This is a genomic window from Chryseobacterium vrystaatense (genome assembly GCF_000737765.1).
Taxonomy (GTDB): domain Bacteria; phylum Bacteroidota; class Bacteroidia; order Flavobacteriales; family Weeksellaceae; genus Chryseobacterium; species Chryseobacterium vrystaatense.
Genome location: NZ_JPRI01000012.1, coordinates 1 through 461,373, shown reverse-complemented (window position 1 = coordinate 461,373; position 461,373 = coordinate 1). Strand labels below are relative to the sequence as shown.

Genomic DNA, 461,373 nt, shown 5'->3' with positions numbered 1-461,373 from the left:
GACTTGTTACTTTCAGATAAAGTAAAAGAAATCGTTACAGACGATGTTCTGAAAAAGGTGAAAGAAGGCTTTGATGTTAACAAAAAGCTGGAGATTTTAAAAACGGGATACCATAAACTAATGGACGGATCCAGCCTGCCAAGCATTAACTATAAATACGCAGGAGATTCTTCTTCAAAAGAGGTAATTATGGCTGTATTTGAAGAGGATGGAAAAATACTTGGGGTAATGCCTGCAAAGAAGGATAAATAATTAATATTCAAATAATAAAGTATAACTATGATGACAGATGTTTTAGTGGCTCATTCCTCAGATGTGGAAAAGGCGGCTTTTTACAGAAAAACGTATTTGCACGTTGCTTTATCGATCCTGGCTTTTATCGGGGTCGAAACTATTTTACTTAAAACTGTTCCGGTGGAGGTCATTGCTATGATGGTTGGACAGAAATATTCGTGGTTGCTGATCATCGGAGTATTCTGGCTGGCTTCGATGCTGGCTTCTAAATGGTCTCTTTCTCAAAGCAGGACTACACAGTATTTCGGACTTGGTTTTTATATTATACTGGAAGCCCTGATCTTTATGCCTATGATTTTTATTGCTGCCGGAATGCAGGGAGGGGGTAATATTATTTTCCAGGCTGCGATGTTAACAGTTGCTATGTTTGCAGGACTTTCATTAGTGGCATTTACTTCTAAAAGAGATTTTTCATTCTTAAGAAATATCATCATTATCGGAGGTTTTCTTTCGATAGGAACGATTGTAGCGGGAGCTATTTTCAGCTTCAACCTTGGGCTTTGGTTCTCAGTTGGAATGGTGGTTTTGGCTTCTGCAAGTATTCTGTATGAAACCAGTAAACTTAAAAACGTATACACTACAGGACAGTATGTGGGAGCGTCTTTACAGCTTTTTGCATCGATTATGTTGCTGTTCTGGTACATTCTGAGAATCTTAATGAGCAGAAGAAGTTAATGTAAATGAAGAGTGAAAAATGATGAATTAAAAATTGAAAATTCAGATTTAATCTTTCATAAAATAATGTTCCTGATGATATTTCATCAGGATTTTTTTTAGCTTTTTAGCTTTAAGAAGAAAATATCAAACAAATAAGTATTGTTAATCTTTGATAAGTGAAGTGTGTTTTTGGAATAAGAATGATGTTTTTAATATCTCTGAATCATTCAGTCTTAATGTCTGAATCCAAAAAATCCTGATGACATTCACCGGGATTTTGATGGATTCTTTAATCCATATGAAGAGTGGCAACTGCATCAGCAATGGCATATCACAGAAGCTTTTAAGCCGTCTCTTATGATTGAAATTAAAGAATTGAGAAAATAGGTATTGAGGAAAGTCCTCAGTAATATTGTGTTTTTATAATATCTTATTTATGAAATCACCAGATGATTCAATAAGTAATTTATTTATCGATTGATCCTAAAACTTTCTGTGCAAAAGAATTAAGAGCATCTTTTTCGGTCATTCCATTCTGAACGCTGGCGTGTACTTCCAGGGCACCGCAGATATTAGTGATCAGTTCTCCAGCTACATTTAAATCTTCTTCGCTGGTACCTCTGAATTCGCAGAAGCTTTCCAGTACTTCTAATGTTTTTTCAAGATTTTCAGGGGTCTGATTCTGATAAAACTGTCTGATTACGGGTAACTTCATTATTGTAATTCGTTAAAAAGATTAATTAAACTTTCAGCCTGGTTGCTCTGAACCTGATTCACCAATTCACCGTTTTTAAAAACTGCGAAAGTAGGAAGGTTGTCAACAGTGGCTAATTTTCTGCTTTCAGGAAGCTTTTCAGCATCTACGTATAAGAAAGGAATATCCTCGTTTTCTGATGCTAATTTTTTGAATTTGGGCTTCATGATTCTGCAGTTTCCGCACCATGTTGCACCATACTGCACAACTACTTTTTCGTTGTCGTTAACTATATTTTGTAAAGTATCTTCTGTTAATTCTGTATACATAAAATTAAATTTTAAAATTAAATTTAACAATGTAGCAATTTTATCGTGTAACAGTTTAAGAATTAAAATATGAATTTTAAATTTTAAATATTGTTACATTAGTCTATTGCCAGATTATTGTAATTGCTACATTGTTATATTGTTTTAATTAGTTCTTAGCTAAGTATTCTGCGGTAGAATTTCTGTCAGCTTTCATTGCGTCTTTTCCTTCTTCCCAGTTTGCAGGACATACTTCACCATGTTTTTGAACGTGAGTGTAAGCGTCGATTAATCTTAAATATTCTTTTACGTTTCTTCCTAAAGGCATATCGTTTACAGACTCATGGAAAATTTTTCCTGTTTCGTCAATAAGGTAAGTTGCTCTGTAAGTCACGTTAGAACCTGTGAAAGTTTCTTCTCCATCTTCATTGTATTCGAAATCCTGATCTACGATTCCTAAAATGTTAGCTAATTGTCTGTGAGTATCAGCTAAAAGTGGGTAAGTTACTCCTTCGATACCTCCGTTGTCTTTCGCTGTGTTCAACCATGCAAAGTGTACTTCGTTAGTATCACAAGAAGCACCGATTACTTTAGTGTTTCTTTTTGCGAATTCACCTAAAGCATCCTGAAAAGCGTGAAGCTCTGTAGGACATACGAAAGTGAAATCTTTTGGATACCAGAACAGGATCACTTTTTGTTGGTTAGAAGTAGCTTCCTCAAGGATGTTGATTCTAAGATCATCACCCATTTCAGACATAGCATCGATTGTTACATTTGGGAATTTTTTTCCTACTAAAGACATAATTTTCTGTTTTATATTAAATTTTCTAATGCAAATATATAAATATTTCATCTATCGAACAAATGAATATCGATAAATAAAATCTATAATTGTTTTTAATGGATCTAAAGAAAAAAAGCCCTGAAATCAGAGCTTTTACTTTATTTTAATAACCAAATATTTCGGTTAAGTTGAGTTTTTTGACCTCGCCGAGTTTTTGCATATCGGCTTCATTTACTTTGTCTTGAGAAGCAACAAGGCAGTACGTGTAATTCTTGCTTTTCATCTCCTTGTCATGGAAACTGCTGATGTCAGTAAAGGAAAGCTTTGGAGCCTGTTCGTAAACATTCTTTCTGATATCGGTGTTGTTACCAAGTTTCTGAGCTTTCAGGTAAGAGAAAATAATACCGTCCTGAGTAATTCTTTCGGACGCAATAGATTTTTTCAATCCGCTTTTCGCTGTTTCAAAAAGCTGCTCAGATTTAGGAAGATTATTTAAGAGCTCGTTCATTGCTGTAGTCGACTCATTGAATTTATCTGCCTGGGTTCCTACATAAGCCATGATCATATTTTTGTCTTCTTTCTTACTTGGCAGTGCAAAATAGGAGTAAGTAGAATAGGCCAGTGCTTTAGACTCTCTGATTGTCTGGAAAACAATAGATCCCATTCCTCCTCCGAAATAGTTGTTAAAAAGGCTTACTGTAGGAGTTATGGTAGAATTGTACTGATCAGAGTTTCTTACCCAGAATACTTCTGCCTGTACCATATCGTAGTGAGCAAATAATACTTTGTTTTTATCTGTCGCTATCTGAGTGAAAGTCTTGCTCTTCGGAAGGTCTTTTAAAGTAGCGGGAAGTTTGTGAACAGGAGTAAGGGAAGCTGTCACTTCATTTCCGGATTTTGGACCATAGTAAAGGACCTTGTGCTTGAAGTTAAACAGGTCGTGAAGGATAGAAACCAGATCTTCAGCTTTTAAAGCATCAAGTTCAGCATCACTCAAAACATTATTGAATGGATTTTGTGCACCAAACTGTGCATAGCTTCTCAGTCCTGCCATGATGGTAGCCTTGTTCTGTTTGGCATTGGCTCTGGCTTTCTTTAATCTTATTTTGTATGCCTCTAAAGCAGTCTGATCTGCCTGAGAATTTTTAATCAGATCTTCAAATAAAGCGATGGTCTTGTCGAAGTTTTCATTTAATCCTTCCAGCGACACATAGGTTTCTTCATTTCCGGCGATGACATTGAAGCTCGAAGCCAGTTTGTAAAATTCTTTACTGATCGTTTCGGACGATTTGTTTTTTGTTCCAAGATACTGAAGGTATTCTGCAGCTAATGGAAGCATTTTATTATTCCATTTTCCTGAATCAAAGTGGTAATACATTCTAAACAGAGCATTATCCGTATTTTTTACAGAAAGTATATCTACCGCTCCCAGTTTATTTTTTGCAATGTCCTTATTGTAATTCAGCCATATGGGTGAAATTGCATTTTCAGGCATTTCGTCAATCTTCTTCAGAAAAGGTGACTGATCTTCTCTATTGACAGATACAGGTGTGATGGTTGGTTTATCAACTTTTACGATACTTTTATCTTCGCCTTTTCTTTTGTATACAGCTACGTAATTGTTATTCTGAAGATATTTTGCAACAAAGTCCATGATGTCCTTCTTGGTAAGCTTGGAAATTTCGTCCACATATTCCAGACTGGCTTTATGATCTATGTCTGAAGTGAACTCATCCATCAGTATGCTTGCTCTTGATGAGTATTTCTCATCTTTCTGGATGATGTTTTTCTTTTCGTTGTTGACGATGGATTGAATCAGATCGTCAGAAAACTCACCTTTTCTTAGTTTATCTATTTCCTGAAGTAAAAGATTCTTTACTTCATCCAGAGATTGTCCTTCCGTGGGTTTTCCCTGTAAAAGCAGAACAGAGTAATCCTTTAAGGCATAAGAGAAAGCTGATGCTCCAAGCAATTTCTGTTTTTTTACCAGATCAAGATCAATTAATCCTGCCTGCCCGTTGGTCAGCATATTTCCAACAAGATTTAATAACCTCGCATCTTTGGTAGAGGCCCCGGGGAATCTGAATCCCAGCATGACACTTTCGGGATTAGGTCCTGTTACTTCTTTGATTACGGGAGCAGTGATTGGCTTTTCCTGGCCGATTTTATATTCCGGAACAGCTTTCGGCTGCATATAAGAAAATGCTTTGTCGATTTTTGCAATTACTTCATCAGGATTAAAATCCCCTGACAGGATGACCCCCATATTGTTGGGTACATAGAAGTTATTGTAATAGTCTCTGATGGCATGAAGAGAAGGGTTCTTTAAATGCTCAATCGTTCCGATTGTTGTTTGCTTTCCATAGTTGTTATTAGGGAAAAGATTCGCAAACATGGTGTCGAAAACTTTATCTCCATCATCATCAAGAGATCTGTTTTTCTCTTCATATACAGCCTCAAGTTCCGTATGGAAAAGTCTCAGGACAGGTTCTCTGAATCTTTCTGCCTGTACAGCAAGGAACTTATCAATAACATTAGCCGGAATGTCTTCAGTGTATACAGTTTGCTCAAAAGAAGTGAAGGCGTTGGTTCCGTCGGCTCCCATACCTGCCATCATTTTGTCATATTCATTGGCAATGGCATATTTTGCAGCTTCTCCGGAAACCTTGTCGATCTCTTTGTAGATTTCTTTTCTTTTAGCTTCGTCCTGAGTTTTGTTGTATTTCTCATACAGCGCATCGATCTGATCCAGAAGAGGTTTTTCCTTTGACCAGTCTTTAGAGCCAAATTTGTCGGTTCCTTTGAAAAGCATGTGCTCCAGATAATGAGCAAGACCTGTATGATCTGCAGGGTCAGTCTTACTTCCTGCTTTTGTTGCGATGTACGCTTGAATTCTTGGATCTTTGCTCGTCGGACTCAGAATGACCGTCAATCCGTTTTTTAAAGTGTAGTATCTTGCGGAAGTAGGGTCATTTGTAACGTATTTATATTTGTAACCCTTAGAAGTAGCTTCTTTCCACTGGAAATCCTGCCCGTAAGCATAACCTGCAAAACTTGCGGCGGCGATGCTTGTGGCTATTGTTAGTTTTTTTAACAGATTCATTTTGATGTACTGTGTTTTGTTTTGTAATGATTAACTGAATTTCTCCAGTGTATTTTTAATTCTTCTCATTGCTTCTCTAAGGTCTTCTTCAGAAGCTGCATAAGAGAATCTAATGCATTCAGGACTTCCGAAAGAAACTCCGCCTACGCATCCTACATGAGCTTTTTCCAATAAAAACATCGCGAAATCATCAGAATCTTTAATTTCTGTGCCATCAAGAGTTTTGCCTATATAGTGGGAAATATCCGGGAAAAAGTAAAAGGCAGCTTTTGGAAGCAATACTTTAAATCCTGGAATCTCTTTCATCAGATCATATACAATATCTCTTCTTTTTTGAAAAGCGTCGATCATATATTTATATTCAGAAGGATCTGTTTTTAAAGCGGTAATGGAAGCTCTCTGTGCTACGGTATTGGCTCCGCTGGTCATTTGTCCCTGGATCTTTTCACAGGCCTTAGCGAGCCATTCCGGACAGGCAGAGTATCCTATTCTCCATCCTGTCATCGCAAAAGCCTTAGACATTCCGTTGATAACAGCGGTTTGTTCATAAATTTCAGGAAACTGTGCGATGGAAGTCGTTTTTGTTTCGTAGTTGATATACTCGTAGATTTCGTCAGAGATAACGGTTACGTGAGGATATTTAGCAATAACTTTCGCCATAGACTTAAGTTCATCGTACGTGTAATATCCACCAGATGGATTGCATGGAGAACTGAAAAGGATTGCTTTGGTTTTATCCGTAATGGATTCTTCAAGCTGTTCTGCTGTTATTTTAAAATCAGTAACATAAGAAGTGGGAAGCATTACAGAATTTCCTCCCATCATTTTTACCATTTCGTCGTAGCTTACCCAATATGGAGCAGGAAGAAGTACTTCATCGCCATCATTAATTACAGAAGCAAGAACATTTAAAATAGCTTGTTTTGCTCCGTTAGATACACAGATTTGTGTAGGTTTATAGTCTAAATTGTTGTCTCTCTTTAATTTGTAGGCTATGGCTTCACGCAGTTCAAGAAACCCCGGAACAGGAGAGTAGTGGCTGTAATTTTGATTGATGGCATCAAAAGCTGCCTGTTTAATATTATCCGGTACATCAAAATCCGGCTCGCCAAGAGTAAGACTGATCACATCAATGCCGGCGGCCTTCATTTCTCTTGCTTTGTTGGACATTACGAAAGTCTGTGAGTAACCTAATCTCTTTACTCTGTCTGAAAGTTTATCCATATGGTGTTTTTGAATTTTAACAAATATATAATTAAAAACGTTTTGCCGGGAAATAAAAGTGGTACCTGAAAAAAGATTTTTGTCAGGTTTTAATTTAATCATTAGATTTGGAAATAGTATGCTTCAGCCTGCTTCAACAGTATTTTAACAATATATCAGATCAGAAAAATGTACAGACTTTTGTTTTTATTATGGGCTTCTTTACTTTCCGCTCAGAGTTATCGTTTTGTTTACGAATATAAATTCAGACCGGATGCAGGGCAGAAAGATTCTTTGGTGACCGATTATATGAATCTGGATACAGATGGAAAAAAATCTTACTATTCCAATGCTGTAAAATATGAACGTGATTCTGCCTACAGTATTGATAAAAGTTATCCTGCGCTGTTAAAGGCAAAACATTATGACCGTAATTTGAATTATATCATTGAAAAAGATTACACAAAGAAGACTGCTTTTTTTTATGACAAATTTAAAAGTGTAAGTCTGGTGACAACAGATAATGAAGCTCCCCAGTGGAAGATTGAGAATGATTTCAGGAAGATCAATACTATGAATTGTCAGAAAGCAACAGCAGATTATAAAGGCAGAAAATGGGAAGCCTGGTTCAGCAAGGATTTTCCTGTGAACGATGGTCCGTATAAGTTCAGTGGACTTCCAGGATTGGTTGTAATGGTCAAAGATTCTGAAAATGATCATGCTTTTAATCTGATCCAGATCAAAAAAATCAATACTGTATATGCTTTTATCCCTAAAAATAATAAGCAGATGACCAATGCAGAGTACAAAAAGATCATCAAAGGGTATAGTTTTTCTCCGGCGGACGATATTGCAGGGATGAGTATAGATTCCAAGGCAGGAAAACTGGAAATGCAGTTGAAGGATGGCTATGTCGCCCAGTTTGATTACAATGCACTTAAGAAAAGCGGTGCCGGCATGGATGCGGTGATTGCCAATAAACTCAGAATGTCCGACAATCCTATTGAAAAAGAATAGAATCAGGAAAGATAGAGACTGCGGAACAGCAGTCTTTTTTTATATCCATCGAAAGTTTGAATAAAGCCAATAAAAACTTATTTTTGTAAATTATAATAATTCATATGGCAGCATCGTTACTATTAAAATACTTTCCGGATCTTACAGAGAAGCAGATCGAGCAGTTTAACCAATTGGAAAACCTGTATAATGAGTGGAATGAAAAAATCAATGTAATCTCCAGAAAGGATATGGAATCGCTGTATGAAAAGCACGTTCTGCATTCTTTAGGAATTGCAAAAATCATGGAATTCGCACCAGGTACAAAGGTTCTGGATATAGGAACCGGAGGAGGCTTTCCCGGAATACCACTGGCGATTCTTTTTCCGGAGACCCAATTTACTTTAGTAGATTCAATCGGAAAGAAAATCACGGTTGTCAAAGCTGTAGCTGAAGGAATCGGCCTGACGAATCTAACTGCAGTTCACGGAAGAGCAGAAAAGGTGAAAGAAAAATTCCATTTTGTAGTGAGCCGCGCAGTAACTCAAATGCCGGAATTCCTGAGATGGCTGAAAGGGAAATTTGAAAAAGAACAGATTAATCCCAAGCACAACGGAGTTTTATATTTAAAAGGCGGTGATCTTGCAGAAGAATTAGCAGGAATTAAATGTGAAATCTTCAACCTTAAAAACTATTTTGATGAAGAGTTTTTTGATACTAAAAAAGTGATTTATGTGTCAAAAGGGAATTTTAATTCTTAATTTTATGTAATTTAAGAATAATTTTTGCTGAATTTTTGTTAATAATCGGTAAATTAGAGGGTATGAAAAATCTTTTAAAAACAGGGTTTTCCGTATTGTTTTCAGGACTGGTTTTTGTCTCGTGTGAAGACATTGAATATCAGACCGTAGAGTCCATAGGAAGGATTAAGATCGACAGTGTGAAGATCATGAAAGATACTATGAACGTCAATACAATACAGAGCATTAAGACGTATTCTACTTATCCGTCCCAATGTGAAGGGTTTTACGGATATGATTATATTCACGACAGCAATCTGCAAAGATCAGTTACCGCTTATAAATACAGGGCAGAAGGGCCTTGCGCACTGGAAGCTCATGTAGGAACAAGCCAGATCAATTTCAGCCCGCGCCAGAAAGGATCTTACGTTTTTAAATTCTGGAATGGCGGTACAAACTGGATCTCCAGGACCATCGTAGTTGAATAATAAATAATGAAACTGATTTCACTTTTCTGTCTGCTGGCAGTGAATATCCTCTTTGCACAAAAGATAGTCTGGCAGGAGGACCGGAAGCTTGTCTGGGATAATTTTAAAAGTCCGGTAAACCGGAAAAATAATCCTGATGTAGCCGCCTATACTCATTGTGGGTGGGAATATTCCGTTGTGAAATCCAGCAATCCTAAATCCGCTGTTAAAATTGAAATTACTGCGATTTTTAATGAAGACAGATCATGGAAGGACTCTAAAAGAATGAGTGATTACATCCTTTTGCATGAGCAGAAGCATTTTGATATTGCAGAATTATTTGTCAGGAAATTCAGAAAAGAAGTGGAGGAAAAGATCAAAACTTCCGGTGATTACGACAAAAATTTTAAAGCAGTTTACCATAAGATATCAAACGATTATAAAAATTTCCAAATATCCTATGACAAAATTACAGAACATGGGATGAATAAAGAAAAGCAGGCAGAATACAATGCCCTCATTGCTGAAGAAATCGACCAACTAAAAAGTTATAAAGCCTCTTGAAATTCCTCAATAAGATTATCCGCGAACTGCTGGCCCAAAATCCGGACCTGTCGGAGTTTAACATTGTTCTGCCCGGAAAACGTCCCATCGTATTCATTCGTCAGATTTTAGAAGAAAACAATTATTCAGGATTTCTCCCTAACTTTTTTACCGTAGAAGAACTGATCGACAGGATTGCAGACAAACAGCCGGTTCAGGGGATCTCTCTTTGGCTTTTTGCCTTTGATGTTTATAGAAGTCTTAACCTTATACCGAAAGATGATTTTGCTGACTTTTTAAAGTGGTTTCCGACCCTTCAGAAAGACTGGGATGATATTCTGAAGTTCTCTGATAGTGACGAAGCTGTTTTGCAGTATATGTTTGATGAAGAGAGAATCAAAGAATGGGCGCAGGATTTGGGTGAAGATGATGATGTCCCACGTAAGAAATTTCTTAATTTCTGGCAGAATATGAATGTTTTTCTTCCTGTTTTAAAGACAAAACTGAAGGAAAAGAACTGGGCCACTTCCGGGATGATCCACGAAACAGCCAAAGCAAAGATTGTAGATTTCGCTAAAAATACTTCCGAGCATTTTGTATTTTGCGGCTTTAATGCCTTTACACCGGTGGAAGAGAAGCTGGTCAGAAGCTTACTGAAATGGAATAAGGCACAGTGTTTCTTTCAGGCAGACCGCTATTATTTTGATGACGAAAGACAGGAGGCAGGAAAATTTCTCAGAAATCACAAGACATGGAAGGAGTTTGATGATAACAGAGCTTTTCAATGGATTGAGGATGATTTTAATCAGCCTAAAAATATTAAAGTTTATGAAGTTTCGGGTAATGTAACTCAGACGAAAGTACTGCCCGAAATATTTAAGGAAATTGAAAACAAGACTTTTTCTAATACAGCAGTCGTATTGCTGGATGAAAATCTTCTTCCTGCGAGTCTTGATGTAATGTACGGTGTTGATAACCTGAATATTACTATGGGATTCCCACTAAAGAATCTTTCGTTTTCAAATGCAGTAAAGCAACTTTTTTATCTTCAGAAGCAGCTCGAGAAAAATAGATCTTCTTACTATTACAGGGATGTTTTTCCGATCCTTGAAGAACTTCCGAAATCTTCTGAAGATGAATTGATTATCAATAATTTCAGAACAAAAATAGAGGAGAGGAATATTGTTTATATCTCAAGAAAGCTTTTAGAAGAACTTCTGAGTGAACTTTCCTATTATAATCTTCTTAAAAAGGCGGACCATACAACGGTGTATCTCGATATGCTTATCAAATTCTGCCGCGACATAAAATGGCTGGAAATAGATGATATTCAGTATGAAAATGTTTCGCACTTTGAGAATGCATTCAGAATTATAAAAAACCAGCTCAGTCCTTACGATTTTGAGATCAAAATGGAAACACTGGAAATTCTGATCAACCAGCATGTGAATTCGGAGAGTATCGATTTTCAGGGAGAGCCGCTTCGGGGACTTCAAATCATGGGGCTTTTGGAAACGCGTCTTCTGAACTTCGAAAATGTGATTATGCTTTCTGTAAATGAAGGAAAGCTTCCGTTGGGGAATTCCCAGAATACCTATATTCCATTTGATATAAGAAGATATTTTGACCTTCATACGTTTCTGGAAAATGACAGCATTTATGCCTATCACTTTTACAGGCTGATTCAGGATTCAAAAAATGTTCATCTTTTATATAATGCACTTAGTTCCGGGGTTAATACCGGAGAAAAAAGCCGGTTCATTACGCAGATCGAAATGGAGAGTTCCCATGCGATAGAACATCTTATTATTGAGAATTCTTCTGAACCTATTGTATCGCAACCCATAGAAATTCCTAAGACAGAGATTGTGATGGAAAGACTTCAGAAATGGAAAGAGAGGGTGTCGGCTTCACATCTTACCAGCTATCTTTATAATCCAATAGATTTTTATCTGTCCAAGATATTAAAGACCTCTGAGACTGATGAAATAGAAGAGGAACTGTCAGTTAAAAACTACGGAAATTTAGTTCATTATTCACTTCAAGAAGTATATGAAATACTTAAAGGTAAGGTTTTAAAAGAAAAGGATTTACAGGGTTTAATTAAAGATATAGATAAATATATTAATATTGCTATTGAAAAGCTGAAACACCAGCCTGAGTTCTATGAGAAAGGGATGAATTATATCCACAGGGCCATTGCTAAAAAAGTAATTGAAAATGTTCTTAATCATGATCTGGAATTGATAAGAAGTGGTAATACACTGGAAATTTTAGACATTGAAAAGAGATTTGAAAATGTGGATTTTTATCTTGATGCTAACTATAAAATTTCTTTCCTTGGATTTATAGACAGAATAGACCGCCTGAACGGGACGTTAAGAATTATTGATTATAAGACAGCAAAAATCAAAAACCTTAGTGTAAAAATAGATGAGAATAACATCACCGATTATTTTCATAACAGTGAGAGAAAGCAGGCTCTTCAGCTTTGTATTTATCATTATGTGGTTCAGAATCTCCCTGAGTTTTGGGGGCTTCCTATTGAGACAGGGATCTGGAGTTTTGCAGAAGCTAAGAAAGGGGTGATTTCTCTGCAGTTTGATAAAGGTACTATTGATGATGCGATGATGTCTGTGAAAAATCTTATTCTTGAGATTCTTAATCCTGACCTTAGTTTTATTGAAAATATCAATTCGTATTCGAAGTAAAAATGCACTTCATTGCTGAAGTGCATTCAATTTGAAATGAAGAATATACTAGCGTGTCTGTTTTATAGTTTTACTTTTTTATTCACTGTTTTTCCGTCAGTACCAATAATCTGAACGATATAGATTCCTGATTCTAAATTTTTAGATTCAAATTCCTGCTTATTGACTTCCTGCTGAAGAATCAATGCTCCGGAGATGCTGTAAATGCTGATATTTTTAATACCATTATCTACTCTAGCGATGATCTGGCGGTTTTTTGTAAATAGGTCAACTTTGTTGGCTGATGAACGGTCCGTCTGTGTTTTTTTAAACTGAAGATTGTAGAACGGAGTAATGATTTCAAAAGTATTGTTTTGATTATCAATGTCTTTTGTATCGATGCCTCCATTTGTAGCATACTGCTCCTGAGATACTGTTTTCAGTAAGTTTTTATTTTCATCAAATATATTGACAGCAATTAATTCTTCCTGAGGGAGTTTCAGTTTTAGAACACCGTTGTTTTCAGATTGTATGATCTCATTTTCAGGAACTTCAATAGGGGTGTTTTTAATATACGGTATTAATTTCTGATCATTGTTTTCCTGCACTTTCAAAAGATAAACGCCGTCTTTTAATGTGGATAAGTTTTCCATCCCTGATTTATTTGCAGCCTTCTCCTGATTGAAATCTGTAATTCCAACCAGCTGCATGGTTCCAAGATCCGGTTTTAATTGTGAAGAATAAAGCGATTGATTTTTTGGCTGGTTATTTCCATTTTGTTTTGAAGATAATATGGCCCATTGATTGAGCAGACCTCCGCTTCGCAGGGTATTAAATTTTGCATTGGATGCAAGAGTGAAAGGTATAATTCCTCCCACATGGCCTAATGGTCCCCAATAAAATGAATCCAGTTTGTATTTATTCAGATCCCACCAGGCATAATATCCCCGTTGTACATCAATAGTTTTAGACGTGTTTTCAGGTGGAATAGCAAGATCTACCGAAGAATGTCCCAAAGTCATTGGTGTTTTGTTATACCAGTCATAAACATCTTTTGGTTTCATGCATCGTCTCAGATTATTGTTAGGATTATGGGTGACATCATTGATGAAATCCTGAGTGAAAAGTTTTCTCCAGATTACAGGGCCCCAAAGAAGACCTCCATTGTCCTGAACCACATGGTAATTATATTTATCCAGATATTCGGGTGAAATGACTTCTGAAATACTTGTATGGTAGGTTTTATAGCCTGTATTATTACAGGTATGCAGTACATTGGCCAGGAAAGAAGTGAAAGGGTAAAAGTCTTTCTCCAGAACCCCTTTATTTAAAGTAACCCCTGAAAAATCGTAAGGTCCGTCTCCCATATAAGCATATTTGAATTTTAAATTGCCGGGATTGGAAACGTTCAGTCTTTTTAAAGTTGACATGGCAGCATGTGCACCCTGAGAATAGCCTGCCAGAAAGTATTCATCGTAACGTTTTATTCCTTGCTGGGCCAGAACCTTGTTGGCAGCTGTGACAAAATCGATCGTTGCTCCGGCTTCAGTAGCGTAATCTACGTAGGGATGAACCCCATCTCCGGTTCCCATGCCTACATAATCAGGTGCCATCAGAATATATCCATTGAGTACATAAGAAAGTTCTACGACAAATCCGGCTGTTAAAGCTCCTTTAAAGTTAGAAGGCACATTATCTCTGCTGTCTGTCGTTCCATGGTCAGAAACTACGGTAGAAAGCTTGAAGTTGACATTTGGATACATCAGAAGTCCTGTAGCTTTGACAAGAACATTGTTTTCGTTTTTTGTGTAGTAAGTGATTTTGTAACCTTTAAGACCTACATTGAAGCTATTGAGATAACTGACGAAGTCCGGAGCGTTCTGTTCGCCAAGACTACTGGCAATGAAATTCACAACACCCTGCGGGGTTAGATCCAGTTTTTGTTCAACGTTTACCAGATCTCCTGCCTGTTGAGCAAAAAAGAACGGTGCTGTTAAACCTAATAAAAGCATCGAGATTTTTTTCATATCAATATTTTTTAGTGATATTAAATTAGATGTTTTTATTAAAGCGATGATAATATTAATGGATCAATAATTATTCATTGAATATAAGTTCCCTGGGAAGTGAGTAAAATAAGGAGTCCGGCCATTCGGCCGGACTCCTTTATGTATATTTTAGCTTTTGCTTAAAAAGCGTTGATTCCTGTAATATCTAAACCGGTGATCAGTAAATGAACATCATGTGTTCCTTCATAAGTGATCACAGACTCCAGGTTGGCTGCGTGTCTCATCATTGGGAATTCACCCATGATACCCATACCTCCAAGGATCTGTCTTGATTCTCTAGCGATATCGATAGCCATTTTCACGTTGTTACGTTTAGCCATTGAGATTTGTGCAGGACTTGCTTTATGGTCATTTTTAAGATGTCCTAACTGAAGACACAGCAACTGTGCTTTTGTAATCTCAGTTAAGAATTCAGCTAATTTTTTCTGTTGAAGCTGGAAAGAACCGATTGGTTTTCCAAACTGTCTTCTTTCTTTAGAATATTGTACAGCAGTACAGTAACAGTCAATCGCTGCACCGATTACACCCCAGGAAATTCCGTATCTTGCTGAGTTCAGGCAAGATAATGGTCCTTTCAATCCTGTTACACCAGGAAGTAAGTTTTCTTTAGGAACTTTTACATCATTGAATACCAGTTCTCCGGTTTTCGATGCTCTTAAGCTCCATTTATTATGAGTCTCAGGAGTTGTAAATCCTTCCATTCCTCTTTCAACGATCAGTCCCTGTACTTTACCTTCTTCATTCTTTCCCCAAACTACGGCAATGTCGCATACCGGAGAATTGGTGATCCACATTTTGGCACCATTTAAAAGATAATGGTCACCCATATCTTTAAAATAAGTTTCCATAGAACTTGGATCAGAACCGTGGTTAGGCTCAGTCAGTCCAAAAGAACCAATCATTTCTCCTGCAGCAAGCTGTGGAAGGTATTTTTTCTTCTGTTCCTCAGAACCGAATTCATTAATCGGGAACATCACCAGCGAGCTCTGTACCGAAGCAGCAGAACGTACTGCAGAATCACCTCTTTCCAATTCCTGCATAATCAAACCATAAGAAATCTGATCTAACCCTGAACCGCCGTATTCAACAGGAATGTATGGGCCTAAAGCTCCAATTTTCCCTAATTCCTTCATTAAGCCCGGAATATCAGTATGATTTTGCGCGGCCTGATCAATCTGCGGCATTACAAAACTCTCCACCCAATCTCTTACCGATTGACGGATCAGTTTGTGTTCTTCAGTAAGTAAAGCATCAATTCCGTAGTAGTCTGGAATGCTTGTAAGAGGATAATATGACATGATTTTTTGATTTGTTTAAAAGTAAGACTTTTCGTGTGTTTTGAAAAATTTTTTTGAAAATCTTTATTGCGTTTGATTTTCAGAGAGATAAATCCTGGGTTTTTGAGGTTTTACTAAAAACAGCGCTTTTTAGAATTCCTCATCATTAGAGATAGGATACTGATTAGCAGCATTGTGTACCTTGCTTTTGAACTTATACAGATACGGAGCTTTGTTTGCCGATCCGTCATAAAGTTTCTCCAGTCTGTCCAGTATATTTAAACTTAAGATCTTTCGCTGGAAATTATTTCTCCTGAATTTCTGTCCTAAAATTGTTTCATAGAGCGACTGAAGATCTTTCATGGTGAATTTTTCCGGCAGAAGATTGCTGGCAGCCACCTCCGTATTGATATTCATACGCAGATATTCAAGGCCGGTTTCTATGACTCTGTCGTGGTCGAAAGCCATCTTGGGCAGATTATTCACCTCAAACCATTCACAGCTTTCGTTAAAAGCATCCGGAAAAGTGTTGGCAATAGAAAAATCGATAAGGCTGCAATAGCCAACCGTAATGAATCTCTGGAAGATCCAGTGATCTTTTGGAACTTCGATTCCCTTATTATTGAGAAGAATCTGGTGTACATTATTCTCTGTACGGTCGATTCTCCCAAAGGTGTGAAACTGTTTCAGGAAGAGGTCCTGAAGGTGGGTTCTTTCATAAAGCACTCTTGCAGCAGCCTCGCGAAGATCTTCATCATTAAATACAAAACCACCGGGAAGTGACCACAGATCCAGATCGTGGTATTTTAAAAGAAGAACCTTCAAAATATTATTGTGAAAACCAAATATCGTACAGTCGACAGATACATGTGCTACAAAATCTTTTGTATCAATAAGTTCCTGAAGGGTTTCTTTATTTTTTGTGTCTTTGATTTTCATGCCAGTAAAAATAAAATTATTTTCTATAATTTCTTTCCTGCGAGCCTAAAATATATTAAACTCACCGTAAAAAGCACAGAGACAGCCAGTAATATGTACAAAGGATAGTAGTCTAGTAGCTGTTTTCCGAACAGAACAGCCATAATGATAGAACTGACAGAGCTGCCCAGCGAGGAAAAAATCACAATCAGTGAAGTAAAAAGATTGATTTTTTCTTTATCGACTCTTGCAATCATTTTTGAATTGATGACAGGGTAGAGCGGTGAGAGAAAAAGTCCGATCACCGGAAACAGGAATAAAATAATATTGGAATTGACAGAATCAAAATACTGGATTCCCAAAATGATCAGCAGTACAGCAATAATTAAAGAAATACACAAGACATAATATCTTGATAATGAAAATCTCTGGATGATATTGGCTGTTACGGTTCTTCCTGCATAAGAAAAAAGAGCAAGAAAGGATGTTGCCTGTAATGCAAAGAATGAATTGACATTCAGGTGGTTCTTATAAAAGGACGGAAGCCAGGAATTGAAGGCCTGCTCTACGAAGACGATAAAGAAAACCACAGCAAGAAATACCAGAGTTGCCGGAGTGGCAAATACGGAAAGCTCCGATATCAGGCTTTTATTCTCTGTTTTCTTGGCTTCTGTAATATCTAATTTCGAAAACAGGAATATTGTCACGGCACAGAGTATTGATATTGATATAAATCCAAATTTCCAGAACTCCGAATACTGGCTGGAAATCAACCATCCGAAACCGGTATTGACTACAAAAATTCCCACCATAAATGATGCTTCCACACTGTTCATCATTTTGGCAAGAGATTTTTCATCTGAAATATTGTTTCTGATAATTCCGAAAACACAGATTTTACCAACCGCAAAACAGGTTCCGATAATGGCAAACCATACCTTGTAAAACCAAAAATCTTTCACAAAAGGGAGGAGAGAAGAACAAATTCCAACAATAACCAGTGCTGAAATGAGGGCTTTTTTAGTTCCTGTTTTACTGATAAAATTAACGGCAAAAAGTGAAATAAATGCGATTGGAAGATCTTTAAATGATTCAAGAAAACCTAACTTTTCATAGGTGATTTTTTCTTCCGAAAGCTGAAGGATAACGAGACCCATACAGTTGAGCACCATCGAAAAAATAAGAAAGGTCAGTTTTAAAGGAAGGGAGATCCGGGAAAGCTTGGCAGTCATTTTGGGGATTTATTTTATTCGTTTTTTAGGATAATTTTATGAATTATGAAGTGGATATAGGGCTTTGAACTCCCAAAAATAAACGAAAAATTAAAATAATTATGAATACAATGTTAATTAATTAAAAAAAAATATATTTTTATTGTCTCAATTTGAGAATTAAAAACTAACTGTATATGAATCTAAGAATATCAAGAAGCCTTGGGGTGGTTGCTGTGCTGTATTTTACAGCGAATTTCAGTGCACAGACTAAGGTGAAAGATTCCGTATCGAAAGAGAATAAGATTGATGAGATCGTTATGATCGGTTACGGAGGAGTAAAAAAGCAAAATTTAACAAGTGCGGTGTCATCGGTAAAAGCAGATGCTTTTGATGACCGTCCTTTGTATAACGTAGGTCAGGCCCTTCAGGGTCAGTCAGCGGGTGTTAATGTCATTCAGGCTTCAGGAAAGCCCGGAGCCGGCCTTGACGTTAAGATCAGGGGAAACAATTCTATTTCATCATCAGTGAGCCCCCTATACGTGGTTGATGGTATTCAGACCAACGACATCAACGGAATCAATACGGATGATATTCTTGATATGACGATTCTTAAAGATGCTTCTTCCACAGCTATTTATGGGGTAAATGGGTCTTCCGGGGTGGTTATTATTACGACCAAAAGAGGAAAACAGGGAAAACCTCAGCTTAATTTTAATGCCTATTGGGGAATTTCTAAAACCGTCAAAAATATAGATGTCCTGGATTTGGATCAGTACAAATCATTACTGGCAGATATACAGGCAAATGGGGGTTCTGATTATCTTTCTACGGTAAATAATGCCAGATATGCAGGTATTAATACAGATTGGGGAAAAGAAGTTTTTCAGACGGGGTTTGATCAAAACTATAATATAAACTATGCTTTTGGCAACGAAAAGGTAAAAGCATATACAGCATTTGGATATCAGGATATTGCCGGAATCATTAATCCTTCTAAATTTCAGCGTACTTCAGCAAAAATAAATGTTGATGCAGTGATTGCTCCGTGGTTGAAGCTGAACACCTCGATGAATTACTTTTTCACTTCCCTTACCAATACAAATGACAATCTAAGCACAGCTAGAGGTGGGGTAGTTCTGAGTGCTTTTAATACTCCCAGATTTTTACCTGTGTATGGAACAGATGTCAATCTTAACCCTTCAGACCCGATCGTTTATGATCAGGTGACAGGACAAGTCAATGATGGTTATAAACCAGGGCAGTTTGCGCCCAATCCTTATCAGTCATCATGGGAAAATCCTGTGGCTTACCAATCAAGACAGGATAAAACACAAACACAACGGTTTTTAAGTAATTTAGGATTAGATGTAAGGCTTTTAAAAAATCTTGTCTGGAAGCCAACGATCTCATTTGATATGATAGACTCGAAGAATACGAAATTTACCGATGGCTATCAGACGAGCTATGGTCGTTCGAAATTAGGAATAGGTTCACAGGAAAGTTATATGCTTCAGGAGTATAATTTTGAAAATACGCTGACGTATACTTTGAAAAATGCAGTACATGACTTCTCATTATTAGGGGGTGTTCAGATCAATCAGAAGAGTTTGGAAAACCGATATTTTGCAGGTGAAAAATTTGCAGAGGGAACCACAAAATTTGATTATGATCTGGCAGGAACAAAAGGATATGACAATCATAAAGAAATTTTGAGAAATGCTTCCTTTTTCGGCCGTGCATTATATACGTATGAAGGGAAATATACTTTAATGGGAGTTTTCCGTTATAATGGTTTTTCTGGTCTAGCTCCGGAACGAAAATGGGGATTCTTCCCGGGAGTGTCTGCTTCATGGTTAGTATCTAAAGAAGATTTTCTGTCAGACAGTAAAGTCATCAGTGAATTAAAGCTTAGAGGAGGATGGGGACAGACCGGAAATGTTTCAGGGGTACCGGCGTATTCCCATTTTAATATATTTGATCCGTACTTTACCAATGGAGAAGCTGCTTACACTGTTAAGCAATATGACAGCAGTGATCTTACATGGGAAACGACAACAGACACAAATGTTGGAGTAGATTTGGGGCTCCTAAATAACCGTATCAAATTTTCAGCTGATGTTTATCGAAGAAAAACAACGGACTTGATTTTCCCATATACAATGGGAATTTTAACAGGACCTATCTTTAGAAATGCAGGAAGTTTGGAAAATAAGGGTATTGAGTTTTCACTAAATACGGTTAATGTTAAGAATGAAAATTTTACATGGAACAGTTCGTTCAATATTTCATTTGCAAAAAATAAAATTCTCCATTTTGAATCCTATCTTAATTCCGTGGATGCGGCAAATATAGAGAGCGTCGGAGGAAGAGTGACACGCCTTCAGCCTGGACAGCCTCTAGGTACATTTTTCGGTTACAAAGTAGATAGAGTAGATCCGAATACCGGAGATTTATTATATAAAGATTTAAATGGCAACGGATATACTGATGTAGATGACAGAACTACTATAGGAAATCCTAATCCGAAATATACTTTTGGTTTCAGTAATAATTTTACATTAAAAAACTGGTATATGGATGTCCTTATAACGGGATCCATCGGAAACGATGTTTTCAATGCAACAAGATTTGATCTTGAAATGATGAATGATTATAAAAACCAGTCAACAGCAGTACTGAACCGTTGGACAACGGTAGGGCAAATCACAGATGTGCCGAGAGCTAACTCTACATCTGCTCAGGCAATTTCTGATCGATTTGTTGAAGACGGTTCCTACGTAAAGTTAAAAGCAGTGACTTTAGGATATAATTTCAATCAACCTTTTAAAGGAGTAAATAAACTTAACATCTATATAACCGGACAAAATATTTTCACCATTACAGATTACTCGGGGATGGATCCTGAGGTGAACGCCTTCAGTCCAAACAGAAATACACAGGGAGCAGAGAAATCCGTTTTTGGGATAGATTACGGAACCTATCCTCAGGTAAGAACCTTTATTATTGGATTAAAAGCTAACTTCTAAATTATTAACAATGAAAATCAATAAAGCAATATATTATCTATTGGGAGCTTCAGTTCTTGTTACCGCTGTTTCATGTAACGATTTTCTGGATACGGAACCAATAACAGAGCAGGGGATTTCTATTGAAAATCCATTAAAAACAGCTGCAGATGCTGAAAACAGGATGAATACTATTTATTCGGCATTCGGAAATGAATACTGGCAGCTGGATTATGCCATGAATGGCGATGCACAGACGGATAATTCGTATGCCGGGGCAGATAACGTGCAAAGTTTTCAACAGGATGAATACCGGATCATTGCGACCAACTCCAATGTGGAAAGAGACTGGAAATATCTCTATGGTTTCATCAATGACTGTAATATGATCCTTAATTACGTGGATGAAATCAACGATCCTGCATTGACAACAGCCAGAAAAACTGAGATGAAAGCTGAAGCAGCTATTTTCAGATCATTATATTATTTTCATGCCGTTCAGTTATGGGGAGATATTCCTTTGGTGACGAAAGCTGTAATTGGCGTGAATTCCGGTAACTTTGATGAGGTATACAGTCAGGTATATCCAGCCAGAAAACCTGTTCAGGAGGTCTACGATATGATCATTGCCGATCTTGAAGGAGCCATTGCCAATGCACCTTCCGGTAGTGAAAAATACAGAGCCAATAAAAACTTTGCTTACGGATTGCTGGCCAAAGTATATGCGTCAAAACCAAATCCTGACTGGGCAAAAGTAAAACAATATGCGGCCAATATTTCAGGAGTAGGTTTAATGCCCGTGTATGATCAGCTTTTTGACGGACTGCATGAAGGTAATACAGAATCTATTTTTGAAGCCAATGGCAATGCAGGAAGTGTATGGGCTTGGGGATCATCAATGTTTTTAGGAACCGATTGGAAAAAGTTTAATATTCCTTCGAATGATCTTGTTAAAACTTTTACAGATGCTGGTGATACCCAAAGATTCAACAGTTCTGTTAAATTTTCGCCTGTTGCGTGGTCCGATAAATACTGGGCAAGTACCAATTATCCTTTCATGTATAAAATGAGAAAAATGGATGGGACGCAGAATTTCTATATCATGAGGTATGCAGATATTTTATTACTGCAGGCAGAAGCAGCAGCAAGAACCGGTGATTTCACCGGCGCTGCAGGATACATCAATCAGGTGAGGGGAAGAGTAAACATGAATGTCGTAACAGTGACTTCCGAAGCAGATGGAATTGCTAAAGTTTTAGCAGAAAGAAAACTGGAACTGGCTTTCGAAGGACAGCGTTGGTTTGATCTGAAAAGAACAGGAATGGCTGTGAGCATTCTTTCTCAACAGAAAGACGGAAACGGAAATATTCTCCCATATGCCGCAAGTATCAACCAAAACAGGCTGCTTTGGCCTATTCCTCAGGGACAGAGAGATAACAACCAAAACTTAACTCAAAACCAAGGTTATTAAATATGAAGTTTCACAACTTATATAGTTTCTTTTTTAAAGGTACCGCGCTGCTTTGCGGCGTGGTACTTTTTCCTTTATCATGTGCTTCCGCAGGAGCAGGTAAAGAAAGTGATGTTCAATCGTGGCTCACCAAAGGCAATGAAAGTGTAAAATTACAGCAGCAGACTCCGGTCAGGTTTGTGATAAATGGCAATAACTGGCAGAATATTGAAATTGATGATTCACAAAAGTTTCAGTACGTTGACGGTTTTGGCTATACGCTTACTGGAGGAAGCGTAGAAGTGATTAACAGGCTTTCATCTTCAAAGAGAAAAGCTTTACTGAATGAGCTTTTTGGAAAAGATAAAAATGCGATCTCTATCAGTTATCTTAGGCTAAGTATCGGAGCTTCTGATCTTGATGGAAAAGTTTTTTCATATGATGATCTTCCGGAAGGACAGACAGATCCTGCACTTTCAAAATTCAGTCTGGCTAATGACAAAGACCTGATTGCTATGTTGAAAGAGATTCTGGCAATCAATCCCAATATAAAGATTATTGCTGCTCCATGGTCTCCTCCGGTTTGGATGAAAAACAATGGAAAATCAAAAGGAGGAAGTTTAAAGCCGGAATTCTACAAAGTTTATGCTGAATATTTTGCAAAATATATCCTCGGAATGAAGAAAGAAGGAATCATTATTGATGCCGTCACTCCTCAGAACGAACCTCTTCATCCCGGAAACAATCCAAGTCTTTTGATGCCTTCTGATCAGCAGAGAGATTTTATCAAAGGCCACTTAGGTCCTGTTTTTAAAGCTAATCATATAAAAACAAAAATTGTAGTCTACGATCACAACTGTAATAAACCTGAGTATGCCCTTGATATCCTGAAAGATCCTGAAGCCTACCAATATATTGACGGATCAGCATTCCATTTGTATGAGGGAGATATTTCAGCGCTAAGCACCGTACACAACGCATTTCCCGATAAAAATTTGTATTTTACCGAGCAATGGACGGGATCGAAAGGGACTTTTAATGAAGATCTGAACTGGCACGTTAAAAATGTGGTCATCGGTTCAATGAGAAACTGGAGCAGTATTGCTCTGGAATGGAATCTGGCAAATGATACACAGTACAAACCTCATACAGATGGAGGATGTACGGAGTGTAAGGGCGCAATAACGGTTTCCGACAGTGAAAATTTCACCAGAAATGTAGCCTATTACATCATTGCGCACGCATCCAAATTTGTTCCGGCAGGTTCTCAGCGTATTGCTTCCACGCAGACAGAAACCCTTTCTACGGCAGCATTTAGAACTCCGAACGGAAAAACGGTACTGATTATCCAGAACGGAAACAGTGCTGATGAAAGTTTTAACATAAAATATAACGGAAAGACCGCTCCGGTTATCCTTTCAGGAAATTCGGCAGCGACTTATGTTTTTTAATTTAATATCATGAAAAGAGCTTATTTCTTACTGGCCTGCTCCGCACTGGCAATGAATGTGTACGGACAGAAAACTGTTGATCAGAAAGTAGCGGAATTGCTGTCTAAAATGACCCTGGAAGAAAAGGTTGGTCAGATGGTTCAGTACAGCGGATTTGAATATGCTACCGGACCTCAGCAGTCTAATTCTGCAGCAGTTTTGGAAGAAATAAAAAAAGGAAAAGTAGGCTCTATGCTCAATGTTGCAGGCGCAGAAGAAACAAGAGCTTTTCAGAAGCTCGTCCAACAGTCAAGACTGAAAATTCCTTTGCTGTTCGGCCAGGATGTTATTCATGGGTACCGTACAACCTTTCCCGTTAACTTGGGACAGGCGGCAAGCTGGGATTTGGCAATGATCGAAAAGTCAGAAAGAATAGCTGCGACTGAAGCTTCAGCCTATGGGATCCACTGGACCTTTGCCCCTATGGTAGATATTGCCAGAGATCCGAGATGGGGAAGAGTGATGGAAGGTTCGGGAGAGGATACCTATCTGGGAACACAGATTGGACTGGCGAGAATCAAAGGCTTCCAGGGAAGAGGTCTGGGAAGTCTTGATGCTGTGATGGCCTGTGCCAAACATTTTGCGGCCTATGGTGCAGCCGTTGGCGGAAGAGATTATAATTCTGTAGATATGAGTTTGAGGCAATTGCACGAAACTTATATGCCGCCTTTCAAAGCAGCCGCCAATGCAGGAGTAGCTACATTTATGAATTCATTCAACGATATCAACGGAATTCCTGCAACAGCCAATAAATACATCCAAAGAGATCTTTTAAAGGGAAAATGGAATTATAAAGGTTTTGTAGTTTCGGATTGGGGAAGCATCGGCGAAATGATTCCTCACGGATACGCCAAAGATGCCAATGAAGCTGCCGAACGGGCTGTACTGGGTGGAAGTGATATGGATATGGAAAGCCGTGTTTATATGACGGAACTTCCAAAACTGGTGAAAGAAGGAAAAGTAGATGTACATTGGGTAGATGATGCTGCCGGAAGAATTTTAACCAAGAAATTCGAGATGGGACTTTTTGATGATCCTTACAGGTTCAGCAATGAGAAAAGACAGAAGGAGCAGACTGATAATCAGGAACACAGAAAATTTGGAAGAGAATTCGGTTCAAAGAGTATTGTTCTTCTTAAAAATCAGGGAAATATTTTACCTCTTTCAAAAGGGACTAAAACCATTGCTCTCATCGGACCCTTTGGAAAAGAAACCGTAGCTAATCACGGTTTCTGGTCGATTGCATTTAAAGATGACAACCAAAGAATCGTTTCGCAGTTTGACGGAATAAAAAACCAACTGGGCAAAAACTCAACCTTACTGTATGCTAAAGGCTGCAACGCAGATGATCAGGACAAATCCATGTTTGCAGAAGCTGTAGAAACAGCAAAGAAAGCTGATGTTGTGATTATGACATTAGGGGAAGGACATGCGATGAGTGGTGAAGCGAAAAGCAGAAGCAATATTGGTTTCTCCGGTGTTCAGGAAGACCTGCTTAAGGAAATCGCAAAAACAGGGAAACCTATCGTTTTAATGATCAATGCAGGAAGACCTCTGATCTTCAATTGGGCAGCAGATAATATTCCAGCAATAACGTATAATTGGTGGCTTGGAACAGAAGCAGGAAACTCTGTGGCTGATGTACTGTTTGGAACAGTAAATCCAGGCGGGAAACTTCCGATGAGCTTTCCAAGAACGGAAGGGCAGATTCCTGTTTATTATAATCATTACAATACCGGAAGACCTGCAAAAAATAATACAGACAGAAATTATGTTTCTGCTTATATCGATCTTGATAATGATCCGAAATTTCCATTTGGATATGGTCTGAGCTATACAGATTTTAAATATTCTGATATGGTGTTAAGTTCAGCAAGTCTTAAAGGAAATCAGACCCTGAATATCAGTGCTACTGTTTCCAATACCGGAAAATATGATGGTGAAGAAGTGGTGCAGCTATATATAAGAGATCTTTTCGGAAAAGTGGTAAGACCGGTAAAAGAATTAAAAGGTTTCCAAAAGATATTCATCAAAAAAGGAGAAAGCAAAAAAGTAGACTTTCAGCTCACTCCTGAAGATCTCAAATTTTTCGATGATGAACTGAATTTCGACTGGGAAAGCGGCGAATTTGATATTATGGTAGGAACCAACTCTCAAAATGTTCAGACCAAGAGAATCACCTGGACTAAATAGAATGTTGAATAAGACCAGGCTTTACCGCTTTACAAAAAGAATCATGCGGTATTCAATATTCCGGATATAAGCCATTCAAAGAATAAGTGCGTATTGAAACGAAAAAGATTCAATAGAATCGGGCATTAGCCCGCTTAATAAAAATAATAACGGCTTTAGCCAGTAAATAATGAAGGGAGGGCAATTGAGTCCAAAAAAACAGAAAGAAAAGGATTATGAAAAAACTAATTGTAAGCTGTTTGGCAGTGGGAGCATTTGTAAATACCAATGCACAGAACTACTGGAAGAAGAATGCAGGGAAAACAGCGAAAGTAATTTTAACCAGTTCCAAGACCAATGAAAAAATGGCGGATAAAGGAACGGTTAAATTTGAGAAATTCGGACAGCCGAAAGAAACAGATGCCTGTATCTTTGTGGATCCTGATTTCAAATATCAGAAACTGATCGGAATAGGAGGTGCCATTACGGATGCATCTGCCGAAACCTTTTATAAAATGCCGAAGAATAAGCAGAAAGAAATTATGGAGGCTTACTTTGGGAAAAATGGGCTTGGATATACAGTGGTACGTACCAATATGAACTCTTGTGATTTTTCCAGCGATTCTTATACCTATGTGGAAGATAATGATACTGCTTTAAAGACATTCAATATTGCTCATGATGAAAAGTATAAGATTCCGATGATCAAAGAAGCTCAGAAAGCAATCGGAAAAGATTTCACATTTTATTTTTCACCATGGAGTCCACCCGCATGGATGAAATCAAATAAAAGTCTGTTTAAGGGAGGAAGGCTCGAAAATCAGTATTACCAGACCTGGGCAGATTATTATATTAAATTCATTAAAGAATACGAAAAAAGAGGAATTAATATCTGGGGACTTACCGTGCAGAATGAGCCGATGGCAACGCAGACCTGGGAGTCATGTATTTATTCTGCTGAAGAGGAGGGGGAATTTCTTAAAAATAATTTAGGTCCGACACTTTGGAAAAACGGTTACAAAGACAAAAAGGTAATGATCTGGGATCATAACAGAGATTTGATTTATCAAAGAGCCACGACGACATTAAGCGATCCTGAGACTTCAAAATATGCTCATGGAATCGGATATCACTGGTATGAAACCTGGAATAATAAAACCCAGCTTTTCGACAATTTAGCAGAAACCCAGAGAGCTTTTCCGGATAAATTTCTGGCTTTTACAGAAGGTTGTAAGGAACAGTTCAAGATGTCCGGAATTTATGACGTCAGTTTAGGTGAACTGTACGGAAGAAATATGATTAACGATTTCAATAAAGGAACCGCTTTATGGACAGACTGGAATGTCCTGCTGGATGAAACGGGAGGTCCAAACCATGTAGGGAATTTTTGTTTTGCGCCAATCATTGCCGATACCAAAACGGGAGAAGTGCATTACACCTATGAGTATTACTATGTAGGGCATGTTTCAAAATATATTAAGCCAAACGCTCAGAGAATCGGAAGTTCTTCAAACAGAGCAGCTCTTACATCTACTACTTTCATGAATGAAAACGGACAGTTGGTCACTGTGATCATGAATGATTCTGAAAACGATATTGAAACGAATTTATGGATTGAAGGAATGTCTGCCAAGCTATCGGCACCAGCACATTCTATACAAACCGTGATTTTATAGCTTCATATTGATTATTTTTTATAGAACGGGCGGCCTCGAAGAGGCCGCCCGTTTATTTTCCTGATATAATTAATCTAATTATTTGCTTTCAGCGTCATATTTGTCTACAACTTTCTGAGAAACCCCTGTATTGCTGAAACCTCCGTCGTGGAAAAGATTCTGCATTGTTACTTTTTGGGTAAGATCAGAGAACATACTTACACAGTAGTTGGCACAGTCAAGAGCAGTAGCATTTCCTAGCGGAGACATGTCGTCTGCATAGCCTAAGAAACCTCCGAAACCTTTTACTCCACTTCCTGCTGTAGTAGGAGTAGGAGATTGTGAAATCGTATTTACACGTACTTTTCTTGCTCCCCAATAATTTCCGAATGATCTTGTGATGCTTTCAAGATATGCTTTGTTATCTGCCATATCATTATAATCCGGGAATGTTCTCTGTGCAGCAATATAAGTAAGCGCAAGGATGCTTCCCCACTCATTCATACAGTCTTTTTCCCAGGCAACACGCATTACTTTATGGAAAGAAACAGCGGAAATATCCCAGCCTTTTTCTAACCAGTCATAGTTCATTTCAGTATAGTGCTTTCCTTTTCTAACATTTACGGACATGCCTATAGAGTGAAGTATAAAATCTATTTTACCGTATTTGGCAATAGCAGCATCAAAAAGTTTTTCAAGATCTTCCACAGAAGTAGCATCTGCACCTATCACTTCAGAACCTGTTTTTTCTGCTAAACCATTAAGTTCTCCCATTCTCAAAGCTATAGGAGCATTTGATAAGATAAATTCAGCACCTTCTTCATGACATCTTTCTGCAACTTTCCACGCGATAGATTGCTCATTAAGGGCTCCAAAAATAATTCCCTTTTTGCCTTTAAGTAGACCGTATGACATAATTTTCTAATGTTTATTTAAATACAAATGTAGCAATAATTTGTGTTTGGGACATAATAAAAATGGAGCCTTATTGAATTAAGGCTCCATTTTTTTGAAAATATTTATATGACTGAAATTTTAATTGGTTTTCTTATTCCATTCCGCTTTTACATCTTCTGCTGCATCTTTCGTTTTTTCCCAAGCGTCATTGGCTTTATCTTTAATATCTTCCCACGCATCAGAAGCATTGTTTTTTACTTTGTCAAACCAATCTTCCTGGCTTGCCTCCTGATCATTACTTCTTTTTTCATTGATATAATCTTTAGCTTTATCTGCAAGATCTTCAATTTTCCATTTTGCATTATCAGCTGCATTCTTTAAAGAATTCTCTGTGTTGTTTACTGCATCTTCCGCTTTGTTGTATTCTGAATTGTTCATAATGTGTAATATTTTATTGTTGTGTACCAGTAATTAAACAATAACCATTCCTAAAATCCCGAGTTCCTGTTAAAATTTTCTTAATCTTTTGTTATACTTTTCTAAATGAGTACTACCTTTAAATGAATCGAACCAAAACATTAATGCTATGGAAAAAATACGCTGCGGCTGGTGTGAAAAAGATGACCTCTACAGAAAGTACCACGATGAAGAGTGGGGAAGACCTGTCTATGATGATATAACTATTTTTGAATTTCTGGTTCTTGAAAGCTTTCAGGCTGGATTAAGCTGGTATACAATTCTTTCTAAAAGGGAAAACTTCAGAAAGGCCTTTGATCATTTTGATTATAAAAAAATAGCATTGTATAATGACGAAAAAGTTGAAAAACTCATGCAGAACTCAGGAATTATAAGAAATCGACTTAAGATAAAGGCTGCCGTTACCAATGCACAGAAGTTGATGGAAGTCCAGAAGGAGTTTGGAAGCTTTTCGGCCTATATATGGGGTTTTGTAGGAGAAAAACCAATAGATCATGTACCCAAGAGTTTAGCTGACATTCCTGCCGTAACAGATATTTCAGATATTTTGTCCAAAGATCTTAAAAAAAGAGGATTCAAGTTTATGGGATCAAAAGTAGTTTATGCTCATATGCAGGCGACCGGAATGGTCAATGACCATATAGAAAGCTGTTTCATCAGGTGGTGATAAATTTTGTTTTATTCAATTTTAAGTGATGTTTTTTGATAATACTGTAATCGTAATCTTTAGTGTTTAATTATTAAATAGAGTTTAAAGCCTGTAGGGATGGGTTTAATATTGGCTTAATATTGGAAAATGTTTCAATAATTAGTGATTAAATAGCTGTTTACTCACTATTAAGTGTATTTATTTGTTGATTTAATAAAAAATATGGTGTTTTATTAAAAATTTGTATATTTGCAACCTCGAAAAATAAACTATTAGCAAAAAGGTGATGCAAAATAAATTAACACTTCAACTGGTCCTTCTTTTTTTACTATTCAATCATTTTATTCACGCACAGGTGGGGATTGGAACTCCTAATCCGGATCCTTCGGCGATGTTGCAGGTGAATTCAAAAAACAAAGGAATGCTTCTTCCCAGTGTATCTTTAGCATCATCTATTGATAAAATAACCATTGAAAATCCCGCAGAAGGACTGATCGTTTGGAATAATGGATTGGGATCTGTGATGGAGCCAGGCTTTTACTATTGGAGTAAGTCGAAATGGAATATGCTTTCTACCAATTCAGGAAACGGCAATGGAACAACAGGAGGAGTATCACCATTGGCGGTATGGAATAATTCAGCGACGAACAGCGGGAACTCAGGTGGTGTTAATACCAACCTTTCTTTAGGAACCAATACCTCTGATGACCTTGTGTTTAAAGTAAACTCTGTAGCGGTAGGAAGATTGGGTGTTAATAATTCGATCAGTTTCGGAACCGCAGCCAATGCAGCACAGAATGGTATTGCTCTTGGGAATTCCAGCAGTGCCTATCAGGGAATCGCTATCGGAACCAATACTTCTGTTACGGCCAATGAATCTGTGGCCCTCGGTGCTAACACAAAAATTTCGGGATATCAGTCAACGGCAGTAGGATTTAATGCCAAAGTAACGGTAAATGAGGCCACGGCAGTAGGGAATAACGCTGAAGCTTCAGGCTTTCAGTCTTTAGCGGTAGGTTTCAATGCCAAAACAACAACGAATGACGCAACAGCGTTAGGGAAAAACTCCACAGCATCAGGCTTTCAGTCAGTGGCAGCAGGATATAATGCAAAAACGACGTCTAACAGTGAGACTGCATTGGGATATAACACAGTGACCAATAATCAGAATTCTACAGCTGTAGGATCAGGAGCCAATGCTTTGGGACAATTTTCAACAGCGATAGGTTATGGAGCGGCAACTTCACAATCCAATGCCATTGTTATCGGCAATAATAATGCTAATGTAGGTATTGGTACTGGAACACCTAATGTTGCAGCAAAGATGGATGTCAATGGACAGTACAAATTGGGTGAAAAGGGAAGTGTACAGAAAAATCAAATCAGCTTTGAAGCCTGGCCTTCTGTTTCTGTGAATAATTTAGCTCCCGGAAAATCTGTAACTATGGAGATTCCTATTGTTGCCAATCTGCAGCCTGGTTCGACAAGAGCCACTATCGTGGTTTCTCCTGCGGGTGATTTTGCCGGTAATAGCTCTTTTTCAATTTCAAACCCAAGAATGACATCTACTTCAAGCATTACGATCAACCTTACCAATATATCAGGAAATGCAGAAAGCCTTTATTCTACCCATTTTTATGTGATGATTAATGAGTTTTAGGATTAGAGTTATAGAATCTCTTGTGTAATTACAGCGATATTTCTCATATGATGGCAGGTAGTTGTAAGTGACAGTTTCATTTTTGCTAATATGTTCACCTGACAATCTGCTGTATCATTTCAATCTGCTCAGTGGTCACTACATTTTTATGATAAGCCAGATAGAGTTTACCTGAATTTCTTTTGAGGTTTTTACAGATTTGTTTTATTTTATTTTCACGGAGGTATTCCCTGGCAATATAGTCCGGAACAATAGCCAGACCATTGCCCTCTGAAAGTGTATTAATTAACGCATGAAAATCCGGAATGATCAAATTAGGCTTGATATTCGGCCGTTTTTTAAAATTTTCCTGCCAGAAGTTTTTGATCAGGATCAAATCGCTGCTGTAGGCATACCAGTTTTGCCGGAGTAGCCAGTGTTCCATATCATGTTCTGCCGACGATGGTATCATATCCAGAGCGCTGGTGTCCACCGTTGAGCTGGCAACCAGAATCTCCTCAGTGGACAGAATTTCTTCATAACAGATATTTTTTTCATGTCCGCAGTAATCGCTGATCAGAAAATTGAGGTTACCCTGTATCAGATTATCTTTCAAAACAGGAGGGTCATCAAATTCAAAAACCAGATTGGCAGGTGCCGACGATGCTTTAGATGCGATCCTTATATTGTAGTAATCGGTAGATACTCCTATACACGTGAGAGGGATATCCGAATCCCGGGTGTAACGAAATTCAGATTCAAGACGTTCCAATCCTTCAAGCGGGCTGATAAGTTGCGCATAAAACAGTTTTCCATAATCAGTAGGGACCATACGTCTTGGCTTTCTTTCAAAGAGTTTTTTACCAATATGAGCTTCTAAAAATGACAGATGCTGGCTGACATTAGGCTGGGATATCAAAAGTATTTTGGAGGCCTGTGTAAGCGTACCTGTTTCATATATCGCTTTAAATGTTCTGTACCATTCAAGATTTACCATGATTCAAATGTATAAATTTATTTATATATAAGTATAATTTAACCTATTTATTTTATAGATAAAGGTGTGCTAATTTTGCCCTGTTAAAAAAGTAAAACAGTTATAATGGGTATAATTAAACATTTTTATTGCAGTACAAATAAAAATTATTTTGGAGTTATGCTGACACTTTCGTTTTTAGTGTCTGCCTGTACTCAAAAAGAAAAAAAAGGTAAAGAAGAACGGATTTCGATTCCTACGGTGCAGATTAAGAAAGAAAACTATCAGACTGAAGAACATTTCCCCGGAGTGGTTTCGGGGATTAATAATGTGGAGATCCGCCCACAGGTTTCAGGATATCTCGACCGTATTTTGGTAGATGAAGGGGCTTACGTAAAGAAAGGGCAACTACTTTTTGTCATTCAGGAAAAAACCTATCAGGAGACTTTTCAGTCTGCTTTTGCCTCGAAAGAAATGGCGCAGTCTGCTTTGAAAAAGGCGCAGATAGAGTACAACCGTATTTCACGGCTTGAACAGGCTAATGTTCTTTCTGAAGTTCAGTTAAAAACAGTAAAGGAGGAACTTGACTATGCTAAGGCAGCGGTGAGAAAAGCAGAGGCTAATGAAAAACTGGCGTCCGTTAACAGAGGCTTTACCAGAATAACAGCCCCGGTAAGCGGCTATATCGGACGGCTGCCTTATAAAACAGGAGCTTTAGTGGGAGGTGCTGAAACTGAACCACTCACCATCTTGTCAGATATTTCAGACGTTCATGTCTATTTCTCGATGAGTGAAGCCGATTTTCTGCTTTTCAAAAAGCGCTACAACGGGGTAAGCATCGAAGATAAAATAAAAGAAATACCACCTGTTACACTTCAGCTTCCTGACCGGTCTCTATTTCCCGAATCGGGAAAAATAGATTTGATATTGGGACAGTTTGATCAGCAAACAGCTTCTGTTTCGTTCAGGGCAACATTCAAAAATCCGGGCAGTCTTCTTCGTTCCGGTAATACAGGCCGTGTGATTATTCCCAAAAATTATGAGAGCATCATTAAGGTGCCGCAATCAGCTACTTTCAGGATTCAGGATAAAACGATGCTCTATGTGGTAGACAAAGATCAGACTGTACATTTAACTCCCCTACAGATTGTAGATAAGGATACCCACAATTATTTGATTTCCGGAGGGCTGAAAGTAGGTGACCGGATTGTTTCAAAAGGGGCAGACCGATTGAAAGAAGGACAGCGTATTAATCCAGTAAACGAATAAACAATGCTAAAAAATATAATAAAAAGACCGGTCACAGCAACTGTGATTGCATTTCTTATGGTGATTCTTGGAGTCTTAGCCATGGTAAGACTTCCGATGGAAACCTTCCCGGAGATTGCTCCGCCCTCTGTAGTAGTAAGCGCAAGATATCCCGGCGCAAACTCAGAAACGGTAGCACGTTCTGTGGCTACACCACTGGAGCAGGCGATCAACGGAGTGGAGAATATGATGTATATGACCTCATCTTCATCCAATGACGGAAATTTAAATATCACTGTTTTTTTTAAACTGGGTACAGATCCCGATGAAGCTGCAGTGAATGTACAGAACAGGGTAGCTCAGGTAACCAGCCAACTGCCCAAAGAGGTGATCAATAATGGTATCAGTACTGCTAAACAGAATAACAGTATGATCATGATCATTGACTTTGAGAGTACAAACCCCAAGTATGATGCGACGTTTCTGAACAACTATGATCTCATCAATATCGTACCATACATCCAAAGAATACCGGGTGTAGGGAAGGCTCAGGTTTTCGGAAGCAAAGATCATGCGATGCGGATCTGGCTGGATCCGGGGAAAATGGCAAATGCTAATGTAGATGCCAAAGAAGTGCTTGCTGCTATTGATAATCAGAATATAGAAGCTGCTCCCGGTAAATTTGGGGAAGGAAGTGATCTCTCTTTTGAATACAGTATCAAATATGAAGGGAAATTCAATGATGTGGAACAGTACAAGAATATTGTTGTCCGTGCCAGCAGTGACGGAACGGTATTGCGTTTGGGTGATGTTGCTAAAGTGGAATTGGGCTCTCTGGACCACGCTTATGCAACTGCACAAACCCTGAGTGGAAACCCGGGTACGGGAGTGGCTATTTTTCAGACACCCGGATCAAATGCCAATGAAATTCAGAAAGAGATTCTAAAATTCATGGAAAAGGCAGAAAAAGATTTTCCCGACGGTATCAAATACTACATTGCTTACAGTACCAAAAAATTCCTTGATGCCTCAATCAGTCAGGTGCAGAGTACCTTGATTGAAGCATTTATACTAGTGTTTCTCGTCGTTTTTCTTTTTCTGCAGGATTTTCGGTCAACTTTGATTCCTGCTATTGCCGTTCCGGTTTCTATTATCGGCACATTTTTCTTTATGAACATTTTTGGTTTTACGATTAATCTGCTTACCCTGTTTGCCATGGTTCTGGCGATCGGTATTGTTGTGGATGATGCAATTGTGGTAGTAGAAGCTGTTCATAGTAAACTGCATGGCAAAAATCAAAATGCTAAAACGGCAACAATTTCCGCTATGGGAGAAATTACAGGCCCTATCTTATCCATCACCCTGATTATGGCTGCGGTTTTTTTGCCTATAGGCCTTATAGAAGGACCGGTGGGAGTATTTTATAAACAGTTTGCCTTTACTTTAGCGATCGCCATTGCCCTGTCAGCAGTTAATGCTTTAACACTCAGTCCTGCACTTTGTGCTCTTCTTTTAAAAGAACATTATCATAATCCTGATGACAAGAAAAAAGGGCTTCAGAAGTTTTTTTATCTGTTTAATGTAGGTTTTGATGCTGCGACTAAGAAATATAAGAAAATCGTTTACTTCCTGATTAAAAGAAAATGGTTTGCTATTGGCGGTTTGGCTGTTGTGACCATAGCTGCAGTTTTTCTGGCAAAGAATACTCCTAAAGCTTTTATTCCCACAGAAGATCAAAGTTTGGTGATGACGGCATTCAGTCTTACCCCCGGAACTTCATTGGAGCGGACAAAGGAAGTAACGTCTCAGCTTAGCGGAAAGCTCGCAAAAATAGATGGAATGTACTATAATGCGATGGTGAATGGTAATAACCTTTTGGCAGGAACCGCTTCTCCATCTTATGCAGCTTCCTATTCAATATTGAAACAGCCTAAAGACAGGAAAGTCAATCATGATATCAATGTCATTATGGATTCAATTCGCTATCATTTTGACCAGCTGCCGGAAGGGAAATCTCTGACATTTTCTATGCCGACGGTGCCAGGTTTCGGAAATGTAGATGCACTGGATGTAGTCCTTAAAGATAATACCGGAGGTGACATACAGAAATTTGCAACGATAACCGATGATTTTTTAAAAACACTCGGACAACGGAAAGAAATTGCTTCGGCCTTCACTTCCTACAATGCAAAATTTCCACAATACATGCTTGATGTGGATGCGGTAAAAGCAAAACAGCTGGGAGTTGAAGTAAAAGATGTTATGGAAACGATGCAGGCTTATTTCGGTGGGACATTCACCTCGGATTTTAATCGATTTGGTAAATATTACCGGGTAGTGGTTCAGGCGGAATCATCTTTCCGTCAGGATGAGAAATCACTGAAGGAAGTCTATACCAAAAACAAATCCGGGCAGATGGTCCCATTACAGTCTATCATTAGTCTGCGACAGGTTTTCGGACCGGAACAGGTTACTCATTTGAATCAGGCAACCTCCATTAATCTGAATGTTCAGGCTGCAAAAGGGTATTCTTCAGGTGATGCAATGACCGCCATTAATGAAGTGGCACAAAAACTTCCGTCGGGATTCACCCATGAATATATAGGTATGGCTAAAGAAGAAAGTGAATCAGGCAATCAGACTGCTGTCGTGTTTATTCTGTGTATCGTTTTTGTTTATTTTCTTTTGGCGGCACAGTACGAAAGTTATATTCTTCCATTTTCAGTTATTCTCTCGCTTCCTCCTGGTATTTTAGGTGTGTTTGGTTTTATTAATATGATGCAGGTAAGCAATAATATCTATGTTCAGATTGGCATGATCATGCTGATTGGTCTGCTTGCGAAAAATGCGATTCTTATTGTGGAGTTTGCTCTTCAGAGGAGACATTCAGGATGTTCATTAGTAGAAGCTGCAATGCAGGGGGCGGCATCAAGACTGCGTCCGATACTGATGACTTCTTTTGCTTTTATTGCAGGTCTTCTTCCCCTGTTATTTTCAGGTGGAGCAACAAAACAGGGGAATCTTTCGATTGCATCCAGTACGATAGGAGGAATGTTTATAGGAGTAATGTTAGGAATCTTTATTATCCCTGTGTTGTTTGTGATGTTCCAGTTCATCCATGAAAAACTGTTCGGAATAAAGCATAATGAAAAACTTCAAACTCAAATTGATCATGAATAAAGCAGCTTATATTTATATTATTCTTCTCATTTCTGTTTCCCTTTTGGTGACTTCCTGTGCCGTAACAAAGGAAGATTACAGGAAAAGACTTGAGATCGAGAAAAGTTATAACCATACACTTCTGGAAAATTCTGTCAGTAAGGAAAAAACAGCGGCCCCAAAAGCCTGGGAAGATTTTTTTACAGATGACTCGCTCCGTTATGTAATAAAGGAAGTATTGACGAATAATCTGGATTTGAATATGGCCCGGCAATCTCTTACTATTTACAAAGAATATCAGAAAGCGGCTAATTTTGCAGGGCTTCCCAATGTCAATATATTGGTAGGTGGTAAACTGGATTATTTTTCAGATAACGGTCTCTATGGAAAAAGCGGAACCCAAATGCAAGCCGTGCTGAATTCTAAAAAAATAGAAGATTATGCAGCGACAGTAAACGTGGGATGGGAAGTTGATCTGTATGGGAAGACAAGAAATAAAAAACAGATCGCTATGTACAACCGGTTAAAATCTGAAATGCAGCTGAAAGGTCTGCAAATTCAGCTGGTGGCTTCAGCGGCGCAGACCTACAGTTATATTCAGATGTTGAATAACCAATTGCTTATTACCAGAAAGAATCTTCAGCTCAGTGAAAATGTCGTTCGTATGATGAATGCCCAGTATGTGAATGGTAATATAAGCAAACTGGCTGTACAGCAATCAGAGAGGCAGTATTATTTTGTGGCAGCACAGATTCCCGATTTGGTAAGTGCGGTTCAGATTCATGAAAACTATCTAAACCGTTTAATGGGAAAAAATCCGAAACCATTGGAGTTTGTTTCTGCAAAAGAAATCATCAACCGCCAATCTGTTGTGTTGGGAGTTCCTGCAGATTTGCTTTCCCGAAGACCGGATCTGAAAGAGAAGGAGTATGAAGTGGAGGTTGCCTACGCCGAACTTGGAATTGCCAGGACCAATCTTTATCCTTCATTTAATATTACAGCCAATCAGGGGTTAAATAGTATGAGGGTTAGCGACTGGTTTAATCCCACTTCATTTTTATCGCAGTTTATAGGACAGCTTGCTCAGCCTTTATTTAATCAGCGCCGAAATAAAACGGATATTAAGGTGAAGAAAATTGTTGTGGAACAAAAAATATCTGATTTTAAAAACACCTATTTGCTGGCAGTTAATGAAGTTTCTGACGCATTGGTCAAAATAGAAAAGATCAAAGAAAAGCAAAAAGTGTTGGATGATGAAAACAAGGTCCTTCAACATGCATTAAAGAATGCTCACATTTTGTTTGCCAATGGATCTGCCTTATATTTTGAAGTTTTAACTGTCCAGCAAAACCTTCTGCAAAACGAATTGCAGACAGCAGAATCTCAGGGTGACCTCAATACATCATTTATTCAGCTTTATAAAGCATTGGGAGAACAGAATCAACAATAGAAAAATCTGATCAATAGCCAGATTCAGATAAAATATAAAAACCGGAGCCATATTATAGCTCCGGTTTTTTAGTTTAGGTAAAGGCTTGTGATTTATTTTTTAATGATCATAAGACCTTATTTCTATTATTTTAAATATTCTTTTTTTGAACAATCATAAGAATAGAATTTCTCCTGAGACAGCCAATCGAAATCAAGGCCCAGTTCTTTTCTGTACTTTTGAGCATCAGTGTATTTAATTTGTGGATCTTCATCGTCACGCATTGAAGTATCTGCTGAAATAATCTCACCATTCTTTACATACATAAAAGAATACTCAAAAGATCTCAGGTAGCCTTTTTCCCACAGCGATTCAAAAGGGGTATATTCCCACTCATAATAGTCTTCAATGAAAAAATGATCAATCCTGTAATCTTCAATTAACTTTACCAAATGAGCCTCCGGTTCATCATCTTCATCAAAGACAGCTTCTTTAAAATTTTCCTGAATTTTGATGTGTTCGAAATAATCATTCAGAAATCTAAAGTTTCGAGAGTCTTTAATGAATCTGTCAGTAAGTGAAAAATCAACAGGTATAAAAGTAAGTTCATTTATTTTAAAATGAACTATACTTTTATGGAGATTAATCTCTTGTGGAGTTATTAGACAAAGGATTTGCTGAGGCATTTTACTTAATAATTCTTTCCAGCACCCAATCAATCAGGTTTTTCTCAGAAGCATGGTGATCTGCAGAGAATTCACCTCGTCTTCTGTTCGCAATAACGTTGTTTACTGTAATTGCTTTGTGGCCTAATAATTTTGAAAGAGCATAAATTGCTGAGGTTTCCATTTCAAAGTTGGTTACGCCAAGATCATTCAGCGTTTCCAAAAACTTATCATCAAGTGCCTTTAAACGCAGCTGCCTTCCCTGTGGAGCATAGAATCCCGGAAAAGTAGCGGTGTTACCGTGGTATTTGGCATCTTTGTAATATTCTCCCATTTCTTCTGCCCAGTCTGAGAAATAAAGCATAGGCTTGATTTTTTCATATGGGAAGTTCTCCACGAAGTTTTTAGAGAATTCGTTCTCAAAGCTGTAATCCTGGTAGAAATGCATCAGTCCGTCAAGACCTACAACATTTTGTGTTACCAGCATATTATCTACCTGCACATCAGGATTTACACTTCCACATGTTCCCATACGGAAAAGCTCAAGAGCCTTATGTTCTGTTTTAAATTCTTTGTTTTGAAGATCAATATTAACCAATGCATCAAGCTCGTTCATGACGATATCGATGTTTTCAGTTCCGATACCTGTAGACATTACGGTAATTCTTTCTCCACGAAGAGTTCCGGTATGCGTATAAAATTCTCTTTTGTTTTTTTTGATCTCTACTTTGTCAAAATACTTTGAAACTTTTGCCACTCTATCGGGATCTCCCACAAGGATAATCTTATCAGCAATATCTTCAGGTAAAAGATTTAAGTGGTATACACTTCCGTCATCATTCAGTACCAGCTCTGAGGCAGCAAGTTTATTTAGCATAATTTATATGTTTTGTTTTTTAATTAATAAAAATAGCGTCTTTATAAGGTGATCCGGCAAGATCGTAGATTGTGTCATATTCTTCAACGATTCTTTTTTGTCCCTGAAATATTTCGTAGACTGTAACAATGGTCTTTTCAAAATTTTTAGGATCCTTTCGTTGAGTGGTGATTTCGTAGAATTTATCTCCTTTTTTCAGAACAGAGACCATTTCTTCTTTGGTTGAATTGTTGGAATTCATCATGCCCGGGAAATCCATAACAACATCCTTAAGATCTGTATAGTTTTTATAAGGTTTGGTAACCCCGTTTGAATATACGTAAACATTGGGAATCTGTTTGTTTTCTTCCAAACGTATCAGGTAATAATCATTACCTTTCTTCTCTGCATAAACGGCCATTTCTTTCTTTTTTTGTGAAAATGCACAAATTGAAAGGAAACTCGCCGCTAAAGCGAATAGTACTTTTGTTTTCATAATAATATTTTGTTTTTAATCTGCTGAAAATAACGTTAAAAATCCTCTCCCAATATCTTTCGTCATCACTTTTTAACCCGGCATTTCGAATATTCCGTTCTTAAGTATAATGAATTTGATTTCGGGGTTTAAAATTAATAAAAATATTTTATCTGAAATATAAACATTTTTTAATCTGCTGTTAAACTTGTGATAACATGGGAGTGGTACTTTTGCCGCTAAAAATTGATGAGATTATATCCGCTGCTTGCTGTGATTGTTTTGATAGGTTTTGCTGTCATGTCTTTTAACCCGGTTGATAAGGGAGAAGAAAATGAAAATACCTTTGTCAATAAGGGGTTGTCCGATTTTAAAAACAGGCTTGATCAGCTAAAATCAGATGTATATAAATTCTCAGACGATCAGATTACTATAGAAGAACTTAGAAATTCTTTAAGCAATACAAGAAATTCATTTAAAGAAATAGAATTTTACATTGCCTACCATTACCCTGAATTTACAAAAACACATCTTAATGCCGCTCCGTTATTTCATATTGAAGCAGCAGGTACTTCCGCATATACACTTCCACCGGAAGGACTTCAGGTTCTTGACGAACTGATATTCTCCGATGAGGCAGGAGATGAAAAAGAAAAGATCAAAACCATTACAGATTTTCTTTACAATTCTTATTCAAGTTTTTATCTGAGTGCTGTGAAGAATGGTTTAAGCCGGGGAAATAATAAAACACTTCCGCTAAGAATAGAACTGATCAGAATTTACACGCTCGGTGTTACAGGTTTTGATACGCCAGGATCTCTCAATATTTCTGAAGAAGCCGGTCATGCGCTTACCGGAATGAAAAAATATATCCACGACGACGCATATTTTAAAAATTATAATGTTCAGAAAGCTAGTGATGTTCTTGCGGAGGGGATCGTTTATCTGTCCCAAAATAAGGATTTTGAAACTTTTGACAGAATCGAGTTTTACAAAAAATATATCCAGCCTCTGTACGAAGAGTTTGGAAAGTGGGATGGAAGAGAAGATGATCTTAAAGAATTTTCGGGTTGGAATGTTAAGAGTAAAAATCTTTTCAGCAGTGATTTTCTGGACCCATATTTCTATACCTTATTACAGTCTTCAGAAGATAATGCAGAACTGCGAAGTCTCGGAAAATCTATTTTTTATGATCAGAATTTAAGTGAAAACGGTAAAATGAGCTGTGCAGCCTGCCACCTTCAGGAAAATGCTTTTACAGATCTTAAAGCGAAGTCCCAGAGCAATGTGGAAGGGAAAACTGTTTTAAGAAATTCTCCAACTTTGTATAATGCTGTTTTTGCGAAAAGATTCTTCTATGATCTTCGTGCATTTTACTTGGAACAGCAGGCTGAGCATGTAATCTATAATGACGATGAGTTTAATACGAGTTATGAGGATATTATCAAAAAACTGAACACCAAACCAGAGTATAAAAAAGCTTTCCGGGAAGCTTTCAAGGATGGCAAAATCAATAAAGAGAACTTTTCTAAGGCCTTGAGCTCATATGCTGCTTCACTATATTCTTTTGATAGCGATTTTGACCGTTTTATGAGAAATGAAAAAGATGTTTCTGAGGATGTCAAAAAAGGCTACAATCTGTTTATGGGAAAAGCAAATTGTGCCACCTGCCACTTTGCTCCACATTTTTCAGGTTTGGTCCCACCGTTCTTTAATGAGAATGAATCTGAGGTTTTAGGGATAACTGTAAAACCTGTCAATCAGCTTCCTGTTGAACTGGATCCTGATCTGGGAAGAGGAAACAGTCCGGTAAAAAAAGAGAAATCCTGGATCTATGATTATTCTTTCAAGACCGTTACAGTGAGAAACATTGCCCTTACCAAACCATATTTTCATAATGGCGCCTTCAACACTCTGGAAGAAGTAATGGATTTTTACAACGAAGGTGGAGGTGAAGGACTCGGCCTGAAGATGAAAAATCAGACATTGCCGCCAGACAAACTTGACCTTAGCAAAACCGAGATCAAACAGGTTATTGCTTTTCTGAATTCCTTAACAGATATAAGTAAGGCTAAATAAATGTATGACGCATCCCGTAAATCGTAATTCATATTAGAACCTGGAAATTCTTATTATTTAACAATTATTTAATTCCCTTAACATTGGGTTCCGAATTAATTAATATTCCCTGATCTTTATTTAAAGTCCTATTAACAGAGGTACAGCGATAAAAAAATAGTTTTGCAAGGTCTAATAAATCAATAAAAAAATGAAGAAAAAATTACTGACAATTGCGGCGTTGGCAATGGTTGCAGGCTTTAGCTTACAGGCGCAGACCTTTTTATTCAACAAAAACTCTTCGTGGAGCTTTAAGGATAACAATCAGGCCCTTGCAGATCCCTGGAAAGGCCAGACTTTTGACATCTCTACATGGGCAACAGGCAACGGACCTCTTGGATATGGAGATCCTGTAACAACGACGATCAGCACGGGACTTACAACAGCTTATTTTGCTAAAGACTTTACGGTAGATCTTTCAACCCTTTCAGACAATATGGAATTGGGAGTGATGAGAGACGACGGTATTGTTGTTTATCTTAATGGAGTTGAGGTGGTAAGAGACAATATGCCTGCAGGGACTATTGCTTTCAATACACCTTCCGTTACTACAATTGATGGAGCAGCAGAAAGTGTTTATAATATTTTTTCTATTCCAAAATCTAAATTTGTAAACGGAACGAACAGGATTTCTGTAGAACTTCACAACAGAACAGGAACCAGTTCAGATCTTAGAATCGATGCGTATTTAAAAACAACGGCTACTGTTACACCTCTTCCTGGATGTACAGGAACACACATCAGCTGTTTTACCTCTATCGTTCCTACTGCACAAACCAATAAACTGATTATCCCGGCTGAACATAAATACCAGCTTATCTTAAAAGAAGGTGATAATTACACCGAAGGAGGCGGAATGGTAGGAGGTCAGAATGACTTTACAGCCTATGTTGCCAAGTCTGCAAGCAGCACAAACGGATACCTTTCTGTCAACCACGAAACGAATCCCGGAGGTGTTACCATGGCAGAAGTTAACTATAATACTTCTACAAAACTTTGGCAGTTGACAAAATCAAGAGCGGTAAGCTTCTCTGATCCTAGTTTAGTTCAGACCATCAGAAACTGTTCCGGAGGCGTTACACCTTGGGGAACGGTTGTTACTGCAGAAGAATCTGTTACTTCTAATGATGTGAACAGTGACGGTTATAAAGATTACGGTTGGCTGGTAGAGATTGATCCGGCTACGGCTCAGGTTATTTCTAAAAATACAGACGGATCCAAAGGGAAACTTTGGCAAATGGGGATTATGAACCATGAGAACGTAGTAGTTAATAACGCTGGAACTACAGCTTATTATGGAGAAGATGGCGGAACTCACATGGTTTATAAATACGTATTGGATACTCCGAACAATCTAGCTTCAGGAAACCTTTATGTACTGAAACTTGACCAGGGATTAAGTGCTTCCGGAGATCCGGTAGGAACTACCGCTACATGGATTCAGGTTCCGAATAAAGTAAAAGCAGATCAGAACAATACAGCAACTCTTGCTCAGTCACTGGGAGGAACAAGATTTAATGGAGTGGAAGATGTAGATATCAGTCCATTGGACGGGAAAATCTATTTTACAGCAAAAGGATTAGATAAAATATACCGTCTTCAGGATAACGGAACTACCGCTTCTCAGGTAGAAACTTTCGCTGGTGGTGCTTCTACATCTTACTCTTTCAATACACCACAGGGAATGAAATCTGAAGCTTGGGGTGACGGAAATGACAACCTTACTTTTGATGAACTTGGAAACCTATGGGTTCTTCAGGATGGTGGAAAAAATTATATTTGGGTCATTGCTCCTGATCACACACAGGCTAATCCTAAAGTAAGACTTTTCGCTTCTATGCCGGCAGGATCAGAGCCTACAGGACTAACGTTTACACCAGATCATAAATTCGGTTTCTTCTCAATTCAGCATCCTGATTCTACGATCTCAACAGATGTAGATGCTACAGGAAATACGATTGATTACAGAGGAAAATCAGCTACGATTGTTATTGCTTTGAAACAAAACTTAGGAACATCAGGAGCGTTGGGAACTGTTGAAGCCAATCATGCTGAAACTACAGTCGATGTTGCTCCGAATCCTACATCAGGAATTGTTAAGATCAATTCAGCAAAAGGGTTGAAGGATATTTCAGTAACTGCGTACAGTATGGATGGAAAAATCGTTTATACGAAGAAATTCAGTGGAGTAAACAGATCATTGGATCTTGATTTTACCCATCAGTTAGAAACATCCCGTATCCTGATTCTGAATATTGAAGCCGAAGGCGGTTTCCAGAAGACTGTGAAATTATTAAAAAAGTAAATTATTAATACTCATTTCGGGCGGCGGCAGAGCCGCCGCCCGAAATTTTTCACTATGAAAAAATTAGTTCTGTTTGTTTCTATTCTCTCTCTCTGCCAGATCAAGGCACAGATCGATCCTGTAAAATATCCCACGTTTACCAATATAGACGAGGCGATAAACAGTAAAAAAACCGTTTACAGTATGAGTTTTCGTGAAAAGGGACTTTTTAACCTCCCTCCGCAGATCTCAAAACTGAATTCTCTTTTTTTCCTTAACATTATGGGAAATAAGCTTGAAAAAATGGATCAGGAGATCTTTGCTTTAACGGAACTGGAGATCTTAAATGTGAATGAAAACAGCATCAAGTATATTCCAGATGAAATTGGAACTCTGAAAAAGCTCAATACATTCTCAATGAACCTTAACGGGCTCACCAGCATTAATCCTAATGTTGCAAAACTTCAAAATTTAAAAGCAGTTCATTTTGACGCCAATAATCTGAATGTATTTCCCGAAGCACTGATGGAGATTCCATCTTTGGAAGAAATAAACCTTCAGGGAAATCAGATCAGTATCATTGCTGACCGATTAAAAAGGATCAAACATTTAAAATTTTTAAACCTTTCTGAAAACCAGATCAATGATCTTGGGAACCTTTCTTTTCCTAAAAATTTAAAATATCTGGAACTGCAGCAGAATGCTATTGTCAAGCTGCCTGAAAATCTGTTCAAATCTAAAAACCTTGAGTTTCTGAACGTAAGCAGCAACGGTATCACAGAATTATCCACCAGAATCGGAGGATTGAAAAATATAGTCAGTATGAATCTGGCCAATAATAAACTGAAAAACATTCCCGAAGAAATCAGCCAGCTTAAAAAACTGAAAACCCTGATTCTGACAGGAAATCCTATAGATAAAATAAAGATTGAACGATTAAGAAACCTGATGCCGGAAACCCAGATCTATTTCTAGATCTATCCGCCGACTCTTTTGGTTTTATATCCCATTTCTTTAAGGATATTCATTATTTTATCACGATTATCGCCCTGAATAATGATCGTTCCGTCTTTCTCTGAACCGCCAATTCCCAAGGTGGTTTTTATTTTCTTTGAAATCTTCTTCAGATCTTCCTCACTGCCTTCCCAGCCTTCAACCACTGTTACGGGCTTCCCATTTCTGCCTTTCTTTTCAAATTTGCACACCAATGGTTCATGCTGCTTAAATTCTTCTTTAGGCATTTCAAAATCCTTTTCCTCATGTTCAGGAAAAAGGTTCTTTAACTGATCTCGTAAATCCATAAAGCAAAATTAAATAATAATTTATAAAAGTACACCAACCGGTCTGAAATTTAGTGCATGAATTAATGGTTCCCGTAATAACAAAAAAATACCCAGGCAGGTGATCCGATAAATCTGTGAGAGATCAAAAAATGATAATACAGTAATATACCCTGTATGGAAACACTTCCCGTTTTTACCTGAATGTTTTTAAAATAAACCTTTCAAATTCTTTCATTCATGGGAAATTAGGTAAATTTGTGTAACAAAAAGTTATAAGAAATGTCAAAAAAAGCAATATTAGCAATCCTTGACGGATGGGGACTGGGAATGAATCCTGAGGTTTCAGCCTTAGATAAAGCAAACACTCCATTTATAGACAGCTGTTATCAAAAATTTCCACATACAACACTTGAAGCAAGTGGTCTGGCTGTAGGACTTCCTCTGGGACAGATGGGGAATTCTGAAGTAGGTCATATGAATTTGGGTGCAGGAAGAGTGGTATATCAGAATCTTGTAAAGTTGAATATGGCCGTTGAAAACGGAACATTGGGACAACAGCAAATCATTCAGGATGCCTTTGAATATGCTAAAAGAGAAAATAAAAAACTGCACTTTATCGGATTAGTTTCCAATGGAGGAGTACATTCACATATCAATCACTTAAAAGGGCTACTGACTGCTGCTCAGGAGTTCGGACTTCACGAAAATGTTTTTGTTCATGCTTTTACCGACGGAAGAGACTGTGATCCACATTCAGGGCTTGGATTTATTGAAGAACTTCAGGATCATATGGCAACTACGGTAGGTCAGTTGGCTACAGTGATCGGAAGGTATTATGCGATGGACCGTGATAAAAGATGGGAACGTGTAAAACTGGCTTATGATGCTATGGTAGAAGGTGTAGGAGTGCAGACAACAGATGCTTTGGCTGCCATCAAATCTTCTTACGACAATAATGTAACTGATGAGTTCCTGAAGCCTGTTATTCTTGTTAAAACAACAGAAACAGGAAATGTAGTTCCCGTGGCTAAAATTATTGATGGAGATGTGGTGATCTGTTTCAATTTCCGTACAGACAGAGGACGTGAGATCACAGAAGTTCTTACCCAGAAAGATTTCCCTGATTTCTTTATGCGTAAACTGAATCTTCATTATATCACATTAACAAACTATGACAAAACCTATCAGAATGTACAGGTAGTATTTGATGAAGAAGTACTGAAGGAGACCATGGGGGAGATTCTTGAAAGAAACGGCAAAACGCAGATAAGAATTGCTGAAACAGAAAAATATCCTCACGTAACGTTCTTCTTTTCTGGAGGTAGAGAAGAAGAATTCAATGGTGAAAGAAGGCTTCTTTGCCCAAGTCCGAAAGATGTTCCGACTTACGACCTTAAACCTGAAATGTCAGCGTATGATATCACGAACGTCATCATCCCGGAGCTGGAAAACGGAACAGCTGATTTTGTCTGTCTTAATTTTGCCAATACCGATATGGTAGGACATACAGGAGTTTTTGAAGCTGCTGTAAAAGCTGCCGAAACAGTTGATCAATGTATTCAGAAAGTAGCAACGACTGCTTACGAACATGGGTATGCTGTATTTATTTTGGCAGACCATGGAAATTCAGATGTGATGATCAATCCCGATGGTACTCCAAATACACAGCATTCCACGAATCTTGTTCCATTCATCGTAATGGATAAAGATCATACATGGAATCTAAAACCGGGGAAACTTGGTGATGTAGCTCCAACGATCCTAAAGGTAATGGGAGTGGAAATTCCGGAAATAATGACAGGAGATATTTTAGTTAGTTAAAATTCAATAATAATGTCCGGAAAATGCCGTTATAATATAGATGGCGGCATTTTTGTATGATTTATGTCAGTCATGGTATGGGTTGCATATGTTATTATGCGACAAATAATAAATAAATCATATCTTTGTAAATTAAAATCCATATAGTAAAATGTATCAAAAGCTTGTCAGAAAAGAAGTAATGGGAATATTGGAAAAGGAGGTAGGTTCTTTTCTGGATAAATTTTTAACGCCAATTGAAAAGATCTGGCAGCCTTCCGATTATCTTCCAGATCCATCAAGCTCTGATTTCAAATATGATCTTGAAGAAATTCAGACCTATGCACGTGAAATGCCTTACGATCTTTTTGTAACGCTGATCGGAGACTGTATTACAGAAGAAGCATTGCCTTCTTATGAATCATGGTTGATGGGAGTAGACGGAATTGATCAGGAGAAAAACGAAGTCGGCTGGGCCAACTGGATAAGAGCATGGACTGGTGAAGAAAACAGACATGGAGATCTTTTGAGCAAATATCTTTATTTGTGTGGAAGAGTAAACATGAGAGAACTGGAAGTTACCACTCAATATTTAATTAATGATGGTTTCGATTTGGGCACTAGCATGGATCCTTACAGAAACTTCGTTTATACAAGTTTTCAGGAAACAGCAACTAATATTTCTCACAGAAGAGTTGGTACATTAGCTAAACAGTCCGGAAACGGGAAACTGGCGAAAATGTGTGGAGTGATCGCTGCTGACGAAGCAAGACACGCAAAAGCTTACAAACATTTCGTTGCTAAAATTTTAGAAATAGATCCTTCAGAAATGATTCTTGCATTTGAAGATATGATGCGTAAGAAGATCGTAATGCCGGCTCACATGATGAGACAGTCTGGTCAAAAAGCTGGTGAACTTTGGGGACATTTCTCAGATGCAGCACAAAGATGTATGGTCTATACAGGGAATGATTATATCAATATTTTATCTGACCTGTTGGATGAATGGAAGATTGAACATGTAAAGGGACTTACTGAAAAAGCGGAAAAAGCTCAGGAATATTTAATGAAACTTCCGGGAAGATTACAGAAAATCACAGACAGAATTTCTACTCCGGACCTTCAGTTCGAGTTTAAATGGGTGAAAAGCTAATTTCAGTTTATCATTAAATTATAAAAACTTAAGAGTGCCATCGTTTTCGGCACTCTTTTTATTTCTTATCTTTGCAAAGCTAAAAAAGGTACAAAATGTTAAATAATAAAAAAATTGCAGTGGATTTTGACGGGACTATCGTTGATGATGCATATCCGGCAATTGGAAAAGCGAAAATTTTTGCTTTCGAAACATTAAAAAGACTTCAGGCAGAAGGGTACAGGTTAATCCTCTGGACATACAGACATGGAAAGACTTTAGACGAAGCTGTAGAATTCTGCAAAAATAACGGAATTGAATTCTATGCAGTTAATTCAAGTTTTGAAGGAGAAGTTTTCGATTCTGAAAATCAATCCAGAAAACTGGATGCAGACTGGTTCATTGATGACAGGAACTTAGGCGGATTTCCGGGATGGGGAGAGATTTACAATATTATCCAGGAAAGAATAGAATTCCGTGTAGAAGGAAAAGAAGTGCTGGCTTATTCAAAACTTAAAAAAGAAAAGAAAAAAGGACTTTTCTGGTAAAAATTTAAAAGAAGTTAGAAGTCAGAGCTTAGAAGTTAGTTTTTAATGCTGCTTCTTTTTTAAATTTATCAGGAAACCGTAGATGTCCAGAAGACTATTCTATTATTATCGTTAAAAATATACATTGAGCTGTAGTCTAATATCTGACATCTAATATCTAACATCTAAAAAAATGATTCAATTAAAAACAATAGAGGAATTACGCCTCATGAAGGAGAGTGCACATTTGGTGTCCAAAACACTTGGAATGCTTGCCAAGGAAATAAAGCCGGGAATCAATACTTTATATCTTGATAAACTGGCTCATGATTTCATCAAAGATCACGGGGCTGAACCTGCTTTCTTAGGATATGGCGGTTTCCCTAATTCTTTATGTATTTCTCCAAACGATCAGGTTGTTCACGGTTTTCCCAATAATGATATTATACAGGAAGGAGATGTTCTTTCTGTAGACTGTGGTGTTATTCTTAATGGTTTTGTAGGAGATCATGCCTATACATTTGAGATAGGAGAAGTAAAGCCTGAGGTTAAAAAACTTTTACAGGTAACTAAAGAGTCTCTTTATAAAGGAATTGCACAGTGTGTAAGAGGAAAAAGAATTGGAGATATTTCTCATGCAATTCAGACTCACTGTGAAAAAGAAGGGTATGGTGTAGTAAAAGAACTTGTAGGACATGGTCTTGGAAGAAAAATGCATGAAGATCCGCAGGTTCCTAATTACGGAAAACAGGGAAGCGGAAAAGTAATTAAGGACGGTCTTGCTATTGCTATTGAACCCATGGTAAACCTTGGTACAGAAAAAGTAAAATTCCATAATGACGGATGGACCGTAACTACTTTGGATAATCTGCCTTCTGCACATTTTGAGCATGATGTAGCTGTGATCAACGGTAAACCGGTATTGCTTTCCACATTCAAATATGTTTACGAGGCATTAGGCATTGTAAGCGATGAAGAAAAGCCATTCCAATTGGATTTTTAATGAAAAAAGTAGCCAAACTTTTACTTAATACAATACCACGTCCGATGCTTATTACAATGAGTATCTGGGCGAGGCCGCTTATATATCAGTTTTTCAAGGGAGACGAGTTTTACGATCCTATAGATGGAAAATCCTACAGGAAATTCCTTCCTTATGGATATGGTAAACAGCGTGAAAATGCGCTTTCTCCGGGAACATTAAGCTTGGAGAGACACCGTCAGATGTGGCTTTATCTTCAAAACGAAACCGATTTTTTTATTAAAAATGCCAAGGTTCTGCATATTGCTCCCGAACAGGAATTTCTGAGGAAGTTTAAGTTGATGAAAAATCTGGATTATATTTCTGCAGATCTTTTTTCGCCCATTGTAGATGTGAAAGCAGATATTCTGGATTTGCCCTTTGCTGACGAAAGCTTTGATATTGTCTTTTGTAACCATGTTCTGGAACACATAGAAGATGATGCAAAAGCGATAAGTGAACTCTACAGAGTGATGAGGCCCGGAGGGTGGGGGATTTTCCAGGTTCCAATGAGAAACTCTCTGGAGAAAACCTACGAAGATTTTTCGATCAAAGATCCAAAAGAAAGGCAAAAACACTTCGGACAGTATGACCACGTTCGCTGGTACGGAATGGACTATTTTGACCGTCTGAGAAAAGCAGGATTTGAAACAGAACCGAACTTCTATTCTCAGAATTTTTCAGAAGAAGAAATCAGAAAATACGGGTTAAGACAAAACGAAATCTTACCTGTAGTTTTCAAAAAATAAAAACAACAATAAACCCGTCTTCAAATCTGAAGGCGGGTTTATTTAATATAGATAGAAGTCGTTTATTGATCTTAGTGAGAAGCAGATTTTAATCCTATTACAGAACCAATTAAGGTTATGATGAAAAATACTCTCCAAAAGCTTACAGGATCCTTAAAAAAGAAAATTCCCATCAGAGCTGTTCCTACTGCTCCTATTCCTGTCCATACCGCATAGGCCGTTCCTATCGGGAGCGTTTGCGTTGCTTTAATAAGAAGCAGCATGCTGATCGTCATAGTTACCAGAAAGCCGGTATACCAGTAATACATCTCAGATCCGGATGTTTCTTTGGCCTTTCCTAAACAGGATGCAAAGGCTACCTCAAATATTCCTGCGATGATTAAAATAATCCAATTCATTTTTTTTGATTTTCTCTACTGCAAATTTCAGGATTTGACGGGAGAAAAAACTTTACAATTGTTAAAAAATAAATTTATTTTATTTCAGCACGTATCCTGCTCAGGCTTACCTGTGTGATTCCAAGATAAGAGGCAATATGGCCCAGTTGAACTCTTTTCAGGAGGTCAGATTTGTTGGTAATAAGGTCTTTATAACGTTCCAGTGATGTTTTAAACTGTCTTGAAATGATCAGTTCTTCTGTTTTTACAAGTTCCCTTTCTGCAAATTTTCTTCCCCAGTTGGCAATATGGATGTCTTCGTTGAAAAGTTTTTTCAGACTTTCAGTTTCCAGAACATACAGATCACAGTCTTCCAGAAGTTCGATGCTCTCATAACCCGGCTTATCCTCTACATAACTTTTCATGGAAAGCGCAGTTTCACCTTCACTCCCGAACCAGAATGTGATATCGTTGTCTGCAGTAGAAGCGTAAGCACGCACAATGCCTTTCCTGATAAAATAAATATGAGGAACGATCTTACCTGCTTCCATAAGGCAGAAATATTTGGGATGTGATATTTCCGTAATATGCCTTTTCAAAGAATTTTTTGAGGTTTCCGGAAGTACATAAATACGGTCGAGGATCTGGTCTATATCCATAAAGTGAATTATAATGTCAAAAGTATTCGTTTTAAGAAATACAATACAATTGTTTTTCTTTCAATTTCCAAATTAATCAGATAAATATAGTGATGAATCATTTAAAAAAATAACAACAGTAGTTTTTTAGACGGATTAAGCTTTTTTATTTTTAAAAGTAGACTTAAACCGTGAAGACCAGTTTTGTTTTACTAACTTTGCAGTTCGTAATATTATTTATATGCATAAAGCTGGATTTGTAAACATAGTCGGAAAGCCTAATGCCGGAAAATCTACCTTATTAAATCAATTAATGGGAGAGAAACTGGCTATTGTAACGCAGAAGGCCCAGACAACCCGCCACAGAATTTTTGGAATTTATAACGAAGAAGATCTACAGATTGTATTTTCTGATACTCCCGGAGTGTTAGACGCGAAATATGGTCTTCAGGAAAGAATGATGGATTTTGTAAAGGACTCTTTACAGGATGCCGACGTATTTTTATTCATTGTAGACGTCACTGATAAAGCTGAGCCTTCAGAATTTTTAATTGATAAGCTGAACAAGATTCCGGTGGCAGTACTGCTTCTGCTGAATAAAGTAGACCAAACGACACAGGAAGGACTTGAAAAATTGGTAGAAGAATGGCACAACAGAATCCCCAAAGCTGAGATTCTTCCTATTTCTGCTTTGAATGCTTTCAACACCGATATCATTCTGCCGAAATTAAGATCATTATTGCCGGAGAGCCCCCCTTATTATGATAAGGAGCAATACACCGATAAGCCGGAAAGGTTTTTCGTGAATGAGGCAATCCGTGAGAAAATTCTTTTAAATTATGAGAAAGAAATTCCTTACTCTGTAGAAGTCGTTACTGAGCAGTTTAAAGAAAAAGAAGGAATTATTTTCATTGATTCTATTATTTATGTTGAAAGAGATACCCAGAAAGGAATTATTATCGGACATAAGGGGGAAGCAATCAAAAAAGTTGGAACAGAAGCCAGAATAGATCTGGAAAAATTCTTCTCCAAAAAAATTCATTTAAATCTATTTGTGAAAGTAAAAAAAGACTGGCGTAAAAACGACAGAGATTTGAAAAATTTCGGGTACAGATAAACTAAAAACGCTCGTGATTCCGTTCTATTAAAAGATTTTTATTACCTTTAGTCTTAAATTTTTAGTAAATGAACTATTTCAAGTCAAATTCCAGCTCAGTACCTAAAGATATTATTTTATTAGTAGTGAGAGTGTTTATAGGTTTTGCTATGCTTTCTCATGGTTTTCCGAAGCTGCAAATGCTTTTGGAAGGCGGTAAAATTGAATTTTATGACTTTATAGGATTAGGTCCGTTAGTTACCCTGATTCTAACTGTTATTGCTGAATTTGTCTGTTCAATATTTCTGATATTAGGGCTTTTTACAAGGATTTCACTAGGCTTTCTGATCTTTACAATGATCATTGCCGCGTTTGTAGTTCACGGAGGAGATCTTTTTGAGAAAAGAGAAATGAGTCTTATTTATCTGTCTGTCTATCTTCTGCTGATGGCTTGTGGTGCAGGCAAAGTATCAGTAGACCATATGATAGAGAAAAGAAAAAGAGCTTCTGACTGGTAAAGTAGTCAAGAAAATAAATAAAAAGAGAGCATTTGGATAAATGCTCTCTTTTTATTTATTCTGAAATTAGCATGGATATGATGGAGGCAGGCAATCCCATATTGGTGCTCCATGTTCATCTCTTCCTGTAACGCATGCTTTATAATCAAGATCACACGAAGGTGCACTTCCCCCATTGATTGTTTTCAGATCTTTTTTAGACAACTTTTTTAAATTTTTCATAATAAATATTGAATTAATTTGATGAAACGAATATAGAAAATTTCATTTAAATCACAATAAAGTGGGATAATATTAATGGTTTTATTTATTTCTTAAAAATCACTACATTCGTAGAAAACGATTTTATATGAAGATAAAACTGACCATTTGCCTTCTGGCCTTTCTTAATTTCTATGAGGCCCAGGAGAATATAGCCTATCAAAAGCCATCTGCAGAAATCCTTAAACTGGCAGACTATGAGAGGCCCCCAAGCGTTTTGATGAACAGCAAAAAAGACTGGGTCGTTTTTACCTACCGTCCTACCTATAAAACACTGGAAGATCTTAACCAGCAGGAAATGAAATTGGCAGGATTAAGAATCAACCCTATTACTAATATTTCCAGCAGTGCCACTTACTCCAATAATCTGAAAATAAGAAAGATCAACGATAAGAATGAAACTCAGGTGAAAAATCTGCCTGACAATGCTAAAATCACCTATATTTCATTTTCACCGGACGAAAAGAAACTGGCATTTACCAATACAACAGCCAAAGGAGTAGAGCTTTGGGTAGTTGATATGGAAACTGCTGCAGCCAAAAAAATTACATCTGATAATCTGAATGCCAATTTAGGATCGCCTTATGTTTGGTACAACGATTCTCAGAGTTTTCTGATCAGGACTCTTCCTCAGAACAGACCTGCTCTTATAGATGCCAGCAAAGATCTTCCGACAGGACCGATTGTTTCTACCGCTGATGGTAAAGTTTCACAGAACAGGACTTATCAGGATCTTTTAAAGAATCCTCAGGATGAAAAAAACTTTGAGGTTCTTACAGCTTCGGAAATTTATAACGTAGATCTTAGTGGAAATCTTAAAAAAGTGAAGGATCAGGATATGTATTCCGGTTTAAGCTTTTCTCCGGACGGAAATTATTTAATGACTACCGTGATCAAAAAACCGTTTTCATATATTGTTCCTTTAAATCGATTCCCGCTGACGGCTACAGTTTACGATACAAAAGGAAATACGGTAAAAGTAGTAAATGACGTTCCTTTGAATGAAATAATGCCAAAAGGATTTTCATCTGTAAGAGCAGGAAAAAGAAGTATGGGCTGGAGAAATGATTCACCTGCAACATTGGTGTTTGCCGAAGCTTTGGATGGAGGTGATCAGTCTAAGCCGGCAGAGTACAGGGATGAGATATTTACATGGGAAGCACCTTTTGCTGCGCAGCCCAAATCATTTTTTAAGACAAAGCAGAGATATGAAGGAGTAAACTGGACCAATGATCATTATGCTGTAGTTTCTGAAGGATGGTATGATACAAGAAATACAAAATCGTTTCTGGTAGATCTTAATAATGGAGAGTCTAAAGTGCTTGATGACAGAAATTATCAGGATGTATACAGTGATCCGGGGAATTTTAATATGGCAAAGAACCAGTACGGAAGATATGTCATTGATATGAAAGGAGGAAAGACTTACCTTATCGGAGACGGATTCACGAAAGGGGGACAACACCCTTTCATTGATGAAATGGATGTGAAATCACTTAAAAAGAAAAGACTTTACACTTCCAATATAAAGAATGGTAAAGAAGAGATCATTGATATTCTGAACCCTTCAAAAGGAGAGATTTTAACGATTCAGCAGTCTCCAAGCCTTTATCCAAACTATTTTAAAAAGAATGTAAAATCCAATAAAGCAGAAGCGGTAACCAACTTTGCCAATCCGTTTGAAAGTATTAAAGATGTATATAAAGAAGTAATTACCTACAAAAGAAATGATGGAGTGACTTTAACCGGTACACTTTATCTGCCTGCCAATTATGACAGAAAAGCTAAGAAAGAGAAGCTTCCTTTACTGATCTGGGCGTATCCTACAGAATATAAGGATAAAAATACAGCGGGTCAAAATACGCAGAATCCGAATGACTTCACATTCCCATACTACGGATCTTTCGTATACTGGACTACAAAAGGATATGCGGTTCTTGATGATGCTGCATTCCCGATCATCGGAGAAGGAAAAACGGAACCTAATGATACCTTTATTCCGCAACTGGTAGCCAATGCTGAAGCTGCGATCAATGCTGTTGACCAACTTGGCTACATCGACAAAAAGAAAGTAGCGGTAGGAGGACATTCGTACGGTGCTTTTATGACAGCTAATCTTTTGACCCACTCAAACCTTTTTGCATGCGGAATTGCCAGAAGTGGGGCTTATAACAGAACGCTGACCCCATTCGGATTCCAGAGCGAACAGAGAAATTACTGGGATGTTCCGGAGATTTACAACAAGATGTCTCCGTTTATGAATGCCGACAAAATGAAGACACCAATGCTTTTGGTACATGGTGATGCAGACAATAACCCGGGGACTTTTACTTTACAGACGGAAAGGTATTTCCAGGCTCTGAAGAATTTAGGAGCTCCTGTAAAAATGGTTCTGCTTCCAAAAGAAGCCCATGGTTATGTAGCTAAAGAAAATATTCTGCACCTTTTATGGGAACAGGATCAGTTTCTTGAGAAGTGTTTGAAGAAATAAAATAATTGTACACAAAGCCCGTTCATTGTTGAAACGGGCTTTCTAATTTCTTTTATATATAACCACCATGAAAATATCCTCTATTGTTTTTTTTATTCCAGTTTTAAGTTTTGGGCAATTATCACCTGAGATTGATAAATTGAATAGAGAATTATCAAAAAGTGATCGTGTTGAATCGTCTTTTATAGGGTATGGAGAAGGTGAAAGTAAGGTTTATAAATTGTTCACAGAGATCAATAAAAAAGCTTCTGATAAAGAAGTTGAATATATAGCTCTTAACGGAAATGCTGTAAGTAAAGCTTATGGGGCGAAAATAGCTTTTAGGAGGAAACTGAAAGTTATGGAAAAACTGATTACTTCTTATTTGAAAAATAATGAAAAGATTATTACGATGCAAGGATGTATGGAATCAAATTCATACCTGGCAGATGAACTGTACCAGCATATTTTTTGGGAAAAGAAAAATATAAAGGAAAAAGTTTTTAAAAGACAATATAAAGACAGCATTCAAAGCCTTAAAAATCCTGAAAAAGGACTTTTAGATTTTGTTAACATGCTGGATACCGAGGAATCAAAATGGACCGAAAAGGAAATTGATTCCCTTTTAATCCAATTTGACCAACTCATTCTTAACGATCCGGCTTCTTCACAAAGTCTGGTGGAGTTTATTGCAGAGTCTTATTATTATTATACGGAAATAAAGCATCCTGAATATTATAATAAACTAGCTTACTTCGAGAAAAAATATCATTCTGAAATGATAAGACAGTATCTTGAGTTTTGCAGCAATTAATCTAGAGATACTTCAATATTTCATCAATACTTTTTAACTCCATAAAATTTTCATGTTCCAGATGATGCTCATGCTGTTCGTGGCTCCAGGTAACATGATATGGAATATGAGCTGCATAACCGCCGACTTCCAATACAGGGAGAATATCTGACTTTATAGAATTTCCAAGCATCAGAAAGTGTTCCGGTTGACAGTCAAGATGTTTCAGCAGCTTTTGATAGTCAGATTCCTTTTTATCACTCATAATTTCGATGTGGTGAAAGTACTCCTGCAGCCCTGAATTCTTAAGCTTTCTTTCCTGGTCGAGAAGATCTCCTTTCGTAGCAACAACCAGTCTGTACTTTCCTTTCAAAGTATCTAATGTTTCAGTAACGCCATCTAATAATTCTATGGGTTTTTGCAGCAGTTCCTGACCGATTTCAATAGTTCTGTTGATCAGTTGCATCGATGCGGTACCATTTGAAATTCTGCTTACCGTTTCAACCATACATAACATGAAGCCTTTTACACCGTAACCATACAGGTGAAGATTCTTCATTTCAGTTTTAAATAATTCCTGAGATACAGAATGTTGTGGCAAATAGTCTTCAAGAAGTACACAGAATTCTTTTTCGGCTTCCTGAAAATAAGGCTCATTGATCCAAAGGGTATCATCTGCATCAAAGGCGATCGTTGTTATGTGATTATTCATTTTACTTTTGTATTTTTCTCGTTGCAAAAATCAATATAAAAATTCAATTATAAAAGGACATTTGTCCCGGATAAGATATGTTACGGACCAATCAGCAATTTTTAAACTATGTAGAAAATCTTTACGAAAAACAGGAGCGTGAAGAAGATCTTATCATTAAATCATTTTTCAAAGGCGAAAAGATCTTTACTCAAAACGAAAAGCCTTCTAAAGTAATGTTGATCAGGGAAGGTATTACCAAATGTTTTTTCATAGAAGAGAACGGCAAAGAATATATTGTTGAATTCCTTGGAAAAGGGGAGATCATTGGAGAAATAGAGCTGATCAGGAATATTTCCTGCCTTTGCAGTATTGAGGCAGTAACAGATGTTACTGTATATGCTTTTGCTATACCGTACTTCAAGTCTTTAATCAAAAGCAATCTCTCACTGAATAATCATCTCCTGGATGTATTTTCTGAACGTATTGTCAATACTTCCAGAAGAGCCTCTTACCAACAGTTGTACGCAGCGGAACATACCCTGACACAGCTTCTTGAACTGCAGGCGCAGCAGAAAATTGAGATTTCAAAAGAAGATATGGCAGCTTACCTGGGAATTACGGTGAGGAGCTTGAACAGGACTTTAAAGAATTTAGAAAAATGAAAGGCCTCTTATCAATAAATTACAGTTATTGATGAATTTATGCCTGTAAGAATCATATGCTTCTTATTTTTGCACAAAAATAAAAACGGAATCTAAAAAAATGGGAGAATTGAAATTCAGGAATGCTGACCTGAAAGATTTAGAAAAAATAGTTGAGATCTATAATTCTACAATCCCTTCAAGAATGGTCACTGCAGATACTGAAAATGTTTCTGTAGAAAGCAGAAAAGAATGGTTTGAAGAACATAATCCTGAAACAAGGCCACTTTGGATCATTGAAAGCGACGATGAAACGGTAGGATGGGTAAGTTTTTCTTCATTTTACGGGAGACCTGCCTACAACGCAACCGTTGAAATGAGTATTTATCTTGATGAATCCTGTAGAGGAAAAGGTTTTGGAAAAAAAGTCATGGAATATTGTATTGACCGTGCTCCGGACTTGGGAATACAGACACTTCTTGGATTTATCTTTTCTCATAATGAAGCCAGTTTGAAACTCTTCAGGAATTTCGGGTTTGAAGACTGGGGGATGTTTCCCGATGTAGCAGTTCTGGATGGGGTAGAGAGAAGCTTGACGATTTTAGGAAAAAGAGTTGGTTAGTCTAGCATACGATGAAAAAATTATGTACGGTCTTATTCCTTGTATCTATATTGAAATAAAAATTGTGCGAAGTCGGAGACTTCGCACAATTTTTATCACTTAGTTTTAAAAGAAGGTTCCTTATCCTTTTCAATGTAGATGTAACGGCTTTTTATGCCGTTCTGAAGCATTTCTTTCTTTTTGTTAAGCTCTTCAACTGATTCTACACTTTCATTCTTAAAGCTCGTTTTCTGTCCGTTTTTTAAACTTTCTGAAAATATCCTTGCTGGGTTTTCATAAAAGTCTTGAACATACTTGTTGAATTTCTCGTTGGAAATCGGGATAGCGGACTTACCATAATGGGTTTCTATAAAATCTTTGGTTTCAACTTCGGTGTTCAGTTTTTTGTTGCTCACTAATTTATAAATGAAGTTTTTATCTGTATCTTCCAGGATAAAAATCAGGCCGGGAAGACCTCTGAATTTATACGGGCCTTCTTTAATGTTCACATCATTGGAAAACCATGCATTCCAGGTCCTGCCACCGAAATCTGTGGTTGCTTTTTGGAGTTTGTAGCCATTGTATTCCTGTGTTTCCTGAAGAAGCATCCATTTCATTTCGTCATGGGTGTTTACAACAAAGTAATCATGAAAATCTCTGTACCACTTATTATTAAAAGAATTCGGCGCTCTCTCAATCACCTGATCAGTTTTTGTGCTGTATCTTGAAACAGGTCTGTTTGCGCTTTTGTTGATGGAGTCATAATCTGCAAACGTTTTATCATAAAACTTGACTGATTTGGGACTGATATCAAGATTCATAAGATTTTTTCTGTATTCGTCTGAAGTATCTTTTCGGTACTGAAGCTCATAAATAAATCTATTGGTCTGTGACTGATAGAATGAACCTGCATATAAAGCGAGCAGGAATAGAATTTTTTTCATGATTTAAATGAAATTGTTTAATGTTTAATAAGGGTGTCAAAAATAAAAAAAACTGCGCGAAGTCTTAGACTTCGCGCAGTTTTTTTAGCAAATTTTTATTATTTAATTATGGATTCTGCTTAATTCTCTTTGCAGACATATTTAAAAATCGTTTTACGAGGAAAACAGCAGAGATTGTAAGACCCAATCCTAAAGCAATCCACATTCCGAAGGCGCCCATTTCTAAAGTGACACATAAGAAATAGCCTAAAGGGATGGTAATCACCCAATAAGCAATAAAAGTATAGATCGACGGGATCTTTACATCCTGAATACCTCTCAGCATTCCTAAAGCCGTTACCTGAACACCATCTGAAAGCTGAAATAAAGCGGCGATAATCATTAATTTTGAAGCCAGCATAATCACTTCTACTTCTTCTTTTTTAGTAAAGAAAGTAGGAAGTATATTTCTTCCAAGAATAAATACTAGACCACAGATACACATGAAAATAAAAGCTATTTTCAGGTTGTTGATCCCGACCTTTCTTAATTCAACAAAGTTCTGCTCACCAAGCTTTTTCCCGATCATGACTGTTGAAGCCACACTAAAACCGACACAAAGGTTGAACGTAAATGAAGCCATACTCAATGCAATCTGGTGAGAGGCAATATCATGGGCTGAGATCAGACCACAAATAAATGCTGCACCTGCAAAAGCAGTGACTTCAAAGAACATCTGTAAAGCTGTAGGCAGACCCAGTTTTATCATTTTGTCAAACATAGCTTTGGAGAACACCTGAATTTTTAGAGAGAAATCTTTGATATAGCGTCTTGTTTTTTTCTCTTTAACCAATACTACGTACAGGAAAACCACCATAAATATTCTGGAGATCAGTGTTGCCAAAGCAGATCCTTTTACGCCCATTTCAGGGAAGATCCAAAGTCCTTTGATAAAGACATAGTTCAGAACAATATTGATGATATTCGCAATGATTGTGGCTTTGGTGACACCTATCGTATAAGACAGCCCTTCGGAAACTTCACGAAGCGTCTGAAAAGCCATGAAAGGGATCATACTTATCGCCATAATACCAAGAAAATCTACCGTATTAGGAATGATTTTAGCCGGCTGTCCGGAATGATAGAGTAGTGGCATCGCTAAAAGTAAAAGTCCCATCAAAATAATTCCGACAGACATATTAATCACAAACCCATGACTGAATACAGAATTAATAGTTCCGTGATCCTGCTTGGACTGAGCTTCAGAAACCAGTGGCGGGATTGCAAATGAAAATCCGAGTGCCAATACAAACACTGAGAAAAACACGGCATTCCCCAATGAAACGGAAGCCAGGGCATCCGCACCTAAAAGTTTTCCAACAATAATATTGTCGAACAAATTCACCGAAACCTGCCCCACCTGTGTAAGCATCACAGGAAGAGCCAGAGTCAGGCATTCTTTCGTATAGTTTTTGTTTAAAAAGTTCATAATATTTTATGATTCATATAGAGTTTAATATTTAAAAATAGTCCAAAAAAAAATTTGCAGTAAGGCTACTGCAAATTGTTATAATATATTTAATGTTCAATTAAATTATTTCCTTACAAAACTTGCAACATCCTCCTCGGAAACAGTATTTCCACCAAGAATAATTAATCTTTCCACAACATTTCTCAATTCTCTGATATTTCCAGTCCATGAAAGAACTTTAAGCGCTTCAATCGCTTTATCATCAAATTTTTTCACAGCAGTACCATGTTCATCGGCAATCATACCGGAAAAATGGTCTACTAATAATTTGATATCATCTTTTCTGTCATCCAATGGCGGAACGTAGATTTCAATCACAGAAAGCCTGTGGTAAAGGTCTTCCCTGAACTTTCCTTCTTCAATCTCCTTCTGCATGTTTTTATTCGTTGCTGCAATCACTCTCACATCAACTTTTATTTCTTTATCGCTTCCCACGGGAGAAACTTTGCTTTCCTGCAATGCTCTTAAAACTTTAGCCTGAGCAATAAGACTCATATCTCCGATCTCGTCCAAAAAGATAGTACCTCCGTTTGCCTGCTCAAATTTTCCCTGTTTGTCTTTAATAGCCCCTGTAAAAGAACCTTTTACATGCCCGAAAAGTTCAGATTCAATAAGTTCAGATGGGATAGCAGCACAGTTTACTTCGATCATTGGACCTCTTGCACGCTCACTTTGATTGTGAATAGCATGAGCAACCAATTCTTTTCCTGCACCGTTGGGTCCTGTAATTAAAACTCTCGCATCAGAAACAGCTACTTTTTCGATCATATCCTGAATTTTTTTCAATGCAGGAGAATCACCAATCATTTGATATTTCTTGTTGACCTTTCTCTTTAAGGTCTTATTTTCAGTTTGAAGATTTTTATTTTCCTTTTTCAGACTTTCTTTAGCTAAAGCATTTTTTACGCTTGTGATCAGCCTGTTGATGTCGATAGGTTTAGAAATAAAGTCATATGCACCTTCCTTTAAACAGGAAACAGCAGAATCAATATCCGCATGACCTGAGATCATCACAAATGTGCTTTCAGGTTTTAGCATCATACTTTGCTTTAAAAGCTCAGTTCCTGAAAGTTTAGGCATTTTGATATCAGAAATCACCAATGCGAAATCTTCTTTTTCTATCTGTTTATAGCCTTCAAGGCCATCTTCAGCGATAACAAATTCGTAATCGGTAAGTTCATCAGAAAGGATACTGTGTAATACTCCCGAGATTGCTTTTTCGTCTTCTACAATAAGGATTTTTTGCATAGTTGCAAATTTAGATTTTTTGATTCAATTATTAGCAAAAACCATACCTAAATATACTATTTTGAGTAATCTCTTCTGCCGAAAATAGCAGATCCAACTCTTACAGAATTGGCACCGCATTCAATGGCAGTCGGGAAATCATCACTCATTCCCATAGATAAAGTTTCCAGGGTTTTCAATCGATTTAATTCATCAAAAAGTCCTTTTAATATTAAAAATTCTCCTTTTACCTGCTCCTTATCATCAGTAAATGTAGCCATTCCCATAAGTCCGGTAACTTCGGTATCAGGAAATCCTCCGTCAAGATACTTTTGAAACAATGCTTTTGCTTCTGAAATTTCAAACCCAAATTTGCTCTCCTCAGCAGCGATCTTTACCTGAAGAAGTACTTTAATGGTTCTTCCGTGCTTTCCTGCTTCTTTACTGATCTCTGCAAGAAGTTTTTCAGAATCTACACTTTGGATGGTGTCAATAAACGGAGCTATATATTTTACTTTATTCGTCTGCAGATGTCCGATCAGATGCCATTGGATATCCTGTGGCAGGAGTGGATGCTTCTCCATCAGTTCCTGAACTTTGTTTTCACCAAAGACTTTCTGCCCCAGATTATAAACCTCCTGAACGGCTTCAGCCGGATGCATTTTTGAAACTGCTACCAGCTGGACACCAGGCGGAAGTTGATTTTTTATCGATGTATAATTTTCTTTAAGATCCATAAATGCAAATTTCTGAATTTTAAAAGCAAAAAACTAATTAATCTGTAAAATTGTTGTGAGCTGTTGCTAATTATCAGTTTAGTATCAATGTAATATAGATACTTGGAGCATCGTTACACTGATAGATTAATTAAGAATATCATTCATTTTCGGATATTGGGAAATTTTTCTGAACACAAACTTGTTGCTTTTCTGAAGCTTCTCAATAAACATATCCAGCTCATTAATAGAATCTGCATCTCTCAGATACTGATCATGGGTAAGAAAAACTAGATGTCTTGAAGTTTTTTCGAGATCGTTAAGGAAAATGCTGTCTACTTTCCTGATCATTGCTTCATGACTTCCTTTCAGTGTCATCTTTTGAGAAGGTCTCCATTCGAGATCCCATCCGATTACTTTATAACCTGCTTTTCTGAGGCCGTTGGCTGCATCGGTAGAACTTTTAATATCAGTAACATTAATGTTGTTGAGCCTCCAGATATTTCTGCCGGGAGTTCTGGCTATTTTATCATAGAGTTTGAGGCTGTCTTTAGCAATGTCAAAATCACGGACAACCGCATCTGCATTTTTGTAAAAGTCGGTGTATTTATTGTGGGCATGGCTAAAGCTATGGTTGGCAAGTTCGATGAGGGGATTGTTTTTCAAAAGCTCCATATCATCCTTTTGTCTCTTGCTTCCATAGGCATGTTTTCCTACCAGAAAGGCCGTGGCACAAACATTTCTTTTATTTAAAATTTTAAGGAGATTTTCAGTTCCCTGGTTAGGGCCGTCATCAAAAGTAAGGTAGATAATTCTTTTATCAGATTCTACATCGTCATCATCTATTTTGGGAGCCGTTTGTACAGCGGGATGTTCCTGTAAGGTCATTTTTTCAAACTCTTTCACGTCTGTTTTGCTGTCACAGCCGTTGAATACAATTGAGGCCGCACTCATCAATGCAGTCATCCCAAGAAAAGTCATCTTTCTTGACTTTCCCCCAAATTTTTTTCTCATAAAGATAATGGAGATTTAGATAGTTAAAAATCGTTAAATTATTGCTGAAATGTTAACAAAATATATGCCAGTATTTCTTAAAAACCGGCTTTTTAATTTTATTTTAAGAACTTTATTTTAAAGGGTGTTTCAGAAAAATTAGTGGTCTGAAAATTATGTTTTGTAATTCTATAATTTTAACATTTATAATTTTGTATTTCATGTGATTTCAGGTTTTTTATTGAGGTTTCTTTATTCTTCTATTGTGAGGGAATTATTTTGTAGACACTAAATAAAAGTAAAAAAATAACACAGTATTATTACTCTACACATGGTGAAAAAATATTACCTTTCTGTTTTATAAACTAACAAAATATTAAATTTAAATTATGGCTCATTTAATTATTAAGTCAACTATAGCTGAAATGGTATCCCTTTCCTTATCAGAAATCAATGATCTCCAAACTGGTGTGGCAATTGGAGTCCAAGTATTAGGGTATCATATAAAGGGGGATACTCCAGATCCAATTATTTATTATTTGTCAACTACAACTGCTCCTGATGATGGAGGAAGTGTTATAAATGTTGGAAATTTAAAAATGGAACATAACTTTGGAGGTGAAGTGAATGTTCGTTATTTTGGAGCTAAATTGGATACAATCACGGATGACTCTAAGTCTTATATTAATGCGATAGATTATTTACGAAACAGAAATGCTCCAGGAAAGTTTATACAGCCAGTAGGTGGATCTTATGTGACGGAGGAAATTATGTTTAATTTACCAAATTCATCAACATTTATTTTTGATGGAGAATTTATACTGGGTCCACAGGCAGAGATTGTAATTGGCTGCTTAAAGAAAAAAGGTGATTCGGAAGAAGCAACCTATAATAGAAATGCCTATTCAATAGAAGGTGCCGGATTAGCTGCTTATCGTCCCAACGGGATATTCGACAGCGAGTTATGTTGTATAAAAGTTGTTGATCTGCATTCTTCGAAGGGAACTTTTAAAAAAACATACGGATCTAAGTATGGGATTATGTTTTATTCAAACTTTGGAAATGGAGGACTTTCATATAATACTTTTGTTCTGGGTTTCCATCATGATTCTAAGATAAACGTTATTCTAAAAGCTGAAGGTGGATATGTAAATGAGAATATTTTTATAGGAGGAACATTCAATCATACTTCAACTTTTCCAGGTGGTGCTGAAACAAGAAATATTATGGTTTGCCATCATGCAATTAATGTTTTAAATAATAACAGATTTATCTGTCCTTCTTTAGAAGATAATCATAAAGAAGCTGTAGCTGTTGAAATGAATGGAGAGTCTAATTTGATCATGCATCCCAGATTGGAAAATGGAAATAATACAGCTAATTATAAAATTAATTTTACAGAAAAATCTCTAAGGTGTCAGATCTTAGGAAACGGATTTAACGTTAATTCGTCAAATATTCAAGATGATGGATTAAGTAGCTATCAGACCATTACGGGAGAAGTTGCAAAAAATGCCTCCAGTTATCCAACATTGGATTTGCAGAATGCTTCGTCAAGTAACAATAATACTTTAATCTCCAGAGATTCTCAGAAAGTCATGACATTTGCTCTTGATGGGATAGGTAATATAAAAACTAAAGGTGATATTAATTACTTTGGTAATTTACTACTTGAAGACAGCGAAAATGGAATATATCGAGGTGTTTTCAGAGGAAGTGGAACTCCTTCTTTAGATGCTTTACCTGGAAGTATTTATCTTAATAGAGCAGGAGGTAAAGGGCAGTCTATGTTTTCTAAAACCAGTAATACCGACGGGACAGGATGGGAGAGTGTTCCTACAAAGGCAGCTGCAGTACCAGATTCAACGGCAACGACAATAAGTGAATTGGTCCAGGATTATAATAATCTGCTAAGTAAATTACGAGCCAGTGGAGTTATTTCTTCATAAATCATAAACATATAATAGAAAAGGCTACCTACTCAGGTGGTCTTTTTTATTGATAAAAATATCTGGCTGAATGGAGATTTCTTTATTTCCGTACGTGCTTCCGAAGATTTTAAAGGTAAACTTTTTCTCGGCGGTAATATTTTTGCGTTTTCAAAAAATACGTTTTACAGAAACTATTTTGGAGAATGGAATAAATATTCCGTCGGTGAACCGTCAATAAATGTGGACGTTTTAATAGAAAAATAGCCTTTTATTCTAAAATTCCCTTTAAATAAAGCGCATTTTTAATGGCGGCAGTGCCCCAGGTATTATTAAAAAATATAAATGCTTTTCGGTCCGAACCAGCGATTTTTTCAGCAAGAGTATCGATGAACTCAGGACTGTATTCGGATTTATAGAGAACTGGTTTTCCATGAAGTCTGTAATATAAATAATCCGGATGGTTGATGATCAATTCCTCGGGAAGGTTTCCCGGAAAGCTTACTCCAGAAAATATGATATTATTTTCTTTTAAAAGCTTGAACACTTCATCATTCCACCACGATTCATGACGAAATTCAATAACGTTTAAATAATTAACATTAATATTGCTTAAGATAAGATCAATATTTTCCTGTGATTTTTTGAAAGAAGGGGGAAACTGATACAGGAAACCTGAAAGTTTTTCTTTTAAATGAGTTTCAATATGGGAACAGAATTCTGAAATATCTTCTTTCGAATCTTTAAGGCGCTTTTCATGGGAAATTGCCTTTGGGATTTTGATGAAGAATTTAAAATCATCAGGCGTCTCATCATGCCATTTTAAAAGCGTTTTAGCCGTCGGTTTTCTATAAAATGTAGAATTGATCTCGACCGAATTGAAAACACTAGAGTATAATATAAGAAAGTCTTTACTTTGGGCAGTTTCAGGGTATAGCGACCCTTTCCAGTCGTTATTATAAAATCCCGAACATCCAATGTAAAGACTTTCTTTTTTCATAATTTTTCTATTTTAAATCTGCTTCGAGGTCCACGGAGTTTAATCTCAGTGAATTCAGAATGACAGACAGCGAACTCACACTCATTGCAGCTGCTGCGATCATAGGAGATAACAAGACTCCAAAGAAAGGATACAATAATCCTGCCGCTACCGGAATACCCAATACATTATAGATAAATGCAAAAAACAGATTTTCCTTGATGTTTTTAAGGAGCTTTTCACTGAGTAATTTTGCTTTTGCTACACCCAGGATATCTCCTTTTAATAACGTGATCTCTGCGCTTTCCATGGCAACATCAGTTCCGGTACCCATTGCGATTCCTACATTGGATTGTGCCAAAGCAGGAGAGTCATTGATTCCGTCTCCGGTCATCGCTACAATCTTACCTTGCTGCTGTAGTCTTTTAACCTCATTCAGTTTATCTTCCGGAAGACAGCCAGCTTTATAATGTTTGATTCCCAATTCGTCAGCGACAGCTTTTGCTGTGTGCTCATTGTCTCCGGTCATCATGATCACATCAATTCCCTCATTCATCAGACGCTGAACTGCTTTTTTAGAAGTGTCTTTTATTTTATCTGTAAAGCTGATGAATCCCAATACATTTTTATCCTCTGCGATATAAGAAATGGTGTGTGCTTTTGACTGTACCTCTACTGCTTTTTCTTTTAGTGCCTGAGGAACAGAAAGATTGTTGGAAGTCAGAAGATTTTCATTTCCTAAATACACTTTTTTCCCATTGATGCTTCCCTGGACTCCTTTTCCTGAAATGTTTTCAAAATGGTCTACTTTTTCTATGGTTAGATTCTCTTCTTTTGCTCTTTTAATAACGGCATTGGATAAAGGGTGTTCCGAATTTTGGTTGAGAGAAAAAGCAAGCTTTAAAAGTTCATTTTTATCCACGTTTCCTGACGTTTCTATATATTCTACAGATGGTTTCCCTTCCGTTAAAGTTCCTGTTTTGTCAGTGATCAGAACATTTACTATATGCATTTGTTCCAGTGCTTCCGCATTTTTGATGAGGATACCACTTTTTGCACCTTTCCCGATTCCTACCATCAGCGACATTGGTGTTGCAAGACCAAGAGCACACGGACAGGCTACAATAAGAACTGCCACAGCATTTACAAAGGCAAATAAACTTCTTTTTCCTTCGGGTCCGAAGAACTGCCATAATACGAAGGTGAGAACCGCAATCAGGATCACAACCGGAACAAAAACCTTAGAAACTTTGTCGGTCAGTTTTTGGATCGGGGCTCTGCTTCGGCTGGCTTCATTCACCATTTTAATGATTTGTGAAAGAAGAGTTTCATCGCCTACTTTTTCCGCTTTCATGATGAACACTTTGTTTCCATTAATTGTTCCTGAAGAAACTCTGTCATCTATATTTTTTTCTACAGGTACAGGTTCTCCTGTAATCATGCTTTCATCTACCAAAGAGTTTCCCTCCGTGATCTTTCCGTCAACAGGGATTTTTTCACCTGGTTTTACTTTCAGCAGATCTCCAATCTTTACATGGGAAAGCAAAACTTTTTTTTCTTCTCCGTTCACCATTAGATTGGCTTCGTCTGGAGAAAGATTCATCAGTTCTTTGATTGCATTTCCTGTTTTTTTATGAGCGGCAGCTTCCATAAGCTGTCCCAAAATTACAAGGGTTAAAATAACACAGACTGCTTCAAAGTACAGTGGAATTTCGTGATTGTGTCCCCGGATTTCGTGGGGTATGATATCCGGAAAAGCCAATGCCGCAATACTGAAGATAAATGCTGCAGCAACACCTAAAGCAATCAGGCTGAACATATTTAAATTCCACGTTTTAAATGAAACCCAGCCTCTCTTCAGCAGGAACCATCCGGAATAAAACATCACCGGAAGCGTTAAAGCAAGTTCGATGAATGCCTGTACTTGATGAGAAAAAGGAAAATTGATGAACATTCCCCCCATCGAAAGAATAAATACAGGAATTGTAAAGGCAAGTGAAATACTGAATTTCTTTTTTAAAATATGGTATGTTTCATCCTCTTCATCCTCGCCACTATCGGGCATTCTTACGAGATCCATTCCGCAGATCGGACAGTCTCCGGGTTCGTCACGAATGATTTCAGAATGCATGGGGCAGGTGTATTTGGCTGTTTTCTTTTCTGGATATTTTACCAGATCCATTCCACAGACAGGACATCCTACATTAGAATCGTATGTTTTATCTCCCTCACAATACATGGGGCAGTAGTATTTCCCGGCCATATCATCCGTTACATTCGGAGTTTCCTGATGGTTGCCGTGATGATGGTGATGGGAGTGCTGATGGTTTTGTGAAGAAACTTTTTTTGCAAGGTCGTCCGTGATTTCTTCCAGGTGCATATGGCAAACCGGACAGTCTCCTTTTTCTGTGTATACCTTATCTCCTTCGCAGAACATCGGACAATAGTATTTTCCTACACTTTCTTTGAAGTTTTCAGGTAAATTGGAAGAAGAATAAGTCGGTTTGTGATTAGGATCTTTAGCATGTTTTTCCTCGATAGGAACCAGATACATATTGCAAACCGAACATCTTTCACCCTGTTTGAAATAGACCTTGTCTCCTTCACATTCCATCGGACAGTAATAAACTGAAGATGGGGAAATCCTGTCCTGAGGTTTGACAAAAGCAGTTTCCGGCTTGCCGGGTTCTTCAAGTCTGTACTTTCCTATTTCTTCTAAAGCATTATTTAAAGCAGAAAGCTCAATATCTTTATCAGAAGTAATGGTTGCGGTATTGTTTTCCAGATTTACGTCGGCGGTTACTCCCTCAACGCTGTTGAGCTTTTCAGAAATTTTTTTCTGACAACCGGAGCACGTCATTCCGAGTATAGTATATTGTCTTTGCATGATCCTTGAATTTATAATGCAAATGTCCAAAATGAATTGATAAAGCTGTTATAAATTTAAGGATAATAGTTACAGAATTTTGCCTCTGTGTGTTTTGTGAGTTTGAGAAACCGAGGTTGGGGAGTCTTAGAATTTGAGGTTTGGAAAGTTTGATGTAGAATTTAATAATGACTTTTGATCCTTTATTATTGTAGTGGGTGAGCTAAACGGCTTAAATGTTTTTACGTTCAAACCCTCCAACTCAGAAGCTATCCAGAGTCTTCCTTTGATGGTCCTTCAGCTTTTTGAATTCTGTGGGAGTAAATCCTGTAATATTTCTGAATTGGGATGAGAGATGCTGAACGCTTTTATAGCCAAGCTTTCCTGCAATTTCGGTAAGGGTGAATTCATTATAAAGAAGCAGTTCTTTTACCTTTTCAATTTTGTGAAGTATAAAAAACTGCTCAAGTGTAATATTTTCATTTTGGGAAAAGGTCTTGGATAGAGCACTATAATCTTTATGAATCTTTGAACTTAAAAATTCAGACAGAAGAAAATTTTCATCGACGTCGAGCTCACTGATCTTAACGATGATGATATTTTTAATCTTATCGACAAGCTGGTGAGCAGAATCCATGATCCTTTCAAAGCCCGTTTCAAGAAGACTTTTTTCTACAGCCGCCATTTTTTCTGCAGGAATATCAGTTTCTGTCTCGATTTCTCCCAACTTGATAGAATGTATTGCTATATCTGCGTCGCTGAAAATTTTTTCCACCGCTGTGATACAGCGGTTGCACACCATGTTTTTAATGAAAATTTTCATGGCTTGCTCAGTCTGTCTTTTACAAATTCAATCTGAGTTTTCCCATGGGGGGCGGGATTTCCGTCAATGTCCAGATTAACCATTACAATCTTGTCTACGGTAATGATGGTTTGGTGAGTCATTTTGTTTCGTACATCACATTTTAAGGTAACAGATGAAGATCCGAAGTGGGTCGCCTCAATGCCTATTTCTATAATATCACCCTGCTTAGCTGAGCTTACAAAATTGATCTCTGAAATAAATTTTGTTACTACTTTGGTATTTTCCAATTGAATGATTGCGTAAAGAGCTGCCTCTTCATCGATCCACTGTAAAAGTCTTCCTCCGAAAAGAGAGTGATTGGGGTTCAGATCTTCGGGTTTAACCCATTTTCTGCTATGGTAGTTCATGTTTTAATAATTTGCTGTACAAATTTAGTGTTAAAAACTGGGTTTATCAAGTAAACAGTATTCACTAATCTGAAGGAAATGATTCATTTTCTCAATCATATTTTTTTGGAACGCATGGCTCTTACCTTTTTAACGGTATCATCATTTAAAAACTTTTGGTATTCTTTACTTTCAACAGGGAAGATGGCTACCTTACCGTTTTCATTATGATGAATACCCAATCCATAACGCTTGGCCAAAGGGGAGGACCTTAAGCAGGGTTGCCCTTTTGAAAAAAACTGAATCCTGGCATCTGGTTTTTCACTTTGCGGAATATCATTTTTTACAGCGTAACACTCAAAAATAATATCATCAGAAGAATACCGGTAAGGGTTCCGTACAATCAGCTCATACTGAAGACAGGCTAATGTCTTTATTTTCTTTTCAGGAGGTGTTTCAGCTTTCGATACCGGACAGTCTTCAGCGATTTCAATGAAAGTATTGGTGTAATTGGTGGTGTGTCTCATACTATATAATATGTAAAGGATTATGCATATAAATGGATCAGTCAAAATATTGTAATCTTACATCCAGATTACTCCCGGAATTCCAGAATGTCTCCGGGCTGGCATTCCAGAACTTTGCATATGGAATCCAGAGTGCGGAATCGGATAGCTTTGGCTTTCCCTGTCTTTAAGTTTGAGGTATTGGACAGGGTGAGATTTATCCTTTGTGAAAGCTCATTCAGTGATATTTTCCTCTTAGCCATCATCACATCAAGGTTTATTATAATAGGCATAGCGATTTTATTTGCTTATAATTGCAGTTATGGAGTGATTGCCGAATTGCTTTTTATTATGTTAACTAACTTTAACTTTAAGCGAATTTCGGGAATAATTTGTTGAATAACAATATATTATTGATGTTAGTTGATAAAATTAGCAGGTGAATTCAATAGGACGTGATAAATACTTTAAAAAAAACTTTGATTTTAAATTATTAATTGTATCTTGCATACGTTTATATTTGGAATCAATATTTGTTCATTAATTTATGTTGTTTTTCTCTTATATATCAAATTTTTATTAATTTTTAATTTTTATTTAAAATGAACATTTTTGTTTCAAACATCAATTACGCAACTAAAGAGTATGAGTTGCACGATCTATTCGCAGAATTTGGTGATGTATCATCAGCTAAAATCGTTACAGACAGAGAAACTGGCCGTTCAAGAGGTTTCGGTTTTGTAGAAATGGGTGATGAAGAAGGAAAGCAAGCTATCGAAGCTCTTAACCAGAAAGAATTCAACGGAAAAGAGTTGAACGTATCTGAAGCTAAGCCAAGAGAAGAAAAGCCAAGAAGAAGCTTTGACAACAACAGAGGAGGTGGTTACGGAGGAAACAACAATAGAGGCGGCGGTAGCGGCTACGGTGGTGGAAACAACCGTGGTGGTAACGGTGGCGGAAATCGTTGGTAAAAATATAGAGCGGCTTTTTAGCCGCTTTTTTTATGCATAATTTGGTCTCTTTTTAAAATACGCTGTATTTCCAGCTTCTTTTAGAAAGGGACTTTTTGTATAAACGATATGGCTGAGCGTGAATTCGTGAATACTTATTATTATAACATTCCAATGCATGTTTTTGTACTGAGAGGTTTCTGTGAGATGGTTCTATAAAAAAGACCGTCTCATAAATGTATGAAACCACCATAGGAGGTTTATTTCTCTTTGATAAGCAGTGCTGCACTTTCGTAGTAGATATTGTATTGCTGATTATTGGAAATCTTCTCATTTGAAATACTTGGGAAAACAATCTTAATATGGTATTTTCCAAGATTGTCTTCTACAGAAATTTCTTTCAGTTGTAAAGTTCCGTTCTTGCGTTTATGATCTTCAAATAGCCTGTTGATTGCCGGAATTGCCTCTACTTCTACTTTTGAATTGAGAATGTTCTTGAGGGTTTCTGAGTTGTTTATCAGTTGGTTGTCAAAGTTAAATGTGTCACCATTGAATTCACCTGCTTCCTGATTGTAGCTGTTGAAATTAATTAAATACTGGTAATCATCAATTTGTATTCCTTTGGTTTTAGATTCTAAAACAAGTCGCTCAGAATTTGATGCATAAGGGATTTTGTCAACATAGGTAAATGCATTTCTGATACTGTTGTTAATTGACCAGGAATGGCGTTGATTAAAATCTTCAGGTAAAAGATCCCGTGTTTTAGCATCGACCAAATTCAGTGAAAAATTTTTCTGTTTCCTTTTTGCAAGGAATTCAAATTTATCAGCAATGTCATCAACAACTACATCCGATATTTTTTTTGAAAATTTATTTTTATCCAGCAGCATGACCAGCTGTTTCTGCTGGCTTCTTTTTACCACGCTGAATGCATTGAAATAGGGGGCAATTAAAGAGAACAATCCGAAGGCAAATAAGCTTACCGGAATAAATTTTATATTTGCTTTTTTGTTCAATATAAAAATAAGTAACGACGCTCAATAGCCATACAGCCAATAGCCATACAAGATATCCGGGCTCTTTATAGTCATACTCTAAGATTCTTTTAAATACGGCTGTAAACAACAATTAATGGAACTATCTTGTAGTAAAATACTGCCGGAAATTATTCTCCTTATTTCTTTTTTAAAAATGCAGCAAAGGAAACCAGTAAATGTGAAAGGATGAGCGTAATGGTAATTATGAGGCCGTGTACCCCGGTAAAATCATTCTCTTTCTGAAGGAGGATGAAAAAAACAATCAAAAAACAGCTTGTCCATTATCTCCAGTAAAAATCTTTTCCCAATTCTTTGGGATAGGACTTTTAAGGCAAACACCAGGCGGATTCCAAGACAGTAGCACACTGTAAACTTAGATTGGGTAAACAAAATTCCCTTTCATACTTGGTGTTCACTTAAATAGCCCCGATTGAGGAGAGCAGGGCCATTAATAATTTCCAGGAATTTTGTTTTCATGATTTGTGTATTTTGTTTTTTATTCTTTTTTCTTCTTTTTCTTCTTGTCTTTATCCTTTTCCTTTTCTTTGTCTTTTGATTTGACTTTTTTAACCTTTTTAGGATTTAAAACCTCTTCTGCGTACTCAAATTTTGGTTCTTCTGTTTTTGAAGGAACAATCTCAATTTTCAGATCAAAATAACTTTTCAGATCGTTTTGTGAAATTAATTTTTCATTAAATAAAAATTCCAAAATCTCCTTTCCTGAGTCATTAAAGAAATTATGGGAAAGCTCCTTCAGTAGAAACTTTCTGTACTCCTCGGAAGGAACTACAACAGTATATTTAAATATTCTTCCTTCTTTTTGAGTGGTAATATATCCTTTTTCCACTAATATTTTCAAATAGGTAGAAACGGTATTCTGGTGGGGTTTAGGTTCTGGATGCTGCTCCATGATGTCCTTAAGGTAAAATGATTCAAGCTTCCAAAACAGCTTCATAAAGTTCTCCTCAGCAGCGGTAAGATGATTTATTTTCATAGAATGTTCTTAATGTTGAAATTGTATATTGCAATAAAGATAAATAAAAGATACCAGAAATGCTATTCCGGCACCCATAAATACTTCCTTTACCGTATGTCTTTTTAAAATTATTCTTGTAATTCCTACTAAAGCAGCTATTACCAGCCATATCAATCCAGCTTTCCAGTTCAACGTAAAAAATAGTGCAGCTACAAACACATTAAATGCAGTATGCATAGAACTCTTGATGAAAAAATTACTGATTTGCATCGTAAAAATTAAAACTAGAATAAATAGCATCACAAGATCGATATATCCATTTTTGAAATAGTTGAAAATGAGATAAATAATTACACAGGAAGCGATAAAAATATATAATGTTTTTCTCTGAACACGATCGGAAACATCCATATTCGTATATCTTTTTGTTTTTACATTCCACACCAGCCAGATCACGACCGGAACAATAATCATTAATAATATGGGAGCAAAATAAAGAATAGAGTCTTTCAGGGAATATTCTCTTATACTCATATAGATAAAGAAAATAAATAAAGAAACGAGTGGATTGAAAAAATCTGAAATGACTTTTGAAATTTTATGTACCAGTAGCGGGTGTTTTTCTTCCATGTTCAAGTTTAAAATTCAAATATAACACTATAAGCAAAAAAACAATTAGTATGTATACGATAAAAACAAAGTTTTTTTTATAATTTTGCTCAAATATTCATCATAAAAAAGCAAGAGCTAGCACATGAAAGAATTTTCTAAAGAGGTATACCTGAAGTGGTATGAAGATATGACAATGTGGAGAAGGTTTGAAGACAAATGCCGTTCTCTTTATCTAAAACAAAAGATCAGAGGTTTTTTACATTTGTATAACGGTCAGGAAGCTATCCCTGCCGGCTTCACGCATGCAATGGATTTAACGAAGGACAGTATGATTACTGCTTACAGATGTCACATCCATCCAATGGCGATGGGAGTTGATCCTAAAAGAATCATGGCTGAACTTTGCGGTAAAGCTACCGGAACATCTGGAGGTATGGGTGGTTCTATGCACATTTTCAGTAAAGAACACCGTTTCTATGGTGGACATGGTATCGTAGGAGGACAGATTCCTTTGGGAGCTGGAATTGCTTTTGCAGATAAGTATTATGACAGAAAAGCTGTAAACATCTGCTTCTTCGGAGACGGAGCAGCAAGACAGGGATCGCTTCATGAAACATTCAACATGGCGATGAACTGGAAACTTCCTGTAGTATTTGTTGTTGAAAACAACCAGTATGCAATGGGAACTTCTGTTAAAAGAACAGCTAATCACGAAGATATCTATAAATTAGGTTTAGGATATGAAATGCCTTGCCTTGCAGTAGATGCAATGGATCCTGAGAAAGTAGCTGAAGCTGCTTATGAAGCGATCGAAAGAGCAAGAAGAGGAGATGGGCCTACTTTCATTGAAGCAAGAACATACCGTTACAGAGGACACTCTATGTCTGATGCAGAACCTTACAGAAGCAAGGAAGAAGTAGCAGTTCACAAGAATGATGACCCTATGGAGCTGGTAAAACATAGAATTCTGGAGAACGGATGGGCTACCGAAGCTGAATTGGAAACAATAGACAATAAATCAAGAGATTTTGTCGATGAGTGCATCGAGTTTATGGAAAACTCTCCATATCCGGATGTAGATAAAATCTATGAATATGTTTATGCTCAGGAAAATTACCCATTCTTAGATAAATTAGAAAACTAAAATAATTTGCTGATTCGATGATAGATGATGTGTTCATTCGCTGTTCACTGTTCTTATCATCACATCATCATATTAACAAATTAATACAATAAATTATGGCAGAAGTAATTACGATGCCCCGCCTTTCAGATACTATGACGGAAGGTAAAGTGGCAAAATGGCATAAAAACGTAGGAGATAAAGTAAAAGAAGGAGATATTTTAGCCGAAATTGAAACAGATAAAGCTGTTCAGGATTTCGAATCTGAGATAAACGGAACTCTTTTATACATTGGTGTAGAAGAAGGCTCTGCTGCTGCTGTAGACTCTGTTTTAGCCATTATCGGGGATGAAGGAGAAGATATTTCAGGATTAACAGGCGGAGCTGCTGCTCCTGCCACAGGTAGTTCTGAAGAAAAAAAATCAGAAGAAGAATCGAAAACAGAAAACAATTCTACAAGTGTTGAGCAGACTACTACAGAAGTTCCTGCAGGGGTAGAAATCATTACAATGCCCAGACTTTCTGATACAATGACAGAGGGTAAAGTAGCAAAATGGCACAAGAACGTAGGCGATACAGTAAAAGAAGGTGATCTTCTGGCTGAAATCGAAACAGATAAAGCTGTTCAGGACTTTGAATCTGAATTCAATGGAGTACTATTGAAGCAAGGAGTAGAAGAAGGCGGTGCAGCTCCGGTAGATTCAGTATTGGCTATTATAGGTCCTGAAGGAACGGATGTTTCTGCAGTGGGTGCTCCAAAAGCTGCTGCTCAGTCCACTGAAAAACCTGCTGAACAGAAAACTGAAGCTAAAGCAGAAGAAAAAGCATCACCTGCTGTAAGTTCTTCATCTTCAGAACGAGTAGCGATTTCTCCATTAGCTAAAAAAATGGCTCAGGACAAAGGTGTTGATATCAACAGCGTAAATGGTTCAGGAGAAAATGGAAGAATCGTTAAAAAAGATATCGAAAACTATCAGCCTTCTGAGAAAGCTCAACCAGCGGTTTCTGCTCCGGCAGCAGCTCAGGTTGCATTGAGCTTTGTTCAGGGTGAAGATACAGAGACACCCAACTCTCAGGTAAGAAATATTATTGCAAAACGTCTTGCTGAAAGTAAATTCTCTGCACCTCACTATTACCTGATGGTTGAGATCAATATGGATAAGGCGATTGAAGCGAGAAAAGAGATTAACTCTTTACCTGATACTAAAATTTCCTTCAATGATATGATCATTAAGGCAACTGCTGTAGCTTTAAGAAAACACCCACAGGTGAACTCAAGCTGGGCAGGAGATAAAGTAATCCACAGAGGAAACATCAATGTAGGTGTAGCTGTAGCAATTCCTGACGGTTTAGTAGTTCCTGTACTTAAAAATACAGATCAGATGAACTATACTCAAATTTCAGCGGCAGTGAAAGACATGGCTTCAAGAGCAAAAAGCAAAGGTCTTAAAGCTAATGAAATGGAAGGATCTACATTCTCTGTGTCAAATCTTGGTATGTTCGGGATTGAAACTTTTACAAGTATCATCAACCAGCCGAACTCTGCCATCCTTTCAGTAGGAGCGATCATTGAAAAACCAATTGTTAAAAACGGTCAGATCGTAGTAGGAAATATTATGAAACTTTCATTAGCATGTGACCACAGAGTGGTAGATGGCGCTACTGGAGCTCAATTCTTACAGACTTTAAAAACATATCTGGAAAGTCCATTAACCTTGTTACTGTAACAGTCCGGATTGTAAAATATTAAAACCTCTCACTTTGAGAGGTTTTTTTTATACGCTTTCGCTAAAACCAATTTTTATAGTAAAATCTGATTTTGCTATTTAATTTTCGGCCTTATGTATGATATTAAGTTTTTTTTATCTTGGCTATAAGAATGTTCAAAAATATCTACACATTCTGCCTTTCAAAATACCAGCATTTACTAAATTTCCCTGTCAAAAATATTACTAACATATAAGTTTTATGGCTGGATTTTAAAATCAAATTACTATTTTTGAAGTATGATTAAAGCAAGTAATATCCATAAATCTTATGGGAATTTGGAAGTATTGAAAGGAGTTGATATCCACATCAAAACGGGCGAAGTTGTTTCTATTGTGGGCGAATCGGGAGCGGGTAAGTCTACACTTCTTCAAATCTTAGGTACCCTGGATCTTCCAAGCAATTCCAATAAATATAATACGGAAATTAGCATTGCCGGGGAGTCCTTTATTAATATGAATGACAAGCAGCTTTCGAAATTCAGAAACCAGAATATTGGTTTTGTATTTCAGTTTCACCAGCTGCTTCCGGAATTTACAGCTTTAGAAAATGTTTTATTGCCAACAAAAATTGGAGGAGCGAATGAAAAAGAGGCTTTGGAAAAGGCTTATGCTTTATTCGAAGATCTTCGAATAGAGCAAAGATTAAATCATAAACCCAATCAGTTATCAGGAGGAGAAGCACAGAGAGTAGCAGTAGCCAGAGCTTTGATCAATTCTCCAAAAATTATTTTTGCAGATGAACCAACAGGAAACTTAGATTCAAAAAATGCTGATGATCTTCACAGATTGTTTTTTGATTTAAGAGATAAATACAACCAGACTTTTGTTATTGTAACACATAACCCAAACCTTGCAGAAATTACAGACAGAAAACTGGTAATGAAAGATGGAATGATCATTGAATAAAATTTCCAACACACTGATGAAAAAAAATATCCTGATATTGCTTTTAATGATGTTCTGCTCTCAAGCTGAATGTCAGGAAAATCATATATCTGCACTTCTTCCCGAAGCAAAGATTTTAGAAATTAAAAATTTTGTCAAAGGAAAAAATTATAATCAGGATATTGCTGTTTTTATCAATTTTAAAGTGCAGTCTGGAAAATACAGGTACTTTGTTTACGATTTAAAAAATAATAAGATACTGCAGAAAGCAATTGTTTCTCATGGTTCAGGTTCGGTAATTCAAAACTCACAGAGTCTGAAATTCAGTAATACAGAGGGCTCATATCAATCCTCGCTTGGGAAGTATGAAATCCTGAATAGTTATAATGGTAAATTTGGGAAAGCTTACCGCCTAAACGGTTTGGATGATACCAACAGTAATGCCATGCAGCGAGCCATTGTACTGCACTCTTTGGGTTGTGTTCCGGATCAGGAATTGCAAACCCCCGCCTGTTTAAGTTTAGGATGTCCCATGCTTTCTTTCAATGCATTGACTGAGACTGCAAAATATTTCGACAAATCAAAAAGAACAGTAATTATGTACGCATTTTACTAACTTTATAACCCTATTTGATAAAGACCACTCACAAATGACCATAAAATACCTTGCAGAAGACGACAGACCCAGAGAAAAATTTTTACTGAAAGGCAAGAATTCACTTTCTGATTCCGAACTTCTGGCTATTATTATGGGAAGTGGAAGTCGGGATGAGAGTGCATTGGAACTAGCAAGAAAAATCATGACATCGGTAGACAATAGCTGGCACCAGTTAAGTCTTCTTTCCAATAAAGATCTGATGAAATTCAAAGGAGTGGGTGCTGTAAAAGCTGTGTCTATTATTGCTGCTTTAGAGATAGGGAAGAGGAGGGCAGTTCAGGAAATCCCCGAGAAGCCAATAATCTCCAATAGTAAGGATGCTTATTTTATCCTTAAAAACCAATTATCAGATTTAAGAACAGAAGAATTTTGGGCTTTGTTTTTAAACCAGAGTAATAAAGTCATTCATATATCACAATTGACGCAGGGCGGAATAAGCCAATCCGTTGTTGATGTCAGAATTTTATTTAAAACGGCTTTAGATTACTTTTCAACAGGAATCATTATTGCACACAATCATCCCTCAGGAAGTCTGAAAGCAAGCAAAGAAGATATCTGTATAACCCAAAAAATAAAAGAAGCGGGAGCATTATTAAGTATCCAGCTTTTAGACCATATTATTGTTACTGAAGATGCCTATTTAAGTTTCTCAGATGAAGGATTATTATGATTAGAAGAGTGAAATATAGCGAAATCAATTTCGAAAAATATGGTGCCTGTGTGGAAAACTCGGCGCAAAGGAAATATTCAGCATCAAAAATATTTTTAGATGTTACTGCCAATAAACTTTGGGATGTTTTGGTGTATCATGATTATGAGGCAGTCATGCCTGTTCCTTTTATATACAAAAACGGGGTTAAAATCGTTCATAATCCTTTGATATGTCAGCAACTTGGTGTATTTTCACCTAAAGACGATCAAAATATTAATGAAAAATTTCTCCATTTTCTGTGTGAAAATTATCTGATCAGAGTTTATTATTTTAATGAAACGAATAAATTTTATACAAAACTCAATTCAAAAAAGAATTTTATTTTGTATCCTGATGATTATGCTAATGTTTTTGCGAAATATTCTCCAAAAAGAAAAAGGAAGCTTAGGCTCGATGATGAGATCAGTGATAATTCTGAAATCAGAGAGGTGAGTTATGTGGAAGCTAAAAAATTTATAGAAAATCATGTAGTAGGACTGGATAAAGAAAATGATGCAGTGGCTTTACTAAATACTTTTGAAATATTTTATTCATTAAAGCGTTTAAAATTTTTAGCTTTTTATTACCATCAGGAAATGACCAACGTGATTGCTACCTATTCGGACTATGATACAATTGCTCTTTTAGGAAATTTCAATAATAAAGAATATATTAAAATGTCTGGCGCATCTGTACTTATAGATCATGTCATCAAAGAAAATATTGGAAATCATATTTTTGACTTTGAAGGAGGAAATCTTCCTGGTATCGAAGAGTTCTTCAGAGGCTTCAGACCAGAATTGAAGCCCTATGCAACGATCGAAAGTTCAAAAAAGACACTGATCAAAAATTTTCTGCCATTTCTCATGAAAGGAAAGCTTTTTTAGAATAATTATCATGTAGAATTTGTTATTTAGAATCATTTTAATTTAATATTATTCCTTACCTTTATAAAGTATTATTACTAACCATCCAGCTATGCTAAAGCAAATCCGTCAATATAAACTACCTTATATTATTTATAATTTTTTTAATAAAAAAAAATTGCATCATAATATACCTTTGTATAAAAAATTCGGCATAAGCAAAAATTACTTCTCTAGTATTTCCAGTGCTGATTTTGCACATCTTCCGGCTTCCGAAAGACAAATTGGCAAGGACAGAATTACCAATACTGAATTCTATCAACAGTTATCTGCTGAAAATAAAGAAAGTGCCCTGAAGTACGAGGAAAATGGGTATATGACAGTCAGGAACTTTATCACAGCAGATGATGCCGACAAAATCAACAGCGAAATAGAAAAGCTGATGGAGGACGGAACTCTTAAGTTTATTTATGGAGGGAAATTAATGTTTGCTATTCATCATTCTGAGATTATCAGAAATATAGGAAATGATAAAAAATTATTGAATTTTCTTTCCGTACTTTTGGATGGAAAGGCCAAGCTATTTCAGAGTATCAACTTTATCAACGGAAGCCAGCAGAAAACTCATTCCGACAGTATTCATATGACAACTTATCCTTTGGGAGGGTTATTGGGTGTCTGGATTGCATTAGAAGATGTAGATGAAACGAATGGAGCATTACATTACATTCCGAAAAGCCATAAGCTTCCATATTTTCTTAATTCTGATTATGATAATGAAGGAGATGCTATTCGAATCGGTAAAAAAAGCTACAGAGCTTATGAAGAATTTTTAGAAGATAAGGTCAAGGAATTAGGTCTGAAAAAAGAAATTTTTAAAGCTAAAAAAGGAGATATGCTGATATGGCATGCCAACATCCTTCATGGCGGCGAACCTCATACTGATAAGAACAGAACCAGAAAAAGCCTTGTGTATCATTTTTTTGATGAAAATAGTGTGTGTTATCATGAGGTTACCCAGAGACCTGCGCTTTTTGTACTTTAACCAAATGGATTTTTCAAATAGTATACAATATTGTAAGGAATAAAACAGTTGAATAATAACAGTTGGAAGAATAGTTTTTTTACTTTTGCATTCTTATGGCATAAACATAATGCAAATGGAGAAAACTAAGAGGATTCTTATTTTTATATTTTCAGTCTACCTATGTGTGATGTCATACTATCTGTATACTCATCAGTACTACAATGTTGATATAGAAGCCTATGTTGGGCTTATTTACAAAGCAGAATATCCTGAGATGAAAATAGAGGATGTTCATAAAAAAGTATATACAGAACTCAAAGGAACCAATCCGAAGATTTTTGGAATTACGCCTCAGGATGAGGAAATTGCAGTTGGAGAGAACACGTATTATAAGATTTTGTCAGAAAATCCTAAAGCCTATGAAGAGGAACTGCAGCTTTTTTCAGTAAAGCCTTTTTATAATTTTGTCAACTGGATGTTTTTTAAATTGGGCTTCAAAGCTCCAGTCGCTGTATCTTTAACTTCTATCTTTTCTTTTGTTGCCATTTTGGTTTTAATATTCAGCTTTCTGATTCAGATTTTAAAGAATTATCCGTTGGCTTTCATCTTAACAGTTTTAATTTCTTTATTCAAACCGCTTCTGGAGGCCAGTAGACATGCTTCAGCAGACAGTTTGTCGTGTTTGTTGCTGTTGGTGAGTTTTTATATTTTTGTGGTGAAAAAAAATCATCTTTGGGCTACGGTTTTTGCAATGCTCTGTATTTTGACAAGACCCGAATATTTTATTCTGTATTCATTTCTTTATATTTTAATTTATTTTTACAGAAACAGCCTTCAGCTTAGTCGCTCGAAACTATTGATGTCTTATGGATATATTTTTCTTTCTTTCTTTTTGATTCAGTATTTTAACCAGATTTCTTGGTCTACTTTAGTGATGAATCAGTTTACAAAAGTTCAGATTTATCCCATATCAGATCCGGATCCGTTTTACTTTCCGGATTATCTGAATTATGTTAAGAAAGTAATAATGCTGGATTTTAATGGCTCGTATTTTCCAATTTTATTGTTATTTATTGTGATCATTCTGGCTAATAAATTTTCGGTGAATAGCAGGAGAAGCTGGTTGCAGTCTTTGTTCTTTGCAACTATTTATGTTTCTGTTTTCCTTAGATTTTTGATTTTTCCGAGTTTGGCCAACAGAATGATGATCGGTTTTTATCTCCTCATCATCCTTTCCCTGATTTATATTCAAAATTCTAAGACCGATATATTCAAAAACTCTTTAGAAGCCGGAAAATAATTAGTAATTTTGCGGTCTAAAATTATGGGTAGTTTTTCAGGATATTTACCGTATGCTTTTGCATTGATTATCGCAATTCCTTTTCTGGTTTTGCTGAGACAATTTGTACATTCGTACATTACCCTTAAAAATCAGGAAATCAAACTGCTTTCTGTAAAATCAAATTCGGAAAACAAAGCACATTCGTATGAAAGGATGACTCTTTTTTTAGAAAGAATAAAACCATCAAACATCATTCAGAAATTTGATAAAGATCTGGCGGTACACGAATTTATCTTTCTGAGTGAAAAGACCATCAATGATGAGTTTGAATATAATTCTTCACAACAGCTTTATATTACAAAAGGATCATGGAAGAATATTGTAGATTCTAAAAATGCTTTGATCGATTTACTTCACAAGACCTATGATGGACTAAACGGAAATGCAGATCTTGAAGAATTCAAAACTATTTTTATCATGAACTATATGGAAGGCGATGATTATATTGCAGCCACTATAGAAGATCTTAGAAGAGAAATTTTAATTATAACTTAAAAAATAACAGATAAATAATGATTCCAAATTTTAAAGCACATCCATGGCACGGGGTTTCTGCAGGAGAAGATGCGCCAAATGTTGTCAATGTATTCGTGGAAATCGTTCCTTCAGATACAATTAAATATGAAGTAGATAAAGAAACAGGATTTTTAAAGGTAGACAGACCTCAGAAATTTTCTAATATTATTCCCGCTTTATATGGGTTCGTTCCAAGAACATATTGCCATAATGAAGTAATGAAACTGGCTATCGAAGCCGGAGCTGATGATGTGACGGAAGGAGACCATGACCCGCTTGATATTTGTGTATTAAGCTCTCACAATATCCACTCTGGAGGATTATTAATGGAAGCTATTCCAATCGGTGGATTTAAAATGATCGATGGAGGTGAAGCTGATGATAAAATCGTTGCCGTAATGATCGGTGACCACGCTTTTGGACATTTCAGAGATATTTCAGAACTTCCTGAAGCAGAAGTTAAGAGATTGATGCACTATTTCTTAACCTATAAGAATTTACCAGATGAGCCTGCTAAGTGCAGAATTCATGAGGTTTATGGAGCTGAACACGCTAGAAAAGTGATCAAGGCTTCTCAAAAAGATTATGCAGAAAAATTCGGAGGCTAAGAAATCGCATTCCAAAATTATAATAAGGGCAGATGAATTTTCATCTGCCTTTTCATTTGTCAATTAATAAAATATTGAGGGTATTAGCATCACCGTCAGTCATAAAAGTATAAAATTTTATTTTCTTTTATAAACAGGCACTCCTTCTTTTATCGTTTCCAATACTTTAATATTCCTTATTTTCTCAGGATTAATGGTCAGGGGATTTTGATCAAGGATAACCAGATCAGCTAATTTTCCTGCCTTAATAGAACCTTTTGTAGTTTCTTCGTGAATTTGATAAGCGGCATTGATGGTAATTGCTTTTAGTGCCTGAAGTGGTGTGATTCTTTCATCAGGTCCCAAGATTCGTCCGGATCGGGTCTTTCTGTTGACTGAGGAATATACTGCTGTAATTAAATCAGGAGGTGTGACAGGTGCATCGTGATGCATGGTAAAGATAATTCCTGCCCGCAAAGCAGAATTCGCAGGGCTAATGAATGAAGCTCTTACCGGCCCGAAAACACTTGAATAGTGCCAATCACCCCACAAATAAACATGAGTAGAAAAGTAAGAGGGAATCAGACCGATGTCTTTAATTTTTTGAATATGATCAGGGCGGCTGTTCTGAACATGAATAAGTGCAGCCCTTAGTTCCGGCTTGTAGATATTTTCTTCCTTTAGTTTTCCAATTACTCTCAACGCCTGGTCAATCGCTGCATCTCCGTTTACATGAAGTTGTGCTGTAATATTATTCTGAAACAAATTTTTCAGATCATCATATAAAACCTGGTCAGAGAATATGGGAAAGCCTTTGTAATCAGAAGACTGACCTTCAGGAGGTATAAGATATGGCTGGGTAAGCCAGGCTGTTTTGCCCTGTGGAGAGCCGTCGTCTGAAAATTTAAAGCCTCCAAGTTTTAAATGATTGCTGTACTTCATGTACTTAGGTTTAAAAGTATTCAGATCTTTTTTGAAGTATTCATAATCAGGAAAATAAATAACGTCTGCTTTAAAAAGATGTTCAGCAGCAGCTTTTTCCAGAAGATTTACACTTTCTCCCATTGTTCTTCCGTCACAGGTGGTGGTCTGGCCGTAGCTAAGCCATTCATCCTGAGCTTTCATAAGGTTCTGAATGGCTAGATCCTGTGAGTTTCCTGTTTCCTTACTCATCTTTTCTGTAAGAGATAAGAGCGCCATAAAACTTGCATTTTCCTCCAGTTTACCATTCAGTTTACCATCTTTTTTATTTCTTCCGTAATGTCCACCTTCAGGATCTTTTGAAGATTCAGATATTCCAAGAAGTTTAAGCATCGCTGTATTGGCTACACTTGCATGCCCGGAAGTATGGATGACAATAATAGGATTGGTTTTGCTTATGGCATCCAATTCGTCTTTCGTTGGATGCCGGTGTTCTGTCATAATCGCATCATCATATCCATTACCTATAATAGGCTGGCTTTTTGAAACAGAATTTTCTATAATATATTTTTTAATGGTATTTTGAAGGTCTTCGATAGAATTAACGGTTCCATAGGGTTCAGGAAACAAATCAATAGCCTGCATCATTCCTGCTCTTGAGGTAAGATGGCCATGAACATCTATAAAACCGGGGAGTAAAACTTTCCCCTCCAGATTAATGATTTTTGTTTTATCATCTGTATAATGATTCGCTTCTGATTGGGTTCCTGCAAAAAGTATTTTACCATTTTTTAATGCTACAGCTTCCACTTGGGGCGTAGCCTCTTCCATCGTTAAAATTGTTCCTCCAAAATAAAAGACGTCTGCCTTTTCTTTTTCAGGGATGCTTTTACAACTGATAACAATAAGAGATGCTGAAAAGATTAATTGAATTAATGCTTTCATGGATATTTCGTTTTATGGTGTTCAATAAATTTAAGGAAAAATATATTGTAAGACAAGGTTTAATAAAACACTGGAATTTTTGTTATATTTATAAAACTAATTACTATTTATTAATATAAAAATAATAAACTATGGATTTGTTCTATTTAATTCCGGTTTTTGGCGTTGTCGCCTTATTGTATACTTTTCTGCAGAGTAACTGGGTAAGTAAGCAGAATGCCGGAAATGAGAAAATGAAAATAATCAGCGGACATATCGCTGACGGTGCTATGGCCTTTCTAAAGGCTGAGTACAAGATTTTAACTTATTTCGTTGTTGTAGTATCTATACTTCTTGCGGTGATGGGATCCAGTAATTCCAATTCTCACTGGAGTATTGGTCTCGCTTTTGCCGTTGGAGCTGTGTTTTCGGCTCTCGCAGGGTTTATAGGAATGAAGATCGCTACTAAAGCTAATGTAAGAACTGCAGAAGCCGCAAGAACCTCACTCTCCAAAGCGCTAAAGGTTTCTTTTACCGGAGGATCTGTTATGGGAATGGGAGTTGCTGGACTGGCTGTACTTGGTTTAGGTGCTCTTTTTCTGATTATTAAACAGATTTTTGCTCCCGATGCCACGGTAGATTCCCATGAAATGGAAAAAACCATTGAAATTCTTACCGGATTTTCTCTCGGTGCAGAATCGATTGCGCTTTTTGCCCGCGTGGGGGGTGGTATTTATACAAAGGCAGCAGACGTGGGAGCTGACCTTGTGGGAAAAGTAGAAGCAGGTATTCCCGAAGATGATCCAAGGAACCCAGCTACAATTGCTGATAATGTTGGAGACAATGTTGGAGATGTAGCAGGTATGGGAGCCGATTTATTTGGTTCGTATGTAGCAACGGTACTGGCAACAATGGTTTTGGGAAGAGAAACAATGTCTGACGATGCTTTCGGAGGATTTGCTCCAATTCTTCTTCCAATGCTTATAGCCGGAACAGGAATTATTTTCTCAATGATAGGAACTCTATTTGTGAGAATCAATGAAAATGACGGTTTGTCTACTTCCAGTGTACAGAATGCTTTGAATCTGGGGAACTGGGGAAGCATTGTGATTACAGCTATATCCTCTTACTTTCTGGTAAATTATCTTCTTCCTGAAAAAATGACTCTTAGGGAACATGAGTTTACGAAAATGGGCGTTTTCGGAGCTATAATGGTAGGACTTGTGGTGGGTACTTTAATGAGTATTATTACAGAATATTACACGGCTATGGGTAAAAGACCTGTTGCCAGTATTGTAAGACAGTCTTCTACAGGCCATGCAACGAATATTATAGGCGGTTTGGCAGTAGGGATGGAATCTACACTGCTTCCAATCCTTGTCTTGGCAGGAGGTATATATGGATCGTATTTATGTGCAGGGCTTTACGGGGTAGCAATTGCTGCTGCGGGAATGATGGCAACTACCGCCATGCAGCTGGCCATAGATGCTTTTGGTCCGATTGCAGATAATGCGGGAGGAATTGCCGAGATGAGTGAACTTCCAAAAGAGGTCCGTGAAAAAACAGATATTCTGGATGCAGTAGGAAACACTACAGCAGCCAGCGGAAAAGGATTTGCTATAGCTTCTGCAGCATTGACTGCACTTGCTTTATTTGCAGCCTTTGTTGGAATTGCAGGTATTGACGGAATTGACATTTACAGAGCCGATGTTCTGGCAGGATTGTTTGTTGGGGGAATGATACCGTTTATATTCTCTTCCCTTGCCATTACTGCAGTAGGACAGGCAGCCATGGCTATGGTAGAAGAGGTAAGAAGACAGTTTCGTGAAATTCCTGGGATCTTAGAAGGAAAAGCACAACCTGAATATGAAAAATGCGTTGCGATATCTACCGATGCATCTATCAGAAAAATGATGCTTCCAGGAGCTATTACTATTATTTCTCCCATTTTGATAGGATTTATTTTCGGACCAGAAGTTTTAGGAGGATTTTTAGCAGGAGCTACTGTATGTGGGGTTCTGATGGGAATGTTCCAGAATAATGCAGGAGGGGCATGGGATAATGCTAAAAAGTCATTTGAAAAAGGCGTTGATATCAATGGTCAGACTTATTATAAAGGATCAGAACCCCATAAAGCTTCGGTAACAGGAGATACCGTGGGAGATCCATTTAAAGATACTTCAGGGCCATCAATGAATATCCTTATTAAGCTGATGTCAATTGTTTCATTAGTTATTGCACCAACATTGGCAGTGATTCATAAAGATAAGATTGAAGCCAATAGAAAAGCTAAACTGGAAAGTCTGACAAGAGCTTACAACGCCAGTTCACCTACAGCGCATGCAGGAATCCAAACGGTTTCCGTTTCTCCAAAAGAGATCAAAGGACACCTTAACGAAAGCGGAGACTTTGTATATGAGACCGGAGCTATCCAGGAAATAAAACTGAAAGGAGGAAAGACCATCACATTAGGAGAAGGAAGCAGATTATTCCAGTTGCATAATGCGATAAAACAAAAAGATCAGACCGTAATAGATCCCAATAACTGGTATACATTAGAAAATCTTTATTTTGAAACAGGGTCAAGTGATCTTAAAGCCGGATCAGAATTACAGTTGAATAATCTTGCCGAAATTCTAAATGCCTATCCTGACCTGAAAATAAAATTAGGAGGCTACACAGATAACACCGGTAATGAAGAAAGCAATCAGAAGTTATCAAATCTAAGAGCTCAGACTGCAAAATTGAAGCTATTGGAACTGGGAATTTCTTCAGACAGGGTAGAAGCTGAAGGCTATGGATCTCAGCATCCGATTTGTGAAGCAAATGATAGCGATGAATGTAAGGCAAAAAACAGAAGAATTGATGTAAGAGTTTTAAGTCTCTAAAATCAATTATTTAAATAGATAAAGCACTGCCTCAGGCGGTGCTTTTTTTATAGATAGAGGGAAATGCTATTGCTATAGATTTTTTTGCAGATATTCAAGAGCCTGAATAATCAATTCATCTTTTTTTGCAAAACTAAAACGGATATAGTCAGAGTTTTGGCGTGAATTATAAAATGCAGAAAGTGGCAGGCACGCTGTTTTTTTTTCTATTGTCAGCCATTTTGAAAACTCTACATCGGTCATTTTCTTGGAGATACTCCTGAAATTGACAACCTGAAAGACGCTTCCTTCTGCTTTTTTAGTTGCTTCTAAGGGGGTGTAGGCAATCATTTCATTAAACAGATCCCTTTTCCCCTGCATTATATGTCGGTTTTCTGAAGAATCAAACACTTCTAAATATTTAGCGATAGCGTATTGAGCAGGAGTGTTGGCGCTGTAAGAAATATACTGTTGATGACATCTGAATTTTGCGGTAAGAGATTCAGGGGCCAGCAGGTAGCTTACTTTCCAGCCGGAAGTATGAAACATTTTTCCAAATGAAAAAATACAGAACGTTCTGTTTTTGAGTTCAGGATGAAGAAAAGAGCTGTAATGATCAAGACCATCGTAACAATAGGTATCATAGATTTCCTCCGAAATAAGATAAATTTCCTGATTTTTTATCAGGTCATATAACTGCGACCAGTCATTTTTTTTCCAAATGGTTCCGGTAGGGTTTTGTGGTGAATTAACAATAATGGCTTTTGTTTTCTCAGAAATGCATTTTTGAAATATTTCCCAGTTTACAGCAAAATCATTATCGAGATCATAATAAACAGGAATGCCACCATTTAAAATAATAGAAGGCCCGTAAGTATAATAAGAGGGCTGAATAACGATGACTTCATCTCCTTGATTTAAAATAGATTTGAGGGCAGTATATAAAGCAAAGGTTGCACATGGTACGATCGTGACCTCATTTTCCTTAAGTTTAATGCTGTTTATTCTTGCTGCGTTGTAGGTAATTATATTTTTGATCAGCAAGGGATTTCCTGCAAGGGGCTCATATTGATGGCATTGAAGATCGGCAGCTTCTTTTAAAAATAATTTCAGACGGTTGTCGATATCAAAGTCGGGGAGTCCTAAAGACAGATCAAAGCTATTATGTTTTATGGCGAGTGCAGACATTTCCGTGAAAAAGGAATAATGTGTAAATCCGTAAATATTTTCCATCTATATTGCATTTATATCAAATATAAGAAAAATAGACATTCATTAAAGATTAAATAAAATTTGTTATTTTTAAGCAAATTATTATCATATGAAAAAAATACTTATCCCGTTGTTGGGGCTAACTTTGATGGTTAGTTGTGGAACAGCGAAAACTTCTGAAGGAGTCTCAGCTCAGTCCTCTTCTGCAACAAAAAGTGATAAAGCATTTCTGTCTGCATATAAGACGATTAAGGCTGATGAATTAAAGAAAAACTTATATGTAATTGCTTCCGATGAAATGGAAGGACGAGACACGGGCAGCCCCGGACAAAAGAAGGCTGGTGAGTATATGATTAATTATTATAAAAGCTTGGGAATTACTCCTCCGAAGGCGTTGGGATCATATTATCAGAAGGTTCCCGCTGAATTTATGAAAAAAAGAGGAGGAGGAAATCTTCCTGATTCCGAAAATATACTGGCTTTTATTGAAGGAAGTGAAAAACCTGAGGAAATTGTGGTAGTTTCTGCACATTATGATCATGTGGGAACGAAAAATGGGGTGGTGTATAATGGCGCGGATGATGATGGAAGCGGTACCGTAGCGGTTATGCAGATCGCAAAAGCATTTCAGGAGGCTAAAAAAGCAGGAAATGGGCCTAAAAGATCCATTCTTTTCCTTCATGTAACAGGAGAGGAACACGGGCTTTTTGGCTCTGAATACTATGTAAACAATCCTGTATTTCCACTTGCGAATACGGTAGTAGACCTGAATATTGATATGATTGGGCGTGATGACGCTGAAAACAGAGGCAAACAGTACGTTTATGTAATCGGTTCGGAAATGTTGAGTTCTCAGCTGAAAGTGATCAATGAAGCAGCCAATAAAAAGACCAGTAATTTGGAACTCAACTATAAATATGACGACCCCGCAGATCCGGAGCAGCTCTATTACCGTTCAGATCATTATAATTTTGCCAAGAATAACGTTCCGGTAGCCTTTTTCTTTGATGGTATTCATGAAGATTATCATAAGCCAACGGATGACCGTGAAAAAATTGATTATCCCCTGTTGGAAAAGAGAACGCAGCTTGTTTTTGCTACAGCGTGGGAAATTGCAAACAGAGCGGAAAGAATTGTGGTAGACAAGAAATAATAGATAGCGTTGGATTATTAAAAATACAAGTAAATTACTTTAAATAACAAGTGGTAAGACTTGGGAAATCAAATGTTTTTGATGCTTTATATCTGGTTTTCCAGCAGTACACAATTTGTTTTGGATAAAATTTTTGCGGCTTAAAAGCATCAGGTAAATTAAGAATCGGACTTCTAGTTGATGAACATATAATATATTCAATAGGAACGGGCTTATGCCCGTTCCTATAAAAAAGAAATAAAAAACATATGGCTTTAGCCAATATATCCATGAACATACTAATTCGTGAAGCGAAACCTGAAGACATTCCACAGATTCAAATGGTAAGAAATTCTGTAAAAGAAAATATGCTGTCTGATCCGGGATTGGTAACCGATGCTGACTGTGAGGAATTTCTATTTGAAAGAGGAAAAGGCTGGGTATGCGAAATAGAATCCAGAATTGTCGGGTTCTCTATTGCAGATCTTAAAGAACATAATATCTGGGCACTTTTCATACATCCCGATTTTGAGAATAGAGGTATTGGAAGAAAACTACACAATATTATGCTTGACTGGTATTTTACCCAGACCTCTGAAGATGTCTGGCTCGGAACGGCACCGGAAACAAGAGCGGCTACATTTTACAAAAAATCCGGCTGGGAGGAAACAGGGACCCATGGAAAAGAGATCAAATTTGAGATGACTTATAATAACTGGAAAAGAAAACGATGATACAGCAAGTGAAATCTATCAGACCATTTATAGGAGCCGGAAACTTTGAAATAAGCAGAAACTTTTATAAAGACCTTGGGTTTGAGGAAGTAATCCTTGATTCTAAATTATCTGTGTTTAAAAAAGAGCAAACTGCTTTTTATCTTCAGGATTATTATGCCAAAGACTGGATAGAGAATACCATGATCTTTATGGAAGTAGAGAATACTGATGAATTCTGGAAGGAACTTCAGGCTTTGAATCTTACAGAAAAATATGAAAGCGTGAAACTCACACCCGTAAGAACAATGGATTGGGGCAAGGAGTGTTTTGTACATGATCCGGCGGGAATCCTTTGGCATTTCGGTGAATTTTTTTAATGATGATAGAAATATGATTTACGCTTTTGATACTTATTATTACGAGGACTATGCCAATACGGTTTGTATTGCATTTGAAGATTGGACCTCAGAAAACGAATCCGATATTTTTGTCGAAAAAACGGATATTACATCTGATTATGAGAGCGGTGCTTTCTATAAAAGGGAATTGCCCTGCATTTTAAATTTACTGAGGAAGATCAGATTACAACAAGGAGATCTTATTATTGTTGACGGTTATGTTACACTGGATAATGATGGGAAAATTGGTCTGGGAGGCTATCTGCACGAAGCTTTAGATGGGAAATACTCCATCATAGGAATTGCAAAAAATAAATTTGCATCAACGGATTCTCAAAGGAGAGCTGTATTGAGGGGCGAAAGTAAAAGCCCGCTATTTCTTACAGCGAGAGGAGAAGATGTGGATGACCTGTTGCCTAAAGTAGTGCAGATGCATGGTTCTTATCGAATGCCCACATTGCTGAAAAAACTTGATCAGCTGAGCAGAGCATAAAAGTAAACTTCTCACAAATATCTTGTGAGAAGTTTTTTGAATCAAAATATACCGATCGGTATATTTTGACTATATTTGTTATGAAATAAAATTTTTAACCAATAATATATCAGTTGGTATATTTAAATTCATACATATGAAAGACGTATTTATTGTTGCTGCAAAACGCACACCCATAGGGGGATTTATGGGAAATCTATCAGGTTTTACGGCAACACAATTAGGTGCATTGGCCATTCAGAATACTTACGAAAGTATATCACTTTCTCCCGAACATATAGAAAGTGTATACATGGGAAATGTCCTGGGAGCAGGAGTAGGACAATCACCTGCAAGACAGGCATCTGTTTTTTCTAAAATTCCTGTGGATAAAGATGCTACTACAATCAATAAAGTGTGTGCCTCAGGAATGAAGGCAGCGATGATAGGGGCGCAACAAATCCAGCTGGGGCTGGAAAATATAGTCATGACCGGCGGTATGGAAAGTATGAGCAATGTTCCGCACTACACCTATCTTAGAAAGGGACTGAAACTTGGCGATGCTAAGATAATAGATGGGCTCATTAAGGATGGTCTCTGGGATGTGTACCATGATTTTCACATGGGAAGCGCCGCAGAATTGGGAGTGAAAAAATACGGACATACAAGACAGGAATTGGATGATTACGCTTTACTTTCCTACAAAAGAGCTCAGGAAGCAACGACGAATAACAAATTTAAAAGTGAACTGATTACCATGTCTGTGGAGAACAAAGCGAAAAAAACACTTATAGACCGGGATGAAGATATAGCTAAGCTTATTCCTGAAAAGATTTCTTCGTTAAAACCTGTATTTGAAAAGGATGGCTTACTGACAGCCGCAAATTCCAGTAATCTGAATGATGGTGCGGCGGCTGTGTTGTTAGCATCTTCTGCAGCATTGGAACAATATGGGCAAAAACCTTTGGCAAAAATTATAGCATATGCTGATGCAGCTCAATCTCCTGAATGGTTTACAACTTCTCCCTCTATTGCTATCGAAAAAGTACTGAAGCAGTCGGGTCTTGCATTAGCTGATATTGATTATTTTGAAATCAATGAAGCCTATAGTTCGGTCATTTTATCCAACCAGCAGATTCTAGGGTATCATCTTGATAAGGTAAATGTGTATGGTGGAGCTGTTGCTTTGGGACATCCAATAGGAGCTTCGGGGGCAAGGATTATTACAACGCTGATCCATGTTTTGCAACAGGAAGGCGGACGATATGGAATTGCTGCTATTTGTAATGGAGGTGGAGGAGCTTCAGCTATTCTTCTCGAAAACATAAACTAAATAGTTTTGGAATAATTACATAAGTTGTCATTTGAATACAGAGGTTTCCTTTTTTCAGTGACAACTTGTTGATTATATTTGAATTAAACCTATTGTTTTGCAGGATTAAATTTTAATTCCGCACACGATTTTTAATAAACTGATAAATATCATCACATTCTTATTTTTATTGATTCTAAATAAATATAAATTTGTCTCAAGAAAATAAAGGAATAAATGAAGAAATTATCTACTCTTTCTGCCGTAGTATTCTATATGATGATGAATGCGCAGTACTGTTCTCCGGCATTTGAATATGGAGCCGACAGTAACATGATCACCCATATTAGTTTTGGGAATATCAACAATCCATCATCTTCTCAAAATGGGAACTCACAGATTCTTGAAGACTTTACATCAATGTCAACAGACCTCCAGGCTGGGAACAATTATCAAATCTCCGTAAAAGGACCGTCAAGTACTTTTCCAAGTGATGTTGTAGTATTTATTGATTTTAACAGAAATGGTAATTTCGACGATGCAGGAGAAAGTTTCTATATTGGAAGGTTGGGAGCTGCTAATCCTTTCAACGCCTTAACAATCAATGGTAATATTTCAGTTCCGGCTGGTGCATCCCCAGGGGTTACAAGAATGAGAATCCTTAAAAACACAAATGTAGCAGCCTATTCGAATCCAAATGCTGCAAACTCTATCAATACTGCTTGCGATACTAATCTGCGTGCAGGACAGGCAGAAGATTATACCGTTAATATTACAGGAAACAATGTAGGTTTTCCTTCACCGTATTGTGGAGCTGAAAATGTTACCACTTTAACAGTAAGTGAAATTACAAAGGTAGAATTTACAGGAATGTCCAATGACAGCAATATCGATGGAAATTCAGATGTCATCGAGAATTTTACGAATACTGTTTTCAATGTAAAAAGAGGAAGTTCTTATCCGATGACGATAACCGGAGGAACTCAGGGACAGACATCGGTATCTGCTTATGCTTATATTGATCTTAATCATAATAATTTTTTTGATACCAATGAAGTATTCAAATTAGGTTATCTTGATAATTCTAATCCTATTGCTGGCAAACAGTCGGGAGTAACATCAGGAACAATCGATATTCCTGCTGATGCACTACTGGGACAAACCCGTATAAGAATTGTAAAGGCCTACGAATCCAGTTCCTGGATGGGAACTCTGGAAAATCTTCCATGTCCTTCAGGATGGTTCATCGGGCAGGCTGAAGATTATACTTTAAATGTACAGCCGGCAAATCTTGGGACATCTGAAGTAACAAAAAAATCTTCAGCAAAAATTTATCCTAATCCAACTTCAGGTTCAGTATATGTGAAAACTGAAGAGAGACTTGAAAAATACGAAGTATACAATATCGCAGGGCAGAAGCTCATGGAAGGCACATCCAATGTTGTTAATATGGACAACCTTACATCCGGAACTTACCTGATCAGGATTTATACTAAAGATAGAAAAAGTATCACTGAAAAGATCATCAAAAAATAAGAAACACTTATCTAATCATATCCATATCAATTTTTGTTTTTTAACCGGCAGAGTCTATCTGTCGGTTTTGTTTTGTATGATACCTATTGGATAATTTATCCTAACCGAAAAGTGTTAAATAGTTGATATTTATATGTTTTTATTAGGTTTGGATTCCAGAATTTCAAGTAAATCATGCTTTGAAAGTTTCTGTATACCGGTCCCGTCTGTTTGAAGGAGATTTTGTGCCAGTTCATTTTTCTTTTTCTGAAGACTTAAGATCTTTTCTTCCACAGTATTTGAGCAGATCATCCGGACAGCGATCACATTTTTGGTCTGTCCTATACGGTAGCTTCGGTCAATAGCCTGATTTTCTGCCGCAGGATTCCACCATGGATCGACCAGATAGATATAATCGGCCTGTGTAAGATTAAGGCCAACACCGCCGGCCTTTAAACTGATAAGAAATACCCTGATTTCTTCATTCTCCTGGAAATTATTAACGGCCTGACCTCTGTTTTTGGTCTGTCCTGTAAGATATTCAAACGGAATTTTTTTTCGTTCAAGTTCAACTTTAAGTAAATCCAGCATTTCTACAAATTGGGAGAACACGAGAATTTTATGATCTTTAGATTTACTTTGGATCTGCTCCATCAATATTTCTATTTTCACTGCGTGATCACCGGAATATCCTTCTTTTAAAAGCAAAGGAGAATTACATATCTGCCTAAGCCTTGTAAGCCCCGTAAGTACATGCATACTGTTTTTATTCAGGTCATCGTCATCATTGGCTGCAATAAATTCGCGAAGTTCCTTCTCATAAGCATCATATATTTTCCGCTGTTCGGCATCCATTTCACAAAAGATCACCATTTCTGTTTTTTCCGGAAGTTCTTTAGCGACCTGTTTTTTTGTTCTCCGAAGTATAAAAGGTCTGATTTTCTGCTGAAGTTCCTGAGCCCGCTTTCCATATTCAAATTTATCAATAGGAACAGCATAGATATCTTTAAAATACTGTTTGCTCCCTAAAAGTCCTGGACAAGCAAAAGAAAGCTGACTGTAAAGATCAAACGTATTGTTTTCAATAGGTGTACCCGTAAGAACGATCCTGTTTCTGGATTGCAGGAGACGCGCAGCCTTATATCTTTCCGAATCAGGATTTTTTATAGTCTGAGATTCATCCAGAAAAACGTAGCTGAAACGAAACTCTTTCAGAAAACGGATATCTGAAAGCAGCATTCCGTAGCTGGTAAGTATCACTTCATAGCCGGACATATGGTCCGATGCCTTCAGTCTGTCTGCTCCGTAATGAGTCATGACCTTTATGGAAGGGGCAAATTTATTAATTTCCTCCTGCCAGTTGAAGAGCAGGGAAGTAGGAACCACAACAAGATGAGTCTTATGCCCATGTTTTTCGCGCTGGGAAAGAATAAATGCAATGATCTGCAAGGTTTTGCCTAATCCCATATCATCCGCCAGGCATCCTCCAAAATTAAGCGTATCTAAAAAATTCAGCCAGTTCAATCCATCATGCTGATAGTCTCGTAATACCGCCTGTAATTCCTTAGGAATACTTACTTCGGGAAGGTCAGTGGCAGATGAGAACTGAAGCGAGTAGGAAGAAAGTTCTTCCTGTATCTCTTCACTTAAAACTTCTTTTTCAAACAGAGAAGATACTTCAGAAAAATTAATCTTTGGAATTTTAAGGTCTTCAGCATCTATTTCTCCGATGCGGAAAAATTCATTCATTCTGGTGATCCATTCTTCCGGAAGAACTCCCATCGTACCGTCATCCAGCTGTACAAATTTACTTCTGTTGCGGATAGCACGGTGAAGCTGTTTTAAAGCAGCATCTTTCTGCCCAAAGGTAACTTTCAGTTTTGCATTGAACCAGTCCAGCCCACTGGTGATCTGAATATTAATTTTCGCACGATGTGCATTGAGCTTATTATTTTTAAGTTCATTGAAACCCAGAATGATAACACCTTCGTTTCTCCAGGTCTCAAAAGCATGAAGAAACCAATCCTCATCCAGGAATTTATCTTTGTGCAGATAAAAATAATCATAGCCATCCATCTGAGCCTCAAAGTCAGGATGCTGCTTCATAATAAGAGACGTAAAACGGGCCTCTTCTGCATCACTCCTGTCAATCTTAAAGACGTTTCCATTCTGATCCGTACCAAAAAGCTGCTTTCTGGAGTACACAGGAACTTCAGCTTGGCCATACTTCATGACTGGTGTTACTGCGATGTAATTTCCCTGTTGACGAAGGTAAACAATCCTTTCGTTTTGATGTTTTTTTTCTTCAATCTGCACTGGAGTTGCAGGCTGTATATAACTGTAATTAATATGAATGCGTTCTTCGAGAGAAGCAAGGGTGTTCTTCATGAAGTCTTCATATTTTGAAGCATGAACAAGCAGTATTTCGTTGTTGGCTTTAAAAAATTTGATGACCCTCAGCATATCGGAATCCTCTACAAAACTGAAAGTATTTCTGCTGAAGACAAAATAGTCATTCCTGATGATAACATTCTTAAACGGAATAGAAATATCATTAAATTCCAGTTCACCCGTAACTTCATAAAAGGGCTCTTTCCTGAATACACTAAGCTGTATTTCTGCCTGTAAAACATCCAGTTTTACGGGAACAAGGGATTTTGCTGATACTGTTTCTGACAATTCCCGGTCGTGATAGTATGTTTCCAACCCCAGGGGATTCTGTACAATAAGCTTAAGAGCGGCCAATTCTGCTGAATTATAATCTTCATTGTAGTTATTCTGAAAAGCCGAAACAGCAGTGTAGAATTTAATATGTGAGGGTTCTTCGGCTTTCCAGATCAGTTCCATGGCATCAACCGGACCGACGGGATTTTTGATTTTTCCTGCCTGTGTGGTATCAGCTTCCATAAGCGAAAAGTTCAGATGGCTGTAATACCGGTGCCTGCCGATGATCAGTATTTTTCTTTTACCGTTTTCCTGTAAAGCTAATTCATGAATCACTGAAGAACGCTGAGGAAGAAGTTGCTGTTTAAAAATATCTTCATCTATCGGCAGCATCTCTTTGATCTTAGGCCGTACCTCAATTTTACCGTCAGTATATTCAAGCTCAAAATAAGCATCAAGGTCAGGTTCATTTTCTAAACCATAACTTTTGGCTTTGTCAATAAAGAGTTTGCTGCGAAGGAAGGGATCAAAGAAAGTTCTGAATTTTTTTTCTTCTAAAATGCAATGAAAAATTTCTGTCTGATGCTCACAGAGTTTGTTTTTGGGGTTGCTGCAGGTACATGTACTTACCAGAGAACTGCCGATCTGGCTTACGGAAACATCAGGAAAATCCTGTAGTGGAGAACTTTTTGTAAAAACTCCGTTGTTGCTTTCAATGGCAGTAGGATAGACCTCGTCAAAATTTCTGATCTCCAGAAATGAGCTTCCGGAGGTATGTTTCAGAAGATCATACACAGAAAGCGTAGTGATGCTTTTATTTTCAATAATATATGCTGCCATGAGCATGCGAATTTACAAAAAAGGATGACAATAATTCAGAGGAACATGAATGAAATAAAAACCTAATGACAGAGGGCGTTTCGGAGAAGTTCGGAGCATCATTGTATGCTCCGAATACCAATATAAATATTCAATTATATTTTATCATACGATTAATAGATATTTTATCGTTATTATTGTACAATATTTAAATTCATGAAAAATACGAAATGAATTTAAGAAGATTATAATTTTTTTTTAATGACAAGCAAGATTATAGGCGTCGGCAATTATATTCCGCCGGAAACAATTACAAATTTATTTTTTGACCAGCATCATTTTATTAATAAAAACGGAGAGTCATTAAAGGAAGCAAATGATATTATTGCCAGAAAGCTCAAGGAAATTACCGGCATCGAAGAAAGAAGGTACGCATCTGAGCATCAGGTAACTTCTGATCTGGGTTTGATAGCAGCACAGAGAGCAATAGAAAATTCTAAAATAGATCCTGAAACACTGGATTATATCATATTTGCCCACAATTTTGGCGATGTACGGTTTGGTACAGTTCAGTCGGATAGTGTGCCAAGTCTGGCTGCAAGAGTAAAACACCTGTTAAAGATCAAAAATAATTTCTGTGTGGCTTATGACGTCCTGTTTGGATGTCCTGGCTGGATTGAAGGTGTCATACAGGCCAATGCTTTCATCAGGTCGGGTATCGCAAAGCGTTGCCTGGTTATTGGAGCAGAAACACTTTCAAGGGTAGTTGATATCCATGACAGAGACAGTATGATTTATGCTGATGGAGCTGGTGCTGCCATTCTGGAACTCAGCGAAGATAGTAGTGGAATACAGTCTCACTTATCGGCTTCATATACTTTAAACGAAAAAGATTTCCTGTTTTTTGGAAAATCATACAATAATGAAAGCTGTCCTGATACCAAATATATCAAGATGGATGGCCGCAAGATCTATGAGTTTGCTTTAGTGAATGTAGCAGACGCGATGAAGAAATGTATGGATGCCAGTGGATATACTATCGATCAACTGGACAAAATCATCATCCATCAGGCTAATGAAAAAATGGATGAGGCTATCGTAAAGCGCTTTTACCAGCTGTATGATCTGCCAATGCCGGAAAACATTATGCCAATGGTCATCAGTAAGCTTGGAAACAGCAGTGTAGCAACTATTCCGACTTTGCTTACAATGATCCTGGATGGAGAACTTCCTTCCCACGAAATAAAGGAAGGAAATATTGTTTTATTTGCTTCTGTAGGTGCAGGGATGAATATCAACTCATTTGTTTATAAATTTTAACTGATTATATAGAGAGGGAAGTTGTGATTTCAACGTTCATACGATCCTTACTCTTTTATTGAACAAAGGCTCAGATTTTTATCTGGGCCTTTCTTTATTTACCTGGTGACACAATGTGATTATGCCATTCTAAAAGCAAAAAATAGGATTAAATTATTTTAATCCGTTTTGGCTACACGTTAGTCCAATTTGGCAACTTCAACCTTTGCGGCAATGCTGACCTTTGTCCTGTTAATTTAATACAGAACAAAATGAAAACAATTTTTATAACAGGCGCTTCAACAGGATTAGGAAAAGCGGCTGCCCAATTATTTCAAAGCAGAGGATGGAACGTTATTGCAACCATGAGAAACCCTGAAGCAGATACGGAACTTAGCAGGCTGGAGAATGTAACTCTGCTTCCTTTAGATGTCACAAATCTGGAACAGATCAAATCAACCGTAAAAAAAACAATCGAGTTGGGGAATGTGGATGTGGTTTTTAATAATGCCGGATACGGTCTTATCGGACCTTTGGAAGCTTTATCCGATGAGCAGATTTTAAAACAGTTAGATACCAATCTTTTAGGGGTGATCAGAGTAACACAGGCGTTCATCCCATATTTCAGAGAGAAGCAAAGTGGAACGTTTATTTCTACCACATCCATAGGAGGACTGATTGCATTTCCTTTAGGTTCGACTTACCATGCAACCAAATGGGCACTGGAAGGCTGGAGCGAGAGTTTAGCTTTTGAACTGAACCGATTTGGAATTGATATCAAGACCGTTTCGCCAGGCGGAATTAAAACAGATTTTGTAAGCCGTTCGTTGGATGCTGCAACAAGCCCTGCATATGAAGAAATGACCAATTCCCTGTTTTCCAACATGGAAGGAATGATGGAAGCTGCTTCGGAACCTGTACAGATTGCTGAGGTTGTGTATGAAGCTGCTACAGATGGTAAGAAACAATTAAGATATGTGGCAGGAGAAGATGCGAAAGCTTTGTATGCACAGCGTCTTGAGCTGGGAGATGAGCTTTTCAGAGAGCAATTAGGAAAGCAGTTTATCTAAGAAAGATATCGATAGGTGAACAGCATAAATACATTGTATTTATGCTGTTTTTTAAACCAAATATTTAATACATTTATATAATGGAAAAGAAAGATAATACTCCAATGAAAATCTCGTCCATATCGGAACTTCACAGTCTGCTGAAGCTTCCAAAACCTGTTCATCCATTAATAAGTCTGGTAGACAATACGAAAATGAGTGTTGATAAAGAGCTGCTGAACAAAAGTTTTCTCATGAATTTTTATAAAATCTCTTATAAATTTTCTGAGCATGGAAAAATGGGTTATGGGCAGGGATACTACGATTTTAATGAAGGGGGAATGATGTTTACTTCACCGGGACAGATACTCTCTACAGATGTAGATGCAGAATATTGTGGATATACAATGCTGGTACACCCAGATTTTATCCGTACGTATCCGTTGGCTAAGAATATTAAAAAATATGGTTTCTTTTCTTATGATACGAATGAAGCGTTGCACTTATCTGATCAGGAAAAAACAGTGATAACGGGATTGCTGGACAATATCAAAAATGAATTGAATACAGCTATCGATGAGGTAAGCCAGGATGTTATTGTTTCCTATCTTGAAGTGTTGCTGAATTACAGCAACCGTTTTTATAAAAGACAGTTTATCACAAGGAAATCAATCAACAGCGATCTTCTTTCCAAAATGGATGCCGTACTGGAAAACTACTTCAACAGACAGGAAGGGGTAAACAACGGCCTTCCTACTGTGGAATTTCTGGCTTCGGCGCTTCATCTGTCTCCTCATTATCTAAGTGATATGCTCCGGAACCTTACCGGGCAGAATGCACAGCAGCACATTCATGAAAAACTGATCGAAAAAGCGAAAGAATATCTTACTGCCACCAATTTTTCGGTTTCGGAAGTTGCTTATGCTTTGGGTTTTGAACATCCGCAGTCATTTAATAAACTGTTTAAAAAGAAAACAGAGGAAACCCCTTTGAGCTACAGGCAGTCATTTAATTGAAAAAATATACTTATATCCGCCTGACACATTTGTCGGGCATTTTATTGCGGAAGAAGATCACTAGAAAAGTAGAAGTACTCAATAAGAATAGATTGATCATAAAATTTAGGGTAAATAAGATTTCTCTTTCAGTCTTCAGGATACCATGTAAGTTGGAGAAATGTAATGAAAGGTATATATTGATCAATACGATTGGGAATAATTTCTTTTCTTTGTGAAAATTTTTACCAACGAAAATGAAATTATTTTTATCAGCATTGCCATTGGTGCTTCTTTTATCATGCAGTTCCGGTTCCGACGAAATTGTGCAGGTGATTGATCAACCCCAACAAAAAAAAATTATTGAAGTAAAAAGAGATAATCAGCTGCTTTACAAATTCACTTACAACAGTGCTGGAGATATTTCAGAGATTACGAACTATTCTTCTAACGGTGCAGTAGGCAGTACAACAAAAGTAGAATATACTAACGGCTTGCAGACCAAAAGGAGCATGTACAGCACAAACAACACCTTGCTAAGCTACCATGTTTTTACCTATCAGGGAAAATTAATTACAAAAAGAGCAATCTATACAGTTAACGCTGGCCTTGAAACTTTGAATAACAGTACAGAGTATACCAATGACGGTACTAAATCCAGCAGTAATCTCATCGGGGTTAAATATTATGATGGGGCTGGCAATCTTACCCAAAAGAGCGACATTGTCTATACTGACGGTAATGGGAGCAGTGTGAGTGATATTTATAATTCTACAGGAACAAAAACAGGTATTTCGACCTTAACTAAAGACAATGCACATGCATGGGACAGAGTATTAGACCCTTTTGTTTATCAGCATGAAACCAATGCCAAATCAGAACTCACTAAGAACTTAGACGGAACAACAACCGGCTACTCTGTTGAATATACGTATGACAGTGCCAACTATCCTTTAACAGCAAAATATGTTTTCACTAATGGAGTAGTTTACAATTATGTATTTACATGGCAGTAAAGCTTCTGTTTTTTGTGACATATAATCACAACTAAGGGAACGGTTCATCATCCGATTTTTTTTTCTCACACATCAAAAATTAATGCACATAAATGGCAACACATAGCGTGTCATAACTATTTGCATGTGGAAGAAGAAGATCAAGTACTTTTGGTGCCTTACGGTACTTTTACAAGAATGTGCAGCGCATGGGGGCGAAAGTGGTGCTGCAAACGATAGAGAATGAAATGCTTGAATTTCAGAAAGAAATGTTGAATTGATAAAACAGTAACTTTGGATTCTGTTGTTGAAGATCGTTTAAAAACCGGTATTCGGGACGAATTGAATCTGTTTGGAAAATCCCCCGGGATAATATTAGAAGAGGGTATCACAAGTTAAATGTATTTATAAAACCCCAGCAGCTCAGCTTTTAGTTTGAAAAAATGAATATTTTTGACTGGGATAGAATCACACTAAGACCTATTGAAGTTTTTTGAATAACAATACCTAAATAAAAACTAAAGTATCATGTATATTATAAAAAAAGCCGCTTTATTATTCTCTTTCCTTATACTTATGGGGTGTGGATATAAAAATCAGGATAATGTAGATCAAAAGAATAACACTGCCCAGAACTACAAAACAATCAATTATGACAAGATGAATCCCTTTGAGAACGGTTTTGCAGAAGTGGAGCTCAATGGTAAGAAAGGATTCATCAATAAGAAAGGTGATCCTGTAGTGCCCTGCAAATATGATTTTACGAATGGTTTTAAAAATGGCTTTTCGGCAGTCGAAATCGGCAAAAAATATGGATTTGTAGATACCACCGGTAAAGAGATTACCCCTTTAAAGTATGATTTTGCCATGGATTTTGAAAATGGAAGAGCAGTGGTAATATTGGATGGAAAATGGGGATTTATCGATGAAAAAGGTACGGAAATTATACCTGTAATGTACGACAAAGCCAATAGTTTTAGCGAAGAAGTAAGCACTGTGAAACTAAATGACCAATGGTATATCATTGATAAAATGAACCACAAAAAAAAGATTTTTTGTAACTGCAAGATTCTATCCTCCTTTGAGGAGGGACTTGCTCCCATTGAAAGAGATGGCAAAAGCGGTTATATGAATAAACAGGGAAACATTGTTATCCAGCCCCAATATGATCAGGTATTTTACTTTCGGGATGGTCTGGCTATGGTTGAGATGAATGATAAAAGTGGTTTTATTAACAAAAAAGGTGAGGTAGCTGTTCCTTTAATTTATGATGGTTACCCTGATTTTAGTGATGGATTGGCAACCGTAGTTCTGAACAATAAATTTGGTTTTATTGACAAACAAGGAAACATGGTCATTCCTGCAAAATATGAACGGGCACTCAATTTTTATAATGGTTTGGCGGGCGTTTATGTTGATGGAAAAATAGGTCTTATCAATAAAAAAAACGAAATGATCATTCCCCCTGTTTATAGTCAAATACAGCCTGGTGAAGGAATAGTTGGTGTCATTGGAGATGGAGGTGCAAAGTTTTTTGATGCAAATGGAAAAGAGTTGTTCCAAGAAGCTTATGACGATTTATATGGTTTTAGTGACGGTGTGGCGCTGGTAAAACAAAACGGAAACTGGTTTTATATCGATAAAAAAGGAAAAAGATTATTTTAAATACAAAAATAGAATTTTAGTCTATTTGAAAATTTTTATATTGTCGTCGGGACTGTAATCCATAAAGATTCCACCGTCAAGGATTATGGATTTTATTTTTTTTGTGGCTTGCAGTTTTATGGTTATCTTTTTCTGATTTTTCTCCCAAATTATTGGTGAAAAGTGAGTTTTTGTATTGCTTCCGTCCATGTATAAAATAATAGCATCAAAAGAAATGGCAAATCTCCAGAGTTTTCAATATTCACTGAGAGTTTTTTACCACTGTGTTTTGCAATTTTTAAATCGATATAGTGACAAACATGAGTAAAATTAGAAAACCTTAGAATAATTTATTCTAAGGTTTCCAATGTATATAAATTTCAAAAATTTTGCTTTCCAAACATTATAGTTTTATTTGTGAGCTTAAACATATCAAAGAATTATACTTAGGATTTGTTTTTAGACTTAATACATCGATGCAGATAGGCGATTAAATATCGAGCATTCATTTCTGTGAAATCCTCCGGGAAATCATTGGCTCCAATTCTAAGACCCTATTGGGATAGTTGTAATTCCACTGTCATTGCCCGGATCTGGCAAAGGTTAAAAGTGAAGGAACTGGAAAACACTTAGCTATGTTCACATGCAGATACTACAGGTTCCAATTGTTTTGTCTTTTCATTGTCTATAATATTTTTACGAAAGGTCACAAAACTCAGAATAAAGGTTACTGTCAACAAAAGTATACTTACCCATAAAATATAATGAACTCCGTAATAAGCACTTACTAATCCTCCCAGAAATGCACCTAAGGAAATTCCGATATTAAAGGAGGAAGTCAGCAGACTATTTACAAATTCTAATGTGTGATGGGGAACAGATTGTGTCGTCCGGATATTTGATACCAAAAATCCTCCAGTATGGATCATTCCCCAGAGGGATACAATAATGACCATTGGAATATAATTTCCGCCAAGGTAATAGGCCAGAATCTGTACCGTCACTAAGAGGATTAAAAACAGTCTTGTAGTCAAGAGAACATTGCGATGCAAAGCTAATCCCATAAGCCAATTCCCTAGAGTTCCCATTCCACCGAAAAGGAGCAGCATCATACTGATCTGGGCACCGTTCATATGGGTAATCTGTTCAAGGTAAGCAGTAAGGTAGGTATAACTCGCAAACATTGCCGCTAGCGTGGCTATGGTAGAAATCAAATTGAGCCATAAAAGAGGACTTTTCAAAACTTCTACCTGATTCCTTGTAGATATTGCCTGATCTGCAGGAATAGGGGGGACAAAGAGTAATAGACCCATAAATGCAATCAAACTTATTGCACTGCTAAGGAAAAATGATGCCTGCCAGGTATGGAAAAGGTCTACGGCATAGGTTGTAAGGGGAATGCCGAGCACCGTGGCCAAGCTTAATCCCAACATTACTGTAGAAACTCCTTTTGCACCCTTTTCCTTGAATGCAATTGCGATGGCGATATTCCAAAATAAAGGATGCAATATTGCAGGCAATATTCTAGCGATCATAAGCATTGTGAAATTTGTGGAGAATGCAGAAATTAAGTTGGAAAGAACAAATATGCTCATGACCAGACATAGCAGGAATTTTCGGTTTATTTTGGTTGTAAATGACGTTATAAAAGGGGAAGAAACCGCTACGGTTATCGCAAAGGCACTAAGTAGCCAACCTGCAGTATCAATGGATACGTCAAATTGCCGGCTGATTGTTGGTAAGATACCCACTATTCCAAATTCAGTGGTAATGATACCAAATGCACCCAGTGCTAATACGTAAATTGATGTTTTCATTAATGCTAAAATTTTGTACAGCAAATTTGAACAGAAATATTATAAAAAATCAGTACATTTTAATGATAAATAGGTATTTTTACCACATGAAACGAGAGAATATAGATCAATTGGTTAAGGTAGAATACCATCAGGCAGTAAGCTGTCCTTTAAAGGATATCCAATTCTCCTTTTTCCAGATGGTATATGTGATTGCTGGAAAAGGGTTTCTTAAAATAAATGATAATATTTCTTCATACAGTAAAGGCAGCCTGATTCTCCTAACACCAAATGACCAGCACAATTTGGAAATTATTGAAAATACAGACCTTTTGCTCGTAAAGTTCAGTGAACGTTATGTGAAAAATTACAAGTGGAACAGTATTAATTCAATGGAATGCCTACTTTATGGTGCTTCCTTTTTGTCTGGTTGTATTTTACAGAATAAGCCTGATGTCGTTCTCGTTAATTCAATTGTAGATTCACTGCTCCACGGTCTAAATTATCCAGATCTTTATCAAGAGGAACTGACTTTCAACTATGTAAATGCATTGATTGTGATTGCGGCAAGAAATATTTCAAAGATGAGAGCAGAGCATATTACTTCCAATAGTGATAAAAGAGCAATTGATATTATTAATTATATCCAGGGAAACATCCATGATCCAGCATTATTGAAAGTTTCTGCAATATCTGAGAAATTCGGATTCTCTCAAACCTATCTAGGCAGTTACTTTAAAAAGCAGTGCGGTGAAACGATCCAGCAATATATATCGAATTATAAGATGAGATTGATTGAACATCGGGTTCTGTTCAGTGATATGCGGGTCAATGAAATTGTAACTGAATTTGGTTTTTCAGATGAAAGCCACCTGAATAAATTTTTTAAAAAACGACATCATATGAGTTTGACGGAATTCAAAAAGATGAAAAGCCCCAAAGCAATGGTGTAATGATAATCCTGCCAGAGTTAGTTTCTGTATATTTTGTTTGAATAGGTAGCCACACTTATGAGGCTAGATTCTATTTGTCTGATCCGGGAATATGGCGCGCAGTTGATCCATGGCCAAAGCAAATGATAAGTTTAAAACTAACTTACACAGCACCATATAACGGTGAGATAAGGTAAATTTAATTTCTTTGTTCTTTTGATAAGGTTTTGCATCAGTTTCATTCTTTTTCATAAAAAAGTTAATTTTGAATTATTTTAGGTGCAAAACTCAAACAGTTCAAATTAAGATAGGTTTCAAAAGCTTAAAACTGGAGAAAATGGGACTTATTTGGTGGTGTTTTTGTATTCATTGGGTGTCTGACCCGTCACTTTTTTAAAGGCATTGTAAAAAGTCGTTTTTGAGGTGAACCCGGATTCTAATCCTATTGTCAACAAAGTATCGTTTTCATATTCCGGATCTGATATCATTTCCTTCACAGCTTCCACTCGATATTGATTGATATAATGGGCAAAGTTGTCTCCTGTTATCGTGTTTACAATTTGTGAAACATATCCGGGGCTTATGCCCAGTTTCTCAGCAACTTTTTCTCTGTTTAGTGTACTGTCGGTATAAATGTGCTGATCTTTGCAAAGAAGTTCCAGTTTTTGAAAATAAAGATTATCTGCAGTAATAGATTCCCTATGCTCTTGTGGTGTATTATTTTGTACAATTTGAAGATTGGGATACGAAATAGCTGAATCATTATTTAGAAAATTATAAATAGCCTCTTTGTTTTTGGCTAGTTTATATTTGTAAATCCCTATATAAGCAGTCCAATGAATGATAAATGTTGCACATAAAGCCAAGATACTCATGGTAGAAGAAATGTCGTAGTCAAGAAGTAAGCCGGCCAAAGCGCTAATAAGCCAGACAAATAGCACTGAAGACACAATTGTTAATAAGATAAGTATCCATTTTTTTTCCTTTGAATCTTTTAAATGTTTTATCGTAAAATAAGAGTAAAAGAGTAGAAATGGAATAAATGTAACGGCTAAAGCAAGGTGAATCAAACCAAGTATACTGATTATGGTGATGCCTGATTCAGGAATAGTATAAACTCCTTCAACATGATCAAGATCGTTTACAATGTTCAGGACAGCGGAATAGGCAAATGGAATAAAATACCAGTAGTTTTTTAGTCTGCTTTTTCCAGTAGTATTAGTCCTGTTTTTAATAAACAGGAATAGGAATGCAGGTATTAAAAATATCCACTCGATATTGTCTATAAAACGCAACAGAGGATAGGAGGTAAATACGTGTTGAATCTCAAAAACCTGAGTCAGTAATTTAATTGAAAGGGTAAATAGTAAGCAGGCTAAATATCTATTTGATCGACTATTGAATAGGGAAGACTTTAAAATGACTAAGCCTAAGAGCATTCCCTGAAAAATTGCGATAATTAAAAGTGTTGTATAAATCAATTTTTAATATAAAAGTTGTTTCATTTTAAATAATTTACCATATTCCTGATGCAAAATATATGTAGATAATCACAAAAAGCTTTTAAAATTTATATTGCTTCAAAGTTTTTGATGATGCTGAAATAATATAAGCGGAAATGTAACCATTTCTATCTTTACACGGTAAATGCAAATCTAATTCATTATAGTTTAATGTAGCTTATTTAATAAAACTCATATAATATTTAACACATTATAACATATTGCACAGGCAGCAGCAGAAACTAAATGGGTAATTTCTGAATGTCATAATATGAACAAGAGAACGATAAAACGCCTTCTTTGTATCATAAATTTTTTAATAGTTATTGTTATTTTATCCATAAACTATATGATAACTATTCCTTTAGAAATAGAAATTCTTTTTAATGTCATTGTTTTTACTAGAGTCAAATTCGATTAAAATTCCTGCTAGCTCAAATTTGAAAATATTGAAAGCAGTCGCTTCCAATAGTAATCCATCTTGCCCTGTTGCTTAAGCACAAAGCTTGTCATCCTTTTTTAATGGTAATTTTCGGCGGAATATGTGTGGATTTACATTGTCCCATATAGGAATTCAATATTTCGGGACTGATAGCTATTTCTTTGAAGGATGGTATTCAAATGATTTATTGAAATAACTGGTTAATGTACATACAAGACATTACTGACACGATACAAACAGAAATGACAGGAACAAAAATAAAAGGAGAATTTTATGAATAGAGCTGAAGCCTGATTGGAAACTCATAAAGGAAATATGGAAATGGTGAAAAAATAATTAAGAACATTAATGAGGAAACTTTATCAAGAGAGACTTCCAAAAGAAAATCAAAAGATAGTAAAAAAGTGATGGTAACGGACCGACAGATACATTATAGGTTCAAAAACAGGCTGGAACAGGCAAACTGGCATCAATACAGCATGGTGGGGGCTTAGGTTACATTGAGGGCAAGAATAATATATGCTTTTTTGCCATCCGGATTTAGCCGGATAGAAAGTTGAATTCATCAAATTTTTTAAACTGCAGGAAAGACATTATAAAATCTATTTTTAAAGAACTGAAAATTTTAGAATGATAAAAAATGATGCTTAATAATCCATATCACCAGCAAATAAGTCCCATTTTCTCCACTTTTAAGCTTTTGAAACCTCTTCTAATTAGAATTATTTGAAGTTTGCCTTTAAATAATTCTAATTACATTTTATGAAAAAGTTTTTATTACTAGCTGTTGTCATTTTTATCACATCATGTAGCAATGACGATTCAAACCCCTTATCTGATAAAAAAGTGCGGGCACAGCAAAAACTTGATACAGCTTTGTCCAGCTTCCCCGGCTTAAGCCTTAGTGTAAAGACAGCTTCCGAGAATTATACCTTGGTTGCAGGAGACGCAGTAATTAATGAAAAGCCGATGACCTCTTCTGCACTTCATTATATGCAGAGTATTTCAAAAACCTTTACCGCAATTGCTGTTCTAAAACTGAAAGAGGCGGGCAAAATTAATCTTGACGCCAAAGTAAACACTTATCTTCCTAACATTTGTAATAAACTTCCAAACGGAAATATTATTACGGTAAGGCAACTGCTTAATATGACATCAGGTCTTCCTGATTATTTAGATAACAATCAGTTTTTAAATGATGTTTTTGCAGGGCCACTGCCTATGGCAAGCGAACAGGTATTGAGCTATGTATACGATCAACCAGCAAAATTTACGCCCGGCGCCACATTTGGTTATTGTAATATAAATTATCACTTGTTGGCTCTTATTATTGATAGCGTTACTCCAAACGGGCATCGAACGTATATTATGGACAAAATAATTAACGCCATTGGACTTTCCAACACCTATTATATAGCAGGCTCGACAAGCACTACAGCTCCTCAAGGGACGACGGCTAACTATCTGGAAGTAGATGGCATTTTTAACAATGTGAGCGAGTTGCAGTTGGGTACAGTACTTACCTTCATTGGTGATGACGGTATTGTTGCTTCCGTTCAGGACATAGCTAGGTTTTATTACAAACTGCTCCATGATGAAACCGTACTTTCATCCGCATCGCTGAAAGAAATGAAGGTAGCGGCTAGTTATCAGGGTACTCCGATATATGGCTTAGGACTACAATTTTATAAAACCGATGGTGGCCTGCAGGCAATCGGACACGAGGGTAGTGGTGCCGGAGCCGGAGCCTATGCTTTTTATTTTCCTTCCAAAAATACCAGCGTTGCCCTGTGTGTAAATGCGGGAACTCTTATCGATAGTAGAAAAGAGAGACAGTTACGGGCTTTGTGGGAGGAAATTGTAGGTATATTGCTTGATTAAAAACGCCCAATAACCTGTCAATTTTTTATGAGTAAATTAACCGATGCCTATAAAATTAACTTATAACCTTATTCCATCAATTAATGAAGATATGTAAAAGCCTGATAGTACTATTATCTCTTATTAGTACCGGCACTATCCTTGCCCAAACAGTTAAAAATCCAAAATTTGACAGCCTTATTCATAAAAGGGTGTTCCATTACGATACCAAAGGTTTTAACGGAGAAGGATGGGACAGTTTAAGAGCGGAGATTAACAAAGCGCAGATTGTTTTAATAGGCGAACAACACGGGGAAGCCGAGATACCCGTGTTTACCATGAACGTGGCTGATGTGTTCAAACCGGAAGCATTAGTGGTAGAGATCGACCCCTATACCGCGGGTAAATTAAAAGAGACAAGCTTAAACACCATGGGCTATAGTAGCTACTTTAAGCAGAATCCTTACGATTTTGCCTTTTACAGTTATCAAACGGAAATGGAACTGGCGAGGCAGATGACATTAGCCCATACCGATATATGGGGTTTGAATGAAATCAGCTTTTTGTCGTTAGGCACTTTTTTTAATACGTTGGGCAGAATGGCAAAATCACCAATTAACAGGGATTTGGCTCTCAAAAAGGCGAAAGAATATGCTCTACATGATCGCCCGATCTATAAGAATATTGACCGTTATAATGATTTCAGTGCTTATAAGCTGAAAGCCTCCATCGTAGATTCCCTATTGCTTTCCTTTAGAAATGAAAGTAACGAGTGTAAAAAAATGCTTCGTGACCTGAGGTCAAGTCTACCGATTTTTACCAACAATTCATATGTCGCCAGAACCAACATGATGAAGAAGAATCTACTTAATTATCTATCTTCTTATATTACAAAAGATGCCATCAATATTCCAAAGCTGCTATTTAAATTTGGAGCCAACCATGTAGGCAGGACGGATGACCTCAAAGGTTCTTTTGAGGTAGGAAGCTTAGCCGATAACCTCGCTGATGCAAGTGGCAAACTGTCTTTACATATTCTCGTCTTTGGAAAGATTGGCACAATTAATCAAATGGCACCGGTAGATAACACCCAGGCTATAATTCCTTATGATGTTTCAACTGATAAAGAATTGGATATGTTCGCTCCATTTTATAGTCAGATTCAGGGAGATGAATGGGCACTTTTTGACCTTAGACCATTACGTGATGCGATAGGCCAAGGAAAAGTGAATGTCAATCCCTATCTTGGTAAATTTATCAAGGCCTTTGACGTGTTGGTTATCTTCGGGCGCACAACAGGGAATAGATTCATAGAATAATATTTAGATTAAGAAGGATTAGTATTAAATTTTACCTGATCTGCGGACACTGTTCCGACATATTATTGGAAAACCAACTTATGATCAGATTTCAAAAGAATCCGAGTACTCAGTCAGTACTCTTAAAGGGTATATGATGCTTGTAAAGATTCCGAAACTACACTACAGCCAGAACAAGAAAGTTTATCTATTGATGCGACTTATTTTTCGAATGAAATCTGTTTGTTATTTATAGAATTACAGGTGGAGAAAATTAAAAGATAACTCTGAAAAATCGATTGCAGAAGGTATGTCACATAATAAGGGAATATCCCAACAGAAAATTATCCAATGTATTATGGACTGAAAGGCTATCATAATGAAAAAATAAACCTGCAGGAAAGCTACAGCAAACGGTTGAAAAAGAAGTCTCTGGAATTGACCTACTATCCTCGAAACGCGGGGTTGCAATTTGAGAACCGCTTCAACAATCTTCTAATATAAAAACATATAAATGAAAAAGGTAACGACGCTTGTATTATTGGGTATTTTCGGAAATATGGTATTTGGACATCCCTAAGCAAATCATTGAACGGAGTGGGTGTTTTAAAACTGGTCCAGGATAAAAAATTGGATTTAAATATTGATATAAATAACTATTTAAAAACATGGAAATTTCCGTACGCTTCTTTATCTAACAATAAAAAGATCACCACGGCAAATCTGTTAAGTCATACTGCGGGGTGGACAGTTCATGGTTTTATGGGCTATCCCCAAGGCGATAGTATACCCACATTAAGCGAAATATTAGATGGCAAAAGCCCCGCTAATTCACCAGCGGTTCGTTCTATGTATGAATCTGGTAAAAAGGTGGAATATTCGGGTGGAGGCACAACAATTTCGCAATTAATTGTCACTGATATAACACAACAAAAATATGAAGATTACATGTGGCTGCAAGTATTGAAGCCCATGGGAATGAATAACAGTTTTTTTACCCAACCTCCTCCACTGGACAAACAAAATCTATTAGCGACAGGATACAACCGTTATGGTGAGGAGATGAAAGATGGCAAATACAATATTTATCCGGAAAAAGGAGCGACAGGACTTTGGACAAACCCAACTACTTGGGTAAATATATCATTGAAACGCAACTTTCTTATCAGGGAAAATCGGGAAAAGTGCTTTCTCCTGAGATGACAAGGCTAAGGTTAACACCTTACTTAGATAATATAAATGCATTTGGAGTTTTTATAAATAAGAAAGGAAACGAAAAATATTTTCAGCTCAGTGGCTCAAACGAAGGTTTTGCGTGTCAGTACAGGGCTAGTCTTGAATATGGTAACGGAGTGGTTGTAATGGTTAATTCTGACAATTTAGGTATATTAAATGAAATAATCAATAGTGTGGCAAACGTCTATAAATGGGCTTGTTTTTATAATCCAGCAGTGAAAAAAACGGTTACTTTGACTGATGATATTCTAAAAAATTATGTTGGTACTTATCTACTTGATGGAGATATGGTAGCTATTGTGAAAAAAGAAAACGGTCTATGGCTAAACATTCCCATTCAAAGCAAAATGTATTTTACAACGGAGTTGGACTTTTATATTACAGAAAATAAAGCGGATTATAAATTTTCAAATGATTTAAATGGTATTATCAGCTTTACTGTAAATGGCAATAAAAAAGCCATACGAATAAAATAAACTGCCATCAAAAATCAATATTTTTTAAGATGCGTTGTATTCATGGAATTAGCAAATAAGAATAGTTTTGCAACATCAAATTTCAAAGAAATAAAAAATGAAACGGATACTGCACATAATTTCAAGTCCGAAAAAGACTGATTCTGCAAGCAGAGAGCACTTGGGAAAAAAGGTGCTGAAAAGCTAAAAGAAAAATTTCAGGAAGTAGAGAAGGAATACGACCTTAATGAATTTCCTCATTAAAACCATTCTCATACCCGTAGTTTAAGAAGTTTAATAATTTCATCATACTAAACTCCTCCAAAAACTTTTTTACAATTTTCTTTGGGAGGGTCTAGTATTTTTAACGTTTTATCTGCAATGGGATAGTATTCTGCATTTCCAGTTTTACTCTGTTTGTATGAAATATAAAAATTATCCAAAGAGGCTTGTATATCATCCCATAATAGTTTTTTAATATCAGAAAAACGAAGTCCGGTCAATGCAGAAAATAAGCCGGCTCTATTAACTAAATGTATTCACATTTTGCAGATGCCATATTATGTAGCTCATTCATAAAAAGAGGCATCTATGAGTATCCTCCGATTTTATTCCCTTGATTACAATACATCAGATGTCACATTATAAATTTGAAAGATCTAATTCATCTGTCATATTTTTTAATACTCCTTTCTCAAAGTATAAATATCTTTTATTAGAGTAATTCGTTTGTGCAATGTCATTCATGAATGCATTAAGATAACGGTCAGTTAAATCTGTCTGGTAAAATTCGGTATCAATACCGAATATTGGTTTTTTTATATTGTAAACTTTCTTCATCAACTCTGAATCATAGTATTCTGCGACAATAGATAGTGTAATATGGTTCTTTGTACAATATTCTTGAACAACATCTAAAGGTATACAGACTCTGCTTGAACATTTAGGCGACCAGATAAACACCATACTTTTATCTTCTTGTTTTAGGCAGTTTTTCAGATTCTGTCCGTTTATTATATAAACATTACTACTATATGTTAAACTACAAATATTCGTACTGCTTTTTAGAAGTAAATCAGGACTTTCTTTTTTAGTTTTATCATAGTAACTATAGAGCCCTTTGAAACTGCCGCTAATGTGGCAGGAATTTAATATAAACAATAATAATACTGATATTAAAAGTATTTTTTTCACGATAGATTAATTTTAGTTAATAATTTGCGGCAAATATATAGTTATGTATTCGATCAATACATAGTTATAATTAACCATTTTAAGATAGGCTGGATATCCAACACAATCAGCATAAGAATAGCAAGTGAGATAGTTAGCTCTCGGGAATAATGCCTCTTAACATAATCACTAAATACAAACCTGCTAATGGTCAGCAGGTTTGTATTTTATATTGATAAGAGTAGTAAGGATAATAAAAATATTTACTCTCTATTGCTTAGTAAAAAAAAATCATAATTCCGCGAAGTGGCGATCTTTTCCATTGTGACTGCTGGGTGCTAAAGCTAAAATTTGTAGCGTTTCGGAATACTGATTGCTTATCTGATGGATTTGAAAAGGATGAATCGTAAATGAGTCTCCTTTTTTAACGGGCTGAGATAGTTGATCTGTATTTTTTTCCTGGCTGTAAAATTTAGTCGTTATAGTTCCCTGACCAGACAAAATATAATATATTTCTATATCTTTTGTATGATAATGTGGGGGAAGGCTCTGATTGTAATTAAGTTCGATGATAAATAAGGAAGCATTCTCGTCACCTGTAAGAAAAGAGACTTTTTGATTCATAATATTATCGGGGGGAAGGTTTTCGATAATCTCTAGCGCATTGTTAATCTCCACCATATCAAATGTGATTAAAGGTTGGAAGCTCTCCATTTCCAAAAGACCAGTTTTCCTTAGCATTTTCTAGTAGGGTAATGATCACATCCTGTGATTTGATGTGGGTGTTTTGGCTGACCAACTGAGAGATCTTTTGATAAAGCTTCTTTTTTTGTTCGACATTTCTGCCAATTGCAGCAATAATCTGCACAAAAACGATATTTCCTGTATGTTCTATTCCCAGATAGGTGCTCGGAAATTTTAATTGATTTTGTGAAAGACTCTCGATGATGTGAAAGTAATCATCTTTTGGAATATTAAATTCTTCCATTAAAGCCTGATGAATGGCTTGTGAAATTGAGTTCTGAGTTTCTGAAGAGCATGCTTCGGACAGTGAAATTCTTACTAGTGGCATTGTTATATCTTTTTATTGTCACTGCAAAGCTCAGACAATAAATTCAGCTTTTATCTTGACATAGGTCAAGTCTTTTCAGTCTTGAGAGCGTTTCAGGGCGAATTTTAAGATAAGATGCAATTAAATGCTGTGGAAAATCCTGTTCTATATTTTTCCGAACAGAAATTAATTCTAAGTACCGGTCTTTCGCATTTAATTTGATCAGAGATGTTTCTTTAAAACATTTATTTATATATAATTGATCAGATAAATTTTTAAACATTTCTAACCACTGTTTATCCTTTCCCAGTTCGTTATATTTTTCTCTTGAAATCACATAAATTTCGGTGTCAGAATAAGCTTTGATTGAAGCAGGTGAGGGGATCGCTGTGAGAAAACTTCTATAGGAGGTAACTATGGATTCTTTTGCATATAATTCGTTGACAACCATATGGCAGTCTGAATCTTCAAAATACGAATATAATGTGCCACTTTCAACAACTCCAATATGGTCACAAATAGCATTCTCTTTAACAAAAAAATCGTTTTTTTTAATCACAATTTTTTCTCCGGTTTGTTTTATTTTATGTAGAATTTCTTGCGTGATCATATGTTGTAAATTTAGGAATTAAAACCTCAACATGCGAGACTTTATGCTAGGGGGAAATTGACAGTAAAATTTCTGCTAAAATTGATGATGCTCTCAAAGCTGTAGGATATCTTCCATTTCTATATGAAAACGGATGTATTGAAACAAAACGAGAAATAATTCGTTCGACTTTTCCAGAAAAACTTGAATTTAATGGTAAGACATATCGAACGATTCATAATAAGTGTTGTTTTAGATTCTATCTTAATGTTAAACAGCTTGTTGGATTGTGGTAATAAACATAAAATCATTAAAAAAAGAGGTGATTCCTGTCTTGTGACCCCACCAGGAATCGAACCTGGATCTAAAGTTTAGGAAACTTCTATTCTATCCGTTGAACTATGAGGCCTTGAAAGGAATAAAAATACGGATTAATTTAAATAAAAAAGACCTTGCTTCTCTGCAAGGTCTTCTATATGTTAAAATTCGGCCATCTCGGCTTATTGTTTAACGATTTTTAATTGTTCAGAACTGCCGTCTTCAAAAGTGACATTTAAGAGGTAAGCACCTTTTGTATAAGATGAAAAATCAATTTTTATATCATGCGCTTTTGAATAGACGATGGTTTGAGTTTTTCTGCCATCAATAGTGTAAATTTCAATCTCTTTAACGAATTTCGCGGTCTTTAAATAGCCTGTGTCTGAAACAGGATTTGGATAAAACTGAAAACTGCGTACAGCATAATCAGAAACTGAAAGCTGGTTGGTGTTCACGGTCTTAATGAAGGTTTCAGAGCATGAATTCCTCGTTACAGTAAGAGCTACGGTATAAGATCCGGATGCGGCATATAAATGAACAGGATTTACAGAAGTTGAAGTTGTTCCATCTCCGAATGACCATAATAAGGTATCATAATTTGCAGAAAGGTTGGAGAAAGTAACATGCTGTCCATTGCCAGCTACAGAAAAGCCGGAATGAATATTGAAAACATTCGAATTCCACTGTGCCGGATTGTTAAAAAAAGTTCCGTCTGCCAGCTGCTGGTAATACTCAGCTTTGTTCTGTGTCATTCCATTAAGAAAAGAAGATGGGAAGATCCTGTCCTGAAAAAGGGTTGCATATACAGAAGCAGCTATCAGATAACTACCCTGGGGATTAGGATGGACATCACCGTATGAATTATGTAATGCGAGATCCTGTGTTGCTGTATAATGTGCTCTTGCAGCTTCTCCTGCCGGGATCATTTCGGTTTGCATAAGGTTCGACATTTTTGTGATAGAATCCTTGATGACTTTCTGAGTGGCAAAATATCCGGCATACCCATTTTGGGAAGCAATGCCATTAGAAATTTCGTATAAAAAAATCTTTGAGCATGGGCTGTACTTTCTTATAGAATCTTTAAGTTTTCTGCCTCTTTCTGCTGTCACCGAAACAGGAAAAGAAGCTCCGCCAGATTCAGAAGTTCCGGGCTGCATAACGACGTATTTGTAATTTTTGGACCTAATGGTTTGGTAAAGAGCATTGTCGTTGACGTGATTTACAAATCCTGTGCCTCCCAACGTATAGGAGGTAACCTCAACATTCTTGCCTTTTGATGCAGCGAGATCCTTAAACACTACTGGCATATCATTGAAATACGTCATGCTGTTGCCAATAAATAAGACCTGATCCGCTTGGGCAGAGATTAGGATGGAAAGACTGAACAGGATAAGAGTCAGGGTGTTTTTAATTGAATTAATCATAAAAATTAAATTTTAAATCAGTTAAAAAACCAGCGGACTACCCGAAAATCAGAGTAGCCCACAGGCTATAATAACTAGTATGAAATGTTTAGTCTTTTGGTTTTTATTGTGGAGAACGCATTCTCAAACCCTGAAAAAGGAATTAGGGCAGAAGCCTGTGATGATAAAGGGTAGTTTTTCTTCATAAAAAATATATTTGATTGATTAAACTTATATAAGGTTTTAAAGTTATGTAAAAAACAGTGAATTATTATTAATCCTGCAACGAATTTGTTGTCTGTGTAAAGATATTATGTTTAGGTTGTATAACATTTTCGCTGCTAATCGTCTTCGAAATTAATCATAATTTCCTTTCAGGGATTTATTTCAAACCCTGATCGATAAAGAGTAGTATCTAATACGTAGGTGTTAATCTGCTGATGTAAAATATCAGCAATCTGATGACAGCATAAGAATATTAAAAGAATATCTGTGATGAATTAATTTCCTAGTTTATACAGAAATGCATTCAGGTCTTCATCTTTGTCAAGCCCGAGTTTCTGTTTGATTCTATAGCGGCTCATCCGTACACTTTTTGGTTCAATATGCATCAGCTGCGAAATCTGGCGGGTATCCATTTTAAGGTACAGATAGGCGCAGAGCTTCATGTCGAGAAGGGTGAGGTTTTTCCTTGCTTTTTCATTGATCAGGTTAAAAAATTCCGGATGAATTTGCTGTATCCTCAATTTGGCTTCTTCAAAATCATTATCCAGTACCATTTCCTCCCTGACTATTTTCTGCATATTCAGCGAATTATCATCTCCAAGCTTATCCTTTATTGTATGGAGGACGCGGTTTTTATGCTCCAACTGGAGAGCATTGGCCATAGCTTCTTTTTGTAACTGCTGCTGCTGTGCTTCCAATAGTTGTTGTTCTGCTTTAAGACGGGCTTTTTCCTCTTTTTCAAGCTTGACCTGCATTTCAGATTCATGGTTCTCCAATTGCAGCTGCTTCTCACGCTCTAAGGAAAGCCGCAGTTTGAAATGGTACGAACGAAACATAAAAAGCAATCCCAGCAAGGAGGCCACAGCAATGCACGCATATAAATAGTTCTGCTTTTTATGGCTTTCTTCTTTTTCCTTTAATACCTTGAATTCGTTATTTTTCTTTTCTGTTTGGAACTGTATTTCAAGTTTTTGTGCATTCAGAGCCTGTTTTTGATTAAAGTTTTTATTGCTGTTTTCCGTGACCTCTTCCTGAAAGGCAAGGGCTTTTTTGAAATCTCCCTGCTTCTTATACAAGGCTGATAAAGCCTGAGCTACATTAATGAGTGTGTAATAATAAGGATGCTCGCCGGTCTTCATAAGATCGTAAGCAGTCAGCAAATACTTTTCAGCTAATGCAGTATTTCCTTTCCTTGATGCAAATTCACTTAAGATTCCCAGGCTGCTTGCAGTAACTTCCTGAGTATTGGGAACATTTTTCAAAAGATCCGCAGCTGATTGAGCGTAATAAACGGCTTTGGATTCCGCTGTTTTATCATCAGCCGGAAAATATTTCAAGTAAACACTTGCAATATTAATACACGTGATGGCATGAGTATATTTTGCGACTTGTTTAGGATATTTAACGTAAAGAGCTTCTGCTTTATGAAGATAAAATAAAATACTGTCAGGCTCCTGCTGCTCTTTGGAAGCGTTATAATTATATTCATGCGCTACAGATAAGGCCGCATAACAGTTACTGAGCAGGTTGTAATCTTTTGTCTTCAGAGCATTTTGGGTGGCTTTTTTGGCATAATTGTTAACCTGTGCTGTATTATTCCAGTCTGAGTTTACTGCATATAGCTGATAATATAATTTGGCGGCAATATAAGGATCAGGCGATTTTTCCAGTTGTTTTAATCCAAGCTGACAGAATTTTATTCTCTTTTCAGGATCTTCCAGTGTTTTATATAAAAATGCCTGGGCATAATATCCATGAGCCATTGCTATAGGATTTTTAGCCTGCTGGGCAAGTACCAGGGCTGAGTCACTCGTTTGTTTTAGCGTTTTTAACTGTTGGTTATTGGCTTTAATAACGGTGAGTAGGGTATAGGCTTTTGCTGCTTCCGGATAATTTTTATAATAAATGGCAATGCGGGCACTTTGTCTGGCTTTTTTTTCCGCTTCAGTATAATTTCGGCTTATTCTGTAAGATTCAGCAAGCCGGTTGAGTAAATCCGGTTTAGATTGCTCCTGTAGATTCGGATTGTTAATGGCCAGCTGAATACTGTCAGCATAAAGACCTTGAGCACAACAGCCTGAACCTATGCAGAGACATATAAATATAAACGACCGATATAATACAGAATTCATTGGACTAAAATTAAAACAAATTGTTGAACGAAACCATATAGATCAATAAATATAACGGTTTGTAATTAAGTGTAAGTTGTTGAATTTTAGTGGTTTTTTTATTTCTGTAGACGTATTGTAGATGCTGCGTTTCCTGATGTAGATGCTTTGTAGAATAGCATTGTTTGCAAAGCTTGTCTATTGTTCAAATATTTGTACCGGCAATAGTGCAGAACAATTTTAATGATCACATTATGAATAATAAAACTTTATCCGTCATTTCCTATATTACTCCAATAGGATGGATTATCGCTTACGTCGCAGGAAAAGACCAGGCAGATTCTTTACTTAAATACCATTTGAGACAGTCGCTTGGAATAATGATCGTATCTATCGTTTTCAATATCATCATGAGAATTCTGGCTGCCGTTGCACCTGTCTTGTCGTTTTTAGGAATAGTCGGGCTTCTCATTCTGATATTCTGCATTTTAGGAATTATCAATGCGGCCAACGGTGCAGAAAGACCTATACCTTTATTGGGTAAAATGTTTGAGGACAAGTTTGACTTTATTGGTTGATGGTATTTAATTTAAAAATTGAATAGTCATGAATTATAAATATTTTACATAGGATGGAAGCAGGTATCATCTAAAAAATAATATACCGGTTGGTGTGATGCGGTTTATAGTGTGTCTGATGGTTGCCGCTGTTTTATACTGTATAATTCCTTCCGAAAAAAAGATCGGACTTTGGGCAGCTGCCTTATTTGTAATTCTTGCCTTCGTCAATTTATTAAAAACAACCAAGAAACTGTCCATTGATCCACAGGCAAAAATCATCATCCACAAAAATCATTTACTGACCCGTGAAGCCGTCTATCGTTTTGATGAATTTGAGCAGTTTTATGTGTTGGTTGGAAAGTACTTGTTGATCACCATGGACAGTACGGCTTTCTTCATCTTTAATAAAGGTGGGAGAGAAATAAGAGTGCCTATGGTGGTTGGCTTATTTGGTTCACGGAAAGTACAGAATGCTATTAATGAAGTAAGTGACATCATGAATATTGGCGAAAAACAGTAACTTCATATACCCTAAATGGAATGATTTGGGTCAGATTCCTCTCCCTGACAAAAAAAGAATCGGGTATTAGCTAAAAAATAAAAATATGAAAAATGCATTTGGAATATTCTGGATACTGTATATGCTTTTTTTTGCGATACCATTTCCTATGATCCTCTATTACAATATAAAAAGTGCTGAGCCGCCGATTCTTGGTGACGCCAATCCCTGGTTTGCATTAGGGCTGCTAGCCGTTTCTGTTCTTTTATGGAGCATTATAATCGGTAATTGGTTTTATAAATGGATCGTGATAAATTTTGTAGCCAAAAGAAATATTACTCATTTAGCTAAATATGGCATTCGCCGTAAAGCCGACATTATCAAGTCAGTAAAAATTTCCAAACCCGGCAGCAAATATGATGTCTATGAACTCGTCCTTTATTTTAAAAATCTGGTGAATACAGAAATCTCGCAAAAAACAGTTGTTAATGATTCAAAACCGCAACAGCGTCGGTTTGAAGAAGGAAAAACTGTTGAACTACTGATTGATAAAGACGTTAAAAAAATGCCATACTTTATTTTTGCGGGAAGTGAGGTCAGTTTCAATATCTCCATCATTTTTCTGATCACTATGGGGTGGCTGGCTATCGTTACTCTGGTGATTGGGTATTACATCTACTCGTATCAAACGGAAAATAACGGGATGGGATGGAGGTTTATCATTTATTGGCATCCCTTGATCCTCTGTCCTGCAATATTGTTGTTGTGTAATGGTATTTTTTCCTACTTTTTAAATAGGATCATCAATGGAAAAAAAGGAGAACTGGAGCTGATCAAGTTCAAAGGAATTAGAACAACAGCAAGATTGGTCAGTGCTCATAAGACCGGAACTTATATCAATGCGCAGCCAATGGTTTTGTTTAAACTCGAATATGTTGATGAGCAGAACAGAACCAGGATAACCGATATCAAAAAGATTGTAAACCTGCTTGATCTGGCGAGTATGACACAGGCGACTATTGATATTTTTTACTTAAAAGAAGATCCGGATCGTATTGCATTTGCAGATGATATGGAAAATATAAGTTGAACACCATGAAAAAATCAATCATCATAATAATCAGCAGTATGGTATTAGCGGGCTGCGAAAAGGGTTCTCAAAGTATTAAAGACACTTTTGATCCAAAGGTTGATACCACCGCTCAGCTTAAGAATGAAAAGGTTCCGGGTACCGTTCCGGATCATTACAGCGCTACTGTAGAAAGGCAAATCGAAGAAGCACAGCACCTTGTCACAACTGTCATAGAAAAACACACTAAAACACATAGCGATACCCATAAAGAAGAAGGTAAAAACACTGATTTTCTAACAAATGAAGAGAAACTGAAGAGAGCTGAGGAAGATTTGAGAAAACTTCCTCAGTATGCCGGAAAACAGATTTATATGTATTCTGTCATCCACTTCTATGATGATGGAAGTATTCGTGCTATGCTCCAGCATCCTACGAATCCTGAATATATTGATAATTATGAGTACAAAGACGAAAAATGGTCAGAGCCCAGGCCTGAGCAGATATCCGTAAGAGATTATATTCAAAGTCGTCTTATTTCTTTGGAAAAAATAAATTTTGTAAATGTTGCTAAAGCTGCCCAGGTTTATAGTGAAAAAATAACCCGTATAGAAGGTGCAAAACCTTTAACCAGCATTTATATATCAATCTCCAACAGAAATCTCCGGTGGTTTCCGGGCAGTATCAATGGAAGCAGGGAACGTTATTCCATAGAACTTAATCAAAACGGAACTTTAAAAAAGTTTGAAAGAGAGTAAGATTGTCAAGTCAGACAAAGACTGTCAATAAGATTTCTATTCTTTAAACTTTAATTTTTTGTTCAGTCTCCAACTTATGAGAATCTCCAATTCTTATGATGTTTCCAAAAAATGGGTACAGCCTTATAAAAGAAAGGACCCGCTCTTTAGAAGCGGATCCAGTAGATAAAAACATCTCATTTTTTTAATTAGACAACAATTAAAAAAAGCACAGCCGACGATGCTGTGCTTAAATTTTTATTTCAAATTTAATTGCAATTTCAAAGCTGAAAAAAGCAAAAAAAGATTTCATTTCAGTTGTATTACATAGTAAATGTAGCACAATTTTCAATACGAAGCATCAATTTAATGTTAAAATTCACAACTTATCCACAATTATTTGTGGATAACTCAGTAATTGATTGTTAGTCAACGATTTATTTTATTTGTTTTTATTGCATATTAATGTGGAATCTTTGTAAAAAGGTAAAAAGAGGTAAGATTTTTTATACTATGTAATTAATGTATTGTAATTTAAAATAAACAGCTATATTTGGCTCATTAATATCTCTTTATAAATATCACTATTCGGGTGCATTTCTAAGTGCTTGAAATCCCAAGGTTCAGATTTTCTGAACCCAAATTCAATTATTTTATAAAATCAAAATAGATGTCACCATCAATGCGTGGGTTATTTTCTCATTCATTATGATGAAACGTCTAATTAAAACAAAGAGATCATTATGACGACAAATACAATTGCTGTAATAGGTGGAACAGGAAAAACCGGAAATTATCTTGTTCAGGAACTTTTGGACAAAGGACATCCTATGAAACTGTTACTTCGGACTCCTGAAAATTTCACCCTTAAGCATCCATTAATTGATATTATAAAAGGAGATGCAAGAGATTTTGATGCGGTTAACCTGCTTATCAAAGACTGCGTTGCAGTGATCAGCAAAATAGGACAGCCTGTAGGAGAAAAGTCAATATTCACAGACGCTACACGAAATATCATACAGTCTATGAATGACCATGGAATCAAAAGATACATTGCTATTACAGGACTTAATGTAGATACACCTTTTGATCATAAAAATGATAAAGTAAAAATGGCTACAGAATGGATGTATCAGAATTATCCGAAAACGACCAAAGACAAACAGGATGAATACGACATGCTTGTGAACTGTAATCTGGATTGGACTTTAGCCAGGCTGCCATTAATTATCCCAACCTCTGAGCATTTCAAAACAGAAACTAATCTGACCGACTGCATAGGAGAGAAGATCAGCGCAGCAGACCTATCTGAATTTCTGGTTTGCCAAATCAATGACAAAACCTATATAAAACAGAGTCCGTTTCTGTACAATATCAATGAATAAGACTAATGCTTACATTAAAAATCGTGTGTCAGCAATAATAAAAAAGCTGAAATCTACAGGATTCAATCGAAGCTTACCTTTAACCGTTTTTATTTAAATTAAAAAAATAGAGAGCCTTAGGCTCTCTATTTGTATTTAGTTTTCAAGTTTCTCCTTAATGTACTTCGCGGTATGCGATTTTTTATCTTTGGCCAGATCTTCCGGTGTACCCGCAAAAACAACTTCACCGCCATATTTTCCGGCCTCAGGGCCAATATCAATAATATAGTCTGCAGATTTGATAATATCAGGCTGATGTTCAATGACAATCACTGAATGCCCGAGATCAATCAATGCCTGAAGTGATTTCAGTAATTTTTGGATATCATGAAAATGAAGGCCTGTGGATGGCTCATCAAAGATGAACAGTGTTTTATCTGTTGTCACACCCTTCACAAGGAATGAGGCCAGTTTTACACGCTGTGCTTCACCACCTGAAAGGGTAGAAGAGCTCTGTCCCAACTGCAGATATCCTAATCCAACATCCTGAAGAGGTCTCAGTTTTGTGACGATCTTTTCTTCATTATTGTCTTTGAAGAATTCCAAAGATTCATCTACGGTCATATGAAGAATATCGGAAATACTTTTCTCATCAAATTTCACTTCCAGAATTTCACTTTTGAAACGGGTACCTTTACATACTTCACATTCCAGTTCTATATCTGCCATAAACTGCATGGAAACGTTGATCACTCCCTCACCTTTACATTCGTCACATCTTCCTCCGTCCACGTTGAAAGAGAAATGTTTAGGCTTATAACCCATCATTTTTGAAACTTTCTGCTTGGCAAAAAGATCTCTGATATCATCATAAGCTTTCAGATAGGTTACCGGGTTGGATCGTGAAGATTTACCGATCGGGTTCTGGTCAATCAGCTCAATGTTTTTAATCAGTTTTTTAGGAAATTCTACAGAATCGTAATCTCCCTTTTTTCCACCCATTCCAAGCTGGATCTGGATGTCATTCGTCAGGATTTCTTTCATCAGTGTAGATTTTCCGCTTCCGGAAACTCCGGATATCACCGTAAGGCTTTCCAGAGGAACATCTACATCAATATTTTTAAGGTTATTTTGTCTTGCTCCTTTAATGTGAATCCATTCCTTAGCTTTTCTTCGCTTTTTTGGAATTTCTATTTCCATCCTTCCGGTTAGATATTTTGAAGTAAGCGTATCTGCGTTTTTAAGCTCATGATAATCTCCTGCAAATACCAGTTCACCACCAAGATATCCCGCTTCAGGACCGATATCTATAATATAGTCAGCAGCTTTCATGACATCTTCATCATGTTCCACAACAATGACCGTATTTCCCAGATCACGCAGGTTTTTTAAAACTCCAATCAGATTCTCCGTATCTCTTGAGTGAAGACCAATGGAAGGCTCATCCAGAATATATATAGATCCTACCAGGGAACTTCCCAAACTTGTAGCAAGGTTAATTCTCTGACTTTCTCCACCTGAAAGCGTATTGGAAGTTCTGTTTAGCGTTAAATACCCCAAACCTACTTTTAGCAAAAACTGGATACGGGTCTTGATCTCGTACAATAATCTTTTAGCAACATCCTGATCGTGTTCAGAAAGTTTTAGTCCTTCTATTAATGGATATAATTCATCTAATGGAAGCTCGATCATCGACTGGATATTGTGCCCGTCTACTTTTACCCAGGTTGTTTCTTCACGCAGTCTCAAGCCTTCACAGGTAGGGCAGAGTGTCTTTCCTCTGTATCGTGAAAGCATAACGCGGTACTGGATTTTGTATAAATTTTCTTCAAGCATTTTGAAGAAATTATTGATAGAAGGGAAGCTGCTTTTTCCATCACCTTTCCAAAGGAAACTTTTTTGTTCTTTGGTCAGTTGATGATAAGGTTTATGGATCGGAAAGTCTTCAGCCTTTTTAATGAATGATTTTTTCCATTCACTCATCGTTTCCCCTCTCCATGAGACGATAGCGTCTTCATAAATAGATAAGGTTTTATTGGGAACTACGAGATCTTCATCAATACCGATCACTTTTCCGTAACCTTCACATGCCGGGCATGCTCCGTAAGGATTGTTGAAACTGAAAAAATGGACATTCGGCTCAAGAAATTCCATGCCGTCCAGTTCGAATTTATTGGAGAATTCTTTTACTTTTCCTGTATCCGGATTTTTTAACGCGCAGTATCCGTGGCCTTCGTAAAATGCCATCTGAATGGAATCTGCGAGTCGCTGAAGAAAACTTTCATCTTCTTCATAAGAAAAACGGTCGATTACAAGATTAATAATCATTCCTTTTTCAGGAGTAAAACCAAAACTTTCCAGATCTTCAATGCCGGCTAAATTACCGTTGATCTCAAGTCTTGTGAAACCTGCCAGTTTTAAAACGTTCAGTGTTTCTTTAAAGTTGTCTGCATCATATTCTAAAGGGGCTGTCAGTAAAAATGAAGTATCCTTTTTGGAAGCCCTAATAAAATCTATTACATCAGATACAGAATCTTTCTTCACTTCTTCCCCCGAAACCGGAGAAAAGGTTTTTCCGATTCTGGCAAAAAGGAGTTTCATATAATCATAGATCTCTGTAGAAGTTCCTACTGTAGACCTGGGATTGGAAGAAATTACTTTCTGCTGAATAGCAATCGATGGTGCCAGTCCTTTGATGTCGTCTACTTTAGGTTTTTCTAATTTGCCCAAAAACTGACGCGCATAAGAACTTAAGCTCTCTACATATCTTCGCTGTCCTTCCGCATAAATGGTGTCGAATGCCAGGGAGGATTTTCCGCTGCCGGAAACTCCTGTGATGACGATCAGTTTATTTTTCGGAATCAGGACGTCTATATGTTTCAGATTGTTAAGATGTGCATTCTTAACGAAGATCTGTTTTTTTATATCTATTTCTATTGTTTTAGCCATGTTTTATCTCTGAAAAAGATTGTTCTCATCTTAAAAAGAAAGACCCACAAAATTACGAATTTTTAGCGAAATTATGATGCTTTAATGTTTCCCAGATACAAATATATTATGCTGAACTATTAGGAAAAAAAATGTCCTGGTTATCTGCTCATATAAAGGGAGGATTCTAATAAATGATTGTCATTCATAAGCTTATACTAATGTGTTATCATCATCGGTTTTTTAAAAGGTTTAAGATTTTCAATATGTTTTTATCATTTACTATTGTTTTGTATTTTAAAATTATTTAAAATTGCATTCATAAATATGTAATAAAGAAATGAGAAAGTTATTCAGAGATCTTGTTACACATTTAATGAGAAAAAGATAAAAAGTTACTTCCCACAAGAGATGCAGTATTAACTATACTGCATCTTTTTTTATGATAACTATCATTTGCCTGTCTTCGGGAACTCCCTTACTTTTGAGACCATTATTAAAGAAACTGATTAAGAACAAAACTAGGACTACTATGATCAAGAAGATTGGAAGCATATTTTTATTGGGGTCAATGCTCTGCGCACATGCACAGGAAAAGACAACTGATATTGAAATCATTGAATTTCAGGGGAAATTTATTTCAACTCCCTATAAAAATGCCAATCAGAATATTACGGTCATTACCAAAGAAGATATCGCCAATTCTCCCGCACAAAGTATTGATGAGGTTCTTCAACAGGTTCCCGGAATGGACATCAGAAGGAGAGGAGCCAACGGTGTTCAGAGTGATATTGGTTTCAGAGGAAGTTCATTTGAACAGGTTCTGTTGTTATTGAACGGGATCAGGATGAATGATTCCCAGACAGGGCATAATTCCATGAATATTCCTGTAGATATGGATGATGTAGAAAGGATCGAGATTATAAAAGGACCGGCTGCGAGAAGATTCGGGCAGAATGCATATGCCGGTGTTATTAATATTATTACAAAAACAACTCCTGGAAAAAGGGTGAAGATCAGTGCGGAAGGAGGAGATTATGAAACATACGGCTTCGGTTTTAATGCGCAGCTGGGAAATGAAAAATTCTCTAATTCTCTTCAGGCTAATTCTGCTTCATCACAGGGATATATGTACAATACAGATTATGAGATCCGAAATGTTTTCTACCAAAGTAAACTGAACATTAAAAACGGAGATCTTAAACTGCAGGCAGGTTTTTCTGAAAAGAAATTCGGAGCTAATGGTTTTTACGCATCTAAAGACGCTACTGAACAATATGAAGAGACTCAGGCATCTATTGTGAGTCTTGCTCATCAGCAAAAGTTTGGCAATCTAAAACTAAGCTCCAATGTATACTGGAGAAGAGGCCAGGATATGTATCTGTATGACAGAAATAAGCCTAATGGTTATAGAAACATGCACATTGGGAATAATGCAGGAGGTGAGGTCAATTCAAGTTATCAATGGGGGCTTGGAACGACAGGTGTCGGGGTTGAGTTGAGAAAAGAATTTCTGGCGAGCAATAACTTAGGGGAAAGAAACCGTTTTGTTTCTCAGGTTTTCTTTGAGCATCACTTTTCACTACTGGACAAAAAACTGAACATCAGCCCCGGAATTTCATGGGCCAATTATTCCAAAGAAGGAAACTTTTTCTATCCGGGTTTAGATATAGGATATAATTTCAACCAGAATAATAAGGTCTATGGAAATATAGCGAGAGTACACAGAGTTCCAACATTTACGGACCTCTATTATGTAAGTAAAACCGAACAGGGAAATCCTGATTTGCTCCCTGAAAATGCCGTTTCATCTGAAATCGGATACCAGTACCAAAACAGCAGGATTCTGGCCAAAGTGAGTGGGTTTATGAGGAACTCCAACAATTCGATCGACTGGGTTAAACACAGCCTGACAGATCCGGTATGGTATGCTCAGAATGTAGGCAAAATTGACACAAAAGGTATCGAAACAGAAGTGAGCCACAGGGCTTTTGACTGGCTGAAATACACCGTAGGATACACTTATCTGGACAGTAAAATAAAAGAATCCAATGAGGTTGTTTCAAGATATATTCTCGATAATCTGAAACACCAGGTCGTTGCAAAACTGGAGACCAGATTCCTGAATTATTTTACCAATGAATTAGTTTACAGGTATAATGAAAGAGTGAATCTTGGAACCTACAATCTTCTTGATGAAAAGCTTAGTTTTACTAAAAAAGACTATTCGGTATATGTTCTGATCAATAACCTGACGAACACAAAATATACGGAAGCTTTTGGGGTTGGGATGCCGCAAAGATGGTTCCATGTAGGGTTCTCATACACGATCAATATTAAGTAAATGTTAAGTTCAAATGAATGAAAGTTAATATTAACAAATTGTTAAATAATTTATTTTTGCAAAAATTTTTTATGAAACTTTTTTTAAGTCTGAGTATACTATTAAGTCTGACCTTTTTAAAAGCACAGGAACACGTTTCCAGCTTCAATGCAGTGACTCTAACCTACAAGTTTCATCCTAAGTTTTTCCTCTATGCAGAAGGTCAGCTTAGAGGTAACGAAGATTATACTTACCCGGATTACTATGAGATCAAAGGAGGGGTAGGTTATAATTTGACCAAAAACCATAAACCTTTCGTAGGTCTTGGAAGATACGTGAATTACAAAGAGCACAGTCTGAGCAGAGAGGAATTCAGAGTATGGCTTCAGGACGTGATTGATCTCAAAAAAGGAATCGTTAAGTTTGAAAACCGTGTCCGTGCGGAAAAAAGCTGGTTCTATGAGCCTGCTACAGATAAAAGTTCCCAGAGAATGCGTTACAGATACCGCCTGAACATAAGTGTTCCCCTGAATGCACAAACTGTCAAGAAAGGAACTGTTTTCGCCAATGTGTATGACGAGATTTTCCTGGTGAGCCCAATGAAGCCTACTTTTGCAAGAAACAGAGTGTATGGTGGTTTTGGCTATCAGATCGATGACAACTTTGGAATCCTGACCGGTTATCTGTGGCAGCGCGAGTTTGAAGCGAAAGGAAATAAAAACCTTCACTTTATCTATCTGGCCCTGAACATCAATATCGATGGTACAGACCATCCTACGAAGACCTATGACTTCCCTGGAGCGGATTAATATTTCTCTATCAGATAATGATACGCTTTCAGGTATTTGTTGAATCTTTTGATATCCTTGGGAGTAAGCTCTCTGTTTACTCTTCGTAGATCCATATTGTCGCGGAGATCATTCAGCTTTACTGCAACGGAAAGGGGAGACCTTTCTGTTCTTTTAATAAATTCATCATAATCCTCGTCCGGATCAAATTTGGTGAGGCAGCTTATCGCAAAAATTATATATTCGGGAAAACCTTCAGCTCTTAAATACTCAAGACTGAACTCTGTGGGATGATCTTCTACCACATCATGCAGAACACCAACGATTCTTTCGTCCAGTGTTTTGCCATATTCCATGACACGCATTACGTGAGCAATATATGGAGCGTGGTATTTGTCGGTTTGTCCCTTATGTGCTTTATCAGCTATCTTTATGGCTCTGTTGAGCAGTTCTTCTTTTGTCATTTCAAATAGAAAATAGAATACAAAAATAAAAAATGCCTTAAAAAATAAGACATTTTTATTGAGATTATTTTAAGGAATATCAATTGATGGTTTCATCCTCTACAGAAGCGCCTGGCGCATTGTTTTTTACGGATTCTATACCATTTTCCATTCCGTTTTCAGATTCATACATCTGGCTGGTTCCTATGACCTGTCCGTTACCGGCTTTCAAATTGAAATAGCAGCGGTCATCCTTTGCCGTATTTCTTTCGAATTTTGAGTCATCCTGTGAGTTGGTACGTACAGACTCTATTCCGTTTTCACATGATGCTTTTGAGCCATATCCCTGACTTGTTAAGATTACCTGTCCGTTTCCGGCTTTAAGGTTGAATTTAAAGTCGCCGTCTGTTCTCTTCGAGATCATAAATTTTCCCATAGTTTTTTTATTTTGAATTTGATGGTTGTAGTTTTTAATGATAAATTATCAGTCTGAATTTTTATTAAAATTAAAAAAAAATATGGAAAGTAAAAAACGCTTTAGGGATGAAAAACTTTTTCTATTATTACTGCTGCGTTTGATGAGAAAAGATATATCGGGATCAGAACTTTTATTGCTTAACTTAGCTATACTTAACTATTTAAAATGAAAAATATTCTTGTTTTTTTTAATGTTTTTATATTTTCTATGTTTGTTTCTGGTCAAAACACGGATGCTTCTGGTTTTGTAGAAACAAAAATTGAAGGAGGAAGTACTTTCAAAAAGTATAAAAACGGAAAACTGGACAGTATGGTTGTAACGATGGCAGCGGTAAATTATGGAAATGCTTTGCTGTTTTCTCAAACGAAGAATGCTGTAATCATATCAAATGCACAAGATAAAAATTCATTAATTAAGATTGAACTGAAAAATAAAAAACAAGTCAGAACTTTTCTGTACAAAAATAAGCCAGTCATCATAACAGAAGGTATTGATTTTGACATAAATAATTTACCCAAAAATGCCAAGATTTTCACTTCTATTTCAAGCAACATTGTTAATAGTACTATTGTGTATACAAATTATGATCATGTAGCAGATGATAATCCGGATAAAACCTATAAGCTTTTTTACAGATTGGATATTCGTTCAGATTTGAGTAATCTGGGTGATATATTCAATAATATCGGTGATTTTTTCACTCAGGAAGATTCGCTTTTAAAAATTTACTCTGGAAAATACGCTGAAAAATTCGCACCTGATGCTTTAGCTTCCTTACAAACAGATTCTTCAGGGAAAATAAAAGATGGAATTATTTTGGACTTTAAAAATCCAAAAAATAATGAAAAGGATGATTACAGTATTTATAAGAACGGAAAAATCATCAAATCTGGAAAAGCAAGTTTAAAAGATTATCAGAATATTTTTATAGATTATCGGGAGGAAGTGCAGAATTAGGATGCTTTGTTGAATATTTTACAGAAAATAACCCTGTAACGATTAAAAAATAAAAGCAGTTGGAAATCTGAAAAAAATCTCTATTTTTGGCCCTAACAAAAAAACAAAAACTATGAAATGGTACTTAAAGGTATTAAAACAGTATGCTGATTTTTCAGGAAGAGCCAGAAGAACCGAATACTGGATGTACATATTGTTTAATATGATCTTCGCATTTATCGCTGCGTTATTAGACAATCTTTTAGGATTGAAATTTAACGAGCAAATCCCTTATGGATTTATTTATTTGATTTACGGATTAGCTACTTTTATTCCGGGATTGGCTGTTCTGGTTAGAAGATTACATGATGTTGATAAAAGCGGATGGTGGTTTTTTATATCTTTGATTCCAATTGTTGGAGCTATTTGGCTGATTGTAATTTTAGCAACAGAAGGAACTCCGGGATCTAACGAATACGGTGTAAATCCTAAAGAAAATTTCAATGAAATCAATGAAATTGGACAAAAGCAGATATAATTCCAAAAGAATTAAAATCCATATTAATATAAGAAACGCTCCAAAAACTTGGAGCGTTTACTTTTATATGTCAAACAGATATTTAGTAATTTCCTTTGGCAATATAGTGAGCGGCAACCTTTTCAGTTAAAGCCACTACATTAGGATGATTTGTATACTTTGTGAATCTTCTCAGACCTGAAAGCATCATTCTCTGTTCATCTCCCTCAGCGAAAGAAATAATTCCTTCCTTGGCAGCTGCGATGATCTTTTCAACAGCTTTGTATAAGTTAAGCTGTGCCATTGCTGCCTCTACAGAATCAGCAGAGAAGTGTTTCTCAGCTCTTAATATCGCAGATTCTGCCATATACAGTTGATTAAGAATTTCAGAAGCATTGAGCAGTAAGTGCTGCTGTTTTTCAATATCCATCATGAATTTTTGAAGGGCAGCTCCGGAAACCATAAGAAATACTTTTTTAAGGTTCGCGATAATTCCTTTCTCTTCGCTCATGAATTCTGAATAGTCAGGAACATCAAACGATGGAATTCCCATTAATTCTTTGCTGATAGCCATTGCAGGAGAAAGTAGATCTAATTCTCCTTTCATTGCTCTTTTAATCAACATTCCTACCGCTAGTAATCTGTTGATCTCATTAGTTCCTTCGTAGATTCTTGCAATTCTTGAATCTCTCCAAGCAGCTTCCATTGGCATATCTTCAGAGAAGCCCATACCTCCGTATACCTGAATTCCTTCGTCAGCAGTATGTTGCGTTAAGTCTGAAACGAAAACTTTTAGAATTGATGCTTCCACAGCAAATTCTTCAACACCTTTCAGTTCCGCCTGCTGGTGATTCATTCCACCGGCAACCAATTCATTGGTTTTATCTTCAACATCTTTTGCCGCTCTGTAAGAACCCGCTTCAGCAACGAAAATTCCGGTAGCCATTTCTGCCAGTTTCTTTCTGATAGCTCCGAAAGTTGATATGGAAACACCAAACTGTTTTCTCTCGTTGGAATATTGAAGAGAATGGTTTAAGATTCTTCTCTGTCCGTCCAGATTGGCAGCCGCTAATTTAATTCTTCCAACATTCAACGCATTCAATGCGATTTTGAAACCGTTGTTTCTTTCACCTAAAAGATTTTCAGCAGGAACCTTCATATCATTAAAGAACACCTGTCTTGTAGAAGACGAGCGGATTCCTAATTTATGTTCTTCTTCACCGAAAGAAAGTCCTTCAGTACCTTCTTTTTCTACGATGAAACCTGTAATATTTTTATCATCATCAATTTTAGCAAAGACAATGAAGATTTCCGCAAAACCTGCGTTGGAGATCCACATTTTTTGCCCGTTGATGATATAATGTTTTCCGTCTTCGGAAAGTTTTGCTCTTGTTTTTCCGGAGTTCGCATCAGAACCGGCATCCGGTTCAGTAAGACAGTATGCTCCGAATTTTGTACCTGTAGCCAGATCCGGAAGGTATTTTTTCTTTTGTTCTTCCGTACCATACAATAGGATAGGAAGGGTTCCGATTCCGGTGTGGGCACCATAAGCAGTTGCCAGAGAGCCATTCGCTCCTGAGCAGTAATCACATGCAAGCATTGTATTGACAAAGCCCATTCCAAGACCGCCATATTCCTCAGGAACAGCAACTCCTAAAAGTCCCATTTCCCCCAACTGACGCATCTTTTCTTCAGTTAGAGCATAATCTTTTTTCTCAAATCTTTCCTTCTGAGGGATTACTTCTCTGTCAATGAATTCTTTAGCAGAATCACGAAGCATTTTTTGTTCTTCACTCAATTCTTCAAGAGTGAAAATATCATTTGCAGGAATTTCCTTGATGAGGAATTCACCTCCCTTTAGTGTTGCCATATGTTTTTTTGTTTATTTATTTTTTTGTAAAAAGTATATTGTACAAAGTAAAAAGTATGACATATACTGTACTTTTTCTTTGTAATATCAGCTGTACGTCTTTAATACTTTATACATTGTACAGCCGACATTATACAATTAAAGCAGTTCGAAAATACTTGCAGCTCCCTGTCCGGTACCAACGCACATTGATACCATACCATACTTATTGCCGCGTCTTCTCATTTCGTCTAGAAGCTGAACCGTTAATTTTGTTCCGGTACATCCAAGCGGGTGGCCAAGAGCAATGGCCCCTCCGTTGACATTAAGAATATCCGGATTTAAGCCCAATTCTTTTTTGATGGCTACGGATTGTGATGCAAATGCTTCGTTTAATTCTATTAATTCAATATCTTTTAATTCAAGACCAGCCTGTTTCAGAGCTTTTGGGATAGCATAGATCGGACCCATACCCATAATTCTCGGTTCAAGACCTGCAGCAGCGTATGCTACTAATCTTGCTTCAGGTTCAAGACCTAATTCTTTAACCATTTCTTCACTCATCACCATAACGAAAGCAGCTCCATCACTCATTTGAGATGAGTTACCGGCAGTAACGCTTCCTCCGTTTGCAAATACAGGTCTAAGCTTAGCCAAACCTTCTAAAGAAGTGTCTTTTCTCGGACCTTCGTCAATAGAGAAATCGAACTTTTTAGACTGCATTTTCTGGTTTTCATCCAGGAAATTATATTCTACAGGAATCGAAACGATCTGATTGGCAAATTTTCCTTCTGCATTAGCTTTTAAAGCTTTCATATGCGATTCATAGGCAAACTGATCCTGTTCTTCTCTTGTAATATTATACTGTTTGGCTACTTCCTCAGCAGTGTAACCCATTCCCCAGTAATAGTCAGGGTTTGTTTTAGCGATTTCCGTTTCAGGAACCGGCTTGTAACCACCCATTGGGATGTAAGACATAGATTCTGTACCTCCTGCGATAATGCAGTCCGCCATTCCAGCCTGTATTTTTGCAGAAGCGATCGCAATAGCCTCACTTCCTGATGCACAATATCTGTTTACGGTAACTCCCGGAACTTTATCCGTATTCAATCCCATTAAAGAAATTAAACGGGCTACGTTTAGGCCCTGTTCAGCTTCCGGCATTGCGTTTCCTACGATAAGGTCATCGATTCTGTTTTTATCTAATTGAGGGAGCTCAGCCATTAATTTTTCAATAACTGTAGCGGCCATCACGTCGGGTCTTGTAAATCTTAAACTTCCTTTTGGAGCTTTTCCTACGGCAGTTCTGAAACCCTTTACTATATATGCTTGTTTCATTGTATAGAAGTTAGAAATTAGAGGCTAGAAGTTAGATTCTAACCGTTTATTAAATTGGTTTTAAACTTGTAAATCATCTTTTGAATTTCATTTAGATTATTTAACAAAGGTGTGATGTCTGTTTCATTTTGAAAATTTAATTCAACCAAAAGGATCAGTTGTGTTTCAAGTTCATAGCAAGAACCAGTGGCGATCCCTAAAAATTGATAAAATTCTTTCATGTTATTTCTTCCGGCACCTTCAGCAATATTAGAAGGAATTGAAATCGCACATCTTCTGATTTGAGAAATAAGTCCAAACTTTTCATCAGCAGGAAGATTTTCTGTCATAAGATAGATGTCCTTCACTAATGTCATTGATTTTTTCCAAATAAGCAGATCGTGTAATCTATGCGCTTTCATTCTAAATTCTAATATCTAATATCTAACTTCTAATTCCTAAGTGGCTTACCATTCTGCAACATATACTGAATTCTTTCCAGGGTTTTTCTTTCACCGCAAAGTTGTAAGAATGTTTCTCTTTCAAGATTCAACAGGTATTGCTCGGTAACTACGGTGGGTTCAGAAAGGTTTCCGCCGACCATTACGTTAGCTAATTTGTCTGCAATTTTCTTGTCATGTGCAGAAATGAAGTTTCCGGTAAGCATCTGATCTGTTCCTACGTAGAACATTCCTAAAGCATCTTTACCAAGAACTTTTACTTTCTGTTCGATCGGTTGTGTATACCCTTGTTCAGCCAGTAGTTTGGCTACTTTTTTAGCTTCAGCGATCTGTCTGTGTTTGCTGACAGAAACGATATCTTTTCCTTTTTCAAGAATTCCCATGTCATAGGCTTCGTATGCAGAAGTAGCTACTTTACCCATTGCGATATTCATGAAAGCTTCACGAAGTCTGTTATTTTTAACGTCGTCGCTGTGGAACTCTCTTGAAGTTCTTAAGGTAAGTTCTTTTGTTCCTCCACCTCCGGGAATAACGCCAACTCCTGTTTCTACCAATCCTATATAAGTTTCGGCTGCTGCTACAACTCTGTCTGCGTGCATGGTCATTTCGCAACCACCACCAAGGGTCATTCCGTGAGGAGCAACTACAACAGGAATAGAGGAGTAACGTACTCTCATCATAGATTTCTGGAAATAGGCAATAGCCATATTCAGATCATCCCAGTCCTGCTCGATGGCCATCATAAGGATCATTGCAAGGTTTGCACCTACAGAGAAATTAGTTCCCTGGTTTCCAACAACCAGTCCGTCGTATTCTTTTTCCGCTAAATCAATAGCTCTGTTTAATCCGTCAAGAACTTCTCCTCCGAGAGAATTCATTTTTGAACGGATCTCAAAGTTGATGATACCATCCCCAAGATCTTCAATAGATGCTCCTGAATTGCTCCATAGCGTTTTGTTCTTTCTGATATTATCTAAAATAATGAAAGCATCCTGACCCGGAATTTTATTGTATTCTCCTGAGTTTTTATCAACAAAGATACTTTGTCCTTCATCGTTTACTTTATAGAAAGTTTCTACATTTTTGACCCAGTCTGAAACTTCATAGCCTGCATCTTTAGCTAATTCAATACCTTTTTGAACGCCTACAGCATCCCAGATTTCAAATGGACCGTTTTCCCATCCGAAACCTGCTCTCATAGCATCGTCTATTTTGTAAACCTCGTCTGAGATTTCGGGAACTTTATGAGAAACGTAAGCGAATAATGCACCTAACGATTTTCTATATAATTCTCCGGCTTTATCTTTACCACCAATTAAAACTTTAAATCTGTCAATTGGTTTGTCGATGTTTTTAGTTAATTCTAAAGTAGGGAATGATGATTTCCCTTGAAGTTCGTACTCTAATGTATCAAGATTTAAAGAATGAATTTCAGATTTTCCTTCTACATTTTTCACTTTTTTATAGAAACCCTGCTCTGTTTTAGAACCCAGCCATTTATTATCCATCATGGTCTGGATATAGCTTGGAAGAGCAAATACATCATTGAAATTATTGGCTTCAGCACCGCTTTGGCGTACGCCGTTGGCAACCATAACTAAAGTGTCAAGACCTACCACATCAGCAGTTCTGAATGTCGCGGATTTAGGACGTCCAATCACTGGACCTGTTAATTTATCAACCTCAGAAACCGTTAATCCTAATTTCTGTACGTTGTGAAGAAGATCCATCATGGAGAACACTCCGATTCTGTTGGCAATGAATGCCGGAGTATCTTTTGCTAAAACTGTAGTTTTTCCTAAAAATTTAGCACCATAATTCATATAAAACTCAACTACTTCCGGAAGAGTATCAGGAGTAGGAATGATCTCTAAAAGAGGAAGGTATCTGACCGGGTTGAAGAAATGCGTTCCCGCAAAATATTTTTTGAAGTCATCACTTCTTCCTTCAATTAGAAAATGAATAGGAATTCCTGATGTATTGGAAGAAATTAATGTTCCCGGCTTTCTGAACTGTTCAATTTTTTCATAAACAGATTTCTTAATGTCAAGTTTTTCTACAACTACTTCAATGATCCAGTCTGTATTTTTGATTTTTTGAAGGTCATCATCGAAATTCCCTACTTTAATTCTATCTGCAAATTTAGGAGAATAGAGAAGGGCAGGACTTGCTTTTTTCAGTTTTTCAAAGTTTTCAGAAGCAATTCTGTTTCTTACTGCTTTGTCATCTTTGGTCAAACCTTTTTTCTGTTCAGCTTCTGTCAGTTCAAAAGGAACGATATCCAAAAGAGACACTTCGACACCGATGTTGGCGAAATGTGCTGCAATACCGCTTCCCATAATTCCTGAACCAAGAACCGTTACATGTTTGATTCTTCTTTTCATATGTAAATTTTTATTATTTCTAAAATCATATGAAACCCTGGGGCTTCATGATCATTTATTTTCTGTTGTTTAATAATTCGTTTGCGATTTTCATGATTTCGGACATGACCTCCTTGAAGGTTTCAATTTTCTCAGGAGCGATCTTTTCCATCACTTTCTTGTTAAAATTGACCACCACTTCTTTCGACATATTCCTTGAATTCAAACCTTTATCGGTAAGTTTAATGATTACCTCCCTTTTGTCGGCAGTGGTCTTTTCTTTATAGATATATCCATTGTCTTCCAGAAGTTTGATAATTCTGGTCAAAGAGGTGGGTTCGATAGCCATTTTCGGTCCCAGATTGGTACTTCGGGTACCTTCTTTAGGATCAATTTTAAGAAGGGTGAGGGCTTGCACTGCTGTAGAATCATGCTCTTGAGCAAGTTCCGTGTACATTTTAGAAACAGCCAGCCAGGTCTGTTTTAAAACTAAATCTACGTTTTCTATTTTTTCTCTATTATTATCCATCATTTAAGTACGAATGGTGTTACCCAAATTTAGTAAATATTATGCATGCATAGTATTTATTAACGTTAAATTTTGTTAATAAGCTGATAGTAAACAGATTAAATTGTATGATTAGCATAATACTATGCATGCATAGTATGTGAAATATTTAATATAAACGAGGTATTAGTGCGTGTTTTTAACGAAATCAACTATTTCTTCGAAAGATTCATATTGTAGTTTGGACGTACCTCTAAGAATTCCCCAAAAGCCGTTTTTATACTCAAAATGGAAGGCAGACAGGTCTTTTTCGAAATTTTTCTGCAGTAAAGAATACAGCATTTCCTTATGAACCTGTGGAGCATCAATAGATGGGGGGACGAAATTTTCATTCACCTGAAATAATGAAACATTGGTAAGTTCATTATGCTGAAGCAATAGGTCTTCAACGAGACCAGAGAAAAGGATGTTCTCCTTTACATACCATATTTTATCTGCAAATTCTTTGGCCAGTCTCCAGTCGTGAGAAGAAAACAGAATTATTTTCTGCTGCTCTTTAGCCAGTCTGCGGAGTGTTTTTAGTATGATCAGTTTGTTTTTTTCGTCTAGATGAGTGGTAGGTTCATCCAGAATGATTACCGGGGAGCTTTGCGTAATAGCCCTTCCTATAAATGCTTTCTGCAGATTTCCGTCCGAAAGGTTTTTAAGCAGGGTATGTTGGTACTGTTTGAGATCCAGTTCATCAATAATATGAGCAACTTCCTTTCTGTCTTCTTTTTTAAGTTCAAAATAAAAAGGATAGTATATGTATTTTCCCAATGAAATAAGGTCCTCAACGGTGTAGTGCTGAGGAATAGTTGATTTTGAGAAAACAACGGCTATGTTTTCTGCGACTTCTTTGACGGAAAAGTCTTTTATATTTTTTTGATTAATTAAAATTTCTCCGCTTAACAGAGGAATTTGATGCAAAACAGATTTGATAAGCGTTGTTTTTCCGACACCATTGTTTCCAATCAGTAGACATACGTCACCCAGTTTCAGATCTGCATTAGCATTTGAAATTAAAGTTTTGTCGTAGCCTATGTTGGCTTGTCTGATTTCTAGGTGCATAGGTCTGTTGGTTAATTGAAAAGACGCAAATTTTTACAAAAATACTGTTTTTAAGGCGCAAGAAAATCAAAGCTTTTCAGCAAATTTAAACCCTATTCTGCTTCAAAAGCATTAATAAAATTACGGGAATTCCAAATACTGAGCTGATCACATTCAATGGAATTTGTGTTTTTTCTGCAACCACAGAGAAAAGCATCATCATCAGCATCCCAAGGAACATATTCAGGATCCATTGTTGCCATAATTTAGAGGGATTATAGATCAGTCTGCAGAAATGAGGAACAATGATGCCAATAAATAGTATAGGCCCTAAAAATGCTGTAATAGAAGCCGAAAGTAGGGAAGAGGCCGCAATGATCAGGATCTTAAGCTGATTAAGATTGACTCCTAAGCTTTGAGCATAAGAGGTTCCCAATGAATTTCCGATCAACGGTTTGATCGTTTTAAAACAGAAAAACATTCCGATCAGAACTAAAATGGACAACACATAGATTTGGTTTCTGGTGACCATATTGTTAGCACCGAAAGACCATAAAATATAGTTTTTGAGACTCTGGTTTTCTGCGTAGAACTGCAGCAAAGACACTATAGCCCCGGCAAATGCGGAAACAAGGAATCCAAATATAATAAGATAGGATTTGTCCTGAAATTTATTAGACATAGAAAGCAAAACCATCATTAGCACGAGACTTCCGGCAATCGCTGAAAGGCTGAGAAAACTGTTTTGCAGAAACTCAGGAATCAGAAAATCGTGGGAAAAGAAAATGTAAAATGCTACTGATAAACTGGCTACAGATGTGATTCCGAGGATATCAGGACCAGCCAGCGGATTTTGAAAATATTCCTGCATCAGGAAGCCTGAAGTTGGAATTGAAATTCCAGCCAAAAGCATAACGAGAACCCTATTGATACGAATTTCAGCGATTTGGCTTTGGGCAGAATCCTGAAAAAAGTCCTGGAGATTTAAACTTAAAAATCCTGTGTTCAGATTGATGACCGCAGTCAATATAATAGCGGCTGTCAGCAGTAAACACAGGATCTTGAATTTTTTTGACATTATTCAGAAAGAATCTGGATGTTTATTTTAAAAAAGCTTCGACTTTAGAGTTCAATACTTCTTCTGTCATCATTCCTAAATATTCATCAGTTTTATCACCTTTTCTTAAATACGTAAAAGGAATTGAACCACCGTTCCACTGCTTAAAATTGCTGGTGAAAAAAGTTGGATCTAATTTCTGTCCATCTAAAAGAATGATATTGGAAGCAAGGTTATTCTCCTGTGCAAATCTTTTCACAGAACTTTCCCACTCAGATTTATCATCAAGATTGATAAAAGTAAATTTTACAGGTTTACCTTTAAGCTCTTCCATTTTATTTTTGAAATGAGGAATTTCTCTCATACACGGTCCGCACCATGTTGCGAAAAAATTGGTAACATATAAGGTGTCATTCTTTTGAGCTAAAAACTTTCCGAGGTCTTCCGGAGAAAGTTCCCTGGAGGTATGGGTATCTGCAGCAGAAGTCTTATTTTCCGTTACAGAAACCGAATCTGTTACGGCAGTGTCCTGCGTCTTCTCGCCATCTTTTTTACAAGAATAAAGAGCGGTAAGAATAAGCGTGGATAAAATTATCTTCTTCATAAATTATTTTTTGACTATTTTTGAATTGAAGTATGGAACAACAAATCTATAAAGGGAAACTTATACAGTTTCATCCGTTAAAAATAGCGAAAAAGGAACAACTGACCAAAAATACTTTTTCTCTGGAATTCGATATTCCCGGGAATTTGCAGGAGAATTTCAAGTTTGAAGCAGGGCAGTTTGTAAGCATTAAATTTTCAGCTCACGGCCAGGATGTCATTAACGATTATTCGATGACTTCTGCTCCATATGAGAAGAAAATCTGTCTTGGAATCAAAGTGAATTCCTCTGAGGGAGCCACTGCAGAGCTGTTCAGAAATTATAATGTTGGAGATGAACTTATGGTGGGAGAGCCTTCGGGAAGATTTACCCTGGTTTCCAAACCCAGTGAATTTAGGACGATTGTTGCTTTTGCTGCAGGTATAGGTATAACTCCTGTTCTAAGCCACTTTAAAAATATATTACACACGGAACCGCGCACCAGACTGTTTTTGTTTTTTGGTAATAAAAGTTCAGATGAACTTATTTACAGGGAACAACTGGATACCCTTGCAAAACGGTACGGTGACAGACTTCAGATCTTTTATTTTTTTTCAAAAGAAAAAACAGCAGACCAGTTTTTTTATGGGAGACTGGATGAAAAAAAACTGAATCTGATCATCAACCAGATTCTTCATTTGGATGATACTGATGAGGAATCTACGATCTGGGATGCAGTAGATGAAGTGCTGATTTGTGGTAAAGGAGAAATGATCAAATCGCTGGCCAATGCTTGCTATCATCACGGTATTCCGAAAAAGAATATTCATTTTGAACTTTTTGAAGAATATAATGACGATATTTATCCAATAGAAAAAGAATTTCCTCTTATAGAAAATGTGGAAGTGGGGTTTAAGATATTTGGAAAAGAATATGAAACATTTCTTCCTGATAATAAAGAACGGATTCTTCAGCAGCTTCTTATTCAGAAATTTCCAGTGCCTTATTCATGCAAATCAGGAATCTGCGGAAGTTGTGAGTGTTATCTGGAAGAAGGAGAGGTAGAGCTTCTTGAAAATGAGTATCTGACAGAAAAAGAGGAGGCACAGGGAAAAATATTAGCATGTATGTCCATTATAAAAAGTAAGAAAATAAAGCTTAACTTTGACCTTAGTTGAGAATTATTAAGAACATATTTAACTTAAGTTTTATATCAATAGAAATAGGAATTCTGATGATATGTCTGTGTAATGCCTGGGTTTTCGGGCTTACGAACGGACGTACCTATACCAAGATTTCGAAAATTCCACCCCGCGAAATTGCTCTGGTTCTGGGAACTTCTCCAAAGATGAGATCGGGCCTTTCCAATCCCTATTTTACAAAAAGAATGGACGCCGCGGCACTTTTATACCATCATGGGAAAATCAAAAAAATTATTGTAAGCGGAGAGAAAAGCAGAGGCTATAACGAACCGGCAGCAATGAAGAATTACCTTGTCAATGAGGAAGGAGTTCCGGGACATATTATTATTGAGGATCCGAAAGGATTTAATACCTATAAAAGCATCCTGCGATGTAAAGATATCTACAAAAAGAAAGATGTAATTATTGTTTCACAGGGTTTTCATAATCTTCGTGCATTATTTTTTGCGAGAAACAATAATATGAATGCTCTTGGATTTGATGCTCAGGATGTCACAAAACCCGAAAGCTACTACAGGAATCAAGCCAGGGAAGTTCTCGCCAGAGTGATTGCTGTAGTCTATTTCATATTGGGGATTTCTCCGGACTAGAAAGGATATCCGAATGCAATATTCGGTGTAGGTTTGAAGGGCTGGAAGTGTTTAAATCTCCATCGTTCACCTTCAGGTTTATTTGGATCATAGATTTTATAAGCTAAATCAAGTCTGAACGTGATATAAGCAATGTTCACTCTCAAACCAATTCCACTTCCGATTCCCATTTGCCCTAAGAATTTATTGAATTTAAACTCATCTCCATAACTGTTGTTTTCGCCGGGTTTTCTAATACTCCAGGTATTTCCGATATCGGTAAATACAGCACCTTCATACATTTCATTAAACGGAACCCTGTATTCTATATTCGTGGTCAGCTTTAAGTTGTTGGTCATATAGGTACGTACTCTTTCATCGACCTGAGAATCTGAAGGGCCCAGTCCTCCAAATGCAACCCATGCTCTGATGTCATTGGATCCACCGTTGAAGTAAGACTTGATAACAGGCATGTCTTTAGAGTTTCCATAAGGAATACCCACTCCGATAAACTGACGTAAAACCAGCGTCTGATTGCCATTGAATTTAAAATATTTCCTGGTGTCAATGTCAAATTTTACAAATTGAGCATAAGGAATTCCGAAGATGGTTCGCTGTGGGCTTGCGAAAACACCTCCTGCATCTCTTTTTTGATTGAATAGACTAAGGATATTTCCCGCGAGCTCTACCTTTCCGTTAAAATAAAAGGCGTTGGGATAATCTTTTTTGCCAATCTCATTATAAACAAAATTATAGATCATAGACGAGATAATCACATCCTGTGTCTGTCTGTCTTTATTCACAAGAGTTCCTTTGAATGCTGTCAGAAGGTCTTGTCCTTTCTGGTTAAGTGTCCCCGGATAATTGATGTCATTAACGATCTGTTTTGAAACATAGTCAATACTTACTTGTCCTGAACGGAACTGGTCTTCAATATTGGCAATATCTGGGATATTCTTACTGTAGGCAAAATAGTTGTTAAACGTATTGTCTCTTATAATCTCGTCATTGGCAAAATAGCTATAATAAGCATCTTTATTTTTCGTAAGACTGACCTGAGTGTTGAAAAGGGTAAGTCTGTGTGATACCTGATCATTAACATTGGCCTGATAATTCAAGCCGGTATTAAAGTTAACCCTTCCCAAACCTATATTATTCTGTACCGATGCTCCCAAAAGAATGGAGGAGGTCGGTGTATATCTTTTGGGAAGAAGTTTATAATAATCGAACGGCAGAAGAAGTCTCGGGAAATTAAGAGAGGCCTGCGCTGAAATTTCATATGCGAGATCTTTCTTATCAATATTTTTCGTACTTCTTATGGAACCGAATGTTCCGGAAATGCTCGTTGAAAGGTTTTCTGCTCCTTTGAAAATGTTCCTGGTCGTAAGGTCTACAGAAGGGGATACCCCAAGGTTCAGGAGCTGAGAGTAATTGATATCCGTTCCAAGTTTAAGTTCATATTTAGGAAGAGGTTTCAATACATAAAGAACATCTACAATACTGTCGTTAGGTGAAGTGCCTCCACCTCTTCTTAAAGAATCTCTGGCCTTCAGAATGCTGAAGTTATTCATGGCGATGAAATTTCTTTTTGTAAGGTCAAGATTCTTTTGGTCATAAACTTTCTTGCTGTCTACAATAACCGCTCTCCATAGGGAAGACGTTTTATAACTATTGTCCATTTTATGGAACCTGATTCTTCTTAAACTGTCCTTGATGGTGTTTTTGGGAAAATCACCCGCTTCATTGACAATTGCAACGTCAATATTTCCTATGGTAGCCACTTTATAAGGATGATCTGCAGAATCTTTATGAATTTCCAGTGTAAGAGGAATCTGTTTTTTGCTTTTCAGTGAATCTGCTACAAAATAGACTTCTTCATTGGAGCTGTTGAATCTGTAATATCCGTTTTCCCGCATCAGATCGGTAATTCTTGTTACTTCTTTTTCAAGAACGGTCTGGTCAAGTCTCTGCCCGGATCTTATAAGGCTTTTGTCAAGCTTTTGCCAGTAAAGGCCTTTTACGGTAGGGTCAGTAATATTATAGTAGTAGTCCTTGATGTAAGTAGGATCGTTATGTCTGATAAAATAATTAACAGCTGCTTTTTTAGATGCGGAATCAATAGAGTGTTTGATATGGACGTCGGCATTCCAGAATCCTCTGTATATCAGTCTTTTTTCAATTGATTCCGTGCTTTTTTCACTTCTGGTCTGATCCAGGATTACCGGTGGCGTTCCCCAGCTGTGAAGCAGACGGTCCAGAAATAGTGTTTTTCCGACACTGTTCTTCATATTGTATTTAAGGAAAAGAGAATCTCTTAGCTTCTGATTTCTCATTTCATCAGGATAGGTCATGTATTCATTGAGTAAAGTATCATACTTAGGATTGGCCATATTATAAAATCCTAAACTCAGTGGCATGAATAAAAGCTGCTTTTTATTGGGCTTCTGCTGTACGTAATCTTTCAGTTCATCATCGATGGATTCTCTTTTATCTTCGAACTCAAAAGTATTCTTAGTAAGCAGATATTCACCGTCCGGAACTTTTTTTGTTGTACTGCAGGCATAAAGGAGACCAACAAATGTTGCAAATGAGATAATTTTATAATATTTTTGAGGAGAATTCTTATAATGCTTACAGCTCATACAATAAAAATTTTACAGTCTTTAGATAAAAAGAAGTTCAGGCAAAAATACAATTTGTTTTTGGTTGAAGGTAATAAAATCATTAGTGAACTTCCTGAATCTAACTTTAAAGTTAAAGAAATATTTTCTACCGATCCGCAAAAACTGGACCGGACAGATGTACCTGTTATCCAGATCACTGAAAATGAGCTGAAAAAAATCAGCTTTCTTAAAACGCCTAAAGATTCGGTAGCAGTTTGTTATCTGCCTGAAGAAGAAAAGAGGGAAGATAAGAATGTTCAGTTGATTCTGGACGGATTACAGGATCCCGGTAATTTGGGAACTATCATCCGTTTGGCAGACTGGTTCGGAATAGAACAGATCATTTGCAGTGAAGATACGGTAGATGTTTATAATCCAAAAGTGATACAGGCCACCATGGGCTCTTTCACCAGAGTGAATATTTTTTATACAGATCTCACAGAATATCTTTCGAAAACGGAGAATGTCAATGTCGGAACTGATATGGAAGGAGAAAATATTTATACTTTTGAAAGACCTGAAAAAATCAATTTGATTCTAGGTAATGAAGGGAACGGAATGCGTGCGGAAACAGAAAAACTCCTAAATCAATGCATCACCATTCCAAGATTCGGAAGATCCCAATCTACAGAAAGCCTTAATGTTTCTATGGCGGCGGGAATTATTTTGGGACAATTGTTTAGGAAGTAGATATCATATTTCAGATTCATACATTTAACTTAAATATCAGATTTTAGATTCTAAATAAGGTGTGATAAACCGATCACCATTTTAACATCTAAAATCTGATATCTGAAATCTTACAAATTTCTATATCAATTGTTCAAGGCTCGAAACACTTTTGTTTTTCTGGTAGACTTCCAGTTTCTTTCTGACATATTTCAGAGCAATAGGAGCGAGGTAGATCATAGCAGCACCCAAAAGTTTTTTCTTCCAGTTTGAGCTTTTCATGTTATTTTTAGCGTAATTTCCAACTACTGCGGTGATCCCCAACTTAATGAGGCTGTCCGCAACATTACCACCCAATGCACTGCTTGCAATTCCTACTGCGGTTTGTTTATTAATGAACATATCCTTTACTTCAGAGGTAAGGTGTCTGGCGATAACATCTTTTCGGAGAACTACTTTTTCATCGCCGTCCTGATCTACTTTTTCCTGTAGGTACTGGTCTGTCAGTCCATTTGTAAATGCGCTGAGGCTTTCTTTTGTATTTTTAAAGGTAAGCAGATTTTCAAGGTCATTAATCTCACCCTGGAGCAGTTTTTTCTTTCTTCTCAGTTCTTCAATGCTTTCGTATTTTCTGCCCATAGTTTAATGATTTAAAAATTTAATAACCTGATCTGCGACCATATTGACAAGCTTATTTTTAAAAGCAACAATAAGTGCCATTACTATGACATAAAATCCGGCAACAATTAAGAATCCGTAAGATGTATTGTCAAGTGCCTTGCCGATCAGAAATGCCATTCCAAAATTAAAAAGGATAATAAAAAAAGTAAAAGCAACTAGCAGCACTACAAAGTAGGTAATGAGCCCTGCAGAAAGAGAGGATTTTTCAGTAGCTTCTATTTTCAGAAGGTCTATTCTCTTCGATGCATATTCTTTAATAGTCTCTATCATTGTTTTTTTTTAAAGTTACAAAAAAAGGAACTTTCGTGCAAAAAGTTCCTTCCCATAATTTACTCAAAAAATAAACTATTTTATTTTTTAAGATCGTTCAGTTCTGCTTCTACATCCTTTACTACGTCTGCAGTTTTAGAAACGATTTGATCCTTGTATTTATCATATCCGTCTTTTACCGTATGGGCTACACTGTTGGCTGTTTCTTTAAAAGTAGAAGATATATTACTGTATTGATCTTTTACTTTTTCAGATACCTCGCCATATTTGTTTTTAGCCTGGTCCTTTAGGTCGTCTGCTTTATCTTTGATTTTTTTTCTAGTTTCTTTACCTTCTTCTGGCGCATAAAGCATTCCTAAGATTACACCTGCTGCAGCACCTGCAAGAAGTCCTGCCAATATACCTGCTGTATTTTTTCCGTTTTTAGACATTTTTAGCTTTTTTAATAGTTAATAAATATTAGTTTTTACTAGCATGAAATGTACAATTTGTATACCAAAGGAGGGAGTGTGCCTATTAAAAAGTGTTAAATATTTTTGATATGAGATAAAATCAGATCTATTGTTCCGTCTTTTGTAAGGTTCGTATTGTCAATAACAATAGCGTCTTCAGCCTGCTTCAAAGGAGCTATCTCCCTTTCGCTGTCGATCTTATCACGAACGATCAGGTTTTTCTTTACCTGCTCTCTCTCGGCCTGAATTCCTAAGCTTTCCAATTCAAAATACCTTCTGTTGGTTCTTTCATCAATACTTGCTGTCAGAAAAAATTTATAGTCCGCATTTGGCAGAACTACTGTCCCTATGTCACGTCCGTCCATAATAATGCCACCTTTTTCTGCCAGTGAACGCTGTGAATGGAGGAGGAAGTCTCTTACTTCTTTCTGTTTGGCAACAATACTTACATTGTCGGAAACTTCATTGGTTCGGATTTGTTTGGAAATATCAATATGATTGAGGTAAAGAATGAGCTCACCGTCATTATTTCTGAATTCAAGTTCAATCTGGTCCAGGGAAGAGAAAAGTTTCTGAAGATCTATAGAACCATTCTCATCTATACAGTTTTGTAATGCAAACCATGTTACCCCCCTGTAAAGCGCACCGGTATCCAGATGTATAAGACCCAGTTTATCGGCAATGACTTTAGAAATTGAACTTTTTCCGGTAGACGAGTACCCATCGATAGCTATTACAGGTTTTTTCATACCGCAAATTTCAAGAATTTTTTTAAAAAATCAAGACAACGCAGAAAAAAATATTTATTATTCTAAAGATTCTTTATTTTGAATTACTCTCCTGCATGACTGCTCAGGTCCATAGAAACACCTATCTGGTTCACATTGGAAGAGTTATGATAACGGACGTGAGCGTAGTCTATACGGAATCTTCTCAGCTTAATTCCAAATCCTCCTGAAAGGCCCGAGAAATTTCTCTGGTCTGCCACAGCAAGCTCATTTCCTCTCTTTGCATTATAACCCAATCTGATATTGAATGCTTTTTCTGGAAAAAGTTCTGCTCCGATTGAAAAGTGGTCTGCCAGTTTTCTGCCAAAATTGACTTCCTGTCCGTTGACATTATATTCCGACGAAATATCGAATTTCTGAAGATCGTGGGCAGTAACCGTAATAGCAAGAGGTATTGCTTTTAAGATTCTGGTGTATCCCATATCTACCCTGAACGGAAGATTCTCTCTGGTTCCGTTAAAAGATTTCAGCTGAAAACCGAAATTTCTCATAACAAGAGACAGCACTTCTTTATTCTTTTTATTATGATAGGTAATTCCCGCATTCCCTGAGACTGCGGAAGAAGTATAGTTGTCGATTTTTGAAGTGATAAAATTGATGCCTCCACCTATGGTCCAGTCTTCTTCAAACTGGTAGGCGTAACCTGCTCCAATTGCCACATCTGAAGCCTTGAATTCTCCGTTTTCAGAACCGCTTTCATCAGTTCTCGGAATACTTCCATAGCTCATGTATCTGGCATTCACTGTCGCCATATGCCCGTTGTCGAAATCGCTGGCATAAGCAACAGTACCATATTTAGAGTCGGCAAGGTAGGCTGCAGCGTTCACTGATAGCTGTTTGTCTGAATCTCTATTCAAGAGAGACGGGTTTGCAATAGCAAAGGAAACATCATGATCTCTGATGGAAATTACATCGCCACCTAGGGCAGCCTGTCGGGCAGATACAGGGATGTTTAAGAAAGGATAAACATTTGTTCCTGTTTGCGCATAAGAAACAATTCCTGACAGAAATAATGAAAAAATGATAGTTTTCTTCAATTCAATTTATAATTAATGCAAAAATAATCCTTTTTCGTACTTATCAAAATATTTCTGACATTATTTCTACGTAAATATTTTTCTTTTTTCAATATTTTTAATGATTATATTTGCAAAGTGAAATTTCGGAGAAAATTCCTCCGGTAAAGTTTATTAAAAATTAAAGATGAAATATAAAAGAATCCTTCTAAAACTGAGTGGCGAGGCCTTAATGGGGAACAGACAATATGGTATAGACAATGAAAGGCTGCAGGAATATGCTGCTGAGATTAAAACTGTAGTGGAAAAAGGCTGCGAAGTTGCGATTGTCATTGGAGGAGGAAATATTTTCCGTGGTGTAGCAGGAGCTGCAAAAGGAATGGATAGAGTACAGGGGGATTATATGGGAATGCTGGCAACAGTGATAAACGGAATGGCTCTTCAGGGGGCATTGGAAGATGCTGGAATCAAAACAAGACTTCAGTCTGCTATCGAAATGGACAAGGTGGCTGAGCCTTTCATTAAAAGAAGAGCAGTAAGACACCTTGAAAAAGGAAGAGTAGTGATCTTCGGGGCAGGAACCGGGAATCCATATTTTACTACAGATACGGCAGCTACATTGAGAGCTATCGAAATTGGAGCTGATGTCATTTTAAAAGGAACAAGAGTAGATGGAATCTATGATATGGATCCGGAAAAAAATGCAAATGCTGTAAAATATAACTCTCTGTCATTTGACGAAGTATATGCTAAAAATCTTAAAGTAATGGATATGACAGCCTTTACATTAAGTCACGAAAATAAATTGCCGATCATTGTATTTGATATGAATAAAGACGGTAATTTAGAGAAGATTGTTGATGGAGAAAATGTTGGAACTTTAGTAGATTTGTAGATGAGAGACAGAAGATGATAAGTAATTTGAAGATTTAAATATTTAATGATTTAAAAAAATCAGCAATTTTTAGAAATTACCTGCTTGTTACTCACTTCTGATTATCTATTGATCAACAACTATAAAAATGTGCAATTTATCAAATTTTAACTATATAATGGAAGAATTAGATCTTATATTAGAATCTGTAAAGCAAGACATGGATGGTGCTGTAAAGCACTTGGATCATGCGTTTCAAAGAATTAGAGCAGGGCGTGCTTCTACGTCAATGGTTCAGGATGTAATGGTAGAATATTACGGAGCTCCGACTCCTATCAATCAGGTAGCTAATGTTTCAGTGCCGGATGCGATGACCATTTCTATTCAGCCTTGGGACAGAACAGCCATCGGTGCTATTGAAAAAGCTATTATCAATTCAAATTTAGGTTTTGCACCTTCTAATAACGGGGAAAATATTATCCTTAACGTTCCACCTTTAACAGAGGAGAGAAGAAAGGAATTGGCAAAACAGGCTAAAGTAGAAGCAGAAAATACAAAAATAACAGTAAGAAACGCAAGACAGGACGGTTTGAAAGAACTTAAGAAACTGGAAGGTGTTTCTGAAGATGTTGTAAAAGGTGTGGAAGAAGAAATCCAGGGCTTTACTGACAAATATGTGAAACTTTGTGATGAGCATCTTAAGACCAAAGAGGCTGAAATTATGAAAGTATAATTTTCAGGCTTACCAAAATATATAAAGCACCTTTAAAGGTGCTTTTGTTTTATATCATAATAAGGTGGTTTTGAAAATGGGCACTGCATTTCCTTTGATCTTCACCTGTTCCGGTAACCCGTTATTGACAGTTACTTTTACATTTACCATTCCGGGGCGATTGATTTGTTCACCTTGTCTTCCATTAAATTCAAAATAATCATTCTCATAATTTACCAGTTTATTCTGAACCAGGTATCCACCCAGAGGACCATTAGCATTTCCGGTTACAGGATCTTCTGCAATTCCTATGGCAGGAGCAAACATCCTTCCATAGGTAAGGATATTTTCATCATCTGAATCAAATGTAAATACGAAATAACCATTGCATCCTATTTCATTGCTTAGCTTCATCAGGGAAATCATATCCGGATGCAGTTGATTGAGTTTCTTTCTGCTTTTTATACCTATCATCACTTTTGAATGACCGGTAGAAGCGATCTGAACAGGGCAGTTTTCTTCAAGATCGGAAAAATTAAGACCTAATGCGGAAAGTATTTGTTCCGTAATCATATCGCCAAAGGCCGGGCTTAAGGTAAAAGCTCCCTGGGTCATGGTAATTTGATAGTCATGATCTGTTTTTTCCACTTCGACAGGAAGAATCCCAATTTTGGTACTGATCCGTAAAATGCAGGAGTTGAGATTGTCCTCCAGTGCTTTGGCATAAAGTGCAGCTATGGTGGCATGTCCGCAGGAAGGGACTTCTATGGATGGTGTAAAATATCGGATAGTATAATCAATGTCGGGGTTGTTTGTAGAGGAAAAAATAAAAGCAGTTTCTGAATTATTCAGTTCTTTGGCTATTGCCTGCATATTCTCATCACTCAGTCCATCTGCATTAATGACAACACCGGCGGGGTTTCCTTTGAATTTTTCTGTGGTAAAAGAGTCTATCTGATAAATTAGTATTTTCTTCATTTCTAAGATTAAAATCGAAGTATAAATATAGGTAAGAGTTTCTGTTCCTGAATTGACAATTGGCAATTTCAGAAATATAAATTTTTAAGATAGGTTTGAAATTAGTGCTTTCCGAATGTGATGATTTATTTACAGACATTTTACTTCTCCTTTTTTATCTTTGTTTTTTAGTAAAGACTTATAGGTTGTCATAAGCTCATCTATATTGCATCGGGTTTCCTTACTTGGAATTTTGTCTGGAGAAGGTTTGTCTGTCTCATTAGACCTTATAGAATACTTTTTTTCCAGACACTTAATGGGCTTATTGTTTTGGATATACACGCGACTTTCGGTGATATCATCTTTCGTGATCGGTTTTTCCGGTGTCCCTCCATCAAAGTTCCATCCTGTATCTTCTTTAAAAATAAAAAAAACATTTCCATCTTTGATAAAATATTGTTCTGTAGAACCGAAATGGCTCTGTTCATCATATGAATGTTCAATAATTCTTATACTTTGATTATCCGAATAAAAAGTGACCTTTCCTGTTATTTCGTCATTGCAGTTGTAGGTAAAACCAGTTGTGTTAAGCTTTTTTGCCTTCAGTTGTGTCTGAAGACGGTTGTATTCTTTTTTAATTTCATCGATTGGATCTACGGTACTTTTGGTCTGCACTGAATCTTTCAGGCTGTCTGTGAAAACAGATGAGTTATGACTGGCTTTATCCTGATCACTTTTACATGAAAGTATAAAAATAAGAACTGCTGAGAATAGTATTGTTTTCATATCCTAACTTATTTTGATGTATAATAATTGACTAAAACGATAGAGGCTACCTGTATTTTAAAAGAAGAATAAAAGTGTAAAAGGCAGAACAGTCTTCCTGTAAAAACAGGTGTCCAAAATAGAAAAAAGATTCAGAAATTCTGAATCTTTTTTCTATTATATCAATGAAATCTATTTACAGTTTTCGTTGTAGTCGGTGATAACCTCTTCCACAATTTCCGGAACATTTGACATCACGTCATCGATCTGGCTTTTGATCAGTTTTCCAAGTCCTGATCTCTTTTTCTCGTCGTTTTTAAGTGACGCATATGAGCCGCTTGTCAGTTTACCTTTTGCATAGCTGCAGTCTGCGATGATTATTTTAGCTTTTGCCAAAGTCAGTTCTTCGATCTTACCTCCTTTTTTAGAGTAAATATAAGATGGCGAATTTCTCATTCTTGCCGTTTCTTTTTCAGCTACCTCGATCTGGCCTCCTGCAGAAAATGTAGTAGGGTAGCCATATAGTTTATATACTTTGATCTTACCGTCTTTTACCACTTCTGCGAATTGAGTGCTTTTCGTTAGATTATTAAAAGCTTTTATATTGCCGCTTAAACCTCCTGTTGCTGTATTGAATCCTTCTTTGGTATTGGTGTATTTGATCATTTCAAAATGCCTTTCTTCGTTGTTTTCATCATAGGCTACATATTCCTTAATGTCATCAGGATCAAGAGTTTTGAATTTCTGTTTTTTCTTAGACTTATCAATGTCAGATACCGCAACGAACTTTACTTTTTTCTGATTGCTCCACGGGTTCATGGCATCGCCGTTAAGTCTTACAATTCCTTCAATCTTTTTTCCGCTTTTATCAACAATATAACCGTATTTTTCATCGGTTCTCAATTCATAATCACTGTTGCCATCCTGTGCATAGGCGTTGAAAGATAGGAATGTAAACAAGCTAAATAGTAGTACTTTCTTCATTTAATTATCGTTTTTAACAATTTTTGTAAATATAGGTTTTTATCCCTTACGGTAAAACAGATTGTATACTACCAGCTTTAAAACAAATAAACCCGGAATTTTCCGGGTTAATTATCATATTTAAATTATTCAGTCTTTACTCAAACTTATTGATACCTCTTGTGTTCTTTGGTTTTTGAGAACCTCTTTGTGATGGGTTTAAACAGCGCTTTGTACTTTTCAGCATCAAAAAGCTGGGAGTCTGTCAGTGCTTTATAAGTCATCCATATTCCAAAAGGCAAAAGGATAAGATTAGGAAGCCATGCTGCCAGATAAGGGCTCATTCCTCCACCCCAAGAAATGTTTTCAATACCAAGATTCATTACGTAGAAAACAATAAAAATGATGATGGCAATAATCACCGGAAGTCCCATTCCTCCTTTTCTGATGATCGATCCTAAACTGGCTCCGATCAGGAAGAAGATGATGCATGTTACAGAATAGGAAAGGATTCTCTGCTGATAAATAACTACTTTACTGAAGTATTTAATATTAGAACTGAATTCTGCCTTCTTTCCTGTGCTTGTTGTTTTAAGATTTTCAAGTCTGTTGTAGGAATTATAAAGGATTTCCAGTTTTTTGTCCCCCTTTAAAGTATCCAGTTTTACTTGCTGCTTGGCTATTACTTTGGATTTGTTTTTATCCATATAGCTTACCACAGAATTCGTTTGGCTAAGAACATCAGCACTGATATTGGAAAAGAAAGCCTCATTTTCCTTTTTACTTTTAGCTACTGTTTCATTAAGCTGTCCATATGTTTGAAAACGGTAGTCATCTGTGATCTGCTCTTTCTCAATACCTTTGTTAATGATTTCACTGATGTCAAAATGTGATACCAGAGTGTCAAATTTAATGACCTGGTCCGGCTGTTTAAGTCTTGCATTTTCACCTTTGCCCGCAAAATCGTCTTCAAATACATAGCCGTTATAAAGTTCCAGTTTCAGGAAATTCTTATTGGCAGCAGGTAGGAATTTTCCTTTTGCTGCTACAACTGACTGCTGATTTTCGTAGGTGCTTGCTTTTTTGTGTATAAAAACCCCTTCAATATTTTCTCCATTCTCACCGTAGATTTTATCAAACTTAATCATGTATCCCGGAAGCTGATCAATGAACTGCCCCTGTGTAAAATTGAGTGCAGGTTTGGTCTGTGCAATATTGAAAAGCATATTTTTTGCTTTCTTTTGGAAGTCAGGAATGATATTATTAGAGAAGAAGAACAGCATGACTGCGAGTATGGTTGCCACTCCCAAAAGAGGAGCCATTACTCTGGTCAGGGAGATTCCCGCTGCTTTCATCGCTGCAAGCTCATACCGTTCTCCAAATTCACCGAAAGACATAATACTCGCCAACAGGATTGTAAGCGGAAGTACAAGACTCACAACACTTACCCCCAGGTAAAAAAGAAGTTTGAGGATTTGCCAGTAGCTTAATCCTTTTCCCATGAACTGCCCCAGCTGAACCCAGATAATGTTTACAATAAAGATGAAAAACAAAACGCTGAATATAAAGAAAAACGGTCCAAAGAAGGTTTTTATAATATATCGGTCTAGTATTTTTAACATGCGCCAAAATTAATCAAAAAGCCACAAAGTTTACTTGTGGCTTGTATAATTTTTATTACTTTTTACTTTTAGAGTTCTGTGATCACATAATTTTTAAACTTATTCTTGTCAAAAACAAACATATTGGGATCCAGATCTTGATTTTCCTTGTATTCTTTGATGGCAATTACCGCTACATCTTTGTTGTTTCCGTGCTGTTCAAGTTTTACCATCTGCTTTTTCGCTGAGTCTACAAAAATATAAACAAACTGTATCCCGTTAGATTTTATAGGTGTCAACTTGATAAAGTCCGCATTAACGCCGTTTATATTCTTTTTACCATTGTACGATACATTGTAATCGTTTCTGTAGGTTGACAGATAGTTGATAGGGGAGAACATACTGCTGCTTCCATTAGGTTTTGCAACGGTTACTTCCATATCATCTGCATTGATGTTGTAGATCTTATTTCCATCAAAGATCTGCTCTGTATCCATAATCTTCAACTTATATTTATCTCCTGCAGAATAGTAAATTCCGGGTTCTGTTTTGCTAACCTGTCCGTTAAGTCCTGTTCCGAAAGAAAACTTGAAATAAGAATTCTTTTTGGACTTATAGTTGGCTGTGATGTCGTCGAGAATTTTTTTAGCTTTCGCGTCAATTTTCTGTGCGTCAGCAAATCCTACCGCACCAATGACAAAACTTCCGATTATAACTTTTGAAATAATATTTTTCATTTTCTTATTTAATAAACTTTAAACATTCTAATGCCTCAAGATTCAATTGATAAAGCATTTTTTCCTTAACTACGCAAATCTTCCAAAAACTGTTCCAAAGAATGGAGATCACTGATAATGACCTCTCTGGCTTTTGCACCATTAAATCCTCCTACAATACCGGTTGCCTCAAGCTGGTCCATAATTCTTCCTGCTCTGTTATAACCCAATTTAAGCTGTCTTTGCAGCATTGAAGTAGATCCCTGCTGTGTAGAAACAATAATTCTCGCTGCTTCTTCAAATAATGCATCCTTTTCATTGGGATCAAAAGCACCTACAGTACTTGTAGAATCCTCAGAAACAAATTCAGGAAGTAAAAATGCAGATGCATAACCTTTCTGTTCACCGATATATTCTGCCAGTCTTTCCACTTCCGGAGTGTCTACAAAAGCACACTGAAGTCGTAAGATTTCATTTCCGTTAAAGTAAAGCATATCTCCCTTACCGATCAGCTGATCAGCTCCCGGAGAATCAAGAATTGTTCTTGAATCCACACTTGAAATTACTCTAAAGGCAGCCCTTGCTGGAAAGTTAGCTTTAATCATCCCCGTAATTACATTCACGGAAGGTCTCTGTGTAGCAACGATCAGGTGGATACCTACCGCTCTCGCAAGCTGTGCCAGTCTGGCAATCGGAAGTTCAACTTCTTTTCCTGCAGTCATAATAAGATCTGCAAACTCGTCTACGACAAGGACGATATAGGGTAGAAAACGGTGGCCGTTCTCAGGATTTAATTTTCTTTCAGTAAACTTTTTGTTGTATTCTTTTAAGTTTTTACAGAAGGCATTTTTAAGAAGATCATACCTTGTATCCATTTCTATACAAAGAGAGTTCAGGGTGTTGATCACCTTGTTGGTGTCTGTAATGATTGCTTCTTCAGCATCCGGAAGTTTCGCAAGATAATGTCTTTCAATTTTTGAATACAGTGAAAGTTCTACCTTCTTAGGATCCACCATAACGAATTTCAGTTCGCTTGGGTGTTTTTTGTACAGTAGGGAAGTAAGAATGGCATTGATCCCTACGGATTTACCCTGTCCTGTTGCTCCTGCCATTAGTAAGTGAGGCATTTTTGCCAAGTCAGCCATAAAGACCTCGTTGGAAATAGTTTTACCGAAAACCACAGGAAGATCCATATCGGTATTCTGGAATTTATGAGAAGCGATCACAGAACGCATGGAAACCATGGTAGGATTTTTTCTTGGAACTTCAATTCCGATGGTTCCTTTCCCCGGCATCGGTGCAATGATCCTGATTCCAAGTGCTGAAAGATTCAAAGCAATATCGTCCTGAAGTTTTTTAATAGCAGAAACCCTGATTCCTGCTTCAGGAACTATTTCGTACAAAGTAACGGTTGGGCCAATGGTTGCCTTGATCTCAGAAATACCTACGTTGAAGTTTTTTAAGAGCCCTACAATTTTATTTTTATTTTCTTCTAATTCTTCCTTGTTGATCGAGATTTCTTCATTACCATAATCGGTAAGCAATTCTACTGTTGGCATCTGGAATCCTGCAAGATCAAGTTTGTGATCGTAAAGGCCATGTTTTTCTACCAACTCCTTAGATTTTCTGTCCGACTCGTCCAGGACATCTATTACTGGTGCTACCTCTACATTGAATTTAATATTATCCTGAGGCACTGGCGGAGTTGGAGCCACCGGGGTAATTGCCGGGCTTACCGGACTTATATCAAACGCCTGTTCCGGAGTTGAAGTAGGAACAGAAGGTTTGGTATTCAGATTCAGACTGATTGGTTTTTCTTCCTCTTCAAAAGAAGTATGGTTGGGAGTCACAATAGTTTCTATATCTGTTGCCGGCTGAATTTCAGGAAATCCTTTAGGAACACTTACCGGTTCAGGTTGTTTCGTTTTTGTTTTATTGGTAACCTCCGTAACAGTGACATTGGGTGCTGTTTCTTCAGCTTCTTCTTCAAGTTCCACATCTGCGTCAAAGTTTTCCTCTGAGCTTGGCATCATGGATTTTACTTTGCCGATTGTATTGTCATTAATCTTGTTCAGTTTCGCTTTAATAGAACTTGGACGCAGATTGAATTCCAAAATAAAATATAAAAGAATGCTGGCAGCGAGAACTACCCAAAGCCCTACAGATCCAATAATAGCATTAAGATAATCCATGATCTGATACCCGTAAACACCTCCTAAAACACCCTGTCCTTTAGTTACTGCACCCATAAAAATAGGAAGCCAGCAAATGAAAAACAAAGAATGCCCGATGGTCTTCCATGGCTTGAAAGTTCTTTTTTTAAGGATAAGGGTTCCCACAACCAAAAATAAAAAGGCAATAATAAATGAGGCAATTCCTATGCTTTCAAATATGAAAATGTTGCCCAGCCAGTCGCCGACCTTTCCAAATATATTTGAAGATTTTATAGCTTTATCGGTCATTGTTCCTGCCTGGCTCTGGTCTGCTTTCCAATTCATCAAATAAGAGATGAACGAAAATGCGAGAACAACAGAAAAAAGTATAAAGGTAAGCCCGAAAAATATACGGGGCTTAGATAATATTTTGCCTTTATCAGGCGATTCCGTCGGTTTTGTCTGTGTCTTTTTATCCATAATATCAATGTGGGCAAATTTAATGTTTTTTCAACATTAATAGAATCTTTTTTTATTTGAAAGATAGTGTAATTTAGGTTTATTTTTTAAAATTATACCTGGTTTTTCTGATAATTTTTTTGATTGAAATGTAATACAACAGGTGTTTTTTGAACTAGTTCAAATGTTAGTAACTACAGCTCCACTAATTTTGTTCCATAAAGTTAAAAAATGTAAAAAAAAATGAAAAATCCCTTCAAGAGTGTTCTGGCTTTATGCCTGACTTTAATTTCACTGGTAACAATCAATGCACAACAAAAAAGAAACATGGAAAAAACAGCCTTATTAATTATCGATGTACAGAATGATTATTTTCCTTCGGGAAAAATGGAACTTGCCGGAGCACAACAGGCAGGCAGTAATTCACAAAAGATCCTCGCTTATTTCAGAGAGAACAATCTTCCGGTTGTTCATATCAAACATATTGCAATAAATGAAGGAGCAGACTTTTTCCTCCCAAATACCTATGGAGTGGAGATAAACACTTTGGTTGCGCCAAAAAGCAATGAAAAAGTAATTGTCAAACATTTTCCGAATAGTTTCCGCGAAACAGACCTGTTAACCTATTTACAGAAGGAGAAAATTGAAAGTCTTGTTATTACAGGAATGATGACGGATGTGTGTGTGGACTCAACAACAAGAGCTGCTTTTGATCTTGGATTTAATAATACAATTATTGGAGATGCTACAGCAACAAGAGACAGAGAGCTTAACGGAGAAATTGTAAAAGCTGCGGAGGTACAGAGATCTTTTCTGGCAGGAATATCTGCTTTAGGGAGTCTGTATGCAGAGATTGTAAATACGAGAGAATTTCTACAAGGAAAATAGACTCACACCACAATCAGATTGATAAAGATATCCATATTAAGGGTATCTTTATGCTGAATAAGTATATCAGAAATGTTTGATCTTCTTTATAAAAATATCAGCAGGCACATTCAACTCTCCGATGAAGAGTTTGAGCAGTTTAGTTCATTATTCATGCTTAAGTCCTTTAAAAGAAAAGAGACTGTTCTCAGAGAAGGGGATTATTGTCTTTTCGAAGGATTGGTGCTGAATGGCTGTTTTAAAGTTTTTTATCTTAATGAAAGCGGTTCCGAACAGACTTTGTATTTTGCAGTAGAAGGTTGGTGGATCACGGATATCGACAGTCTCATCAATAATGTTTCAAGCATACTTAATATAGAAGCTCTCGAAAATTCTGATGTCTTTATGATTTCTAAAAAAGACAAAGAGATGCTTTATAATGACATGCCTAAGATTGAAAAGCTTTTCAGGATCATGAATCAGCAGTCGTCGGTTGCTTTACAGAGAAGAATTCTTTCTTTGACTGGCAAAACGGCAGATAAGAGATATCTTGAGTTTTTAGATAAATATCCCGGACTGGAGCAGAGGATTACCCAACAGCAGGTTGCTTCGTATTTAGGAATTACCCATGAGTTTCTTAGCAAAATCAGAAAAAAGATTTCTTTGGGGAAGTAACATTCTTTAATGTCCATGGCTAAAAAAGAAATTTGATTGATTTATAGCTTTGTTTATTAGATTGTTATGTTGTGCATGATGATCGTTGAGAAAATATGACTGCTCCTTTTTGTACAATAAGTACAGCTGAATAAATAGAAGATCTCAATAATACGGATAGGTATATTGCATCTTGAACTTTATGATTTTAAAAATTGAATTTTCGTTAATGATTTTATGGTTATTAAGAATGGTTCAAAATAACGCAAATAGGCTTCAAAGTGACAAAAAACAGCTTTTTTTATCCTCTTTGTTGTTTATCATCCTTATTTTTGCATGTCAAGTAAAATAAATCATGAAGAAGCTCCAAGATATTCTTATCTCAACCAGAACAATGGCTGTGCTGTTACTGGTGTATGCATTTGCGATGGCTTATGCAACGTTTTTAGAAAACGATTATGGCACTCCTACAGCTAAAGCTTTAATTTATGAAGCAAAATGGTTTGAATTAATCATGTTTCTGCTCATTCTCAACTTCGTAGGAAATATCGCAAGATATCGACTGTGGAAAAGAGAAAAATGGCCGGTTCTGGTCTTTCACCTTGCCTTTATACTTATTTTTATAGGGGGTGCAATTACAAGATACATCAGTTTTGAAGGCACAATGCACATCCGGGAAGGAGAGACTTCCAACGAGATTGTGACCGATAAAAATTTCTTTAAGATCCAGATCGAGGAGAAAGGCGATGTTCTTAACTATAAGGATGTTCCTTATTTAATGTCTCCTCTGCATAAAGACTTTAAAGCAACCTATGATTTCCACGGAAAAGAAGTAAAGGTTTTCACAAAAGATTATATCCAGAGAAAAAAAGACAGTTTAATTGCTGAGCCCAATGGGGCAGAATATCTACATCTTGTTTCTACGGGAACTACCGGAAGACAGAATATTTATATCAAATCGGGAGAAACAAAATCTATCAACGGAACTTTGGTAACGTTCAACAGAGCGATCGAAGGAGCGGTGGAATTTAAAAAAGAAGATGGGAAAATATTCATCAAAACACCTGTTGACGCTGCCTTTATGACCATGGCAACACAGGCTACAGGAAGCACCAAGAAGGATGAGTTCCAGCCTTTGGTATTGAGAAGTTTATATACCATCAACGAGTTGAAACTGGTTGTACCTGAAGGTCTTAAAAAAGGAAGGCTGATGGCTTTTGAAGGCGATAAAAAGAAAGATGCCATGGTGCCGGATGTAATGAGAATAGAACTCCAGGGGCCAAAAACCAAGCAAATGGTTGATCTTTCCGTAGAAAAAGGAAACCCGAACGCTTACAAACAGGTAACCATGGACGGGCTTAATATTATGGTAGGTTTCGGACCTAAAGTATATACCACTCCATTTGCATTGAAACTGGACGACTTCGTTATGGAAACTTATCCGGGAAGTAGCTCTCCGAGTGCTTACGAAAGCCACGTAAAAATCATTGACGAAGGAAAAGAAACACCCTATAAAATTTACATGAATCACGTTCTTAACCATAAAGGATACCGTTTCTTCCAGTCAAGTTTTGATCCGGACAGAATGGGAACTGTACTTTCTGTGAACCACGACTTCTGGGGAACACTTATTTCTTATATCGGATATGGACTTCTGTTCCTGGGAATGTTTGTAATCTTCTTCTGGAAGGGAACTCACTTCTGGAAATTAAATAAAATGCTGACCGATGTTAACAAAAAGAAAGCAGCAGCAGTACTTTTAGTACTATTAAGTTTAGGATTAAACGCACAGAAAATTGAAACACACGGAACAACCGACGGAAGCAGAGAACATGTACACGTAGAAGGTGACGGACATACTCACGCACCGGCTCCGTCTGCCCAACCGCTTGATGGTGCTGCTCCAAAACAGAACTCTCTGGCTGCTCCATTAAGCAAAATGAGAATGATCACTGCAGATGAGATCATTGCCAGAAATAAAATAAGTAAAGAGCATGCAGACAAGTTCGGATATCTTTTGGTTCAAAACTTTGAAGGTAGAATTGTTCCCATCAATACACAGGCTCTTGATGTTTTAAGAAAACTTTATAAAAAAGATGCATTCAGAGGGACAGACGGTAAATCTCTTACTGCAAACCAATGGTTCTTATCAGTTAATACGGATACTCCAAGCTGGACAATGGTTCCAATGATTACAGTTGAAGCCAAAGGAGGGACTGGTTTACTGAAGAAAACAAAAGCGAATGAGGATGGGCTTACTTCTCTGATGAATCTTTTCCCGGCAGATGCCAATGGAAATTTGACCTATATATTAGAAGATGACTATAATACCGCTTTTCGTAAAAAACCGGCAGAACAGACTGAATACGATAAACAAGTCATCAAAGTAAACGAAAGAGTACAGATTTTTAATGAATTTTTCAGTGGTCAGTTTATGAGAATTGTTCCTGTGAAAAATGATGCCAACCATACATGGCATTCATGGCTGGACCAGAAAATGGAACCGGATATGGAATCTCAGCAGGTTATGGGACCGTATTTTGCAGAAGTACTTCAGGCTCAGAAATCAGGAAACTGGAGTAAAGCAGATACGGAACTGGCTAAACTTTCAGAATATCAGCAGAAGTGGGGTAAAAATGTTGTCCCTTCAAAGTCAAAAGTTGACCTGGAAGTTTTCATGAATGAAGTTAATTTGAACTTCAAGCTTCTAATCTTCTACACGATCATAGGAGGATTACTACTTATTTTAGGTTTTGTGGAATTATTTAAACCTAACAAACTTTTAAAAAAGATAATTAAAGTCATTATTGTACTGGGTTCAATCGGTTATGTTTTACATTTCTTAGGATTGGTAGCCAGATGGTATATTTCAGGCCACGCCCCTTGGAGCAACGGATATGAAGCAATTATCTTTATTTCATGGGTAGGAATTTCAGCGGGTCTGGCTTTATATAGAAACGCAAATGCACTTATTCCTGCGGCTGGATTTATGGTTGCTGTTATTATGATGGGATTTGCGCACGGAGGTTCTTCACTTGATCCACAGATTACACCGCTTGTTCCGGTATTGAAATCATACTGGCTGATTGTTCACGTAGCGATCATTGTATCAAGTTACGGTTTCTTTGCCCTGTCGATGATCATTGCGGTAATATCTCTTGTATTTTATATTATTTCAAATAAAGAAACGTATAAACTTCATCACGATACAACATTGAAAGAATTGGTAATCGTTTCTGAAATGTCACTTACAATCGGTCTTTTTGCTTTAACAGTAGGAAACTTCTTAGGGGGTATCTGGGCCAATGAATCTTGGGGTAGATACTGGAGCTGGGATCCAAAGGAGACGTGGGCTTTCATCTCAATTATGGTTTATGCTTTTGTTTTACACATGAGATTGGTGCCTGGATTAAGAAGCAGATGGGCATTCCATGTAGCAACGATGTTTGCTTTCTGTTCGATGGTAATGACGTACTTCGGAGTTAACTATTATCTGAGCGGACTTCACTCTTATGCAGCAGGTGATCCTGTCCCGGTTCCGGCTTGGGTATACATAGGGTTGGCAACAATGCTTCTTTTAGCAGTTGCATCTTACTTTAAATTTAAAGGTTTAACCAAAAAATAAACCTTCAACACATAACAATTGAAATCCTGGAATTTATTTTCCGGGATTTTTTTTGTGCCGGATTCGGGATACTGCATACGGCTTTTCGGATTATAAATAATGAATTTGAATTCCCAATTCGTTCATCATAATCCCAAGCTTATACCATGAATCTCACATCTGATCTTTCCACCACATAATCCGAATCTTGTCACACGCGATTCATACCGCGAAAAAACTCATCATCAATATCTCAAAATTCAAAACTTATTTATATCTTTATGATATCAAAATAATATCAAATTAAAAATTACAATCATGGAAAAAGTATTAAAGCCCATGTCGGGTTATCTGGCACTGGTATTCTGTCTAATTTTATTTGCCGGAGCTGTTTATTTTTTTATTTCCGGAGTTGAGCAGAGTATTACGTATGTGATTCTTGCAATGCTTTGCTTTCTGCTGTTCTGCTTCTTTCTGAAAGGACTGATGATTATTCAGCCTAATCACTCGAGAGTATTGAATTTCTTCGGAAAGTATGTAGGAACGGTAAAGGATAATGGATTGTTTTTTATCAATCCTCTGTATTCATCACAAAAAATGTCATTGCGTTCAGAAAACCTGCAGGGACAGACTTTGAAGGTGAATGACAAAATGGGTAATCCAATCGAAATTGGAGTGGTAATGGTATGGAAAGTAGGAGATACTTACAAAGCAGCTTTCGATGTTGAGCGGTATTCGGATTTCGTAAAAATGCAAAGTGAGGCTGCCGTTCGTCATTTGGCGATGAGTTTTCCTTATGATAATTTAGAAGATGACCATGCACCCATTACCTTGAGAGAAGGGGGAGATAAGATCAATTCTATTTTGGAACAGGAACTTACCGACCGTCTTTCAAAAGCAGGAATCATCATTCAGGAAGCGAGAATTTCCCATCTTGCTTATGCCTCGGAAATTGCTGGAGCAATGCTTCAGAGACAGCAGGCAACTGCCATTGTAGCCGCAAGAACCAAAATTGTGGAAGGTGCTGTAGGAATGGTTGATCTGGCTTTGAAAAAACTTTCAGCAGAAAATATTGTAGAGCTTGATGACGAAAGAAAAGCAGCTATGGTAAGCAATTTAATGGTGGTACTTTGCGGTGAAAAAGCAGCTCAGCCCATCTTAAATGCAGGAACTCTTTATTAAATGAAGAATTGAGAGTGAAGAATGAAAAATGAATTCTTATGATCAGCTGGCTGAAATGTCTTCTCACTGACATAAAGTTTATTTTAAACGAAGTCTTTGCATCTTCTGCAGTATCTAAAAGTATTACTAAACAGGCAAGTGAAAAAATGAAATCGGAAAAAACTTCAAAACCCTCCGAGACAAAAGGAAAGAAGTCCTTCGTCATAAGAATCGATGAATCTACTTATAAGATGGTGGAGAAGTGGGCTAATGACGAATTCAGGAGTGTGAATGGGCAGATTGAATATCTGCTTCATCAAAGCCTGGTCAATTCAGGGAGGAAAAAGAAAGACGAAGAAGCATAGGATATACTATGGGTGAAAGGTAGCATGACAATGAGATGTTGGCTGTCACCGATTCAATAGAATAACCAAACATTTCTAATTCAATTAACCTTACTAACGAAGAAAGCAGAGAAAATTTCTCTGCTTTTTTATTTTTAATATACCAGCTGTTTATTGAAATAGTGTTGAAAAGTAATTGCTGATTACAGTCCAGAAATTTTTACCAAGAAAATAAATAAGAGTCGATGTAATGATTCCCTTTACTGTGAAGAATATAATACCGCCAACACCAAACTTCTTAACCAGACTCTTCCATTTGGAGCTTTTTTTTTCTTCACCTGCATTATTATTCTCTACTGTATTATTATTTTCCATTTCTGAAATTCAAAAGATTACGTTACAAAGATAATCATGTTTATAATTAGTCCAAATAAAAAAGTACGTTAAAAATTAAAATTTTGAGGTTCGCATAATATTTCTATCTTTAGAGGAAACGAAAAGTAACATTTTATGTCTAAAAAAGTAAAGGATTTCGGAATCGAAAAAACACTCAAAAACCTTGGTATCAAAGAAGAAAATAAGGGGACTTCAGTGGGCGGAAAATATTTTGCTTCGGGTAAAACAATAGAAAGTTTTTCTCCCGTAGATGGCAGACTAATCGCTAAAATTAAGACTTCCGGAGAAAGTGATTATGACAAGGTAATTGAGACGGCTCAGAAGGCGTTTCAGGAGTTTAGATCTATCCCTGCTCCTAAAAGAGGTGAGATCGTTAGGCAGCTTGGCCAGAAATTAAGAACATATAAAGACGACCTTGGAAAACTTGTTTCTTATGAAATGGGTAAATCCCTTCAGGAAGGTCTGGGAGAAGTTCAGGAAATGATTGATATCTGTGATTTTGCAGTAGGTGTATCAAGACAGCTTCATGGGTATACGATGCATTCAGAAAGACCTGGTCACAGAATGTACGAACAGTATCATCCGCTTGGAGTTGTAGGTATCATTACCGCTTTCAACTTCCCGGTTGCCGTATGGGCATGGAATACGGCTCTTGCATGGATTTGCGGAAACGTTACAATCTGGAAGCCATCAGAAAAAACACCATTATGCGCTATCGCGTGCCAGAATATTATGGCTGAAGTAATAAAGGAAAATAATCTTCCTGAAGGTGTATCAAGCGTATTGGTTTCTGACCATGAGATCGGGCAGAAATTAGTTGATGATAAGCGTGTTTCTTTAGTTTCTTTCACAGGTTCTACAAGAGTAGGAAGAATGGTTTCTTCTAAAGTAGCAGAAAGATTTGGAAAATCTATCCTTGAATTGGGAGGAAATAATGCCATTATTATCACCAAAGATGCAGATATCGACATGTCTATCATCGGAGCCGTTTTCGGAGCCGTAGGTACAGCAGGACAAAGATGTACGTCTACCAGAAGACTGATTATCCATGAAAGCGTATACAACGAAGTGAAGACCAGATTGGTAAAAGCTTACGGGCAGTTGAAAATAGGAAATCCGTTGGATGAGAATAATCATGTAGGACCACTTATCGATGTGGATGCGGTTAACCAATATGAAGAGGCTATCAAGAAATGTAAGAAAGAAGGCGGAAAATTCGCTGTTGAAGGCGGTGTCTTAAGTGGAAAAGAATATGAATCAGGATGCTATGTTAAACCATGTATCGCAGAAGTTAAAAACTCTTACGAGATCGTTCAGCACGAGACTTTCGCGCCGATCTTATATCTGATCAAATACAAAACATTAGAGGAAGCAATTGCTATCCAGAATGATGTTCCTCAGGGATTGTCATCTGCTATCATGACTCAGAATCTTAGAGAAGCAGAATTATTCCTTTCTCATGCAGGTTCAGACTGCGGTATTGCCAACGTCAACATCGGAACTTCTGGTGCTGAAATCGGAGGTGCTTTTGGTGGTGAAAAAGAAACCGGAGGTGGAAGAGAATCTGGTTCGGATGTTTGGAAATACTATATGAGAAGACAAACCAACACTATAAATTATACAGCTCAGCTTCCTTTAGCACAAGGGATCAAATTCGACCTGTAAAAATTCTAATTTAAATCATTTTACCGATTTAAAAATTTAAAAATTAATAACCTGGAATGTTTAAATCTTTTTAATCATTCAATTTTTAAATCAAACACAGTTAATTATGGAACAAACAATTGATATAAAAGCAAATAAAGTAAAAGAAACAGTAGGAAGACACGTTTTGGCAGACGGCTTTGATTTTGTGATGGATATTGAAAGATCCCACGGCTCATGGCTTTATGACAAACTTACAGACAAAGAATATCTTGACATGTTCTCGATGTTTGCATCAGCGTCTGTAGGATACAATCATCCTTATCTTGTAGAAAGATCTGAATGGTTGGGAAGAATGGCTGTCAATAAGCCTACTTTGGCAGACGTGTACTCAGAAGAATATGCTCACTTTCTTGAAGTTTTCGAAAGAGTAGTGATTCCTGAAGAACTACAGTATGCTTTCTTTATTGAAGGTGGAAGTTTAGGAGTGGAAAATGCAATGAAGGCGTGCTTCGACTGGAAAACGCGAAAGAATTTTGAAAAAGGACTTCAGATAGAAGCCGGGATCTGTATTCATTTCAGACAGGCATTTCACGGAAGAAGCGGTTATACATTAAGCCTTACTAATACTTCTGACCCAAGAAAATATCAGTATTTCCCACTTTTCGACTGGCCAAGGATTTTAAATCCTAAATTGTCTTTCCCTATTACAGAGGAAAATTTAGAAGAAACAATCAAAAACGAAAGGCTGGCACTTCTTCAGATCGAAGAAGCCATTTTAATGAACCCTGATAAAGTAGCATGCATCATTATTGAGCCTATCCAGGCTGAAGGTGGTGACAACCACTTTAGAGACGAGTTCTTAATGGGATTAAGAAAACTGTGTGATCAGAATGAAATCCTGCTGATTTTTGATGAAGTTCAGACAGGTATTGCCATTACAGGGAAAATGTGGGCGTTCCAGCATTTTACAGCAAAACCGGATATCATTTCCTTTGGTAAAAAAGCACAGGTTTGTGGTGTTTTAGCGAATAAAGAAAAATTCGATGAGATTCCAAATAATGTTTTCAGAGAAAGTTCAAGAATTAACTCTACTTTCGGAGGGAACTTTATCGACATGCTTCGTTTCCAGTTGGTCATGGAAGTAATCGAAAAAGAAAATCTGGTTGAAAATGCAAGAGTGGTTGGTGATTATTTATTGGAAAGATTAAAAGAACTGGCTCAAAAATATCCTGAGAAAATTTCAAATGCAAGAGGAAGAGGTTTGATGTGTGCTATTGATCTTCCTTCAGGAGAGCAGAGAAACCATCTGATGAACGAGCTTTTCAAAGACGGATTGATCATTCTTCCATGTGGAGATCAGTCACTTCGTTTCAGACCACATCTGAATGTTACTCAGGAAGAAATTCAGTTGGCTTTAGATAAAATCGAGAGCAATCTTAATAAAATTTAAAACCAAAGATTTGTAATTTTAAAAAAAACATTGTACATTTAGATACTCAAACGATATAGAATATGGAAAGAAGTACGAGAGTATCGGTTTTTGAAAGTGATAAACCTTCAGAAATCCAGTTAATAAAGTCTAAATTGGATGATGCACAAATTACAAACAGCGTCGAAAACAGTTATCTTACCTTTACGACAACGCCTACTGCGACGTCGCTAAAAATTATGGTGGATCTGGAAGACGAGAAGAAAGCATTTGAGATAATAGATGCTTATCTTCAACAAAGTGAAAATCAATAAAACAATTTCATAATTTTAAATTTTACTACTTCGAACCGAAAATTAATTTTAATTAGTTTTCGGTTTTTTGATTCAAAAATAAAGACCCAAAATATATAAGAATCTACAGATTAGGAGATTAATGAATGAAGAGTCACTCGCCTGAATTGAAATAACGAACCTCTTTATTTTTTAATTTCTCAATTAAAAATGAACCGACAATGAATTTAGAAACTAAGCTGAGAAAAGCTGAAATTGAAGACAGAAATGTGATCTGGGAAATTATCCAGCAATCCATTGAAAGGAGAAAACAGGACGGAAGTACCCAATGGCAGAATGGTTATCCCAATATGGGAACAGTAGAAAGTGATATCGCAAAAGGTTTTGCTTATGTTCTTACCGTAGATGGTGAAATTGCCGTATATGCAGCCTTGATATTAAATGATGAGCCCGCCTACAGTACGATCGAAGGTGCCTGGTTAAGTGATGGAGAATTTGTTGTCGTGCATAGAGTAGCGGTTGATGGAAAATTTGCCGGACAGGGAATGGTGAAAAAATTGTTTGATCATATTGAAGATTTTACAAAATCCCAGGGAATTCAAAGTATAAAAGTAGATACAAATTATGATAATATCGCCATGCTGAAGATTCTTGAAAGCAAAGGATATTCTTATTGTGGAGAAGTGCTCTTGGCGGACGGAATGAGAAAGGCTTATGAGAAGATTATAATTTAGGCAAAAGGTTAAATCATTTGTCATTGAATTTTTAAAAGACTCTGTATTTATAAACTCTATCGTGTTTTGTTCGTTTAGTTCTGAACTAATTTCTACTTTTGTCAAAATTTTTATATGATGCACCAAAGTATAGAAATTGATGAGAAAATTTTTCAAGATGCCGTAAAGTTTTATGGCACCGTTTTCAACTTGCCCCCTTTAGCATCCAAGATTTATTCCTACCTTCTTTTCGATTATGAGAAAGTAGGAATTACTTTTGATGAATTTGTCGAAGTGCTTTCTGCAAGCAAAAGCTCTGTGTCCACCAGTATTTCACTGCTGCTGAATGCACAGCTCATCGTCGACCATAACAAAATGGATGAGCGAAAGCGGTATTTTTTCATCAATGACGAGTACAAGAAGATCAGATTTGAAAAAATTGTTCAAAAAATGAAGGACGAACTCAAACTGCTGGATGACCTAAACAACTTTAAAAAAAATCATGATAATGAATACAACGAAAAAATAGAAGCCTACAAAGCACTTTTAAATAAGAACATAGAAAATATTCAGGAATCTCTTAATAAACTTTAAAATGAATAATAAGCTAGTTATACTTTCTATTGCAGCGTTTTCTCTCACAGCCTGCAAAAAAGAAGCTCCAAAACAGGATGGTGCAAAACCATATCCTGTGATCAACGTGGAGGCAAAAAATATCGTAGGTTATCAGACATTTCCAGCTACCATACAAGGAAGAGTCAACAATGATGTACGTGCGAAAATACAGGGATATATCACTCAGGTTTTAGTGGATGAAGGGCAGTATGTTACAAAAGGACAGCCTTTGTTCCGTCTTGAAACCAATATTCTGACAGAAAATGCAGCCGCAGCAAAAGCTGGAATCGGTGCCGCTGAATCAACTATTGCCGCTTCACAGGCAGCGGTCAATGCAGCTCAGGTCGAAGTCAATAAATTAAAACCTTTGGTTGCCAAAAATATCATCAGTGATGTTCAGCTGCAGACCGCTCAGGCTAATTTATCTCAGGCAAAAGCCCAGTTGCAGCAGTCAATGGCAGCAAAACAGCAGGCTTCAGCCAATTATAAAGGGGTAGCCGCGAATATTGAGTATTCTGTCATTCGTGCGCCTATTTCCGGAGTTATAGGTAAACTGCCTTTAAAAGTAGGTAGCTTAGTTGGTCCGACGGATCAGACGGCATTAACTACCATTTCAGATACTTCTGAATTGTTTGCTTACTTTTCCATGAATGAAAAGGAATATTTTGATTTCCTTGAAAAATCTCCCGGAGCTACCATGTCCGAGAAAATAAAAAACCTTCCAATGGTTGAGTTACAGCTTGCCAACGGAAGTATTTATTCTGAAAAGGGAAGAATTGAAGCCATTACAGGACAAATTGATGCTACAACAGGTACTATTCAGTTCAGAGTTGCCTTCTCAAACCCTCAGAAATTATTGAGCAATGGGAACAGTGGGTCTATCAGATTGCCAAAATCTTACAATAATGTATTGGTCGTTCCTGAAAGCGCAACATACGAACAGCAGGGTATCGTGTACGTCTATAAAGTTGATAAAGGGGATACTGCGAGAAATGTTGTGATTAATGTAATCGACAGAATTGACAATATGGCTTTAATAAAATCAGGCATCAATAAAGGTGAAATGATCGTTGCTGCAGGTATCGGAGGATTAAAAACAGGAACTGCTGTGAAACCAAAACCTGTAAAAATGGATAGCCTTGTACAATCTATAAAACCGAAATTCTAGCATGATAAAGAACTTTATTAACAGACCGGTTTTATCCACCGTAATCTCAATTTTGATTGTGATTCTCGGTGTTTTGGGATTAATTTCCCTGCCAGTCACACAGTATCCCGATATTGCTCCTCCCACAGTAAGCGTTTCAGCAAACTATACAGGAGCCAATGCGGAAACTGTGATGAAGAGTGTTGTAGTACCTTTGGAAGAACAGATCAACGGGGTGGAAGGAATGGATTACATTACTTCGAGTGCAGGAAATGACGGTTCAGCACAGATCCAGGTGTTCTTTAAACAGGGAATTGATCCGGATATTGCTGCCGTAAACGTACAAAACCGTGTTACGAGAGCAACACCGTTACTTCCAAGTGAGGTAACCCGTTCCGGAGTTGTCACACAGAAACAGCAGACGAGTGCCTTGATGTATATGTCTTTCTATTCTGAAAATAAAGACTTAGATGATGTATACCTTCAAAACTTTTTGAATATCAATGTTATTCCAAACTTAAAAAGGATTAATGGGGTAGGTGATGCCAACGTTTTCGGAGGTAAAAACTATTCCATGAGAGTTTGGCTGGATCCTTCAAAAATGGCAGCTTACGGATTAACTCCGGATGATGTTACTGCGGCGATCAATGAGCAGAGTAGAGAAGCAGCGGCTGGTTCTATCGGACAAAACAGTGGTAGTTCTTTTGAATATATCATTAAATATGTCGGAAAATTCAACGAAAAAGACCAATATGACAATATCATTATTAAAGCGCTTCCTGACGGACAGAACTTAATGCTGAAAGATGTTGCTAAAGTTGAATTGGCAGGGCAGTCCTATTCAGGAGTCGGGGAAAACGGAAACAACCCTTCCATCAGTATGGGGATCTTCCAGACACCGGGTTCGAATGCTCAGGACATCATTAAAAATATTAAAACGTATCTAAAATCAGCTGAAGGCAGTTTTCCTGAAGGTGTAAAATATACCTTTAACTTTGATACCAACGAATTCCTGGATGCATCAATTGAAAAGGTTGTTCATACCTTAATTGAAGCCTTTATTCTGGTATTTATTGTTGTGTATATCTTCTTACAGGACTTCAGGTCCACATTAATTCCGGCGATTGCAGTTCCGGTATCGATTGTGGGTGCATTTTTCTTCCTGAATTTATTTGGATATTCATTAAACCTATTAACGTTATTTGCATTGGTACTCGCCATCGGTATTGTGGTCGATGACGCCATTGTCGTCGTCGAGGCCGTTCACGCCAAGATGGAGCACGGTATTGCTGATGCTAAAAAAGCGACTGTAGAGGCCATGGATGAGATCACAGGGGCTATTATCTCCATTACTTTGGTAATGGCGGCAGTATTCGTTCCGGTGACGTTTATTACAGGTCCAACAGGGGTGTTCTATCAGCAGTTTGGTATTACACTGATTATAGCGATTATCATTTCTGCGATTAACGCATTGACTTTAAGTCCTGTATTATGTTCGTTATTCTTAAAACCTCACTCAGAGCATCATAAAGAATATAAAAATTTAAACTTTTTACAGAAGTTTTTCTATAAATTTAATATCGCTTTCAAAACGACAACCGATCGTTACGGAAGAGGATTTGTGTTCCTGTTAAGACATAAATGGGTTACTTTAATCATTTTTGCAGTTACAGGAGGTATTTTATTCTGGGCAAGTTCTACGATGAAAAAAGGTTTTGTACCTACAGAAGACAGAGGGATCATCTTTACAGATGTACAGCTTCCTCCGGGTGCTTCCATGGAAAGAACCTATAACGTTTTGAAAACACTTCAGGCTAATGCAATGAAAGTTCCTGGAGTACAAAATGTTACGATTTCTACAGGGAGAGGTTTCCTATCAGGAAACGGTAGTAATAACGGTCTTGCTTTCATTAAGTTAAAACCATTTGACGAAAGGAAAAAAGACAATCAGACTTCTGAAGATATTACTAAAAAACTATTCGGTATTTCAGGAAAAGTTCCGGATGCGAAAGTGGTATTCTTCCAGCCTCCGAGTGTCCCTGGTTTTGGTAACAGTGCCGGTTTTGAAATGGTACTGTTAGATAAATCGGGAGGTGATTATGCTGATCTTGATGATAAAACCAATGAGTTCATCGGAAAGCTGATGCAGAGACCTGAAATTGAATTTGCTCAGTCATCATTTAATACAAAATATCCTCAGTATCAAATGGACATCAATGTTCCTTTGGCTAAACAGATGGGAGTTTCTGTAAGTACAATTTTAAGTACGATGCAGGGATATATCGGAGGAGTTTATACTGCCGACTTTACAAAATACGGAAAACAGTTCAGGGTAATGGTGCAGGCGCTTCCTGAAAACAGACAAAACATCAATAATTTAAATGAATTATATGTAAGAACTGCTTCCGGAGTAATGTCACCGATTTCTCAGTTTGTAACGCTGAAAAAGGCATACGGTCCGCAGTCTGTAAGCCGATACAACCTGTTTACTTCTGTGAAGATTACAGGAGCCAATTCTGCAGGATTCAGTTCAGGGGATGCTATTACGGCAGTACAGGATGTTGCAAAAGAAACTTTAAATCAAAATTATGATGTAGAGTTTACCGGGTTAACAAGAGAAGAATTGAATTCAGGATCTCAAACACTTTTGATCTTTGGATTGAGTTTAATCTTCGTTTACTTCATTCTTTCTGCTCAGTATGAAAGTTATATCCTTCCTTTGGTTGTGGTAATTTCTCTTCCTCTTGGGGTAATGGGAGCCTATTTTGGACAAAAAATAATGGGCTTGGAAAACAATATTTATTTCCAGATCGCTTTGATTATGCTTGTCGGGTTGCTCGCGAAAAATGCAATTTTGATTATCGAATTTGCGGTTCAGAGAAGGCATCATGGTGAAACCATTGTTATGTCTGCCATCAATGCTGCAAAAGCCAGATTAAGACCAATTTTGATGACATCATTTGCGTTCATCTTTGGTTTATTACCATTGGTTTTAGCCAGCGGAATTGGTGCGGTAGGGAACAGATCTATTGCAACGGGGGCTGCAATCGGGTTATTGATAGGTACTATTTTAGGACTTATTGTAATTCCTGTTTTGTATGTCATGTTCCAGACTTTGCAGGAAAAAGTGAAGCCGCTTAAAAAAGAAGACATCAATTTAGCAGAATAAATTTAAGTAGGGAAGTCAGAGGCTGGGTATTGGAAAATTAATTCTGATATCAAGCTTCTAACCTCTACTATCTAATTTCTAATTAAAAACAATGAAGAGTTTATTAAACATCATAAAAGGAATCACTTTTTCAGCTGTCATACTTGGCTCCATCACATCGTGTATGGCCAGAAAAGAATATGAGAGACCGAAAAGTGTTGTGGACGAAAAGCTTTTCCGTACCGATATGCTTCCTTCTGACAGTGCCAATATCGCGAACATTTCCTGGAAAGAAATTTTCACAGATCCTATACTGCAGGGACATATTTCTAAAGCTCTAGACAACAACTTAGATATAAGAATTGCCCTGCAGAGCATTATTTCTGCAGAGGCCTTCTTAAAGCAGAGCAAGGCTGCTTATGCTCCTACATTAACGGTTGGGCCCGGCTATACTTTCCAGACCCAGTCTTTAAATACTCAGACCGGACGACTGTTTGGAGACAGAAGGTATATCAACCAGCTTGATATTACAGCTAGTATTGGCTGGGAAGCTGATATTTGGGGGAAAATGAAAGCTCAGGAAAAAGCCCAGGTGGCAACGTATCTGGGAACGGTTGCAGCCCATAAAGCAGTAAAAAGCGACTTAATCTCATCTATTGCTTCCTCATATTATCAATTGTTGACTTATGATGCTCAGAAGAAAATTATAACAGAAACGATTGCCGTTCGTGAGAAGAATTTAGAAACTACAAAAGCCTTAAAAGCTGCGGGAACATTAACGGAAGTTGCTGTTCAGCAGAGTGAGGCCCTTGTTTTCAATGCCAAGTCTCTGTTAATTGATACAGATACCCAGATTCAACTGTTGGAAAATACGATGAGCCTGCTGATGGGAGAACCCTCACATGCCATTGAAAGGTCTACACTGGAAACTCAAAATGTTCCGATTGATTTAAGATTGGGATATCCTGCCCAGTTACTGGCAAACCGTCCGGATGTAATGAGAGCAGAATATAATCTGATGAATGCTTTCGAACTGACCAACTCAGCTAAAGCTCAGTTTTATCCAACTTTAAAGATTACAGGAAACGGAGGAATTCAGTCTCTGGATATTGATCATTTGTTCAGTGTAAATTCATTATTTGCAAGTGTAGTAGGTGGTTTGGCTCAGCCGATCTTAAATAAAAGAACGATCAGAACCAATTACGAAGTAAGTTTGGCGAATCAGGAAACTGCGTATTTAAACTTTAGAAAAACGGTTCTTACAGCTGGAAAAGAAGTTTCAGATGCTATCAGAGTTTTCTCTGTTCAGGATTCGTATATTGATTTGAAAGAGAAGGAACTGAAGGCCTACAAGAATTCTGTTGAATATTCTCAGGAATTAGTCAACTATGGTATGGCCAATTATCTGGAAGTATTAAATGCAAGTGTGAATTCATTAAACGCAGAGTTGAATATCTCCAATGCGGAATACAATAAAATGAAAGCTGCCGTAGAGCTTTATCAGGCTCTTGGCGGGGGATGGAAATAAACTGTTTTCATTCAGTCAGTATAAAAAACGTATGTCAGAAATGGCGTACGTTTTTTTTATTATTATATGCCCGTTGGTTAAGCTCTGGATCGCAAAAATATTGATTTGATTTTACTGTAAAATGAAAAGATTTTATCTATGATTAAATACAGGGCTTATCATGGGCTATGTCACTTATTTATTAGTTTAAAATAGGATGTTTTGTCGTCTATTCATATTTTTTCAACGGCTTTAATCCCTGTATTTAAGGCGGATATAGAAGCCTGTTAAATTTTAAAGGCTAAATTTATTTGTGTATATGTAGTAAACTACGTAGTTTTGTTCTATAAAATAACAAAGACATGAAAGTAGCTATTCAACAACTGGATAATACGTATTCGGATCAGCTGATTGATCTGATTTTAACCATTCAGCAGAAAGAATTTAATGTACCTATCACAATAGATGACCAGCCGGATCTTAAACAGATTGAAAGTTTTTATATGGTACCTGGCGGAAACTTTTGGGGAGCCTTTATTGACGGTGAACTCGTAGGTTCTATAGCCTTGGTGAAGTTTGATGAAAGGGAAGGAGCGGTGAGAAAGATGTTCGTTAAAAAAGAATTCAGAGGAAAGGAACTTAATATCGCCCAGGAATTGTTGGAGGTTTTAATTGTTTTCTGCCGTGAAAATGGAATAGATCACATATATTTAGGAACTGTAAATGTATTGAAAGCGGCAATGCGATTTTATGAAAGGAATCATTTTGTACAGGTAGAAAAAGAAAATCTTCCGGCACGTTTTCCGTTGATGAATGCAGATAATGTTTTCTACTCTTTAAATATAAACCAGACGTTATGAATATCATAGATGAATCGGGGATTTTGGCAATATCCACCAGACTTCAGCGTCTCAGCGAGCAACTGAGGAAGGATGGTGCTATGATCTATAAATCCTTCGGAATTGATTTTGAACCCAAATGGTTTCCGGTAATCTTTACGTTACATCACAAAAAAATGCTTAGTGTAGTGGAAATTGCAAACGAAATAGGATATACTCATCCATCGACTATAAGCCTTCTTAAAGAACTGGAAAAACAAAAACTGATTCAGTCTAAGAAAGACAAACAGGATGAGCGGAGAAGATTGATCATACTGTCTCCAAAAGGTATTGAATTGATCGAAAAAATGAAGCCGGTTTGGGAACTGGTATCCAAAGTGCTTGGCGAGATTGCCGATAACCAAAATCATCTTCTGTCTGCTATCAATGAAGCAGAAGCAAAAATTGCGGAGCAGTCTTTTTATCAGAGGGCATTACAACTTAAAAATTCTCAGTAAAAATATAATAATGGCAGTCAGAAAAGCAATTTCAGAAGATCTTCTTCAGGCAGTTCAGGTACTGGAAGAAGTAAAAGCTCATATGCTCAATGAAGGAATTGATCAATGGGATCAGGAATACCCAAATAAAATGGTAATGGCAGAGGATATTGAGAAAGAAGAAGGATTTGTTTATGAAGAGGAGGGAGACTTGTTAGCCTATATGGCGCTTAATGAATGGTGTGATGAAGAGTACAACGATCTAAGTTGGAAAACACCGGAACCATTTATTGTTATTCACCGCTTATTTGTAAAACCTAGTGCTCAGGGAAAAGGAATTTCAAGCAAAATGATCCGATTTGCGGAGCAGTATGCCCTTGAACATCAATATCAGTCCATCAGGTTTGATGCTTTTTCGTTGAATGATACAGCTAATGCAGTTTATCTTAAAAAAGGGTATGAACTTGTAGGAACTGTGCGTTTTCGAAAAGGCATATTCAATTGCTATGAAAAAGCAACGGAAAGAAGAGATTAATTTATCAGTAAGGAAAGAGTCATACTAAATACTACTTTATATTAAACAAAATAGCAGCGAATATTACTATTCCCTGCTATATATTATATGAAAGAAAAAGCTTAATAATTAAGCTTTTTTTTAAATTTAAGCTACACGTACGTTAACTGCGTTAACGCCTTTTGCGCCGTTTTGTAAATCGAATGTTACGACATCATTTTCACGGATATTATCTACTAAACCTGAAGTATGTACGAAAACGTCCTGACCTCCATTTGAAGGTGTAATAAAACCAAATCCTTTTGTCTCGTTAAAGAATTTTACTGTTCCTTGTTGCATTGTATTGTATTATAAATTGTTGTATTAAATGATCTTTTTGGCTGCTGCCATTACTGCGATGATGATAGCATCACAACAGTATTTTTAATTTAGGCTACACGCACATTAACTGCGTTCACACCTTTTGCGCCGTTTTGTAAATCGAATGTTACGACATCATTCTCACGGATACTATCTACTAAACCTGAAGTATGTACGAAAACATCCTGACCTCCATTTGAAGGTGAAATAAAACCAAATCCTTTTGTCTCGTTAAAGAATTTTACTGTTCCTTGTTGCATTGTATTGTATTATAAAATTTGTTGTATTTACTGATAATTTTGTGGCTGTTGCCATTACTGCACCGATGAATAACATCAACACAATAATAAATCGATTTGTGAACAAGAAATAATGGGGGGTAATTTTTAGAATCTTGAATGATCAAGAAGTAAAGGTACTGCACCTGTTATATTGAAGACAAAAATTAGCGGCTGAAAAAGCGAAGACTGAGCGAAAGAGTAAACTCAAAAGTTTCAGAATAAGCATTGGCAGGAGCCTGATTATTTTACAAATGTACGTATAATTAATTGAAAGATAACTATTTTTTTACGTCTTTCAGTAGAATTCTGATAAATTGGCAAAAAAGATGAGCCAAAATGTTTCTGTGATTTATGGCTGGTTTTTAGTCAGGAAGGGGATTCACTGGCTTTTTGATCTAATTATTGAATTCAAAATAATTTTAATACCCGAACGGAAATGAAAAATAAAAAACCCCGTAATTCCAATAATTACAGGGCTTAAAGCTTTCAGGGATTTTCTACATCATGAATGTGTTCCAGGGTTCCCAAATTTTATTTTTTGAGTTTGAACAGGTCAAAAGAATTGTACTGAGGATCATAACCTGTAAGAAGTTTAGTCTTTTGGATATCGAGTCGCTTATAGGTATTGTTTGAAATGGCATTCAATATTTCAAATTGTATATTTTTAGATTCTATGCATAGATGGAGGAGTTGATTCAAATCGTCAGGATGCAGATAGGCACTTAAATCCCGTGCATTCATTTCTGTAAAATCCTCCGGAAATTCATAAGCTCCGATTCTAAGGCAAATTGCGCTTAAGTCACTGCTAAAACATTGGTAGGACAGAAGAGCTTCTCCAAAACATTTGGAAATACCATATAAGTTCCCCGGTTTTACAGCCATCTCTGTATTAATTTGAATATCTTTGGGATAGCCCTCTATTGTTTGAGCACTGCTTGCATAAATGATTTTTTTACAGCCAGCCGCAATAGCAGCATCAACAATATTCTTTGTCCCAATGATATTGGCATCCAATAAGTCATTGAAATTGGCATGCAGATCGGCAATTCCGCCCAGATGAATGACAATATCTATATTTTTACAAGCCTCTGTCAGGTATTCTTTATCAGTAAGATTTCCTTTGATATATTCAATGGATGTACTTTGAACCTCAGGAAGTTGAAGATCAAAAACTCTAAATTGATATTGATCCGAAAAAGCTTTGATAAAGTGGCTTCCAATTTTTCCGGAGCCGCCGGTAATTAATATTTTGTTTTGCATGAGTATTTATTTAATAATAGAAATTTAAAATATTCAGATCATATTTAATTGAGATTGCTGGACAATTTCTATGATCTACTAAGGTGAAATGGCTATTAGTTATTGATTATTAATCAGGGTTCAGTGGCTGCTTTATCGCGACGCCTTTGATATTTCAGGAAACCTAAGTAAGCAAATGTAGCAATAACCAATTTCTTTGCCCTTATTGCTTTATTCAGTTTATTGATTATGACTTACCCTGAATTATCAGATGATAGAGGCACAGTCAAGATGGGTATGGTTCTATTGTACAGGATAATGAGCTTTAAAAAAGTGGTGAATTATAATCATTAATCCATTCATCAATTTTAAATAGCTTTACGGCCAATAAAAATTCTATCAGATATGATAAAAATGTACTTTTCAATCATGCTTTTTACCTGTGCTTTGGCTTTCTCTCAGGAAAAAAAAGAAATAAATAAATCTGTAACAGGAATACAGGCCGGTTTTATAGGGGTTGATCTTTATAATGAAACCCGTATTTCGGAGAAAATATCCCTGCGAAGTCAAATTTCATTTAACCCCTCAATCTGGGGTGGAGATTTATACAGTAGAACAGGATTTGCATTAGCTCCTTCAATTTCCATTGCTCCCAAGTACTATTATAACTTTGACAACAGGGTCGAGAATGGCAGGAATACAAAGAACAATGCTGGAAGTTTTGTATCTCTTAAGCTGGAGTACACTCCAGACCTTTTTGTCATTTCTAATGTGGATAATATTCATGTGAATGAAATGCTGGCATTAATTCCCAATTGGGGAATGCGAAGAAATTTTGCCGAAAATTTTAATTACGAGTTGAGACTGGGATTAGGATTGGGGAAAATAATCAAGGGTGGATATAATGTACAGGTAGTACCGGAAATTAGTTTTAAAGTAGGATATGATTTCTAACATTAAATAAACAACAATAAAATTCAGGGAAATAATTACACCTGTCAAGAGTTCATATATCCTCTTTAGGTTTCCAAAGAATACCGCTGAAAAACAGAAAAGAAGACCACTTAAAATGGTCTTCTTTTTTAAGAGATGATCATAACTTTGACTTCCAAAATAACAATATGAATTGATTTCTTTAAGGGTGTTTGTTCATAAGTATGAAATGATTTACGGATTTGCAGATTCATGTATCTTATCAGGAGCTAGTCAATGATGATACTTTCGAGTGCTTTTTGCATGGCATATTCTTTCACTCCGGGAACTTTTAATCCCTCAGCGCGGACTACTGTAACATCAGTCATACCGAGAAATCCAAGAAATGCCTTGAGATAAGGAGCAACAAAATCGTTGGCTTTACCTGGCCCCTCGGAATAGATTCCCCCTGAAGACATCGCGATGTAGACCTTCTTTCCGGTTACTTTACCAATAGGACCAGTTTCAGTATACCCAAATGTAATTCCGGGTCGGGTAATATGATCGATCCATGCTTTTAATGCTGAATGGATTGTGAAATTGATCAAGGGAGCACCAATAACAATGGTGTCTGCCGCTAAGAGTTGTCTGACGAGCTTATCGGAAAGACTTTTTGCTTCTTCGTCATCAGCCGGCAACTGATCGCCGGGAACAAACAGGGCATGCAGAACAGCAGGGTTTAAATGGGGTATTTCAGGATCTACCAGATTTAATTCTTCCAATGTGCTGTCCGGATACTTTTCCTGAACTTTTTTAGCAATGGCATTTCCAAGTTTAATACTATAGGAATCGTTACCCTGCAGACTTGATTTTAAATGAAGGATTTGTTTCATTAGATTTTTTGTTTTTTGCATTTACATTTAAATTATGAGCTAACTCTTTTAATATCTATCAGTGATTCCGGCAGCTCAAATTGTTAAAGCAAAGGTAGAGGAGGATCATTAAGAAAATTGGATACTTACGTCAAGGAAAGCAGTTACTTTGAGGTAAGTGCTTATCTTTGCGCTATGAAAGATATCCATGAAATACCTCTTCCAGACAAGGTTGAATGTGAGGGTTCTCTAAAAAATGTCCTCGATGCGCTGTATGTCCTGAATGGAAAATGGAAGCTTGCTCTGATCCTGTCATTGCTCGAGTCTTCCAAAAGGTTCGGAGAGATACAAAGAGACGTCGACGGTATATCGCCCAAGGTATTAAATAAGGAACTCAAAGATCTGGAACTGAACGGTTTTATTACAAGAAAGGTATATGAGACCACTCCTGTAACTATTATATATGAAGCTGAAGAATACAGCCGGACGCTGAAGGGTGTCATAAGTGAATTAAGCAGCTGGGGCGAACAGCATAGAGAGAGAATTAAGGACAGTATGAGAAACATGCTTAGCGTTTCAAATTCCCATTAACAACCATTTTTATATCAAACAAGAAAAAAATATGATCAGAAAATTATCATTATTACCCTTTTTTATTTTTAGTTCTGCTTTTTCCCAGGAAAAATATGAAGACAGTATAAAAAACATTATTGAGAAAGACTTTGTTAGCATTAAGGCGATGGATTTCAGAAATTTGGTTCCTTATAAAGCTGAAAAAGGGATGGGCTATTTAAACTCGAAAAATAATAAACTGGTTGTAAAGCCCAACTACTACCAATTAGATTTTGCCAAACCCAATTTAAGAGGGAATTATAACGATATTGCCTACTTTGAAATAAACAGCAGGACAAAAAAAATGGAAGTGTTTTTACAAAACTGGCGGATTTTTGAAGAATCCCCAAAAGAAGGTCCTATAAAAAAAGGGTATGCAAAAGGGTTTTACGTATCCAATAATTCAATTTTTTCTTTTTCACACACGTATACATACTGTCCACAATTATTTAAATACAAAAATCAGGATTTTGCGATCGCCATTAAAGATAATGCATATGCAGTTATCAATCCAGATGGTGAAACTTTAAAAAATCTGGATTTTAATTATTCACATTTAGACCTTATAGACAGCGGAAACGACAATATTTGGTTCAAATACAAGACTTTAAGTGGAGAGCTGGGTTTTATCAATATGAATGGAGAAAAAAAACTTATCAATGATATAATCAGCAATAGCAGAAGTCAGACAGAAGGTTACTTTTCTTTTGTTGATTCAGAACATTCTATAAGAAGAAAGTATTATGGATATTCTATTGAATCAAATGATGAATCGTATGGGGTATTGGACTTGTTAACAATGACCTGGCTTATTAAACCTCAGAAATTGTTTAAAATTGAAGAAATTAACTATGCAACGGATCAGAATTTGTCCGAGAAATATGATGTAGAAGATCGGAAGAACTTAAAATTTTATTTTTTGGTTAGTGATAAAGAAAAAGAAACATCATATTACATTGACGACCAATTGAAAAAATATGTTTTAAAAAAATAATTTCCAGAGTGATCACCCCTAAATAGATTTCAGACATATTCGCAGATATACTAATTTAGCAATTAATACGTTATATATACAACCCGGTAATGTACCGGAAAATCAATTCCCTTCTTATCCCAACGCCCGATTTAGCACATCTGTTTGTTCGCGTAGGTAGATCAAACAAGATATCTTATGTCACAAAAAGTAAAATTTTCATCAGCTTCCGGTTCTCATTTTTATGCAACCATAAGGAGCAGGGTCGATCAGTTTTTTAGTCAAAACCAATTAAGCCGACACGCCAATGCCCACATGTGGGGCAAGACTTTATTTTTTCTTTTGGGATTCGCCGGAATTTACCTTGTTATAATTTCGAATCTGTTGCCTTCCTGGATGCTCTTGCCTCTTGCTGGGGTTTTGGGTATGTTTAGTGCTTTTGTGGGTTTCAATGTGTGCCACGATGCGATACACGGTGCACTTTCCGGTAATAAAAATGTGAATAAACTGTTCGGGTTTATCTTTAACCTGATCGGTGCCAATCCATATGTCTGGAGCATCACCCACAATGTGGTTCATCACACCTATACAAATATCCCTGGACACGACGAAGATATTGAGGTCGCACCGGGATTGATCCGTATTGCTGAAGAAGATGAGGTTAACCGCATTCAGCGATACCAGCATTGGTATGCTTTTCCGCTTTACAGCCTGGCCTCTTTGTCATGGGTATTCCGTAAGGATTTTGTGAAATTTTTCCAGAAAAAAATAGGAGCCCACCAAAACAAACATCCTAAGCTGGAGTATTTTAACTTGTTTTTCTATAAAGCACTGTATTACTTCCTGTTTATTATATTGCCGCTATGGGTGCTTGATGTAAGCTGGTGGCAGTTTCTGATCGGCTTTCTGATTTTACATATAGCAGAGGGTTTAACGATGGGGCTTGTGTTTCAACTGGCACATGTTGTTGAAGGTACTAATTTTCCGGTACCTAACGAAACCGGGCAGATTGAAGAGGCCTGGGCAGAACATCAGATGCATACAACAGCGAATTTTGCGACGCATAATAAGCTTGCGGCATTTTTCCTTGGTGGACTGAACAGACAGATTGAACATCACCTTTTTCCTAAAGTCTGCCACATCCATTATGGGGAGATCTCTGTTATTGTGAAGAAGACCGCGATGGAGTTCAATTTGCCTTATATTGAAAATGAGAGCTTTATATCTGCATTGAGATCCCATTTTCTGACACTGAAAAAATTTGGTAAAGAGGCAAAGACCAATTTGCCATAGCAGGTCTGATGACTTTTTGAGCCCTATAGCAGAATCAGCTAAACCAGCAGACTCCCTCCATCAGCCACGACAATCTGTCCGGTGGTGAAACCTGCCCGCATCAGGTACAGATAAGCTTCAGCAATTTCATTGGCGTTGCCGACCCTCCCTGTGAGTAATTTGCTTCCAATCTTGTTGTAGAGCTCTTCTCTGCCGGCAGCGGACATATTTTCTAAGAGGTTTGTCCTGACGGTTCCTGCACAAACGGCATTAACTCTTACAGGGGCAAGTTCAATGGCCAATGCACGGGTAAGTCCTTCAACAGCACTGGCCATCGCTGCAATTACAGCTGTGCCTACCCTGGGCTTTCTTCCAAGTGCGCCGGTTGTTAAAATAACTGATCCATCTTTTCTTATCATCGGCAGGGCATACTTTACCGCCATTATTGCTCCCCAGAAACGTACATTAATGGACTTTTTTGCTTCTTCAATGTTCAACTCTGATAATTCTTTAAAACTTAGCTGATCACCTGCTGTAAAAATGAGGTGATCAAACCCGCCAATTTTTTTAAAGAGCAATTCCGTTTGCTTTTCATCTTCCAGATCAGCCGTGAATCCAGTACTTCCTTCCGGCAGTATAGATAATGCTTCATCTACCTTTTTCTGTGTGCTGGAAGCTACAACGACTAAAGCACCATATTCCGCCGCCAGTAAAGATGCCGCTAAACCGATACCGGATGTACCTCCTAATACCACCACTTTTTTACCATTCAAACTGTTCTCCATATACTTTTTTATAAATTTTGGTTTATTTTATGTTTACAATAGCAAAACTATCGATGATTCATAATAATTTTACTATTCATTACCTTTAGGATAGTTACTATAATTATGGAAAAGATTACATGTAAATCAGATGCTCTTATTAAAAGGCAATTAGCATTGAACGATGCTTTGGAATTATTAAGTGGCAAATGGAAAATCGTTCTTTTGCGAAGTCTATACCTTTCCGGAACGATGCGCTTTAAAGATTTGCTGGAAACCGTGAAGGGAATCTCTCCAAAAATATTGTCAAAGGAATTGCAGCAGTTAGAAGAAAACTTGCTGATAACCCGAACGGTAAACAAAACAAAGCCGATAACAGTATCATATACGCTGACCGATCATGCTCATGAAACTCTGCCAGTTATTCATGCTTTAATTGAATTTGGTCTAAAGCACAGAATAGAAATCAGGCAAAAACTTCTCTAAATTCTGTAGAAAATGTATAAGTGGAAGTAGAAATACAGAAAAATGAAAACCAGAATAATCAACAGCTTTGCTAAAAACGGCTATTTGCAAGATCGTTTTCACCCAATTGAACAGAATATATGTTCAAAACAAACATAAAAATAAGATCTTTCCTACATTGCTTAGGGGCTACAGTATTGTAGAATCTTTACTTTTTATGGATCAGCTGTATCCAATGAACACTGTCGTTCAAAAAAACGGACTAAGCTTGTATTGCCAAAAAATTGCGCTAAAATTATTGGTGTTAAAAAAAGGATGATGGCCATATAAAAATAAAAAACCTGTAATTATTAATAATTACAGGTTTTAAAGGCTTTTCAAGCATTTTAATGACGTTTTAAACGTCTGCTCTGTGGAGAATACGGGATTCGAACCCGTGACCTTTTGACTGCCAGTCAAACGCGCTAGCCAACTGCGCCAATCCCCCTACTTTTTTAAAGCGGTACAAAAGTAAGTATTTAAAGTACATTTCCAAATATTTTATTGATTTTTTTTGCTTCTTTATTTTTCTTTGTCAGTTGGTAGAGCATAACAGACGTAAAAACAAAAATATAGAGGCAAAGACGAACCGCATAAATAATATGATAATCATAGCTTAGATGCATATAGAAAAATTCCTTTTGATTTTCAATCCCGGTTCTTTTTTATATATAAAAAAAACGTGAGCCATCACTGATTATCAGGATAGCCCACTTTTAAAGAAATCTATTTGAAAAAACTACTTTTTATTTGTTTTGGTTACCACAGCTTGTAACGGAACAGTAAGGTGCTCTTTACCATATAAATCAGCTATTTTTTCGCTCAATTTATTAGTGATCTCCGGTAAAAGATCTGCATTTTTTTCTATGATGCTGGCATATATCGGGGTTCCTTCCAATAAGCCTTTGGCCGAACTGATGGAATCCTTACTATACGTTTACTTTGACTAAAGTAACATAAAAAAGGATAAAATTTATTTAATACATCACTATTTTGTGATATAATTGTTTATCTTTGCAGCTCAATAAACTACCATGAAAAACAAATTAATGACGGACTTGAGTCCTGTCAGAGTCAATGATGTATATCTGCATCATGAAATTGAAGAAAAGTGCAAAGCCACTTTATTTCCTGAAAATACTTTACAGCTTACACTTGATCAATCAAATGTAACATCAGCTTTCTACGGGCTTGCTTTGAAGAATATCATAGAAGTCTATGGTAAAGATCCGGCGAATATGATCTCTGAAAAGATTTTCTATGATTTGGGGCGTATCAAAGCGCAGCAATGCAAAACCAAAATGGAAAATTTTCCCCAGGACACAACAGCTTTCGCCTTTGTCATTATTTCCGCGATATACAATGCCAGTCCTGAATATAATTTTCAAATTATAAAATTTTCTGAGAAAGAAACCATTATAAAAATGTTTGGAATAGATCGGTACTTAAGAATTTTATCTCAACTTGACATTGATAATTGCGTAAGTTTTCCAACACTGGTCACTTTTATGGAAGGAATTAATGACGAGTTGGATTTGGGCTGCAAAATAGAAGTAGAATCTCAGATAGACAGACAGCAAAGTACAACTTCAGTAACGTATAAATTTTCTATGTAATGCCTTCCATATTATTAATATAGAATCAAAAGAAAAATGAATATAATAGAAGGCAGTGTTGTCTTTCTTACTGGTGCTGACGGTGGAATTGGTAGAGCATTTATTCCGGAACTGTTAAAGAATAAGGCAGAAAAAATTTACATATCAGGAATCAATGTAGAAGCATTAACGCCAATAGCACAGGAATTTCCTGAAAAATTATTTCCTTTAAAACTCGATGTAACCAATACAGAAGAAATACAAAACTGCATCAGTCAGTGTAGTGATGTAACCGTATTGATTAATAATGCAGGGGTAGAACTAAAGAGCTCTTTTGTCTCAGAAAGATCTGCAGACTGTGCAAAGTTTGAAATGGATATCAACTATATGGGTGTTGTGAAATTAACCAATGCATTTTATGATATTTTAAAAAATAACAGTCATTCTGCAGTGGTCAATATATTATCTGTAGGGAGCCTTATACTGATCAACAGACTGGCAACATATTGTGCTTCCAAAGCAGCTGCACATATTTTTACGCAGGCCGTCAGAAAAGAATTTAAACAGCATGATATTAACGTATTTGGTGTTTATCCCGGCTATGTAGATACTGACATGTCTTCAGACATCAATGAATATAAAATTTCTGCTGAGGAGCTTGTTCAGAACATATGTGAAGATATAAAAAGCAATATACTGAATATCTTTCCGGATGAAATGTCTAAGATGTTCCAAAACAGCAACAAATTAAACATAGATTTTTATACATAAAATGTTTAAGAAATAGGAAAGGTCAACGTTCCCGACAGCTTTAAGCTTTCAAATTAAAATATTCTTAATCGGGGACTTTTGTAAGAGAAATGAATCTATTATTGTCTTTAGAAATGAAAGAGTTACAGTTTTGCTGTAACTCTTTTTTTATACTCAATAGCTAATGCTCACACTTAAAAATAAAAGATTCAAAGTGGGGAAGGAGATCAACTTTACACAGCTTTCAATCCTGTAAATCCGTTGATCGGATAGCACTCCTGTTATCTTTTTGTCAGTGCTATTTTAAGTCCTAATACGATAAAAACAATACCGGATGTTTTATTCATCCATTTTTCTGCATTTTTATTTTTGTTGAATAATGCCGCTGCTTTACTTCCCATCAATGCTAAAAATGAACACCAGATCAAAGTCACAAGGCACATTATTGAACCAAGTATCAGGTAGGGTATTGGTGTATTGATAGCAGAACTGTTGATAAATTGAGGGAGAAATGCCAGAAAAAATACAGCAATTTTGGGATTCAAAACATCACTGATAAATGCTGTGAAAAACATTTTCTTAGCACTGTCTGTTTTCATCTCAGCAGGTTTGATTTCTATCTGTTCATTCTTCGATAGTAATGCTTTTGTTCCTATGTAGATCAAATAAGCAGCACCGATATATTTGATGATGGAAAAGGCAATAACAGATTGGGCGACGATTAATGAAAGTCCAAACGTTACAGCACAGGTGTGAAATATTAATCCTAAACTCACTCCCAATGCAGAATACAAACCGGCTGTCCTTCCTTTGGATATACTTCTGGTCAGTACCATAATGGTATCGATTCCGGGGGTTGTGACGACGATTATTGCTGCAAGGATGAAGCCTCCTAAATTTTCTATTCCGGTCATTGTTTTGAATTTGATGGTTATTATTTTTTGCTATTGTCTGAGGAATAGCGCATGACATTCAATAGCTGGACTTTTAATTTTTCTACTGGTTATATTTTTAAATTAATACAGTTCTTTATTCAGTTGAAGCTGAGAAAGATTTCGAATGTAAAAAAGGTTTGAATGCTGGTAGCTAATGTATTACAATAAATATTTACAGCAAAATTAAATGGTAACTTTTTAGAGGCAGGTCTTAGTAGATTTGAAAAAAAGTAAATGACAATTGGAATGTTCATTCCAATTGTGTAGATTTGTGTCATTGTTATTTGTATCGCATCCATGACTAAAAAAGAAAAGATCCTCGCTGCTACCCTCAAACTTATTGTGTCAAAGGGGATAGATAATACTCCAATGTCTGATATTGCAAAAGAAGCTGATACGGGGATGGGAACAATTTATAATTACTTTTCAACCAAAGAAGTGCTGGTAAACGAACTTTACTTTCATCTGAAAGTGAAAGAATCTCAGATTATTGTTCAGGGATATGACAGAACGCTGTCCGTTAAACAGCGGTTTATGCACTTATGGAAGAAAATGGTCGAATACTTTATTCAGGAACCGATGGACTTTTTGTTTTTGGAACAGTTTTATTATTCGCCAAACATTGATCCGGCAGCCAAACATCAGGGTGGATTATACGTGGTGGAATTGGATGAAGTCTATCTGGAGGGGCAAAAGCAGCAGCTGATAAAAGAGGGTGATATCAAAGAATGGATAGGCTTTACCAGCGGATCTTTGGTGTCACTCGTGAAGTTGCATCACAGCAAATATATACACCTGGAGGAAAAAACAATTGATCAGTATATTCAGGCTGCGTGGGATGCCGTAAAATCCTAAATTTTTTAAAATTGGAATAATCATTCCATTCATAACTCCGTTTTTATGTTTAAAAATAAAATAGCTTATATAGGATCCTTAAGTCTTATAGGGATGATCACGACTGAATTTGGGGTCATCGGAATCTTACCGCAAATTGCTTCTTACTATCATATAAGCATCAGTACAGCGGGTTTGTTATTAAGCGCGTATGCAATAACAGTGGCTATCGCAGGGCCATTTATGACCATGTTCACTTCCGGATTTAATAGGAAAACCCTGATGGCCGTAACCATGTTTATCTTTTTGATCACGGGTATTGTCTCTTCGCTTTCTCCTCCTTTCTGGCTGTTGATGGCTGTCAGGATTTTACCTGCGTTTCTACATCCGGTTTTAGTATCTAATGCCGTTGCGGCAGCGACCGGTTCTGCAGATAAAAAAGCGGCTCACCAAATGATGGCTATTGTTATCGCGGGGATAGGAATTGCGACCATTACCACAGTTCCTTTGGCAACTTATATTGCTGGTCTGTTCAACAGCTGGCAGTCATCATTTATGGTTCAGGCTTCTATTAGTTTGGTGGTGTTGCTGGCTATTATTACTTTGTTGCCCTCTATGCCCGTAAAAGACAAAAAATCTTACGGGAGCCAGTTGAAAATACTTACAAAACCGGTATTCCTGATGAGTGCTTTCTTTTCATTTCTGATGATTGGAGCTATTTTCTCTACTTACAGTTATTTTGCAGACTACTTAAGTAAAGTGAATGGGATGGATTCTCAAACAATAAGCGTTATGCTGTTCGTTTTTGGAGCAGCGGGTGTTATCGGGAACTTTTTGGCTGGAAAACTATTAACCAAAAGCATTACGAAAACGACGGCCGCCTTTCTGGTTGGATTGTTGATCATCTGTTTACCCCTTTATTTTTCCGGGCCAATGTCTTTTTCTACAGTACTTCTCATTGCTGCCTGGGGGTTCATTCAGACTCCCTGTTTTCTGACTTCACAGGCTTATATGATAGAGGCAGCCCCCGAAGCTCCGGAATTTGCCAACAGTATTGCTATCTCTTCCGGAAATCTTGGAATCTCTTTTGGAGCTGCTATTGGCGGGCTTTCCATTAGTAATTTCGGAGCCCAGAGTACGCCATGGATCATGTTTGCTCTTTCTTTCGCAGCTTTAGTGATGATGTTGTTTAAAAAAATAATCGAAAACAAAATAAATAGAAATGAACAAAACATTTTAGAGTAAAACGTAGATTAATATATTGTCTGTTTGTGAAATCATTTCATTTTTTTTAATTTAGCGTCCCTTCTGTCTGTGATAGGCATGAAGTACAGTAATGATAATGAAATCAATAACCATTCATACATGAAAAAAATATTAACTATTCTTGTGTTGGTGCTATGTACGCAACTTCATTTTGCCCAATATTTTACTTTGACACCCCAGGGTTTTGTGTCTGCGAATAAATCTGAATATGTAGTCGTGGATGTACCCAATACGAAGCAGAAAGATTTATATAAGAGCGTATTAAATGCACTTTCTACAATGTATAAAGATCCTAAAAAAGTACTGAGTACAGTAGACGGAGAAAGTATTTCCGTAAAAGGATACGAGGAGAACGTAATAGAACATAAGTTTAAGGGGAGCCCGCTTCAGATCGGAAAGCTTACCCTGAAATATGACTTGTCTTATACCATATCTTTCCTTTTTAAAGACAATAGAATCCGTATTGACCGTCCATCCTTTGAATTAAGGAGATGGTATGAAGGCGGCTACAACTCCGGTTGGGTAAGTGAATGGCAGTACCTTCCCCTGAATGTAAATAAAAATGTAAAAACGGCTGTTTTTGATAAAAATGGGGAAATAAACTCAGAACTGTCTTACAACGGACTTAATAAACATTTTAATAATTTGATCACAGAAATTCTTGAAAAATCAAAAAAGATCAATGACTGGTAGTCTTAAAACAGACCATAGTTAAGCCGGTGTCTTTGTAACACAAAATATAAAATTATAAACTCCGTAATGATCTGTCATTGCGGTTTTTTTTGTTTCTGTTCTCATGATCCCTATTCTAATCCTTATCTTCGAAAGAAATTAAAACGGCCGGAAAAACTCGTTAGGATTTCGTAGTTATAAAAAGGCTGCATCCACTGATGCAGCCTAAAAAAACAAATGATGAAAAAAAGATTTTGTTATGATGGAGAACCTTATTTTATATCCGGTATCAAAGAATTATACAGAAAACTGCTTTTTCCATTTGGCTACTGTATTTCTGCTTAATTTAAAATGTATTGCCAGCTCGGTATTGTTGAGCCGGTTTATTTTCTGATAGTCCAAAATTTTGAGAATTGTAGGGATATCGTAGGAACGATATTTCTGGTTCATTTCATTGGAACTCTTATTTCCATTATTAAAGATTAATGTATTGACTTCTATGACGTCAAGTATTGACAGATGTTTCTTCGAAAGAATGTTTTGGCATACTTCTCTCTTGTCAGGATAGTTTCGGGTGATAATATCCTTATATATTTTACGGTAATCGGGTTGTAGTGATTTTTCCATATGTTTTTTTTATACATTGAAATAGTACACGGTCATTTTCAAAAACAATACATAAAACTTTTTTGAGTCCGAACCAGTTTTTGCTCAGTTCATAATACCAGATGTCATCGGGAAAAAAGTTAAAACTGTCTCCGAGTTCTTTTATAATTTCTTGTTTGGACATCCCCTTAAAAGATGTCTGAGCAATGGTTCTAAGGTGAATGTTGTTCATCATGACATTTTATTTTCATTGATACTATCGTAAATCTATCCTGAAATAGCAGTCATATACAAAGTTTCTGCACGTAAAAAGGTGTAATCTTTTTTGAAAAATTCCAAGACAGTATTTTTTTAGAATGATTACATATTCTCCTTTACGTAAGTGCACGGCTTCACATTGAAAATAATGTTCAACCTCATCTATTGCTTTTCCAAGTAATTGTTGTTCAGATAAAATATTTTTTTCCATTTTTGAAATGTATGATCTCTTGAATTACTGTATTCGGTTATTTATATTTATCAATCCATTTATACAGGGTCGTTTTCGGGATTCTGTATTCTTCAGCGACCTGATTTCTTGTTTTTTCTCCGGTCTTAATAAGGTCCAGCATAAAATCAATAATTTCTTTTGTATAAATGTTTTTCCTAAACTGAGGAAGTGTAGATTTCTTGTTTTTGGATAATGGCCGGTAGTTCAGGTTTTGAGGCGCATACATGATCAGATGCTGGCTGTATATTCTGAAAAAATCATATTCCAATAGTTTGCTCCATTGCAAAAGAATTTTCACAGGTAAATCTTCCTGGTCATACATCTTTATAATGTCTTCTTCGGAACATTTAAAAAAATTACAGATTCGCGATGTTCCAATTTTACATTCCGTCACCCGTTTACAGATCAGAGTTCCAAGATGTATGTTTTTAAAATCAGCGGTCATAGGTGTTATTTTTTTTGATCCGTTCCAGGGAATCCGTTACTGTTGAAATCTGCCCTGCCTCGAAACCGGAAATTTTAATTTTTAATTTGAAATTTTTTCTTCGGTCTGTATCAAGAGCGAAGATCAGATCATGAGAGATTAAACTGTTTCTCAGCTGGTAATCCTTTAGATACTTCTTAGGAAACTCCACAAAAGGAGGAACTGCCTTTCCGGATTTTAAAGGATGAAATTTTTTTATACTGATGCATTCTCCGGCATATTCATATTCAAAACATTTCACATAAACATTGATAAAAAGCAAAGTTGTGAACAATAATGCAAAAGCAATTTTTAAAACTAAGGGTAGCGATACAGCCGCAAAAATCAGCAGGATAATGACCATTAGTGAAACTGATATTCTAAAAATTAATTTTATTTTTCTAAAGTTGTTTATTTTTTCCATGATGGTGTCACTTTCAAATTACAATATATACCGAAACCCTTTTTTAAAATAAGAATAGGGTTAGAGTATCTTATTAAGTATTGTCTAGATAGATGCAGATGCAGATAAAACACCATGCATCTGCAGCCTATTGTTCTATTTCCAGTAGCTCCAGTTGGCTCCGTCATATACGGCAAGCATATCGGCTGTGGTATCATATACCATTGTTCCGGCTATCGCCCCTTTCATCGAAAGATGGGGATTGGCAGTTTTTGGGAGTACCATTGCTTTGGAGGTTGATTCCAACACTAAAATCCCTGGTTTCAGTGAAGTCTTTGATCCAATAATGACTCCATTGCCCACATCTGCTCCGGTGTTGGAGTATGCATGCGGGATTCCCTGGCTGTCATCAGTGAGATGAGTCCAGGTCGTTCCTTCCATGACCTGCAGAGATTTGCTCAGGGTATTGAATACAAATGTACCGCCTACGGCTCCGGGTACTGAAGCAGTTGAAGGAAGTATAATTCCCTTGGGTTCGGACCCAAATTCAAGGAGAACACTTCCATTCGTCAGACTTTCTTTGCCTATGGCAACCTGAGCCTTTATGATGCCGGAGGATAAAAACACAGTGGCAATTCCTATTGCTGTAATTATTTTTTTCATTATTAATTAAATTTTAATTGTACTGAATCAGAATACTGCCGGTAGTAAGGTGGTATCAACCTGACAGTTTATCTCTGACTCAAATTATTTATTCATTACATCCTCTTTTTATACAGTTCCAACCTGTACGGGAAGTATCAACTCCCGGTGCAGATCCTCTGTAAAGCTGTACACAGTTAAGATCAGTATTGTAGATCAGCATGCCATTTACAGCTACCAAAGCATCTCTCTGTACAGTTGTCATATGGGTGATGACGAGACCTTTACTTGCGGCATCCAGTACCATATAGCCATTAGGGACGCTCTTCGGCCAGTTACTCACTGTCTGGGAGGCTTTGGTAAGGATCCCCATTCTTCCAAAACCGTCAGGAGTACCTGAAGCTCCGGGTTTAACACATGAGCAAGGGGCGGTATTTAATCCATATCCCCGGCCTGACATGCTGGTAACCCCCACAACATTTTGTGTTGCGACCACAGTATTCGGACCGATGGTGCTCCAGGTGATCGTGTTCAATGTATTTCCGTTGTATAATTCGAGAGGGTAGAGCGCCCCTCCTGACGTTTTGCTTCCGAAGATGGATACCGAACCTGCAGGACTGATGACCACTCTGATCAAAGGCGCTGAGGAATTCCCGGACATCTGCCATACATCCGGCGTATGGGTTTCATATTCATCTCCATCAGCAAAACGAATATTGATTCCTGATGTTCCCGATGACTGGAATTCAATCTCCTGGCTTGCTAATGGAGTTCCGTTGATGTTCATATTGAATGAATTATCCAATCCGTAAATATCAAGGACAAAACCATAATTGGTTGCCGGCTGGGTAAAAGTCTCGGTTACCGGATTGGAAGGGGCATTTGCCACAGTGTAGCTCCAGTTAAAATTAGCGCCGTTCACCGGCTCAGTACATACCGGGGCAGCTGAAAACCCGACAGTGTTGTTATTCCGGATATTGTTACATACACCACCCAGTCCATTATGCGTACATTCATATTCAGCATTGGTAGGTGGAATTGCAGGACTTTGATTGGTCGCATCCGGATCAGTCACATCATTGGGACGCAAAATAGCCGCCTGTACCTGCAGATTGCCTGGGGTAGCAGAACCTGTTATATTCACGGTGACTGTATAGGTAATTTCACAGCCATTTGGCAGATTAAGCCTGGAAGAGTATTGGTGTGTAGCAGGATCATAACTTAACGGTGTTTCTTCAGTACCGCAGTTATTACCCTGAAACTGTATGTTCTGGGGAGTAAGCCCGGCCGGAATGGTAAAAGTGAACGGGGCTCCTTCTGCATCACTCGGGCCTTCATTTTTCACTTTAACGGTATATACCAGGTTGTCACCGGTAGCAACAGTCGTTTTGTTGGGTGTAATTTCTGTTACTTTTAAATCCGCTGTTTTTACTGTTACGGCGGTCGTAACCATGGTTGCATTTCCTTTTACGAATGTCCATGTATCGATGGATCTGTTGTCTCCGAACTGGCCGGAAGTACCGGTTCCTCCAATTCCCCAGATGTGGCCGTTCGTAGTACTGCTGATCCCGGCACTGTTTACTGGTGGCAGGTGGCTGTTATTTTTAGGATCAGAATATTGTCCTCTTGGGGTATTGCTTCCATTCGTACCATTGGCTACATCAGCATCATTCCAGTATACGATGTCGGAAATTACATTGTTGAGATTCGTATGATCCAGAAGTTCTATGATTGTTCCCTGACGATTGTACTCCATATCAAAGAAAGGAAAATGTACTTCGGCACCCTGGAGCTGTACCGTAACTTTGGCAGGAACGGTTCCCGGAGGCAATTGAATTCCACTGCCGTCTTTCCCATCCCAGGAAATATTATTAATTCCTGAAATTGAAGAGCCGGTGAGGATCCGTGTACTGAAAGCAGAAGGAATATCTGTACTTTCTATAACAATTTTATATTGTCCCTGAGCACCTCCAATAAACTTGATATATCCTCCTTTGTTACTGATCTGTCCGGGCGTTCCGTCTACACCGACTACCTGAACTGCCGTGACATCCGGTATGATAACGGTATTTTTTAACCAGGTTGAACCTCCGGGTACTGCGCCACCTGCTGACGCAGGAAGGTCATCTGAAGGAAGGGTATAAAATATTTTATGGGTAATATGTTTTGCGGTATCGGCATTATTGGGATTATGTACTTTACCTGTCAGAAAAGCTGGGGTAGATTGATCCAGACTTTTATACACAGGATTTTCGGTTGAGATATCGATAAAACCATCGTTGTTGACAAAAAAAGTAAAGTAAAGCCCGTTATTCCCATTATTATTGACACGGTAGGTATAGCCGTCTTTCGTCAATATATAGACCAGTCCATAAAAACCATCCGTATTCGGGCCACTGGTTCCGTTGGATAGATTCAGAATGTTGGTATATACACGTCCGCTCACAAAACCTGTATTTGTGGTATTTATCACGGATACATCCCATGCAGCAATTCCGGCACTGTTATCCTGTGTCCAGTTGCTGTTGGCAGTAATGGTCGTGCTGGGATCACTGGCTGTCCTGCCGGCAAATTCCACGCGGTAAATACCATCGGTGCTTGCTGTGTAATAGATCGGGGTATATCTGTTTCCTCCGGTCTGCCCAAACAACTGAGGCCCTGCAAGCTCTGCTGTACGGTTGGAAATCTGTCCTGTAGAAGTATTATTAACCACCAAACTTCCGTCGGGTGCAAAAAGACGGATTCTTCCCGCTCCTCCATTTTGTGCGCTCGATGCCAGGGTAATCCGTTCACCCGCGTTCGCATAGACGTAATGGAATCCTTCATTGGCAAAAGGCCAGCTTGAAGTCGTCGTCGTGCTTGATCTTAAAAATGCCCGGTAACCGGTTTTCCCTGATGGGTACAAATCTTTAGACCCGTCTGCAAACAGGGCGTTACTGCTTAGTAACAGGGTAAAAAGGAATATTGTCCGAAGCATAAAATTCGTTTTTATACTGCTTATGTTTTTTTTCATTGAGTTTTCATTAGTTAATTGTTTTTATTGCCAATAAAGGCATGACCTATCCTGCACCCTTTAAAAAAGGGCGGTCAATTTTTTTATTCATGAATTATCTAAGTTGGGAAAGGGGGAGGTCTCGCGGAATTGAAGGAATAGCGGTCTGGGGTAATACAGTAACCCGCACTGAAAAAGCAGTCGGATAAACCGATAGCCCTTGCATCAGTAAATGAATATTTATCTGTTATATTAGCGGTCTTTAAACCGGCATAATGGAAAGAAGCGATAATAAAAGTACTGTCTTCCGAATACCTAATCGATAAGCAGTCATCAGAAGAAACAGGTTTGAAAAAAGAATCTGTCCGTTTTCTCACTGGTCTTTCTATCTTTATGATGCTGTATTTTTTAGAATATTTTGAAATGCTTTTGGGGGTTTTCTTCTTTTTACGACGGATCTCAGACCGAACAAGTTCCTGCGAATAGATCATCCGGCTGATGTTACAGGTTTTTATCTCTTTAGATATAAAGATTGTGGTCGCAGTTCTGTTGGTAAATAGGGCAGCTGTATCAATATTCAATTGGGCAAAAAAACTTTTATTGAATAAAAAAAACAGGAAAAGCACAGACTTTCTCAACCTTTTTCCCACTTGAAAAAAAGGAGTCCCATAATTGACTTTGTGTTTTTTTTGAGTTCTCATGTAGTTTTTTTCGCTAAGTCATTGTGCGGTGGCGATCTTTAAAAATAAAAGGAGCCATATAAATCGTTATATTGAAATATATAACCCCTGCTGTTATTTGTGTTTTCAGATCTTTACAGCCTGATTTAATGATGAGGGCAAAACTAGCCCGGAAATAAACACGATAAAAGCATTGCTGCTATCATTTTCCTAATAGTGATAAGGGGTTATTGCCAGGATACAGCAACAGGATTTAATGGAAAAATGCCCATCAATAAACGCATAACCTTGGTGTTTTACCGATAATGATAATGTGTGATTACTTAGATCGCACAACAGTAGAAAAGCGTCACAGATATATAATGACTTATTATGGGATGTTTAAAATCAGGTTTATGCGGTGGTTTTTCCAGTTATTCTTTAAGGGCAGTTAGTTTTCTCCATTTCTTATGCGTGTTTCTATCAAAACAAATAAATGGTCAGCATTTATTACGCATGCAAAAGGATCGGCTTTCTCCGGAAATCAAGCAAAAAAAACAGAAACTTTCTATAAATTAAGGGTAAATACTGAATCAGATTCTCATAAATATCAATAAGTTCGTTTTTAAATTTATCATTATCTGTATTTTGGTAAATATATCATCGTTAAAATACCAAATTGATTGAAAAAAATATTGAATATTGCTACAGCAAAAAATTATTTCAACCGGAAGGAAGCTGTTTCTTTCCTATTTCTCTATTTCAAAAAACACAACTATGAAGAATTTCCACCTTATTATTTTCCTGTGCATTTCTATCTGTATGCAGGCTCAGGCAGCGGATGCCTATAACGCCATCTATATAAAAACCTATTTGGAAACCTCTCAAAAGAATTTTGATCAGGCTTTAAAGACTGCAGATTCTTTATACACAATATCCGAAACGCCTTATTATCAGACGAAGAGTCTTATGCTGTCTGCTACTTTGTATAAGCAGACCGGAAATGTAAAAAAATCTATGGAATATGCGCTGAAGTCTGAACAAATTATTGGGCAGACAGACAACGAGGTCTGGAAAGCAAAAGTTTATGGATTTTTATCGTCCGAATACCGTATTTTAAAACTGTATAGTGAAGCAAAAAAATATGCAGATAAAACATTGGCTGCATGTAAAAAAATTAAAGATCCTGAACTTGTCAATAATACATCCGGTTTAATGATGCAGGAAATGGCCTACTTTGATATCGAACAGAAGAATTATAAAGGAGCCATAGAAAATGTAAAGAAATCCCAGCAGTATTTTAATTTAACGAAACAGGATAAAGATTTTTTTACAGCCAATAACCAACAGCTGCTTGGGCTCAGCTACTACCATCTCAAAAATTTCGGGAAGGCTCTTTTTCATTATAAAAAAGCATCCGATATCTGCCGGAATATTCCTGAGAATTTCCTGACAGGGCTTATATATAATGGTTTAGCATCAGTGTATATAGAACAGAATAATTCGCAGGAAGCTAAAAAATATCTTCAGCTTGCTCAGAAAATATCAGATCAGTCGGAATATCTTCAGCTGAAAAATGAAGTATATGCGACCTCACAGAAATACTATGTGATGATCAACGATCTGAAAAAATTTAGAGAGACAGAAAAAAAGAAAGATGAGGTTGCGGAGAAGATTTCAAAGAAATCAGATTCCTTTATCAGTGATTCTTATTCCAGGCTGGACGAAAAAAAAAGTGATGCGGAGCATACCGGGTATATTAAAAATATCATCATCCTGGCCGGTGGAATATTGCTGATCTCCGGACTTGTGTATTTTATGATATATCGCAGAAAACAAAAAAGGAATATCGAGAAATTTAAACAGATACTGCAGGACTCCGACAGAATCCATGAGTTTAGAAAAGAGAAAGTCACGACTTCTTTTGCCCCTGCAATCCGGCAGATTTCTATGGCTGACCCAATGAAAGCAGTAAAAGCAGATGATTATGGAATGATGACTGCTGCCACAGAACAAAAGCTGCTGTCTAAACTGGATGAATTTGAAAAATCAGATCTTTTTATTAATAACAGCATATCCATGTCTTCTCTTGCGGCATCTTGCGGAACCAATACCAAGTATCTTTCCTACATCATCAATACCTATAAAAATAAAGATTTCAATAACTACATCAATGAATTAAGAGTCAATTACGTCATAGAAAAACTTAGAAATACGCCAAGGTACAGAAAGTATAAAATATCGGTATTGGCTGAAGAGGCAGGATTTTCTTCACAGAATAAATTTGCTACCATCTTTAAAAAAACAACTTCGATTTCACCTTCCCTTTTTATAAAATATCTGGAAGAAGAAATGGCAGCTGAGGTATAAAATAATAGTACAATTCATCTTTATTGATTATATTTAAGGTTCACTAATACCATGTTGCTATGAAAAATCTTAAACATCTTACACGTTTTGAACTCAAATCGCTCAATGGAGGAATCGTTAATTGCGCTAATATTCCACCTAAAGACTGTCCATGTAATCCTCATACATCATACAAATGTAATGGGGTGTGCATTCCATTAGGACAGATTTGCAGGCTGGGCCCTGTGGATTAGACAATAGAAAAAATAACCTCAATGTACATTGAGGTTATTTTTTTGATACGGCTACAGTAAAGTATGGTCAATAAATCAAGTACTTTCATACGCTGAATCTATTTCAGCCAGATGTTTCAGGGTATTCAGGCATCTTTTTCTGTCATCTTCATCCCACTCATACAAGGGTCCTATAAAATGATTTTCGATAACAGATACTCCGCAGTATTCAAGAATTCCCTGTTTCAGCTGGACCAGTCCGCCGGACCGGTAAACATCTTCATAAACATCCAGGGATAAATCGCCTGCAGTGGTAATGATTCTTCCTGTTTTACCTTTCAATAATCCATCGGTAGGTCCTCCTTTATTGCTTTTAAAAGTAATTCCGGGAAGAAAAGCGCGGTCAAAAAAGCCTTTCATAACAGCAGGCATTCCCAGCCACCATAAGGGATGTATCCATACCTGATGTTCGCTCCAGTGCAAATCTTCCAGTGCTTTTATCAAATCAGGTTCCAGTTCCATTCTTTGTCGATAGCCATACTGCAGATTGGGATTGAAATTCATCTCTCCAATGGCGATATACCGAACCTCTGAACCTGCATTCTGAGCGGATTGGATATAAGAATGTGCAATAGCACTGTTAAAACTTTCTTTGTCGGGATGTCCGTTAATGACTGTTATTTTCTTCATTGTTTTTATGTACAATTTGTTTGAATAAGGCAACCTGCTGCCTGTAAAAGGTATCGGATAGCGGACAGGGAAAAAAGTCAAATGCATGTACCGCTCCTTTTATTTTCAGTACATTGACCGCTACACCTGCTTCCTTAAGTTTTTCTGCATATCTGATTCCTTCATCTTTCAGAGGATCCAGTTCACATATGATAATGGTGGCATCCGGCAAATCTTTGAAATTGTTTTCGGATAACGGAACTGCATATTTAGGAGGATCTGCGATGTAACTCTGTAAATAATGTTTCCACATCCATTCCGCGGCTTTACGTGTCTGAAGAGGGGCATTTTTCAGCTCATTCATAGAAGGGGAGTCCAGAATATGGCTCATAGGGGGATACAGCAGATACTGATGTCGGATCTTCAGGTTCTTTTGGTCTCTTGCCCAGTGTGTAACGGAGGCTGCGATTGTTGCCCCTGCACTGCTTCCACCAATCATGATGTTATTTCTGTTTCCGCCCAGATCATCTGCATTTTCAGATAACCACCGTAAGACATCACAGCCGTCTTTCCAGCCTGCCGGAAACGGATTTTCAGGAGCTAAACGGTAGTCTACTGAAACAACCAATAGAGGAAGATCCTGTACAAGACTGAAAAATAAGAAGTCGTACTGTTCAGGTGTCCCATAGATAAAAGCACCGCCATGAAAATAGAGGAGTACCGGAAGATTTTTCCCCCCTTTAGGTCTGTATGTCCTTACCCTGATTCTGTGTTTATCAGATGACGGAAGGTCGATATTCGTAACATCAATTGGTTGCGGAATTTCAGGGAGCGGACTTTTCAATGACAGCTCCATTTCTTCTTCTCTGATTTTTGAAGGATCAGTTGCCAGGAGATATTCGTAGTCTATTGCATTGAAAGGACTGGCAGAAACAGCCTGCCAAAGATCGGAATCTATAGTGTTGATCATATCTTCCATTACAGTGTTACTACTACCTTTCCTACCGTACGTCCTGTTTCGATCTGCAGATGCGCTTCAGCCATTTCGTCAAAATCAAATATGTGGGAAACATAAGGTTTCAGTGCGCCGGTTTCGAGTAGGGATGCAATATGCCTCATATCTTCACCGCTGGAGTAGACAGACATAAAATAACATGCATGAAGATGTTTTTCCCGCGCTTTTAATTCATCCTTTTCCGAATGCCCGGAGGGCAGGGTGACAATCGTTCCAAATGGTTTTAATACCTGTACGGATTTTTGAAAGTTTTCTCCTCCCACAGATTCCAGGACAAAATCAATGTCACTGAGGATATTTTCAAAGGAAGTCGTCTGGTAATCAATATGCTGATCGGCTCCCATTTGAAATACAAAATCCCTGTTGGAAGAGGAAGAAGTACCAATCACATACGCTCCGATATGTTTTGCGATCTGCACGGCAAAATGTCCGACACCACCAGAAGCACTATGGATAAGGACTGTATCTGTTGATCTTAATTTACCATAACGGTCGAATGCCTGCCAGGCAGTTAATGCCGCTAAAGTACTTGCTGCCGCTTCTGTATGGCTTATGTTTTTAGGTTTTAAAGCGAGGTGTTCAGCCGGAACTGCCACATATTCAGCATATGCCCGACCATGTCCAACAAAATTAACCATCCCGAAAACCTCATCACCAATTTCAAATTGAATCACTTCATTTCCTTTTTCAACGAGCTCTCCCGAAATGTCCCAGCCTAAAATCAGCGGATCAAATTGTGCCAGTTGTTCGGCTAAAGGAGCCTGCCTGCTTCGGACCTTGACATCTACCGGATTGATACTTACCGCCTTCACTTTCACGAGTACCTCATGAGCTTTTATGACAGGTTTTTTGATATCTTTATATATGAGATTTTTAACGTCTCCAAACTTTTCCAATACAATCGCTTTCATATGGTTCATTTATTATTTTAGACAAAAGTAGACTGATAAAATAACTGAAAACAGGTACATTTAAAGCTTATTTGGGTATCTTTACACTATGGCGAGAGAAAATATACATCAGTCCCTTGAAGTATTTTATGAAAAAGTGGAGGAGTGCCCTTTGCGTGACAGGCAGTTCAATTTTTTCGAACTGGTCTATGTGATTTCCGGTGTGGGAAACCATACGGTGAACGGAAACAGTTTTCCGTATTCGTCCGGTGACTTATTTTTGATCACTCCCAATGACTGCCATGGATTTGATCTGGAAGGAACCTGCGAATTTATGGTCATCCGTTTCGGAGAAAGCTATGTCAGGGAATATCAGTGGAAAAGCATAGATCATATTGAATGCCTTTTGTATTATGCATCCCATCTTTCAGGCTCTGTCATTGTCCATCATGATGACGGGAAGATGGTGGGTTTGCTGGTAGAGAATCTGAAGCAGGCAACAGAGCATGAAGCGATGTACAGTGAGGATCTGATCAGGCATTTGGTGAATGCCGTTATTGTTATTGCTGCAAGAAACATGGCCATCATTAGGTCGCAGGAGATTTCCTCCAATTCTGATCTCAGGATATTACAGATATTGGATTATATACAGGAGTATATTTACCAGCCGGAACAGCTGAAGATTGTCGTTATCGCAGAAAGGTTCGGTTTGTCTCCTACCTATTTGGGCAGCTATTTCCGCAAACAGTGCAATGAATCCATACAGCATTATATCTCTTCACACAGAATCAGGTTGATAGAACACCGGTTACGTTTCAGTGACAAAAGAGTTCATGAGATCGCCGATGAGTTCGGGTTTGCCGATGAAAGCCATATCAATAAGTTTTTTAAGCGGCATAATGGGGTGAGTTTAAGAGGGTACAGGGATTCTTGCAGGAAAGAAAAGAATAGTTTGAGCAGCTAGGAGTTATGTATAAAGAATCTATGCTTTTTAGGGTTTTTATTATGTGTTAACAGTTTGAAAAAGGGGAAGTCTTCAAAAAGGGAAAGTCTTCATATACAGGATGATTTACTTCTATTAACTCCGATAAATTAGGAGGAAAAAGAAAATTTTGTTTGGGATTGTAATCTTTAAAGACTACTTTTGAATTAGTTAACACACAGCAAATTAATCAATTTGCAACTATTAGGAAAGCTTTTCGCTTTCCTTTTTTTTATTACAAAAAATTGGCTGCCTCACTTTTGAGACAGCCTCTTTTTGTTATTATTACTTCACCACACGAAAGGATTCGTGTGGGAGCGGGGTTTATTATTTCACTTCTAAAACTGTAACTTCAAAAGCAAGCTTATAAATAATATTATTTTTTAATGCTAGTTCTTGTATTTTATAAACTGTAGCTTCTTCGTTAATGAATCCTTCTTTTATATCAGTTAATAACTCTTCCAATGTTACTTTATATAAATTAGCTTCATTATGAGATAAAAAATTTATTATCTCATTCAGAGCATTATTATAATCTTCCAATTCGTAATAGGCTAAATATTTTATTTGGGAAGCATATTCATTTTTATGATCTTTTTGTAACAATCTATCAGCTGTATCAATTGCCAAATAATATTCTTCTATATTATAAAAACAATTTGATAAAAATAATAATCTAAAATTTTCAGACTTTAAAGGTAGATCTTCCAATTTATTTAAAATATTAATGGCTGATTCATATTGATCGTTATCCATCAAATCTTTGGCTTTATGCAATTCTGTAATCATATTTTATGAATATATTCTATAATAATCATTAACTGGTGGTTTAGGCGTTGACTTCTTTGGAGTAGAAGTTGGCAAAACAGGACGTGGTTTAGGAATATTAAAATTGTCTTTTTTAATTGGTGTTGGAGTTATTTTAACATCAAACTCATCTGTATTACTAAGATCAATTCTCCTTAAAGCATTTTTCAGGTTTTGTTGAGACTTTTTTGTTGATTGTATAGCATTTTGTTTTGATCCTTGAGGTGCACTCTTTTTTAAATTCTCTTGAGCTTTATTTATTCCATCCATTTTATCCTTAGCTCTTTCAACCTTATTTTGGTATCGAACTCTTTCATTAGATATTTGAGAACCTTCAGAAGTCTTAGATAAAGACTCTGATGCCTTTCCTGCTGTTTCTCCTGTCTTTGTGGTTACTTCTATAACAGGGCTAGGTCTTACATTCGATCCGCCTTCAAGTAAAGGCATAAACCTCATTAAGCCACCAAAAAAAGGACCGCAACATTGCTCAGAACTTCTGTCATCGCCACCACCATCAACAACATCCTCTGGTTCCATTCCGGTTGGATCATTATTTCGGATAGGATTATTAAAAGCATACGAATAAGGAGACCATTCCGGCATTTTTTCTGCGAAAGGATCTATTTGAGGTGTACGCCCAATATCTGCCATGTAGAATCTTGCTCCATAATCATACATACCGGTCTCCTGCAATTCCTTGCCGTTGTACTTATAGCTTAAATATCCGCCTAAAAGACTTTTACCATGGCCTATATGATTCATGCCAAAAGGATTCGTGCGGGACCAAGGGTCCTTAAGCAAACTAAGCTGCAAAGTATTTTATTTTACTATCTCTCCACCATGTTTAAATTTTATAAAAAATGAATTCTCACGGATTGTTATTATCTTTCTTATTGGCTCTCCTTTATCTATTTTCTTCAAGATTGAAGTCGTGTTTTCTGGATAAGAGAAATATTCATCAGCTTCAAATATTAAAGGATAAAATTTACCTTCTAAAAACAAAACTCTATTGGTATTTTCTACCCAAAATTTACTTTCTCCCACCACATGGTTATTTAGGTAAATAATGTAATTTCCTGATTCATCATTACCCAATACAAATGAAGTTTTCTCGGGCTCTTTTATTGTTTTAAGTTTTTCTAAAATTTTTACTCGAACATCAAAAGGTAAAAAATATGTAATTTTTGAACCCCCCTTTTGGGCAAAACAACTAATGGTGCATAAGCCCAAAAATAATATTTGCAAAATCTTTTTCATTATGGTTTCTTTTGTTTATCTATAAAGTTTCTCAATGCATCGTGTCCCATATTAAAACCTGTTGTTGTCCCTACATTATTGGTTTGCACGCCACTTCCTGTCGCTCTATGGATAGCATTACCCCCTTTCTGCGTTCCAGTCCAAGAATCAATAGAATATATAGTTGTATTTAAGCTTTTAGCAGAATTGACATCCTTGGTAGAAGTTCCAATGTCATTTATCATACCCGGAGCTGTTACTGTATTATGGGTATGAGCCCCACCTAGTAAAATCATTTTAGAATTATCAACCGTTTGTTTTATAACATTTCCACTTTTATCTTCTATTTTACCACTGCTAAATGTTGCTTCTCCATCGATTCCATCCGCACCCCTTACCGAAGTTACTTGTGCTGTGGGAATATCTCCTCCTTTTACATCTAATCCTAAATATAACTGCCTTTCTTTTGTTTGGTCGGCAATAGTTTCATTATTAGCACTATTTATATCACTGCTAACCTGGGTAGTATTTACTGTCACTATCGAACTACTTTTTTGTAAAGCCGCAGTGGCATCTGCTGATAGAGAACCTCCTTTTTCAGACGTAATACTATTCCAATCTCTTTTGTATATTACTCTCGTATTTGTGGTTTTGGCTCCATCGCTTCCTAAATATCGTCCATTAGTATCAAGATAATCATCAGGAGGGAGAGGCATCCTTCCATCCGGGTCAATAAATCGCATTGGATTATTAAATGCATATGTATAAGGACTCCATCTTCTGGAAGTTTCAGCAAGCGGGTCAATCACGCCCCAACGCCCAATATCTGCCATATACATTCTCGCTCCATAATCATACATACCAGTTTCCTGTAATTCCTTACCGTTGTACTTGTACTGATAAGCATTCTGTGTAGTAGCCGTATAATTATGCAGTAATCCAAAAGGATAATAATTATTGACTTCTACAATCTCTCCGGGCTTCCATCCATCAATACAGTTAGGGACATCCCATGGACTTTGTGGAGTTTCACACTCCTGCCAGAAGTATTGTCTCGGCTGAATAACCCATCTTTATTACTATCCGAATAACTCAGTCTGACATTTCCCAAATGATCCGTGAAATTGTAAATAAACTATTGTTTCAAAATAATATATAGCTGTACTATAGTCCTGTTTTCACATACAAAAAATAGAAATTTTCATAATACAAAACCACTGGTAAATAACAGTGGTTTTTGTTATTATTACTTCACCACACGAAAGGATTCGTGTGGGAGCGGGGATAGTTACTATTAATAGACATCTAAAAGCTTTACTGTGAGATATTCTATATATTTTTTTTTAATAGGAAGCTGGTCTTTTACTCTTTTATTGTAATAAAGATAAGGTGTAACGAATTCGCATTTCTTTATATTATTTGAATATAATCTAAAATAAATATAAGAGCTTCCCTCATTTTCATTTATGGAATTCTTAGTGGAACATTCATATTCAAATAAATTTTCTAACAACTTATCTTTTACATTCAATTGTTTTCTGACTAAATTATAAGTTTTACTTTGATTTGTAAAATCTATCACCTCTTTATACCAATAAAAGTTAAAAGAGAAGTCCAATTTAGTAATTAACAAATATTCTTTTCCAATATTATAAATTAAAAAAGTGGTTTGATCTTCTTTAGTCTTTATATTTTGAAGAAATGTGTTGTTTTTTATCTGTTGAGTAGAATCATTATTAGTTTGAGCTTTAATAATTGACACCCAAACCAATAAAGCTATTGTTAAAAGTTTATAAATCATAATTTATTATTTATATTCAGGTAAAGCACTTGCATTTGAAATTGTTGTTTTAGGACCATGATCTGTACCATCTCTTTGAATCGTTGTATGACCCATTACCCTTAAAATTAAATTCTCTAATTTAACAGCATCTTGATGCTGGTTAACATCACCTCTTCCAGTCATAAGAGATCTTCCATGTCCAAGAACTTCGTGTCCTGTAGTTCCCTCTCTACCAATTGGACTAGCAACATAATTACCGTTTTGATCCTTGTAATCAGATGCTCCCGAAATACCACTTACAATTAATGAAAATGTACCTTTTTTTGTTTTTCCCGTTACTGAACCTCCACCTGCAGCATATATGCTTGCAGGAATACCCCCAAACTTCTCTTGCATTTTGTCTTTATTTAGATATGAAGGAATCCCAAAAGCCTCAACTGCTTTGCTAGAAACATTATCTTTTTCGCCTACATATTCCACTAAATGTTCATCTTTAGAGTTGATTGTATTTGCCACAGTTTCCATAAGAGTTTTGTCATCTGCCGAAAGGTCTGAATTTGATAATGCATTTTTTAATTTAGTTTCATCAATTTGGTTGAAGGTTTTACCCTTAATACTTATTAATGTTCTAAAATTATCAAATCTTTTGTCTGCAAAAACTTTATTGATATCTTCTTGAGCTTTTTTTGCATCTTCCTTAGTTGACCCGATAATATGCTTTCCATTAGGATCAACAAACATTATAGGGTTATTAGCAGCATAATTGTAAGGAGATTTTTGGAAATATAAAAAAGCCAGCGGATCAATCACGCCCCAACGCCCAATATCCGGCATATACATTCTTGCGCCGTAATCATACATACCCGTCTCCTGCAATTCTTTCCCGTTGTATTTGTACTGATAAGCATTCTGTGTAGTAGCCGTATAATTATGCAGTAATCCAAAAGGGTAATAATTATTGACTTCTACAATCTCTCCGGGCTTCCATCCATCAATACAGTTAGGGACATCCCATGGACTTTGTGGAGTTTCACACTCCTGCCAGAAGTATTGTCTCGGCTGAATAAACCCATCTTTATTACTATCCGAATAACTCAGTCTGACATTTCCCAAATGATCCGTGAAATTGTAAATATACTGATTGATAACTGTATCAAAATACCCCTCCGATGTTGGGATAATTCTTAATTTAATCACTGCGACTTCATTAGGGTCTACAACCACCAGGCCTCCAGAGTTTCCTTCCGATGGTTTTGTAGATTTATACTGAAATCCATCCAGATAATCTGTTTCTATATCTTTAAAGAGCTTCTTTACTTTTATCCCGTCTGCACGGTAGGTATACTTCGTTACTGCCGAATTTTGGATCACCTGTTGCGGTAAATTTAAATAATTATATTGGATTGAAGAAATCCCTTTATCCGGATGACTGATCATATTACCATTCCCATCTCCCGTATCATTATCATAACCAATTACACCAGGAGTAGCAACATATGGATAGCCTGAAGTGTTCTGCTGCTCATCAGTAACTCTGATCAATTTATTACCTGTATAGTCATATCTCAAGTTGTCAATGGCTAAGGCAGTTGTATTTCCTGCCGGTAATCCTGCTGACCTTTTTAATCTTGTAATATTCCCATTAAAGTCGTATTCCAGTTTTTCAAAATATTCTTTTGCAGATTCATTGCCTGCTTTCTGGTAAAATCCTGCGGAAAGTCTGTTTAGAGAATCATAGGTATAACCATATCTTTTTAAAGCTTCGTTTTCTTCTGTACGCGTTTTCCAGGATACCTCCGCGATATTTCCATTGTATCTAGGTTTCACTTTCAGATCAGGGTAATCGGCATTGGGAACCTCTAATCCTTCTACTTGATTGTAATTGATTTTATAGCCAAACAAATCATTACCCAGGTTAACAGGATCATTAATCTGAGTCATCCAGCCCCTGATATTATATTTGTAATCTACAGTCTGAAGGGCAGATCCTAAAGATACTCCTCCCACTTTCTTAGATTCCAGCTGGGAAAGCTCATTGTACTTGTTCTGAGCAAGAATTTCTTCGGGATTACTGTCTACCTGATGTTTATGCACCAATAGTCTGTTCTGATGGTCATAAATGAAATTTTCCGTGATTACTCTTTCAGTGTCTGTTTTCAACCTTTTATGTCTTGTGATAACAGTCTGGACTCGTACGGCAGTGAGGGGGAAGAAATTATATTAAGGTTAAACAATTCCTGAAGTATTAAAAAATTAAAGCAGAAGCTCTTCAAATACTTTTCATGATGGATCAATAGCAAACACTAGATCTGAAAATATACAATGTACATTTAATCAACTAGAGAAAATAGTTGAACTATAAGTAATAATAACAAACCACTGCAATTGCAGTGGTTTGTTATTATTACTTAACCATACGAAAGGATTCGTACGGCGGCGAGGTAGCTACTATTAATAGACATTTAAACAGCTTATTCTCCATGAGTATATTTAATTACTTTCTTTGTTCTTATGTTTATTTCTGCATAAGCAACACCTCCTATTGTTGGTTTGGGAAATGTTCCATGAACTATCCAAATTGTATCATTTTTCTGTTCTGCAACAAAAGGTTTTTGCTTATTTACTGCTGATTTCCCGTAAACTTCTTTCCATTTATTTTCTGCTATGGCAATAGCAACTTCTTTATCAGTAATATGATCCTTACTATTATAAGACACTCTTTTTTCACAACCAAAGAGTAAGATAAGTAATATAAAAATATAATATTTCATTTTAATATAAATTATTGATGATTAGGTAATTTGGTTCGATTTATTAATGGATTTTGTTCTTTTCTTTTGTTCATATCGTCTATTGACTTTAATCCTCCATCTAAAACAGGCTTGGGACGATCAACAGGAATGGGTTCTAAATTAGGAAACGGTTTTGGTTTTGGTCTGTAATCTCCGGATGAAGGATTAGGATTTAATATTGGATCTATATTATTTGTTCGAGGTGTCTGATTATTTGGATCACTGGGCATATCGGTTCTTAATGTTTTTTCTGTTCCAGAACTTAAATCATAATATTTTAGTGAGCCTTCTGGTGTAACAAGAAAAGCATCTAAACCTAAAGCTCTTGAGTAACCTTTATCACCATCCTCACCAAAAAAATTTTGATCGTTGTAATTTCCTGCATTACCATAATCATCATTGCCGTGAGTATGAATCCAAGCTGTTGGAGTTGATCCTTTAGGGGCCTTTCCGCTTACACCTTGCGGCACTCCGTGAGCTTCTCCTTTTTCAGGTGTATTATATGCATAATATTTTTTATCATCAACAACTCGTACGTAAATCAATGCTGCATATTCTCGTTTTTGAAGGATAGATTTCCCATTATATTGTTGACCAAAATTTGCAGCAGCTTTTTCTCTGGTATTAAATAATACGTGAGGTTCTAACCCTTCTAACTCTCTTGCATCAATTACTCTATTCCCACTAAACACATATGGAGCCCACATGTTATATTTTTCAGCAAGCGGATCAATATTAAAAAATCTTCCCATTGCAGGATCATAATTTCTCCATTTAAAAGAACTCCAACCTGTTTCCTGCTGTTTTTCCTGCCCCTGAAAACCGTATTTGTAGCTTGGCAGCTGGGAATTTGCCCCCTGAAAACCTTCATACTCCATTCCAAAAGGGTAGTAATGGGTTTCTCTGTCTATTACTGCTTCATTGTTGCTTCCTTTATAATAAGCAAGCCTTATATTCCCTACATGATCTTCATAGTTATAGATATATCTTTATTTATGAAAATCCCGTATCACTAATTTTGATACACGAGGAATGATCTTCAATCATTTAGGATCGTTTTTAGTCACTAAAATAAGCAAGAGCAGGATAGCCCACCCTCGCTATTTCAATTTTAGAATTGATTTTCTATAAGTTAATTATATAAACTATCCAATCAATAACTTTCGAACATTACTCTGATTACCACCTACCATATCTCATTATTGACAAACATACAAACCTCTGACATATTCGGAAAAATACAATTTGTGACCTGAAGGAAGAATAAAATCGTCCACACCCATCATGTAAGTATTTCCATCATTTTGATGAGGAATAGTAATTCGAAACATCATAATATTGTATTTTTTACCCTTATATATTTTTACACCATTATCACAAGTATCTTTTTTATAAGAAAAGAAGTAATCTATCTTTCTTGTCTTCAAATTTTTAAATTTAAAAACATAAGATTTTTCAAATTCAATTATTTTTTTAATTCTTACTTCATTTTCTTGTTGAGCATAAAGAAATGAAGTTAAAATGAGCATCAGAATAAACATTATTTTTTTCATTTTATTATTTTTAATTTCTTATTCTTACGTCTTTTGCCGTTGCAACAGGAACTTTAGTAACGCTTGTCACCGTCTTTCTCCTATGTGGTTCTCCATTGCTTTTAATTAGCGGTGTTGTTTTTGTTACATTGATATAACTCGTCACTGTTCCAAATTTAGTACCTCCGATAATCACATCCACCGAGTCTGTGGTCTGTGATATGGTATAATTTTTATGCGAAGGATCTAATTTGTTTGCTGCATTATGTGCATCAAGATATGGCTTTTCACTCAAATCCCCTCCAATTCCAAACCCAGGTGCTCCGGGATTATTTTTTCCAGCGATATAAGACTCAAGTATTTCATGTAACACTGTTCCTCCTTTAGGCCTTCCAATAGCATTTTCAATTATTTCTGCTTGATTAGGATTCATAATTTGATTTGTTTGAACAATACCATTATCATCTATTTCACTTCCACCAAAAGCCCCCCCGAAAAGCGGTGTATTATCAATACTATTTGCACTTGTTGCGTCTAAATTAACCATAACAGAAGAATCAACTGTTGCTTCCAATAATTTTAGTTCAGCCGCTGTTGCTGTCGCACCATTTTTAATACTTGCAGTAACTTTTCCTTTTGAATTCATTTGTAAATCAAGATTGCCTGCTTTTGCTTGAAGTTGTTCAAATGCTTTATCTTTAAGATTCCCTGACATTATAACATCATAATTTTGCATGCCATCTGGGTCAATAAATCGAATAGGATTGTTATACGCATAAGTATATGTACTCCATCTTCTTGAAGTTTCCGCTAACGGATCTACAACTCCCCATCTTCCCAGGTCAGCCATATACATTCTTGCTCCATAGTCATTCCACCCTGTTTCCTTTTGCTTTTCTTTCCCATTGTACCCATAAGTATAGCTTTGTAATTGAGTATTTACTCCCTGAAAACCTTCATACTCCATCCCAAAAGGGTAGTAATTCGTTTCCCGGTCTATGATAGCCTCATTATTGCTTCCGCGGTAATACGCCAGCCTGATGTTGCCTACATGATCTTGGTAATGATAAATATACCTTTTTTTCTGAAAATCGTAATATCCTTCTGCTGTTGGGAAAAACTGAAGCAGGGGAGGCATCCCTCCGGGTTCCTGTTCATACTGAAACCCATCCAGATAATCGGTATTCTTGGTCAGGATCATTCCTGTTTGCGGAACAACATAGGTAAATGCTTTCTTCAGCTTGATTCCATCTGCCCGGTAGACGAACTGCAATTTATCTTTACCGCCAAACAGGACCGTTTGCGGAAGATTCAGATAATTATACCCGATCTTCTTAATCCCCTTATCGATATGATTGGTCATATTCCCGTTCAGGTCATAGCTCATCATATTTCCCCATCCGGAATAACCGGAACTGTTGCCGCTGTTATCGATGACCAGCTTCAGCCTGTTGCCTTCGTACAGTTTGTATTTCAGGTCATCAATCAGGATCGGGATATTGTTCAGCGCCTGAAACCTTTTCAGTGTCTGGATATTGCCGTTCAGATCATAGGTCAGCAACTCGCTGTATCCGTCATTTACCGGTAGGGTTGCAGTGGGTTCGCGGTAAGAAGCCTCTTTCAGTCTGTTCAATGCGTCATACTTATACGCGTATCTTCTGAGAAAATTTCCGGTGGAAGTTCTCCAGTCAAATTCAGAAATGTTGCCGTTGTATTTGGCGGGCGCATCCACAGCATGTTCCGGGTTTTCATATTTCAGCGCATAGCCAAAAAGCTTATCGCCCAGATCCGCAGGATTATTCACTTTCGTGAGCCACCCCCTGATGTTGTACTGATAATCTACAGACTGCAGGGGAGTTCCCGAAGTATTTCCCGTCTTCTTATTCACCAGCTGTCCGATCTCATTATAGGTATTGTCAGCAAGGAGTTCCTGAGGAAGCTGGTCTACCTTATGGTAATGTTTCAGAAGCCTGTTCTGGTGGTCGTAGGTAAAGTTTTCGGTAATTACTTTTTCAGGATCAGAAGCCAGTCTTTTATGCCTGGTGACCACAGTTTGCGCAATACCCGCAAAGTCAAGTTTAGATTCCGTTTGGGTACAGCCACCCAGATGATTAATAGAATAGGTGCCCACCACACGTCCTCTCGTATCGTAATAGGTGTAATTCCTGGTCCAGCTGTTGTCTTCAATATTCTTGATGAAGCTCATCACCGGAAGTCCTTTGGTGCTTTTCCCATCGGATACATTTCCCGTAAGAACAGGCTCTCCCAGGATGGCAGATGGAAAAGGAGGATTGAATGCATACCCCTGAGGATAGGTGTCGTAATAGTTCACAGACAAAAGAGTATCCACACTGAAATACACATTCGTGTAATACAGTGTAATTCCATTTCTTACAATCCCTGTCTGATCGCGTGCATCATAAATAATGAGGTTAGCGATCTGATTCTGCAGATTACTCCTGCTGCTGCTATCTTTTAGTGTTCCTGTATAAGCTACTCTTCCAAACTGGTCATATTTAGTCATATGCCAGGTACCTGAAAGCCTCATATTGGCATCCTGAGTAAGAATCAGCCTGTCTGCTTTATCATACACCATATATTCCCAGCCTTTACCGGGAAGTTTTTTTTCTACAGGACGGTTTCTGCCGTCGTAGCGGTATTCATAGGCCAGATTATCCTGATCTGTCTGGTTCCAGCTGTGGATTTTAGACAGTAGAGGCGGGACAATGAAGGCCAGCTGATCGTACTCATTGTATACATAATACGTATCTGCATTTTCCGAAGCACTGACCACTTTTCTCAGCAGGATCAGCTTGCCTCTACCATTGGTGAACTCAATGGTTTTGTTTCCGTCTTCATCGGTAACTGTATTTTTATACAGCTGTCCGTCCAGATAGATTCCATTATTGGAAGGAATGCTTTTAGTGGCTCCGTTTTCCCATGTGGTAGAGGTAGAGAACTTCTTGACCGCATCCGCTGTGGTAACCGCATCATAGCCAAAAGCCACAGGTTTATCATTCCAGGCATTTCCAACCTGTTTTTGTGAAAGGATTCTATCCAATGGAGAGTTCTCCAGTACTTTTTCGGAGAAGATCTTTTCTGAACCATAGATTGCAGAAGCATTTCCCAAAGGAAAACCGTAGATGCTTCCATTTTGCGTTCCCGCCTGAGGAATGGGAAGGAACTCTTTGGTCTGTCTTCCAAATCCATCATATTCGATGTGAGTAACCACATCTTTTCCAAGCGGAGAAGCTTTTACATTCACCACCTGTTTTGGTCTTCCCAAACCATCGAAATACTCAACGGTTTCAGCTGTTTTTGTGGGCTGTCCCGATGCATCATAATCGAGATAGGTTTTAGCTTGGATGTAATTTTCTGTTGGAGTCTGTGCATTAAGGGTTACAGCATTCAGAAAAAAGAGAATAAGCCCTACATTTAGGATTAATTGATTTTTCATAATGGGTGTTTTTATAATTTAAAATACTAACTGAACTGTTTTCTCAATGAGATTTACTTTACTGTTTTGTTCTCTTATTTTCACCTGAGAATTTGTACATATTGCGGGATGTAAAAACAATATGCATACATCATTTTTTGTCATCATAATTGAGCTTTTATTTAAATAATCTAGTACTTATTTCCACTTCATTATCCTAAGTGAAAAACATTATTAAAGTCAAGTTTCAAGATGAAATACTTTCATCAAAAACAATAGTATTGTCAGGTTCATTCATTTTTATAATGATTTGGATTTAAATACATCTTGTTGTATCTCAGTGTGAAAGGGTTAAAATGTTCAGTTATTGTGAAGAGAGAAGCATTCTGGAAAATTCAGAATAAGGTAAAACAGATCTAGCGTCTCCTGAACTCATGTTTTTGTGGTAGAATTTGTTATGCACATGTACACATATGGCGAGGTGTACGGGTAGGGTACCGGGGTATTTTCTTTCATAGACATTTGGTTTTAAGCTGTTCAATTAGAAACAGGTTCCTGCTCACAGAAGAGGGATTCACTGAATAGGAACCTTTGTTTTTATGATAACAAATGAAAGTAAATATTATTTCAATAGATGGTGACTTTGATTATGGATTCTATAACTCTGGTTATAATTTCATGATGAGTTAAAACTACGTGGACCACGTTCAGAATCTGCAGATAATTTTCAAGCTGTTGAAAATCAGAAGCTATAGAACGATTTCTCCAGAAGATTGATTGATTTTGTATAATCTAAGCTCTTTTTTGCTAAACAATCGCGTGGTAAATAGATATTAAAAGGCAAAAAAATAGTGTTTTGAACTTTATTTTAATATTTTATTTGTTTAAAATAGCCTATAAATACTAAGTTATCAGAATGTTATCATGTGTGAATTCAATATTGTGTGAAATAAAATTGAATGGTATGTTATTTTTTTCTATTTTCATTATTGTAAATCAGTACGATAAAAACTTTAACCATAAAAACGAAATACATGAAAAATTTTCTCCAAAATGAGATGATAATACAAGGATATTCATGATTATCCTATTACTCTGCCTATTCCTATAGAAATATCAATTCATCTTTCCTGCTTACCACCTGTTATCAGAAGAATACTTCTTAATAATGAAAAGGTTGGGATTGGAATATGTAAAACGATTTTCTATACAACCTATGGCACAGAACTTAAAAAAAATGAAGCGGGGTAGGGAATTGGACAACACTGACAGACATAAATTCTTCTTTTTAGTCGATTTCTGCGGCGTGTTGATTTGATCCTCCATTCATCAGAACGTTCTAACCCAATACTATAAATCAACAGAATCTCAATGTGAAATTAAAAAACGATAAAAACCATGAACACACTTGAACTGCTTAACAAACAATTTAATTACCCGTTCCCGACCTTAAAGAATCCTAATGCAGACCAGCTGCAGGAGATTACGGAAAATCAGTGGATCGACGGAGAGTATCTGTGGCTGTACGAACAGAATCCGGATCTCCGCAAAAAGTACAAGAAAACCAAAACGGCCCATATTGCCGCCCAATGGTTTCCTACAGCATCACCTGAACGGTTTAAACCCATCTGCAGACTGATGCTGTGGACGCTCTACAATGATGACCTGTATGAGGAAAGTGTATCGGGTGACATTAAAAACATTCATGCTCAGTCGATAGCCGTTCTGAATGGAGAAATAAGCGCAGCAGAATCTACAATACCTTTAGCTTCTATGCTTGCTTCACTCAGACAGGAGCTGCTTGAGTTTATTCCTCAGGAATCGATCGCCAGATTTACAAAAATGATCAGCAGGTATTTTACCGGGCTGGAAACCGAACTCATCTACAAAGAGAAAAAAATGTTTCCCACCATCGCAGAATGTATTGCACTGAGAGAGAATTCTATCTGTCTGTATCCTTTCCTGCAGCTTACAGAAGTGGAAACAGGGATCGTTCTGCCGCCTGAAATTCATGAACATCCTGTGATCTGCCGTCTGCAGACATTGGCCTGTCATCTCGTTACCTACTTCAACGAAGTACAGTCTGTAGTAAAAGATGAAGCGACCGACAGTGTTTACTACAATATTGTAAAGGTCATTCAGCACGAACGCCAGATCTCTCTGGAAGATGCCTGCCTCAAAGATCTGCGCCTTCACAATGAAGACCTTAAAGAATTTGTAGCCCTTCAGGCCTCTCTGCCTGATTTCGGGATCTGGCAGGATGCGGTGGTCAACTGGGTACATTATATGAGTATGGTACTCAGCGGGTGGAAGAATATCTCAACCAAACTGGGCCGTTACAACGCGATGGATTTTCCGGAAGCCAAAGAGCTGAAAGAAAAACTGAATCAGATGTAATATCTGTTAACACTTTTAACCGATTAATAAAAATAAAATTATGAGAGAAGAATTAATTGTTCCTAAATGCTATTACCCCTGGCCCACCGTGAACAGCCCTATTGCCAATGCCTTTGATGATGAAGAAAAGGATTGGTACGACAATGACTATACATTCATTTCCGAAGAAGGAATCAAACGATGTAAACCCCAGTTCCTGTCCCGCGTCGCCACGTACATGAACCCTACCTGTGACAGCATAGAACGCATGCGTCCCTGTGCCAGACTGATGATCTATATCACGCTTTTTGATGATTATTTCGGGATGACTCCTGCTAAAGAACTGAGAGAAATGGCAGACCGGGTCTATGAAGTAATGATGGGGGAGGATCCCCGTCCGGATGAGATTGGTATTCTCCGGCAGATGGCACAGGCAAGAAAAGAATGGGAAACATTCATGCCGCGTTTCTGGATAGACAGAGTAGCCATCAATTTTTATGAATTTATCATCTATGGTATGCTGGAAGAAATTCCTTTTAAACAAGCTGAAAAAAGAACTTATCCTTTACTTCCGCACTATCTCAGTTTCAGGAAATATTCTATCGGGATGTGGCCTTACGGCGATCTGATTGATCCTGCTACAAACTCGCCATTACCCGTTCATATTTACAATCATCCTATTTTACAGCGCTGCAGAGAACTGCTTTCTCTTATTATTGTGATTCAGAACGATTTTGCCTCTCTGAAAAAAGAGCTTGAAATAGAAAGTGAAAGCCTGAATATCATCTTTATTTTAAGCCATCACTATGATCTTTCCTATCAGGAAGCCTGTACAGAAGCGATGAGACTGCATGATGCCTATGGACAGGAGCTGAATGATCTGCATCAGTCTCTCCCGGATTTTGGCGATTTTCAGGATCTGGCATATGATCATGTCTATCATATCAAACTCCAGATCAGCGGCTGTGCCAACTGGTATTATAATTCCGGTACCAACCGCTATGAACCCAAAGGTTTTATTGTACCACAGTATGGAAGGGAAGGGGATGACATCCTTATTCCGCACAGTATTTTTGTACAGAAATAACTGCTCTTCTCTTTTAATAACCCTTTGTGATTGATCGATTAGATGTTATCCGATTATTTAAATCAACAGAATACCTATCAGAAATCAATAGGCAACAACACCATGAAAACACCTGAACTGCCCAGCAATTATTTAGACGTTCTGGGCATTAGTATAAGCTATCCTATCATTAACAAACTTAAACCTTCAGCAAAATGAAACCAGAAGAATATCATTCAAAAGATTATCTGCCAGGTGGGCATTATCCATGGCCTGACCTTATCAACCCGCATGTAGAACAGATGGGAAAAGATATGGATGGGTGGATTGACAATGACTACACTTTCCTAACAGAAAAACAACGCACAATATACAAAAAAATGAAGCTGCATAGGTGTACAGCCCGTATGTGGCCAGACCTAACCTATGAACAGACTATTCCCTGCAACAGGTTTATGCTTCAGTACGTTGCTCTCGATGATCAGGTGGAGCATTCGTCTCTGGAGGAAATCCAGCAGTTACGGACTCGTTGCGTAGACATCCTCAGGGGCGCTCAGCCAAAACAGGAGGAAAATGCCCTCTATCAGCATATGGCGTTGATAAGAGATGAATTTCGTGCCTTGATGCCCGATATCTGGGTTGAACGTTTTATTTACTATTTTTATCAATCCTTCAGGTATGGGATTGAACTGGAGTATCCTTATAAAATAGCACAACGTCCACCGTCACTCACACTTTTCAAAACAATCCGTGAATATTCTGTTCTTATGCGCCCCTATCTGATTTTGGGTGAAATTGAATCAGGTCTTGTTCTGCCTGAACATATTTTTGAGCATATCGTCGTTCAAAAAATGATATCTCATATGACCCTGGTTGTTGCATGGCAAAATGACATTCACTCTCTGCCAAAGGAAATGGCTAAAGGGACAGAGGTTTTTAATCTGGTTTTTGTGTTGCAGCAGGAGTATAATCTTTCACTGGAGGATGCTTGCTCACAGGCATTCCGCATCCATAATGAAGAGTTGGAAAAAGTACTTGCCCTACATGCTGAGTATCGTGAGTTCGGTGAATACCAGGAGCACGTAGACAAGTTCGTTTATTACGCTGGAGTCGGACTTCAGGGAGTGAATTCTTTTTATCTGGAAACCGAAAGATACAAACATGGAGGAGTAGGCTTTGCCTGGCCGGAAATTAGCAGTGACGTGAAAATCTAAAGGATTGAGCATACCGGTATGGCAGGAAAGAGATATCCTTATTCCACATAATATTTTTGTTAAAAAAGATCCGATCCTTCTACAGGCCCACATAAACAGCAGAGACATAAGTTTTTGCTGTTTTTTTTATAGAATAAAAAAATATTGATACTGATAACACGCAGGTCTCAAAAGCCTGCTTTTTTAAATCTTTGTGAGCAGAATGACTGTAGTGTTTTTAAAATCTTATCTTAGTACTTTACAATAAACGTGATGATATGAAAAAACTAATCTTCCTGGCCTCAGCTGTTCTCATCCTCAACTCCTGCGTGGTTTCTACCGCAGCCAAAGTCGTAAAAGGAGCCGTTAATGTAAGCTACAAAGCCGTAAAAGGAACCGTTAACGGAATCAGCTGGGCGGTAAGCAAAGCCAAAGGCAAAATAGATGAAGACCGTCTGGATGGTACCTGGAAAGTTGTAGGAGCCTACAAAGGTTCTTTTGAAGACTTTACCAATGACCAGAATCCCGAAAGCTCATCCACGTCAGACTGTACGGAAAGTTTTGATCAGATTGTTTTCAAGGCTAAAAAATCCAAATTCAAACCCGTACACTGCAGTTCTGAAAAAGAAGACTGGGTAAAATATTCCATGGAATTCGGAAAAAATCCTGTCACCAAAGAAAAGGAAAACTATATAGAATACAATTCCAATAATTATATTTCGGTGATTGATGTCAATAATAAAACCATGGTCCTGGAAGGAAACCTGATGCCTAAACTGGCGTTTTCCGGTGCTAAACTCTATCTTTTGGAAAAGGTAAAATAGAGAGTGCTGAAGGAATGCCTTATTCCCGGAGAAAGTGACCTATCTTAACCGGAACAAAAAACGAACAGAATAACCACTTATGAGAATAAAAATATGCAGCCTTTCACTCATCGCAGCTGCTGCCTTTGCCCATGCACAAACCAACATTAAGCAAAGCGATCTGCAGGATTTCAGCATCGGAAAGGATATGGAAAAACATGAACCGCAAAATGTAAAATACAAAGACGGTAAACCGCTGTTTCCGGGAAAATACATCGTTCAGATGGATCAGGAAGGGCGCAGTGCTGAAGGTTTGAAATCAATATTCGAGGTGAACACTTCAGGTAAGATTGATGGTGAAATGAGCTTTGAAATGCCGGATCGGTCGCTCGAATCCAAGGCTTTGTATAAAGACGATATCCTCGTGAAAATTGATAAAAAAATAAACGGTAAACTTTTAGAGACCAGCTATTTTGATCAGGGAATTTTCTACGAAAAGGAATTTGAGGAAAACGGAGATTTTAAAAGTGAATCAAGATCAAAGGATGGGAAGAGAATCTATTCAAAATCAATGAACCTGTCCGGCTGGGATATTCAGGACGATATAAAGGGAACACGAACATTTTATTATGGCAAAACCGATATCATAGAAAGCCGAAGTACCAGCAGGAACCTTGAAAAAGGCGCCACCTGGATGGAGGAAAAATTTGATGAAAAAGGTAAACTGATCACTAAGGAGATCCGATATGGCGATGACAAAAGGAAAGTCATCAACAGAGATGGGAGTTATGAAATCATCAAATCTACCAACGAAGGAGATAAGGTTTCTCAATATTCCAGCAAAGGAAAACTGTTGAAAACTTATGTTGCTGCCTATCCGACGATGTCTGTACAATAATCACCTGTTATTAAATAAGAATTGGCTGGAGGTATCTTTTAGTGATTTCCTCCGGCCTGCTCTTATTATTTTACTATTCTTACCCGCATTCCTTCGGTGTGTGCACTCATTGCAGGAGCATACATATTCTGGAAAGACGTTATTCCGTTTGAAAACTCTCCGACATTATTGGCTTTCAGCTCATATTCGAAAACATAGGTTCCTTTTAAAAGATCATTAAAAAAGAAATGGGTCGCTGCATCTTTCGTACTTTCATAATATCCGGCTCCGTTTTGCCATTTGTAGGATGAAAGCACATTCACCGGCTCAAAACCACTCGCTCTCATATCTTTCAGATGAATGTATTGCATATTGCGGTCAGTGCGCACAACCAGCCTTACAACAACCAGATCACCCAGACGCACAGGATGCTCCGCAGTTATTTCCTGAAGTTTACTTTCATTCCCCACAAATGTTTTCAGGAACAGCTTTTTTTCAACAGAAACATTAGACGAATTGTGAGCGGTCACCTTATCCATATTTTCATAATACATCCGGTACAATCCGCCCCATGCTACTCCGGGACTTGATTTTTTGATACCCAGTTTTCCTTTTTCAGGAGTGATTTCTTTCCAGTAATAGGATTTTTTGAAGAACCCGGCACCTGAAGTTTCCGAAGAATTCTTTTCAGGTAAAACAGTTTCGTTTCCTAATGTCATCGTGATTCCTTTGTCTGAATCCATCCATGATTTTCCATAATTCAGCAATGCATAAACGGCTTCTGTGGTAGATTTGGTGGTTCCCCAGCTTTCAGACTGTTTGCTTTTCAGAAGCCACACCTTCATTTCTTCTACACTGTTTACATCCTCAGGTGCTGTTTCTGCAAAAGCTTCAATCAGCATAGCCTGTGTTTCTACAGGAGCCTGATACCAGTACCAGCCTGAGTTGTTGTTCTCCCAGTACATTCCATATTCCTCTGAAGTTTTTGCCGATTTTTTAAGAGATGCAACACACTTCTTCGCTAAATCTCTGTAGCCGTATCTTTGCAGGAACGTGGTGATCATGGCCTGATGATAGAGACTGTACTGATCAAAATCTCTTACATACGTCTGAGCCAATGTCTGTAGTACTTTTTTCAGTTCCGAAGGGATTTCCTTTTGTCCGGTCCAGTAACTTCGGTAATAGAAGTAAGAAGAATAATCACTGAGATCCAGTTGGTCACTTCGTTTTTTACCTTCAATAAGCTGATCATAATATTCTTTATCCAGATAATCGATGCTTTTTTTAATAACCCTATTGATTTCACCGGTGAAATAATCACCTGATTTACCCTTGAGCATTATATTGAGTTTTCCGAAACCTGCAAGAATATGTCCCGAGATGGTTTTATCCTTATTTCCTCCCGGGAACCACGAAAAACTACCATCAGGATTCTGTCGGTCCACAAGATCCCGCTGTGCTTTTTTAAGATCTTTCTGCATTCTGTTCAGATTAAAAAACAGAGCAAGCTGCTGCATTTGTTCTTTCTGATCTTTAATACTGCTCAGCCACGGAGTTTCTCCAATGAGAACCGATTTCAGTTTTTCGTTCGTTTCTAAAGGATTGGAAGGAGTTTCTTTAGCATTCCATTCATCAAAGACCGCCTTGATTTTAGGAGAAGAATTCATGATATACGTAGAAAGCATATTCCCGTACAGCCTGCTGAATAGCTGCTCCGAACATTCATGGGGGAACGTTCTCAGATAAGGGATAGACATCACGGCAAACCATAACGGATTGGAGGTGAGTTCTACACTTAAATTAAAATTAGCCGCTGAAGATGAAGTATTGTTCAGCAAGCCGTCCATTGTGTAGGTCTTGCTTTGTCCTTCTTTAATGGAAATAGGTATCGTTTCTGTCACCAGCATTCGGTCAGAAAGTACAGGGAGAACATTTTCTTCACCATCAGAATAATTTTTGGTTTTGGCTAAAATTTTATAGGCAACATGATCTACAGCATAAGGAACTTTGATATCCCAACTCGCCTGTGCTGATCCTTTGGCAGAAACAGACAGCTTTTTCAGCGAACCGGTATTCACAAATGCAGAATCCAACGGTTTGGAAGTTTTTGGATCGAAAAGATAAAGCATAATATCTCCGGTAAGATCTTTATCCGACAGGTTATCAATTTTTGCCGAAAACTGAATCTGATCGCCCTGTCTCAAAAATCTTGGCGGATTGGGAGTAACCATCAGTTCTTTTTGAGTTTGGGTTAAAAATTCTGCAGATCCTGTTTTCAGCTCTTTGGTGTGGGCAAACAGAATAAGTTTCCACTGGGTAAGTGCTTCCGGTGAGGTAAACTCCAGTTTGATATTTCCTTCTGCATCCGTATAAAGATTTGGGAGAAAAAATGCGGTTTCATCGAGGTTGTTTCTTGCCTTTACATTTTTAAGAAGCTCATCCTTCATGGCTTTTTTTGAGGTGATCACAAATGCCCCTCCCGAAGCACGCTCTCCATATAAAGCTACAGCTTCAGATGGATCGAGCTTTTTAACTTCTGCAACTTCGTCTTCCGGAATATTTCTTTCCACCAATTTTCCGTCAACGATGTACACTAAATTGGTGTTCTTAATAGTTTTCGAAGAAAATCCCGTCACGACAACCTCCTCAATAGCTAGCCCTTTCACTTCTCCTTGTAACGCATTCGTTACATATGCATATGATCTTCTCAGGTTTTTAATCGTTGTATATTCAAAATGGGGGGTCTTTGGAACTGGGAAAGCATTTTCAGAATCAATAGGATATAGATTCTGATTGCTGTTGAGATCAAAGGAGCTGGTAGAGACCAGCTGTCTGAAAAAATCATTTCCTGACGAACTGTAATAATCATAACCATAATACCGGTCATAGTTATTGGGGATATAATGACTGAAGTTAAACTGGTTTTTTGCAAACTGATCCAGGGAGGCATCATACATAGATGCCAGTACTTCCGCATTATCCTTCCCTTTGATGGTTAAAATCCATTTTTCCGGAACACCCGGCTGAATTTTATCCCGGAACACCTGAGTGTTAATCTCCAGATTCCGGTCAATGCTTTCTTTGATATCAAACTCCAGATTACCTCTCGAATAATCATTATCATGAATAAAGTCGTAGTCGAGGTATAACTTTTTCTTCAGGTCTGTATCTGTAACTGTAAAAGTAATTTCAGCCATTCCCTTTTTCATGGCAATTTGCTGATACAGTTCCTCTTTTTTATTGCGGATGAAGCGGTAATTCACAAAGCCTTCTTCGAAATCAGAATAAAAGGTCACCGTAGCTTTTTCGCCCACTCTATAAGAGGCTTTGTCCATCTGTACTCTGAAATAAACAGGAGTTTGGTCTCTGAACGTAATATTGTCAAGAACCTCAATAACTTTAAAGGTTTTGATGGTATCACGATCGATAACAGATTCCGCTTCTACCAGATATTTTCCGGGTTCCGGATTTTTGTTGAGCATAATATCTTCTGTTTCTGAAGTATTGAAAGGTTTCGAATAAACAATTTTTCCTTTTTCCTGTTTTTCACGATTGCTTTTCAGGTTATAACTGATGTATGGAAAATAGCTGTCAAAAACTTCTTTATCGTAATATTGGTAGGGTACAATGTTTGTTCTGTCATCTCTGCTATATCCTCTATGTACGGAGAAACTGTTTAATTTCGGAAGGAGAATTTTATTTTCTCCAATCAGTTGGGTAATGGTAAGATTTCCTTTGGCTTCAATTTTCTGATTATTGAGGTTACTGGCATTGATCTTCAGAGATGTCCAGTCTTTCTGGAGCATACTTGCAGCACTTTCAATAGTGATTTGGGCTTTAAGATCACCCACAGTAACGACAGACTGACTGCTTTGAGATTCTCCGTTAATGTCCGTTACATATGCTGTAATAAAATACTGATAACTTCTTCTGTTTCCTTTAGACTGTTCGGCCGCTTCTGCATTGAATGAAATACTGAACTGACCGTTGCTGTCTGTTGTAGTTTCTCCATGCGCGACTTCTGTTTCACTGTTGCTTTCGTTAGGGGAGTACTGATCTTCCTCATCGTAATATCTCCAGAAATAAATCCTCTTTCTTTTGACTTCATATTTTACTGCTGCCCCCGAAATACTGGCTCCCGAAAAAGCCTCAGCTTTTGCCTGGACATTGACATTTTGTCCCAATGTAAGCGCTTCTTTTACCGGATCAATGATGACCCGAAACTTAGGTCTTTTATATTCTTCAACTTTGAAAGATCGGAATCCACTTGCCTTAGGATATTCCTTCTTTTCGAGGATTTCTCCCAGATCAGATTCCATGATAATCGAATAATCTCCTGTAAATCCGTCCGTAGGAAGGGTAAATGTTCCTGTAATACTTCCAAACTCGTTGGTTACTGCTTCTGCTTTGGAAACGTCCTGAGAAACAGCATTGATCAGCCTTACCACTACTTTTTGCCTGGGAAGAATTTTTGTTTTCCCGTAATACTCCTGTTTAAGAATTCCTTTGTAGAATACTTTCTGTCCGGGACGGTAGATAGCCCGGTCTGTAAAAATGATAAAGTTCTTAAGAATAGGCTCTTCAGAGATCTCATTATCACCTTTGCGATCTTTTATTTCATTGTAATTTTGATCGATCACAAAATATTTTTTCAGTTGAGGAAAATAGATAATGCTTTCATCGTAATCCCGGTTTTTAGATTTTGGCAACGAAAACATTCCCGACTGATCGGTCGTTCCAATTCCTGTTCTGATGATTTTATTATCCCGTTTTCCATTATGTTTATCCTCATATTCATTGATATTCTGATACATAATGTAACCGGTATTAGTAATGCTTTTTCCTGTTTTGGAGTTGATCGCCTGAAAGGTTACCTGTGCATCATCTTCAAATCTCTTCACGTAAAAAAGATCCGAGACTGCAAATATCTTAGAATCATCATCATTTTTGGACGAAACTTTAAGACTGTACAGTCCTTCCTCCAAAGGTTGGAGGGCCAGCAGCGTCTGATAAGGTTTGTACTCATCAGATTTTTTCAGTGAAAATACTTCCGTGCGAAAGTTCTGTTCTTCCAATTCATTATTAGTATGCTCAATCAGTTTTTCTTCAACGTCATACTTATCCCAGACAGGCTCTTTATCAAAGTCTATTATGCCTGATCTTTTACTTAGCGTTAATTGTATTTCATCCATATTTTTATGAATGGTCTTCATCGGAATATACTCACCGGGAAGATTTCTGTCAGGAATTTCAACACTCAGCAGATCAGTATTCAGCTCATTGATCATTTTTTGACAGTGAGTGCTCCAATGTGATTGGGGAATATGATCAATGGCCTTTTGGCAGAGTTGATGAGCATTTAAAAAATTGTGTTCTGATTTTTCCTGCCTGGCTAGATCTGCAGCCTGAAATAGAAGATAAGCGGAAAACGGTTCTTTCGGAAAAGCGTCTGCCAATGCTTCCAGCTCCTCCGACTGTTTTTTTGCGCTTCCTTCAATCTGTGTACTTTTAAGATAAATAAGGGCTGTTTTATCTGTGTCATAAGCATGAAACTGCATCATATCATTTTTGAGATCCTTTATTTTCTGCGTAACAGCTGCGTCATAATCAAATGGCAGCCGCTCCAAAAACTGCAGATACGAGGTGCTCACAAGGTCATACAGGGTAGGTTTATACTTTGTAAACTCCACGTCCTCCACCAGGTCAGTCCAAAGTTCCGTTTTTTCGTTCTGCAGATTCTGCCGATCGGAAAGTGACTGGCCGTAAAGCTGGTTGGCTTCTCTGTAAAAATCATTCACAGCCCAGGTTTTATAGTCCTCAGGGAGATTTTTAAGAGGGGTAATATCTTTTTTTCTGATTCTTGCAGTGTATTCGCTGATGTAGGAAGCGTACATACTCGCAAGATAATATTGATACAGTGTTTTGCGTAATCCTTTTGATTCCGTTATTTTTTTTCGGAGAACCAGAATGAGGTCATCTTCAGGATCTGTAGGGTCTTCATCCCAATCATAAGAGTCTATCATGACCCGCAAAACTTCCTGTTGAATAGAATCTCTGAAAGTCATTTTGGGAGTTGGGGGAATCTTTTCTTTTAAGCGTGGTTTTAAAGATTCTGCAGGTTTCAGAACAGGAATCTGGGAAATCATGAATCCTGAAATACAGAAGGAAAGGGCATAAAGTATTTTGAATGAAAATTTCATGGCAATTGAGTTTTTACAATGGATGGCTATTCCTGAACATAGTTTGGAATTTGAACAAGGTCTCCGGATTTTTTTGGAATAAAAAAACCGCCATTTTCCCGAAGGATCATATATTTTCCTGGAACCGGACTGATGTAAATAAGAGCAGATTCCTCCTGATGGGTTTCTGTCTTACCTGAAGACTTATAGTGTATTGTTTTTCCCATAAAATCAGGAGATGAACAATACAACTGCTCTGAAATGGCTTTGTTTTTCAGATAAATATTGGTCCATTTCTTTTTGGAAAACTTCTGAAAGACGATTTCTTTAGACAAAGCCTCAATGTCTGAAACCGGAATAAGGGTGGTTTCAGAATCCTGATATAGATCTAAAGATTTCCATGCACTTTCATTTTGGAAGTCTCTTCGCAGCCTTACTAATTTCTCCTTTTTATCATTAAAAAACTTATATTCTGTTTCCCTGTAAAGAGGATCTGTCGGGTGTTTCTCTAAAAAATGGACCGTACCGCGATAAAGAATGATATGACTTGCATTCTCTACAGGCACTTCTGAAAAGGGAAAGCTTTTGTATTCAATATAGGATGGAGCTTCTGCAATACCGCTCCTTTGGGTGTCATAGTGGAATATTTTTCCATTTTTCAGCTCGTCCTGTTCTTCAGGGTAGAAATAGGAAGTACTGTCCAGCTGCTGAATAAGATTTCCATTTTCATCAAAATTCTTTTCCAAAATGAGCTTATCATTTTGATACGTAAATTCTGCCGCTGTTTTCAGGTTCTTCTTCCAGTAGTAGATCCTCTTATATTCTGTGTTTTTCGCTTCTCTTTTCGGAAGACTGATCCTTTCCTGAGATTTTGTTTTGGTATTATACCGGTAAGGATCATCATTGGAAGAGGTGTTTCCTACCGTTCCTGATTCAAGATACCCATTTTTATAAATAGCTTCACCAAGAATACTTCCATCGGTTTTATATTCAATAGTTTTCCCGGACTTTAGACTGTCACCATATTCCACGGTTTTCCAGGTTGTGCCGTCATCAAAATAATAGGTCAGTTTCTTCTGTTTGGTTTTGTTGAGGTAAGAAGAGCTGGAAGTATTTCTTCCTTTCTGATCGTACCAAAACACCTCACCTATATAATTATTAGTGTCTTGCTGTGCAATATAGCCCTGCATCTGAATGACATTTCCCTGGATATAATAATCCCGGAGCAGTTCCAAACTGCCGTATTTCGGTAAGGGAAACGGACGGTAATAAAAGGCGTTGGACTTCCCTGTTTCCTTCCAGTTCTTATCAAAATAAACGGTTTTCGTCTGAGCCGAAAAATAAACAGGGAAATAAAACAGAAAGAATAGTAGATAGCGTTTTTTCATCGTTTTTTAGTATGCTTAAAATTAACTGATTTTATCAGAAACTGTAGATCATTTGAAAATTTTTCTGATGGTATTCAAACCTAAGACTTCAGGGATTTGTAGAATTCAGTTTCTGTGATATTCTCTGAAAAAGATTTCTTATCCAGCGGAAGCCCGTTCCAAAAGACAATTTTTTTCCCTCTGAATGTAAATTCCTGAAAATAGTTTGGGCGAACGTTAAAGGTTTTTAAAGCTTTATCAATATCCTTTTTCAGTGTGTTTTTATCATCATTTCCCAATAAAGCAGTAATTTCCTTTTCGGCAGAAGAATAATACCATTGAGAATTAATCAGCGCGAGAAGATAACCGTATGCTTCATCCTTCCGTTCCAGTTTTTGATAGACTTTTGCCAGATCGTATTCAATTCTGTTGGCATCTTTTTCTGACGTAGTACCGCTTAAACTGTATAAGGGGAATTCTGTAAGTGCTTTGAGTAAATACTTTTCTGCCTGTTGATATTCTTTTTTTCCGATTGATATATCTGCAAGAGAATGCAGCGCGGTATGATTGATATTGACTATTGCTTCCTCGTTACCTTCTTTGTATTTCTTATCGATTTTCAGAGCCGCAAAATAACTGAGCTCTTCTGCATAACCCGCGATGTTTGTACGTTCCAGTTTGTTTTTCAGATTAGAGACATATTTAATCAATATCTGGTCGGAACTGTAGGGTGCGTCACCAATTAAATCTCTTAAAGCGGTTCTGAGCTCATCTACCCTGTAATCATGATAAAGGGGATAAGTTTCCCGTTGTACCTTAGTTTTATTATATTTTTTCTTCCGGCTGTTTTCTAATTGGATCATCATATAATCATCAGCAGAAATAAGATTCTGATCAAAAATATACAGTCGGATTTCTGATTCTGTAAGATTTTTAGATTTCAATGCCGTGAGACTAAAGCTGATCCCATAAATCTTCTGATCTTTTATTTTGAGGAAAGATAAAAAGTCATCATCGGCTATGACCAGCTGATTATCCATTCTTTCTGCTTTTCCTTTTTTATCCGAGTCCACATATTTCAGTGAGAGAAAGTAATCGGTTTTAGAAACTTTTGAGGAATTTTCAAGAAACAGTTTCAGGTATTCACTGCTGTTTTCGTTTTTGGAAATTGATGTTTCTACCGGATTCAGGTTGAAATAGGAAGTCCTGCTGTCTTCAGAAGGAAAGTCCACAGAATATTTTGCCGGAAAAAGCAGAGATTTCTTTTCCGGAAAGGTTTCAATACAAATTCCTGTGTAATCCCTGATCAGATCTTCTGACCCGATTGGTTTCGCCTGATTGTAATGTTCAAAAAAGTTTTTGATATGATTTTTATGGTCATCATTCTGGCTTCTTAGAAGAACAATACTTTCGACTTCTTTTGCAATTTTGTCAACCTGTGAAAGCACAGATTGCGCGGCAAATAACAGAAGAAAAAAAGTAATTATAGTTTTCATCATTGTAGGATTTATTGGTTGGAGAAAGTACAAAAAATAGTAGAAACAGAATTTGAAATTTTATTTTCTCTTTAAAATGAAGAATATCGGATGTTGTAATGGCATCAGAGGCTAAAGAAAGTATATGTTTTATCTACAGCTGTTTTTACATTATGAGGAAATTTAAGTTGTAAAATCACAGAGGATCATACTACTTAAGTGGAATAAGGTATAGGTAATGCAGGGATGCCGCTTGCTTAATCCTGAATAGACAAAAACTTGTAATGATAAACTTCAACGTAAATCATAATACTTTAACACACATTGTAGGGTACCCTCAATAAATTTTTGTTCTTTTGCAAAATAGTATTAATTTTAAATAATTGCATGTCGAAGTTCGATGAAATCAGGCCTTTTTATGATCATGAAGTGAATGAAGCATTACGTGGAATAGCCCGTGATCCTATGATGAAAGCACTGATGAGCTTTACTTTTCCTGATGTGGATAAGCAGGTCTGGAGGGAACAGTTTAAAAATATTCATTCAATAAGTGAATTTCAGCACCAATTTATTGCCTATACCATCCGTCAGATTCTTGCGAAGAGTTCTGAAGGTTTGACCACCTCAGGATTTGACCACCTCGATAAGAACACGCCCTATCTTTTCGTTTCCAATCACAGAGATATAGTCCTGGATACTTCACTCCTGAACCTGGTGCTTCTGGAAAAAGAGTTTATTATGACGTCTTCAGCGATCGGAGATAATCTGGTTCAGAAATCATTTTTGCATGTACTGGCCAAGCTAAACCGTAACTTTTTAGTACAGAGAGGTCTGCCGATCCGTGAACAGCTGAAAAGTTCTCAGACCATGTCCGAATACATTGAGCAGCTTTTACACCATGAGAAGCGTTCTGTTTGGATTGCTCAGCGTGAAGGCCGTACAAAAGACGGAAATGATGCCACTCAGCAGGGCGTTTTAAAGATGCTTGCGATGGCTGCAGGAGATCTTTCACTGACGGATTATTTTAAAACATTAAAGATCGTTCCGATATCCATCTCTTATGAATATGATCCTACCGATTCCTTAAAGATGCCTCAGCTTCTGGCCAAACACAGAGATGAAGAATATATAAAAGGGAAGGACGAGGACTTTATGACCATGCTCAGTGGAGTGTTGGGGCAAAAGAAACGCATTCACCTGCATGCCGGGAAAGTACTTGATACAGAACTGGATGATGTCGCTGCAAAAATAGAAAACAAAAATAAGCAGCTACAGGCAATTGCCCAGATCATTGATGATTCCATCATACAGAACTATAAGCTTTGGCCAACCAAGTATATAGCCTATGATCTGCTTCATGATACCGGTATTTACGCTTCTCAATATACAGAGCAGGAAAAACAGCTGTTTGTCCGCAGACTTGATATGCGTATTGATCCATCCGATGCTGTTTCAAAAGAATTTTTCTTAGAGATGTATGCCAATCCTCTTATTAATAAAATGAAGCTTGACGGGAATTCTTCAATATAGTTGATATGTTGAAATGTTCTTTTGTCCTGAAACATAATGAACCAAAAGTCAAGGCTGGAATCTTTGACTTTTGATCGCTTTCCGGATAAAATAATTCACTTTTTGACTATAGGTAAAAATGATTTTTATCAACTATTTTAAATTATTCTAAATAAAATTAGCAAACCTGTTTTCAGGCTCCTAACTTTGCCGAAAGAATAATGCTTGATGCTACATAATGATCCAAAACTCCCTTTTAAATTCCAATTCTTTAGTGTTCTTTTCTTCTTTTTTACAGCTGCTGCATTACAATCACAGGACAGAAGTGTTACGATTACTTTTGATGTAAAAGGCCATACTTTTGAATCTGTTCAGGGTTCGGAAATACAAATGCAGTCGGATGAAAATCAATACCGAATTTTTACAAATGATAAAGGTTTAGCCGTAATACAGGTTATTCCGGGCAGCTATAAAATCGAAATCCGGAAAGATCATCAGCTTGGATATTCCAATAGAATAGTGGTCACAAAAGCTGAAACAGTCACGCTTTATCTCAAAGAAAAGATCAACAGCATTGAGGAAGTGGTGATTACGGCTAAAGAAGGTAAGGGCCTTACTTCGTCATCCATAATCAGTCAGCGTGCCATGCAGCACCTGCAGCCTTCGAGCTTTACCGATCTTCTGGAACTCCTTCCGGGAAGAAGATCGGGCGACCCGGTTTTGAACCAGGTTAATAAGATCCATCTCCGTGAAACCGGAAACCCGGGAAGTGAGTACAACACATCATCCATGGGAACAACCTTTCTGGTAGACGGGGCTCCTTTGAATTCCGGAGCGAATCTTCAGTATACCTACGATTTTTTAGATAAAACCAATAACGGGCTGAAAAGAAGACTGAATATCACAAGCGGAGTTGATATGAGAAGTATTTCTACAGATCAGATCGAAAGTGTCGAAATATTGCGCGGAATCCCTTCTGTAGTATATGGAAACCTGACTTCAGGAGTTGTGAAGATCACGAATAAATCAGGATATTCAAGATGGAAAGCTAGATTTAAAGCGGATGGTTACAGCAAACTTTTTGCAGTAACCAAAGGTTTTGAAAATAAAGAAGGTGATCTGAAAATCAATACCGGAATCGACTATCTGGATGCGAAATCAGATCCGAGAGACCGGCTGGAAAATTACAAGAGAATTACAGCGAATCTTGCCGTTGCCAGGGATAAAAAATATGATAAAGGAACTTTCAAATGGCAGTCTCATCTGAGTTATACAGGTTCTCTGGACGGTTCAAAATCCGATCCGGACGTAGATCTTTCTGCGATGAATTCTTATGAGGTCAATAACCATTTATTGAGCCTCTCCAATACGTTGACTTACACTAAAAATGAACCTTCGTTTTACCGTTCTACAGAAGTTCAGGCAACAGTGAATCAGAGGTTTGACAAAATAAAACAGACTAAATTTATTCAGCTGGAAAACGCAACGGCTTTCCCTTTGTCCGGAACTGAAGGGGAATATGACGGCTATTATCCGCAAGCGCAGTACATCTCCGATTATCAGGTAGATGGTAAGCCTCTTGATGTATTCGTTAAAACGGTCAGCAACTTTCAGCTTTATTATAAAGGATTAAAAAATGAATTCAACGCTGGTTTCGACTGGCAGCTGGGTAAAAACTGGGGCGGGGGACAGCAGTTTGATGTGTACCGGCCCATAGATCCTAAATCTACATTCAGACCACGTGCATACCGTGATGTTCCGGCTTATACTACGGCAGCATTATTTCTGGAATCCATCAGTACGGTAGATTTAGGTGACAATAAGCTGATGCTGGCACTGGGAATAAGAGGGAATTCAATGATGAATCTGCCTTCCAATTTCAAAATGAACGGGAAGATATACGCTGATCCCAGGGCCAATCTTCAATGGGAACTTCCTTCATTTGAGATCATGAACAAAAAATCCCAACTCGCAATAACATTGGGGTATGGAAGGCAAAGTCTCTTCCCGGATCTCAATCTGTTATATCCGGAGCTGGTTTACAAAGATGTTCAGCAGCTGAACTATTTCCACAACAATCCCAATTACAGAAGGGTAAATTATAAAACGATGATTTATAATCCCCAGAATCCGGAAATAGAACCTGCCCTCAATGAAAAATTTGAAGCGCGGCTGGATTTCAGTGTAGGACTGCATCAGTTATCGGTAACTGTTTTTAAGGAAAATATGGATAACGCGTTCCGCTCAATGAACCAGTATGCAGGATATCAATACAAAAAATACGACACATCCGGACTTAATCATGATGGAATGACGGCACCGCCGGATGTCAGTACACTTCCTTATCAGACATTAAATGAAAATTTCATCTATACAATCCAACGCAATGGCAGCAGGATCGATAAAGAAGGGGTAGAATTTCAGTATTCATCCAATCGTCTCCCGGTGATCAATACGCGTTTCACACTGAACGGAGCCTGGTTCAGAACGAAATATGGAAACAGTATGCCGGTTTACAGAGGAAGAGATCTGCTGATCAACGGCAAACCTTATCCTTATCTGGGATTATATGAAGGAATGGAACCAAATTCTGTAAATGAAGTGCTGAATACCAACCTCATGCTGGATACATATATTCCCAGACTGGATCTTGTATTTTCGTCATCTTTTCAGTTTTCATGGTATTCTATGAGGAAATTATCTCCCATGAATGGCGTTCCAAGTCATTACGTGGATCAGAATGGGACTATTTTTCCATTTAACCCGGAAACCGCTCAGGGAACAATTCTGGAAAGCTTAATAATTGCTCAGAATAATGATCTGTACAGGGCAAACCAAAGACCCATGGAAATGAACCTTAACCTGAAAGTGACCAAAAGCTTCAGAAATAAAGCGGTTGTAGTTTCCATGTTTGCAAGCAGACTTTTCAGTTATTATGCACCATACTCGGTGAACGGAGTCACGATCAACAGAAAAGGTGCTCAGGATCCCTACTTCGGAATGGAGATCAATTTCAATTTATAAACAAATTCAATACAATACATTATGTTAAAACAATTATTACGAACACTGATCGTATTATGTGCTCTGGTCAGTTTTACGGCCTGCTCTTCAGATTCCGATTCTCCGGAATCACAGACTACACTGAAATTACAGCTTAAAGTAGTGCCTGAAGATATTCAGGTGAAAGAATACAAAAATATTACGGTAAGTTTCAAAGAACTGAACACCGGATTTACCACGACTCAGGAACTTAAAAATACCAATACATTGCAGGTGGTTCTTCCTTCCGGAACGTATCACATGATCGCCGAAGGGACTGTTGTTTATTTAAATAATTCTGAACTTACAGAAGCTAAGGTGGGCGGAGTACAGACCGGTGTTGTCATCAACGGAAGTGAGACCAGCAAGACAATTGATCTGGCTGTCAAGTCGGAAAGCAGCGACCTTGTTTTGGAGGAAGTATTTTTTACCGGAACGAAAACACCGCAGGGTGCAATGTATTTCGGAGACCAGTATTTTAAGATCACCAATAATACAGATCAGACTTTATATGCCGATGGTATGCTGCTGATCCAGTCTGCTTTTATGACCAACGAGAAGCAGGAGTATACGCCTAACATTATGGGAAGTACTTTATCTGCCGGAGCCATTATCAGAATTCCGGGAACAGGAAATACCTATCCGGTAAAGGCGGGAGAATCGATAATTATTGCAGAAGATGCAATCAACCATAAAGAGTTTAATACTTTATCGATCAACCTTTCCCATGCGAATTTCCAGATTTTTAAAGAAGACTCCGATGACATCGACAATCCTGCAGTTCCGAAGATGGTCAACGTTTTTGAAAAAATGGTGATCCATACACAGGGATATTATGCCTATGCTTTAGCCCGTATGCCACAGGGAATGACAAATGAATCACTGATTGCCCAGAATTCATATACCTATCAATACAGCCTTACGTTTGGAGGAGATGTATATCCAATGGATGGGATAGCGGTTAAGATTCCTAACGAATGGATCACAGATGCAGTAAACTTAAGTGTACAGGACTCTTTCCAGTGGGTGGTCACTTCTCCGTCTTTGGATATGGGATGGACCTCTGTAAGTGCATTTGACGGAGACACCAACCGTTTTGGAAAAGCTGTACGCAGAAAAGTGATCGGAAAATCTTTGGAAGGCAAAAATATTCTTAAAGACACCAATAATTCCACAGCTGATTTTGAAAACGGGGTAAAACCTTCACTATTTAATTAAAATGAAAAATTTTCGTTCCATACTCTTTCTGTTAACAACATTGACAGGTGCAGCATTCCAGGCTCAGGTGAATGACACCATCATGGAAAAAGTACGTGAAGAATACAGCTATGAAAGGCTGTTTAAAAACAATCTTACTTCCAATCCTGCCAATATGCATGGAGCCAGAAAGTATAGTATCACAACCTTTAAGCTTGTGACCGAACATACCGATACCCCCAATGAAATTCAGCAGAAGGGTAAAGGGAAGAATCTTTGGGGAGCGGAAGCGCATTCGCTGCAGATGCTGGATCCTAAAACAACCGTCTGGGGAAGTGCTTCCTATACTCAGGGAAAAACCAAACACATGGTATGGAACGAAAATGCTGATTATGATCTGATCTATCCTTACGTTGCAGCCGACAGCGTAGGAGGAGATATGAAATTTGAAAATTACAGCTTCTCAGGAGGTTATTCAAGAGCAATCAATTCTTATACAGTTGGGATTACAGGAAGTTACAGAGCCAATTTAAGTTACCGGGATATAGATCCACGACCCAAAAATACCTCAGCTAATTTCTCTTTGACAGTGGGCGCCAATAAGCTGATGTTTGAGAAATTTAGAATAGGAGCCTATGCGGAGGGAGAAAAATACACCCAGAAACATGATCTGAGCTTTGTCAGCAACCAGGGCTTTCCCACCATCTATAATATGAGCGGAATGGGGAATTATAATGAACTTCTGTCCGGAAAGCTCCGTCAGGCCTATTATGAAGGCTGGTCGTATGGAGGAGGTTTACAGATATTTGAAGCAAACAACAGAAACTGGTATCTTAATGTAGGATTAAAAAAACTCATTCTCGATAAATTACTGACTGAATACACAGATCTTAATGCCTCAAAAATTGATGAACAGCGAATGAATTTGTCACTGGGTAAACTTTTTGACACCGGAAAACTGGTCTGGGGAATTTTTGCTGACGGAAGCATTACAGAACGGAAAGGAACCGAAAATCTTTTCCTGAATGAAAACTCCAGGAATTATATCCAGATTGGAACGGTGGAACGGTACAATCACAAGATTACGAATGCCATCATCAAAGGACTCTTGCAGACAGAAAATGCCGGTGTAAAATCCTCTCTGACTCCCTTCTTCGGATGGATTCAGGAAACAGAAAAATACAGCAATCCCCGATCTGTTGTTGAGCTCAACAGAATGGTGTATGGTGCCGATTACCGGTGGCTGAAAACCTTTAGCCGTGACCTGGCTCTTTCTGTCTCTCTGGGACTTTCCGTAACAGATGTGTATAAGAAAAATGCACTTTTCAACAACTCCGGAAAGCCGGCGGTCAACCAAATGCTTCAGGAGAATTATGCCTTTCAGTCATCAGATTTCTGGCAGGCCAGGGTGGATGTTAATTTTCATTTCAGTCTTCCTGTCATTAAGAATGCTTTTGCAGGAGCAAAGATCATGTACAGTAATTTTCAAAATGGGAACAATACTTTATTTGCTGCCACGATAGGCGCTATTTTTTAAACACAGAAAGATCATGAAGTTGTCAGGATTTAAAGTCATTTTGCTGATAGGAGCTATTGTTTTCCTTTTCATGCAGAATACCATGCAGCAATACCGCATAGATTACGGAGAAGTGGTAGAACAGTACAAAAAGCCAATACAGCACTGGCCTGCACCTTCTATAGATGCAGACGTAAGCTGGAAGGAATTTGAAGCGATAGAATGGGATTCCAATTATTACGATACACAGGAACTTCCGGAAGTGATGTTGGGAAAGAAACTGTTTTTCGATCCTAAACTGTCTGCATCCAGTCAGATTTCTTGCAGCAGCTGTCACAATCCCGAACTGGGATGGGCAGACCGTCAGGAGGTTGCACTGGGTAATGACCATTTGCAGGGTAAGAGAAATACGCAGTCACTCTTTAATATTGCAGACAGATCATCCTATTTCTGGGACGGAAGAGCAAAAACTCTCGAAGAACAGCTGATAGGACCTATCTCTGCACACAATGAGATGAATATGAAACCGGAAAAGCTTGCGGGAAAACTATCCAAAGTGACAGAATACAGAAAGCTTTTTAAAGACGTTTATCGGACTGATAAAATTACTTTCGATCAGATCGCTAAGGCTTTGGCGGTATTTCAGAAAACCATCAGAAGCCAACCCAGCCGGCTTGATAAATTTATAAAAGGCGATCATAAAGCATTAAGTGATAAAGAAATTTACGGAATGCATTTATTCCGTACCAAAGCAAGATGCATGAACTGTCATAACGGGAAAAATCTCACCGACGAATCATTTCACAATATTGGTCTTACCTATTACAAAAGAGAATATGAAGATCTTGGGCTGTATAATATCACGAAGAAAACAGGAGATGTAGGGAAATTTAAAACGCCATCTTTGCGGGATCTGGAATATACCGCTCCATGGATGCACAATGGATTGATGGATGATCTTCATGGGGTTGTCAGTTTATACAACAGCGGAATGCAGATGATCAATCCAAGTCCGGAGGAGAAGAAAGCTGATCCCAATTTTCCGGTCACCGACCCCCTGATGAAACCATTGAAACTCAATGAGCAGGAAATAGATGCCATTGTTGCTTTTCTGAAGAGTATGTCGGGAAGTTATTATAAAATGCCCCGCCCGGAAATTCCAAGGAAATAAAACGCTGTCAAAGAATTATATTCTACGTTAATGTATCATTATAGACCTTATAGATTCTGAAGATCTATAAGGTTTTTTTATTGTATTAATCATTCCTTCAGTCATTAATAATAAAAATGACTGGTGAAAAAATAGATAAACGAATCCGCTGTTTCAATAATATAACTTATCTCACTGCCATTATCTTTTTTAGAGGGATCAGTATCTACTTCATAGATATACTGAATATTTCCTTCTATATAAGTTTCAATAGCTAAATGAAGCTTCCAGTAGATCTGAAACACGGAAATTTTTTCAAGCATTGATGTTTCATCTGTTCCCATAAAACTGGAGTTTTGCATTTCCCATTCATCTGATCCCGAAGCTCCCATTGCTGCAATAACAAATGATGTAAAATCAGGGATCTCACTTTTCTGTACTTTAATCAACCTGAAAATAATTTCATCCTTATTAAAAATAGTTTCAGTCATATCTTTCTTGGATATAAGAAAATCAAAGTCTCGGTTCTTTAGTCTTTCAGTGAGCAGAGAGGGATTGAATGGCATTTTTTATTCTTATATTAAAATTAATGGTATTTTTAACGGGTCATAAGTCATAGAGTTCATTGAAGCAACTTTATTTAATGATGATGCTCACCTTCAAAACTAATACAATTTTACATCATGAAACAATTTCAGTTCAACGATTTTCCAAATGTCACAGGCAGCAGAGTATCATTACGTCAGATTACGGATAATGATATTCCGGACCTTATTGAAATTTCGTTTTACGATGCCGTTCGGGCAGAGAATGTTCATCAGGCAGCAGAAATGCAGGCAAGAATCAATCAGGACTGTTTAGATGGAAATTCTATTCACTGGGGAATTGTAGATAATGAAACCAATAGGATGGTGGGGACCTGTGGATATTACCGGGGATTGGATAAAGGAGAAGGAGAGCTGGGATGTGTCTTATTACCTCAACATTACGGTAAAGGATATATGACCGCCGGAATGTCCCTGGCTATTGATTTTGGACTTCATACAATGGGGCTGAAGCGCATATGGGCAGCAACAAGCCTTCAAAATGGTCCTGCTATTAAGCTGCTTGAAAGACTGGGCTTTGTAAAAACCGCAGATGTATCAGATGACGAGATCGAATATGAATGGAGAAAAAATAATGACCTGTAATGTTGTGATCTCGTAAGGATAAGACTCCTTATTTTTGTGGAATTTTAAATTTTTCGTTTTTTAAAATCGCGTTTATAGCCTCTGAAATTTCAAAGAGTTTTCCGTGGTAGTTATTGCTCAGTAAAATGATGGTTACTTTCGTTTCTATATCTGAATACAGGAGGGCTTCAAAGTTTCCCGCTCTGCCATCGTGAGAATGTTCTTTTAACTTTTTATTTTCAAACTTTGCACTTCCTAAGGCAGACTGGCTGTCTGTAATATTAAAACGTTGACCCAATTCATAAAGAGAATTTTTACTGACCACTTTATCGGAATGCAGGCTGCCGGCCCATTTCAACAAATCAAAAGTTGTTGTATAGGTTCCGCCTGTAATTGGTAATTCCGCTCGATCCGGTACAGATTGATTATTAAACCCCTGAGCCACATTTTTTTCGCTGTCAAGCGGAGTCATCAGCGAAGAGTTCATTGCCAAAGGCTGGAATATAAATTTTTCGACATAATTTTTAAAAGGAACCCCTGTAATTCGTTCTATTATAAATTGCCTCAGAAAAAGATTGCTATTGTTGTAATCATAATCAGCACCCGGTTTAAAAGATAACTGATCGACCAGCATCAAGCCGTTAAAAATATCTTTATCATTTTTAATACTCTTCCAATTGACGTTAGGAATTCCACTTGTGTATTGTAACAGATTCCTGATGGTAACTTCATGAGCCCAGTCATTAAGTTCAGGAATGAATTTAGAAACAGGATCAGACAGTTTCAGTTTTCCCTGTTCTTCCAGCTGCAGTAAAGCAGCAGCACTAAACTCTTTAGTAATAGAGCCTAAATGAAATCTGTATTGATCTGTTAACTGAATTGTCTTTGAGGCATCAGCAAATCCAAATGAAGCTTTGTAAATTATTTTATCATTCTTCGAGACAAGTACATTACCATTAAATTCGCCAGCTTCATAAGCAGATTTTATTAGTTTATCGATTTGATTAACTTCTTGTTGTACATCAGATTTTGAGTTTTTTTTCTTTTGACTAAAACAAAAAAGGGTACAACATGACCAACATAAAATTAAAGCGGATTTCAGCATTTTTTATAGATTTTCTAACGGTAATTAATTAAAGGATAAATAGGCGAAACGAATATTTCTGATGGATCAGGAACTCCTGTTGAATTCCAGATTTACCAAGAATCAGATCAATAAAACAAATTCTGAATGAAGTATGGTGAGCAGAATTACGGAGAACTTTTTCATGGTTAAATGTATGGTATTAGCTGCCGCAAATATAATCTTTATTTTCAACGCATTCGAAAATATGTAATGGGTCAGATAGAGTTAAATAAAGCAGTATTGAAATCAGGGGCTAAAAAATGTACCACATATTCTGCAATCACCTCAGAAATTTATACCCTACAAACTAAAATTACTTATATTTAGATAGATAAATGCAAGAGGGAATTCAATATTGATGCGGCAAGATAGTTGTAGTTAATAAAAAACCACACAATTTAAAAGCATATGAATTTACAGTTAAACGCACATTCTAAGGTAGGAAATACTCAGACTGACGGTTTCCGTCAGGATGTTCTGGAAGGCTTAACAGCCAATCCCAAAAAGTTATCTTCAAAATATTTTTATGACAAAACAGGCGACCGGATTTTTCAGGAAATTATGGCCATGCCGGAATACTATCTCACCCAATGCGAACTGGATATCTTCAAAAATAAAACGGCAGATCTTGCCCGTCTTATCACTTCAGAAAAAGAACCGTTCGATTTAATTGAATTGGGTGCAGGAGATGCAATGAAATCAACATTCTTGCTGAGATACCTTGTTGAAAAAGGAATTAAATTTACCTATATGCCCATAGATATTTCAGGCAACATTCTTTCTGTCTTACATGAAAAACTAAATAAAGAGCTCCCTGATCTTGATATTGTTTCTTTGGAAGGCGAATATTTCGAAATGCTTCACAAGGCAGCATCACTTTCGGACAGAAGGAAAGTGATATTGTTTTTGGGAAGTAATATTGGCAATATGGATATCGGTGAAGCTGAAAATTTCTGCGCTGATCTCAACAGTAATCTGGTATCCGGAGACCGAATCCTGATAGGTTTTGATCTCAAGAAAAATCCACATACTATTTTAAATGCTTATAATGATCCTAATGGAATTACAGCAAGATTTAATCTTAATCTTCTGACGCGTATCAACAGAGAACTGCATGCAGATTTTGACCTGGAACAGTTCAGGCATTATCAGACTTATGATCCCATAACCGGAGCCTGTAAGAGTTATCTGGTAAGTCTTAAAGATCAGAAAGTCCTTATTGAAGATCACAGCATTTCATTTAAAGAAAATGAACTGATTGATATGGAAATTTCACAAAAATTTTCCGCTGAAAAAATAGAGGAATTGAGAACAAAATCAGGTTTTGAAACAGTAGGAGAAATCAGGGATTCTAAAAAATGGTTTGTAGATGCTGTTTGGCAGGTAAGTAATAAATAATGAATAGTGAATAATGAATAATGAAAAATGAAAAATGAATAATGAAGAGTGAATAATGAAAAATGAAGATTCTAAAGTAACTTATTAAAACTAAAGAACATGACACCAGAAATTGCAACATCAGATTTAGTAAAAAAATACATCAATATCCGAAAGTATTCTGAAGAAATATGTGCCCCTTTAGAAATTGAAGATTATGTGGTACAGCCTATTGTGGATGTAAGTCCTCCGAAATGGCATCTCGGACATACCACCTGGTTTTTTGAAACCTTTATTCTGGTTCCCAATTTTCCTGATTATAAAGTCTTTGATCCACAATATAATTTTGTTTTTAACAGCTATTACGAAACGATCGGGGCGAGAGTAATCCGTACTGACCGGGGAAATCTGAGCCGCCCTTCCGTTTCCGACATTTATAGGTACCGGGAATATGTCGATGAGCATATGAAAGCTTTTCTAGAAAGCAGTTTTTTGAATGAGGCCGTTGAACCGCTTCTGGAACTGGGGCTCAACCATGAACAGCAGCATCAGGAGTTACTGATCACGGATATTAAATATATTTTAGGACATAATCCACTTTTTCCAGCCTATAAAAAAGAGACTTCTTTCAAAAGAAAAAAAAATACAGCTGCCGGAATGATAAAGTTTTCGGAAGGAGTTTATGACATTGGTTTTGATGGAAAAGGCTTCTGTTTTGATAATGAATTGGGAAGACACAAAGTATATCTTAATGAATTTGAAATATCAGATCAGTTGGTCACCAACAGAGAATATCTTGAATTTATGGAAGCTGGAGGCTATACTGATTTTAAACACTGGCATGCCGAAGGTTGGGATTGGGTAAAACAAAACCATGCAGAATCTCCTCTCTACTGGCATTATATAGATGGAAAATGGATGAATTATACCTTAAACGGTTTACAGGAAATTGATCAGGATGATGAGGTCTGCCACATCAACTTTTATGAAGCCTCTGCTTTTGCATCCTGGAAAGGGATGCGCCTGCCCACTGAAGCTGAATGGGAAACTGCATCTGCTCATTTCGACTGGGGAAATCGCTGGGAATGGACCAATTCCGCTTATTTACCGTATCCCGGCTTTAAAAAAGAAGCAGGTGCAGTAGGAGAGTATAACGGAAAATTCATGGTCAATCAAATGGTTTTGAGGGGTGCTTCTGATGCCACACCTCCGGGCCACAGCAGAAATACATACCGTAATTTCTTTCAGACAGGCCTTAAGTGGCAGTTTACCGGAATCAGACTTGCCCGATAATTTTTGCCTATGATTACAGTAGAATCAGTTTCAAAGAACTTTAACGGAAAACCTGCAGTTGATCATATTTCATTTCAGGCTTATGATCAGGAAATTCTGGTCCTTCTCGGAACGAGCGGTTGTGGCAAAACAACGACGCTTAAAATGATCAACCGTCTTATAGAAGCAGATTCCGGAAATATTTTAATTGATGGTAAAAATATCCGTGATCAAAAGGCCGAACAGCTCCGTATGGGAATAGGTTTTGTGATGCAGCATGCTGGGTTATTCCCTCATTACACTATTAAACAGAATATTGCCGTCGTTCCCGAACTTTTGAAATGGGACCGGAAAAAAACAGAAAAAAGAACAGAAGAACTCCTGGATAAACTCCATCTTGCCGAAGATATTCTTTCCCGGTTTCCCAATGAACTGAGCGGAGGCCAGCAGCAAAGGGTAGGAATCGCAAGAGCTTTGATCGCCAATACGCCCGTTTTGCTGATGGATGAGCCTTTCGGAGCACTGGATAATATTACAAAAGCGGATATTCATTCTGAATTTAAGTCGTTGGAAGAACTTAAAAATAAAACCATTATACTGGTTACGCATGATGTACAGGAAGCTTTTGAATTGGGACACAGGATTTGTTTAATGGATAAAGGAAAAATTATTCAGACGGGAACTCCCAAAGAAATGCTTTATCGTCCTGAGAACAGTTTCGTCAGTGGATTTTTTGCTGAAAACCGTCTGCTTCTGGAATATAAGATAGCAACTTTGAAGGATGCAGGTCCTTTTCTCAATTCAGAAAATCAATATGATGAATTTAAATTTGTTGAAGATACCAGTGTTTGGGATGCTTTACAGAAACTGAGTTCAGATCATAAAAATACAGACCAGTATGAAGACCTGATCAGGGCATTCAATGATTACCGAAAATTACAGATCGTATGACGCAGCAAAGTCTTTGGCAGTTTATTATTGAACAGCAGGAAAAACTACTCACCCAGATCGTCCAGCATTTGGGGCTTACCTTTCTGTCCTTAATCCTTGCGATCATCATCGGACTGCCTCTGGGAATTCTGATTGCCAGAAAAAGGAAACTGTCCACTCCCGTATTGGGAGTTGCAGGTATTTTACAGACCATTCCGAGTATTGCTTTGTTAGGGTTTATGATTCCGGCTTTTGGGATAGGCGCTAAACCTGCTATTATTGCATTGCTGATCTACGCTCTTTTACCGATTATCCGTAATACCTATACAGGAATTACAGAAGTGGATCCGACTGTTATTGAAGCGGCAACAGCGATGGGAATGAACAGAAGCCAGCTTCTTTTTAAAGTGAAGCTTCCTTTGGCTATGCCTGTGATCATTGCCGGGATAAGAACAGCAGCAGTGATCAACGTGGGAGTGGCTACTTTGGCATCCTTTGTTGCAGCCGGAGGTTTGGGTGAATTTATCTTTGGAGGGATTTCACTCAATAATACAAACATGATTCTGGCAGGGGCAATTCCTGCAGCCTTGTTGGCTGTTTTGCTGGATCAGACCATTGCTGTTGTCCAGAGATCCGGATACCGTCTGTTTCAGAAACTGAAATATGTGGTTCCGGTTATTCTTATCATTATCGGAGCGGCTTATCTGATCACATCTGTTTCAGGAAATAAAATAAAAGCAGGTTTTACTCCGGAATTTATGGGAAGGCAGGATGGTGATCTGGGATTGCGATCTGTTTACGGACTTAATGTAAATCCTGTTGTGGTAAATGATGCCATTATGTACAAAGCAGCCTATGAAAAAGAACTCGATCTGATCAGCGGATATTCTACCGATGGCAGAATCAAAGCTTTTGATCTCTATGTCCTGAATGATGATAAGAAAATATTCCCCCCATATTATGCAGCACCCGTTATCAAAACAAAAACACTGCAGAAATTTCCGGAACTTGAAGAAACTTTGAATTTACTGGCAGGCCAATTCAACGACTCCATTATGACCGATCTGAATTACAAATCGGATTACCTCAATCAGACTCCTGAAAAAATAGCCAGGGACTTTCTGATTAAAAATAAATTATACAAAACTTCCCGAAAAGGAAATTCCGGGACTATACGAATAGGGTCAAAAATTTTTGGAGAGCAGTACATTCTTACCGAAATGTATAAAATGCTGATCGAGGGCTACACAGATTATAAAGTGGAAACAAAAACGGGCCTGGGCGGAACTAAAATCTGTTTTGATGCCCTGATGAACGGAGCCATAGATTTTTATCCGGAATATACAGGAACCGGCCTTCTGGTGCTGTTAAAGCCTACCGAACAAACGGTAAAAGAGGTTACCCAAAGTGCCGGTAAAACCTATGAATATGTCAATTCCGAATTTGAAAAACAGTATGGAATCCAATGGCTGAAGCCCCTTGGGTTTAATAATTCCTATGCTTTGATGATGCGCAGAAAACAGGCTGAAGACCTGAAGATAAAAAGTATATCGGATCTTAAAAAATACTTTGATGTAAAGTAAAATACAGGATCTGTAATACGTTGGATTATTTTTTTTTAAATGATAAATATTTGATTTACAATAGGTATTAAGCCTAACGGTTGTTAGTCGTAGTACTACTACACTTTTTGATATTTATGGTTAAACGGGCTTATTGCGAATTTAATATTCTATATTTGGTGAAATAGATAACATCAAATCACAGAATATTAATTACTAAAATTTACCAATCATGGCAGAAAAAAATTCAAGAGGAATTCTAAAATTCAACGGTGGCGAAGGGCAGAAACTATTAAGACTTAACTATAGTGTATCCCGTTCCACAGACGTATCCGGAAGAGTAGCATCAGATCCATCTAATGCGCTGATCAAAATCACAGTAGAAGCTACAGAAAAGTCTGATATTCTGGAAAGTCTTCTTAACGGAAAATATAAGCCTACAACCGGAGAAGTGACATTCAACAAATCTCACGAAGAAGGAACACTGACTACTTTGAAATGGGAGAACGGATATGTGATTCAGCATGAAGTAGATTTTGATGCCGTAGATGAAAACAGTATGTACATCAGTTTCATTATAAGTGCAGAACTTATCGACTTGGGTACCTCTTCTTACAAGGCAGAATGGCCTACTTCTTAGAGTAAAATTTCTTAAAAATTTTTTAAAAAATTATCAGACAGAATGGTGTATCCGGCGTTAGGAATGCCGTTCTGTCTTTTTTTGTCTCTAATGACTGCTGTTCAGATAGTAACGGACAGGATTACTCATTTATCAGGAGAACTGAAAAATAGACATGATAATCGCATTTTATAACGGGAATTTTTTTTAACTTTATAGAGCATCTGTATATTTTTTTAATTTTTTTAAAAAGTAAGAACCCCAAAAAATACATTAAATAATATGGATAAAAATATCTCAAATTCTGACAAGATTGCAGAGAATAATATTCCTGGAATCAACCGTGTGGTGAAACTTGATATTGTGATTGATGGTAAAATCATCAAGCATTTTAAATATTTCCGTCTGCAGCAAAGTGTAAGAAAGCATCATGAATTTGAACTTATCCTTGCCAATGATACTCTGTCTGAAAAACAAAATCATGAGCTGGAACAGGCCAACAGATTTTTAGGAGGAAGACTCACTGTAAATATCACCTATAAAGACGTTGAAAATAGTCCGGAAAGAACTTTTGTGGGGGTTATTACAAAAGTTGGCTTTAGCCAGGAAAATCACAGTCTTGGAAACATTGTATTGAAAGGCTACAGTCCCACGATATTATTGGACGCTGCTCCTCATACCCAAAGCTTTGGTGGAGCACAACCCGTCAATATGGGCATCATTGCAACGGACATTATCAAGCAGGGAATAGAAAGCAGCAAGTTTGATGTAAAAATCAATGCTAAAGCATCTTCTCAAATTCTCTATAGTGCTCAGTATGAAGAAACACACTACAACTATCTTTGCAGAATGGCAGAAGCCTATGGTGAACAGTTCTACTACGATGGCGAAATTCTGCACTTTGGAAATATGCCGCCCCAAAATAAAGCATTGGAACTGGTATATGGAAGTAGTGTTTCCGATGTCAGTATTGAATTAAAAGCTGTGCATATCAAACCCAGTTTTTACGGGTATAACAGCAGTTCCAATACTAAGCTCAGTTCCGGAGAAACTCCTATAAAGCATATGGGAAATTTAGCAAAAACAGCTTATCAAAACAATGCGGGAATATTCAAAACACCGTCATTACAGGTTGCTCCCATAAAAGCAGCCACAGATATGGACGTGGTCATTTCCCAAACCTCTACATCAGGAAGCAGGGCAGTAGAAGTCTTTACCGTATCGGGAGGAACAACTCTTCCTTTTTTATATCCGGGATGTATTGCAGATATTAAGATGCGGAAAACAGATAGCAGCCAGACCGCCTATTTTACAAAACTGATGATGACTGAAGTTATTCATGAAGTGGATACCTTAGGAAACTATACCGGGAAATTTGAAGCGATAGCTTCAGACACAGGCTATATTCCTAAACCTGAATTTGTGGTACCCATTGCACAGCCGCAGATCGCTACCGTAATTTCCAATACTGATCCTCAGGGACAGGGCAGGGTAACCGTGAGATTCGACTGGCAGATGAATGACCATACCAATTTTATCAGAATGATGTCTCCCGATGCAGGAGGAACAGATCAGATCAGTCAGAACAGAGGATATGTAGCTATACCCGAAGTCGGCGATCAGGTAATGGTAGGTTTTGTGCACAACCATCCGGACAGACCCTTCGTAATGGGAGGAATGTTCCATGGCGGAACTGCTTTGGGAGGCGGGTTGAACAATCATTTAAAATCCATACAGACGAGAAGCGGAATCAGGATTTTAATGAATGATGCAGAAGGAAGTGTCAACATTGTTGATCCGAGCGGCAACAATTATTTTATGGACGGAGCAGGGAACATTATAGTTACAGCTCCTAAAAATATGACATTCAATGCAGGTGAGAACCTGAGTATTAATGTTGGAAAAGATATGAAAACAAGCGTCGGAAATGATAATGCTGTTCATATTATAAATAATCATCAGTTCACGTCAAAAAATTACCAGCAGACCGTTAATGAAAATAAAACCATCAATATAACCGGTGATTTGAAAGAGAGTACTTCTACAACGACTCATAAGGCGAAAAATGGAGATATTTTACTGCAGAGTGCAGGAGTGGCCAAAATGCTGGGTAAAATAGATGCCAAAGTCAATAAAGGCTAAAAGCTTCTGTCACTCAGACATTAAAATCAACATTCGCTGCCAATGCAGGATGTTATAAGTGTAGGTATTTTTATCAGTAATACAGTTCTGAATGTATTGATCATGATGCTGATGGCAAAAATTTTAAATTATGACGGAGCAGTTTTCAATTTAATTCAAAGGCAGCATTAGCAATCAGAGATGTAGTCCTGTAAAATAGGAAATCAATTAATATGAAAGCTCAGTTGTGGTAAAGGTATTAAAGAATAATTTTTTTAAACAATGAACAAATCAATACAATATTTATTAAGCTTATTATTCTTTATTCAGATCTCGTGTCAGGAAAAGAAAGATCATAAAAAAACAAAAGCAATGACAAAATATGAATGGCTTGATGCTACCTCAGCCCCGTTAGGCTATCCAGTAGATGTATATCGTGGAGGACTTGAATCTTCAGATGGAGAATTTACCAGTCTGTATAGTGGAACAACCGGTGGATCATGGGGGGAAGCCAACAGAGGGATGAGTAATGGAATAAAAAGCGTTCCCGATCATCTGCACGTCATTTGGGTTTCCTATGCTGAAAAAATATTTTATGAGATCGATACAGACATTGATTACGACAAGATGTACGCCCTCTTTCAAAAGGGATATTTGGTGCCGTCAACGAGTAAAGATAACCCTCAGCCCAGAAAAGAAAACTATGATCAGATTATTGTAGGATTTGCACCCGGAGGTACCGTTGTCGTTTGGCTTTCCGGAGCAGGGAGACAGATAGAAATAGGAAAATACCAGGGAAAAAAGATCGAAATACCAAAATCTGAAATCGATGCCCTGAGCCCTGGACCTCAGAAAAATATGTTTGATGCGGAATACCAGCGTAAGGTGATGCACGAGTTTGGAATTGTTCCTAAAGAAGTGGCACAGGCAAACGAAGGGAAGTCTATCCCTTACAAATTATGGGATACGTACAGACAAAGGTATAACTGGAGGACGGTATTTGAATTTCCCAATAAGGGAATTACTGATGAGGTCGACTATTATTTATTAAATGGAGAAAATGAATTCTTATTTGGTGATACGCAGATCAAAGAATATAAAAATATCCCGGAAGAACTGAAATGGAATAGCCCCAAAGAAAGAGCGGTTCCCCAAAAAATATATTTCAGTTGGTTTGAAGATAAAGAAATCTATGAGGGAACAATAAGTTTTGACCAGCATGAGATTACGAAAGCATTTGAAAGCTTGAGCAAAGAAAACAGCAAGAATGAAATTAAAATAGTAGTTAGAGTTAATGAGCTTAGGAATTTTGCCTCCGTACAATTAGAAAAAGGAGGGCAGCAGATTTGGCTGAAAAACAATAAAATAACTATTAATTAGGAACAAAAAACACTTATTAATTCTTTAATTATGAGTATAACATTTGTTTATAACACAGGGAATCCCCAACCTCCGCCTCCGGATGAACTCCACCTTACTTTTGGGGTGTTTTTTGACGGAACCAGGAATAATCTGAAGAATACTGAAATCCGTAAAAAGGTTCAGGGAAAAGGAGAATTTCGCAATATCTCGGCAACAGAAGAAGAAAGAAAAATTTTTGAAAAATATGCTAAAGACGATAATAGTTTTGGCAATGATTTTACCAATGTTGCACGGAAGTATATGTGTACACAAAGGGCAAGTTATTCAATTTATGTAGAGGGAATTGCTACCATTGATAAAGCCGATGATGAGGGAGGAGGTTTCAAATATGGCCGCGGAAAAACAGGCGTCATCGGAAAGGTAAGAATTGGTTGTACAGCTTTGGCCAAAGCAGTGAAAAAAGGAAATGATGAAGGGAGAAGCAAGAAAAAGCTGAAATCCATAGTACTTACTGTTGATGTCTTTGGATTTAGCCGGGGTGCTGCAGCCGCACGGAACTTTGCCTATAATTTGCAGATGGGAGCATATGCGCCCAAAGCTTATTATCCACCAGTGCAGGGTGCAAGCAGAATTGATGTAGATCATGAGACAAGTGAATTTATGTCCATCGAAAAATCGTGGGTAAAAGATGGAATGCTTCCTAAATTCGGACATTTGGGAACAGCGCTTTTACAGGCAGGATTAGACCGGGAACTGGTAGATTCTATGACCATTCATACGAGATTTATAGGGGTATATGATACTGTGGCATCTTACGATCCTACATGTCTTCTTCTTCCGAGCTTTCAGAAGAAAGTGGGTGAACTCCATCTGCATGAGCTGGGTTCACCGAGAAAGGCTGTACATTTTACAGCTGCTGATGAACATCGGGAAAATTTTTCCCTGACAAGATTCCTGCCGGTAGACCTTAAATCAGGTATTGAAAGAAACTTTCCCGGAGTACACAGTGATGTGGGCGGAAGTTACAATCATGATGTACTGTCTGCAGCGGAAATCAGTGAAAGCGGCTACAAGCCAGATCCTGCAGAAGGGGTTACTGAAAAAGAATACGTTTGGCTTGAAAAGGCTTATTTTTCAGGATCACTAGACGCTTTCAGGGATGAATTAATAGAGCAGGGCTGGTTCAAAAGAGATCAGCTGGCTATTGAAGCACACTGGAAATACACCCTTACCGGAACCCGCTATCTGTATAGAGGATATAGTTTTATACCGCTTCATTTTATGTGTGACTACGCTTTGCCGTATCTTAATGAAGAGGACAATAACCTGTTCTATTCAAAAATATTGGCAGATTATGCTTTAAATGATACTTTCTTAGATGAAGTAAAGGCCTATATGAAAGATCATATTATAGAAAAGAATGAAAAATGGACGCTTAAAGGAAACTTTAAACATGAAGCTGAACCGGAAATCGAAGAAGAAAGCAATGCAGAGGTCCCTGTAGCAACTGCTGCTGACCGTGCAATTCCTGCTATACAGCTGGAAGAGGTAGTGGTTACAGCCTATAAGTCTGATTATCTTCTCAGAAAACTGAAAAATAGATATTTACACCGATCTGCAAAAATTAATACGTTAATGGACAGCCTTGCCTATTCACCTACTGATGATCGGAAAAGAATGGAGTTTTAAACGATAAACAAATTGATATTGGAACACCCTCTAAAGAATTTCTGCAAAACCTATAGATTGGAAACACTCGTAATTTCTAATCCTGATACTTCTTACTGTAAAGAAAAAAGTTATGTGAGAACAGCAGAGGTTTATCATTTGGGAAATGAAAAAGGCTATTTTAAATATCATGTTTTAGTTGTTGATTTCAATTTTTCAAACGACGATAATGCGATGGGAAAATTTTTAAAACAAATCAGTTACTTATTTGATGAGTTGGAATTAACGGTTGATAAAGACGGGAATATTATTGAAGTTAATAACCTTAGTTTTCTTCGTTTAAGATGGATGAAAATAGCTGCCAGACTTTCAGAAACCCACAAAGGTGAAGTTATAGATAACTATTTCAGCCAGATAAACAGTGTTCTTGAAGATGAAAGCAGGCTGATCGATTTTTTAGGCGGTTACAATATGTTTGGATTGCTTTTCAATGGCTTATTACAGTCATTTGATACGAAGAGAAAGAGAGAGTCTCCTGATGGATTTACAGAAATCGTCACCCCTGTAAAAGATGGAGATACAATCACGTTAGTAATTTCTCCTGAAAATCTGGACCAAACTGAGGTTGATGATTTCAGAGGGTTATTTGTATTTAAAGCAGATCATTATGAGGAAGGCTTTACAGAAGTCAAAAAACATAATACCCACTTAAAACATTCATTATTATGGATAGGCTAGATAAAGATACAGAAGCTACCTCTCCGGATACTCAGAATCAGGGCGCCACACAGGATAGGGATCAGATCAAGGCTGACAACAGCCGGAAAATGGAAGACAAGCGTGCTGAAAATGAGGAAAAGGATAAAGTTGAAGATGGATTGCTATTATCAATACATCAGGCAAAGATAAAATTCAATGCCCATTTGGGTGAATTTAAAGTTTTAAATGATGTACCTACCACACAAGGTAAGCTTACCGGAACAATTGTGGAAAAAAAGATTCCGAACTTTACATTTTATGACGGTTTTAAGATGATATCCCTTGTTGAATGGCAGGATTTCGGAACGGCTAAAGTACAGGATAATTTTGTATTATTAAAAAAATCAACGTTGCCGGGAATAGGCAAACTGCCGGGAAATATACCACCTGAAACAGGAAAGATAGAGTTTGTAACTTCCGGACAGATTAATAAGCCGGGAAGTATTGACGCGGAGGGGGCGCCTGTGCCTTCTAGCCCCGTTTCTGTGCATATTGGCAGGGTAATCAGAGGGAACCCATATGTAGAAAAAAATGCATCAGCAGTAGCAGGAGTGCCCGACAGTGTTCCTTTAAATAAAACCTATGAAGTGGAAGTTACAATAACAGGAAAAGGTTCTGTTGATTTAGCAATTATAAATTCAAATGCAGACAACGGGAATGCCAGTGTTACACCTTCTACTATTACAACCACTACTAAAGTAATTATCAAAGGGACTGCAATGACAAACCCGGGGCATGGCGGACAACTTAAAATTGAAGCTAAAATAGGAGGTGTGGTAAAGGCTACGTCACAAGGTTTTTCGGTGTGTTGCCATGCCATTAATTTTAGTAGTGTATTTTATCAGGACGTTAACCAACCTAATGCAATTGGAGTAAAAGTGGAAAACTTATGGGAGTCAGATAGTGGTTCTAATGCAGACCTGATTAATTTGCAAAGAAGTGAAGTCGTAAAATATAGTGGGCTCACTAACGATAATCCTCCATTTCCTCCATTATCAAGTCAAAGCAGTCAAAATTCTAGCTGGAAAGCTGGTTATCCCGGTGCAGGTATGATTATAATAGATTCGCATACAATTCCAAGATCATATATAACACTAGGAAAAAGTGGGATTATGGAAGCTCATCAATTATTTAAATATAAATGCGCTTGTTGTGGAGCTTTAGATATTGTTGTTCCAAATTCCGGATTTAGACGAACTCATGAAATTTTTAACACTGGAACGAAGGCGTCTCCTATATGGAAACATAAAACAACCAAAACAGGGTTTGCAGTAACAATAGGGGGATTGAGTACATTGCCTGCAAATGCTAATGTAGTTAGTCCTGACCATAATTTACCTTAAAATATTAATTATGAAAAATTTAATATTTATACTTTTACTTATCAATATGCAATGTGTAGCTCAAAACAGCAATAATATGAAAGATAATATAAACGTTACCTTTTCAGGTGGTCAAGAAAAAAATATAATAAATGGGATAATTCCTGCTATTCTTACCATTAAAAATAATACAAATAAGGAAATTTTTGTTTTGTTATTCTATCCTAATCCCAATGATATATCTTTTGATTGTCAACAACCTTTTGTAGAGAAAAAAAATAGAGGTTGGAATCTTAGTGAGGAAAATATTCCTATTAAAATACAGTCAGGTGAAACATATAAAAATGTATATTTTTTAGGGCGTTATTTTAAATTTTTGAAAGATGGAAAATTTGATATAATTTACGACTTAGAATTATCAGCTGGTACAGGAAATACTCAATCTGAAAGTATTTCATACAAAGGTAATTTTCCAATTCAAATAAGTAGTGGTTCCAATGAAGAATTAAAAAAACAACTTTCATATTATTCTGAAAACCTGAAATCGGACAATAGAAAAATAAAAGAGGAGTCCGCCGAAGCACTTTCTTTTGTCGAAAACCCATTGTCTGTAGATTATATTACTCCGATGCTATCCATAGAGAATTTAGAAACAAAAGGTATTGATGCATTGAGTAAATTTAACACTCCTCAAAATCAAAAATTGATAAGTAAAATGCTTTCTCACAGAGAATCTGATGTTGTTTCAAAGGCTATTGAAGCATTGCATAAAATGAAAGTCGAAATTCCAAGAAAAGAATTTATTTCAATGCTAGCTTCAGAGAATACTGATATTGTTTTTTTGGGATTAGAAAATTTAGAAAAGAATCCTAATAAAAATGATATGGGATTGGTGAAACCTGTACTTAATTCTTTAAATGATACAGTTGCTGAAAAAGCAAAAGGATATTATGATTTATTAGAAAAAATGAAGTAAATATCTCTCAGTTTTATAGAGGATGGATTGAAAGAAAAGAATTTACGAAAACTCTAAAATTATTTTTTAAGTATGATGAGTTGTGTATCTCTAAAAAATATAATATTGTTTTTGAAAAAAAAGATTTTTGGTATAATGAAGCTGTTTTGTTAAAAAAAAATACCTGATTATAAAAACATATCAGCAATTAAGAAAAATTATTCTCTTAAAAATGGTAAATTATATAATAAGAAAAAAATAGCAGATAGTATTGAAATATACTACTTGATTAATCCTCAAACGATGTACGTTTCGAAAATTCGTAATGGCACGCCCATTGAACAAATCATAAATGTTGAGGATCATCCGCAGCCAAGTATGTATCATGTACAATACCACACTAATGGTGATATTTTATTTAAATATCTTAATAAAGAAAGCTTTTTAGCCAATGGAAATGGTTATTTAAAAATATATCATTATGGAGTTTGGGATGGGAAAAACCAAAAATATGTAGAAGGCAGTATAAAAGGCGAAGGTGAAGTAAAAAGCAATTTTAAATTAGGCGAATGGAAATATTACAATAAACAAGGCAGAATGGACAGTATAAAAACTTATTCATTAGAGGATTCTGTGGATGTACGTTTTCCATATTGTATTTTCAATAAGAAAGAGCCCTGTTATTAAATGATTTATAAATGATTACTCCAATTTTAGCAGGAAAAACAGCAATTGCTATTTAATACATTCATTACCATGGATAGAATAGACAAAGATACACAAGTTGACATTCCCGAAACTCAAAGTCAGGATACAGCTCAGGATAGTGACCAGATCAAGGCCGCCAACAGCCAGAAAATGGAAGAAAAGCGTGCTGAAAATGAGGAAAAGGATAAAACAGAAGACGGCCTGAAAGTGGTCATAGATACCGCCACTTTGGAATGTATATTATGTACCGTTCCCATAGGAATCATGAAGGTCAATTATGACACTCCTACCATACAGGAAAAGAAAACAGCAACGATAAAAGAGAGAGGACCTAAAAGTCTGGTTTTTACGGGAACCTGTAAAAAAAGTCCGCAAATGGCAGCGCCATGTGCTTCAGTTATGAATGTAAGAGACTGGCAGGATGTGGGTACTTATTTGTCCCAGGAACAGTTTGTGCTCTTGCAGAAAAGTACCATTCCCTGTACGTATGGAGGAGTTGATATCAAAATCACAGACAGCGGACAGATTCATCAGCCAGAAAGCATTGATGCGGCCGGAGCACCAGTGCCTGAATCAAAAGAAAAGATCAATGGCAACTTCTATAATTATAACGGAACTTTTGAAGGAAGCGTAAAAGGCCAGAAAAAAGGAAATGAAACCGATGTATATGCATGTGAAGGGAAAGGGACAGAAGAGGATATTTATAAGAGTCCTAAAAAACTGAATATTGTCCATAGTGATTTCCAGAAAGTTTGTAATATTATTAAACATGAAGGCCTGTCATCAGAAAAAGAAGAATATCTTTATATAGCCCATACCAATTATAATGAAGCAAAAAGAGTGGGAAAAACAATGTTTCAGTTATTGAATTCCAGCTATTCCAGTGTAGAGGCTAAAGATAAAGTGGAAATGAAAACCTCGGAAAAAGACACCATATCTTTGCATTCCAGAGCAGGAGCCATTGATGCTCTTTTAAGAGATGTGGATGATGTTAAAACAGATCCTACGGATAATGCAACACAATGGGACGGTGAAGACTTTTTGGCGTGGGGAATTGATACGGACTTAAAGCCTGACAGTAAAACAAAATATGGTCATAATAAATTTGATGAGTATGATTATATAAAAATCAGCAAGAGCCTGTATGATTCCTTTGTTGCTAAGGTAACAGGAAGAAGAGGGGATACGCTGGCGTACACCTCAGTACATGATGAGGGCTGTGATAAAGGAGTCCATACACACAAAACGGTAAAAGAAAAAAATAAAGCAGTTTATGCACTTCCTAATGCTGATTTTGCAAAAGAAGACTACTGGACCACAGGTAATTTTTATTTTAAGAATGCGGCTAAGCAATCTTTTGGTTTAGAGGCAACCCGGGTGGCCGGATATACTATATTTTGGAAAAAAATAAAAATTTAATCAATGAAGAAATTAGCATATATATTACTCACTCTGGTGGCTTTTCATGTCAACACATGGGCACAGGCACCAAAATCATACAGCATAACTCATATCGTTAATAAAACGATTGATAAGGGAGAATATGTAGATGACCGGAGAGTGGATAAAAAAGATAAAATAAGTACGGACAATTTAATTTACATACTCAATACAAAAAAAGACAGTGTAAGATTCTATGATTTCAATGATTCTCCGGTATCAGAAAAAAAAGTTCCCAACCTATGTACTTTGGTAAAGAATCAAAATGGTGTTTTGTTAACGTACCAAAATGAAAGTTACAGTACCAAACTTAACATTTCATTCAATGATAAGGAAAAAACTGTTTTAGTTGGTGATAAGGATATCTTTTATCTAAACGATTCGTACTATAAATATATTCGTCAAAGTATTGGTGATCATGCAAGCATTCCTGCTGTGATTGACTTCTTAGAGGATTTTTTAATAAATTATAATCTGGATGATTTAAAATACATTTCATCGTACGAAAAATACAGGCATAAAGATTTTAAAATAGTAAAAGCTTATATGGAATCGTACCGAACCCAGGCAAGTGATTATCTGGACAAATGGAATGTGAAATTTTCATATACTGAAGCAGGAGTACCAAAATACATCTTAAAAGAGTCTACAGAAGGTGATAAGGAGTTAGAGAAAAAACTGGTATCTGCTGGTAAAGGAGTTTTTAAATATACAAAGCATACCAATGCAGAAAGCAGGCTTATTACCGACAGTGAGATTCTGATAGATACGAACAAAAATACTTATGAGGAAAAAGTAACATCACTTCAGGTAGGTCTTGGAAAAGAAACAAGATATGAAATTAAGCCCATCTCCAGTAAAAGTTTTCCTTCCAATGAATGTATACTGACATCAGGGAGTATTTCAAAAATGAAGTCATCAAAATAAGAGAATTAATTACATATCCCGCTCTTATAAAGTAAGGTGTAGTAGAATCCACATAAGCAGATCACAAAATTTCTGTAATGGAAATTCTGAAGTTAAAAAAAGGCTGTTTCAATACATGATACAGCCTTTTTGCTTTTTTTACACCGATGATTTATAGTATAAATCGTTTTTGATACTGAACAGAAGTCGGGAATATCAGTTTTTAATCAATTTTTTAGTGATGGATTTTCCATTTTTCATTCTGATTTCCAGAATATAGACCCCACTAGGAAGAGGAAACAGATCGATCTGATTGTTTTTGAAGACCATCGGAAGCTTTTGGCCCGCGGTATTGAAGACGTTAACTGCATCTATTAAGCTGTCCGCTTTGATATTCACGATGCCTTTTGTCGGGTTGGGATAAATTCCAACAGAAGGAACTGTTTTAATATCAGACGTTCCCAGTGACGGATCTCCTTTGATGCATCTTACCGACTGACCACTGTCACGTCCGGCACTATTCATGAGAGACGAAAACTGGCTGATGTATAAATGTTCTCCTGATCCTGTATAAGCGGATGGAGTAGAGGTCCATAAGTAAAGTCTTGTACCGGGAGAGAAAATCCCACTGTAGTCTTTTATACCTGCCGGAACCAATTTCAGATTACTGTCCAGACCAGAAGTAATATCAGAAATATTTTCAGTTTCAATCATGTGTTCCACCTCTGTTTTTGAAGGCATCTTCCAGGAGGTTCCTATAGCCTTACAAGGGTCAATTCCGTTGATGTCGCTTAAGGATGAGGTTGAAGAGGCACTCCATTGATCAGTAGTTTGTCCGTCAGACCACCAGTTTGAACTGGATTGATAAGCCGCAGAGTGGAACGAACCACTTCCCGAGCCAATACCGTTGGGATTATTTGGAGAAGGAGCGTTGCCGGCGAGAGAAGAATTTCTTAATTGATGACCGTCGTCCCATCTTCCCCACTGAAACAAATCACCATAGGCATCCGTATCATAAAATGAAGAAGCAGTTTGCGTACTGCCTAAATTCTGCTGAAGCCAGATTTTACCGTCAGCACCACGTACAGTACTGTAGGTTACAGACTGTCCTCTGTATGGGAAAGTTACACATCCCGTATCACCAGGGTTATTTCCCGGATCCGTATTGTTGCAAAGCTGCGGATTGCCGGCTGGCAGCGGAATTCTTTTCACTTTGGTACCATCTTCGGAATAGGCAAGGACCAGATAGTTGTGGGTATTGTCCACAGCAAGATCATTATATTTAGCTTCATCATCAGAAATAAAATCCCCTCCGAAAGGAATCCAGTTCTGAGTAGCGGCATCAAGTTTATACACTGTATTTCTCAGGAAATTATCATCTTCCCATCTGCTGGCAGCCACATAGGGAACACCTGAAGCTGTTACTGCAAGCGCAAGATGCTGTACTTTTCCGTCTGAGAAATTGGCATTTCCAATCTGCGTCCATGCAGTACCGTCAAACTTTTTTACATTGATCTTTTTCCCTGAAGCCGTAGAAGACACATAAGCCGCGTAAAGATGGTTGTTTCCATCGATGGCCAGATCAGAAGAATACTGTTCTCCCGATGAAGAAGCGTCTACAATACTTCCTCCTACCAGCGACCATGCATCAGAAGCAGAAGCTGTTACATTGTTCTGATAGACCCTTAATCCACCGGAAACATTGGAGGTATACACCATATTATTGGTTCCGATTACCATTTCTGCAAATTCAGCTCCGTTGGAGAAGCCTGTATTCCCAACCTGTTCCCATGTACCGTTTACGAAACGCTTTACTGTTCCTGAACCATAAGATCCATAGGTGAAAAGAATATTCGATGGAGATACTGCAGAAGCCTGATAATTGGTTGTGCTGCTTGTAATAGCCGGAAGCTGATTCCAGGAAGTACCGTTGAAATGCCTTGCCTCGAAGCCCATTCCCTGATTGGTATAGTAGACATCTGTACCGGAAGTATTGGTTGATAAGGAACTAAATGTTGCGTAACTTGTTGTAATACCTGGACCTCCCCCTAAATAAGACCAGGAGTTTCCATTGAACTTCTGAACAGAACCTTTTGAAACTGACAGGTCATAATAGGAAAGATAATAATTTCCAGCATTGTCAATTACCAGATTATTGAAACTGCTTCCACCAACCGAAACATTTTGCAGGCCGCCTACATCTTCCCATTGCTGAGCATTAACCTGACCAAGGAAAAGTAAACCGAATCCCAGTCCGATTTTTTGAATTACTGAATGTGCAATCGTGTGCATGTGTTATTGTTTTTATTTATTCTAAATTATTTTGCGAAATTAGACGAGAAAAACAAAATACAATTATCATTTTCAACTAATCTGTTATCTCAGCATATGGATTTAGATATAAAATTTCTGTTCAAAAGCAAAATCTAAGCACATTTCTATTATTCAGTTTAAAAATATTGTCTATTTTTGGTCAAACAACCTTTTATGGTACTCAATAAATGGAATATAGTTGTGATTTGTGCAATCGATTGCATTTTGAACATGAAATCTTTACCTGCACAAACTCAAATCCATGTAAAGAATACATTGGACTTTCCCAGAACTGAGATTGTTGCGATTCCGGTACGGCAGCTGGAAAACTTTCTGAGTAAGAATAAAAAACAGAACCTCAGAATAAAAAATATGGACGACCAGTCACTTCCCGTTCAGTGGATTGATTATGATGCTGACGGGATTGATGATGAAGTGCTTTTTCAGGCAGGTGTCGGTGCTAAAAAGACCAATGTGTACACTATTTCAGCAGGTGAAAATGGTCAGGTTCCTGAAAGCCGGGTTTCAGCATATTCAAGATTGGTCCCTGAGCGGGTAGATGATTATGCATGGGAAAATGATAAAGTTGCTTTCAGGGTCTATGGTCCGAAAGGACAGCTGGAAGCTTTGCAAGGTATTAAAAGCAGTACAATGTCCAGCGGTGTAGACATCTGGCTGAAGCGTACTGATCTTCCGGTTATCAATAAATGGTACAAAGGCTATCTTACTGATCCTATGTTTTATCACAGAGATACAAGAGGAGAAGGATATGACCCTTATCACGTGGGAAACAGCCGCGGAACCGGCGGAATTGGAATATGGACAAAAGATAGTCTTCAGGTTTCCCGTAATTTTGTTACCGCCAAAACCATTGCCGTAGGTCCTTTAAGAACAGTTTTTGAATTAACTTATCATCCCTGGAGTAAATATGGCGTCAAAGAAACTAAACGTATTTCACTGGATCTTGGATCCCATTTTTCAAAATTTGAATCCTTTTTTGTGGCAGAAAAGCAGGTTCCCAATTACACCATCGGAATAAGCCTTCATAAAAATGAAGGGGAGACCCTGCTTAATGATAAAGCAGGTTATTATCTTCACTGGGAAAAAATAGATGATGCTTTTGTTGGTGAAGGAATTGTGGTGGATCCAAAAATTGTTGAGAAATCACTCGCTTTCAAATCTGAAACACCCGATCAGAGCAATCTGCTGGTGGTGACAGAATCTAAGGAGAAGCTGGTTTACTATGCCGGATTTGCATGGCAGAAAACCGGCCTGATTCAAACCAAAAAAGATTGGGAACATATTTTGGAGAAGCAGGCACAGGTGCTAACGAATCCATTAATTATTAAAGTTAAATAAGAATTGTATTATGATAAAATCAGGAATTTCCGTGCTCCTTTTATGCTTTACAGGAATTGCTTCGGCTCAGGTTAAAGATACCCTTGCTGAAAAAATGCTACTGTATCAGCTTCCGGTCGGTGGTTGGGGAAAGCAGCTCAATGATAAGTCTGTCGTGAATTATACTACTCCGGTTGACAAAAATCTTCTAAGGAAAATAAAAGCCACAGGTGATGATCATGCAACCATTGACAACAATGCCACTTCCCGAGAGATCAACGCATTAATAAAGGCATATGCTGCTACAAAGAATCCGGAATATCTTAAATCAGCAGAAAAAGGAATCAGTTACCTTCTTCTGATGCAGTATAAGAATGGTGGTTTTCCGCAATATTACCCTAATACCGGGCTTTACAGGAAGCAGGTAACCTACAATGACAACGCGATGATCAATGCTTTGACGGTCCTTTACAATGTGGCAGAAGGGAAGAATGATTTTGATGTTGTAGATTCAAAACTCAGGGAAAAATCAAAAGCAGCCCTTCAAAAAGGTATCGAGTGTATCTTAAAAACTCAGGTTTTACAAAAAGGAAGTCCGTCGATCTGGGCAGATCAATACAATGAAATTACTTTACAGCCCGACAAAGCCAGGGCTTTTGAACCTATTTCTCTGGCAACCGGAGAGTCTGTAGGAATCATCAGATTTTTAATGATGCAGCCTGCAACTCCGGAAATTCAGAAGGCTGTTAATGCATCTGTACAGTGGTTTAAAGACAATAAAATCGAAGGCTACAGTTATAATGTTGGTAAAGAAAATGGTAAAACAGTAAGAGTTTTAGCAGAAGATAAAAACTCCGTCATCTGGGCAAGATTCTACGATATCAATACCAATAAACCTCTTTTTGGTGACCGTGACGGAAGTGTAAAGTATCATTACAATGAAGTATCAGAAGAAAGGAGAAATGGATACAGTTGGTTTGGCGACAGCCCGCAGAAGCTCATTGATAAAGAATATCCAAAATGGAAACTGAAGAATAATATGGGAGGTTGATGGGCTTTCTTTTGATTAAGAGGAATGCAGGGCTTAAGAATGAATGGGTTTGAATGTGTCATATTTAAAGCAATACTAGCTAAACCCAATCATAGTAAAACAGTTAAAATCTAAAATTTAAAGTCTAAAGTCTGACATCTGATATCTAAAATCTGATATCTCATCTCTTCACCTGCCACAAACAACAACGACTGAGAAAGCTCTCAGTCGTTGTCTTTTAAATAGTGTTTAAATTTCCTTATTTCAATTAAAATGAAACACAGATGTTTCCGGTTAATGTCGCTCCTGCATTAGCGGTTACATCAGCTTTCACATCTGCAGCGGCTAATTTGTTAATAGAATAGGGAGGAGTAAAGGCTGTTCCGCTTCCGGCAGTATTGCCTGTTACGTTGGTGAATAGACTTCCGGTTTGCGTCACAGCAGTAAATCCACTCATCAGGTTGATCGGTTCTTTGACGTTTTCGAAAACGTTACGGTCAACAAGAATATTGGCCTGTATGCCTGCAGCAATGCATTTATTGCTTACAGAGCTGTTAAAATAGCTGTTTAAAATATGAATTTTTCCAAATCGCACTCTTGGCATACGCTCTCTGCATCCCGGAGCCCACCAGCATCGAACGAAAGTTACATTCAGTTTTCCTGCATCAGCAGTGGCTCCATCGCTGGAACCGAGAAGATTGGAGAATCTGTGGTCATCTGTTCCGCCTGAACCGCCCGGTTTCGGAGCTTTTAAATAATGGAACTTAGTGTAGGAAACAGTGACAAAATCAGATTTGTTTTTAATATCAAAGTTTCCGTCTACACCATCCCTGAATTCACAATGATCGATCCATACATTGCGGCAGTCATCAAGAATAGCATTGTCCCAGCCGTCTGTATCATAAGCTCCGGGTCCTTCAAAGATCAGGTTTCTGATGATGATATTGTTGCATCTTTTAACATTGATGATTCCTGAGCCGTCCTTTGTCTGATCATTAGAAACCAATTTTGCACCACTGGTTCCATAAATGGTTTTTCCGGTTTGATCCTGTAGGGATAAGCGTGTCGTGATGGTAATGGTTCCTGTCACCTTAATCACTTTTACTGCAGTGTTTTCAATAGCAGCTTTCAGTTGGGCATAATTGGTTACGGTAGTTTCTGCAGCAGTTCCGCCACCGGTAGTTCCACCGTTTTGGGAGGCCCAGCCCGGAGCTAAGCAGTTGGCCAACGGGATCACAGTTTTGGCATCAATGGTGTTTTTCAAACTCAGATCATTGGGGTTTTCAGATAATTCTGTTTTCAGGTCTTCCTGATTGCAGCCTGTAAGGGCAAAAGCAGAGCTTAGAGCTGCCGTTAAAAGGGCAGCTTTGAACATTGTTTTCATAATTTATAGGTATAGTGATTTAACTGATATAAAATTATGTATTCTGTATTAAATAGTTTTATATTTTGATGTATATTTATTTATATAATTATAATGTTGTTTATTTTGTTAATTCAACCGATTGCATTTTATTATTTGTTTATTTTTTTTAATAAGGTTTTATCTATAACAATAAAACGCCCACCTATCTCACGGTTCATAAAGAAATTGATCTGTATGATCCATGAAACAGGCAGGATGAATATTTTGCTGTTTTATAAAACTTAGCTGCTCTTGTATGTGATTTAACTCATCGAATTAATCGGATGGGTTATAGATCTATGGATTGAGAAAATCTTCTCTGATCGGAGTAAAAGCATCGATCAGCTGGCCCTCTTCGAGACATTTCACACCATGAAAGATATTGGGCTGAGCAAAGAAACCATCTCCTTTTTCTAAAATTTTAGTTTCACCGTCAACTGTTACTTCAAACTTTCCTTCTGCTACATACGTTATCTGGGAATGGAAATGCTGATGCAAGGTACCAACAGCGTCTTTTTCAAACCGTACGATTACCATCATAACCTGAGCATTATATCCTATAAATTGTCTGGAAACTCCTGCCTCCAGGTCCTCCCATTCAGAATTACCGTCAAAGAATTTTTCTTTTTTAAATTTCATTTGTTTTTATATTATCAGTCATTATCAAAAGGTTTATGAATTACATTGTATTCATTGGCTGAGTGAAACGCCTTTGAAAACATGAGAATTCCTATTTAATATATTCCTCCAGACCTGTTTTCAGATTCTTAAGAGAGTGAACAGCCAGTTTTGCGATAGATTCTGCCCCAAGTTTTGATAAATGGGTATCATCATTTTTTCCTTCAGGATAATATGCTGCTTCCCCTTTTTTGTAGTGAAGATGGAGCTTTGCAGAGTTTTCCGGGCCATAGGATATTTCCAGCTGTTCCGTCAGTAACTGCAAATCTACAAACGGTACTTTCAGATCATTGGCAACCATCCTTACCACCAGAGGATATTCCTTATGGGTATCTGCCAAAACTCCGTTTTCATTGAAATTTCTTCTCACAATTGAGGTCAGCAAAATAGGGATAGCTCCCTTTGACCTGGTTTCGTTCACATACCTTTCTAAATTAGCTCTGTATTGGGTATAAGGATTGGTAAAACGGGCAGAGTCATTTATTTTCTGATCATTGTGTCCGAATTGGATCAGGACAAAATCTCCCTTTTTTAACTGCTTCATTACCTGATCCCATCTTCCTTCCGTTCTGAAACTTTTGGAACTTCTTCCATTGGCAGCATGATTCTGAATTTTAAGTGGTGACGTCATTAGCGGAGGAAGCATTTGCCCCCAGCCGTGTTCAGGATTCTTATCAGGATTTTCTTTGTTGGCCATCGTGGAATCACCGATTAAAAATAGAGTCGCTTTTTGTTGTGCCGATAATAACGCAGAGAAGAAAATATAAAATATTAAAAGAAGTCTTTTCATGTTGAATTTGATTTTTTGTAGTGGATTATTAAACCCTGTCTTTAAGCTGCCCGTTTAAAAATGGTAATTCGTAAAGCGTTTCAATTCCCATTAGGTTTCCAGTTGTTGAAAATTTTTGCCAGAGTATAATTTTTTAAATCTTTCTGGTTCAGTTGATGTGACCATCTGACTCTGTATGTGGTGTTTGCGCCATCACCTTTGCTGTTAAATTCCGCATAAAAAGCTGTTTTTTCTTTATCCGGAAACATTTTGTCGCCCTTCCATGGATTCCAGCCTTCCGGGAGAATATGTTTTTCCATTTGCGTATTGATGAAAACCGTTTTGGCATAAGGTCTCCAGGGTCTTCCAAGGTAAACTTTTGTGATACCTTCTTTAGACGTCAGCCGGCAGTCGAAAAAGACGAAACCATACCGTTGGCTTTTCTCCGTTGCCGCTGCTGTGATATAAGAATCCGCCAGGCTTTTAATGGTACAGTTTTTAAAGACGACCGTTGCCTGCCCAAAAATAAAATCTGTTGTTCCTTCTATATAACAGTTTTCAAAATACTGTCTGCTGTGATTGGTAGCAGCATAAAAGGTGTCCTGACATCCCAGAATACTGGAGTTTTTAATGATAAACCGGTCGCCTTCAACGTGAAGAGCTACTGCTTGGCCTTCATTACATGAGCTGTTTTGAATGGTTAGATTGCTTATTTTAATGTCATCACCCATCACCAGCAATGTGTATGAATTGAATGTGGTCATCTTTTCACCCGAAGCATCCGGTTTTCCTGAGAAATCATTATTGGTGATAATGGTTTTGTCTTTATCCTCGCCTTCTAACGTGATTTTATGTTTTGAAGAAGGAATCGCCACCTTTTCATGATACGTACCGGACTTAATAAAGATGAGTGCTTCCGAGGGCCCTAAATCTCTTACTGAATGGATTGCTTTCTGGATGGATGTAAAATCTCCGCTTCCGTCCTTGGCTACCGTAATTTTGATGTAAGGGTCGTTTCCTGCCAGAAGAAGCTGAGCTATGGAAACGAAGAGCATTAAAAACAATTTTTTCATATCAATTATTTGAATTAAATACAGAGATTTTTACTAAAAAAATAGATGGAAACGTATATTCAAGGCTGCAAAGAAGCAATCAATGGCATTGGTTTTTATGAAGTATTCTGTAGACAAAACTTAATCACAGACCATTTTTAGCCTCATTCACACTCCATCTCGTCCTCAATCTTTTCTCCTATTTAAAAATCTGATCTAAAAATTCAACCGTATAATTCAATGTTTCTGTGAACCACGGTTCTGCCGACCAGAATGAATGGGGGGTATCTTTTATTTCATGAAATTCTGTCTTGATATTATACGTTTTCAGCTTTTTCATCATATCGCCCCGTCCTGCATGAAATCTCGGTTGGGAGCTATTGATAAAAAGGGTGGGAGGTGTATTTTTATCAACGTATTCCAAAGGAGAGGCTTCGGTCCAGTTTTTAAGGTTGACATTTCTGTCACCACCCAGCCAATAAGAAGCATAAGTACTTTCTTCTGCTTCGGGGTGAATGAACGAGACTATTCCGTCAATATTGATTATGGCCTTAATTTGATGTTTTGATCGTACTCCGGCCAAGGTCGCAATCTGTGCTCCGGCAGACTCGCCCAGAACGGCTATTTTATTCTGGTCTAAAGAATATTTCTTCCGATTTTTCTTTAACCATTGAATAGCTTTCTCAATATCTTCCACACCACCGGGATATTTTGCCACATCGGCCAGGCGATACCCCACAGCAATAGCTACATAGCCTTTTGAAGCCAGCTCCTGAGCCATATATTTTTCATTTTCCTTACTTCCCGAAATCCAGCCGCCGCCATGAACCATAGCAACTCCCGGATATTTTTTGGAGGCATCCAGAGGGTAATAGACATCAGCTTTGAGAGAAATCCCACTGATATTGGCATATTCTATATCCTTATCAATTCCGATATTTTGGGGAACCGGTCGGTCTAATGGCGTAATGAAAGCGTATTTTTTTTTAAGCTTTTCGAAAGTGGCCTCGATGGTGTAGGGAGAAGCATTCGGCCGCTGAACCTGACCGAATGCTACCATTCCTCCCATTAAAAAAATAGAAATATAAGTAGGTGTTTTGTTAAAAATCATTCGCTTATGGGAATTTTTTTATACAATTTTTTAAGACTAATGATATCATGTTGGGAATCGCAGGGTGAAATTTTTACGTTTCTGTGATCACCAATTATTTAATGCTCTTTAACTGAATTTTTAGCGACTTCCGGACCTATGGAAACAGCCATTTTATCATGGGCGATTTCTTTCGGTAAGAGTACTGATCCTGTTTTATTTCCCAGGACTTTTACAACAGACTTATTTTGAGTTTCAAATTTGACGGTCGAAAGATTGATGTTTTTACTGTTGTAGACCGTTGCTCCGGTACCTTCAGAGTACTTCATTCTGACATTTTTTAATTGAATACCGTCTGCATCAACGATGGTTAAAGCTCTTTTGGTGTCAAACTGGGAATCTTCAATGACGATGTTTTTAAGATTCATTTCAGCCAGTCCAAATAAAGTGATCGCCTCATAAGAATGAACAGCATTGATATTTTTAAAATAAATATTTCTGAAAACAGGCGTTTCTTCAGTCACAGGGTAGACCTTTTCGGGGGCTTTATTGCCTTCTTTTTTCTGTCCTTCCTCTAAAACAGGGGAGGCTCCTTCGTAGAACATATTGAAGCCAATCGTCTGCGTAGGAATATTAATCATATCAATATTTTTGATATAAATATTTTCAACGATTCCACCTCTTCCCCTGGTGGTCTTGAAACGAAGGCCGATATCTGTTCCGATGAACGTACAGTCCGAAACATGGATATTTCTTGCCCCTCCCGACATTTCACTTCCTACCACAAAACCTCCGTGGCCGTGGTAGACAACGTTGTTTTTGATGATTACATTTTCGGTAGGCATATTTCTTTTTCTTCCGTCTTCATTTTTTCCAGATTTAATACAGATTGCGTCATCTCCCACATCAAAAGTATTGTCGTAGATCAAAACATTTTTACACGATTCCAGATCTACGCCATCTCCATTTTGAGAAAACCACGGATTTCTTACCGTAAGATTCCTCAATATAACATTCGTGCACATCAGCGGATGAAGATTCCATGCCGGTGAATTCTGGAAAGTAGGACCATCCAGCAGTACTTTATCGCAGCCGACGAGACTTACCATAACGGGACGAAGGAAATCTTTTACCGTTTTCAGGTCGTCTTTAGATATTTTATCAGGAACGTTGAAGCTGGAACTGCTTTCAAATCCTTTTTTATAACTTTCGGAAGGATACCAGGTTTTGCCGTCAGGAGACAGTATTCCGCCTGAAGAAACAATTCCTTTCCATTCTGATTCTGCCACTTTACTCTTTTTAATAGCTCTCCATGCATCACCGCTTCCGTCGATGACTCCTTTTCCTGTAATCGCAATATTGCTTGCGTTTTTAGCAGAAATCGGAGACTGGCAGCGGATGGTATTTAAGCCTTCAAAACTCACATCTACCAAAGGGTAATCTTCCTTGTCCTTACTGAATATGATGAAAGCTCCTTCTTCTACATGAAGGTTGATATTGCTTTTTAATTCGATAGGACCTGTAAGCCACATACCGCGGGGAACTACCAGTTTCCCTCCGCCTTTTTTGCTGAGATCTTCAATGGCTTTTCTGAAAGCTTCGGTATTTTTTACATTTCCTCCTGCAATTCCTCCATATTGGGTGATAGAAACTGTGTTGGCCGCAAAGGAAGTTTCTGCAACCTGAGGCATTTTAAACTCAATGTTTTTATAAATATCCGTATTTTGAGCCTGTATCTGCCCTGAAAAGATCATGGCTGCTGCTAAACCGATAATTGTAAGAGACTTCTTCATTTTATTTTTTTTGAGTTGTAATTACTTTTTTAAATTCTTTGTAGACCATAGAAGCTACGGCTTTGGCTCCTTCCGGCTGAAAATGGGTGTTGTCTTTCTGACCTTTCGGATATGCTTCGTACAGGTTTTCAGGAAGATTCATGAAATAATGATTTGTGGTGAAATCCTGTCCTTTTTGGGTAAAGTACTCCATTGACAATTTATTTAAATCAATATAAGGAACATTCATTTCTTTAGCGACATCGATTGGAGCCTGTGCATATTCTCCATGTACATTTTCCAGTTTTCCGTCTTTCCACGGATAATTTCTGGCAACGGGTGTTACAATGACAGGATTTCCTGCTTTTTGTCTTGTCTGAGACACAAATAGCCTTAAAAATTCTTTATATCCCTGAATATTTACGTACCGGTCGGGATGCTTTTCTGAACCGTCATTATGACCAAACTGCATAATAACATAATCGCCCGGCTGTAAATGATCATACACATACCTCCATCTTCCTTCCTGGAAAAAAGTTCGGGTGCTTCTTCCGCCATGGGCCCTGTCGATAATGGCTACAGAATCTGTTGTGATTGCGGGTTGTAAAGAAGTCAGGCTGTCTTTTACAAAAAAAGGCTGAAAAACCTGTCCCCAGCCTGTGATGGGATAGCGGACTTTCATATACTCTTTACCGGGATCATAATTTCCTGTATAATCTGCCATCGTGGAATCTCCGATAAGATAAATATGGGTAACTTTCTTAGTCTGTTTTGCTGTCGTCTTTTGAGCATTGCTTTGTGACTGGCATGCAGATAAAAGCAGAATGCTGAATAAAAATGAAACTGTTTTAAATGGTGTTCTTTTCATGACTTATACATTTGCTGGTCATCGCAAAGCTTCATATTTTTTAAATTTGCGATGGCCATTCCTCATTCTTTAATCTAATTTTTTGTAATTCTAAACCAGTCGAAATCAGCATATCCGCCACGGGGTACTTGAGCTGTGCTTATGCTGTAGAGACCTACTTTAGCCCCAATCCATTTTCCCGGTTTTGCCTGAAAAACTTCACCAGCTTTAAGAAAAGTCTTTCCATTTTCGCTGTAGCTGAACTGACATAGGCCGTTGGGTTCTTTTACATGTACTTTTAGATATACTTCATTTCCTTTTAATTTAGTTTCAAATACAACTTTTTCGTCTCCGCCCTTGTCTGCCTTTTCTGCTCTTCTGAGCTGTACATAATATCCGTCAGGTTTATTGGTAATCACTATGGATTCATGGTCTGTTCCCATAATCACTAATCCGGCAGTTTTACCTTCCTTGGCATCTTCCGGAGTTAATTTAACTTTCGTTGATGCGGTGAAATATGGTGCCGGAAACTTTTGGGTCAATACATTGGGAACATTCCATAGGCTTTTTTCACCTTCCTTCACTTTCATGGAAAATAGTCTTAAAAATTTCTGTCCCGGAAGTTTAGACGACCAAACAATATTTTCATTGGCACTCCATTGCCATTGAAGTCCTAATTTTTCACCATCAAATTCATCCGTTTCAGGAGGCGTAACAACAGGGTAGGACTCCCCAATATTTGGTTTTTTATAGGTTGAAACAGGTTCTCCGATTCCGTTTTTATCCGTGTCAGTTCCGATGACAGGCCAGTCTTTTTCCCATTTCATAGGTTGCAGATGGACGATTCTCCCGTAAGCATCGGCATCCTGAAAATGATAAAACCAGTCTTCACCGGAAGGTGTATCTACCCAGGCTCCCTGATGCGGTCCATTGATCTTTGTTGAGCCCTGTTCCAATACTGTTTTTTCTTCATAGGGACCGTAAATGTTTTTGGATCTCAGGACCAATTGCCATCCTGTAGCAACGCCTCCTGCCGGAGCAAAAATATAATAATAGCCGTTTCTTTTATACATTTTGGGACCTTCCACCGTTGGATGTGCATCGTGACCATCAAAGACGTGTACTCCTTTATCCAGAACTTTTGTTCCTTCAGGATTCATTTTATTAACAGAAAGCAAACTTTTAACTCCTGCACGGCTTCCCGCCCAACCATGAACCAAATAGGCAGTTCCATCCTCATCCCAAAAAGGACAGGAATCAATCAATCCTTTTCCTTCCATAACCAGAACCGGTTTTTCCCATACTCCAAGAGGATCTTTGGTTTTTACCATATAAATTCCGAAATCGGGATCGCCCCAATAAATGTAGAACTCTCCTTTATGAAATCTTATGCTGGGTGCCCAAATACCATCACCTCTTTTGGGGGTAGAAAAATGTTCTGACGGAAGGATATCGTGAACAGCATAATTCACCAGTTTCCAGTTGACCATATCTTTTGAATGAAGAATCGGCAGCCCCGGCGCTTCATTGAAACTGGAAGCGGTCATATAATAATCGGTCCCTACACGTATGGCATCCGGATCAGAATAATCTGCGTAAAGAATAGGGTTTTTATAATTTTTCCCCTGATCTGCAGTCCATACTTCAGAGACGTATGGTTTTTCCTGTGCGGTAAAATATGTTGATGCAGCTGAAATTACAGTGATGGCTGCGCTGCCTAAAATGTTTCTTATCATCAGATTACTGTTCAAATTCTAAACTTGCCAGGATAAAAGGTCCCGTTCCTTTCGGATCATTGGACCGGACTTCCTCACTGATATAATATTCGTAGGAGCCGCTTCGGTAAGGTGTTCCTCCCAAACCTGCCACTGCGCAGCATTTATTTAAGCTTACCAGTCCGTTTTCGTCAACGGTGATCAGATTATCAATGATTCCGTCGTAGCCTTTTTTAGCGTAAGTTTTATAGGATTTCGGAAGATAACCTTTGTTGACAGATTTGATGATCGTATAGACAAACATGGATGATCCTGTCGCTTCGAGATAATTTCCTTTTTCTCCGCCTTTATCCAAAACCTGGTACCAAAGCCCTGTTTCTTTATCCTGAACTTTGATGACCGCGTCGGTGTAAGATTTTAAGTAAGAAATTAATTTTTTTCTTCCCGGATGATTTTGTGGAAGATAATCCAGTACATCTACCATAGCCATTCCGTACCAGCCCATAGCTCTTGACCAGAAATGAGGTGAAAGCCCGGTTTTTTTACTCGCCCATGCCTGTTCTCTGCTTTCATCCCATGCGTGATACAACAGACCTGTTTTTTGATCTGAAAGATGTTTTTGAATTAAATCAAACTGATTGATAATATCGTCGTACGCTTTTTCAGCATCGGCTCCTTTTGAAAACTCGTGGGTGTAATTGGCATAAAACGGTTCGCCCATGTACAATCCATCGAGCCACATTTGGTCAGGATAGATTTTCTTATGCCAGAAACCGCCTTCTGATGTTCTGGGCTGTCCGTCGATTTGTGACCGCAGCGTTTGTAATGCCCTTAGATATTTTTCTTTTTTCTCCTGCTGATAAAGGTAAATTAAAACATTTCCGCAGTTCAGCATATCGATATTATACTTGCTAAGGTCGTATGAAACAATAGTTCCGTCTTCTTTTACCATCGTATCACCAAATCGGGTAATGTAGTTGTAGTATTCTTTATTACCTGTCTTTTTGTATAACCTTTCTGCCCCTTCCAGTACAATGGCGGTAGGGTAGCTCCACTTTGGATTTTTATTGTAATCAAGCATCCATGCCTCAGGGAATCTGCTGATCTCGGATCGCAGCATTCTTTCTGACCATTTGAGGTGAGCGGGAATTATCTTTCCTGATTTTGATTGTTCAGCGGTAATTTTTGAAGAGACGGCATTTCCGGTTTGAGCACAGGCCAGGAATATCCCTGAACCCATGACTGCCAATGCATATATTTTGATTTTATGATTAATAAAATTCATTTTATTTCAAACTTTAAAGTTGATTATTTTTATCTAAAATCTCCAGTTTTTTCTCCAGATCCTGGTAAAAAGATTCTTCAGTGGTCAATCCGCTGGGCTCAAGGGACCATGCTCCCAAAAAGTAATAGGAAACGTTTTTTGTTTTCCTGAAAACCACAGTGTGAGTAGATTTTGTTTTCACGTATTTGTCAAAACTTTCAACAGGGTAGAAGATGGCCATTCCCAGACGATCGTCTTTTTTAGTTTCAGTCTGGTTTCCGTAGGTGGCGATGTAGGCCCATTTTTTATTGTTACTGATTCCCTGTTTCACAGGAATATTTTTAATAGCCACAATTCCTGTACACAATCCGGAAAGGGTATTGCTCAAAGACAAATCTACCTTTACAAAACGGTCTTTGGGAAAAATGGTCAGTTTTGACTGAAGATCTACCGCGGTACCCCAGGTTTTCCAGCCTTTATAATTGATGATTGCGAAAGATTTGTCTTGTTCATTACTGACTTTAGCGGTTGTATTTTTTACCGTTTTGAACGTTTCCACGTAGTCATTCTGCTCGTCATACCTTCCATAAGAACCGATCCCAATGGTACGTCCGGACTTCAGAATATCCTGCCCCCACGGAGCATCATGATGATAAGATTCGAAACCGTCCTGACCGACCTCCGGTAAAACCAGCGTGCTTACTTTTTTACCGAAAATATCGGTTGCATTCCTCCAGTCCAGATAAAGCCTGTAGCCAATCTGGTTATTTTCCAGTCCGATACCCTCATATCTGATGTAGGTAGAATGATCCGTATGTTCTGCAGGTAGAGTGAGTTCCTGAATATTTTTGAAAGTACCGCCGATGTATTGATCTCCTTCCCATTGTCCGCCTTCTTTTACCGAAAGCTCAGCATAAGAAAAAGGGGTTTTATGATTTTTCCGTATTTTTTCAATGACAGAAGTTTGAGCCTGTAATACTACAGAACTCATGAATACTCCTGCTGCACCTATTTTGAATAGACTGAATTTCAATTTTGACATAATCATTTTTATTATATAACCGGGTTTAACAAAAGTTTTCATGGTTATTAGTTTTGCTCCCCGGTTATTGGATTTACTATATCATTGAGGTACACCTCTATATTGTCGTAATCTTTATCTAGATTTCTTCCGTTTGCATTAGCTGATTTGGGGTTTAGACCGTGTTTTATTTCCCATGAATCGGGCATTCCATCGCTGTCAGAATCGGGTAGAGGTGTTCCTGCCTTCAATTTTGGATAACCACCGACATCGTTTTGAGAATCAATGATTCCGTTGGTACTTCCTTTGGACCCCTCGTAGGTGAAGTTTCCTTTTCTGACATCTTTTAATATATGCAGATCTACTGCATCTCTAATCAGACTTGCTCCTCCCAACTTTAAAATTTTCGTATAAGCCTCTTTCGCAGAATAGGTCTTTATGTTATCCTGAATATCATGGGGCCGATTGATTTTAATGGAATTCCTGTCCTGATCGGTCAGGTGATAGGAAGGTTTCATCTGACTGAAAACTCCTTCCGTCCAGTTGTTCCGGGTAACTTCCGGATTTCCTTCAATCACATTTCCGGAGATGTAATATTTCCCCCAGATATTGTATACTTCTGTTTCCGGTTTTTCATTTTTATCAATCGCAATAATTCTCTGCTTCGTTATCGTTGCAGGACCTGGTTTATAATAATTATTGATGATATTCACATTCATTGCTTCGCCTCCATAGATACTGTTGTGCCCCCAGTTATAAATAACATTATTTCTGAAATCGGTAAGATCTGTTAAGGCAAATTGACTTCCGGCATATTCTCCCAGTCTCGGATTTCGGCTGTCGTGATGGGCATATAGATTATGATGAAAAGAGGCCGATTTTCCTCCGGCAATTCCACCATATCCGTGCGCTCCTTTCTGATGAACAGAATTTCTTAAACTTTCTGCTATGATACACCATTGAAGTGTTGTATTTTCATTGTTGTAAATGGAAACTGTTTCATCAGTTGACCAGCTCATTGAACAATGATCCACCATCAGATTTTTTATAAATCTTGCTCCAAAGGCATCACCCTCAAATTGTTTCTGATCTCCCATTCTGAATCTCATATACCTGATGATAACATTGTCTGATGCTACAAAAGTTTCGTAATTGGCAATCGTAATTCCATCTCCGGGAGCAGTCTGTCCGGCAATGGTTACGTCACCTTCATGTATTTTTAAAGGGGACTGGAGATAGATGGTCCCTCCTGTTTTAAAAACAATATATCTCGGACCTTTCTGGTTGAGAGCATATCTCAGTGTTCCTTCTGTACCGTCATCCGAAGTTTTCGTCACACAATAAACCTTTCCGCCGCGTCCACCGGTTGTATATCTCCCGAAACCTTCTGCTCCCGGGAAACTCAAAACATTCTGAGCTTCGGCAGAGGCAGTGGCAATGCAGATAATTCCTATGGTAAATAACTTGGTTAATTGTTTTTTCATGATTAAAACCCCTTGATATTGAAATTTATTGCAGACTCTTTCTAAGGTTCCAGTTGTCATTCCCTTTCAGAATATATTCTGCTGTGTATTGTTTCTGGTCTTCTTTGCTTATCTGATGCGACCACGAAACTCTTTTTGAAGGATTGGCTCCTTTTCCTTTTGAATTAAATTCTCCATAAAAGGTTGTCTTTTCAGCGTCTGGTTTGCTCCAGTTGTGCCACCCTTCAGGTCTGATAGTAGAATTCATTTCGCAGTTGATGTATACCGTTTTGGCAAAAGGTCTCCAGGGTCTTCCGAGATACACTGAATTTTGATTGGCATTTCCAATGATTTTAGAATCAATAAAAACAAATCCGAAAGCCTGACCCTGTGGAGTAGACGCGGCAGTTATATAAGAGGCACTCTCTTTTGAATAAATAATACAGCTTTCAAAAACAGCCGTTCCGGCCCCAAAAATATAATCCGTGGTGCCTTCGATAAAGCAGTTTTTGAAATAATTTCTTGAGGATCTGCTCTTATCTGTAAGGTCCTGCGTTCCCTTTAAATATAATGTATCCTGATTCCCGAGGAATCTGCAGTTTTCAAAAGCTGTTCTGTCACCAGTTGTCAGGACGGCAACGGCCTGCCCTACCTTTCCCGAACTGTTTTCAAATGAAATATTCTTTGCTGTAAAATCATTTGAATAAATAAAAAGAGTGGCTGAACCCGTTGTGCCTATTTCTTTTCCTTCCTGATTCTTCTTTGAAGCGAAATCATCATAAGTGATTACAGTATTTTCAGGACTTTCTCCTTCGATAAGCATAGCGCTTTTGGTTTCAGGAATAATAATCTTTTCTTTATAAACTCCGGCTCTAATAAAAATTTTTGTTCTGGATGATGAACCATTTTCAACGGCATCAACCGCTTGCTGTATGGTGGTGAAATTGCCTTTTCCGTCCTTCGAAACCACGATTATTTTATCATTAATTTTGAAAGAAAGGAGACAGATCAGCATGCCCGGAAAAATAGCAAATCCTTTTAATTTTTTAATAAAAGCAGAAATTCTCATTGAATTGTTTTGTTTAAAATACAGACCTCTCTGTGAAGAGAAAGCCTGTATTTATTTAATATGAATATGAAACTACGTATCTAATAACCATAATCCTGCGTGAGATTATAGTTGGAATTCACAACGTCCAGAGCTATCGGCAGAAGTTCTCTTTTGTTGGGCTGGAAATAGTGCGCATAACTTTTTATAGGATCCCCACTGATGTAAGGCTGGGTCATAGCAAGCCTCCAGTTGATTTTCGTATACCCGGAAGGGGTTGCAACACTTTGATTCGGGTTGTAGAAAACATCTGCTTTGGCAATTCCGTTAACGTAAAGATCCATGTCCAGTACATTCTGCTGTGCGGTTTTCGATGGCACATAATTGATGACATTTGATGCCGGTTTCTTGTAGAAAATATATTCCGGAACGTTGGCATAGGCACCAACTCCATTCATAAAGTCGGTAAGCTTTTGTCTGGTTTCATTGATTTTCGTTTCAAGAAGATTCCAGCGGATCAGGTCATATTTTCTTAATCCTTCGCCTCCGAATTCCAGCATCCTTTCCTTTACAATAAAATTGAAGAAATCATTTTTACCCGTTGGTATTGTGCCTACCTGTCCCAGGTTTCCGGCAAAAGCCCTCTGCTTTACAGAAAGTACGGCATTCACAGCATCCTGAGAAGGTCCGTTATTCAATTCATTGTCAGCTTCTGCAAACATCAGCAGAATATCAGAATACCTTACCAATGGCCAGTCAATTCCCAAATTCTGGGAAGTACCGGTAATGTTAGTCCATGATTTTCTGAATTTAGCATCATTCCAGTTGATAGAAGTCTGAAGGTCTTCCTGCTTGGTGGTGCTTACTCTGAAGATGGCAATATTCACATCTCTTCTCAGGTCAAATTTGCTGAATTCATAGAAATACGTTGGAATGGCACTGATACCTCCTGCTGACTTCCAGTCTGTATCATCATGTCTTAATCCGTTGTAATATCCAATCTTGGAATCTGTTCTTGAGTTTCCTCCGAAAGCACCCACTGCAAAAATAACCTCATTCGTTGCATCCTGAGAATTCGTGTGCAATGATCTGAAAAGGCCTTCATAACTGGGGTTAAGTTTATGTTCTCCGGAATTGATGATATCCCTGCATTCGTCGTAGGCGATCTGATAATATTTTTGAGGATTGGAACCCTGTGCCATAAGCTGTGGGCTTCTTCTTAAAGAATATCCTGCTCTTGCTAATGCTATTCTGGCTCTCAGGCCCTTAACGGCAGCCTTGGAGATTCTCTGCGCAGTTGTTCCGCCTTCAGATTTCCATGGAACCAATGTGGCTGCTTTAGCCAGGTCATCTAAGATTTTATCATAAATTACATCACGGTCTGTTTTAGGTAAATAAACAGTCGCAAGATCTGCCGAAGGAATCTCCTGAAAAGGGACATCACCCCAGTTTTTGATCAGATCATAATAAAACTGAGCTCTTAACGTAAGTGCTTCACCCAGATATCTGTCCATCAGCTTTTTGTCCGCTGCAGATCCTGTCTGATAAACAGGGGAAATGGGAATATTTTTAATAACAAGATTCGCTCTTTCGATTCCTGCATATGTATCTAGGAAAGGTCTTAACAGTTCCGTATTGGTAGGAACTGCTCCAAAACAGCTGATTCCCCGTCTGTCGTTGGCATTGTAATCTCCCGATGTTCTGAAATCATCACCAGACTGGCTAAGAATAAGATTCATTCTCTGCCCATAGGTATTGTCACCCATGGCACTGTTATAAACTCCAACCAGCGCTGCAAAGGTATCTGATGCAGAGTCGAATTGTTGTTTTTCTGCTGTATTGGATAAGTTTTCTACTTCTAAATAGTCGCTGCATGAATAAACAGAAGCCATACCGACGATAGAAAAGAAAATGGCTAAGAATTTATTTTTGTTCATAGGGTTAGTTTTAGAAAGTGATATCAATTCCTGATAAAATAAATCTGCTTCGCGGATAAGCAGAATAATCTACTCCAGGCGTAAGCGGGTTTCTTCTGGTATTTGCTTCCGGGTCGAAGCCTGAATAGCCTGTAATGGTAAATAAATTGTTCACCGTAGCATAAAGTCTCAGGTTTTTGACCCCAATGGCTTCCAGTGAACCTTTTGGTAAACTGAATCCAACGGTAACGTTGTTCAGTCTTAAAAAAGATCCGTCTTCAATGGCGTATGAATGCAGGAAATAGGCACCTGCAGGCGGCGTCCACATCGTGGTATTGGCATTAAGAGCTGCAAGAGCAGTAGGATCTGTCACCTTGACTCCCGCATCATCAAACCATCTCCATCGGTCTGCTACTTCTGCCAGCATATTATTGTCTTTATAAAGATATTGTGTGCTGTATTCTATCTTATTGGCATTGTATACCTTATTTCCGATTGAGAAATTGAAAAGCAAACTCATATCCCAGTTTTTGTATCTGAAAGTCTGAGTAAAACCACCGTAGAATTTGGGTTGTGCACTTCCTAAGTCGGTCATATCATTACTGTCGATCACCCCGTCACCATTAATGTCTTTCAGTTTAAGATCTCCCGGCTGTATAGGTTTTGCTCCGTTGGCTACAGCAGATGAACTTGCAACGCCTGCCTTCAAGGCATATGCCTGTGTTGTTGCATCATAATTGAATTCACTCACTTCATACCTTCCCGCCGTAACATATCCCCAATAAGTACCTACCGGCTTACCTACCTGGACTAAGAAATCAAACAGGTTGTTTTGCCATCCCGAAGGGTAGTAGTAATAATTGGCACTTGCTGATGCATTATTGCCTAAGCTTTTAATGGTATTTCTGTTAGAGGAAATATTGGCATCGATCTTCCATGAAAAATTTTCTTTGCTGATGATTGTACTTCCCATTGATAATTCAATACCTTTATTTTCACTGCTTCCGGAGTTTTGATATTGATACTCGTAACCGGAAGTTTGAGGTATTTTAGCCAGTAGTAAAAGGTCCTTTGTATCGGTTTTATAGACATCAAGAGTACCGTAAAGTCTGCCTTTAAAGAAGCCGAAGTCCAAACCTGCGTTATAAGAACTGGCTGTTTCCCATTTTACATTCGGGTTGGCCATAATATTTCCGGTGGTAGCCCCTGGAGTGACGCTGGTCCCGAAAGCATAGCCATAATCTGATGAAGAAGTAAAGAATGTATCATATAAGAATGCTCCTATTCTGTTGTTTCCGGATTTTCCGAATCCTAAACGGAGTTTCAGTTCATTAATGGAATTGTTTTCTTTTAGGAAATTTTCTTCTTTGATTTTCCATGCCAGTGAAGCTGCAGGAAAATATCCCCATTGGTTAGATCCCGGCTGGAAAACACTGGAGCCGTCCGCTCTCATGGATACCGTTGCAATATATTTGTTTTTGTAGATATAGTTGGCTCTTCCAAAAAATGAAGCAAGACGGTCTATATCTCCCATGGTTTTAGGCGCGTCCTGGACCATTCCTGATGGAGGGGATGCCAGCTGTACATTCGCAAATGCTTCCTGTGCGGAAGAAGATTTTGGGAACCATTTGATGTTGATAGACATCGATTCACCATCTGTTCTTACCGTTTCCTGACCTGCCAGTAAATCCAGTTTATGATTTCCAAAGGTCTTTCTGTAATTCAGGGTATTTGTATTTGTGATTCTTCTGGATTGGGTATTACTTAAAAATACGACCGGCTGATCATTGTTTTGTCTTGCCAGAGTGGTCACAGGACCCGAAAACTGATTAACGAGCTGATCTCTCTGTACATATCCTATCACACTTCGGAAAGTAAAGTCTTTGCTTATTTTATAATCAATAGTCGCGTTAAGCAATAAATCATTTCTTCCGCTTTCTTTAACTTCATCATTAGCCAGTAAAACAGGATTTACGAGATTGGTCTGATCTGCAAACAGAGGATCAAATTCATCCACATCCACAGATGAGCCTCCTTCAAAAGGCTGATATCGTATGGCGTTTCTCAATCGGTTGGTACTCTGTGAACCGGAAGCAGAAGTTCCTGCTCCGTAGATCATCTGTCTGCTGTACCGTGCATTAAGTCCAATACTCAACTTCTTTGAAACATCATAATCATATTTGAAGTTGGCCATACTGCGCTTAAATGCAGAACCAATCATCACCCCGTCTTCCTGAACATTATTCAATGTCAATGCGAATGCTGAATTTTCCGAACCTCCCGAAACAGAAACATTATGGGTAAAGTTGAAAGCTTCTCTTCCGAACACCTTATCCTGCCAGTCCGTCTTTTTCATAGACTTGTATTTATCCAGCTGATCAAACGTTCCGTAGCGTGTATTAAATGTAGTAATATCAGTTTCTAAACCATTTTTATAATACTGTTCGTACTGATAAAGTACATACTGATAGGGATCCAGAACATCAATTTTATTCTGAATTTTTCTTACCCCTACAAATCCGTTATAATTGATGGTAGTCTTAGCCTTTTTCCGGCCTCCTTTCGTTGTAATCAATACCACTCCGTTGGCTCCTCTGGAACCGAAGATAGAGGTTGATGACGCGTCTTTCAATACTTCTATTGATTCTATTTCCTTTGGAGATAATATGCTCAGGGCATTATCCATCTGAATACCGTCTACGATATAGAGCGGTGCATTGCTTTGCGTAATGGAATTTCCTCCACGCACAACGATATCGACATCAGCGCCGGGAGATCCCTCACTCAATGATACCTGTACCCCTGCAAGTCTTCCCTGAATTGCTTCTGCAGCATTCGTGGAAGGCATATCTTTAAGAGCTTCGCCTTTCACTGAAGAAACAGCATTTGTAACGTCTTTCTTAGAAACTTTTGTATATCCTACCAAAACTACATCATCCAGTTTGGTTTCCTTATCTTTTTCTTGAGCCATGGCAAGGACAGGAAGTAGAAAGACAGTTAAATATAACCACTTTATTGATTGTACTTTTTTATCCATTTTGTATCCTTATAGTTTTAATTCCTGGTTGAAAGTTTTTTTTTCAATCGTTTTTGTTTTTTGGACTTTTAAGTATTCTGCAGATTTTAGTGGTCAATAATGCTGAAAGATTATACGCTTTTATTGTGCAATCGATTGCGTAGATTTTCATAATGCATTATTCTGGCTCCTAAACTAATATTATTTTCCAATATGCAAAGAAAAAAATATTATTATTTTATTAATTTCATTGTTTAATTTATTCATCCTAAAACAATATGAAATTGATTATTTGCTATAATTAGTTGTTTTTCAGTTTTTTATATTTTGTTTTTAAACGCCTTTATCCTTTCTTATTTTTGCTGTTTTTTTTCTTGTTTAACATTGCAAGACACAAAAATCACTTAAAATTTACCGGAATTTTGGAGCGAAAAATTCCCGGAAATGATCTTGAAGTTAGAAATTTTCACCCATTTACTGATTTTTGTCATCTTTTAACGACAGAATTGGATGGAGTATTTTGTATTATTCATTGTTATGAGTTAATAGATATCGTATATAGATTAAATTTCAATTATTTGTGTTGATTTGTGATTTTAAATTTTGTGATTTTATTTGGCATGATTTTATATTTTAGTAGTTGCCGGATACTGATTTTGGGAAATTTACAATCCTATTTTACCTCTGAAATCTTTTAATTTTATTCAATATTATTATTTTATTTAGTTATAAATCAGCTATTTAATTATTTAAATTAATTTTTTGTGAACTAATTGAAGAATAATTATATATTTATCCCACAAGTATTTCTGCAGATTTTAAGTGTAATTTATGCAATCGATTACACAATGTTTAACAGGTTTGCTAAAACCGCAAAAAGAAAAGGATAAAAACCAGTAGTATGACACAATCAGAATTTCGTTACGCCCACCATCCTGAAGATGTAAAAAAGTATTCAACAGAAGACCTGAGGAGGGAGTTTCTAATCGATGATTTATTTAATGAAGATAAGATAAAACTCGTCTATTCTATGTATGACAGGCTTATCGTGGGAGGTGTAATGCCGGTATCAGATACCCTAAAACTAGAACCCATTGAAGATCTGAAAGCAGGACATTTCCTGGACAGGAGAGAGTTGGGAATAATCAACGTTGGAGGTTCCGGTACAGTAACAGTAGACGGAGAAGTATATGAGCTTGGAAATAAAGAAGCTTTATATATTGGAAAAGGTGCTAAAGAAGTACTTTTTGAAAGATCAGGTGATGAACAGCCTTATTTTTACATCAACTCAGCACCGGCCCACCATACTTATCCCACGAAAAAGATTACCCGTAACGAAGCCGAAATTGTAGAATTGGGGGAGGAGAAATACGCTAACAAACGGACGATCAATAAACTGCTTGTGAACAGTGTTCTCGAAACATGCCAGCTTCAGATGGGAATGACAGAACTTCATCCCGGAAGTGTATGGAACACAATGCCGGCCCATATTCATACCAGAAGAATGGAAGCTTATTTCTATTTTGATCTGGAAGAAGGGCAGACGGTCAATCATCTGATGGGGCAGCCGCAAGAAACACGTCATGTCTTTATGAAGAATCATGAAGCCGTATTATCTCCCGAATGGTCCATTCACTCAGGAGCAGGAACATCCAACTATACTTTTATCTGGGGAATGGCCGGAGAAAATATGGACTATGGCGATATGGACGGGATCAAAACTAACGAACTAAAGTAATTTTTCTCATGAATTTATTTGATTTATCCGGTAAAGTAGCGGTGATTACAGGCGGTACTCACGGATTGGGAATGGCAATGGCTGAAGGTCTTGCTGCGGCAGGTGCTGAACTGGCTGTTACCAGTACTACGCCATCCAAATTAGAGGCCGCTTTAGACTATTATCAGGCAAAAGGATATCAGGCAACCGGCTATCTTTTTGATGTTACGGACGAACTTGAAGCCGCTCAGAAAGTAGCTTTAATGGAAGCTACCCATGGAAAAATAGACATCCTGGTCAACAACGCGGGAATCATCAAACGTATTCCGGCAGTTGAAATGGAGGTGGAAGACTTTAGAAAAGTAATTGATGTAGATCTTACAGGACCTTTTATCATGTCTAAATTAATAGGCAAACATATGATCAAAAGAAGATCAGGAAAGATCATCAACATCTGCTCGATGATGAGTGAGCTGGGACGCGATAATGTAGCAGCATACGCTTCTGCAAAAGGCGGACTTAAAATGCTGACCAAAAATCTGGCAACAGAATGGGCAAAATACAATATTCAGGTGAACGGAATCGGTCCCGGATATTTTGCAACTTCTCAGACAGAGCCCATCAGAGTGGATGGACATCCTTTTAATGATTTTATCATCAGCAGAACTCCGGAAGGAAGATGGGGCAATCCTGAAGACCTTGCCGGAACAGCTATTTTCCTTGCTTCAGATGCCAGCAGATTCATCAACGGACAGATTATTTACGTGGATGGAGGAATTTTAGCGACCATCGGGAAACCTGCTAATGAGTAACCACAGAATTAGACTCAAAATGAAATCTTTTATTACAGATAACTTTTTATTACAAAATAAATACGCGGAAGAATTATACTTCAGATACGCAGAAAAGCAACCGATCATTGATTATCATAATCATCTGATCCCTAAAGATATTGCAGAGGACACGGTATTTGAAAACATCTCAAAAGTCTGGATTGCCGGAGACCATTACAAATGGAGAGCGATGCGTACCCTGGGAGTGAATGAAAAATTCATTACCGGTGACGCTTCTGACCAGGAAAAATTTGAGGCCTGGGCAAAAACAGTCCCTTATACTTTGAGAAATCCGTTGTATCACTGGACGCATTTAGAACTCAAAAGATATTTCGGAATTGATGAACTGCTCAATGCAGATAATGCATCAGCAATTTATGAAAACATCACTTCACAGCTTCAGAAGCCTGAAAAATCAACAAGAGGTTTGTTGAAAATGATGAACGTAGAATCTCTGTGTACTACAGAAGATCCTACAGATCTCTTGAACTATCACCAGGATTTGGCGAAAAGTGACTTCAGTATCAAAGTAAGCACAGCTTTCCGTCCTGATAAAGCCATTTTAATTGAGAATCACAATTTCGCAGATTATCTTTCCAAATTAGGAGCATCCGCTGGAATTGAGATTGTCTCTTATCAGACTTTGTGCGAAGCTTTACTCAAAAGAATCGAATATTTTCACGAAAACGGATGCAGACTCTGTGATCACGGGCTTAATAATATTTCTTTCGAAGAATATACAGAATCAGAAATCAATACGATTTTCAATGATAAATTAGCCGGAAAAGTAATTGCTGAAAAGCAGGTACATCAGTTTAAAACAGCTATTTTGTTATTTCTTGGTGAAGCGTACCATCAATACGGATGGGTGCAGCAGTTCCATCTTGGTGCACTGAGGAATAATAATGAGAGAATGCACAGAATTTTAGGTCCCGATACAGGTTGGGATTCTATCGGCGACTTTATTCAGGCTGAAACACTGTCTAAATTTTTAAATACTTTGGATGGGAAAGATAAACTGACCAAAACTATTTTATATAATCTGAACCCTGCCGACAATGAAATCTTTGCGACCATGATCGGGAATTTCAATGACGGCAGCATCAAAGGAAAAGTACAGTTCGGTTCAGGATGGTGGTTTCTGGACCAGAAAGACGGAATGATCAAGCAGATGAATGCGCTTTCAAATATGGGGCTGATCAGCTGTTTTGTGGGAATGCTTACAGATTCCAGAAGTTTCCTTTCTTACCCAAGACATGAATATTTCAGAAGAGTACTGTGCAATCTCTTTGGGGAAGAAATGAAAAACGGTGAACTGCCTGATGATATCGATCTGATCGGAAAAACGATCTCTGATATCTGCTATCACAATGCTAAAAATTATTTTGATTTTTAAATAGAACAGGATGGGCAATACAATAGTCACATTCGGTGAAGTTATCATGAGACTTTCCCCTCAGGGAAACAGAGTCATGAAACAAAGCCACGAGATGGAATTCTTTTTTGGAGGAACAGAACTTAATGTAGCCTCTTCATTGGCAACAATGGGCTGCAGCGTAAGATATGTCAGCAGTGTTTCTGAGGACTTCGTAGGTGAATCAGCTGTTTCCTTCATTAAAAGTTTTGGAATCGATACCCAATTCATCACCCAAAACGAACATCCTTTAGGGCTGTACTTCCTTGAAGCAGGGTCATCAGTTAGGGCCGGAAGAATCGCTTACAACAGATTGAACGGTTCTTTTGCCAACATTCAGCCTGGTGATGTTGACTGGAAAAAAGCACTTAAAGGCTGTAGATATTTCCACTGGACAGGCATCAGCCCAGGAATTTCCGAAGCAGCGTATGAAACGTTGAAAGAAGGTTTGAAAACAGCGCAGGAAATGGGAATTTATATAACAACGGATCCTGCTTACCGTTCCAATCTTTGGAAATACGGAAAAAGGGGAGAGGAGATTTTAAAAGAACTGGTTTCGTATTCAACGCTGTTTATTGGCGGGGTTAATGAGATCAACGAAATTTTAGGAACTCAGTTTTCATCAGATAAAAAAGGTTTCATCGAAGCCTGTAAAGAATTAAAACAACAAATACCTTCTATCCAAAAGGTTTTCGACAAAATAAGAATTGGCATCACTGCCAGCACCCAGCAAACGCAGGGAAGAGCTTTGGTGCGCGACAATTATTTTGAAACCGAACTTCTGGAAGTGAGCCCTGTCATTGACAGAATCGGAACAGGTGATGCTTTTGCAGCAGGTCTGATTTATGGTTTGATGAATTTTGATGATGAAAAAGCATTGAAATTCGCTAATGCGGCCTGCGCCATCAAACATACAATTCCCGGAGATATCAATTACTGCAGTGCAGAAGACATTTTAGAATTGATGAACGGAAGTTCAGGAGGAAGAATAAAAAGATAATTATGGCAGGATTTACCCGTATAGAAGTGGCATTAAAAGTAAAAGAAACAGGGATTGTTCCTGTATTTTACCACGCTGATGCAGAAATAGGCAAGAATATTTTAAAGGCTTGCTATGACGGCGGTGCCCGTGTTTTTGAATTTACGAACAGAGGCGATTTTGCTCACGAAGTATTTGCAGAACTGGTGAAATATTCAGCAAAAGAACTTCCTGAAATGATTTTGGGAGTTGGTTCTGTAGTTGATGCAGGAACTGCTTCTTTATATATTCAGAATGGAACCAACTTCATCGTTGCTCCGGTATTAAATCCAGAAGTGGCAAAAGTCTGCAACAGAAGAAAAATCTCATGGATGCCGGGTTGCGGTTCGGTTTCTGAAATTTCCTATGCCGAAGAACTGGGAGCTGAAATTGTGAAGATTTTCCCCGCAACACAAGTGGGCGGACCGGAATTCATCAAAGCTGTAAAAGGCCCGATGCCCTGGTCCAACATTATGCCTACAGGTGGGGTTTTGCCCACTAAAGAAAACCTCTCCCAATGGATTTCTGCAGGAGCCTATTGTGTAGGATTGGGTTCACAGTTGTTTGTGAAAAATGAAAACGGTAAATATGATTACGAAAAAATTATAGAGACTGTAGCTAATTCAATTCAAATTATAAACGAATTAAGACAATCAGTTTAAAATAAAACTTATTAAACCACTAAAGTCTGTAAATGATTCAGGGTTGCATTGAGTTAAATCAATTTGATTTGTAAATCGAAGCTAACCTTAATATTCTTAACAACTTAACGGTGCAGAAATAGATAAGTTTAAAATAAAAACGATTTTCATAATTAATAAGTCCTTGCTGAAAACAGCATGGAAAGGAGAGTTTTTGCTCTCATTTGTTTCAAGAATCAATAAAAATCAATACTATTAAAGATTGATATGAAAAAAGAAATATCCCCGAAACCGAGTACATTCAGATGGACGATATGTTTTCTGCTGTTTATTGCCACAACAATCAATTATATGGACCGGCAGGTTTTATCCCTGACATGGAAAGATTTCATTGCTCCGGAATTCCACTGGAACAATAATGACTACGGAAATATCACCGCACTATTTTCTATTTTCTATGCTGTAAGTATGCTTTTTGCAGGGAAATTTGTGGACTGGATGGATACCAAAAAAGGTTTCCTTTGGGCCATTGCCATTTGGTCGGTAGGGGCTGTATTACATGCCTTTTGCGGAATTGCCACTTCCGGCGTTTTAACCGGAAACTGGTTGGTTGGCTTTGCTGAGTCTAAAGAAATCATCGGTAGAGTAGATCATGTGGGAGCTATTATAAGCACCAGTGTGACACTGTTTATTTTTGCACGCTTCGTACTGGCGGTAGGAGAAGCAGGAAATTTTCCCGCAGCGATCAAAACAACCGCAGAATATTTTCCGAAAAAAGACAGGGCTTTTGCTACAAGTATTTTCAACGCAGGAGCTACAGTAGGCGCCTTGGCAGCACCCGTAACGATTCCTTTTATTGCGAGATCGATGGGTTGGGAATGGGCATTCATCATCATCGGAGCTTTAGGATTTGTCTGGATGGGGCTTTGGGTATTTTATTATAAGAAACCACATGTTCACCACAAAGTAAACGAACACGAATTAACGTATATTCAGCAGGATCAGGATGATATTCCGCACAGGGATTCAAATGTTCCTGAGAAAAAGTTTTCTTTCAGAGAATGTTTCAGCTACAGACAAACCTGGGCTTTTGCTTTTGGAAAATTCATGACGGATGGAATCTGGTGGTTCTTTTTATTCTGGACACCGGCGTATTTAAGTTCCGTTTACAAAATGGATTCTACCCAAAGTGCATTTCCGCTATTCGTCCTTTATATGATTACTTTACTATCCATTATCGGAGGTTGGCTTCCAAAATATTTTGTGGAAAAAAAGGGAATGAACGCTTATACAGGAAGAATGAAAGCAATGTTGATTTTTGCGTTTTTCCCGTTGCTGGCACTGCTGGCACAGCCTTTGGGATCAGTCACGTATTGGATTCCGGTCCTAATTATCGGAGTGGCCGGGGCAGCACATCAGGCATGGTCGGCCAATATTTTTTCAACAGTAGGCGATATGTTTCCTAAAAAAGCTATTGCTACCATTACAGGAATTGGTGGTATGGCGGGGGGAATCGGTTCATTTTTAATCAATAAATCTTCAGGAGTATTATTCGATCACGCTCATAAGGCATGGAGCACGGTTGATGGAATTCCTTTGTTGGAAAAATATCCGCAATACATCAACGAACGTTTACCGGAAGGTTTTTTTGAACAGCTGGAAAAATCAGGAGCGGTTGTTTCAGACGGAATCGATAAAGGATACATGATCATTTTTTCAGTATGCGCAGTGGCTTACCTCATTGCATGGAGCGTCATGAAAACACTGGTTCCAAAATATAAAGTGATTCAGTAACATTAAAATCTTTATAAGATAATCTCTCTTTACTTTTCAATAAGCAGAAGGCCGTTTCAGGCTAATTATTAAAAAAGATCATCAGTTTATGAGATGATTTTATTCAAATCAGAAAAAATGGAAAATCAGATAAAACATAAATTAAACCGTAAAAACAACGGTTCTCAGGAAAAGCTTCCCATCAAAATTGTACAGTTCGGAGGCGGGAATTTTATGAGAGGATTCACAGATTATGTGATCGATCAGCTGAATAAAAAAGCAGGCTTCAATGCGGGGATTGCTAACGTTCAGCCTACGCAGGGCGGTTCGGTTCATAGGCTTGAAGAGCAGGATAATTTGTATACCCTTTTCTCAAGAGGTATTAAGAAGGGAGAAATCATTGATACAAAACAGGTGATTTCAGCCATTCAGAAATCCATTAATCCTTATACCCATTATGATGAATTCCTTGCTTTAGCGAAGGAAGAGGAATTGGAATTTGTTTTTTCCAATACCACAGAAACCGGAATTGCTTACGATGGATCAGCGGATCATTATGAGGGCCCACACGATAATTTTCCTGCGAAAGTAACGGTTCTATTATACGAGAGATTTAAACATTTCAATGGAGCACAGGACAAAGGTTTGAGAATTATTCCTTGCGAATTGATCGAGGACAATGCATTTGTTTTAAAAGAAATTATTTTAAAATATGCACAGCTTTGGAATCTGGAAGAAGGTTTTATACAATGGATAGAACATAACAATTATTTCCACAATACATTGGTAGACAGGATTGTTCCCGGTTATCCAAAAGATGATGCAGAAACCTACGAAGACCAACTGGATTACGAAGACAGGATGATAGTGGTTTCTGAAGTTTTCCTTCTTTGGGTAATTCAGGAAGCCGGAAATTTGAAAGACAGAATTCCTTTTGATCAGATCAATGAACAGATTTTAGTGGTGGATGATATCCAGCCTTACCGTTTAAGAAAAGTAAGAATCTTAAATGGCGGCCACACCTTGATGCTGGCTCCGGCAATTTTATCAGGAAAAGAAACGGTAAAAGAATCGATTGATGATCAGTTTATCGGTGATTTTTTAAAGGATACGGTTTTCAATGAAGTCAATCCCACGTTAGGCTTAGATGAAAACGAATTAAAAGATTTTGCAGACGAAGTTTTCGACCGGTTTAGAAATCCTTTTATCAAACATCATTTAGCCAGTATTGCACTGTATTTTGTCTCTAAATTCAAAGTGAGAATCCTTCCGAGCTTATTGGGCTATGTTGAAATGAATCAGAAATTACCACTTCATTTAACGTTCTCCCTGGCATGTCTGATCAGATTCTATCAGGGAAGTTTTGGTGAAAGATCCTTACCGTTAAATGACGAAGCCCCAATCGTAAACAGATTCAAAGAGATCTGGGAAAACCGGGACTATGATCAGGTGGCAGAATTAGCTTTAAGCGAAACTGCTTTCTGGGACACAGACCTTACTCAGGTTAATGGTTTGACATCTGCGGTTGCGAAAGCATTGTGGGAAATAGATCATCATGATATGAAAACGGCCTGTCAGAATTTTATTCAATTCAATTCTTAAGAAATCATGGAAAAGAAAGTGTTGAAAGTGAACCCCAAAGATAATGTAGCAGTGGCATTGGTGGATATGACGCAGGGCGAAACTGTTACTTTGGGTGACGTTACCTATGACCTTATAAAAGACACGAAGGCCAAACATAAATTCGTGACTGAAGACCTTGCCGCTGGTGATTCTGTAATCATGTACGGCGTTTTAGTAGGAAAAGCAAGTCAGCCCATCCGGAAAGGAGAAGTGATTACCACAGAAAATGTTAAGCATCAAAGTGCTGAAGTAAAAGGTAAAACAGAAACCGCTTCCTGGACCCCTCCGAATGTTGAGAAATGGAAAGACAAAACATTTATGGGCTATCACAGGGAAGACGGACAGGTGGGAACTGAAAATGTCTGGCTGTTTTTTCCGCTGGTTTTTTGTGAAAACAGAAATGTCGAGATTTTAAAAGATGTTTTTGAAAAAGAACTGCTCTTTGAAAAAACAACAAAACATCAGTTATTACTAAGATCATTGATCAATAATTCAGAGGCAGAAATGTTTGTTGAAGAAGATCAGGATGCAAGAGTTTTTAAAAATATTGATGTAAAATTCATTACCCATCAAGGCGGTTGTGGCGGAATACGTCAGGATGCAGAAGCTTTGGGAAGGCTGTTGGCAGGATATGTGAATAATCCAAACGTAGCCGGAGCAACAGTTTTGAGCCTGGGATGTCAGAATTTACAGGTTCAGATTTTTAAAGATGCCCTGGAAAAAATAAGTCCGGATCATAAAAAGCCAATCATTGTTTACGAACAGCAAAAGTCCGGTACAGTGGATGAAATGCTGAGTGGAATTATAAAAGACTCTTACGAAGCCATTAAACAGGCCAATCAAATGCAAAGGAAACCTGCTCCCATTTCTAAACTTGTTTTAGGATTGGAATGTGGAGGGTCGGATGGATTTTCAGGAATTTCTGCCAACCCGGTTTTAGGACACTTATCAGATGTAATGGCAGCAATAGGAGGTGCCACTATGCTCTCCGAGTTTCCCGAACTGTGTGGGGTAGAGCAGGAATTAGTAAACCGTTGTGTGAATGAGGAAGATGCCGAAAGATTTTTAAAGTTAATGAAAGACTTTGAAGAATCAGTGGTTGCAGCAGGTTCAGGCTTTGATATGAATCCCTCACCGGGAAACATTAAAGACGGACTGATCACCGATGCGATGAAATCTGCCGGAGCCGCTAAAAAAGGAGGGTCATCACCCATCAATGATGTTCTCGACTTTACGGAATACATCAAAAAACCGGGCTTAAATCTCTTGTGTACACCCGGAAATGACGTAGAATGCACAACAGCTTTGGTGGGGTCAGGTTCAAACGTAGTTTTATTCACGACAGGTTTGGGAACGCCAACAGGAAATCCCGTAGTTCCGGTAGTGAAAATATCATCCAATACGGTTCTGGCAGAAAGAATGCCTGATATTATCGATTTTAATACAGGAGACGTTATTACCGGTGAAAAAACAATTGATGAAAAAGCGGAAGAGCTGCTAGAGTTTATTATCGAAGTGGCCAGCGGAAATGTAAAAACAAAAGCGGCCATTTTAAATCAGAATGATTTTATTCCCTGGAGAAGAGGGGTGAGTTTGTAAAAACTGACTGAAAAAGCTTTCTGCACAATGCAGAGAGCTTTTTTTATAAAGGTGAAAAAAATGTATATTTGAATATGATCCAAGCTGTAATCTTTTTATATGTCAATTGAAAGCATCATTAGATTGGAGATTTGCAGCGAAATAAAACTTTATATTTAAAATTTACTGAAAACAATGGATAATCCTTTAGAACTCTATCAAACAATTTTTTTATCTGAAAAGCTTAAAAAAGCAGTTTTTCAGTACAAAGACGGAAGAGTTTATACAGCTGATGAGTATAATGATATAAAGGAACTAAGCATTTCAAAAATCGTAGATTATTCACACGAAATGATTCGTTTTTATAATATTATAGATGATAAGAAGAAATGGGGAGTTATGCTGATTACCGGTTTGCAGATTATACCTCCTGTTTACGATTATATTTCTCCTCTGATAGACGAAAAATATTTTAAAATTTTTGTAGGAGACTATATCTGGAAATATGATGATGAGTCTCATGAACTCTTTTATGAATTTTTATGGGATAGTGGATCCTGGAACGGGGACGAATATAAAGGAAGATTAGGAAAGGGAAAATGGGGATTGATCAATAGAGAAAACCAGATTCTGGTTCCTGTAGAATATCAGTGGATAGATGTATTGGATCAGAATACAGTGTGTTGTAATGTGGGAGATACGCCGATTATAAAATGGTACCACGGAGATAATAAAAAAGACGTGGTGTCAATAGGTGACGGGTTATGGAAAGTTATTTATCTTAGTCGCTTCTTGAGTATAGAGACCGAACCGGGTCTTTATTATGAGGTGATTGAAAAGTTTCCCGAAGTTTATAAAAAACATACGACGCATGATTATAATATCTTTTCTTACGAATCGCAAAAAATTCATAAATTCTGATCTAATAGGCTACTGTTGACATGAATATAAGAAAAGGAATTAAGAAGCAGGAACAATTTCCTCCAATAGGGATGGGCTTTAGCCCATTTAATAAAAAGGTAAATCATAATTGGCTTTAGCCAAAAACTTATAAACAGAACGTCTTTTAGATTCTTCTCCCGTCAGAATAACAAAAAGAATTTTTTTTACACGATATATTAATCTGAACAGTAACAAAACTATTTCCTTTTAGAAGATTTCCTGATACATAATTGTGGTGTCAATACTACCTTCTTCTCAATAGACATCCCCGAACCGTTTTCTTTCACACTTTCAATAAATACCCGTCCCGCCATATTTCCCATCGTAACGGGTGTCTGATCTACAGAACTGATCGGCAGCTCCATAAATTGGGTAAAAGGTTCATTGGAAAAACCAATAACAGCCACTTCCTGTGGAATTTTTACCCCGCGTTTTTTTAATTCCTGACAGGCTCCTAAAGCGGCAAAATCACTGGCAGAAAAGATCGCATCAGGAACGGATTTTTTGTCCCACAGCTTTTTGATCGCTTCAATACCGGACTCAATAGAGCTGCCGGTAGAGGTGATGTTTTCCTCTTTTACCTGTAGGTTATGATCAAGCAAAGCCTGTTTGTAGCCGTTAAGACGGTTCTGATAAATCTCAAGATTAAGATCACCCGCAAAATGGCAGATGTTTTTATACCCTTCTTTAATCAGATGTTCTGTGGCTATATACCCTCCCCGGTAATCATCAATGGTAACGGTACTGATTCCGGGAATATCTTTTTTACGGTCAAAAAAGATAATCGGTGTATTGCTGGTTTCTAAAATATTTTTGATGTGTTCCGTGTCAATAGTGGTTTTGGAAACCGACATGAAAATGCCATCTACCTGGGCATTAAGCAAAGTACTAAGCTGTCTTCTCTCAATATTCACATCTTCGTGGCTTTGGCAGATGATTACATGATAGCCGTGCGGGGAAAGTTCCTCTTCAATACCACGAATAACGGATGAAAAAAAGTTGGTATTGATATAGGGAACGATAATTCCTACGTTTTTTGTTTCGCCACTTTTTAAAGCTTTAGCAAGATTATTCTGCTTATAATTCATTTCTTTGGCCGTCTTCCGAACCAGTTCTTTGGTCGCTTCACTTATTCTTGGATGGTCATTCAATGCCCGGGAAACAGTAGCCACACTTACATTAAGCTTCTTTGAAATGTCGTATATAGTGGCGTTTTTTTTATTCATACGTAGTTTATAAACTGTTTTTTGATAAGATGTAAATTTAATCAAATTATGGCTATCAGACTACTTTTAAGGTGAAAAATCGAATATGCCAGAGCGCCAGTTTTTTATTTTAAAGCATCATTTTTTTCAGAATCATATCATTGGTTTAAGGAATCCATAAGCATTGGTAATATCGGCTTTTATCTTTCTTCATGTTTTGATAGAATCAGATGTCTGCTGAATGGAGTATGTTATATTTTTATCAGTAATAATTTTGAGGAATTGATTCAAAAATGAAGGCTACTCCTGATGTTGGAATAGCCTTCATTTATTATATAAAAGATTATAATTACTGGATCACAATACTTTTTTTCTGTGTTGTATGTGCAGAGAAATATCCCAGTGCACCATTATTGATATTGCTCGGAGGATTGGAAGGTGTAACACCTGCACCTCCGTCTCCTGAAATCTGCAGTAATGCAGAATAATAGGTAAATATAGAATGTTCGATAGACTGCATCTCTACGTAAATTGTGTCTCCAGGTACTACTTTATGGCTGGTTGGGTCATCGTCATCGTCTTCATTAGGCAGGAAAAAAGGTCTTTGATTCACCAATCCGTTATTCACATTGTCCGAAAATACCTCAAATGTCTTTTTAGTCATGTTATTGACTGTAAAATTGAAGAGATATCGGTTTCCTAATGCAATAGGATCCGTGAAAACCGGAAGAAGAGTATAGGTTGTTTCCCCACCGAAAGCAAAGGAATCCTGGGTTAGACCATCAAAGTTTACTACTTCAGGCATGCTGCTCTGTGCTGTGTACTGTTTTCCTTCCGCCTGAATTGTAAGAGTATAGGTTCTGCCTGTTACTCCTGTAAAAGCAGTAGTTTTATATTTCCCGTCACCTACATACTGTAAAGTTTCCGTTTGACCGGTATTGTCACTTAAAATCACCTGAGCGTCTGAAACTGCAGGGTAGTGATTGTTTTCAGTAAAGGCTACAGATTTTGTTATCCTTACAAAATAAGGTCCGGGCTGATTGGTTACATTACCTTCTATGACAATGTTTCCGCTCTTGTCGTCAAGATCCAGGTCGATCTCCTTTTCACAGGAAGTTACTAAAAACAGCGTTAATATGATAAAAATAATATTCTTCATGATCTAAAATTTGAAATTATAAGTGATGTTTGGAACCCAACGGAATAATGACGTCTGCATAGCGCGGGTAGTTCCCGGATTATTTGGATTGTCTTCAAATGTAATCGTATATGCATTTTCACGGCCGTAGACATTATAAATACCAAATGACCATGAACCTTTGAAACGTTTCGTAGATTCCGGTTCATACGTGGCACTCAGGTCCATTCTGTGATAGGCCGGCATACGGTCGGCATTTCTGCTGCTGTACTGGAATATAGTCTGTCCGTTCAGTTCATATTTTGCTGTAGGGAAAGTAACGGCATTTCCTGTACTGTAAAGGAATAATCCCGACAAAGACCATCTTTTAGTCAGCTCATAAGTGGCTACAATAGAGAGGTCATGGGTTTTGTCCATCCTTGCATTATACCATTCATTGTTGTTGATTCCATCAATTTTTCTCTCTGTTTTAGACAAAGTATAAGAGATCCATCCCGTTAATCTTCCCGTTTTCTTTTTTGCGATAAGTTCCAGACCGTAAGCCCTTCCTTTTCCGTACAGTAATTCACTCTCTACATCAGCTGCCGTATCAAAAGAGATCTGCGCACCGTTTTTAAAGTCGATCTGGTTCTGCATTGATTTATAATAAATCTCCGCATTCAGTTCATAATTATTGTGATTGAAATTTCTGCTGTATCCCGCACTGATCTGATCTGCAATTTCAGGTTTTACGCTGTAGCTGCTTCCGATCCATTGGTCCGTAGGGTTTCCGCTGCTGCTGTTGCTCAGAAGATGCAGGTTCTGAGTATTACGCGAATAACCTCCTTTGACACTGCTTACCTCATTGATACGGTAATTGGCCGTGATTCTTGGTTCCAGGTTAACATAGGTTTTTCCGAACTCACCTTTCTCCAAAAACCGACTGTCTGTAATCACACCCTGATCATAGGTGTTAAAAGTATCACCCCCTAAAACACTGAACGTAGATAGTCTTAACCCATAATTAACAGTAAGTTTTTCGGTGGCCTTAAAATCATCATTGATATACACCGCATTCTCCCATGACTTTCTCGGATTTCTTGGAAAACTGCTTACACTTGTTCCCGAAGCACTGCTTGGAGTAATCGTATGGTAAATCGACTGAAGCCCGAAACGTACCGAGTGCTTATTACCCGCAAACCAGGTAAAATCCTGTTTAAGATTCCAATCCTCAATCTGCGAATCTAAGCCAAATGTATTGTCGTTGCTTTTAAGACTGATTTTATAATTGTAGTTGCTGTATATAAATGACGTATTGGAAAACAACTTACTGTTGATGATACTGTTCCATCGGAGAGTAGCCGTTGTATTTCCCCAGTCTGTAGAAAATGTATCACCTAATCCCAGAACATCCCTTCCGAAATATCCGGATAAATAAAGACGGTTGTTTTCATTGATCTGATAATTGGCTTTTAAATTCAAATCATAGAAATACAGTTTACTGTCTTTAAAATCATCGCTCCCTTTAAGAAAAAGATCGGCATAGGTTCTTCTTCCGGATACAATAAATGATGATTTTTCCTTTTGAATAGGACCTTCTACACTCAGTCGGCTGCTGATCAGACCGATTCCTCCGTTCACATTATAATCCTTATTATTTCCATCCTTCATTTTGACATCCATGACCGATGAAAGACGGCCTCCATACTGAGCCGGACTGTTTCCTTTGATAATGCTGGCGTCTTTCAGGGCATCACTGTTGAATGTACTGAAAAAACCAAGAAGATGCGAAGCGTTATAAACAGGAGCTTCATCCAGTAAGATCAGGTTCTGGTCTGTAGCACCACCTCTTACACTGAATCCACTGCTTCCTTCACCATTGCTTTTGATACCCGGTAAAAGCTGAATCGTTTTCATCACATCCTTTTCCCCAAATAAAACCGGTAGTTTTTCTATGTTTTTGATGCTTAAAGTTTCAGTTCCCATCTGGGCAGTGGAAAGGTTTTTATCCTTTTTAACCCCTGAAATAATGACTTCATCAATTTTTCCTATTTTTTCATCTTCCTGATTAAGAGGAAGATCCAGCTTCGTGTTCTGTTCAAGTTTGATGGTTTGCTCAAAATCTTTGTATCCCGGGTATGAAATAATCAGCGTGTAGTTTCCTTCAGGGAGAGACAGTGAGTAAAAGCCATATTCATTGGCCACCACCGAAATCGAAGGGTCTTCATTGACCTTTACGGTAACCCCGATCAGCAGTTCGCCATTCTTGTGATCCTTCACAGTACCGCTTACTGAGTATTTTTGCTGCGCCAGAGCCATGGAGCTGAAACAGAGTGCAGCGGCCGTGACGGCAGTCTTAAAAAACAATTTTTGCATTGAGTTTAAATTTTAATGTAGTAGAAATCTATCAAATAGTCTGTTTAATTGGGTGGATGTTACAAGAAATTAGAAGAATGAAACTTTTAATGTTAGATAAAGGGGCTATTGGTTTACTGTCAAACGAAAAAAAACAAACGATATTACTGTCTTTGAAAAAAAAATGTGGTATCAAATGACTGAAATTGAAATTTTTCCTTTTCAATCTCCGGAAAGGAAACCTGCTGTGAGTGTTTTTGGATAGGATAAGAAGAGATTTTTAAGATGCTATTGATCTCCTTTGGTACTTTTTTTTCCTGTAGAGTAAATAGGCTGCATGTGATCATCTGGTTCATAGTTTTTGGTGTGGTTATCCTGAAAAAAGTAAAAAATCCCCCTTTCGGGAATACAAAAGTAGTAAAATACTATGATCAGCATTGTAATTAAATGTAATCTTATGATTAATTAACTGTTTAAATTTTGATGAAAAGAATCCGCAATTAAAACCCAATCTTAAAAAACGGAAAAGATCAGACGTTAAATCACTTATATTTGTTCCGCCAATTTTTGTTATCGGCCGGCAATGGATTACCATATAGAGTGTTTAATTAAATGAATAAGTAAAGAATGATTCCATTTCATGACCTTCTGTTTTTTGTTGTGGCTGCCCTTATTTTAGTGATAAGCCCGGGACCCAACATGATTTATCTGATTTCAAAGTCTATAACCCAGGGAAAAAAATCGGGAATGATCTCATTAGCAGGTGTGGTCTGTGGTTTTCTGTTTCATATTGTTATGGTATCTTTTGGACTGACAGCAGTATTACTAGCGGTTCCATTAGCTTATACAGTGCTGAAAACCCTCGGTACCGTTTACCTTTTATATCTGGCCTATCAGGCCGTTAAACCCAATAGCCGGAATATATTCGAAGTTGATCAGAGCGGTTCATTCGACAGCCCTAGAAAGCTTTTTACCGTCGGTTTTCTCACCAACGTTCTGAATCCGAAAGTGGCTGTGTTTTACCTTTCTTTCTTCCCGCAGTTCATCAAACCTGAATATGGTTCTGTCCTGACACAGAGTCTGGAACTGGGCGTTATACAGGTTTTTGTAAGCTTCAGCGTTAATTTTATCATTGTTTTGACAGCTGCAAAAGTGGCCAAGTTTTTTGCGGGGAATCCTTTTTGGATCAAAGTCCAAAAGTGGTTTATGGCGAGTGTTTTAACCTTTTTAGCAGTAAAAATGGCGCTTTCAAAAGCTAAATAAACAAAAGAATTACAGACTGTTATTATCTGTGATAAATGATACCTGCTCAATTTTTTGGACTCAATGGGTATATGTGCTTAGAATACTTTGAGCTAAAACCTCATGGTTACCCCTTTCTAATTATCTTAATGATTATTTCAGTAAAATTCTGATTAGAGTCAGTCTGATTTGGAAAAATATTGAGAAAGTATTTAGTAATTTCGCGCCGTGTTTAAAACATCACAAATAATAAAAAAACGATAATTACCATTCAATGAAAAAACTTATTTCCTTTTTAGCCTTTGTGCTTTTCTTGCAGGGCTTTGCCCAGACGTTAGCATGGAGAAACCGTGACCATCTTAATGATATGTATTCCTATTCCCAGACAACCAATAAAATAGACAGTAACGGCAATGTATATCTCTTTTATTCATCCAATCCTTCCCGATACAGTACTGGTACGTACTATATAGAAAAATATACATCACAGGGAACTCGTGATACTAATTTTGGAACTAATGGAATTCTTAATATCAATACCTTTTTAGGCTATCCTAGCTCTGAAGAACCGAATATATTTTCTTTTGAAGTGACAGACAGTGATAAGCCTCTACTTTTTATAGCTACAGAGGATGGTGGTATCCCGAAGCTTTTACGCCTGAATACAGACGGAACTCCAGATCAGACTTTTGGAACTTCCGGAATTAAATATATTTTCACAGATACTTCAAAATACAGTAAGCATTACAGATCTGATCTGGTTAAAGCCAACGGAAAATATTTTATTTTTCATAATTATTCCAACCTTCAGAACAGTCCAAAAACTGAAATCGGGTGTTTTAATGAATCAGGAGAACTGATTACAGGGATGTTTGACCAGGGACTTAAACAGGTGGATTATGGAAGTGGTTATAACTTTACACAGTTGGAAGTTTTAAGGGTTTCGGGACAGTATCTTTATGCTCAGGGTATTGGATATCCATCATTAACCAGACACATCAGCAAAATAGATATTTCTTCCGGAATACAGGATAATTCTTATGATAATCTTACTCTTTATCTCATGGGGAGTAACGACAATATTTTACCGGATGGAAAAATACTTGTGGGAGGAAATGTCACCGTAAGCTCTTCAAGGACAGATCTAGTACTAAAAAGATATCTTGCTGACGGAAGTGTTGATCCCTCTTTCGGAACCAATGGTGTTACAAGATTAGGGTATCCCTGGATAGCTCTTAACTTCGCTCAAATAGTGAATCTTCCTAACGGTGATTTCTTGGTTGGAATTTATTATGTATCTACGGCAAGTTCAGGAGGCAGGCAAGATGCTTTGATTTATATTAAAAGTAATGGAGAGGTAAAGAGCAGTTTTGGAGGGAATATACCTAATAATGGAGTTCCCATTCCCGGTATTTTTGGCATAGGTTCTTATGGCTCACCAGTTTCATACAGTTTAAAACCAGATTATATAGTTGTGACATCTTCCAGGACTTATATGGGGGAGAGTCTTAACAATTCAAAGGTTAATCTTAATTTCGCAACATTGTCTGTGGCTGAAACAATTAAGGATCCTTCTTTCAGTTTTTATCCAAATCCCGTGAAGTCTACAGGAATATTGACTCTTAAGGATAACAGCGAAGCTTCATTCAACCTGTCAGATTCCAGCGGAAAGCTTATTTTCGGAAATCAGATCTTTAAAAATAAAGCAGAAATTGATTTTTCCAGCCTCACCAGTGGAGTCTACTATCTGAATATCAAACAGAAGGATAAAGAAAGCACCCGGAAGATTATAAAAGAATAATTATATAAAGATGGAAAGCTCAGGAATATACTACCTGAGCTTTTTTATTGATGGACATCTGCCAGCTCATTGTCATGATTTTTATATTTAATTTAAAGGAAAACACTTTAGTTTGCGTCTTTTCTTATGAGTATGTCTAACTTTATTGCAATATTTTAAGATGAAACAGTCCATTCCCACCTACGATTTAAGCAGTATTACAAAGCATGGCATTTTGATCGAAAGAATTGAAAAACGGACCTTCAGTGCAGAAGGCAATCTTTTTGATAAAGGAATTCATCGCGATAGCCATTATATTTTCACCTTTATGGAAAGTGGACGGGCCAGAATGATGGTCGATTTTAAAATCATAGAGGCTAAAGATGCATCGATTTTCTTTCTGCTTCCCGGTCAGGTTCATGAAGGAATTCTTATGGACGACGTCAGTGGTTGGTTTATTGCTGTTAAAGCAGATCTGCTGCCTGATACAGTCAGAACAGTTTTCGAAGAATCATTGGTTGATATACAGCCTGTTTCTATTGATGAGAACTGGATGAACAAACTCAATACCTGCGCAGGAATGCTTCAGATGTCGTATACAGAAGAGATGATGGAAACAAGGGAAGGGTTTCTCGTTGTTCAGTCCTTCATGAATGCTTTTACAGGAATGTACGCCTTGATTTTTTTAGAAGAATACAGCCCTGAAATATCCAGTGAAAGCCGGGCGGTTCAGCTGGCCCGAAAATTCAGGGTTCTCATAAGAAAAGAATTTAAAACTCTGAAAAGCCCATCCGGTTATGCTGATCTTTTAAATATTTCCCGGGGATATTTATCCGAAGTGATCCGCGAAGTAACCGGAAGATCCGCCCAGTACTGGATTCATCAGGAAGTTTTGATAGAAGCTAAAAGACTGCTGTCTTTCACCCAGCTCACCGTAAAAGAAATTGCTTATGAACTAGGGTACAGCGACCATACTTATTTCTCAAGGTTATTTTCCAAGGCCGAAGGCTTTCCGCCATCAGAATTCCGGGACAAAAACCGGAAGAAATACTAAACCCCGAATTGTCCAATCAATTCCCTGAAACAGCTATCGCTCTGCTTTCAATTAGCGCTTTCCTTTGCATTAAAATTTTTTATGCCAAGTTTACCAAAATGGATGAATGACACTTTAGAAAATGTCATGTCTTCAAAATTTAAAGAATGCACGGTTATCCATATACAATCTGTTTCAAATGAACTTCGCCTCATCCGTTTTGCCTCTGACCTGGAAGATGTCGTTTTTGAACCTGCTTATGCCATAGGAATAAGAGTCAACGAAAGAGATTACCGTAATTATTCACCTTTTAATTTTAATAAAATCACAGGCACCTTCGATGTGATATTTCATCTTCATGATACAGATTCTGCAGGAAGCAGTTTTATCAATAGTCTTTCAGAGGGTGATACTACAAAAATCTTAATGCCCAGAGGTAAGCGTTTTTTTTCAACAGATGCAGAGATTCATTTCTCCATCGGCGACGAAACGTCTCTCGGAAGTTCGCTGTCTATTAAAGAAGCCGCAGAAGAAATTGGGGGTTCATTCGTATGCCTCCACGAATTGGAAGATTCTTCAGCATTGAAAGAACTGGAACTGTACGGGTATTATGCTCCAAAAAAAGATATACAGAATATTATGGAAGCTTTGAACGATTTTCTGAAAGAAGAAAAAGAGGCGGTTTATCATAATGAAGCTGTCTTTTATCTTACAGGAAATGGAAATACCATGTCTGTGATCAGGAAATTCCTTAAAGCAAAAGGGGTGGATTCCAAATGCATCCGTTCGCAGGCGTATTGGATTGAGGGAAAGAAAGGATTGTAGGTTTTTTGTTGGATATGTAGAGTGAAAATCTTTGATTTTCCCTTATGACTTAAGTGTATTTTTAATACGCGGAATATTTACCTTAAAATCACTAAGGTGTTCAAGAACTTTAGTGGATGTTATCTACTTTTTTAAACCACCCCGTCAAAAATTCTTTGAATTTTCGCCACCCCTCCGTAGGAGGGGAATTTAATCCTACGAATTATAGTTGGCTTAATAGATTGGTCTATTTGATGTTGGATCATCGAATGAAAATAATAGCTGATATCTGCGATTTAAAGAACCGTTCCATGATGATGAGCGGTTCTTTTATTTTTCTTTAGGACATTTGTATCAGAAGAGAGGAATAAGATGAAAATGAAGAGGAGGGAAGGCGTAGAAAAATAATCCTGCATAGACATGAATGGCTTTTTAATTTTCCAGCTTTGAACTTCCTTTCCTGTAACCCTGAAATGCATCCCCTGATTTAGCGAGCTCAGGATTTCCTGTTCACCGATTTTATTCCCTAGCTGATACAATTCTATCAAAGTGTTCTATTTTCCCTACAGGATTACATCAAAATGAAATACCAAAAAAAATTGAAAATATACTAAGTCAAAGTAGCATGAAATGGACTGATGCAGTTCAGCAATTTTTTGCGAATATGAAAATCGATAAAATTACATTTATTAGTATGAATGGCTATAATAGTCCTGACAGAAGTTTAAAATAAAAATAAAATACCGCTTCAATGAAGCAGTATTTTTTATGACCAGCTTATTTTCATTTCTAATTTTCGGTAAATTTGCAGTCACGGTCGTTTATGGATTCATATACCAATAGAGTGATGAATAAAAATGAATCCATTTTCAAGGCCGTAAGAAACAATATGAATTTATCAGAATTAATCAATTACTTCCGAAACGGAGGTTCTTATAAGGAGTTTTGCCAGGATCAATCAGTAGATCAGGAGTCTGAAGCGGTTGAAATCTATATGGAGCAGCCTTTGGAGTTAAACAATACCTTAGCATTTTTTGAGATTGAAACGACGGAAGGCAGCCTTGAGTTTGTTAAAGACGGGGTAAGATATTACAGTTTATTTGGCTTCCCTTATTTGATCAGTGTGCTTGAGGAGATCAAAAATTCGGATCATCAGGATCTGGCAGATAAAGATATTGCTGAACTTTTGTACAATTATGTGATGAGTAAAGAATAGATGCAGGGAAAATTTTAAGTTATCTTGAAAATGATGCATAGTAATATCATGATCCATAAGTCAACCATGAAATCAAAAACAAACGACTCACGGATTACTTCCGTCAGTCGTTTGTTTTGAAAGTTATTTTTGATGACCTGGTTATTAAAGTCCTTTTTTTGTCTCTGAAATAAAATCTTTTAATTGATCTTGAAGAGTTGGCTGTTCGGTAAAGATGATATTGTCTATTTTCCAACCTTTGTCATTGATCAGCTTAATTGTACTTTCTGCAACAGTAGCAGGGTAGGTTTTACCCTCAATCTTCTCTTCATTGGTTTTCATTTCTACAGAAGCTTCTGCTGTATTTTCCGTAACGGTTATTTTCTTTACTTTTTGTGTTGTGGCATCAGGTATACCTGTAAAAATAAAGCTTTCAACCATGGCTGGTTTGTCTGTAGGCTGGCTGCTTTTTTTTACTCGTTCGGCATCTGCATCCGCAACTTTATGGGCCTCATCGAGCAGGTTTTGTAAATCAGTAGAAAACAGATCTTTTGAAGAAGACTCAGTACCTGTGTAGAGTGTGTTTATTTTAGAAGATATTTCAGTCTCTGCTGACGTGCTGTTTCTGGAACAGCTGCTGAAAATGAACAGAATGCTCAGACAAAAAAATAATTTTTTCATAAAGTGTATTTTAATTTCAACGTAACGGTCAAGTTTTATGCCAGTAAAATAACACTCGAATAATATCTGGTAAAACCATTTGATAACTTCGGTAAGCCAACTGTTTTCATTCATCAATATGAAATGCTTTGGGATATAGGTCCGTCAAATGATAATACGTCCTGCCGTTTCTGTAAAAAAAGGAAGAGAAAAAATGATAGGGACAGGAGAAGAAGTAAGAAATTTAGAAAACGATTGATTGTTTTAGATTAACGTAATGCATGATTTTTATTTATATTCTTCATTCCAATGAATTTTGAAATGGATTATTTATATTTGAGAATCACTTTCTCAAAATAAAATATGGATAAAAAATTAATGCAATTCTTTGCAAAATCTTTTGGAGTACTATTGTTCATTCATTTGGGCTATTTTTTATACGGTTATTTTAAATTTGAGGGAATAGGGAAAATCAATATTTATACAGAATTCTACAGGTTTAAATTTTATGATGATGTATCCATTTCTCACTTTTTTATAACTGGACTGTTTTTACTTTTCTTCCTGATATTTTTATTGAAAAATCATTCTAAACAAAATTATGCTCTTCTTAATTTGCTTAAAATTGGAGGTGTATTGCTATTGATTTCTTTCTTTAGTTTTACGTTTTTTGTGAGTTATAGTTTTGGTCTCAATGCAAAATTAAAATCGGAACTGTCTGAGAAAAAATTGAATAAAGACAAAACCTTGTTGAATATTTTACATCCATTTTTATATGGGTATACTTCCTACAGTTCAGAGAAATTATTTAATCCGGTTAATATTTTATATCCGAAGCCTTATCCGGTTATTGAGGTCGTGGACAGCACCTTGATTGTTGATCAGTATTACAATGTAGAATCTAAATATTACAGCATTGATACTTTAAAAATGCTGACTGCTGATTTAAATAAAATTTCCACTGCCACAAGTGACCTGTTGGGTCATATAGGTTTTGATAAAAAAGAACTCTTAGAGCGGGTCATTAAGAAAAATGTCATCAAAGACAGTACTCAAATAATCTACAGGGGGCAAGAGGTTGATCCGGGATATGATGAAGATATTTGCATATTTATTGAAAATAATACTCTATACAAACCCATAAAAGGAATTCCGAAAGAGAAACAACAGTATGATGCAGCAGTACAGCGATACCAATTGATTTACAAATACAAGCAGGATTCGTTGGTATCCAATTTCCAGAAGTTGAATACCCTATTGAAAAAATATAAGATAGAAACTCAGATTATTCCTAAAGATCTGGCCAAAGATGTTTTCTATTATAAAGACCACAATAATGAACTGGTGGACGGTGGAATCAGAAATAATTTCGACCGAAATGCATTGGCCGAAAAATTTACAACTTTGGAGCGGTTATTTTATGAACCCAATTATCTTCATCCGTCGATTAGCATGATTTTACTTGGCGTTGTATTCGGAGCCTGGCTGGTTGGTTTCTTAATTTATGTTTTGGTTAATTATAAAAGAAGACCCAAAATAAAGGAATAAAGAACCGGATTGGGTGTGAGTTGACATGAATTGACTATAATTCTGATGGATGATAATACATAAAAAAACAGCTGAAAGATCTCTCCTCCAGCCGTCCTTTTGAAAATAATATATCAAGAATCTAATCTCTGATTAGCATTTTTTTAGAACCCGTCACTTTTCCGTCTGTTGTCATTTTGTAAACATAATTGCCGGCGGGAAGGTCGGACCCGGAAATAATGATCGTCCCGTTTCCCTTTTCACGGAGGGGAAGTGATTTGACCAGCTGGCCGGAAATCGTATAAACTTCAAGGGAAGCCGATTTTACATTTTGGGGAAGGTAATAGCTGATGCTGGTTTCATTTTTAGCAGGATTGGGTACATTTTGAGAAATCCTGGCGATATCTGAAGAAGAGCTGATGGCAGATGAAGTTCCTTTATTCATAAGCATATTCTTAAGTTCTTCTACCGTGTTTTCCAGATTTTTGATGCGGTCTTCCAGCTGCTGGATGGTGTCATCAGAGTCAGCGGTTCTGTTGAGAGGCGTATTGGAAACCATTACATTTCCGGCAGGATCCACAACCAAGGCACGACCGCTTCCTGTAGGAAGGTTTTCATGTCTTACGGTACCTACCGTATGAAAATTGGCAGTAGGAGTGAGGGTGAGAATACCCACGGCTTTATCCTTAATCAGCATCGTAGAGGTAGATGATAGCCCAAGCATAATGGATAAAGGAATATTATTCGTCAATTTGGCACTTCCGTTCCCGGCTCCGATCACGAAAGAACGGTTTCCGGTTGCTGCCAGGTCAATTCCAAATCCTCCGGAATACACATCGCGAAGATCAATGCCCACGCCTATGGCAAACTGATTGTGATTTCTGATGATGTTTTTCCAGCCCAGCGCTACAGATTTACTTGAGCCATTCAACACCGCATTGGCCTGTCCGCTTACGATATTGGCGCCTCCGCCATTGCTGAGGTCATTTTCCCAACCGCTCACCAGAGAACTCCCGGCAGGAGCTCCAAGGATATTGCCGCTTCCTATTACAAGACTTCCTTTTACTTTAGCCGTATTGGAGTTGTTGACGGCATCAACGATGAATGAACCTACTTCGTTCAGGATCGCTTGTCCCGGATTGGCAGTAGCTCCGTTGGTTCTCAGATAAAAAGGCCTTTGATCCACGGTTCCTGCGTAATTGGCGGTAGTAATTCCTGGATTTCCGGTAATCTGCCACTGTTGAGCACTCGCAATTCCTGTTAACAGCAGCATACCGGCTGCCAGACCATTTTTCATGGATAATAGTGATGTTTTCATAAATATTGAATTTTGATGGTTTTAGTTATCACTAAAGTATGAAATATAATCATCTGAATTGAATATTAATCACTTCAAAGTGATTTTTATAAATTTAATAATTGAATTTAGTTCAATGATAAAAGGAATAGTTTATATTATATTTAATTTCTATAGCTTTTATTTGTAAAATCTAATTAGTTGACAGCGCTTTCCAGCAGGGAGATTCCAGTTTTAGATATCTTTAAACTCAGTTTTTGCAAAACATAGGAAAAAAACGGTTTACGGCTTCCCGTAATTTTTCTTTCATGGTTGTTTGTAGTTTCGAACATTATAAAACGAAAACAATAACTTAAACATTATGAATAAAAAGACGACTCCTGCAGATCTGTTTTTAGGAATTCTCGCACTGCTGCTCATCAGCGTAAGCTTTTATCAGACCTGGCTCGGGCTGCAGCAGATTTTCGGGCCTGCCTCATTTGTGATTGCTCTGGTATTATCTCTCTTACTCCTGTTCCTTTGCTGGATGCTCCGGAATGCCAAGCTGGAAGGCAAACCTACGGGAAGCCTTGTAGGTATCTATGTATTTATCGCTTCTTTCTGCTTCATTGCAAACTTTAACGCCCTCTATACAAGATTCATGAAAACGGATATCTATACCGACGAACTCAGGCTGATCAATAAGAGCTATACAGAACTCGAAAATAATATAGAATCTAAACTGAGCTATAAATACAATAAAATGACCGCCCAGAATATTGAGATCAAAAAGAAGCAGATGATGGAGCAGATCAAAGACCCCGGGAATAAAGGAATTGGCGAAAGAGCACAGGCTTTGATCAGGGATATCGAAAAACTGACCGGCCAGAAAGTGGATCATCTGACACCCGTAGGCAGTGATTATGAAGATCTGGCGGAAAGAATGGGACGTCAGATTGATAATATGATTTCCGATCTGTCACCGGAAGAGCAGGCATTGAAAACGGATATCAATAATGCAACATTAAAGTGGAATAAGAATATCCAGGAGCTTCTGCTGCTGTCCAAAAAAGACAAAGATGTCCTGTCGCAGGGGATCATTGATGAATCTCTCGCTGAGTACAACAAATTGGGAAGCAGGGCACAGACCGTTTTAGGAAATGAAAAAATACATTTTGAACCTGTCGTTTCCCAGACTCAGGAAGTTGGAAAGATCGGTTTTGCATTTGAACACGCGATCAAACACTTCGGAATGTATCAGTTTGTGGTACTTGCAGGATGTATTTTACTGGATTTCGTGATTGTCATTATCATCTTGCTGGTGACCGGTCCCGATAACAACAGAAACAACAGAGGCAGTGTTTTCAACAACAAAAGAAGTGGCAATACTTTAATTCCAAATAACTAAATCATGGATAATTTTAACGAAAAATTTAAACCTTTGTCTTTTGATGAGGAAACGAAGGAAATGCTGAAACCGCTGTCGTTTGATGATGATCATCAGATTCAGGACGACTTTATTCCCATTGCAACTACCATTTCCAATGATATCAAAAATAAGGAAAGCAATTTTGTGTTTTTCTTCGGAACTGCCAATTCAGGAAAATCGGTGATTCTTTCTTCCATGCTCTATTACCTCAAATCCCGTGCGGGCGTGTTAAGACCCAAACTTGGAACACCAAACAGTAAGGAAGCCAATGTACTGCTGTCTGATTTTTTTGAAAACATAAGGCAGGGTATTTTGCCGGGCAGATCAACAAGAGACCAGGTCACCCGCCTTGATCTTGTTTTTGAACCCAATAATAAATCCAAAAAAGTACTCCCCATTGATCTTACCTTTCTGGAGACTTCCGGGGAAAATCACAATGAGATCAGAAGGGGAGGCAATTATCACAGCAGCATAGAATCATTTCTGAATGCCAATGTGCCGCTTACCTTCATTATTGTTACCAGTTATGATTCTGCCCATAAAGAAGACAGCCTTATCAATGAATTTCTGGATGAGCTTGAAAGAAAAGGAAAAAATCTAAAATCAGTAAATGCTGTACTGGTAATTTCAAAATGGGACCGGTCAGGAAGGATGGATGTGGAAAATGCAGAAGAACTTGAAAACTTTATTTCCGAACGTCTGCCGATGACTGCTCAAAGGATCAATACCTACGGACTGAGCAAATCGTACTACACCATAGGAAGCGTTCAGAATGCGATAGGGCAGGAGCGGGTCAATCTTCTCAATCTTTCTACCGCCGAAGTTTTGTCCAAATGGCTTTACAGAAGCATTACAGGATATGATCTGGATTATGAAGGGACATTCTGGGAACGTTTAAAATTTAGCTTTACGAATTGATGGACAGTACTTACTTTTTTTCTGCGTTCGGAACCTTTGGAAACCCGAACGGCTTCCGTCAATCCTACTTTCTGGGCGGAAATGCAGAGACCGTGAAACACATCAGAACCTTTGATCTGAAAACAGATGCTGTCCAGCTCTTTCCGGGGAGCAGGGTTTATGGAATGCGTTTAGAGTCTGCGGGCAGTTCGTGCATCGTTTCCTATACGGTTTATAGCTTTGCAAAGGAGCAGAACTCCCAGCGTGGCGGTACATTCATAGGGTCTAGTCTTATTTTTGTAGATAAAACAGCTCCCGAAAGCCTGACCATCGATGTTCTGGAGGAATTTCATCAGTATCTGGAAAAGCATAATGTGGATGATGGTACCATTGCCATAAACCATTCCGATAAATTTTCTATCCATATGCCAAAGGACTATGATAAGATCAATCTGAATGCCCGGCCTGTGGAAAGCCTGGGAGTATCCCAATCCGGAAATAATTACCTGATGGTATACACCGGGACCGGAGCATCTCAGTTGCAGACGCTTTTTAGTAAGGCTTTAGGCCTGCTGACTGCATATGATATGATCTACTTTACCGAAAGCCGTGAGGTCGCGGAATTTGTTCAGCATAAAGGTATTTTTAAAATTGTAGACCTGAATGGTTTTGACCGTGAAATTCAAAAGTCTCAGGAAGAAAAATTAAGAATGGTCACGTCATTTATCCATGATCTTGAAAAGGAAAAAGAAAACCTGAAAGGGGACAAAAAAACGATTATTGATGATTTGGAACGGCAAATTAGCCAGAATGAAAGAAGGCATCAGGAAAATGAAAAGAAAATCAGCGAATCAAAAAGTGGAATCGCTGTCATTCATAATGAATTCGACCAATATGCAGCAAAAATGGATACCCTGATCAATACCTTAAAATCAGATGGAAAGGTGGAGGCAGTCAGAAAGTTGCATTTGGAAAGCAGAAAAACGTTTGCAGATAAAATCCGGCAGGGTAAAGATTTCGGAGCGTTGAATTCAATCTCACCGGCATCCCCATTTCCTCAGAGAAATGTAAAGCCGCCGTTGGGAAATGATCTGGAAGATTTCAGAAGAGATCACTCTGAAAATAAGAAACGGGGTTTAAACGGATATAAAATAGCTTTCTGGAGTCTTCTTTTGTTAATGCTGGCTGGGATTTGCGGCTATTTAGTATTATTGGACCAAGGGAAAATAAGAGGTTTTACTATTGAAGAAAAGGTTGCTGTTGCGGATCATCAAAGCGATGATACCCTGATTAAGGAACCCGCTGTTTCCGAAACTCCGGCAGTGCTGCCTGCTGCCCAACTCAATCCTTTTCCTAACGATAATCTCAATGAAAACGACTGGCGGCTGGTTGCCAAAAAAGCAGTATCCGGCATAAAAATAGACAGCCTGATCAACATTATTTATAAAGAAAATCCATCAGCGATCAAAGATTATTATAAGCATCAGAGAAAGGATTATAAAGCCCATCTCTATTCTTTAAATGAAAAAAGCTTTGGAATCATAGGGCAGGATACAGTGATGACCGATACGCTGAGGAAGATTCCCAATTATCAGAAACCGGGATCGCTTCGGTGATCTGTTTAAGGTAATCGACTCATCCATTCCGATCCATAAAGAAGGTGTTCCCTGATAAGAACACCTTCTTTTTTTATTGTCGGGGATATTTGATTTTTTTCCTAAAACCTTATCAAAAGAAAAAACAGCGAGTCTGCCAGCCAATAATTTATTTTCAGTTTTAAAAAATTAAATCATTTTTTTCATATCCATTTAAACTCATACCATTAGGTGGAAAAGGTTAGAATAATTCAACTTTAAATGAAACAAATGAGATTCCAGAAAGTCACTTTGGTATGTTAATTGTTCAATGGGATTTGTTGTATAAAAAATATTTTTAACTTCTTATATTATGTAAAAAATATTAATTTATTGTAAAATCATATGAATAATTTAAATTTTAGCGCCATTAATAAGAAATTCGCATTCTTGTTAATGGTTCTTTTTTACGGTATTGCAGACGCGCAATGTACTCCGTATACAGGCCAGGCGATGAACCCTGGACAAACTTATTGTCTGACTGGAAATCTTACTTTGGTTAATGATATTACTATTCCTCAAGGTGCCGTTCTGATCATCCAGCCCGGCGGGGCGCTTATTGTAAAGGGAATTACGGTAAGTGGTGAGTTGGAGATTGGTGATACGGGCAGTGTAAAATCGGAGGGAGCTATTTTGATAGGTGAGTTCGGGAGTAAGAAAAGCTCAAAAATAAAACTGGGAACAAAGGCATATCTTTCCCTTACAGGATCAGTGTCTCAGGGTGATCCTACTTTTTTTGGAACGTATCCCGGATCAATGTCTACCATCGAGATGGGAACTTACAGCGTGGTGGAAATATGTGGAACTTTCAACCAGCAGTCTACTACCTATCCTTTTGTGAATTATATAGGAGCTCCTTTGGGGAAGGCATATTGCATTGCGAAAGCACAGGTGAGTGGAGGAGGAACATCAGTGCTCAGCAATGACAGTCAGATCATCGCTATTGCCATGGATACGGTAACGGGACTGCTGCCTGGAAATTCTGCTTTCTGCGGACCTAATGCCACTCAGGCTTTGTGCCCGGCTTTATGGCCGGCGGGACTTCCGGATGATAAGTTTGCCTGTGGTTTTGCTGATGAGGTCGTTCATGAGCTGGATGATGTATGTACTCAGCCAGGTATTTCAGGAACTCCTGATGGGTATACCAAAATGGGAATCACCATCCAGCAGAAAGCTGATGTCTGGCCCGGAAATATCCCCAATGGTTTCCTTGCTCTTCAATCCAAAACAAAAGGTTTCGTAATTACCAGGGTACAGCATGTGAGTTCAGTTCCTCAGTCCGGTGATGCTGTTGCAGAGCCAAAAGAAGGAATGCTGGTATACGACATCCAGGACAGGTGTGTGAAACTGTATAATGGAACTCAATGGAAGTGTATCGAAAAAAGCTGTAACAATTAATCTAATGGGTAAATAGTATGAAACATTTAAAAAATATAAGTACAGTGCTGATCTTGATGGTTTTTAATTCTTTTAGTGCGCAGGTTGCTATAGGGAAAGAAACTGTGGACGGAAACAGTACTATTTTGGATTTCAATAATACGGCGTCCAATACAAAAGGTTTGATTCTTCCTGCTACAGAAGGTTTTCCTGCCGGAAGTCCAGCTAACGGAACATTTATTTTTGACACTTCAGACGATAAAGTAAAAGTGTATGAAAACAATGTCTGGAAATCATTGAGTGATACCGGTAATTCTTCAACACTTACTCCCAATACTTCAAATGAAACCGGTAATGGGGTAGTGATAGGGATTCAGGAAGGCAGTGCAGACGGTGTCCTCGTGTTGGAATCACCTGACAAGGCGATGGTTCTTCCTAAAATATCCGCACCACATCTTAATGTGAAAAATCCATATCCCGGAATGATCTGTTATGACACAGCAAGCAAGACGTTCGCAGTTTTTGATGGAACGGTCTGGAATTACTGGAAATAAAATGGGTGTAAAAACAGTTTAAAAAGCCCTGCTTTCATAATAAGCAGGGCTTTTTTTATTTTTTCCTTCCGTAAAGAAGAATCCTTTTAAATGCATAAATAGCAGGAAGTTTAGGGAAGTTTTTTTCAATACGCTGTTTAAATTCTGAGGTAAAGGCTTTCTGCTGTTCCTCGTCAAGTCTTTCCAGATAGGGAATCAATGCCGATCCGGAGATGAAATTAAACAGGGTATCATGATTCTCCGCAATGATAGGATAAACTTTCTGTGACAGATTAAGATCCTCAATTCCATTATCAAACAGGATTTGTGCATATTCGTCGATGGTGAGCACGGCGGAAGGACGGTTCCAGTCGTTGAGCTGTGTGCGGAAAGGTTCGTCCTGTGCCAGTTCAAAAAGAATCTTGTTCAGAGTGTTTCCTGGCTGATAAGGCATCTGTACCGCAAGCTGACCGCCGATTTTCAGTTTGGAGATCAGTTTGGGAAAGAGCTCCTGATGATTATCTGACCATTGAAGCGCTGCATTACTGAAAATCAAATCCCAGTTTTCATCAGCATCCAGCATCTCTTCCGTCGTAGAAATTCTGAAATGCAGGCGCCCGTTTTCCAGAGCTTTGGATTTTTCAAGCATTTCGGGAGAAGAGTCGATTCCTGTAAATACAGCATTCGTTAATTTTTCCGTTAGGATAGCGGTTTGTTCACCCGTTCCGCAACCTAAGTCAACAGCTTTCATTTCCTTTTCATCGGTAATGAGTTCTGCAAGATCATAAAACGGTTTAAAACGGATATCTTTGAATTGATTGTAAACGTCGGGATTCCAGGGCATATTTTGTTATTTTAAATGAAACTTCAATTTACTGAATACGTTTCATAAAGAAAAAATTAAAATATTAAAAGATTCTTAAATGTGTTGACTTTTACTGGATTGAGAGTGCTTTCGCAGATTTACAGGATTATTTATAATGCTTTGATCGTTTTCGCTAGGTTTTTAAAACAGCTATATCTTTAGTTTAACGTTTTGGATGCAACAAGAAAAATACTACAGTTGAATTTAGATTGTAAGGCTACAGAATTTGAGCGCTTTCCTTAATACTGCTCATAACAAAAATGCTTTTCGTCTGTCCGATCCCCTCAATTTCAGAAAGCTTATTCACGAAAAACTCATGGAAATCATCCATATTCGGGGCAAGGATTTTAAGCATGAAATCAAAATCTCCACTGATGTTATAAAACTCTACGACCTCTTTCAGTCTGCCTACTTCTTCGATGAATTTTCCTGCTGTTTTCTTATTGTGGACATTTAAAGCAATCATACAGATCACCATCATACCTTTATTCACTTTTTTACGGTCCACAACGGCGGTGTATTCCTTAATGATTCCCTGTTTTTCCATCCTTTTAATACGCTCGTGGGTAGGAGTGGGGCTTAAGTTGATTCTTGCCGAAATATCACGGATGCTCATTTTGGCGTCTTTCTGGAGCAGGCGCAGGATAGAAAGATCTTTTTCGTCCGGAGTATAATGTTCTGCAGTCATTTGTTCTGTTTTTAGGCTTGTTAGGCAGTGTAAAAGTGTATTTGTTCTTTATATTATGCTTTAGTAGATAATTTGTTCCAAATTTACTATATAATTTTTAAATATGTTCTTTTAAAATTAATTTTGCAGTAAATTTGAATACATGAGTACAAGGAAAAATTTAATATTAATATTAGCATCGGTAGGAACTTTTGTAGAGGCGTTGGATATTGCCATTATTAATTTAACGATTCCTTCTATTCAGGAACAGTTTCATATTGGAGCCGAGACCGTACAGTGGCTGCAAACCCTTTATGTATTGTTTTTCGGAGGTTTTCTGATCATTGGCGGAAAACTTTCTGATCAGATCGGGCGAAAGAAAATATTCCTTATCGGAGCCCTTATTTTTATGCTGACTTCATTAGGCGCAGGATTGTCCAAAAGCTTTGAAGTCCTGGCAGTATTCCGTGCCCTTCAGGGATTGGGAGCTGCTTTCATCATGCCTTCAGCATTGTCCATTGTGACCAATACATTCAGAGGAGAACAGGAGCGAAACCGGGCGATCGGAATTTTCAGTTCATTTGCAGCAATAGGTTCCGGAAGCGGACTTTCCGTGGGAGGGATTATCAGTACTTATCTGAGCTGGCACTGGGTTTTTCTCATCAATGTTCCTATTCTTTTACTTACTCTGATCTTTGCTTACCAGTATCTGCCTGCAGATGAAAAAAGTGAAGCTGGGCAACAGACTGATCTGATATCAGGGATGCTGCTTGTTTTAGGCTTGTTGAGTCTTACATATGGAACCCATGAACTGGTTCATATCAAAGAAAATCCGATGATGATTATTGGTTCTCTGGTCCTCGCTGTTTTGCTTTTGGCTGCGGTATTGATACGGTTGAAGTCCGTAGCTCAGCCGCTGATCGATCTGCAGTTGTTGAAACACAGATCACTGATGGTATCTAACGCTGTTTTCTTTACATTGGGAGCCTTTTTTATAGGATTTCTGTTTCTTATATCACTTATGCTTCAGAAAGATATGGGACATAGTGCAGCTTCTGCAGGGCTGATGTTAGTGCCATTCAGTATCATGTCTGCATTGGCAGCGAAATTTGTACTGCCTCATATTTCCAAAAGACTGAGCTCTTCCCAAATGGGTGTCTTTGGCTGGAGCTTTATGCTGGCCGGAGCATTGTCTTTGATGATCTCTGTTTATACGGGGCATCCGCTGACGCTGGTCTTACTGGGAGCTGCATGTATTTCAGGAATAGGAATGACATTCTGTTTTACAGCACTGTCGGTAATGGGTATTCAGGACGTGGAGCCTTCGGATTACGGAGTGGCATCCAGCTTGAGCTCTACCAGCTACTTTCTGGGAGCAGGAATCGGACTTTCGTTCATGACCTTAATGAGTCAGATTTTCCCTTCTCAATATGCAGTGGGTGATTTAAGCCTGATTATCCTCGTAGGATATGCTTTGCTGGCTCTGGGAATGCTGCTGTATTTTATTGTTAAAAGTTTAAGAATCAGACAGGCTGAAATAGCTGTTTCATAAACAAATATAAACTCACAATTTCAAAGCAAATAAATTATTATTCATTTTGTTTCAAGGCAAAAGAATAGATAAATTAAAATATACCAACTATATGAAAAAGGATCGGCATTATTTTGCCGGTTCTTTTTATTTTAGCAAAATGAAAATACAGATCATCAGTGATCTTCACAGGGAATTCGGATCGACTGATTTATGTTTTGACCATGCAGACGTTGTCGTGTTGGCCGGAGATGTCAATCTTGGAACAAAAGGAATTGAGTGGATCAAGTCGGAAATCAGAAATAAACCTGTCGTATATGTTCTGGGAAACCATGAATATTACAAAGGGTCCTATCCTAAAACATTAAATAAAATCAAGCAGGCATCCGAAGGGTCTAATGTCTTTGTTCTTGAAAACGAAGCTGTCGATATTGACGGTATCCGCTTTCACGGAGCAACGCTTTGGACCGACTTCTCTGTTTTCGGAAATCCATTACAGTACGGAATGATCTGTCAGCCTAAAATGAATGATTATAAAAAGATCAGAAGAGATCCTTCCTATTCAAAAATGCGTACTATTGATACCTTTAAAATTCATCAGTTTTCCAAGCTTTGGTTAAAAGAAAGTCTGGAAAATTCTTCAGGTTTAAAAAATATTGTAGTTACCCACCATGCACCCAGTATAAAGTCTGTCCCGGAAAAATATAAAGAAGATCCTTTGACCGCTGCTTATGCCTCCAATCTGGAAGATTTCATCACAGAACATCAGCCGCTGTACTGGATTCATGGGCATATCCATACGCCATGCAGATACAATATCGGGAAAACCCAGTTGATCTGCAACCCGCATGGCTATATTGATGAGAAATATAATGGCTATGAAAAAGAACTGATTATTGAATTGTAAAAATTCAGCAGTTTTCTCTATCTGCTTAATCTTTTTGATTTTTGTCCCTTTCACTCAAATATCCTAATTTCGTATGCTAATTCATTGTTCATGATCAAAAAGTTTACAGCCGTTCCCGAAGAATTTGTATCCGTATTTACTTTTGAAGAGCTTCTCAGGGAAGTGGAATTTGATCTTAGGGTGAAAGAATTTGTCATTATGGAGATCGACAAGGCTAATTATGCAATAAAGCTCAATACGCCTTACCGGTCAGACTATTTCTGTATTTTTATGGTGCAGGAAGGCAATATCCGTTTCAGGCTCGATGATAAGAGTTATGATGTAGCAAAAGGGGATATTATTTTCTGTCCTTATTCTGAAGTATTCTGGGTAGATAAAATTTCAGATGATTATAAAGCTAAGTATATCTTTTTTTCTTTAGACTTTATTTCTGATGCAGGATTTAATTATAAATCCAATAACGTACTGAAAAGCCTTTCGTCAGACCCCACTCATATTATCAGGAATGAACCTGACCTTTACAGAAGGCTGGATTTTCATCTTGATGAACTGAAGGCACTCAACAATGTTGAAAAAGACAATTATTATTTCAATGAAATGATCTGGCATCACTTTTCGCTGGTGATTTATGAAATCGACAACTACTTCAAAAAAATTGAAAAACCTCACCAGGTTACCCACCGTGAAGATGAACTGACCACCAGCTTCTTTATTTTGGTAAGGGAACACTTCAAAGATGAACATAATGTACAGTTTTACGCAGATAAACTATGCATCAGCCGTAAATATCTGACCAAAGTAATCAATAAAACCATGTTCAAAGCTCCCAGAGATATTATTCACCAGGTATTGGCAGTGGAAGCAAGACTCCTTCTCAGAAATCCAAATCTCAATGTTAATGATGTGGCCGTGCAGTTGAAATTCTCTGATCAGGCGTCTTTCAGTAAATTCTTTAAAAAACATGTCGGTAAGTCGCCGTTGGAATACAAAAAAGATGATTTGTATTGATAATCAGTTATTTGTGGATTTAAGATTTTTGGATTGATGTCTTTTTGCTAAATTTTCGTTATTTTTTGATACAAAAAATGGAATTATGTTATTTATGTATTCTATTAAAGGGATTAAATGATATTTCTCATGTTTTTTGAAATCAGGAGTCTTTTTGACAAAACAAGGGGTTTTTTGAGTATTTCGATTGAATTTTTTTAGGGCGAATTTTGCCCCGTAAATTTAAAAGGAATATTGTTATGCAGAGATTTTTTATTCAAAAATCAACTATACTTTTCCTCTCGCTCATTGTTTTGGCGGGATGCAGGAAAAACAATCAAAACCAGGCTTTTCAACAGCAGGCTCCTGAACTTCCGGTAGAGAAGGTAAAGCAGGGAGACGCTTCTGTTTCCAGAGAATATGCAGCATCAGTTGAAGGAATCTCCAATGTAGAGATCAGACCGCAGGTTACAGGATATCTAAGTAAAATCTTTGTGGATGAAGGAGATTATGTAAGAGCAGGACAGCCCTTGTTCAAAATAGAAGATCAGATCTTCCGTGAGCAGATGAAAAGTGCACAGGCCGCTTTGATCACTGCGCAGGCAAACCTCTCGACGTCTAAAATCGATCTTGACCGGAAAAAGGAATTACTGAGAAACAAGATGGTTTCTGATATTCAGGTGAAAGAAGCAGAAGCAGCTTATAATGCAGCAAGAGGTGCTGTAAGCCAGTCGATGTCTACCATCGAATCAGCGAAAATCAATCTGAATTTTTCTACCATCAAAGCTCCGGTGAGCGGGTTTATCGGAAGGTTCAACTACCGTCTGGGAAGTTTAATGACGCCTTCGAACCAGGATCCGATTACTCTTTTGTCTGATATTCATGAGGTGTATACCTATTTCAGCATGAGTGAAAATGACTTTAATAATTTCCAGAAACAGCAAACGGGAAGTAATATCGATCAGATTATTAAAAACACTCCAGCGGTTTCTTTATTACTTTCAGGAGGCGAAAAATATGCTCAAACCGGAAAGATAGATGCGGTAGAAGGACAGTTCAATAAAACCACTGGTTCCATCACGTTAAGAGCGAAATTCAACAATCCGGATAATCTTTTAAGAAGCGGAAATACAGGGAAAATTGTAATGGATCAATTCTACAGCAATGTGGTTTTGCTTCCAATCGCTTCCACAAGAACCATTCAGGATAAGATCTTTGTATTTTCTATCAAAGGAGGTAAGGCAGCTATGATTCCCGTTGAGGTAACCGGAAAAGCAGGTGACAATTTTATAGTATCAAAAGGGCTTAAAGCAGGTGACGAATATATTGTCACCGGTTTCGACAGACTGCAGCCGGGAACACCCGTTGTCGCTCAGAAGAAAAATGCCCAAACGAAAAAATCGTAAGAAAAAATCATGTTAAAGACAATTATAAAAAGACCCGTACTCGCAACGGTAATCTCCGTGTTGCTTGTTATTCTGGGGATCGTCGGTATGGTCAGCCTGCCGATCACAAAATTTCCTGATATTGCCCCACCTACCGTAATGGTGACTGCGGCGTATCCGGGAGCAAACGCTGAAACGATTGCAAGATCCGTAGCTCCGCCTTTGGAGAATGCCATCAATGGGGTGGAGAATATGGATTATATTACTTCTACAGCGAGTAATGACGGTACTTTGAGTATTACCGTAATCTTTAAACTGGGGACAGATCCGGATCAGGCTGCCATCAACGTTCAGAACAGGGTAGCCCAGGTGACGAACCAGCTTCCTGCTGAAGTTATTCAGGCCGGAATTACAACAGTGAAGAGACAGAACAGTATGATTGCGATGGTTTCACTGACCAGTAAGGATGGTACTATGGACGATCTGTTTCTGGAAAACTATGCCAAAATCAACATCGTTCCTGATCTGAAAAGGGTAAAAGGGGTAGGAGATGCCATGGTTTACGGAAACAAGGATTATTCGATGAGAGTATGGCTTGATCCTAATAAACTGACATCATACAACCTTACTCCGTCTGATGTTTCACGCGCAATCCAGACGCAGAACCTTGAGGCCGCACCGGGAAGATTCGGGGAAAGAAGTAAGGAAGCTATGGAATATGTGCTTCGTTATAAAGGAAAATTCACAGAGCCCGAGCAGTACGAAAATATTACGATCAAAGCACTGAGCGATGGTTCTGTATTAAAACTAAAAGATGTTGCTAAGGTAGAATTTGGCGCGTACAGCTATACGGTTTCTTCCAATTTTAATAAGAAACCTTCGGTAACGATGGCGATCTTCCAGATGGCAGGATCCAATGCCAATGAGGTACAGATTGCCCTTCAGGAAAGAATGAAAGAACTGGAGAAATCCTTTCCGGAAGGAATGGCTTATGAAATTCCTTATGCTACAAAGGAAGCGCTGGATCAGTCAATTGATCAGGTAATCCATACACTGATTGAAGCATTTATTCTGGTATTTATCGTGGTATACATCTTCCTGCAGGATTTCCGTTCTACCCTCATTCCGGCTATTGCCGTTCCGGTATCTATTGTGGGAACGTTCTTCTTTATGAATTTATTTGGGTTTTCTATTAATATCCTGACGTTGTTTGCCCTGGTACTGGCCATTGGTATTGTGGTGGATGACGCCATTGTCGTCGTGGAAGCAGTCCATGCTAAAATGGAACATAAAAAGCTCAATCCAAGGGCTGCAACCATGTCGGCGATGAGTGAGATCACAGGTGCAATTGTTTCCATTACATTAATCATGTCTGCGGTATTCGTTCCCGTAGCATTTATGAGCGGTTCTACAGGATTATTTTACCAGCAGTTTGCGCTGACCTTAGCGATTGCAATTGTAATTTCAGCAATAAATGCATTGACATTAAGCCCGGCATTGTGTGCTATATTTCTAAAACAGCATCATCCGGGTACCCATGAGAAAATGAATTTCAAAGACCGTTTCTTTGCAGGTTTCAATGCAAGTTTTAATAAACTGACCTTCCGTTATGGAAAAGCGATCCTGTTTTTATTAAAAAGAAAATGGGTTGCGGGGATCATCATTGTGGCTTTCGGAGGATTGTTTGTCTGGATGTCTATGACCACTCCAAAAGGATTTATTCCGGATGAAGACCAGAGTTTTATTATCGTAACAGCCAATCTTGCTCCGGGAGCATCCAAAGACAGAACTACCAAAGTAGTTTCTGATACTGAAGATCTTCTGATGAAAAACCCGGCCGTGGAAAAAGTGATTTCGGTGGACGGACTGAACCTTTTCAGTGGATCGATGTCATCTTCTGCAGCTTCTATTTTCGTTAAACTTAAAAAGACGGAAGAAAGAGGGAAATCAAGTAATATCAATGACATTATCGGACAGGTTCAGGGAACACTTTCCCAGGATAAAAGAGCGAATTTCCTTGTGATCAATACCCCTACAGTAGATGGTTTCGGAAATACCAGCGGTATGGAGCTTGTGCTTCAGGACCGTACCAACGGTGACCTTCAAAACTTAGGAAACATCTCTTACGGAATGATGGGTGCATTGATGCAAAGACCGGAAGTAGCGGTGGCGTTTACAACCTTTGATGTGACTTATCCGCAGTTTGAAGTTCTTGTAGATGAAGTAAAAGCAGCACAGCTTGGAGTTGCTGTTTCTGATGTCCTGGGAGTAATGCAGGGCTATTACGGAAGTATTCAGTCTTCGGATTTCAACAGGTTCGGGAAATATTACAGAGTACTGGTTCAGTCTACGCCGGAAATGAGAGAAGATAAAGAATCACTGAACGGGATTTTCGTTAAAAATAATTCAGGCGAAATGGTTCCTATCAATACCCTGGTAAGTCTGAAACAGGTAACAGGGGCGGAAGTGGTAGACCGTTTCAACCTGTTCAACTCTTCCAACTTAACGGTAATGCCGGCTCCGGGATTCAGTACGGGACAGGCGATGGCTGCCATTGATGAAGTGAGCAAGCAGGTACTTCCTCCGGGATATACTTATGATTATAAAGGAATGAGCCGTGAAGAAGTAACGGCAGGTTCACAGTCAGTAATGATTTTCGGATTGTGTATCGTCTTTGTATTCTTCCTTCTGTCGGCACAGTATGAAAGTTATGTGCTTCCATTTGCTGTACTGATCGCAATTCCTGTCGGTTTATCAGGTGTATTTGTAGGAATTACAATGGCTGATCTTTCCAATAATATTTATGTTCAGATTGCTCTGGTCATGCTGATTGGTCTCTTGGCGAAGAACGGAATTCTGATTGTAGAATTTGCCATTCAGCGTAGAAGAGCAGGAAAAAGTCTTATCGCTTCTGCTGTGGAAGGGGCCAAAGCCCGTCTGCGTCCGATTCTGATGACCTCATTAGCATTTATTGCAGGACTGCTTCCGTTGCTTTTTGTGGTAGGACCTTCCGCTTTAGGAAACCATTCGATCGGATATGCCGCTGTTTCAGGGATGATCTTCGGAACTGTTTTAGGAATTTTCGTAGTTCCTGTACTTTTTGTGGTCTTCCAGGCCTTGCATGAAAGAATGAACGGAAAAGTAATAACGGAAGCCGACTGGGAATATTAATCCAAATGATTATTAAAATGAATTCAATTAAAAATATAGCATATATCGCATTGGTCTCCGGAGCAGCCGTTTCATGCAAAGTTCAGAAATATGAACAGCCTGAAGTGAAAATGCCTCAAGCTTTCAGGAGTGACAGCATCGTTGCAGACGCTCAGGAAAATATGGCAAAGACCAGCTACAGAGATTTCTTTAAAGATCCTGTTTTGGTCAGTCTTATTGATAAAGCCATGGCACAGAATAATGATTTTCTTGTCGCATTAAAACAGATAGAATATGCCTCCCTTGCTTATAACCAGAGCAGGTGGGGAAATGTTCCCACCATCAGCGCAACGGTAGGAAACGCCAGTATCAGCCGTCCTTCGGAGAACAGTATGAATGGAATGATGGCAGGACAGTTTACGGGAAAAAAATATACGGAAGATTATACCACATCGGTCAACATCTCATGGGAAGCTGATATATGGGGGAAGATTAAAGGCAGAAAAGAGCAGGCTCTGACAGAATATCTTAAAACTCAGGAAGCAGCAAAGGCTGTGAAAACTCAGTTGGTCGCTTCAGTGGTGCAGGGATACTACAACTTACTGATGCTGGATACGCAACTGCAGATCACAAAATCCAATCTGGAGTATTCGGATACGACTTTGAAGTTTTTAGCCAAACAACATGAGCTGGGCTTAACGACTGCTCTTGCCGTACAGCAGCAGGAAATTGTGAAAGATCAGATCCTGAAAACAGTTCCTGCCATTGAAAGTTCTATTGCTATTCAGGAAAATGCATTAAGTCTTCTTACAGGTTCGATGCCGGATAAGATTGAAAGAAGTGCGAGCCTGAATAATGTACAGTCGCCAGACAGAATTGCAGCGGGAATTCCTTCCGAACTCTTAAGCTACAGACCTGATATTAAAAGTGCCGAACTTGAAGTCAGAAAAAGTGCAGCAGCAATCCATGTAGCAAAAGTGAGTATGTATCCTTCCCTAAATATAACTGCTCAGGGAGGATTGAATGCATTTCAGGCAAGTCATTGGTTCAGTGTTCCCGGTTCACTTTTCGGAATGGCAGCGGGAATGATTGCGCAGCCTATTCTTAACGGAAAGCAGCTGAAGACACAATATGAGCAGTCTAAGGTCCTTGCAGATCAGGCAGAAATCAACTTTAAACAGTCTGTATTAAAAGCTGTAGGAGAGGTTTCTGACGCACTCGTGCAAATCCAGAAGCTTGAAGAACAGCAGAAAATCGCAGAAGGACTGGCGGTGAAATCCGGCGAAGCGGTAAAGAAAGCTGATATCTTATTTAAATACAATTCAGCAACTTATGTTGAGGTGATCATTGCTCAGAGCAATAAGCTTCAGGCGGAGCTGGATCTGGCTTCTCTGAAAGCACAAAGGTTAAATGCTATCACTTCTCTGTATAGAACTGTGGGTGGCGGCTGGCAATAAAGTAAAATGAAACCTGCTTCGTCTATGGTGATGAAGCAGGTTTTTAAACTCAATTATTATGAAGAATACAAATATACATGAGGGTATCATTCTTATTCCTGATTTCAGCGGGTTTACAGAATTTGTGTTCAATACTAAACTTTACACAGGGGAATATATTGTAAGACAACTACTATCTACGCTGATCGATATGAATGATCAGTATTTTGAAATCTCAGAGATCGAAGGCGATGCCATTTTATTTTACAGGTACGACAATCATCCTTCTTATGAGCGTATTTCAAGGATGCTTTGGAACATGCGGAATGCATTTAACCAAAAAATTAAAGAATTAAGTAAGGAGCTGAGTATGTCTATAGACATGTCGCTGAAGTTCATTGTACACTATGGAAAATTTTCACAGTATACAATTGGGAATTTCAAAAAACTTTACGGTAAAACGGTGGTAGAAGCACATCAGATGTTGAAAAACGAATTTGCCGAACAGCCGTCGTATGCACTTTTCAGCAATTCTTTTTTAGAAAACAGCGGAAATGAGGCATCAGAAATCAATACACACAAATACCATCTTCCTGAAGGTGGGATGATCCATTATTTTGAGAATGTCAACTAGCATATCTATTTTTTAATCCTTGTAAATTTGCTATGCGGTGCCCGGGTGAGATCCGGGCATTTTTTGTGGATGAAAATAATTGGATTTTTTTGAGAGTATCATTTGATATTATCAGGCAGTAGGTTTTTGAGCTATACTTTTTCCACTCTTGATGTTTGATCTAATAGATTCAGGCTCAGTCTTACCATGCTTTCTTCCAGGGCTATAAGGTCATGAACCTGATTGGCGGGCAGAACGATCATCATTCCTTTGTTTAATACATAACGCTGTCCATCGGTTCCGAAATCAATACTTCCTTCCAGTATTTGTACTACGATAGGATAAGGAGCTTTATGTTCTTTCATTTCCTGACCTTTACGGAATAGGATTCTTATTTCTTTGGCAAGATCCGTTTTGATCATTACTTTTATGGCAGGTTTATGACCGTCTTCATAATGCAGTTCTTCAAAAAATGATGCAGTGTGTACCATGATATGTATATATTGGAATTTAATACCTTTAATTTACGGAAAATATTATTGAGGTTTTATATGATTGTACTCATGCTGAAATTAATTCGACAGGAAATTTTCCAAATGACCTTAGAAAGTGCAGCGTCAGGAAAATGAATTCTGTGAACGTTAAAAAAACTCTGTTGTCTGAGTGCGGGACAAATATTGATTCTAAACATAGAGTGTTACCGTACGAGTTCAGAGTTTTTAGAGAACAGATTTCATTTTTAGCATAAGGTTCTAAAGTCTTGAACTTTTGGTTCATTTTGTTTCAAGACAAAAGAATATATAAAACAAAGAAAAGCAGATTCGTTAGAACCTGCTTAGATATTTAAAATATAATAATAAAAATTACTTCAACGTAAACTTCACTTTCGTCTTAATTGCATCAGAAGAATTCCCGATCTGTGCCTCAAAATCTCCAGGTTCAGCCGTCCATTCATGCTTATCTGCATCAAAATAGCTTAATGCTGTTTTATCAATAGTGAACGTCACTTCTTTTTGCTCACCAGGATTTAGATAAACCTTTTCAAAGCCTTTAAGTTCCTTGGCAGGACGTGGTACAGAAGCTTTGTTATCGCTGATGTATAGCTGGGCGACTTCAGCACCTGCTTTTTTACCCGTATTTTTTACGGTCAACGTGAAGGTGATCTTATCGTCCTGAGATATCACTGTTTTATCAGCGAAAGCTTTTCCAAACTCAAATGTGGTGTAGCTTAATCCATGTCCGAAACTGAATAATGGTTTGATTTTTTTGGTATCATGCCAACGGTATCCTACAAAAATACCTTCATTGTAGGTAATATTGGTAGGGTTTTTCTGATCTTTCCCTTTTCCTGCTGCCAGTTCATCTTTCTGTCCGGGATATTCTCCCAACTGGTGTGCTGAATTATCTTCAAGCTTTACCGGGAAAGTAAACGGAAGTTTTCCGGATGGATTTGCATCACCTGCCAAGATAGAAGCAATAGAATTTCCGGCTTCAGACCCAAGATACCATGACTGAAGAACAGAAGGAACTTCTTTGATCCACGGCATAGCCACTGCATTTCCGGAAACTAATACTACAGCAAGATTTTTATTCGCTTTTGCTAATGCGGCAATCACGTTGTCCTGGTTGTAAGGAAGCCCATAACTTTTTCTGTCGTTGCCTTCACTGTCCTGGAAGTCCGCTTTATTCAATCCTCCTACGAAAATTACGTAATCGGATTTTTTGGCTAATTCTACAGCTTCATTGAGTAATTCAGCTGCTGAACGGTCGTCTTTTAAATTCTGTCCGGATTTCACACCGTTATATTCTCCACCAATATCCCCTACATAACCTCTTGCATACTGTACATCAGCCTGCTTTCCAAATCTGGATTTGATTCCGTCCAATGGAAGCGTTTCGTATTTTACTTTTAAAGATGAAGAACCACCACCAACAGTCATGATCTTGATGGCATTTTCACCGATAACAGCAATTTTTTTAGCTTTATTAATATCGATAGGAAGTACATTGCCCTGATTTTTCAGCAATACAATTCCTTCTTCTCCGATTTCTTTAGCTACTGCCTTATGTTCTTCAGAAGCAATATTCCCGAAAGGTTTGTTTCTGTTCATCGTGGTTTTGTAAGCCAGACGAAGAAGTCTAGTTACCTTATCATCCAGTTCCTGTGTTCCTACTTTACCTGCTTTGATCAGGTCGAGATAAGGTTTAGCCAGATAATAGTTATCATAGGCATTTTTTGTTCCGGCAGAAAGACCGTTGGTCCAGCTTCCGAATTCAAGATCAAGTCCGTTGTGGATCGCCTGTTCTGTATTATTCACTGCTCCCCAGTCAGAAACAACCACACCTTTATAACCCCATTCTTTTTTCAGAATGTCATTTAAAAGGTATTGATTTTGGCTGGCGTATTGGTTTTTGTACATGTCGTAGGCACCCATAATCGTCCAGGAATCTCCTTCGGTTACTGCTGCTTTGAAAGGCGGAAGATAAATCTCGTAAAGCGTTCTGTCGTCTATATTAACATTGCTCGTATGACGGAACATTTCCTGATTGTTGAGCGCAAAATGCTTTACAGAAGTAGCCACTCCGTTGGATTGTACCCCTTTGATGTAAGGAACGACCATTTTTGAAGTTAAGTAAGGGTCTTCGCCCATATATTCGAAATTTCTTCCGTTAAGAGGCGTTCTGTAAATATTAACACCAGGTCCCAGAAGAATATCTTTTTTTCTGTATCGGGCTTCTTCGCCCAAAGCCTTTCCATAATTCCAGGACATTTTTTTGTTCCATGTTGCAGAAAGTGCCGTCAGGGCAGGGTAGGCGATGATCGAGTCATTCGTCCATCCGGCTTGGTCCCATTCGTCCCACATCACTTCAGGACGTACTCCGTGAGGTCCGTCTGTTGTCCAGAATTCAGGAATTCCCAGTCTTGGAACACCGGGTGAACTGAACTTGGACTGTGCATGAAGCATTGCCACTTTTTCTTCCACGGTCATTCTCGAAAGAGCGTCCTGAATACGTTGCTCTACAGGTTTTGATTCATCTAAATAAACAGGTTGAGTATGAGTCTGAGCCATATATGAAGCAGCAATAAATGTGAATAAACTTACAATGACGGTTTTCTTGAACATAAAAAGCCTTTTTGTTGATTAACAACAAAAGTAAGTAAATTTTTTATTATCTCAAATTGAGAAAATGAATTTTAGTCAATAAGTTTTTGATCCCGGGTTCCGGGATTTGGAATTTCGGATATGTGTTTTAGAGTTAGAACGCTTCAGTGGGTTAACTTTCAGGTTTCGTATTCCGGAGATGAGAGTAACTGGACATGGAGTTTGAGGATATGAATTTCTCATCAGGACAAACAATTTGTATACCGCAACGTACAACCATGATCTCATAACCTGAAACCTGCAACAAACTTATTATTTATGCTCCTACCATCCTTTCACCGCACCTCCCTTGAAGATTTCTACAGCTTTTTTAGCCACTGCATCAGACTGATAGGCTTTTACAAAGTTTTTAACTTTTTCAGAATTTTTATTGTCATGAGTCGCAACGATCACATTCACATAGGGAGAATCTTTATCTTCGCTGAAGACCCCCTGTTTATCAGCGTCTAATCCTGCCTGTGAAGCGAAATTATTATTGATAATGGCAATAACCACTTCTTTGTCATCCAGAACTCTGGGAAGCTGTGGAGCTTCGATCTCAAGAATTCTTAACTGTTTTGGATTTTCGGTGATGTCTGTGACTTTTGGAAGAAGTCCGATACCTTCTTTTAATTTTAAAAGTCCGTTTTTCTGAAGGAGCAGAAGAGAACGTCCTTCATTGGTGGGATCATTTGGAATAACAACGGTACTTCCATTCTGAAGCTGGCTGATATTTCTGATCTTCTTCGAATAGGCTACGATCGGGTAAACAAAAGTATTTCCGACCACGGCCAGTTTATATCCTCTCTGCTTCGACTGCTCATTCAGATAAGGAACATGCTGGAAAGCATTGGCTTCGATATCTCCGTTGTTAAGAGCTTCATTCGGAACCACGTAATCATTGAAGGGAATCAGCTCCACATCAAGATTATACTTTTCCTTAGCTACTTTTTTCGCAGCTTCAGCAATTTCCATTTCCGGGCCGTAAGTGATTCCTACTACGATATGATTCGGATCATCTTTCTTTCCGGAACATGCATTGAATATAAGAAGTCCAGCCGTTAAAAGGCCTATAATGTTTAGATTTTTCATTAGAATTTTTATCATTAAAAGGTGGCGGAGGAGCCCGAAACCACCTGTTCTTATTTTGTTAATATAATTACTTTTGAGATGCTTTTATTTATCTGTGATCAAATTTCTTGGCTAACCGGTCTCCTGCAAACTGTATGATAAACACCAGTGCTACCAAAAGTACCAGTACAACATTCATGATCACTGCATCGTAGCCGATATAACCATATTGATACCCGATCTGTCCCAGTCCGCCGGCTCCCAATGCTCCGCCCATGGCAGAATAACCTACCAAAGTAATCAGGGTAATAGCTGCATTATTGATCAAAGAGGGAAGTGCTTCAGGAAGCAGTACTTTTTGGATGATCTGTAAAGGAGATGCACCCAAAGCTCTCGCAGTTTCTATCAAACCATGCGGCACTTCAAGAAGGCTGTTTTCTACAAGTCTCGCAATAAATGGGGCAGCTCCCACACTTAACGGAACCAAAGCAGCATTCATTCCTATCGATGTTCCTATGATCACCCTTGTGAAAGGAATCATCCAAACGATTAAAATGATAAAAGGAATAGAACGGAAAATATTAACCAGAATAGAGATTACCCTATAATAAATCACATTTTCCAGCAGCTGTCCCTTTCTTGTCAGAAACAGCAGAATTCCAACCGGAAGACCTAAAACAAATCCAAAAAATCCTGAAACGAAGGTCATATAAATCGTTTCCCAAAGTCCTTTTCCCAAAAGCGCAATTACCGAATCACTAAGCATATCCTTTTACTGTATTTTGAATTTTATTCTGGTTAAAGTAATAAATGGCCTTTTGGTTTTCTTCAGTCTCTCCCTGAAGCTGAAGCAATAGCTTTCCAAAATTTGAATCACCCAAATATTCCACGTCGGCTTTAAGAAGTCTGTAAGGTATTTTGTATTGATCATAAAGCGTTGAAAGCAGTTTTTCAACACTGATGTGTTCATTGAGTTCTATTTCGACAAGCGGAAATAAACCATCTTGCGGTTCTTTCTGCAGTCTTTTATTGAGTTCCTGAGGAATGGTCATGATATCTGAATTTATAAATTGTCGGATCACCGGATTTTCTTTATCTGAGATGATCTCGCTTAATGTTCCTTTTGCTAATAATTTTCCTTTGTCGATGACAGCCACATGATTGCAGACTGCTTTAATAACTTCCATTTCATGGGTGATCAGAAGGATGGTAATGCCAAGCCTTTGATTAATATCCCTTAAAAGCTGGAGGATCGACTGTGTTGTTGCCGGATCCAGCGCACTGGTTGCTTCATCACAAAGCAGGAGATAAGGATCATTGGCTAATGCCCTTGCAATGGCTACTCTCTGTTTCTGTCCGCCGGAAAGGCTTCTCGGATAATCATTGGCTTTCTCTTCCAACCCTACGATCTTGAGCAGTTCATTGACCTTTCTTTTAATCTCATTTTTACTTACATGGTCAAGTTCCAATGAAAGTGCTACATTGTCAAAAACAGTTCTTGATGAAAGCAGATTAAAATGCTGGAAGATCATACCGATTTTTTTACGTTCCCACGCAAGCTGTTTTGAGTTCAGTTGCGTGAAATCCTTTCCGTTGATGATGATCTGGCCTTCATCTGGTCTTTCCAGAAGATTTACGGTGCGGATCAACGTACTTTTCCCAGCTCCGGAAAACCCGATAATCCCCACAATATCTCCCTTTTCTATGCTCAGGCTTACCTGATCCAGTGCCTTGAAAGACTGCTTTTTCTGATGAAATGTTTTTGAAATGTTTTTGATCTCTATCATTTTTAATGTCTGGTTTTAATTTTAAATAGGCTGATATGGTCTGACAGTCTTATTGACAAATCGTTTCAGCCTTCTTATTTTCACCTTCGAGCGTTTCGAAAGTCTGAAATACTTCGTTACATTCGTCAGAAGTACTCCCAGTAATATAACGGACAATCCATAAAGCTGACTTCCGTTAATAGTCTGCCCGGCTACAATCCAGCCTGCAAATACGGTAACAATAGGATTGATATAAGTGTGTGTGCTTACCAAAGCCGCCGGCTTTACAGAAAGCAGCCATATATAAGATAAATAAGCAACGATTGATCCGAAGAATATAAGGAATAATACACCCGCCCATGCCGATACCGGAACATTGGAGAATGAAAAACCGTGCCATTCTTTTCTGAAAGAAGCAATAATAAAGGCAGCCACACCCGCTGTGATCAGCTGCTGTGCAATATTCATAAATGTAGATTGCGAGGCAGGATTTTTCTTTGAATATAAAGAACCCAGAACCCAGGCCACTGAACTTAAGGCCAATACAATAAATGCAGTGATTCGGAGCTTACCGTCTGTTGCTGCGTGATGCGCGCTGGAAACACTTCCGTTAAGGAATAATATCAATCCTACGAATCCTATAATCAATCCTATCGGAATAAATTTATCCGAGAAATAATACTTCCAGTTTTTCTTATCAATAGCAATGAACCAGAATGGTCCTGTTGCAATGGCAATGGCTGCTTCAGAAGCCGATACATACTGCTCACCCCAGGCCACAAGCCCTGTTCCGCCGGTAAGAATTAATATTCCTGTAATCGCATTCTTTTTCCAGTTGACAAGAGAATTGGCTTTTTCACCTTTAGCCAGCAGCCAGCCTATCATCAGAAGCCCTGCCGCCAGAAAGCGGAACCCAGAAAGAATAAAAGGAGGAAATCCTGTCAGACCAAATGAAATAGCCAGGAATGTAATTCCCCAGATCACGTAAATATTGATAAATGCGACCGGCACCAGCCAGCTGTTTTTTGAAGTACTCATTGTGTATGTTTTTGTGTGATGTGTATTAAAATAAAAAAGGCCCTACCACGTGGTAAGGCCTTTAGAATATGTGATATAAAAGTAAGGTCAGCCACGGGATTTCTGATGCATAGGCATACAGTTGCACATCATCATATTTTTGATGGTCTGTTTCTTAATTGATTGATGTTTAAATCCTTGTTTCATTTTGTTTTCTTTTCCTGAATACGGTTGCAAATATAGAACATATATTTTTATTAGTCCACTAAAATAATAGACTTTTTAATATTTTTTGTTTCTTAAATATTTAATTGATTGTTTTTCAGTGATTTATTTTGTTTTAAATTTTGTTAATATTCATTCATTGTTGAAAAATAAAACCTTGTAAGCGCTTCGGACGCTACACTATTAGGAAGAATTGAATCAATTTATTTGCTTGATTTACATTCATTAAATTGCTAAACAAACCTGTTTATGCATCTTTTATGCTCTCATTTCTGGGACAACAGCTCTGAACTAAATTAGCAAAATCCAAAAAAAATCCCGACTTTTGTCCCCCTTCAATAATTCCGAAATTCATGAAACTTTGTATTGCCGAAAAGCCCAGTGTTGCCAGAGATATCGCCAAAGTATTAGGTGCTACCATGCCTAAACAGGGCTATATGGAAGGTAACGGATACTGCGTGACATGGACGTTCGGACACCTTTGTACCTTAAAAGAACCTCACGATTACGGTCCTCAATATAAATCCTGGAATTTATTTTTGCTGCCCATCATTCCCAAGAATTTTGGAATCAAATTAATCCCCAATAAAGGCGTAGAAAACCAGTTCAAAGTCATTGAAAGATTAGTAGAGGAATGTGATGAGGTCATTAACTGTGGTGATGCCGGGCAGGAAGGAGAGCTGATCCAGCGATGGGTATTGCAGAAAGCCAAATGCAGCAAACCTGTTCAGCGTTTATGGATTTCATCTCTAACGGAAGAAGCGATTAAAGAAGGGTTTGAGAACCTGAAACCTGCTGAAGATTATAAAAATCTGTATCTGGCCGGAAATGCCAGAGCAATCGGAGATTGGCTGCTGGGAATCAATGCAACCAGGCTGTTCACAAAAAAATTCGGAGGAAACAAAGCGGTTCTTTCGATCGGAAGGGTGCAAACTCCTACACTGGCTATGCTCGTTCAGCGTCAGAAGGAGATTGATGCATTTAATACGGAAGAATATTGGGAACTTAAGACCAAATATCGTGACGTCATTTTCAATGCCGCAATTGACCGTTTAAAAACCCTTGACCGTGCGGAAAAAGGACTTGAATATCTTAAATTAAATCCTTTTGAAATTGTCTCTTTTGAGATTAAAGAAGGAAAAGAAAAAAATCTGAGACTTTTTGATTTGACCGGACTTCAGGTGGAAGCCAACAAAAAATATGGTTACTCAGCAGAAAGCACTTTAAATTACATACAGAGTCTGTATGAAAAAAAGCACGTGACTTATCCACGTGTTGATACCACTTATCTATCCGAAAGTCTGTATCCCAAAATAGAAGGAATTTTACGGAAAATGCATTTTTATCAGGATCTTATTGCTCCTTTACTGGAAGCACCTATTCCAAAATCCAAAGCAGTTTTCGATGATGCAAAAGTGACGGATCACCATGCGATTATCCCAACGGAAGTTCCGCCTTCTCAAAATCTGAGCAGAGAGGAAAAGTTGATCTATGATCTGGTTGCAAAACGTTTTATTTCTGTTTTTTATCCTGAATGTAAAATTTCAAATACATTGGTGGAAGGAAAAGTAGGGACTATTCCATTTAAAACAAGTGGAAGACAGGTTCTCGAACCCGGATGGAGAGCCGTTTATGCAAAAGAACCCAAAGAAGAATCTACAGATAAAGAAAAAGAGAAAGAAGAAGAACAGACGATTCCTGAATTTACTGTGGGAGAAACCGGACCACACGATCCGATGATTCACCAGGGAAAAACCACACCACCAAAGCCATACACTGAAGCAACATTGCTGCGAGCAATGGAAACAGCCGGAAAACAGGTAGAAGACGAGGAACTGCGTGAACTGCTGAAAAATAACGGAATCGGAAGACCATCTACCCGTGCCAATATCATTGAAACCCTTTTCAAAAGGAAGTATATTGAAAAGAAAAGAAAAAACCTTATCGCTACTCAAACAGGAATTCAATTAATTGATACGATAGAAGATGAACTTCTTAAAAGTCCCGAGCTTACAGGAGAATGGGAGCAGAAACTCCGTAAAATTGAGAAAGGAGAGTACGAAGCCAATCAGTTTAAAGAAGAACTGATCCAGATGGTTTCAGAGCTTACCCGAAAAGTGGTAGACGGAAAAGGAAAGGTGATTATGCTGCAGGAAGAAGAGAAAGAAGAAGTCAAGGAAAAGAAAAAGCGCGAACCTTCCGTAAAAAAAGAACTTCAATCCTGGGAAGAAACGAAATGCCCGAAATGTAAAGAACACAATCTGATCAAAGGGAAAACAGCTGTTGGATGTTCTGATTTCAAGAATTGTGGTTTTAAAATTACCTTTGACATTTTTGGTAAAAAACTTTCAGACAAACAGCTTTTAGATTTGGTTTTAAAAGGAAAAACTTCCAAACTGAAAGGATTCACCACACATTCTGAAGCTTTGACAGAAGGGGTGCTAAACCTTGCAGAAGGTTTTCAGGTAGAACTTAGCTAATCAATCCAATCATACATTTTTAGTTTTAGGGTGCACTACCATAATAGTTAGATTATTTCTTATGTTTTAAATCCCTGTTTGGAGAATATTTTTTATATTTATCGCTCAACAAATTAAAATTTAAGCATGAAAAATTTCAAAAAAATTTCCAGAGAGAATTTAAAAGGAATTCAAGGAGGAGGCGTTCCTGAAGGTATTTGCAAACCTGGATTCAAGTACATGTGTGAAGCTACTGGTATTTGCGGACCAGAAGAAGACGCGGCTTGTAATTGCTTTTGCATTCCTATCATTCCAAATCCATAAGATACGATCCCTCATCAGAGGGATTTTTTAGTGCTTTTATTTTATTGTTAGTCCTTTTCCTAAGGGCAGCAATAGAGTACTATATTTCAGCTTTACTTCGTAAATATTGACATGAGAAATTACGCTAATTTGTTGAAAAATTAATAAAACAATTCACCAAGTGTTGTATAATTTAAAATGATTTTGGATATTTACTTATCAATCAAATGATATCAATTATGAAAAATCTAAGAAAATTAAACAAAGGAGAATTAAAGACCATCAAAGGTGGAAGACCCCCTCTTGGGTGCAATAACTGGGACCAAACGGCCAGATGTTGCAGAGAGTGGGCTGATGACTACTGTGGCAATGCAACATGCCCGGATTCACCTCCGCCATTTTGCTAGTTAGCTTTTTTCAAAACTATTGAAAAATAAAGTTCCAGTACCCAAACCTTGTGGTACTGGAACTTTTATTAAATGCCCATAGCATCAGCAGGCGATTTAGTTTGCTCTTATTACAGCTTCAAGATAGGTACATTAACGAGAGAACTTTAGTGGTGCGGGCTTCTTCTTATGGAGAATACGGGATTCGAATCCGTGACCTTTTGGCTGCCAGTCAAACGCGTCTGAATTTTATAAACTGTGGTTAGATTTTTAACATATTCTTATTTACCCTTTATCTGAACAGTTTATTATACCATCCATTGATGTCCGTCCTGATAGCATCATGATATTGGCATAAGATCTGTGCCAGTTCAAGTTCTGACCTTTCTGATTTATATGCATTTAAAGTCAGATATCCGAAAAAGTTTCCATCCTGATCAACAATTGCCGGTGGATAAGAAGCATAGTTGCTCCACGGAGAATACGTACTGTATGAACTTCCATAGTTTCCATGGGTATTCCATATCGATTTGGAACCGAATGCATTTCCATAATCACTGTAAGCATTCCAAATCGAATTTTTATCAAAAGTATCACAGTTTAAACATCCAAGATACTGATCCTGATTGGAGCCGCCATACAGGTGCAATGTCTGAGCTTGAACAATGCAGCATAGAGTGATGCTTATCAATGTGAAAATCTTTTTCAGGGACATACAGATGGTTGTTTAGTGCAAAGCTAGTATTTTGTAAGTGTTTTCGGGAACCACCCCGTCAAAAATTTTTTGAATTTTCGCCACCCCTCCGGAGGAGTGGAATGGTATCCGGTTCAGCTGTAGTCGTCATAAAATCTTGGATTTTTTTTAATACTTCCGTGTACTTCTTACACACAATGTATTTAACTTCAAAAATAACTTAAGTGTTAAAAACTTTTGTGCCTTGTGTGATTAAAAAGCTTTCGGGGCTATTTTAAATTTTGATTAGTAGCAGGCAAACTTATTTCAATTTTTCTGGCATTTTTGAAAAACATTGATGTACTTTGTATTTACATTCGGATTAAAATACATATTCATGACTCCAGAAAAAAAGAAACTCATCACAGATAGCTTTGGCCGTTCAGAAACATTAAAATTTTACAACGCCGAATTACTGGAAGTAGATACTGATTTTGTCTCCATCAAAATTCCTAAAATGGAGATGATGACCCGGAAAGCCGGTATGTTCAATGGTGCTATGATTGCTTCGCTGGTGGATGTTTCTTCCGGATATGCTTCGGTAAGCCATTATAAAGACGACTGTTATGTAGTGACTGTTGAACTGAAAGTTAATTATCTTCGTCCTGCATTGGGAGATGCCCTGATATCGAGATCTTATGTGATAAAAGGTGGTGCAAAAATCATTGTAGTAAGAACAGAAATTTATGTTCTTGATGAAAGTACGGGGTCAGAAAGTCATGTGGCGACTTCACTGGTAACCATGATGAGGATCAAATAAATAGAACTTAAAAAATTAAAATGTTCAGTAAATAAAGGACCTGACAGCTTTTTTCAGGGCTAATTGGAACAGGATTTGCAACGTAGACAGCATAACATTAAAAAATAATAATATGAACTTAATTATCAGGCTGTTCATTACAGCAATCGTTGCGTACCTTTTGACTAAGGTGCTTCCGGGTGTACATTTCGAAGGATTTTCTTCGGCGATTATTTTTGCCATCGTATTGGGGGTACTAAATATTTTTGTAAAACCTATTTTAGGACTTTTTGGTTTGCCGCTTACGATCATCACACTGGGATTATTTGCTCTGGTGATTAACGCAGTGATTATTTTAATTGCAGACTATTTTATAGACAGTATGGTAGTAGATGGTTTCTGGTGGGCACTTATTTTTAGTGTGCTGCTGTCCTTTGTGACCTCTCTGGCCAATTCCATGTTTTCAGATGGAGAATAAATAGCAAAACATATCGCAAAACAAAGCGGCTGTCTCATTGAGACAGCCGCTTCTTATTTAAGAATAATGATCATTAATCCACTCAATACATTCTTCATAGATCTGAACCTGTTGTGGAGTCTGGATATAAGGAGCGTTGGTAGGAACGTTTTCAGCGATTGTAGCCATGATTTTGGCTAGGCTTCTGCCTCTAAAATCGACTCTTGTTATCTGAATCGAACCCTATTTCAAATGATCTTTGTGGATATGCCGGAGATGAGATACACCTGCATCTACCTGGGTAGCTTTAAAATTAACTGTTTCTGGAATACTCATGATGTAAATTTTTAAATGATATTAATCAAAATCAAATGATTTTGGAATTGCTGTTTCATTTTCCACTTACCATAAAGACCGGGTTTTAATGATTTTGCGGAAGTAAAATTCAGTATTTCAAGCAAATGAAAGAAGAGGGAAAATGCCCTTCTTTAAAAAATAGGTGTTTTCCTTTAAGACAGGCCCCGGTTTGTGAAATGGAATTTTCTTGTCAATTCTTTCGTTCATTGGTATTTTAAGTACTAACTTTGGCCATCTTTGAATTAAATAAAAGGAATGTATGAAATCTGTACGATTCCATAATTCCATTAAAAAATGAATATCAATATATGAAACTTAAGTACAGTCTGCTGGCTCTGGCAGCTCCGCTCTTAATGAATGCACAACAAGTAATGACGCCTGAAATTCTTTGGACTTTGAAAAAAGTTGGAGTGCAGGCAGTTTCACCGGATCAGTCTTCACTTATTTATAAAATAGGGCAGGTAGATCTGAAGACAGAAAAAACAAAAAGTGAGAACTACTTTCTGAATGTTCTTAACAACCAGTCTTCTAAAATAGATTTCGGTAAAAAAGCCCTTATTCAGTGGGATAAAAACGGAATTTATGCACAGGAAGGAGATAAGATTTTCCTTTCAAAAGACAACGGTAAAACCTGGTCTGAGTTTTTCACTATTGGAGAAGCTGATAACATCGTCATCTCTCCGGATGGTAAAAAGATTGCTTTCAGCAAACAGGTTCTTGTTGAAAAATTAATGGGGAAAGATAAATATCCCGATACTCCTAAAACGACAGCTCAGGTATATACAGACCTTAATCACAGACACTGGGATTATTTCAATGAAGGTAAATACAACCATGTATTCGTCGTGAATGCTACAGATAAAGTAGAATCTGCAAAGGATCTTCTGGATGGTAAGACATGGGATTCCCCACAAAGACCTTTCGGAGGAACAGAAGATTTTATCTGGAGCCCGGATTCTTCACAGCTTCTCTATGTTACCAAACCTAAAAGCGGAAAAGAATATTCTACAAGTACCAATACAGATATCTTTTCTTACGACCTGGCGTCAGGAACCACAAAGAACATCACAGAATCCAATAAAGGGTATGACGTTAATCCAAAATTCAGCCCGGATGGAAAATCTCTGATCTGGCAGAGTATGGCCAGAGATGGTTATGAAGCTGACAAAAATGATATAAAAATCATGGATTGGAAATCTGGAAAAACAGCGAATCTTACTGCTGGCTGGGATGAAAGCGTTTCTGGAGATGTATTCTGGAGCGGCGATTCAAAATCGATCTATTTTACAGCAGCGTTCAGAGGAACAAAACAGCTTTTTTCTTTAGATCCTAAAGCAGCTAAAGTTCAACAGATCACAAAAGGAGATTTTGACGTTAACGAAATCTTTACCGATAATAAATCTTCACTTTTAGTAGGAAGAACAGACGTAAACCATGCAACGGAATTATTCTCTGTCAATCTTAAGAACGGAGAGATGAAGCAGGTGACTGAAGCCAACAAAGATGCTTATGCTAAACTGGCTCAGGGTAAATCTGAACTGAAGATGGTGAAAACATCGGACGGAAAAGAAATGGGTGTATGGTTCCACTATCCACCAAACTTTGATCCAAATAAAAAATACCCTACACTGGTTTATTGTCAGGGAGGACCACAATCTGCTTTAACACAGTTTTTCAGTACAAGATGGAATTTCTCACTAATGGCAGCCAACGGATATATCGTAGTGGCTCCAAACAGAAGAGGAATGCCGGGATGGGGAACAAAATGGAATGAAGAAATTTCTAAAGACTGGGGAGGACAGCCGATGAGAGATTATCTGGCAGCAACAGACTTTGCAAAAACATTACCTTACGTAGATGGCGAAAGAGTAGCGGCAGTAGGAGCAAGCTATGGAGGATATAGTGTATTTATGTTAGCCGGAATCCACGAAAACAGATTCAAAACGTTCATTGCTCACGACGGATTATTTGATATGAAATCATGGTATCTTACAACAGAAGAACTGTGGTTTGCCAACTGGGATCTTGGATCTCCATGGGAAAAACCACTTCCTAAAGCATATACAGAATTCAACCCAAGTAATTTCGTTGAAAAGTGGAACAAGCCGATCATGATCTTCCAGGGAGGAATTGATTTCCGTGTACCTTACGAGCAGGGACAGGAAGCTTTCCAGGCAGCAAAATTAAGAGGTTTGAAATCTAAATTAGTTTATTTCCCGAACGAAAATCACTGGGTACTTCATCCTCAAAATGGATTGGTATGGCAGAGAGAATTCTTCGACTGGCTGAAGGAAACTTTGTAAATTAAAAATGTATAGCGAATAATTAAAAACGTTTTTAAATATTCCTGAAAATATCAATAGAAACGGGCTTTAGCCCGTTTTTTTATTTGATGATCCAACGGCTTTAGCCAAATTTTATATATTTGAGTATGCAAAACAGAATTTCCTCATTCCCTCCGCTTATTGATGATCAGTCTGAAATTTTAATTTTAGGTTCAATTCCCGGGGTCAAATCCCTGGAAAAGCAACAATATTATGGTCATCCGCAAAATAAATTCTGGACCATTATTTTTCATCTGTTCAATGAAACGTTTACTGAAGATTATACGGAACGAAAAAATATTTTAAAGAAACATCATCTGGCAGTCTGGGACGTGATCGATTCCTGCGAGAGAAAAGGAAGTCTGGATTCTGAAATTAAAAATGAAGAAGCTAACCGTATTGATGAACTTCTGGATGAGCATCCCCATATTAAAGCTATTTTCTGTAACGGAGGAAAATCATATAAAAACCTGCAGAAACTTTTAGGCAAAAACTATCGGTTGCCGATTGTTCAGCTTCCCTCAACAAGTCCTCTTCATACCGTATCTTTTGATGTTAAATTAGAAGAATGGAAGAAGATTTTAGATTTTCTGGTTTAAAATTTTAACTTTTAAAAGGAGTAAGATCTTTTGGTATTAGAAAGTTGAGTATTTAGAGAAGCATTAAGCTCACATCAAAATAAACTTAAATCTAAAAACTTTTGTTACTCCTAGCAGCAGTGTTGAAAATACAGTTAGTCAACACGCAGATATTTTCTCAATCCTTTCAGAAGCTCTAACTGATTTTTCGTCCTGTCCAGATTGTGTTCTGCATACTTTGTCGAATAGTAAGTACTTCCATTCAGATAATCAGTCAGAAAACGCACCGCCTGAATATAAATGACCGTCTGTGCAGCATAATCAAGGTTTTCAAGTTCCCCATAGGTAAGTTTCTGTTTTAAATAAAGCAGAAAACCATCCTTTACAGTTCTGTAAATTTGCGGGTTGAAATTATTGTCCGCATCTCCGTTATCCTCGTCCAAAATATTGGTGTAAGATCTTGCCATATCACCAAAATCATATAAGATCGTTGAAACCGTTACCGTATCAAGATCTATAACAGCCAAAGGTCTTGAAGTTTTATCAAAAAGGATATTTCTCACATTGGGATCTCCGTGGATAATTCTTTTCGGCAGCAGGTGATCTTTTTCCATTTTGATCCATTTTTCAGGAAGGAAAAGAAGTTTATTCATGGTCTCTATTTCCTGAGCTGCATTTTTTAAAAGATCTTCATTCGCTTGTTGTAATGAGGTTTGGTAATCCAAAACTCTTTTCTCAAAATTGATAAAATCAGGAATCGGAGCCTGAATATCAGGAAGGAGATCAGGATTTACAGTATTTAAAAAGCGTCCAACAGCTTTTGCCGATTCATAAGCTGTTTTTAGATCAGGGATTTTAAAGTAAGTCTTTGTATCTTCAATAAAGCCAAACATTCTCCACGATTCTCCGTTTTCATCTGTCATCATGAAATTTCCGGATAATGTTTCCTTAGGTTTTACCAGCTGTAAAGGATAATCCCCATCTTCCAGCATCCTGTTGATCAGTATATGATTTTGACTGATGATTTCTGGAAACGGAAATACCCGGGTATTCACTTTTTGAAGGATAAATTTTTCCGTAGAATCGTGATCTTCCACCAAATATGTCGTGTTGATCAGTCCATTGGTAATAGGACTGACCGTGCAATTTTCAGTTCCGGTGAATCCGGTAACGATTTGTTTTAATTCCATAGATCTTCAGGATATCTGTTTTTTTTGATTTCTGATGTCAGAAAATCTTTAATACTGCTTTTGTCGTTTGCATAGGTTACTCCCATCCATTGAGAAGGGGAAGCCTTTACCAAAACCCTTGCTTTTTTTTCATCAATCATTCTCTGTACTGCTGAAGGAATATAAAATTCCTTTGAAGGTTCCGGGCCTGACTGTATAAAATCTTTAAAATATAATTCAAGAGCATCAAAAATATCCTGATGAAAAATGAAAAAATTCATAGATACCAATGTATCAGCGGTGATCTCTACATTCTTTCCGTCATCGGTATAGATAATGCTACTCCCTTCCTTTCGTATAGAGGTCTGTTCCTCTATTTTCACCAGATAATTGTCAGTATCTAATGTACATATTCCCCTTGCCACGTTTCCGTTTCCGCTCAAAGTGGATCCTACTGGATAGGCTGCCATTCCAAATTGCGATCCGGAAATATGAATGTCAATTTCTTTCGAGGCCAGCAGATAGGCTTCTTTCCCATAAAAGTCATCGGCATTGATCATGATAAAAGGTTCCTGCACTGCATTTTTTGCACAAAGCACGGCATGTCCTGTTCCCCATGGCTTTTCCCTCTCTGAGAAGTCATAATCCGGTGGCAGAAAACTGCTTTTTTCCTGATACATCCATTGAAGCTCAAAGCTTTTTACATGGGCTATTGTATTTAATCTTTCTATATAACTTTGGGGAATAAGCCTGTTCACAATGATAACCACTTTGCTGAAACCGGCTTCCAATGCATCAAAGATCGAATATTCCAGAATCGGTGAGTCGTTGTCCAGGATTCCATCTATCTGTTTTAGACCTTTGTAACGGCTTCCTAAACCTCCGGCCAAAATGAGTAATGTTTTTTTAGAATTCATCAGTCATTCCAAATACAGGTTTACGGGTTTTCCATTTTCCATTCGTAAAGTCAGGAATATCTACAACCTGTCCTCCTTTAGCAATAGATTCCTCACTTAGCGGTGTGATAGAATACCATAAGGCAAGATCATACACATCCATCGGAAATTCTATATTTCTTTTAATGCATTCGATAAAGGTATTCATCACAAAGAAATCCATTCCTCCATGTCCCGCACCTGCAGCTGTGTTTTCGAATTTTTTCCAGATAGGATGATCAAATTCTTTCATCCATTTTTCCGTATTTTCCCATCGGTGGCTGTGATTCATTGTTTTTTCAAAATAAATATTCCCCTGGTTAAAATCACCCCAGCCGAAGTCTTGCCATAAACCTTCCGTACCCTGTACTCTGAATCCCAGATCATAAGGTCTCTGTAAACTTGTATCATGGGTTAAAAGGATCGTTTCTCCGTTGGCACATGCAATCTGTGTAGTGACAATATCTCCCTGATTGAATTTTACTTTGGCATTAGGATGATTTTCTCCTCCTTTAGGATGTTCTGCAATGTACTTATGCAGGCCGACAGACTTTGATGAGAAAGAAGAAAGCCTCGTCAGACGGTTTCCACGGTTGATATCCATCATAACCGCGACAGGACCTAATCCGTGAGTAGGATAGAGTTCTCCGTTTCTCTTCACATAATGTTCCGTTCTCCAATGGGCTTCACTGAATCCTTTTTCTCCAAATTCAGCACCCGAATTGTATGGGGTAACACCATCATTGAAAAGAACACCCCTCAAATCATGCTGATAACCACCTCGTCCATGAACCAGTTCTCCGAACATTCCTTTACGGACCATATTCAAAACAGCCATGATATCCCTGCGGTAGCATACGTTTTCCATCATGAAAATAGGAACCTTAGTTTCCTCATATACTTTTACAAATTCCCAGCAGTCCTGAAGTTTTATAGCTCCTGAAACCTCCATGCCAACAATCTTCCGCGCTCTCATTGCTTCGGTTCCCTGAGGAAGATGCCATTCCCACGGAGTGGCAATCACTACCGCATCTATTGTTTTTAATTTTAAAAGATTCCGGTAATCGTATTCACCGTTGGAAAATTCCTGAGCTGCAGATTTATTATGGTCTTTCAGTATTTTTTGAGAAGCCAGAAGCATTCTTTTATCAGGATCAGCAAAGGCTACAATTTCCACATCATCACGCTTTGCAAGCAGCTTTACATGTTCCTGTCCACGGAGTCCTACGCCAATAAAGCCGACACGAACTTTTTTATCTGATTTAAAATCATTGGAATAGGCAAATAAAGAATTGGGTAAAACCAATGCGCCAAAGCTGGCCAGAGCTGCAGTTTTAATAAAGTTTCTGCGTGAAGAGGTGTTGTCCATCAAAATTTTTTCTTAAATATATTAAAAAGTTGCGAGGTAGGGGTATGGGTATGGGTTCGGGATTCAGTTTTTGAGCAGAAGTTACGGATGACAGTTCATGGGCTGAGGATGACGGGTTTTGAGGTAAAAATAAAAAACGGCTGCTCCGGTTTAAGGAGCAGCCATCTTTAGAATCATCAATTTTTAATATATTATTTCTCTGTGAAATATACTTCTTCGTACGGCTGGATCAGTACCCATCCGTTTCCTGAGAACTTCATCTGGAATTCTTCGCCGCTTCCTCTACCGATGAGACTTTTGAAAGAAACATTCGTTTTAAGATCAGGGCTTAGGTTTCCAGACCATGCCACTGTAGCATTAGGATCTGTAAAAACAGGATTGTCCGGGGTTACCATTAATGTCAATGGTTCACCGTGTGTTGTGATTGCGATATGTCCGGTTCCGGAAAGCTTTACCTGAAAAAGGCCGCCAGCCATCATGCCTGCAACACTTTTAAGCATGGTAATGTCACTTTTAACACTTTGTTCATGTGCCAGGACATCATTTCCATTGACACATACCGATTCATTGTTCAGGTAAAGGATGCGTACTTTTTTACCAGAATCTGCCACATAAAGTTTGCCGCTTCCTTCTGCTTTCATCAGCTTGGTTCCTTCACCACTGATTGCTTTCTTTAAAAGATTACCGATTCCTCCTGCCAGCATCCCCTGTCTTTCGAAATTGATGCCTCCAACATAGCCTACCATACTCCCTCTTTTGGTCCATACAGCCTGATTGTTAAGGTTTATTTCTAACAGATGCGGAGTTTCCAGTTCAAAATAGTCCCTCTGCTGCGGATTTTCTTTTGTTTCGTTGACGAAAGCTTCCAATGAATATTTGCTCATAGTGTAAAAATTTTTAAATATTGCCAAAAATAATCTTTTTTTCCTTCATAAATCACCGTAGAATCACGGTTTTAAATTTGATTTTAAATAATACTTGACAAAGGGGTATTCAATGTCGTATATTTGCACACTGAAAATTACACTTGTAATTTGAATAATTTTTAAACCGTAATTTAAAAAAATGAAAACATCAGATTTTAATTTTGATCTTCCTGAAGAATTATTAGCAGAGCACCCATCTGAACACAGAGACGAAGCCAAGCTAATGGTTCTTAATAGAAAAACAGAAACTATTGAACATAAGTTGTTTAAAGATGTTGTTGACTATTTCGATGAGAAAGATCTTTTCATTTTCAACAATACTAAGGTTTTCCCTGCACGTCTTTATGGAAATAAAGAAAAAACGGGAGCCAAAATTGAAGTTTTCCTTTTAAGAGAGCTTGACAAAGAAACCAGAGTATGGGACGTTCTTGTAGATCCTGCAAGAAAGATCAGAATTGGAAATAAGTTATTCTTTACTGAAGATGAATCTTTAGTAGCGGAGGTGATCGACAATACAACCTCAAGAGGAAGAACATTAAGATTCTTATTCGACGGTTCTTATGACGAATTCAGAACAAAACTGAAAGAATTAGGAGAAACTCCACTTCCAAAATACATCAAAAGAGCAGTAGAACCGGAAGATGCAGAAAGATACCAGACGATCTATGCTAAAATAGAAGGAGCAGTTGCTGCACCTACAGCAGGTCTTCACTTCTCTAAGCATTTGATGAAGAAACTGGAGATCAAAGGAGTTGATTTTGCTGAAGTTACCCTTCACGTTGGTTTAGGAACTTTCAACCCAATCGAGGTGGAAGATCTTTCTAAACATAAAATGGAGTCTGAAGAAGTGATCATCGACGAAAGAAATGCTGATATCATCAATAAAGCAGTAGATGCTCACAGAAGAGTTTGTGCAGTAGGTACTACAACGATGAGAGCATTGGAGACGTCTGTTTCTTCAAACAGAAAGATTTCTGCTTTCAATGGCTGGACAAACAAATTTATTTATCCGCCTCATGATTTTGGAGTTGCGAATGCAATGATTACCAATTTCCACACACCAAAATCAACATTATTGATGATGATTGCTGCTTTTGCAGGAAAAGATTTTATCATGCATGCATATGAAGAAGCCGTAAAAGAAAAGTACAAATTCTATTCTTACGGTGACGCAATGCTTATTTTGTAATTAATTTAATTTTCAATTATAGATTATAAATTTTAGATTAGGTCCCAACTTCTGGAAAGGATTTTAATCTAAAATTTATAATTTAAAATCAATACTACTTTGAAGGATATCAGAATTTTATCATTAGACCAACTTAAAGACTACTTTGCAACTTTAGGTGAAAAACCCTTTCGTGCCAAGCAGGTTTATGACTGGTTATGGAGTAAAAATCTCCATTCGATTGATGAAATGACGAATCTTTCAAAATCTCTACGTGAAAAGATTGCTGAAGAATACACCATTAATCCCGTGTCTGTGGATCAACTGCAGAAAAGTACAGACGGAACCATTAAAAATGGGGTGAAACTTCACGACGGACTGTTGGTAGAATCCGTTCTTATTCCTACAGAGACAAGAACTACAGCATGCGTTTCTTCACAGGTAGGATGTTCGTTAAATTGTGAATTCTGTGCAACAGCAAGGCTCAAAAGAATGAGAAACCTTGAAGTAGCGGAGATCGTTGACCAGGTTGCCCTGATTGACAGCCAAAGTAAAATGTATTTTAACAGACCGCTTTCCAATATCGTTTTTATGGGAATGGGGGAGCCGATGATGAATTACAAAAATGTAGTGGAAGCCATCAGAAAGATAACCCAGCCGGAAGGTTTGGGAATGTCTCCAAGAAGAATTACTGTTTCTACATCCGGAATTCCTAAGATGATCAAAATGCTTGCGGATGATGAACTTCGCGTAAAACTGGCACTTTCACTTCACTCTGCTATTGAAGTCAAGCGTAACGAGATCATGCCTTTCTCGGATAAATTCCCATTAACAGATATCATGGACGCACTTCAGTACTGGTATCAGAAAACAGGGTCTGTGATCACTTTCGAATACTGTGTATGGAAAGGGATCAATGATGGTGATGAAGATATCAAGGCCCTTATCAGGTACTGCAGACAGGTTCCTTCTAAAGTGAATCTGATCCAGTATAACCCTATTGGAGACGGAAAATATGATCAGTGCAACAAGAAGGCGGAAGATAATTATGTACGCCAGCTTGAAAATGCCGGGATTACAGTGATGATCAGAAAAAGCCGTGGTGGTGACATCGATGCAGCCTGCGGACAGCTTGCCAATAAAGCGACTGATTAAAATTTCCTTAAAAAATTCAAAACTTTTCTTAAAAATTTCCTAAACCCCTACCTTTACATAAAGTAATAAGGGATGTTGGACTTCTTCACAGGCGAAGACGGGCTTGAAAATGTCTATGCATGGTCAATTCCGCTTCATGCCACAGTTATTTTAGCAGAAATGATATACAGCCATGTTTCTGAAGCTAAGCTGTATAACGGAAAGGATGTTGCAACGAGCGTGTATCTTGCATTAATGAACTTCGGTCTGGATCTGATCATGAAGGCTTTTGCCATGGGAGTCATGTTTTTCTTTTACAATCACAAAATAGTCACCTGGGATTTTACCGTTTGGTACTGGCTGATCTGCTTTATCATTACAGACTTTGCCTATTACGTACTGCATTATGTAGATCACCATTCCAGAGCATTCTGGGCAGTTCATATTACCCACCATAATTCAGAATATTTCAATCTTACAACAGGCTTTAGAAGTCCTGTCCTGCAGCCGCTTTACAGATATCTTTATTTTTCTCCTTTGGCATTTTTAGGCTTTAATCCATGGCATATCATGGTCGTTTATGCGATAGGGCAGGTGTATGGAACCTGGGTGCATACACAGACGGTTAAAACGATGGGGATTTTGGAATATATTCTGGTAACACCTTCACATCATAGAGTACACCACGCCTGCAACATCAAATATCTGGACAGGAATATGGGCATGTGCCTGATCATCTGGGATAAGATCTTCGGAACCTTCGAAAAGGAAGACCCAAATGTTCCTATAAAGTATGGAATCTACCCAAAAATGCCGGATAATAAACCTGATACAGTTCTTTTTTATGAATGGAGAAAGATATGGAAAGACCTCAGACAACCGGGACTGAAGATCTCAGACCGGGTAAATTATATTTTCAATTCACCGGGATGGAGGCACGATGGGACCGGAAAAACAGTAAGGCAGTACCAGAAAGACTATTTAAAGAAACAGGCAAAAAGACAGGGTCAGAAAGAAAAAATGAAATCAGCATGATTCCACCTAAGGATCAAATAGAGGTAAAGAATAAAGTCTGAGAAGGAGAAAAAACAATATTAAAAGCTTTCAATATTTTGGACAGGTCTTTTTCCAATTACTTATAAACCCTTATTTTTACCCTATGAAAAAATTCTTTCTTCTCTCTGCAGTTATTATTTTTCAACTGTCATTTTCACAACAGACTGACTTTTTGAAAATAAGAAAATTCAGGGTTGCCTATTTGGATGACAGGATTCAGGAAACATCAGGGCTGAGCATTTTGAATGGAAAATTATATACTTTCAATGACAGTGGTAATGCTCCGGAACTTTTTGAACTTGATAAGACTTCAGGCACTATCAAAAATACGTTAACAATTAATGCTAAAAATAAGGATTGGGAAGCTCTGACTAACGACGGAAAGAATTTCTATATTGGAGATTTTGGAAATAACGGTGGAACGAGAAGAGATCTTGAAATTTACAGACTGCCTTTTCAGAATGGTGAACCAAAGAATGATTCAATTGCAAAGATTTCGTTTTATTATCCTGAACAGACTGAATTTATTCCAAAATATACCAACAACGATTTTGATGCAGAAGCCATGATGTACCTCAATGGAAAACTGCACCTGTTTACTAAGGAATGGAAATCAAAATCAACATCTCATTACATCATCGATCCTGCGACCTCTGAGAAACAGAAGGCAGAAAAAGTGGAATCCTACAAAACCAACTTTGTCGTAACAGATGCAGCGTATTTTGACAAAAAGCTTTATTTGATAGGATATACCAAGAAAACAGAAGTATTCCTGAATGTGTTTAAAGAAACAGAACCGGGAATCTTTTTTAAAGATACTCCAAAGCATTACTATCTGGGCAGCGCTCTCTCGATCGGACAGATTGAAGGTATTGCCGTTAATGAAACAGGGATTTATATCTCAGGAGAAAAATTCAGATCAAGGTTGGGAGGAGCAAAGCCTGCATTGTATTTTATCCCAAAAGAAGAATTCAAAGAGTAATCATCTTGTATCTGAATACAACAATAGTTTCTTTAAAAATAATTATTGTAAAATGAAGTGAAATCCTGTATTTGATTGATAATAATATATTTAATTTAAAATTTTAATGAAAATATTGAGGTAAAAGTATTGTATGTTTAGAATTATTCATATATTAGTGACACAATTATAAAATTAAAACTTATGAAAAATTTAAAGAAAATGTCACGTGAAAATTTAAAAACTATTAAAGGAGGACTTAAATACTGTGGCGGTGGAGAACCATGTGGAGAAGGCTGGTGTTGTGCAGGAAGTGCTTGCAGACCTATCAACTCATCATATTGTCCGCCAATAATTATTGACTAAGAAATTATTTGCTTTCAATATAAAGCCCCTGCCATTGGCAGGGGCTGTTTTTTTGTTTTAAAAACAGGTTCGGATAAAAAATACTACAGATAAGAGATAAATGTTAATTTTAGATAAGAATGCATCAAATAATAATTGATTAGTTTTCATATATTTGCTAATTGAAAATCTCCAGAAAGTACACAGGATAGGTTTAAATCATATATTCTCTATGTGTCTACATGGTTGAAAATAAATACTTTATTAAATAGTAGTGAACATCGTAGAAGAAATCAAGCGACCGATCAATGAGGAAATGAAACTTTTCGAACAGAAGTTTTATGAATCCATGCAGAGTAAAGTACCTTTGTTAGATAAAGTAACCCGCTTTATTGTCACCACAAAAGGTAAGCAGATGCGGCCAATGTTCGTATTCCTGTGTGCAAAACTAGTAGGTGAAGTGACCGAAAAAACCTACCGTGGAGCTTCTATGATAGAACTGATCCATACAGCTACTCTTGTGCACGATGATGTCGTTGATGAAAGCTTTAAACGACGTAATTTCTTTTCTATTAATGCCCTGTGGAAGAATAAGATTGCGGTTCTGGTAGGAGATTACCTTTTGTCAAAATCAGTATTACTTTCTACAGATCATAAAGACTATGATCTTCTGGGTGTGATTTCCAGAACAATCCGTGAAATGTCTGAAGGGGAGCTTCTACAGCTGGAAAAGGCCAGAAAGCTTGATATTACAGAAGATGTTTATTATGAAATTATCCGTCAGAAAACAGCGACACTGATTGCCGCTTGTTGTGAGATAGGGGTTCTTTCCAATAATGCGGATGAAGTTCTTGCAAAAAAAATGATGAATTTCGGGACCTATACCGGAATGGCATTTCAGATCAAAGATGACCTATTCGACTATTTAAGCTCAAATGTTATCGGAAAACCTGTTGGTATCGATATTAAAGAGCAGAAAATGACGCTTCCTTTAATTTATACATTGAAGAGTGCTACTGAAAAAGACAGAAAATATTATTTCAACACCATCAAACGGTATAATAATGACCCAAAACGGGTCAAAGAGCTTATAGAATTTGTTAAAAGTTCCGGGGGTATGGATTATGCTGTGAGAGAAATGAAGAACTTTCAGCAGAAAGCAAAAGATATCCTGAATGAATTTCCGGATTCTGAACCTAAAAAATCGTTACTTCTGATGCTTGATTACGTAATTGAAAGAAAATTTTAAACTAAATTATTTTAACGGTCACAATTATTACAGCTAGAACTATACAAAATAAGGCGGTTAAAAATAAATAATCCGCAATAGTCTCAAATTTCGTTTCCCGCTTTTCATTTTTTGTTCTGATCGCAAGAAATGAAAAGAAACAGCTGCACGCAAACAACAGGCACGACAAGCCGGCAAATTCATCCAGATGGGTATGAGCACTGATTTTAGTGATCTTCAGTGAAGTGATGATTATCAGGGAAAAACCTAAAAGATTACTCGATGCATTCAGGATATGCGGGGACTTTTTTTCCATCATTTACAATTTTTTACAATATAAAACACAATTTTTTTATTATCAAATTTTTAAAAAAGATTATTGAAAATTAAAATTAATTTAAAAATTGTATATTAGCGCCATACTTGAAGAATAAAAAACTTTTATATCTAGCTATGCAGACAACCTATATTGAAACACAGCAAATTTCTTTCCAGGATTTTAAAAATCAGATACTTGAAGATTACAGGTTAGGAAGGATATCGCGCGAGATGTCTTATCTTGGAAGAAGAGAAGTACTTACAGGAAAAGCTAAATTTGGAATTTTTGGGGACGGAAAAGAACTTCCTCAGCTGGCGATGGCGAAAGTTTTCAGAAATGGTGACTTCCGTTCGGGGTATTACAGAGATCAGACTTTTGCACTAGCAGTAGATGCTTTAACGGTTGAAAGCTTTTTCGCACAGCTTTATGCAGATACGAGCGTTGAAAGAGAGCCGGCATCAGCAGGAAGACAAATGAACGGGCATTTTGCCACAAGAAGTTTAAATGAAGACGGAAGCTGGAAAGATCTTACAGCACAAAAAAATATCTCTTCTGATATTTCTCCTACAGCAGGTCAGATGCCTAGATTATTAGGATTGGCTCAGGCTTCTAAAATTTATAAAAGTGTAAAATTTGATGGTTCTGAAAAGTTCTCAAACGAAGGTAACGAGATTGCTTTTGGTACCATTGGAGACGCTTCTACAGCAGAAGGACATTTCTGGGAAACATTGAATGCAGCTTGTGCGCTTCAGGTTCCTATGATTGTATCCATCTGGGATGACGGTTATGGAATTTCAGTTCCAACCAAAAATCAGAGAGCTAAAGCTGACATTGCTGAAATGTTAAGCGGTTTCCAAAGAAAAGAAGGGGAAAACCAGGGGTGCGAAATCATTCAGGTGAAAGCCTGGGATTATCCTGCTTTATTAGATGCCTATGCGAGAGCAGAGCAGTTTGCAAGAGTAGAGAGCGTTCCTGTGGTAGTACACGTGATTGAAGTTACACAGCCTCAAGGTCACTCTACTTCCGGGTCTCACGAGAGATATAAAAATGAAGAGCGTCTTTCCTGGGAATCTCAATTTGACGGATTGGTGAAATTCAGAGAGTGGGTATTGAATTATTCAATTGAAATTGAAGGGAAAGAAGAAATTATTGCATCTGTTGAAGAACTTGATGCGATAGATGATGAAGCCAAAAAAATTGTCAAAGCAGGTCAGAAAAATGCCTGGGAAAATTACCAGAAGACTATTACGGATTTAATTCAGTCTGTACTTCCGCTGGTTGAAAACCTTAAAGGACAGAATACTGAAATTGAAAACTATATTGCGCAGTTTAACAAACTTGTTTCTAAGGCTAAAAAAGATATCTTCCACCTGACAAGAAAAGCTTTACTGGCAACAAGAGGAACTTCTTCTACAGAAAGAACTCAGTTGATGCAGAAGTATAGTGAAGTTTTTGAAGTGGAAAAAGACAACTATTCTTCCCACCTGTATTCACAGTCTCAGTGGAAAGCTGAAAATGTGAAAGAAATCAAACCTGTTTATTCTGACAGTTCAGAAGATGTAGACGGTAGAGTTGTGGTAAGAAATAATTTTGATAAAATTTTCGAGAAATATCCTGAAACTTTAGTATTTGGTGAAGATGCCGGAAATATCGGTGACGTTAACCAGGGACTGGAAGGAATGCAGGAAAAATATGGCGAAGTACGTGTTGCAGATACGGGAATCCGTGAAGCTACTATTCTTGGTCAGGGTATTGGTATGGCGATGAGAGGTTTGAGACCTATCGCTGAGATCCAGTATCTGGATTATATCTTATACTGTTTACAGGGAATGAGTGATGATCTGGCAACGGTTCAGTACAGGACAAAAGGAGGTCAGAAAGCTCCTGTAATCATCAGAACAAGAGGTCACAGACTGGAAGGTGTTTGGCATTCAGGTTCTCCAATGGCGGGAATTCTAAACCTTTCAAAAGGGATTTTGGTATTGGTACCAAGAAACCTGACGAAAGCTGCCGGATTCTATAATACCATGCTTCAGAGTGATGATCCTGCTGTGATTGTTGAATGTCTGAACGGATACAGATTAAAAGAAAAACAACCTGATAACTTAGGTGATTTCACAGTTCCTGTCGGGAAAATTGAAGTAACCAAAGAAGGAAAAGATGTTACTCTGGTAACTTATGGATCGACATGGAGAATTGTAATGGATGCAGCAGACGAGTTGGAGAAACTTGGAATCTCTGCAGAAGTTATTGATGTACAGTCTTTAATTCCTTTCGATTTAACAAATGAAATTGCTGAAAGCGTTAAGAGAACCAACCGATTGGTTGTGATCGACGAAGATGTGGAAGGAGGTACTTCGGCATTTATTCTTCAGCAGATTCTTGAGAAGCAGAAAGCATTCAGATATCTGGATTCAGATCCATTAACGATTGCTGCTAACGACCACAGACCTGCTTATGCAAGTGACGGAGATTATTTCAGCAAGCCATCTTCTGATGATATGGTTGAAAAGATCTACGCAATGTTCAACGAAACAAACCCTCAGAAATATCCTGCGATATTTTAATTGGGATTTTTAATAAAACGAAACCGCTTTCTTTTTTAGGAAGCGGTTTTTTCATTGTAAAATTTATAAATTTGAAAGCCTGTCCAAAATATCTTAAAAACTACAGATACATGAAAATTACCAAACTTGTCATCCTTTTTAATTATCAAAAAATAGTCCTTGGACTTATCGTTTCAGTTCTACTTTTCGTATTGTCATTTTGGATAAATTCAGGCTCTGCTGTTTTATTATTAAGAATTTTAAGTGGTCTTATTATTTTGAATATAATAGCTTCACTTGCCGCATCCTATGTTCTTTATGACCAATCGGATTTGTATGAATTAAAAAACTTAAAAGGAGTTGTGGATTTTAAAAAAATCGAAAATGCAATTCTGGTTCATGCCAGTTTTGATCCTTTATCAAAAGGATTAGAAGAGAAATACCCAAACTTAAATTTGACAGTCTGTGATATTTTTGGAAACAGGCACGAGCATGAAAAGGGAATTGAAACTTCAAAAAAAGTATTTCCACCCAATCCTAAAGAAATAAAGATAGTTCCCAGTCAATTGCCTTTCGAAGATCAATCTCAGGATGTTATTCTTGCGATAACTGCACTTCATGAGATTTTAGATCATGAGCAGCGCGTTTTGTTTTTTAAAGAAGCGAAAAGGGTTTTGAAAAATGATGGTTTAATAATTGTCTCAGAGCAATTTAGAGATGTAACCAATTTTATTTTCTTTAATATCGGAGCATTTCATTTCCTAAGTCAGAAACAATGGAAGAAAGCTATTTCAAGCGCAGGTTTAAGTGTAATTTCTAACCAAAAAATCACTCCTTTTGCCACTATGTTGATAATGGAGAAATAAATATAAATCCTCAGAAATATCCTGCTATATTTTAATTGGGATTTTAAATAAAATGAAACCGCCTTCAAAAGAAAGCGGTTTTTTTATTTAAATTTATTAAAACAATGTGATGAAAAGAATTTTCGGGTATGATGTTATTCGTGGAATAGCCATTTTGCTGGTTATGATTGGCCATGTGCTAGGGTACGTATATTCTGGGACTAAGTCATTTTTTTACTCTTTTTTCAGCGGTTTTTTTGGTGTGGAACTTTTCTTTATTCTAAGTGGTGTTCTTATCGGGAAATTATTGATTAATGTTTTTAATTCGGATAATATAAAAAAGGAACTGAAGAAGTTTCTGATTAGGCGTTGGCTTCGTACATTACCTTTGTATTTTGTAATGCTAGTCGTATATGCGGTTGGAAATTACTTTCTTGATCCGGTGAAAAATGGTGATTTTAGTGTATGGAAATATTTATTTTTCATTCAGAATTTTTTTCAACATCAGTCTACATTTTTTGGAGTTTCATGGAGTTTGAGTATTGAAGAATGGTTTTATGTATTATTTCCGGCTATTCTTTTTATGATAAAAAAAATGAATCCCGAAATATCCGGTAAAAAATTATTTGGAATCGGAATTTTTGTATTTATTTTCTACTTTTCACTAATGAGACTTCTAGCTTTTCCGGAGTATGACTTTACCTTTTATGAAGGAATTAGAAAGATCGCGTTTTTCCGTCTGGATTCTATTGCTTACGGGATTTTGGCAGCTTATGGATTTGAATATTTTAAAAATGAAATTTTCTCAAAAAAGTACGTATTATTAATAGCAGGTATCAGTATTTTATCTTTTAACCAATACATGGTTTTTAAAGGTCAATTTATTGATATGCAGTATTTCAATACAACTTATTTTTCTGTTTTGGGAATCGGAATTGCTATATTATTTCCTTTTTTTCAAGGGTATGTATCTGATAATCCGTTGATAATAAAATCTGTTACTTTCATCAGTAAGATTTCTTATTCACTATATCTAACCCATTGGTTGGTTTACAGAATTTTAGAAATTTCATATTTTAATTTCATTCCGGGATCTTTAAAGTTTATTATTTTCTTTATTTTGTCATTTATCACTGCTGCTATTTCTTATCAGCTCATAGAAAAACCTATTATGGAGTACAGAAATAGAATCGCAAGTAATTAATTTTAAATGATAAAAATATCAATATTAAGCTTCAATAACCTTTTTCATTTTCTTATCAATCAAATTACAATCATTATCATGCTGCACTTCCTTATTATCAAATTTAGCTTCCCATTCCTCCAGCAAATATAAAATCGGCAGCAGTGCCAATCCCTTTTCTGTTAATGAATATTCAACCCTTGGAGGGAGTTCTTTAAATTCCTCTCTGATGATCAATCCATCAGTCTGCATTTCTCTCAACTGATCGGTAAGAACTTTTCTGGAGATCACATTAATTCGTACAGCAAGTTCTCCAAAACGGAGTTTACGGTCTTTAATAACCAACACAATGATTGGCTTCCACTTGCTTCCCAATGCAGACATAGCCTTGCCCAAAGGGCAGCTGTATTTCATCAATTCATTCTTTACCATGCGTTACTTTTAAGTTACTAATGTAAGTTACTGCGAAGTTACCACTTTTTTTCTTTATAAGATACAAATGTGAACTATTATTAGTTACTTTGTGTAACAATTATAAAATACCAATTTAAAAATGAGCACAGAATCATTATTTAAACCATTTGTTTACAAAAATCTGGAACTTAAAAATAGAATCGTAATGGCTCCTATGACAAGAGCACAATCTGATAATGGAGTTCCAACCCAAAATATTGCAGAATATTATGCAAGAAGAGCAGCTTCAGATGTTGGATTAATTCTTTCAGAAGGAACTGTAATTAACAGACCGGCTTCAAAAAATGTACAGAATATTCCTGATTTCTATGGAAATGAAGCCTTGGCAGGATGGAAAAACGTGATTAATGCTGTTCACCAGAATGGTGGGAAAATGGGACCTCAGATCTGGCATGTAGGAGATACAAGAAGTTCGGAAGACTATCCATTGGTTGATATGGAGAAAGCTTCTGCCATGACATTGGAAGATATTCAGGATACGATTGCACAGTTTGCAGCTTCTGCCAAATCAGCGAAAGATTTAGGATTTGATGTTGTCGAGATTCATGGAGCTCACGGGTATCTGATCGACCAGTTTTTCTGGGAAGTAACGAATACAAGAACCGATGAGTATGGGGGAAAAACATTAAAAGAGAGAAGCAAATTTGCTGTTGATATTGTTAAAGCTATCAGAGCTGCAGTAGGAGAGGATTTCACCATTATTATCCGTCTTTCTCAATGGAAGCAGCAGGATTATAAATCCAGATTGGCGGCTACTCCTTCTGAAATGGAAGAATGGCTGTTACCTTTAAAGGAGGCTGGAGTAGATATTTTCCACTGTTCACAACGTCGTTTTTGGGAGCCTGAATTTGAAGGTTCTGATTTGAATTTTGCAGGTTGGGCCAAGAAAATTACGGGGCAGCCAACAATTACGGTGGGTTCTGTAGGACTGGAAGGAGACTTTATGGGTTCATTTGCCGGACAGGGATCTGAAAAAGCTGATTTGTCTGAATTAATCAGAAGATTGGAAAGAGGAGATTTTGATCTTGTGGCTGTTGGCCGTGCACTTTTACAAGACCCTGAATGGGTAAAAAAAGTAAAAGAAGGTCATACAGATGAGCTTTTAAATTTTTCAGCTGAAAGTTTAGGGGTATTGTACTAAAAGACAATTATGGATTGTGAATCTACTTCGTGACCAGTTGGTGCAGCGTTGTAAATACATTGACAATTCACTTATTTATATTTAATTTTCTACCTAATTATTTTTTTAAAGAAACCCACTTTCAGAATTTCTGAAAGCGGGTTTTATTTTATTTAGGGCATCCTACACCTGGTTCACAGGTCCAGTGGCTTGGAATACCGTTTTGAGGACGATGGTAGCAGGCTGTTGTTCCTTCCGGACATTCCGGTGCATTTCCTCCATTAATCTTCTTTAAATCTGATTTTACCAGTTTTCTTAAATTTTTCATATGTGATAATTTGTTGTTGATTAAAAATATGATATTTTCACTAAATAGCGAAATAATTTATATAAAAATAGTATGTCAAATAAAAATAACCGCGCTCCAAAAACTTTGGAGCGCGGTTTTTAACAGATTTAAATATCTAAAATTACCGGATGAACGGTAACAGTGATTTTGTATTATAAACCAATATTTTTAGTAGGCTTTAACTGCTTAAGGATGCTTTTAGGCACTGCATTCTTATGAATCAGAATAGCTGTTGATTTGTATTCTACATACGGTCTTGTTACATATAGGTAACCTTGGAAGTCATTGGTTACACCCCATGAATTTTTAACCATATAATATTCTTTTCCAGTCTGATCTTTTGCCAGTCCTACGATATGCATACCATGGTCATCGGTTGTAGAAAGATTGTTAAGTGCTTTCTGACGCATATCTTCTGTGATGGTTTTGTCTTTTTTAGGTTCAGTGAACAAAGTCTGCTTGTTTTCTGCAGTGATCTGATTCAGATCCATATCCGGAACATAAGCCACACCATTTTTGTAAGAGAAATAAGGCTCTGAAACATCTGTTGCCCATCCTACAGAATATCCTTTGTTTACCGCATTGTCAACAATAGCTGTTAAATCTTTCATCGGAACATTCCAGTCAGAATCATGACTCCAGTTATCAGGAATTGGAACGACAAACTTTTGATAGTAAGGATAATCTTTATAAGAAGATATTTCGATGTAATCTTCAGGATTGATTCCTACAACTTCTTTAGCAAATGTTTTAGGGGTGTAATTTTTCCCTTCATAAGTAAAGTTAGCAGGAACTTTTCCTAAGTATTGATCAAGAATAGCATCTACAGAGTCCATCCAGTTATCTGAAAGTTTTGATTTTGAACCTGCCTGAACAAGACTGTCAAGAACCGGTTTTAATTTCCCCTGCATTTCCTTAAAGTTATTAAGGGTCTGTCCTGATTGTAGTCCCGTATAGACATCCTGAGGTACTGCACCGTACTTTTTATACATATTGATTACATCATGCAGTTCCCCTCCGTCACCCCAGCTGATGGCTCCGCTGTTAAGGACATATAACTTAGCCTTATCGTGGTAAGAATTTCTTGCTGTAAAAATTTCTGCAAGATCTACAGGTTTTTTACCCATTCTCTGCATTTCAGATTCAAGGAAAGAATTCCCTGAATAGCTCCAGCACGTTCCAGATGAACCCTGATTTTTTACTGAAGTTGCACCCACATCTTTCAATGTTGTGAACTGAAAATTAGCATTTTGTGATTGATTGTTTTTTAATTTGTTGATCAAGTCATCTTGGGCAAACATCATACTTCCTGCAGACAAAACAAAAAGTAATGAGGCAATTTTGGTATTTTTCATTACTATAAAAAGATTATTTATATGAATAGTCGTTCATAGTAAAGATTTGTTACAAAGGGAAAAGTTAAATTTGAAAATGAAAAAAAACAAAGAAAATGAAGCGCAGAGCACCAATTCGCTGATTGTCAAGTGAAATATTTTTGAATTTTTTTTCGAAAAAATAATAAATGTTTCCAACCTATTTAAAAAATAATGCATCTATAAGAGAATAAAGCCTGACTATGGAAAGAGAATTACTAATAGAATGCCAGCGTAGCAGCCGAAGTGCCCAGCGGAGAGTCTACGAGAAAATGGCGGGCAAGCTGTACTCAGTCTGCAGACGCTATCTTAAAAATGATGAAGATATTGAAGAAGTATTGGCCGATACTTTCTATAAAATATTCACGAAGATCACCCAACTCCAGAACCTCGACACTTTTGAAGGATGGGCAAGAAAAATTGCCGTTAATGAATGTCTGCAGAAACTGAGAGCAACGAAAGCAGAATTCGTCTCCATGGATGACAGTTTTGTAGAATCATCCGGCACATTATCGGAAAGCATTTCGTTTGAGAAAGACATTCTGAGTCTGCTGAATTTCCTTCCTGAAGGCTGCAGAGCGATCTTCAATCTGTTTGCGATTGAGGGATATCCGCATAAAGAAATTGCGACCATGCTTTCTATCAGTGAAGGAACTTCAAAGTCCCAGCTCAATTTTGCAAGGAAAAAACTACAGGAACTTTTGATCAATCAGAACATTTAAATTTTAGTGCAATGGAAAATAATCAAGATATAGATAAAAGATTCAATGATGCTTCCAAGCTTTCAGAAGAGCCGGCTGTTTTTCCGGGTTTTGATAATGTTTGGGCAAAGGTTGAAGAACAATTAGATAAAAAAGAAGAAAAAAAGAGAATACTGCCTGTTTGGTTTCCTTATGGAATTGCGGCCAGCTTAATGATTGGATTGGGTGCATTTTATTTTATCACTAAAGATAAAACTCATGAAAGTTCAGAACCTTTAATCGTAAAAAACAGAACCGAAACCCATTCTGAAAAGAACAGTGTTCGTGCAACCGACAGTATAGTCAGATCTAAGATTGAAAAAGAAATCGAAGCTTCAGAATTGTCACAAAAATTGCCTGATCTGGCCTATGAAGATGCTAAGGTTCCCAAGGATAGAGGTAGAGTTGCAGCTGCTCAGAAGAACGATGAAATTTTTGCTTTAAAACGGTCCGACTACTCAACGGATGAGTATTATATTAAAAAGAAGGATCAAACTGTGATTTCTGCTCCACAAATAAAAAGAAAACAGTGGGATGATACCACAACAACAAAAAGTATTGAAGAAGTAGTGGTCACAAGTCTGATGGCAACGAAAAAAAATGCTGCTCAATCGTCAGCATCAAGTACTATACAGCCAAATTATATTGCTTCAAATAGTAATGTTTCACAGGCACTGGCGGGAAGGGTAGCAGGCATTCAGATACAGGCGTATGGAAGTCAGCGAAGGAATAGGAATGCGATGGCAAATAAACCTGGTACACCTAACATTGGCTATTTAAATAATAACAATCCAATCGTTATAAGAGGTATGAAAAGCCTGGACAGTACGAATGAACCGCTAATTGTTGTCAACGGTAAAGTTGAGGGAAGGAATTACTTTAGTACCTTAAATCCTGAAAAGATTGAAAGTATGGAAGTGGTAAAAGGAGCTGGAGCATCTGCATTGTATGGAAGCAGAGGTGTAAACGGGGTAATTGTGGTGAAGACGAAAAGACTTTCCAGAAAGGAAAAAAGAAGAATGGAGAAGATGGAGCAAACCATTAATCAATATAAACCTAACCCGGTTTCAGATAATGAGGGATATGACGAATTTGTAGAAAACCCTTTTGAACTGACAAAAAATCAGCCGTTGTCGACCTTTTCTATTGATGTAGATAATGCTGCCTATTCCAATATCAGAAGAATGATTAATAACGGGCAGGCTGTAGATAAAAATGCGGTAAGGATTGAAGAAATGATTAATTATTTTAAATATACTTATCCCCAACCTAAAAATAACGATCCGTTTTCAGTAAATACAGAATACAGCGATGCCCCATGGAATCCGGATCATAAGCTGTTGAAGATTGGCCTTCAGGGAAAGAATATCGCTATGGACAAGCTGCCGGCATCTAATTTTGTGTTTCTCATTGATGTTTCAGGGTCGATGGATTCACCGAATAAACTTCCTCTTCTGAAATCCTCTTTCAAAGTATTGCTGGACCAGCTCAGACCGCAGGATAAAGTAGGAATTGTAGTATATGCAGGAAGTGCAGGAATGGTTCTGACCCCGACTTCGGCTCAGGAGAAGGAAAAGATTATGCTTGCTCTGGATAATCTTCAGGCAGGAGGAAGTACAGCTGGTGGAGCGGGCATCGAACTGGCATATAAACTGGCGCAGGAAAACTTCATTAAAGGTGGTAACAACCGTGTTGTTATCGCTACTGATGGAGATTTTAACGTCGGGGCTTCTTCTACTTCCAATGTGCAGGCCCTCATTGAAGAAAAAAGAAAATCCGGTGTTTTCCTTACCTGTCTTGGCTTCGGAATGGGGAATTACAAAGATAATATGCTTGAAACACTTGCAGATAAAGGCAATGGAAATTATGCGTACATAGATAACCTTCAGGAAGCCAATAAATTTCTGGGAAAAGAATTTGCAGGAAGTATGTATGCAATTGCTAAAGATGTGAAGATCCAGGTTGAATTTAATCCCAAATATGTAAGTTCTTACCGTTTGATCGGTTACGAAAACAGGAAACTGAAGAATGAAGATTTTACCAATGATAAGATTGATGCGGGAGAATTGGGAAGCGGACATACGGTAACGGCTTTATATGAGATCATTCCTGCAGGGACGAAATCAGAATTTCTTCCGAACGACAGCAGTCTGAAATATACCCGTACAGAATCTTCAGGAGATTTTGGAAGTGAGCTGGCAACGGTAAAGTTCAGGTATAAAAAGCCGGATGGAGATGCCAGTAAAGAGATTAGTCAGGTTGTTGGAAACGCTTCCGGAAAACTCTCTTCAGCAAGTTCTGACTTTAAATTTGCGTCATCTGTAGCTTGGTTTGGGCTCGTCCTTCGAAAATCTGATTTGATCCGCAAAAAAGATTTTTCTGAGATTGAAAACCTGGCAAGACAGGGGAAAGCAAACGATACCGAAGGCTATAGGTCTGAATTTGTAAGACTTATCGAAAGCTATAAAGCAATTTCAAAATAATATTAAAAAAAAAAGAAATCTCCCCGGAGATTTCTTTTTTTCTTTATGTTTAAACCTATTAATAAAGATGAAGAAAATATATCTGTTGCTGCTTTTTGGTCTCACAAAATACGAACTGTATTATTCTCCAGCTTTATTGATTATTATTTAAGTTCCAGAACAGACCTGGTGTGGCTGAAGGTTTCGAAGCTGTATTTACCATGGTATTTTCCCATACCAGAAGTTCCAACTCCTCCAAAAGGCAGAAAATGTGCTCCTACATGGATCAGCGTACTGTTGATTTCAGCATCCCCGCTGGTGGTTCTGTTCAACACATCTTCAGCAAAATTGCTGTCTTCTGAAAATATATATAAAGCAAGTGGTTTAGGACGGGCATTAATTTCATCCAAAACAACATTGATATCTGTATACGTCAAAAACGGAAGGATCGGGCCAAATATTTCCTGCTGCATCACAGCATCATCCCATGTTACATTATCCATTAATGTGGCTTCAAAATAACGGCTTTCTACATCATATGTTCCTCCATAAACTACTTTATCTTTAGCTGCTTCTAAATAACCGGCAAGATGCTTGAGCTGCTGCCGGGATACAATTTTTCCAATCTTTCCCAATGAAGAATCCGGATACTTTTTATCCAGATAAGCCTTGAGTTTTAAAATCAGTTCATCTTTGATGGATTCATGGACATAAATATAGTCGGGTGCCACGCAGGTTTGCCCGCAGTTCATCCACTTTCCTCTTGTAATTCTTTCAACAGTTTTGTCCAGATGAGCATCTTTATGAACGATGGTAGGAGATTTACCTCCCAATTCAAGAGTAAGAGGAATCAGTTTTTCGGCAGCAGCTTTCATCACAATCTTTCCTACATTGGGACTTCCTGTGAAGAAAATATAGTCAAAGTCCAGACTCAGTAGGAGAGTATTTTCTTCTATAGCGCCCTGAATCACGGTTACATATTCCGGCTGAAATGCCTCTTTTACAATTTTTTCAATAACATTGGCGACATTAGGGGTGTTTTCTGATGGCTTGATGATCGCTGTATTTCCTGCCATTAGCGCTCCCACTAAAGGACTGAACGTGAGCTGAACCGGATAATTGAAAGGACCTACAATATAGGTGACACCATAGGGCTGGAATGTAATTTTACTAAGCATTTCACTCCCTGAAGAATGCTTAATGGTAGGTTGTTCAATAGGTTTTGCCCATGTTTCAAGATTAGCCAGACAATAATCCAATTCGTCTACGACAAGCTTTATTTCAGCATATTCTGCTTCCTGTCTGTTCTTTCCCAGATCAGTAAACAAAGCTTCACAAAGGGCATCGGTATGTTCTGTAAATACTTTTTTGAAATGTTCCAGCTGCTTAATCCTGAAATGAAGCGATTGAGTCTCACGGGTTGCAAAGAATTGTTTCTGATTTTGAAACATCTGTATAATGTGCTGTTCTGATTTTGTGTCCATTTTTCAATGATTATATGATATGGGAAAATCCATCATTTTTTGTGCCACAGTTTCTGAGGTTGTGGGAAGGTCAGTTTCTGTATAGGTATGATGTCCTTGATCTATTTGGTATTACGAAAATAAAATGAATTAATAAAGATGAAAGACGCAGATGGTTTTGTGTTTAAATGACTGTTATATAAGTAGATATGTGTTATGGGAGCATTGAAGTGAAATTAATTTTCAAAAATTATTGAAAATTCAAAAAATATAATTACATTTGCTATAGAATTAAGAAATGGAGAAACAAATGAAACTTTCAGAAGCAAAAGAAAAGTACATCCAGACGTGGGGAACATTCGCGACCAACTGGGGAATCAACCGTACGATGGCGCAGGTACATGCACTGCTTTTGGCTACCGGTAAACCGCTTTCTACGGATGAAGTGATGGAACAGCTGGAGATTTCAAGAGGAAATGCCAATATGAATCTCCGTGCTTTGATAGACTGGGGAATTGTAAGGAAAGAATTCATCAAAGGGGACCGTAAAGAATATTTCGTAGCAGAAAAAGACGTTTGGTACCTCTTCAAACAGATCACAAAAGAGCGGAGAAAAAGAGAAATAGAACCTGTTATTTCATTTCTTGAAGAACTGAAGAATATAGAAGATAACGATTCTGAAGAAGCCAAAGAATTTATAAAGCTGATGAGTGATTTCAGTTCTGTGACCGGAAAGATCAATAATATTATGGATCTGGCGATCAAAAGCGATGATCACTGGCTGGTCGGTAAGATCACCAACCTGTTAAAATAGAAGAGGATTTGAATCCTTTTTTATTTGAATTTAATTTTCAAAAATTACTGAAAATATAATATTTATAAGATGTTTAATATAGTGTCATACCTTATTTTCCTTACAGTGAGCTCTTACATGACCGTGGATGTTGGAAGGAGATGTTTCCAGGCGGGAAAATCTTATCTGGAGTATCTTATCCATGATCAGGACATGTGCCTTACCATCAACAGGATACTTCTTGGATGTTATTATCTGCTGAACCTTGGCTATATCGCAGTTAATCTGGCTTTTTGGGATCGGGTTAACTCTATGGAGCAAGTCATTGCCGTCACAGCCATACGAATTGGATCTATAACCATGATTCTTTGTGCCCTGCACTATATAAACATTTTTGCCCTTTACTTCTTAAGAAACAAATTAACATTAAAATAATACTGCTATGACCACACCAGTTTTAACCACGACGTACAATTTTACAGCGTACATGATCTATTTACCGGTTGTAATTGCTCTTACCGTACTGGTATCACAGTTTCTGTTCAAAAATTCAAAGACATTTATGATCGATATTTTTCACCAGAAAAAAGACATCGCAATGGCTACCAACTCTCTTTTTAAGATTGGTTTTTATCTACTGAATATTGGATTTGCTTTATGCATCATTGAATTCTTTCAGATTGAAACTTTAGAAAGACTGGTGGTTGCTTTAAGTAAAAAGATCGGAGGATTTTCTATTTATCTCGGACTGATGATGCTCCTCAATCTTCTGTTGTTCCTGAAAGGCCGTAAACATGCTATGAATAAAGAAAAATTAACAGACCATGAAAACATTGATATTTAAAATCTGGATGTACATCACTTTCAGATCCTCCAATAAAAGAACCCGGGGAGATTTTCTAACTTTTTAAAATAAATCATCATGAAAACCTTAAAAAACCACACCCTGATCTACGACAATGAATGTCCAATGTGTAATATCTATTCTAAAGGTTTTACAAAATGCGGAATGCTTGATGAGAATGGGAGAGAAGCCTTTACAGAAATGTCTGCCGTCAATAAATCTATGATCGATTTTGTCCGTGCGAAAAATGAAATCGCATTAATAGATCACAACAAAAATGAAGTTGTTTACGGATTGGACAGTCTTCTGTTGATCATTGGAAACTCTTTTCCTCTGATGGAAAAAATGGCCAGAATTCTGCCTCTTTACTGGTTCTTTAAGAAACTGTATTCATTCGTTTCTTATAACCGGAAACAGATTATTCCATCTGCCGGCGACAAGACAGACCAGGCATGCATTCCTGATTTCAACTTTAAATACAGAATAACATACATCGTTCTGGTAGTCGTTTTTTCAGCTTATATTTTGAGTGTGTTTTCAGGGAAACTAGGATTTAATTTAAGCCACAATTTTTTGAGGGAACTCACCGTATGTATTGGCCAGATCCTTTGGCAGGTAGTATTTCTGAAAAAATATTTGAAAGAGAAAATCTGGGACTATCTCGGCAATATGATGACAGTTTCTCTCATGGGAACCTTGCTTCTCATTCCCGCTTTATTCACTCATTTTACTCCAGTTTTTTATATCACCTATTTTGGAGTAGTCGTATTGATTATGTTTCTTGAACACCTGAGAAGATGTAAACTGCTGAAATTAAGCTATCTTCCTACCATCTCATGGATCCTTTTCAGAATGACTGCTTTGGCATTTATTATCTGGCTTACTCTTTAAAAAATTGAAATCATGAACCATCTTGAACTTATAAGAAAAGTAGAATGGAAAGATCTAAGGAATCTTTCTGTTAAAGAAATGCTCATCGAAAATAATATCAGTCTGCCATGGTTTTTTATTTCGATGGTACTGGCTTATCACGGATATTACTGGCTGGCTCTTCCATTTTCAGGATTTTATTTTCTGACCGCGCTGAGACAGGTCCATAATGGCTTTCATAATGCTTTAGGAACTGGAAAGTCCCTCACCTGGCTGTCCCTGTATCTGAACAGTATTTTAATGATGACATCTATTCACGCCGTAAAATTCAATCACATCAGGCATCATAAATTCTGTCTATCAGAAGAGGATTACGAAGGGAAATCAGCTTCTATGAAATGGTATGAAGCGATCCTGTACGGACCTAAACATATGTTTCTGATTCACTGGATTACTTTTAAAAAAGCCAATAAGCAATATAAAAGGAATATGATGATTGAGCTGATTTCGATTGCAGCGTTTATGTTCACGGTATTTTATTTCCAGATTCATTTTTTGATGTACCACATGTTCATCATGTTGTTTGGAGAGTTTTTGATGGCATTTTTTGCGGTTTGGACTGTCCATCATGATACCCATGAAAATCCCAGTATCGCAAGAACACAGCGCGGATCATGGAAAAATAAAATTACCTTCAGTATGTTTTATCACATGGAACATCATCTTTTTCCAGCAGTTCCCACGATCAAACTGCCGGAACTGGCAGAAAGAATTGATAAGGCATTACCGGACCTGGAGAAAAAGGAGACGTTTTAGAATAAAGAATAAAGAATAAAGAATAAAGAATAAAGAATAAAGATGGCTGCAATTTATTTAGAGACCTTCATCAACGCAGATATTCATAAGGTTTTTGATCTGGCAAGAGATATTGATCTGCATCAGAAGTCAACGGGGAAAACCAACGAAAAAGCAATTGCAGGAAGGACATCCGGACTTATTGAAAAAGATGAAACAGTTACATGGAGGGCCAGACATTTAGGCATTTATCAAAACCTGACCACAAAAATTATAAGTATGGAAAAGCCTTTCCAATTTACGGATATAATGCTTAAAGGAGCTTTTAAAACAATGAAACATCAACATATCTTTAAAAAGAAAAACGATAAAGTATTAATGATTGATATCTTTGAATTTGAGTCTCCATTAGGGGGGATCGGACGATTTTTCAATGATGTTTTTCTTCAAAATTATATGCAAAACTTCTTACTGGAGCGAAATCAGTTAATTAAGATAACTGCAGAAGCGGAGAATTGATTCGAAACAGCCTAATATGCCAAGTTGTATCATAGAGAAACTTGTCCATCAACTACAAAAATAACAGAAAATGAACTTTCTACAGGCAGAATGGCGAAAACTCGCCATCATCAATTACGAAATAGATCCGGAGATTTTGGAAAAATATATTCCTGAAGGAACTGAACTCGATTTTTACCACGGCAAATGTTACGTGAGCCTCGTTGGATTTATGTTTTTAAATACTCGGTTACTGGGATTTTCAATTCCTTTTTACCGGAATTTCGAAGAGGTTAATTTAAGATTTTATGTTAAAAAGAAAGAAAAGAATATCTGGAAACGGGGTGTTGTTTTTATCCGGGAGATCGTTCCCAAATATGCACTGAGTTTTGTGGCGAACTCATTTTATAAAGAAAACTATAAAACAATGCCAATGAACAGTCAGATTGAAGTTAGTGGTGATGAGCTGAACGTGAAATATGCATGGAAAGACAAAAGTTGGCATTCTATTCAAATTACTGCTGAAAAAAGCACACTCCCTATGGAAAATGATTCTGAATTTGAATTCATTACCGAGCATTATTATGGCTTTACCAAAAGAGAAAATAAAACTTCGGAATATGAGGTCTGCCATCCAAAATGGGATCATTATCCGGTCAAAGAGTATCATCTGGATATTGATTTTAAAGGACTTTATGGAAAAGACTTTGGATTTCTGAACGGACAAACCCCTATTTCTGTAATGCTGGCAGAAGGTTCTGAAATTGAAGTAAAAACAAAGAAGTATATCATGTAATCTGAAAAACCTGTAGAACATTAAACATGTATTGACGGGAAACATTACAGCCCGATTATACAGTTGATCACTCATAATATAAAAACAAAATGAAAATAATAATTGCGGGAGGAACCGGATTTCTGGGTGAAAGCCTGGAGAAATATTTTAAACAAAAGGGAGCTCAGGTTTATATTTTAACCAGAAACCCAAAACGTGACTTTGACCTTTATTGGAATGCAAAGACATTAGGAGACTGGAAGGAGAGCATTGACGGAGCTGATGTGCTGATTAATCTTACCGGGAAGTCTGTAGACTGCAGGTATAATGAAAAAAACAGAAAAGAAATTTATGCCTCAAGGATCGACAGTACCAAAGTACTTCAGCAGGCTGTAGATCAATGTGCCGTTAAACCCAAGATCTGGCTGAATGCTGCTTCGGCAACCATTTATGTACATTCAGAAACACAACTGAATCATGAAGAAAATGGAATTGTCGGTGATGATTTCTCAATGAATATCTGCAAAAGCTGGGAAAAGGAATTCTTTGCAGGAGAAAGTCGGGAGGTAAGAAAAGTGGCCTTGAGAACCTCTATTGTTCTTGGGACTCATGGTGGCGCTTTTCCAAAATTAAAGACGATTACCAAACTTGGACTGGGTGGAAAGCAGGGTAGAGGGCAGCAGAAAGTGAGCTGGATACATATTCAGGATTTCTGCAAAGCGGTTGAATGGATCATTGAGCATCAAGACATCTCAGGTCCAATTAATATTACAGCTCCCAATCCTTTATCAAATGAGGATCTTATGAAGCAGATGAGAAAGCATCTGAAGATTCCTTTTGGATTAAATGCTCCCGTCTGGCAGCTGGAAATAGCTTCAATATTTTTAAATACAGAAACCGAACTTTTGCTGAAAAGCAGGAATGTATATCCTGAAAAATTAATCAAAAGCGGATTTCATTTTGCTTACTCTGCTATGGATGATGCGCTGTCAGATCTGCTTAAAAACTAGGAGTGATGTGAATGTCTAAGATCGCCGGGATAAAAAGAAACTTTTTTATCTTGCAGTAGTACTTTAATTTGAGAATAATGAAAACTCTGGTATGATATATGTAATATTGATGTAAACCTGAATGAGTTTTAGTGATCATAACGAATCATTAAATCATTCATAAAAAGTAAATGTTATGAGAAATTTTTTGATATCAACAGTACTGCTATTAGGTTTATCGACCAGTGCTCATGCACAGAAAAGTCCGCCCGTTCCTCCGCACCCGACAAAAACTGAGTTGATCAATATCAAATCACGGGAGCTTGACAAGAGATACAATACAGAAAAAAAACTGATTTTGAATCACCCTCTTGCTACAAAAAAAATGAAACGCGATCAGCTTAAAGCTCTTAATGAAAAGTATCAAAGTCAGAAAAAGCTTTTACGAAAAATGTAATGCTTGAGAAACAGCATCCTTTATATATTTTGCCTCCAGGAATTGGGGGCATTTTTTATTGAATCTAAGGACGGTTAAACAATCAGTAACCGTTGATAAAATAATTTTTACAGAAAAAGAAATACCGAAATATATGATGTTAAAATTTTATATTTCGTAGAGAGGTGTAATAAAATTGCTTATTTTTTTTAAATTATTGTTTAAGATTTAAATTGTACTTTTTGGCTTCACAGCAGGGATAACAGGAAGTAGTAATGGCATGCATTCTGCATGTTTAAAGTGAGTCTGATTGGTTTTATTGGAGATTACCTTACTTAAAGCCATTCTAAAACATACCTATTATGAATAAAATTTTTATTTCCACAATCATTTTTTTAAGCTTGTCAGTTCCTGTTTCTGCACAGAAAACCCAGGACCAGATCAATAAAGCATATGCTGAGCAGTATAGAAAAATTAATATGAATCCCAGATTATCAGGTCCTGAAAAAGCGAGACTGAAAAAGGAGTTGGCCTTAAAGCAGGATCAGGAAAACAGAGTGTTCGATGAAGCCTATAAAAAGAAATACGGAAGTTCTAAAGATCAAAGAAAAAGAATGGTAGAAGATAAAATGGGCCTGCTTGAGAAAAAATATGAACAGGACAAGAAACGAATTGAAAATAATCCGGTGCTTGGCAAAGATCAGAAGAAAGCTCATAAAGAAGCCTTAAAGAAAAAATATGAAAGCCAAAAAGCACTCCTGAAAAAAGAAAAAAATAATATTTAGGCATATACCTCCAATGATTTGGAGGTTTTTTTATGTAATTTTTGGGGTGCAAGACTATAAAAGGACTGTTTAATTATAAAGAATTTTAATGATGTGATTGCGATAACACTACTGAAAGAACTCCATCTATTATTCAGAGTTGCTTTTTTTACTTTGTTTTTTATTATTTTGATAAAAAAACGATATATTTGCGGGAAATTAACCAGAAAATAATTGTAAAATGAAGAAAATTAGTACTATTTTAGTTCTTTTGTTGTTTTTTAATGCTTTTTCTCAAAACACGGAAAATTTTTGTGGTTTTGATGAGGAAATGCAAAAAATGGACAGTAGATTCCCTGAATTAAAGAAAAAAAGGGAAGAAACGGAAGCGAGGTTAAGGAATATGGACAAGCAGGCTTTTCTTAATAAGGTGGGAGGATCTACTTCCTGGAATGGGCTTTATACCGGACAGACTTTCGAAATTCCAATTGTAGTTCATGTGATTGAGTCCAGTGCAACAGCTAATTCAAATTTAGCTTTAACAGATCAGGACGTGATCAACTGGATTGACAGAGCCAACAAAATGTATGCTACGACTTACGGAAACGGATTCTATCCTGAAGGGGCAGGAGCAGCAGGAGGAAATGTAATTCCTTTTAAACTTGTATTGGCTAAAAGATCTCCAACCTGTACCCCTACAACCGGTATTGTAAGATATAACGGAAGTACAATTCCTTTATATGATACAAGAGGAGTAAAATCTGCAGCGACAGGTAATGGTGCAAGTGACAGCCAGATCAAAACGTTAGCACCGCACTGGCCAGAAACATCATATTTTAATATTTACGTAGTCATTGGTTTTGATGGTCAGCAGCTGAATGCAGGTGGCCTTATGGGATACGCGAGATTCCCGGAATCTTATGATTATTTCTATGAAAGTTTTATGAAAGTGGCAACTCTTAAAAACCAACATGATACCACACTTACTCACGAGTTAGGGCATGCTTTCGGACTGTATCATACTTTTCAGGGAATCAACTATACAAGCCAGACCACATGCCCTGTAAATAATAACTGTGCAACAGATGGTGATAGGGTTTGCGATACTTCTCCTTCAAGAAGTATGTATGGAGTTCCTGTTCCAAATAATACAGCTACAGATCCCTGTACTACTCAGAATTATGATGGGACACAATATAACGTAATGAATTATACCAATTCTAACCGTAAATTTACAGAAGGACAGAGAGACCGGGCGATTATGCTGATGATGGAATACAGAAAGAACCTGATTACTTCTACGGCAGGGCAGGATCCTGCAACCGTTATCCCATCTCCGGTTAATGTGGTGGCTGCACAGTGCAGTCCGGGTGGAATTGTAAATCCGGCTAATAACAATTTTGGAATTGGAGCTTCCAGAGTGCAGTTTGGAACTATAAGCAGTACCACAAACGGATATGATTCTGATGAACCTGCTCCGAAATTTTATGAAGATTATTCTACCGCTACCTGTATCAGACCTGCTTATTATACAGATATTCCTTCCGGTTCCAGTACACCACTAAAGGTTACTTATGATAATGGTTTCGGTCAGGCTGATAAGTTCAAAACAAAAGTATGGATTGATTATAACAATAATGGAGCATTTGATGAATCTGAATTGGTGGTTAATGATCTGTCTGCTTCAATAGCAGCAGGGTCAGGAAAGATTGTCACAGCCGGAATTACTCCTCCTGCGGGTGCTGTTACCAATACCTATTTGAGAATGCGTGTTGCAGTGGATGCTGCCACATTTAACGGAGTTGCACTTGCTGACGGGACTCCATGTTCACAGCTTCAGTATGGTCAGGTAGAAGACTATGCGGTAAGAATAACAGGAACTTTAGGAACTTCTGATAGTAGAAATACTTCATCCGAATCCAAAATTGTTTATCTGAAATCAGGAAATACTTTAAGATTAACAGGAGAAGCAATTTTTGGAGATTACCAGATCTATGACCTTAGCGGAAAACTTATCCAGAAAGGAAATGCTAAAACAAATGAAATCCAAATCGAAAAAGAACTTCCAAAAGGAGCTTTCATTATTAATTACTCAGGTAAAAATAAAAAAGAATCGAAGAAATTCTTAAATAATTAAGCCTTTTCAAAAACTGTAAAGCGGCTGTCTCTTGTTTGAGGTAGCCGCTTTATTGTTTTTAATTAATATAATTTCTTTGCCAGCAGCAGATTCAGAAGGAAAGTTCCGGTCCAGTTACTGTTGTTGGATCCGTTATTTCCGATAAAGTCAATACGGGAGACAGAAACGGTCAGCCTGGTTTTTCCTCCGACATTGGCAAGGCTCACGAAAGAAGTAGTGAAAATATCAGGGAAACTGGAATTGTTACCTGCTGTCAGAAGAGGGTATAGGGTACTTACATTGAAGGCAGGACCCTGATATTCATATACGATCATCATGCGGCTTGCATTAGCATAGTCAATGGTGTGAGCATAAGGGGTAGATGCTTTGCTGATCACCCACCATGCATCCGTTCCTGTCCCTCTGTCATAAGTGGTTACAGAATGGTTAGTCCAGTCAGGTACAGGGGCGGTTCCGTTAGCATGAGGCGGGATCGCCAGCTGCATACCATAAATTTCTACATTGTTTGGCTTAGGAAGTACGGTAAAGGACAGATCCCAGGTGCCTCCCGTTGTGTTGCTGTTGTTCACCACTTCAGCATAAGCACCGGTAGGAATTACAAAAGAAGCAACCGGTGTATTGTCGATTCTCAGGGTATTTCCGCTTGAGGCCTGCAGGGTAATACTGAAAGCTGAAATGTTTTTCATTTTATAAATCCTTCCTGTATAGCTTGTGGTACCTGTTCCGATCGCAGGAAGCGTGAAGGTGGTATTGGCCGTTCCGTTATACGTGATGTAGTGATCCGTAGCGGTGACGCTGTAGGCTGCGGCCGTGATTTGCTTGTAGTCAGCTCCCAGAGATCCGCCCACTGCTAAAGTACTGTTGGGAGTGGTGGTCTTAATACCAACTTGGGCACTAACAGACACACACCACAAAACTAAAATGGAAATAAAATTCTTTGTTTTCATTTGATTTAAATTTTTCACAAAAATATGAAAAATGATATATAATATTCATTTGTAAATGGTTATTATGGATTTTTTAACACTTATGTCACATATTAGTGATTTTATAAAGATGGATTATATTCCGGTTTTAAGTTTTAGATTAGATTAAAAGAGCATATACAGAGCCGATGAATGGGTTGCCATCTGGCAAAAGGAAGTTAGTGTTCAGTGAAATATGAAATGGGAGAGCATAAAACATCCAATATTTTTCCTTAAATTCGCATAAAAATTTTTAAAATAATGAACTACGATATCATTGTCATCGGAAGCGGTCCTGGAGGTTATGTTACTGCGATCAGAGCAGCACAATTAGGTTTCAAAACTGCAATTATCGAGAAAGAAAACTTAGGAGGTATCTGCCTGAACTGGGGATGTATCCCTACGAAAGCTTTACTGAAGTCTGCTCAGGTTTTTCATTATATCAACCATGCTGAAGACTATGGTCTGAATAAAGTGGAAGCCAGCTTTGAATTTCCAAACGTAATCCAGAGAAGCCGTGGCGTAGCCAGCAAAATGAGCAAAGGAATCGAATTCCTAATGAAGAAAAACAAGATCGATGTGATTCTTGGGACAGCTACAGTTCAGAAAGGTAAAAAAGTTTCTGTTACCGATAAAGACGGTAAAGTAACTGAATATGCAGGAGAAAACATTATTATCGCAACAGGAGCACGTTCAAGAGAACTTCCTAACCTTCCTCAGGATGGTAAAAAAGTGATAGGATACAGACAGGCATTGTCTCTTCCCGAGCAGCCGAAATCTATGATTGTTGTAGGTTCTGGAGCTATCGGAGTAGAATTTGCTGATTTCTATAATACAATGGGAACGAAAGTAACAGTGGTAGAATTTATGCCAAATATCGTTCCTGTAGAAGACGAAGAAATCTCTAAGCATTTGGAGAAATCTCTTAAAAAGACTGGAATCGAGATCATGACCAATGCATCTGTAGAAAGCGTTGACACAAGTGGAGAAGGCGTAAAAGCTACTGTGAAAACAGCTAACGGAACCATTACCCTTGAAGCTGATATTCTACTTTCTGCAGTAGGTATCGCTGCCAATATCGAAAATATCGGATTGGAAGAAGTAGGAATCCAGACCGATAAAGGAAGAGTATTAGTAAACGAATGGTACGAAACTTCAGTTCCTGGTTACTATGCAATCGGAGATATTATTCCTACCCAGGCTTTAGCACACGTGGCTTCAGCTGAAGGAATCACTTGTGTGGAGAAAATCAAAGGAATGCACGTTGAGAAAATCGACTACGGCAACATCCCTGGATGTACATACTGTCATCCTGAAGTAGCATCTGTAGGTCTTACAGAAAAGCAGGCTAAAGAAAAGGGATACGAAATCAAGGTAGGTAAATTCCCTCTTTCTGCAAGTGGTAAAGCAACTGCTAACGGAAATACAGACGGTTTTATCAAAGTTATTTTTGATGCTAAGTATGGTGAATGGTTAGGTTGCCACATGATTGGAGAAGGAGTTACAGATATGGTTGCAGAAGCTGTAGTTGCCAGAAAACTGGAAACAACAGGTCATGAGATCATTAAATCCATCCACCCTCACCCAACGGTTTCTGAAGCAATCATGGAAGCAGCAGCAGCAGCTTATGGTGAAGTGATCCATATCTAAAATCAATTGAACTAATACCTATACATTCAAAGATGTTTAAAAAACTTGCCGCAGAAGCACTCGGACTTGGAGATATCGGAAAAATTATTCCGTCTCAGGATTATGATAAAGTTGACTCTGACGATTATATTTTATCAGAAGATCAGGAGAGAATTTTCTTTCTGATCAAATCTAAAAGAGATGAATACTGTTTCACCAACAGAGCATTAATTCATATTGACGGAGCAAGTGCTCTCGACAAAAAGAGGATTTTGAGAAGATACGAATACTACCAGTTTCCCTTTTCAAATATAGCACTGCAAACTGCGGGAACGATCGATCTTGATGTGGAAATTTCATTTCATATCGGAAATGTTCCATTGATGATCAGTGTGAGCAAAGGACAGATCGACCAGTTGAAAGATCTTTACAAAGCTCTTTTGGCGATCCAGCAGGAAGTGCACCACAATCAGTCACTTTTAGGATTCTCTGTTGAAAGTCTTCAGAAAGCGATTACTACGGTTGCTGCAGGAAAACAGGAAAATGTTTCTAAAAGCCAGGAGTTACAAAATGTCAATGAATATGTTTTCAGCTGGTCAAAAAGCAGCTATGAGAAATATAATCAAAAAGACTTTTCGGCCATCTTTGAAAAGTATATCAATAATTAGTAAGATCTTAATATCTTTATATACAACCACAGACAAAAATGTCTGTGGTTTTTTTGTAAATTCAGGGAAAAATTAACGAATGAAAAACAAATATATTATTCTCGCCTTTTCGTTGGCCGGAATGTTTTCTGCACAAACAAAGAATGAGTTTGTGAGCCCTAATGAGAACCTTATTGCAGAGAATATCCTTCCCATTCCCAAGACCCTGAACCAGGCAATTAAAAAATATTCTGAAAGCAGAAATGCAGGGATAGCAAGCGTTCACCCTAATGGTAAAGAGATCATTGCTGTGACCCGTTTTGGATCTACCAACCAGCTTCATAAAATCACGATACCCATGGGAGCCAGAAAACAGCTCACCTTCTTTGATGAACCGGTCAGTACAGCATCTTATGAGCCTGTAAAAGGAGAGTATCTGATCTACACCAAAGACACAGGAGGAAATGAATTCGGACAGCTTTATAAGTTGGATCTGAAAACCCTGGAGTCCAAACTTCTTACCGATGGAGGAAGATCTCAGAACGGGGGAGTGATATGGAAAAAAGACGGCTCAGGATTCTATTTTTCATCCACCAAAAGAAATGGCGGCGACAGGGATATGTATTACATGAATCCTTTAAAGCCAGAAGAAACACGACTTGTTCTGGAAGTAAAAGGAGGAGGTTGGGGAATTTCAGATCTTTCTGAAGACGGTAAAAAACTTCTGATCTCTGAATATGTTTCTGCCAACGATTCATATCTGTATATCTACGATCTGGAAACCAAAAAACTGGAGCCCATTACCGACAGAAAAGAAAAAGGAGTAGTGCAGAGCGGTGCTTCTTTCAGTAAAAATCCAGATAAAATTTTCTATGTTACAGACCGTGACAATGAATTCAGCAGATTGGCTGTTTTAAATTTAAAAACAAAAAAAACAGAATATCTCACATCTTCCATTCCGTGGAATGTAGAAGACTATGATCTGTCCAAAGACAAGTCCACCATCGCATTTGTAACGAATGAGAGTGGAATCAACAAGCTTTATATTCTGGATACTGCTACCAATAAATACGGGGCTGTAAGTCAGATTCCAACTGGATTAATAGGAGGTGTGAAATTTTCGAATGACGGAAGATCACTTTATTTCTCAAGATCAGCAGCCAATTCAGGCTCGGATATCTATAAAATGGATATGGCCAGCCAGACTATCGAAAGATGGACAGAAAGTGAACAGGGAGAAATGCAACCAGCAGATATGTCTGTTCCAAAGCTGATTGAATGGAATAGTTTTGATCAAATGAAGATCTCAGGGTTCTATTATCCTGCATCTTCAAAATTTACAGGAAAAAGACCCGTAATTATTAACATTCACGGAGGTCCGGAAGGGCAGTCTATGGCTTCTTCCATAGGATCTTCCAACTACTTTACCAATGAAATGGGCGTTGCGATGATCTATCCTAATGTAAGAGGCTCCTCTGGCTTTGGCAAAACATTCATCGCGGCAGATAACTGGGATTTAAGAATGAATTCCGTGAAAGATATCGGCAGCCTTCTGGATTGGATCGCCAAACAGCCGGAACTGGATAAAGACAGGATTATGATCATGGGCGGTAGCTACGGAGGATTCATGACATTGGCGACAGCGTATGAATATGCTGATAAGATCAGATGCTCGGTAGATATTGTGGGAATCTCTGATTTTAATACCTTCCTGAAAAACACGGAAGAATACAGAAGAGACCTCAGAAGGGTAGAGTATGGTGATGAAAGAATTCCTAAAATGGCTGAATTCTTTACCAGGATCGCTCCACTGAACAATATTGACAAGATCAAAAAACCAATGTTTATTATCCAGGGAACCAATGACCCCAGAGTTCCCGTTACGGAAGCGGTTCAGATGAGAGATAAGCTGAAAGCTCAGGGAAAAACAGTATGGTATCTGGAAGCTAAAAATGAAGGCCACGGATTCAGAAAAAAAGAAAACATAGATTTTCAGCGCCTTGCAGTGATCAGATTTATGCAGGAATATCTGTTGAAATAAATAATCGCTATAATCATCACTATCAGCCTGGAATTTTTCAGGCTGATTTTTTTAGCCGCTTTATCTTTAATCGATTCACATGGTATCTTTCTCTTTTTCAAAGCTTAAAACATAAAACTCAAAAGATTCTTTTCCAATTTGAAATGGGTATTCTCCAGCCTTTTTAAAGCCAGTTCTTTCATAAAACCGGATAGCCCTGGTATTGGATTTTAATACCGAAAGCCACAAATGACTTCTATGGGATTCCATGAAAGAATTCATCAGTTCATCCATCAGCTGTTTGCCAATTTTTTGGTCTAAAAATTCTTTCATAACGTAGATTTTCTGCAGCTGCGAAGCATTGTCAGTTTCAATGGATTCTATAGGGGAATTAATCTTTAGCTTGGCATATCCTACAGGAAGTTCATTCCATAAAGCGATCCAATATTGATTGTTTTCTTGCTGAAGGCTGGCTCTTATCTTAGACACATCAAAGGTACGTTCGTAATAATCAAACAGATCCTTCTGATCTCTAAAATATTCTGAAAACGTTTCGGTAAAAGTAATTCTTCCCAACAGTGCAATTGATGGGGCATCACTGATAGATGCCCTTCTTATCTGTATCATACTTCATGTGTATTTTGAATTGTAAATGTCCAAAATCATCAGCATTCATACAATCCAAAACACGATATATTGTGAAATTTTTTCGATACTTTGAAAACTGCTGTTTTTAAACAACATTCAAATCTGTTAGAATAGTTCTAAAATATAAGATTTATGAAATTTAACCTTATTTTCTCGCCCTGTTTTCTTACATTTATTCTATGAATTTTGAGAGAACAGGGCTGGTTTTATCAGGAGGCGGTACCAAAGGAATTGCCCATGCGGGAGTGTTGAAATTCTTGAACGAGAAAAAGATAGACATCGATGTGCTGTCCTGCTGTAGTGCAGGATCGATTGTGGGATGTCTTCATGCAGTAGGAAAAACACCGGATGAAATTCTGGATTTTTTCAATTCAGTTTATTTCTTCAACTGGAAACATTTCACTTTCAACCAGCCGGGACTGGTTTCTTCCATTATTTTCAGGAATTATCTTAAACCTATTTTTCATGATATGAAATTGGGGGATCTGAATAAGGAAGTGAAAATTGTAGCGACGGAACTGGTTTCCGGAACAGAGAAAATTTTTGACGAAAATTTCGAGGTAGTGGATGCCGTCATTGCCTCATGTTCTATTCCAGGAGTGACGACTCCTTACATCATCGGTGAAGAAATGTACTGTGACGGAGGGGTGCTCAACAATTTTCCGGCAGACATCATCAGAGATGAATGTGATAAGCTTATCGGTGTTTTTGTCTCACCGCCACATGATATTAATATCAAAGACTTAAAATCAATTAAAGCTATTGTTTCCCGTTCCTACGATCTTCTATCATACAGAATAGAAAAAGGAAAATTTGATTACTGCGACTGGTTTATTACTTCCCAGAAACTTTCCTCATACGGAGCTTTCGAGCGGGGTAAAGACCGTTTGGAAGAAATTTTTAATATAGGTTATAAAGCGGCACAGGAAAGCTATGAAGCCAGCCGGTTCCATACAGCCTTAAGACAGTCCGGAACCTAAAATTCCGAATTCCATTTAGTTTTTAATCCTTTTTGATCCTATTCTGTTTGCGAAAGCTATTTTCTCATTAAGTAATTAAATTACCTGGTTAAAACGAAACAGAAAGTCTGTGCTCTGAGAGCCGGATTTTAATGTGTTTTACTTAAATTTTAAAACTCCATATTTAGAATTATAGAAGTACTTATTCCTGATGAAATAACATTCTGTGGTAGATTTGAACTTCGTTCCATTAATTTGGAAGTAAAATAAATCATGAAGATTCCCTAGTTTTCCTGTATTTGTCCACTTGTAAATGATGCTCTCATCAAATTCATCCAGCATTGTAAGGGCTTTTGCAGACGTCTCTATATCTTTGTAGTCTTTTACCTTGCTGCTGTCTGCAGATTTTCTTGTGGAATAGCCGGGAGAGGCAAATACAGTATTGTTGATCAACAGGTCACCTTTATTATCTATAAGCACAGATGACCCGGAATCTATGGTATCCGTAAAATATGTTTTCCTGTTAATCATATTTTTAAGTTCAATACTGTTTTTGATAACGTAATCTGCCTCTTTTTTTACATTGTCATGACTGCTTTTACCGGATAGATAAATGAAGTGCTGCTTTTTCGAAAGATAGATGGAGTCGTTTATAAAGGAAATGGTATGGCTTAAAGTTGAATCTCTTTTTTCAACCACAACAATATCACCTTTTTCAATTAATTGTTTTAAAGTTAAAACATCGGGATGCTTATCTTTAGTACAGGATAAACATACCATCAGCATTCCGGAGAAGATCAGAAAAGGTTTCATTAATTTGATAGAGTACAATGTTGTGATCAGGATCTGGTATTCTTTGATTTATACGTCATTTTTGGGCATAAAATTCTGCGGGCGGTTATTTAACCGTACGTGTCAGTTTCTATTATAAAGAAACCTTTTCGATATGTTGATGGAATTACTGTTTAACTACAAACGCATCCTGACGGACGATTTCATGGTCGTTTTCATCATTTACCTTTAAGGTATAAGGTGATTTAGTCCCATAGTCAGTAAGGTAATTTCTCCATACCTGATAACTGTATCCTTCATTGACAAAGCTGAAATAGTAATTGCCTCCTGTGCCATCCGGGATCAGTTCACCATCACTGATGATCATACTTGGTTTTGAAGTAATTTTTGCATTGGCAGCCCAGGACTGATAAAGGTATTTTCCGTTAGGCTGTTTATCGATTCGGATCTTAAATTTTTTGGTTTTAAGAATTACTGTTTTAGGTATTTTCTGGAATGGCAGTATTTCATTGGATAAAGTGGAAGTACTGATTGTTACAGAGGTTTTTTCTGCGGCATTAACTAAAGAAGCCTGAGCGATACAGAACGCTGCGAATACAATTTTTTTGATCATTATAATATGGGTTATTGTTTGGATCTAAACCTCATCAAATATGAAGCCATTTGAAACTTATCTTAAAACGGTTTCTTTGATCCATGTACTCAGTTCCATTGTATTTCTGAGGGTTTTTAGAAACCAGACACTTGTTTTTTTGCCTTCAGCATACTGAGGGATATAGACATTTAAGCCTTTTCTGAAATTAAAAAAGCTGAGATGTATATTTTTTTTTAAAAAATCAAGACGTCTGTTCAGCCATCTTCTTTCCTCTGATGATCCTGATTGGTGATGCCTGATCAAAACCTCAATAATGGAGGTGTCAATTCTTTCTGATTCTTTCAGCATTTTGTCCAGGGCATTGGTGAGCACTTCATCATTGACGAAATTGATGCCGGGCAGATTTTCATCATTGTTTTGAAATAAATGGTCAAATTCAAAATCATGAAGGATGCAGTGTGCTCCATGCATAAGTTCCGAAGCAGAACTGTAGCTGTCATTATCTTTTGAAATGAATACCGCAGGGATATCCATTTTCAGCCGTTTATAAGCCTCAATTTTATGATGTCCGTCAAGCACAAAAGCATTGCTCATCTGTGGATCCTGGTTGTAAAGACTGTAAAATATAATAGGTTTTGGTTGACCTCCTTTTTTGATCAGCTCAGTATAGTAATCTACTCTCTTGGGATTAATACTTTTACGTTCAAGAGTGTACAGATAGTTGAAATCTTCAAAAGGGTAAAACCACCCGGAAAACTTCTGACAGTCAGGAAAATTTTTGTCAGCAGCTAAAGGTTCACTCATGTAAAAGTTAGAATGATCAAATGGTATTTTACCCAGATTCACCTGATAGCTCCCATTTTCAAAAAGGGTAAGGAAATCTTCAATGCCGGCCATGATTTCAGCTTCTGTTCCATTCGTAAGGGAACGGTTGAGGCCATCAGCCAAGGTTATTTTTTCCTTCTCTGCAAGCTCTGATACGGCATAATATTCACCCACACTTCCCCGGGAGTCCGGCCAGTTGACGGCCACAGGACGCCTGATGATTAAGCAGCTGGCAAAACCATCGTACAGAGCTTTGATAATGCCCTGTCCGTGAGTGATGTGAATTTTCATTGAAATAATTAAGAGACGGCGGTGTAGCTTGCAAAAGCTTCTTCTAAACTGTTAAATCGACCTTTAAATTCATCAATAGGGCAGTCCTGAAGAATATTTCCCTTATGAATCAGAATGACCCGTGAGCATAAGGCTTCTACTTCCTGCATAATATGTGTAGACAGAAGGACGGTTTTCTGCTGTCCGATTTCTTTCACGACATTTCTGATCTCAATGATTTGATTGGGATCAAGACCGTTGGTCGGTTCATCCAGAATAAGAAGGTCCGGCTGGTGAATAATGGCCTGAGCCAATCCCACTCTCTGTTTATATCCCTTCGAAAGCTGTCCGATCTTTTTTGATTTTTCGGGGGTAATGCCTACCAGTTCGATGACTTCATCTACTCTGGAAGAAGAGATTTTATGGATATTCGCAACAAACTGAAGGTATTCTCTGACATACATTTCCAGATAAAGCGGATTGTTTTCGGGAAGAAACCCTATCTTTTTCTTGCTTTCGATTTCATTTTCGGAAATATCCATTCCGTTGAAGATGATTTTGCCCTGGTCAATTTTCAGTGCTCCGACAATAGATTTCATCAGCGTGGATTTTCCGGCTCCGTTTGGGCCCAAAAGACCAATGATCTCATTTTTATCAATAGAAATATTGATAGTGTCCAGTGCAGTTTGTTCTCCAAACTTTTTTGTTAAATTGATTATCTGAAGCGGCATAATTCTTAATGTCTTTATGCAAAAGTAGAAATAAAAAACTCATTCGGATGAATGAGTTCAGTATTATTGAAAAATAATAGTATTATTTCTTTGATTTTTTATTTTTATTGCTCCCGTTTGAAGCTGGTGTGCCGTTTGAAGCCTGGTTTGAACCGGACTTTGTGTTGGAATGATTGATTCCGGCGGGTTTATCATACATCGCAGATTTTCCGTTTACCTTTCCGAAAATCTTCTCCACCTGCTTTTGATTTAAAAACTGTGATTTTCCAACGTACTTACGGTTTTTATTGATATACTGAATAAACTGAACCGTTGGCTGTCCATAATTTTTCTCATAGTGAAGTTCAATGATGTCATTGGGAAGCTCCAGAATGATGTTGCTTTCAGGAGTTGTTATAAATCCGTCTGTGATCAGTTTATAAAGACCCGATACATCACCATCCAGATTCTGGAATGAAAATGATCTGATGGTATTCAGGTTACTCGTATTGAGATCCTGATAGTTGATGGTAAACTTATCCTCTTTTTTATATAGACCTACGGAATTATCTTTGCCAATTTCCACCAGACTTTCGTTTTTCAGCACTTTAATTTGTGAGAAAACTGAAATGCCGAACATACATGTAATGAGTAGAATTATTTTTCTCATGTAGAGGGGATTTTAATTATTTTATAAATTTGTGTTTTAAAAGTACTAATAAAAATGCTTCAAAACAATTTTATTAGTAGAAGCAAAAGTAATACTTTTTTTTAATATCCATAATAGCTGGCCTGCGGATACTATGTATTTCATTATATGTGTAGGTATTTGTAAATCATTTATTTGTACAGTTTTGCGGAGGCAGCAACTGAAAACGCACTATTTGTCATGATCATTTTTTTTAATTTTGTTTTGATTTAATTTGTTGATTTTCAGTCTGTAATATGTTTTCAGATTTGCAGTTAATTTTTTAATTTAAATTTAATGTCCATAGCTTACCACTCTTGAAATTTTCCAGCCATCAGGTGTGTTTTTCCAGACATGAACGAACTTAAATGTACCGCAGTTGATCAGTTCCCCTTTTTCCAGGCGGCAAAATTGGTGCAGGCCTGTTTGTACAGCTCCATAATCTTTAATGGGATAAACTTCTGCTGATCCCGGAACCAAAACTCTTCGGGTATAACTGTAGTTTTTAGCGACTCTGCTGAAGTTGTCTACTGTTTCTTTATAGTTGGCCAGACCTCCCGCATCATGAAAGAACTCCAGATCTTCAGTAAAGAAAGTTTTAAGCTGGTCAATATTTCCCGTGTTGGCAGCACTGAAGAGCAGGCTGTCTTTTTTCATGATCGTATCATAAAGTTCTTTGGAAACAGGCGTGTAAGATTTTGACTGTGCGAAAAAGATAGTCCCAAAAGAGGAGCATAAGAGTATTAAAAAGAGTTTAACTATTTTTATTGTCTTCATGATTTAAGATTTTAATTAATGCCTCAAGTTTTAGAAAGTCTGTTGTATTGCTTCTTAACTTAATCAAAGGTAGTCAATTAACATCTCAAAGGTTAAAAAAAATGAATCATAAGGAAGATTTACACACGGTCAGAAGCAGGATTTCTGAAAATAAGAATTATACCAGACCTTATTATTTTTGATGAATGTATAATGTGTACTTTTGTTTTTTCACTATGATAACTTTTGAATATGCATATTGTACATCAGAATCAGCATTTTATAATCCGTCAATTTTCAGTTGACGAACAGCATTTGTTTTGTGACCTTTTTGAAGACGAAGAGGTGACCCGATACCTTCCGTATCGCTCGCCTGAGCAGTATGTGGAAATGTTCGACGCAGCTCTGGAAGATTATACAAAAGGACCCTTTGGGCGTTTTGGAATATTCGATGCTGAAAACAATGATTTTATAGGCATGTGCCTTGCCCGGAAATTTGCTGATGCAGAGGGGCAGATCGAAATTGGATATACTTTGAACAAAAAGTATTGGGGTAGGGGAATCGCGACGGAAGTTAGCCGTGCCTTAGTGAGATACTGTCTGCTAAATACAGAAAGCGGTGATATTGTGGCGGTGACAGATTTAGATAATATCGGCTCGCAGAAAGTACTGGAAAAAGCGGGTTTCAGCCGTACGGATAATCTTAAAAGGACAGATGCTGAGCTGGCGTATTATATCGTAGAGCGCAAGTAAGGACATCCCTTTTTTAATAGCAATGTTGCAGGAATTCTTTTATAAATTTACAGAACCTTTAGAAAGTGCTGTTGTAAAAGCATCAAATTCACTTTTATAACTTCTTCCAACCGGAATAATGAATGCTCCCAATTGTAATTCAACAGGATTAAAAGCTGTCACGTACCGGGTATTGATGATAAATGAACGGTGAATCCGGATAAAGCCTTTCCCTGATAAAATGGATTCAAGATCTGTTATCTTTCCTTTTGAAAGCAGGCTTTCGCTACCCGTCAGAACTGTTCTGATATCATTTCCCTGACTTTCAATATAGACAATCTCATGGATGGGAACTTTACGGTTCATCCCTTCCGTTTTGATCAGCAGGAAATCTTCACAGGTTTTAATTTCGTTTCTTAAAACCCGTTCTACAGATTTAAAAAAACGTTCAAAAGTAATAGGTTTCAAAAGATAATCTACTACTTCAAGTTCGAACCCTTCCAGAGCAAAATCGCGGTGAGCTGTGGTAAAAATAGTGGGTGGTTTTTGCGGTAACGATCTTAGAAAATCAATACCGGTCAAATGAGGCATCTGAATATCCAGAAACATTAAATCTACTGATCTTTTTCGCAGAAGCTGGTAAGCATCGATGGCGTTTTCAGCTTTTCCCGCTACTTTTAAACGGTCGATTCTGGAAATGTGTTTTTCAAGCAATGCTGCTGCCAAAGGTTCGTCATCTACAATAATACAGTTGATCATAAGACTGCTGGTGTTTTTATTTCTACTTTAAAAATATTATTTTCTTTTGAAACTCTGAGCATAAAATCATCATGATAACGAAGCTTGAGCTGTCTCTCAATATTTTTAAGTCCGATTCCTTCAGAATTATTTTCCTCATTGCTTACGAAAGTGTTTTCGATCCTGAAAATTGAATACTGTTCGTCAGAAGAAATGTCAATCTTTAGGTCTGTATGATCACTGGTTTTGCCTGCACCATGTTTAAAGGCGTTTTCAACCAGTGTAAGATAAAGAAGGGGAGGAATAGTCGCTGCAGAAGAAAAATCAGCAGTTCTGCTTACCGTGAGTCTTCCTTCGCTGTACCGGAGACTTTCCAGGGCGATATAATGATCAATCACGGCAAGTTCCTCAGATACAGGAACCTCATTTTGGCTGCCTTTGTATAATAGGTAATCTAAAATATCCGAAAGCCGGCTGATGGATTCCGATGTTTTGTCCGAATGACTGATCGAAAGAGAATAGATATTGTTCAGGGTATTGAACAGAAAATGGGGATTCAACTGGGATTTCAGGGACCTCAGTTCCAGTTCTGCTTTTTCCTTCTGCAGTTGTATGGTGTTTTCTTTTTCATCTTTATACCGGATCACAAACATCACAGAGATAAAAATAAAGGCCCCGCTGATAATCGGAAAAGTATAACACGTCAAAAGATAACCGATGTCTGTAAATATGCTGAACAGGCTGTCCTGCGGTTCGTTGACGAAAAAAGGTTCAGCACAATAGATGATGAATATGCGGTTGGCTAAAGAAATAAAATATAAACTTAGGATAAGATAAAATGAAAACAGGACATATTTCCTGCGGTCAAAAAACTTCCGGATCAGCACATAATAGATGAAATTGGCTCCGGCGATCTGAAACAGCCAATGGCAGAAATTATAAATCATAACGTCTGCAGGAACTCCGTCATCGTGTGCTCCGTAATTTCTGGCAGTTCCGAATAAAAATAAAGCGGTCCAAAAGAACAGCTGAAAAAGGATATTCCGCTTCAAATTATTTTCAAATCTTAATTTCATAGCCTTCAAAAATAGAAAATCCTTTGTTATACCTTCCGCTATTTTGATAAAATGAAGTGAAAGGGTTGCAGAAAACAGAAATTGCAGTTCAGATAACAGATGATAATGTTCGCATCAGGATCATAGCTTTCCGCCATCACCCATCGGAAACATCAGCACGGATTACCATTTTTGCAGAAAAAAATAATGCCTGCAGACCATCATTCTACCGGGAAACTTTACGGACTCGACCATTTACGTGCTCTTGCCATTTTACTGGTTTTAATGTACCACTACCGCGCCTTTAAACATCCGGCCTGGATTGATGCCATTGGGAGGTTCGGCTGGACGGGGGTAGATCTGTTTTTTGTACTGAGTGGGTTTTTGATATCCTCTCAATTATTTAAAGAAATTGAAAAGGCAGGAAGTATCAGCTTAAAAACATTTTTTACCAAACGTTTCTTCAGGATCATTCCGCCGTATTTTTTCACTCTTTTTCTATATTTTACTTTTCCTTTTTTCAGGGAGCGGGAATCGCTGTCTTCCTTTTGGAAATTTATTTCTTTTACCCAGAATTACGGACTCGATGTGATGAACCGCGGGACGTTTTCACATGCCTGGTCTTTATGTATTGAGGAGCAGTTTTACCTTTTCCTGCCTTTCCTGCTTTTGCTGGTGCTGAAAACAAAAACGTTCAGATATACAGTGCTTTTTGCTTTTCTCCTTATTTTATTTTCGGTAACAGCCCGATTCATGATATGGAATAACTCCATTGTTCCGGTAATGAACAGCGACGGCTTTTGGAAGGCATGGTACATGAAGATCTATTACCCCACGCATACGCGTTTGGACGGTCTGGCAGCTGGAGTTATCATTGGCTATCTGATGATATATTCATTGCAGTTTAAAAGATTCGTTCATCAAAATGGAAATAAGCTTTTTGTTTCTGGAACCATTCTTCTGGGCATTTCGTTCTGGATCTGTAATGATCAGGTTACTGAGGGCGCTTCAGTTTATGGATTTACATGGGTGGCATTCAGTTATGGAATTATTTTAATGTCTGCCATATCCCGATCTTCGTTTGTTTTCAGAACAAAATCAACTATTACCACACAGTTGGCAGGTCTTTCTTATGCCATTTATCTTTCACATAAAGGGATCATCCATATGATTCAGTATGCTCTGGAAAAACTGGGAGTTGAAACTTCAGACAATGTCAGTCTTCTGATTGGTCTGGCAGGATGTATTGCCGGAGGTTTACTATACAGGTTGATGATTGAAAATCCTTCTTCAAAACTTAAAAACAAAATTTTAAATTTGAATAAAGGCAGATCTGGAAATGGATAGGGGTATTTTAGCAGTTGTATTTTAATTCCATCTGTTTTTATTGATAGACAGCGCATTTTTAATGTTTTCAATGTCTCTTTCAAAAACGTCTAAATCCTTTTCCAGTATTATTTCATTGTTGCTGATTCTTTTGATGACCAGTTCGTCATACCTTTTTTTAAATAAAGAAGTAAGAGGTCTGTCCTTAAAAGCAAGTTCCTTTTCTCTGATACTGAAATCATAGTCAGAAAAGGGATACATCATTTTGCCAATTTGCACTCCATCTCCGGAAATCACACATTTGTTTTTGATGTACGTGACAATCAGTAAAAAGGGCATGATGACAAATCCGAATAAACTGAAAAGACCAATGCGATAGGTTGGACTTTTCTGTAAAATGAGTCCGTCAATAAGATTGTACAGTGAGCCAATCATAATGAACGGAGCCAGAACCGAATAAAAGATAAGGACTTTTTTGGCTAAACATATTTTTAAACTCATCTCTAATCAATTTAAATTATTCCTGTTGATCATATCTGCAACGTTGGAATAAACAATATTTCAAACAGGCTAAAGTCTGTAATTTGCTTATCCTTAGCGCAATGGAAAAGTAGTATATATTTTCCACCTCCACAAGTAATGAGCTTATCAACGGTTTATGGCAATAAACAGGGGATATTTCACAAAATGTACTGCAAAGAATAAATATTTTTCTTACATTGAAATAAGATAACAGATATTACAGATCATGGGGATTTCCGTCCGGGAAAGACGATCCATTTTATGATATCTTAAAACTAAAATAATGCAGTACGCCAAAAAAATATCTTCCATTCTCGTTTTATGTTCTTCCATTGCTTTTTCCCAGACTTATAAGCCTTCTTCAACTGTTTTACCGGGAAAAGAATTTCCGAAAATAGATACTGAAAGAAAAGCAGAATTCCGTGTTTACTTTCCCGATGCAAAATCTGTAATTCTGGATGGAGGTGACGGGATGAAAAGTGTGCAGTCGTCGGCTTCCAAAGATAAGGATGGCTTCTGGAATATCTCCACTTCCCCCATGGAAATAGGGTTTCATTATTACTGGTTTGAGGTGGATGGGCAGCGCAGAAATGATCCGAATACCCAACTGTATTTTGGATATGGTCAGCCAACCAGTGGGGTGGAAGTGCCTTCCGGCGAAGATTTTTTCTTTGAAAAAAATGTAAAACATGGAAAAATAGTTGATGACAGTTTGAATTCTGAAATAACGCAGGGCCAAAGAAACTTTAAAGTATATCTTCCTCCAAGTTATGGATCTAAAAAGTTACCCGTTTTATATCTTTACCACGGAACCGGAGAAGATATCACGGGATGGGTAAAACAGGGGTACATCCGAAACATCCTTGATAATCTTTTTGCAGAAAAAAAGGCAGAAGAAATGATCGTGGTGATGGATAATGGAGTCGCATTGAATCCTGAGCAGGAAAAAATGCCGGACGATTATCCGAGAACTGTTCTTTCCTCCAAAAATCTTGACAGGATTGTTACCGGAGAACTGATTCCTTACGTAGAGAAAAAGTATAAAACCAATCATAAAAAAGCTATTGCGGGACTTTCCCGGGGAAGTTATCAGGCGATGCTTATAGGTGCCGGCCACCCTGAGCTATTTTCGGCCATTGGGGTATTCAGCCCGGTTATTTATGAAGGAACAGCGACCGAACCTTTTAAGGAACTTCCCATTAATAACCTGTTGACATCTAAGAAAAAGCCTTACTTCTTTATCGGAATCGGGCAAAAGGAAGATGATCGGTTTTTACAGTTCAATCAGGAACTGACGCATTTTTTAAAAACAAACAAGTATCCCTATTTTCTTTACGAATCTCCCGAAACCCGACACGAATGGCTTACCTGGAGAAGATCTCTGTATCAGTTTGCCCCTAAAATTTTTAAATAAAATAGGTGGAAAAATACGGTAGAGTAAAAGAGTGTGCTTTGCAGGAGTATAGGTAAACAGACCGCTAATCATTTTAATGATCTTTATTGAAAACAGACTTTGTCACGTTGGTAATAAATACTGATTATTATGATCTAAATCATAAAAGGCTGCATGTATATCTCATACCTTTGAATTGATAATCTTAGTGATGTCAGTCATCACACCTAAATCTTTTAACTTCCCTCACAAAGCGGGAAGTTTTTTTTGTTTTAGTAAATAATACCGGTTTCAATATAAGGTTCAGGATATTTTGAATCATACACTGAAGTCTTAATTAATTTTCTTCTAATAAACTTCCTGTAATAATGGATTACTTTTTTAATTATTCGGAATCCTACTCAGTGGAAACTCTTATACTCAAAAAAAATGTTATATTTTTGATGGTAATTTTATTTGAACCTTTATTTTTTCAAAAAATTGTTTAGCATAGTCAATGATGCGAAGCAAATCTTAATCATATGAAGACAAAGCATTTTACATATATATTACTTTTTGGATTTCCTTTCTTTGGGTTCCAAAATAAAGTGGCTGCACAATCCACGTATGAACAGAAGTGGACGTTATTGAAACAGGAAAATGAAGCCTTAGCTTTTGATACCGGCATAAAATTATCGGATGCGGAGACAGCACTGGATAAAAAGCTATTTCAGATACGAAAACAGTTCCTTGCCGACACAGAGCAACAGAAAATACCTTTGTTTAACAGTTCCTTTAATGAATTAAAACCATTAATAGAACGCAGTCAGTTATTTGAGATTTTTCAAAGCATGCCGAAAGGCGGTCTGCTGCATACCCATAGTGGCGGGATAACAGATGTAAAATGGGTGATTACAGCAGCAAGAAAGTATAAGGAATGCTATGTTTATGATCAGCCTGATCATGACCAGTTTATTTTCGGACAGCTGGCATTTTTTGAAGCAGGGAAGGTTCCAAAAGGATTTGTAAGTCTTGATAAAAAGCTTATTTCGGACCCCTCTTTCGAGAAGCAGCTGGCGGAGCTTCTTATTTTGAAGCGCGATAATTTATGTACTTACACCAACTACTGGATTGAATTTGAGAAACGTTTTAAACGAATCAGTTTGCTGCTGCCTTACCGTCCTTTTTTTAAGGAATATTATAAGAAAGGCTTTCTGGATTTGGCAGACAATAAAGTACAACACCTGGAAATCAGATTTATTTTTGATGAGCTCTACGATTTTCAGCATGGAAAATATCCATTGAAAACCTCAGTCACTGATTTGCAGGATGTGGTTAAAGAAGTACAAAAAAATCATCCGGAGTTCAGTTTGAAATTGATTTATTCAAGTTTTAAATTCCTGGATCCTCAAAGTGTTGAAAAACAACTTGAAACGGCTTTTGAACTCAAAAAAGAGTTGCCGAATATTATCTCGGGGTTTGATCTTGTAGCCGACGAGGCCGCCGGAAACAGTATTTATTCTTTCCGGGAAGACTGGATGAAATTGGATCAACTCAGTAAAAAGTATGGGGTGAAAATGCCTCTTTTTCTTCATGCAGGCGAAAGTAATTCTGTCTTTAATAAAAATATTCTGGATATTTCATCATTAGACAATCCAAGAATTGGGCATGGATTGAACCTGATCTATTTTCCAAACACCATGGAATTGATCAGAAAACAAAATAAACTGGTTGAAGTAAGTCCTATCAGTAATCAGGTTTTAGGATATGTAAGCGATCTGCGGAATCATCCTGCAAGGGTTTTACTAAGTAATGGCATTCAGTGTTCCATCAATAGTGATGACCCCAGTGTTTACGGATACGAAGGTCTCGGTTATGATTTTTGGGTAGCTTTTGTGTATTGGGAGCTTGACTTAAAAGCCGTTAAAAAACTGGTTTTTAATTCAATTAACTATTCTTCTCTGAATGAAAGTGAAAAAAAGAAAGCACTAATCTATTTAAATGGCCAATGGGATGATTTTATCCGAAAAATGAATGCGAAATTAAAATAATCTATTGGACATTAGTTTGTTACAGAATTCAATGATCCTTTAAAAGGGACAGATATACATTAGCATCATTTTAAATGATGCTATTTTTTCTTTATTGGGGTTATTTTAAAAAATCTTCTAGGTGTATTCTAAGCAAATGACTGCTTTTTCTACAGAGGCATCATAAAAAAGATGAATGTAATCCGCGGCATTTAATTGCCAGTCATATCCATCTACACTGGCTATAAAATCCATTAATTGTCCGTTTACCATAGGTTGATCAATATTATTACCTGCGAAATTAAGATCTTCCATGGGCTTTAGCTCAGTATTTAGTTTTTCAAAAATTCCAAATACTTTAGCCTCTAAACGTTCTTTTAAAAAATCAGATTCCGGATCATTTTCCAGATCTTCTACAGTCAGCTGACGCAATCTTTCCAGTCGGCGTATATCATCTACGGTAAGTCCGGGCCTGTCTCCGTCTTTATCATATAGAGCGTTATGCTTTTGATAATATGCTTTTTTGAGCTGATACATAGCATCGTTCATATTGTATTCGATGTCAAGATCTGAAAACTTTTGACCATACTGATCAGAAGTGATGACTGTTGAGGTGCTGAAAAAATTCCAGTCTGCATCAAATCTGTACTTTCCGTCGATGACATCAAAACCAAAAGAGTCTGCTTGGGTAAATTCGGTATAGAATGCTGATTTTTCCTCGCCAACCCGTCCATCATAGATCTCTTTCACCGATATGATGTGCAGCCATTGGTCTCTGTTTGGATCTGCAATTTTTAAATTGAAAGAACAGATCGGAAGAAAATATTTTTTATGATTTTCAATATCATCATAAAAAACGTCTTCGTAGCTGGGGAATAATTTAATTAAACTGTTCATCATTATCATATTAATTAAGCTGTGATTAGTGATCGCCTACTGTAAACTGAATTGATCCAGAAAATCTTTTAATTCAGGTATAGAAACAGTATTTCCGGATGCAATGATGGAATATCTGTTATTCTCCAGATAATGTACCCCTGTAATGCCGTCATTTTCAAACATACTGTGATCGAAGTAAACCATCCAGCCTTTATAGCTTATGATATTGGTTTTATCACCCGGTTTTTCAAATTCCTTTAATTCCAGATAGCTTATGAGGTTTTGTTTCACCTCGTTTGAACCCGGTCCTGCACCATCCTTTACCATCATATAAATATTTTGTGATCCTTTCACATAATTGGCCATAGCGGATGATCCTGTTTTTTTATCTTCATAAGCATCTACTTCAGTAAGTTTAAAACCATTGATCTCTTTTTTAAATTTACCTTTAAATTCGTCAGCGCTGAGTGGTTTCAATTTTTTCAGCTCTTTGGCTAAGCTTTCAATTTTCAATGAATCGGAATTGTTTTTTATTCTTTCAACAGTAAATGATGAGTGCTGACGGGCCAAAACAGTTGGAAAACCTGCGAACGTGAGGGCAGCACAGAGCGTACCTGCTCCTAGATAAGATAGTTTCATGTTTTTTTATTTTGATTGCTGTTATTAATCAGGTGATCACCTCATTATGGGCGGACTAATCCATATTCCATGGCTAATTTTATGGCAGTACTTAAGTTGGTGGTTTTGAATTTGACGATCAGATTTTTGCGGTGACTTTCTACGGTATGCGGGCTTATGAACAGCTTATCTGCTATCTGAATGGTGGTAAGGCCTAAAGATGCTTCCAGTAAAATTTCCTTTTCCCTGCGGGTAAGTTTGGGAACAGCATTTAATCCGGAATTCGTTTTCATTTCTACAATCCTTTTTGTCTGATTGCATAGGAACTTCTCTCCTTTAAGGATCGTCTGGATTCCTAAAATGATTTCTGTGACCAAAGCATTTTTCTGGATATATCCCATAGCCCCTTCTTCCAGTGTACTGTTGATGACTGCAAACTCATTGTGAACACTCAAAATAAGAATTTGAGTAGCCGGGTATTTTTTTAGGATAGGTTTAATAAAATCTATACTGTTACCATCCGAAAGATTGATATCCAGTAATAAAACATCTATAATCTGGTTTTCTAATCCTGTAAAAAGTTCACTTGATGAAGAATAGCATCCGACAACGGAAAAATTTTCCTGTTGGGAAAGGATGTTCTTTAATCCTTCAAGTAATAATGGGTGATCATCGGTTATAGCGATTTTAATCATAATTTATTTATTTGGGAAATTTGATTTCAATACTGGTTCCTATATTGATCTGGGATTCTATGTGCATGGCACCTTTCAGAAACTCAACACGTGATCGGATATTATGAAACCCTGCAGAATGGGAATTATTCAGAAGGGTTGTATCAAATCCTTTTCCGTCATCCTCAACGATAATGGCATAATCGGATTCATTTTCAATGAACTGGATAATGATCTGTTCTGCACCGGCATGTTTCACGGCATTATTGACGAGTTCCTGAACAATCCTGTACACAAGCAGCTGACTCTCCAGTGGAAGCTGATTTGAATAATGTAAAAACTGAACATCAACATCCAGTTCAGGAGTCGTCATCCGGGAAACGTATTCCATCAATGTTTCCTGAAGACCATAATTCAGCAGTAGATCCGGCATAAGATTGTGCGCAACACGGCGAAGTTCGTCCACTGCTATATCGATCTGCTCCATTGACCGCTCTATTTGCGGCTGATGCTGATCATTAGAGGTATCCTTTAATAAAAACAGATTCATCTTGGTTCCGGAAAGCAAACTTCCAAGGCCATCATGAAGATCCCGGGCTATTCTTCCGCGCTCCTGTTCCTGACCCTCCAGCATCACCGTAAGGTTGGATATCTTTGAGTCCTGTTTGACCTTTTCCATTTCAAGAAGATGGAGTTTCTCTTTTTGTTTGATGCCTTTTGCTCTCTGAAAATAGGCATACAGCAATAAGATCAGCAGTAAAGAAACAGAGGCCGTCAACCCGACATAAAATGTATTGATTTTCTCCTTATAATCCATCCGGTCTTTATAGAGATCTATTTCCCGTTTTCTATTAAAAGATTCCAGTTGTGACAAACGAAGTTCCTGTGCCTTTTTACTGTTTTCTATTTCTGTTAGTTCCAGTTTTCTAAACTGATTCTCTTTCAGCAATTCAAGATTCTCCAGTTTCTGAACTTGCTGAAGACTTTGCCAGCTCATTTCCTTCAGCCGTTGTTCCTGCTTCTCGGATGCTAACTGCAACCTGAGCAATTGCTGCTTTTGCTTCTCCCTTTCATATTGAACCTCCAGTTTTTTACCTAAGGCGGTGTTTTTTTGATCGTAAATTTGTTTAAAAGTTTCTAAATAAGCCTTTTGGTAAAATATAGCCTCTTTAAAATTATTTTCATTCTGAAATAACTGAGAAAGATTTTCAAAAATGGATAGCTTGATATTCGGATCAGCCACTTTGTCATATTCTGATTCTGCAAGTGCGGTCAACAGATACCTTTTCGCTGCTTCCTGATCACCGTTCTGTAAAGCTATTTCTGCCAGAAGACCATTGGCTGAGGCTACATGGTCATGATTTCCTGTCTCAGCTCCATGGCTTTTAGCTAAATTGGCATAATACAGTACCTTATCTTTGTAGGACTCGGGGAAATAATTTAAATACAGATTAGCCAGATTGATCGCTACAAAAGAAAGATTGGAGGGAATAGGCATGCGTGCCTTATTGGCATTATAGGTATCTACAGCTTTGATATAATAAGACTCTGCCTGGTGGACAAAAGCCTTGTTGGAGGTAGACTCATAGCGCTTTTCGTACATATATCCCATGGCCATATAAGCATCAAATAAATTCATGGGATCATTCTGCTGTAAGGAAATTTCCAATGATAATTTACTGTACTTCTCCTGCAGCTCATATTCATTCCAATCGGCATAGATACTGTTTAACTCGCGGTATACAGATGCTTTTCTGGTATTTAAACTCTCAGAATAGGGTGCTTTTTCATAAAATGACAGGGCTTTTAAAAAATAGCGGACCGCCTCAGCATCTTTACTATTACGGGCACGGATCCAGCCAAGCCCATAGGCTACATATCCTTTTGTTTCCTGGTCTTTTGTTTTTGCTTCATAGAGCTGGGCGAGCCGTGAAGCATTTTCATAAGCTTTCACTTGATCCAGCAGTCTATAGTTGATGGCAGCAATAATATATAAATAGGCGGCATATTTTCCGTCTGTTACTTTTTTAGCGTAGGCGATGTTTTCATTTAAAATAACAAAAGCCTTATCCTCCTGTTTATTGAAAAAAAGAGCCTGTGCATACTTTCCGGTGATCATCATTCTTTGCGTACTTCCCGGTTTGTATTTTTTGTACTGCTGTTCCAGACTGTTGTGAAGTTCCTGAGCTGAGGCACCATGACCAGCTAAAACAAGACACAGAATAGTAATACAGAAACGAAAAAAAGAAAAAGAATTGGTCAGCATTTTTTAGATTAAGGAAGGCAAAGTTATTACTTTGCTGTTTCTCACTGGTTATGTTTCATGTTGAATTTAAATAATATTACCATGGGCACCCTCAAAGATGGACCACTTCAGATATAAATTCAAAGCTCGCTATTCTTGTGACATTTTTCAATCCCTGTTTTCAGCTAATTTTAATGGATACGTTTTCGAAGATGCTTTTTGATTAAAAATTGATGAGGTTATGAACGCTGCCAGTGAGGTTGCAGTTTAATTCAATTTGATAAGATAATTTGAAAATTGGCTGAAAACAGGGATTTTTAGTGGTGATATTTTTTTTGATATTTGCCTTATCAAAGATTTGATCATTCAAAATGATGTCTGATACAGTACAACCCTGAAAGAAAGATAAAACGAACTGGAATTTTGATCCGTGAGGTATGCTTATCTTAGCATATAAAAACTGAAAAGACCAAAACAATGAAGAAAACAATTCTATTTTTTTTATCCTTAGCGGTGATCATTTCCTGCAATGAAAAAACACAAAAAACTAAAAATGCAACGCTGCAAAACCAGGAGAAAACTCATTCATATAAAAAGCCGGAGGTACCAAAAGTGAATCCGGCTCAGGAAACTGTTGAAAATTTAAAAATCCTCTTGCCTAAGGAATATCGCGACTGGGGAAAAGAAAATGAAGCTGATGTACTCACAAATGATTGGCTAGACTTATATGAGAAAGGCGGAAAATATTATTTGGGTAAAGCTGACTTTAAGATTACGAGAGGATTTTCCGAATGTTCAGGAGATTCTACCAGGATCATTAATTCTAAAACCAACACGCTTTTACTGATTGGCCATTCACGATTGGCAAAAGGTGAAATAAAGACTGTAAAAATTGGAAAAAATAAAATCTGGCCAAAGGAAAAATTGAAGTTTTATTTTGGAAACGAAGAATACACTTTGCGTGCAGAAGGAAAAGTATTATCATCAGAAACAGTAAGCACCGATGAAGGAGAGGAACTCTATCAGAATGTAAAAGATTATAAACTCTACCTGTCGGCAAATAATGCTCCTGAAACGCTATTTTTAGAGCAAGAATCATTTAATGATACTTTCGTGGAATTACTTTTTATAGGTGATATTGATAAGGATGGAAAACCTGACTTTATTTTTGGGGCCAACAGAGATTATGAAGAGGAACGGGTGATTTTATATCTTTCTTCACAAGCAAAAAAAGGAAAACTCATTAAAAAAGCAGCAGAAGTTGCCATTCAGTTTGATTGTTAAGACAATGATCATATTTCAAATTCACACTAAGGAAACACTAATGAAACAAATTTTAATTTTTTTATTTTCCATTTTCTACTTTCCTGCATTCGCACAGATGGGTATTAACACAGAGGCGCCTAAAGCAACACTGGACATAAAAGCTAAAAAAGAAGTTCTTTCTATTGATGGATTGATTCCCCCGAGATTAACTCTGGAAGAGCTGACCGCGAAAGGGGATCATCTCTATGGACCGGAACAGGATGGCGCCATTATTTATATTACCAATATATCGGCAGGGAACAGTCAGGGGCAAAGAGAGTTTATTCAGAGTAAAGGACTGTATATCTATGATGCCACTTTTATTGGCCCAAATGAAGGAAGATGGATGTGTATTTATTGTATAGGAGCGGTGTAATATTTACTTTACCACAACAAAAACAATATCATAATGAGAAAAACAATTTTTATTTTTTTGTCATTAGAGACAATAATTTCCTGCCGGGAAAAAGCACAAAATTCACAAAACAAAGAAAATCTAGACATCACGAAAGTTCAGGCTGTCCGTCAAGATTCAATACATGCTCAATTCTCATTTATGAAAGTTCCAATGGAAGAATTACCGGTAAATGAAGATACCAGTTTTGAAAATTTTGGTGAAACAAGCAGGAAAAAACATCATTCAGCAAGAGTATATACTAAACTTTCTGATGAACAGGTGGAAAAGTTAGGCCTGCAGAAATGGCTGGAATCCGGTAAAAATGTTACGGTAAATTACCAATTGACCTATCCCGGAAACTTCAAAACTTTTGTATTTACCTATCTTGACAGGGAACATGAGCTTAAAACGATGATGGTAACATTCGATAAACATTATAAAAAAATTGATGAACTGCTTGTTGCTTATGATGGCTCTCCAGGATATACGACTTCAACGACAAGTTCTATTTCCAGCAATAATATCTTGATAAAAAATTTTTATAGATCATCCAGGCAATCAGAATTCACGAACATTTCATACCTGATCAGAGAAACGGGTAAATTTGAAGTACGGAAAAATTAAAGCATAAAAATAAATAAGACAGGTGCTGACATTTAAAAATCAATTTCCTTTGCACCTTTCAATGCTGCATATGCTGGGAACTTCCCATTTTTAGATTAAGATCTGTAATAGTCATACACCAATATCCCTCTTTATTATTTTATTTCGAAACAGGTAAGAACACAAATTAGCTGAAAGCAGGGATTTTATGCAGGGATGATTTTACAGATCTTTGTTTATATTATTTCGGACACAAAAAAACACAATGATGAAATTATTCTTTGTGTCCGAAAAAAGACAATGCAGAACTATGATGAGCGTAACAGGAATTTTAATGATGGCAGCGATAAGTTTATCAGTTGGTTGTTCTAATAAATCCATCGATACAAAAGCATCTGTCATTATATCAAAACAGTCCAAAGTAATGATTCCTTTTTTGCAGAAAAACGGATTATTCCGATATGTTGATGAAGATCTTAAACCAGTGATCGATAAAGAATTTTTTCTTGCCTCGAAGTTCAGCACCAAAGGGTATGCTTTTGTTTATGACAAGGATTTCAGACAGGGAATTATAGATGTCAAAGGAAATTTTATTAGGGATTTTAGCGATAAAACATATGAAGCCTACGATCTGGGAACATTGACGTTCATTGAGGAATCAAGGGAGTATGAAAAAAAACTGCCGGTCTGGAAATGGGACTGGAATATCATGGGAAGCGGTATCGATAAGACGGCCACTTTTTCAGAGGTAACGATTTCCGTTCTGCAAACCGGGCAGAAAATAGCGTCCAAAACAACCAATAAGGATGAATATGAAAAGGGAATCTCATTAGATGTGAGCCCATTGGATGACAGCCATTTTGTGATGAACGAGAAGTTATATGAGATCAAAGGAAATAAGGTTAAAGAAATAGCTGATAAAATATACTTTACATTTACAGATGATCGGGTCTTGGTTTCGGAAAAAAACGGGAATGCCCTGTTTTATTCTTTCGACGGAAAACTTAAAAACACAAAAGAACTGAAACCCGTAAAAGAAATAAGCATTCAGGCCAATGGTAAGACTATTGTACTTGATTCTCTGAACGAAACCCGATATAGACAGCGTCCTGCAAATGCGACATTGCTGAAGGATATAAAGACGAATGAAATATTTCCTTATCCTAATTTCGACAAGGCATTTCCCATTACATTTTCCAATCTGAGTGACGGGCAGGTGAGCTTTCTGAATAAAGTAACCTTAATTTCCTCCGTCAATAAAACACCCTATTTTATTCTGGGTACATTTAATTATGACAAATGGAAATACGATTATAAATACGTAGACGCAAAAGGTAATTTCCTGCCGTCTATCCAGGCTCCTGACTTTTTTATACTTGGAAATGTTGGGGAAATACTCTGGCCGGAATCCGATCAGATCATTTCACCCACTTTTATTGAAGAAGGATATCAGGTAAAAAAGATTAAAAAGGTATACGGTGAGGACTCCCTGTTTTTTGTTCAGATTGAAAAAAACAATGTTGCGAAAAAGGGGCTATGGAATAGTAAGAAACAACAGTGGATTATACCGGCAGAATTTGATGACATCGGGATACTCGATGAGCAAAATCTGATTGTTTCCTTACGGATGGAAAAAGAAGGAGGCTACTATTTGTATGATGCCAGAAATAGAAAAAGGATCACCCACAAAACATATAAATCCATTTTTGCGGACGGACTGATTACGAACCGGACAGGACCTAACAAAGAGGAAAAATATTATATCGATATCTTCACAGGAAAAGAATTCAAAGAATAAAACACCCTAAAATAACGTAGATAAGCTTTTTTGCAAGTCTAAATTTAAAAAAAACATGAAAAAAATATTTACAGCAGCCGTTCTTGCCCTGATCATAAACATTCACGCAGGGGCACAGGAAAAAATTTATTTTGACGAAAACTGGGAGAAAACCACTCAGAGCAAAATGGAGTTTTATCGTGAAACAGAGAATAAGGGAAAACTTATTTTAATCAGAGACTTTTATAAAAACGGAACCCCTCAAATGGAAGGTCTGGTTTCAGATGCCACACCCGGAAGTGAAGTGTATGAAGGAAAAATTACCTGGTACAATGCAGACGGTAAAGTCATGAGCATAGGGACATATTCAGCAGGTAAGCAAGTTGGTCCGGCTAAGACTTTTGATGAGCAGGGAAGGCCTTTGGAAGATCTGATGTATAAAGCGGACGGTACTTTTACAGGAAAAATATACACCTATAAAAATCTGGAAGAAATGTCCAATTTTAACATTGTGACCACGTATGATTCTCCCGAAAGTTTTCAATCGGTAGGTTATGATGAAGACATTAAAGGAATACGCTTTGAGCTCATCAGTGACGGCAAAGAGAAGTATGAAACCAGATTTTATGGTGACAAAGGGAAATATATCGGTAAAAACAGATCCGGGGATTCTGGAGAGAAGGTAACGGTAGATTATTATCATGATCCGATGAAAGTTTCCAAAATCGAAAAAGAAAATAAAGACGGCAAGGTAACAGAAAGTATCATCTACTCCAAAAAAGGGGAAATTCTGCAGGAAGAAAAGAAAAACAAAAAAGGAGGGTATCAAAAAACGTATGATGAAGCCGGGAAGCAGATAGGAAGTCTTACCTACATCTACGATAAAGAAATTGATTCTCACAATCCGCAAGACGGAGAAGAGTATATGTTTAATTATGATTTTTCCGGATACACGGCTGTTAATGTTTATAAAAACGGGTCTGCAGTTCTGAAAAAATATTTTGATGAGGATGGGAAATTATCTTCCGAGGAAGTATTGAAAGATGATATAACCCAGGAGATCAGATATTACAATCCAGACGGAACTCCGAAAGGGAATATAACGTATAAAGATGATATGCCTTATAATGGAACGCTCTATGAGGGACTTATCGAACAGCATTATAAAGACGGCCTTTTAGTCTACTCGAAATCTCTAAGACTGGAAGGGAATTTAAAAGCGGAAACGAAGATCAATGCAAATAGAACCGGATACAATTCTACGGTTTATGATGAAAAAGGAGCTGTTGAATACACCTACAGCCATCCGGTAGAACAGGGTAGTGGTTTTACGGCGCAGATTGTACAGTATGCCAAAGGGAAAGCTGGCAATAAAGCGGTTGTAAAAGAGGGCGTTCTTCAAAGCGGAAAAATTAAATACAAATCTGAATACGGTTTCAAAGAACTGGAACGCAACGGCAAATGGGTTCTGATCAAAATTTTCAGCCCCGAAGGAAAATTGCTTCAGGAATCTAAAGTCCTTGCAGAAACGGAAGAGAATGATCTGTACAGTCCATTAAACACATCGATCAATGAGGCTGATCTTCAGTACGAATTTTATGAATCTATAGAAGGTTAATGCATCATTAACCATCAACAACTCTGTACTTTTTGAAACCATACCTGAACCCATATCACCATGATCAACAGTAAATTTTTCAGCTCTGTCTCTTTTAATGCTCTGAGGATGGTAAGCAGCCAAAACGAAAAAAAGAACAGCCAAAAAACGAAATAACCGGAACTCCAACCACTCATAAAAAAGCCACCCAACCGCAGGAAAGTACTTCACCAAAATCAAATCCAAATACAAAGGACATTATTGTTTTATCACAAAAACACAGTCCAAATTCAATTTCCTGCGATTTGGATGGAGACCATTTACCGGACACTGTCAACATTGTTCAAAACACCGAAAATGAAAAACTGGGTTTGGAAATTATTTTCGGAAATAAAAAAGTGAAACATTTAGGCATGGGGAAAGAGGTTTTGGGCCGGGGATTTGATGATTTGGAATGGTGGGGATTTTTCAGCCGAAAACCGAAAACATGAAACCATAACGGAGAAACTTGTAAAACCCAAATAAGAAGATGAAGATCAATTATTCAATTCTGTTCTATTTTTTATGCATTCCTTTAGGATATGATTTTTACTTATCTGCGGGTGATAGAAACTTGTCCGCTGCACGGACGGTATGTTTCATTATCGCTTTATTAATGACCATTTATGGAGGATTTCTTAATGCGAAACACCAAATGAAATACCGGTCTGTTCTTTGGATGTTTTTCGTCAATCTGGTGTTAGTATTGGGGTATATCGTTTCAAATGGAGGTACTGGAGATAGTTCTTTATTCAGTGGCGGTGATGGGGCAGTAGGGTTTTTCCTGATGCATTACTGGCTTAATATGCATTGGGCTTATTTAGGTTTTATAAATTTTCCCTTGTTTAGCGGTGATTTTGGCTTCCTGTGTATTGGAACGTGCAGTTCTTTTCTGTTTCCTTCAATTGGTTTTCTGATGGGGAGGCTTCGGTACAAAAATCAAATTACCATATGAAGTGAAAAACATTCTTTATTCATCTATTGATGATCACCGATGTAAATAAGCTTTGGAGTTGAGCCGTTTGTTAGGACACTATTCTTATGACTTTACTTTTAATAATATTCAAATTCTCTTTCTGTTTTCAGGTGTACAGTTCCATGCTCATCCACTAATTCTTCATAAAGAAAATTGCCTTGTGAGTCAGGATTTAAATTTTTACAGATCAACCTGTTCTTTTTGTGATGGGTAAGATCTTCAACTGTCATTTCACTTTTTGCGCCCTTGCTATAGGTATATAGAATAATACTATGAATGGGAGTTCCGTTAAAGTTTCCGGTTTCTTCTGTTTTTATAAGGCGGTTATTTTTGTCGAGATACAGTAACTTGTTGAGTGACATCGGAGGTGCATCAGAATTTGAAACTCTTCTATACAGCGAATCGGAAACTTTCTCAAAATAGCCTGTAGCCCCTACCTTTTTATTTTCAGCATTAATGGATTTGAAATGACGTTTGGCTTTATTCGTTACATCATAAGTAAGAATATCACTGATCAGTCTTTTATCCGGAAATTCGCTTTTAACGATATTGTAGGATTCAATTTTGGTGAGAAAACCATCTTTGTCAAAATAAGAAATACTTTTATCAATATCCTGGTTGGCAAAAGTGACGGTCTCTGTAATTTTTTTAGGATGTCCGGAATAGCTGGAAAATTTCAGGTCATTAATGATAGATTTTTCCTGACAGCTTACAAGGGTATAGAGCAAAATAAGCAGATAGCTGAGTTTTATTTTCATAGATATATTTTATTGTGTTGAAATAAAATCTCCAAAGTAAGAAGGTCGAATACATTACCATTAAATAACATCCATCATCATCGTGTATTTATCAATTCCTTTACTAAATCCATCCGGCACAATCTCTACCGTTCTGAAACCATTCTTTTTATAAAATTCAGCGGTATGCTGTGAGGTTTCAATTTTGTAGGGTATGGCAGGGTAGGTTTTTTTTAACAAATCGATTCTGTATTGGGTAAATGCTTTTCCAATTCCTTTTCCATGATAATCGGCGTGAACCATTCCCCAGGATAATCCTCCAACATTACTTTTGGTATCTAAAAAAAAACCACCGCATCCTATTATCTGAGCATCCATTTTAATCACAAAGTAGTTCTCTTCGGTATCATCATCCAGAAAGCTTTCAAAGAACGGTAATTCTTCGGCAGCAAAAAATTTAGGCATATTACTCTTGAAGATTTTGATGCAGTCTTCTCTGAAAATTTTTGTGTAATTGATGATTTTCATAAATAGGTGTTGAGTAGTACCAAGATACAGCAAATTTTGTAATTACGGTTTTGCTATATGAGGGAGATATTGGAAATAAGTTTTTTCCGATAATGTTTATGGCTGGATTGAAATTGAATCTCAAAAGCTGGGATGCTTTTGATTGCCGATATTCTTGATGATTTTAAATCATTAAGTTAGAGTGCCGGGATCCTTTAAACTGAGGGGCATGAAATGTTTAAGAAAAAAGCATCTTCTATAAGTACCGGAAAAGCTTTAAAAAATTATCGGATAAGCGACCAGATTAAAACACCAATTCCGGCATATGCTGTAACTGTAATAATATCAGCAATAGGTTGTGAAAAACGTTTTTCCGCAATTTTCTCAGCATTGATCTGATTTTTATGGAACTTCAGAATTTTTTTAGGATTGCTGATCGGGTGGGCAACCAGACTGTCGCTTTCCCACTTATCAACGATTATTTTATAAGACTTGCCGTCTACGTTAATTTTAAATTTTTTATTAGGTGCAAGGGTCTCCTGAACATTGATAGGAACAGGCGCTTGTGGTGCGTTCAGGATTTGTGATTCAGCTTTTGTATTTTGCAAGGCCATAGAAGCAGTATTAACAGGAGCTGTATTCTTTTTGGATTCTTGTTTACTGTCGGTCGCTGCCACCACTTGTTTTTTTACCTGGTACGTATAGCAGCTGCTAAAGGAAAATAATATAATGATGAGATAAAGATTCTTTCGCATTGGTCAAATTTAAGAATTAAACGGAATATTTAATATTTTGTTTTGAAAAATCCTGTTAAAAAAATATCCGTTGTGCAAAGTATTATGAATTTGAAGAAATAAATAAAACAATCCTTTTTAAAACATGCTCCAAAGTAATAAACTTCTTAGAGCGGGTGTAATCTTTGATAAAAGTGGTTTATAAGCCACAACGTTTTTAGGATTTTTATCTACTCTTCATTCTTATATCTATTGATGTCAAAATCAAAATTAAAAAGCTCTTTAGGATGGATTTGTAAGGCTACAGCAAATTTTATCATAGTTTTTAAAGTTAAATTCCTTTTACCTTTTTCATACTTACTCACTTCTGCTGAATCAATACCTGTTAGAAATTCCAAATCTTGTTGAGTTTGATTATTTTCCATTCTAATTTCGGAGATACGCTTTCCTATCAAAATCTGCAGGTCTTTGCTAAAATCCATTAATACTATGTTTTCAAGCAAATTGCATTTATAAAAAATAAATCTTATTGGGATATATGCCAGTATTGTTATTTTTTATTACATTTGTAAAATAAGCTACAATAAATGTAGCTTTGCGATACTTCAACGAATATTAGAAGCTATTGCTTAGAATCTTGTCATAGAAAACTGGTAATTTTTAGGAAACAAGAGGATAGGTAAACAGCTGATGATCTAGGCGTGAACTCTCTTATCTGTGTGCAGGGTATATAAGTACCTCTATGAGGGATATTGTAAAGTCTCATGCAGTTTTGTCTCCATAAAATATTCAGCAAAAAAGGAGTAGCTATTTTAGGTTGATTTTGATGACCTATTTATAGAAGAGAATGTAATCTGCTTAATTTTTTCTTTGACTTTATTGAATCGTTAATTTCTTCATCAGTAATTTTTTTTACAAATTGAAAATAAAAATCTATTTCAATTTTAAAGTAATCACATATTAGGTAGATATTTTCAATAGTTGTATTTGGAAGAGATTCTTCTCTGCCAGCATTCCAAACTATATTATATTTTTCTAAAATATCATTATTTAGATATTCTTGTGTCATCGGTTTTCCACTGACAATAATATTTTCTCTCAGTTTCTTATTAACGGCACCTACAGCTACTTTATATCTAAAAATCTTTTTATGATATTCCATTACTGTAAAATAATTTATAAAAAACTACATTTTCAACGACGTATATGTCGTTATTTTGTTATATTTGTTTTTTAATGTTACAATTAGATTGTAGCTTTGCGATACTTCAACGAATATTAGAAGCTATTGCTTAGAATCTTGCTTTTGAAAACTGGTAATTTAATTGAGACAAGAGGATAAGTATTAAGCTCACGACCTAGGCGTGAGCTCTCCTTATCTGTCTCACGGTATACCAGTACCTCAAAAGCAGATATTGTAGAGTCTCATGCCGTTTTATTTTTATGCATTTCTGCTTTTCTACAATGACCTTTTCTAAGCTTGCCCACAACATAAAGTATCATGACATGTTACAATGGGGTGTACAATCCATTGCGGCCTTCGGGCTTTCAGAAAAACACAAAGTTTATCATAATTTATTTTTTGTCTTGTATGGGCGTGAAGTTCGGCATTGGCAGGACTTCCGCCCTTTTTACAATTAAAGTGTTTTAAATAATAGATTGTATGAATGTCATAGTGTTTGAAGAATTGGAAACCTGTAAAAGTGTAAACAGGTTTACAACGATCCGATCCTTATAAAATTACTTTATAAAATACAACTCATGAAAAAGACCAGAACAGATTTTCAGTCCCGGTTTGGGGCAGATAATAAGAAGCAATCCGGGGTAAAGCTGATGGAAGCATTTTTTCAGATCAATAATCTGGCAGCTTCTAAAGAGAAATTAAACAGCATTATGAATTATGCGGTAAAAAGGAATAGCTGGATAAAAGAAAATCCTTCCGACATCTACCTTTTTCGTCAGTCTATGCAGTCGTTTGTTCGTGCGGGTTATCTCATCACATTGAAGAAAAAGAACAGGACCATCAATGCTTCGTTGGAGAGTGATTCTCTGTTGCTTCTCGGTTTGCTTTCGGAGAAGGAATTCCAAAACCCTCTTTTAGTCTTTAAAAAAGCATTCCGGGAATACAGTATAGAAGAGTTCGACTATTTTATGTCCGGGATTATCTATTTCTCATTGGGCGTCTACGATTATGTACCGGAAAGGAATATCGTGAGTCCGTACATCCATCTGACCAAAATGCTGGATGCAGCGCATCTTATTCTTGAAAGGAGAGAGAAACAAAAATGAATAATGAAAAGTGAAGAGTGAAAAATGAATAGAAATTTCATAGACGCAAGGATTAATATTAGGTTCATAGTTTAGGAAGCAAAGAGAGAATCAATCCTTGATTAATTTGATGAAGCATGCGTTTTATCCATTCAGCTTCATTAGCGACAGCGTCGCCTTCTTTGCTTTCCTTAAAACTAACCGCTCTCGAAGTAAAAGCTTTGCGTTTAAAAATAAGTGCTTTGATATCCGTAATACAAGAGTTTCATAGACGCAAAGTTTTATTTAAGCAATACATAGTTTAGGAAGCAAAGAGAGCATCAATCTTTGATTGATTTGATAAAGCATGCGTTTTAACCATTCAGCTTCATCAGCGACAGCGTCGCCTACTTTGCTTTCCTTAAAACTAACCGCTCTCGAAATAAAAGCTTTGCGTTTAAAAATAAGTGCTTTGATATCCGTAATACAAGAGTTTCATAGACGCAAAGTTTTATTTAAGCAATTGCATAGTTTAGGAAGCAAAGAATGAATCAATCCGTGATTGATTCGATTAAGCGCACGTTTATGCATCCGCTTCATCCGCGACAGAGTCGCCTTCTTTGCTTTCCTTAAAACTGGAACATTCTGGAAGTAAAAACTTTGCGTTTAATAATAAATGCTTTGGTATCTGTAATAGAAGAATTTCATAGACGCAAAGGTTTATGTAAGCCATGCATAGTTTAGGAAGCAAAGAATGAATCAATCCGTGATTGATTCGATTAAGCGCACGTTTTATGCATCCGCTTCATCCGCGACAGAGTCGCCTTCTTTGCTTTCCTTAAAACTGGAACATTCTGGAAGTAAAAACTTTGCGTTTAATAATAAATGCTTTGGTATCTGTAATAAAGAGTTTCATAGACGCAAAGTTTTATTTAAGCAATACATAGTTTAGGAAGCAAAGAGAGCATCAATCTTTGATTGATTCGATGAAGCGCACGTTTATGCATCCGCTTCATCCGCGACAGAGTCGCCTTCTTTGCTTTCCTTAAAACTGGAACATTCTGGAAGTAAAAACTTTGCGTTTAATAATAAATGCTTTGGTATCTGTAATATAAGAATTTCATAGACGCAAAGGTTTATTTAAGCAATACATAGTTTAGGAAGCAAAGAGAGCATCAATCTTTGATTGATTTGATGAAGCATGCGTTTTATTCAGTCGCTTAATCAGCGACAGAGTCGCCTACTTTGCTTTCCTTAAAACTAAATGTTCCCGAGATAAAAGCTTTGCGTTTTAAAAAAATATCTGCTCATTACCTTTTCCCACATCTTCTAAAACTGAATTAATATTAAAAGCTAGAGTCCATTCAAAAACTAAATAAAATCTCCAAAGTCAGGAGACCTTGGAGAATGGGAAATTTCTTTTATTCCAGTACTACGGGACAGCTTTGATTTTTGGCGAGAATTGTTTTTAAATTATATTTTTCTTCTCTTTTGTGGGGGCTATTTGTGCAGAGTCTTCATAAATTCAAGTATTTCAGTGCCAATCTCCAGGGCATTGGTTTCCAGTGCAAAATGACCGGTGTCATAAAATTTTAGTCTGGCATCCGGTAGATCTTTTTTATAAGCTTCAGCACCTTCAGGCAGGAAGTAAGGATCTTTATTTCCCCAGACTAATAATAATTTGGGCTGGTATTTTCTGAAATATTCATGGAACTTAGGATATAAGGCCACATTGGTTCTGTAATCTTTTACCAGATCCAGCTGGATCTCTATGTTGCCCGGTCTGTCTAGGAATTTCTGGTCCAGCGTATAAGCTTCCGGTGCTATTAAAGAAGGATCAGCTACCCCATGATGATATTGAAAGTAGGTGGCTTCTTTCGAAACAAAGTCTTTCAGTGCGGTGCGGTTGGCCTCCGACGGATCACTCCAGTATTTCTGTATCGGATTCCACTCTTTACTTAATCCTTCTTTATATGCATTTCCGTTTTGGGAAATGATACCAGTTATTTTTTCTGGATGGTTCATAGCCAGACGAAGTCCCACGGGTGCACCATAGTCAAAGATGTATACGGCAAAGCGTTTCATTCCCAGCTTGTCTGTAAACGACTCTATCATCCTGGCAAGATTGTCAAAGGTGTAATCGAATTGCTTATGATCCGGAGCATCCGAATAACCGAATCCCGGCAGATCAGGTGCGATGACATGATATTCCCTGCTCAATACAGGAATTAAGTTTCTGAACATATGAGATGAGGTAGGATAGCCGTGCAGCAACAGAATAGTAGGAGCATCAGCGGGGCCTGCTTCTCTGTAAAACAGGTTTACATCATTTACTTTGATGTTGCGGTAATGAATGGATTGGTTTTCCATAATGTGATTGTTTAAATTTAATTTTTGATTAGATTGTGCCATTGCGATATTGCTTGTGAATAAGGCTATTGACAGGGCTGTCATAAATGGTCTGAATATTATTTTCATTGATTTCTTTTGAGATTTCAAAATTAATACAGATATTTGATTATTAAAAACGATTAATTTTAATAGCTGTAATCATATTTAGTGATTAATTAAAATGAATACAAACGATTTGAAGATATTTGAAGCCGTAGCAGAGAGTGGAAGTTTTACAAAAGCTGCCACGATGATGTATACGGTTCAGTCGAATGTGACCGCAAGAATAAAAAGTCTTGAAGAAGAATTTGATACTAAACTTTTCTCCCGGACCTCCCGCAAGGTGGAGCTCACTCCTGAAGGTCTGATCCTGATGCAGTATTGCAAACAGATCCAGCATTTGATGGAGGAGGCCAAACACAATATCCGAAGCAGTGACAGGATCAGAGGCTGTCTGAAAATAGGATGCATAGAAACCACTATGGCATTAAAAGCTCCCGAGATCTACCGTGTTTTTGAGGAAAAATACCCCGATGTCGAACTTGAATTTAAATCAGATACAAGAGACTCCCTTATACTGGATGTTCTGAATTACAGGCTTGATGCAGCATTTGTTTCTGCCCCGATTAATATCAACGGGTTGGAAAAGATCAGTATCAAAGAAGAACAGCTTGTGATGGTAGCCTCTTCGAAGGGACCGCAGCTGTCAACATTACTTACCAAGGAACCTTTGAAAATTGTAGTATTTGACAAAGGCTGTATTTTTAGAGAGAGGCTGGAATCCTGGCTGAGTCATAAAGGAATTCTTAATTATAAAAGTACGGTAGTCAATTCCATCGAAGGAATCGTTAATTTCGTAGAAGCAGGATTGGGAATCAGTATACTTCCGGAAGAAATTGTCTCTGCCTGTTATTCAGGAAGAGAAATCAAAAGCTATGGTTTGAGCAAACAGTTGGGAACAATGAATACCCTTCTTGTTTTTAGAAAAGACGGACCGGGGTCGAGAGCTTTGCAGTGTTTTATGGATATGTATTCGCAAATATGATATAAGGTAAAGCCTTATTTAAACAGAAAAAACTAAGGGTTATGGCAAAAACTACCGAAACACTTGAACAGTTTTACAGAAATAAATATGGTATTCTGTCCGGAGATCTTCCAAAAAATGACGGACAGTTTAATGTCTTTAGAATTGAAGACAGAATAAATTCCGGAACCTCATCACCAACGTTTATTCGGAGAGATTTTCATAAGATTATGTTGTTTCAGGGTGATAATATATTTCATTATGGTGACCGGAGTATTCCCATAACCGGAAATACCCTGCTTTTCTTTAATCCTCATGTACCATACACTTATGAAGATTTGGCACCTGATACTAAAGGGTGCTTTTGTGTTTTTAAAGATGAATTTTTTAAAGGAAATGTTCGTTTAAACCTATTTGAGCTGCCCGTGTTTACAGCAGGTACTTATCCTGTTTACAGTTTAAAAGAGGAGCAGGCTTTAGAGATAAAGGCAATATTTGAAAAGATCATCAAAGAGATTGATTCAGACTTTTTGTACAAATACGAACTTATTAAAAATTACGTCAGCGAATTGATTTACTTCGGTATGAAATTGCAGCCCGTCAGTATTTCTTCTGATCATACCCATGCAGCAGCAAGAATTACTTCAGTATTTTTGGAGTTGCTGGAACGTCAGTTTCCTATTGAATCTACCGCCCAGCGGTTTGAATTACGTTCGCCAAAAACTTTTGCAGAACGGTTATCCATCCATGTCAATTATCTTAATCGTGCCATAAAAAAACAGACGGGAAAAACAACTACTGAACATATCTTTGAACGGCTTGTTTCTGAAGCCAAAATTCTTTTAAAGTACACAGACTGGAGTATTTCTGAAATCAGTTATGTCCTGGGATTTGAAGATCAGGCTCATTTTAATCATTTTATTAAAAAGCATACCCAAAGGAGCCCTACCAGTTTAAGATAGGTTTGAATTTGATAAATATCGGTTTGTTTGTGACAAAATTTCATTGCAGGGATGGGGTAATTTTGCATAAAAATAAAGCATATGAGTCATACAAAAACCTGGTATATTACAGGTGCATCGAAAGGAATGGGACTTTCATTAGTCAGAAAACTACTGGAAAAAGGTCACAGAGTAGCGGCTACTTCAAGAATGATTGCTGCCTTCGAAGAGCTGAATGCTGATAGAGATCATTTTTTGCCCTTAGAAGTTGATTTAACAAATGAGCGGTCCATTGCTCAATCTGTGGAAAGGGCCATAGAGAAGTTTGGCAGTTTGGATGTTGTTGTAAATAATGCAGGTTATGGATTGGGAGGGGCTCTGGAAGAGCTCAGCGCTGAAGAAATTGAAGAAAACTTTCAGATCAATTTCTTTGCTGTTGTAAAGGTTATTCAGCACGTTTTACCTTATTTAAGAAACCAGCATTCAGGGCATATTATTAATATTTCATCGATTGCCGGTTTTGCGCCCGGATTAGGCTGGAGTTTGTATTCAGCTGCAAAATTTGCAGTAACAGGTTTGTCAGAGGCATTAGCCAACGATTTGAAGCCTTTGGGAATCAATGTAACGGCAGTTTTGCCAGGATGGTTTCGTACCAGTTTTGCTAAACCGGACTCCATTGCTTTCAGCCAAAATCAGATCGGTGATTATCAGTTTCTGCGTACGGCACATCAAAAGATGGATGAAATAGATGGCAGGCAATTAGGAGATCCGGACAAAATCGCGGATGTTTTTATTACGTTAACAGAGGCAGTGGATCCCCCGGCATTATTGTTTTTAGGGTCCGATGCGGCCCAAAGAGCAGAAAACAAAATCATTCATTTATCAGAACAGCTGAGACAGTGGAAAAACCTTTCTTCGTCAACGGATTTTAAAGAATAGAAAAAGGTAGGCTTAGAAATGTCTTGAAATATCAATTCCGGCAGCGACTTTTTACCAAATGGTAAATGCTTCGTAATGATAAATACTACCTTTGTAATGATGGAAGAGTTTATAGAATACATATTGCAGTCTGGTCATTTGAACAAACAGCAGATTGATCTTATTACAGGCAAAGCAGAAGAGATTGAGCTAGGCAAAGATGAATATTTTGCAGAAGCAGGAAAAGTATTGAGGCAGGTGGGTTTTGTTTTGGATGGTATTCTCCGTATTTGTTATTACAACAACAAAGGGGAGGAGATTACCAAAATATTTATTGAGGAAAAACATCTGCTTTTCAATCTGAAGAACGTGCCTTCCACAGAATATATACAGGCTGCAACCCATTGCAAACTTCTTGTGTTTTCTAATCAGGACTGGAAAGAAATTTCAGATACAATTGTTGGTTGGGAAAGCATCATTCAAAAAATTACGAATAAATCACTTGCTCAGAAACTGGAAAGGGTAAGCCCGCTGGTATCACAGGATGCTACCACCCGCTATCTGGAATTTATGGAAAAATACCCTACACTCGTCAACCGTATTCCTTTGTCGTACATCGCTTCTTATTTGGGGATTACACAACAGTCATTAAGCAGAATAAGAAAAAACATCCGCTAAGTTGCTTTTTACCAAATGGTAAACAGGTTCCTTTTTTATCGGTGCACTTTTGTAACATCAATTTAAAGATAACAAAAATGGACAAAACGATTTTCATTACAGGAGCTTCATCAGGATTAGGAAAAGCAACCGCAATACGATTTGCTTCAAAAGGCTGGACCGTAATTGCCACAATGCGATATCCTGAAAAGGAAACTGAGCTTACAGTGTTTCCCAATATTCACCTCTTAAAATTAGACATCAGCGATCCGAAACAAATTGCAGGAATAGCTTTAGAAACAGAAAAAATAAGCCCGGTTGATGTTCTTTTGAATAATGCAGCCTATGGTCTTATGGGTCCTTTTGAAGGAATAACCGACGAACAGTTGGTTCAGCAAATCAATACTAATTTTTTAGGAACACTCCTTGTTACAAAAGCTTTTCTTCCCTATTTCAGGGCAAGGAAAAGCGGGACTGTTATTACGGTAACCTCCTCAACAGCTAACATTCCTTATCCGTTTGTTTCCGTTTATGCTGCCACCAAGTCAGCATTGGAAAAGTGGTCAGAGGGAATGAGTTATGAGCTGAATGCTTTGGGTATCAGGATCAAAACAGTGGTTCCTGCTTATATGCAGACCAACTTTGGCAGCAATGCACAAATGGTTTCACATGCCGGTTATCAGGATGTTTTCAACCAATATATAACAGCAATGAGGGCGGATTCAACCACCAAACGGGATGTTCCCGAAACGATTGCTGACATTGTATACGAAGCAGCAACAGACAGCAGAAAACGGCTGCATTACATTGCGGGTGAACTGGCTAACACAGAATACGATTGGTTAAGAAAAGACGGAATTGAAACGGTAATGGACACCATGGATCATCGGTTTTTTGGTTGATCTGCATTCTTTTGGCCGACTGTTTTGTTTTTGGCTTTAGTGAAACTGAAAATCTGGTAATTATATTGGATATTAAAGATCTGTACATAGAAAGGTATCAATTTAAAGAAATTGATGCCTTTTGTTGTTTGTGAAATTAACAGGATTATACTCAAACTATTCTTTAGCCCCCTAAAAACTCAGATTCTGATTTATAAAAATACAGCAACAGCAGGTACAAAGAAAGTCAATATTATTTTTTTGATTAACTATTTGATCATCCGCAAGAAAAATATATTTTTGCAGTCCACAATATAAAATCATCGGTGATGATACTTTTGTTATTAAAAAAAAACTAAAAACTAAGCTTGAAAATTAATTAAACCATGACAATGAAATGTACTCTATGGATGCTCATGCATCAAAATTAATTGTTTCCAACAATTTAAAATAACATCAAATTCTCAATTCTTTAAAGCATGCAGTCGTATTTAATCCATATGATGTATTCCATTATTTCCTCAAAACCAGATTGAAATAATACCGCTAATAAAATACATAACAGGTATTCTGCGATCGATTAGGAAAAAAAGAAGTGCCTTTAGAGATACCGGAGAAATTTGCTATTGCATCTGTTACGATGCTGTATTACTTGACTGACGAATATCCTTTCAAAACCAACGCTTATTCATTGACTGAAATTTTTGTCTTTGTATGAATTAATTTTGATTGGTAAAAAATTCTATGAGCAGATCATTTCTTTATGGAATTCAGAAATCATTAAACGGAGCTCAGCCGAAAAACTAAACGAGTAAACACGATATAATACAACTTAATTATGAGAAAAATTTTCTTTTTTTTATTAATGCTGATCAGTTTACAGTCATTTGCCCAATGCTGGCAAAGTATGAGTGCAGGAAAATATCATTCGATGGCAATAAAAAATGATGGGACACTGTGGGCCTGGGGAAGAAATAATTTTGGTCAGTTTGGAGATAATACCACTAATTTCAGCAATATACCTAAGCAGATAGGTACGTCCAATGACTGGGTACAGATAAGTGCGGGAAGTTCACTTTCTCTGGGATTGAAATCTGATGGTACAATTTGGTCTATGGGATTTAATAATAATGGGCAGCTGGGCATTGGCTCAACAGTAACCTATGTAAAAGTACCAACGCAAATTGGCACAGATACCAATTGGAAAAGCATCAATGTGGGAAACACTTCTTGCTCGGCAATTAAAACCGACGGAACGCTTTGGACGTGGGGAACTAATGACTATGGACAACTTGGAGATGGAACTTCTGTATCTAAAAATGTACCTACCAAGATTGGTACAGCAACCAATTGGGTAAGTATTTCTGCTGGGATCAGCCATATGATCGGACTAAAAACAAACGGTACCATCTGGGCATGGGGCTCGAATGCAGGCGGAAATCTTGGAGACGGTAGCAGTGCATTACAATATGAACCTGTTCAGATAGGTACCGCTGCTAACTGGAAAACTATTTCTGCAGGTCAAGGTCATTCATTAGGAATAAAAACCGACGGAACATTATGGGCATGGGGTGATAATTCCGACGGAGAACTTGGACTGGGGGACAAAATATCAAAAAATGTCCCTACACGTGTAGGGACTGATACCAATTGGTTAAGTATATCTGGGGGAACCAGTTTTTCTTATGCCATCAAAACAGATCATTCGCTTTGGAGCTGGGGAAGAAATATGTACGGCGAACTGGGGAACGGAACAAGTGGGGATCCTGATACCGTAATCCCAAAAAGAGTAGGTCTAACGTCAAATTCCTCCGAGGTTTCTGCCGGATATATGTATGTACTTCAGAAAAACACTACTGGTGATTTAAGCAGTTCCGGATATAATTTGTTTGGTGAACTGGGAGATGGTACGACTGTTAATAAGAATACATTTACTCCCATTGTATGTGGCGTTTTAGGGATCGAAGAATTTGATGCTGCCCATGGACTGAAAGTTTATCCAAATCCGGTGAAAGACATCTTAAACCTGTCATTTGACAAAAAAATGACTTCCGTATCCATTTATAATGTGTCAGGGCAACATCTGCTTACCAGGGCTGTTGACGATGATAAAGCAGCACTTGATGTTTCTGCTTTACCTTCAGGAACTTTTCTGGTTACAGTACATACTGCCGGCGATGCTGTAAAAACGGTAAAAGTAATCAAACGATAAGGCTTTAGGCTGTACGTTAAAACAAGGTTTATTGATGTTTTTAAAAAATCATTTTTTTTTAATTAAAATAAAATAGAATGAAGAAACTTTACTTTTCATTAATACTCATCGGTGTTCAGACATTTGCACAATGCTGGGAGTTTGCGAGTGCAGGATATGGTCACACGGTAGGAATAAAAACAGACGGAACACTCTGGGCATGGGGGTATAATAACAATGGCCAGTTAGGTGACGGAACTGCCGCCAACAGACTTCATCCGAAACAACTTGGAACAACAAATAACTGGCAGGTTGCCAATGCGGGATATGGTCATTCATTTGGAATAAAAACGGACGGGACACTTTGGGCATGGGGATATAACAACTACGGCCAGTTAGGTGACGGAACTACGGTCAATAAGCAGACTCCAATACAAATTGGAACTGCCAGTGACTGGCTTACGGTCGCTGCCGGAAGTTCTCATACAGTAGCCATCAAAACAGATGGAACACTTTGGGCATGGGGTAATAACCAGTTTGGCCAGTTGGGTGATGGAACAACAGCTTCAAAAAATGCTCCGGCACAAATTGGAACATCCAATAACTGGAAAACCGTAAGTGCGGGATTCGGGCATTCGGTAGGAATAAAAACAGACGGAACACTATGGACGTGGGGATATAACAACAAGGGACAATTAGGCAACGGAAATACAATTTCAGGAAATGCCCCCATACAAATTGGAACAGCCGGTAATTGGCAAAGTGCTGATGTTGGCGATTCTCATACTGTAGCTCTCAGAACCGACGGTACCCGATGGGCATGGGGAGACAACAGCACGGGACAATTAGGTGACGGAACGACAACATCAAGAAGTGTTCCCACACAAATAGGAACCGCTACGAATTGGCAAAGCAGTACGGCAGGTTATTATCATTCAGCTGGAATAAAAGCAGATGGAACACTGTGGGAATGGGGAAACAGCTATTCTTCTTATTCGGGACAAGCCGGAACCGCCAATAACTGGCTGAAATCAGATGCAGGATTTAATTTTAATTTTACAGTCAAGACAGACGGAACCCTTTGGGCCTGGGGGCGAAATAATTATGGACAGCTTGGAGACGGAACAACCACTAACAGAAATACACTTGTTCCTATCGCCTGCCCGGTAAGTTCGTTGGGAACTGATGAAAATTCAATACCATCGGATCATCTGAAAGTCTTCCCCAATCCTGTACATGATTACCTGATGGTTTCGCTGGATCAAAAGATTCTTTCGGTCACGGTATACAACATGGCGGGTCAGCAGGTACTCACTAAAGTGATCAATGACACCAAAGGGACTGTAAATGTTTCTGTTTTAGGATCAGGGACCTATCTGGTTAAAGCAAATACTGCCGGCGTCACTGTAAAAACTATAAAAATAATCAAACGGTAAATATTAAAATAATACTACAGCTGAGGTGTTTTGCTTAAGCCGTGATATTTACAATTGGAGTCCAGAAACCAATCAAACGGAGCAAAGCCCGAAAAGTTTTAAGAGTAGGGGAAAAACTAATTATCATGAAAAAAATTACTATTGGCGTCTTTATGCTTTTTTCTGCACCGGCCTGGTCGCAGGACGGTATTATTGACGCTTCATTCGGAACCAATGGCTATGTACTTGTGGCTAACAATGAAGGCGCTACATTCGGTGAGTCTGTACAGCCTGACGGCAAAATTATTTATACTCAGGGAGCCAAATTCAAAAGACTCAACGCGAATGGTGCACCCGATACCACCTTTGGGGTGAACGGGGTTGTCAATATAGCTCAGGAATCTTACTATATAGAAAATTACTGGACGCTTAATAACCAGATTATTTTGCTGACCAAAGATTATTTCAACGATATCTACAGAATGGGGCGTTATAATTTTGACAATACCGTAGATACAGGATTTGGTAACGGGACGGGATTTATGGTACTTAATATCGGAAATAATATTAAAGGCCGTGTCCGTATGAAACTGTCAAATGACGGGAAAATTTATATGGGCGGAAACAGTGTTACATCTTATGGTACCTACAACAATTACTATGTTAAGAGGATTAATCTGAACGGTACAGAAGATACCTCGTACAATTACAATGCTTCTTCTGGTTCGGGTATCAATATTTCATCTACATCCATAGGCTATTATACCGATGAAATTATTGGAGATATTGACGTTTCTTCAACCGGGCAGGTTATTGTTTCAGGTTTATCAACGTACCGGGAAGGGCATGCTTTCTATTATAGGAGGGCTACCTTTGCGATTGTGCCAAATTCGAGCACGGTGCCTGTAACGAAGTCCCATTCTTATACTGCTTATTACAGCTCGGCAAAATCTGATGTTGCTCTTGATAAAATTAATAATATTTATCTGCTGGGCGGCCAAAATATGGTCAATGTTATCGGAAAATATACATCAGCAGGAGCTAATTTCATTTCATTTGGAACAAATGGATATCTGACCCTGCCGGACCTTGTTATCGAGAGCAATAAAAAAGCCGATTTTACGAAAATACTTATTCAGCCGGACGGAAAAATTCTGCTTGGCGGGACTGTAATGCCTGAAACGGGTACCGTAAACAATCCGTACCTGATCATGGCGCGCTATAACCAGAATGGCACCATTGATTCCACTTTCGGAACCAATGGTTATGTTTTGTTTGATATCCCGCATCCCAATAGCGGGGACAGCCTCAATACCTTTACCCATTTCTTCGCATCGCCAGATTTCAGTTCCCTTTACATGTGTGGTAAAAACGCACAGAATGCAGCAGTCATAAAATATAACAATACCAGCACGATAATGGCCGTGGCTGAAGCAGAGGAAAACAGTCTGGACCTCAAAGTATATCCTAATCCGGTACAGGATGTTCTGAATATTTCTTTGGATCAAAAAATTCTTTCGATGACGGTTTACAATATGGCGGGTCAGCAGGTGCTTACTAAAGCGATCAATGACAATAAAGGAACAGCCGATGTTTCAGCTTTAGTACCGGGGACTTATATGGTCAAAGTAAATACAGCCAATGAAACGGTAAAAACAGTAAAAATAATCAAACAGTAAATCTTAAAATTGTATTACAGCAGTCAATCCTGGCTGATAAAAAATCGTTTTCAATCAATAACATATGCATCGGGAACAGTTTAAAAGCAGATTGCTTTTTAGGGGCTTCTGCAACTGTTTCAACGAAGTGAAATATTTGAAATCAAAAATATATCTAAATATTAAACCATTTATTCTTTACACTATCATGACAAAAAAACTATTTACCATTGCCTTGACAGGCTTAATCAGTACAACGGCATTTGCAGCTGATCTGTATGTAAGAAATGGCGGAGCCGGCGGTGCTTATTCTACAGTAAGTGCAGCGATCACGGCAGCTTCTAACGGCGACCGGATCATTATCCAGCCCAAAACAAATGGGACAGCGTACGTAGAAAACCTGACGATCAACAAATCACTTACGTTTGTTTCGGAAACCAATTATAACAAATATATCATTCAGGGAAACATTACCATCAGCCCTGCAGCGGGGAGAGTCATCACCATCAGCAGTCTGAGCTCGGGCACTACCGGGGGGTATATTGTAGAGGCCAGTGGATCAGCCACAGGAGGAAGAACGACCATCAACCTTCTGAATTGTGATCTGCATAATGTTTTTACTTACCAGGTCAATACGACCACCAACATTTCAGGCAGCAAAATTAGAGAAAGGCTGATCTTCTCCCACGGAAGATGTACTTCTAATAAAGCGAATTATATCAACCTGTATTCTCAGGCTCCTGATACCAGTCTTGCCAATTCAGATATTGAGGTGTATGGTAATATATCTGAATCCGGAATTTCGAATGCACAACTCAATTATAATTTTAGATTCTACAATAATTTTTGTACCGGTTTTATTGTTAGCAATTTTAAATCCGGTGGTTCTGGTGAAATTATTAACAATACAGTGTACAGCACGAATCCCGGAGACTTTGCCCCTTTTTACATTAGCGTAAATGGTAGCGTTACGGGAAATATTAACATTATGAACAATGCTGCTTCTTTTGCGGCAGGTCCAATTACGGCGTGTATTAATAATGCGACCAATACGGTTAGTGTGGTCGCGAGTTATAATTTATTTACCAATCCTTTTGTAACGCAGGGTGATATAACCCAGAGCAATAATTCAGGGCAGGTTAATATGAACTTTGATAATACTGCCTACACCATAGCCGGGATGAACGCGAATGCAGGAAATCCAGCCACTTCCTATACCGATTTAGATTTAACGAGAAATGATGCCGGGCATTACGGAGGTTCCAACAGCTGGGCTAATTACTGGCCGACAGATGCAGGTGGGAAACCACAGGTAAACTATCTGTTAACTCCCAGATCCATCAGTAGCGGTACTTTAAATATCACTGGATCAGGTTTTTCCAAATAATCTTTAATCGTACAACGAGAACTTTATGAGAAATTATATTTACAGTATCATCGCTTTGCTTATGATCACTTTGTGCCCTGCACAAATGTTCGTAAGCCAGGCCGAGTACTTTTGGGATACCGATCCGGGAGCCGGAAACGGCACCGCTGTTCTGGCGGCCGACGGAAGTTTCAACAGTGCTTTTGAACAGCTGACCAAAACGGGGGTAAGCGCTCCTGGTAACGGTTTACACAAATTAAGCATCCGTATCAAAGATAATACAGGCGTTTGGGGACCAGTCTTCACCAACGTTATTGATGTTCAGCAAAATACAGTGTCTTCTGTGATGGCTCTTTCGCAGGCGGAATATTTCTGGGATACCGATCCGGGAGCCGGAAACGGAACTCCGGTACTGGCTACCGATGGAAATTTTGACAGTACCTATGAAAAGCTGACTAAAACAGGTATCGCTTTACCAGCTGCCGGACTACATGTATTTAATGTCCGTATCAAAGACAATACGGGAGTCTGGGGGCCTGTTTTTAGAAATGTGATTGATGTACAGGGATCTGCCATTACAGGATGTTGGCAAAGCATAGCGGCAGGCGATACCCATTCGATGGGAATAAAAACGGACGGAACACTTTGGGCATGGGGCTACAACAGTTCCGGGCAGTTAGGAGATGGAACCATTGTTTCAAAGAACGCTCCGGTCCAAATTGGAACAGATAATAAATGGAAAAAAATTGCTTTAGGATCCGGCGTTTCAATGGGATTGAAAACAGATGGAACACTTTGGGCCTGGGGGAAAAACGGAAATGGTCAGTTAGGTGACGGAACCACGATCGATAGAACTGTACCTGTACAGATTGGATCAGCTAACGACTGGAAGGACTTCAGCATAAGATCCAATCATGCATTGGCCATAAAGACGAATGGAACGCTTTGGGCATGGGGAAATAACGGATCTGGTCAGCTAGGTGATGGAACCAACACGGGTAAGAATGTTCCTACTCAAGTAGGTACTGAGAGCAACTGGCAAAGTGCTTCAGCAGGATTTAGTGTTTCCCTGGCGATCAAAACCAACGGGACGCTCTGGTCATGGGGAGGGAATTCTTCCGGAGAGCTTGGTGATAATACAACGACAAATAGAAATGTACCCGCTCAGGTGGGAACAGAGACAGGATGGGCAAATACGGTTTCAGGGTTTTTCCATTCTGTAGCCAGAAAAGAAAATGGATTACTTTATACCTGGGGGCAAAACAACTACGGACAATTAGGAGATGGTACCACGACCAACAGATTAGTACCCACGCTTGTGGCTGACGGAATTCAAAGCATTTCTGCAGGAGCCTATCATACGGTAGGAATAGCAACAACGGGGAATATGTTTTACTGCGGATACAATTCTTTGGGACAGTTTGCTAATAACACAACCAGTGACAGCCCATGGATTTCTTTTGGAAACGAGAATGATTATAAAATGATTGTTGCAGGAGCCTACTATACTTTAGCGCTTACTAATGATGGCTTTTTAAAAGGTTCCGGAAGCAACGGTGACGGAATGTTAGGAGACGGATCCAATCAAAACAAAAAAGTATTCGTTACGATTAGCTGTACGTCAGTCTGTAGCCCTCCAAGTCAGCTTTACAGTTCCAATATTACTTCTTCAACAGCTACAATTAAGTGGACAGGAGCCGGAGCTACTCCAGCGTCAGGGTATGTATATTTTTACAGTACCAGCCCAATTGTTGGCGGTATCGATGGAAGAACTGTTGCTACTGCAGCAAATCTTGCCAACCTGTTACCTGATACCACTTATTACTGGTGGGTGGCATCCGATTGTCTGTCCAGCCAAAGTAACTGGATTCCGGGTGGCTCCTTCAAAACCCTCGCTACAGCTGAAACAGGCTGTTGGCAAATGGTGATTCCTGGATCTGTGCATACTGTAGGATTAAGAGCAGACGGAACATTATGGACATGGGGAATTAATTCAAATGGACAATTGGGAGATGGAACTATGACTTCTCAAAGTGCCCCAAAACAAATCGGAACTTCAAATAAATGGGTGAAAATAGCAGCTGGATACGACCATACAGTGGCTCTGAAAACAGATGGAACACTATGGGCATGGGGGAAAAATGATTTCGGACAGTTAGGAGATGGAACAGGATATAAAACGACTCCAACACAGATAGGAACAGCAACAGACTGGACTCAAATTGCCAGCGGAGATAATTTTGCAATGGCCATCAAAGCAAATGGAACGCTTTGGGGCTGGGGTAAAAATAATGACGGACAATTGGGAGATGGTACCAACGTAAATAGATCGACGCCTGTACAGATCGGAACAGCAAATGACTGGAAGGTTATCGTACCAGGATCACAGCAGACTTTGGCCATCAAAACAAACGGAACGCTGTGGACATGGGGAAATAATTCACATGGCCAGCTGGGTGACGGCACTACGACCAACAAAAATACGCCTGTACAGATAGGAGTGGCTACCAACTGGAAAAGTATCAGTGGCGGACATTTGCATTCATTAGCCATAAAAACTGATGGAACACTGTGGGGCTGGGGAGCTAACCAATATGGCCAGATTGGTGATGCACCGGACACTTCCAACAGACTTTCTCCGGTACAAATCGGACAGGAGTCAAACTGGAGCAGTATTGCAGGCGGATATTATCATTCTTCGGTAGCCTTAAAAACCAATGGAACACTTTGGGCATGGGGCGCTAACTTCACCGGTCAGCTGGGTGACGGAACGATCATTGGTAAGTCGGTTCCCACACAAATAGGAACAGCCACCGACAGAAGAAGTATTTCTGCCAATATGTACAATACCTTTATTATTAATACCAATGGATTTTTAATAAGCAGTGGCAGTAATACTTACGGGCAGTTAGGAGATGGGACCAATATTCAGAAGAAAATCTTCGTTCCTGTTGCCTGTACACCAAGTACAATCCTGAAAGTGGATGACGTTTCAGCAAAAGCAGACCAGCTGAAAGTCTATCCAAATCCGGTACAGGATTATTTAACGGTTTCGTTTGATCAAAAGATTCTTTTGGTAACGGTTTACAATGCAGCAGGACAACTTGTGCTTACGAAAGCGGTCAACGATACTAAAGGAACCATTGATTTTTCTGCTTTATCATCAGGAGTTTATCTGGTTAAAATAAATGCAGCCAATGACTTTGTGAAAACGGTAAAAGTGATGAAGCGTTAAGCCTTAAAATTGTAATACCATAAGATTTTCAGAGATTTGAAATCTTTCAAAATAGTGCCACTTATTTTTAAGTGGTACTATTCTTTACCATTCTATTTTAAAAATCAAAGTATATCTAAATATTAAATCATTTATACGATTATGACAAAAAAACTATTAATCATGGCCTTCACAGGCCTATCCAGCACTATGGCTTTTGCAGCAGATTTATACGTCAGAAATGCCGGCGCAGGAGGAGCTTATTCAACGATAAGTGCAGCGATTACAGCCGCTTCAGACGGAGACCGCATCATTATTCAACCTAAAATAAATGGAACAGCTTATGTAGAAAATCTAACGATCAACAAATCCCTTACTTTTGTTTCCGAAACCGCTTATAACAAATACATCGTTCAGGGAGGTGTTAGTATTGACCTCGCAGCGGGAAGAGTGGTTACCATTAGTAATCTCAATACAATAAATTCTATTAATGGTTTACTGACAACCGGAGCAGCAGTTGGAGGAAGAACGACAATCAATCTTTTGAACTGTGACTTGATTAGTGTTTCTACCACTACCGCCAATACTACGACCAATACTTCCGGTTGTAAAGTTAGTGGACCTTTGCAGTTTTCCCATGGAATATGTACGGCAAACAAAGCATCGTTTATCACCGTCTATTCTTTCCAGACAGAAACCTCCATGGCCACATCTGATGCTGAGGTTTATGGTAATATATCTACAGGAGCGATAGCTAACTCTCAGCCCTATTATACTTTTAAATTCCACAATAACTTTTGTGAAACTTTTTTAATACGGGGTATTAAAACAGGAAGTTCTAACGAAATCATTAACAATACAGTTTATAGGCCTGCTGCCGCTAACTTTTATCCAGCTGTTTTTTATGTTGGCTTATATGATAACAGTCTTACAAATACAGGAAACCTTACCATCATGAACAATGCTGTTTCTTTTGTGCCGGGTCAAAGCAATGTCTGTATTCAAAACGATCATAATAATGTAAATGTGACAGCCAGTTACAATGTATTTGCCAATCCGTTTGTAACCCAGGGGAATATGACCCAAAGCAACAATTCAGGATCAGTGAATATGAACTTTGACAATACAGCATACACCGTAACGGGTATGAATGCAAATGCCGGAAATCCTGACGTAAAATACACCGATTTAGATTTAACAAGAAACGATGCGGGACATTATGGAGGCTCCAACAGCTGGGCTAATTATTGGCCGATAGATAACGGCGGGAGAGCTCAGGTAAACTATCTGATAACTCCAAGAACAGTCAGCAGTGGTACATTAAGCATCAGCGGATCTGGTTTTTCTAAATAATTTTTAATCATACAAAAAGATGAACAAATATATCTATAGTATAATCGCTTTGTTTATGGCAACATGGTGCTGGGCACAAATGTACGTAAGCCAGGCTGAATATTTCTGGGATAATGATCCGGGAACAGGAAACGGGACTCCGGTATTGGCCACTGATGGAAGCTTTAACAGCGCGTTTGAACAACTGACCAAAACAGGGGTTACCACACCGGGTAATGGTTTGCACAAACTTTCTGTGCGTATCAAAGATAATACAGGCGTTTGGGGACCTGTTTTTACGAACGTTATTGATGTTCAGCAAAATCCGACATCTACGCTAATGACCATATCTCAGGCCGAGTATTTTTGGGATACCGATCCAGGAGCAGGAAACGGAACTCCGGTATTGGCCGCTGATGGGAATTTCAACAGTGCTTATGAGCAATTGACCAAAACAGGAATTGCTTTACCATCTAATGGTTTGCATGTATTTAATGTCCGTATCAAAGACAATACGGGAGTTTGGGGACCTGTTTTCAGAAATGTTATTAATGTAGGATCTCCAGCTCCTGCGGGTTGCTTTAAGGAAATTAGTGCAGGTTATTTTCATTCTGTAGCCATAAAAACAGATGGTACTCTTTGGACATGGGGAGCTAATACTTACGGTCAATTGGGGGATGGATCTACTACCCTAAGAAACGTTCCGGTACAAGTAGGAACGGGTAATGATTGGCTAAAAATAGTTGCCGGAGATTATCACAATTTTGCTATCAAAACAGATGGTACCCTTTGGGCATGGGGAAGAAATACTTATGGACAATTAGGTAACGGAGCATCAACAGATATGACTGTTCCTGTACAAATTGGAACTGCGAATAATTGGAAAACTATAACTACAGCACTTGCCGAAACATTAGCCATTAAAACAGATGGTACCCTTTGGGCATGGGGAAACAATAGTGTTGGCCAATTAGGAGATGGTACAAATATAGATAAAAACGTACCTACCCGAATCGGAACTGCAACGAATTGGGAAAGTATTGCAATAGGAGCCATGGGGCATGCAATTGCCACCAAAACAAATGGTACTCTTTGGGCATGGGGAAACAATACCTATAAACAATTGGGAGATGGAACTACAACCTATAGATTTAGCCCTGTTCAAATCGGGACAGCTACTGACTGGAAAATTACAGCTGCTGGTTTCGGGCATTCTATGGCCATCAAAACCAATGGAACTCTTTGGGCATGGGGATATAATTTTGATGGACAGGTGGGAGATGGAACTAATGTTAATAAAAGCACTCCAACACAAATAGGCACTGCCACCAATTGGTCAAAAATGTCGTTAGGATATCATTTTTCATATGCACTTAAAACAGATGGCAGCCTTTGGGCATGGGGAAGTGATCTGTATGGGCAGTTGGGGAACGGTGTAGCAGGGTATCAATCAACTCCAACACAAGTAGCTGTTCCTTCAGATAATGTTCTAATTGCTGCAGGAGCAAATCATATCCTGAATTTAAATGCCGACGGTTTTGTGAGAGCAGGTGGTCAAAATACTGGCGGCCAATTAGGAGATGGAACTTATGATCAGAGAAAAGCATATATTACTGTTGCTTGTCCTTCCGTATGTAATGCTCCATCACAATTCTGGACTACCAATGTGACTTCCCAATCTGCTACCCTTAACTGGGCGGCAGCATCAGCTACCACAGGCGGATATATATATATGTACAGTACGAGTCCAACGATAGGAGGTCCGGATAAAAGTACTTTTTCTACCACGGCCAATGTGAGCAATTTATTACCCAATACAACGTATTATTGGTGGGTAGCCTCTCATTGCGGAACGAACCAAAGTAGTTGGGCACCAGGTGTTCCATTCACTACACTTTCTGATAATACAACGGGCTGCTGGGAAAGCGTCAGTTCGGCAGGCGGATATTCAGTAGCGATAAAATCAGATGGTACCCTTTGGACATGGGGTAATGGTCTGTTTGGTCAATTAGGGGATGGATCCTCAGGTTCCAAAAATATCCCGGGAAAAGTAGGAACCGGAAATAACTGGGTACAGGCAGTTGCCGGAGATTACCATACGTTGGCGATCAAAGCAGATGGGACTCTTTGGTCCTGGGGAAAAAATGATGATGGACAGCTTGGACACGGAACTCTCGCCAATAGCAATACTCCCAAGCAAATAGGAACAGCAACAAACTGGGTAAGCATTGCAGCAGGAGGAGCTCATTCGTTGGCTATAAAAGCAAACGGAACCCTTTGGGGCTGGGGAAAGAATAATAATAGACAGGTAGGAGATGGTACCGATATCAATAAAAATATACCTACACAAATAGGCACTGATACCAATTGGAAGACTGTGGGGGCCGGATTCGCCCATACACTAGCCATCAAAACAAATGGAACCCTTTGGGGCTGGGGTAATAATGGTTTTGGACAATTGGGAGATGGAACGACTTCCGGAAACTCTACTCCTGTTCAGATAGGAACAGCCAGCAACTGGCAGAAAGTAGGACTTGGCTTCTTTTATTCAGTTGGATTGAAAACAGATGGCACCCTTTGGAGCTGGGGAAGAAATACAGAAGGACAATTAGGTAACGGAACGACCACTGACAGATTGGTTCCGGGTCAAATCGGAACAGAAAATAACTGGCAAAGCTTTGATCTAGGATATGCACATACTACAGGAATAAAAACAGATGGTACTCTTTGGGCCTGGGGAAGCAATAATGTTAGCCAATTAGGAGATGGAACTACCACTAACAGACCTACACCGATCCTTATCCCAAGTGGTACAAACAGGAAAAGTGCAGCAGCAGGGGAGTATAGTACATTTGCGATTAATGTAAATGGACATTTGTCAAGCTGTGGGGCTGGTAATTTCGGACAGTTGGGAGACGGAACTTATGTTGGTAAAAAAATATTTGGCATGGTTTCCTGTGGTACGAATGGTAATTTAACCACTCAGGAAATATCAACAAAAGCAGATCAACTGATAGTCTATCCAAATCCGGTACAGGATCACTTAACAGTTTCTTTTGATCAAAAGATTCTTTTGGTAACGGTTTACAATGCATCAGGACAGCTGGTGCTTACCAAAGCAATCAATGATACCAAAGGAACAATGGATGTTTCTGCGTTACCATCAGGAGTTTACCTGGTTAAAATAAATGCAGCGAATGACTATGTGAAAACAGTGAAAGTCATCAAACGATAAGTATTAAAAATGTATTGCGGCAGCTAAGGGGAATCTACTTTAGCTGTCGTTTTTTTCAATTGGATTTAAGAAAATATTTCAACGAAGCGTAACCGAAAAGCTATACGAGTAGGAAAATATGACAAAAATTAAAATATGAGAAAAATACTTTTGTTATTTGTATTCATCAGTTTGCATTCCTTTGCCCAATGCTGGCAAAGTCTTGGTGCAGGTAATGACCATTCAGTAGGAATAAAAACAGACGGCTCATTGTGGGGCTGGGGAGTTAATTTCTCCGGGCAACTGGCCGACCTAAACGTCAACGGCAAAAAGGTCCCGACCCGAATAGGAACATTAAGAGATTGGAAAATTGTTATTGCCGGCAATGACCAGACTTTTGCTATCAAAACAGATGGAACACTGTGGGCATGGGGAGATAATGATTATGGACAGTTAGGTGACGGAACTACTGTTTCAAAAAGAATTCCAATACAGGTGGGAACAGCCAACAACTGGCAGAGTGTCAGCATAGGAGAAAATCATGTGGCAGGACTCAAAACAGATGGAACATTATGGGCTTGGGGGAATAATAGTGACGGGCAATTAGGTGACGGAACTAAAATTGCAAAAAAGACCCCAATACAAATCGGAACCGCTACGGATTGGAAAAGCGTTGATGCCGGAAATAATTATTCTGCGGGACTCAAAACAGATGGGACATTATGGGTCTGGGGAACAAATTTTGACGGGCGATTAGGAGATGGAACTAAAATTGTAAAAATGATCCCTACGCAAATCGGAACCGATACCAACTGGAAAACTGTAGATGCTTCAGATGGTTATACGGTAGGGGTCAAAACAGATGGGACGCTATGGACATGGGGTTCGAATGTTTATGGACAATTAGGCAATGGAACGACTGTCAGAAACAATATTCCTACCCAAATAGGAACAGCAACCAACTGGCTCAATGCAGCTGCCAGAAATGGGGCTACATTTGCAACAAGAGCAGATGGCAGCCTTTGGTCATGGGGATATAATTATTATGGACAATTGGGTAATGGTACCAGTGGATCAGTCAGTGGTGGATCATCACCTGTACAGGTAGGATCTTCTACAGACAACGTACAGATTTTTCCCGGGAAAAATCATGTGCTTGTAAAAACTATTGATGGTTCTTTAAAGGTTTGTGGAGTAAATAATTACGGCCAGCTGGGTGATGGAACGTCTACGACCAATACCGTTAACAATAATAAATATACATTTATTTCTATTGATTGCCCAGGGGTTTGTATTCCTCCCACACCATTGGCAGCAACCAATGTTACTTCTTCAAAGGCTACTATTAACTGGACCGCAGCAACGCAGACTCCGGGTAACGGATATCTGTATCTGTACAGCACCAATCCTTCTATTGGAGGGAATGATGGAGCTACGCCTTCTACAACTGTCAATTTGACCAATTTATTACCAGATACCACTTATTATTGGTGGGTGGCGCCTGATTGCGGATTCAGCTGGGTAGATTGGATAGCGGGAGGATCCTTTACCACACTTCCCACAACTGAAACCGGCTGCTGGCAAAGTGCGGCAGCTGGCAATTTTCATTCGATAGGACTCAAAGCAGATGGAACATTATGGGCTTGGGGGGATAATGTTAATGGACAGTTGGGAGATGGAACCAATATTGATAAAAATAAGCCAACACCCATAGGAACAGCCAATAATTGGGTGAAAATAGCTGCCGGAAGTAATTATTCGGCAGGAATTAAAGCAGATGGAACGTTATGGACCTGGGGGCATAATTCGTGGGGACAGTTAGGGGACGGAACTACAACCAAGAGAAATACGCCAACACAGGTAGGAACAGCAACAGACTGGGTAAGTGTTGCCGCTGGGTATAGTCATACAGTAGCTATAAAATCAAATGGAACACTGTGGAGTTGGGGAGGTAATTCCAAAGGACAGTTAGGAGATAGCACAACGGTCAATAAAACCTTACCGGTACAAATAGGAATAGCAACAGACTGGCTAACTGCCACATCCAAAGGAAATCATACACTCGCCATAAAAACAGATGGAACGCTATGGGCCTGGGGAGATAATTCCAAAGGACAGTTAGGTAATGGTACTTCTGCAGCAAGCACTTTTCCTGTTCAAATAGGAACAGCAACAAATTGGAAAGATATTGATGAAGGAGGAACCCATTCGATAGCCATCAAAACAGACGGAACGCTTTGGACATGGGGAGATAATAAATGGGGCCAGTTAGGTGACGGAAGTACTGGTTCAAGGAATATCCCGACACAGGTAGGAACAGAAGCAAACTGGAGAAGTATTAACACCAACTTTAATGGTTCTGTTATTGCCACTAAAACAGATGGAAGTCTCTGGACATGGGGACATAATGCTTCGGGGCAATTAGCAGATGGTACAGAGACCCACAGATCTGCACCGATGCGTATTGGAACAGCTTCCAATTGGGGAAGTATTGCAGCAGGAGGTAGTAATACACTGGCTGTAAATGCTAATGGATTTTTAGCCATCAGTGGTCACAATACCTGGGGAACGATAGGAGATGGGACCAATATTCAAAGGAAAATTTTTACGCCTGTTGCCTGTCCTGCAGCGATTGTAGTTGTTAATGGAGTTTCAGCAAAGACTGTTAATGAAATTTCAGCGAAGGTGGATCAGCTGAAAGTCTATCCGAATCCTGTTCAGGATATTCTTACAGTGTCGCTTGATCAAAAGATTCTTTCGGTAACGGTGTACAATACCGCAGGGAAGCCTGTCCTTACAAAAGCAATCAATGCTGCTGAAGGAACGGTTGATGTTTCTGCTCTGTTATCAGGAGTTTATCAGGTGAGTGTAAATGCAGCTAATGGCTTCGTAAAAACAGTAAAAATTATCAAACGATAAATTGTAAAAGCCAGATTGATGGAAATTTAAAATTCTGATCATCCTGTTTTTTTAAGGAGAATGTACCAAAGTAAATACTCATAATACATACATTAAAAAACAGCGCCACTTGTTGGTAAGTGGTGCTATTCTTAAGAAACTAATCAATATTTTTAAGACATCAAAAACTAAAAATAATAACCTCATTAATATTTTAAAATCATGAAAAAAATAGGAATCATTTCTTGCCTTCTTTTAGGGCTTTGCATGGCAAGTGCTCAGACGATAGAGTCGGGAAGCCGCAGTACAAAGGGTTACATCAAATCGGACGGAACCATTGAAAACAGCAGCCGTTCTACCGTCGGTTATATCAAGTCAGACGGAACGATTGAAAATAAAAGCCGCTCGACCATCGGTTACATCAAAAGCGATGGGACCATAGAAAACAAAAGCCGTTCTACGGTAGGTTACGTTAAAAAAGACGGCACTGTAGAAAACAGCAGCCGTTCCACCATTGGCTACATCAAAGACGATGGAACGGTAGAAAGCAGCAGTCGCAGCACGATTGGCTATGCCAAAGGCATCAAAAAAGAATGGGCAGCGGTAGTGTATTTCTTTTTTAAGCTGGATTAATAATCAGCACTGTGAAAAAGAAATGATGCCGTTAAGGGAATCAACAAAAATTAAGGCTTGGATTTTATAATCTGAGCCTTTATTTTATAACTTATATACTTTTTTGGATAGTGTTTTTAGAATGTTTGATTTGTAATATTGAAACCACACGAAGGATTCGTGCGGGAGCATGTCAAAAATAAAAGACATTCTAAAATTTCAATCAGTATTTTCATGGAATTTCTCAAAGATTTCAAATAAAGATATTCGTCGAATCTTCGACAATTTGTGCATAAAAAAATTCCAACTCTCGTCAGTATTTATTTAAATAAAGGATCATTAAAAAAATCTTGTAATGTGATTCTTAAAAGTGTACAAACTTTTTTTATAGTATAAATAGTAACACCTCGTTCACTTTCAAAACTTTCCCATCTGTTTACTTGTTGTCTATCAATATCATGAAGTTTGGCGAAATCACTTTGATTTAATCCGGTAGACTTTCTCAGATCAATTAATCTTTGAGTTATCTGATTTCTAAGTTCAATATCGTCATTACTAAGGCTGCTCATTTAACAATTTTAGAATATTTGATAAAAATTATTGTAATCCATTTGGTTTACATTTGGTTTTTTATATATATTTGGAAAAGATTACTTATTAAAGTAATTTTGCGATACTTCAACGAATATTAGAAGCTATTGCTTAGAGTCTCATTCTGAAAACTGGTAATTTTTAACACACGAGATGATAAGCAGGAAGCTCACGACCTAGGCGTGGGTTCTCTCTTATCTGTGTGTAAGGTATACCAGTACCTCAGAATGGATATTGTAGAGTCCCATGCCGTTTTTATTTCATGCCGTTCTGCTTTTCTACAATTCTCATTTTCTAAGCCCGCTTTACCGCATAAAGTATCATGACGCGTTACAATGGGGTGTACAATCCATTGCGGCCTTCGGGCTTTCAGAAAAACACAAAGTTTATCATAATTTATTTTTGTCTTGTATGGGCGGGAAGTTCAGCACTGGCAGGACTTCCTTGCTTTTTACAACTACGTTTGTTTAAACTATTATGTAAAACAAAAATTGAATATTCAATGGAGGTAGAAGGAACAAAAGGTTGTATGGTCACTCTTTTATAGGGTTTTATCTAACCACAAATCGAAGATTTAACGGAATTAAAAGTCACAAAAGTTTTTGAACACTTTAGTTATTATAAGTTTTAAGCTTTGCGGATACGAAGTACGTACAAGCTTTGAAAATCATTGATTTTCTTCTGGAGTGAACTTATTGATGAAGTAGGATATTAAACTTTCTTAAGTGATCTAAAGTGTTTTAAAATGATAGATTGTATGAATATCATTGTGCTTAAAGAATTGGTAACCTGTAAATGTTTAAACAGGTCTACCAATAAAAACAATAACCCCGTCCTTATAGAATTACTTTATAAAAATACAAACTCATGAAAAAGAATAGAACAGCATTTCGGTCCCGGTTGGGGGCAGTGGGCAAAAAACACTCCGGGCTAAAGCTGATGGAGACATTTTTTCAGCTCAATGATCTGGCAGCATCCAAAGAGAAATTAAACAGTATTATGAATTACGCGGTAAAGAAAAATACATGGATAAAAGAAGATCCATCTGTCATCTTTCTCTTTCGCGAGTCGATGCAGTCGTTTGTCCGTGCAGGTTACCTCATCACATTGACGAAAAAGAAGAGGCGAGTTAATATTCAGCTCGAAAATGGTTTTCCATTACTTCTGGGACTGCTTTCGGAGAAGGAATACCATAACCCTTTGTTAGTCTTTAAAAAAGCATTCCAGGAATACAGCATCGAAGAGTTTGATTATTTTATGTCCGGGATGATCTATTTCTCACTGGGTGCTTATGATCATGTACCGGAAAGGAATATGGTAAGTCCGTACATTCATCTGACGAAAATGCTGGATGCAGCGCACCTGATTCTTGAAAGGAGAGGGAAATGAAGATGAATGAATAGTGAATAGTGAAGAATGAATAATTAATAGAGTAGAAATTTTATAGACGCAAAGGTTTATTTAAGCAATGCATAGTTTAGGAAGCAAAGAGATAATCAATCTATGATGATCCGATGAAGCGTGCGTTTTATCCAGTTGCTTCATCAGCGACATAGTCGCCTTCTTTGCTTTGCTTAAAACTGGAACGGTCTGTAAATAAAAACTTGGCGTTTAAAATAAAAGCTATGGTATAAGTAATAGTAGAAATTTTAATAGACGCAAAGGTTTATTTAAGCAATGCATAGTTTAGGAAGCAAAGAGATAATCAATCTATGATTGATTTGATGAAGCGTGTGTTTTCTCCAGTCCTTCATCAGCGACATAGTCGCCTTCTTTGCTTTCCTTAAAACTGGAACGGTCTGGAAATAAAAACTTTGCGTTTAAAATAAAAGCTAGGGTATCTGTAATAGTAGAAATTTTATAGACGCAAAGGCTTATTTAAGCAATGCATAGTTTAGGAAGCAAAGAGATAATCAATCTATGATGATCCGATGAATCGTGTTTTTATCCAGGCGCTTCATCAGCGACATCGTCACTTTCTTTAAGACTGAATGTTGCCCGCTGCCATACGAAAGAATTTGTACGGTAACGAGCGAAGGTTTTTTTTATCTGTGTTTAAATGAAACTTATCATAATGATAAAAAAGTAGCGTAAATTTGTTAAATATTATTTAATTCGTCTATAAAAATTTAAATAAAACTTATTATTGTTAATTTAAAATAAAATACCACCAATATGTGAAATAAGTATATCTTTGCAAAAAATTTTTAAATGAAAAAAATATACTTTATAGGATTATGTCTTATAGGTTTAGCAAGTTGTTCAGGAACAAATGATGATCTGCAAAATGGAGATCAGCTCAACCCATCAGCCATGAATGGAGATTTGAAACAGGCAGCTAGAGGAGGTTTTAGAGGTGAAGGAGATGTAGATACAGAACTTCCATCAACTGGTATCTGGCTAAAGAATTCATTTCCTAATAATGCGATTTATGGTTTTTACAGCGATCATACCAAAAAACATTTATATTCTCCATATAGTCGCACAGACATGTTGCCGCGCACTCAGCCTGGAGCCTACTATTACTACCTGGACAGGTATTTAGGTTCAGCAGATGGAGGTGGTGCGGAAATCACTGGCTGGTTTAATGAACTTAATGAAGATTATGTATTAACGACTAATCCGAGTGAATTCAACGGACATAATGGATGGAGAAAAAACAATACGATTGGCAAAAGTTATCCCAGCGATGAGCCTGGAAGTTTTCCAATCTACAGGTATTTTAGAAACAAAACTAAATCTCACTTTTATACAAGAGACTTTAATGAATTGGGAAATGGAAAATTTGACTTTGTATATGAGGGAGTTGCTTTTTACCTAAAAGACAATACGGTTGCTACCGATGTGAGGATTCATGACGGAAAGACTTTACAGGATATTGCTACGGGACAGGTATATGTTGTTTTTGAAAGCAGATTAAGGCGTTTTGAAGATCCTGAAGTTGCCAAAAAGCTCATTGCTATGGTGCCTATAAAAGTAAATATTGAGGATTATATAGGACCAAGAGGAGAAAATATAGACGCCAATGCCCGATTAATACAGGATGGTGCTAATGGTAAAATTTATTTTGTGGATAATGGGCTTCAAAGATACATACCATCTGTTGAAGTCCTTAATTCATATAGATTTATTACAAATTCTATAGTAAAGATTAACAGATTAATTGGATTTCGTGGAAAAGATGTTACCTATACATTTTAAATAAAAAGAGGGCAATTAGGTCCTGTCAACGCCGCACGAAGCCTTTCGTGCGGTTTTTTTAATTTTACTTATCATACGGTTGTATCGTGTGACCTTTTTATTTTCAAAGCATTTTCTCAAAAAAATTATCTTTATAAAATTATTATTGCTGAGGCATAACTATAAATTCTACAATCTTATTGAAGCTGGTTTAATTTTCCGTGCGGAAGATTAAACATACAGTAGTGTATACATCTGAACCAATACATAATCATATTTGGTTGAATAAATTATTTAATATTGAAAGACAATGGAAAAAATCAAAATATTTTTAGATAAGGTTTTGAAAAAGAGCAGATAGCTGTTCATTTACAAAGGGACAAAGATGATATTAAAAAATATAATGAATTTGTAGAAAAAGAGCTGAATATTTACTGTGAAAATCAGTACGATTTTGATATTGAACGCAAAGTAGAGTTTAATATTAAAGGTAAAATAATTTCTCCATTTTCTGATCATTTTTATGAGCCATCCAAAAAAGAGTTCTTACCCGGATGCTAAAGAATGGAAATTCGTTGGAGGCAATGAAGACAAAAGCTTACGTTTACATAATTTGGGTAGAACAATAAAAATAGAACATTATGTAGAACCCACTGATGAATGGAGTTTAGAAGAGTAATTAAAAGATAAATAAATGATAAAAATGCATAAGCGAACTTCTATTCTAAAAATAAAAAACCGTTTTAAAGATTAACTAACTAAATATAAGAATATGATTAGTTTTGAGATAGAAAATACACCTATCACACAAGAAGAGCTCAACGAGTTTGAAGTAGAAATAGGATTATCCTTACCCCAAGATTATAAAGCACATATGCTAAAATGGAATGGAGGATCTCCATTAAGTTATTACATGTATTTTGGTGGATCAGATGGCGGTATCAATCTTTCTTATTTTTTTCCGATAAAATATGGAGACTCTATTCAAGTAAAAAAGAGTGATTATTTACCGGAAAAATATATTAGTATTGGCAAAACAGATACTGGATATCTCGCGATGTCTTTGGATGAAGCAAATTACGGAAGTATCTTTGTACATTATTCAGAAGTGGAATTAGAATTTGTAGCGTCCTCCTTTACTGAATTTATAAAAGGATTGGAAGATTATACTGATATTTTTGAGTAAAGTAAAATGGCAGAAATAAAAATCAAAAATAAACTAGTTGAGTAGGTTTGATTGATAATATTAAACCACACTTGTGAAATAACAGATAGTAATATTTGGATGAATAATTTATTTAGCATAGAATAGCAATGAAAGCAGTTAAAGAATTATTAGATTTTTTATTTAAAAAAGAACAGGAAACAATCTATTTAGGTGGAAAAAAAGGACAATTTGATAATTATAATCAATTGGCTGAGGAAATAAAATCTTATATGAATGATATTACTGTTGGTTTTGGTTTACCTACATTAATAAACCCTAAACCAGATATATTTTATGAAGATAATCCATCATATCCAGCTTCTCGTCATTTATTCAAAATAAGTGAATATACTCATGAAAAATATCATACAGTTTGGGCAAGTTATGTTTCTATTCCTAATCCAGGCACTGGCACAAAAAAGCTGACAAATTGTTTTTTAGTGGCAGAAATAGAACGGAATCTAAAAATAATAGCCAAAATGGGTATTGCGCCGGATACACGCCAATGGAAATTTTATGGAGGTGATGAAGACAAAAGCTTACGTTTACATAATTTGGGTACACCAGTAAAAATAGAGCGTTATGTAGAACCCACTGATGAATGGAGTCTAGAAGAGTATTTTAAAGATAAATAAATCATAAAAATAGATAAGCGAAGTTTCTGTTTTTAGAAGTTTCTCATTTTTATCTCCAAAAAAACCGCTATATCTTGTAAAAAAAACTAAACCTATGAAACTGACTATTTCTTACCACCTTGAAGAAAACCGATTTACACTGTATGTAGAAATGACTAACGATACCGATAAAGACCGTACTTTTTACTTTTATAATGAAACGGGTGGATTGGCTAGGAATGCGGTAAGGTTTTTCAATGCAAAGAATGAGCAGGTCGAGCCCTATGAGCGATCTTTTATGTCCCCGATCTATACCGGTGATGATGTACCCGCTGATCTATTGGCTCCCAGTGAAACCGGACATTTTGAATTGTCGGCTAAGATTGTAGAAGAAGATGGAGAAATGCTTTTATCTTTCAAAGGAATTTCATACAGGATCGTAAGACATGAAAAATTTTATCTTACTTTTAATTTTTTAGGCGGAATATCTAATTTGCTGGAAGTAGTGGTGGTTTAATCTGAATCATGTATCAAACTGTTTAAGCTATTTTATTTACATGCAAATCGAAGATTCAACGGAGGTAAAAGTCACAATGGATCTTTAACGCTTTAGTTATTTTAAGTTTCAAGCTTTGCGGATATCAAGTACACCTAAGTTTTTTGAAAATCATTGATTTTCTTCTAAAGAACTTTTGTGTGCGGTAGGATATTAAACTTTCTTAAGTCTACTCAAGTGTTTTAAAATAAAAGCATGTAGTAAAAAGAAAGTTTGTATTTTTAAAATCTGGTATTGGATATTTTGGGTACTATTCAAACCACATATAAAAGCTAATGAAATGAATAACGAATTCCATGAACTCCTGTATTACTACAATGAAGAAGGATACGAAGGCCACGATTTGAATGAAGTACAGCTCCTTAAAAAAATAGATTTTGACCGGGTTCAACAATTAAAACATCTTCTTCAGCATGAAGACCGGTATATTGCGTATCAGGCAATGCTTATTTTACTCGCATGGTCTGTACCGGAAGGATTTCAACTCCTTGATCGTTTCATTGCCGAAAAATGGGACGAAAAAGAAAGCTTTGAACCTCACAGACTCCATGATGAAGACAATGGGTATGATGTGATTACCGATGCATTATATATTTCAACATTCAACGGGAAAAGCGAACAGGAGTTATATCCTTATATCAGGCAATTTTTAGAGCTGTATGGCACCCGGTTTTTTGAATCTCATCTAAAGGCCTTTCTCTTACAGAAAGACTGCAGCCCACTTTTAAAGCAAATAGAACAGGCCATGCAAACTGCCCTGGAAAACAAAAGGGATTACCAGGCCAGCCAGCTGCTTCCCGTACTGGTTCATTATGACAAAAATATAGGGAGGAAATACCTGGATGTTTTTAGACCTTTGATCGGTCAGGATAGCCGGATTGCTTATAATATAGAAGAAGCAGAGAAAAGTTTCAATGGATAAGAACAGACCAATGTATACAGATTTAGAAGACCGGTTAACCAAAAAGTACTACCGTGAAATTGTTGAAAAAGCTTTAACACAGGCAAAAGAAGAATATGAACAATTCCCAAATAGTTCCCTGAACATTTCTTTTTACAATCAGTTAATGGATATAAAGAAAACTGTAATTGAAGATCATACAGTGTACACGGAAGAGGAAGCTTATCAAAAATATCCAATGGCTGTAATGGTCGTAAGGAATTTTCTTGGCGAGGAAGCCGATTCAGAGTATGCTAATATGTTGCAGGATGCCGTTTGGGGAATCTCATTATATCCCGCTATGATGGAAAACATTGAAATCATTAAGCAGAAATTATATGATGGAGATGAAGCAGCAGGTGTAAAAGAAGTTTTTGAAATTGGAAATCAAAAGTTCAAATTCAGTGATTTTTATGACAATCCATTAAGAGAATTAAAAAAAAAAATAGGAGATAGGAGTTTTGGTGCCATTATTAAAGAATGCAAATTCAATTTCATCAATAGTTTTATTGAAAAGTATACCTCTGAAAAGGGGTTAGAAATTTATTATCTAAAGAAAAATGATGCATTCTACCTGTTTTCCTGTGGAGAATATCAGCCGGGAAGACACATGCTGTTTTTAGAAGGGGTTTGTTATAACAAGGCGTGAGGAAGTAGATTCACCCAAAATTAATACAAAATGATGTATTCAAAATCAATTGAAACAATGAACGGAAAAAAAATACTGGAAAAAAAAGAGTGGCACTATTATATTGATGAAGAGGGCAGCCATATTACAGTATCTGTTCCCATTGGTAAACCGGCTCCGGGATTCGATGTCATGTACACCCTGAACGAATCCGAGAAGGAAACCTATCTGCAGATAGGCCTTAAAGCTCTGGAAGAAAGGATAGAAGATATGAAAATGAACTTTTCAAACTATGAAATGAATTCGTGGAGGTAACAAAAAATTAAGTGATATGTATGCATTTTTAAACCTAAAGCATCAGGAAATCAGTGAGTCGACAGACGCAGAAACTGTTTTTCAAAAAACTGAAGAGGTTTTAAGCTTAAATAATTTTATCGCTTTCACAGATCCAGCGGTTTGCTTAGAGACCGAATTAAATTACCGGATAACATATTACGTCATCCATGACAGGGTCGTATATAAGGGAAAGAAGAAAATCATAAAAGGAAAAATTGTCCTTTCAACCAAAAAAGACCTGCTTGATTATGTCAGAAATCAGGATATAAGGCCCATAAGAATTATGCCTGAACAAAATGAAGATTTTGTCATTGTGATAACTGACGAGGGGAGTGCATTGTTATTTACAAAATAGAGTAGGTGATCCCCAAACCACGGCCCCTTTCGTCGTGGCTTAGCTGTTTTTCCGGTAAATCTGTTTTCTGATAGCTGATTTCCTTCCTAAAACCACAATAAACGATTCGTGCTGTAGCCGAGCGTGCATACAGCGTGTATCCGATAGGGAAGAATAGGCAGGATAATGATCCCTGGCAAGATTTTAAACTTTGCCAGGGATCAAAAATGACAATCTCCAATGTCAGGGAATTTAGAGATTAGGTATATTTTTTTAAATAATGCAGTTACTTTTTGGGTGCATTAAATATGACATAATATAAAAAAATGGGATACTTCTTAAACGTTTCTGTTTTACCGATCGTATATTCAGAAGGACCGAATATCTGAGAGAAATCAAGGATGGTGGAGGTTTTTACCGGAGATACAGCAATCATTTTTACTAAACTGGTAACGGCGGATTCTGATTCGTAGGTGAATAAAAGGGTTTTACGGTCTAAGCTGTATACTGTATAATGATAGATTCGTCCATTTAACTTGGTATCTACACCTGTATCATCAATTTTAGCTTTGTACATTAGTTTTTGGTTACCGTCTTCAGTGATGTAGATATCTGCATTTTTATAGCTTTCATCATATTTAAAGGTAACCCGATCATTCATTTTATAAAGATCAATTGCCGCTTTATCACCTCCCGGCATGACCTGCACAGCAGCGTCTTTAGGCATTTCCATAGGCCCTCGTTTTGATGGAGCCGCTGCTTTCTTTTTTTGTGCCGTTATGTTCACTGCTGAGAATAGCATTAAAGCTGCTGCTAAAACTAGTTTTGAGTTTTTCATGGTTTTTTTTGCAATGTTAAATAAAAATTATGGTTGTAAAAAAAATATATGATTTTTTTTTGATTGGTCCGGTTCTCCCATACTGTGGGGTACTTATTTTTTATGATGGGAAACAGAAGATAAACTGCCAGCGCGAGCATCTTTAAAAGAGGGTTTGCAATAGCATTGCATCCTCTCTTTATCTAGTTTTGTTCTGAAACAAAAGTCTTATGAAAAATTATCTTAAAGAAACAAATATCCTTGACTACTCAAATGCTTCCATACAAAAGCTGTTGGAGCAGAGAAGGTGGAGAAATTTGGATCATGTTTCCAGGGTGAAAGCCATTTACAATTTTGTAAGAGATGAAATAAAATTTGGGTACAACGTTTCTGATGATATTGTCGCATCACAAATACTGAAAGACGGCTATGGACAGTGCAATACAAAAGCAACTTTACTAATGACTTTATTGAGGGCAACTGGAATACCCAACCGTATTCACGGTTTTACCATTGATAAAACATTACAAAAAGGAGCAATAACGGGTATATGGTACAGACTTTCACCAAAAAATATCTTACATAGCTGGGTAGAAGTATTGATCAATGAGCAATGGTATTTCTTAGAGGGTGTGATTTTAGACAAACCTTACCTCACAAAATTACAGGAACAAAATAGGGATTGTAAAACTACATTTTGCGGTTTCGGAGTTTATACAGATAATTTTGAAAATCCCCCAATCGAATGGGATAACAACAATACGTTTATTCAGGATAAAGGGATCAATCAGGACTTTGGTATATTTGATACACCCGATGAATTGTATTCAACACATCAGCAAAAGCTCAACACTTTCAAACGCTTTATTTTTCAGAATATCGTCAGGCATATAATGAATAAGAACGTGGAAAACATAAGAAACCGGAAAGCCGTGAAAATACTGGATCAGCAACCTGTCTGAATTACTGAAATTCCCGTTTTTCCAACACACCTTCTTTATACATTTCAGTATAGATCAATGGTCCTTTTTTTCTTGTATTGAGGAGAGGTTCTCCCGTTTCGTCGTTATACTTCTGCAATAGTTTATAGAATTTCCATGTTCCAGCGGGCAAGCCATTTTTGTACTCGGCTTCCACATAAGTATAAGGATCTGTAAAGTCCGGATATTTTTGTAAATCCAGATATCCATTGGGTTTGGATTCTGTCCATTTTCCTTCTTTACTGTGATTTTTCACCATGCCCTGTTCTTCTTCATTTTTGTAAGGACCATCATGATCGTAGTATCTGGCCAATTTTCCTGAAGGCAGAATCTGGTATTTCTGTAATGGTTTTAAGGTAAAAGGACTTTCCGTAAATTCATAATCCTGTAGAGAAATGATATGATTTTTATCGATATTAAACAGGGTATAGTTGGCATATCCCATTTCTCCCTGATGGTTAAGATAAATTCTCTTCATGTCGATAAGCTTGCCGCGCTTCGTTGAAACTAAATATATCTTTTCAATATAAGGCTGTTCGTAGCGAACGGTATTGTAGACCGCCATAAAGTACAGTGAATGGTCTGCGGAGCACAGGAAACGAGAGGCTATTTTTATACGGTCATATTTTTCATTGACCGTCTTGCTGAATGGCAGAACAACATCGTATTCTTCAGGAAGCAGGACAAGATCTTTGTTAATTGCTTTTTCAAATTGTAATGCATTAAGCTCTTTCAATTTACTTTCATTCTGTATAACAGGCAGAACAGAATCAACGGTTAATCTTTTTGAAATCTCCGGATATCCAAATGGCAGCGTGATACAGTCCGCTTTATTGGTGTTAAAGAAAACTGATCCTTTAGCTGTTTCTTCTGTGCTTGCTGCCTTGTTTTCCGTTTGAGCCTTACTGTAGCAGGAAAAAAGGAAAAACAGAATGGTAAAATAGGCGATATTAATTTTAGGCATAGATATCTAATGTTGGGGTGAAACCGTGAATATGCAAGTGATTATTATGTCTTGGCGTAGCCGTATGGATGGTATGCGGTAACCGTGTATTGGCATTGTCTGCAGTACTGGCATTGGCGGCGTTCGAAAAATTCTCTGACCGCCCCAATATAAATCCAAAATCAAAAAGGATATTTCGAAGGATGACCTCATTATCATAATCAAAATTTGCGGCACTAAGGGTCGTATTGGTTCCGTTTTGCTGAGTCGTCAGCAAATTCAGATCTCCAGCTTCTCCGTTCACATGTTCTGCGCTGGGATAGCACGATGCATCAGAATAAGAAAAACCCTGAGATACGATATAGTGATTGTGGCCTTCCTGTCTGAACTGTGCCAGTGCCCCTAAGAAACCTGCAAATAGATCCGGTTGAATGCTTCTTCTCCTCGTATGCTGAAATCCATACCGGATCATCACCCCATTCTGGTTATAATTGAATGCTTCAAAAATCTGTGGTCCTACACCTTCATTCGCTAAAATATCCATATTGACCAAATCTACGCTTTCTGCTAGATTGGTATACCATTTATCGGTGGCTCCGTCACCAAGGGTTCCGTTGGAATACACCAATAACTGATGAGCATCGATCTGTTCTCCGGCTGCTCTGTTCGCTGTGAAATCTATGGTGTCCAAAAGAGTCCCTCTTTGAGCCAGCGGCGGTATAGCATTCACTCTTCTTTTTCTGGTGACACTTTCTTTAGCTCTGGCACAGATCCTGTGTTCAGTATCGTTTTGATCGTAATAGAAAAAGATCACTTCAGGAGAGTGGGCATTCCGGACTTTCTGAGTTCTTCTTCTTTTTTCCGGATTGGTGCTGATTACCTGTAGAGTATTGTACGTATTACTTCCGTGATAAATGGTATATATGTTTTTATTGACCACCCTGAATCTTCCTGCATCAGTATCCAGGAACGTACCTGCCCCATTGACTTCCTGTTCTGCATTTCCGTAGGCACAGGGATTATTGTCTGTTCTTTCTACTGCCACTTCCAGGTTGATCGTGCGATCTCCCAGTCTTCTGGTCCACTCATCAAAAGTGGCTCTTCCATCAGGTCTCAGCTGCAGCTTGATAATGGCTTTATTGATATGGTCTGCCTGCAAATTGGTGTAATGAGCATGGCTGCCATCTTTGTTGTTAAGAGCGTCAAAATTCCCAACCTGTACGGTAAACATCCTCTGAACCTCATATCGGTTAGGAGATACAAAACGCATGAGTTGTAAGGTGTCTGTATTTTCGGTCATGGTGTTGGCAGACGGTCTTATCACGGCATCTATATTCAGGGAGGCCATATTGCTGGTCTCAATGATCAGATACACTGTTTTTCCCAATATAGAATCATAGGGAATTTCCACATTGTCTTGATCACGCTGTACGTGGGCAGAATCGATTTTTGTAAAACTGACCCTTGTTCCATTGTCTGCTGTCACTTTTTTGGCAAAATAAACGTCACTGATGCGCTGCAATGAGTCATCGGGAGTATCCGGAGCCGCGGGGCCGTTCAAAGTTTGGGTCTGCCCGGAATCTGTTATTGTAATACGTGTCGCCATATTAAGAGTTTTCTTTTTTTAATAGGGGAGTGTTAGGTATTTCCTGACGGGAATGATCCGTGATTTTATCTTCCTTAAATGAAAATGAGGTCAAGCTCAGAACGCCAAATTCTTCATCCAACCGTTTCTGCAGTTCTTCAATCCATCCTGGTTTTTTACAGTTCTTCATAGCTTATTTCTTTTATATGATAGATGATTTTCTTTTGGTAATTTTCTCCCAGGGAAAATTCTATGGTAAGTTTATGCTCCAAAACCTCTTTGGTTGTAAAATCCAATAACATCTGACCTTTATATTTGTCCAGTGTGGGAACATCGGTCTCACGATGATAAGCCACCTCCTTTCTTTTCATTTCCCCGTAAAACATTTCCCAGTTTTTATCTGAAGGAATACTGCCGGTATACTGTAAGAGCAACAACTCATCATCACAGCGCATAGCCTCCGTTTGCACACTCTCTTCTATATCTATTACGGTATTGGCCATGAAATTACGATATCGTACGCTATGCTTCACTGTATCTTCCTGCTTATATCTTCCATAGAATTTATGAAGGATCATTCCAAAATGATTGTTCTTTAAAAAATCCTCACACACTAAATTTTCCTTTTGGTAAAATTCCTTTAAAAACCGATACGAATCTTCTGCATGCTTACCCACATAAGATCTGGAGAGCTTTTCTACCGTTTTTTCAACTCTGTCCTGAAGGATCGGTAATCCCTGTAAGCTTTTTAAACGGCCGTATTCGTCTGTTATCATCACAACATCGTTATTGATATCCGCAATTCTGTCTAAAAAATTTTTCTCGGACAGGGAGAGTTCTTTATCCCTGTGAACCCGGTCAAAAATTTCGATATGGTATTCAAACCTTTCCTGTTCTAAAAGCTTCAGCGTAACATGAAAATTTTTGTTGAGCTCGCTTCTGTGAGTTTTTCCATCGATGGTGGTATATTCATTATAGGTAGAGCGATAAAACTTTTTCCCTTCTACAAGGTTTAATTTAATATCTATCGGAAATACTGGCTCCATAATTTTTCAGACATTTACAACTTGCTACTGCCACTTAAATTTGGCATTGATTTTCTTTTTTTCCAGACATTCTTCCACACTGTAGTTTGAGGGACACAGGAAGCAATTCTTATCGGAACTGATAAAATACTGATTCAAATTAATTTCCTGATTTGGGAGCAATACATGATTTGCATTTTTATCACATATTGAAGTGGCAGGGTAATCAACATAATCGTTTTCAGCAATTTTATGATGATTGACAGAAGAAGTGATTTGGCTTATTTTAGTAATTACAGTATTGTTTTTATTTTTTCCAATCCTGAAAACGTAGGCGTCAGAACTGTAACGGCTGTTATATTTGATCACAAAACCGTCTTTCGACTGCGCTGTTACGAGCTCATAGTCTTCCTGGAAAATACTTTTACTGTTAACCTTATTCAAAGAGACAGGAACCCTGAAGGTAAGATTCTTACCCTCAATTTTTACTGTTCTTAAAGCATAGCAGCTATCACACTTAAAATCGGTAGCCTGGTTGATCAATCCTACTTGTTTCTTATTCTGCAAAACCGGAGTTTCGTTGTTCACAGACATACTCTGGCAGCTTTGCAGAGAATAAAAAAGGAGGAAAAAGAGGTATATTATTTGTTTATGCATTCTGTATCATATTTAAAAAATTCTCTGGTCCATTTGGTATAGTTCTTTCTTTCAGCGACATTCGTTTCTCCTCCATTAATAGCCTTTGTTACCTTGGTAACATTAGCATCCTCTAATCCTTCATCCATTGCTTTAATAGTTTCGTCTTTGTAAACGGTGGAAAACCAGCCGGCAGAATTAAAAGCATGGAATAAATTTTCAGAAATGTTTTTAGCATAGGTCTTTAGTTGTTCATAAAAGGCTTCATCGAGACCTTTTTCCCGGGCTTTAGGTCTGTTTTTCACACACTCGCCAACGCTTTCATAACCTGATCTGAATTTCATATAAGTTTCTGAATGTGTAGTGCTGTTGACATAGTCATAATAAGCCAGATAATTATAATCATGGGTTATCTGCTTCATTCCTCTTCCCTGAAATGCCACACCGCCTTTATAATTATCCGGGACAGAGTCTCTGCTTTCGAAGGTGTAGGTAAAGCTTATCGTCTCCAGATACATCTGGCCTAAGAAATGAATTTTTCTTTTGCAGGTTTTAATCTCGAATTTCTTAAACATGGTATTCATCTCATCGGTAAACAGTTTTATTTTATCTCTGTTTTCAGAGATCTTTCCGCTGGTAATGCCGATAGCGAGTATTTTTTCTGTACCGCTGTTAAAAAACGAATCTCTTTTTGATTTGTAGTTTTGCTTGTCCCTTAAATGGTAAATTAAGTCTATCATCTCATCAACAGTGATATCTCTGTTGCAGTAGCACGGAGTTCCTGTGATCTCAAACCTTTCGCCGTCTTTGTTTAAAAACTCATGCGTATCATCCGGAAATTTAATTTCATCTTCAGTTCCTGTAACTTCACCTTTGAAATATAAAAAAGCGTTTACATCTTTCCTTTTACTGAACTTTTCTATCAGTTTCTTTAGATCGTCATTAGTCTTAGGGCGTAAGGTGATTTCCTTAGCATAAACCATTGTTCCGTTGATCGTGAATTCAATTTTACTTTTCTCCTCCTCTCCATCTAAAAACTTCACAGGATTTTCATAGACGTTTTCTGTGTTTTGCAATTTATTTTCATGAATCTCCACAGAGAGCTTTCCGGTGGTTCCCTGACATTCTGCTACGACCCATACTTTCTTTTTAACGATGGTTTTATCTATTTTTTCATATTCAACGACAGGCTTACCATCTTTCATTTCCTGTGCTTCCTCTTCCCAGGTAATTTTTACCTCTTCTTTTGCTTTCAATTTTACAGAATCTTCTTTATCGGCCTCGATGTTCCGTCTTCCTTTCTTTTCATACTTCTTTTTCACATCGGATACCAGCCCGCCGCTTTTGACGGCATAGGTTTCTTCTTTCTTTTCCCAGGTCATTTTAGGAACCTGTTTGGCAAAATATATTTTCACAACATTCACTTCATGATCTACCTGGTGGGGTATATCATAAACCTTTTGATTGGGATTTGCTGAATAGTCGTCTTTTTGCTGTTCTTCACTCATGCCATTTAATTTTGAGCTAATTATTGAAAATCATCTGATTGGGTATACTTTGTTTTCAAGTCTTTAAGTACTTGTGCCTTTAACTTTGTGGGCAGGTTTTTTAATGTAATGTTCAGATTATCATTGATCTTACATGTATTGTCCTCTCCGCAATAGTATTTGATGTCATACAGATATTTTTTATGGTTGTAGAATATGATGTAGGAGACTTTGGTATCATTATCCCAGTTCCCGCAGTACGTAAAAGGGATGAAGACTGCCTGACGTTTATTGATGTTATAATAAGATATATTGTTGGTTTTTAAATTGATGAGACCGGATTGTGCATAGGGGTAATGATAAACGATACTGTCGCTGTACTTTTTGTTTTTAACAGCGGCACTGATGATGGTTACAGCTCCGTCAAAACGTTCTTTTTCAGAGTTGCAGGGATTAATTACTTTTATGGTAAGTTTATTTGACATTGTTCCGTCTTTAAAATTCTTACTGACAATCAATGAATCCTGATAATAGATTTTCAAACTGTCAGGAACAGTTTTTTGCCCGCAAACAGGGATGAAAAAGAATACGATAAAATTGGTTGCTAAGCTTTTCATTTTTTATATAATACATTGCTAATTCATCGTCTGTATATACTGTTTTCTAAATGTTTGAAAAATATTGATCTACCAACATAATTGATCTGATACTGCATATTCTGTACATTGATCAATGGTTTTCAGTTTGCCCCCAACAATTTTATTTTTATAAAGAGTTCTTTCTTTGGTATCACTCACTCCTGTTATTAAGTGTTTCCCTGTTTTGTCCCATCCATAAAAAGCGGCTTTATCGAAAAAATCGGACATAAATATAAACTTGTTCTCTTTTTCAGACCATTTGTAAAATTGATACATTTCATTGTCTCTCATAGAGCTTGAAAGATCAAGAATAAGAAGGTCTTCATATCCATCATTATCCACATCAGTTACTGATATAAAATTATAATCTTCATTACGAAAAATCATTTTTTTCTTATTGACAAAATCATTTTCTTTAAAATCTTTACTCTTATAATAATCATAAGTATTATAATATGAATTCTTATTGATCACTTGCCAATGCTGAAGTTCAACAGTTCCTTCTATACATTCGTAGGCAGACTTAGGCAAAAAGCTATTGGTGTCTTCCTGTATTTCAGCAATAGTATAATTTTTTCGTCCTGCCAAATTTTCAGACTTCGAAAGTCGCAACCGAATGTCCATCTTTTTTTTATTGACTTCCAGCGGAATGGTTACCACATATTGCAAAGGAATACTCAATGTATCTACATATTTTTGAATACTTTGATTCTTGGAAGACGTAGGTATTTTACCATCAATCTCCGTAGAATCAATTTTTGCTATATTAATTGAGGTTCTTTTGGATTGATTTCTCGCACAGGAAATCAACAGTATTAGTATTAAAATGTAATTTTTCATTCAGTTATATTGCTAATCTTTTCAACATAAGAAATTTTTATCCCTTTATATTCTTCATAATTTTTAAAAGTTGCATTTCCATTACTATCAATATTCGTTAAATAATGTCCGCCATTATATAGTTTTATAAATTCAGCATCTAACAATGATTTAACAGAAGAATTATCAGCTTTTTGTGGCATATATTTATTTAAATATGAAAGTTCTGGAATAGTTGTTGGGCACCATTTATAGGTGAGGTTTCCTTCTTTTTGCTCAGTTGGTTTTACCAAATAATTGCTTTTTTTTAATAATTTTTCCAAATAATCTTTAGCCGCGTCTAACTTTTCCGAAATCTTTTTGTCCATCTTTATGGATAAGTTTTCCTTCCAATTCCAAATATAATTGGGGTTCTTGTTTATTCTTGTAATATAATCTTGATCCGTTTTTTTTCTTTTTTCATAACTGAAATCTATTTGGCATATTCCCCAACCATCTGGTTCTCCATAGTTTGGTATTCCTTTGCTTTCAAATACTCTTCCAGAAGGTCCATATACTGCTTCTTTTCTATTTTTCCCTTTTCCCACAAACTCGGGATCCCAAAATTGTCTTACAACTGGATGAAATTCACTACCTGATTCGTGAAGAATCATTCTATATACTGGCCAATATTTTAAATATCCCTTATCATTCATATATTTTTTCACGACTTCCTTCGTAGGATTTTTCCCTCTTATATAAAACTGGAAAGTACTTAAAACAGAAGTTTTTGCTTCATTCCATATCTCCACAGTTGCAGTACCTCCTCTAAATAGTCCACGAAAATCAACATCCCATTTGGTTTTTCCTTTATTGGCAATCATATAAGCGGCCCCACCATCAGATCTTGCAGGGAAATAATCAATATCATTTCTGTTATAGAGCGGTGCACTTGCCTCAAACTTAAATGCTGTCTTTAATCTAAACCTTAAACTTTTATGTATACAATCCTTTCCTATAAAAACTTCAATTCTTATTTTCGGCATTGCAGGTTCCGGCGAAATAAATACGAAAGATTCCGGATCAATTTTTACATCATTATAATAAACAGAAACCGTATAAATATTATCCTCTGGTGTTAAAACCTGTTCCACCATAGGAATCGGTGGAGCTACGGCCGAATTAAATTCAGGATTACAATAGATAAAAGATTCTTTCACCAGAGCCGTTTGTTTTTGAATAGTGGTACTTCCTAAACTTTGCCATGGACTTAATTTGATAACGCTCATACAGGGTGGGGGAGACATATTTCTTGCGGGCCATTTCGGGTGTCCGCAGTTTCCTTTGAACTGAAGATTTACCATATTGTTTCCGTCACCCTGTGTTGCAAATATCTTATTCTGAAGGTTTATTTCGTTTGAGGTCACTTTAAGTTCTCCGGGTGCCTGAGCATAGGGACATTTCAACGTGGCCCCATGCATGACCATTTCTCTTTTTTCTGAAGGAGAATCTTCGGTGGATTTTTTTTGTTTTTCTGCTCTTTTTTCAGAAAGTTTCTGATCGTGCGCTGAAGTATTCTGAGCTTCCATGTGTTACTGTTTTGGATTGGATTCAATGGTTAAGGCGGAAATCATATTTGCAGGCAGTAATGAAAATCTGCTTTCATCGCCTGAAATAAATTTAGCCTTTACTTACTTTAACGTCTTTTCCTCCCTGGAATACAGCCAATGATGATCCTCTGAGTTTTAAATCGCCTTTAGAGGTCTGTATATCGGCTTCTCCGGAAGTGCTTTTAAATTTATTACCGGTGCTTTCTGTTTGATCCTGCTTAACGGTAATGTTTTTGTTTTCAGAAGTCTGAGTGTATCTCTTGGTGATAGATTCGGTAAGGTCATTTCCGATATTCAGGCTGCTGTCCTGCCCAACTTTAGTGGTCATATTCCTTCCCACGGAAATATGCATATCTTCTCCTGCCGTAAAGGTCATATTCTTTGGTGCGGTCACATTAATGTTACCCTGACCATCCATAAAATAAGTATTTCCGCTAGGATCCTTAATGGTGACACTTTTATCTGCATCGTTCATTAAAACCTTAATGCCGCTTCTTGTCTGTATAGATTTCAAATGATTGTCCACGCCTCCGCCCAGACCTACCTGGCCATGAAACATTCCACCCATGGCAAATGGGAAATCGGGATTGTGGTATTCAAATCCCACCATCACCTGATCGCCAATTTCAGGAACGGCTACAAAGCCCCTGTTTTGGGCTACGGCATCTGTTCCTCCTGCATCAGGGCTCATCATTCTGATAAAGTGGGTGGTATCATTTAACTGCCAGTCAAAGCGGACCTGTATTCTGCCCTGATTCAAGGGGTCTACATTGGATATCACAGTGGCTACCTGCGGTTCTGCTTTAGGCATTTCAAAATCAGGTTTTGGCATGAAACCGGTCCCTTCGGCAATCGCTTCAAAGCTTCCTGTATAATATCCTCTTGCATCTACTTCGTGGCTCACCTCTGTAATCATAAGCGTTGTAAAATGCGAGGTATCATTGCTGTCTGTTTTTCTCATGGCCAGATCTGCCACACAGCCAATATACAGGAATGGAACAGTTGTGTGTCCTGAAACGGTAAAAACCTCTACTGCCTTACTTCCCCTTGCACTCTTCTGGGAATCGTCCACATCACGGAACATATTCGCATTGATTGGAGTAGGGGTCAGTGACCGGGTCGTAAAAATAGAGTCATTCAGTTCATAGGCTTTGGAAGATAATTCTCCCAAATGTCTGATGCGGTCATCAACACCCACCATTTTCGTATGGTTGCTGCTGTTGTAGCCAAAGTATTCCGGTTTGGTGTGAACGGCTTTCAGCTCAACATTCACGTCATTTACATTGCTTCCATAGACCAGCATGATAGGTTTTTCAGAAGCGGGGAGTTTTCCGAAATGAAGGATTTCCCCGTCATAATAAAACTGTTCTCCGTAGGCTTCTGCAATCCTTGTCAGGTAATTGTAATGGGTTTCGTTGTATTGTGCACTGTAGCTGATGTAGCTTTTGTTTTGGGTATCTATCCTGAAATCGAATTTGTTGGACCCTAAGGTCTCTTTGATAATCCGGTCTGCAATAATATTGGTATTCACCATTTGGCCTCCTCCGAAACTTTGGGTATGAGGTGCAGCATCCATCAGAATCGTGGGGCTTTTTCCTTTTAGGATGATATTTCCCAGACTCATTTTTTCCTGGCTGAATGCCACTTTGGTGATGAGGCCCACAAATGTTCTTTCGGGGCTTTCGTTTTCAGCATCTTTATATTTAAAAACAACGGTGATTCTTTTTCCTAAAAACTTTTGGGCCTGTTCAAGGTTGTGATTCTGTACTTCGCCTAAAGAGTCATGAGCCAATACCAGTTCGAAATCATGGTGCTTTCTTGCACTCTGTTGTAAACGAAAGTGTTTAAAGTGATTGACAGCCTTGCCCTCAACCACAATTTCCAGTTTTACCACACGGTTAATGCCCGCAATATGGTTTTCTGAAACTTTCTCAGAATTTGAGGTGTTTTTCATAATATATTGTGCGTTTTATTTGGTATTATGTCACCGAAGTTAGAGAAAAAACAGACTACTCAATTTAAAATTGTATTAAATCTGAAAAATTGTAGTAAAACTACGATTCGCCAAAAATCCGCCTTAAAGCAACTTTAAATGCATGACCTGAAAATGAACCGTCATCAACGGTGATGAAGCCTCTGAATGAGGTGTTTTCTCATGCCGTTTCAAAGAAATTCTTCCCATTCATGAACCGCTCTGGTTCCGGTTTGTTTCATAAAAAAGCCCGCAAATAGTTTTTGCTATTTTGCGGGCCATGTATTTTCTCCTGTGCGGTATTTTGTTTTAATCCGGTTGAGGATATAGGGGAGGGCAGCTGTGACGACGGTCGCATCTGGTATCATAAATCTCGCATTGTCTTGGGGTACACATCGGCTGCGTTAAAATTGGACCACCTCCAAAAATATTTTTCAGTTCTCCTTTGGTGAGTTTTTGTGATAGGTTTTTTGAGTTTTTCATAAAATAAGGTGTTTAGTTTTTTTGTAAAAAATGTAGAGACAAGATACGGAAATAAATGATAGGGGAATGAGTTTTGAGGGATAAATCTTGATTTAGGGATTTATTTGTTTTGGTTCCCTTGCTGCTACATGAATCCTTCCGTGTGATTAGATTTTGGTTGTTGCAAAGCCTTTTCTATATTTGTTCAAAACTAATAATAGATATATGAAAAACGGGAATTGGGTATTTTGGACTTTTGGAATAGGGTCTGTTGTTTTTATGGGAGTTACATTATACCTTAATTATAGTTATGCTGTAAAATTAGGAATTCAAAGTCAGGGATTGTTTGGCGATATGTTCGGGGCATCAAATGCTTTGTTTACAGGGCTGTCTTTTGTAGGTGTTATTATTGCTATTCTACTTCAACGACAAGAGCTTAAACTTCAACGAAATGAACTAGAATTGACCAGAAAAGAAATGGAGCAGACGCGTGACGAATTTGTCACACAAAATTATACTTTAAAACTTCAACAATTTGAAAATACATTTTTCCAAATGCTAAAGATGCTTGAAGATATTGTTAAACGACAAAAACATTCTGAAATCAATAATACTTTTACTGGAGAAGAAGTATTTGATATAATGTTCAAAAATTTCTATAGCGAAAAGTTTAATTTTGTAGTAAAAAAACAAAAAATTGATCAATTAGAGGCTCTATATAATCGAGAGATTGTTGAATCACAATTTAATTTTTTAACCAAAGATGAGGTGCTTTATATTTTTAATCAAGCAAATAAAGATCTATATCGGAAATTAATGCCATATATTTTACATATTGGCTTAATGTTGAAATTATTACACGATTCAAGTATAAATAATAAGCAAGTTTATGCCTCTATTTTACAATCACAACTTAATGATGCTCAATTAAAATTTATTCTCTTCAATTGCTTACGAGATAATGTGACAAATGATTTCTATGATCATGTTTTAGAATTCACTATTTTAAAAAGAGAAACTTTAAATAGTATCATTGATGAACAATTACGAAATGATTTAGAAATTCTACAAAATAAAACAGCCCCTTAATTGGGGGCTTTATTTTTACAGTAAATCTAATTGATCTTCAGAAAACGTTCCTTCTTTGAGTTCATTTCCTACAAACCAACTACAAACCCAAAGTCCTTCACCAAGGTCACTTTCGAATTTAACGGTCATTTCGGGGCCTCCTGATTTTAGTTTCACTTTGATTCCTTCTTTAATCATGTTTTTAAATTTTATGGTTAATATTAATTCCCTGCTAAGTTAATTCTTTTCCTTTAAGTGCGAAGAAAAGGTTTTGCAATTGGTGAACGTATTTTATTTCTAATTCATCGTCGTAATTTCCTAATTTTACTACCCATCCTTTTGATGGTTTGCAAATGAAAGCTCTATGAGAAATACCACTATCTAATGTGTACTCAAATTGCTCATGAGACTCATCATTTGGATCGTATCTCACTAGGTCCGAACTAAAGAATCCAAACTTCAAAAGCCATTCTTCATCCAAAGGAATAGGTATACAAACATCTGGATGAAGGTCGTTAATATATACAAGGTCTCCAAGATCATGAATAAGATATACATATTCTATGTTTTCATCTTTTTTATCCATTATATAATTTCCTATGCGTACTTCGTTTGTTTCCATTATTCAAATTTAAGTTATTCGAAGTTAAAATTCTTCAATTTTCCGCAAAAGAAGCTCTGTATTTTCAATTGTTTTAGGCTGAGGAATCTGATTAAAAACAGTCCCGTTCTTCGGTGATGCTCCGATAATAGTTTTGTCTTTGTGAACTATAAGCTACCCAATCTTATCTTCCTTCAGAAATATATGACAGTCGAATATAAAGAAATTTGCTTTTTGGTACATTTAAGTTCATTCGATGTTTCAGGAATCCATAATAACAATAAATTCCAACTCTCCTCAGGATTTATTCATTTATAAGTTTAAAAAATCAGATAAATTAAGCTTTCTTGCTTCACATATTTTAAAAAGTGTTTCAACAGGTATTCTATAGTTTTCTCCGCCTTTTATTTTTCTAATAGTGCTTTCTTCAACACCATGGTTTTTTGCAAAAGAAGTTTGTGACTTGCCTTCTTGAAGCCAAGGGATCAACCATTTATTTGTAATGTATGAGCAAATTTTTTCGTTTATATCTGTCATAGAGACAAATGAAATAATTAATAAATAAAAAATTACGGCCGATCGACCGTAATTGAAATATCTTAGTTAGGTATATTCATGCCATTTTCATCTTCAAATTCTTTGAAAAATTTTTCTAGTGAATAGCGTTCGTGTCTTAATATATTATAAATTGTCGACATCGGAACATCATATCCATCAGGAAGTTTCAATTTTGAAATAGTAGAAGAAGTTATTCCACAAAGTTTAGCATAGTTATTTTGCGAAATGATGTTATTTTCTTGATCATAATATATACGTAGAAATTTTGTTGCGATAAAATTGCATAAACGCTTGTTGAGTAGGGCATTTTTTTTATTAAAAATTTCTTTATCCTGCATATGCTTATAAATCATTCTTCAAATGAAAAGATTAAAATGAAATTTACTGTTCGTTATAGCGAATGATTTAGTTTTTTTTTATTACATTTGTACAATAAGCTACAATAAATGTAGCTTTGCGATACTTCAACGAATATTAGAAGCTATTGCTTAGAATCTCAATCTGAAAACTGGTAATTTAAAGTATACGAGACGATAAGCAGGAAGCTCACGACCTAGGCGTGGGTTCTCTCTCTTATCTGTATACAGGGTATACCAGTACCTCAGATTGGATATTGTAGAGTCCCATGCCGTTTTTATTTTCATGCAGTTCTGCATTCTACAATTCAATTTTTTTCTAAGCTTGCCCACAACATCAAGTATCATGACATGTTACAATGGGGTGTACAATCCATTGCGGCCTCACGGCTTTCAGAAAAACACAAATTCTATTATATTCATTTTGGACTTGTATGGGTGGGAAGTCCACGCATTGGCAGGGCTTCCTCCTTTACAGTCATTAAAAAACAATAGTACAGAAAACAGGTCGTATAAGACTGCTTACTTACAGAAGAATCAAAATAAAACTCAGCATACACGAGTATGCCGAAGGTTTCATAGTGGATAAAAGTAAGGTTCAATCCAATAAAGCCATTCATTCTGAAAAGAAACAATCCGATCCTTATAGAATTACTTTATAAAAATACAAACTCATGAAAAAGAATAGAACAGACTTTCGGTCCCGGTTTGGGGCAGTGGGAAAGAAACACTCAGGATTACAGCTGATGGAAACATTTTTTCAGCTCAATGATCTGGTTGCCTCTAAAGAGAAATTAAACAGGATTATGAATTATGCAGTAAAAAGAAATACCTGGATACAAGAAGATCCATCCGATATCTTTCTCTTTCGCCAGTCGATGCAGTCGTTCGTCCATGCAGGCTACCTCATTACATTGAAGAAAAAGAAAATAGCCAGCCATAGTCCGTTGGAAAACACTTCACCATTGCTTCTTGGGCTGCTTTCGGAGAAAGAATACAGAAACCCTCTGCTGGTCTTTAAAAAGGCATTCCAGGAATACAGCATAGACGAGTTTAATTATTTTATGTCCGGGATTATCTATTTCTCATTGGGCGCCTACGACCATGTACCGGAAAGGAATATGGTGAGCCCGTACATTCATCTCACGAAAATGCTGGATGCAGCGCACCTTATTCTTGAAAGAAGGGGAAATAGAGATAATAATGAATAATGAAAAGTGAAAAGTGAAAAATAATTTTGTAGACGCAAAGGATTCATTTGGTCATGCATAGTTTAAGAAGCAAAGAATGAATCAATCATGGATAGATTCGATTAAGCGCACGTTTTATGCATCCGCTTCATCCGCGACAGAGTCGCCTTCTTTGCTTTCCTTAAAACTGGAACATTCTGGAAGTAAAAACTTTGCGTTTAATAATAAATGCTTTGGTATCTGTAATAGTAGAAATTTTAATAGACGCAAAGGTTTATTTAAGCAATGCATAGTTTAGGAAGCAAAGAGATAATCAATCTATGATTGATTTGATGAAGCGCGCGTTTTATCCAGTTGCTTCATCAGCGACATAGTCGCCTTCTTTGCTTTCCTTAAAACTGGAAC

General features: G+C 37.5%; 408 protein-coding genes, 2 tRNA genes and 1 pseudogene (1 of these 411 only partly in view). 230 read left to right on the top strand and 181 right to left on the bottom strand.

Annotated features, from left to right (window positions below):
* A protein-coding gene (locus tag IW16_RS24375) for a hypothetical protein (RefSeq protein ID WP_034750977.1) crosses the window boundary here: on the top strand, positions 1–252 show its 3' portion. Its footprint begins 192 nt before the window's first position; the window shows 252 of its 444 coding nt (coding positions 193–444); the start codon falls outside the window, past its left edge; it ends in the stop codon at positions 250–252.
* Between the two features lie 27 nt (positions 253–279).
* The gene (locus tag IW16_RS24370) at positions 280–969 is read left to right on the top strand and encodes a Bax inhibitor-1/YccA family protein (RefSeq protein WP_034750975.1); all 690 of its coding nucleotides are present in this window, start codon (positions 280–282) and stop codon (positions 967–969) included.
* Between the two features lie 448 nt (positions 970–1,417).
* Here IW16_RS24370 and IW16_RS24365 read toward each other — a convergent pair whose 3' ends face one another.
* From IW16_RS24365 to IW16_RS24345, 5 genes are all read right to left on the bottom strand, one after another.
* Entirely contained in the window at positions 1,418–1,666 is a 249-nt protein-coding gene (locus IW16_RS24365) for a DUF6952 family protein (RefSeq protein ID WP_034750972.1), read from the bottom strand.
* Entirely contained in the window at positions 1,666–1,974 is a 309-nt protein-coding gene (locus IW16_RS24360; RefSeq protein ID WP_034750969.1) for a thioredoxin family protein, read from the bottom strand. Before IW16_RS24360 ends, IW16_RS24365 begins: the two co-directional genes overlap by 1 nt.
* Positions 1,975–2,122: 148 nt before the next feature.
* Positions 2,123–2,755, bottom strand: a complete 633-nt coding sequence (locus IW16_RS24355; RefSeq protein WP_034750966.1) for a peroxiredoxin — start codon at positions 2,753–2,755, stop codon at positions 2,123–2,125.
* A 145-nt stretch (positions 2,756–2,900) separates the two neighbouring features.
* The gene (locus IW16_RS24350; RefSeq protein WP_034750964.1) at positions 2,901–5,840 is read right to left on the bottom strand and encodes a M16 family metallopeptidase; all 2,940 of its coding nucleotides are present in this window, start codon (positions 5,838–5,840) and stop codon (positions 2,901–2,903) included.
* A 30-nt stretch (positions 5,841–5,870) separates the two neighbouring features.
* Positions 5,871–7,064, bottom strand: coding sequence for a pyridoxal phosphate-dependent aminotransferase (locus tag IW16_RS24345; RefSeq protein ID WP_034751389.1), 1,194 nt, complete (start codon positions 7,062–7,064; stop codon positions 5,871–5,873).
* 168 nt (positions 7,065–7,232) lie between these two features.
* On the opposite strand from IW16_RS24345, the gene IW16_RS24340 reads away from it, so the two are divergent.
* The 5 genes from IW16_RS24340 to IW16_RS24320 all read left to right on the top strand — a co-directional run bounded on the left by IW16_RS24340 (position 7,233) and on the right by IW16_RS24320 (position 12,500).
* Entirely contained in the window at positions 7,233–8,060 is an 828-nt protein-coding gene (locus IW16_RS24340) for a GLPGLI family protein (protein ID WP_034750962.1), read from the top strand.
* A gap of 104 nt (positions 8,061–8,164) precedes the next feature.
* Complete coding sequence (gene rsmG / locus IW16_RS24335) at positions 8,165–8,800, top strand: 16S rRNA (guanine(527)-N(7))-methyltransferase RsmG (RefSeq protein ID WP_034750960.1); 636 nt, start codon at positions 8,165–8,167, stop codon at positions 8,798–8,800.
* A 62-nt stretch (positions 8,801–8,862) separates the two neighbouring features.
* Positions 8,863–9,267: a hypothetical protein gene (locus IW16_RS24330; protein WP_034750958.1), complete on the top strand. Its 405-nt coding sequence runs from the start codon at positions 8,863–8,865 to the stop codon at positions 9,265–9,267.
* A 6-nt stretch (positions 9,268–9,273) separates the two neighbouring features.
* Complete coding sequence (locus tag IW16_RS24325; protein WP_034750955.1) at positions 9,274–9,810, top strand: DUF922 domain-containing protein; 537 nt, start codon at positions 9,274–9,276, stop codon at positions 9,808–9,810.
* Positions 9,807–12,500 carry a PD-(D/E)XK nuclease family protein gene (locus IW16_RS24320; protein ID WP_034750951.1) on the top strand — a complete coding sequence of 898 codons (2,694 nt, stop codon included), beginning with the start codon at positions 9,807–9,809 and terminating at the stop codon, positions 12,498–12,500. The genes IW16_RS24325 and IW16_RS24320 overlap by 4 nt, the downstream gene beginning before the upstream one ends.
* A gap of 62 nt (positions 12,501–12,562) precedes the next feature.
* Here IW16_RS24320 and IW16_RS24315 read toward each other — a convergent pair whose 3' ends face one another.
* The 4 genes and pseudogenes from IW16_RS24315 to IW16_RS24300 all read right to left on the bottom strand — a co-directional run.
* Positions 12,563–14,506, bottom strand: a complete 1,944-nt coding sequence (locus IW16_RS24315) for a T9SS type A sorting domain-containing protein (RefSeq protein WP_034750948.1) — start codon at positions 14,504–14,506, stop codon at positions 12,563–12,565.
* Between the two features lie 161 nt (positions 14,507–14,667).
* The gene (locus IW16_RS24310; protein ID WP_034750945.1) at positions 14,668–15,846 is read right to left on the bottom strand and encodes an acyl-CoA dehydrogenase family protein; all 1,179 of its coding nucleotides are present in this window, start codon (positions 15,844–15,846) and stop codon (positions 14,668–14,670) included.
* Between the two features lie 129 nt (positions 15,847–15,975).
* On the bottom strand, positions 15,976–16,764 hold the full coding sequence (locus IW16_RS24305; protein ID WP_051890709.1) for an NUDIX hydrolase: 789 nt from the start codon (positions 16,762–16,764) through the stop codon (positions 15,976–15,978).
* 212 nt (positions 16,765–16,976) lie between these two features.
* A pseudogene (locus IW16_RS24300) lies at positions 16,977–17,900 on the bottom strand (MFS transporter); the annotation flags it as partial.
* Between the two features lie 251 nt (positions 17,901–18,151).
* Here IW16_RS24300 and IW16_RS24295 point away from each other — a divergent pair.
* The 5 genes from IW16_RS24295 to IW16_RS24275 all read left to right on the top strand — a co-directional run bounded on the left by IW16_RS24295 (position 18,152) and on the right by IW16_RS24275 (position 27,750).
* Complete coding sequence (locus IW16_RS24295; protein ID WP_034750940.1) at positions 18,152–20,983, top strand: SusC/RagA family TonB-linked outer membrane protein; 2,832 nt, start codon at positions 18,152–18,154, stop codon at positions 20,981–20,983.
* 10 nt (positions 20,984–20,993) lie between these two features.
* Positions 20,994–22,433, top strand: coding sequence for a RagB/SusD family nutrient uptake outer membrane protein (locus IW16_RS24290; protein ID WP_034750937.1), 1,440 nt, complete (start codon positions 20,994–20,996; stop codon positions 22,431–22,433).
* A gap of 2 nt (positions 22,434–22,435) precedes the next feature.
* Complete coding sequence (locus IW16_RS24285; protein ID WP_034750934.1) at positions 22,436–23,863, top strand: glycoside hydrolase family 30 protein; 1,428 nt, start codon at positions 22,436–22,438, stop codon at positions 23,861–23,863.
* A 9-nt stretch (positions 23,864–23,872) separates the two neighbouring features.
* Positions 23,873–26,095 (top strand): beta-glucosidase BglX, encoded by a 2,223-nt coding sequence (bglX, locus tag IW16_RS24280; protein ID WP_034750930.1) that lies wholly within the window; start codon positions 23,873–23,875, stop codon positions 26,093–26,095.
* 215 nt (positions 26,096–26,310) lie between these two features.
* Complete coding sequence (locus tag IW16_RS24275; RefSeq protein ID WP_034750927.1) at positions 26,311–27,750, top strand: glycoside hydrolase family 30 protein; 1,440 nt, start codon at positions 26,311–26,313, stop codon at positions 27,748–27,750.
* Between the two features lie 78 nt (positions 27,751–27,828).
* On the opposite strand, the gene IW16_RS24270 is transcribed toward IW16_RS24275, so the two are convergent.
* Both IW16_RS24270 and IW16_RS24265 read right to left on the bottom strand, forming a co-directional pair.
* On the bottom strand, positions 27,829–28,644 hold the full coding sequence (locus tag IW16_RS24270) for an enoyl-ACP reductase FabI (protein WP_034750924.1): 816 nt from the start codon (positions 28,642–28,644) through the stop codon (positions 27,829–27,831).
* A 120-nt stretch (positions 28,645–28,764) separates the two neighbouring features.
* Positions 28,765–29,064, bottom strand: a complete 300-nt coding sequence (locus IW16_RS24265; protein WP_034750921.1) for a hypothetical protein — start codon at positions 29,062–29,064, stop codon at positions 28,765–28,767.
* A 148-nt stretch (positions 29,065–29,212) separates the two neighbouring features.
* On the opposite strand from IW16_RS24265, the gene IW16_RS24260 reads away from it, so the two are divergent.
* A complete protein-coding gene (locus IW16_RS24260) occupies positions 29,213–29,770 on the top strand; it encodes a DNA-3-methyladenine glycosylase I (protein WP_034750918.1) in 558 nt (185 codons plus the stop codon).
* Between the two features lie 268 nt (positions 29,771–30,038).
* Positions 30,039–31,412, top strand: coding sequence for a hypothetical protein (locus IW16_RS24255; protein ID WP_034750916.1), 1,374 nt, complete (start codon positions 30,039–30,041; stop codon positions 31,410–31,412).
* 94 nt (positions 31,413–31,506) lie between these two features.
* Here IW16_RS24255 and IW16_RS24250 read toward each other — a convergent pair whose 3' ends face one another.
* Positions 31,507–32,388 (bottom strand): LysR family transcriptional regulator, encoded by an 882-nt coding sequence (locus IW16_RS24250; protein WP_034750914.1) that lies wholly within the window; start codon positions 32,386–32,388, stop codon positions 31,507–31,509.
* A 159-nt stretch (positions 32,389–32,547) separates the two neighbouring features.
* Between IW16_RS24250 and IW16_RS24245 the strand changes: the two genes are divergently transcribed.
* Genes IW16_RS24245 through IW16_RS24235 form a run of 3 tightly spaced genes read left to right on the top strand, consistent with a single transcriptional unit; the run spans position 32,548 to position 38,224 of the window.
* Positions 32,548–33,636 carry an efflux RND transporter periplasmic adaptor subunit gene (locus IW16_RS24245; protein ID WP_034751387.1) on the top strand — a complete coding sequence of 363 codons (1,089 nt, stop codon included), beginning with the start codon at positions 32,548–32,550 and terminating at the stop codon, positions 33,634–33,636.
* A 3-nt stretch (positions 33,637–33,639) separates the two neighbouring features.
* The gene (locus IW16_RS24240) at positions 33,640–36,795 is read left to right on the top strand and encodes an efflux RND transporter permease subunit (RefSeq protein ID WP_034750912.1); all 3,156 of its coding nucleotides are present in this window, start codon (positions 33,640–33,642) and stop codon (positions 36,793–36,795) included.
* Positions 36,788–38,224 carry a TolC family protein gene (locus IW16_RS24235; RefSeq protein WP_165572040.1) on the top strand — a complete coding sequence of 479 codons (1,437 nt, stop codon included), beginning with the start codon at positions 36,788–36,790 and terminating at the stop codon, positions 38,222–38,224. The genes IW16_RS24240 and IW16_RS24235 overlap by 8 nt, the downstream gene beginning before the upstream one ends.
* A gap of 125 nt (positions 38,225–38,349) precedes the next feature.
* Here the strand turns inward: IW16_RS24235 and IW16_RS24230 are convergent, their stop codons facing one another.
* Genes IW16_RS24230 through IW16_RS24220 form a run of 3 tightly spaced genes read right to left on the bottom strand, consistent with a single transcriptional unit; the run spans position 38,350 to position 40,220 of the window.
* Positions 38,350–38,889, bottom strand: a complete 540-nt coding sequence (locus IW16_RS24230) for a hypothetical protein (protein ID WP_034750904.1) — start codon at positions 38,887–38,889, stop codon at positions 38,350–38,352.
* 1 nt (position 38,890) lies between these two features.
* Positions 38,891–39,745 carry a nucleoside phosphorylase gene (locus IW16_RS24225; RefSeq protein WP_034750900.1) on the bottom strand — a complete coding sequence of 285 codons (855 nt, stop codon included), beginning with the start codon at positions 39,743–39,745 and terminating at the stop codon, positions 38,891–38,893.
* Between the two features lie 19 nt (positions 39,746–39,764).
* Positions 39,765–40,220, bottom strand: a complete 456-nt coding sequence (locus tag IW16_RS24220; protein WP_034750898.1) for a hypothetical protein — start codon at positions 40,218–40,220, stop codon at positions 39,765–39,767.
* A gap of 228 nt (positions 40,221–40,448) precedes the next feature.
* On the opposite strand from IW16_RS24220, the gene IW16_RS24215 reads away from it, so the two are divergent.
* The 3 genes from IW16_RS24215 (at position 40,449) to IW16_RS24205 (ending at position 45,576) form a co-directional block, all read left to right on the top strand.
* Positions 40,449–42,278 carry a cytochrome-c peroxidase gene (locus IW16_RS24215; RefSeq protein ID WP_034750896.1) on the top strand — a complete coding sequence of 610 codons (1,830 nt, stop codon included), beginning with the start codon at positions 40,449–40,451 and terminating at the stop codon, positions 42,276–42,278.
* Between the two features lie 190 nt (positions 42,279–42,468).
* Positions 42,469–44,622, top strand: a complete 2,154-nt coding sequence (locus IW16_RS24210; RefSeq protein WP_034750893.1) for an alkaline phosphatase PhoX — start codon at positions 42,469–42,471, stop codon at positions 44,620–44,622.
* Positions 44,623–44,676: 54 nt separating this feature from the next.
* The gene (locus IW16_RS24205; protein ID WP_034750890.1) at positions 44,677–45,576 is read left to right on the top strand and encodes a leucine-rich repeat domain-containing protein; all 900 of its coding nucleotides are present in this window, start codon (positions 44,677–44,679) and stop codon (positions 45,574–45,576) included.
* A 2-nt stretch (positions 45,577–45,578) separates the two neighbouring features.
* Here the strand turns inward: IW16_RS24205 and IW16_RS24200 are convergent, their stop codons facing one another.
* On the bottom strand, positions 45,579–45,902 hold the full coding sequence (locus tag IW16_RS24200) for a translation initiation factor (protein ID WP_034750887.1): 324 nt from the start codon (positions 45,900–45,902) through the stop codon (positions 45,579–45,581).
* Positions 45,903–46,163: 261 nt separating this feature from the next.
* Here IW16_RS24200 and gpmI point away from each other — a divergent pair, with 261 nt between their 5' ends.
* From gpmI to IW16_RS24175, 5 genes are all read left to right on the top strand, one after another.
* Positions 46,164–47,705, top strand: coding sequence for a 2,3-bisphosphoglycerate-independent phosphoglycerate mutase (gpmI, locus tag IW16_RS24195; RefSeq protein ID WP_034750884.1), 1,542 nt, complete (start codon positions 46,164–46,166; stop codon positions 47,703–47,705).
* 151 nt (positions 47,706–47,856) lie between these two features.
* Positions 47,857–48,837: an acyl-ACP desaturase gene (locus tag IW16_RS24190; protein WP_034750881.1), complete on the top strand. Its 981-nt coding sequence runs from the start codon at positions 47,857–47,859 to the stop codon at positions 48,835–48,837.
* Positions 48,838–48,932: 95 nt separating this feature from the next.
* Positions 48,933–49,364, top strand: coding sequence for a BT0820 family HAD-type phosphatase (locus IW16_RS24185; protein ID WP_034750878.1), 432 nt, complete (start codon positions 48,933–48,935; stop codon positions 49,362–49,364).
* A gap of 172 nt (positions 49,365–49,536) precedes the next feature.
* Entirely contained in the window at positions 49,537–50,346 is an 810-nt protein-coding gene (map, locus tag IW16_RS24180) for a type I methionyl aminopeptidase (RefSeq protein ID WP_034750875.1), read from the top strand.
* Complete coding sequence (locus IW16_RS24175; protein WP_034750872.1) at positions 50,346–51,113, top strand: class I SAM-dependent methyltransferase; 768 nt, start codon at positions 50,346–50,348, stop codon at positions 51,111–51,113. Before map ends, IW16_RS24175 begins: the two co-directional genes overlap by 1 nt.
* A gap of 71 nt (positions 51,114–51,184) precedes the next feature.
* Here the strand turns inward: IW16_RS24175 and IW16_RS24170 are convergent, their stop codons facing one another.
* Together IW16_RS24170 and IW16_RS24165 are read right to left on the bottom strand one after the other, a co-directional pair.
* The gene (locus tag IW16_RS24170; RefSeq protein WP_034750869.1) at positions 51,185–51,511 is read right to left on the bottom strand and encodes a DMT family transporter; all 327 of its coding nucleotides are present in this window, start codon (positions 51,509–51,511) and stop codon (positions 51,185–51,187) included.
* A gap of 74 nt (positions 51,512–51,585) precedes the next feature.
* Positions 51,586–52,149 (bottom strand): Crp/Fnr family transcriptional regulator, encoded by a 564-nt coding sequence (locus tag IW16_RS24165; protein WP_034750866.1) that lies wholly within the window; start codon positions 52,147–52,149, stop codon positions 51,586–51,588.
* Between the two features lie 220 nt (positions 52,150–52,369).
* Between IW16_RS24165 and era the strand changes: the two genes are divergently transcribed.
* Positions 52,370–53,245 (top strand): GTPase Era, encoded by an 876-nt coding sequence (gene era, locus IW16_RS24160; RefSeq protein ID WP_034750863.1) that lies wholly within the window; start codon positions 52,370–52,372, stop codon positions 53,243–53,245.
* Positions 53,246–53,313: 68 nt separating this feature from the next.
* Entirely contained in the window at positions 53,314–53,742 is a 429-nt protein-coding gene (locus IW16_RS24155; protein WP_034750851.1) for a DoxX family protein, read from the top strand.
* Between the two features lie 66 nt (positions 53,743–53,808).
* Here the strand turns inward: IW16_RS24155 and IW16_RS26390 are convergent, their stop codons facing one another.
* Entirely contained in the window at positions 53,809–53,964 is a 156-nt protein-coding gene (locus IW16_RS26390; protein WP_117590669.1) for a bacteriocin-like protein, read from the bottom strand.
* Between the two features lie 127 nt (positions 53,965–54,091).
* Between IW16_RS26390 and IW16_RS24150 the strand changes: the two genes are divergently transcribed.
* Together IW16_RS24150 and IW16_RS24145 are read left to right on the top strand one after the other, a co-directional pair.
* Positions 54,092–56,494 (top strand): alpha/beta hydrolase family protein, encoded by a 2,403-nt coding sequence (locus tag IW16_RS24150; protein WP_034750848.1) that lies wholly within the window; start codon positions 54,092–54,094, stop codon positions 56,492–56,494.
* A 139-nt stretch (positions 56,495–56,633) separates the two neighbouring features.
* Positions 56,634–57,287: a hypothetical protein gene (locus IW16_RS24145; RefSeq protein ID WP_131327981.1), complete on the top strand. Its 654-nt coding sequence runs from the start codon at positions 56,634–56,636 to the stop codon at positions 57,285–57,287.
* A 1-nt stretch (position 57,288) separates the two neighbouring features.
* Here IW16_RS24145 and IW16_RS24140 read toward each other — a convergent pair whose 3' ends face one another.
* Positions 57,289–57,978, bottom strand: coding sequence for an HAD family hydrolase (locus tag IW16_RS24140; RefSeq protein WP_034750844.1), 690 nt, complete (start codon positions 57,976–57,978; stop codon positions 57,289–57,291).
* Between the two features lie 77 nt (positions 57,979–58,055).
* Here IW16_RS24140 and IW16_RS24135 point away from each other — a divergent pair, with 77 nt between their 5' ends.
* Positions 58,056–58,622, top strand: a complete 567-nt coding sequence (locus tag IW16_RS24135; RefSeq protein ID WP_034750842.1) for a Crp/Fnr family transcriptional regulator — start codon at positions 58,056–58,058, stop codon at positions 58,620–58,622.
* A 100-nt stretch (positions 58,623–58,722) separates the two neighbouring features.
* On the top strand, positions 58,723–59,223 hold the full coding sequence (locus tag IW16_RS24130; RefSeq protein WP_034750841.1) for a GNAT family N-acetyltransferase: 501 nt from the start codon (positions 58,723–58,725) through the stop codon (positions 59,221–59,223).
* A gap of 95 nt (positions 59,224–59,318) precedes the next feature.
* Here IW16_RS24130 and IW16_RS24125 read toward each other — a convergent pair whose 3' ends face one another.
* From IW16_RS24125 to IW16_RS24105, 5 genes are all read right to left on the bottom strand, one after another.
* Positions 59,319–60,146: a GLPGLI family protein gene (locus IW16_RS24125; RefSeq protein WP_034750839.1), complete on the bottom strand. Its 828-nt coding sequence runs from the start codon at positions 60,144–60,146 to the stop codon at positions 59,319–59,321.
* Between the two features lie 106 nt (positions 60,147–60,252).
* A complete protein-coding gene (locus IW16_RS24120) occupies positions 60,253–61,614 on the bottom strand; it encodes an MATE family efflux transporter (protein WP_034750837.1) in 1,362 nt (453 codons plus the stop codon).
* Between the two features lie 105 nt (positions 61,615–61,719).
* Positions 61,720–62,904 carry a sigma-54-dependent transcriptional regulator gene (locus tag IW16_RS24115; protein ID WP_034750835.1) on the bottom strand — a complete coding sequence of 395 codons (1,185 nt, stop codon included), beginning with the start codon at positions 62,902–62,904 and terminating at the stop codon, positions 61,720–61,722.
* A gap of 56 nt (positions 62,905–62,960) precedes the next feature.
* A complete protein-coding gene (locus IW16_RS24110) occupies positions 62,961–63,620 on the bottom strand; it encodes a YggS family pyridoxal phosphate-dependent enzyme (protein ID WP_034750832.1) in 660 nt (219 codons plus the stop codon).
* Positions 63,621–63,746: 126 nt separating this feature from the next.
* Positions 63,747–64,613, bottom strand: coding sequence for a polysaccharide deacetylase family protein (locus tag IW16_RS24105; protein WP_034750829.1), 867 nt, complete (start codon positions 64,611–64,613; stop codon positions 63,747–63,749).
* 368 nt (positions 64,614–64,981) lie between these two features.
* Here IW16_RS24105 and IW16_RS24100 point away from each other — a divergent pair, with 368 nt between their 5' ends.
* On the top strand, positions 64,982–66,541 hold the full coding sequence (locus IW16_RS24100; RefSeq protein WP_034750827.1) for a hypothetical protein: 1,560 nt from the start codon (positions 64,982–64,984) through the stop codon (positions 66,539–66,541).
* A gap of 250 nt (positions 66,542–66,791) precedes the next feature.
* On the opposite strand, the gene IW16_RS24090 is transcribed toward IW16_RS24100, so the two are convergent.
* The 6 genes from IW16_RS24090 to IW16_RS24065 all read right to left on the bottom strand — a co-directional run bounded on the left by IW16_RS24090 (position 66,792) and on the right by IW16_RS24065 (position 72,355).
* On the bottom strand, positions 66,792–67,520 hold the full coding sequence (locus tag IW16_RS24090) for a DUF72 domain-containing protein (RefSeq protein WP_034750822.1): 729 nt from the start codon (positions 67,518–67,520) through the stop codon (positions 66,792–66,794).
* A 7-nt stretch (positions 67,521–67,527) separates the two neighbouring features.
* Positions 67,528–70,386, bottom strand: a complete 2,859-nt coding sequence (locus IW16_RS24085; RefSeq protein ID WP_034750821.1) for a heavy metal translocating P-type ATPase — start codon at positions 70,384–70,386, stop codon at positions 67,528–67,530.
* A gap of 241 nt (positions 70,387–70,627) precedes the next feature.
* Complete coding sequence (locus tag IW16_RS24080; protein ID WP_034750818.1) at positions 70,628–71,188, bottom strand: helix-turn-helix domain-containing protein; 561 nt, start codon at positions 71,186–71,188, stop codon at positions 70,628–70,630.
* Positions 71,185–71,577, bottom strand: a complete 393-nt coding sequence (locus IW16_RS24075) for an acyl-CoA thioesterase (RefSeq protein WP_034750815.1) — start codon at positions 71,575–71,577, stop codon at positions 71,185–71,187. Before IW16_RS24075 ends, IW16_RS24080 begins: the two co-directional genes overlap by 4 nt.
* Positions 71,578–71,672: 95 nt before the next feature.
* The gene (locus tag IW16_RS24070; RefSeq protein WP_034750812.1) at positions 71,673–72,083 is read right to left on the bottom strand and encodes a DUF6157 family protein; all 411 of its coding nucleotides are present in this window, start codon (positions 72,081–72,083) and stop codon (positions 71,673–71,675) included.
* Between the two features lie 68 nt (positions 72,084–72,151).
* Positions 72,152–72,355 (bottom strand): helix-turn-helix domain-containing protein, encoded by a 204-nt coding sequence (locus IW16_RS24065; RefSeq protein WP_034750809.1) that lies wholly within the window; start codon positions 72,353–72,355, stop codon positions 72,152–72,154.
* A gap of 309 nt (positions 72,356–72,664) precedes the next feature.
* Between IW16_RS24065 and IW16_RS24060 the strand changes: the two genes are divergently transcribed.
* Positions 72,665–73,033 (top strand): RNA recognition motif domain-containing protein, encoded by a 369-nt coding sequence (locus tag IW16_RS24060; RefSeq protein ID WP_034727704.1) that lies wholly within the window; start codon positions 72,665–72,667, stop codon positions 73,031–73,033.
* Between the two features lie 239 nt (positions 73,034–73,272).
* On the opposite strand, the gene IW16_RS24055 is transcribed toward IW16_RS24060, so the two are convergent.
* The 3 genes from IW16_RS24055 to IW16_RS24045 all read right to left on the bottom strand — a co-directional run bounded on the left by IW16_RS24055 (position 73,273) and on the right by IW16_RS24045 (position 75,655).
* Positions 73,273–74,028 carry a hypothetical protein gene (locus tag IW16_RS24055; RefSeq protein ID WP_034750806.1) on the bottom strand — a complete coding sequence of 252 codons (756 nt, stop codon included), beginning with the start codon at positions 74,026–74,028 and terminating at the stop codon, positions 73,273–73,275.
* A gap of 517 nt (positions 74,029–74,545) precedes the next feature.
* Entirely contained in the window at positions 74,546–75,043 is a 498-nt protein-coding gene (locus IW16_RS24050; RefSeq protein WP_034750803.1) for a BlaI/MecI/CopY family transcriptional regulator, read from the bottom strand.
* Positions 75,044–75,052: 9 nt separating this feature from the next.
* The gene (locus tag IW16_RS24045) at positions 75,053–75,655 is read right to left on the bottom strand and encodes a phosphatase PAP2 family protein (RefSeq protein WP_034750800.1); all 603 of its coding nucleotides are present in this window, start codon (positions 75,653–75,655) and stop codon (positions 75,053–75,055) included.
* A 124-nt stretch (positions 75,656–75,779) separates the two neighbouring features.
* Between IW16_RS24045 and pdhA the strand changes: the two genes are divergently transcribed.
* The 10 genes from pdhA (at position 75,780) to IW16_RS23995 (ending at position 85,122) form a co-directional block, all read left to right on the top strand.
* The gene (pdhA, locus tag IW16_RS24040; RefSeq protein ID WP_034750798.1) at positions 75,780–76,781 is read left to right on the top strand and encodes a pyruvate dehydrogenase (acetyl-transferring) E1 component subunit alpha; all 1,002 of its coding nucleotides are present in this window, start codon (positions 75,780–75,782) and stop codon (positions 76,779–76,781) included.
* Positions 76,782–76,876: 95 nt separating this feature from the next.
* The gene (locus IW16_RS24035) at positions 76,877–78,487 is read left to right on the top strand and encodes a pyruvate dehydrogenase complex dihydrolipoamide acetyltransferase (protein ID WP_034750796.1); all 1,611 of its coding nucleotides are present in this window, start codon (positions 76,877–76,879) and stop codon (positions 78,485–78,487) included.
* A 279-nt stretch (positions 78,488–78,766) separates the two neighbouring features.
* Complete coding sequence (locus IW16_RS24030; RefSeq protein ID WP_034750793.1) at positions 78,767–79,435, top strand: ABC transporter ATP-binding protein; 669 nt, start codon at positions 78,767–78,769, stop codon at positions 79,433–79,435.
* 16 nt (positions 79,436–79,451) lie between these two features.
* Positions 79,452–80,030, top strand: a complete 579-nt coding sequence (locus IW16_RS24025) for a murein L,D-transpeptidase catalytic domain-containing protein (RefSeq protein WP_034751386.1) — start codon at positions 79,452–79,454, stop codon at positions 80,028–80,030.
* Positions 80,031–80,064: 34 nt separating this feature from the next.
* On the top strand, positions 80,065–80,742 hold the full coding sequence (radC, locus tag IW16_RS24020) for a RadC family protein (RefSeq protein ID WP_034750790.1): 678 nt from the start codon (positions 80,065–80,067) through the stop codon (positions 80,740–80,742).
* Positions 80,739–81,650, top strand: coding sequence for a hypothetical protein (locus IW16_RS24015; protein WP_051890704.1), 912 nt, complete (start codon positions 80,739–80,741; stop codon positions 81,648–81,650). Before radC ends, IW16_RS24015 begins: the two co-directional genes overlap by 4 nt.
* Positions 81,651–81,807: 157 nt before the next feature.
* Positions 81,808–82,674, top strand: coding sequence for a phytanoyl-CoA dioxygenase family protein (locus IW16_RS24010; RefSeq protein WP_228376989.1), 867 nt, complete (start codon positions 81,808–81,810; stop codon positions 82,672–82,674).
* Positions 82,675–82,789: 115 nt separating this feature from the next.
* Positions 82,790–83,956 (top strand): hypothetical protein, encoded by a 1,167-nt coding sequence (locus IW16_RS24005; RefSeq protein ID WP_131327979.1) that lies wholly within the window; start codon positions 82,790–82,792, stop codon positions 83,954–83,956.
* A 24-nt stretch (positions 83,957–83,980) separates the two neighbouring features.
* Complete coding sequence (locus IW16_RS24000; protein WP_034750779.1) at positions 83,981–84,493, top strand: DUF7935 family protein; 513 nt, start codon at positions 83,981–83,983, stop codon at positions 84,491–84,493.
* A 17-nt stretch (positions 84,494–84,510) separates the two neighbouring features.
* Positions 84,511–85,122, top strand: a complete 612-nt coding sequence (locus tag IW16_RS23995; RefSeq protein ID WP_034750777.1) for an inorganic pyrophosphatase — start codon at positions 84,511–84,513, stop codon at positions 85,120–85,122.
* Between the two features lie 117 nt (positions 85,123–85,239).
* Here the strand turns inward: IW16_RS23995 and IW16_RS23990 are convergent, their stop codons facing one another.
* Positions 85,240–86,967, bottom strand: a complete 1,728-nt coding sequence (locus IW16_RS23990; RefSeq protein WP_034750774.1) for an amidohydrolase — start codon at positions 86,965–86,967, stop codon at positions 85,240–85,242.
* 131 nt (positions 86,968–87,098) lie between these two features.
* Here IW16_RS23990 and IW16_RS23985 point away from each other — a divergent pair, with 131 nt between their 5' ends.
* Complete coding sequence (locus tag IW16_RS23985; protein ID WP_034750771.1) at positions 87,099–89,834, top strand: sodium-translocating pyrophosphatase; 2,736 nt, start codon at positions 87,099–87,101, stop codon at positions 89,832–89,834.
* Positions 89,835–89,906: 72 nt separating this feature from the next.
* On the opposite strand, the gene IW16_RS23980 is transcribed toward IW16_RS23985, so the two are convergent.
* Positions 89,907–91,046 (bottom strand): aminotransferase class I/II-fold pyridoxal phosphate-dependent enzyme, encoded by a 1,140-nt coding sequence (locus IW16_RS23980; RefSeq protein ID WP_034750768.1) that lies wholly within the window; start codon positions 91,044–91,046, stop codon positions 89,907–89,909.
* A gap of 88 nt (positions 91,047–91,134) precedes the next feature.
* Between IW16_RS23980 and IW16_RS23975 the strand changes: the two genes are divergently transcribed.
* From IW16_RS23975 to IW16_RS23950, 6 genes are all read left to right on the top strand, one after another.
* Positions 91,135–92,178, top strand: coding sequence for a M28 family metallopeptidase (locus IW16_RS23975; RefSeq protein ID WP_034750765.1), 1,044 nt, complete (start codon positions 91,135–91,137; stop codon positions 92,176–92,178).
* 269 nt (positions 92,179–92,447) lie between these two features.
* Positions 92,448–92,891: a GNAT family N-acetyltransferase gene (locus IW16_RS23970; protein WP_228376988.1), complete on the top strand. Its 444-nt coding sequence runs from the start codon at positions 92,448–92,450 to the stop codon at positions 92,889–92,891.
* Entirely contained in the window at positions 92,888–93,250 is a 363-nt protein-coding gene (locus IW16_RS23965; RefSeq protein WP_034750763.1) for a VOC family protein, read from the top strand. Before IW16_RS23970 ends, IW16_RS23965 begins: the two co-directional genes overlap by 4 nt.
* Before the next feature lie 13 nt (positions 93,251–93,263).
* A complete protein-coding gene (locus IW16_RS23960) occupies positions 93,264–93,764 on the top strand; it encodes an endonuclease V (protein ID WP_034751382.1) in 501 nt (166 codons plus the stop codon).
* Between the two features lie 136 nt (positions 93,765–93,900).
* Positions 93,901–95,076: an acetyl-CoA C-acyltransferase gene (locus tag IW16_RS23955; protein WP_034750760.1), complete on the top strand. Its 1,176-nt coding sequence runs from the start codon at positions 93,901–93,903 to the stop codon at positions 95,074–95,076.
* A 216-nt stretch (positions 95,077–95,292) separates the two neighbouring features.
* Positions 95,293–96,591 (top strand): T9SS type A sorting domain-containing protein, encoded by a 1,299-nt coding sequence (locus IW16_RS23950; RefSeq protein WP_034750757.1) that lies wholly within the window; start codon positions 95,293–95,295, stop codon positions 96,589–96,591.
* Positions 96,592–96,720: 129 nt separating this feature from the next.
* Here IW16_RS23950 and IW16_RS23945 read toward each other — a convergent pair whose 3' ends face one another.
* The gene (locus IW16_RS23945) at positions 96,721–100,074 is read right to left on the bottom strand and encodes a DEAD/DEAH box helicase (protein WP_051890701.1); all 3,354 of its coding nucleotides are present in this window, start codon (positions 100,072–100,074) and stop codon (positions 96,721–96,723) included.
* A 240-nt stretch (positions 100,075–100,314) separates the two neighbouring features.
* Here IW16_RS23945 and IW16_RS23940 point away from each other — a divergent pair, with 240 nt between their 5' ends.
* The 5 genes from IW16_RS23940 to IW16_RS23920 all read left to right on the top strand — a co-directional run bounded on the left by IW16_RS23940 (position 100,315) and on the right by IW16_RS23920 (position 106,056).
* Entirely contained in the window at positions 100,315–101,373 is a 1,059-nt protein-coding gene (locus tag IW16_RS23940) for a 3-oxoacyl-ACP synthase III family protein (protein ID WP_034750753.1), read from the top strand.
* 251 nt (positions 101,374–101,624) lie between these two features.
* Positions 101,625–102,422, top strand: a complete 798-nt coding sequence (locus IW16_RS23935; protein WP_034750750.1) for an SDR family oxidoreductase — start codon at positions 101,625–101,627, stop codon at positions 102,420–102,422.
* A gap of 80 nt (positions 102,423–102,502) precedes the next feature.
* Positions 102,503–103,417, top strand: coding sequence for a helix-turn-helix domain-containing protein (locus IW16_RS23930; RefSeq protein WP_034750747.1), 915 nt, complete (start codon positions 102,503–102,505; stop codon positions 103,415–103,417).
* Between the two features lie 236 nt (positions 103,418–103,653).
* Positions 103,654–104,412, top strand: a complete 759-nt coding sequence (locus tag IW16_RS23925) for a hypothetical protein (protein WP_034750742.1) — start codon at positions 103,654–103,656, stop codon at positions 104,410–104,412.
* Positions 104,413–104,919: 507 nt separating this feature from the next.
* Positions 104,920–106,056, top strand: a complete 1,137-nt coding sequence (locus IW16_RS23920) for a WG repeat-containing protein (protein WP_051890699.1) — start codon at positions 104,920–104,922, stop codon at positions 106,054–106,056.
* A gap of 608 nt (positions 106,057–106,664) precedes the next feature.
* Here the strand turns inward: IW16_RS23920 and IW16_RS23915 are convergent.
* Positions 106,665–107,852 carry an MFS transporter gene (locus IW16_RS23915; RefSeq protein WP_034750739.1) on the bottom strand — a complete coding sequence of 396 codons (1,188 nt, stop codon included), beginning with the start codon at positions 107,850–107,852 and terminating at the stop codon, positions 106,665–106,667.
* Between the two features lie 86 nt (positions 107,853–107,938).
* Here IW16_RS23915 and IW16_RS23910 point away from each other — a divergent pair, with 86 nt between their 5' ends.
* Positions 107,939–108,784 carry an AraC family transcriptional regulator gene (locus IW16_RS23910; RefSeq protein ID WP_034751377.1) on the top strand — a complete coding sequence of 282 codons (846 nt, stop codon included), beginning with the start codon at positions 107,939–107,941 and terminating at the stop codon, positions 108,782–108,784.
* Positions 108,785–108,847: 63 nt separating this feature from the next.
* On the opposite strand, the gene IW16_RS26810 is transcribed toward IW16_RS23910, so the two are convergent.
* Together IW16_RS26810 and IW16_RS23905 are read right to left on the bottom strand one after the other, a co-directional pair.
* Positions 108,848–109,015, bottom strand: coding sequence for a hypothetical protein (locus tag IW16_RS26810; RefSeq protein WP_165572038.1), 168 nt, complete (start codon positions 109,013–109,015; stop codon positions 108,848–108,850).
* A gap of 92 nt (positions 109,016–109,107) precedes the next feature.
* The gene (locus IW16_RS23905) at positions 109,108–110,244 is read right to left on the bottom strand and encodes a helix-turn-helix domain-containing protein (protein WP_034750736.1); all 1,137 of its coding nucleotides are present in this window, start codon (positions 110,242–110,244) and stop codon (positions 109,108–109,110) included.
* A 1,225-nt stretch (positions 110,245–111,469) separates the two neighbouring features.
* Here IW16_RS23905 and IW16_RS23900 point away from each other — a divergent pair.
* The 4 genes from IW16_RS23900 (at position 111,470) to IW16_RS25970 (ending at position 115,577) form a co-directional block, all read left to right on the top strand.
* The gene (locus IW16_RS23900; RefSeq protein WP_034750733.1) at positions 111,470–112,588 is read left to right on the top strand and encodes a serine hydrolase domain-containing protein; all 1,119 of its coding nucleotides are present in this window, start codon (positions 111,470–111,472) and stop codon (positions 112,586–112,588) included.
* An 83-nt stretch (positions 112,589–112,671) separates the two neighbouring features.
* On the top strand, positions 112,672–113,886 hold the full coding sequence (locus IW16_RS23895; protein WP_034750730.1) for a hypothetical protein: 1,215 nt from the start codon (positions 112,672–112,674) through the stop codon (positions 113,884–113,886).
* Positions 113,887–114,375: 489 nt separating this feature from the next.
* The gene (locus tag IW16_RS23890) at positions 114,376–115,068 is read left to right on the top strand and encodes a serine hydrolase domain-containing protein (RefSeq protein ID WP_083536165.1); all 693 of its coding nucleotides are present in this window, start codon (positions 114,376–114,378) and stop codon (positions 115,066–115,068) included.
* Entirely contained in the window at positions 115,050–115,577 is a 528-nt protein-coding gene (locus tag IW16_RS25970; protein ID WP_165572036.1) for a hypothetical protein, read from the top strand. Before IW16_RS23890 ends, IW16_RS25970 begins: the two co-directional genes overlap by 19 nt.
* 621 nt (positions 115,578–116,198) lie before the next feature.
* Here IW16_RS25970 and IW16_RS26475 read toward each other — a convergent pair.
* The 7 genes from IW16_RS26475 to IW16_RS23850 form a co-directional block, all read right to left on the bottom strand.
* On the bottom strand, positions 116,199–116,750 hold the full coding sequence (locus IW16_RS26475; protein ID WP_131327977.1) for a hypothetical protein: 552 nt from the start codon (positions 116,748–116,750) through the stop codon (positions 116,199–116,201).
* Between the two features lie 270 nt (positions 116,751–117,020).
* Entirely contained in the window at positions 117,021–117,443 is a 423-nt protein-coding gene (locus tag IW16_RS23875; RefSeq protein ID WP_165572035.1) for a cupin domain-containing protein, read from the bottom strand.
* A complete protein-coding gene (locus tag IW16_RS23870) occupies positions 117,412–117,801 on the bottom strand; it encodes a tautomerase family protein (RefSeq protein WP_034750719.1) in 390 nt (129 codons plus the stop codon). Before IW16_RS23870 ends, IW16_RS23875 begins: the two co-directional genes overlap by 32 nt.
* A gap of 43 nt (positions 117,802–117,844) precedes the next feature.
* Positions 117,845–118,390, bottom strand: coding sequence for a Crp/Fnr family transcriptional regulator (locus tag IW16_RS23865; protein ID WP_034750715.1), 546 nt, complete (start codon positions 118,388–118,390; stop codon positions 117,845–117,847).
* A 316-nt stretch (positions 118,391–118,706) separates the two neighbouring features.
* A tRNA-Arg gene (locus tag IW16_RS23860) sits at positions 118,707–118,778 on the bottom strand.
* 91 nt (positions 118,779–118,869) lie between these two features.
* A complete protein-coding gene (locus IW16_RS23855) occupies positions 118,870–120,111 on the bottom strand; it encodes a PKD domain-containing protein (RefSeq protein ID WP_034750712.1) in 1,242 nt (413 codons plus the stop codon).
* Between the two features lie 479 nt (positions 120,112–120,590).
* Positions 120,591–122,447, bottom strand: a complete 1,857-nt coding sequence (locus tag IW16_RS23850; protein WP_034750708.1) for a transcriptional regulator — start codon at positions 122,445–122,447, stop codon at positions 120,591–120,593.
* A 233-nt stretch (positions 122,448–122,680) separates the two neighbouring features.
* Here IW16_RS23850 and IW16_RS23845 point away from each other — a divergent pair, with 233 nt between their 5' ends.
* The 5 genes from IW16_RS23845 (at position 122,681) to IW16_RS23825 (ending at position 126,676) form a co-directional block, all read left to right on the top strand.
* Positions 122,681–123,004, top strand: coding sequence for an import component protein (locus tag IW16_RS23845; RefSeq protein WP_034751374.1), 324 nt, complete (start codon positions 122,681–122,683; stop codon positions 123,002–123,004).
* A 97-nt stretch (positions 123,005–123,101) separates the two neighbouring features.
* Complete coding sequence (locus IW16_RS23840) at positions 123,102–123,506, top strand: hypothetical protein (protein WP_131327976.1); 405 nt, start codon at positions 123,102–123,104, stop codon at positions 123,504–123,506.
* 85 nt (positions 123,507–123,591) lie between these two features.
* Positions 123,592–124,575, top strand: coding sequence for a hypothetical protein (locus tag IW16_RS23835; protein ID WP_034750702.1), 984 nt, complete (start codon positions 123,592–123,594; stop codon positions 124,573–124,575).
* Between the two features lie 5 nt (positions 124,576–124,580).
* Positions 124,581–125,312 (top strand): hypothetical protein, encoded by a 732-nt coding sequence (locus tag IW16_RS23830; protein ID WP_034750699.1) that lies wholly within the window; start codon positions 124,581–124,583, stop codon positions 125,310–125,312.
* Positions 125,313–126,034: 722 nt separating this feature from the next.
* Positions 126,035–126,676, top strand: coding sequence for an NAD(P)-dependent oxidoreductase (locus tag IW16_RS23825; protein WP_034750696.1), 642 nt, complete (start codon positions 126,035–126,037; stop codon positions 126,674–126,676).
* Positions 126,677–126,811: 135 nt separating this feature from the next.
* Here the strand turns inward: IW16_RS23825 and uvrA are convergent, their stop codons facing one another.
* Positions 126,812–129,604 carry an excinuclease ABC subunit UvrA gene (gene uvrA / locus IW16_RS23820; RefSeq protein WP_034750692.1) on the bottom strand — a complete coding sequence of 931 codons (2,793 nt, stop codon included), beginning with the start codon at positions 129,602–129,604 and terminating at the stop codon, positions 126,812–126,814.
* A 511-nt stretch (positions 129,605–130,115) separates the two neighbouring features.
* Between uvrA and IW16_RS23815 the strand changes: the two genes are divergently transcribed.
* Together IW16_RS23815 and IW16_RS23810 are read left to right on the top strand one after the other, a co-directional pair.
* Positions 130,116–131,927 (top strand): TonB-dependent receptor plug domain-containing protein, encoded by a 1,812-nt coding sequence (locus IW16_RS23815; RefSeq protein ID WP_034750689.1) that lies wholly within the window; start codon positions 130,116–130,118, stop codon positions 131,925–131,927.
* A gap of 71 nt (positions 131,928–131,998) precedes the next feature.
* Entirely contained in the window at positions 131,999–132,715 is a 717-nt protein-coding gene (locus IW16_RS23810) for a DUF2490 domain-containing protein (RefSeq protein WP_034750686.1), read from the top strand.
* On the opposite strand, the gene IW16_RS23805 is transcribed toward IW16_RS23810, so the two are convergent.
* Complete coding sequence (locus tag IW16_RS23805) at positions 132,712–133,158, bottom strand: phosphohydrolase (RefSeq protein WP_034750683.1); 447 nt, start codon at positions 133,156–133,158, stop codon at positions 132,712–132,714. The genes IW16_RS23810 and IW16_RS23805 overlap by 4 nt on opposite strands.
* A gap of 79 nt (positions 133,159–133,237) precedes the next feature.
* The gene (locus IW16_RS23800) at positions 133,238–133,573 is read right to left on the bottom strand and encodes a YegP family protein (RefSeq protein ID WP_034750680.1); all 336 of its coding nucleotides are present in this window, start codon (positions 133,571–133,573) and stop codon (positions 133,238–133,240) included.
* Between the two features lie 207 nt (positions 133,574–133,780).
* Between IW16_RS23800 and IW16_RS23795 the strand changes: the two genes are divergently transcribed.
* Both IW16_RS23795 and IW16_RS23790 read left to right on the top strand, forming a co-directional pair.
* Complete coding sequence (locus IW16_RS23795) at positions 133,781–134,572, top strand: hypothetical protein (protein WP_034750678.1); 792 nt, start codon at positions 133,781–133,783, stop codon at positions 134,570–134,572.
* A 112-nt stretch (positions 134,573–134,684) separates the two neighbouring features.
* The gene (locus IW16_RS23790; RefSeq protein ID WP_034750676.1) at positions 134,685–135,089 is read left to right on the top strand and encodes a DUF805 domain-containing protein; all 405 of its coding nucleotides are present in this window, start codon (positions 134,685–134,687) and stop codon (positions 135,087–135,089) included.
* A gap of 82 nt (positions 135,090–135,171) precedes the next feature.
* On the opposite strand, the gene IW16_RS23785 is transcribed toward IW16_RS23790, so the two are convergent.
* The 8 genes from IW16_RS23785 to IW16_RS23750 form a co-directional block, all read right to left on the bottom strand.
* Positions 135,172–136,938: an acyl-CoA dehydrogenase family protein gene (locus tag IW16_RS23785; protein WP_034750673.1), complete on the bottom strand. Its 1,767-nt coding sequence runs from the start codon at positions 136,936–136,938 to the stop codon at positions 135,172–135,174.
* Positions 136,939–137,076: 138 nt separating this feature from the next.
* Positions 137,077–138,255, bottom strand: a complete 1,179-nt coding sequence (locus IW16_RS23780) for a thiolase family protein (protein WP_034750670.1) — start codon at positions 138,253–138,255, stop codon at positions 137,077–137,079.
* A 38-nt stretch (positions 138,256–138,293) separates the two neighbouring features.
* Positions 138,294–138,656 (bottom strand): four helix bundle protein, encoded by a 363-nt coding sequence (locus IW16_RS23775; protein WP_034750668.1) that lies wholly within the window; start codon positions 138,654–138,656, stop codon positions 138,294–138,296.
* A 29-nt stretch (positions 138,657–138,685) separates the two neighbouring features.
* Positions 138,686–141,079 carry a 3-hydroxyacyl-CoA dehydrogenase/enoyl-CoA hydratase family protein gene (locus IW16_RS23770; RefSeq protein WP_034750665.1) on the bottom strand — a complete coding sequence of 798 codons (2,394 nt, stop codon included), beginning with the start codon at positions 141,077–141,079 and terminating at the stop codon, positions 138,686–138,688.
* A 55-nt stretch (positions 141,080–141,134) separates the two neighbouring features.
* Positions 141,135–141,587 (bottom strand): MarR family winged helix-turn-helix transcriptional regulator, encoded by a 453-nt coding sequence (locus tag IW16_RS23765; RefSeq protein ID WP_034751372.1) that lies wholly within the window; start codon positions 141,585–141,587, stop codon positions 141,135–141,137.
* A 165-nt stretch (positions 141,588–141,752) separates the two neighbouring features.
* Positions 141,753–142,676, bottom strand: a complete 924-nt coding sequence (locus IW16_RS23760) for an ABC transporter ATP-binding protein (RefSeq protein WP_034750662.1) — start codon at positions 142,674–142,676, stop codon at positions 141,753–141,755.
* Between the two features lie 85 nt (positions 142,677–142,761).
* Positions 142,762–143,733 carry an iron ABC transporter permease gene (locus tag IW16_RS23755; RefSeq protein WP_034750659.1) on the bottom strand — a complete coding sequence of 324 codons (972 nt, stop codon included), beginning with the start codon at positions 143,731–143,733 and terminating at the stop codon, positions 142,762–142,764.
* Positions 143,734–143,755: 22 nt separating this feature from the next.
* Positions 143,756–144,316 (bottom strand): TlpA family protein disulfide reductase, encoded by a 561-nt coding sequence (locus tag IW16_RS23750; protein WP_034750656.1) that lies wholly within the window; start codon positions 144,314–144,316, stop codon positions 143,756–143,758.
* A 32-nt stretch (positions 144,317–144,348) separates the two neighbouring features.
* Between IW16_RS23750 and IW16_RS23745 the strand changes: the two genes are divergently transcribed.
* Entirely contained in the window at positions 144,349–145,473 is a 1,125-nt protein-coding gene (locus IW16_RS23745; RefSeq protein WP_034750653.1) for a ferredoxin--NADP reductase, read from the top strand.
* The gene (locus IW16_RS23740) at positions 145,470–146,087 is read left to right on the top strand and encodes a SanA/YdcF family protein (RefSeq protein WP_034750650.1); all 618 of its coding nucleotides are present in this window, start codon (positions 145,470–145,472) and stop codon (positions 146,085–146,087) included. Before IW16_RS23745 ends, IW16_RS23740 begins: the two co-directional genes overlap by 4 nt.
* Here the strand turns inward: IW16_RS23740 and tamL are convergent.
* The gene (gene tamL / locus IW16_RS23735; RefSeq protein ID WP_034750647.1) at positions 146,084–148,708 is read right to left on the bottom strand and encodes a translocation and assembly module lipoprotein TamL; all 2,625 of its coding nucleotides are present in this window, start codon (positions 148,706–148,708) and stop codon (positions 146,084–146,086) included. The two genes, IW16_RS23740 and tamL, sit on opposite strands and share 4 nt — an antisense overlap.
* Between tamL and IW16_RS23730 the strand changes: the two genes are divergently transcribed.
* Positions 148,694–149,419, top strand: coding sequence for a TrmH family RNA methyltransferase (locus IW16_RS23730; RefSeq protein WP_034750643.1), 726 nt, complete (start codon positions 148,694–148,696; stop codon positions 149,417–149,419). The two genes, tamL and IW16_RS23730, sit on opposite strands and share 15 nt — an antisense overlap.
* Positions 149,420–149,539: 120 nt before the next feature.
* Here the strand turns inward: IW16_RS23730 and IW16_RS23725 are convergent, their stop codons facing one another.
* The 5 genes from IW16_RS23725 to porQ form a co-directional block, all read right to left on the bottom strand.
* The gene (locus IW16_RS23725) at positions 149,540–150,037 is read right to left on the bottom strand and encodes a hypothetical protein (protein WP_034750641.1); all 498 of its coding nucleotides are present in this window, start codon (positions 150,035–150,037) and stop codon (positions 149,540–149,542) included.
* Positions 150,038–150,040: 3 nt separating this feature from the next.
* The gene (locus IW16_RS23720; protein WP_034750638.1) at positions 150,041–150,349 is read right to left on the bottom strand and encodes a phage holin family protein; all 309 of its coding nucleotides are present in this window, start codon (positions 150,347–150,349) and stop codon (positions 150,041–150,043) included.
* Positions 150,350–150,429: 80 nt separating this feature from the next.
* Positions 150,430–150,780 (bottom strand): YtxH domain-containing protein, encoded by a 351-nt coding sequence (locus IW16_RS23715; RefSeq protein WP_034750637.1) that lies wholly within the window; start codon positions 150,778–150,780, stop codon positions 150,430–150,432.
* A 95-nt stretch (positions 150,781–150,875) separates the two neighbouring features.
* Positions 150,876–151,550, bottom strand: a complete 675-nt coding sequence (gene cmk, locus IW16_RS23710; RefSeq protein ID WP_034750634.1) for a (d)CMP kinase — start codon at positions 151,548–151,550, stop codon at positions 150,876–150,878.
* Between the two features lie 83 nt (positions 151,551–151,633).
* Positions 151,634–152,626, bottom strand: coding sequence for a type IX secretion system protein PorQ (gene porQ / locus IW16_RS23705; protein ID WP_034750631.1), 993 nt, complete (start codon positions 152,624–152,626; stop codon positions 151,634–151,636).
* Between the two features lie 166 nt (positions 152,627–152,792).
* Between porQ and pyrH the strand changes: the two genes are divergently transcribed.
* Positions 152,793–153,500 (top strand): UMP kinase, encoded by a 708-nt coding sequence (gene pyrH / locus IW16_RS23700; RefSeq protein ID WP_034750626.1) that lies wholly within the window; start codon positions 152,793–152,795, stop codon positions 153,498–153,500.
* A gap of 157 nt (positions 153,501–153,657) precedes the next feature.
* A complete protein-coding gene (gene frr, locus IW16_RS23695; protein ID WP_034750623.1) occupies positions 153,658–154,212 on the top strand; it encodes a ribosome recycling factor in 555 nt (184 codons plus the stop codon).
* A gap of 54 nt (positions 154,213–154,266) precedes the next feature.
* On the opposite strand, the gene IW16_RS23690 is transcribed toward frr, so the two are convergent.
* From IW16_RS23690 to IW16_RS23665, 6 genes are all read right to left on the bottom strand, one after another.
* On the bottom strand, positions 154,267–155,169 hold the full coding sequence (locus IW16_RS23690; RefSeq protein WP_034751370.1) for a PhzF family isomerase: 903 nt from the start codon (positions 155,167–155,169) through the stop codon (positions 154,267–154,269).
* Positions 155,170–155,298: 129 nt separating this feature from the next.
* On the bottom strand, positions 155,299–155,934 hold the full coding sequence (locus IW16_RS23685) for a hypothetical protein (protein WP_034750621.1): 636 nt from the start codon (positions 155,932–155,934) through the stop codon (positions 155,299–155,301).
* Positions 155,935–156,105: 171 nt separating this feature from the next.
* Positions 156,106–156,897, bottom strand: coding sequence for a hypothetical protein (locus tag IW16_RS23680; RefSeq protein ID WP_034750619.1), 792 nt, complete (start codon positions 156,895–156,897; stop codon positions 156,106–156,108).
* 146 nt (positions 156,898–157,043) lie between these two features.
* Positions 157,044–158,498 (bottom strand): LptF/LptG family permease, encoded by a 1,455-nt coding sequence (locus tag IW16_RS23675; protein ID WP_034750616.1) that lies wholly within the window; start codon positions 158,496–158,498, stop codon positions 157,044–157,046.
* 68 nt (positions 158,499–158,566) lie between these two features.
* Positions 158,567–159,214, bottom strand: coding sequence for a LolA family protein (locus tag IW16_RS23670; RefSeq protein WP_034750613.1), 648 nt, complete (start codon positions 159,212–159,214; stop codon positions 158,567–158,569).
* A 65-nt stretch (positions 159,215–159,279) separates the two neighbouring features.
* Positions 159,280–161,826 carry an FtsK/SpoIIIE family DNA translocase gene (locus IW16_RS23665; protein WP_034750610.1) on the bottom strand — a complete coding sequence of 849 codons (2,547 nt, stop codon included), beginning with the start codon at positions 161,824–161,826 and terminating at the stop codon, positions 159,280–159,282.
* A gap of 222 nt (positions 161,827–162,048) precedes the next feature.
* Between IW16_RS23665 and IW16_RS23660 the strand changes: the two genes are divergently transcribed.
* The 5 genes from IW16_RS23660 (at position 162,049) to IW16_RS27250 (ending at position 168,456) form a co-directional block, all read left to right on the top strand.
* Positions 162,049–162,693 (top strand): cysteine hydrolase family protein, encoded by a 645-nt coding sequence (locus IW16_RS23660; protein ID WP_084694612.1) that lies wholly within the window; start codon positions 162,049–162,051, stop codon positions 162,691–162,693.
* Positions 162,694–162,765: 72 nt separating this feature from the next.
* A complete protein-coding gene (locus IW16_RS23655) occupies positions 162,766–163,347 on the top strand; it encodes a Crp/Fnr family transcriptional regulator (RefSeq protein WP_034750607.1) in 582 nt (193 codons plus the stop codon).
* Positions 163,348–163,681: 334 nt separating this feature from the next.
* On the top strand, positions 163,682–166,951 hold the full coding sequence (gene ccsA / locus IW16_RS23650; protein WP_034750604.1) for a cytochrome c biogenesis protein CcsA: 3,270 nt from the start codon (positions 163,682–163,684) through the stop codon (positions 166,949–166,951).
* Between the two features lie 297 nt (positions 166,952–167,248).
* A complete protein-coding gene (locus tag IW16_RS23645; protein WP_034750601.1) occupies positions 167,249–168,112 on the top strand; it encodes an SPFH domain-containing protein in 864 nt (287 codons plus the stop codon).
* 38 nt (positions 168,113–168,150) lie between these two features.
* Positions 168,151–168,456, top strand: coding sequence for a hypothetical protein (locus IW16_RS27250; RefSeq protein ID WP_034750598.1), 306 nt, complete (start codon positions 168,151–168,153; stop codon positions 168,454–168,456).
* A gap of 150 nt (positions 168,457–168,606) precedes the next feature.
* Here IW16_RS27250 and IW16_RS23635 read toward each other — a convergent pair whose 3' ends face one another.
* Entirely contained in the window at positions 168,607–168,810 is a 204-nt protein-coding gene (locus tag IW16_RS23635; RefSeq protein ID WP_034750596.1) for a hypothetical protein, read from the bottom strand.
* Between the two features lie 135 nt (positions 168,811–168,945).
* Here IW16_RS23635 and amaB point away from each other — a divergent pair, with 135 nt between their 5' ends.
* The 11 genes from amaB to IW16_RS23580 all read left to right on the top strand — a co-directional run bounded on the left by amaB (position 168,946) and on the right by IW16_RS23580 (position 181,180).
* A complete protein-coding gene (gene amaB, locus IW16_RS23630) occupies positions 168,946–170,496 on the top strand; it encodes an L-piperidine-6-carboxylate dehydrogenase (protein ID WP_034750594.1) in 1,551 nt (516 codons plus the stop codon).
* A 106-nt stretch (positions 170,497–170,602) separates the two neighbouring features.
* Positions 170,603–171,928, top strand: a complete 1,326-nt coding sequence (lat, locus tag IW16_RS23625) for an L-lysine 6-transaminase (protein WP_034750592.1) — start codon at positions 170,603–170,605, stop codon at positions 171,926–171,928.
* Positions 171,929–171,990: 62 nt separating this feature from the next.
* On the top strand, positions 171,991–172,221 hold the full coding sequence (locus IW16_RS23620; protein WP_034750588.1) for a DUF2007 domain-containing protein: 231 nt from the start codon (positions 171,991–171,993) through the stop codon (positions 172,219–172,221).
* Between the two features lie 200 nt (positions 172,222–172,421).
* Complete coding sequence (locus tag IW16_RS23615) at positions 172,422–172,934, top strand: GNAT family N-acetyltransferase (RefSeq protein WP_034750585.1); 513 nt, start codon at positions 172,422–172,424, stop codon at positions 172,932–172,934.
* Between the two features lie 114 nt (positions 172,935–173,048).
* On the top strand, positions 173,049–173,507 hold the full coding sequence (locus IW16_RS23610; protein WP_223878146.1) for a P-loop NTPase family protein: 459 nt from the start codon (positions 173,049–173,051) through the stop codon (positions 173,505–173,507).
* Position 173,508: 1 nt separating this feature from the next.
* Entirely contained in the window at positions 173,509–174,696 is a 1,188-nt protein-coding gene (locus tag IW16_RS23605) for an efflux RND transporter periplasmic adaptor subunit (RefSeq protein ID WP_034750579.1), read from the top strand.
* A gap of 1 nt (position 174,697) precedes the next feature.
* Complete coding sequence (locus tag IW16_RS23600) at positions 174,698–177,844, top strand: efflux RND transporter permease subunit (RefSeq protein WP_034750576.1); 3,147 nt, start codon at positions 174,698–174,700, stop codon at positions 177,842–177,844.
* Between the two features lie 91 nt (positions 177,845–177,935).
* Positions 177,936–179,351, top strand: a complete 1,416-nt coding sequence (locus IW16_RS23595) for an efflux transporter outer membrane subunit (protein WP_034750573.1) — start codon at positions 177,936–177,938, stop codon at positions 179,349–179,351.
* Positions 179,352–179,692: 341 nt separating this feature from the next.
* Positions 179,693–180,190, top strand: a complete 498-nt coding sequence (locus IW16_RS23590; protein ID WP_034750570.1) for a GNAT family N-acetyltransferase — start codon at positions 179,693–179,695, stop codon at positions 180,188–180,190.
* Positions 180,187–180,666: a MarR family winged helix-turn-helix transcriptional regulator gene (locus IW16_RS23585; RefSeq protein WP_034750567.1), complete on the top strand. Its 480-nt coding sequence runs from the start codon at positions 180,187–180,189 to the stop codon at positions 180,664–180,666. The genes IW16_RS23590 and IW16_RS23585 overlap by 4 nt, the downstream gene beginning before the upstream one ends.
* A gap of 10 nt (positions 180,667–180,676) precedes the next feature.
* On the top strand, positions 180,677–181,180 hold the full coding sequence (locus IW16_RS23580) for a GNAT family N-acetyltransferase (protein ID WP_034750564.1): 504 nt from the start codon (positions 180,677–180,679) through the stop codon (positions 181,178–181,180).
* Between the two features lie 126 nt (positions 181,181–181,306).
* Here IW16_RS23580 and IW16_RS23575 read toward each other — a convergent pair whose 3' ends face one another.
* The 3 genes from IW16_RS23575 to IW16_RS23565 all read right to left on the bottom strand — a co-directional run bounded on the left by IW16_RS23575 (position 181,307) and on the right by IW16_RS23565 (position 183,060).
* Complete coding sequence (locus IW16_RS23575; RefSeq protein WP_034750561.1) at positions 181,307–181,498, bottom strand: cold-shock protein; 192 nt, start codon at positions 181,496–181,498, stop codon at positions 181,307–181,309.
* An 89-nt stretch (positions 181,499–181,587) separates the two neighbouring features.
* Entirely contained in the window at positions 181,588–181,779 is a 192-nt protein-coding gene (locus IW16_RS23570; protein ID WP_034750558.1) for a cold-shock protein, read from the bottom strand.
* A 552-nt stretch (positions 181,780–182,331) separates the two neighbouring features.
* On the bottom strand, positions 182,332–183,060 hold the full coding sequence (locus tag IW16_RS23565) for an NAD-dependent epimerase/dehydratase family protein (RefSeq protein WP_034750555.1): 729 nt from the start codon (positions 183,058–183,060) through the stop codon (positions 182,332–182,334).
* Between the two features lie 384 nt (positions 183,061–183,444).
* Here IW16_RS23565 and IW16_RS23560 point away from each other — a divergent pair, with 384 nt between their 5' ends.
* Positions 183,445–183,993, top strand: a complete 549-nt coding sequence (locus IW16_RS23560; protein WP_034750553.1) for a hypothetical protein — start codon at positions 183,445–183,447, stop codon at positions 183,991–183,993.
* A 248-nt stretch (positions 183,994–184,241) separates the two neighbouring features.
* On the opposite strand, the gene IW16_RS23555 is transcribed toward IW16_RS23560, so the two are convergent.
* A complete protein-coding gene (locus IW16_RS23555) occupies positions 184,242–184,844 on the bottom strand; it encodes an FMN-dependent NADH-azoreductase (RefSeq protein WP_034751364.1) in 603 nt (200 codons plus the stop codon).
* A 117-nt stretch (positions 184,845–184,961) separates the two neighbouring features.
* Between IW16_RS23555 and IW16_RS23550 the strand changes: the two genes are divergently transcribed.
* From IW16_RS23550 to IW16_RS23540, 3 genes are all read left to right on the top strand, one after another.
* A complete protein-coding gene (locus IW16_RS23550; protein WP_228376986.1) occupies positions 184,962–185,414 on the top strand; it encodes a winged helix-turn-helix transcriptional regulator in 453 nt (150 codons plus the stop codon).
* 31 nt (positions 185,415–185,445) lie between these two features.
* Positions 185,446–186,429, top strand: coding sequence for a hypothetical protein (locus IW16_RS23545; RefSeq protein ID WP_034750548.1), 984 nt, complete (start codon positions 185,446–185,448; stop codon positions 186,427–186,429).
* Between the two features lie 177 nt (positions 186,430–186,606).
* The gene (locus IW16_RS23540) at positions 186,607–187,701 is read left to right on the top strand and encodes a fatty acid desaturase family protein (protein WP_034750545.1); all 1,095 of its coding nucleotides are present in this window, start codon (positions 186,607–186,609) and stop codon (positions 187,699–187,701) included.
* Positions 187,702–187,739: 38 nt separating this feature from the next.
* Here the strand turns inward: IW16_RS23540 and IW16_RS23535 are convergent, their stop codons facing one another.
* Positions 187,740–188,465, bottom strand: coding sequence for an SDR family oxidoreductase (locus tag IW16_RS23535; protein ID WP_034750543.1), 726 nt, complete (start codon positions 188,463–188,465; stop codon positions 187,740–187,742).
* Between the two features lie 105 nt (positions 188,466–188,570).
* Between IW16_RS23535 and IW16_RS23530 the strand changes: the two genes are divergently transcribed.
* The gene (locus IW16_RS23530; protein ID WP_034750540.1) at positions 188,571–188,930 is read left to right on the top strand and encodes a winged helix-turn-helix transcriptional regulator; all 360 of its coding nucleotides are present in this window, start codon (positions 188,571–188,573) and stop codon (positions 188,928–188,930) included.
* Between the two features lie 392 nt (positions 188,931–189,322).
* On the opposite strand, the gene IW16_RS23525 is transcribed toward IW16_RS23530, so the two are convergent.
* Positions 189,323–189,396, bottom strand: a tRNA-Ala gene (locus IW16_RS23525).
* A gap of 586 nt (positions 189,397–189,982) precedes the next feature.
* Between IW16_RS23525 and IW16_RS23520 the strand changes: the two genes are divergently transcribed.
* A complete protein-coding gene (locus tag IW16_RS23520; RefSeq protein WP_034750537.1) occupies positions 189,983–190,564 on the top strand; it encodes a hypothetical protein in 582 nt (193 codons plus the stop codon).
* A 36-nt stretch (positions 190,565–190,600) separates the two neighbouring features.
* Complete coding sequence (locus IW16_RS23515) at positions 190,601–191,314, top strand: SDR family NAD(P)-dependent oxidoreductase (RefSeq protein ID WP_051890690.1); 714 nt, start codon at positions 190,601–190,603, stop codon at positions 191,312–191,314.
* Positions 191,315–191,574: 260 nt separating this feature from the next.
* Here the strand turns inward: IW16_RS23515 and IW16_RS23510 are convergent, their stop codons facing one another.
* Complete coding sequence (locus tag IW16_RS23510) at positions 191,575–192,207, bottom strand: LysE family translocator (RefSeq protein ID WP_034750533.1); 633 nt, start codon at positions 192,205–192,207, stop codon at positions 191,575–191,577.
* 318 nt (positions 192,208–192,525) lie between these two features.
* On the opposite strand from IW16_RS23510, the gene IW16_RS23500 reads away from it, so the two are divergent.
* The 3 genes from IW16_RS23500 to IW16_RS23490 all read left to right on the top strand — a co-directional run bounded on the left by IW16_RS23500 (position 192,526) and on the right by IW16_RS23490 (position 195,021).
* Complete coding sequence (locus IW16_RS23500; RefSeq protein WP_034750526.1) at positions 192,526–193,083, top strand: TetR/AcrR family transcriptional regulator; 558 nt, start codon at positions 192,526–192,528, stop codon at positions 193,081–193,083.
* Positions 193,084–193,128: 45 nt separating this feature from the next.
* A complete protein-coding gene (locus tag IW16_RS23495) occupies positions 193,129–194,307 on the top strand; it encodes an MFS transporter (RefSeq protein ID WP_034750523.1) in 1,179 nt (392 codons plus the stop codon).
* 120 nt (positions 194,308–194,427) lie between these two features.
* Entirely contained in the window at positions 194,428–195,021 is a 594-nt protein-coding gene (locus IW16_RS23490) for a DUF4468 domain-containing protein (protein ID WP_165572034.1), read from the top strand.
* Between the two features lie 276 nt (positions 195,022–195,297).
* On the opposite strand, the gene IW16_RS23485 is transcribed toward IW16_RS23490, so the two are convergent.
* The 7 genes from IW16_RS23485 to IW16_RS23455 form a co-directional block, all read right to left on the bottom strand.
* On the bottom strand, positions 195,298–195,627 hold the full coding sequence (locus tag IW16_RS23485) for a hypothetical protein (RefSeq protein WP_034750519.1): 330 nt from the start codon (positions 195,625–195,627) through the stop codon (positions 195,298–195,300).
* On the bottom strand, positions 195,596–195,841 hold the full coding sequence (locus IW16_RS23480; RefSeq protein WP_228376985.1) for a hypothetical protein: 246 nt from the start codon (positions 195,839–195,841) through the stop codon (positions 195,596–195,598). Before IW16_RS23480 ends, IW16_RS23485 begins: the two co-directional genes overlap by 32 nt.
* A 271-nt stretch (positions 195,842–196,112) precedes the next feature.
* Positions 196,113–196,541 carry a helix-turn-helix domain-containing protein gene (locus IW16_RS23475; RefSeq protein ID WP_034750516.1) on the bottom strand — a complete coding sequence of 143 codons (429 nt, stop codon included), beginning with the start codon at positions 196,539–196,541 and terminating at the stop codon, positions 196,113–196,115.
* Entirely contained in the window at positions 196,531–196,983 is a 453-nt protein-coding gene (locus IW16_RS23470; RefSeq protein ID WP_131327975.1) for a hypothetical protein, read from the bottom strand. Before IW16_RS23470 ends, IW16_RS23475 begins: the two co-directional genes overlap by 11 nt.
* A 135-nt stretch (positions 196,984–197,118) precedes the next feature.
* A complete protein-coding gene (locus IW16_RS23465; protein ID WP_034750510.1) occupies positions 197,119–197,625 on the bottom strand; it encodes a hypothetical protein in 507 nt (168 codons plus the stop codon).
* Between the two features lie 88 nt (positions 197,626–197,713).
* On the bottom strand, positions 197,714–200,617 hold the full coding sequence (locus tag IW16_RS23460) for a DUF11 domain-containing protein (protein ID WP_051890685.1): 2,904 nt from the start codon (positions 200,615–200,617) through the stop codon (positions 197,714–197,716).
* A gap of 98 nt (positions 200,618–200,715) precedes the next feature.
* Positions 200,716–201,297 carry a hypothetical protein gene (locus tag IW16_RS23455; protein ID WP_034750507.1) on the bottom strand — a complete coding sequence of 194 codons (582 nt, stop codon included), beginning with the start codon at positions 201,295–201,297 and terminating at the stop codon, positions 200,716–200,718.
* Between the two features lie 735 nt (positions 201,298–202,032).
* Between IW16_RS23455 and IW16_RS23450 the strand changes: the two genes are divergently transcribed.
* Both IW16_RS23450 and IW16_RS26805 read left to right on the top strand, forming a co-directional pair.
* Complete coding sequence (locus IW16_RS23450) at positions 202,033–203,625, top strand: AraC family transcriptional regulator (RefSeq protein ID WP_131327974.1); 1,593 nt, start codon at positions 202,033–202,035, stop codon at positions 203,623–203,625.
* A gap of 59 nt (positions 203,626–203,684) precedes the next feature.
* Positions 203,685–203,858 (top strand): bacteriocin-like protein, encoded by a 174-nt coding sequence (locus tag IW16_RS26805; protein ID WP_165572033.1) that lies wholly within the window; start codon positions 203,685–203,687, stop codon positions 203,856–203,858.
* A gap of 75 nt (positions 203,859–203,933) precedes the next feature.
* On the opposite strand, the gene IW16_RS23445 is transcribed toward IW16_RS26805, so the two are convergent.
* From IW16_RS23445 to IW16_RS23435, 3 genes are read right to left on the bottom strand one after another with little or no spacing between them, the layout of a single operon-like run.
* Complete coding sequence (locus IW16_RS23445) at positions 203,934–204,527, bottom strand: NAD(P)H-dependent oxidoreductase (protein WP_034750505.1); 594 nt, start codon at positions 204,525–204,527, stop codon at positions 203,934–203,936.
* Positions 204,505–205,476, bottom strand: coding sequence for an alpha/beta hydrolase (locus tag IW16_RS23440; RefSeq protein ID WP_034751350.1), 972 nt, complete (start codon positions 205,474–205,476; stop codon positions 204,505–204,507). Before IW16_RS23440 ends, IW16_RS23445 begins: the two co-directional genes overlap by 23 nt.
* Before the next feature lie 8 nt (positions 205,477–205,484).
* Positions 205,485–206,432, bottom strand: coding sequence for an NADP-dependent oxidoreductase (locus tag IW16_RS23435; RefSeq protein WP_034751347.1), 948 nt, complete (start codon positions 206,430–206,432; stop codon positions 205,485–205,487).
* Between the two features lie 88 nt (positions 206,433–206,520).
* On the opposite strand from IW16_RS23435, the gene IW16_RS23430 reads away from it, so the two are divergent.
* Entirely contained in the window at positions 206,521–207,375 is an 855-nt protein-coding gene (locus IW16_RS23430) for an AraC family transcriptional regulator (RefSeq protein ID WP_034750503.1), read from the top strand.
* 345 nt (positions 207,376–207,720) lie between these two features.
* Here the strand turns inward: IW16_RS23430 and IW16_RS23425 are convergent, their stop codons facing one another.
* From IW16_RS23425 to IW16_RS23380, 10 genes are all read right to left on the bottom strand, one after another.
* Positions 207,721–208,182 carry an outer membrane protein assembly factor BamD gene (locus IW16_RS23425; RefSeq protein WP_034750500.1) on the bottom strand — a complete coding sequence of 154 codons (462 nt, stop codon included), beginning with the start codon at positions 208,180–208,182 and terminating at the stop codon, positions 207,721–207,723.
* A gap of 3 nt (positions 208,183–208,185) precedes the next feature.
* Positions 208,186–208,962 (bottom strand): RHS repeat domain-containing protein, encoded by a 777-nt coding sequence (locus IW16_RS23420; RefSeq protein ID WP_034750497.1) that lies wholly within the window; start codon positions 208,960–208,962, stop codon positions 208,186–208,188.
* Positions 208,963–209,019: 57 nt separating this feature from the next.
* Positions 209,020–209,457 carry a hypothetical protein gene (locus tag IW16_RS23415; protein WP_034750495.1) on the bottom strand — a complete coding sequence of 146 codons (438 nt, stop codon included), beginning with the start codon at positions 209,455–209,457 and terminating at the stop codon, positions 209,020–209,022.
* Positions 209,457–210,371, bottom strand: coding sequence for an RHS repeat-associated core domain-containing protein (locus IW16_RS27245; protein WP_394332464.1), 915 nt, complete (start codon positions 210,369–210,371; stop codon positions 209,457–209,459). The genes IW16_RS23415 and IW16_RS27245 overlap by 1 nt, the downstream gene beginning before the upstream one ends.
* A gap of 359 nt (positions 210,372–210,730) precedes the next feature.
* Positions 210,731–211,237, bottom strand: coding sequence for a hypothetical protein (locus IW16_RS23405; RefSeq protein ID WP_034750489.1), 507 nt, complete (start codon positions 211,235–211,237; stop codon positions 210,731–210,733).
* Between the two features lie 6 nt (positions 211,238–211,243).
* Positions 211,244–213,379: an RHS repeat domain-containing protein gene (locus IW16_RS23400; protein WP_051890674.1), complete on the bottom strand. Its 2,136-nt coding sequence runs from the start codon at positions 213,377–213,379 to the stop codon at positions 211,244–211,246.
* 311 nt (positions 213,380–213,690) lie between these two features.
* Positions 213,691–213,990, bottom strand: coding sequence for an NTF2 fold immunity protein (locus tag IW16_RS23395; protein WP_034750486.1), 300 nt, complete (start codon positions 213,988–213,990; stop codon positions 213,691–213,693).
* A gap of 11 nt (positions 213,991–214,001) precedes the next feature.
* Positions 214,002–214,922, bottom strand: coding sequence for a DUF4329 domain-containing protein (locus tag IW16_RS25960; protein ID WP_262485523.1), 921 nt, complete (start codon positions 214,920–214,922; stop codon positions 214,002–214,004).
* A gap of 288 nt (positions 214,923–215,210) precedes the next feature.
* Positions 215,211–215,564, bottom strand: a complete 354-nt coding sequence (locus IW16_RS23385; RefSeq protein ID WP_034730306.1) for a hypothetical protein — start codon at positions 215,562–215,564, stop codon at positions 215,211–215,213.
* A 10-nt stretch (positions 215,565–215,574) separates the two neighbouring features.
* Positions 215,575–219,000 carry a DUF6443 domain-containing protein gene (locus IW16_RS23380; RefSeq protein WP_051890669.1) on the bottom strand — a complete coding sequence of 1,142 codons (3,426 nt, stop codon included), beginning with the start codon at positions 218,998–219,000 and terminating at the stop codon, positions 215,575–215,577.
* Positions 219,001–220,377: 1,377 nt separating this feature from the next.
* Here IW16_RS23380 and IW16_RS23375 point away from each other — a divergent pair.
* From IW16_RS23375 to IW16_RS23355, 5 genes are all read left to right on the top strand, one after another.
* Positions 220,378–221,376, top strand: a complete 999-nt coding sequence (locus tag IW16_RS23375; RefSeq protein ID WP_034750482.1) for a terpene synthase family protein — start codon at positions 220,378–220,380, stop codon at positions 221,374–221,376.
* A 40-nt stretch (positions 221,377–221,416) separates the two neighbouring features.
* Positions 221,417–222,442, top strand: a complete 1,026-nt coding sequence (locus IW16_RS23370) for a terpene synthase family protein (RefSeq protein WP_034750480.1) — start codon at positions 221,417–221,419, stop codon at positions 222,440–222,442.
* Positions 222,443–222,801: 359 nt separating this feature from the next.
* Positions 222,802–223,635, top strand: a complete 834-nt coding sequence (locus IW16_RS23365) for a terpene synthase family protein (RefSeq protein ID WP_131327973.1) — start codon at positions 222,802–222,804, stop codon at positions 223,633–223,635.
* A 257-nt stretch (positions 223,636–223,892) separates the two neighbouring features.
* Positions 223,893–224,438 (top strand): hypothetical protein, encoded by a 546-nt coding sequence (locus tag IW16_RS23360; protein ID WP_034750474.1) that lies wholly within the window; start codon positions 223,893–223,895, stop codon positions 224,436–224,438.
* Between the two features lie 79 nt (positions 224,439–224,517).
* Entirely contained in the window at positions 224,518–225,315 is a 798-nt protein-coding gene (locus tag IW16_RS23355) for a hypothetical protein (RefSeq protein WP_034750471.1), read from the top strand.
* Positions 225,316–225,380: 65 nt separating this feature from the next.
* Here IW16_RS23355 and IW16_RS23350 read toward each other — a convergent pair whose 3' ends face one another.
* The 3 genes from IW16_RS23350 to IW16_RS23340 all read right to left on the bottom strand — a co-directional run bounded on the left by IW16_RS23350 (position 225,381) and on the right by IW16_RS23340 (position 234,339).
* A complete protein-coding gene (locus IW16_RS23350; protein ID WP_034750468.1) occupies positions 225,381–231,494 on the bottom strand; it encodes an alpha-2-macroglobulin family protein in 6,114 nt (2,037 codons plus the stop codon).
* A 26-nt stretch (positions 231,495–231,520) separates the two neighbouring features.
* A complete protein-coding gene (locus IW16_RS23345; RefSeq protein WP_034750465.1) occupies positions 231,521–232,861 on the bottom strand; it encodes a toxin-antitoxin system YwqK family antitoxin in 1,341 nt (446 codons plus the stop codon).
* A gap of 80 nt (positions 232,862–232,941) precedes the next feature.
* On the bottom strand, positions 232,942–234,339 hold the full coding sequence (locus tag IW16_RS23340) for a tetratricopeptide repeat protein (protein ID WP_034750462.1): 1,398 nt from the start codon (positions 234,337–234,339) through the stop codon (positions 232,942–232,944).
* Between the two features lie 363 nt (positions 234,340–234,702).
* Between IW16_RS23340 and IW16_RS23335 the strand changes: the two genes are divergently transcribed.
* The 5 genes from IW16_RS23335 (at position 234,703) to IW16_RS23315 (ending at position 242,750) form a co-directional block, all read left to right on the top strand.
* Positions 234,703–235,845, top strand: coding sequence for a 1-acyl-sn-glycerol-3-phosphate acyltransferase (locus IW16_RS23335; protein ID WP_034750459.1), 1,143 nt, complete (start codon positions 234,703–234,705; stop codon positions 235,843–235,845).
* A gap of 207 nt (positions 235,846–236,052) precedes the next feature.
* A complete protein-coding gene (locus IW16_RS23330; RefSeq protein WP_034750455.1) occupies positions 236,053–238,848 on the top strand; it encodes a TonB-dependent receptor plug domain-containing protein in 2,796 nt (931 codons plus the stop codon).
* A gap of 21 nt (positions 238,849–238,869) precedes the next feature.
* Positions 238,870–240,084, top strand: a complete 1,215-nt coding sequence (locus tag IW16_RS23325; RefSeq protein ID WP_034750452.1) for a DUF4876 domain-containing protein — start codon at positions 238,870–238,872, stop codon at positions 240,082–240,084.
* 1 nt (position 240,085) lies between these two features.
* Positions 240,086–241,600, top strand: a complete 1,515-nt coding sequence (locus tag IW16_RS23320; RefSeq protein ID WP_034750449.1) for a DUF6850 family outer membrane beta-barrel protein — start codon at positions 240,086–240,088, stop codon at positions 241,598–241,600.
* Between the two features lie 13 nt (positions 241,601–241,613).
* Complete coding sequence (locus tag IW16_RS23315) at positions 241,614–242,750, top strand: cytochrome-c peroxidase (RefSeq protein WP_034750446.1); 1,137 nt, start codon at positions 241,614–241,616, stop codon at positions 242,748–242,750.
* A gap of 104 nt (positions 242,751–242,854) precedes the next feature.
* On the opposite strand, the gene IW16_RS23310 is transcribed toward IW16_RS23315, so the two are convergent.
* Positions 242,855–243,295: a hypothetical protein gene (locus IW16_RS23310; RefSeq protein ID WP_034750444.1), complete on the bottom strand. Its 441-nt coding sequence runs from the start codon at positions 243,293–243,295 to the stop codon at positions 242,855–242,857.
* Positions 243,296–243,412: 117 nt separating this feature from the next.
* Here IW16_RS23310 and IW16_RS23305 point away from each other — a divergent pair, with 117 nt between their 5' ends.
* A complete protein-coding gene (locus IW16_RS23305) occupies positions 243,413–243,919 on the top strand; it encodes a GNAT family N-acetyltransferase (protein WP_034750442.1) in 507 nt (168 codons plus the stop codon).
* A 28-nt stretch (positions 243,920–243,947) separates the two neighbouring features.
* Here the strand turns inward: IW16_RS23305 and IW16_RS23300 are convergent, their stop codons facing one another.
* A complete protein-coding gene (locus IW16_RS23300) occupies positions 243,948–245,003 on the bottom strand; it encodes a serine hydrolase domain-containing protein (RefSeq protein WP_084694609.1) in 1,056 nt (351 codons plus the stop codon).
* A 429-nt stretch (positions 245,004–245,432) separates the two neighbouring features.
* On the opposite strand from IW16_RS23300, the gene egtD reads away from it, so the two are divergent.
* The 14 genes from egtD (at position 245,433) to IW16_RS23230 (ending at position 262,046) form a co-directional block, all read left to right on the top strand.
* Positions 245,433–246,422 carry an L-histidine N(alpha)-methyltransferase gene (egtD, locus tag IW16_RS23295; RefSeq protein WP_034750440.1) on the top strand — a complete coding sequence of 330 codons (990 nt, stop codon included), beginning with the start codon at positions 245,433–245,435 and terminating at the stop codon, positions 246,420–246,422.
* A gap of 99 nt (positions 246,423–246,521) precedes the next feature.
* Positions 246,522–247,694: an ergothioneine biosynthesis protein EgtB gene (gene egtB, locus IW16_RS23290; RefSeq protein ID WP_034750437.1), complete on the top strand. Its 1,173-nt coding sequence runs from the start codon at positions 246,522–246,524 to the stop codon at positions 247,692–247,694.
* 9 nt (positions 247,695–247,703) lie between these two features.
* Positions 247,704–248,624, top strand: coding sequence for an ABC transporter ATP-binding protein (locus tag IW16_RS23285; protein ID WP_034750433.1), 921 nt, complete (start codon positions 247,704–247,706; stop codon positions 248,622–248,624).
* Complete coding sequence (locus IW16_RS23280; protein ID WP_034750431.1) at positions 248,621–250,186, top strand: ABC transporter permease/substrate-binding protein; 1,566 nt, start codon at positions 248,621–248,623, stop codon at positions 250,184–250,186. Before IW16_RS23285 ends, IW16_RS23280 begins: the two co-directional genes overlap by 4 nt.
* A 211-nt stretch (positions 250,187–250,397) precedes the next feature.
* The gene (gene tssD, locus IW16_RS23275) at positions 250,398–250,805 is read left to right on the top strand and encodes a type VI secretion system tube protein TssD (protein ID WP_034750429.1); all 408 of its coding nucleotides are present in this window, start codon (positions 250,398–250,400) and stop codon (positions 250,803–250,805) included.
* 261 nt (positions 250,806–251,066) lie between these two features.
* The gene (locus IW16_RS23270) at positions 251,067–252,926 is read left to right on the top strand and encodes a type VI secretion system Vgr family protein (RefSeq protein ID WP_228376984.1); all 1,860 of its coding nucleotides are present in this window, start codon (positions 251,067–251,069) and stop codon (positions 252,924–252,926) included.
* A gap of 261 nt (positions 252,927–253,187) precedes the next feature.
* Entirely contained in the window at positions 253,188–254,285 is a 1,098-nt protein-coding gene (locus IW16_RS23265) for a DUF2931 family protein (protein ID WP_034750426.1), read from the top strand.
* 30 nt (positions 254,286–254,315) lie between these two features.
* Positions 254,316–255,956 (top strand): phospholipase effector Tle1 domain-containing protein, encoded by a 1,641-nt coding sequence (locus IW16_RS23260; protein ID WP_034750423.1) that lies wholly within the window; start codon positions 254,316–254,318, stop codon positions 255,954–255,956.
* A 57-nt stretch (positions 255,957–256,013) separates the two neighbouring features.
* On the top strand, positions 256,014–256,673 hold the full coding sequence (locus IW16_RS23255; RefSeq protein WP_034750421.1) for a hypothetical protein: 660 nt from the start codon (positions 256,014–256,016) through the stop codon (positions 256,671–256,673).
* Positions 256,661–258,037, top strand: a complete 1,377-nt coding sequence (locus IW16_RS25955) for a hypothetical protein (RefSeq protein ID WP_051890665.1) — start codon at positions 256,661–256,663, stop codon at positions 258,035–258,037. The genes IW16_RS23255 and IW16_RS25955 overlap by 13 nt, the downstream gene beginning before the upstream one ends.
* A 10-nt stretch (positions 258,038–258,047) precedes the next feature.
* Positions 258,048–258,992 carry a HEAT repeat domain-containing protein gene (locus IW16_RS23245; protein WP_131327971.1) on the top strand — a complete coding sequence of 315 codons (945 nt, stop codon included), beginning with the start codon at positions 258,048–258,050 and terminating at the stop codon, positions 258,990–258,992.
* Positions 258,993–259,256: 264 nt separating this feature from the next.
* Complete coding sequence (locus IW16_RS23240; protein ID WP_131327970.1) at positions 259,257–259,658, top strand: hypothetical protein; 402 nt, start codon at positions 259,257–259,259, stop codon at positions 259,656–259,658.
* Positions 259,659–259,727: 69 nt separating this feature from the next.
* Positions 259,728–261,098, top strand: a complete 1,371-nt coding sequence (locus IW16_RS23235) for a PAAR-like protein (RefSeq protein WP_034750416.1) — start codon at positions 259,728–259,730, stop codon at positions 261,096–261,098.
* Between the two features lie 3 nt (positions 261,099–261,101).
* Positions 261,102–262,046 carry a hypothetical protein gene (locus IW16_RS23230; protein WP_034750411.1) on the top strand — a complete coding sequence of 315 codons (945 nt, stop codon included), beginning with the start codon at positions 261,102–261,104 and terminating at the stop codon, positions 262,044–262,046.
* Between the two features lie 195 nt (positions 262,047–262,241).
* Here the strand turns inward: IW16_RS23230 and IW16_RS23225 are convergent, their stop codons facing one another.
* Positions 262,242–264,317: a T9SS type A sorting domain-containing protein gene (locus tag IW16_RS23225; protein WP_034750408.1), complete on the bottom strand. Its 2,076-nt coding sequence runs from the start codon at positions 264,315–264,317 to the stop codon at positions 262,242–262,244.
* Between the two features lie 252 nt (positions 264,318–264,569).
* Between IW16_RS23225 and IW16_RS23220 the strand changes: the two genes are divergently transcribed.
* Together IW16_RS23220 and pelA are read left to right on the top strand one after the other, a co-directional pair.
* Positions 264,570–265,697, top strand: coding sequence for a DUF4861 family protein (locus IW16_RS23220; RefSeq protein WP_051890660.1), 1,128 nt, complete (start codon positions 264,570–264,572; stop codon positions 265,695–265,697).
* A gap of 10 nt (positions 265,698–265,707) precedes the next feature.
* Positions 265,708–266,727, top strand: a complete 1,020-nt coding sequence (gene pelA / locus IW16_RS23215; protein ID WP_228376983.1) for a pectate lyase — start codon at positions 265,708–265,710, stop codon at positions 266,725–266,727.
* Between the two features lie 247 nt (positions 266,728–266,974).
* Here the strand turns inward: pelA and IW16_RS23210 are convergent, their stop codons facing one another.
* From IW16_RS23210 to IW16_RS23145, 14 genes are all read right to left on the bottom strand, one after another.
* Entirely contained in the window at positions 266,975–268,090 is a 1,116-nt protein-coding gene (locus tag IW16_RS23210) for a pectate lyase family protein (RefSeq protein WP_084694608.1), read from the bottom strand.
* A 318-nt stretch (positions 268,091–268,408) separates the two neighbouring features.
* The gene (locus IW16_RS23205; RefSeq protein ID WP_034750402.1) at positions 268,409–268,750 is read right to left on the bottom strand and encodes a cupin domain-containing protein; all 342 of its coding nucleotides are present in this window, start codon (positions 268,748–268,750) and stop codon (positions 268,409–268,411) included.
* Between the two features lie 91 nt (positions 268,751–268,841).
* A complete protein-coding gene (locus IW16_RS23200; RefSeq protein ID WP_034750399.1) occupies positions 268,842–269,579 on the bottom strand; it encodes a rhamnogalacturonan acetylesterase in 738 nt (245 codons plus the stop codon).
* Between the two features lie 80 nt (positions 269,580–269,659).
* Positions 269,660–270,631 (bottom strand): pectinesterase family protein, encoded by a 972-nt coding sequence (locus IW16_RS23195; protein WP_034750395.1) that lies wholly within the window; start codon positions 270,629–270,631, stop codon positions 269,660–269,662.
* 178 nt (positions 270,632–270,809) lie between these two features.
* A complete protein-coding gene (locus IW16_RS23190) occupies positions 270,810–271,721 on the bottom strand; it encodes an alpha/beta hydrolase (protein ID WP_084694607.1) in 912 nt (303 codons plus the stop codon).
* A 98-nt stretch (positions 271,722–271,819) separates the two neighbouring features.
* On the bottom strand, positions 271,820–273,493 hold the full coding sequence (locus IW16_RS23185; RefSeq protein WP_034750392.1) for a glycoside hydrolase family 28 protein: 1,674 nt from the start codon (positions 273,491–273,493) through the stop codon (positions 271,820–271,822).
* A 1-nt stretch (position 273,494) separates the two neighbouring features.
* Positions 273,495–274,340: a rhamnogalacturonan acetylesterase gene (locus IW16_RS23180; RefSeq protein ID WP_034750390.1), complete on the bottom strand. Its 846-nt coding sequence runs from the start codon at positions 274,338–274,340 to the stop codon at positions 273,495–273,497.
* A 74-nt stretch (positions 274,341–274,414) separates the two neighbouring features.
* Entirely contained in the window at positions 274,415–276,055 is a 1,641-nt protein-coding gene (locus IW16_RS23175) for a glycoside hydrolase family 43 protein (RefSeq protein ID WP_034750388.1), read from the bottom strand.
* Between the two features lie 4 nt (positions 276,056–276,059).
* Positions 276,060–277,319 carry a glycoside hydrolase family 88/105 protein gene (locus IW16_RS23170; RefSeq protein WP_034750385.1) on the bottom strand — a complete coding sequence of 420 codons (1,260 nt, stop codon included), beginning with the start codon at positions 277,317–277,319 and terminating at the stop codon, positions 276,060–276,062.
* A gap of 13 nt (positions 277,320–277,332) precedes the next feature.
* Positions 277,333–278,340: a DUF4861 family protein gene (locus IW16_RS23165; protein WP_228376982.1), complete on the bottom strand. Its 1,008-nt coding sequence runs from the start codon at positions 278,338–278,340 to the stop codon at positions 277,333–277,335.
* 47 nt (positions 278,341–278,387) lie between these two features.
* Positions 278,388–279,803, bottom strand: coding sequence for a pectate lyase family protein (locus tag IW16_RS23160; protein WP_034750384.1), 1,416 nt, complete (start codon positions 279,801–279,803; stop codon positions 278,388–278,390).
* Between the two features lie 25 nt (positions 279,804–279,828).
* The gene (locus IW16_RS23155) at positions 279,829–280,851 is read right to left on the bottom strand and encodes a pectinesterase family protein (RefSeq protein WP_034750383.1); all 1,023 of its coding nucleotides are present in this window, start codon (positions 280,849–280,851) and stop codon (positions 279,829–279,831) included.
* Positions 280,852–280,931: 80 nt separating this feature from the next.
* Positions 280,932–282,767 (bottom strand): RagB/SusD family nutrient uptake outer membrane protein, encoded by a 1,836-nt coding sequence (locus IW16_RS23150; protein ID WP_034750381.1) that lies wholly within the window; start codon positions 282,765–282,767, stop codon positions 280,932–280,934.
* Between the two features lie 10 nt (positions 282,768–282,777).
* Positions 282,778–285,783, bottom strand: a complete 3,006-nt coding sequence (locus tag IW16_RS23145) for a SusC/RagA family TonB-linked outer membrane protein (RefSeq protein WP_034750378.1) — start codon at positions 285,781–285,783, stop codon at positions 282,778–282,780.
* Positions 285,784–286,663: 880 nt separating this feature from the next.
* Between IW16_RS23145 and kduI the strand changes: the two genes are divergently transcribed.
* From kduI to IW16_RS23100, 9 genes are all read left to right on the top strand, one after another.
* Entirely contained in the window at positions 286,664–287,500 is an 837-nt protein-coding gene (kduI, locus tag IW16_RS23140; RefSeq protein ID WP_034750375.1) for a 5-dehydro-4-deoxy-D-glucuronate isomerase, read from the top strand.
* Positions 287,501–287,508: 8 nt separating this feature from the next.
* The gene (locus tag IW16_RS23135; RefSeq protein WP_034750372.1) at positions 287,509–288,291 is read left to right on the top strand and encodes a gluconate 5-dehydrogenase; all 783 of its coding nucleotides are present in this window, start codon (positions 287,509–287,511) and stop codon (positions 288,289–288,291) included.
* Between the two features lie 19 nt (positions 288,292–288,310).
* Positions 288,311–289,708, top strand: coding sequence for a glucuronate isomerase (uxaC, locus tag IW16_RS23130; RefSeq protein ID WP_034751311.1), 1,398 nt, complete (start codon positions 288,311–288,313; stop codon positions 289,706–289,708).
* 10 nt (positions 289,709–289,718) lie between these two features.
* Positions 289,719–290,726, top strand: coding sequence for a sugar kinase (locus tag IW16_RS23125; protein ID WP_034750369.1), 1,008 nt, complete (start codon positions 289,719–289,721; stop codon positions 290,724–290,726).
* 2 nt (positions 290,727–290,728) lie between these two features.
* Positions 290,729–291,406 (top strand): bifunctional 4-hydroxy-2-oxoglutarate aldolase/2-dehydro-3-deoxy-phosphogluconate aldolase, encoded by a 678-nt coding sequence (locus IW16_RS23120; RefSeq protein WP_034750366.1) that lies wholly within the window; start codon positions 290,729–290,731, stop codon positions 291,404–291,406.
* 246 nt (positions 291,407–291,652) lie between these two features.
* Complete coding sequence (locus IW16_RS23115) at positions 291,653–293,179, top strand: MFS transporter (protein ID WP_034750362.1); 1,527 nt, start codon at positions 291,653–291,655, stop codon at positions 293,177–293,179.
* Between the two features lie 117 nt (positions 293,180–293,296).
* On the top strand, positions 293,297–294,760 hold the full coding sequence (locus IW16_RS23110; RefSeq protein ID WP_034751307.1) for a tagaturonate reductase: 1,464 nt from the start codon (positions 293,297–293,299) through the stop codon (positions 294,758–294,760).
* A gap of 6 nt (positions 294,761–294,766) precedes the next feature.
* Entirely contained in the window at positions 294,767–296,380 is a 1,614-nt protein-coding gene (locus IW16_RS23105) for a UxaA family hydrolase (RefSeq protein ID WP_034750359.1), read from the top strand.
* A 174-nt stretch (positions 296,381–296,554) separates the two neighbouring features.
* Positions 296,555–297,280 (top strand): WG repeat-containing protein, encoded by a 726-nt coding sequence (locus IW16_RS23100; protein WP_034750356.1) that lies wholly within the window; start codon positions 296,555–296,557, stop codon positions 297,278–297,280.
* A 218-nt stretch (positions 297,281–297,498) separates the two neighbouring features.
* Here the strand turns inward: IW16_RS23100 and IW16_RS23095 are convergent, their stop codons facing one another.
* From IW16_RS23095 to IW16_RS23085, 3 genes are all read right to left on the bottom strand, one after another.
* A complete protein-coding gene (locus IW16_RS23095) occupies positions 297,499–298,527 on the bottom strand; it encodes a LacI family DNA-binding transcriptional regulator (protein WP_034750353.1) in 1,029 nt (342 codons plus the stop codon).
* Positions 298,528–298,855: 328 nt separating this feature from the next.
* Positions 298,856–299,665 carry a DUF4249 domain-containing protein gene (locus tag IW16_RS23090; protein WP_034750350.1) on the bottom strand — a complete coding sequence of 270 codons (810 nt, stop codon included), beginning with the start codon at positions 299,663–299,665 and terminating at the stop codon, positions 298,856–298,858.
* A 3-nt stretch (positions 299,666–299,668) separates the two neighbouring features.
* Positions 299,669–301,999 (bottom strand): TonB-dependent receptor, encoded by a 2,331-nt coding sequence (locus IW16_RS23085; protein ID WP_034750347.1) that lies wholly within the window; start codon positions 301,997–301,999, stop codon positions 299,669–299,671.
* Positions 302,000–302,605: 606 nt separating this feature from the next.
* Between IW16_RS23085 and IW16_RS23075 the strand changes: the two genes are divergently transcribed.
* From IW16_RS23075 to IW16_RS23060, 4 genes are all read left to right on the top strand, one after another.
* The gene (locus IW16_RS23075; RefSeq protein WP_034750342.1) at positions 302,606–303,241 is read left to right on the top strand and encodes a LysE family translocator; all 636 of its coding nucleotides are present in this window, start codon (positions 302,606–302,608) and stop codon (positions 303,239–303,241) included.
* 253 nt (positions 303,242–303,494) lie between these two features.
* The gene (locus tag IW16_RS23070; protein ID WP_034750340.1) at positions 303,495–305,021 is read left to right on the top strand and encodes a T9SS type A sorting domain-containing protein; all 1,527 of its coding nucleotides are present in this window, start codon (positions 303,495–303,497) and stop codon (positions 305,019–305,021) included.
* 160 nt (positions 305,022–305,181) lie between these two features.
* On the top strand, positions 305,182–306,054 hold the full coding sequence (locus tag IW16_RS23065; protein WP_034750339.1) for an AraC family transcriptional regulator: 873 nt from the start codon (positions 305,182–305,184) through the stop codon (positions 306,052–306,054).
* An 81-nt stretch (positions 306,055–306,135) separates the two neighbouring features.
* A complete protein-coding gene (locus tag IW16_RS23060; protein ID WP_034750338.1) occupies positions 306,136–306,858 on the top strand; it encodes an FAD-binding oxidoreductase in 723 nt (240 codons plus the stop codon).
* Between the two features lie 275 nt (positions 306,859–307,133).
* Here the strand turns inward: IW16_RS23060 and IW16_RS23055 are convergent, their stop codons facing one another.
* A complete protein-coding gene (locus IW16_RS23055) occupies positions 307,134–307,385 on the bottom strand; it encodes a hypothetical protein (RefSeq protein ID WP_034750337.1) in 252 nt (83 codons plus the stop codon).
* A gap of 299 nt (positions 307,386–307,684) precedes the next feature.
* Between IW16_RS23055 and IW16_RS23050 the strand changes: the two genes are divergently transcribed.
* Positions 307,685–308,053 (top strand): hypothetical protein, encoded by a 369-nt coding sequence (locus IW16_RS23050; RefSeq protein ID WP_131327969.1) that lies wholly within the window; start codon positions 307,685–307,687, stop codon positions 308,051–308,053.
* A gap of 144 nt (positions 308,054–308,197) precedes the next feature.
* On the opposite strand, the gene IW16_RS23045 is transcribed toward IW16_RS23050, so the two are convergent.
* Complete coding sequence (locus tag IW16_RS23045; protein ID WP_131327968.1) at positions 308,198–308,713, bottom strand: hypothetical protein; 516 nt, start codon at positions 308,711–308,713, stop codon at positions 308,198–308,200.
* A 342-nt stretch (positions 308,714–309,055) separates the two neighbouring features.
* Here IW16_RS23045 and IW16_RS23040 point away from each other — a divergent pair, with 342 nt between their 5' ends.
* Entirely contained in the window at positions 309,056–310,240 is a 1,185-nt protein-coding gene (locus IW16_RS23040) for a hypothetical protein (RefSeq protein WP_034750332.1), read from the top strand.
* Between the two features lie 121 nt (positions 310,241–310,361).
* Here IW16_RS23040 and IW16_RS23035 read toward each other — a convergent pair whose 3' ends face one another.
* Positions 310,362–311,537 carry a T9SS type A sorting domain-containing protein gene (locus IW16_RS23035; RefSeq protein WP_084694606.1) on the bottom strand — a complete coding sequence of 392 codons (1,176 nt, stop codon included), beginning with the start codon at positions 311,535–311,537 and terminating at the stop codon, positions 310,362–310,364.
* A 340-nt stretch (positions 311,538–311,877) separates the two neighbouring features.
* On the opposite strand from IW16_RS23035, the gene IW16_RS23030 reads away from it, so the two are divergent.
* From IW16_RS23030 to IW16_RS23010, 5 genes are all read left to right on the top strand, one after another.
* Complete coding sequence (locus IW16_RS23030) at positions 311,878–312,903, top strand: hypothetical protein (RefSeq protein WP_034750328.1); 1,026 nt, start codon at positions 311,878–311,880, stop codon at positions 312,901–312,903.
* Positions 312,904–312,906: 3 nt separating this feature from the next.
* Positions 312,907–313,842, top strand: coding sequence for a hypothetical protein (locus IW16_RS23025; protein WP_034750327.1), 936 nt, complete (start codon positions 312,907–312,909; stop codon positions 313,840–313,842).
* Complete coding sequence (locus IW16_RS23020; protein WP_034750325.1) at positions 313,842–315,437, top strand: BAR domain-containing protein; 1,596 nt, start codon at positions 313,842–313,844, stop codon at positions 315,435–315,437. Before IW16_RS23025 ends, IW16_RS23020 begins: the two co-directional genes overlap by 1 nt.
* A 363-nt stretch (positions 315,438–315,800) precedes the next feature.
* Positions 315,801–316,853: a hypothetical protein gene (locus tag IW16_RS23015; RefSeq protein WP_131327967.1), complete on the top strand. Its 1,053-nt coding sequence runs from the start codon at positions 315,801–315,803 to the stop codon at positions 316,851–316,853.
* 17 nt (positions 316,854–316,870) lie between these two features.
* On the top strand, positions 316,871–317,386 hold the full coding sequence (locus IW16_RS23010; protein WP_034750321.1) for a hypothetical protein: 516 nt from the start codon (positions 316,871–316,873) through the stop codon (positions 317,384–317,386).
* 55 nt (positions 317,387–317,441) lie between these two features.
* On the opposite strand, the gene IW16_RS23005 is transcribed toward IW16_RS23010, so the two are convergent.
* Positions 317,442–318,209, bottom strand: coding sequence for a methyltransferase domain-containing protein (locus IW16_RS23005; RefSeq protein WP_034750319.1), 768 nt, complete (start codon positions 318,207–318,209; stop codon positions 317,442–317,444).
* 238 nt (positions 318,210–318,447) lie between these two features.
* Positions 318,448–318,918 (bottom strand): Lrp/AsnC family transcriptional regulator, encoded by a 471-nt coding sequence (locus IW16_RS23000; RefSeq protein ID WP_034750316.1) that lies wholly within the window; start codon positions 318,916–318,918, stop codon positions 318,448–318,450.
* Between the two features lie 142 nt (positions 318,919–319,060).
* Here IW16_RS23000 and IW16_RS22995 point away from each other — a divergent pair, with 142 nt between their 5' ends.
* The 7 genes from IW16_RS22995 (at position 319,061) to IW16_RS22965 (ending at position 328,927) form a co-directional block, all read left to right on the top strand.
* A complete protein-coding gene (locus IW16_RS22995; RefSeq protein WP_034750312.1) occupies positions 319,061–320,449 on the top strand; it encodes an MFS transporter in 1,389 nt (462 codons plus the stop codon).
* 139 nt (positions 320,450–320,588) lie between these two features.
* On the top strand, positions 320,589–321,335 hold the full coding sequence (locus IW16_RS22990) for a metallophosphoesterase (RefSeq protein ID WP_034751304.1): 747 nt from the start codon (positions 320,589–320,591) through the stop codon (positions 321,333–321,335).
* A gap of 90 nt (positions 321,336–321,425) precedes the next feature.
* On the top strand, positions 321,426–322,343 hold the full coding sequence (locus IW16_RS22985) for an AraC family transcriptional regulator (protein WP_034750309.1): 918 nt from the start codon (positions 321,426–321,428) through the stop codon (positions 322,341–322,343).
* A 239-nt stretch (positions 322,344–322,582) separates the two neighbouring features.
* A complete protein-coding gene (locus IW16_RS22980; RefSeq protein WP_034750306.1) occupies positions 322,583–323,728 on the top strand; it encodes an efflux RND transporter periplasmic adaptor subunit in 1,146 nt (381 codons plus the stop codon).
* A gap of 9 nt (positions 323,729–323,737) precedes the next feature.
* Positions 323,738–326,878, top strand: a complete 3,141-nt coding sequence (locus tag IW16_RS22975) for an efflux RND transporter permease subunit (RefSeq protein WP_034750303.1) — start codon at positions 323,738–323,740, stop codon at positions 326,876–326,878.
* A 17-nt stretch (positions 326,879–326,895) separates the two neighbouring features.
* Positions 326,896–328,314, top strand: a complete 1,419-nt coding sequence (locus IW16_RS22970) for an efflux transporter outer membrane subunit (protein ID WP_034751302.1) — start codon at positions 326,896–326,898, stop codon at positions 328,312–328,314.
* A 58-nt stretch (positions 328,315–328,372) separates the two neighbouring features.
* Positions 328,373–328,927, top strand: coding sequence for a DUF2652 domain-containing protein (locus IW16_RS22965; RefSeq protein ID WP_034750300.1), 555 nt, complete (start codon positions 328,373–328,375; stop codon positions 328,925–328,927).
* 131 nt (positions 328,928–329,058) lie between these two features.
* On the opposite strand, the gene IW16_RS22960 is transcribed toward IW16_RS22965, so the two are convergent.
* The 6 genes from IW16_RS22960 to IW16_RS22935 all read right to left on the bottom strand — a co-directional run bounded on the left by IW16_RS22960 (position 329,059) and on the right by IW16_RS22935 (position 335,924).
* Positions 329,059–329,397 carry a cupin domain-containing protein gene (locus tag IW16_RS22960; protein WP_034750297.1) on the bottom strand — a complete coding sequence of 113 codons (339 nt, stop codon included), beginning with the start codon at positions 329,395–329,397 and terminating at the stop codon, positions 329,059–329,061.
* A gap of 372 nt (positions 329,398–329,769) precedes the next feature.
* Entirely contained in the window at positions 329,770–332,031 is a 2,262-nt protein-coding gene (locus IW16_RS22955; protein WP_034750295.1) for a glycoside hydrolase family 3 C-terminal domain-containing protein, read from the bottom strand.
* 303 nt (positions 332,032–332,334) lie between these two features.
* On the bottom strand, positions 332,335–333,141 hold the full coding sequence (gene metQ, locus IW16_RS22950) for a methionine ABC transporter substrate-binding lipoprotein MetQ (RefSeq protein WP_034750292.1): 807 nt from the start codon (positions 333,139–333,141) through the stop codon (positions 332,335–332,337).
* A gap of 88 nt (positions 333,142–333,229) precedes the next feature.
* Positions 333,230–333,886: a methionine ABC transporter permease MetI gene (metI, locus tag IW16_RS22945; protein WP_034750290.1), complete on the bottom strand. Its 657-nt coding sequence runs from the start codon at positions 333,884–333,886 to the stop codon at positions 333,230–333,232.
* Entirely contained in the window at positions 333,879–334,907 is a 1,029-nt protein-coding gene (locus IW16_RS22940) for a methionine ABC transporter ATP-binding protein (protein WP_034750287.1), read from the bottom strand. The genes metI and IW16_RS22940 overlap by 8 nt, the downstream gene beginning before the upstream one ends.
* Before the next feature lie 21 nt (positions 334,908–334,928).
* On the bottom strand, positions 334,929–335,924 hold the full coding sequence (locus tag IW16_RS22935) for an EamA family transporter (RefSeq protein WP_051890658.1): 996 nt from the start codon (positions 335,922–335,924) through the stop codon (positions 334,929–334,931).
* 557 nt (positions 335,925–336,481) lie between these two features.
* On the opposite strand from IW16_RS22935, the gene IW16_RS22930 reads away from it, so the two are divergent.
* The 3 genes from IW16_RS22930 to IW16_RS26795 all read left to right on the top strand — a co-directional run bounded on the left by IW16_RS22930 (position 336,482) and on the right by IW16_RS26795 (position 339,297).
* Complete coding sequence (locus IW16_RS22930) at positions 336,482–338,608, top strand: type IA DNA topoisomerase (RefSeq protein WP_034750284.1); 2,127 nt, start codon at positions 336,482–336,484, stop codon at positions 338,606–338,608.
* A 126-nt stretch (positions 338,609–338,734) separates the two neighbouring features.
* Positions 338,735–338,911, top strand: a complete 177-nt coding sequence (locus tag IW16_RS26800; RefSeq protein ID WP_165572032.1) for a bacteriocin-like protein — start codon at positions 338,735–338,737, stop codon at positions 338,909–338,911.
* Positions 338,912–339,129: 218 nt separating this feature from the next.
* The gene (locus tag IW16_RS26795) at positions 339,130–339,297 is read left to right on the top strand and encodes a bacteriocin-like protein (protein ID WP_165572031.1); all 168 of its coding nucleotides are present in this window, start codon (positions 339,130–339,132) and stop codon (positions 339,295–339,297) included.
* Between the two features lie 271 nt (positions 339,298–339,568).
* Here IW16_RS26795 and IW16_RS22925 read toward each other — a convergent pair whose 3' ends face one another.
* Positions 339,569–339,991, bottom strand: coding sequence for a hypothetical protein (locus IW16_RS22925; RefSeq protein ID WP_034750281.1), 423 nt, complete (start codon positions 339,989–339,991; stop codon positions 339,569–339,571).
* 355 nt (positions 339,992–340,346) lie between these two features.
* Here IW16_RS22925 and IW16_RS22920 point away from each other — a divergent pair, with 355 nt between their 5' ends.
* The 4 genes from IW16_RS22920 to IW16_RS22900 all read left to right on the top strand — a co-directional run bounded on the left by IW16_RS22920 (position 340,347) and on the right by IW16_RS22900 (position 344,485).
* Positions 340,347–340,769 carry a PaaI family thioesterase gene (locus tag IW16_RS22920; RefSeq protein WP_034750279.1) on the top strand — a complete coding sequence of 141 codons (423 nt, stop codon included), beginning with the start codon at positions 340,347–340,349 and terminating at the stop codon, positions 340,767–340,769.
* A 112-nt stretch (positions 340,770–340,881) separates the two neighbouring features.
* Complete coding sequence (locus IW16_RS22915; protein ID WP_034750277.1) at positions 340,882–341,226, top strand: phage holin family protein; 345 nt, start codon at positions 340,882–340,884, stop codon at positions 341,224–341,226.
* Positions 341,227–341,870: 644 nt separating this feature from the next.
* Entirely contained in the window at positions 341,871–343,865 is a 1,995-nt protein-coding gene (locus IW16_RS22905; RefSeq protein WP_034750272.1) for a S9 family peptidase, read from the top strand.
* A gap of 128 nt (positions 343,866–343,993) precedes the next feature.
* Positions 343,994–344,485: a DNA-deoxyinosine glycosylase gene (locus tag IW16_RS22900; RefSeq protein WP_034750268.1), complete on the top strand. Its 492-nt coding sequence runs from the start codon at positions 343,994–343,996 to the stop codon at positions 344,483–344,485.
* Positions 344,486–344,619: 134 nt separating this feature from the next.
* On the opposite strand, the gene IW16_RS22895 is transcribed toward IW16_RS22900, so the two are convergent.
* The 4 genes from IW16_RS22895 to IW16_RS22880 all read right to left on the bottom strand — a co-directional run bounded on the left by IW16_RS22895 (position 344,620) and on the right by IW16_RS22880 (position 348,821).
* Complete coding sequence (locus IW16_RS22895) at positions 344,620–345,654, bottom strand: phosphotransferase enzyme family protein (protein ID WP_051890652.1); 1,035 nt, start codon at positions 345,652–345,654, stop codon at positions 344,620–344,622.
* Positions 345,645–346,550 carry a sugar phosphate nucleotidyltransferase gene (locus IW16_RS22890; RefSeq protein WP_034750265.1) on the bottom strand — a complete coding sequence of 302 codons (906 nt, stop codon included), beginning with the start codon at positions 346,548–346,550 and terminating at the stop codon, positions 345,645–345,647. Before IW16_RS22890 ends, IW16_RS22895 begins: the two co-directional genes overlap by 10 nt.
* Complete coding sequence (locus IW16_RS22885; RefSeq protein WP_034750262.1) at positions 346,540–347,937, bottom strand: Gfo/Idh/MocA family protein; 1,398 nt, start codon at positions 347,935–347,937, stop codon at positions 346,540–346,542. Before IW16_RS22885 ends, IW16_RS22890 begins: the two co-directional genes overlap by 11 nt.
* Before the next feature lie 191 nt (positions 347,938–348,128).
* A complete protein-coding gene (locus tag IW16_RS22880; protein ID WP_034750259.1) occupies positions 348,129–348,821 on the bottom strand; it encodes an AIM24 family protein in 693 nt (230 codons plus the stop codon).
* A gap of 181 nt (positions 348,822–349,002) precedes the next feature.
* On the opposite strand from IW16_RS22880, the gene queA reads away from it, so the two are divergent.
* The 6 genes from queA to IW16_RS22855 all read left to right on the top strand — a co-directional run bounded on the left by queA (position 349,003) and on the right by IW16_RS22855 (position 354,776).
* Positions 349,003–350,052 (top strand): tRNA preQ1(34) S-adenosylmethionine ribosyltransferase-isomerase QueA, encoded by a 1,050-nt coding sequence (gene queA / locus IW16_RS22875; protein ID WP_034750256.1) that lies wholly within the window; start codon positions 349,003–349,005, stop codon positions 350,050–350,052.
* A gap of 99 nt (positions 350,053–350,151) precedes the next feature.
* Positions 350,152–351,186 (top strand): 23S rRNA (adenine(2503)-C(2))-methyltransferase RlmN, encoded by a 1,035-nt coding sequence (gene rlmN / locus IW16_RS22870; protein WP_034750252.1) that lies wholly within the window; start codon positions 350,152–350,154, stop codon positions 351,184–351,186.
* A gap of 72 nt (positions 351,187–351,258) precedes the next feature.
* Entirely contained in the window at positions 351,259–352,200 is a 942-nt protein-coding gene (locus IW16_RS22865; RefSeq protein WP_034750249.1) for a sterol desaturase family protein, read from the top strand.
* A 124-nt stretch (positions 352,201–352,324) separates the two neighbouring features.
* Positions 352,325–353,203 carry a hypothetical protein gene (locus tag IW16_RS22860; RefSeq protein WP_034750244.1) on the top strand — a complete coding sequence of 293 codons (879 nt, stop codon included), beginning with the start codon at positions 352,325–352,327 and terminating at the stop codon, positions 353,201–353,203.
* A gap of 183 nt (positions 353,204–353,386) precedes the next feature.
* Entirely contained in the window at positions 353,387–353,548 is a 162-nt protein-coding gene (locus IW16_RS26790) for a bacteriocin-like protein (protein ID WP_449390382.1), read from the top strand.
* A gap of 295 nt (positions 353,549–353,843) precedes the next feature.
* A complete protein-coding gene (locus IW16_RS22855; protein ID WP_051890770.1) occupies positions 353,844–354,776 on the top strand; it encodes a polyprenyl synthetase family protein in 933 nt (310 codons plus the stop codon).
* Position 354,777: 1 nt separating this feature from the next.
* Here the strand turns inward: IW16_RS22855 and IW16_RS22850 are convergent, their stop codons facing one another.
* On the bottom strand, positions 354,778–355,074 hold the full coding sequence (locus IW16_RS22850; RefSeq protein WP_228376981.1) for a hypothetical protein: 297 nt from the start codon (positions 355,072–355,074) through the stop codon (positions 354,778–354,780).
* Between the two features lie 134 nt (positions 355,075–355,208).
* Here IW16_RS22850 and IW16_RS22845 point away from each other — a divergent pair, with 134 nt between their 5' ends.
* From IW16_RS22845 to IW16_RS22835, 3 genes are all read left to right on the top strand, one after another.
* Positions 355,209–357,641: an alpha-ketoacid dehydrogenase subunit alpha/beta gene (locus IW16_RS22845; protein WP_034750241.1), complete on the top strand. Its 2,433-nt coding sequence runs from the start codon at positions 355,209–355,211 to the stop codon at positions 357,639–357,641.
* Between the two features lie 110 nt (positions 357,642–357,751).
* Complete coding sequence (locus IW16_RS22840) at positions 357,752–358,486, top strand: class I SAM-dependent methyltransferase (protein WP_034750240.1); 735 nt, start codon at positions 357,752–357,754, stop codon at positions 358,484–358,486.
* Positions 358,487–358,595: 109 nt separating this feature from the next.
* Positions 358,596–359,669, top strand: coding sequence for an acyltransferase family protein (locus IW16_RS22835; RefSeq protein WP_034750239.1), 1,074 nt, complete (start codon positions 358,596–358,598; stop codon positions 359,667–359,669).
* A gap of 24 nt (positions 359,670–359,693) precedes the next feature.
* Here IW16_RS22835 and IW16_RS22830 read toward each other — a convergent pair whose 3' ends face one another.
* The gene (locus tag IW16_RS22830; protein WP_034750238.1) at positions 359,694–360,080 is read right to left on the bottom strand and encodes a winged helix-turn-helix transcriptional regulator; all 387 of its coding nucleotides are present in this window, start codon (positions 360,078–360,080) and stop codon (positions 359,694–359,696) included.
* A 121-nt stretch (positions 360,081–360,201) separates the two neighbouring features.
* Between IW16_RS22830 and IW16_RS22825 the strand changes: the two genes are divergently transcribed.
* Positions 360,202–361,263, top strand: a complete 1,062-nt coding sequence (locus IW16_RS22825; RefSeq protein ID WP_034750236.1) for an NADH:flavin oxidoreductase — start codon at positions 360,202–360,204, stop codon at positions 361,261–361,263.
* 148 nt (positions 361,264–361,411) lie between these two features.
* Here IW16_RS22825 and IW16_RS26785 read toward each other — a convergent pair whose 3' ends face one another.
* Together IW16_RS26785 and IW16_RS22820 are read right to left on the bottom strand one after the other, a co-directional pair.
* Positions 361,412–361,570, bottom strand: coding sequence for a bacteriocin-like protein (locus IW16_RS26785; protein ID WP_165572029.1), 159 nt, complete (start codon positions 361,568–361,570; stop codon positions 361,412–361,414).
* 173 nt (positions 361,571–361,743) lie between these two features.
* A complete protein-coding gene (locus tag IW16_RS22820; protein ID WP_034750233.1) occupies positions 361,744–362,946 on the bottom strand; it encodes a C1 family peptidase in 1,203 nt (400 codons plus the stop codon).
* 221 nt (positions 362,947–363,167) lie between these two features.
* Between IW16_RS22820 and IW16_RS22815 the strand changes: the two genes are divergently transcribed.
* Together IW16_RS22815 and IW16_RS22810 are read left to right on the top strand one after the other, a co-directional pair.
* Positions 363,168–363,686, top strand: a complete 519-nt coding sequence (locus IW16_RS22815) for an RNA polymerase sigma factor (protein ID WP_034750231.1) — start codon at positions 363,168–363,170, stop codon at positions 363,684–363,686.
* Between the two features lie 11 nt (positions 363,687–363,697).
* The gene (locus IW16_RS22810; RefSeq protein WP_034750228.1) at positions 363,698–366,187 is read left to right on the top strand and encodes a vWA domain-containing protein; all 2,490 of its coding nucleotides are present in this window, start codon (positions 363,698–363,700) and stop codon (positions 366,185–366,187) included.
* A 143-nt stretch (positions 366,188–366,330) separates the two neighbouring features.
* On the opposite strand, the gene mdlD is transcribed toward IW16_RS22810, so the two are convergent.
* Positions 366,331–367,650, bottom strand: a complete 1,320-nt coding sequence (gene mdlD / locus IW16_RS22805) for an NAD(P)-dependent benzaldehyde dehydrogenase MdlD (RefSeq protein ID WP_034750225.1) — start codon at positions 367,648–367,650, stop codon at positions 366,331–366,333.
* A 289-nt stretch (positions 367,651–367,939) separates the two neighbouring features.
* Here mdlD and IW16_RS22800 point away from each other — a divergent pair, with 289 nt between their 5' ends.
* The 11 genes from IW16_RS22800 to IW16_RS22750 all read left to right on the top strand — a co-directional run bounded on the left by IW16_RS22800 (position 367,940) and on the right by IW16_RS22750 (position 376,530).
* On the top strand, positions 367,940–368,443 hold the full coding sequence (locus tag IW16_RS22800) for a GbsR/MarR family transcriptional regulator (protein WP_034751290.1): 504 nt from the start codon (positions 367,940–367,942) through the stop codon (positions 368,441–368,443).
* A 69-nt stretch (positions 368,444–368,512) separates the two neighbouring features.
* Positions 368,513–368,857, top strand: coding sequence for a hypothetical protein (locus IW16_RS22795; protein ID WP_073174848.1), 345 nt, complete (start codon positions 368,513–368,515; stop codon positions 368,855–368,857).
* A 7-nt stretch (positions 368,858–368,864) separates the two neighbouring features.
* Positions 368,865–369,266 carry a hypothetical protein gene (locus tag IW16_RS22790; protein ID WP_051890651.1) on the top strand — a complete coding sequence of 134 codons (402 nt, stop codon included), beginning with the start codon at positions 368,865–368,867 and terminating at the stop codon, positions 369,264–369,266.
* Positions 369,267–369,344: 78 nt separating this feature from the next.
* Positions 369,345–370,157 (top strand): thiol-disulfide oxidoreductase DCC family protein, encoded by an 813-nt coding sequence (locus IW16_RS22785; protein ID WP_034750215.1) that lies wholly within the window; start codon positions 369,345–369,347, stop codon positions 370,155–370,157.
* Positions 370,158–370,169: 12 nt separating this feature from the next.
* The gene (locus IW16_RS22780; RefSeq protein ID WP_034750210.1) at positions 370,170–370,952 is read left to right on the top strand and encodes a fatty acid desaturase; all 783 of its coding nucleotides are present in this window, start codon (positions 370,170–370,172) and stop codon (positions 370,950–370,952) included.
* A gap of 42 nt (positions 370,953–370,994) precedes the next feature.
* Entirely contained in the window at positions 370,995–371,450 is a 456-nt protein-coding gene (locus IW16_RS22775) for an SRPBCC family protein (protein WP_034750207.1), read from the top strand.
* Positions 371,451–371,520: 70 nt separating this feature from the next.
* The gene (locus tag IW16_RS22770) at positions 371,521–372,225 is read left to right on the top strand and encodes a YqjF family protein (protein ID WP_034750204.1); all 705 of its coding nucleotides are present in this window, start codon (positions 371,521–371,523) and stop codon (positions 372,223–372,225) included.
* 89 nt (positions 372,226–372,314) lie between these two features.
* Positions 372,315–373,214, top strand: coding sequence for a TIGR01777 family oxidoreductase (locus IW16_RS22765; RefSeq protein WP_034750201.1), 900 nt, complete (start codon positions 372,315–372,317; stop codon positions 373,212–373,214).
* A gap of 175 nt (positions 373,215–373,389) precedes the next feature.
* Positions 373,390–373,650, top strand: coding sequence for a hypothetical protein (locus tag IW16_RS22760; RefSeq protein ID WP_034750198.1), 261 nt, complete (start codon positions 373,390–373,392; stop codon positions 373,648–373,650).
* Between the two features lie 341 nt (positions 373,651–373,991).
* The gene (locus IW16_RS22755; RefSeq protein WP_034750195.1) at positions 373,992–374,414 is read left to right on the top strand and encodes a hypothetical protein; all 423 of its coding nucleotides are present in this window, start codon (positions 373,992–373,994) and stop codon (positions 374,412–374,414) included.
* A 220-nt stretch (positions 374,415–374,634) separates the two neighbouring features.
* Positions 374,635–376,530, top strand: a complete 1,896-nt coding sequence (locus IW16_RS22750; protein WP_034750192.1) for a GEVED domain-containing protein — start codon at positions 374,635–374,637, stop codon at positions 376,528–376,530.
* Between the two features lie 62 nt (positions 376,531–376,592).
* On the opposite strand, the gene IW16_RS22745 is transcribed toward IW16_RS22750, so the two are convergent.
* Positions 376,593–377,477: a hypothetical protein gene (locus IW16_RS22745; protein WP_034750190.1), complete on the bottom strand. Its 885-nt coding sequence runs from the start codon at positions 377,475–377,477 to the stop codon at positions 376,593–376,595.
* Between the two features lie 279 nt (positions 377,478–377,756).
* Between IW16_RS22745 and lpdA the strand changes: the two genes are divergently transcribed.
* The 3 genes from lpdA (at position 377,757) to IW16_RS22730 (ending at position 381,812) form a co-directional block, all read left to right on the top strand.
* On the top strand, positions 377,757–379,145 hold the full coding sequence (gene lpdA, locus IW16_RS22740; protein ID WP_034750188.1) for a dihydrolipoyl dehydrogenase: 1,389 nt from the start codon (positions 377,757–377,759) through the stop codon (positions 379,143–379,145).
* A gap of 32 nt (positions 379,146–379,177) precedes the next feature.
* On the top strand, positions 379,178–379,792 hold the full coding sequence (locus IW16_RS22735; RefSeq protein WP_034750186.1) for a PH domain-containing protein: 615 nt from the start codon (positions 379,178–379,180) through the stop codon (positions 379,790–379,792).
* 79 nt (positions 379,793–379,871) lie between these two features.
* Entirely contained in the window at positions 379,872–381,812 is a 1,941-nt protein-coding gene (locus IW16_RS22730; protein WP_051890650.1) for a S9 family peptidase, read from the top strand.
* A gap of 75 nt (positions 381,813–381,887) precedes the next feature.
* Here IW16_RS22730 and IW16_RS22725 read toward each other — a convergent pair whose 3' ends face one another.
* Positions 381,888–382,418 carry a GNAT family N-acetyltransferase gene (locus IW16_RS22725; RefSeq protein ID WP_034750184.1) on the bottom strand — a complete coding sequence of 177 codons (531 nt, stop codon included), beginning with the start codon at positions 382,416–382,418 and terminating at the stop codon, positions 381,888–381,890.
* Between the two features lie 200 nt (positions 382,419–382,618).
* Here IW16_RS22725 and IW16_RS22720 point away from each other — a divergent pair, with 200 nt between their 5' ends.
* Complete coding sequence (locus IW16_RS22720) at positions 382,619–383,419, top strand: patatin-like phospholipase family protein (RefSeq protein WP_034750183.1); 801 nt, start codon at positions 382,619–382,621, stop codon at positions 383,417–383,419.
* 138 nt (positions 383,420–383,557) lie between these two features.
* Here IW16_RS22720 and IW16_RS22715 read toward each other — a convergent pair whose 3' ends face one another.
* The 6 genes from IW16_RS22715 to IW16_RS22690 all read right to left on the bottom strand — a co-directional run bounded on the left by IW16_RS22715 (position 383,558) and on the right by IW16_RS22690 (position 388,055).
* Positions 383,558–384,211 carry a hypothetical protein gene (locus tag IW16_RS22715; protein ID WP_034750180.1) on the bottom strand — a complete coding sequence of 218 codons (654 nt, stop codon included), beginning with the start codon at positions 384,209–384,211 and terminating at the stop codon, positions 383,558–383,560.
* Between the two features lie 145 nt (positions 384,212–384,356).
* Entirely contained in the window at positions 384,357–384,803 is a 447-nt protein-coding gene (locus IW16_RS25950) for a hypothetical protein (RefSeq protein ID WP_051890646.1), read from the bottom strand.
* Positions 384,804–384,860: 57 nt separating this feature from the next.
* Complete coding sequence (locus IW16_RS22705) at positions 384,861–385,901, bottom strand: ParB N-terminal domain-containing protein (protein ID WP_034750177.1); 1,041 nt, start codon at positions 385,899–385,901, stop codon at positions 384,861–384,863.
* A gap of 8 nt (positions 385,902–385,909) precedes the next feature.
* Positions 385,910–386,611: an ABC transporter ATP-binding protein gene (locus IW16_RS22700; RefSeq protein WP_034750175.1), complete on the bottom strand. Its 702-nt coding sequence runs from the start codon at positions 386,609–386,611 to the stop codon at positions 385,910–385,912.
* An 82-nt stretch (positions 386,612–386,693) separates the two neighbouring features.
* The gene (locus tag IW16_RS22695; RefSeq protein WP_034750172.1) at positions 386,694–387,260 is read right to left on the bottom strand and encodes a hypothetical protein; all 567 of its coding nucleotides are present in this window, start codon (positions 387,258–387,260) and stop codon (positions 386,694–386,696) included.
* Positions 387,261–387,572: 312 nt separating this feature from the next.
* Positions 387,573–388,055: a nuclear transport factor 2 family protein gene (locus IW16_RS22690; RefSeq protein ID WP_034750169.1), complete on the bottom strand. Its 483-nt coding sequence runs from the start codon at positions 388,053–388,055 to the stop codon at positions 387,573–387,575.
* 231 nt (positions 388,056–388,286) lie between these two features.
* On the opposite strand from IW16_RS22690, the gene IW16_RS22685 reads away from it, so the two are divergent.
* Positions 388,287–388,787, top strand: a complete 501-nt coding sequence (locus tag IW16_RS22685) for a GNAT family N-acetyltransferase (protein ID WP_034750166.1) — start codon at positions 388,287–388,289, stop codon at positions 388,785–388,787.
* 39 nt (positions 388,788–388,826) lie between these two features.
* Here the strand turns inward: IW16_RS22685 and IW16_RS22680 are convergent, their stop codons facing one another.
* Positions 388,827–389,525, bottom strand: a complete 699-nt coding sequence (locus IW16_RS22680) for a LytR/AlgR family response regulator transcription factor (RefSeq protein WP_051890642.1) — start codon at positions 389,523–389,525, stop codon at positions 388,827–388,829.
* A complete protein-coding gene (locus tag IW16_RS22675; protein WP_034750163.1) occupies positions 389,522–390,580 on the bottom strand; it encodes a sensor histidine kinase in 1,059 nt (352 codons plus the stop codon). Before IW16_RS22675 ends, IW16_RS22680 begins: the two co-directional genes overlap by 4 nt.
* A gap of 186 nt (positions 390,581–390,766) precedes the next feature.
* Between IW16_RS22675 and IW16_RS22670 the strand changes: the two genes are divergently transcribed.
* Complete coding sequence (locus IW16_RS22670; protein ID WP_034750160.1) at positions 390,767–391,906, top strand: acyltransferase family protein; 1,140 nt, start codon at positions 390,767–390,769, stop codon at positions 391,904–391,906.
* A 21-nt stretch (positions 391,907–391,927) separates the two neighbouring features.
* On the opposite strand, the gene IW16_RS22665 is transcribed toward IW16_RS22670, so the two are convergent.
* Entirely contained in the window at positions 391,928–392,386 is a 459-nt protein-coding gene (locus tag IW16_RS22665) for a hypothetical protein (RefSeq protein ID WP_034750157.1), read from the bottom strand.
* Positions 392,387–392,690: 304 nt separating this feature from the next.
* Here IW16_RS22665 and IW16_RS22660 point away from each other — a divergent pair, with 304 nt between their 5' ends.
* Both IW16_RS22660 and IW16_RS22655 read left to right on the top strand, forming a co-directional pair.
* Positions 392,691–393,821 (top strand): alpha/beta hydrolase-fold protein, encoded by a 1,131-nt coding sequence (locus IW16_RS22660; protein ID WP_034750154.1) that lies wholly within the window; start codon positions 392,691–392,693, stop codon positions 393,819–393,821.
* A gap of 500 nt (positions 393,822–394,321) precedes the next feature.
* The gene (locus IW16_RS22655; RefSeq protein WP_034750151.1) at positions 394,322–395,830 is read left to right on the top strand and encodes an amidohydrolase family protein; all 1,509 of its coding nucleotides are present in this window, start codon (positions 394,322–394,324) and stop codon (positions 395,828–395,830) included.
* Between the two features lie 117 nt (positions 395,831–395,947).
* On the opposite strand, the gene IW16_RS22650 is transcribed toward IW16_RS22655, so the two are convergent.
* From IW16_RS22650 to IW16_RS22635, 4 genes are read right to left on the bottom strand one after another with little or no spacing between them, the layout of a single operon-like run.
* A complete protein-coding gene (locus IW16_RS22650; RefSeq protein WP_228376980.1) occupies positions 395,948–396,709 on the bottom strand; it encodes a hypothetical protein in 762 nt (253 codons plus the stop codon).
* Between the two features lie 33 nt (positions 396,710–396,742).
* Positions 396,743–397,327 (bottom strand): hypothetical protein, encoded by a 585-nt coding sequence (locus tag IW16_RS22645; RefSeq protein WP_034750148.1) that lies wholly within the window; start codon positions 397,325–397,327, stop codon positions 396,743–396,745.
* Between the two features lie 44 nt (positions 397,328–397,371).
* A complete protein-coding gene (locus tag IW16_RS22640) occupies positions 397,372–398,001 on the bottom strand; it encodes a response regulator transcription factor (RefSeq protein WP_034750144.1) in 630 nt (209 codons plus the stop codon).
* 7 nt (positions 398,002–398,008) lie between these two features.
* Positions 398,009–400,246: a sensor histidine kinase gene (locus IW16_RS22635; RefSeq protein WP_034750141.1), complete on the bottom strand. Its 2,238-nt coding sequence runs from the start codon at positions 400,244–400,246 to the stop codon at positions 398,009–398,011.
* A gap of 456 nt (positions 400,247–400,702) precedes the next feature.
* Here IW16_RS22635 and IW16_RS25945 point away from each other — a divergent pair, with 456 nt between their 5' ends.
* The 7 genes from IW16_RS25945 (at position 400,703) to IW16_RS22595 (ending at position 406,898) form a co-directional block, all read left to right on the top strand.
* A complete protein-coding gene (locus tag IW16_RS25945; RefSeq protein ID WP_051890640.1) occupies positions 400,703–401,509 on the top strand; it encodes a hypothetical protein in 807 nt (268 codons plus the stop codon).
* A 40-nt stretch (positions 401,510–401,549) separates the two neighbouring features.
* Positions 401,550–401,906, top strand: a complete 357-nt coding sequence (locus tag IW16_RS22620) for a hypothetical protein (RefSeq protein ID WP_034750135.1) — start codon at positions 401,550–401,552, stop codon at positions 401,904–401,906.
* 180 nt (positions 401,907–402,086) lie between these two features.
* Entirely contained in the window at positions 402,087–402,551 is a 465-nt protein-coding gene (locus IW16_RS22615; RefSeq protein WP_131327966.1) for a hypothetical protein, read from the top strand.
* A 244-nt stretch (positions 402,552–402,795) separates the two neighbouring features.
* Positions 402,796–404,328 carry a hypothetical protein gene (locus tag IW16_RS22610; RefSeq protein ID WP_034750129.1) on the top strand — a complete coding sequence of 511 codons (1,533 nt, stop codon included), beginning with the start codon at positions 402,796–402,798 and terminating at the stop codon, positions 404,326–404,328.
* A 55-nt stretch (positions 404,329–404,383) separates the two neighbouring features.
* On the top strand, positions 404,384–405,925 hold the full coding sequence (locus tag IW16_RS22605; protein ID WP_051890636.1) for a toxin-antitoxin system YwqK family antitoxin: 1,542 nt from the start codon (positions 404,384–404,386) through the stop codon (positions 405,923–405,925).
* A gap of 284 nt (positions 405,926–406,209) precedes the next feature.
* Positions 406,210–406,395, top strand: coding sequence for a hypothetical protein (locus tag IW16_RS22600; RefSeq protein WP_051890633.1), 186 nt, complete (start codon positions 406,210–406,212; stop codon positions 406,393–406,395).
* Positions 406,396–406,433: 38 nt separating this feature from the next.
* The gene (locus tag IW16_RS22595) at positions 406,434–406,898 is read left to right on the top strand and encodes a hypothetical protein (protein ID WP_034750127.1); all 465 of its coding nucleotides are present in this window, start codon (positions 406,434–406,436) and stop codon (positions 406,896–406,898) included.
* A gap of 98 nt (positions 406,899–406,996) precedes the next feature.
* Here IW16_RS22595 and IW16_RS22590 read toward each other — a convergent pair whose 3' ends face one another.
* The 5 genes from IW16_RS22590 to IW16_RS22570 all read right to left on the bottom strand — a co-directional run bounded on the left by IW16_RS22590 (position 406,997) and on the right by IW16_RS22570 (position 410,059).
* A complete protein-coding gene (locus IW16_RS22590) occupies positions 406,997–407,677 on the bottom strand; it encodes a hypothetical protein (RefSeq protein ID WP_034750124.1) in 681 nt (226 codons plus the stop codon).
* A 60-nt stretch (positions 407,678–407,737) separates the two neighbouring features.
* Positions 407,738–408,184: a GNAT family N-acetyltransferase gene (locus IW16_RS22585; protein WP_034750111.1), complete on the bottom strand. Its 447-nt coding sequence runs from the start codon at positions 408,182–408,184 to the stop codon at positions 407,738–407,740.
* A 263-nt stretch (positions 408,185–408,447) separates the two neighbouring features.
* Positions 408,448–408,918, bottom strand: a complete 471-nt coding sequence (locus IW16_RS22580) for a hypothetical protein (RefSeq protein WP_034750109.1) — start codon at positions 408,916–408,918, stop codon at positions 408,448–408,450.
* Between the two features lie 209 nt (positions 408,919–409,127).
* Positions 409,128–409,379: a helix-turn-helix domain-containing protein gene (locus tag IW16_RS22575; RefSeq protein ID WP_034750106.1), complete on the bottom strand. Its 252-nt coding sequence runs from the start codon at positions 409,377–409,379 to the stop codon at positions 409,128–409,130.
* A gap of 353 nt (positions 409,380–409,732) precedes the next feature.
* Positions 409,733–410,059: a hypothetical protein gene (locus tag IW16_RS22570; protein ID WP_034750104.1), complete on the bottom strand. Its 327-nt coding sequence runs from the start codon at positions 410,057–410,059 to the stop codon at positions 409,733–409,735.
* Positions 410,060–410,658: 599 nt separating this feature from the next.
* Here IW16_RS22570 and IW16_RS22565 point away from each other — a divergent pair.
* Positions 410,659–411,186, top strand: coding sequence for a hypothetical protein (locus IW16_RS22565; protein WP_034750101.1), 528 nt, complete (start codon positions 410,659–410,661; stop codon positions 411,184–411,186).
* A 1,458-nt stretch (positions 411,187–412,644) separates the two neighbouring features.
* Here IW16_RS22565 and IW16_RS22560 read toward each other — a convergent pair.
* Positions 412,645–413,622 (bottom strand): alpha/beta fold hydrolase, encoded by a 978-nt coding sequence (locus tag IW16_RS22560; RefSeq protein ID WP_084694605.1) that lies wholly within the window; start codon positions 413,620–413,622, stop codon positions 412,645–412,647.
* A gap of 94 nt (positions 413,623–413,716) precedes the next feature.
* On the opposite strand from IW16_RS22560, the gene IW16_RS22555 reads away from it, so the two are divergent.
* From IW16_RS22555 to IW16_RS22490, 14 genes are all read left to right on the top strand, one after another.
* A complete protein-coding gene (locus IW16_RS22555; protein ID WP_034750098.1) occupies positions 413,717–414,580 on the top strand; it encodes a LysR family transcriptional regulator in 864 nt (287 codons plus the stop codon).
* Between the two features lie 41 nt (positions 414,581–414,621).
* Positions 414,622–415,521 (top strand): helix-turn-helix domain-containing protein, encoded by a 900-nt coding sequence (locus IW16_RS22550; protein WP_034750095.1) that lies wholly within the window; start codon positions 414,622–414,624, stop codon positions 415,519–415,521.
* 81 nt (positions 415,522–415,602) lie between these two features.
* The gene (locus IW16_RS22545; RefSeq protein ID WP_034750092.1) at positions 415,603–416,439 is read left to right on the top strand and encodes an SDR family NAD(P)-dependent oxidoreductase; all 837 of its coding nucleotides are present in this window, start codon (positions 415,603–415,605) and stop codon (positions 416,437–416,439) included.
* A gap of 99 nt (positions 416,440–416,538) precedes the next feature.
* The gene (locus IW16_RS22540) at positions 416,539–417,096 is read left to right on the top strand and encodes a Crp/Fnr family transcriptional regulator (RefSeq protein WP_034751254.1); all 558 of its coding nucleotides are present in this window, start codon (positions 416,539–416,541) and stop codon (positions 417,094–417,096) included.
* Positions 417,097–417,173: 77 nt separating this feature from the next.
* A complete protein-coding gene (locus IW16_RS22535) occupies positions 417,174–417,977 on the top strand; it encodes an SDR family oxidoreductase (protein ID WP_034750089.1) in 804 nt (267 codons plus the stop codon).
* Between the two features lie 817 nt (positions 417,978–418,794).
* Entirely contained in the window at positions 418,795–420,168 is a 1,374-nt protein-coding gene (locus IW16_RS22530; protein ID WP_084694604.1) for a T9SS type A sorting domain-containing protein, read from the top strand.
* A gap of 77 nt (positions 420,169–420,245) precedes the next feature.
* Positions 420,246–421,583: an RCC1 domain-containing protein gene (locus IW16_RS22525; RefSeq protein ID WP_051890628.1), complete on the top strand. Its 1,338-nt coding sequence runs from the start codon at positions 420,246–420,248 to the stop codon at positions 421,581–421,583.
* A 125-nt stretch (positions 421,584–421,708) separates the two neighbouring features.
* Positions 421,709–423,241, top strand: a complete 1,533-nt coding sequence (locus IW16_RS22520) for a T9SS type A sorting domain-containing protein (protein WP_034750085.1) — start codon at positions 421,709–421,711, stop codon at positions 423,239–423,241.
* A gap of 187 nt (positions 423,242–423,428) precedes the next feature.
* Positions 423,429–424,607 carry an autotransporter outer membrane beta-barrel domain-containing protein gene (locus IW16_RS22515; RefSeq protein WP_034750083.1) on the top strand — a complete coding sequence of 393 codons (1,179 nt, stop codon included), beginning with the start codon at positions 423,429–423,431 and terminating at the stop codon, positions 424,605–424,607.
* Between the two features lie 25 nt (positions 424,608–424,632).
* Positions 424,633–427,821, top strand: a complete 3,189-nt coding sequence (locus tag IW16_RS22510; RefSeq protein ID WP_084694603.1) for an RCC1 domain-containing protein — start codon at positions 424,633–424,635, stop codon at positions 427,819–427,821.
* A gap of 141 nt (positions 427,822–427,962) precedes the next feature.
* Positions 427,963–429,153 carry a right-handed parallel beta-helix repeat-containing protein gene (locus IW16_RS22505; RefSeq protein WP_131327965.1) on the top strand — a complete coding sequence of 397 codons (1,191 nt, stop codon included), beginning with the start codon at positions 427,963–427,965 and terminating at the stop codon, positions 429,151–429,153.
* A gap of 19 nt (positions 429,154–429,172) precedes the next feature.
* Positions 429,173–432,367 carry an RCC1 domain-containing protein gene (locus tag IW16_RS22500; RefSeq protein WP_084694602.1) on the top strand — a complete coding sequence of 1,065 codons (3,195 nt, stop codon included), beginning with the start codon at positions 429,173–429,175 and terminating at the stop codon, positions 432,365–432,367.
* A 135-nt stretch (positions 432,368–432,502) separates the two neighbouring features.
* Positions 432,503–435,265: an RCC1 domain-containing protein gene (locus tag IW16_RS22495; protein ID WP_034750071.1), complete on the top strand. Its 2,763-nt coding sequence runs from the start codon at positions 432,503–432,505 to the stop codon at positions 435,263–435,265.
* Positions 435,266–435,466: 201 nt separating this feature from the next.
* A complete protein-coding gene (locus IW16_RS22490; protein ID WP_034750068.1) occupies positions 435,467–435,877 on the top strand; it encodes a 5-fold beta-flower protein in 411 nt (136 codons plus the stop codon).
* Between the two features lie 299 nt (positions 435,878–436,176).
* Here the strand turns inward: IW16_RS22490 and IW16_RS22485 are convergent, their stop codons facing one another.
* Positions 436,177–436,425 (bottom strand): helix-turn-helix transcriptional regulator, encoded by a 249-nt coding sequence (locus IW16_RS22485; RefSeq protein WP_034750065.1) that lies wholly within the window; start codon positions 436,423–436,425, stop codon positions 436,177–436,179.
* 889 nt (positions 436,426–437,314) lie between these two features.
* On the opposite strand from IW16_RS22485, the gene IW16_RS22480 reads away from it, so the two are divergent.
* From IW16_RS22480 to IW16_RS22440, 10 genes are all read left to right on the top strand, one after another.
* The gene (locus IW16_RS22480; protein ID WP_034750062.1) at positions 437,315–437,836 is read left to right on the top strand and encodes a hypothetical protein; all 522 of its coding nucleotides are present in this window, start codon (positions 437,315–437,317) and stop codon (positions 437,834–437,836) included.
* A gap of 822 nt (positions 437,837–438,658) precedes the next feature.
* Positions 438,659–439,648 (top strand): hypothetical protein, encoded by a 990-nt coding sequence (locus IW16_RS25940; RefSeq protein WP_051890627.1) that lies wholly within the window; start codon positions 438,659–438,661, stop codon positions 439,646–439,648.
* A gap of 502 nt (positions 439,649–440,150) precedes the next feature.
* A complete protein-coding gene (locus IW16_RS26780) occupies positions 440,151–440,306 on the top strand; it encodes a hypothetical protein (RefSeq protein ID WP_165572028.1) in 156 nt (51 codons plus the stop codon).
* Positions 440,307–440,399: 93 nt separating this feature from the next.
* The gene (locus IW16_RS22470; protein ID WP_034750059.1) at positions 440,400–440,813 is read left to right on the top strand and encodes an SMI1/KNR4 family protein; all 414 of its coding nucleotides are present in this window, start codon (positions 440,400–440,402) and stop codon (positions 440,811–440,813) included.
* A gap of 128 nt (positions 440,814–440,941) precedes the next feature.
* Positions 440,942–441,469: a hypothetical protein gene (locus tag IW16_RS22465; protein ID WP_034750056.1), complete on the top strand. Its 528-nt coding sequence runs from the start codon at positions 440,942–440,944 to the stop codon at positions 441,467–441,469.
* A gap of 94 nt (positions 441,470–441,563) precedes the next feature.
* Complete coding sequence (locus IW16_RS22460) at positions 441,564–441,965, top strand: hypothetical protein (protein ID WP_034750053.1); 402 nt, start codon at positions 441,564–441,566, stop codon at positions 441,963–441,965.
* A gap of 319 nt (positions 441,966–442,284) precedes the next feature.
* The gene (locus tag IW16_RS22455; protein WP_034750050.1) at positions 442,285–442,926 is read left to right on the top strand and encodes a hypothetical protein; all 642 of its coding nucleotides are present in this window, start codon (positions 442,285–442,287) and stop codon (positions 442,924–442,926) included.
* A complete protein-coding gene (locus tag IW16_RS25935) occupies positions 442,919–443,593 on the top strand; it encodes a hypothetical protein (protein WP_051890625.1) in 675 nt (224 codons plus the stop codon). The genes IW16_RS22455 and IW16_RS25935 overlap by 8 nt, the downstream gene beginning before the upstream one ends.
* Before the next feature lie 30 nt (positions 443,594–443,623).
* Entirely contained in the window at positions 443,624–443,887 is a 264-nt protein-coding gene (locus tag IW16_RS22445; protein ID WP_131327964.1) for a hypothetical protein, read from the top strand.
* A 16-nt stretch (positions 443,888–443,903) separates the two neighbouring features.
* The gene (locus IW16_RS22440) at positions 443,904–444,263 is read left to right on the top strand and encodes an RNA-binding protein (RefSeq protein ID WP_034750045.1); all 360 of its coding nucleotides are present in this window, start codon (positions 443,904–443,906) and stop codon (positions 444,261–444,263) included.
* Positions 444,264–444,528: 265 nt separating this feature from the next.
* On the opposite strand, the gene IW16_RS22435 is transcribed toward IW16_RS22440, so the two are convergent.
* Complete coding sequence (locus tag IW16_RS22435) at positions 444,529–445,080, bottom strand: hypothetical protein (protein WP_034750042.1); 552 nt, start codon at positions 445,078–445,080, stop codon at positions 444,529–444,531.
* 209 nt (positions 445,081–445,289) lie between these two features.
* Here IW16_RS22435 and IW16_RS22430 point away from each other — a divergent pair, with 209 nt between their 5' ends.
* Entirely contained in the window at positions 445,290–446,021 is a 732-nt protein-coding gene (locus IW16_RS22430) for a transglutaminase-like domain-containing protein (protein WP_034750039.1), read from the top strand.
* 1 nt (position 446,022) lies between these two features.
* Here the strand turns inward: IW16_RS22430 and IW16_RS22425 are convergent, their stop codons facing one another.
* The 11 genes from IW16_RS22425 to IW16_RS26770 all read right to left on the bottom strand — a co-directional run bounded on the left by IW16_RS22425 (position 446,023) and on the right by IW16_RS26770 (position 457,216).
* Complete coding sequence (locus IW16_RS22425; protein WP_034750036.1) at positions 446,023–447,003, bottom strand: hypothetical protein; 981 nt, start codon at positions 447,001–447,003, stop codon at positions 446,023–446,025.
* The gene (locus tag IW16_RS22420) at positions 446,996–448,588 is read right to left on the bottom strand and encodes a hypothetical protein (RefSeq protein WP_034750033.1); all 1,593 of its coding nucleotides are present in this window, start codon (positions 448,586–448,588) and stop codon (positions 446,996–446,998) included. Before IW16_RS22420 ends, IW16_RS22425 begins: the two co-directional genes overlap by 8 nt.
* A gap of 1 nt (position 448,589) precedes the next feature.
* Entirely contained in the window at positions 448,590–448,757 is a 168-nt protein-coding gene (locus IW16_RS26775; RefSeq protein WP_165572027.1) for a hypothetical protein, read from the bottom strand.
* Positions 448,744–449,613: a hypothetical protein gene (locus IW16_RS22415; RefSeq protein WP_034750031.1), complete on the bottom strand. Its 870-nt coding sequence runs from the start codon at positions 449,611–449,613 to the stop codon at positions 448,744–448,746. The genes IW16_RS26775 and IW16_RS22415 overlap by 14 nt, the downstream gene beginning before the upstream one ends.
* A gap of 24 nt (positions 449,614–449,637) precedes the next feature.
* Positions 449,638–450,186: a hypothetical protein gene (locus tag IW16_RS22410; RefSeq protein ID WP_034750029.1), complete on the bottom strand. Its 549-nt coding sequence runs from the start codon at positions 450,184–450,186 to the stop codon at positions 449,638–449,640.
* A gap of 47 nt (positions 450,187–450,233) precedes the next feature.
* Positions 450,234–451,736 carry a hypothetical protein gene (locus tag IW16_RS22405; RefSeq protein ID WP_034750027.1) on the bottom strand — a complete coding sequence of 501 codons (1,503 nt, stop codon included), beginning with the start codon at positions 451,734–451,736 and terminating at the stop codon, positions 450,234–450,236.
* 20 nt (positions 451,737–451,756) lie between these two features.
* Positions 451,757–452,332, bottom strand: coding sequence for a hypothetical protein (locus IW16_RS22400; protein WP_034750024.1), 576 nt, complete (start codon positions 452,330–452,332; stop codon positions 451,757–451,759).
* Between the two features lie 69 nt (positions 452,333–452,401).
* Positions 452,402–453,193, bottom strand: a complete 792-nt coding sequence (locus IW16_RS22395) for a hypothetical protein (protein WP_034750021.1) — start codon at positions 453,191–453,193, stop codon at positions 452,402–452,404.
* Positions 453,190–454,740, bottom strand: a complete 1,551-nt coding sequence (locus IW16_RS22390) for a PAAR-like protein (protein WP_034750018.1) — start codon at positions 454,738–454,740, stop codon at positions 453,190–453,192. The genes IW16_RS22395 and IW16_RS22390 overlap by 4 nt, the downstream gene beginning before the upstream one ends.
* 91 nt (positions 454,741–454,831) lie before the next feature.
* On the bottom strand, positions 454,832–456,715 hold the full coding sequence (locus IW16_RS22385) for a type VI secretion system Vgr family protein (RefSeq protein WP_051890623.1): 1,884 nt from the start codon (positions 456,713–456,715) through the stop codon (positions 454,832–454,834).
* Between the two features lie 327 nt (positions 456,716–457,042).
* Positions 457,043–457,216 (bottom strand): RNA-binding protein, encoded by a 174-nt coding sequence (locus tag IW16_RS26770; protein ID WP_165572026.1) that lies wholly within the window; start codon positions 457,214–457,216, stop codon positions 457,043–457,045.
* Positions 457,217–457,420: 204 nt separating this feature from the next.
* Between IW16_RS26770 and IW16_RS22380 the strand changes: the two genes are divergently transcribed.
* Positions 457,421–458,284 carry a putative phage abortive infection protein gene (locus tag IW16_RS22380; protein ID WP_034750015.1) on the top strand — a complete coding sequence of 288 codons (864 nt, stop codon included), beginning with the start codon at positions 457,421–457,423 and terminating at the stop codon, positions 458,282–458,284.
* Between the two features lie 15 nt (positions 458,285–458,299).
* Here IW16_RS22380 and IW16_RS26210 read toward each other — a convergent pair whose 3' ends face one another.
* The 5 genes from IW16_RS26210 to IW16_RS26765 all read right to left on the bottom strand — a co-directional run bounded on the left by IW16_RS26210 (position 458,300) and on the right by IW16_RS26765 (position 460,398).
* Entirely contained in the window at positions 458,300–458,461 is a 162-nt protein-coding gene (locus IW16_RS26210) for a DUF2158 domain-containing protein (RefSeq protein WP_084694601.1), read from the bottom strand.
* A 34-nt stretch (positions 458,462–458,495) separates the two neighbouring features.
* Positions 458,496–458,885: a hypothetical protein gene (locus tag IW16_RS22375; protein ID WP_034750013.1), complete on the bottom strand. Its 390-nt coding sequence runs from the start codon at positions 458,883–458,885 to the stop codon at positions 458,496–458,498.
* Between the two features lie 291 nt (positions 458,886–459,176).
* On the bottom strand, positions 459,177–459,401 hold the full coding sequence (locus IW16_RS22370) for a helix-turn-helix domain-containing protein (protein ID WP_034750011.1): 225 nt from the start codon (positions 459,399–459,401) through the stop codon (positions 459,177–459,179).
* A 62-nt stretch (positions 459,402–459,463) separates the two neighbouring features.
* Positions 459,464–459,760 (bottom strand): hypothetical protein, encoded by a 297-nt coding sequence (locus IW16_RS22365; protein ID WP_131327963.1) that lies wholly within the window; start codon positions 459,758–459,760, stop codon positions 459,464–459,466.
* 437 nt (positions 459,761–460,197) lie between these two features.
* Positions 460,198–460,398: a hypothetical protein gene (locus tag IW16_RS26765; protein ID WP_034750007.1), complete on the bottom strand. Its 201-nt coding sequence runs from the start codon at positions 460,396–460,398 to the stop codon at positions 460,198–460,200.
* 54 nt (positions 460,399–460,452) lie between these two features.
* Between IW16_RS26765 and IW16_RS25930 the strand changes: the two genes are divergently transcribed.
* Positions 460,453–460,989 (top strand): hypothetical protein, encoded by a 537-nt coding sequence (locus IW16_RS25930; protein WP_051890621.1) that lies wholly within the window; start codon positions 460,453–460,455, stop codon positions 460,987–460,989.
* Positions 460,990–461,373: the final 384 nt, after the last annotated feature.

Excerpts from the sequence above, each read along its gene's own strand:
- IW16_RS23680 (WP_034750619.1), bottom strand. The coding sequence starts at position 156,897 with ATGAAGAAAGTACTACTATTTAGCTTGTTTACATTCCTATCTTTCAAC.
- IW16_RS27250 (WP_034750598.1), top strand. The coding sequence starts at position 168,151 with ATGATCAGCTGGCTGAAATGTCTTCTCACTGACATAAAGTTTATTTTA.
- IW16_RS25950 (WP_051890646.1), bottom strand. The coding sequence starts at position 384,803 with ATGATCAAAAAAATTGTATTCGCAGCGTTCTGTATCGCTCAGGCTTCT.
- IW16_RS23405 (WP_034750489.1), bottom strand. The coding sequence starts at position 211,237 with ATGATTTATAAACTTTTAACAATAGCTTTATTGGTTTGGGTGTCAATT.
- IW16_RS23925 (WP_034750742.1), top strand. The coding sequence starts at position 103,654 with ATGAAATTATTTTTATCAGCATTGCCATTGGTGCTTCTTTTATCATGC.
- IW16_RS23760 (WP_034750662.1), bottom strand. The coding sequence starts at position 142,676 with ATGCACCTAGAAATCAGACAAGCCAACATAGGCTACGACAAAACTTTA.
- IW16_RS22900 (WP_034750268.1), top strand. The coding sequence starts at position 343,994 with ATGCAAAACAGAATTTCCTCATTCCCTCCGCTTATTGATGATCAGTCT.
- IW16_RS22615 (WP_131327966.1), top strand. The coding sequence starts at position 402,087 with ATGAAAGTTCCAATGGAAGAATTACCGGTAAATGAAGATACCAGTTTT.
- IW16_RS22390 (WP_034750018.1), bottom strand. The coding sequence starts at position 454,740 with ATGGAAGCTCAGAATACTTCAGCGCACGATCAGAAACTTTCTGAAAAA.
- IW16_RS22880 (WP_034750259.1), bottom strand. The coding sequence starts at position 348,821 with ATGAGCAAATATTCATTGGAAGCTTTCGTCAACGAAACAAAAGAAAAT.
- frr (WP_034750623.1), top strand. The coding sequence starts at position 153,658 with ATGGAAGAATTAGATCTTATATTAGAATCTGTAAAGCAAGACATGGAT.
- IW16_RS23335 (WP_034750459.1), top strand. The coding sequence starts at position 234,703 with ATGTCGAAGTTCGATGAAATCAGGCCTTTTTATGATCATGAAGTGAAT.
- IW16_RS23430 (WP_034750503.1), top strand. The coding sequence starts at position 206,521 with ATGGCGAGAGAAAATATACATCAGTCCCTTGAAGTATTTTATGAAAAA.
- IW16_RS23225 (WP_034750408.1), bottom strand. The coding sequence starts at position 264,317 with ATGCACACGATTGCACATTCAGTAATTCAAAAAATCGGACTGGGATTC.
- IW16_RS24030 (WP_034750793.1), top strand. The coding sequence starts at position 78,767 with ATGATTAAAGCAAGTAATATCCATAAATCTTATGGGAATTTGGAAGTA.
- IW16_RS23150 (WP_034750381.1), bottom strand. The coding sequence starts at position 282,767 with ATGAACAAAAATAAATTCTTAGCCATTTTCTTTTCTATCGTCGGTATG.
- IW16_RS22545 (WP_034750092.1), top strand. The coding sequence starts at position 415,603 with ATGAGTCATACAAAAACCTGGTATATTACAGGTGCATCGAAAGGAATG.
- IW16_RS22460 (WP_034750053.1), top strand. The coding sequence starts at position 441,564 with ATGAAACTGACTATTTCTTACCACCTTGAAGAAAACCGATTTACACTG.
- IW16_RS24000 (WP_034750779.1), top strand. The coding sequence starts at position 83,981 with ATGGGTAGTTTTTCAGGATATTTACCGTATGCTTTTGCATTGATTATC.
- IW16_RS22775 (WP_034750207.1), top strand. The coding sequence starts at position 370,995 with ATGGCTGCAATTTATTTAGAGACCTTCATCAACGCAGATATTCATAAG.
- IW16_RS22375 (WP_034750013.1), bottom strand. The coding sequence starts at position 458,885 with ATGGAAACAAACGAAGTACGCATAGGAAATTATATAATGGATAAAAAA.
- IW16_RS23985 (WP_034750771.1), top strand. The coding sequence starts at position 87,099 with ATGGATTTGTTCTATTTAATTCCGGTTTTTGGCGTTGTCGCCTTATTG.
- IW16_RS22550 (WP_034750095.1), top strand. The coding sequence starts at position 414,622 with ATGGCAAAAACTACCGAAACACTTGAACAGTTTTACAGAAATAAATAT.
- IW16_RS22655 (WP_034750151.1), top strand. The coding sequence starts at position 394,322 with ATGAAGACAAAGCATTTTACATATATATTACTTTTTGGATTTCCTTTC.
- IW16_RS22790 (WP_051890651.1), top strand. The coding sequence starts at position 368,865 with ATGACCACACCAGTTTTAACCACGACGTACAATTTTACAGCGTACATG.
- IW16_RS22995 (WP_034750312.1), top strand. The coding sequence starts at position 319,061 with ATGAGTACAAGGAAAAATTTAATATTAATATTAGCATCGGTAGGAACT.
- IW16_RS23690 (WP_034751370.1), bottom strand. The coding sequence starts at position 155,169 with ATGAAGAAAATACTAATTTATCAGATAGACTCTTTTACCACAGAAAAA.
- IW16_RS22770 (WP_034750204.1), top strand. The coding sequence starts at position 371,521 with ATGAACTTTCTACAGGCAGAATGGCGAAAACTCGCCATCATCAATTAC.
- IW16_RS22510 (WP_084694603.1), top strand. The coding sequence starts at position 424,633 with ATGAGAAATTATATTTACAGTATCATCGCTTTGCTTATGATCACTTTG.
- tssD (WP_034750429.1), top strand. The coding sequence starts at position 250,398 with ATGGCAGAAAAAAATTCAAGAGGAATTCTAAAATTCAACGGTGGCGAA.
- IW16_RS24310 (WP_034750945.1), bottom strand. The coding sequence starts at position 15,846 with ATGTCATATTATCCTCTTACAAGCATTCCAGACTACTACGGAATTGAT.
- IW16_RS24360 (WP_034750969.1), bottom strand. The coding sequence starts at position 1,974 with ATGTATACAGAATTAACAGAAGATACTTTACAAAATATAGTTAACGAC.
- IW16_RS22565 (WP_034750101.1), top strand. The coding sequence starts at position 410,659 with ATGAAAAAGACCAGAACAGATTTTCAGTCCCGGTTTGGGGCAGATAAT.
- ccsA (WP_034750604.1), top strand. The coding sequence starts at position 163,682 with ATGAAGAAGCTCCAAGATATTCTTATCTCAACCAGAACAATGGCTGTG.
- IW16_RS22590 (WP_034750124.1), bottom strand. The coding sequence starts at position 407,677 with ATGAAAATAAAACTCAGCTATCTGCTTATTTTGCTCTATACCCTTGTA.
- IW16_RS22405 (WP_034750027.1), bottom strand. The coding sequence starts at position 451,736 with ATGAGTGAAGAACAGCAAAAAGACGACTATTCAGCAAATCCCAATCAA.
- bglX (WP_034750930.1), top strand. The coding sequence starts at position 23,873 with ATGAAAAGAGCTTATTTCTTACTGGCCTGCTCCGCACTGGCAATGAAT.
- IW16_RS25955 (WP_051890665.1), top strand. The coding sequence starts at position 256,661 with ATGGATAGGCTAGATAAAGATACAGAAGCTACCTCTCCGGATACTCAG.
- IW16_RS23420 (WP_034750497.1), bottom strand. The coding sequence starts at position 208,962 with ATGAATCATATAGGCCATGGTAAAAGTCTTTTAGGCGGATATTTAAGC.
- IW16_RS23730 (WP_034750643.1), top strand. The coding sequence starts at position 148,694 with ATGCTTACAGCTCATACAATAAAAATTTTACAGTCTTTAGATAAAAAG.
- IW16_RS22885 (WP_034750262.1), bottom strand. The coding sequence starts at position 347,937 with ATGGACAACACCTCTTCACGCAGAAACTTTATTAAAACTGCAGCTCTG.
- IW16_RS23095 (WP_034750353.1), bottom strand. The coding sequence starts at position 298,527 with ATGAATAAAAAAAACGCCACTATATACGACATTTCAAAGAAGCTTAAT.
- IW16_RS23230 (WP_034750411.1), top strand. The coding sequence starts at position 261,102 with ATGAAGAAATTAGCATATATATTACTCACTCTGGTGGCTTTTCATGTC.
- IW16_RS23490 (WP_165572034.1), top strand. The coding sequence starts at position 194,428 with ATGAAAAAAATATTAACTATTCTTGTGTTGGTGCTATGTACGCAACTT.
- IW16_RS24200 (WP_034750887.1), bottom strand. The coding sequence starts at position 45,902 with ATGGATTTACGAGATCAGTTAAAGAACCTTTTTCCTGAACATGAGGAA.
- IW16_RS24350 (WP_034750964.1), bottom strand. The coding sequence starts at position 5,840 with ATGAATCTGTTAAAAAAACTAACAATAGCCACAAGCATCGCCGCCGCA.
- IW16_RS23545 (WP_034750548.1), top strand. The coding sequence starts at position 185,446 with ATGATCAGAAAATTATCATTATTACCCTTTTTTATTTTTAGTTCTGCT.
- IW16_RS23485 (WP_034750519.1), bottom strand. The coding sequence starts at position 195,627 with ATGGAAAAATCACTACAACCCGATTACCGTAAAATATATAAGGATATT.
- IW16_RS26790 (WP_449390382.1), top strand. The coding sequence starts at position 353,387 with ATGAAAAATTTAAAGAAAATGTCACGTGAAAATTTAAAAACTATTAAA.
- IW16_RS22705 (WP_034750177.1), bottom strand. The coding sequence starts at position 385,901 with ATGAAAATTCACATCACTCACGGACAGGGCATTATCAAAGCTCTGTAC.
- IW16_RS24100 (WP_034750827.1), top strand. The coding sequence starts at position 64,982 with ATGGCTCATTTAATTATTAAGTCAACTATAGCTGAAATGGTATCCCTT.
- IW16_RS22490 (WP_034750068.1), top strand. The coding sequence starts at position 435,467 with ATGAAAAAAATAGGAATCATTTCTTGCCTTCTTTTAGGGCTTTGCATG.
- IW16_RS22980 (WP_034750306.1), top strand. The coding sequence starts at position 322,583 with ATGCAGAGATTTTTTATTCAAAAATCAACTATACTTTTCCTCTCGCTC.
- IW16_RS22745 (WP_034750190.1), bottom strand. The coding sequence starts at position 377,477 with ATGAAAACAAAGAATTTTATTTCCATTTTAGTTTTGTGGTGTGTGTCT.
- IW16_RS24215 (WP_034750896.1), top strand. The coding sequence starts at position 40,449 with ATGAGATTATATCCGCTGCTTGCTGTGATTGTTTTGATAGGTTTTGCT.
- IW16_RS26210 (WP_084694601.1), bottom strand. The coding sequence starts at position 458,461 with ATGATTAAAGAAGGAATCAAAGTGAAACTAAAATCAGGAGGCCCCGAA.
- IW16_RS23050 (WP_131327969.1), top strand. The coding sequence starts at position 307,685 with ATGAATAAAAATGAATCCATTTTCAAGGCCGTAAGAAACAATATGAAT.
- IW16_RS23895 (WP_034750730.1), top strand. The coding sequence starts at position 112,672 with ATGAAGATATGTAAAAGCCTGATAGTACTATTATCTCTTATTAGTACC.
- IW16_RS22855 (WP_051890770.1), top strand. The coding sequence starts at position 353,844 with ATGAAACTTTTCGAACAGAAGTTTTATGAATCCATGCAGAGTAAAGTA.
- IW16_RS24365 (WP_034750972.1), bottom strand. The coding sequence starts at position 1,666 with ATGAAGTTACCCGTAATCAGACAGTTTTATCAGAATCAGACCCCTGAA.
- IW16_RS22435 (WP_034750042.1), bottom strand. The coding sequence starts at position 445,080 with ATGAAAAACTCAAAACTAGTTTTAGCAGCAGCTTTAATGCTATTCTCA.
- IW16_RS24120 (WP_034750837.1), bottom strand. The coding sequence starts at position 61,614 with ATGAACTTTTTAAACAAAAACTATACGAAAGAATGCCTGACTCTGGCT.
- IW16_RS22755 (WP_034750195.1), top strand. The coding sequence starts at position 373,992 with ATGAATAAAATTTTTATTTCCACAATCATTTTTTTAAGCTTGTCAGTT.
- IW16_RS23810 (WP_034750686.1), top strand. The coding sequence starts at position 131,999 with ATGAAACTTTTTTTAAGTCTGAGTATACTATTAAGTCTGACCTTTTTA.
- IW16_RS23145 (WP_034750378.1), bottom strand. The coding sequence starts at position 285,783 with ATGGATAAAAAAGTACAATCAATAAAGTGGTTATATTTAACTGTCTTT.
- IW16_RS23125 (WP_034750369.1), top strand. The coding sequence starts at position 289,719 with ATGGGCAATACAATAGTCACATTCGGTGAAGTTATCATGAGACTTTCC.
- IW16_RS22935 (WP_051890658.1), bottom strand. The coding sequence starts at position 335,924 with ATGAGTACTTCAAAAAACAGCTGGCTGGTGCCGGTCGCATTTATCAAT.
- IW16_RS23620 (WP_034750588.1), top strand. The coding sequence starts at position 171,991 with ATGGAAAGAAGTACGAGAGTATCGGTTTTTGAAAGTGATAAACCTTCA.
- IW16_RS23590 (WP_034750570.1), top strand. The coding sequence starts at position 179,693 with ATGAAAGTAGCTATTCAACAACTGGATAATACGTATTCGGATCAGCTG.
- IW16_RS22410 (WP_034750029.1), bottom strand. The coding sequence starts at position 450,186 with ATGTCTGTGAACAACGAAACTCCGGTTTTGCAGAATAAGAAACAAGTA.
- IW16_RS24355 (WP_034750966.1), bottom strand. The coding sequence starts at position 2,755 with ATGTCTTTAGTAGGAAAAAAATTCCCAAATGTAACAATCGATGCTATG.
- map (WP_034750875.1), top strand. The coding sequence starts at position 49,537 with ATGATTCAATTAAAAACAATAGAGGAATTACGCCTCATGAAGGAGAGT.
- IW16_RS23745 (WP_034750653.1), top strand. The coding sequence starts at position 144,349 with ATGGAACAACAAATCTATAAAGGGAAACTTATACAGTTTCATCCGTTA.
- IW16_RS23750 (WP_034750656.1), bottom strand. The coding sequence starts at position 144,316 with ATGAAGAAGATAATTTTATCCACGCTTATTCTTACCGCTCTTTATTCT.
- IW16_RS23495 (WP_034750523.1), top strand. The coding sequence starts at position 193,129 with ATGTTTAAAAATAAAATAGCTTATATAGGATCCTTAAGTCTTATAGGG.
- IW16_RS24285 (WP_034750934.1), top strand. The coding sequence starts at position 22,436 with ATGAAGTTTCACAACTTATATAGTTTCTTTTTTAAAGGTACCGCGCTG.
- IW16_RS24155 (WP_034750851.1), top strand. The coding sequence starts at position 53,314 with ATGAACTATTTCAAGTCAAATTCCAGCTCAGTACCTAAAGATATTATT.
- IW16_RS22420 (WP_034750033.1), bottom strand. The coding sequence starts at position 448,588 with ATGGCGACACGTATTACAATAACAGATTCCGGGCAGACCCAAACTTTG.
- metI (WP_034750290.1), bottom strand. The coding sequence starts at position 333,886 with ATGCTTAGTGATTCGGTAATTGCGCTTTTGGGAAAAGGACTTTGGGAA.
- IW16_RS23990 (WP_034750774.1), bottom strand. The coding sequence starts at position 86,967 with ATGAAAGCATTAATTCAATTAATCTTTTCAGCATCTCTTATTGTTATC.
- IW16_RS22500 (WP_084694602.1), top strand. The coding sequence starts at position 429,173 with ATGAACAAATATATCTATAGTATAATCGCTTTGTTTATGGCAACATGG.
- IW16_RS22430 (WP_034750039.1), top strand. The coding sequence starts at position 445,290 with ATGAAAAATTATCTTAAAGAAACAAATATCCTTGACTACTCAAATGCT.
- IW16_RS23115 (WP_034750362.1), top strand. The coding sequence starts at position 291,653 with ATGAAAAAAGAAATATCCCCGAAACCGAGTACATTCAGATGGACGATA.
- IW16_RS22675 (WP_034750163.1), bottom strand. The coding sequence starts at position 390,580 with ATGAAATTAAGATTTGAAAATAATTTGAAGCGGAATATCCTTTTTCAG.
- IW16_RS23520 (WP_034750537.1), top strand. The coding sequence starts at position 189,983 with ATGAAAAACAAATTAATGACGGACTTGAGTCCTGTCAGAGTCAATGAT.
- IW16_RS23645 (WP_034750601.1), top strand. The coding sequence starts at position 167,249 with ATGGAAAAAGTATTAAAGCCCATGTCGGGTTATCTGGCACTGGTATTC.
- IW16_RS23950 (WP_034750757.1), top strand. The coding sequence starts at position 95,293 with ATGAAGAAATTATCTACTCTTTCTGCCGTAGTATTCTATATGATGATG.
- IW16_RS23580 (WP_034750564.1), top strand. The coding sequence starts at position 180,677 with ATGGCAGTCAGAAAAGCAATTTCAGAAGATCTTCTTCAGGCAGTTCAG.
- gpmI (WP_034750884.1), top strand. The coding sequence starts at position 46,164 with ATGTCAAAAAAAGCAATATTAGCAATCCTTGACGGATGGGGACTGGGA.
- IW16_RS22765 (WP_034750201.1), top strand. The coding sequence starts at position 372,315 with ATGAAAATAATAATTGCGGGAGGAACCGGATTTCTGGGTGAAAGCCTG.
- IW16_RS24085 (WP_034750821.1), bottom strand. The coding sequence starts at position 70,386 with ATGCAAAGACAATATACTATACTCGGAATGACGTGCTCCGGTTGTCAG.
- IW16_RS22905 (WP_034750272.1), top strand. The coding sequence starts at position 341,871 with ATGAAACTTAAGTACAGTCTGCTGGCTCTGGCAGCTCCGCTCTTAATG.
- IW16_RS23090 (WP_034750350.1), bottom strand. The coding sequence starts at position 299,665 with ATGAAGAATATTATTTTTATCATATTAACGCTGTTTTTAGTAACTTCC.
- IW16_RS22465 (WP_034750056.1), top strand. The coding sequence starts at position 440,942 with ATGAAAGCAGTTAAAGAATTATTAGATTTTTTATTTAAAAAAGAACAG.
- IW16_RS23865 (WP_034750715.1), bottom strand. The coding sequence starts at position 118,390 with ATGATCACGCAAGAAATTCTACATAAAATAAAACAAACCGGAGAAAAA.
- IW16_RS23005 (WP_034750319.1), bottom strand. The coding sequence starts at position 318,209 with ATGCCCTGGAATCCCGACGTTTACAATCAATTCAAAGATATCCGTTTT.
- IW16_RS23110 (WP_034751307.1), top strand. The coding sequence starts at position 293,297 with ATGGAAAATCAGATAAAACATAAATTAAACCGTAAAAACAACGGTTCT.
- IW16_RS23675 (WP_034750616.1), bottom strand. The coding sequence starts at position 158,498 with ATGTTAAAAATACTAGACCGATATATTATAAAAACCTTCTTTGGACCG.
- IW16_RS23725 (WP_034750641.1), bottom strand. The coding sequence starts at position 150,037 with ATGGGCAGAAAATACGAAAGCATTGAAGAACTGAGAAGAAAGAAAAAA.
- IW16_RS22580 (WP_034750109.1), bottom strand. The coding sequence starts at position 408,918 with ATGCGAAAGAATCTTTATCTCATCATTATATTATTTTCCTTTAGCAGC.
- IW16_RS22365 (WP_131327963.1), bottom strand. The coding sequence starts at position 459,760 with ATGCAGGATAAAGAAATTTTTAATAAAAAAAATGCCCTACTCAACAAG.
- IW16_RS23765 (WP_034751372.1), bottom strand. The coding sequence starts at position 141,587 with ATGGATAATAATAGAGAAAAAATAGAAAACGTAGATTTAGTTTTAAAA.
- IW16_RS23785 (WP_034750673.1), bottom strand. The coding sequence starts at position 136,938 with ATGGCAACACTAAAGGGAGGTGAATTCCTCATCAAGGAAATTCCTGCA.
- egtB (WP_034750437.1), top strand. The coding sequence starts at position 246,522 with ATGACACCAGAAATTGCAACATCAGATTTAGTAAAAAAATACATCAAT.
- IW16_RS23515 (WP_051890690.1), top strand. The coding sequence starts at position 190,601 with ATGAATATAATAGAAGGCAGTGTTGTCTTTCTTACTGGTGCTGACGGT.
- IW16_RS22680 (WP_051890642.1), bottom strand. The coding sequence starts at position 389,525 with ATGATCAACTGTATTATTGTAGATGACGAACCTTTGGCAGCAGCATTG.
- IW16_RS23595 (WP_034750573.1), top strand. The coding sequence starts at position 177,936 with ATGAAGAGTTTATTAAACATCATAAAAGGAATCACTTTTTCAGCTGTC.
- IW16_RS23365 (WP_131327973.1), top strand. The coding sequence starts at position 222,802 with ATGAAGCTGCATAGGTGTACAGCCCGTATGTGGCCAGACCTAACCTAT.
- IW16_RS22395 (WP_034750021.1), bottom strand. The coding sequence starts at position 453,193 with ATGAAAAATTACATTTTAATACTAATACTGTTGATTTCCTGTGCGAGA.
- IW16_RS23655 (WP_034750607.1), top strand. The coding sequence starts at position 162,766 with ATGTTTGATCTTCTTTATAAAAATATCAGCAGGCACATTCAACTCTCC.
- IW16_RS24260 (WP_034750918.1), top strand. The coding sequence starts at position 29,213 with ATGGAAAAAATACGCTGCGGCTGGTGTGAAAAAGATGACCTCTACAGA.
- IW16_RS23570 (WP_034750558.1), bottom strand. The coding sequence starts at position 181,779 with ATGCAACAAGGAACAGTAAAATTCTTTAACGAGACAAAAGGATTTGGT.
- IW16_RS23500 (WP_034750526.1), top strand. The coding sequence starts at position 192,526 with ATGACTAAAAAAGAAAAGATCCTCGCTGCTACCCTCAAACTTATTGTG.
- IW16_RS25940 (WP_051890627.1), top strand. The coding sequence starts at position 438,659 with ATGAAAAAAATATACTTTATAGGATTATGTCTTATAGGTTTAGCAAGT.
- IW16_RS22575 (WP_034750106.1), bottom strand. The coding sequence starts at position 409,379 with ATGGATTTTAGCAAAGACCTGCAGATTTTGATAGGAAAGCGTATCTCC.
- IW16_RS23805 (WP_034750683.1), bottom strand. The coding sequence starts at position 133,158 with ATGACAAAAGAAGAACTGCTCAACAGAGCCATAAAGATAGCTGATAAA.
- IW16_RS24065 (WP_034750809.1), bottom strand. The coding sequence starts at position 72,355 with ATGCCTATTATAATAAACCTTGATGTGATGATGGCTAAGAGGAAAATA.
- IW16_RS23285 (WP_034750433.1), top strand. The coding sequence starts at position 247,704 with ATGATTACAGTAGAATCAGTTTCAAAGAACTTTAACGGAAAACCTGCA.
- IW16_RS23855 (WP_034750712.1), bottom strand. The coding sequence starts at position 120,111 with ATGATTAATTCAATTAAAAACACCCTGACTCTTATCCTGTTCAGTCTT.
- IW16_RS23280 (WP_034750431.1), top strand. The coding sequence starts at position 248,621 with ATGACGCAGCAAAGTCTTTGGCAGTTTATTATTGAACAGCAGGAAAAA.
- IW16_RS22960 (WP_034750297.1), bottom strand. The coding sequence starts at position 329,397 with ATGGTACACACTGCATCATTTTTTGAAGAACTGCATTATGAAGACGGT.
- IW16_RS23830 (WP_034750699.1), top strand. The coding sequence starts at position 124,581 with ATGAAAAAATCAATCATCATAATAATCAGCAGTATGGTATTAGCGGGC.
- IW16_RS22920 (WP_034750279.1), top strand. The coding sequence starts at position 340,347 with ATGACTCCAGAAAAAAAGAAACTCATCACAGATAGCTTTGGCCGTTCA.
- IW16_RS24230 (WP_034750904.1), bottom strand. The coding sequence starts at position 38,889 with ATGCCTCAGCAAATCCTTTGTCTAATAACTCCACAAGAGATTAATCTC.
- IW16_RS26795 (WP_165572031.1), top strand. The coding sequence starts at position 339,130 with ATGAAAAATCTAAGAAAATTAAACAAAGGAGAATTAAAGACCATCAAA.
- IW16_RS22970 (WP_034751302.1), top strand. The coding sequence starts at position 326,896 with ATGAATTCAATTAAAAATATAGCATATATCGCATTGGTCTCCGGAGCA.
- IW16_RS22515 (WP_034750083.1), top strand. The coding sequence starts at position 423,429 with ATGACAAAAAAACTATTTACCATTGCCTTGACAGGCTTAATCAGTACA.
- IW16_RS23510 (WP_034750533.1), bottom strand. The coding sequence starts at position 192,207 with ATGACCGGAATAGAAAATTTAGGAGGCTTCATCCTTGCAGCAATAATC.
- IW16_RS22695 (WP_034750172.1), bottom strand. The coding sequence starts at position 387,260 with ATGAGAAAAATAATTCTACTCATTACATGTATGTTCGGCATTTCAGTT.
- pdhA (WP_034750798.1), top strand. The coding sequence starts at position 75,780 with ATGAAAGAATTTTCTAAAGAGGTATACCTGAAGTGGTATGAAGATATG.
- IW16_RS22725 (WP_034750184.1), bottom strand. The coding sequence starts at position 382,418 with ATGATACAGATAAGAAGGGCATCTATCAGTGATGCCCCATCAATTGCA.
- IW16_RS23870 (WP_034750719.1), bottom strand. The coding sequence starts at position 117,801 with ATGCCACTAGTAAGAATTTCACTGTCCGAAGCATGCTCTTCAGAAACT.
- IW16_RS23345 (WP_034750465.1), bottom strand. The coding sequence starts at position 232,861 with ATGAAAAAACGCTATCTACTATTCTTTCTGTTTTATTTCCCTGTTTAT.
- IW16_RS26770 (WP_165572026.1), bottom strand. The coding sequence starts at position 457,216 with ATGAAAAACTCAAAAAACCTATCACAAAAACTCACCAAAGGAGAACTG.
- IW16_RS23685 (WP_034750621.1), bottom strand. The coding sequence starts at position 155,934 with ATGAAAACAATACTATTCTCAGCAGTTCTTATTTTTATACTTTCATGT.
- IW16_RS23315 (WP_034750446.1), top strand. The coding sequence starts at position 241,614 with ATGAAGTTGTCAGGATTTAAAGTCATTTTGCTGATAGGAGCTATTGTT.
- IW16_RS22400 (WP_034750024.1), bottom strand. The coding sequence starts at position 452,332 with ATGAAAAGCTTAGCAACCAATTTTATCGTATTCTTTTTCATCCCTGTT.
- IW16_RS22480 (WP_034750062.1), top strand. The coding sequence starts at position 437,315 with ATGAAAAAGAATAGAACAGCATTTCGGTCCCGGTTGGGGGCAGTGGGC.
- IW16_RS23480 (WP_228376985.1), bottom strand. The coding sequence starts at position 195,841 with ATGATGAACAACATTCACCTTAGAACCATTGCTCAGACATCTTTTAAG.
- IW16_RS22685 (WP_034750166.1), top strand. The coding sequence starts at position 388,287 with ATGCATATTGTACATCAGAATCAGCATTTTATAATCCGTCAATTTTCA.
- IW16_RS24290 (WP_034750937.1), top strand. The coding sequence starts at position 20,994 with ATGAAAATCAATAAAGCAATATATTATCTATTGGGAGCTTCAGTTCTT.
- IW16_RS24345 (WP_034751389.1), bottom strand. The coding sequence starts at position 7,064 with ATGGATAAACTTTCAGACAGAGTAAAGAGATTAGGTTACTCACAGACT.
- IW16_RS23945 (WP_051890701.1), bottom strand. The coding sequence starts at position 100,074 with ATGGCAGCATATATTATTGAAAATAAAAGCATCACTACGCTTTCTGTG.
- IW16_RS25945 (WP_051890640.1), top strand. The coding sequence starts at position 400,703 with ATGAAGAAAACAATTCTATTTTTTTTATCCTTAGCGGTGATCATTTCC.
- IW16_RS22670 (WP_034750160.1), top strand. The coding sequence starts at position 390,767 with ATGCCTGCAGACCATCATTCTACCGGGAAACTTTACGGACTCGACCAT.
- IW16_RS22820 (WP_034750233.1), bottom strand. The coding sequence starts at position 362,946 with ATGAAAAATACCAAAATTGCCTCATTACTTTTTGTTTTGTCTGCAGGA.
- IW16_RS22645 (WP_034750148.1), bottom strand. The coding sequence starts at position 397,327 with ATGAAACTATCTTATCTAGGAGCAGGTACGCTCTGTGCTGCCCTCACG.
- IW16_RS22455 (WP_034750050.1), top strand. The coding sequence starts at position 442,285 with ATGAATAACGAATTCCATGAACTCCTGTATTACTACAATGAAGAAGGA.
- IW16_RS23370 (WP_034750480.1), top strand. The coding sequence starts at position 221,417 with ATGAGAGAAGAATTAATTGTTCCTAAATGCTATTACCCCTGGCCCACC.
- IW16_RS26775 (WP_165572027.1), bottom strand. The coding sequence starts at position 448,757 with ATGAAGAACTGTAAAAAACCAGGATGGATTGAAGAACTGCAGAAACGG.
- IW16_RS23040 (WP_034750332.1), top strand. The coding sequence starts at position 309,056 with ATGGATAAAAAATTAATGCAATTCTTTGCAAAATCTTTTGGAGTACTA.
- IW16_RS22570 (WP_034750104.1), bottom strand. The coding sequence starts at position 410,059 with ATGGAATATCATAAAAAGATTTTTAGATATAAAGTAGCTGTAGGTGCC.
- IW16_RS22540 (WP_034751254.1), top strand. The coding sequence starts at position 416,539 with ATGGAAGAGTTTATAGAATACATATTGCAGTCTGGTCATTTGAACAAA.
- IW16_RS24090 (WP_034750822.1), bottom strand. The coding sequence starts at position 67,520 with ATGAAAAAAGAAAGTCTTTACATTGGATGTTCGGGATTTTATAATAAC.
- IW16_RS23975 (WP_034750765.1), top strand. The coding sequence starts at position 91,135 with ATGAAAAAAATACTTATCCCGTTGTTGGGGCTAACTTTGATGGTTAGT.
- IW16_RS23350 (WP_034750468.1), bottom strand. The coding sequence starts at position 231,494 with ATGAAATTTTCATTCAAAATACTTTATGCCCTTTCCTTCTGTATTTCA.
- IW16_RS23120 (WP_034750366.1), top strand. The coding sequence starts at position 290,729 with ATGGCAGGATTTACCCGTATAGAAGTGGCATTAAAAGTAAAAGAAACA.
- IW16_RS25935 (WP_051890625.1), top strand. The coding sequence starts at position 442,919 with ATGGATAAGAACAGACCAATGTATACAGATTTAGAAGACCGGTTAACC.
- IW16_RS22760 (WP_034750198.1), top strand. The coding sequence starts at position 373,390 with ATGAGAAATTTTTTGATATCAACAGTACTGCTATTAGGTTTATCGACC.
- IW16_RS22620 (WP_034750135.1), top strand. The coding sequence starts at position 401,550 with ATGAAACAAATTTTAATTTTTTTATTTTCCATTTTCTACTTTCCTGCA.
- IW16_RS22690 (WP_034750169.1), bottom strand. The coding sequence starts at position 388,055 with ATGAAGACAATAAAAATAGTTAAACTCTTTTTAATACTCTTATGCTCC.
- IW16_RS23045 (WP_131327968.1), bottom strand. The coding sequence starts at position 308,713 with ATGAAAAAATTATTTTTTTGTCTGAGCATTCTGTTCATTTTCAGCAGC.
- IW16_RS23070 (WP_034750340.1), top strand. The coding sequence starts at position 303,495 with ATGAAAAAACTTATTTCCTTTTTAGCCTTTGTGCTTTTCTTGCAGGGC.
- IW16_RS22505 (WP_131327965.1), top strand. The coding sequence starts at position 427,963 with ATGACAAAAAAACTATTAATCATGGCCTTCACAGGCCTATCCAGCACT.
- IW16_RS23665 (WP_034750610.1), bottom strand. The coding sequence starts at position 161,826 with ATGGATAAAAAGACACAGACAAAACCGACGGAATCGCCTGATAAAGGC.
- IW16_RS23415 (WP_034750495.1), bottom strand. The coding sequence starts at position 209,457 with ATGAAAAAGATTTTGCAAATATTATTTTTGGGCTTATGCACCATTAGT.
- IW16_RS23360 (WP_034750474.1), top strand. The coding sequence starts at position 223,893 with ATGAAAAAACTAATCTTCCTGGCCTCAGCTGTTCTCATCCTCAACTCC.
- IW16_RS24265 (WP_034750921.1), bottom strand. The coding sequence starts at position 29,064 with ATGAACAATTCAGAATACAACAAAGCGGAAGATGCAGTAAACAACACA.
- IW16_RS23840 (WP_131327976.1), top strand. The coding sequence starts at position 123,102 with ATGCGGTTTATAGTGTGTCTGATGGTTGCCGCTGTTTTATACTGTATA.
- IW16_RS23800 (WP_034750680.1), bottom strand. The coding sequence starts at position 133,573 with ATGGGAAAATTTATGATCTCGAAGAGAACAGACGGCGACTTTAAATTC.
- egtD (WP_034750440.1), top strand. The coding sequence starts at position 245,433 with ATGAATTTACAGTTAAACGCACATTCTAAGGTAGGAAATACTCAGACT.
- IW16_RS22415 (WP_034750031.1), bottom strand. The coding sequence starts at position 449,613 with ATGGAGCCAGTATTTCCGATAGATATTAAATTAAACCTTGTAGAAGGG.
- IW16_RS23300 (WP_084694609.1), bottom strand. The coding sequence starts at position 245,003 with ATGCTGAAATCCGCTTTAATTTTATGTTGGTCATGTTGTACCCTTTTT.
- IW16_RS23155 (WP_034750383.1), bottom strand. The coding sequence starts at position 280,851 with ATGAGAATTTCTGCTTTTATTAAAAAATTAAAAGGATTTGCTATTTTT.
- IW16_RS24225 (WP_034750900.1), bottom strand. The coding sequence starts at position 39,745 with ATGCTAAATAAACTTGCTGCCTCAGAGCTGGTACTGAATGATGACGGA.
- cmk (WP_034750634.1), bottom strand. The coding sequence starts at position 151,550 with ATGAAAAAACCTGTAATAGCTATCGATGGGTACTCGTCTACCGGAAAA.
- IW16_RS26810 (WP_165572038.1), bottom strand. The coding sequence starts at position 109,015 with ATGAAAAAGAATGAAACTGATGCAAAACCTTATCAAAAGAACAAAGAA.
- IW16_RS26390 (WP_117590669.1), bottom strand. The coding sequence starts at position 53,964 with ATGAAAAATTTAAAAAAGTTGTCTAAAAAAGATCTGAAAACAATCAAT.
- IW16_RS23035 (WP_084694606.1), bottom strand. The coding sequence starts at position 311,537 with ATGAAAACATCACTATTATCCATGAAAAATGGTCTGGCAGCCGGTATG.
- IW16_RS22785 (WP_034750215.1), top strand. The coding sequence starts at position 369,345 with ATGAAAACCTTAAAAAACCACACCCTGATCTACGACAATGAATGTCCA.
- IW16_RS23380 (WP_051890669.1), bottom strand. The coding sequence starts at position 219,000 with ATGAAAAATCAATTAATCCTAAATGTAGGGCTTATTCTCTTTTTTCTG.
- IW16_RS24275 (WP_034750927.1), top strand. The coding sequence starts at position 26,311 with ATGAAAAAACTAATTGTAAGCTGTTTGGCAGTGGGAGCATTTGTAAAT.
- IW16_RS22975 (WP_034750303.1), top strand. The coding sequence starts at position 323,738 with ATGTTAAAGACAATTATAAAAAGACCCGTACTCGCAACGGTAATCTCC.
- IW16_RS23565 (WP_034750555.1), bottom strand. The coding sequence starts at position 183,060 with ATGCAAAACAAAATATTAATTACCGGCGGCTCCGGAAAAATTGGAAGC.
- IW16_RS23010 (WP_034750321.1), top strand. The coding sequence starts at position 316,871 with ATGAAACATTTAAAAAATATAAGTACAGTGCTGATCTTGATGGTTTTT.
- IW16_RS23825 (WP_034750696.1), top strand. The coding sequence starts at position 126,035 with ATGACGACAAATACAATTGCTGTAATAGGTGGAACAGGAAAAACCGGA.
- IW16_RS23995 (WP_034750777.1), top strand. The coding sequence starts at position 84,511 with ATGATTCCAAATTTTAAAGCACATCCATGGCACGGGGTTTCTGCAGGA.
- IW16_RS23540 (WP_034750545.1), top strand. The coding sequence starts at position 186,607 with ATGTCACAAAAAGTAAAATTTTCATCAGCTTCCGGTTCTCATTTTTAT.
- IW16_RS23615 (WP_034750585.1), top strand. The coding sequence starts at position 172,422 with ATGAATTTAGAAACTAAGCTGAGAAAAGCTGAAATTGAAGACAGAAAT.
- IW16_RS24150 (WP_034750848.1), top strand. The coding sequence starts at position 54,092 with ATGAAGATAAAACTGACCATTTGCCTTCTGGCCTTTCTTAATTTCTAT.
- IW16_RS23075 (WP_034750342.1), top strand. The coding sequence starts at position 302,606 with ATGATTCCATTTCATGACCTTCTGTTTTTTGTTGTGGCTGCCCTTATT.
- IW16_RS22640 (WP_034750144.1), bottom strand. The coding sequence starts at position 398,001 with ATGATTAAAATCGCTATAACCGATGATCACCCATTATTACTTGAAGGA.
- IW16_RS23320 (WP_034750449.1), top strand. The coding sequence starts at position 240,086 with ATGAAAAATTTTCGTTCCATACTCTTTCTGTTAACAACATTGACAGGT.
- IW16_RS24255 (WP_034750916.1), top strand. The coding sequence starts at position 30,039 with ATGCAAAATAAATTAACACTTCAACTGGTCCTTCTTTTTTTACTATTC.
- queA (WP_034750256.1), top strand. The coding sequence starts at position 349,003 with ATGAAAACATCAGATTTTAATTTTGATCTTCCTGAAGAATTATTAGCA.
- lat (WP_034750592.1), top strand. The coding sequence starts at position 170,603 with ATGGAACAAACAATTGATATAAAAGCAAATAAAGTAAAAGAAACAGTA.
- IW16_RS23635 (WP_034750596.1), bottom strand. The coding sequence starts at position 168,810 with ATGGAAAATAATAATACAGTAGAGAATAATAATGCAGGTGAAGAAAAA.
- IW16_RS23780 (WP_034750670.1), bottom strand. The coding sequence starts at position 138,255 with ATGAAACAAGCATATATAGTAAAGGGTTTCAGAACTGCCGTAGGAAAA.
- radC (WP_034750790.1), top strand. The coding sequence starts at position 80,065 with ATGACCATAAAATACCTTGCAGAAGACGACAGACCCAGAGAAAAATTT.
- IW16_RS22610 (WP_034750129.1), top strand. The coding sequence starts at position 402,796 with ATGATGAAATTATTCTTTGTGTCCGAAAAAAGACAATGCAGAACTATG.
- IW16_RS24305 (WP_051890709.1), bottom strand. The coding sequence starts at position 16,764 with ATGAAAATCAAAGACACAAAAAATAAAGAAACCCTTCAGGAACTTATT.
- IW16_RS22525 (WP_051890628.1), top strand. The coding sequence starts at position 420,246 with ATGAAGAAACTTTACTTTTCATTAATACTCATCGGTGTTCAGACATTT.
- IW16_RS22425 (WP_034750036.1), bottom strand. The coding sequence starts at position 447,003 with ATGCCTAAAATTAATATCGCCTATTTTACCATTCTGTTTTTCCTTTTT.
- IW16_RS22840 (WP_034750240.1), top strand. The coding sequence starts at position 357,752 with ATGAAAATTACCAAACTTGTCATCCTTTTTAATTATCAAAAAATAGTC.
- IW16_RS22940 (WP_034750287.1), bottom strand. The coding sequence starts at position 334,907 with ATGATAGAGATCAAAAACATTTCAAAAACATTTCATCAGAAAAAGCAG.
- IW16_RS22720 (WP_034750183.1), top strand. The coding sequence starts at position 382,619 with ATGAATTTTGAGAGAACAGGGCTGGTTTTATCAGGAGGCGGTACCAAA.
- IW16_RS22890 (WP_034750265.1), bottom strand. The coding sequence starts at position 346,550 with ATGAATTCTAAAAAAACATTACTCATTTTGGCCGGAGGTTTAGGAAGC.
- IW16_RS23435 (WP_034751347.1), bottom strand. The coding sequence starts at position 206,432 with ATGAAAGCGATTGTATTGGAAAAGTTTGGAGACGTTAAAAATCTCATA.
- IW16_RS24130 (WP_034750841.1), top strand. The coding sequence starts at position 58,723 with ATGGGAGAATTGAAATTCAGGAATGCTGACCTGAAAGATTTAGAAAAA.
- IW16_RS23175 (WP_034750388.1), bottom strand. The coding sequence starts at position 276,055 with ATGATAAGAAACATTTTAGGCAGCGCAGCCATCACTGTAATTTCAGCT.
- IW16_RS26800 (WP_165572032.1), top strand. The coding sequence starts at position 338,735 with ATGAAAAATTTCAAAAAAATTTCCAGAGAGAATTTAAAAGGAATTCAA.
- IW16_RS22385 (WP_051890623.1), bottom strand. The coding sequence starts at position 456,715 with ATGAAAAACACCTCAAATTCTGAGAAAGTTTCAGAAAACCATATTGCG.
- IW16_RS23355 (WP_034750471.1), top strand. The coding sequence starts at position 224,518 with ATGAGAATAAAAATATGCAGCCTTTCACTCATCGCAGCTGCTGCCTTT.
- IW16_RS23195 (WP_034750395.1), bottom strand. The coding sequence starts at position 270,631 with ATGAAAAAATTGTTTTTAATGCTCTTCGTTTCCATAGCTCAGCTTCTT.
- IW16_RS23720 (WP_034750638.1), bottom strand. The coding sequence starts at position 150,349 with ATGATAGAGACTATTAAAGAATATGCATCGAAGAGAATAGACCTTCTG.
- IW16_RS22470 (WP_034750059.1), top strand. The coding sequence starts at position 440,400 with ATGATTAGTTTTGAGATAGAAAATACACCTATCACACAAGAAGAGCTC.
- IW16_RS24140 (WP_034750844.1), bottom strand. The coding sequence starts at position 57,978 with ATGAATAATCACATAACAACGATCGCCTTTGATGCAGATGATACCCTT.
- IW16_RS23200 (WP_034750399.1), bottom strand. The coding sequence starts at position 269,579 with ATGAAAAGACTTCTTTTAATATTTTATATTTTCTTCTCTGCGTTATTA.
- IW16_RS22595 (WP_034750127.1), top strand. The coding sequence starts at position 406,434 with ATGAAGATCAATTATTCAATTCTGTTCTATTTTTTATGCATTCCTTTA.
- IW16_RS23960 (WP_034751382.1), top strand. The coding sequence starts at position 93,264 with ATGATTTACGCTTTTGATACTTATTATTACGAGGACTATGCCAATACG.
- IW16_RS24060 (WP_034727704.1), top strand. The coding sequence starts at position 72,665 with ATGAACATTTTTGTTTCAAACATCAATTACGCAACTAAAGAGTATGAG.
- IW16_RS22585 (WP_034750111.1), bottom strand. The coding sequence starts at position 408,184 with ATGAAAATCATCAATTACACAAAAATTTTCAGAGAAGACTGCATCAAA.
- IW16_RS26765 (WP_034750007.1), bottom strand. The coding sequence starts at position 460,398 with ATGAATGGCTTTATTGGATTGAACCTTACTTTTATCCACTATGAAACC.
- IW16_RS23875 (WP_165572035.1), bottom strand. The coding sequence starts at position 117,443 with ATGGAGAGCTTCCAACCTTTAATCACATTTGATATGGTGGAGATTAAC.
- IW16_RS24295 (WP_034750940.1), top strand. The coding sequence starts at position 18,152 with ATGAATCTAAGAATATCAAGAAGCCTTGGGGTGGTTGCTGTGCTGTAT.
- IW16_RS24185 (WP_034750878.1), top strand. The coding sequence starts at position 48,933 with ATGTTAAATAATAAAAAAATTGCAGTGGATTTTGACGGGACTATCGTT.
- IW16_RS24080 (WP_034750818.1), bottom strand. The coding sequence starts at position 71,188 with ATGAAAATTTTCATTAAAAACATGGTGTGCAACCGCTGTATCACAGCG.
- IW16_RS22955 (WP_034750295.1), bottom strand. The coding sequence starts at position 332,031 with ATGTTCAAGAAAACCGTCATTGTAAGTTTATTCACATTTATTGCTGCT.
- IW16_RS22925 (WP_034750281.1), bottom strand. The coding sequence starts at position 339,991 with ATGTCCCTGAAAAAGATTTTCACATTGATAAGCATCACTCTATGCTGC.
- IW16_RS23170 (WP_034750385.1), bottom strand. The coding sequence starts at position 277,319 with ATGAATTTTATTAATCATAAAATCAAAATATATGCATTGGCAGTCATG.
- IW16_RS23375 (WP_034750482.1), top strand. The coding sequence starts at position 220,378 with ATGAACACACTTGAACTGCTTAACAAACAATTTAATTACCCGTTCCCG.
- IW16_RS24170 (WP_034750869.1), bottom strand. The coding sequence starts at position 51,511 with ATGAATTGGATTATTTTAATCATCGCAGGAATATTTGAGGTAGCCTTT.
- IW16_RS24330 (WP_034750958.1), top strand. The coding sequence starts at position 8,863 with ATGAAAAATCTTTTAAAAACAGGGTTTTCCGTATTGTTTTCAGGACTG.
- IW16_RS24105 (WP_034750829.1), bottom strand. The coding sequence starts at position 64,613 with ATGAGAAAAAAATTTGGGGGAAAGTCAAGAAAGATGACTTTTCTTGGG.
- IW16_RS24005 (WP_131327979.1), top strand. The coding sequence starts at position 82,790 with ATGGAGAAAACTAAGAGGATTCTTATTTTTATATTTTCAGTCTACCTA.
- IW16_RS23910 (WP_034751377.1), top strand. The coding sequence starts at position 107,939 with ATGAAACGAGAGAATATAGATCAATTGGTTAAGGTAGAATACCATCAG.
- IW16_RS23600 (WP_034750576.1), top strand. The coding sequence starts at position 174,698 with ATGATAAAGAACTTTATTAACAGACCGGTTTTATCCACCGTAATCTCA.
- IW16_RS22985 (WP_034750309.1), top strand. The coding sequence starts at position 321,426 with ATGATCAAAAAGTTTACAGCCGTTCCCGAAGAATTTGTATCCGTATTT.
- IW16_RS23205 (WP_034750402.1), bottom strand. The coding sequence starts at position 268,750 with ATGAAATTTAAAAAAGAAAAATTCTTTGACGGTAATTCTGAATGGGAG.
- IW16_RS23845 (WP_034751374.1), top strand. The coding sequence starts at position 122,681 with ATGAATAATAAAACTTTATCCGTCATTTCCTATATTACTCCAATAGGA.
- IW16_RS22370 (WP_034750011.1), bottom strand. The coding sequence starts at position 459,401 with ATGACAGATATAAACGAAAAAATTTGCTCATACATTACAAATAAATGG.
- IW16_RS24245 (WP_034751387.1), top strand. The coding sequence starts at position 32,548 with ATGCTGACACTTTCGTTTTTAGTGTCTGCCTGTACTCAAAAAGAAAAA.
- IW16_RS23265 (WP_034750426.1), top strand. The coding sequence starts at position 253,188 with ATGAACAAATCAATACAATATTTATTAAGCTTATTATTCTTTATTCAG.
- IW16_RS22850 (WP_228376981.1), bottom strand. The coding sequence starts at position 355,074 with ATGATGGAAAAAAAGTCCCCGCATATCCTGAATGCATCGAGTAATCTT.
- kduI (WP_034750375.1), top strand. The coding sequence starts at position 286,664 with ATGACACAATCAGAATTTCGTTACGCCCACCATCCTGAAGATGTAAAA.
- IW16_RS24115 (WP_034750835.1), bottom strand. The coding sequence starts at position 62,904 with ATGCAAAAAATCCTTATTGTAGAAGACGAAAAAGCAATCTCGGGAGTA.
- IW16_RS22845 (WP_034750241.1), top strand. The coding sequence starts at position 355,209 with ATGCAGACAACCTATATTGAAACACAGCAAATTTCTTTCCAGGATTTT.
- IW16_RS23530 (WP_034750540.1), top strand. The coding sequence starts at position 188,571 with ATGGAAAAGATTACATGTAAATCAGATGCTCTTATTAAAAGGCAATTA.
- IW16_RS23795 (WP_034750678.1), top strand. The coding sequence starts at position 133,781 with ATGAAAAATATTCTTGTTTTTTTTAATGTTTTTATATTTTCTATGTTT.
- IW16_RS23220 (WP_051890660.1), top strand. The coding sequence starts at position 264,570 with ATGAAATCTTTACCTGCACAAACTCAAATCCATGTAAAGAATACATTG.
- IW16_RS24110 (WP_034750832.1), bottom strand. The coding sequence starts at position 63,620 with ATGGATCTTAAAGAAAATTATACATCGATAAAAAATCAACTTCCGCCT.
- IW16_RS22815 (WP_034750231.1), top strand. The coding sequence starts at position 363,168 with ATGGAAAGAGAATTACTAATAGAATGCCAGCGTAGCAGCCGAAGTGCC.
- IW16_RS26785 (WP_165572029.1), bottom strand. The coding sequence starts at position 361,570 with ATGAAAAATTTAAGAAAACTGGTAAAATCAGATTTAAAGAAGATTAAT.
- IW16_RS23900 (WP_034750733.1), top strand. The coding sequence starts at position 111,470 with ATGAAAAAGTTTTTATTACTAGCTGTTGTCATTTTTATCACATCATGT.
- IW16_RS23935 (WP_034750750.1), top strand. The coding sequence starts at position 101,625 with ATGAAAACAATTTTTATAACAGGCGCTTCAACAGGATTAGGAAAAGCG.
- IW16_RS22495 (WP_034750071.1), top strand. The coding sequence starts at position 432,503 with ATGAGAAAAATACTTTTGTTATTTGTATTCATCAGTTTGCATTCCTTT.
- IW16_RS24135 (WP_034750842.1), top strand. The coding sequence starts at position 58,056 with ATGTTACGGACCAATCAGCAATTTTTAAACTATGTAGAAAATCTTTAC.
- IW16_RS23715 (WP_034750637.1), bottom strand. The coding sequence starts at position 150,780 with ATGTCTAAAAACGGAAAAAATACAGCAGGTATATTGGCAGGACTTCTT.
- IW16_RS23310 (WP_034750444.1), bottom strand. The coding sequence starts at position 243,295 with ATGCCATTCAATCCCTCTCTGCTCACTGAAAGACTAAAGAACCGAGAC.
- IW16_RS23920 (WP_051890699.1), top strand. The coding sequence starts at position 104,920 with ATGTATATTATAAAAAAAGCCGCTTTATTATTCTCTTTCCTTATACTT.
- IW16_RS24070 (WP_034750812.1), bottom strand. The coding sequence starts at position 72,083 with ATGAGACACACCACCAATTACACCAATACTTTCATTGAAATCGCTGAA.
- IW16_RS24035 (WP_034750796.1), top strand. The coding sequence starts at position 76,877 with ATGGCAGAAGTAATTACGATGCCCCGCCTTTCAGATACTATGACGGAA.
- IW16_RS23980 (WP_034750768.1), bottom strand. The coding sequence starts at position 91,046 with ATGGAAAATATTTACGGATTTACACATTATTCCTTTTTCACGGAAATG.
- IW16_RS22930 (WP_034750284.1), top strand. The coding sequence starts at position 336,482 with ATGAAACTTTGTATTGCCGAAAAGCCCAGTGTTGCCAGAGATATCGCC.
- IW16_RS23325 (WP_034750452.1), top strand. The coding sequence starts at position 238,870 with ATGTTAAAACAATTATTACGAACACTGATCGTATTATGTGCTCTGGTC.
- IW16_RS22830 (WP_034750238.1), bottom strand. The coding sequence starts at position 360,080 with ATGGTAAAGAATGAATTGATGAAATACAGCTGCCCTTTGGGCAAGGCT.
- IW16_RS23015 (WP_131327967.1), top strand. The coding sequence starts at position 315,801 with ATGAATAATTTAAATTTTAGCGCCATTAATAAGAAATTCGCATTCTTG.
- IW16_RS23065 (WP_034750339.1), top strand. The coding sequence starts at position 305,182 with ATGAAACAGTCCATTCCCACCTACGATTTAAGCAGTATTACAAAGCAT.
- IW16_RS22715 (WP_034750180.1), bottom strand. The coding sequence starts at position 384,211 with ATGAAACCTTTTCTGATCTTCTCCGGAATGCTGATGGTATGTTTATCC.
- IW16_RS22730 (WP_051890650.1), top strand. The coding sequence starts at position 379,872 with ATGAAAAACAAATATATTATTCTCGCCTTTTCGTTGGCCGGAATGTTT.
- IW16_RS23270 (WP_228376984.1), top strand. The coding sequence starts at position 251,067 with ATGGATAAAAATATCTCAAATTCTGACAAGATTGCAGAGAATAATATT.
- IW16_RS23245 (WP_131327971.1), top strand. The coding sequence starts at position 258,048 with ATGAAAAATTTAATATTTATACTTTTACTTATCAATATGCAATGTGTA.
- era (WP_034750863.1), top strand. The coding sequence starts at position 52,370 with ATGCATAAAGCTGGATTTGTAAACATAGTCGGAAAGCCTAATGCCGGA.
- pelA (WP_228376983.1), top strand. The coding sequence starts at position 265,708 with ATGATAAAATCAGGAATTTCCGTGCTCCTTTTATGCTTTACAGGAATT.
- IW16_RS22800 (WP_034751290.1), top strand. The coding sequence starts at position 367,940 with ATGAAACTTTCAGAAGCAAAAGAAAAGTACATCCAGACGTGGGGAACA.
- IW16_RS22665 (WP_034750157.1), bottom strand. The coding sequence starts at position 392,386 with ATGAGTTTAAAAATATGTTTAGCCAAAAAAGTCCTTATCTTTTATTCG.
- IW16_RS24240 (WP_034750912.1), top strand. The coding sequence starts at position 33,640 with ATGCTAAAAAATATAATAAAAAGACCGGTCACAGCAACTGTGATTGCA.
- IW16_RS22380 (WP_034750015.1), top strand. The coding sequence starts at position 457,421 with ATGAAAAACGGGAATTGGGTATTTTGGACTTTTGGAATAGGGTCTGTT.
- IW16_RS23450 (WP_131327974.1), top strand. The coding sequence starts at position 202,033 with ATGAAGAATTTCCACCTTATTATTTTCCTGTGCATTTCTATCTGTATG.
- IW16_RS26780 (WP_165572028.1), top strand. The coding sequence starts at position 440,151 with ATGAGCCATCCAAAAAAGAGTTCTTACCCGGATGCTAAAGAATGGAAA.
- IW16_RS24235 (WP_165572040.1), top strand. The coding sequence starts at position 36,788 with ATGAATAAAGCAGCTTATATTTATATTATTCTTCTCATTTCTGTTTCC.
- IW16_RS23445 (WP_034750505.1), bottom strand. The coding sequence starts at position 204,527 with ATGAAGAAAATAACAGTCATTAACGGACATCCCGACAAAGAAAGTTTT.
- IW16_RS23135 (WP_034750372.1), top strand. The coding sequence starts at position 287,509 with ATGAATTTATTTGATTTATCCGGTAAAGTAGCGGTGATTACAGGCGGT.
- rsmG (WP_034750960.1), top strand. The coding sequence starts at position 8,165 with ATGGCAGCATCGTTACTATTAAAATACTTTCCGGATCTTACAGAGAAG.
- IW16_RS24050 (WP_034750803.1), bottom strand. The coding sequence starts at position 75,043 with ATGAAAATAAATCATCTTACCGCTGCTGAGGAGAACTTTATGAAGCTG.
- IW16_RS22445 (WP_131327964.1), top strand. The coding sequence starts at position 443,624 with ATGATGTATTCAAAATCAATTGAAACAATGAACGGAAAAAAAATACTG.
- IW16_RS22485 (WP_034750065.1), bottom strand. The coding sequence starts at position 436,425 with ATGAGCAGCCTTAGTAATGACGATATTGAACTTAGAAATCAGATAACT.
- IW16_RS23105 (WP_034750359.1), top strand. The coding sequence starts at position 294,767 with ATGGAAAAGAAAGTGTTGAAAGTGAACCCCAAAGATAATGTAGCAGTG.
- IW16_RS23470 (WP_131327975.1), bottom strand. The coding sequence starts at position 196,983 with ATGGAAAAAATAAACAACTTTAGAAAAATAAAATTAATTTTTAGAATA.
- IW16_RS23185 (WP_034750392.1), bottom strand. The coding sequence starts at position 273,493 with ATGAAGAAGTCTCTTACAATTATCGGTTTAGCAGCAGCCATGATCTTT.
- IW16_RS23020 (WP_034750325.1), top strand. The coding sequence starts at position 313,842 with ATGGACAGTACTTACTTTTTTTCTGCGTTCGGAACCTTTGGAAACCCG.
- mdlD (WP_034750225.1), bottom strand. The coding sequence starts at position 367,650 with ATGGACACAAAATCAGAACAGCACATTATACAGATGTTTCAAAATCAG.
- IW16_RS23395 (WP_034750486.1), bottom strand. The coding sequence starts at position 213,990 with ATGAAATATTATATTTTTATATTACTTATCTTACTCTTTGGTTGTGAA.
- IW16_RS22810 (WP_034750228.1), top strand. The coding sequence starts at position 363,698 with ATGGAAAATAATCAAGATATAGATAAAAGATTCAATGATGCTTCCAAG.
- IW16_RS26805 (WP_165572033.1), top strand. The coding sequence starts at position 203,685 with ATGAAAAATCTTAAACATCTTACACGTTTTGAACTCAAATCGCTCAAT.
- IW16_RS23670 (WP_034750613.1), bottom strand. The coding sequence starts at position 159,214 with ATGAAAAATATTATTTCAAAAGTTATAATCGGAAGTTTTGTCATTGGT.
- IW16_RS24250 (WP_034750914.1), bottom strand. The coding sequence starts at position 32,388 with ATGGTAAATCTTGAATGGTACAGAACATTTAAAGCGATATATGAAACA.
- IW16_RS23970 (WP_228376988.1), top strand. The coding sequence starts at position 92,448 with ATGAACATACTAATTCGTGAAGCGAAACCTGAAGACATTCCACAGATT.
- IW16_RS22605 (WP_051890636.1), top strand. The coding sequence starts at position 404,384 with ATGAAAAAAATATTTACAGCAGCCGTTCTTGCCCTGATCATAAACATT.
- IW16_RS24210 (WP_034750893.1), top strand. The coding sequence starts at position 42,469 with ATGAAGAAAAAATTACTGACAATTGCGGCGTTGGCAATGGTTGCAGGC.
- IW16_RS22520 (WP_034750085.1), top strand. The coding sequence starts at position 421,709 with ATGAAAAAAATTACTATTGGCGTCTTTATGCTTTTTTCTGCACCGGCC.
- IW16_RS23100 (WP_034750356.1), top strand. The coding sequence starts at position 296,555 with ATGGATAATCCTTTAGAACTCTATCAAACAATTTTTTTATCTGAAAAG.
- IW16_RS24165 (WP_034750866.1), bottom strand. The coding sequence starts at position 52,149 with ATGGATATAGACCAGATCCTCGACCGTATTTATGTACTTCCGGAAACC.
- IW16_RS25930 (WP_051890621.1), top strand. The coding sequence starts at position 460,453 with ATGAAAAAGAATAGAACAGACTTTCGGTCCCGGTTTGGGGCAGTGGGA.
- IW16_RS23965 (WP_034750763.1), top strand. The coding sequence starts at position 92,888 with ATGATACAGCAAGTGAAATCTATCAGACCATTTATAGGAGCCGGAAAC.
- IW16_RS22825 (WP_034750236.1), top strand. The coding sequence starts at position 360,202 with ATGAGCACAGAATCATTATTTAAACCATTTGTTTACAAAAATCTGGAA.
- IW16_RS24205 (WP_034750890.1), top strand. The coding sequence starts at position 44,677 with ATGAAAAAATTAGTTCTGTTTGTTTCTATTCTCTCTCTCTGCCAGATC.
- IW16_RS23475 (WP_034750516.1), bottom strand. The coding sequence starts at position 196,541 with ATGACCGCTGATTTTAAAAACATACATCTTGGAACTCTGATCTGTAAA.
- amaB (WP_034750594.1), top strand. The coding sequence starts at position 168,946 with ATGTCTAAAAAAGTAAAGGATTTCGGAATCGAAAAAACACTCAAAAAC.
- IW16_RS23955 (WP_034750760.1), top strand. The coding sequence starts at position 93,901 with ATGAAAGACGTATTTATTGTTGCTGCAAAACGCACACCCATAGGGGGA.
- IW16_RS23575 (WP_034750561.1), bottom strand. The coding sequence starts at position 181,498 with ATGCAACAAGGAACAGTAAAATTCTTTAACGAGACAAAAGGATTTGGT.
- IW16_RS22555 (WP_034750098.1), top strand. The coding sequence starts at position 413,717 with ATGAATACAAACGATTTGAAGATATTTGAAGCCGTAGCAGAGAGTGGA.
- IW16_RS23235 (WP_034750416.1), top strand. The coding sequence starts at position 259,728 with ATGGATAGAATAGACAAAGATACACAAGTTGACATTCCCGAAACTCAA.
- IW16_RS23815 (WP_034750689.1), top strand. The coding sequence starts at position 130,116 with ATGATCAAGAAGATTGGAAGCATATTTTTATTGGGGTCAATGCTCTGC.
- IW16_RS23660 (WP_084694612.1), top strand. The coding sequence starts at position 162,049 with ATGAAAAATCCCTTCAAGAGTGTTCTGGCTTTATGCCTGACTTTAATT.
- IW16_RS22750 (WP_034750192.1), top strand. The coding sequence starts at position 374,635 with ATGAAGAAAATTAGTACTATTTTAGTTCTTTTGTTGTTTTTTAATGCT.
- IW16_RS22530 (WP_084694604.1), top strand. The coding sequence starts at position 418,795 with ATGAGAAAAATTTTCTTTTTTTTATTAATGCTGATCAGTTTACAGTCA.
- IW16_RS23165 (WP_228376982.1), bottom strand. The coding sequence starts at position 278,340 with ATGTCAAAATTGAAATTCAGTCTATTCAAAATAGGTGCAGCAGGAGTA.
- IW16_RS22865 (WP_034750249.1), top strand. The coding sequence starts at position 351,259 with ATGTTGGACTTCTTCACAGGCGAAGACGGGCTTGAAAATGTCTATGCA.
- IW16_RS23305 (WP_034750442.1), top strand. The coding sequence starts at position 243,413 with ATGAAACAATTTCAGTTCAACGATTTTCCAAATGTCACAGGCAGCAGA.
- IW16_RS23770 (WP_034750665.1), bottom strand. The coding sequence starts at position 141,079 with ATGAAAAGAAGAATCAAACATGTAACGGTTCTTGGTTCAGGAATTATG.
- IW16_RS23440 (WP_034751350.1), bottom strand. The coding sequence starts at position 205,476 with ATGATCAACACTATAGATTCCGATCTTTGGCAGGCTGTTTCTGCCAGT.
- IW16_RS24045 (WP_034750800.1), bottom strand. The coding sequence starts at position 75,655 with ATGGAAGAAAAACACCCGCTACTGGTACATAAAATTTCAAAAGTCATT.
- IW16_RS23385 (WP_034730306.1), bottom strand. The coding sequence starts at position 215,564 with ATGAAAAAAATAATGTTTATTCTGATGCTCATTTTAACTTCATTTCTT.
- IW16_RS24015 (WP_051890704.1), top strand. The coding sequence starts at position 80,739 with ATGATTAGAAGAGTGAAATATAGCGAAATCAATTTCGAAAAATATGGT.
- lpdA (WP_034750188.1), top strand. The coding sequence starts at position 377,757 with ATGAACTACGATATCATTGTCATCGGAAGCGGTCCTGGAGGTTATGTT.
- IW16_RS22915 (WP_034750277.1), top strand. The coding sequence starts at position 340,882 with ATGAACTTAATTATCAGGCTGTTCATTACAGCAATCGTTGCGTACCTT.
- IW16_RS24370 (WP_034750975.1), top strand. The coding sequence starts at position 280 with ATGATGACAGATGTTTTAGTGGCTCATTCCTCAGATGTGGAAAAGGCG.
- IW16_RS23555 (WP_034751364.1), bottom strand. The coding sequence starts at position 184,844 with ATGAAACAAATCCTTCATTTAAAATCAAGTCTGCAGGGTAACGATTCC.
- IW16_RS22560 (WP_084694605.1), bottom strand. The coding sequence starts at position 413,622 with ATGAAAATAATATTCAGACCATTTATGACAGCCCTGTCAATAGCCTTA.
- IW16_RS23330 (WP_034750455.1), top strand. The coding sequence starts at position 236,053 with ATGCTACATAATGATCCAAAACTCCCTTTTAAATTCCAATTCTTTAGT.
- pyrH (WP_034750626.1), top strand. The coding sequence starts at position 152,793 with ATGAAATATAAAAGAATCCTTCTAAAACTGAGTGGCGAGGCCTTAATG.
- IW16_RS23790 (WP_034750676.1), top strand. The coding sequence starts at position 134,685 with ATGAAATGGTACTTAAAGGTATTAAAACAGTATGCTGATTTTTCAGGA.
- IW16_RS23835 (WP_034750702.1), top strand. The coding sequence starts at position 123,592 with ATGAAAAATGCATTTGGAATATTCTGGATACTGTATATGCTTTTTTTT.
- IW16_RS23930 (WP_034750747.1), top strand. The coding sequence starts at position 102,503 with ATGGAAAAGAAAGATAATACTCCAATGAAAATCTCGTCCATATCGGAA.
- IW16_RS23210 (WP_084694608.1), bottom strand. The coding sequence starts at position 268,090 with ATGAAAACAATGTTCAAAGCTGCCCTTTTAACGGCAGCTCTAAGCTCT.
- IW16_RS24220 (WP_034750898.1), bottom strand. The coding sequence starts at position 40,220 with ATGAAAACAAAAGTACTATTCGCTTTAGCGGCGAGTTTCCTTTCAATT.
- IW16_RS23190 (WP_084694607.1), bottom strand. The coding sequence starts at position 271,721 with ATGATTTTTAACAAAACACCTACTTATATTTCTATTTTTTTAATGGGA.
- IW16_RS23260 (WP_034750423.1), top strand. The coding sequence starts at position 254,316 with ATGAGTATAACATTTGTTTATAACACAGGGAATCCCCAACCTCCGCCT.
- IW16_RS23000 (WP_034750316.1), bottom strand. The coding sequence starts at position 318,918 with ATGACTGCAGAACATTATACTCCGGACGAAAAAGATCTTTCTATCCTG.
- IW16_RS23610 (WP_223878146.1), top strand. The coding sequence starts at position 173,049 with ATGATGCACCAAAGTATAGAAATTGATGAGAAAATTTTTCAAGATGCC.
- IW16_RS24075 (WP_034750815.1), bottom strand. The coding sequence starts at position 71,577 with ATGAACTACCATAGCAGAAAATGGGTTAAACCCGAAGATCTGAACCCC.
- IW16_RS23340 (WP_034750462.1), bottom strand. The coding sequence starts at position 234,339 with ATGATGAAAACTATAATTACTTTTTTTCTTCTGTTATTTGCCGCGCAA.
- IW16_RS23585 (WP_034750567.1), top strand. The coding sequence starts at position 180,187 with ATGAATATCATAGATGAATCGGGGATTTTGGCAATATCCACCAGACTT.
- IW16_RS22895 (WP_051890652.1), bottom strand. The coding sequence starts at position 345,654 with ATGGAATTAAAACAAATCGTTACCGGATTCACCGGAACTGAAAATTGC.
- uxaC (WP_034751311.1), top strand. The coding sequence starts at position 288,311 with ATGAAATCTTTTATTACAGATAACTTTTTATTACAAAATAAATACGCG.
- tamL (WP_034750647.1), bottom strand. The coding sequence starts at position 148,708 with ATGAGCTGTAAGCATTATAAGAATTCTCCTCAAAAATATTATAAAATT.
- IW16_RS23755 (WP_034750659.1), bottom strand. The coding sequence starts at position 143,733 with ATGTCAAAAAAATTCAAGATCCTGTGTTTACTGCTGACAGCCGCTATT.
- IW16_RS23085 (WP_034750347.1), bottom strand. The coding sequence starts at position 301,999 with ATGCAAAAATTGTTTTTTAAGACTGCCGTCACGGCCGCTGCACTCTGT.
- IW16_RS23160 (WP_034750384.1), bottom strand. The coding sequence starts at position 279,803 with ATGAAAAAACAATTAACCAAGTTATTTACCATAGGAATTATCTGCATT.
- IW16_RS24325 (WP_034750955.1), top strand. The coding sequence starts at position 9,274 with ATGAAACTGATTTCACTTTTCTGTCTGCTGGCAGTGAATATCCTCTTT.
- IW16_RS22835 (WP_034750239.1), top strand. The coding sequence starts at position 358,596 with ATGAAAAGAATTTTCGGGTATGATGTTATTCGTGGAATAGCCATTTTG.
- IW16_RS24340 (WP_034750962.1), top strand. The coding sequence starts at position 7,233 with ATGTACAGACTTTTGTTTTTATTATGGGCTTCTTTACTTTCCGCTCAG.
- IW16_RS22700 (WP_034750175.1), bottom strand. The coding sequence starts at position 386,611 with ATGCCGCTTCAGATAATCAATTTAACAAAAAAGTTTGGAGAACAAACT.
- IW16_RS24175 (WP_034750872.1), top strand. The coding sequence starts at position 50,346 with ATGAAAAAAGTAGCCAAACTTTTACTTAATACAATACCACGTCCGATG.
- IW16_RS24125 (WP_034750839.1), bottom strand. The coding sequence starts at position 60,146 with ATGAAAAAAATTCTATTCCTGCTCGCTTTATATGCAGGTTCATTCTAT.
- IW16_RS22795 (WP_073174848.1), top strand. The coding sequence starts at position 368,513 with ATGTTTAATATAGTGTCATACCTTATTTTCCTTACAGTGAGCTCTTAC.
- IW16_RS23025 (WP_034750327.1), top strand. The coding sequence starts at position 312,907 with ATGGATAATTTTAACGAAAAATTTAAACCTTTGTCTTTTGATGAGGAA.
- IW16_RS23535 (WP_034750543.1), bottom strand. The coding sequence starts at position 188,465 with ATGGAGAACAGTTTGAATGGTAAAAAAGTGGTGGTATTAGGAGGTACA.
- metQ (WP_034750292.1), bottom strand. The coding sequence starts at position 333,141 with ATGAAAAATCTAAACATTATAGGCCTTTTAACGGCTGGACTTCTTATA.
- uvrA (WP_034750692.1), bottom strand. The coding sequence starts at position 129,604 with ATGGCTAAAACAATAGAAATAGATATAAAAAAACAGATCTTCGTTAAG.
- IW16_RS23060 (WP_034750338.1), top strand. The coding sequence starts at position 306,136 with ATGCCAAGTTTACCAAAATGGATGAATGACACTTTAGAAAATGTCATG.
- IW16_RS22965 (WP_034750300.1), top strand. The coding sequence starts at position 328,373 with ATGAAGAATACAAATATACATGAGGGTATCATTCTTATTCCTGATTTC.
- IW16_RS23030 (WP_034750328.1), top strand. The coding sequence starts at position 311,878 with ATGAATAAAAAGACGACTCCTGCAGATCTGTTTTTAGGAATTCTCGCA.
- IW16_RS23455 (WP_034750507.1), bottom strand. The coding sequence starts at position 201,297 with ATGAGAACTCAAAAAAAACACAAAGTCAATTATGGGACTCCTTTTTTT.
- IW16_RS22635 (WP_034750141.1), bottom strand. The coding sequence starts at position 400,246 with ATGCTGACCAATTCTTTTTCTTTTTTTCGTTTCTGTATTACTATTCTG.
- IW16_RS23425 (WP_034750500.1), bottom strand. The coding sequence starts at position 208,182 with ATGATTACAGAATTGCATAAAGCCAAAGATTTGATGGATAACGATCAA.
- IW16_RS23940 (WP_034750753.1), top strand. The coding sequence starts at position 100,315 with ATGACAAGCAAGATTATAGGCGTCGGCAATTATATTCCGCCGGAAACA.
- IW16_RS23465 (WP_034750510.1), bottom strand. The coding sequence starts at position 197,625 with ATGAAAAAAATAATTACAGCAATAGGAATTGCCACTGTGTTTTTATCC.
- IW16_RS24025 (WP_034751386.1), top strand. The coding sequence starts at position 79,452 with ATGAAAAAAAATATCCTGATATTGCTTTTAATGATGTTCTGCTCTCAA.
- IW16_RS22440 (WP_034750045.1), top strand. The coding sequence starts at position 443,904 with ATGTATGCATTTTTAAACCTAAAGCATCAGGAAATCAGTGAGTCGACA.
- IW16_RS24190 (WP_034750881.1), top strand. The coding sequence starts at position 47,857 with ATGTATCAAAAGCTTGTCAGAAAAGAAGTAATGGGAATATTGGAAAAG.
- IW16_RS24315 (WP_034750948.1), bottom strand. The coding sequence starts at position 14,506 with ATGAAAAAAATCTCGATGCTTTTATTAGGTTTAACAGCACCGTTCTTT.
- IW16_RS22735 (WP_034750186.1), top strand. The coding sequence starts at position 379,178 with ATGTTTAAAAAACTTGCCGCAGAAGCACTCGGACTTGGAGATATCGGA.
- IW16_RS23605 (WP_034750579.1), top strand. The coding sequence starts at position 173,509 with ATGAATAATAAGCTAGTTATACTTTCTATTGCAGCGTTTTCTCTCACA.
- IW16_RS23180 (WP_034750390.1), bottom strand. The coding sequence starts at position 274,340 with ATGAAAAGAACACCATTTAAAACAGTTTCATTTTTATTCAGCATTCTG.
- IW16_RS22650 (WP_228376980.1), bottom strand. The coding sequence starts at position 396,709 with ATGATGAACAGTTTAATTAAATTATTCCCCAGCTACGAAGACGTTTTT.
- IW16_RS23850 (WP_034750708.1), bottom strand. The coding sequence starts at position 122,447 with ATGAATTCTGTATTATATCGGTCGTTTATATTTATATGTCTCTGCATA.
- IW16_RS23775 (WP_034750668.1), bottom strand. The coding sequence starts at position 138,656 with ATGAAAGCGCATAGATTACACGATCTGCTTATTTGGAAAAAATCAATG.
- IW16_RS22660 (WP_034750154.1), top strand. The coding sequence starts at position 392,691 with ATGCAGTACGCCAAAAAAATATCTTCCATTCTCGTTTTATGTTCTTCC.
- IW16_RS23915 (WP_034750739.1), bottom strand. The coding sequence starts at position 107,852 with ATGAAAACATCAATTTACGTATTAGCACTGGGTGCATTTGGTATCATT.
- IW16_RS22535 (WP_034750089.1), top strand. The coding sequence starts at position 417,174 with ATGGACAAAACGATTTTCATTACAGGAGCTTCATCAGGATTAGGAAAA.
- IW16_RS22780 (WP_034750210.1), top strand. The coding sequence starts at position 370,170 with ATGAACCATCTTGAACTTATAAGAAAAGTAGAATGGAAAGATCTAAGG.
- IW16_RS23460 (WP_051890685.1), bottom strand. The coding sequence starts at position 200,617 with ATGAAAAAAAACATAAGCAGTATAAAAACGAATTTTATGCTTCGGACA.
- IW16_RS22860 (WP_034750244.1), top strand. The coding sequence starts at position 352,325 with ATGAAAAAATTCTTTCTTCTCTCTGCAGTTATTATTTTTCAACTGTCA.
- IW16_RS22990 (WP_034751304.1), top strand. The coding sequence starts at position 320,589 with ATGAAAATACAGATCATCAGTGATCTTCACAGGGAATTCGGATCGACT.
- IW16_RS23560 (WP_034750553.1), top strand. The coding sequence starts at position 183,445 with ATGATAAAAATGTACTTTTCAATCATGCTTTTTACCTGTGCTTTGGCT.
- IW16_RS24270 (WP_034750924.1), bottom strand. The coding sequence starts at position 28,644 with ATGTCATACGGTCTACTTAAAGGCAAAAAGGGAATTATTTTTGGAGCC.